General features: G+C 44.0%; 425 protein-coding genes, 9 tRNA genes, 5 pseudogenes and 1 riboswitch (1 of these 440 cut by a window edge). Of the genes and pseudogenes, 245 read left to right on the top strand and 194 right to left on the bottom strand.

The genetic code is table 11. From position 1 onward, the window contains the following. Nucleotides 1-746, top strand: partial view of a 7TM diverse intracellular signaling domain-containing protein gene (locus LEP1GSC058_RS11805; protein ID WP_039948335.1) — the final stretch only. 1291 nt of this gene lie to the left of the window's left edge; the window shows 746 of its 2037 coding nt (coding positions 1292-2037); its start codon lies off the left edge, out of view; it ends in the stop codon at nucleotides 744-746. Here LEP1GSC058_RS11805 and LEP1GSC058_RS11800 read toward each other — a convergent pair. From LEP1GSC058_RS11800 to LEP1GSC058_RS11760, 9 genes are all read right to left on the bottom strand, one after another. Beyond that, nucleotides 721-1107: a hypothetical protein gene (locus LEP1GSC058_RS11800; RefSeq protein ID WP_016549579.1), complete on the bottom strand. Its 387-nt coding sequence runs from the start codon at nucleotides 1105-1107 to the stop codon at nucleotides 721-723. The genes LEP1GSC058_RS11805 and LEP1GSC058_RS11800 overlap by 26 nt on opposite strands. Before the next feature lie 268 nt (nucleotides 1108-1375). After that, nucleotides 1376-3910, bottom strand: coding sequence for a magnesium-translocating P-type ATPase (mgtA, locus tag LEP1GSC058_RS11795; RefSeq protein WP_016550927.1), 2535 nt, complete (start codon nucleotides 3908-3910; stop codon nucleotides 1376-1378). An 87-nt stretch (nucleotides 3911-3997) separates the two neighbouring features. After that, on the bottom strand, nucleotides 3998-4747 hold the full coding sequence (locus tag LEP1GSC058_RS11790; protein WP_016549881.1) for a YwaF family protein: 750 nt from the start codon (nucleotides 4745-4747) through the stop codon (nucleotides 3998-4000). Nucleotides 4748-5137: 390 nt separating this feature from the next. After that, complete coding sequence (locus LEP1GSC058_RS11785; protein WP_456297468.1) at nucleotides 5138-6607, bottom strand: polyamine aminopropyltransferase; 1470 nt, start codon at nucleotides 6605-6607, stop codon at nucleotides 5138-5140. Between the two features lie 31 nt (nucleotides 6608-6638). Continuing rightward, the gene (locus tag LEP1GSC058_RS11780; RefSeq protein ID WP_010415379.1) at nucleotides 6639-6836 is read right to left on the bottom strand and encodes a hypothetical protein; all 198 of its coding nucleotides are present in this window, start codon (nucleotides 6834-6836) and stop codon (nucleotides 6639-6641) included. A 9-nt stretch (nucleotides 6837-6845) separates the two neighbouring features. Further along, the gene (locus LEP1GSC058_RS11775; protein ID WP_016549729.1) at nucleotides 6846-8819 is read right to left on the bottom strand and encodes a DUF4178 domain-containing protein; all 1974 of its coding nucleotides are present in this window, start codon (nucleotides 8817-8819) and stop codon (nucleotides 6846-6848) included. 87 nt (nucleotides 8820-8906) lie between these two features. Further along, nucleotides 8907-9758 carry an adhesin OmpL37 family surface protein gene (locus tag LEP1GSC058_RS11770; protein ID WP_016550252.1) on the bottom strand — a complete coding sequence of 284 codons (852 nt, stop codon included), beginning with the start codon at nucleotides 9756-9758 and terminating at the stop codon, nucleotides 8907-8909. Between the two features lie 120 nt (nucleotides 9759-9878). Continuing rightward, nucleotides 9879-12146 carry a heavy metal translocating P-type ATPase gene (locus tag LEP1GSC058_RS11765; RefSeq protein ID WP_039948603.1) on the bottom strand — a complete coding sequence of 756 codons (2268 nt, stop codon included), beginning with the start codon at nucleotides 12144-12146 and terminating at the stop codon, nucleotides 9879-9881. 107 nt (nucleotides 12147-12253) lie between these two features. Continuing rightward, the gene (locus LEP1GSC058_RS11760) at nucleotides 12254-12460 is read right to left on the bottom strand and encodes a heavy-metal-associated domain-containing protein (protein WP_016550730.1); all 207 of its coding nucleotides are present in this window, start codon (nucleotides 12458-12460) and stop codon (nucleotides 12254-12256) included. A gap of 161 nt (nucleotides 12461-12621) precedes the next feature. On the opposite strand from LEP1GSC058_RS11760, the gene cueR reads away from it, so the two are divergent. Further along, nucleotides 12622-13008, top strand: a complete 387-nt coding sequence (gene cueR, locus LEP1GSC058_RS11755; RefSeq protein WP_016550341.1) for a Cu(I)-responsive transcriptional regulator — start codon at nucleotides 12622-12624, stop codon at nucleotides 13006-13008. Nucleotides 13009-13049: 41 nt separating this feature from the next. Here cueR and LEP1GSC058_RS11750 read toward each other — a convergent pair whose 3' ends face one another. The 5 genes from LEP1GSC058_RS11750 to LEP1GSC058_RS11730 form a co-directional block, all read right to left on the bottom strand. After that, nucleotides 13050-13433: a PilZ domain-containing protein gene (locus LEP1GSC058_RS11750; RefSeq protein WP_039948333.1), complete on the bottom strand. Its 384-nt coding sequence runs from the start codon at nucleotides 13431-13433 to the stop codon at nucleotides 13050-13052. 7 nt (nucleotides 13434-13440) lie between these two features. Next, nucleotides 13441-14187, bottom strand: coding sequence for an NRDE family protein (locus LEP1GSC058_RS11745; RefSeq protein ID WP_016550418.1), 747 nt, complete (start codon nucleotides 14185-14187; stop codon nucleotides 13441-13443). Nucleotides 14188-14190: 3 nt separating this feature from the next. After that, nucleotides 14191-15960, bottom strand: a complete 1770-nt coding sequence (locus LEP1GSC058_RS11740; protein WP_039948332.1) for a cell envelope biogenesis protein OmpA — start codon at nucleotides 15958-15960, stop codon at nucleotides 14191-14193. A gap of 109 nt (nucleotides 15961-16069) precedes the next feature. Beyond that, nucleotides 16070-16624 carry an NUDIX hydrolase gene (locus tag LEP1GSC058_RS11735; protein WP_039948331.1) on the bottom strand — a complete coding sequence of 185 codons (555 nt, stop codon included), beginning with the start codon at nucleotides 16622-16624 and terminating at the stop codon, nucleotides 16070-16072. Then, nucleotides 16621-18468, bottom strand: a complete 1848-nt coding sequence (locus LEP1GSC058_RS11730) for a carbon starvation CstA family protein (RefSeq protein WP_016549744.1) — start codon at nucleotides 18466-18468, stop codon at nucleotides 16621-16623. Before LEP1GSC058_RS11730 ends, LEP1GSC058_RS11735 begins: the two co-directional genes overlap by 4 nt. A gap of 104 nt (nucleotides 18469-18572) precedes the next feature. Between LEP1GSC058_RS11730 and LEP1GSC058_RS11725 the strand changes: the two genes are divergently transcribed. Further along, entirely contained in the window at nucleotides 18573-19481 is a 909-nt protein-coding gene (locus LEP1GSC058_RS11725; RefSeq protein WP_016550887.1) for a J domain-containing protein, read from the top strand. Between the two features lie 31 nt (nucleotides 19482-19512). Here the strand turns inward: LEP1GSC058_RS11725 and LEP1GSC058_RS11720 are convergent, their stop codons facing one another. Continuing rightward, nucleotides 19513-19971, bottom strand: coding sequence for a YHS domain-containing (seleno)protein (locus LEP1GSC058_RS11720; protein ID WP_016549586.1), 459 nt, complete (start codon nucleotides 19969-19971; stop codon nucleotides 19513-19515). Between the two features lie 51 nt (nucleotides 19972-20022). Here LEP1GSC058_RS11720 and LEP1GSC058_RS11715 point away from each other — a divergent pair, with 51 nt between their 5' ends. Genes LEP1GSC058_RS11715 through LEP1GSC058_RS11705 form a run of 3 tightly spaced genes read left to right on the top strand, consistent with a single transcriptional unit; the run spans nucleotide 20023 to nucleotide 21905 of the window. Next, nucleotides 20023-20277, top strand: coding sequence for a hypothetical protein (locus tag LEP1GSC058_RS11715; RefSeq protein ID WP_016550318.1), 255 nt, complete (start codon nucleotides 20023-20025; stop codon nucleotides 20275-20277). A gap of 15 nt (nucleotides 20278-20292) precedes the next feature. Next, nucleotides 20293-21150, top strand: a complete 858-nt coding sequence (bufB, locus tag LEP1GSC058_RS11710) for an MNIO family bufferin maturase (RefSeq protein ID WP_051133823.1) — start codon at nucleotides 20293-20295, stop codon at nucleotides 21148-21150. After that, a complete protein-coding gene (locus LEP1GSC058_RS11705; protein WP_016550613.1) occupies nucleotides 21147-21905 on the top strand; it encodes an HvfC/BufC N-terminal domain-containing protein in 759 nt (252 codons plus the stop codon). The genes bufB and LEP1GSC058_RS11705 overlap by 4 nt, the downstream gene beginning before the upstream one ends. Here LEP1GSC058_RS11705 and bufA2 read toward each other — a convergent pair. After that, nucleotides 21892-22146, bottom strand: a complete 255-nt coding sequence (gene bufA2, locus LEP1GSC058_RS11700) for a BufA2 family periplasmic bufferin-type metallophore (RefSeq protein ID WP_016550648.1) — start codon at nucleotides 22144-22146, stop codon at nucleotides 21892-21894. The genes LEP1GSC058_RS11705 and bufA2 overlap by 14 nt on opposite strands. A gap of 245 nt (nucleotides 22147-22391) precedes the next feature. Continuing rightward, entirely contained in the window at nucleotides 22392-22979 is a 588-nt protein-coding gene (locus tag LEP1GSC058_RS11695) for a YceI family protein (protein ID WP_016549945.1), read from the bottom strand. A 250-nt stretch (nucleotides 22980-23229) separates the two neighbouring features. On the opposite strand from LEP1GSC058_RS11695, the gene LEP1GSC058_RS11690 reads away from it, so the two are divergent. Continuing rightward, nucleotides 23230-24783 carry an LA_3751/LA_3752 family putative glycosyltransferase gene (locus LEP1GSC058_RS11690; RefSeq protein WP_016549948.1) on the top strand — a complete coding sequence of 518 codons (1554 nt, stop codon included), beginning with the start codon at nucleotides 23230-23232 and terminating at the stop codon, nucleotides 24781-24783. Nucleotides 24784-24810: 27 nt separating this feature from the next. On the opposite strand, the gene LEP1GSC058_RS11685 is transcribed toward LEP1GSC058_RS11690, so the two are convergent. Genes LEP1GSC058_RS11685 through LEP1GSC058_RS11675 form a run of 3 tightly spaced genes read right to left on the bottom strand, consistent with a single transcriptional unit; the run spans nucleotide 24811 to nucleotide 27411 of the window. After that, nucleotides 24811-25506 (bottom strand): glycosyltransferase family 2 protein, encoded by a 696-nt coding sequence (locus LEP1GSC058_RS11685; RefSeq protein ID WP_016549469.1) that lies wholly within the window; start codon nucleotides 25504-25506, stop codon nucleotides 24811-24813. Continuing rightward, complete coding sequence (locus LEP1GSC058_RS11680; protein ID WP_016549963.1) at nucleotides 25503-26297, bottom strand: hypothetical protein; 795 nt, start codon at nucleotides 26295-26297, stop codon at nucleotides 25503-25505. The genes LEP1GSC058_RS11685 and LEP1GSC058_RS11680 overlap by 4 nt, the downstream gene beginning before the upstream one ends. A gap of 10 nt (nucleotides 26298-26307) precedes the next feature. After that, nucleotides 26308-27411 (bottom strand): LIC_10450 family protein, encoded by a 1104-nt coding sequence (locus LEP1GSC058_RS11675; RefSeq protein WP_039948600.1) that lies wholly within the window; start codon nucleotides 27409-27411, stop codon nucleotides 26308-26310. A gap of 527 nt (nucleotides 27412-27938) precedes the next feature. Here LEP1GSC058_RS11675 and rpsT point away from each other — a divergent pair. From rpsT to LEP1GSC058_RS11630, 8 genes are all read left to right on the top strand, one after another. Then, nucleotides 27939-28211, top strand: a complete 273-nt coding sequence (rpsT, locus tag LEP1GSC058_RS11665; protein WP_016550685.1) for a 30S ribosomal protein S20 — start codon at nucleotides 27939-27941, stop codon at nucleotides 28209-28211. Between the two features lie 16 nt (nucleotides 28212-28227). Continuing rightward, nucleotides 28228-28300 (top strand) — tRNA-Val (locus LEP1GSC058_RS11660). 37 nt (nucleotides 28301-28337) lie between these two features. Beyond that, complete coding sequence (gene glmM / locus LEP1GSC058_RS11655) at nucleotides 28338-29729, top strand: phosphoglucosamine mutase (RefSeq protein WP_016550088.1); 1392 nt, start codon at nucleotides 28338-28340, stop codon at nucleotides 29727-29729. A gap of 2 nt (nucleotides 29730-29731) precedes the next feature. Beyond that, nucleotides 29732-31564: a glutamine--fructose-6-phosphate transaminase (isomerizing) gene (gene glmS / locus LEP1GSC058_RS11650; RefSeq protein ID WP_016550886.1), complete on the top strand. Its 1833-nt coding sequence runs from the start codon at nucleotides 29732-29734 to the stop codon at nucleotides 31562-31564. Nucleotides 31565-31566: 2 nt separating this feature from the next. After that, nucleotides 31567-32610, top strand: a complete 1044-nt coding sequence (locus LEP1GSC058_RS11645; RefSeq protein ID WP_016550339.1) for a GlmU family protein — start codon at nucleotides 31567-31569, stop codon at nucleotides 32608-32610. A 20-nt stretch (nucleotides 32611-32630) separates the two neighbouring features. Continuing rightward, a complete protein-coding gene (locus LEP1GSC058_RS11640) occupies nucleotides 32631-34238 on the top strand; it encodes a carboxyl transferase domain-containing protein (protein ID WP_016550981.1) in 1608 nt (535 codons plus the stop codon). A gap of 327 nt (nucleotides 34239-34565) precedes the next feature. Further along, entirely contained in the window at nucleotides 34566-35867 is a 1302-nt protein-coding gene (locus LEP1GSC058_RS11635; RefSeq protein ID WP_039948599.1) for an ammonium transporter, read from the top strand. 38 nt (nucleotides 35868-35905) lie between these two features. Further along, complete coding sequence (locus LEP1GSC058_RS11630; RefSeq protein WP_008595143.1) at nucleotides 35906-36250, top strand: P-II family nitrogen regulator; 345 nt, start codon at nucleotides 35906-35908, stop codon at nucleotides 36248-36250. Nucleotides 36251-36320: 70 nt separating this feature from the next. Here the strand turns inward: LEP1GSC058_RS11630 and prmC are convergent, their stop codons facing one another. The 7 genes from prmC to fusA form a co-directional block, all read right to left on the bottom strand. Continuing rightward, nucleotides 36321-37184: a peptide chain release factor N(5)-glutamine methyltransferase gene (prmC, locus tag LEP1GSC058_RS11625; RefSeq protein ID WP_016550601.1), complete on the bottom strand. Its 864-nt coding sequence runs from the start codon at nucleotides 37182-37184 to the stop codon at nucleotides 36321-36323. Between the two features lie 13 nt (nucleotides 37185-37197). Next, nucleotides 37198-37271 (bottom strand) — tRNA-Arg (locus LEP1GSC058_RS11620). Nucleotides 37272-37326: 55 nt separating this feature from the next. Next, complete coding sequence (locus LEP1GSC058_RS11615) at nucleotides 37327-37968, bottom strand: Crp/Fnr family transcriptional regulator (protein WP_016549688.1); 642 nt, start codon at nucleotides 37966-37968, stop codon at nucleotides 37327-37329. Beyond that, complete coding sequence (locus LEP1GSC058_RS11610; protein ID WP_016551014.1) at nucleotides 37968-39026, bottom strand: cyclic nucleotide-binding domain-containing protein; 1059 nt, start codon at nucleotides 39024-39026, stop codon at nucleotides 37968-37970. Before LEP1GSC058_RS11610 ends, LEP1GSC058_RS11615 begins: the two co-directional genes overlap by 1 nt. A gap of 24 nt (nucleotides 39027-39050) precedes the next feature. Further along, nucleotides 39051-40280 carry an amidohydrolase family protein gene (locus tag LEP1GSC058_RS11605; RefSeq protein WP_016549465.1) on the bottom strand — a complete coding sequence of 410 codons (1230 nt, stop codon included), beginning with the start codon at nucleotides 40278-40280 and terminating at the stop codon, nucleotides 39051-39053. A 43-nt stretch (nucleotides 40281-40323) separates the two neighbouring features. Continuing rightward, on the bottom strand, nucleotides 40324-40989 hold the full coding sequence (locus LEP1GSC058_RS11600) for an LIC_10271 family cell wall hydrolase (protein WP_016550582.1): 666 nt from the start codon (nucleotides 40987-40989) through the stop codon (nucleotides 40324-40326). A 91-nt stretch (nucleotides 40990-41080) separates the two neighbouring features. After that, entirely contained in the window at nucleotides 41081-43201 is a 2121-nt protein-coding gene (fusA, locus tag LEP1GSC058_RS11595) for an elongation factor G (protein ID WP_016549695.1), read from the bottom strand. 208 nt (nucleotides 43202-43409) lie between these two features. Here fusA and LEP1GSC058_RS11590 point away from each other — a divergent pair, with 208 nt between their 5' ends. The 5 genes from LEP1GSC058_RS11590 to LEP1GSC058_RS11565 all read left to right on the top strand — a co-directional run bounded on the left by LEP1GSC058_RS11590 (nucleotide 43410) and on the right by LEP1GSC058_RS11565 (nucleotide 48335). Continuing rightward, on the top strand, nucleotides 43410-44987 hold the full coding sequence (locus tag LEP1GSC058_RS11590; protein ID WP_016550500.1) for a potassium transporter TrkG: 1578 nt from the start codon (nucleotides 43410-43412) through the stop codon (nucleotides 44985-44987). A 314-nt stretch (nucleotides 44988-45301) separates the two neighbouring features. Then, on the top strand, nucleotides 45302-46201 hold the full coding sequence (locus LEP1GSC058_RS11580; protein WP_016550320.1) for a decaprenyl-phosphate phosphoribosyltransferase: 900 nt from the start codon (nucleotides 45302-45304) through the stop codon (nucleotides 46199-46201). Between the two features lie 18 nt (nucleotides 46202-46219). After that, nucleotides 46220-46735, top strand: a complete 516-nt coding sequence (locus LEP1GSC058_RS11575) for a TlpA family protein disulfide reductase (protein ID WP_016549360.1) — start codon at nucleotides 46220-46222, stop codon at nucleotides 46733-46735. Between the two features lie 71 nt (nucleotides 46736-46806). After that, entirely contained in the window at nucleotides 46807-47577 is a 771-nt protein-coding gene (locus tag LEP1GSC058_RS11570) for a hypothetical protein (protein ID WP_016550523.1), read from the top strand. 107 nt (nucleotides 47578-47684) lie between these two features. Next, a complete protein-coding gene (locus LEP1GSC058_RS11565; protein WP_016549521.1) occupies nucleotides 47685-48335 on the top strand; it encodes a DsbA family oxidoreductase in 651 nt (216 codons plus the stop codon). Between the two features lie 8 nt (nucleotides 48336-48343). Here LEP1GSC058_RS11565 and LEP1GSC058_RS11560 read toward each other — a convergent pair whose 3' ends face one another. Continuing rightward, on the bottom strand, nucleotides 48344-49228 hold the full coding sequence (locus tag LEP1GSC058_RS11560; protein WP_016550047.1) for a hypothetical protein: 885 nt from the start codon (nucleotides 49226-49228) through the stop codon (nucleotides 48344-48346). A 185-nt stretch (nucleotides 49229-49413) separates the two neighbouring features. On the opposite strand from LEP1GSC058_RS11560, the gene LEP1GSC058_RS11555 reads away from it, so the two are divergent. Both LEP1GSC058_RS11555 and LEP1GSC058_RS11550 read left to right on the top strand, forming a co-directional pair. Continuing rightward, nucleotides 49414-49977, top strand: coding sequence for a polyhydroxyalkanoate synthesis regulator DNA-binding domain-containing protein (locus LEP1GSC058_RS11555; RefSeq protein WP_039948328.1), 564 nt, complete (start codon nucleotides 49414-49416; stop codon nucleotides 49975-49977). A gap of 73 nt (nucleotides 49978-50050) precedes the next feature. After that, the gene (locus LEP1GSC058_RS11550; protein WP_016550370.1) at nucleotides 50051-50944 is read left to right on the top strand and encodes a HEAT repeat domain-containing protein; all 894 of its coding nucleotides are present in this window, start codon (nucleotides 50051-50053) and stop codon (nucleotides 50942-50944) included. A 56-nt stretch (nucleotides 50945-51000) separates the two neighbouring features. On the opposite strand, the gene LEP1GSC058_RS11545 is transcribed toward LEP1GSC058_RS11550, so the two are convergent. Next, nucleotides 51001-51077, bottom strand: a tRNA-Val gene (locus LEP1GSC058_RS11545). Between the two features lie 286 nt (nucleotides 51078-51363). Here LEP1GSC058_RS11545 and LEP1GSC058_RS11540 point away from each other — a divergent pair. Continuing rightward, complete coding sequence (locus LEP1GSC058_RS11540) at nucleotides 51364-52215, top strand: metal-dependent hydrolase (RefSeq protein WP_016550238.1); 852 nt, start codon at nucleotides 51364-51366, stop codon at nucleotides 52213-52215. Between the two features lie 19 nt (nucleotides 52216-52234). Continuing rightward, nucleotides 52235-53086, top strand: a complete 852-nt coding sequence (locus tag LEP1GSC058_RS11535) for a metal-dependent hydrolase (protein ID WP_016549685.1) — start codon at nucleotides 52235-52237, stop codon at nucleotides 53084-53086. 101 nt (nucleotides 53087-53187) lie between these two features. On the opposite strand, the gene LEP1GSC058_RS11530 is transcribed toward LEP1GSC058_RS11535, so the two are convergent. Beyond that, a complete protein-coding gene (locus tag LEP1GSC058_RS11530; RefSeq protein ID WP_016550587.1) occupies nucleotides 53188-53487 on the bottom strand; it encodes a YciI family protein in 300 nt (99 codons plus the stop codon). A gap of 60 nt (nucleotides 53488-53547) precedes the next feature. After that, on the bottom strand, nucleotides 53548-54840 hold the full coding sequence (locus tag LEP1GSC058_RS11525) for a UvrD-helicase domain-containing protein (RefSeq protein WP_016549444.1): 1293 nt from the start codon (nucleotides 54838-54840) through the stop codon (nucleotides 53548-53550). 166 nt (nucleotides 54841-55006) lie between these two features. Here LEP1GSC058_RS11525 and LEP1GSC058_RS11520 point away from each other — a divergent pair, with 166 nt between their 5' ends. Next, nucleotides 55007-55705, top strand: coding sequence for a YwaF family protein (locus LEP1GSC058_RS11520; RefSeq protein WP_039948326.1), 699 nt, complete (start codon nucleotides 55007-55009; stop codon nucleotides 55703-55705). 86 nt (nucleotides 55706-55791) lie between these two features. Here the strand turns inward: LEP1GSC058_RS11520 and LEP1GSC058_RS11515 are convergent, their stop codons facing one another. Then, a complete protein-coding gene (locus LEP1GSC058_RS11515; protein WP_016549659.1) occupies nucleotides 55792-55983 on the bottom strand; it encodes a hypothetical protein in 192 nt (63 codons plus the stop codon). Nucleotides 55984-56270: 287 nt separating this feature from the next. Between LEP1GSC058_RS11515 and LEP1GSC058_RS11510 the strand changes: the two genes are divergently transcribed. Beyond that, on the top strand, nucleotides 56271-56762 hold the full coding sequence (locus tag LEP1GSC058_RS11510; RefSeq protein ID WP_016549874.1) for a MarR family winged helix-turn-helix transcriptional regulator: 492 nt from the start codon (nucleotides 56271-56273) through the stop codon (nucleotides 56760-56762). Here the strand turns inward: LEP1GSC058_RS11510 and LEP1GSC058_RS11505 are convergent. Then, entirely contained in the window at nucleotides 56745-57362 is a 618-nt protein-coding gene (locus LEP1GSC058_RS11505) for a TetR/AcrR family transcriptional regulator (RefSeq protein WP_051133822.1), read from the bottom strand. The two genes, LEP1GSC058_RS11510 and LEP1GSC058_RS11505, sit on opposite strands and share 18 nt — an antisense overlap. A gap of 106 nt (nucleotides 57363-57468) precedes the next feature. Between LEP1GSC058_RS11505 and LEP1GSC058_RS11500 the strand changes: the two genes are divergently transcribed. Continuing rightward, on the top strand, nucleotides 57469-58287 hold the full coding sequence (locus LEP1GSC058_RS11500; protein WP_016550650.1) for an acyl-CoA thioesterase: 819 nt from the start codon (nucleotides 57469-57471) through the stop codon (nucleotides 58285-58287). 186 nt (nucleotides 58288-58473) lie between these two features. On the opposite strand, the gene LEP1GSC058_RS11495 is transcribed toward LEP1GSC058_RS11500, so the two are convergent. Then, on the bottom strand, nucleotides 58474-60318 hold the full coding sequence (locus tag LEP1GSC058_RS11495; protein WP_016550522.1) for an OmpA family protein: 1845 nt from the start codon (nucleotides 60316-60318) through the stop codon (nucleotides 58474-58476). 658 nt (nucleotides 60319-60976) lie between these two features. On the opposite strand from LEP1GSC058_RS11495, the gene LEP1GSC058_RS11490 reads away from it, so the two are divergent. The 10 genes from LEP1GSC058_RS11490 to LEP1GSC058_RS11445 all read left to right on the top strand — a co-directional run bounded on the left by LEP1GSC058_RS11490 (nucleotide 60977) and on the right by LEP1GSC058_RS11445 (nucleotide 78307). Continuing rightward, nucleotides 60977-63970, top strand: a complete 2994-nt coding sequence (locus tag LEP1GSC058_RS11490; RefSeq protein ID WP_232224728.1) for an Lcl domain-containing protein — start codon at nucleotides 60977-60979, stop codon at nucleotides 63968-63970. A gap of 494 nt (nucleotides 63971-64464) precedes the next feature. Further along, complete coding sequence (locus tag LEP1GSC058_RS11485; RefSeq protein ID WP_016550003.1) at nucleotides 64465-66093, top strand: TolC family protein; 1629 nt, start codon at nucleotides 64465-64467, stop codon at nucleotides 66091-66093. Nucleotides 66094-66108: 15 nt separating this feature from the next. After that, on the top strand, nucleotides 66109-67947 hold the full coding sequence (locus LEP1GSC058_RS11480) for an Ig-like domain-containing protein (protein ID WP_016550982.1): 1839 nt from the start codon (nucleotides 66109-66111) through the stop codon (nucleotides 67945-67947). A gap of 39 nt (nucleotides 67948-67986) precedes the next feature. Then, nucleotides 67987-68619, top strand: coding sequence for a lipoprotein (locus tag LEP1GSC058_RS11475; protein ID WP_039948325.1), 633 nt, complete (start codon nucleotides 67987-67989; stop codon nucleotides 68617-68619). Beyond that, on the top strand, nucleotides 68604-69233 hold the full coding sequence (locus tag LEP1GSC058_RS11470; protein ID WP_156860684.1) for a tetratricopeptide repeat protein: 630 nt from the start codon (nucleotides 68604-68606) through the stop codon (nucleotides 69231-69233). The genes LEP1GSC058_RS11475 and LEP1GSC058_RS11470 overlap by 16 nt, the downstream gene beginning before the upstream one ends. 39 nt (nucleotides 69234-69272) lie before the next feature. Further along, nucleotides 69273-70757, top strand: a complete 1485-nt coding sequence (locus LEP1GSC058_RS11465; RefSeq protein WP_016550384.1) for an efflux RND transporter periplasmic adaptor subunit — start codon at nucleotides 69273-69275, stop codon at nucleotides 70755-70757. After that, on the top strand, nucleotides 70757-73843 hold the full coding sequence (locus LEP1GSC058_RS11460; protein ID WP_039948324.1) for an efflux RND transporter permease subunit: 3087 nt from the start codon (nucleotides 70757-70759) through the stop codon (nucleotides 73841-73843). Before LEP1GSC058_RS11465 ends, LEP1GSC058_RS11460 begins: the two co-directional genes overlap by 1 nt. Nucleotides 73844-73848: 5 nt before the next feature. Continuing rightward, entirely contained in the window at nucleotides 73849-76821 is a 2973-nt protein-coding gene (locus LEP1GSC058_RS11455) for an efflux RND transporter permease subunit (protein WP_016550266.1), read from the top strand. A gap of 17 nt (nucleotides 76822-76838) precedes the next feature. Beyond that, on the top strand, nucleotides 76839-77618 hold the full coding sequence (locus tag LEP1GSC058_RS11450) for an MORN repeat-containing protein (protein WP_016549875.1): 780 nt from the start codon (nucleotides 76839-76841) through the stop codon (nucleotides 77616-77618). After that, the gene (locus LEP1GSC058_RS11445; RefSeq protein WP_016550822.1) at nucleotides 77618-78307 is read left to right on the top strand and encodes a hypothetical protein; all 690 of its coding nucleotides are present in this window, start codon (nucleotides 77618-77620) and stop codon (nucleotides 78305-78307) included. The genes LEP1GSC058_RS11450 and LEP1GSC058_RS11445 overlap by 1 nt, the downstream gene beginning before the upstream one ends. A 200-nt stretch (nucleotides 78308-78507) precedes the next feature. On the opposite strand, the gene LEP1GSC058_RS11440 is transcribed toward LEP1GSC058_RS11445, so the two are convergent. The 3 genes from LEP1GSC058_RS11440 to LEP1GSC058_RS11430 form a co-directional block, all read right to left on the bottom strand. Continuing rightward, nucleotides 78508-78924 carry a type II toxin-antitoxin system VapC family toxin gene (locus tag LEP1GSC058_RS11440; protein WP_016549884.1) on the bottom strand — a complete coding sequence of 139 codons (417 nt, stop codon included), beginning with the start codon at nucleotides 78922-78924 and terminating at the stop codon, nucleotides 78508-78510. Further along, nucleotides 78902-79162: a ribbon-helix-helix protein, CopG family gene (locus tag LEP1GSC058_RS11435; RefSeq protein WP_039948323.1), complete on the bottom strand. Its 261-nt coding sequence runs from the start codon at nucleotides 79160-79162 to the stop codon at nucleotides 78902-78904. The genes LEP1GSC058_RS11440 and LEP1GSC058_RS11435 overlap by 23 nt, the downstream gene beginning before the upstream one ends. A 325-nt stretch (nucleotides 79163-79487) precedes the next feature. Then, entirely contained in the window at nucleotides 79488-80231 is a 744-nt protein-coding gene (locus tag LEP1GSC058_RS11430; RefSeq protein ID WP_232224684.1) for a hypothetical protein, read from the bottom strand. A 232-nt stretch (nucleotides 80232-80463) separates the two neighbouring features. On the opposite strand from LEP1GSC058_RS11430, the gene LEP1GSC058_RS11425 reads away from it, so the two are divergent. The 4 genes and pseudogenes from LEP1GSC058_RS11425 to LEP1GSC058_RS20005 all read left to right on the top strand — a co-directional run. Further along, complete coding sequence (locus LEP1GSC058_RS11425) at nucleotides 80464-81444, top strand: Rpn family recombination-promoting nuclease/putative transposase (protein ID WP_016550824.1); 981 nt, start codon at nucleotides 80464-80466, stop codon at nucleotides 81442-81444. Further along, entirely contained in the window at nucleotides 81413-81697 is a 285-nt protein-coding gene (locus LEP1GSC058_RS11420; protein ID WP_232224683.1) for an RpnC/YadD family protein, read from the top strand. The genes LEP1GSC058_RS11425 and LEP1GSC058_RS11420 overlap by 32 nt, the downstream gene beginning before the upstream one ends. Further along, nucleotides 81666-81902, top strand: a complete 237-nt coding sequence (locus tag LEP1GSC058_RS11415) for an RpnC/YadD family protein (protein ID WP_232224682.1) — start codon at nucleotides 81666-81668, stop codon at nucleotides 81900-81902. The genes LEP1GSC058_RS11420 and LEP1GSC058_RS11415 overlap by 32 nt, the downstream gene beginning before the upstream one ends. Before the next feature lie 1394 nt (nucleotides 81903-83296). Beyond that, nucleotides 83297-83452: pseudogene (locus LEP1GSC058_RS20005) on the top strand (transposase); the annotation flags it as partial. A gap of 259 nt (nucleotides 83453-83711) precedes the next feature. Here the strand turns inward: LEP1GSC058_RS20005 and LEP1GSC058_RS11395 are convergent. Continuing rightward, a complete protein-coding gene (locus LEP1GSC058_RS11395; protein WP_232224681.1) occupies nucleotides 83712-84260 on the bottom strand; it encodes a hypothetical protein in 549 nt (182 codons plus the stop codon). A 202-nt stretch (nucleotides 84261-84462) separates the two neighbouring features. Here LEP1GSC058_RS11395 and LEP1GSC058_RS11390 point away from each other — a divergent pair, with 202 nt between their 5' ends. From LEP1GSC058_RS11390 to LEP1GSC058_RS11345, 10 genes are all read left to right on the top strand, one after another. Beyond that, nucleotides 84463-87267 carry an Lcl domain-containing protein gene (locus LEP1GSC058_RS11390; protein ID WP_016550126.1) on the top strand — a complete coding sequence of 935 codons (2805 nt, stop codon included), beginning with the start codon at nucleotides 84463-84465 and terminating at the stop codon, nucleotides 87265-87267. 22 nt (nucleotides 87268-87289) lie between these two features. Further along, nucleotides 87290-87862: an Lcl C-terminal domain-containing protein gene (locus LEP1GSC058_RS11385; protein ID WP_156860683.1), complete on the top strand. Its 573-nt coding sequence runs from the start codon at nucleotides 87290-87292 to the stop codon at nucleotides 87860-87862. Nucleotides 87863-87977: 115 nt separating this feature from the next. Beyond that, the gene (locus LEP1GSC058_RS11380) at nucleotides 87978-96245 is read left to right on the top strand and encodes a TIGR04388 family protein (RefSeq protein WP_156860682.1); all 8268 of its coding nucleotides are present in this window, start codon (nucleotides 87978-87980) and stop codon (nucleotides 96243-96245) included. An 11-nt stretch (nucleotides 96246-96256) separates the two neighbouring features. Further along, nucleotides 96257-96916 (top strand): lipoprotein, encoded by a 660-nt coding sequence (locus LEP1GSC058_RS11375; RefSeq protein WP_016550222.1) that lies wholly within the window; start codon nucleotides 96257-96259, stop codon nucleotides 96914-96916. A 23-nt stretch (nucleotides 96917-96939) separates the two neighbouring features. Continuing rightward, nucleotides 96940-97386: a hypothetical protein gene (locus LEP1GSC058_RS11370; RefSeq protein ID WP_016549662.1), complete on the top strand. Its 447-nt coding sequence runs from the start codon at nucleotides 96940-96942 to the stop codon at nucleotides 97384-97386. A gap of 237 nt (nucleotides 97387-97623) precedes the next feature. Next, nucleotides 97624-103491 (top strand): TIGR04388 family protein, encoded by a 5868-nt coding sequence (locus tag LEP1GSC058_RS11365; protein ID WP_232224680.1) that lies wholly within the window; start codon nucleotides 97624-97626, stop codon nucleotides 103489-103491. An 8-nt stretch (nucleotides 103492-103499) separates the two neighbouring features. Further along, complete coding sequence (locus tag LEP1GSC058_RS11360) at nucleotides 103500-104108, top strand: lipoprotein, tandem type (RefSeq protein WP_016550830.1); 609 nt, start codon at nucleotides 103500-103502, stop codon at nucleotides 104106-104108. A gap of 56 nt (nucleotides 104109-104164) precedes the next feature. Continuing rightward, the gene (locus LEP1GSC058_RS11355; RefSeq protein ID WP_039948585.1) at nucleotides 104165-104584 is read left to right on the top strand and encodes a hypothetical protein; all 420 of its coding nucleotides are present in this window, start codon (nucleotides 104165-104167) and stop codon (nucleotides 104582-104584) included. A gap of 24 nt (nucleotides 104585-104608) precedes the next feature. After that, nucleotides 104609-105229 (top strand): hypothetical protein, encoded by a 621-nt coding sequence (locus tag LEP1GSC058_RS11350; protein WP_232224679.1) that lies wholly within the window; start codon nucleotides 104609-104611, stop codon nucleotides 105227-105229. 49 nt (nucleotides 105230-105278) lie between these two features. Continuing rightward, the gene (locus LEP1GSC058_RS11345; protein ID WP_016550820.1) at nucleotides 105279-105908 is read left to right on the top strand and encodes a hypothetical protein; all 630 of its coding nucleotides are present in this window, start codon (nucleotides 105279-105281) and stop codon (nucleotides 105906-105908) included. A 625-nt stretch (nucleotides 105909-106533) separates the two neighbouring features. Here the strand turns inward: LEP1GSC058_RS11345 and LEP1GSC058_RS11340 are convergent. Both LEP1GSC058_RS11340 and LEP1GSC058_RS20625 read right to left on the bottom strand, forming a co-directional pair. Next, nucleotides 106534-107598: an integrase core domain-containing protein gene (locus LEP1GSC058_RS11340; RefSeq protein WP_016549626.1), complete on the bottom strand. Its 1065-nt coding sequence runs from the start codon at nucleotides 107596-107598 to the stop codon at nucleotides 106534-106536. A gap of 214 nt (nucleotides 107599-107812) precedes the next feature. Next, nucleotides 107813-108126, bottom strand: a pseudogene (locus LEP1GSC058_RS20625) (integrase core domain-containing protein); the annotation flags it as partial. Between the two features lie 169 nt (nucleotides 108127-108295). On the opposite strand from LEP1GSC058_RS20625, the gene LEP1GSC058_RS11335 reads away from it, so the two are divergent. Continuing rightward, nucleotides 108296-109036: a hypothetical protein gene (locus tag LEP1GSC058_RS11335; RefSeq protein ID WP_156860680.1), complete on the top strand. Its 741-nt coding sequence runs from the start codon at nucleotides 108296-108298 to the stop codon at nucleotides 109034-109036. Nucleotides 109037-109770: 734 nt separating this feature from the next. Here the strand turns inward: LEP1GSC058_RS11335 and LEP1GSC058_RS11325 are convergent. Genes LEP1GSC058_RS11325 through LEP1GSC058_RS11315 form a run of 3 tightly spaced genes read right to left on the bottom strand, consistent with a single transcriptional unit; the run spans nucleotide 109771 to nucleotide 112155 of the window. Next, the gene (locus LEP1GSC058_RS11325) at nucleotides 109771-110145 is read right to left on the bottom strand and encodes a hypothetical protein (RefSeq protein WP_016550849.1); all 375 of its coding nucleotides are present in this window, start codon (nucleotides 110143-110145) and stop codon (nucleotides 109771-109773) included. Then, nucleotides 110142-111257: a serine hydrolase domain-containing protein gene (locus LEP1GSC058_RS11320; protein WP_016549437.1), complete on the bottom strand. Its 1116-nt coding sequence runs from the start codon at nucleotides 111255-111257 to the stop codon at nucleotides 110142-110144. Before LEP1GSC058_RS11320 ends, LEP1GSC058_RS11325 begins: the two co-directional genes overlap by 4 nt. 37 nt (nucleotides 111258-111294) lie before the next feature. Next, entirely contained in the window at nucleotides 111295-112155 is an 861-nt protein-coding gene (locus LEP1GSC058_RS11315) for a prohibitin family protein (protein ID WP_016550265.1), read from the bottom strand. Between the two features lie 152 nt (nucleotides 112156-112307). Here LEP1GSC058_RS11315 and LEP1GSC058_RS11310 point away from each other — a divergent pair, with 152 nt between their 5' ends. Continuing rightward, nucleotides 112308-112655, top strand: coding sequence for a hypothetical protein (locus LEP1GSC058_RS11310; protein ID WP_016550262.1), 348 nt, complete (start codon nucleotides 112308-112310; stop codon nucleotides 112653-112655). A gap of 41 nt (nucleotides 112656-112696) precedes the next feature. Next, entirely contained in the window at nucleotides 112697-113344 is a 648-nt protein-coding gene (locus LEP1GSC058_RS11305) for a DedA family protein (RefSeq protein WP_016549885.1), read from the top strand. Here the strand turns inward: LEP1GSC058_RS11305 and LEP1GSC058_RS11300 are convergent. The 3 genes from LEP1GSC058_RS11300 to LEP1GSC058_RS11290 form a co-directional block, all read right to left on the bottom strand. After that, on the bottom strand, nucleotides 113341-114858 hold the full coding sequence (locus LEP1GSC058_RS11300) for a histidine kinase dimerization/phosphoacceptor domain -containing protein (RefSeq protein WP_016549328.1): 1518 nt from the start codon (nucleotides 114856-114858) through the stop codon (nucleotides 113341-113343). The genes LEP1GSC058_RS11305 and LEP1GSC058_RS11300 overlap by 4 nt on opposite strands. Nucleotides 114859-114912: 54 nt before the next feature. Continuing rightward, nucleotides 114913-115761: a hypothetical protein gene (locus LEP1GSC058_RS11295; RefSeq protein WP_232224678.1), complete on the bottom strand. Its 849-nt coding sequence runs from the start codon at nucleotides 115759-115761 to the stop codon at nucleotides 114913-114915. Nucleotides 115762-115948: 187 nt separating this feature from the next. Next, entirely contained in the window at nucleotides 115949-116779 is an 831-nt protein-coding gene (locus LEP1GSC058_RS11290) for a hypothetical protein (RefSeq protein ID WP_016550307.1), read from the bottom strand. 423 nt (nucleotides 116780-117202) lie between these two features. Here LEP1GSC058_RS11290 and LEP1GSC058_RS11285 point away from each other — a divergent pair, with 423 nt between their 5' ends. Next, entirely contained in the window at nucleotides 117203-118402 is a 1200-nt protein-coding gene (locus tag LEP1GSC058_RS11285; protein ID WP_016550729.1) for a hypothetical protein, read from the top strand. A gap of 108 nt (nucleotides 118403-118510) precedes the next feature. On the opposite strand, the gene LEP1GSC058_RS11280 is transcribed toward LEP1GSC058_RS11285, so the two are convergent. From LEP1GSC058_RS11280 to LEP1GSC058_RS11260, 6 genes are all read right to left on the bottom strand, one after another. Then, nucleotides 118511-119581 carry a PA0069 family radical SAM protein gene (locus LEP1GSC058_RS11280; protein ID WP_016549756.1) on the bottom strand — a complete coding sequence of 357 codons (1071 nt, stop codon included), beginning with the start codon at nucleotides 119579-119581 and terminating at the stop codon, nucleotides 118511-118513. A 404-nt stretch (nucleotides 119582-119985) separates the two neighbouring features. Next, nucleotides 119986-120309, bottom strand: coding sequence for a type II toxin-antitoxin system PemK/MazF family toxin (locus LEP1GSC058_RS11275; protein WP_039948314.1), 324 nt, complete (start codon nucleotides 120307-120309; stop codon nucleotides 119986-119988). Beyond that, nucleotides 120303-120551 (bottom strand): AbrB/MazE/SpoVT family DNA-binding domain-containing protein, encoded by a 249-nt coding sequence (locus LEP1GSC058_RS11270; protein WP_016550882.1) that lies wholly within the window; start codon nucleotides 120549-120551, stop codon nucleotides 120303-120305. Before LEP1GSC058_RS11270 ends, LEP1GSC058_RS11275 begins: the two co-directional genes overlap by 7 nt. A gap of 214 nt (nucleotides 120552-120765) precedes the next feature. Continuing rightward, nucleotides 120766-121128 (bottom strand): DUF5615 family PIN-like protein, encoded by a 363-nt coding sequence (locus LEP1GSC058_RS11265; protein WP_016550330.1) that lies wholly within the window; start codon nucleotides 121126-121128, stop codon nucleotides 120766-120768. Then, nucleotides 121118-121342, bottom strand: coding sequence for a DUF433 domain-containing protein (locus LEP1GSC058_RS19995; protein ID WP_084680428.1), 225 nt, complete (start codon nucleotides 121340-121342; stop codon nucleotides 121118-121120). Before LEP1GSC058_RS19995 ends, LEP1GSC058_RS11265 begins: the two co-directional genes overlap by 11 nt. Before the next feature lie 147 nt (nucleotides 121343-121489). Next, complete coding sequence (locus LEP1GSC058_RS11260; protein ID WP_016550026.1) at nucleotides 121490-122119, bottom strand: glutathione S-transferase family protein; 630 nt, start codon at nucleotides 122117-122119, stop codon at nucleotides 121490-121492. A 269-nt stretch (nucleotides 122120-122388) separates the two neighbouring features. Between LEP1GSC058_RS11260 and LEP1GSC058_RS11250 the strand changes: the two genes are divergently transcribed. Further along, a complete protein-coding gene (locus tag LEP1GSC058_RS11250; RefSeq protein WP_016549832.1) occupies nucleotides 122389-123450 on the top strand; it encodes a PAS domain S-box protein in 1062 nt (353 codons plus the stop codon). Nucleotides 123451-123543: 93 nt separating this feature from the next. Continuing rightward, the gene (locus LEP1GSC058_RS11245; protein WP_016549766.1) at nucleotides 123544-125457 is read left to right on the top strand and encodes a PAS domain S-box protein; all 1914 of its coding nucleotides are present in this window, start codon (nucleotides 123544-123546) and stop codon (nucleotides 125455-125457) included. Nucleotides 125458-125486: 29 nt separating this feature from the next. Here the strand turns inward: LEP1GSC058_RS11245 and msrA are convergent, their stop codons facing one another. After that, nucleotides 125487-126116: a peptide-methionine (S)-S-oxide reductase MsrA gene (gene msrA / locus LEP1GSC058_RS11240; RefSeq protein WP_016549689.1), complete on the bottom strand. Its 630-nt coding sequence runs from the start codon at nucleotides 126114-126116 to the stop codon at nucleotides 125487-125489. A 159-nt stretch (nucleotides 126117-126275) separates the two neighbouring features. On the opposite strand from msrA, the gene LEP1GSC058_RS11235 reads away from it, so the two are divergent. Then, on the top strand, nucleotides 126276-128519 hold the full coding sequence (locus LEP1GSC058_RS11235) for a SulP family inorganic anion transporter (RefSeq protein WP_016550972.1): 2244 nt from the start codon (nucleotides 126276-126278) through the stop codon (nucleotides 128517-128519). A gap of 80 nt (nucleotides 128520-128599) precedes the next feature. Here the strand turns inward: LEP1GSC058_RS11235 and LEP1GSC058_RS11230 are convergent, their stop codons facing one another. Next, entirely contained in the window at nucleotides 128600-129001 is a 402-nt protein-coding gene (locus LEP1GSC058_RS11230; RefSeq protein WP_016550142.1) for a GreA/GreB family elongation factor, read from the bottom strand. Nucleotides 129002-129426: 425 nt separating this feature from the next. On the opposite strand from LEP1GSC058_RS11230, the gene LEP1GSC058_RS11225 reads away from it, so the two are divergent. Continuing rightward, the gene (locus LEP1GSC058_RS11225) at nucleotides 129427-129999 is read left to right on the top strand and encodes a hypothetical protein (RefSeq protein WP_039948312.1); all 573 of its coding nucleotides are present in this window, start codon (nucleotides 129427-129429) and stop codon (nucleotides 129997-129999) included. 400 nt (nucleotides 130000-130399) lie between these two features. After that, nucleotides 130400-130930, top strand: coding sequence for an SET domain-containing protein (locus tag LEP1GSC058_RS11215; RefSeq protein WP_016549539.1), 531 nt, complete (start codon nucleotides 130400-130402; stop codon nucleotides 130928-130930). 41 nt (nucleotides 130931-130971) lie between these two features. On the opposite strand, the gene LEP1GSC058_RS11210 is transcribed toward LEP1GSC058_RS11215, so the two are convergent. From LEP1GSC058_RS11210 to LEP1GSC058_RS11175, 8 genes are all read right to left on the bottom strand, one after another. After that, nucleotides 130972-131559, bottom strand: a complete 588-nt coding sequence (locus LEP1GSC058_RS11210) for a DUF2179 domain-containing protein (RefSeq protein WP_016550534.1) — start codon at nucleotides 131557-131559, stop codon at nucleotides 130972-130974. Nucleotides 131560-131681: 122 nt separating this feature from the next. Next, nucleotides 131682-131999 carry an LIC_10461 domain-containing protein gene (locus LEP1GSC058_RS11205; RefSeq protein WP_016550772.1) on the bottom strand — a complete coding sequence of 106 codons (318 nt, stop codon included), beginning with the start codon at nucleotides 131997-131999 and terminating at the stop codon, nucleotides 131682-131684. Continuing rightward, nucleotides 131987-132364 (bottom strand): Bor/Iss family lipoprotein, encoded by a 378-nt coding sequence (locus tag LEP1GSC058_RS20330; protein WP_051133793.1) that lies wholly within the window; start codon nucleotides 132362-132364, stop codon nucleotides 131987-131989. Before LEP1GSC058_RS20330 ends, LEP1GSC058_RS11205 begins: the two co-directional genes overlap by 13 nt. Continuing rightward, complete coding sequence (locus LEP1GSC058_RS11195; protein WP_016550031.1) at nucleotides 132361-138150, bottom strand: beta strand repeat-containing protein; 5790 nt, start codon at nucleotides 138148-138150, stop codon at nucleotides 132361-132363. The genes LEP1GSC058_RS20330 and LEP1GSC058_RS11195 overlap by 4 nt, the downstream gene beginning before the upstream one ends. Before the next feature lie 337 nt (nucleotides 138151-138487). After that, on the bottom strand, nucleotides 138488-139990 hold the full coding sequence (locus LEP1GSC058_RS11190) for an HTTM domain-containing protein (protein WP_016550869.1): 1503 nt from the start codon (nucleotides 139988-139990) through the stop codon (nucleotides 138488-138490). Nucleotides 139991-140002: 12 nt separating this feature from the next. Beyond that, nucleotides 140003-140959, bottom strand: coding sequence for a DNA-processing protein DprA (gene dprA, locus LEP1GSC058_RS11185; protein WP_016549365.1), 957 nt, complete (start codon nucleotides 140957-140959; stop codon nucleotides 140003-140005). Between the two features lie 40 nt (nucleotides 140960-140999). Continuing rightward, nucleotides 141000-141884 (bottom strand): tetratricopeptide repeat protein, encoded by an 885-nt coding sequence (locus LEP1GSC058_RS11180; RefSeq protein ID WP_016550006.1) that lies wholly within the window; start codon nucleotides 141882-141884, stop codon nucleotides 141000-141002. Nucleotides 141885-142248: 364 nt separating this feature from the next. Next, nucleotides 142249-142602 (bottom strand): DoxX family protein, encoded by a 354-nt coding sequence (locus LEP1GSC058_RS11175; protein ID WP_016550083.1) that lies wholly within the window; start codon nucleotides 142600-142602, stop codon nucleotides 142249-142251. 136 nt (nucleotides 142603-142738) lie between these two features. Here LEP1GSC058_RS11175 and LEP1GSC058_RS11170 point away from each other — a divergent pair, with 136 nt between their 5' ends. Then, nucleotides 142739-143167: a GNAT family N-acetyltransferase gene (locus LEP1GSC058_RS11170; RefSeq protein ID WP_016550862.1), complete on the top strand. Its 429-nt coding sequence runs from the start codon at nucleotides 142739-142741 to the stop codon at nucleotides 143165-143167. Between the two features lie 11 nt (nucleotides 143168-143178). Here the strand turns inward: LEP1GSC058_RS11170 and ispF are convergent, their stop codons facing one another. Then, nucleotides 143179-143661, bottom strand: a complete 483-nt coding sequence (gene ispF, locus LEP1GSC058_RS11165; protein WP_016550304.1) for a 2-C-methyl-D-erythritol 2,4-cyclodiphosphate synthase — start codon at nucleotides 143659-143661, stop codon at nucleotides 143179-143181. Further along, nucleotides 143661-144632, bottom strand: a complete 972-nt coding sequence (nadA, locus tag LEP1GSC058_RS11160; RefSeq protein ID WP_039948578.1) for a quinolinate synthase NadA — start codon at nucleotides 144630-144632, stop codon at nucleotides 143661-143663. Before nadA ends, ispF begins: the two co-directional genes overlap by 1 nt. Before the next feature lie 247 nt (nucleotides 144633-144879). Here nadA and LEP1GSC058_RS11155 point away from each other — a divergent pair, with 247 nt between their 5' ends. The 3 genes from LEP1GSC058_RS11155 to LEP1GSC058_RS11145 all read left to right on the top strand — a co-directional run bounded on the left by LEP1GSC058_RS11155 (nucleotide 144880) and on the right by LEP1GSC058_RS11145 (nucleotide 148332). Continuing rightward, complete coding sequence (locus tag LEP1GSC058_RS11155) at nucleotides 144880-145947, top strand: lipoprotein LipL41 (RefSeq protein WP_016549834.1); 1068 nt, start codon at nucleotides 144880-144882, stop codon at nucleotides 145945-145947. Next, complete coding sequence (gene lep, locus LEP1GSC058_RS11150; RefSeq protein ID WP_016549499.1) at nucleotides 145928-146317, top strand: LipL41-expression chaperone Lep; 390 nt, start codon at nucleotides 145928-145930, stop codon at nucleotides 146315-146317. Before LEP1GSC058_RS11155 ends, lep begins: the two co-directional genes overlap by 20 nt. A 101-nt stretch (nucleotides 146318-146418) precedes the next feature. Beyond that, a complete protein-coding gene (locus LEP1GSC058_RS11145; protein ID WP_016549495.1) occupies nucleotides 146419-148332 on the top strand; it encodes a B12-binding domain-containing radical SAM protein in 1914 nt (637 codons plus the stop codon). Nucleotides 148333-148334: 2 nt separating this feature from the next. On the opposite strand, the gene LEP1GSC058_RS11140 is transcribed toward LEP1GSC058_RS11145, so the two are convergent. Beyond that, complete coding sequence (locus LEP1GSC058_RS11140) at nucleotides 148335-150350, bottom strand: serine hydrolase domain-containing protein (protein WP_016550233.1); 2016 nt, start codon at nucleotides 150348-150350, stop codon at nucleotides 148335-148337. A 150-nt stretch (nucleotides 150351-150500) separates the two neighbouring features. Between LEP1GSC058_RS11140 and LEP1GSC058_RS11135 the strand changes: the two genes are divergently transcribed. After that, nucleotides 150501-150770 (top strand): helix-hairpin-helix domain-containing protein, encoded by a 270-nt coding sequence (locus LEP1GSC058_RS11135; RefSeq protein WP_016550941.1) that lies wholly within the window; start codon nucleotides 150501-150503, stop codon nucleotides 150768-150770. 12 nt (nucleotides 150771-150782) lie between these two features. On the opposite strand, the gene LEP1GSC058_RS11130 is transcribed toward LEP1GSC058_RS11135, so the two are convergent. The 3 genes from LEP1GSC058_RS11130 to galK form a co-directional block, all read right to left on the bottom strand. After that, nucleotides 150783-151394, bottom strand: a complete 612-nt coding sequence (locus LEP1GSC058_RS11130; protein ID WP_016550103.1) for a uracil-DNA glycosylase family protein — start codon at nucleotides 151392-151394, stop codon at nucleotides 150783-150785. Nucleotides 151395-151404: 10 nt separating this feature from the next. After that, nucleotides 151405-151824 (bottom strand): STAS domain-containing protein, encoded by a 420-nt coding sequence (locus LEP1GSC058_RS11125; RefSeq protein ID WP_016549823.1) that lies wholly within the window; start codon nucleotides 151822-151824, stop codon nucleotides 151405-151407. 111 nt (nucleotides 151825-151935) lie between these two features. Next, complete coding sequence (galK, locus tag LEP1GSC058_RS11120; RefSeq protein WP_016551009.1) at nucleotides 151936-153096, bottom strand: galactokinase; 1161 nt, start codon at nucleotides 153094-153096, stop codon at nucleotides 151936-151938. A 148-nt stretch (nucleotides 153097-153244) separates the two neighbouring features. Here galK and LEP1GSC058_RS11115 point away from each other — a divergent pair, with 148 nt between their 5' ends. From LEP1GSC058_RS11115 to LEP1GSC058_RS11105, 3 genes are all read left to right on the top strand, one after another. Continuing rightward, nucleotides 153245-154585: a glucose-6-phosphate isomerase gene (locus LEP1GSC058_RS11115; RefSeq protein WP_016549651.1), complete on the top strand. Its 1341-nt coding sequence runs from the start codon at nucleotides 153245-153247 to the stop codon at nucleotides 154583-154585. Between the two features lie 169 nt (nucleotides 154586-154754). Next, entirely contained in the window at nucleotides 154755-155135 is a 381-nt protein-coding gene (locus LEP1GSC058_RS20520) for a hypothetical protein (RefSeq protein ID WP_232224675.1), read from the top strand. 346 nt (nucleotides 155136-155481) lie between these two features. Further along, nucleotides 155482-156369 carry a hypothetical protein gene (locus tag LEP1GSC058_RS11105; RefSeq protein ID WP_016549827.1) on the top strand — a complete coding sequence of 296 codons (888 nt, stop codon included), beginning with the start codon at nucleotides 155482-155484 and terminating at the stop codon, nucleotides 156367-156369. A 25-nt stretch (nucleotides 156370-156394) separates the two neighbouring features. On the opposite strand, the gene LEP1GSC058_RS11100 is transcribed toward LEP1GSC058_RS11105, so the two are convergent. The 7 genes and pseudogenes from LEP1GSC058_RS11100 to LEP1GSC058_RS11070 form a co-directional block, all read right to left on the bottom strand. Continuing rightward, complete coding sequence (locus LEP1GSC058_RS11100) at nucleotides 156395-156988, bottom strand: ClpP family protease (protein WP_016550383.1); 594 nt, start codon at nucleotides 156986-156988, stop codon at nucleotides 156395-156397. A gap of 10 nt (nucleotides 156989-156998) precedes the next feature. Further along, nucleotides 156999-157574 carry an RNA polymerase sigma factor gene (locus tag LEP1GSC058_RS11095; protein WP_016549740.1) on the bottom strand — a complete coding sequence of 192 codons (576 nt, stop codon included), beginning with the start codon at nucleotides 157572-157574 and terminating at the stop codon, nucleotides 156999-157001. Between the two features lie 468 nt (nucleotides 157575-158042). Then, nucleotides 158043-158627: pseudogene (locus LEP1GSC058_RS20600) on the bottom strand (helix-turn-helix domain-containing protein). A 235-nt stretch (nucleotides 158628-158862) separates the two neighbouring features. Then, complete coding sequence (locus LEP1GSC058_RS11085; protein ID WP_016549959.1) at nucleotides 158863-159600, bottom strand: sugar phosphate nucleotidyltransferase; 738 nt, start codon at nucleotides 159598-159600, stop codon at nucleotides 158863-158865. 4 nt (nucleotides 159601-159604) lie between these two features. Beyond that, the gene (locus LEP1GSC058_RS11080; RefSeq protein WP_016550819.1) at nucleotides 159605-160597 is read right to left on the bottom strand and encodes an aminoglycoside phosphotransferase family protein; all 993 of its coding nucleotides are present in this window, start codon (nucleotides 160595-160597) and stop codon (nucleotides 159605-159607) included. An 11-nt stretch (nucleotides 160598-160608) separates the two neighbouring features. Further along, a complete protein-coding gene (locus LEP1GSC058_RS11075; RefSeq protein ID WP_016549811.1) occupies nucleotides 160609-162123 on the bottom strand; it encodes a hybrid sensor histidine kinase/response regulator in 1515 nt (504 codons plus the stop codon). Nucleotides 162124-162145: 22 nt separating this feature from the next. Then, entirely contained in the window at nucleotides 162146-164488 is a 2343-nt protein-coding gene (locus tag LEP1GSC058_RS11070; RefSeq protein ID WP_016549361.1) for an ATP-binding protein, read from the bottom strand. A 171-nt stretch (nucleotides 164489-164659) separates the two neighbouring features. On the opposite strand from LEP1GSC058_RS11070, the gene LEP1GSC058_RS11065 reads away from it, so the two are divergent. The 3 genes from LEP1GSC058_RS11065 to LEP1GSC058_RS11055 all read left to right on the top strand — a co-directional run bounded on the left by LEP1GSC058_RS11065 (nucleotide 164660) and on the right by LEP1GSC058_RS11055 (nucleotide 167031). After that, nucleotides 164660-165475 (top strand): alpha/beta fold hydrolase, encoded by an 816-nt coding sequence (locus tag LEP1GSC058_RS11065; protein ID WP_016550099.1) that lies wholly within the window; start codon nucleotides 164660-164662, stop codon nucleotides 165473-165475. An 88-nt stretch (nucleotides 165476-165563) separates the two neighbouring features. Beyond that, a complete protein-coding gene (locus LEP1GSC058_RS11060; RefSeq protein WP_016550838.1) occupies nucleotides 165564-166205 on the top strand; it encodes a LuxR C-terminal-related transcriptional regulator in 642 nt (213 codons plus the stop codon). 169 nt (nucleotides 166206-166374) lie between these two features. Next, nucleotides 166375-167031 carry a hypothetical protein gene (locus LEP1GSC058_RS11055; RefSeq protein WP_016550597.1) on the top strand — a complete coding sequence of 219 codons (657 nt, stop codon included), beginning with the start codon at nucleotides 166375-166377 and terminating at the stop codon, nucleotides 167029-167031. A 205-nt stretch (nucleotides 167032-167236) separates the two neighbouring features. Here LEP1GSC058_RS11055 and LEP1GSC058_RS11050 read toward each other — a convergent pair whose 3' ends face one another. From LEP1GSC058_RS11050 to LEP1GSC058_RS20325, 6 genes are all read right to left on the bottom strand, one after another. Further along, a complete protein-coding gene (locus LEP1GSC058_RS11050; protein WP_016550743.1) occupies nucleotides 167237-167929 on the bottom strand; it encodes a lysophospholipid acyltransferase family protein in 693 nt (230 codons plus the stop codon). Next, nucleotides 167926-168297, bottom strand: coding sequence for a transmembrane 220 family protein (locus tag LEP1GSC058_RS11045; RefSeq protein ID WP_016550013.1), 372 nt, complete (start codon nucleotides 168295-168297; stop codon nucleotides 167926-167928). The genes LEP1GSC058_RS11050 and LEP1GSC058_RS11045 overlap by 4 nt, the downstream gene beginning before the upstream one ends. Beyond that, the gene (locus tag LEP1GSC058_RS11040; RefSeq protein ID WP_016549347.1) at nucleotides 168294-169715 is read right to left on the bottom strand and encodes an FAD-binding oxidoreductase; all 1422 of its coding nucleotides are present in this window, start codon (nucleotides 169713-169715) and stop codon (nucleotides 168294-168296) included. The genes LEP1GSC058_RS11045 and LEP1GSC058_RS11040 overlap by 4 nt, the downstream gene beginning before the upstream one ends. Before the next feature lie 3 nt (nucleotides 169716-169718). Next, on the bottom strand, nucleotides 169719-171836 hold the full coding sequence (gene ppk1 / locus LEP1GSC058_RS11035) for a polyphosphate kinase 1 (RefSeq protein WP_408605701.1): 2118 nt from the start codon (nucleotides 171834-171836) through the stop codon (nucleotides 169719-169721). Nucleotides 171837-172028: 192 nt separating this feature from the next. Then, a complete protein-coding gene (locus tag LEP1GSC058_RS11030) occupies nucleotides 172029-172469 on the bottom strand; it encodes an LIC13259/LIC11441 family protein (protein WP_016550996.1) in 441 nt (146 codons plus the stop codon). A gap of 50 nt (nucleotides 172470-172519) precedes the next feature. Further along, nucleotides 172520-172822 (bottom strand): hypothetical protein, encoded by a 303-nt coding sequence (locus LEP1GSC058_RS20325; RefSeq protein WP_232224673.1) that lies wholly within the window; start codon nucleotides 172820-172822, stop codon nucleotides 172520-172522. A gap of 219 nt (nucleotides 172823-173041) precedes the next feature. On the opposite strand from LEP1GSC058_RS20325, the gene LEP1GSC058_RS11020 reads away from it, so the two are divergent. The 7 genes from LEP1GSC058_RS11020 (at nucleotide 173042) to LEP1GSC058_RS10990 (ending at nucleotide 181032) form a co-directional block, all read left to right on the top strand. Next, nucleotides 173042-173551, top strand: a complete 510-nt coding sequence (locus LEP1GSC058_RS11020) for a DinB family protein (RefSeq protein ID WP_016549353.1) — start codon at nucleotides 173042-173044, stop codon at nucleotides 173549-173551. Between the two features lie 93 nt (nucleotides 173552-173644). Continuing rightward, the gene (locus tag LEP1GSC058_RS11015; RefSeq protein WP_016550924.1) at nucleotides 173645-174505 is read left to right on the top strand and encodes a rhomboid family protein; all 861 of its coding nucleotides are present in this window, start codon (nucleotides 173645-173647) and stop codon (nucleotides 174503-174505) included. A 225-nt stretch (nucleotides 174506-174730) separates the two neighbouring features. Next, nucleotides 174731-176491 (top strand): acyl-CoA dehydrogenase family protein, encoded by a 1761-nt coding sequence (locus LEP1GSC058_RS11010; RefSeq protein ID WP_016550134.1) that lies wholly within the window; start codon nucleotides 174731-174733, stop codon nucleotides 176489-176491. A 4-nt stretch (nucleotides 176492-176495) separates the two neighbouring features. Then, on the top strand, nucleotides 176496-177146 hold the full coding sequence (locus LEP1GSC058_RS11005) for a hypothetical protein (RefSeq protein WP_016550535.1): 651 nt from the start codon (nucleotides 176496-176498) through the stop codon (nucleotides 177144-177146). A 250-nt stretch (nucleotides 177147-177396) separates the two neighbouring features. Further along, complete coding sequence (locus LEP1GSC058_RS19810) at nucleotides 177397-177924, top strand: hypothetical protein (RefSeq protein ID WP_051133792.1); 528 nt, start codon at nucleotides 177397-177399, stop codon at nucleotides 177922-177924. 168 nt (nucleotides 177925-178092) lie between these two features. Beyond that, the gene (fliD, locus tag LEP1GSC058_RS10995; RefSeq protein ID WP_016549475.1) at nucleotides 178093-180033 is read left to right on the top strand and encodes a flagellar filament capping protein FliD; all 1941 of its coding nucleotides are present in this window, start codon (nucleotides 178093-178095) and stop codon (nucleotides 180031-180033) included. 30 nt (nucleotides 180034-180063) lie between these two features. Further along, nucleotides 180064-181032 (top strand): hypothetical protein, encoded by a 969-nt coding sequence (locus tag LEP1GSC058_RS10990; RefSeq protein WP_016550230.1) that lies wholly within the window; start codon nucleotides 180064-180066, stop codon nucleotides 181030-181032. 33 nt (nucleotides 181033-181065) lie between these two features. On the opposite strand, the gene LEP1GSC058_RS10985 is transcribed toward LEP1GSC058_RS10990, so the two are convergent. Continuing rightward, nucleotides 181066-182859, bottom strand: coding sequence for a SpoIIE family protein phosphatase (locus tag LEP1GSC058_RS10985; protein WP_039948309.1), 1794 nt, complete (start codon nucleotides 182857-182859; stop codon nucleotides 181066-181068). Continuing rightward, nucleotides 182856-184604: a SpoIIE family protein phosphatase gene (locus LEP1GSC058_RS10980; protein ID WP_016550447.1), complete on the bottom strand. Its 1749-nt coding sequence runs from the start codon at nucleotides 184602-184604 to the stop codon at nucleotides 182856-182858. Before LEP1GSC058_RS10980 ends, LEP1GSC058_RS10985 begins: the two co-directional genes overlap by 4 nt. 203 nt (nucleotides 184605-184807) lie before the next feature. Between LEP1GSC058_RS10980 and LEP1GSC058_RS10975 the strand changes: the two genes are divergently transcribed. Beyond that, nucleotides 184808-185446: a hypothetical protein gene (locus LEP1GSC058_RS10975; protein WP_016550997.1), complete on the top strand. Its 639-nt coding sequence runs from the start codon at nucleotides 184808-184810 to the stop codon at nucleotides 185444-185446. On the opposite strand, the gene LEP1GSC058_RS10970 is transcribed toward LEP1GSC058_RS10975, so the two are convergent. Next, a complete protein-coding gene (locus LEP1GSC058_RS10970; protein ID WP_016550353.1) occupies nucleotides 185443-186375 on the bottom strand; it encodes a bifunctional riboflavin kinase/FAD synthetase in 933 nt (310 codons plus the stop codon). The two genes, LEP1GSC058_RS10975 and LEP1GSC058_RS10970, sit on opposite strands and share 4 nt — an antisense overlap. Nucleotides 186376-186411: 36 nt before the next feature. On the opposite strand from LEP1GSC058_RS10970, the gene LEP1GSC058_RS10965 reads away from it, so the two are divergent. Then, nucleotides 186412-187026, top strand: a complete 615-nt coding sequence (locus LEP1GSC058_RS10965; RefSeq protein WP_016550506.1) for an LIC10729 family protein — start codon at nucleotides 186412-186414, stop codon at nucleotides 187024-187026. A 114-nt stretch (nucleotides 187027-187140) separates the two neighbouring features. On the opposite strand, the gene LEP1GSC058_RS10960 is transcribed toward LEP1GSC058_RS10965, so the two are convergent. Continuing rightward, on the bottom strand, nucleotides 187141-187473 hold the full coding sequence (locus tag LEP1GSC058_RS10960) for an STAS domain-containing protein (protein WP_039948307.1): 333 nt from the start codon (nucleotides 187471-187473) through the stop codon (nucleotides 187141-187143). 119 nt (nucleotides 187474-187592) lie between these two features. Here LEP1GSC058_RS10960 and LEP1GSC058_RS10955 point away from each other — a divergent pair. From LEP1GSC058_RS10955 to LEP1GSC058_RS10940, 4 genes and pseudogenes are all read left to right on the top strand, one after another. After that, nucleotides 187593-188281, top strand: a pseudogene (locus tag LEP1GSC058_RS10955) (LIC_12936 family protein). Between the two features lie 49 nt (nucleotides 188282-188330). Then, complete coding sequence (locus LEP1GSC058_RS10950) at nucleotides 188331-189005, top strand: J domain-containing protein (protein WP_016549363.1); 675 nt, start codon at nucleotides 188331-188333, stop codon at nucleotides 189003-189005. A 4-nt stretch (nucleotides 189006-189009) separates the two neighbouring features. Further along, complete coding sequence (locus LEP1GSC058_RS10945; protein ID WP_016550063.1) at nucleotides 189010-189999, top strand: type I phosphomannose isomerase catalytic subunit; 990 nt, start codon at nucleotides 189010-189012, stop codon at nucleotides 189997-189999. After that, nucleotides 190000-190290 (top strand): HNH endonuclease, encoded by a 291-nt coding sequence (locus LEP1GSC058_RS10940; RefSeq protein WP_016550832.1) that lies wholly within the window; start codon nucleotides 190000-190002, stop codon nucleotides 190288-190290. Nucleotides 190291-190344: 54 nt separating this feature from the next. Here LEP1GSC058_RS10940 and LEP1GSC058_RS10935 read toward each other — a convergent pair whose 3' ends face one another. Together LEP1GSC058_RS10935 and LEP1GSC058_RS10930 are read right to left on the bottom strand one after the other, a co-directional pair. Beyond that, on the bottom strand, nucleotides 190345-190548 hold the full coding sequence (locus LEP1GSC058_RS10935; RefSeq protein ID WP_232224672.1) for a hypothetical protein: 204 nt from the start codon (nucleotides 190546-190548) through the stop codon (nucleotides 190345-190347). Nucleotides 190549-190595: 47 nt separating this feature from the next. Beyond that, nucleotides 190596-193064, bottom strand: coding sequence for an ATP-binding protein (locus tag LEP1GSC058_RS10930; RefSeq protein ID WP_016550509.1), 2469 nt, complete (start codon nucleotides 193062-193064; stop codon nucleotides 190596-190598). Between the two features lie 144 nt (nucleotides 193065-193208). On the opposite strand from LEP1GSC058_RS10930, the gene LEP1GSC058_RS10925 reads away from it, so the two are divergent. Beyond that, a complete protein-coding gene (locus LEP1GSC058_RS10925) occupies nucleotides 193209-193547 on the top strand; it encodes a DUF1292 domain-containing protein (RefSeq protein WP_039948571.1) in 339 nt (112 codons plus the stop codon). Nucleotides 193548-193689: 142 nt separating this feature from the next. Continuing rightward, nucleotides 193690-195162 carry a potassium/proton antiporter gene (locus LEP1GSC058_RS10915; RefSeq protein ID WP_016550017.1) on the top strand — a complete coding sequence of 491 codons (1473 nt, stop codon included), beginning with the start codon at nucleotides 193690-193692 and terminating at the stop codon, nucleotides 195160-195162. 25 nt (nucleotides 195163-195187) lie between these two features. On the opposite strand, the gene LEP1GSC058_RS10910 is transcribed toward LEP1GSC058_RS10915, so the two are convergent. After that, nucleotides 195188-195922 (bottom strand): motility protein A, encoded by a 735-nt coding sequence (locus LEP1GSC058_RS10910; protein ID WP_016550715.1) that lies wholly within the window; start codon nucleotides 195920-195922, stop codon nucleotides 195188-195190. A gap of 181 nt (nucleotides 195923-196103) precedes the next feature. Here LEP1GSC058_RS10910 and LEP1GSC058_RS10905 point away from each other — a divergent pair, with 181 nt between their 5' ends. The 9 genes from LEP1GSC058_RS10905 (at nucleotide 196104) to LEP1GSC058_RS10865 (ending at nucleotide 205443) form a co-directional block, all read left to right on the top strand. Beyond that, nucleotides 196104-197255: an IS481 family transposase gene (locus LEP1GSC058_RS10905; protein WP_016549681.1), complete on the top strand. Its 1152-nt coding sequence runs from the start codon at nucleotides 196104-196106 to the stop codon at nucleotides 197253-197255. Between the two features lie 476 nt (nucleotides 197256-197731). Further along, entirely contained in the window at nucleotides 197732-199282 is a 1551-nt protein-coding gene (locus tag LEP1GSC058_RS10900) for a cellulose synthase family protein (RefSeq protein ID WP_039948301.1), read from the top strand. Between the two features lie 84 nt (nucleotides 199283-199366). After that, nucleotides 199367-199648, top strand: a complete 282-nt coding sequence (locus LEP1GSC058_RS10895) for a hypothetical protein (protein ID WP_010414765.1) — start codon at nucleotides 199367-199369, stop codon at nucleotides 199646-199648. A 9-nt stretch (nucleotides 199649-199657) separates the two neighbouring features. After that, nucleotides 199658-200809: a hypothetical protein gene (locus LEP1GSC058_RS10890; protein WP_016550917.1), complete on the top strand. Its 1152-nt coding sequence runs from the start codon at nucleotides 199658-199660 to the stop codon at nucleotides 200807-200809. After that, nucleotides 200799-201707: a hypothetical protein gene (locus LEP1GSC058_RS10885; protein ID WP_039948300.1), complete on the top strand. Its 909-nt coding sequence runs from the start codon at nucleotides 200799-200801 to the stop codon at nucleotides 201705-201707. The genes LEP1GSC058_RS10890 and LEP1GSC058_RS10885 overlap by 11 nt, the downstream gene beginning before the upstream one ends. Then, entirely contained in the window at nucleotides 201682-202137 is a 456-nt protein-coding gene (locus tag LEP1GSC058_RS10880; protein ID WP_016550728.1) for a PTS sugar transporter subunit IIA, read from the top strand. Before LEP1GSC058_RS10885 ends, LEP1GSC058_RS10880 begins: the two co-directional genes overlap by 26 nt. An 11-nt stretch (nucleotides 202138-202148) precedes the next feature. After that, nucleotides 202149-203051 (top strand): ABC transporter permease subunit, encoded by a 903-nt coding sequence (locus LEP1GSC058_RS10875; protein ID WP_016550395.1) that lies wholly within the window; start codon nucleotides 202149-202151, stop codon nucleotides 203049-203051. Then, nucleotides 203048-203818, top strand: a complete 771-nt coding sequence (locus LEP1GSC058_RS10870) for an ABC transporter permease (RefSeq protein ID WP_016550945.1) — start codon at nucleotides 203048-203050, stop codon at nucleotides 203816-203818. The genes LEP1GSC058_RS10875 and LEP1GSC058_RS10870 overlap by 4 nt, the downstream gene beginning before the upstream one ends. Continuing rightward, entirely contained in the window at nucleotides 203815-205443 is a 1629-nt protein-coding gene (locus LEP1GSC058_RS10865; RefSeq protein ID WP_039948299.1) for a PEGA domain-containing protein, read from the top strand. The genes LEP1GSC058_RS10870 and LEP1GSC058_RS10865 overlap by 4 nt, the downstream gene beginning before the upstream one ends. Before the next feature lie 3 nt (nucleotides 205444-205446). On the opposite strand, the gene LEP1GSC058_RS10860 is transcribed toward LEP1GSC058_RS10865, so the two are convergent. Continuing rightward, nucleotides 205447-206721, bottom strand: a complete 1275-nt coding sequence (locus LEP1GSC058_RS10860; protein ID WP_016550120.1) for a glutamate ligase domain-containing protein — start codon at nucleotides 206719-206721, stop codon at nucleotides 205447-205449. A 6-nt stretch (nucleotides 206722-206727) separates the two neighbouring features. After that, nucleotides 206728-207594 (bottom strand): shikimate dehydrogenase, encoded by an 867-nt coding sequence (aroE, locus tag LEP1GSC058_RS10855; RefSeq protein WP_039948298.1) that lies wholly within the window; start codon nucleotides 207592-207594, stop codon nucleotides 206728-206730. 69 nt (nucleotides 207595-207663) lie between these two features. Here aroE and LEP1GSC058_RS10850 point away from each other — a divergent pair, with 69 nt between their 5' ends. After that, a complete protein-coding gene (locus LEP1GSC058_RS10850; RefSeq protein ID WP_010414739.1) occupies nucleotides 207664-208059 on the top strand; it encodes a hypothetical protein in 396 nt (131 codons plus the stop codon). Between the two features lie 26 nt (nucleotides 208060-208085). Here LEP1GSC058_RS10850 and LEP1GSC058_RS10845 read toward each other — a convergent pair whose 3' ends face one another. Together LEP1GSC058_RS10845 and LEP1GSC058_RS10840 are read right to left on the bottom strand one after the other, a co-directional pair. Then, nucleotides 208086-208865 (bottom strand): glycosyltransferase family 2 protein, encoded by a 780-nt coding sequence (locus tag LEP1GSC058_RS10845; RefSeq protein ID WP_016549709.1) that lies wholly within the window; start codon nucleotides 208863-208865, stop codon nucleotides 208086-208088. Then, the gene (locus LEP1GSC058_RS10840) at nucleotides 208866-209558 is read right to left on the bottom strand and encodes a hypothetical protein (protein ID WP_016549724.1); all 693 of its coding nucleotides are present in this window, start codon (nucleotides 209556-209558) and stop codon (nucleotides 208866-208868) included. It abuts the gene before it with no gap. A gap of 25 nt (nucleotides 209559-209583) precedes the next feature. Between LEP1GSC058_RS10840 and LEP1GSC058_RS10835 the strand changes: the two genes are divergently transcribed. From LEP1GSC058_RS10835 to LEP1GSC058_RS10800, 7 genes are all read left to right on the top strand, one after another. Beyond that, nucleotides 209584-210942, top strand: coding sequence for a hypothetical protein (locus LEP1GSC058_RS10835; RefSeq protein ID WP_016550200.1), 1359 nt, complete (start codon nucleotides 209584-209586; stop codon nucleotides 210940-210942). 26 nt (nucleotides 210943-210968) lie between these two features. Then, a complete protein-coding gene (locus LEP1GSC058_RS10830) occupies nucleotides 210969-212117 on the top strand; it encodes a S1 RNA-binding domain-containing protein (RefSeq protein WP_016549518.1) in 1149 nt (382 codons plus the stop codon). 5 nt (nucleotides 212118-212122) lie between these two features. Continuing rightward, nucleotides 212123-212584 carry a tRNA (cytidine(34)-2'-O)-methyltransferase gene (locus LEP1GSC058_RS10825; protein ID WP_016550916.1) on the top strand — a complete coding sequence of 154 codons (462 nt, stop codon included), beginning with the start codon at nucleotides 212123-212125 and terminating at the stop codon, nucleotides 212582-212584. A gap of 447 nt (nucleotides 212585-213031) precedes the next feature. Continuing rightward, nucleotides 213032-213694 (top strand): ATP-binding protein, encoded by a 663-nt coding sequence (locus LEP1GSC058_RS10815; protein ID WP_016550401.1) that lies wholly within the window; start codon nucleotides 213032-213034, stop codon nucleotides 213692-213694. A gap of 66 nt (nucleotides 213695-213760) precedes the next feature. Continuing rightward, nucleotides 213761-215740 carry an excinuclease ABC subunit UvrB gene (uvrB, locus tag LEP1GSC058_RS10810; RefSeq protein WP_016550392.1) on the top strand — a complete coding sequence of 660 codons (1980 nt, stop codon included), beginning with the start codon at nucleotides 213761-213763 and terminating at the stop codon, nucleotides 215738-215740. 16 nt (nucleotides 215741-215756) lie between these two features. Then, the gene (locus tag LEP1GSC058_RS10805; protein ID WP_016549478.1) at nucleotides 215757-216356 is read left to right on the top strand and encodes a rhomboid family intramembrane serine protease; all 600 of its coding nucleotides are present in this window, start codon (nucleotides 215757-215759) and stop codon (nucleotides 216354-216356) included. 362 nt (nucleotides 216357-216718) lie between these two features. Next, nucleotides 216719-218017, top strand: a complete 1299-nt coding sequence (locus LEP1GSC058_RS10800) for an SBBP repeat-containing protein (RefSeq protein ID WP_232224670.1) — start codon at nucleotides 216719-216721, stop codon at nucleotides 218015-218017. 37 nt (nucleotides 218018-218054) lie between these two features. On the opposite strand, the gene cutA is transcribed toward LEP1GSC058_RS10800, so the two are convergent. Both cutA and LEP1GSC058_RS10790 read right to left on the bottom strand, forming a co-directional pair. Then, nucleotides 218055-218384, bottom strand: coding sequence for a divalent-cation tolerance protein CutA (gene cutA, locus LEP1GSC058_RS10795; RefSeq protein ID WP_016550154.1), 330 nt, complete (start codon nucleotides 218382-218384; stop codon nucleotides 218055-218057). A gap of 99 nt (nucleotides 218385-218483) precedes the next feature. After that, nucleotides 218484-219017, bottom strand: coding sequence for an LIC_10730 family protein (locus LEP1GSC058_RS10790; protein ID WP_016550139.1), 534 nt, complete (start codon nucleotides 219015-219017; stop codon nucleotides 218484-218486). A gap of 333 nt (nucleotides 219018-219350) precedes the next feature. On the opposite strand from LEP1GSC058_RS10790, the gene LEP1GSC058_RS10780 reads away from it, so the two are divergent. Further along, nucleotides 219351-220583, top strand: a complete 1233-nt coding sequence (locus tag LEP1GSC058_RS10780; RefSeq protein WP_016550724.1) for a serine hydrolase domain-containing protein — start codon at nucleotides 219351-219353, stop codon at nucleotides 220581-220583. Between the two features lie 119 nt (nucleotides 220584-220702). Further along, a complete protein-coding gene (locus tag LEP1GSC058_RS10775; protein WP_016550012.1) occupies nucleotides 220703-221437 on the top strand; it encodes an HAD-IA family hydrolase in 735 nt (244 codons plus the stop codon). Nucleotides 221438-221443: 6 nt separating this feature from the next. Here LEP1GSC058_RS10775 and LEP1GSC058_RS10770 read toward each other — a convergent pair whose 3' ends face one another. After that, the gene (locus LEP1GSC058_RS10770; RefSeq protein WP_039948296.1) at nucleotides 221444-222142 is read right to left on the bottom strand and encodes a DJ-1/PfpI family protein; all 699 of its coding nucleotides are present in this window, start codon (nucleotides 222140-222142) and stop codon (nucleotides 221444-221446) included. A 101-nt stretch (nucleotides 222143-222243) separates the two neighbouring features. Between LEP1GSC058_RS10770 and LEP1GSC058_RS10765 the strand changes: the two genes are divergently transcribed. Next, entirely contained in the window at nucleotides 222244-222525 is a 282-nt protein-coding gene (locus tag LEP1GSC058_RS10765; RefSeq protein WP_016550833.1) for a helix-turn-helix domain-containing protein, read from the top strand. Between the two features lie 266 nt (nucleotides 222526-222791). Continuing rightward, nucleotides 222792-223094: a helix-turn-helix transcriptional regulator gene (locus LEP1GSC058_RS10760; RefSeq protein WP_039948295.1), complete on the top strand. Its 303-nt coding sequence runs from the start codon at nucleotides 222792-222794 to the stop codon at nucleotides 223092-223094. Between the two features lie 98 nt (nucleotides 223095-223192). On the opposite strand, the gene LEP1GSC058_RS10755 is transcribed toward LEP1GSC058_RS10760, so the two are convergent. Further along, nucleotides 223193-223840, bottom strand: coding sequence for a DUF6946 family protein (locus tag LEP1GSC058_RS10755; protein ID WP_016550619.1), 648 nt, complete (start codon nucleotides 223838-223840; stop codon nucleotides 223193-223195). Nucleotides 223841-224404: 564 nt separating this feature from the next. After that, nucleotides 224405-225208, bottom strand: coding sequence for a hypothetical protein (locus LEP1GSC058_RS10750; protein WP_016550442.1), 804 nt, complete (start codon nucleotides 225206-225208; stop codon nucleotides 224405-224407). A 286-nt stretch (nucleotides 225209-225494) separates the two neighbouring features. Here LEP1GSC058_RS10750 and lsa25.6 point away from each other — a divergent pair, with 286 nt between their 5' ends. The 17 genes from lsa25.6 to LEP1GSC058_RS10670 all read left to right on the top strand — a co-directional run bounded on the left by lsa25.6 (nucleotide 225495) and on the right by LEP1GSC058_RS10670 (nucleotide 241948). Continuing rightward, entirely contained in the window at nucleotides 225495-226208 is a 714-nt protein-coding gene (gene lsa25.6, locus LEP1GSC058_RS10745; RefSeq protein WP_016550272.1) for an Lsa25.6 family adhesin, read from the top strand. A 316-nt stretch (nucleotides 226209-226524) separates the two neighbouring features. Continuing rightward, nucleotides 226525-227229, top strand: coding sequence for a DUF1003 domain-containing protein (locus LEP1GSC058_RS10740; RefSeq protein WP_016549873.1), 705 nt, complete (start codon nucleotides 226525-226527; stop codon nucleotides 227227-227229). Nucleotides 227230-227535: 306 nt separating this feature from the next. Further along, nucleotides 227536-227892: a hypothetical protein gene (locus LEP1GSC058_RS10735; protein WP_039948294.1), complete on the top strand. Its 357-nt coding sequence runs from the start codon at nucleotides 227536-227538 to the stop codon at nucleotides 227890-227892. Next, complete coding sequence (locus LEP1GSC058_RS10730; protein WP_016549341.1) at nucleotides 227889-228302, top strand: hypothetical protein; 414 nt, start codon at nucleotides 227889-227891, stop codon at nucleotides 228300-228302. Before LEP1GSC058_RS10735 ends, LEP1GSC058_RS10730 begins: the two co-directional genes overlap by 4 nt. A gap of 365 nt (nucleotides 228303-228667) precedes the next feature. Beyond that, a tRNA-Thr gene (locus tag LEP1GSC058_RS10725) sits at nucleotides 228668-228739 on the top strand. Between the two features lie 16 nt (nucleotides 228740-228755). Beyond that, nucleotides 228756-228826 (top strand) — tRNA-Trp (locus tag LEP1GSC058_RS10720). Between the two features lie 47 nt (nucleotides 228827-228873). Further along, entirely contained in the window at nucleotides 228874-229056 is a 183-nt protein-coding gene (secE, locus tag LEP1GSC058_RS19980) for a preprotein translocase subunit SecE (protein WP_010414655.1), read from the top strand. Between the two features lie 35 nt (nucleotides 229057-229091). Continuing rightward, nucleotides 229092-229637, top strand: a complete 546-nt coding sequence (gene nusG / locus LEP1GSC058_RS10715) for a transcription termination/antitermination protein NusG (RefSeq protein WP_010414653.1) — start codon at nucleotides 229092-229094, stop codon at nucleotides 229635-229637. 40 nt (nucleotides 229638-229677) lie between these two features. Next, nucleotides 229678-230106, top strand: a complete 429-nt coding sequence (gene rplK, locus LEP1GSC058_RS10710) for a 50S ribosomal protein L11 (RefSeq protein ID WP_016549555.1) — start codon at nucleotides 229678-229680, stop codon at nucleotides 230104-230106. 4 nt (nucleotides 230107-230110) lie between these two features. Further along, complete coding sequence (gene rplA, locus LEP1GSC058_RS10705; protein WP_016550437.1) at nucleotides 230111-230803, top strand: 50S ribosomal protein L1; 693 nt, start codon at nucleotides 230111-230113, stop codon at nucleotides 230801-230803. 26 nt (nucleotides 230804-230829) lie between these two features. After that, nucleotides 230830-231363 (top strand): 50S ribosomal protein L10, encoded by a 534-nt coding sequence (rplJ, locus tag LEP1GSC058_RS10700; protein ID WP_016549355.1) that lies wholly within the window; start codon nucleotides 230830-230832, stop codon nucleotides 231361-231363. A gap of 45 nt (nucleotides 231364-231408) precedes the next feature. After that, nucleotides 231409-231792: a 50S ribosomal protein L7/L12 gene (gene rplL, locus LEP1GSC058_RS10695; RefSeq protein ID WP_010414644.1), complete on the top strand. Its 384-nt coding sequence runs from the start codon at nucleotides 231409-231411 to the stop codon at nucleotides 231790-231792. Between the two features lie 134 nt (nucleotides 231793-231926). Continuing rightward, a complete protein-coding gene (gene rpoB, locus LEP1GSC058_RS10690; protein ID WP_016549627.1) occupies nucleotides 231927-235607 on the top strand; it encodes a DNA-directed RNA polymerase subunit beta in 3681 nt (1226 codons plus the stop codon). 12 nt (nucleotides 235608-235619) lie between these two features. Further along, nucleotides 235620-239825 (top strand): DNA-directed RNA polymerase subunit beta', encoded by a 4206-nt coding sequence (gene rpoC, locus LEP1GSC058_RS10685; protein ID WP_016550868.1) that lies wholly within the window; start codon nucleotides 235620-235622, stop codon nucleotides 239823-239825. Nucleotides 239826-239900: 75 nt separating this feature from the next. Then, on the top strand, nucleotides 239901-240275 hold the full coding sequence (gene rpsL, locus LEP1GSC058_RS10680) for a 30S ribosomal protein S12 (protein WP_010414637.1): 375 nt from the start codon (nucleotides 239901-239903) through the stop codon (nucleotides 240273-240275). Between the two features lie 13 nt (nucleotides 240276-240288). Further along, nucleotides 240289-240762, top strand: coding sequence for a 30S ribosomal protein S7 (gene rpsG, locus LEP1GSC058_RS10675; RefSeq protein WP_010570855.1), 474 nt, complete (start codon nucleotides 240289-240291; stop codon nucleotides 240760-240762). A 337-nt stretch (nucleotides 240763-241099) separates the two neighbouring features. Further along, entirely contained in the window at nucleotides 241100-241948 is an 849-nt protein-coding gene (locus LEP1GSC058_RS10670) for a sterol desaturase family protein (RefSeq protein ID WP_016549483.1), read from the top strand. Between the two features lie 241 nt (nucleotides 241949-242189). On the opposite strand, the gene LEP1GSC058_RS10665 is transcribed toward LEP1GSC058_RS10670, so the two are convergent. Further along, entirely contained in the window at nucleotides 242190-243698 is a 1509-nt protein-coding gene (locus LEP1GSC058_RS10665; RefSeq protein WP_016549633.1) for a metallophosphoesterase, read from the bottom strand. A 114-nt stretch (nucleotides 243699-243812) separates the two neighbouring features. On the opposite strand from LEP1GSC058_RS10665, the gene LEP1GSC058_RS10660 reads away from it, so the two are divergent. The 4 genes from LEP1GSC058_RS10660 (at nucleotide 243813) to LEP1GSC058_RS10645 (ending at nucleotide 251604) form a co-directional block, all read left to right on the top strand. After that, nucleotides 243813-245537, top strand: coding sequence for a GMC oxidoreductase (locus tag LEP1GSC058_RS10660; protein ID WP_016550843.1), 1725 nt, complete (start codon nucleotides 243813-243815; stop codon nucleotides 245535-245537). A gap of 76 nt (nucleotides 245538-245613) precedes the next feature. Next, nucleotides 245614-249024, top strand: a complete 3411-nt coding sequence (locus LEP1GSC058_RS10655; protein ID WP_016550062.1) for a GMC family oxidoreductase N-terminal domain-containing protein — start codon at nucleotides 245614-245616, stop codon at nucleotides 249022-249024. Between the two features lie 62 nt (nucleotides 249025-249086). Next, a complete protein-coding gene (locus tag LEP1GSC058_RS10650; RefSeq protein ID WP_039948567.1) occupies nucleotides 249087-250652 on the top strand; it encodes a GMC family oxidoreductase N-terminal domain-containing protein in 1566 nt (521 codons plus the stop codon). A gap of 238 nt (nucleotides 250653-250890) precedes the next feature. Next, nucleotides 250891-251604 (top strand): class I SAM-dependent methyltransferase, encoded by a 714-nt coding sequence (locus tag LEP1GSC058_RS10645; RefSeq protein ID WP_016549753.1) that lies wholly within the window; start codon nucleotides 250891-250893, stop codon nucleotides 251602-251604. A gap of 22 nt (nucleotides 251605-251626) precedes the next feature. Here the strand turns inward: LEP1GSC058_RS10645 and LEP1GSC058_RS10640 are convergent, their stop codons facing one another. Next, nucleotides 251627-255814, bottom strand: a complete 4188-nt coding sequence (locus LEP1GSC058_RS10640) for an AAA family ATPase (protein WP_016550755.1) — start codon at nucleotides 255812-255814, stop codon at nucleotides 251627-251629. 561 nt (nucleotides 255815-256375) lie between these two features. Between LEP1GSC058_RS10640 and LEP1GSC058_RS10635 the strand changes: the two genes are divergently transcribed. The 6 genes from LEP1GSC058_RS10635 (at nucleotide 256376) to LEP1GSC058_RS10610 (ending at nucleotide 260624) form a co-directional block, all read left to right on the top strand. After that, entirely contained in the window at nucleotides 256376-257233 is an 858-nt protein-coding gene (locus LEP1GSC058_RS10635; RefSeq protein ID WP_016549670.1) for an SDR family NAD(P)-dependent oxidoreductase, read from the top strand. A 260-nt stretch (nucleotides 257234-257493) separates the two neighbouring features. Next, nucleotides 257494-257937 (top strand): DUF1761 domain-containing protein, encoded by a 444-nt coding sequence (locus LEP1GSC058_RS10630; protein WP_016550511.1) that lies wholly within the window; start codon nucleotides 257494-257496, stop codon nucleotides 257935-257937. Between the two features lie 136 nt (nucleotides 257938-258073). Further along, the gene (locus tag LEP1GSC058_RS10625) at nucleotides 258074-258715 is read left to right on the top strand and encodes a TMEM175 family protein (protein ID WP_016550049.1); all 642 of its coding nucleotides are present in this window, start codon (nucleotides 258074-258076) and stop codon (nucleotides 258713-258715) included. A gap of 178 nt (nucleotides 258716-258893) precedes the next feature. Further along, entirely contained in the window at nucleotides 258894-259709 is an 816-nt protein-coding gene (locus tag LEP1GSC058_RS10620; RefSeq protein ID WP_039948564.1) for a helix-turn-helix domain-containing protein, read from the top strand. A 75-nt stretch (nucleotides 259710-259784) separates the two neighbouring features. Then, complete coding sequence (locus LEP1GSC058_RS10615) at nucleotides 259785-260150, top strand: VOC family protein (protein ID WP_039948293.1); 366 nt, start codon at nucleotides 259785-259787, stop codon at nucleotides 260148-260150. 45 nt (nucleotides 260151-260195) lie between these two features. After that, complete coding sequence (locus LEP1GSC058_RS10610) at nucleotides 260196-260624, top strand: LIC_13387 family protein (protein ID WP_016550969.1); 429 nt, start codon at nucleotides 260196-260198, stop codon at nucleotides 260622-260624. Nucleotides 260625-260678: 54 nt separating this feature from the next. Here LEP1GSC058_RS10610 and LEP1GSC058_RS10605 read toward each other — a convergent pair whose 3' ends face one another. Further along, nucleotides 260679-261998, bottom strand: coding sequence for a spinster family MFS transporter (locus LEP1GSC058_RS10605; protein ID WP_016550106.1), 1320 nt, complete (start codon nucleotides 261996-261998; stop codon nucleotides 260679-260681). A 305-nt stretch (nucleotides 261999-262303) separates the two neighbouring features. On the opposite strand from LEP1GSC058_RS10605, the gene LEP1GSC058_RS10600 reads away from it, so the two are divergent. The 32 genes from LEP1GSC058_RS10600 (at nucleotide 262304) to rplQ (ending at nucleotide 280030) form a co-directional block, all read left to right on the top strand. Further along, nucleotides 262304-264181 carry an elongation factor G-like protein gene (locus LEP1GSC058_RS10600; protein ID WP_039948563.1) on the top strand — a complete coding sequence of 626 codons (1878 nt, stop codon included), beginning with the start codon at nucleotides 262304-262306 and terminating at the stop codon, nucleotides 264179-264181. Between the two features lie 47 nt (nucleotides 264182-264228). Continuing rightward, nucleotides 264229-265434 carry an elongation factor Tu gene (tuf, locus tag LEP1GSC058_RS10595; RefSeq protein ID WP_010414595.1) on the top strand — a complete coding sequence of 402 codons (1206 nt, stop codon included), beginning with the start codon at nucleotides 264229-264231 and terminating at the stop codon, nucleotides 265432-265434. Nucleotides 265435-265444: 10 nt separating this feature from the next. Continuing rightward, nucleotides 265445-265753, top strand: coding sequence for a 30S ribosomal protein S10 (gene rpsJ / locus LEP1GSC058_RS10590; protein ID WP_008593919.1), 309 nt, complete (start codon nucleotides 265445-265447; stop codon nucleotides 265751-265753). Nucleotides 265754-265764: 11 nt separating this feature from the next. Further along, nucleotides 265765-266385, top strand: coding sequence for a 50S ribosomal protein L3 (gene rplC / locus LEP1GSC058_RS10585; protein WP_016549601.1), 621 nt, complete (start codon nucleotides 265765-265767; stop codon nucleotides 266383-266385). A gap of 15 nt (nucleotides 266386-266400) precedes the next feature. After that, a complete protein-coding gene (gene rplD / locus LEP1GSC058_RS10580; protein ID WP_016550277.1) occupies nucleotides 266401-267036 on the top strand; it encodes a 50S ribosomal protein L4 in 636 nt (211 codons plus the stop codon). Beyond that, the gene (locus tag LEP1GSC058_RS10575; RefSeq protein WP_010414568.1) at nucleotides 267036-267344 is read left to right on the top strand and encodes a 50S ribosomal protein L23; all 309 of its coding nucleotides are present in this window, start codon (nucleotides 267036-267038) and stop codon (nucleotides 267342-267344) included. The genes rplD and LEP1GSC058_RS10575 overlap by 1 nt, the downstream gene beginning before the upstream one ends. Nucleotides 267345-267347: 3 nt before the next feature. Then, nucleotides 267348-268187: a 50S ribosomal protein L2 gene (rplB, locus tag LEP1GSC058_RS10570; RefSeq protein WP_016550005.1), complete on the top strand. Its 840-nt coding sequence runs from the start codon at nucleotides 267348-267350 to the stop codon at nucleotides 268185-268187. Between the two features lie 2 nt (nucleotides 268188-268189). Next, nucleotides 268190-268471 (top strand): 30S ribosomal protein S19, encoded by a 282-nt coding sequence (gene rpsS, locus LEP1GSC058_RS10565; protein ID WP_039934107.1) that lies wholly within the window; start codon nucleotides 268190-268192, stop codon nucleotides 268469-268471. Then, nucleotides 268471-268803 (top strand): 50S ribosomal protein L22, encoded by a 333-nt coding sequence (gene rplV, locus LEP1GSC058_RS10560; protein WP_010414560.1) that lies wholly within the window; start codon nucleotides 268471-268473, stop codon nucleotides 268801-268803. The genes rpsS and rplV overlap by 1 nt, the downstream gene beginning before the upstream one ends. Before the next feature lie 12 nt (nucleotides 268804-268815). Next, nucleotides 268816-269493 (top strand): 30S ribosomal protein S3, encoded by a 678-nt coding sequence (rpsC, locus tag LEP1GSC058_RS10555; RefSeq protein ID WP_010414559.1) that lies wholly within the window; start codon nucleotides 268816-268818, stop codon nucleotides 269491-269493. A 32-nt stretch (nucleotides 269494-269525) separates the two neighbouring features. Beyond that, nucleotides 269526-269939 (top strand): 50S ribosomal protein L16, encoded by a 414-nt coding sequence (gene rplP, locus LEP1GSC058_RS10550; RefSeq protein ID WP_016550713.1) that lies wholly within the window; start codon nucleotides 269526-269528, stop codon nucleotides 269937-269939. Then, nucleotides 269936-270238, top strand: a complete 303-nt coding sequence (gene rpmC / locus LEP1GSC058_RS10545) for a 50S ribosomal protein L29 (RefSeq protein ID WP_016549814.1) — start codon at nucleotides 269936-269938, stop codon at nucleotides 270236-270238. The genes rplP and rpmC overlap by 4 nt, the downstream gene beginning before the upstream one ends. Nucleotides 270239-270240: 2 nt before the next feature. Then, nucleotides 270241-270510, top strand: coding sequence for a 30S ribosomal protein S17 (rpsQ, locus tag LEP1GSC058_RS10540; protein ID WP_016549955.1), 270 nt, complete (start codon nucleotides 270241-270243; stop codon nucleotides 270508-270510). A 1-nt stretch (nucleotide 270511) separates the two neighbouring features. After that, nucleotides 270512-270904 (top strand): 50S ribosomal protein L14, encoded by a 393-nt coding sequence (gene rplN / locus LEP1GSC058_RS10535; protein WP_008596038.1) that lies wholly within the window; start codon nucleotides 270512-270514, stop codon nucleotides 270902-270904. Beyond that, a complete protein-coding gene (gene rplX, locus LEP1GSC058_RS10530) occupies nucleotides 270904-271257 on the top strand; it encodes a 50S ribosomal protein L24 (protein ID WP_010414542.1) in 354 nt (117 codons plus the stop codon). Before rplN ends, rplX begins: the two co-directional genes overlap by 1 nt. A 3-nt stretch (nucleotides 271258-271260) precedes the next feature. After that, nucleotides 271261-271809, top strand: coding sequence for a 50S ribosomal protein L5 (gene rplE / locus LEP1GSC058_RS10525; RefSeq protein ID WP_010414539.1), 549 nt, complete (start codon nucleotides 271261-271263; stop codon nucleotides 271807-271809). Between the two features lie 14 nt (nucleotides 271810-271823). Beyond that, the gene (locus LEP1GSC058_RS19975) at nucleotides 271824-272009 is read left to right on the top strand and encodes a type Z 30S ribosomal protein S14 (RefSeq protein ID WP_010414536.1); all 186 of its coding nucleotides are present in this window, start codon (nucleotides 271824-271826) and stop codon (nucleotides 272007-272009) included. A 19-nt stretch (nucleotides 272010-272028) separates the two neighbouring features. Further along, a complete protein-coding gene (rpsH, locus tag LEP1GSC058_RS10520) occupies nucleotides 272029-272427 on the top strand; it encodes a 30S ribosomal protein S8 (RefSeq protein WP_010414533.1) in 399 nt (132 codons plus the stop codon). 24 nt (nucleotides 272428-272451) lie between these two features. Beyond that, nucleotides 272452-272991 (top strand): 50S ribosomal protein L6, encoded by a 540-nt coding sequence (rplF, locus tag LEP1GSC058_RS10515; protein WP_016549548.1) that lies wholly within the window; start codon nucleotides 272452-272454, stop codon nucleotides 272989-272991. Between the two features lie 4 nt (nucleotides 272992-272995). Beyond that, nucleotides 272996-273364, top strand: a complete 369-nt coding sequence (gene rplR, locus LEP1GSC058_RS10510) for a 50S ribosomal protein L18 (protein WP_039948292.1) — start codon at nucleotides 272996-272998, stop codon at nucleotides 273362-273364. Between the two features lie 3 nt (nucleotides 273365-273367). Further along, nucleotides 273368-273883: a 30S ribosomal protein S5 gene (gene rpsE, locus LEP1GSC058_RS10505; protein ID WP_016550644.1), complete on the top strand. Its 516-nt coding sequence runs from the start codon at nucleotides 273368-273370 to the stop codon at nucleotides 273881-273883. A gap of 5 nt (nucleotides 273884-273888) precedes the next feature. Further along, on the top strand, nucleotides 273889-274068 hold the full coding sequence (rpmD, locus tag LEP1GSC058_RS10500; protein WP_016551029.1) for a 50S ribosomal protein L30: 180 nt from the start codon (nucleotides 273889-273891) through the stop codon (nucleotides 274066-274068). A gap of 19 nt (nucleotides 274069-274087) precedes the next feature. Further along, nucleotides 274088-274609, top strand: coding sequence for a 50S ribosomal protein L15 (gene rplO, locus LEP1GSC058_RS10495; protein ID WP_016550805.1), 522 nt, complete (start codon nucleotides 274088-274090; stop codon nucleotides 274607-274609). Between the two features lie 130 nt (nucleotides 274610-274739). Beyond that, entirely contained in the window at nucleotides 274740-276122 is a 1383-nt protein-coding gene (gene secY, locus LEP1GSC058_RS10490; RefSeq protein WP_010414521.1) for a preprotein translocase subunit SecY, read from the top strand. A gap of 3 nt (nucleotides 276123-276125) precedes the next feature. After that, nucleotides 276126-276689: an adenylate kinase gene (locus tag LEP1GSC058_RS10485; RefSeq protein ID WP_332248589.1), complete on the top strand. Its 564-nt coding sequence runs from the start codon at nucleotides 276126-276128 to the stop codon at nucleotides 276687-276689. Between the two features lies 1 nt (nucleotide 276690). Continuing rightward, nucleotides 276691-276909 carry a translation initiation factor IF-1 gene (gene infA, locus LEP1GSC058_RS10480; protein WP_010414515.1) on the top strand — a complete coding sequence of 73 codons (219 nt, stop codon included), beginning with the start codon at nucleotides 276691-276693 and terminating at the stop codon, nucleotides 276907-276909. A 10-nt stretch (nucleotides 276910-276919) separates the two neighbouring features. Then, nucleotides 276920-277033, top strand: coding sequence for a 50S ribosomal protein L36 (gene rpmJ, locus LEP1GSC058_RS19970; RefSeq protein ID WP_010414512.1), 114 nt, complete (start codon nucleotides 276920-276922; stop codon nucleotides 277031-277033). Nucleotides 277034-277035: 2 nt separating this feature from the next. After that, entirely contained in the window at nucleotides 277036-277413 is a 378-nt protein-coding gene (gene rpsM, locus LEP1GSC058_RS10475) for a 30S ribosomal protein S13 (protein ID WP_010570827.1), read from the top strand. 2 nt (nucleotides 277414-277415) lie between these two features. Then, the gene (gene rpsK / locus LEP1GSC058_RS10470) at nucleotides 277416-277823 is read left to right on the top strand and encodes a 30S ribosomal protein S11 (RefSeq protein WP_016550193.1); all 408 of its coding nucleotides are present in this window, start codon (nucleotides 277416-277418) and stop codon (nucleotides 277821-277823) included. A gap of 12 nt (nucleotides 277824-277835) precedes the next feature. Further along, entirely contained in the window at nucleotides 277836-278459 is a 624-nt protein-coding gene (gene rpsD / locus LEP1GSC058_RS10465; RefSeq protein ID WP_039948289.1) for a 30S ribosomal protein S4, read from the top strand. Between the two features lie 22 nt (nucleotides 278460-278481). Further along, a complete protein-coding gene (locus tag LEP1GSC058_RS10460) occupies nucleotides 278482-279459 on the top strand; it encodes a DNA-directed RNA polymerase subunit alpha (RefSeq protein WP_016551044.1) in 978 nt (325 codons plus the stop codon). A gap of 1 nt (nucleotide 279460) precedes the next feature. Beyond that, entirely contained in the window at nucleotides 279461-280030 is a 570-nt protein-coding gene (gene rplQ / locus LEP1GSC058_RS10455) for a 50S ribosomal protein L17 (RefSeq protein ID WP_016550114.1), read from the top strand. A 167-nt stretch (nucleotides 280031-280197) separates the two neighbouring features. Here the strand turns inward: rplQ and LEP1GSC058_RS10450 are convergent, their stop codons facing one another. From LEP1GSC058_RS10450 to LEP1GSC058_RS10425, 6 genes are all read right to left on the bottom strand, one after another. Beyond that, the gene (locus tag LEP1GSC058_RS10450; RefSeq protein ID WP_016549822.1) at nucleotides 280198-282183 is read right to left on the bottom strand and encodes a PP2C family protein-serine/threonine phosphatase; all 1986 of its coding nucleotides are present in this window, start codon (nucleotides 282181-282183) and stop codon (nucleotides 280198-280200) included. Nucleotides 282184-282418: 235 nt separating this feature from the next. After that, a complete protein-coding gene (locus LEP1GSC058_RS10445) occupies nucleotides 282419-284491 on the bottom strand; it encodes a glycoside hydrolase family 5 protein (protein WP_016550988.1) in 2073 nt (690 codons plus the stop codon). A gap of 183 nt (nucleotides 284492-284674) precedes the next feature. Continuing rightward, nucleotides 284675-285565 (bottom strand): helix-turn-helix domain-containing protein, encoded by an 891-nt coding sequence (locus LEP1GSC058_RS10440; protein ID WP_039948562.1) that lies wholly within the window; start codon nucleotides 285563-285565, stop codon nucleotides 284675-284677. A gap of 428 nt (nucleotides 285566-285993) precedes the next feature. Next, on the bottom strand, nucleotides 285994-286647 hold the full coding sequence (locus tag LEP1GSC058_RS10435) for a class II aldolase/adducin family protein (protein ID WP_016550799.1): 654 nt from the start codon (nucleotides 286645-286647) through the stop codon (nucleotides 285994-285996). Then, nucleotides 286644-287300, bottom strand: a complete 657-nt coding sequence (locus tag LEP1GSC058_RS10430; RefSeq protein ID WP_016550043.1) for a class II aldolase/adducin family protein — start codon at nucleotides 287298-287300, stop codon at nucleotides 286644-286646. Before LEP1GSC058_RS10430 ends, LEP1GSC058_RS10435 begins: the two co-directional genes overlap by 4 nt. A gap of 39 nt (nucleotides 287301-287339) precedes the next feature. Next, nucleotides 287340-288818 (bottom strand): aspartate aminotransferase family protein, encoded by a 1479-nt coding sequence (locus tag LEP1GSC058_RS10425; protein ID WP_016549682.1) that lies wholly within the window; start codon nucleotides 288816-288818, stop codon nucleotides 287340-287342. Nucleotides 288819-288979: 161 nt separating this feature from the next. On the opposite strand from LEP1GSC058_RS10425, the gene LEP1GSC058_RS10420 reads away from it, so the two are divergent. Further along, nucleotides 288980-289633 carry a TetR/AcrR family transcriptional regulator gene (locus tag LEP1GSC058_RS10420; protein ID WP_039948561.1) on the top strand — a complete coding sequence of 218 codons (654 nt, stop codon included), beginning with the start codon at nucleotides 288980-288982 and terminating at the stop codon, nucleotides 289631-289633. A gap of 61 nt (nucleotides 289634-289694) precedes the next feature. On the opposite strand, the gene LEP1GSC058_RS10415 is transcribed toward LEP1GSC058_RS10420, so the two are convergent. Together LEP1GSC058_RS10415 and LEP1GSC058_RS10410 are read right to left on the bottom strand one after the other, a co-directional pair. Further along, on the bottom strand, nucleotides 289695-290945 hold the full coding sequence (locus LEP1GSC058_RS10415; RefSeq protein WP_016549415.1) for an MFS transporter: 1251 nt from the start codon (nucleotides 290943-290945) through the stop codon (nucleotides 289695-289697). A 303-nt stretch (nucleotides 290946-291248) separates the two neighbouring features. After that, complete coding sequence (locus LEP1GSC058_RS10410) at nucleotides 291249-291707, bottom strand: nuclear transport factor 2 family protein (protein WP_016550356.1); 459 nt, start codon at nucleotides 291705-291707, stop codon at nucleotides 291249-291251. A gap of 155 nt (nucleotides 291708-291862) precedes the next feature. Here LEP1GSC058_RS10410 and LEP1GSC058_RS10405 point away from each other — a divergent pair, with 155 nt between their 5' ends. From LEP1GSC058_RS10405 to LEP1GSC058_RS10395, 3 genes are all read left to right on the top strand, one after another. Beyond that, nucleotides 291863-293470, top strand: a complete 1608-nt coding sequence (locus tag LEP1GSC058_RS10405; protein WP_016550315.1) for a xylulokinase — start codon at nucleotides 291863-291865, stop codon at nucleotides 293468-293470. Nucleotides 293471-293757: 287 nt separating this feature from the next. Continuing rightward, nucleotides 293758-294549, top strand: a complete 792-nt coding sequence (locus tag LEP1GSC058_RS10400; protein WP_016549368.1) for an alpha/beta hydrolase — start codon at nucleotides 293758-293760, stop codon at nucleotides 294547-294549. A gap of 317 nt (nucleotides 294550-294866) precedes the next feature. Further along, complete coding sequence (locus LEP1GSC058_RS10395; protein WP_016550566.1) at nucleotides 294867-295553, top strand: TetR/AcrR family transcriptional regulator; 687 nt, start codon at nucleotides 294867-294869, stop codon at nucleotides 295551-295553. A gap of 11 nt (nucleotides 295554-295564) precedes the next feature. On the opposite strand, the gene LEP1GSC058_RS10390 is transcribed toward LEP1GSC058_RS10395, so the two are convergent. Next, nucleotides 295565-297577, bottom strand: a complete 2013-nt coding sequence (locus tag LEP1GSC058_RS10390; RefSeq protein ID WP_016549612.1) for a 1-acyl-sn-glycerol-3-phosphate acyltransferase — start codon at nucleotides 297575-297577, stop codon at nucleotides 295565-295567. Between the two features lie 222 nt (nucleotides 297578-297799). Between LEP1GSC058_RS10390 and LEP1GSC058_RS10385 the strand changes: the two genes are divergently transcribed. From LEP1GSC058_RS10385 to LEP1GSC058_RS10365, 5 genes are all read left to right on the top strand, one after another. After that, nucleotides 297800-298792, top strand: coding sequence for an ATP phosphoribosyltransferase regulatory subunit (locus LEP1GSC058_RS10385; RefSeq protein WP_039948285.1), 993 nt, complete (start codon nucleotides 297800-297802; stop codon nucleotides 298790-298792). Nucleotides 298793-298853: 61 nt separating this feature from the next. Beyond that, the gene (locus tag LEP1GSC058_RS10380) at nucleotides 298854-300128 is read left to right on the top strand and encodes an adenylosuccinate synthase (protein ID WP_016549847.1); all 1275 of its coding nucleotides are present in this window, start codon (nucleotides 298854-298856) and stop codon (nucleotides 300126-300128) included. Between the two features lie 301 nt (nucleotides 300129-300429). Further along, a tRNA-Lys gene (locus tag LEP1GSC058_RS10375) sits at nucleotides 300430-300502 on the top strand. Nucleotides 300503-300524: 22 nt separating this feature from the next. Then, a tRNA-Glu gene (locus tag LEP1GSC058_RS10370) sits at nucleotides 300525-300599 on the top strand. A 384-nt stretch (nucleotides 300600-300983) separates the two neighbouring features. Continuing rightward, entirely contained in the window at nucleotides 300984-301355 is a 372-nt protein-coding gene (locus LEP1GSC058_RS10365; RefSeq protein WP_016550065.1) for a lipoprotein, read from the top strand. Between the two features lie 80 nt (nucleotides 301356-301435). Here the strand turns inward: LEP1GSC058_RS10365 and LEP1GSC058_RS10360 are convergent, their stop codons facing one another. After that, on the bottom strand, nucleotides 301436-302305 hold the full coding sequence (locus tag LEP1GSC058_RS10360; protein ID WP_016550135.1) for a TIGR02757 family protein: 870 nt from the start codon (nucleotides 302303-302305) through the stop codon (nucleotides 301436-301438). A 4-nt stretch (nucleotides 302306-302309) separates the two neighbouring features. After that, nucleotides 302310-303206: a hydroxymethylglutaryl-CoA lyase gene (locus LEP1GSC058_RS10355; protein WP_039948560.1), complete on the bottom strand. Its 897-nt coding sequence runs from the start codon at nucleotides 303204-303206 to the stop codon at nucleotides 302310-302312. A gap of 53 nt (nucleotides 303207-303259) precedes the next feature. Between LEP1GSC058_RS10355 and LEP1GSC058_RS10350 the strand changes: the two genes are divergently transcribed. Then, the gene (locus LEP1GSC058_RS10350; RefSeq protein WP_016549479.1) at nucleotides 303260-304027 is read left to right on the top strand and encodes an ABC transporter ATP-binding protein; all 768 of its coding nucleotides are present in this window, start codon (nucleotides 303260-303262) and stop codon (nucleotides 304025-304027) included. A gap of 1 nt (nucleotide 304028) precedes the next feature. On the opposite strand, the gene LEP1GSC058_RS10345 is transcribed toward LEP1GSC058_RS10350, so the two are convergent. Then, a complete protein-coding gene (locus LEP1GSC058_RS10345) occupies nucleotides 304029-304673 on the bottom strand; it encodes a hypothetical protein (protein ID WP_016549474.1) in 645 nt (214 codons plus the stop codon). A gap of 42 nt (nucleotides 304674-304715) precedes the next feature. Continuing rightward, a complete protein-coding gene (locus LEP1GSC058_RS10340; protein WP_016550557.1) occupies nucleotides 304716-305759 on the bottom strand; it encodes a tetratricopeptide repeat protein in 1044 nt (347 codons plus the stop codon). On the opposite strand from LEP1GSC058_RS10340, the gene LEP1GSC058_RS10335 reads away from it, so the two are divergent. The 7 genes from LEP1GSC058_RS10335 to purQ all read left to right on the top strand — a co-directional run bounded on the left by LEP1GSC058_RS10335 (nucleotide 305759) and on the right by purQ (nucleotide 310771). After that, the gene (locus LEP1GSC058_RS10335; RefSeq protein ID WP_039948284.1) at nucleotides 305759-306382 is read left to right on the top strand and encodes an ABC transporter ATP-binding protein; all 624 of its coding nucleotides are present in this window, start codon (nucleotides 305759-305761) and stop codon (nucleotides 306380-306382) included. The two genes, LEP1GSC058_RS10340 and LEP1GSC058_RS10335, sit on opposite strands and share 1 nt — an antisense overlap. Then, a complete protein-coding gene (locus LEP1GSC058_RS10330; RefSeq protein ID WP_016549903.1) occupies nucleotides 306379-307050 on the top strand; it encodes a heme exporter protein CcmB in 672 nt (223 codons plus the stop codon). The genes LEP1GSC058_RS10335 and LEP1GSC058_RS10330 overlap by 4 nt, the downstream gene beginning before the upstream one ends. 44 nt (nucleotides 307051-307094) lie before the next feature. After that, nucleotides 307095-307787, top strand: coding sequence for a cytochrome c biogenesis protein CcsA (ccsA, locus tag LEP1GSC058_RS10325; protein ID WP_016549942.1), 693 nt, complete (start codon nucleotides 307095-307097; stop codon nucleotides 307785-307787). 110 nt (nucleotides 307788-307897) lie between these two features. Then, nucleotides 307898-309022 carry a PP2C family protein-serine/threonine phosphatase gene (locus LEP1GSC058_RS10320; RefSeq protein WP_016550707.1) on the top strand — a complete coding sequence of 375 codons (1125 nt, stop codon included), beginning with the start codon at nucleotides 307898-307900 and terminating at the stop codon, nucleotides 309020-309022. Next, a complete protein-coding gene (locus LEP1GSC058_RS10315; RefSeq protein WP_016550105.1) occupies nucleotides 309019-309891 on the top strand; it encodes a phosphoribosylaminoimidazolesuccinocarboxamide synthase in 873 nt (290 codons plus the stop codon). The genes LEP1GSC058_RS10320 and LEP1GSC058_RS10315 overlap by 4 nt, the downstream gene beginning before the upstream one ends. Next, the gene (gene purS / locus LEP1GSC058_RS10310; RefSeq protein WP_016550205.1) at nucleotides 309867-310115 is read left to right on the top strand and encodes a phosphoribosylformylglycinamidine synthase subunit PurS; all 249 of its coding nucleotides are present in this window, start codon (nucleotides 309867-309869) and stop codon (nucleotides 310113-310115) included. Before LEP1GSC058_RS10315 ends, purS begins: the two co-directional genes overlap by 25 nt. Next, nucleotides 310112-310771 (top strand): phosphoribosylformylglycinamidine synthase subunit PurQ, encoded by a 660-nt coding sequence (purQ, locus tag LEP1GSC058_RS10305; RefSeq protein ID WP_016550261.1) that lies wholly within the window; start codon nucleotides 310112-310114, stop codon nucleotides 310769-310771. Before purS ends, purQ begins: the two co-directional genes overlap by 4 nt. A gap of 49 nt (nucleotides 310772-310820) precedes the next feature. On the opposite strand, the gene LEP1GSC058_RS10300 is transcribed toward purQ, so the two are convergent. After that, a complete protein-coding gene (locus tag LEP1GSC058_RS10300; RefSeq protein WP_016549769.1) occupies nucleotides 310821-311801 on the bottom strand; it encodes a DUF2804 family protein in 981 nt (326 codons plus the stop codon). 247 nt (nucleotides 311802-312048) lie between these two features. Between LEP1GSC058_RS10300 and LEP1GSC058_RS10295 the strand changes: the two genes are divergently transcribed. From LEP1GSC058_RS10295 to LEP1GSC058_RS10265, 7 genes are all read left to right on the top strand, one after another. Beyond that, nucleotides 312049-313293 carry an EAL domain-containing protein gene (locus LEP1GSC058_RS10295; RefSeq protein WP_016549390.1) on the top strand — a complete coding sequence of 415 codons (1245 nt, stop codon included), beginning with the start codon at nucleotides 312049-312051 and terminating at the stop codon, nucleotides 313291-313293. A 97-nt stretch (nucleotides 313294-313390) separates the two neighbouring features. Further along, entirely contained in the window at nucleotides 313391-314152 is a 762-nt protein-coding gene (gene sufC, locus LEP1GSC058_RS10290; RefSeq protein WP_016550586.1) for a Fe-S cluster assembly ATPase SufC, read from the top strand. Then, nucleotides 314124-315353 (top strand): Fe-S cluster assembly protein SufD, encoded by a 1230-nt coding sequence (gene sufD / locus LEP1GSC058_RS10285; protein WP_198014400.1) that lies wholly within the window; start codon nucleotides 314124-314126, stop codon nucleotides 315351-315353. Before sufC ends, sufD begins: the two co-directional genes overlap by 29 nt. After that, the gene (locus tag LEP1GSC058_RS10280) at nucleotides 315353-315667 is read left to right on the top strand and encodes a Rieske 2Fe-2S domain-containing protein (protein ID WP_016549424.1); all 315 of its coding nucleotides are present in this window, start codon (nucleotides 315353-315355) and stop codon (nucleotides 315665-315667) included. Before sufD ends, LEP1GSC058_RS10280 begins: the two co-directional genes overlap by 1 nt. A 35-nt stretch (nucleotides 315668-315702) precedes the next feature. Continuing rightward, nucleotides 315703-316944: a cysteine desulfurase gene (locus tag LEP1GSC058_RS10275; protein ID WP_016551002.1), complete on the top strand. Its 1242-nt coding sequence runs from the start codon at nucleotides 315703-315705 to the stop codon at nucleotides 316942-316944. Then, nucleotides 316928-317368, top strand: coding sequence for a Fe-S cluster assembly sulfur transfer protein SufU (gene sufU / locus LEP1GSC058_RS10270; RefSeq protein WP_016550020.1), 441 nt, complete (start codon nucleotides 316928-316930; stop codon nucleotides 317366-317368). The genes LEP1GSC058_RS10275 and sufU overlap by 17 nt, the downstream gene beginning before the upstream one ends. Before the next feature lie 27 nt (nucleotides 317369-317395). After that, complete coding sequence (locus LEP1GSC058_RS10265) at nucleotides 317396-317728, top strand: metal-sulfur cluster assembly factor (RefSeq protein ID WP_016550096.1); 333 nt, start codon at nucleotides 317396-317398, stop codon at nucleotides 317726-317728. Nucleotides 317729-317738: 10 nt separating this feature from the next. Here the strand turns inward: LEP1GSC058_RS10265 and LEP1GSC058_RS10260 are convergent, their stop codons facing one another. Continuing rightward, entirely contained in the window at nucleotides 317739-318245 is a 507-nt protein-coding gene (locus LEP1GSC058_RS10260; protein WP_016550856.1) for a hypothetical protein, read from the bottom strand. A gap of 7 nt (nucleotides 318246-318252) precedes the next feature. Continuing rightward, complete coding sequence (locus LEP1GSC058_RS10255) at nucleotides 318253-318711, bottom strand: RidA family protein (RefSeq protein ID WP_016550300.1); 459 nt, start codon at nucleotides 318709-318711, stop codon at nucleotides 318253-318255. 162 nt (nucleotides 318712-318873) lie between these two features. On the opposite strand from LEP1GSC058_RS10255, the gene LEP1GSC058_RS10250 reads away from it, so the two are divergent. From LEP1GSC058_RS10250 to LEP1GSC058_RS10230, 5 genes are all read left to right on the top strand, one after another. Beyond that, the gene (locus tag LEP1GSC058_RS10250; protein ID WP_016549348.1) at nucleotides 318874-319674 is read left to right on the top strand and encodes a class I SAM-dependent methyltransferase; all 801 of its coding nucleotides are present in this window, start codon (nucleotides 318874-318876) and stop codon (nucleotides 319672-319674) included. Continuing rightward, nucleotides 319671-321332, top strand: a complete 1662-nt coding sequence (locus LEP1GSC058_RS10245; RefSeq protein WP_016550825.1) for a DEAD/DEAH box helicase — start codon at nucleotides 319671-319673, stop codon at nucleotides 321330-321332. The genes LEP1GSC058_RS10250 and LEP1GSC058_RS10245 overlap by 4 nt, the downstream gene beginning before the upstream one ends. Next, a complete protein-coding gene (locus tag LEP1GSC058_RS10240; protein WP_016549630.1) occupies nucleotides 321299-322393 on the top strand; it encodes an N-acetylmuramoyl-L-alanine amidase in 1095 nt (364 codons plus the stop codon). Before LEP1GSC058_RS10245 ends, LEP1GSC058_RS10240 begins: the two co-directional genes overlap by 34 nt. Next, nucleotides 322374-323147 (top strand): LIC_10740 family protein, encoded by a 774-nt coding sequence (locus tag LEP1GSC058_RS10235; RefSeq protein WP_016550855.1) that lies wholly within the window; start codon nucleotides 322374-322376, stop codon nucleotides 323145-323147. Before LEP1GSC058_RS10240 ends, LEP1GSC058_RS10235 begins: the two co-directional genes overlap by 20 nt. A 226-nt stretch (nucleotides 323148-323373) precedes the next feature. Continuing rightward, entirely contained in the window at nucleotides 323374-324666 is a 1293-nt protein-coding gene (locus LEP1GSC058_RS10230; protein WP_016550072.1) for a hypothetical protein, read from the top strand. A gap of 46 nt (nucleotides 324667-324712) precedes the next feature. Here the strand turns inward: LEP1GSC058_RS10230 and LEP1GSC058_RS10225 are convergent, their stop codons facing one another. Continuing rightward, entirely contained in the window at nucleotides 324713-325561 is an 849-nt protein-coding gene (locus tag LEP1GSC058_RS10225; protein WP_016549473.1) for a tetratricopeptide repeat protein, read from the bottom strand. 126 nt (nucleotides 325562-325687) lie between these two features. On the opposite strand from LEP1GSC058_RS10225, the gene LEP1GSC058_RS10220 reads away from it, so the two are divergent. After that, nucleotides 325688-325867, top strand: coding sequence for a hypothetical protein (locus tag LEP1GSC058_RS10220; RefSeq protein WP_016550388.1), 180 nt, complete (start codon nucleotides 325688-325690; stop codon nucleotides 325865-325867). Nucleotides 325868-325884: 17 nt separating this feature from the next. Here LEP1GSC058_RS10220 and LEP1GSC058_RS10215 read toward each other — a convergent pair whose 3' ends face one another. The 7 genes from LEP1GSC058_RS10215 to LEP1GSC058_RS10185 all read right to left on the bottom strand — a co-directional run bounded on the left by LEP1GSC058_RS10215 (nucleotide 325885) and on the right by LEP1GSC058_RS10185 (nucleotide 334960). Then, entirely contained in the window at nucleotides 325885-326709 is an 825-nt protein-coding gene (locus tag LEP1GSC058_RS10215; RefSeq protein WP_016551000.1) for a crotonase/enoyl-CoA hydratase family protein, read from the bottom strand. 93 nt (nucleotides 326710-326802) lie between these two features. Continuing rightward, the gene (locus tag LEP1GSC058_RS10210) at nucleotides 326803-328173 is read right to left on the bottom strand and encodes a histidine kinase dimerization/phosphoacceptor domain -containing protein (RefSeq protein ID WP_016550192.1); all 1371 of its coding nucleotides are present in this window, start codon (nucleotides 328171-328173) and stop codon (nucleotides 326803-326805) included. Nucleotides 328174-328441: 268 nt separating this feature from the next. Then, nucleotides 328442-329542, bottom strand: coding sequence for an alpha/beta hydrolase (locus tag LEP1GSC058_RS10205; RefSeq protein ID WP_051133789.1), 1101 nt, complete (start codon nucleotides 329540-329542; stop codon nucleotides 328442-328444). A 72-nt stretch (nucleotides 329543-329614) separates the two neighbouring features. After that, on the bottom strand, nucleotides 329615-330736 hold the full coding sequence (locus LEP1GSC058_RS10200) for a peptidoglycan DD-metalloendopeptidase family protein (protein ID WP_016550448.1): 1122 nt from the start codon (nucleotides 330734-330736) through the stop codon (nucleotides 329615-329617). A gap of 101 nt (nucleotides 330737-330837) precedes the next feature. Continuing rightward, nucleotides 330838-331248 carry a bactofilin family protein gene (locus tag LEP1GSC058_RS10195; RefSeq protein WP_010414395.1) on the bottom strand — a complete coding sequence of 137 codons (411 nt, stop codon included), beginning with the start codon at nucleotides 331246-331248 and terminating at the stop codon, nucleotides 330838-330840. 154 nt (nucleotides 331249-331402) lie between these two features. Continuing rightward, nucleotides 331403-333868 (bottom strand): penicillin-binding protein 1A, encoded by a 2466-nt coding sequence (locus LEP1GSC058_RS10190; RefSeq protein ID WP_016550504.1) that lies wholly within the window; start codon nucleotides 333866-333868, stop codon nucleotides 331403-331405. Nucleotides 333869-333892: 24 nt separating this feature from the next. Further along, on the bottom strand, nucleotides 333893-334960 hold the full coding sequence (locus LEP1GSC058_RS10185) for a zinc dependent phospholipase C family protein (RefSeq protein WP_016551032.1): 1068 nt from the start codon (nucleotides 334958-334960) through the stop codon (nucleotides 333893-333895). A gap of 77 nt (nucleotides 334961-335037) precedes the next feature. Between LEP1GSC058_RS10185 and LEP1GSC058_RS10180 the strand changes: the two genes are divergently transcribed. The 3 genes from LEP1GSC058_RS10180 to LEP1GSC058_RS10165 all read left to right on the top strand — a co-directional run bounded on the left by LEP1GSC058_RS10180 (nucleotide 335038) and on the right by LEP1GSC058_RS10165 (nucleotide 337226). Beyond that, on the top strand, nucleotides 335038-336309 hold the full coding sequence (locus tag LEP1GSC058_RS10180) for a diaminopimelate decarboxylase (RefSeq protein ID WP_016549799.1): 1272 nt from the start codon (nucleotides 335038-335040) through the stop codon (nucleotides 336307-336309). Then, nucleotides 336284-336988, top strand: coding sequence for an IspD/TarI family cytidylyltransferase (locus tag LEP1GSC058_RS10175; RefSeq protein ID WP_016549958.1), 705 nt, complete (start codon nucleotides 336284-336286; stop codon nucleotides 336986-336988). The genes LEP1GSC058_RS10180 and LEP1GSC058_RS10175 overlap by 26 nt, the downstream gene beginning before the upstream one ends. A gap of 156 nt (nucleotides 336989-337144) precedes the next feature. Continuing rightward, nucleotides 337145-337226: transfer RNA gene (locus LEP1GSC058_RS10165), tRNA-Leu, on the top strand. Nucleotides 337227-337548: 322 nt separating this feature from the next. Here the strand turns inward: LEP1GSC058_RS10165 and LEP1GSC058_RS10160 are convergent. From LEP1GSC058_RS10160 to coaE, 6 genes are all read right to left on the bottom strand, one after another. After that, a complete protein-coding gene (locus tag LEP1GSC058_RS10160) occupies nucleotides 337549-338361 on the bottom strand; it encodes a CPBP family intramembrane glutamic endopeptidase (RefSeq protein ID WP_016550443.1) in 813 nt (270 codons plus the stop codon). 37 nt (nucleotides 338362-338398) lie between these two features. Continuing rightward, entirely contained in the window at nucleotides 338399-338827 is a 429-nt protein-coding gene (locus LEP1GSC058_RS10155; protein WP_016550632.1) for a VOC family protein, read from the bottom strand. A 102-nt stretch (nucleotides 338828-338929) separates the two neighbouring features. After that, nucleotides 338930-339619 (bottom strand): hypothetical protein, encoded by a 690-nt coding sequence (locus LEP1GSC058_RS10150; RefSeq protein WP_016550628.1) that lies wholly within the window; start codon nucleotides 339617-339619, stop codon nucleotides 338930-338932. Between the two features lie 126 nt (nucleotides 339620-339745). Next, the gene (locus LEP1GSC058_RS10145; RefSeq protein ID WP_016550584.1) at nucleotides 339746-340399 is read right to left on the bottom strand and encodes an FFLEELY motif protein; all 654 of its coding nucleotides are present in this window, start codon (nucleotides 340397-340399) and stop codon (nucleotides 339746-339748) included. Nucleotides 340400-340481: 82 nt separating this feature from the next. Continuing rightward, entirely contained in the window at nucleotides 340482-341153 is a 672-nt protein-coding gene (locus LEP1GSC058_RS10140) for an SPOR domain-containing protein (protein ID WP_039948279.1), read from the bottom strand. Beyond that, on the bottom strand, nucleotides 341150-341776 hold the full coding sequence (gene coaE / locus LEP1GSC058_RS10135; RefSeq protein ID WP_016550173.1) for a dephospho-CoA kinase: 627 nt from the start codon (nucleotides 341774-341776) through the stop codon (nucleotides 341150-341152). Before coaE ends, LEP1GSC058_RS10140 begins: the two co-directional genes overlap by 4 nt. Nucleotides 341777-341990: 214 nt before the next feature. Between coaE and LEP1GSC058_RS10130 the strand changes: the two genes are divergently transcribed. Beyond that, nucleotides 341991-342233 carry a hypothetical protein gene (locus tag LEP1GSC058_RS10130; protein WP_010570761.1) on the top strand — a complete coding sequence of 81 codons (243 nt, stop codon included), beginning with the start codon at nucleotides 341991-341993 and terminating at the stop codon, nucleotides 342231-342233. A gap of 7 nt (nucleotides 342234-342240) precedes the next feature. Here the strand turns inward: LEP1GSC058_RS10130 and LEP1GSC058_RS10125 are convergent. Continuing rightward, nucleotides 342241-342313 (bottom strand) — tRNA-Phe (locus tag LEP1GSC058_RS10125). Between the two features lie 39 nt (nucleotides 342314-342352). Between LEP1GSC058_RS10125 and LEP1GSC058_RS10120 the strand changes: the two genes are divergently transcribed. Next, nucleotides 342353-343060 (top strand): protein-L-isoaspartate O-methyltransferase family protein, encoded by a 708-nt coding sequence (locus LEP1GSC058_RS10120; RefSeq protein WP_016550863.1) that lies wholly within the window; start codon nucleotides 342353-342355, stop codon nucleotides 343058-343060. A gap of 48 nt (nucleotides 343061-343108) precedes the next feature. Here LEP1GSC058_RS10120 and LEP1GSC058_RS10115 read toward each other — a convergent pair whose 3' ends face one another. Next, nucleotides 343109-344002, bottom strand: coding sequence for a porin OmpL1 (locus LEP1GSC058_RS10115; protein ID WP_016549947.1), 894 nt, complete (start codon nucleotides 344000-344002; stop codon nucleotides 343109-343111). A gap of 496 nt (nucleotides 344003-344498) precedes the next feature. Further along, nucleotides 344499-344596: riboswitch (TPP riboswitch) on the top strand. A gap of 132 nt (nucleotides 344597-344728) precedes the next feature. Here LEP1GSC058_RS10115 and thiC point away from each other — a divergent pair. Next, the gene (gene thiC / locus LEP1GSC058_RS10110) at nucleotides 344729-346309 is read left to right on the top strand and encodes a phosphomethylpyrimidine synthase ThiC (protein WP_016549569.1); all 1581 of its coding nucleotides are present in this window, start codon (nucleotides 344729-344731) and stop codon (nucleotides 346307-346309) included. 40 nt (nucleotides 346310-346349) lie between these two features. On the opposite strand, the gene LEP1GSC058_RS10105 is transcribed toward thiC, so the two are convergent. Then, the gene (locus LEP1GSC058_RS10105; protein WP_016550725.1) at nucleotides 346350-347204 is read right to left on the bottom strand and encodes an LA_0991 family prenyltransferase-like protein; all 855 of its coding nucleotides are present in this window, start codon (nucleotides 347202-347204) and stop codon (nucleotides 346350-346352) included. Between the two features lie 48 nt (nucleotides 347205-347252). Continuing rightward, the gene (locus LEP1GSC058_RS10100; RefSeq protein WP_016550144.1) at nucleotides 347253-348284 is read right to left on the bottom strand and encodes a mechanosensitive ion channel family protein; all 1032 of its coding nucleotides are present in this window, start codon (nucleotides 348282-348284) and stop codon (nucleotides 347253-347255) included. A gap of 213 nt (nucleotides 348285-348497) precedes the next feature. On the opposite strand from LEP1GSC058_RS10100, the gene LEP1GSC058_RS10095 reads away from it, so the two are divergent. From LEP1GSC058_RS10095 to LEP1GSC058_RS10080, 4 genes are read left to right on the top strand one after another with little or no spacing between them, the layout of a single operon-like run. Then, nucleotides 348498-350825: an adenylate/guanylate cyclase domain-containing protein gene (locus tag LEP1GSC058_RS10095; RefSeq protein WP_016550355.1), complete on the top strand. Its 2328-nt coding sequence runs from the start codon at nucleotides 348498-348500 to the stop codon at nucleotides 350823-350825. A gap of 6 nt (nucleotides 350826-350831) precedes the next feature. Then, complete coding sequence (locus tag LEP1GSC058_RS10090; RefSeq protein ID WP_016549423.1) at nucleotides 350832-352349, top strand: FecR domain-containing protein; 1518 nt, start codon at nucleotides 350832-350834, stop codon at nucleotides 352347-352349. A gap of 10 nt (nucleotides 352350-352359) precedes the next feature. Further along, nucleotides 352360-353193 carry a hypothetical protein gene (locus LEP1GSC058_RS10085; RefSeq protein ID WP_016550570.1) on the top strand — a complete coding sequence of 278 codons (834 nt, stop codon included), beginning with the start codon at nucleotides 352360-352362 and terminating at the stop codon, nucleotides 353191-353193. 9 nt (nucleotides 353194-353202) lie between these two features. Then, nucleotides 353203-353841, top strand: a complete 639-nt coding sequence (locus LEP1GSC058_RS10080; protein ID WP_016550440.1) for a DUF1554 domain-containing protein — start codon at nucleotides 353203-353205, stop codon at nucleotides 353839-353841. Here LEP1GSC058_RS10080 and LEP1GSC058_RS10075 read toward each other — a convergent pair. The 4 genes from LEP1GSC058_RS10075 to LEP1GSC058_RS10060 form a co-directional block, all read right to left on the bottom strand. Beyond that, nucleotides 353838-354512, bottom strand: a complete 675-nt coding sequence (locus LEP1GSC058_RS10075; RefSeq protein WP_039948278.1) for a response regulator — start codon at nucleotides 354510-354512, stop codon at nucleotides 353838-353840. The two genes, LEP1GSC058_RS10080 and LEP1GSC058_RS10075, sit on opposite strands and share 4 nt — an antisense overlap. Beyond that, entirely contained in the window at nucleotides 354509-355558 is a 1050-nt protein-coding gene (locus LEP1GSC058_RS10070) for a sensor histidine kinase (protein WP_039948550.1), read from the bottom strand. Before LEP1GSC058_RS10070 ends, LEP1GSC058_RS10075 begins: the two co-directional genes overlap by 4 nt. A gap of 110 nt (nucleotides 355559-355668) precedes the next feature. Further along, nucleotides 355669-356970, bottom strand: coding sequence for an LruC domain-containing protein (locus tag LEP1GSC058_RS10065; protein WP_016549978.1), 1302 nt, complete (start codon nucleotides 356968-356970; stop codon nucleotides 355669-355671). A 203-nt stretch (nucleotides 356971-357173) separates the two neighbouring features. Continuing rightward, complete coding sequence (locus tag LEP1GSC058_RS10060; protein ID WP_016551016.1) at nucleotides 357174-358697, bottom strand: HDOD domain-containing protein; 1524 nt, start codon at nucleotides 358695-358697, stop codon at nucleotides 357174-357176. A 416-nt stretch (nucleotides 358698-359113) separates the two neighbouring features. On the opposite strand from LEP1GSC058_RS10060, the gene LEP1GSC058_RS10055 reads away from it, so the two are divergent. Beyond that, on the top strand, nucleotides 359114-360604 hold the full coding sequence (locus LEP1GSC058_RS10055) for an aldehyde dehydrogenase family protein (protein ID WP_039948277.1): 1491 nt from the start codon (nucleotides 359114-359116) through the stop codon (nucleotides 360602-360604). 88 nt (nucleotides 360605-360692) lie between these two features. Here the strand turns inward: LEP1GSC058_RS10055 and tpx are convergent, their stop codons facing one another. Both tpx and LEP1GSC058_RS10045 read right to left on the bottom strand, forming a co-directional pair. Beyond that, entirely contained in the window at nucleotides 360693-361208 is a 516-nt protein-coding gene (gene tpx / locus LEP1GSC058_RS10050; RefSeq protein ID WP_016549836.1) for a thiol peroxidase, read from the bottom strand. A gap of 60 nt (nucleotides 361209-361268) precedes the next feature. Next, on the bottom strand, nucleotides 361269-361637 hold the full coding sequence (locus LEP1GSC058_RS10045) for a DUF2065 family protein (RefSeq protein WP_016549386.1): 369 nt from the start codon (nucleotides 361635-361637) through the stop codon (nucleotides 361269-361271). A gap of 345 nt (nucleotides 361638-361982) precedes the next feature. Between LEP1GSC058_RS10045 and ilvB the strand changes: the two genes are divergently transcribed. From ilvB to LEP1GSC058_RS10030, 3 genes are all read left to right on the top strand, one after another. Then, nucleotides 361983-363716: a biosynthetic-type acetolactate synthase large subunit gene (ilvB, locus tag LEP1GSC058_RS10040; protein WP_016550208.1), complete on the top strand. Its 1734-nt coding sequence runs from the start codon at nucleotides 361983-361985 to the stop codon at nucleotides 363714-363716. Nucleotides 363717-363885: 169 nt separating this feature from the next. Next, complete coding sequence (locus LEP1GSC058_RS10035; RefSeq protein ID WP_039948275.1) at nucleotides 363886-365322, top strand: anthranilate synthase component I family protein; 1437 nt, start codon at nucleotides 363886-363888, stop codon at nucleotides 365320-365322. Beyond that, nucleotides 365319-365924 (top strand): anthranilate synthase component II, encoded by a 606-nt coding sequence (locus LEP1GSC058_RS10030; RefSeq protein WP_016550631.1) that lies wholly within the window; start codon nucleotides 365319-365321, stop codon nucleotides 365922-365924. Before LEP1GSC058_RS10035 ends, LEP1GSC058_RS10030 begins: the two co-directional genes overlap by 4 nt. Before the next feature lie 22 nt (nucleotides 365925-365946). Here the strand turns inward: LEP1GSC058_RS10030 and LEP1GSC058_RS10025 are convergent, their stop codons facing one another. Next, nucleotides 365947-367659 (bottom strand): GAF domain-containing hybrid sensor histidine kinase/response regulator, encoded by a 1713-nt coding sequence (locus LEP1GSC058_RS10025; RefSeq protein WP_016550964.1) that lies wholly within the window; start codon nucleotides 367657-367659, stop codon nucleotides 365947-365949. A gap of 132 nt (nucleotides 367660-367791) precedes the next feature. Then, nucleotides 367792-368262 carry an LIC13081 family protein gene (locus LEP1GSC058_RS10020; RefSeq protein ID WP_016549824.1) on the bottom strand — a complete coding sequence of 157 codons (471 nt, stop codon included), beginning with the start codon at nucleotides 368260-368262 and terminating at the stop codon, nucleotides 367792-367794. 80 nt (nucleotides 368263-368342) lie between these two features. Here LEP1GSC058_RS10020 and LEP1GSC058_RS10015 point away from each other — a divergent pair, with 80 nt between their 5' ends. Beyond that, nucleotides 368343-369221 (top strand): pirin family protein, encoded by an 879-nt coding sequence (locus LEP1GSC058_RS10015; protein ID WP_016550472.1) that lies wholly within the window; start codon nucleotides 368343-368345, stop codon nucleotides 369219-369221. 52 nt (nucleotides 369222-369273) lie between these two features. Then, entirely contained in the window at nucleotides 369274-370506 is a 1233-nt protein-coding gene (locus LEP1GSC058_RS10010) for a BaiN/RdsA family NAD(P)/FAD-dependent oxidoreductase (RefSeq protein ID WP_016550428.1), read from the top strand. Nucleotides 370507-370529: 23 nt separating this feature from the next. On the opposite strand, the gene LEP1GSC058_RS10005 is transcribed toward LEP1GSC058_RS10010, so the two are convergent. The 6 genes from LEP1GSC058_RS10005 to LEP1GSC058_RS09980 all read right to left on the bottom strand — a co-directional run bounded on the left by LEP1GSC058_RS10005 (nucleotide 370530) and on the right by LEP1GSC058_RS09980 (nucleotide 374863). After that, complete coding sequence (locus LEP1GSC058_RS10005; protein WP_016549733.1) at nucleotides 370530-370877, bottom strand: VOC family protein; 348 nt, start codon at nucleotides 370875-370877, stop codon at nucleotides 370530-370532. After that, on the bottom strand, nucleotides 370874-371152 hold the full coding sequence (locus LEP1GSC058_RS10000) for a GNAT family N-acetyltransferase (RefSeq protein WP_016550297.1): 279 nt from the start codon (nucleotides 371150-371152) through the stop codon (nucleotides 370874-370876). The genes LEP1GSC058_RS10005 and LEP1GSC058_RS10000 overlap by 4 nt, the downstream gene beginning before the upstream one ends. Before the next feature lie 107 nt (nucleotides 371153-371259). Continuing rightward, a complete protein-coding gene (locus tag LEP1GSC058_RS09995) occupies nucleotides 371260-372606 on the bottom strand; it encodes a histidine kinase dimerization/phosphoacceptor domain -containing protein (protein WP_232224668.1) in 1347 nt (448 codons plus the stop codon). Between the two features lie 355 nt (nucleotides 372607-372961). After that, complete coding sequence (locus LEP1GSC058_RS09990; protein ID WP_016549329.1) at nucleotides 372962-373402, bottom strand: DoxX family protein; 441 nt, start codon at nucleotides 373400-373402, stop codon at nucleotides 372962-372964. Nucleotides 373403-373507: 105 nt separating this feature from the next. Continuing rightward, on the bottom strand, nucleotides 373508-373957 hold the full coding sequence (locus tag LEP1GSC058_RS09985) for a MarR family winged helix-turn-helix transcriptional regulator (protein ID WP_010570733.1): 450 nt from the start codon (nucleotides 373955-373957) through the stop codon (nucleotides 373508-373510). An 84-nt stretch (nucleotides 373958-374041) separates the two neighbouring features. Beyond that, a complete protein-coding gene (locus LEP1GSC058_RS09980; RefSeq protein WP_039948548.1) occupies nucleotides 374042-374863 on the bottom strand; it encodes an aldo/keto reductase in 822 nt (273 codons plus the stop codon). A gap of 151 nt (nucleotides 374864-375014) precedes the next feature. Between LEP1GSC058_RS09980 and LEP1GSC058_RS09975 the strand changes: the two genes are divergently transcribed. Next, nucleotides 375015-375596, top strand: a complete 582-nt coding sequence (locus tag LEP1GSC058_RS09975) for a DUF6962 family protein (protein WP_016550600.1) — start codon at nucleotides 375015-375017, stop codon at nucleotides 375594-375596. A gap of 7 nt (nucleotides 375597-375603) precedes the next feature. Here LEP1GSC058_RS09975 and LEP1GSC058_RS09970 read toward each other — a convergent pair whose 3' ends face one another. The 3 genes from LEP1GSC058_RS09970 to LEP1GSC058_RS09960 all read right to left on the bottom strand — a co-directional run bounded on the left by LEP1GSC058_RS09970 (nucleotide 375604) and on the right by LEP1GSC058_RS09960 (nucleotide 377868). Then, nucleotides 375604-376221 (bottom strand): HD domain-containing protein, encoded by a 618-nt coding sequence (locus LEP1GSC058_RS09970; RefSeq protein ID WP_016549613.1) that lies wholly within the window; start codon nucleotides 376219-376221, stop codon nucleotides 375604-375606. Between the two features lie 151 nt (nucleotides 376222-376372). Next, nucleotides 376373-376825 carry a DUF1801 domain-containing protein gene (locus LEP1GSC058_RS09965; RefSeq protein WP_016550839.1) on the bottom strand — a complete coding sequence of 151 codons (453 nt, stop codon included), beginning with the start codon at nucleotides 376823-376825 and terminating at the stop codon, nucleotides 376373-376375. 155 nt (nucleotides 376826-376980) lie between these two features. Next, nucleotides 376981-377868 carry an LIC_13029 family protein gene (locus tag LEP1GSC058_RS09960; RefSeq protein ID WP_016549879.1) on the bottom strand — a complete coding sequence of 296 codons (888 nt, stop codon included), beginning with the start codon at nucleotides 377866-377868 and terminating at the stop codon, nucleotides 376981-376983. 135 nt (nucleotides 377869-378003) lie between these two features. On the opposite strand from LEP1GSC058_RS09960, the gene LEP1GSC058_RS09955 reads away from it, so the two are divergent. The 3 genes from LEP1GSC058_RS09955 to LEP1GSC058_RS09945 all read left to right on the top strand — a co-directional run bounded on the left by LEP1GSC058_RS09955 (nucleotide 378004) and on the right by LEP1GSC058_RS09945 (nucleotide 381918). After that, nucleotides 378004-379026 (top strand): DUF2804 domain-containing protein, encoded by a 1023-nt coding sequence (locus LEP1GSC058_RS09955; RefSeq protein ID WP_039948545.1) that lies wholly within the window; start codon nucleotides 378004-378006, stop codon nucleotides 379024-379026. Between the two features lie 23 nt (nucleotides 379027-379049). Continuing rightward, nucleotides 379050-380189 carry an acyltransferase family protein gene (locus LEP1GSC058_RS09950; RefSeq protein WP_016550777.1) on the top strand — a complete coding sequence of 380 codons (1140 nt, stop codon included), beginning with the start codon at nucleotides 379050-379052 and terminating at the stop codon, nucleotides 380187-380189. A gap of 484 nt (nucleotides 380190-380673) precedes the next feature. Continuing rightward, nucleotides 380674-381918, top strand: a complete 1245-nt coding sequence (locus LEP1GSC058_RS09945) for an ATP-binding protein (protein ID WP_332248598.1) — start codon at nucleotides 380674-380676, stop codon at nucleotides 381916-381918. A gap of 125 nt (nucleotides 381919-382043) precedes the next feature. Here LEP1GSC058_RS09945 and LEP1GSC058_RS09940 read toward each other — a convergent pair whose 3' ends face one another. The 7 genes from LEP1GSC058_RS09940 to LEP1GSC058_RS09910 form a co-directional block, all read right to left on the bottom strand. Further along, a complete protein-coding gene (locus tag LEP1GSC058_RS09940; protein ID WP_016550097.1) occupies nucleotides 382044-385190 on the bottom strand; it encodes an efflux RND transporter permease subunit in 3147 nt (1048 codons plus the stop codon). Between the two features lie 2 nt (nucleotides 385191-385192). Beyond that, nucleotides 385193-386215, bottom strand: a complete 1023-nt coding sequence (locus LEP1GSC058_RS09935) for an efflux RND transporter periplasmic adaptor subunit (protein WP_016550202.1) — start codon at nucleotides 386213-386215, stop codon at nucleotides 385193-385195. Then, nucleotides 386212-387438 carry a TolC family protein gene (locus LEP1GSC058_RS09930; RefSeq protein WP_232224667.1) on the bottom strand — a complete coding sequence of 409 codons (1227 nt, stop codon included), beginning with the start codon at nucleotides 387436-387438 and terminating at the stop codon, nucleotides 386212-386214. Before LEP1GSC058_RS09930 ends, LEP1GSC058_RS09935 begins: the two co-directional genes overlap by 4 nt. Before the next feature lie 203 nt (nucleotides 387439-387641). Then, nucleotides 387642-388013: a hypothetical protein gene (locus LEP1GSC058_RS09925; protein ID WP_016550489.1), complete on the bottom strand. Its 372-nt coding sequence runs from the start codon at nucleotides 388011-388013 to the stop codon at nucleotides 387642-387644. 91 nt (nucleotides 388014-388104) lie between these two features. After that, nucleotides 388105-389316 (bottom strand): acetyl-CoA C-acetyltransferase, encoded by a 1212-nt coding sequence (locus tag LEP1GSC058_RS09920; RefSeq protein ID WP_016550647.1) that lies wholly within the window; start codon nucleotides 389314-389316, stop codon nucleotides 388105-388107. Nucleotides 389317-389457: 141 nt separating this feature from the next. Further along, nucleotides 389458-390438 carry a YheT family hydrolase gene (locus LEP1GSC058_RS09915; RefSeq protein ID WP_039948273.1) on the bottom strand — a complete coding sequence of 327 codons (981 nt, stop codon included), beginning with the start codon at nucleotides 390436-390438 and terminating at the stop codon, nucleotides 389458-389460. A 42-nt stretch (nucleotides 390439-390480) separates the two neighbouring features. Next, nucleotides 390481-392775: an ATP-binding response regulator gene (locus LEP1GSC058_RS09910; RefSeq protein ID WP_016550874.1), complete on the bottom strand. Its 2295-nt coding sequence runs from the start codon at nucleotides 392773-392775 to the stop codon at nucleotides 390481-390483. Nucleotides 392776-393321: 546 nt separating this feature from the next. On the opposite strand from LEP1GSC058_RS09910, the gene LEP1GSC058_RS09900 reads away from it, so the two are divergent. The 3 genes from LEP1GSC058_RS09900 to LEP1GSC058_RS09890 all read left to right on the top strand — a co-directional run bounded on the left by LEP1GSC058_RS09900 (nucleotide 393322) and on the right by LEP1GSC058_RS09890 (nucleotide 398850). Then, on the top strand, nucleotides 393322-394896 hold the full coding sequence (locus LEP1GSC058_RS09900) for a TolC family protein (RefSeq protein ID WP_016549603.1): 1575 nt from the start codon (nucleotides 393322-393324) through the stop codon (nucleotides 394894-394896). Continuing rightward, on the top strand, nucleotides 394893-398153 hold the full coding sequence (locus tag LEP1GSC058_RS09895) for an efflux RND transporter permease subunit (protein WP_016550444.1): 3261 nt from the start codon (nucleotides 394893-394895) through the stop codon (nucleotides 398151-398153). Before LEP1GSC058_RS09900 ends, LEP1GSC058_RS09895 begins: the two co-directional genes overlap by 4 nt. Before the next feature lie 82 nt (nucleotides 398154-398235). After that, nucleotides 398236-398850 (top strand): TetR/AcrR family transcriptional regulator, encoded by a 615-nt coding sequence (locus tag LEP1GSC058_RS09890; protein WP_016549456.1) that lies wholly within the window; start codon nucleotides 398236-398238, stop codon nucleotides 398848-398850. Nucleotides 398851-398854: 4 nt separating this feature from the next. On the opposite strand, the gene LEP1GSC058_RS09885 is transcribed toward LEP1GSC058_RS09890, so the two are convergent. The 5 genes from LEP1GSC058_RS09885 to LEP1GSC058_RS09865 all read right to left on the bottom strand — a co-directional run bounded on the left by LEP1GSC058_RS09885 (nucleotide 398855) and on the right by LEP1GSC058_RS09865 (nucleotide 404274). Continuing rightward, entirely contained in the window at nucleotides 398855-400288 is a 1434-nt protein-coding gene (locus LEP1GSC058_RS09885; protein WP_016550179.1) for a DUF2079 domain-containing protein, read from the bottom strand. Nucleotides 400289-400306: 18 nt separating this feature from the next. Next, complete coding sequence (gene leuA2 / locus LEP1GSC058_RS09880) at nucleotides 400307-401614, bottom strand: 2-isopropylmalate synthase LeuA2 (protein WP_016550486.1); 1308 nt, start codon at nucleotides 401612-401614, stop codon at nucleotides 400307-400309. 228 nt (nucleotides 401615-401842) lie between these two features. Continuing rightward, nucleotides 401843-402460, bottom strand: coding sequence for a tetratricopeptide repeat protein (locus tag LEP1GSC058_RS09875; protein WP_016550978.1), 618 nt, complete (start codon nucleotides 402458-402460; stop codon nucleotides 401843-401845). A 146-nt stretch (nucleotides 402461-402606) separates the two neighbouring features. Further along, complete coding sequence (locus LEP1GSC058_RS09870) at nucleotides 402607-403392, bottom strand: hypothetical protein (RefSeq protein WP_016550308.1); 786 nt, start codon at nucleotides 403390-403392, stop codon at nucleotides 402607-402609. An 87-nt stretch (nucleotides 403393-403479) separates the two neighbouring features. Beyond that, complete coding sequence (locus LEP1GSC058_RS09865) at nucleotides 403480-404274, bottom strand: crotonase/enoyl-CoA hydratase family protein (RefSeq protein ID WP_016550023.1); 795 nt, start codon at nucleotides 404272-404274, stop codon at nucleotides 403480-403482. Between the two features lie 473 nt (nucleotides 404275-404747). Here LEP1GSC058_RS09865 and LEP1GSC058_RS09855 point away from each other — a divergent pair, with 473 nt between their 5' ends. From LEP1GSC058_RS09855 to LEP1GSC058_RS09845, 3 genes are all read left to right on the top strand, one after another. Further along, nucleotides 404748-405335, top strand: coding sequence for a hypothetical protein (locus LEP1GSC058_RS09855; RefSeq protein WP_016549806.1), 588 nt, complete (start codon nucleotides 404748-404750; stop codon nucleotides 405333-405335). A 131-nt stretch (nucleotides 405336-405466) separates the two neighbouring features. Then, on the top strand, nucleotides 405467-405655 hold the full coding sequence (locus LEP1GSC058_RS09850) for a hypothetical protein (RefSeq protein ID WP_039948271.1): 189 nt from the start codon (nucleotides 405467-405469) through the stop codon (nucleotides 405653-405655). Between the two features lie 7 nt (nucleotides 405656-405662). Beyond that, entirely contained in the window at nucleotides 405663-406049 is a 387-nt protein-coding gene (locus LEP1GSC058_RS09845) for a phage holin family protein (RefSeq protein ID WP_016550130.1), read from the top strand. 24 nt (nucleotides 406050-406073) lie between these two features. Here LEP1GSC058_RS09845 and LEP1GSC058_RS09840 read toward each other — a convergent pair whose 3' ends face one another. Further along, nucleotides 406074-406670: a TetR/AcrR family transcriptional regulator gene (locus tag LEP1GSC058_RS09840; RefSeq protein ID WP_039948543.1), complete on the bottom strand. Its 597-nt coding sequence runs from the start codon at nucleotides 406668-406670 to the stop codon at nucleotides 406074-406076. 89 nt (nucleotides 406671-406759) lie between these two features. Here LEP1GSC058_RS09840 and LEP1GSC058_RS09835 point away from each other — a divergent pair, with 89 nt between their 5' ends. The 3 genes from LEP1GSC058_RS09835 (at nucleotide 406760) to LEP1GSC058_RS09825 (ending at nucleotide 409141) form a co-directional block, all read left to right on the top strand. After that, on the top strand, nucleotides 406760-407782 hold the full coding sequence (locus LEP1GSC058_RS09835; RefSeq protein WP_016549831.1) for a zinc-dependent alcohol dehydrogenase: 1023 nt from the start codon (nucleotides 406760-406762) through the stop codon (nucleotides 407780-407782). A 187-nt stretch (nucleotides 407783-407969) separates the two neighbouring features. Further along, a complete protein-coding gene (locus LEP1GSC058_RS09830) occupies nucleotides 407970-408257 on the top strand; it encodes a hypothetical protein (protein WP_232224666.1) in 288 nt (95 codons plus the stop codon). Nucleotides 408258-408274: 17 nt separating this feature from the next. Next, the gene (locus LEP1GSC058_RS09825) at nucleotides 408275-409141 is read left to right on the top strand and encodes a hypothetical protein (protein ID WP_039948270.1); all 867 of its coding nucleotides are present in this window, start codon (nucleotides 408275-408277) and stop codon (nucleotides 409139-409141) included. Between the two features lie 76 nt (nucleotides 409142-409217). Here the strand turns inward: LEP1GSC058_RS09825 and LEP1GSC058_RS09820 are convergent, their stop codons facing one another. Next, complete coding sequence (locus LEP1GSC058_RS09820; protein ID WP_016550923.1) at nucleotides 409218-409874, bottom strand: DsbA family protein; 657 nt, start codon at nucleotides 409872-409874, stop codon at nucleotides 409218-409220. Between the two features lie 134 nt (nucleotides 409875-410008). Next, nucleotides 410009-410293 (bottom strand): LIC10816 family protein, encoded by a 285-nt coding sequence (locus LEP1GSC058_RS09815; protein WP_010414189.1) that lies wholly within the window; start codon nucleotides 410291-410293, stop codon nucleotides 410009-410011. 381 nt (nucleotides 410294-410674) lie between these two features. On the opposite strand from LEP1GSC058_RS09815, the gene LEP1GSC058_RS09810 reads away from it, so the two are divergent. After that, nucleotides 410675-411820 (top strand): M14 family metallopeptidase, encoded by a 1146-nt coding sequence (locus LEP1GSC058_RS09810; protein ID WP_016549525.1) that lies wholly within the window; start codon nucleotides 410675-410677, stop codon nucleotides 411818-411820. Here the strand turns inward: LEP1GSC058_RS09810 and LEP1GSC058_RS09805 are convergent. Continuing rightward, the gene (locus LEP1GSC058_RS09805; protein WP_039948542.1) at nucleotides 411817-413580 is read right to left on the bottom strand and encodes a GAF domain-containing SpoIIE family protein phosphatase; all 1764 of its coding nucleotides are present in this window, start codon (nucleotides 413578-413580) and stop codon (nucleotides 411817-411819) included. The genes LEP1GSC058_RS09810 and LEP1GSC058_RS09805 overlap by 4 nt on opposite strands. Nucleotides 413581-413727: 147 nt before the next feature. On the opposite strand from LEP1GSC058_RS09805, the gene LEP1GSC058_RS09800 reads away from it, so the two are divergent. From LEP1GSC058_RS09800 to LEP1GSC058_RS09780, 5 genes are all read left to right on the top strand, one after another. Further along, nucleotides 413728-414960 carry a metallophosphoesterase gene (locus LEP1GSC058_RS09800; RefSeq protein WP_016550234.1) on the top strand — a complete coding sequence of 411 codons (1233 nt, stop codon included), beginning with the start codon at nucleotides 413728-413730 and terminating at the stop codon, nucleotides 414958-414960. A gap of 65 nt (nucleotides 414961-415025) precedes the next feature. Beyond that, nucleotides 415026-415682, top strand: a complete 657-nt coding sequence (locus tag LEP1GSC058_RS09795; RefSeq protein ID WP_016551037.1) for an MORN repeat-containing protein — start codon at nucleotides 415026-415028, stop codon at nucleotides 415680-415682. Between the two features lie 124 nt (nucleotides 415683-415806). Beyond that, nucleotides 415807-416235: a DoxX family protein gene (locus LEP1GSC058_RS09790; RefSeq protein ID WP_016550054.1), complete on the top strand. Its 429-nt coding sequence runs from the start codon at nucleotides 415807-415809 to the stop codon at nucleotides 416233-416235. A 695-nt stretch (nucleotides 416236-416930) separates the two neighbouring features. Next, complete coding sequence (locus tag LEP1GSC058_RS09785) at nucleotides 416931-417356, top strand: host attachment protein (RefSeq protein ID WP_010570691.1); 426 nt, start codon at nucleotides 416931-416933, stop codon at nucleotides 417354-417356. 196 nt (nucleotides 417357-417552) lie between these two features. After that, nucleotides 417553-419103, top strand: coding sequence for a glycerol kinase 5 (locus LEP1GSC058_RS09780; RefSeq protein ID WP_016550621.1), 1551 nt, complete (start codon nucleotides 417553-417555; stop codon nucleotides 419101-419103). An 8-nt stretch (nucleotides 419104-419111) separates the two neighbouring features. On the opposite strand, the pseudogene LEP1GSC058_RS09775 reads toward LEP1GSC058_RS09780, so the two are convergent. Beyond that, nucleotides 419112-419662, bottom strand: a pseudogene (locus tag LEP1GSC058_RS09775) (hypothetical protein). Between LEP1GSC058_RS09775 and LEP1GSC058_RS09770 the strand changes: the two are divergent. From LEP1GSC058_RS09770 to LEP1GSC058_RS09755, 4 genes are all read left to right on the top strand, one after another. Continuing rightward, nucleotides 419652-420884 carry an alpha/beta fold hydrolase gene (locus LEP1GSC058_RS09770; protein WP_039948269.1) on the top strand — a complete coding sequence of 411 codons (1233 nt, stop codon included), beginning with the start codon at nucleotides 419652-419654 and terminating at the stop codon, nucleotides 420882-420884. The pseudogene LEP1GSC058_RS09775 and the gene LEP1GSC058_RS09770 sit on opposite strands and share 11 nt — an antisense overlap. 220 nt (nucleotides 420885-421104) lie before the next feature. Beyond that, the gene (locus LEP1GSC058_RS09765) at nucleotides 421105-422958 is read left to right on the top strand and encodes a SpoIIE family protein phosphatase (protein ID WP_016549997.1); all 1854 of its coding nucleotides are present in this window, start codon (nucleotides 421105-421107) and stop codon (nucleotides 422956-422958) included. Between the two features lie 53 nt (nucleotides 422959-423011). Continuing rightward, the gene (locus LEP1GSC058_RS09760) at nucleotides 423012-424373 is read left to right on the top strand and encodes an ammonium transporter (protein ID WP_016550344.1); all 1362 of its coding nucleotides are present in this window, start codon (nucleotides 423012-423014) and stop codon (nucleotides 424371-424373) included. Between the two features lie 86 nt (nucleotides 424374-424459). Next, nucleotides 424460-425128 (top strand): LIC11874 family lipoprotein, encoded by a 669-nt coding sequence (locus LEP1GSC058_RS09755; protein ID WP_016549404.1) that lies wholly within the window; start codon nucleotides 424460-424462, stop codon nucleotides 425126-425128. A 45-nt stretch (nucleotides 425129-425173) separates the two neighbouring features. Here LEP1GSC058_RS09755 and LEP1GSC058_RS09750 read toward each other — a convergent pair whose 3' ends face one another. From LEP1GSC058_RS09750 to LEP1GSC058_RS09720, 7 genes are read right to left on the bottom strand one after another with little or no spacing between them, the layout of a single operon-like run. Further along, nucleotides 425174-425791 carry a hypothetical protein gene (locus LEP1GSC058_RS09750; RefSeq protein ID WP_016550589.1) on the bottom strand — a complete coding sequence of 206 codons (618 nt, stop codon included), beginning with the start codon at nucleotides 425789-425791 and terminating at the stop codon, nucleotides 425174-425176. Further along, nucleotides 425788-426204: a zinc ribbon domain-containing protein gene (locus LEP1GSC058_RS09745; RefSeq protein WP_016549574.1), complete on the bottom strand. Its 417-nt coding sequence runs from the start codon at nucleotides 426202-426204 to the stop codon at nucleotides 425788-425790. The genes LEP1GSC058_RS09750 and LEP1GSC058_RS09745 overlap by 4 nt, the downstream gene beginning before the upstream one ends. Beyond that, nucleotides 426205-426756, bottom strand: coding sequence for a cytochrome c-type biogenesis protein CcmH (locus LEP1GSC058_RS09740; protein ID WP_016550898.1), 552 nt, complete (start codon nucleotides 426754-426756; stop codon nucleotides 426205-426207). It lies immediately after the preceding gene. Beyond that, nucleotides 426753-428936, bottom strand: a complete 2184-nt coding sequence (locus LEP1GSC058_RS09735; RefSeq protein ID WP_016549936.1) for a heme lyase CcmF/NrfE family subunit — start codon at nucleotides 428934-428936, stop codon at nucleotides 426753-426755. Before LEP1GSC058_RS09735 ends, LEP1GSC058_RS09740 begins: the two co-directional genes overlap by 4 nt. A gap of 10 nt (nucleotides 428937-428946) precedes the next feature. Continuing rightward, nucleotides 428947-429360, bottom strand: a complete 414-nt coding sequence (locus LEP1GSC058_RS09730; RefSeq protein WP_016549939.1) for a cytochrome c maturation protein CcmE domain-containing protein — start codon at nucleotides 429358-429360, stop codon at nucleotides 428947-428949. A gap of 15 nt (nucleotides 429361-429375) precedes the next feature. Next, nucleotides 429376-430194 (bottom strand): YdcF family protein, encoded by an 819-nt coding sequence (locus LEP1GSC058_RS09725; RefSeq protein ID WP_016550608.1) that lies wholly within the window; start codon nucleotides 430192-430194, stop codon nucleotides 429376-429378. A gap of 2 nt (nucleotides 430195-430196) precedes the next feature. After that, a complete protein-coding gene (locus LEP1GSC058_RS09720) occupies nucleotides 430197-430376 on the bottom strand; it encodes a tautomerase family protein (protein WP_016550441.1) in 180 nt (59 codons plus the stop codon). 145 nt (nucleotides 430377-430521) lie between these two features. Between LEP1GSC058_RS09720 and LEP1GSC058_RS09715 the strand changes: the two genes are divergently transcribed. Beyond that, the gene (locus tag LEP1GSC058_RS09715; protein ID WP_016549505.1) at nucleotides 430522-431058 is read left to right on the top strand and encodes an Mpo1 family 2-hydroxy fatty acid dioxygenase; all 537 of its coding nucleotides are present in this window, start codon (nucleotides 430522-430524) and stop codon (nucleotides 431056-431058) included. A gap of 55 nt (nucleotides 431059-431113) precedes the next feature. Here LEP1GSC058_RS09715 and LEP1GSC058_RS09710 read toward each other — a convergent pair whose 3' ends face one another. Together LEP1GSC058_RS09710 and LEP1GSC058_RS09705 are read right to left on the bottom strand one after the other, a co-directional pair. Beyond that, nucleotides 431114-431896, bottom strand: a complete 783-nt coding sequence (locus LEP1GSC058_RS09710) for a helix-turn-helix domain-containing protein (protein ID WP_016549929.1) — start codon at nucleotides 431894-431896, stop codon at nucleotides 431114-431116. Beyond that, nucleotides 431893-432738, bottom strand: a complete 846-nt coding sequence (locus tag LEP1GSC058_RS09705) for an alpha/beta fold hydrolase (RefSeq protein WP_039948538.1) — start codon at nucleotides 432736-432738, stop codon at nucleotides 431893-431895. The genes LEP1GSC058_RS09710 and LEP1GSC058_RS09705 overlap by 4 nt, the downstream gene beginning before the upstream one ends. Nucleotides 432739-432889: 151 nt before the next feature. Between LEP1GSC058_RS09705 and LEP1GSC058_RS09700 the strand changes: the two genes are divergently transcribed. The 3 genes from LEP1GSC058_RS09700 to LEP1GSC058_RS09690 all read left to right on the top strand — a co-directional run bounded on the left by LEP1GSC058_RS09700 (nucleotide 432890) and on the right by LEP1GSC058_RS09690 (nucleotide 435580). Continuing rightward, complete coding sequence (locus LEP1GSC058_RS09700) at nucleotides 432890-433267, top strand: SMR family transporter (RefSeq protein WP_039948268.1); 378 nt, start codon at nucleotides 432890-432892, stop codon at nucleotides 433265-433267. Nucleotides 433268-433446: 179 nt separating this feature from the next. Beyond that, nucleotides 433447-434322 carry a polysaccharide deacetylase family protein gene (locus LEP1GSC058_RS09695; protein ID WP_016549570.1) on the top strand — a complete coding sequence of 292 codons (876 nt, stop codon included), beginning with the start codon at nucleotides 433447-433449 and terminating at the stop codon, nucleotides 434320-434322. An 85-nt stretch (nucleotides 434323-434407) separates the two neighbouring features. Further along, the gene (locus tag LEP1GSC058_RS09690) at nucleotides 434408-435580 is read left to right on the top strand and encodes a CaiB/BaiF CoA transferase family protein (RefSeq protein WP_016549387.1); all 1173 of its coding nucleotides are present in this window, start codon (nucleotides 434408-434410) and stop codon (nucleotides 435578-435580) included. Nucleotides 435581-435663: 83 nt separating this feature from the next. Here the strand turns inward: LEP1GSC058_RS09690 and LEP1GSC058_RS09685 are convergent, their stop codons facing one another. Further along, complete coding sequence (locus tag LEP1GSC058_RS09685; RefSeq protein ID WP_016549412.1) at nucleotides 435664-436623, bottom strand: phage tail protein; 960 nt, start codon at nucleotides 436621-436623, stop codon at nucleotides 435664-435666. A 581-nt stretch (nucleotides 436624-437204) separates the two neighbouring features. On the opposite strand from LEP1GSC058_RS09685, the gene LEP1GSC058_RS09680 reads away from it, so the two are divergent. Both LEP1GSC058_RS09680 and LEP1GSC058_RS09670 read left to right on the top strand, forming a co-directional pair. Further along, nucleotides 437205-437978, top strand: coding sequence for an LIC_13076 family protein (locus LEP1GSC058_RS09680; protein ID WP_016550925.1), 774 nt, complete (start codon nucleotides 437205-437207; stop codon nucleotides 437976-437978). A gap of 268 nt (nucleotides 437979-438246) precedes the next feature. Beyond that, nucleotides 438247-439410 carry an acyl-CoA dehydrogenase family protein gene (locus tag LEP1GSC058_RS09670; protein WP_016550270.1) on the top strand — a complete coding sequence of 388 codons (1164 nt, stop codon included), beginning with the start codon at nucleotides 438247-438249 and terminating at the stop codon, nucleotides 439408-439410. Between the two features lie 62 nt (nucleotides 439411-439472). Here the strand turns inward: LEP1GSC058_RS09670 and LEP1GSC058_RS09665 are convergent, their stop codons facing one another. The 4 genes from LEP1GSC058_RS09665 to LEP1GSC058_RS09650 all read right to left on the bottom strand — a co-directional run bounded on the left by LEP1GSC058_RS09665 (nucleotide 439473) and on the right by LEP1GSC058_RS09650 (nucleotide 443390). Then, nucleotides 439473-440093, bottom strand: coding sequence for a Crp/Fnr family transcriptional regulator (locus tag LEP1GSC058_RS09665; protein ID WP_016549509.1), 621 nt, complete (start codon nucleotides 440091-440093; stop codon nucleotides 439473-439475). Between the two features lie 65 nt (nucleotides 440094-440158). Then, nucleotides 440159-441079 carry an alpha/beta fold hydrolase gene (locus tag LEP1GSC058_RS09660; RefSeq protein WP_039948266.1) on the bottom strand — a complete coding sequence of 307 codons (921 nt, stop codon included), beginning with the start codon at nucleotides 441077-441079 and terminating at the stop codon, nucleotides 440159-440161. A 133-nt stretch (nucleotides 441080-441212) separates the two neighbouring features. Next, nucleotides 441213-442202: a sigma-70 family RNA polymerase sigma factor gene (locus tag LEP1GSC058_RS09655; RefSeq protein WP_016550594.1), complete on the bottom strand. Its 990-nt coding sequence runs from the start codon at nucleotides 442200-442202 to the stop codon at nucleotides 441213-441215. Continuing rightward, nucleotides 442203-443390, bottom strand: coding sequence for an NAD(P)/FAD-dependent oxidoreductase (locus tag LEP1GSC058_RS09650; protein WP_016549755.1), 1188 nt, complete (start codon nucleotides 443388-443390; stop codon nucleotides 442203-442205). It lies immediately after the preceding gene. Nucleotides 443391-443548: 158 nt separating this feature from the next. Between LEP1GSC058_RS09650 and LEP1GSC058_RS09645 the strand changes: the two genes are divergently transcribed. Further along, complete coding sequence (locus LEP1GSC058_RS09645; protein ID WP_039948265.1) at nucleotides 443549-444487, top strand: cytochrome-c peroxidase; 939 nt, start codon at nucleotides 443549-443551, stop codon at nucleotides 444485-444487. Nucleotides 444488-444556: 69 nt separating this feature from the next. On the opposite strand, the gene LEP1GSC058_RS09640 is transcribed toward LEP1GSC058_RS09645, so the two are convergent. Then, complete coding sequence (locus tag LEP1GSC058_RS09640) at nucleotides 444557-446182, bottom strand: TolC family protein (protein ID WP_016550316.1); 1626 nt, start codon at nucleotides 446180-446182, stop codon at nucleotides 444557-444559. 95 nt (nucleotides 446183-446277) lie between these two features. On the opposite strand from LEP1GSC058_RS09640, the gene LEP1GSC058_RS09635 reads away from it, so the two are divergent. Beyond that, the gene (locus LEP1GSC058_RS09635; RefSeq protein ID WP_016549575.1) at nucleotides 446278-448356 is read left to right on the top strand and encodes a thioredoxin domain-containing protein; all 2079 of its coding nucleotides are present in this window, start codon (nucleotides 446278-446280) and stop codon (nucleotides 448354-448356) included. A 38-nt stretch (nucleotides 448357-448394) separates the two neighbouring features. On the opposite strand, the gene rsfS is transcribed toward LEP1GSC058_RS09635, so the two are convergent. From rsfS to LEP1GSC058_RS09575, 11 genes are all read right to left on the bottom strand, one after another. After that, nucleotides 448395-448772, bottom strand: a complete 378-nt coding sequence (gene rsfS / locus LEP1GSC058_RS09630; RefSeq protein ID WP_016550039.1) for a ribosome silencing factor — start codon at nucleotides 448770-448772, stop codon at nucleotides 448395-448397. 3 nt (nucleotides 448773-448775) lie between these two features. Continuing rightward, a complete protein-coding gene (locus tag LEP1GSC058_RS09625; RefSeq protein WP_016551041.1) occupies nucleotides 448776-449924 on the bottom strand; it encodes an LCP family protein in 1149 nt (382 codons plus the stop codon). A gap of 42 nt (nucleotides 449925-449966) precedes the next feature. Next, a complete protein-coding gene (yqeK, locus tag LEP1GSC058_RS09620) occupies nucleotides 449967-450560 on the bottom strand; it encodes a bis(5'-nucleosyl)-tetraphosphatase (symmetrical) YqeK (protein ID WP_016549803.1) in 594 nt (197 codons plus the stop codon). Then, complete coding sequence (gene nadD, locus LEP1GSC058_RS09615) at nucleotides 450561-451187, bottom strand: nicotinate (nicotinamide) nucleotide adenylyltransferase (protein ID WP_039948264.1); 627 nt, start codon at nucleotides 451185-451187, stop codon at nucleotides 450561-450563. It lies immediately after the preceding gene. Between the two features lie 19 nt (nucleotides 451188-451206). Continuing rightward, nucleotides 451207-452469, bottom strand: a complete 1263-nt coding sequence (locus tag LEP1GSC058_RS09610) for a glutamate-5-semialdehyde dehydrogenase (protein ID WP_016549571.1) — start codon at nucleotides 452467-452469, stop codon at nucleotides 451207-451209. Then, nucleotides 452466-453335, bottom strand: a complete 870-nt coding sequence (proB, locus tag LEP1GSC058_RS09605) for a glutamate 5-kinase (RefSeq protein WP_408605700.1) — start codon at nucleotides 453333-453335, stop codon at nucleotides 452466-452468. The genes LEP1GSC058_RS09610 and proB overlap by 4 nt, the downstream gene beginning before the upstream one ends. After that, nucleotides 453322-454377 carry a GTPase ObgE gene (obgE, locus tag LEP1GSC058_RS09600; protein WP_016550483.1) on the bottom strand — a complete coding sequence of 352 codons (1056 nt, stop codon included), beginning with the start codon at nucleotides 454375-454377 and terminating at the stop codon, nucleotides 453322-453324. Before obgE ends, proB begins: the two co-directional genes overlap by 14 nt. Before the next feature lie 95 nt (nucleotides 454378-454472). Beyond that, nucleotides 454473-454730, bottom strand: coding sequence for a 50S ribosomal protein L27 (gene rpmA / locus LEP1GSC058_RS09595; RefSeq protein WP_010414068.1), 258 nt, complete (start codon nucleotides 454728-454730; stop codon nucleotides 454473-454475). Nucleotides 454731-454733: 3 nt separating this feature from the next. Further along, complete coding sequence (locus LEP1GSC058_RS09590) at nucleotides 454734-455054, bottom strand: ribosomal-processing cysteine protease Prp (protein WP_016549890.1); 321 nt, start codon at nucleotides 455052-455054, stop codon at nucleotides 454734-454736. Beyond that, entirely contained in the window at nucleotides 455051-455362 is a 312-nt protein-coding gene (gene rplU, locus LEP1GSC058_RS09585) for a 50S ribosomal protein L21 (RefSeq protein ID WP_010414064.1), read from the bottom strand. Before rplU ends, LEP1GSC058_RS09590 begins: the two co-directional genes overlap by 4 nt. Nucleotides 455363-455686: 324 nt before the next feature. Then, nucleotides 455687-458092: a hybrid sensor histidine kinase/response regulator gene (locus LEP1GSC058_RS09575; RefSeq protein ID WP_016550889.1), complete on the bottom strand. Its 2406-nt coding sequence runs from the start codon at nucleotides 458090-458092 to the stop codon at nucleotides 455687-455689. Nucleotides 458093-458231: 139 nt separating this feature from the next. On the opposite strand from LEP1GSC058_RS09575, the gene LEP1GSC058_RS09570 reads away from it, so the two are divergent. Beyond that, on the top strand, nucleotides 458232-459089 hold the full coding sequence (locus tag LEP1GSC058_RS09570; RefSeq protein WP_016550082.1) for a pirin family protein: 858 nt from the start codon (nucleotides 458232-458234) through the stop codon (nucleotides 459087-459089). A 106-nt stretch (nucleotides 459090-459195) separates the two neighbouring features. Further along, nucleotides 459196-461010 (top strand): translational GTPase TypA, encoded by a 1815-nt coding sequence (gene typA / locus LEP1GSC058_RS09565; RefSeq protein ID WP_016550622.1) that lies wholly within the window; start codon nucleotides 459196-459198, stop codon nucleotides 461008-461010. Nucleotides 461011-461373: the final 363 nt, after the last annotated feature.

The raw sequence follows: 461373 nt of genomic DNA, 5'->3' as shown, positions 1-461373 counted from the left end.
AGGAAGCGATTCTTCCCGATCAACTACCGCAAGTTCCAAATTTAAAATTATCCGTTCGAAGCGAATTTGCCAGCTCCGTCGGCGGCGACTTTTACGATTTTCATTATTTGGGTTCGGATAGATTAGGAATTTTTCTGTCCGACGTTTCGGGCCATGGAATCCCCGCTGCAATTATTGCTTCGATGGTAAAATTAGCTTTTTCCATCGAAGCCAGAAATCATGACGACCCGGCGGAAGTCTTACGAAATATAAATCGTTCTTTGAGCGGTAAATATGGAAAACATTATATAACTGCAGCGTATTTACTCGTCGACGGAGTAACCGGAAAGGTGACTTATTCTAATGCGGGACATCCCCCATTAGTCGCTATTGCCGGAAGTTCCGGCATAGTCAAGGAGATATATCTGCCCGGTTGGATTATGGGGATGGATCCGAGTTTAAAGAATTCGGTAACCGAATTTCACCTGGAACCGGGAGATCGGTTAGTCATTTATACGGACGGAATAACCGAAGCTAGAAACATCAAAGGCGAAATTTTCGGTTTTCAAAGGTTTTATAAATTGCTCGGGGAAAATATCGGTTTGTCCGGAGAAATCATGGCGGAGGCTTTGTTTAAAACCGTACGAGAATTTACCGGAAACCGGAAGCATTTTGAAGACGACCTTACTTTGATAGTCTTGGATTTTCAGCCGGCTTCCGAAATAAGTCCCGTAACTGAAGTTATTTCAACCCTTTCAAAAAACTGATAAGTTCGTTCGGGACTTGAATCGGTCTTTTTCTATAGCTTTTTTTATATTCTTTTTTGTATTCCTTATGACAATTTTTGCATGAAGATTCGAGATCGCCGCTTGAAATAGCCGTATCGGTAATTTCTTTCCATTTCGATTTTTGATCGTCTAAGGCAAAATTCGGAACTTCTTTCAGGATTCTTTCTAATCCGACCTTATCACCTTTCTTAGCTTTTTTGGAAAACGGTTTAGTATAATCTTCCATAAAATCATGAAGAGTAGTTTCGGTCGATTCACCTTGCGCGGACAGGGAGAAAGTAGCGCCAGCCAACAGAACGGCTCCAATCAGAAGGTATAAGCGGAGATTTTGTTTTTTCATTATAACCTCGGTCTAAGAATTTTTACTCAGTTTCCTGATTTTCAATAAGCAGAAAAGCCATTTTCTTATTTGAAAAAGGCAGCAAAAACCGAAAAGGTATATGCATTTTTTGTGAACGAGTTTCAATGAAACGGGTCGCAAAAGACCGGCAAATAGACTGTATATCAATTAAATGATCGTATTTATCCTGATGCGAAACTGCGATTGCAATTCGACTTTGTCTTATCGAAGGTGAACTTAGTTCCGTTAAAATTTAATTCCCTGAATTTTAGTCTTTGTAGATAAAGGAATAGAATATTCTTTTAAAAATCTCCGCCAAAATAAAATATACGACTACGATTATTGCCATCGCAAAATAAAAAGGCACCGGTAGCGGTGTGAAGTCGAATAAAGTCGAGATCGGAAGGAACGGTAGAATCAGCGTTAGGATTAGGACGAAAGAAGTGGCTAACAGCAGATAAAATCCAGGCATACTTTTATAGAAGACTTTTCTTGTTCGAACCACCAATACTACGATGGTGGCGGAGACTACGGACTCGATAAACCAACCTGATTGAAATTCTTTTTCACCCGCGTCTAGCACAAATAACAGCACACCGAACGTTGCAAAATCGAATACGGAACTAAGCGTTCCGAAGACCAACATGAATTTTTGGATCGCAAGGATATCCCATTTTCTCGGCGATAAGATCCATTCTTTATCGACATTGTCCGAAGATATCGTCATCTCGGGAAGGTCGGTTAATAAATTCGTTAATAGAATTTGCTTTGGAAGCAGCGGAAGGAAACTTAAAAATGCGGATGCTCCGGCCATACTAAGCATGTTTCCGAAATTCGCACTCGTTGCCATAAATACGTATTTTAAAGTATTTGCAAACGTCATTCTACCTTGCTTAACTCCGTTAAGCAGAACGTTCAGATCGTTGTCTAGCAGAACGATATCCGCAGCGTCCTTGGCAACGTCCACTGCGTTCGCGACCGAGATCCCTACGTCCGATGCATGGAGTGCAGTCGCATCATTAATTCCGTCTCCTATATATCCGACTACGTGTCCGGTTTTTTGCAAGGATAGAATGATTCTTTCTTTCTGATTCGGTTCGATCTCCGCAAATACGTCGGTATTATCCGCTTGTCGTTGTAGAGCTTCGTCGCTCATACTCAATAGTTCGGTTCCAGTCAATATTCTCGGGTTTTCAAAGCCGACGGATTCGGCGACTTGCTTAGCGATTAGATTATTGTCGCCGGTTATGATCTTTAAGGAGATACCTAAATCATTCAGTTCTTTGATCGTTTGATCGATGTCAGGGATAATCGGATCAGATAACGTTATGAATCCTTGAAATATCATGCCATCTTCATCCGCTATCGTAACGCCGGTGCAGTTCGGTAACGATTTGATTGCGATTCCTAAAGTTCTAAATCCTTTGGAACTTAATTCTTTATATTTCGATTCGATGATATTGCGGACGGTCTCGATTGGAATCAACGTCCCATCGGGACGTTGAACGAATTTTGATATATTTAAGACGGTCTTTACCGCGCCTTTGCAAATTAGGACGGTTTCAATTCCATTCGAAGCTAAAATACTGATTCGTTTTCGAGAGAAATCATAAGGAATCTCCGCAAGATACTCGAATTTATCCGCACTCTCGACATGCAGGGAAGAAATTGCAGAATCGATCGGGTTGTTAAATCCTTTTTGAAGTTTAGAATTGATCGATGCGTAAAATAAGGATAGTTGGCTCCGTTCGCCGGAATAATCGAGGGTATTTTGGACTTTGACTTCTCCTAACGTTAAAGTCCCCGTTTTGTCGGAGCAAAGAATATCCATACTTCCGAAGTTTTCGATGGATGTTAGTTTTTTTACGATGACCTTTTTTTCGGCCATCCTTGCTGCTCCTTGAGCAAGATTAACGTTGATGATCGCCGGTAGCAGTTGCGGAGTTAAGCCAACCGCTATCGCTAACGCGAAAAGAAAGGAATCCACTACCGGTTTTTGGAGCAATACGTTGATTCCGATTATTACAAGTACTAGCACCATCGTGATTTCCATAAGCATATAACCGAATCGTCTAACTCCGCGTTCGAATTCGGTAATCGGCTGCGTTTTTTTTAAGGTATTCGCAATTTTGCCGAACTCAGTGTTAAAACCTGTTCTTACTACGATCACGTTAGCGGAACCGCTAACGACATGAGATCCGGTAAAGAGAACGTTCGTCCGTTTTGAAAGAGGAGTGGCCTTAGGTAGCGTGCCTTTAGTTTTTTCGACAGGAAAGGATTCTCCCGTTAGAGTCGCCTCGTCCACATACAATCCGCTTGCTTCGATTATCAATGAGTCGGCAGGGATCACATCGCCTACCGTAAGGGAGATGATATCCCCTGGGACGATCTCTTCGATATTCGTTTCGGACCAATTACCATTTCTCAATATGTTGGCGTTTAAACGAATCATCTCTAAAAGTTTGCGCAGCGAATCCGAAGCGCCTTTTTCCTGCCAAAAGCCGAGTACGCTGCTTATTAGAATGATCGAAAAAATAATATAGGAATCCGTTTTACCTCCTAAATTCCAGGAAATAAGGGCTGCCCCTAGTAAAATCAACGTTATCGGACTTTTAAACTGACTTAGAAACAATCGCAGGTTTGTAGCTGAGTGCGAAGATTTTAGAATATTCTTTCCATAAACTTTTTGTCGTTTCTTAGCTTCTTCATTCGTAATTCCGTCGAGGGAACAGGATAATAAGTTAAAGACTTCCCGGCTTGAATAGATCCAAAACTCTGTCGCAATCGGATTCGGTTTATCCATATGTATTCTTCAATAGATAACTTTGCTCCGAAAAACGTCGAGACATTCGCATCTTCGTTATGGGGAAGCTATTCTCTATCGTTATCCTCAGCGAATTCGCGGGTCACCGGTAGTCAGGAAATTAAATCTGTGAACGATTTTTTTAAGTATTAAATTCCAGTTTATTCTTCGGATGAAGAAAGGAAGATATAATAATAGAATTACCCCGATTCCTATGATCTGAAGTGATATCAAATATAAAGGCCATTCTCCCAAATAATCCAGGAATGATCCGTTAGCCGGTTTGTATCTTAGAAAACCGTAATTTGTATCCAGTCGAAAATCCAAAAATAAAGCGATAATAAAGTATATTTGACTATAAAGGAATACTCTCGGCACGGATCCTTTTCGCGGATATAATTTAAGACCGAAAACCAAATATAATGCGGCTATAATCAATCCGGAATGCCCGATGAAAAATAAGAAGAAGTATGCGTGCGGAAAATTAAACTGCAAATTCGGAGTAATTGCCGCCTGTATCGATCCGCCTAAAACCCAAAAATAGGAAAGCTCGGAAAAAATCCTTCGATGCGTAATCAAGGCTAGCGTTGTAACGATCATTGCCCAATCACAAAACTCCATAGGAAGATCATAACGAAGATCCCAATATCCTTTTCCGATTCTGTAGAAGACGTATGCCGACGCATTAAGTACCAGAATGGAGGCTATTCCGTAACCGATTCGTTTAACAGTTTCCCTGGTTTTTATGGATTTTGCGATCCAGATTAACGATACGGACAAAAAAAATGTTATTATTAAGATAACATAATGTTCGAAGGATCCGATTATTGATTTCATTCTTTTTCGTCTGCGAATATTTTTCGGTTTTGATTTCTAAGCGATTTATCGGCTGTGAAAACATGAAAGAATATTAAAGAATAAGAAAAGTCCATCATCGTAGTTTTGGCGGCTATTCGATACTCCTTCGAGTAAATATAAGATAACCGATTCCGTAATATTTTTCCATACGATAATTATATGTAGAGTCTATGACGAAGATGATATTTATCAACGATAGGGTAGTTCGGCGTCGAAGAGGGAGATATCGCGGCAACGATGCGGAGGGTGCGAAAGCAGTCACGGGATCAATTAAAGATTATCGAAACCGGTTTGACAAGCCGTGACCGTAGCGGAAGCGGAGCCCGGAGAAGCGTGACCCGAGCAAAGCGAGGGGGCCGCCCGAAAAAATCAATCCAACAATCGATTCCATTCCTGATCGTAATATCGAACCAGGGATTGGTTGTCTAATCGATTGGATTCGACAGGAAGCCGGGACATGTCTTCCGGAAATTCCGAAAGCGATTTTAATTCCGTGAGATTTAAGAAACGTAATTCTTTAGGAAGATCGCGGCTATAATCCGGTAATTGTCGTGTTCCGGCTAAAACAAATCCCCATTCGCCGAAAGAAGGAACGTAAACGTGTAAGGGCCTTGTTTTGAACCCGGACTCTCGGAGAGTCGTCTCCACGCACCAAAACGACATTCTTGCAAATAAAGGAGAAGTGGATTGAATTTCGACGATCGATAACGGATTCAATCGTCGTTTTAAACTTTTGTAAAATGCAGTCGTATATAATTTTCCGATGGAAAAATTGCTAGGATCCGGGAAGTCGATTAAAACCACGTCGAAAGTTTCGCCAGATTCCTCCAGCCATAAGAAGGCATCCGCATTTTGAATTTTCACTCTCGGATCGGCAAGACTGGACCGGTTGATTTGCGTTAATAATGATTGTTGTGCGAAAAGTTTGGTCATTTCCGGATCCAGATCCACCAATGTTACGTTTTGCACGCTAGGGTACTTTAGAATTTCACGGACTGCGAGACCGTCGCCTCCTCCTAATACGAGTATTCTCTTGGGATTGGGGTGCGACAGCATTGCCGGATGCACTAAAACTTCGTGATATCTGTATTCGTCTCTCGAGCTGAATTGTAAATGTCCGTTTAAAAAAAGTCTAAGTTCGCTTTTATAACGAGTTACTATGATTTTTTGAAAGCGAGTCTGTTTTGAATAAACGATTTCGTCGGTGTAAAGATTCTCTTCGCTATAAGTGGTAATCGATTCGGCAAACGCTAATCCAAGGGATAAGAATGTTAAAACGATCACCGACTTCGTTCGCAACATATTCTTTTCGCGTTCCGTTAGGGGGAGCATCCAAGTTCCCCATAAAGCCGTTCCGGCGTTTAGAATTCCGAAGAAGAAGGAGGTTCTGACCATTCCTAATTTAGGCGCAAAAAAAATAGGAAACGCTAGAGAGGCGAGAAGGGCGCCTGCATAATCCAAGCTTAAGACCTTGGAGACCAAATCCCGAAAGCCGAGTTTTTTTTGGAGAATACGAAGCAGCAAAGGGATTTCCATGCCGACTAGAATTCCCACTACCACCACGATCGCGAAAAGGGGGATCTGAAAAATTCGAGTATGCCCGAAGCTTAGAAATAGTAGCGCGGCACTCGATCCACCTAACAATCCTAAGGCGAGTTCCACTTCGAGAAATTTGGGCACAAGGTCATTCAGAAGGTACCGAGAGAGCCAACTTCCGATTCCCATGGAAAATAAATAAACGCCGATGACGAGGGAGAACTGAGTGACCGTTTCTCCGAGAAGGTAACTTGCGACAGTCCCGGCTAACAGCTCATAAACGAGACCACAAGAAGAAAGAATTAATACGGAAACTAATAGCGCCCGTTGCAGATTATTTTCCTCCGGAATACGTCGAGAACCAATTGTAATGAGACCGATAGATTCCCGGATTTTGCCTTACCGTCTTAGGAACCTTTGAAATCGTTTCATATTCGGTCGAAGCGCCCCCCGTTCGATACTGGGAGTAAAATCCGAAGGCCATCGATGCGGCAAATAAAGGATAAAGTAAGCCTTTTAAAAAATTCGACATAAACTCTTTTTAACCTCTTTTGCTTTCAAAGGAGTAACTTCGAAAGAAGGTATATATTAAGGGAATCCAAAGTAAAATTCCGAAAAGGAAGAAAGGCGCGGGACTCATCACGTCTCGAATCACTTTTACTTTATATTTAGCTCCTGCACCGTAACGAAAGTCGGATTGAGTTTCCAGGCGTAAATAATAATGTCCCGGCGGGATTTCAGCGAGCGATTTTGAATCCGACTTGGAGCCTTCGGACCAGGATTCTCCGTCGTCTACTCCATGATAGTAACTGGTTTCGATCGAAGTATCGTAAGCGGTATCGGTATCCGCATCGATCAATGCCAGGGAAAAATACATATATTTATTGTCTAAGCTGGGCGCTTCCAGTTGGATTTCCACGTTATCGGACGGACTTCCGGGAATTTCAAAAACGTCGGTGACGAACGAATTATCCTTATAGTTTGGCGATCCGATGTCGGTTCCGGGAACGGACGTTTGGGTATAATTGAAGGTCCCTTCGAAAACGGTAAGGTTCTTGGACTTTAAACAGCCGTACACTTGAAATCCGAAGAACGCGATCGTTAGCGCCGTCGCTACGAGCAAATTCCGTTTCAGACGAATCTTAAAGGGATTGGGTTCGCAAGCTCCGATATCTTCCGGCCGTTGTAATTTAGATGCGACCTCGAGCGGAACCGCTTCTTTCATCTGATCGAACGGGACAAAAGTTCCTTTAGACCAAAAGATTTCGCGATCGGTTCGTTCGGAAGAAAGCATGTACGGGGGCGATGTAAAATCTTCTATTTCCGCTTTTTCTCCCGCTTGAACTTTCCAATAGAATTCACCGAGTGCGAGATCGGTATTTGAATCGGATCTTCCATACCAAGCATATTTTTCCTTGCCGAAAATTCTTTTGAGTCCGGGAGCCCATTTCGGAATTCCTAATAAAGGTTCAAAGTAGGTCCAGTTTAGGCCGTTTTCGTTTAACCAAGCGTATCCGCCGGGATAATGAAGTAAATAATCTGTCCACTCGAATGTTTCCCCGTCTTCTTCCGTGGATTTTCGAAGAATCCCTAATACCTTCGACTCCGGGCGATTCGGTAATTTGATCGGGGTACCTAAAGGCAAGAAAATTCCTTCCTTAGAAACTTTTTCAAACTTTGCGATGACTTTCAAATCGTCCCGCTCGGTATCCATTACGGTTCCGCAATATTCGCAGGCGATTGACTTGGAAAAATCAGGTCTCAGTTGGCTAATTGATGCCCCGCATCCGACGCACTGTATCGAGCGCGCTTGGATTTGTCCGGCACCGTAAGCAATCGCATTTTCTTTTAGATTTCTTAGGTGTAACTCTTCGTACGTCGCCGAATCGCCTAGGAAAAACAGCGGCGGACTTTCGGAATAATCGATCGTGGCAAAGCGGCCTTCTTCATTTGCGAGATCCAATAAGACCGCTGTATATCCTGTTTCGAATCCGATCGGCAGTTCGCCTTCGCCTCCGACACATTCGGCCGTCATGATTTCTTTTAGAGTCCAGGTTTCTCGAAGAGTGAACGTATCCCCGGGAGTTAATTGGTCCTTTTTTCCCCCCGCCTCGTAAGCCAGGATGGGACTTCCGTCTTCGGAAGTCGGTATTTGAGGAAGAAGATTCGGCTGGATCGTAGAATCCAATTTAGTATAAAAATAAGTTCCTTGCGCTTCCCCGATCCAAGCGGTATTTCCACCGTCTTCAGCGACGTACCACTCATTCCAGAATCCCAGATCGAATTTTAGCTGAATTCTGCCGAGGACTCGGAAGTTCTTATTTCGAAAAGTTCCTTCCGTCCCGATTTTGAGGAGAGTATTGTCGTCCGCTAATTCTCCGGACGTTCCGATTTTTTCGAGATTTAGGTCATTCTTTAGCGAGAGGGTCCTACAATTCGGACAAACTGCGTAAACGGACGCTTTATTTACGAATGGTACGGGGGCTCCGCAATTAGGACAGCTTAGTTCGGACACAAAGGAAGGAAATACCGGTATGAAGACTCGTTGTCAATCCTGGTTTTATTTCGATGAAAAGAAATTTCCAATCGCAATGGGCGGTTTTTATGGAGTTAGGCTTCGTTTTGCCCGACGACGCTGACGATTTAAGCCTGGATCGATTTCACCCAACGATTTTTCGAGTTCTTCCAAAGCCGGAGACGCCCAGGTGGCGTCGTAGAGATTTTCCGCGTTGAAAATCAGGAAATTATTGTCGAAGTGAATTCGAGCATATTTATCCGCATTCGAGAACATTGCCCTATTGATCTCGTTATAAACTTCTTCGAATTCGTGGGATTGCAAATCGGGCTGGAAATCGGATAAAAATTTAAGGGAAAGTAACACCATATACTTGCGGGATTGTTTCAATAACTTTAAGGATTCGTAAAGGTACTGGGTTTTTATGCCGGGAAGATAGGGTCTAGTGTTATCCGCGATCGTCTTTTTAATAGCGGCCGCTCCTAACTCCCTGTACCCTATTTCCAATTGATGAATTGCTTCGGCGTCTTTTGTCCGGAGAGCGTATTTTGCCAAGAGATCCAATTCCCGTCGCACCTGACTTCGATTGGCCTCCACGATGCCGGAATATAAGCCTACCAAGAGTCGCTGTGTTTGCCTCATTTCGTCATAGGAATGGGGCAGATCGAATTGCAGATAGAGAGTAAAGGTTTCGATATGATGCTGGATGCAACGACGATATAATGCCTTATCGTTTTCGCTTCCGAAATTCGATATCGTGCTATTGATCGCTTTGAGATGGAATTCGTTTTCCTTCAGTCCGTGTTCAATTCGAAGTAATGCAGTTGCCCTATTGCTATCTATATCGGCTTTGATTCCGTCTATCGGCATGCCGAACAAAATCGGTAATCCGAATAAAATTAAGCCAAGTCGAAACTTGTTAGCAGGGATGCTTAGCATATTCTAATCTTCGGTTTTATAGGGGGGCGAAATTGACCTCGCGGTTAGATAAGAAGCGGTTCATGAATTTCGTTCTTATGTCTAATTAAATGCCGGATGCATATTATCGGAATTCATATCTTATTTTCTTTTTAAACGTAAGGCGTTGCCTACTACCGAGACCGAACTAAATGCCATCGCTGCACCTGCAATCCAAGGCGCCAAATAACCGGCTGCGGCGATCGGAATGCCTAACGCGTTATAGGCCAAAGCCCAAAATAAATTCTCCCGAATATTCCGCACCGTCGCTCTGCTGATTCGTATCGCGTCCGCCAGTCGTCTCAGGTCGCCTTTTACAAGAACCACTCCCGCCGTTTCCATTGCGATATCGGTACCGTTCCCCATTGCGAAACCGACTTCCGCTTTCGCCAAAGCCGGCGCGTCGTTAATTCCGTCTCCCGCCATTCCTACTTTTTTTCCGGTTGCTTGAATACTTCTTATAACCTCCGATTTTTCCTTCGGATGCAAAGATGCATGGACTTCGGTAATCCCCACTTTGGACGCGATGCTTTCCGCAGTAAGTTTATGATCTCCCGTTAAGAGTGCCAATTCCAAGCCTAAACGTTTGAGTTCATCAATGGCTTCTTTTGCGGTATCTTTTAATTTATCTTGGAGCGAGAGGATTATCCAGGAGGGAATCATCCCGTCTACTTTTCCCCAAACTACGGTTTTTCCTTCGGCTTCCCAAATTTTACTCCGAGCGATCAATTCCTGAGGGAGATCCTGGATATTGGAAGAGAGGAATTCCGCCTTTCCAACGATTACGAACTCATCGTCGATACGAGCCCGCATTCCTCCTCCGGGCTCCGCTTGAAAATCTGTCGGTAGTTCCATGCGCAGTCCTTTTTCTTTCCCGAATTCCAGGATTGCTTTAGCCAAGGGATGTTCCGAAACAGATTCGGCGGAAGCAATTTTTTGCAAGATTTCCGATTCTCCGACTCCGATCGTTAGAATTTCTTCGACTGCCGGTCTCCCTTCGGTTAACGTACCGGTTTTATCGAACGCGAGTACTTCCAAGGTAGCCGCAGTTTCGAGGGCTTCTGCATTTCTGAATAGGATACCTTGGCTAGCCGCTTTTCCCGTACCTACGAGCAAAGAAACGGGAGTCGCGAGACCCAAAGCGCAAGGACAAGCGATTACGAGAACTGCAATCGATTTCTCTAATGCAGCTCCTAAAATTCCGGGCTCCAGCCAAAAGAACCAGAGAATGAAATCCAGACCCGCGATGAGAACCACCGAAGGAACAAAAACGGATGAGATTCTATCCGCAATTCTTTGTATCGGAGCCCTCGAAGCTTGTGCGTCTTCGACGGTTCGAATGATGGATGAAAGAAGCGTGTCCGATCCTACTTTATCCGCACGAATGATCAACGCACCGTTTCCATTGATCGTCCCGCCCATGACTCGCGATCCTGCGTATTTTTCCACCGGGAGACTTTCTCCCGTTAACATCGATTCATCAACCGCGCTAGATCCGTTAAGCACAGTTCCGTCCGTCGGCATTCTTTCTCCCGGACGTATTTGAATCTCGTCACCGGGTTTCAGATATTCCGAAGGGACTTCGACCCATTCTTCGCTTTTTCGTATTCTTGCGGTTTCCGGTTTCAGCTCTAGCAGGGATTGTATAGCTTGTGAGCTTCTGCCTTTTGCAACGGCTTCCATCCACTTTCCCCCTAACAAAAACGTGAGTAATACCGCCGAGGTCTCGTAATACAGAGGAGGGTATATCGAATGCGCCGAGTGATTACCGGTTATAAGAAAAAAAGGATCGCCGACCGTGATTCCGGTAACAAGACTGATCGCTAAACTGTACCCGAACGCGGCAGTCGTTCCGAGAGCTACCAGCACGTCCATATTCGCGGCCCCGTTCCTTAAAGCTCGGAAGGCGCCTCGATAAAAAGGAAATCCGATCCAAAATTGGACGGGCGCCGCGAAGACGAATTGAACCCAAGGATTCATTAGTAATCCCGGCAGTGGTAGAAATGACAGGAATCCAAAATGAGAAACCATCGAATAAAGCAGCGGAAGTGAAAAAAAAGTAGATAATAGAAATCTAATTTTTAGCGAATTCATTTCGCTTTGATGGGCTTTACTCACTTCGACGGAGTTCTTTTCCGAATGCTCGGAGGCTTTATATCCGAGCGACTCTACTTTCGAGAGCAGGTCCGAAGTCGTCGTTTCACGATTGTGGCGCACGAAAGCGGTCTCTCTCGCAAAATTAACTCTCGCTTCCGAGACTCCCGGCAGTTTGGACAAACCTTTCTCGATTCGCAAAGCGCAGTTTGCGCAGGTCATGCCGTATAAATCGAGCGTAACTTCTTCGGTATTTCGGGTTTTATTCGGGACCATTTCCATTCCGATTTCTCCTAAACGAATATTGCAATACGGGTGTATCGTCATTTTTTCGAAAGCTTACGATACGAAGTCTCAGGAAATTCGATTTCAGGTTTATGTACCTAAATGCTCTTAACCGAAACGAGAGTATACCCTTCTTCCTGAATCGCATCCAAAAGGTCGCTTTCGGATGCGCCGCTTTCTATTTTAGCGATGCCGGTTTTCAAATCGATTTCGATCTTCGCATTCGGATCCGTCTTCTGAATGGCTTTTTTGACCGTCATCACGCAATGATTGCAAGTCATTCCATCTATCTTTAATTCTCTCATCCGAGTTTTCTCCTCTATCGCTGTGTCATAGTTTAAAGCTTCCCATCATGGGAAGGTCAATAGGCTAAATTAAAAAAAAGATAAAAAAGTCACTTTTCTTCAATCCTTCCTATTATTGGAATGTTTTACGACTAAAGGAATTCTTAGTTCGGGTACAAATTATGAACATTGGCGAGTTGTCTAAACTTACCGCGATCAGTGCAAAATTGATCAGACATTACGAATCCATCGGACTTATTCCAAAAGCCTATCGAACCGAATCGGGGTACAGAATCTACGAAGATAACGACGTGCATACGTTGAGATTCATCAAGCGTGCGCGCGGATTAGGTTTTTCTTTGCAAGAGATCAAACAGCTTTTAGGATTATGGAGAAATAAATCCAGAGCAAGCGCCCAGGTGAAAGCGTTAGCCATGTCCCATGTAAAGGAAATGGAGGAAAAAATCGCGGAATTACAGGGGATGTGCGCTACCTTACGTCATCTTTCCAAACATTGTCATGGAGATAATCGACCGGATTGTCCTATACTAGAGGAATTGGGCGGTTAGCCGGGCTTTCACTTGCTAACGAAGGGGCTGATCAAAGGACATCAAACTAAAGGCTTTTTGTCCTTATCGAAAAACTTTTTATGAATCAGATCTTGAATAAGTTCGCGATCTTCATCCGAAAGATTTACAAAAATAACATTGGCTTTCTTTCCGGAAACTCGAATCACTTCGGATTCCAGTTCCATGTTTTTACCGTTGATGGGGGCAAAAAGGAAAATCCGATCTCCTTCGAAAACCGAAGTTCTCGTTTCTAGACCGGCTCCCCCTGTTCCGATATCCACTACATGGACCGGAAACCGTTGAGACTTTCCTTTTACGGAAAAATCGGCATCAATCGTGATTTTGACGCGAGCGTTCTTCCTCTTTTGCTGAGAGGGATCCCGGTACTCGTATTTATCGTCGAAAAGAGAGTGCGTGCCCGCCATAGGACAATCATGGAGAGGTTCGAAATTCAGTCAAAGTGAAATTGAACTCTTCTTCGTGCCCTTCTTCACAAGGTTGAATCGGCTTATAGAACAAGTGAACTTGTTCTCCTTCGACAACAAAAATAGTTCTAGAAACCGTCGTCGCATCTCTTCGGTGCATGCATGGCGAAAGAGCTCCTTTTTCCGGCAAGTGCGAGGAAAGGAAATTTTTTGCCAAAGAAACGAATCCTTTCGAATCCGGCAATACGGGGGGCAAAAAATGCTTTTCGAAGATATCTCGTCTAACTACCTGCGCTTTCGGACCTTGCGTAAAAGAACTTCCGAACACCGTAAAGATACCCTTATCTTTTTCAATTTCATACGTTTTACCGTCCCAAACGAAAATGTTAGTTTCGTTCCGACGAATCCGAAATAATTTAAAAGGATAATAATGCTCGAGTTCAGAAAGGGAGTAGGATTCCGGAGTGCGTTCCTTCAAAAGAATAGAGCGTACTAAAAGACCCCGACTTGTCGGATTGCGCAGAAGTTTTAAGGTGGCTTCGTAGTAATTCAAAAGACAGATGATCTCCCCGTCTTGGGCGATTCCGATCCAAGTCCCGCCCGCATCTCCGTCTATAGGGGCAATCGTCTTCCCCGTTGGAGATTCCAATAAAACCGGAGAAAGAGAAGGCTTACGTTTTACGGATTCATCTCTGTTGAATCCAAGACCGTAGAGATTGCGAGCCGGGTCTCTGTATATTAAGGCTGTACACATCTATTATTTTCCCACGCTTAGAAAAAAATCAATTCGTTGGTTTCGGTCTATTTCGTACAGACCGTTTCCGGAGATCAATGGAAGAGTTTCTCCAAATCCTCGAAATCGATATCTACCGAATTCGGATTCTTTTCCGAAGAAAGAACGGAAGATTTTGCGGGCCTTCTCTTCTGAAAGTTTCAAATTGTATTCATCGTCTCCATGATGAGAAGTATGAAATTGGAGTTCGATTTTATAACCCGGCAGTTTGGACAAGATGGATTTTAGAGTGGATGGAAGAGTCCACCAACGTTCTTCATAGAGCCGTTCAGGAATCGAAATTCTATAGCCTTCCTTCTCTTTTATAATCAAAATTCCGGTTCTAAGACGGCCGATTTCCTCTTCTCCCTCTCTTCCAAAAAGATCTTTATAATGAAGGACGACTCGTAACGGGGCTAAGGAGCCGATCCGTCTTCCCTGATCGTCTTTGCCGGACCAAGACAGTCTTTCCGGAATCGGATTTTGTCCCGACCAAGCTCGAACGATTCTTTCCTCTTTTTCATCATCGCCGAAAGATTCTAAAATGGAAATTTTCCAATTTAGAATAGGCAATTTTTTTGAGCGAATCCGAATTTCCAAACTATCCTTGTACCAGTCGTCATCGGGAGTTACTCCGTTCGGAAAAACGTCGGATGAAAATTTAACCTTATCGTCGGTTAAGGCGAATTTCTTGGGGAAACTCGAAAATTTATCGTAACGACTGTGGATTGTTAAGCGAACAAAATATACTCCGGAGCCTATAGGGTGATTTTCTTTATCTTTCGGTTCCCAGGTCCATTCGGCAGGAGGTTCACCGAGTCCTTTAAGCGAATAGATTTGAGTTTCTTCATCGCCTTTCCGTTTAAAAACTTCCCATTCGAACGAATCCGATTTTAATTTGGAGGAAATGAACGTTGTAAATCGGATGCGGCTTAACGGAACGGTTGGGTCAGTGGAATAAAGTTCCGTGTCCGTATTGATATCGGCTCCGACCGCTTCCGATCGAAGGGATAGATTATCGATTCGGGCGGACGATTCATTGCCCGCCGGATCTCTTGCAGTTAGTTTGTAAGAGTAGAGGCCGGCAGGAATCTGTTTGCCGGATGCGTCGGTTCCGTCCCAACTCAAGGTAAAAGGGAGATCTCTCGTTCGCCAACTGTAAGATTTTATTAAGCGGCCTTGGTAATCCGAAAATTCGCCTAAAAAAATATCGGCCGATTCTCCGACTCCTTTCTGCTGGATTTGTATCTTGGATAAATTTCGGTCTTCAAAAAGAAGCAGTCGGTTTTTCGTACCGATCTCGACTTTCGGCGGGTGCGAATCCAAATAAATGGCAGCTTCTTCCGAAAGAATCCTTTCTTGGTTGGAAGTTAATAATAATAATTGATAAGTGTAATAGCCGTCCGGCACGACATTACCGTTTTCATCCTCCCCATTCCACTCTAGATTTTCCGGAACGATTACGTCTTCCGGAGCGAATTCGTTTTCGTCCCAAAAGAGGACGAATTCCTTTCTCCGAATACGATTTGCTTCAAATTTTCGAACGGACTCTCCCGAGGCATTTCGAATCGTGAGTTCCCAATCTTGCAATTTCGGTAGGGAGGAGGAATGGATTTTAAATCGAAGAGAATCGATCGAACCGTCTCGATTGGGAGAGAATGTCGTAGTTTCCGTGCTAATCAAAGAATTAGCATGTAAAGCCGAGCCCAAAAAAACCCCGAAGATCAGCGCACGCGGGATCAATTTGATACACATGCTCCTAGAATAATCCGGTTAGGAAAAATTGCATCGGTTTTTCAAATCTTTCCTAGTGTCGAAGCATTGGATCTAAAGAAATACGGCGGGCGTCCTGGCCGGGAAAGTGTTATTCTCCGTTCTTTTTCTTTCGATCTGCGGATAAAGAACCTAAGTGAATTCCGCTTTCGGGAATTCCGTCTTCCTCGGTATATTTACGTAGGGCGTAAGTGACGGAAGCGAAGGCGATTTCTTCCCAAGGGATCTCGTCGGGTGAGAATAACTTCACTTCTTCGGATTCGGGACTTACGTCGAATTTTCCGTCCACGAGGTTTGCTAGGAAAAACATATAAATCTGGCTTATATGAGGAATACTATATACGGTATGGAGTCGGAGAATTTGAATTTGCGCGTTCGCTTCCTCGGAAGTTTCTCGAGAAGCGCCGTCTTCGACGGTTTCCCGATTTTCCAGAAATCCTGCGGGAAGAGTCCAATACCCTTTTCTAGGTTCTATCGCCCTCTTACATAGGAGAATCTTGCCTTCCCAAATCGGTATGCTTCCTACGATCACCTTCGGATTTTGATAATGAATGGTACCGCACGTTTCGCAGGTATACCGAGGAAGACTATCTCCTTCGGGGATCCTCAATGAAACTGCGGAACCGCAAACGCTGCAAAATTTCATGTCCGAGAAAACCGCCTCCAAGCTAGAATTGCCTCCACGAGTAGCCAGAGAGTGAGAAGAATCAAAGTTCCACCCACCGCCGCGAGCAGGTAATTCGGAGTTTTATCGAATAGGAATTCGTAAAAGTTCACGATCATCGCCCATAGGGTCGCAGTTAATACGAATAACATCGGAATAAACGAAACCCAAGTTTTTCGTTTCGAATACAATAAGTAAATCGTAACCACGAGTAAGGCCAAGCCTGCCAGCAATTGGTTTGTAGTCCCGAACAATTTCCAAAGAGCCAACCCGGCGGCTTTTTTCTTTCCTCCTTGTTCGACCTCGAGAAAGGCAAAAAAGGCGATCGCAAGGCAGGCGATTGTGCTTGAAATATATCGATTTCCTAATGTTTTCTTTAAAAAATCAACGCCCGTGCTTTCGGCAATTTCTTCCACGTTATAGCGCAGCAAACGAGTAGCCGAGTCTAAGGACGTTAATGCGAAGCTTACCACGATCAGTGCGATGAATCCTTGGGCAAATCCCTGATCGAATCCTAATTGAGAGATGAATCTACCGGTTCCGTAAATGTAAGCTCCGACTTGCGGGGCCAACCCTTGAATTCCCGCCCATGATTTATAGAAAGAAGACCACTCGGCGGCGGATGAAAAACCGATCGTGCAGGCGACGACCGAAGTAAGGCCTAGTAAAGATTCGCCGATCATTCCGCCGTAACCGATCGGTCGTGCATCCACTTCGCGATTTAATTGTTTGGCGGTGGTTCCGGAACTTACCAGAGCGTGAAATCCGGAAACGGCTCCGCAAGCGATCGTGATAAAGACGAAAGGCACTAAATCCAATCCGATCGATTCCGAACGAACCGCGTCCGCATTGAAAGAAGTGAATTCTCCGAATATGCTTCCCTTAATGAAACCCAGATATATGGCGATGATGCCGATGTATAAAAGAAAGGAATTAATATAATCGCGGCTTTGTAGCAGAAGCCAAATAGGTGTTACCGAAGCTAAAAATGCGTAGAGCAGAAGCAAAATTTTCCAGCTCGGAATGCTCGGAGATCTCTCAATATCTCCTAATCCAGTCCAAGACAGAACCGATTCGTTCATTCCGATAACCATCACGACTAATGTAAGGACCACCGAGAGTATCGTAAGCGGAGCAAGTTTGAACCCTTTCTTAAAATGTAACCAACCGACCAATAGAGCTAGAAGCATGAGTCCGACGGTCGGAATCACTGCTTCAGGGAAATTACTTCTTAATTGAATAGGAGAAGGGCTCTCGACTCGAATTTCATCGGAATGAGTATGGACTGCAGGAATCTTTTCTTCCTGAACGGAAACGGTCGGCTTGGGATTTTGGGGGACTATTTTCTTCCCCGCCGAAAACATTTCTGCAAGCACAATGACGAATACGCCCATCGCGAGGGCCACCAGGAAAAAAATAATTGCATGGAACAAACTCCTGGCTCGCGGCCCCAATAAATCTTGTGCCACTTGGCCGATGGACTTCCCTTCGTTACGAACGGAAACGACTAAAGCTCCAAAATCATGAACGCATCCGATAAAAATCGCTCCAAAAACGACCCAAAGCATAGCCGGAAGCCAACCCCAAATCACCGCAACGGCCGGTCCTAGAATAGGAGCCAATCCAGCTATCGAGGCATAATGGTGACCGAATAGGATCGACGGTTTGGTAGGAAGGTAGTCTACCCCATCGTTGTATCTATGCGCCGGAGTATCCCCTGTCGTATCTTTTAGCTGGAAAACGGATCTAGATAGATATCCGGAGTAGAATTTATAGCCTAAAAAATATAGGAAGAAACATCCGAGAACGGTAATAAGGGGTAGCATGGGGGAAAGGTCTTTCCTTACCCGGCACCGATCAAACCTTTTTTACCGGGAAAAGGATTGGACAATCAACCTCAAAGAAACAGGGTCTAATTTAGGGACCTGATGTGACGGCGAAAAGTTTCGATCAAGTGAAGTCCTCTATCGAGGATATACTTTTTGAAATCCAATCCTCTAGTACGGATTGTGAATGGTATATTTCTGCCGACAAAATAATCGAAATATTGGATATCAGAAGGGAGGATTATTATAAGATCCTCTACGCACTTCGGGCCGACATGGCGTATTCTTCGAAAGGTGCGCAAGGGTTTCGGGAATCCAGAGCGGATATTCTGGTTCTTCTTTTAGGCAAGATTTTAAAGATCGAAGGACTAGAGCACGAATTTGCGAAAGCAGGCGTTTATTTCGACGATGTTTATCTCGAGGAACTTCGAGTTCATTTAAAAGAAATCGTCATCGCTAAATTGGACAAACACGATCTGGATAAAGAGCTGCTCCTGCTCTTGATTTCCTCCACTAAGAGATTTGAAGACGCTTTCGATTCCTACTTCGACGATAAATTCGATCTAGGACGTTTAGTCGATAATGGAATTGCGGAATTTTTGGATCGGAAATCCATCCCGGCCGATTACGGAGCGGATGTTTTCCTTCGAAAGTACTTTTACCAAATCTTAAATACGAAGGTGTTTCCGCTTCGGGAGTTCACGGCAGAATATAGGGATCGTGCCTATTATGAAATTTTCGGTCGTTTCCGAAAAGATGAACAAAAGAAGAAAAAAACCAAAGCCCAAAACCGTAGATCAAGGGTCGTAAATTCTTATGAAGAGGACGAAGAGACACGTCGTCATAGAGAATTTTTGGGATTGGCAGAAGAATACGACGGCGGGGATCTTAGGAAGAAGTACAAGGAATTAATTAAGAAATATCATCCCGACGTAAATAAGGACGGTCTTGAAATGACCCAGAGGATCGTCGCTTCGTATAACTATCTCGTCATGAAAGGAAGAAACGAATAGGCGTTTCTTCATTCAATAACGGATTTATTAATTACGGGATCACGGTTTTCTTGGGTAGCTTTGCCCATTGGTTATCCGCTTTCTTTATATTTCCCGGAATGTCCCGACTCCAAAATCCGTTTACTTTTTCATTATAGTTCAGATATAGCTTTCCCTCTACGATTTTCCATGCCTTCGGATCGATTTCATAAGTTTCGCCGTCGCGCATTGCGTAGGCACAATATCCGCCGTATTGAGGGGCGTAATTTTCCGGTTTTTTCTTAAATGCATTCAAGTTCTTCTGCGAAGAGAATTTCCATTTCGCTCCGTTCCAAGTGGTTTGAAATTTTTCATCTCCCGCTACCGCCTTGCTTTCCGAAAAATAAGCTACAGGATCATAACCGCGAATCGCAATTAAACCATCTGCTTTGAATACCGGATCAACAGTCTGCCCACCGCTGCAGGCGACGAAAAGTACGAAAAAAGGAAAAAGAAAATGTGACTTGTTCATGTAACAAGCTTCGTTCTAAATCGAAGTAAGTTACGTACGTCTTCAATCAGTATGATAAATTCTCGGCTTTATCCGCGCGGGCATTCGTATTTTTTCGATAAAATCCCCGCCCTTTTGGGCGGGGGCCGGAGCGAAGCGGTGGAAAATGTCGCATATCATAAAATTCAATATCTTACAATTCTTTTTTATTCCGGAGATTTGTGGGAGTTCCACCTGGATTCTATGCTAGTTCGTTTTATCAAGGGTCTAAAAATGGATGCAGATACGGAAGTGATCTCGAATCTTCCTTGTACGGTTCAAGGTTAGGAGGCGTGGTAAATGATGCCGATTCAGAAAAATAAAATTCAACCGATCGATTCTCTCGATCGGTTGGGGATAGGTGTCGGCCTTCGATCGGAACATTATCCGTACTTACGGGAAAAGAAACCGGTTAGAATTTCTTGGTTCGAAGCGATTTCCGAGAATTATATGGACTCGGAAGGAAAACCTCTGGTCATGTTAGAGGAGGTTCGGAAGGATTTTCCCGTCGCGTTGCACGGAGTGTCTCTATCATTACTCGGAGAATCTTTTCCGAATTCCCGTTACATGGATAGATGGAAGTCCTTGATAGAAAGAATCGATCCCGTGATCGTTTCGGATCATCTTTGCTGGACGGATAACGGCGGTCATTATTTGCACGACCTGCTCCCATTTCCGTTTACCAAAGGATTTCAAAAACTTGCCATCGAAAGAATCGAAAAAATTCAAGAGTTCCTGGGAAGGAGAATCCTGATTGAAAACGTTTCGACATACCTCCGATTTCGTTCGGACGAAATGACGGAATGGGAATTTTTAACGGGGGTTCTCAAAGGGAGCGGTTGCGGCTTATTATTGGATTTAAATAATGTTTACGTTAATTCGTTTAATCATGGTTTTTCTGCGAATCAATTTTTGGACGGGATTCCTTGGGATTCGGTAGGACAAATTCATATAGCCGGATTTACCGATACGGGTGAGTTTTTGTTCGATACGCATTCAAAACCGGTGTCCAAATCGGTTTGGGATCTAATGGCCGCATATTCCGAGAAAATCCAAGCTATCCCGGTATTACTGGAATGGGATGCCGATATCCCTCCATTTCCGGAATTGGAAATGGAGGCCTTGAAAGCCGCGGAATTCCTATCGATTGGAACGATATGAACGAGAATACTTTTCGAGAGCAGTTTGCTAATTCCATTCTGACTTCGAATTGGAAAAATCCATTACGGAAGGAAATCCTTCCCGCAGCACGACTGAATGATGTTTCGGCTTTAGAAATTTATTCCTCCGGATATACCGTAAGGTTAACCGAAGCATTAAGTGAAATTTTTGAAACAGTTTGGCGAGTTTTGGGGGACGAGGAATTCTTTGCAGTTGCGGAAACGTTTCTACATAATGTCCCTTCCATCTCCTATAATTTATCGAATTACGGGAAAGAGTTTCCCGCCTACCTAGAACGGAAATTTCCGAAAATCTTATTCTTGAAGGAATTGGCGGAATTCGAATATTTATTTGCCCAACTTTTCCACAGACCGGCCGGCCCGACGGTCGATCCGAAACATTCTTTGGAAGGAAAAGAACCGGGAGATCTTCGGTTTATTTTTTCCGACACGGCAATTTTCTTGAAAAACGATTTTCCAGTTTACGGCCTATGGAAGAAGAGAAAGGAGGAATCCTGCCAAATTCCGGAAGAAAAAAGTGCCGAATTTTTATTAATGGGTAAAAAGGGAAATGATATTCGAACGGAAGTTCTCGATGAATGGGGGTGGACGTTCGGTAAACGACTACAGGAAAATAGAACCCTCCTCGAGGCAGTGGAGATGACTGGAGTTCCACCGTCGGGAACTAAAACCGTCGCGGATTTTTTATCCACTTTGATTCGAGGAGGGTTCCTAAAGGATATTAAGATTTCTTAAAGGTTCCTTTTTTTGCGTCGCAATCCTTCTTGGTAAGTGAAAGCCAGCCGTGGCCTTTGCAGGAATTTTTTCCCGCGCAAGAATGTCCTTTACCGCCGCAATCTCCCGTTCCCTTGCAGGAATTAATTCCATGGCATTCTCCCTTCGAGTCGGATCCGGTTTTATCCTCAGCGATGGCTCCTGTCGTCAATAAGCCGGTCAACGCGGCTCCAATCAGTAAATGTTTAGTTAGGTCGTTCATTCGATTTCTCCGTTTTGAAATTCGGAAAGGAGTTCGTTTGTTACGAACTGAAGCACTTCCGTTAATCTTTTGTTAATTCGATTTGATGGAGAAATGGTTACAAAGTTCTATAAATGTGAAAAGGATAATTTCGATTTAGTTCGGAATTGAATGGGAAAAAGGGAAAACTAGGGCGTCGGTTGAGATTGTGGTTAGTCGAAAGATTGCAAGGCGGGAACGAAATCGATCCCGCCTGCGCGATCCTATTATTCGGGAATTGCTTCGCCTTCAATGCGAATGGAAACTTCTTCCCCGACCAATAAGCCGCCGGTTTCAAGAGTCTTATTCCAAGTTAAGCCGAAATCTTTTCTATTGATTTTGGTTTCCGCTTCGAAAGCAAGGTGAGTGTTTCCCCACGGATCTTTTGCGGAACCGCCGTATTTTACTTCGAGTACGACCGGCTTGGTCACTCCTTTAATCGTCAATTCTCCGGCCACTTTAGATACTCCGCCTTTCTTAACGGCTGCTTTGGTTGCCTTGAACGCGATGGTGGCAAATTCGCCAGCATCAAAGAAATCTTTTCCTTTCAGATGTTTATCACGATCTGCGTCATTCGTGGAAATGGAAGCAGCCTGGATCGTAACTTCTAAGCCGGTTAAGCTGTTGGTTTTTTCGTCGAAAGCGAATTTGCCATTATATTCCTTGAATGTTCCAGGAACGTTGGAGATAGCAAGGTGTTTTACTTTGAAGCCGACGGAAGTATGAGCGTTGTCTAACTTAAAGTTGCCAGCCTGTACGCTAGTAAGAGCGAATGCTCCGACCAACAGGACGAATAGAATATTTTTTTTGTTCATAGGTAATTACCTGACTCAAATGGAGTTTGATTTGGATAGTTCAACTTGTAATAGTTTAAATTACAAGTATTTTTTGGAAAATACCGGGCTGGAATTTTTCGCGAAAGAGGTGCCATCCTCCGTTTTTTTCAGTAATTGCTTTACTCTTCCAGATTTTTGTGGATGAGGTCAATCCCATTGACTATCTTGTCTTATCCGTTTCGGTCGGTATCAAAATTGCACGGCCCATTCGAACTAAGGGAAGTATTAAGTGCGTGATAAGAATCTAAAAGCCTTTCTCGTTTTTGCCGCCGCGTACATAGGTTTACTAATTTGGCTCAAACCGTGGAACGGTTTTTTTTCCGATTCATTATTAAAAATTCATGAATCCTATTCTCTCGTCGTTTCCGGCCTTCATTCGGAATTGCTTTGGTATCCGGGAAAGGCTATCGATCCGAATTATGAATTTTTTCTTTGGCAGGGTAGATATTCATTTAAGTCCGCAGAGGGGTTTATCGGAGTTTTCCCGATTTTCCTGTCGGTGTTATATCTTCCACTGACTAGTTGGGAAGCTTTTTCGCTAATCCCTTTCTTCGGCGCGATCTTTCATTTGTTTTCGGCATGGATCTTGCGAAATCATTGGAAATTATCCTGGTTCTGGACCGCATTTGCCTTCTTTGGAACGTACGTTTTTCTGATGGGGCCGGACGCCTCCGAACATCCGATCCTTTTATTTCTACTTCTTTTAGGCATTACGCAATTTTTCAAATTCGAACGCAAAGGGATGATATTCGCCGGTTTGCTTTTCGGCCTTGGAGTTTGGCTACGTCCTGAGACATTAGTTTTTTTCGCTTCGTTCTGGATTGCCGGTCGGATTAGTTTCGGAAAAAATTGGCTGCGAAAATCTTTTTACTTCTCATTATCTTTTTCCTTAATCGTTTTCTTATTCTTCTTATTTAATTTTTGGGATTATCATCATATTTTAGGACCTCGGGTTTCAGAAAATTTTAAGCCGGATCCAGGGGTTGACGGAACTCTTTTTCGCTGGGCTTGGGATATTCTAATCGGGTCGTATGCGATGCCCGGATTTCTATTGTATTTGCCGGTATTTGCGATATTGGCAGGCAGAATTTTCTTCGTTTGGTCTAAAATCAATTCCGTAGAAAAAACTTTATTTTGCACACTTTGCATTTTTATTCCTGCGGTTGCGATTTTATCTCCCAATAACGGAATCTCCAATTGGGGACCCAGATATCTTGGACTGTCCTTATTCCCGCTCACAATCCTCCTTTCAAGAATCTGGGCGATCTCAGATTGGAAGACCATACGGTTTTCGGGTTTCGCGAACGGCATCGGTAACCTGCTATTACTTTATTCTTTTCTAATGAGTTTTGCCGGGATCTTGATTTATAGAGCTAGTATCCGCCAAATTCAGGACACGCGACTGGTTTCCAAAAATGGAAATCCGGATATACTGATCTATTCGGACGCCGTTCTTTGTAACTCGACCGGGACCGAATATTTTAAAAAAATCGTCCTATGTTCCCCAAATGGAATTTCCTCCGAGAGGGTCCAAAAGTTATTAAACGACATATCCAAATCTTACAAAGGCAAGCGACTAGGTTTTATTTCGTACGGAGAAAAAGCCTACAAGATGGCTTCCGAAGAGAGAAACGGAGCAGGCAATGTCCGAGAATATTTATCAGCGGTGCTTTCAGAAAAAAAGAATCGAGACTTTTGGCTCGATTCTTTACGGACGAGATTCGGAGAAGAAAATCTTGATTCGAGAAAAATTTGGGAATATAGGGAATATATAATTAAATAAGAGTTCTCTATATTAAAAAAGGGTAAATTATCCGAAAAGATTATATCTGACTATGCAGTAGATGGCGCGAAATCCGTCTTTCCACCCGATTTTTTTACCTTCCGCGTAAGTTCTGCCGTAATAGGATATGCCCACTTCGTATATGCGAATTCCGGGAATCTTAGCTATCTTTGCCGTAATCTCCGGTTCAAACCCGAATCGGTTCTCTTTAATATGGATGCTTTGAATAATTTCCCGGCGAAAGGCTTTGTAGCATGTTTCCATATCGGTAAGATTGATATTCGTAAACATGTTTGAAAGAGTGGTTAATACCAAATTTCCGAGTCTGTGCCAATAATAAACGACTCTATGCGGACGATTTCCCATGAAGCGACTTCCGAAAACGACGTCCGCTTTTCCCTTATAAATCGGGTCTATGACGATAGGAATTTCAAAAGGATCGTATTCGAGATCCGCATCCTGCACTATGACTATATCGCCCGTCGCCGATTGAAATCCGGTTCTAAGTGCGGCTCCTTTTCCTTGGTTTTTTTCATGAAGAACCAATCGGTCGTACAGCTTCTTAAAAGCGGGTGTTTGCAATAATTCTCGAGTGCCATCGGCGGAATAATCATCGACGACGATGATTTCTTTGTCTTTGAAAGGGACTTTGCGAACCGTTTCCAAGATGTTTTTAATGGTTTGTTTTTCGTTGTAACAGGGAATAACGATGGAAAGTTTCATTTAGGATCCAGGCCCACTAGTTCGCTCATTCGGAAATCCCGGATGATGTTTTCGACGCGGACTATTATTTTCTCTAACGCGATGCCGAAAAGCAAATTCTTATATGCTTCTGCGGCTTTCGGAAATTCTCGTTCGGACACTTGTACCGTCATTCGATCGCTCACCCGATTTTTTTCGATACAGTCCTTAATGGTTTGCATCAACTTCGCCAAAGCTATTGACACTTCTTTCAGGATATTCTGACTATCGCGCTCCATGCTAGATTGGTTTCCATTGGCGTCTAACAACGCTTTAATGTGTTCCGCGATTCGTAAAGATGGCATTCCTCTTCTGGAAACCCCGATTCTTTCAATCATTGCGAGAGAATCTTGGAAGGAGGAAAATTCGGGAGTTCCCCGGAAAATATGGATTAAAACAGGATATTCCGTTTCTGCGAAGTTAGTCATTGCTCCGTAAAAGTATCTCATCTCCGTTCTCGCCAAAGGATGAAAATCGATTCTCGGGTACTTGGAAAGTTTTTCTTCCTGCTCATCCAAGATCCGATTGATCGTATCCCCTTTGGAAGCGTTGCGCCGCTCCACTAGTTCCCGGTGTTTTTCCTTTACTTTTTCTAAAAAGCCGACCTCGTCCTTCAGGAATTTTTCCAGATTTCCCCGATGCTTTAGGGTTTGGATATACCTGTCTTCAAAACCTTTATTGTCGAAAAGTTTCGGACTCTGTTGAGCGCCTTCCCGGTATTCAGACCGGATTTTTTCCACGATTTTTTTGAGTTCTTCGTCAGTGAGAGCCATGCGGAAGGTTCTACCCTTCGCTATCGACCCATTTTTGCAAGGATATAAGTAGTGCCCCTACATCCTCCGAGCAATATAATAAAGCGCTCCTAGCGTCTTTAAACATTTGCTGCTGGTTATAGGCGATTTGCTTAAGGTGGTTATCATTCTTAGTATTTAAAACGTTCAAAGTATCGAGCATCATTTTCTTCAATTTTTTTGTTAGGGAAAGCAGCATTTCCTGCATTTCCCAGCGGATCACGAGTTGTAATTTCTCATGATCGCCGGATCTCGACTGAAGCGCCTGCTTTCTGCCCGATTCATACTTTGCAACATAGTAGGTAATCGATCTCGGGAAAGCCGTCAATTCCTTATGATAATTCAGGATCTTGTCTAATTTTTGAAAAAACTCCAGATCGTATTCCCGATTAAGATTGCCGATGATGTTTTTATTCTCCGACGGATCCCCGGTTGCTTCAAAGATCTTAGAGTTGCGAATATTATTCAGAACTGATTCGATTCTTTCCTTAATTCGCTGAACTCCGGCAAGAGTATCTTCGATAAATTTCGTTTCCCGTCCGGAATTATCTTCCGAGGGTTCGATAAAAAACGGAGTATCGTCCTTTTCGTCGACGGCAGTATTTCTACTTTCCATAATATTCAAATCGATTTTAGAAAGATCGAATTTGTCGAAATTAGCCGGAGACGTTTTTGCGACCGCTTCGGAGAGATCTGCCGCTGATGCGACCATTTCGGCTTCGCGAGCAGGAATTCCTTCCGAGTTGGCCGGAGCGATTGCCTTCGCTTCCTTCGCCTTTTCCACAAGGGCGTCTATCCATTCGGTATTTTGTTGTTTTGTATTCTTTAAGAGGGTTGATAGTTTTTCCAGATCCAAAGGAGGAGATACTTTTCCGGATTTCGGTTTAGGGCGTTGCGGCGGAAGAGCTTCGGACGCTTTCTGTAACGTTATTCGAACTAATTCCGCTTTGCGGCTTTCTTTATTAAAGCGGACCGCATACCGATTGCCGAGACGATCCATATACTTCGTGCCCAATTGCGATAGGGAAAGCTTATTCGGATCGATCTGATTGATCGAATTTACGAGTATATATTGAGATTCTTGTCCTGGAATCATAATGAATTCGTTCTTAGCGACGTAACGATTCGACGGCAACATGCCCGCAAAAAATACCGACCTTTTTTTATTTGAAGGGGTTTTTTAAGTGGAAGGAAAGAAAAAAATTTCCAATCATCAAATTCTCGTAACGAATAATCGAAATGAGGTTCTTATAGCTCCCCTATTTAAGTGATTTTTCATGAAGAAATCCGAACCTTCTTTAAATGAATGTTCCGCCGGGCGTATTCAACCTGTTCGAATCCTCGTATTTATTGCACGTTTAACCTTTTGTATTTCCTAACGAGAACTTCATACTCTAATAAACCGAGGTTGGATTCTAAGGATTTTACCTTCGCCGGCCGAGAAAAGGAGGAGCTCGTAGGAGAAATAATAGAAATGCTTCTTTTCGGAGAAAATCGAGGACCGGGAGAATACATAATTAAAGTGTCACATTATAATGAAATCATCCAAAGGTAAAAAACCGCATTGACACTAAAGAAAGATGCGAAAACCTGGATAACATCCCTCTATAGGAAGGTCGATCCTTGGCGAACATAAAGTCTTCAGAAAAAGATATCCGTAGGACTAAGCGCAGAAATGCGGCAAATTCCCAGAATCGGAATCGCCTTAGGACCCAAGCAAAAAAGATCCTAAAGGCCATCCAAGATGGTGAAAAGGAAGCGCTTAAAACCCTTTATAAGGAATACGCTTCTCTTCTCGATAAAGCAGCCAAAACCAACCTCATCCACTCTAAAAACGCTGATCGTAAGAAGAGTCGGATGGCATTGCGCATTAATAACCAAGCTGCCACCGCGTAAAGACCGTTTTCATAACGGGCGATTAGCTCAGCTGGGAGAGCGCCTCCCTTACAAGGAGGATGTCGGCAGTTCGATCCTGTCATCGCCCATGTCATTTTTTAATTTCAAGAGATTCTATCCGGAACCATGGCTTTAGATCCACGATCACCGGTTTTCCAACATCCCGATTTGATGGTTTCCGTCTCCGGAATCCGGGGAATTATTCCAACGGGACTCAGTTCCGACGTCATCTATGACGCCCTCCGTGCTTTCGGCACCTGGCTAAAAGGCAATACTGTCGTAATTGGTCGTGATTCTCGCCCGAGCGGAGCTTTCATTGAAAGCATCGCGATTGGCGTTATGCAAGGAATGGGGAAGAACGTAATTCTCCTGGGTGTAGTTCCTACTCCGACCGTAAAAGCGGTCGTAAACCAAACCAAAGCTGCGGGGGGAATCATGATCTCCGCGTCGCACAATCCCGTAATTTGGAACGCTTTCAAGTTCATAGGACCTGGCGGCTTCTTTACCGGTGCAAGTGACCTGGAAGAAATTCTAGACGTCGTTAGAACCGAGAGTTATAAGCCCTTCCAATTTAAGCCGAATTCAAAAGTGGAAGAAGGTCGGGACAAAATCCAAGGGCATATCGATTCCGTGCTCGCTAGAGTTAATGTCGCCGGCATTAAGAAGAAAAAATATTCCGTTTTCCTCGATGCGGTAAACGGAGGCGGAAGCTTCGTTTTACCCGAATTATTAAAGAGTTTAGGCTGCAAGGTGATTGCACTGCATTGTAAACCGGATGGGACGTTTCCTCGTCCGCCCGAACCGACTCCGGATGCACTACGTCAATCCTCGAGGGCTATGAGACAATCGGGGGCAGATGTTGGGTTTGCTTTGGATCCGGACGCGGATCGCCTGGTGATATTGACTCCGAAAAAAGGAGCAATTTCCGAGGAATACACTTTGCCGCTGAGCTTTTTGTCTTACCTTGCTTCCAATAAAGTTCCAAAGCGCGCCTCCCTCACGGTTAACCTATCCACAAGCTTCATCAATGATTGGGTTGCGTCATCTGCAGGAATTCCGACATTTCGCTCTAAAGTCGGCGAGGCCAACGTTGTGTCGGAAATGATACGGCGAAAATCGGTGTTTGGTGGGGAAGGGAACGGTGGAGTGATAGATCCGGCAATTCCTTCTTTTGGTCGAGATTCGCTTTCCGGGGTGGCACATGTCTTGAATCTGCTTGCCCTGAAGGGAGAAGCAGTCGATTCTGTGCTGAGCGGTCTTCCAGCAGTGCATATGCGAAAAATCGCCTATAAAATCAGCGGTAAAAAACCGGAGCAGATCTATTCCCAATTCAGAAACGAATTTCCGGATCATGGAGAAGATATCAGGGATGGTTTGCGCTTATCCTCCGAGGATTCCTGGATTCATATTCGTCCGTCGAATACTGAACCTATCTTGAGGGTCATCGCCGAAGCTCGAACGAAAAAAGATCTTTCTGCTTTGATAGAAACGGCAGGAAAGATTATGGAGAATTCATAAGTATGTGTGGAATCGTAGGATACGCCGGTGATAAAAATGTAGAGTCCGTTTTGGTGGTAGGGCTCATCAGCTTGGAATACCGGGGATACGATTCTGCGGGAATTGCAGTCTTGGACAAGGGTGAAATCCAAGTTCGTAAGCAAAAGGGTAAAATCAAGGATCTTGAGAATTATCTAAAAGAGCATCCGGTTCGCGGAAACGTAGGTATAGGCCATACTCGTTGGGCGACTCACGGCGAGCCGAGCCAAATTAATGCCCACCCCCATACCGATTCGAAGGGAATCGTGGCCGTCGTTCATAATGGAATTATAGAAAATTACGGAGAACTCCGTCAGGAACTAAAACACCAAGGTCATGTTTTTCACAGCATGACGGATACGGAAGTGCTGCCGAATCTCTTGGCCGAAAGTCGAAAGAGGGGAAAATCCAATAAGGAAGCTTTCTTAGAATTGTTTTCTAAGGTCGACGGGAAATGGGCCATTGCGGTGGTTTTCGATAACGAGCCTGAACGCGTTTATTTTGCCCAAGATGGAGCTCCTTTACTGATCGGAAAAGGCAAAGAAGAATATTATCTCGCGTCGGATATCTCTCCTTTGACTCGCAATTGTCGGGAAGTTTACTATATCAATTCGAAAGAATGGGGATACTTTACAAAAACCGAATGCAAGATTTTCGGATTCGACGGCGTTGAAAAAACTCTCGAATTCAAGAATCAAGAGATTAAATTCGAAGACGTGGATAAAGGCGGATATCCGCATTTCATGATTAAGGAAATCCACGAGCAGCCCGGAATTTTTAGAAGGATCATTCAATCTAGGATTTCGGATAACGGGGAAATACAATTTCCGGAAACCGCGATTTCGAGAGACGTACTTTCCAGAGTCAATAGAATTATCATTCAAGCCGCGGGAACGAGTTATTACTCGGGAATGCTCGGAAAACATTATCTTGAAAATTTTGCGAAGATTCAAACCGATACGGAAACTTCCTCCGAATTCAGATACCGTAATCCCGTAGTCGAAGGCGATACTTTAATTATCGGAATTTCCCAATCGGGTGAAACTGCCGATACTCTCGCTTCGATTTTGGAAGCAAAGGCAAAGTTCATTAAAGTGGTATCTCTCGTAAATAACGTGAATTCTACCATTGCCAGAGAGTCGGATTCCTATATTAGAACCGATGCAGGACCGGAAATCGGAGTCGCGAGTACCAAAGCCTTCACGGCTCAAGTGATCAATCTTCTGTTATTTTCCTTATATGTCGCGAGATTGAAATGGATTATTTCCGAAGAGGAGCAGCGAGTTCTATTGGATGAAATTCGACTTTTACCCGGAAAAATGGATCAGATTCTAGCAAAGGCTCCTCTCTTGGAATCTTGGGCAGCTGATTTCACCAAAACCAAAGATTTCGTTTTTCTCGGAAGAACTTATAATCATCCGGTCGCACTTGAAGGCGCCTTGAAACTGAAGGAAGTTTCCTATATTCACGCTTCAGGATATGCAGGCGGTGAATTTAAGCACGGTCCGATCGCATTGATAACCAACGAAGTTCCCGTAGTTTGTCTCGCGACTAAATCGGAAATTTATTCTAAAATGCTTTCGAACATCCAGGAAATCAAAGCTCGAAACGGAATTATCATTTCGATCGTAACGGAAGGCGACAAAGAAGCTAGAGAGCTTTCCGATTATTGTTTTGAAGTGCCGGATTGCCCTGAAATTTTAAGCCCTATCCTGAACGTTCTACCTCTTCAACTTCTGGCATATTATTCTGCGGTAGCGAGAGGTTGTCCGCCGGATCAACCGCGAAACTTGGCTAAATCCGTAACCGTGGAATAACGATGGCGAGGGTCCAGAGAATCCTAATCGATGAGAGGGAAGTCCCCTCCGGTTTAAAGGCTTTAACGAGAGTTAGGTCTTTTACCGAAATTCGTGACGGAATTCTAACCCCGCTCGAGCGATTAAAGGCCCAATACGGAGAGGCAAAATTCTTCTACGCTCATTCTCTACCGATATTCGAAAAAGCTTTTTTAGAGCGGAATTCCAGAATCAATATCTACGATGGTCGCGATGTCGATTTGATCATTACACCCGAAGAATTCCTACCCTGGAAATTAATAGACGGGACGGGTCGGTCGATAGAGCAGGATATCGATTTGAATAAGGATCTACGAAAATGGATCCGAAAATTAAAGGTGAAATCCGGAGATTTTCAAATCGTAGGTAAATCCAAGCATTTGCACGTACATCCTTCTGCCAGTATTTTTCCGGGGGTCGTGATCGATGTCACCTCAGGACCCGTCATTATCGATAAGGATGTAAAAATTACTTCGTTTTCTTTTTTAGAAGGCCCGCTTTATATCGGCCCCGGCGCTCGGATCGATAACGCGAGAATAACCGGCGGTACGACGATCGGGCAGGCCTGCAGAATAGGCGGCGAAGTCGGCGAAAGCATTATATTAGATTATTCTAATAAACATCACGAGGGGTTTCTCGGCCATTCCGTCATCGGAAGCTGGGTGAATATCGGAGCCATGGCCACCACTTCCGACTTGAAAAACAATTACGGTATCGTAAAAATCAAAGAAGAAGACGTCGAATGCAACACCGGGTCGATAAAATTCGGATCCATCATCGGCGACTATTCGAAAGTCGGTATCGGTGTGATGTTGAATACTGGAACCGTCATTGATTTCGGCTGCAATATCGTCTCTTCGAGAGTCGGAGGTTATTTACCTCCTTTCTCATGGGTAAACGGAGAGCCGTATATACTTGATCTATTTTTACGCGACTCCAGAAAAATCATGGCTCGACGTAACCGAGAACTTTCTTCTTCCGAATCCGAACTCATTCGAGTCCTTTACGAAACTAAAGTACGCAAGTAGATTCTTCCTAGGAGGGAACCATGGAAGTTTTAGAATCGCAAATTCGCACGTCTTCGTCCGAATATAAAGAAAATTACGAGGATCTATCGAAGAGAGTAGAAGCGACTCGTCGGCTCTTGGAAAAAGTTAGAAAGGGCGGCGGAGATAAAGCGATTCAACGCCATAAGAGTCGTGGAAAGTTGACTGCACGTGAACGAGTGGAGGGTCTGCTTGATCCAGGTACTCCGTTCTTGGAATTTTCGGGATTGGCCGGGCAGGAAGTCTACGCCGATGAGGTCCCCGCCGCAGGTATCGTAACGGGAATCGGTAGAATTTGCGGAACTCCTTGCGTGATTGTCGCCAACGACGCTACGGTAAAAGGCGGGACTTATTATCCCATGACCGTGAAGAAGCATATTCGCGCTCAGGAGATCGCGAGGGAGAATCGTCTTCCTTGCATATACCTGGTCGATTCCGGGGGTGCGTTTCTTCCGATGCAGGACGAAGTTTTTCCCGACAAAGAACATTTTGGAAGAATCTTTTATAACCAAGCAAATCTATCGAGGGAAGGAATTCCTCAAATCTCGATCGTAATGGGAAGTTGCACTGCAGGCGGTGCATACATTCCCGCAATGTCGGACGAGTCCGTAATTGTACGCGGAAACGGCACGATCTTCTTAGGCGGCCCGCCGCTTGTTAAGGCGGCAACGGGAGAAATCGTTACTCCGGAAGAACTTGGTGGAGCGGACGTCCATTGTAGGATCTCCGGCGTAACGGATCATTTAGCGGAAAACGATACGCACGCCCTCGAAATCGCACGGCACATCGTTTCTACATTGGGTTCAGCGGGAAATTCGTTGATCCAATCCATTTCGTACGAAGAACCGCTATATCCTGCGGACGAAATTTACGGAATCATTCAGAAAGATATTCGCAAACCGTACGACGTGAGAGAAGTAATCGCTCGGATCGTAGACGGTTCTCGATTTCAAGAATTCAAGAAAAATTACGGTACGACTATCGTTACGGGGTTTGCAAATATTTACGGAAAGTTAGTCGGCATAGTCGCAAACAACGGTGTGCTTTTTTCCGAAAGTTCTCTCAAAGCGGCTCATTTTATCGAGCTTTGCAATCAGAGAGATATTCCTCTGATCTTTCTACAGAATATCACCGGTTTTATGGTCGGTAAGAAATATGAAAATTCCGGGATAGCGAAAGACGGTGCGAAGATGGTAAACGCGGTTTCGACTTCGGTGGTTCCGAAATACACTGTGGTGATCGGCGGTTCTTATGGTGCCGGGAATTATGGAATGTGCGGGAGAGCTTTCGGCCCGAGGTTCCTTTGGATGTGGCCCAACGCCCGTATTTCCGTTATGGGAGGTGAGCAGGCCTCGAATGTTTTGCTTACGGTAAAAATGGATCAACTGGAAAAAGAAGGAAAAACTTTGTCAGAGAAAGAACAGGAACTTTTTCGGAAACCCATTTTGGAAGATTACGAGAATCGTTCTTCTTATCTGTATTCTACTGCAAGGCTCTGGGATGATGGAGTTTTGGACCCGGCGCGAACTCGTGAATCGCTAGGCCTCGCGCTATATTCGGATCTTTCCGTGAGAGGGCAGAAGCCCTCCTATGCGATCTTTAGAATGTAATTTTTACGAATATTTCTATTTTATTTTTGTTTTTGGAAGCTTGACCAATAGTTGAGAGGTCCAATCTCCTCAAAATATCGGCAATTTCCCAAAATGTGCTTAATTAATAAGCAAAGTGCCGATCATCGTATTCTAAAACCCTTAAGAAACTTAGCCGCTGAGAGATAAATGGAAACTTAGGGCTAGAAAAACCCTTTCCAGATCAGTGTTTCGCCTTCTCTTCCTGGCGAATCGGTAAATTTACTTTTTTTTCCTCTTAATTCTAGTCCGGGTACTGTTTTTGCATTAGGGGGAGTAAACAAAATGCCCGAGATGAGATTTGAGAAAATGAAATCGGTTAAAAAAATTCTTCCGTTCCTGATCCTCGTGATTCCAGCCCTAGTATGGGGCCAGGACGCAACTCCCGCTGCGGCTGCACCAGTAGCTCCCGTGCCCACCTTGGATAAAGGTGATACTGCATGGATGATCGTAGCATCCACCTTCGTGTTCTTTATGATCCCCGGCCTCGCCCTGTTCTATGGCGGTCTGGTAAGATCTAAGAACGTTCTTTCCACAATGATGCATAGCTTTATCGCTATTCTCGTATTGACTCTGCAGTGGACTATTTTCGGATACAGCTTTGCTTTTTCCGGCGATAATCCTTACTTTGGCGACTTTGCGCTCGCGTTTTTGAACGGAATAGATGAAAATACTTTGGAACTGACCGTTCCAAAATACATTCACTTCTTGTTTCAAGGAATGTTTGCATTGATTACCCCAGCACTGATTTCCGGTGCGATTGCTGAACGAGTTAAACTTTCAGGATACATCGCTTTTATTCTGCTTTGGGCGACTTTCGTTTACGATCCTGTCGCACATTGGGTCTGGGCCGGTTCAGGTTGGTTATTTAAAATGAGCGCGCTTGACTTTGCCGGAGGAACCGTCGTTCACTTGATATCCGGTATAGCAGGATTGGCAGCAGCCATCGTTATCGGAAAACGTAAAGGAGAAGGCATTTCTCTTGTTCAACCGAATAATTTGACTTATACCTTAATCGGTGCCGGTCTACTGTGGTTCGGTTGGTTTGGATTCAATGCCGGTTCCGGACTTGCCACTAACGGTATTGCCGCTCGTGCATTCGTCGTAACGTTGATTGCACCAGCTGCCGCAGGAGTTGCCTGGTTAGCGATCGAGTATTTACATACGAAAAAAGCAACCGCTCTTGGCGCTGCTTCAGGTATCGTAGCTGGACTCGTAGTTATTACGCCTGCTTCAGGCTTTGTCGGTCCAGTAGGATCAATCTACATGGGCTTGATTGTCGCTCCGATATGTTACGGTGCGATTCTTCTTAAAGGCAAACTCGGGTACGATGACTCTCTCGATGCGTTCGGCATTCACGGAGTCGGCGGTGCGATTGGAGCTATTCTAACGGGTGTATTCACTCTTACATTAGGAGCCGGAGTCGCTAGCAAGGGAGATCAGATTGTTGTTCAGTTGATTAGCGTTGCAGCTACTGGCGGTTACTCGTTCATCGTTTCCCTCATATTAGCTTTCGTTATCGAGAAAACTATCGGATTCAGAATTTCCGAAGAGAAAGAAATCGCCGGTCTCGATTCGGAAATTCACGGAGAGAAGGGTTATATTCTTTAATCCTTTGAAAATTTGATTTAATAAGTAAAGGAGAGCATATGAAATTAATCGTAGCAATTATCCAGCCCCACAAACTGGAAGAAGTCAAAGCCGAGCTGACAAAGAACGAAATCTACAGGCTTACGGTCAGCGACGTGCAAGGCTACGGGCAGCAGAAAGGTAAGACCGAAGTCTTCCGCGGTCATGAATACCAAGTAAACCTTCTTCGTAAGGTAAGATTGGAAATCGCGGTAAACGACGAGTTTGTCAAACCGACTGTAGATGCCATTTTGAAAGCGGCCAAGACCGGCGACGGAAAAATCGGTGATGGAAAAATTCTGATTCTTCCGCTTGAGGATGTTATCCGCATCCGTACCGGCGAAAGAGGAAGCTCCGCTATCTAAAGGATTGATTCTTCCCCCAAACGAGTCGAACCTGCTTGGGGTCGGTAATATGCCGGCCCCTTTTTTGTACCTATTTTGTTAAACGAATAAATCTATTTTTGGAAGATAGATCTTTGCGAATCGTCGCTTCCGAATATCCGATGGAAAGAGCTTCTTCAAACAGCCATTGAGAATAATCCGGATGAGTCTCTAGATAAAGTTTTCCGCCGGTCGCGAGATAAGCCAAGGCATCCGCCATAAGTTTCGCATGGAATTCTTTGAAATTCGATACGAAGAGAGCGATATGCGGCTCGTAGCCGATCACATCCTGCATGATTTCCGTTTTTTCCGATTCGGGAATATAAGGCGGGTTCGCGACGATAAAATCGAAAGAGAATATCGCGGGTATGGGAGAGAGTAAATCTCCGGTGAAGAAGTCCATCGCGCGTTCGTTTCCCAAAATTTCCAATCCGTTCCGTTCCGAGATTTTCAACGCCTCTTGGGAAATATCGGAGAAAGTCGGCGACCAATCGGATCTTGCTTTTGCGAGGCTAATTCCGATGCATCCGCTTCCGGAACAAAGATCTAAAAATTTTAGCCGACTATTCTTATCCGGAAATTCCTCCAGTATCCAAGCTACCAACTCTTCCGTTTCCGGTCTCGGAATCAGCACATTATTATCTATGAAGAAATCCGAATCGAAGAATGCTTTCCGTCCGATAATATAAGCCGTCGGGCGGAATTTAGAACGTTCTACGATTCTTTCCCGATACGCGTCCTTCTCCTCGATCGAAAGCGGACGCTCAAAATCCACATATAACTTTACGCGAGGAATCTTGAGAAGGTCGGCAAGTAATAATTCCGCGTCGAGACGAGCCGAAGGAATATTCTTTTTCTTTAGAAATTCTTCCGACTTCTTTAGTAAGTTAAGGACGCTATCCTGAGGATCCGGCATGATAAAATGAATGTGGCCCCGAGAGGATTCGAACCTCCGACCAAAAGTTTAGGAAACTTCTGCTCTGTCCACCTGAGCTACGGGACCGAATTTAAAGCGAATATAAATCCCAGAAAATTGGCTTGGGATTGCTCAGCCGTCATTACGACGGTTTGCGCTTCTGGGAGACTATTCTTTGAAAGTCGTTAATATTGTGAATAACGATTTTATCGGAATACATCTCGATTTTACCGCTTTTTGAGAATTGATTCACTACCTTTTGGACCTCGCCTACGGGCTGCGCGCACCAATCCGCAACGTCTTCCACGGTAATGCTCAACACGACTTCCTTAAAATCCGTATGAGTGTGCATTTTTTCGTAAAGCATCAGGAATACGTCGGCAACTTTGCCCGTAATATCATCTAACAAGAGTATAAGTAGGCGTCGTTTCGCATCATAAATGCGAACGGAAAAAATCGTCAGAATCTTGAGTGCGAGAGTGGGGTTCTTGGTTAAAAGCAATTCGAAGTTAGCTCGGTTAAAATTTAAAACCTTCACTTCTGAAATAGCGATTGCAGTGGCGCTGCGAGGCTGTTCTTCCAGTATCGCCATTTCGCCGAAGATGTCTCCCTGCTCGAGAATATCTAGCGTCTTGATGGAAGTCCCGACGGTTTTAGTGATTTTCACTTTGCCGGTTTGAATCAGGTAGAAGTCATTCCCGGGTTCGTTTTCGCAAAAAATAATCTGGTTCGGATCGTACGTCTTTCCGAACTTGGAAAACATGGATTCAAGCATCAGATCCATTAAGCGCTAAGCTCCTTGGCCTTTTGCCGGGCTTTTTGGGAGAGACTATCCCTCTCCGGAGGGAGTAGGGCAACTTTACCAAATAACATACCGGCCCGCTGGCGATCGCCTTGTTGTTCCGCTATTTCCGCTAAATGAAACAAGGATTCTTTTACGGATTCACCGGACGGATGTTTTTTAATGTATGTAGAAAACGTGTTACTTGCAGTTTCCAAGTTACTCAACTTGAGAAAGCAAACTCCCATTTGGAAGAGAGCGTTATCCACAAGTTTTTTCTCGCTATCGTATTTGAAGTCGTTTCGTCCGGTCAAATCCTTGAAAATCCCGATCGCCTCTTCGAATTTACCGACATTCAAGAACGTATGAGCCCTATTATAAAGCGAAGTTATGGAATTATCAACGCCCGATCCGACACTGGATTTCTCAGTAGCCGGTTTCATAATGTTCTGCAAGTTTTCCGGACTCATACGAGGCGAGGAACTTGCGTCATATACGAGTGGCGGCATGTTAATCGGGTAGGGGTTTCCTTTTTTTGCCAAATCTAAGAGTTCGGCTGCCCGACCTGCATACGGCCCACTTGCATAATGTTCCAAATATTTTGAAAATGCATACGCAGCATGTTCGAAGTTGTTATTTTTATAAAATACTTCCGCAACGTTCATCAGCTCAAAAGCGGGATTCCGCGCTTCAGCTTGACCTAGAATTTCTCTCAACTTCTTATGAACCTGGCGTAATTGGCTAGAGAACACCTTCATCATCTTTAGAATGAGGTGGGTTTTTTCCGAAACAAAGATTTCGAACTCATGGAGCTTGAATACTAAAACCGTTGCTCCACCTACGACTTGCGCCGTTTCTTCCCTCGGGTATTTTCCCAAGGCCGATTTGACTCCGAAGAATTCGCCTAATCTTACGTCTTCTTTTACTTCATAACCGGTATCGATCGCAGTGTACGTAAGTACGACTCGACCGTTCCTTAGGACATAGATATCCTCAGAACGATCTTTCTCGAAGTAAATTATGGAGCCGCCTTTATAATTCCGGATTATGGGCCCAGCCAAAACCGTTACCTTCCACTCTAAATCTCACCCGATGGGAAAAAATGCCAAATCCTTTTTGTAACCAAGGGCCCGAGTGACCGATTCTACCAACCCTAGGGGATCTCCTGCAAGGTATTTATCGGTTCCCGCGATCCTTATTTCGCGTCCAAGAATTCCAGTTTCGTCGAAAAATTCTTTCAAAGTCAGATCCCCATATGCGGGTTTCCCATCCTTGATAACTAATCGTATCGAGTCCAAGTCAGCAGAGCAGAGCGCTTCGTAGGCGTCTTCCTTTTCTGAGGAAAGCACCATGATATCCGCAATTTTTCCTTCCTCTAAACTTCCCAAATCTTTGGAGATTCGGAATGCTTTTGCCGGATTGGACGTAACCATCTGGAAAATCATCTTTGGATCCAGATCTTCTCCATATTCTTTCCTAAAAAATGAGCGCGCATTTTTAATTTCATCTAAGATGTTCAACGAGCCGGATAGGGGGGAATCCGTACCCAGACTGACATTGATCCCGGCTTCTAAAATGGCTCGAATCGCAGTCGTTTTTCCGAACATATAAAGATTCGATTCGGGACACCAGACGAAATGTGCTTTAGCTTTTGCTATAGCTTGTATGTCATTTTCATCGAAGGAGATTCCATGCACTAATACGCTGTGCTCTCCCAAACCTCCTAAAGACTCCAAGGTTTGGACGGAATTTTCGGATTCTTCATCGAATCCTTCGCTGATATGGGTTATGAACGGTAAATCTTCTTTTTTGGCCCTTTCGTATTCGATTGTAGGGCCGTCGCCCCATCCTAAAGAATAGGAACAAATGCTATGAGCGAGAGTATATCGATTCAGGATGCGAACCGGGACCTGATCGACGAACGGTTCCTGCACGAAATGCGGAATATGATCTTGGACCGAGGTGACTCCGCTAATTAAATTTTTGTAAGATCCTAAAAAGTATAATTGTTCCGGTTCCAATTGTTGGCGTTCGGCAAAGACGACGGAGGATTTGAGATCGTTGTCCCACGGAAGCCAATTCGGATAAGGACGATTGGTCCCTACCTTCGGAAGATAGGAACCGAGCAGATGATCGTGAGCGTTGATTAATCCGGGATAAACGAACATTCCGCCCAGATTCAAACGAATCGGGAGACTATCGGAAGGCTTTCCTTTACGGATGGACGCAATTCTCCCGTCCTTTACGCGAATCGTCGCGTTTTCTAGGATTCCTGAGGGAGTCACGGCTCTGGCATTAACAATTTCCCATTCCATCGGGTTATATTTATTCCTGTCTTAAGACTCGTTTTTCGGTTCTTTAGCGGCCGATGAAAGGGATCGGGTCGAGAGCTTTCGTTCCTTGATTGATCTGAAAATACAGACCTCTTCCTTCTTCCAATTCGCCGACTGGTGCGCCTTTTTTTACTCTTTCGCCTTCTTTAACGCCCACAGAACGCAAATTCGCATAGATTGTGGAATACCCTCCGCCATGCTCTAAAATAATATATTTCCTATAGCCGTCCATTTGGTCCACCACAACAACCTTTCCCTCGGACACCGTTCGCACTTCTTTATGCCTTCCCGCTTTGAACAGCACTCCCTTATTCGGATAGTAACTGACTTTTGAAAAGGGAAGTGCAACCGGTGGAAGTCTTTCCAGCGGTTTTCGGAATTTCGGTCGGGTTGAAACCGTTTCGGGTCCGATCGATTCTCCCTTTGGCGATGCAACTTTTGACGGATTGGGAGGCAATCTTAAGACTTCCCCTTTCCGTAATCCGTCGGATTCTTTCTTTCCATTCCATTCGAGGAGAAGGCGCCAATCGATTCCGTGCTTTTTGGCGATGGAAAATGCAGTCTCTTTGAGTTGGACGGTATGGGATTCCGAAGAAGAGCGAGCGCCGCCTTCGGAAGATTGCGAGATTAAAAGGAGAATTCCGGCTGTAAACGGAAACAAAATCGACCGGACTCGGAGATATTCCCACATACTTTTGGTATCGGCAAATCGGTCGGATAGAAAAAGAAAAGGGAGCCTTCTATGGCTCCCTTTTTCGAGGAAAAATCCTGAAGAATTCGGATTAATCTTCTTCTTTCGAGTTCGGCTTGTATTTCTTCATCAGCTCTTCCGCAACGTTCCGTGGGACCGGCGCGTAACGGGAGAATTCCATTGAAAATTCCGCCTTACCCTGCGTAGAGGAACGGATCACGGTGGAATATCCGAACATGTCCGCTAACGGAACTTCGGCTTCCACTTTGCAATAGCTGTCTTGTTCCGTAGTATTTAGGATCATCCCTCTTCTCTGATTCAAAGAAGCAAGGATAGCTCCTTGGAATTCCGCCGGTCCATCCACTTCTACTCTCATAATCGGTTCGAGGATCTGAGGGCTTGCTTTTGAGAAACCTTGGCGGAATGCGTAGCGACCTGCGATTTGGAAGGCCATATCCGACGAGTCCACATCGTGATACGATCCGTCATTGATAGTAAGCTTTACTCCGATAATCGGGAAGCCGATCAGACTTCCGCGATCCAAGCAGCTCTTGAATCCTTTATCTACAGAGGAGATGTATTCACGAGGAATCGATCCGCCCACAATAGCGTTTACGAATTCGTAATTTTTACCTTCTTCTTGAGGAATCGGCTCGATAAAGCCGGCTACGCGACCGAACTGACCCTGACCACCGGTTTGCTTTTTGTGGGTATAGTCAAAGTCCGCACGTTGGGTAATCGTTTCCCGGTAGGCGACTTGGGGCGCTCCGGTAACCAATTCTACGCCGTATTCACGTTTCATACGTTCGATATAGACTTCGAGGTGCAGTTCGCCCATTCCTTTAATAATGGTTTGGCCGGATTCCTGATCCACATGGGTTTGGAAGGTCGGATCTTCTTTGGTAAAGCGGTTGAGAGCTTTTGCCAAATTGTTCAGGTGTTTGGATTCCTTGGCTTCGATAGTAAGAGAAATCACCGGAGCCGGAACGAACATGGACTCCATAGAAACTTTCATTTTACCGTCGGTAAACGTATCTCCGGAGGCACAATCGATGCCGAAAAGCGCGATGATATCTCCCGCTTCGGCAGAATCGATATCTTCCATTTCATCGGAGTGCATCCGACAGAGGCGGCCTACGTTATGTTTCTTGTTATTGGACATATTGTAGATCGTCATGCCCTTCTGGATTTTGCCCTGATAAACCCTTACGTAAGTAAGCTGGCCGTAACGTCCGTCTTCTAATTTGAAGGCGAGGCAAACGAGAGGCTTTTCCGGATCGGAAGGAAGCACGATTTGGTCTTCGTTATTGTTAACGTCAAGAGCCTTGTTGGTGACATCGACTGGAGATGCGAGGTAGTCTAAAACTCCGTCGAGCAATTTCTGAACGCCCTTATTCTTGAACGCGGAACCCATAAAAACGGGGGTTAATTTTAAAGCGATCGTACCGTTCCGGATAGCCGTCTTAATTTGTTCTACCGTCGGCTCGCCTTCGAGCATCGCTTCCGTGAGTTCGTCCGAGAACATAGAGGCCGCATCTAAGAGTTCTTCGCGTTTTTTCTGAGCGAGTTCCAGATGTTCCGCCGGGATTTCCTTCTCGACGATTTGCATTCCTCCATTTCCTTCGAAGTAAACTGCCTTCATCGTCACTAAATCGATGATTCCTTGCAGGTCGTTTTCTAGGCCGATCGGAATTTGGACGGCTACGGCATTATGCTTGAGCTTATCGCGAAGTTGCTCGATCACTCGGAACGGGTTAGCGCCGGTTCTGTCCAGTTTGTTGATGAACGCGACTCTCGGTACGTTATAACGGCGCATCTGACGGTCCACAGTAATGGACTGGGATTGAACGCCGGAAACTCCGCAAAGCACAAGGATAGCGGAATCGAGAACGCGAAGAGAGCGTTCCACTTCGACCGTAAAGTCCACGTGGCCCGGAGTATCGATGATATTGATGGTATAATCTTTCCATTTGCAGTAGGTAGCTGCGGATTGGATCGTAATCCCTCTCTCTCTTTCCAGCTCCATACTATCCATCTTCGCCCCGACTCCGTCTTTTCCACGAACTTCGTGGATGGCATGGATACGGTTCGTATAAAATAGGATTCTCTCCGTCAGGGTGGTCTTTCCGGAGTCGATATGGGCGGAAATTCCGATATTCCTGGTTTTGAGGAGTTTTTCACTGGCTTTAAAATCCGCGACTGCAGTACTCATAGGGTCCTCGTAATAAAGATTGGGTTATAAAAACGTCAGAGACTCCCAGGGTAAAGGAGCCCTAATTCTTACCAGATTTCTAGAAGCGCCTCATTTGTAAAGATATTCTTAACCGAATCCCTTCTTCGGACTCCGGAATCGGGTTTTTCATTGCCTGTGTTGCTTATTTAAAAAAAATATCCCTTCGGAAGAGGGTTTCCCTCACCCCATGCAGTCGATTAAATTTTTTAAGAGAAACATCAATCGGATCGCCCGGGCATTTCTACTGCTTTCGGTTGCAAGAATCCTATGTTTAGCCTTTGCCGCGGCGATCCTGCTCGGCTCGTTTATGATTTATGCTTCCGAGTCGGGCAGACTCGGTTATCCAGACTCGTTTTACCTCGCAGCTTCGGCTATCTGCGTCACGGGATTGACTACCGTTTCCGTCAGCGAATTGGCATTTTCTACTCAGGTGATTATGATGTTTCTGATCCAGATCGGCGGATTGGGGATCATCACCTTTACGGTACTTGTCGGAATACTAGTCGTCAGAGGTTTATCTCGGAGTACCCGAATCGCATCCTTCGTTTTCGAGGCGATCGATTCGCATGAATCCGAAGACGGAACGGAAAAATCTTCCAAAAAAGCGCATTATGTAAGAAGAATATTGCTTTCGATCGTTAATATTTCCATTTCGCTGGAATTGCTGGGCGCATTCTTGCTTTATCTGTCCATGCCAAAAAATTTAAGCGAATTACCCGGCGATCCGAATCGGGTTTTCCTAAGTTTATTCACGGCCGTATCCGCTTTTAATAACGCAGGGTTTTCGATAGTAGACGATATCACTTTTCTTGCAGGCGAACCGGTGTGTCTTATCATCATACAAGGGTTGATAGTGATGGGAGGCATCGGGTTTCCCGTTATCATCTTCTTCGAGAAGACGTTGTTGGAAACATTTCGCAAGATTATGAATCGCGTCGAAGTCGCGATGGAGACGTACTTAATGTCCCGGGCGCTGGAAGAAGGGAAGGAGCCTTCCTGGATTTACCTACTCTTGATCCGCCTGTCTTTCTGGGCAGAGGATCGCCTGAGCCTTTATCGAGAAGCCCTTCACGGGGAGTCGAACCGCATTCAGATGAAAGTGATTCTTTATGGATCCTTAATATTGGTTCACGTCGGAGGTTTGGGGATTCTTTTCGCGGAATGGGATAATCCGGATACGATCGGAAAATTCGGTTTCATGGATAAATTATTCAACTCGTTCTTTCTTTCCGTTTCTTCCAGGACGGCGGGATTCAACACGTTCGACCTTTCGGAAATTAGAAGCCCGACTTATGTACTTCTTTGCTCCTTGATGTTCGTGGGGGGAGGGCCTCAGGGAGCGACCGGAGGGATCAAAATTACAACTTTCGTAATTCTCTTAATGTATTTGAGAAACGTAATAAACCCTCAGGCAAGGGTAACGATAATGGGCGAAGAAGTTTCCAAGAACTCGGTCGCAATTTCCACTCGAATCTACTTTCTAGCGACAATCGCCATCGTATTTTTTATGTTAGTGATCACCGTTACGAACGAGCATAGACACGGAATCGAGGATATCTTTTTCGAGGTAATGTCGGCCTTCGGCACGGTAGGCTTAACGAAGGGTTTGACGCCTTATATTACGGGATTGGAAAAATTCTTTTACCCTTGCATAATGTATGTAGGGCGGGTGGGAGTATTTACTCTTTTAATCGCCTTTACGGGACATTCGGGTCTGGGTAGCCTCGGCTCGAAGGACGACGGCATCAAGATTCAAGTAGGATGATCGATTCGGTATTCGGCTAGGGATTTTAATCCCCGCCCTTCCTGGGTGGGGGCCGGAGCGAAGCGGCGGTACCCGGGCTCCTTATCCGATTTGTCACCTATTGAAAAGCGTTTTTTCTCTCGGATTTCTTTGTAGGAGTTCCTGCCCTTCGCGGGAACGTTACTTAAGTTAATCCCTTCCTTCAATTTCGAGACTAACGATCAGAGGATCGTTATCATAGTTAATACCGGTAGTTTGGGTTCAGTTTTTAATTGAAACTCTTGCGAAGAACAACATCCTGTCCTTCACGAACGACATTTCTCCTTGGAGCCAGAATGCTAGTCCCTTACATCAAGCTACTACGTCCTCATCAATGGGTTAAGAATATTATTCTCTTTGCGGGGATTATTTTTGGCAAAAAACTCGGAGAACTAGAATCCGTCGAGCGTGCGATCGCTGCATTCTTCCTATTTTCACTCACTGCAAGTTGTCAGTATGTAATTAACGATTTTCTGGACCGAAAGGAAGACGCCTTGCATCCGGAAAAAAAACATCGGCCATTGGCTTCGGGCGCCATTACGCCTACGGTCGCTCTCTTTCTGACGGCAATCCTACTTTCCGGGACCCTCGTCTTATCGTTTCGTTTACAACCTGAATTCTTTTATCTAGTTACGTTCTACTTGGTTTTCAATGTCATCTATAGTCGTTTTCTTAAGCACATGGTGATCTTGGACGTGATGAGCATTTCTATCGGGTTTGTCGTTCGAGCAGTGGCCGGTTCCGTCGTAGTCGGAGTCAGCTTTTCGTCCTGGCTTTTACTCTGTACTTTTATGTTGGCTCTTTACTGGGGTTTCGGAAAAAGAAGAGGAGAACTTATCATTCTTGAAGACGGTGCAATCGGACACCGAAAGATTTTAGAAGAATATTCGGTAAACTTTCTCGATTTGATGATGGGAATCGTCGCAACGATGACCCTAGTGACGTACGTAATGTATGTGACTAGTCCGACTACGATCGAAAATCTCGGAACGGATAAGATGGTGTATACGATCCCGATCGTAGTATACGCCATCTTTCGCTCTCTTTACATCATTTACATAAAGAATATGGGCCACAATCCTACGAGAGCCATTTTGACGGATTTGGGGGTGTTGGTGGCCGGGTTCATTTGGCTCCTCTTGGTGGTTTGGATAATGTATTCCGGGCCCGGTCAAAGCTTACCCATTCACCTTTAAGTCGAGTCTAAACAACAGATGAACGCGAAAACAAAGAGTGCTTTTCAATACGGTGCGGCGCTCGCGTTGCTCCTTTTTGCCACGTTTTTTTTAGCCTGGTTTAGAGCGTTAGACACTAAGCCCGTGCTAAGTTTGGAAGGAATGGAGTTTCGTATTCCGGAAGGAAAGAAGGCCGAAATAAAAGGTAAAACGACGGTCGTTTATTTTTGGGCGACTTGGTGTAGCGTATGTACTACCAATCTTCCGCTTGTTAAGTGGTATGCTTCGGTGTTAAAGGAAAGATCCGGTTTCACATTTTTAAGCGTTGAAGAAGGTGAAAACCCGATCGCTTTAAACGATTTTATCCAAAAAAAATCGATCGATTTTCCCGTTATCCCCGGGAATCCGATTCTTCTCAGAGATTGGAGTATCGGCGGATATCCTAGTTTTTATATTTTGGACGGAAATGGAAGCGTTCGTTTTGCGGAATCCGGTATAATGAGCCCTTTCGGCATTTTTCTCCGATTAATCTGGGCGAAAATCTTTTGGCCTTAATCGTCGAATCTAATGGAATATCGTAAGTCGACTCTGAATTACTGAGCCCCCGATTCCGATAGGATTCTAAAATGGACTCGTACAAGCCAAAACCTCTACTCAATAAAAGCGAGCTCCGTCAAATTAAACGTTCCCGGACGAGAGTCGGCGGGAAAAAAGTAATCACTGACGACGTAAAAAAACTCAAATCGTTAAGCGTCACTCCTGATCTTCCGACGGAAGAGTTGATCCAATATTATAAGGAGCCTATTTGGATCGAATATTATATACCGAGAGAGTCTAGATTCGCGTACGAAATAAAATATCTTTTCGTAAAGTTGATCGACGTGGAGCCGAGGCCGGCTCCTCAAGATGCGATATTAAGAGAAGCGATACAGAAAGATAGTTTCATTGATTTGATGGAAATTATCCGTTCCTATCCTGAAAAAGAAAAATTAATAAATACTTCATACGTCAACACGCTGCAATTTTTCGAATCCGTTTCTTCGGGATATCAGCAGTACATGCAAACGAAGGATCCTTATTATTTACGAATTCCCTTGTATCATACCGAAGCATTGATGAAACGCGAACCGTCCTTAGCCGCATTGGAATTTTTAGGATCGTTTACTTTGCATAATCTGAATTGGTTGGTTCGTCGACTCAATCAAGGTGGAAAAGCGTTTTCTCTCGAAGATGAAACAATTTCGGTATTGATCAAGCGTCGGAATGAATACTGGGAAAAAAAGAACTTACCGGAAGACGAAGATTTCAACCTATTTTCCGCTTTGTTTTACGAGCAGGCCTTTCCTCATCGAGGCCTTGAAGATTTGGAAGCCGACGAACTTTTAGAAGAAGAGTAGAATTTACCTTGCGGATTATTTTTTACGAATTCGTTCCATCCTTGGAAGAAAAAAGAATGCAATTCTAAACCTTCTTGTAAGTCTAACGGTTACAGGAGACATTTTTCTTGAAAACTGAAATTTCAATTTATTCGGATGTAGTGTGTCCTTGGTGTTATATCGGGAAAAAACGATTAGAGAACGCCATCGAACAATGGAAGGTCAAGCACCCTGACGATACGATCCAAGTTAATTGGAAACCGTTTGAATTGAACCCGGATATTTCTCCGGCCGGAGAAGACCGCGAAGCTCATATGGTTAAAAAATTCGGCTCTTTGGAAAGAATTCGTTCGATGACCGGAAGAGTCACGGATATAGCTAAGGAAGATGGTTTATTTTTTTCTAATTTAGATAAAGGTCATCAACCTAACACCTTTATTCTCCACGCTTTGATCCGCAAGGCAAGGGGATACGGCAAGGAATCTAAGCTTGCCGAAATATTCTTCCGAAACTTTTTTTCGGATGGAAAAAATTTGTCGGACGAATCGGTCCTCTTGGAAGCTCTTCGAGAGGCGGGCGTTCCGGATACGGAATTGTCCTCGGTAAAAGAAGATAAGTTATTATTATCGGAAATTGAAAAAGAGGAGATCGAAGGCAGGAACATGGGAGTTACCGGAGTTCCATTTTATATTTTTAACGAGAAATATGCGGTCTCGGGAGCCCAGCCTTCCGAACTATTTTTAGAAGTATTCGATCGTTTACAATCTGAAGGAGTTTAATCGCAGTTTTATGTGGAAGAATCTCCTCGAATTGCGCCTTCTCCCAGCCAGAGAAACATTCTACGGATCCTCCCATTAAGAACGGATTGGCTGTTATCATCGGATATTTTCGGAATATTGGGGAATTCGTATTCTCGGATATTCCGTGGAGTTCCCCCCCAAGCGATGGCCTGGTACCCGGATTCTTCGCAGATCGACTTTAAAGCCAAACGATCTCGGATAAAAAGCAACAGATCTTTAGGATCGAAGAATGATTTTGCTAAATCCTTTAAACCTCTGGCAAGGTCTTGGTAAACGTTTTCTCTTCCGAAATCGATTAAACAAAAACTAAGCGGAAAGTACGGAACACCTAAAACGGGACGAAGCTTCTCGATTAATTCTCTCGCTTCGAACGATTCCGCATCCAGGATCAATAATCCCGGTTTCGTTTCTTTTAAAAGATTCGGAAGTCCGAAAATATCTCTACACCAATATGCATTCGACCCGGACGCCCTAAATAGAGATCTATATCTATAATATAAATTTTCGTTCTGCGTTAATAGAATCGCTTCAGGATGAACCGGCTTATTCGGGCGAAATATCGGAAATTCATCCAAGGGGAAAATCGTTAAATCGTAAATTCGATTCGTTCCGGCTCTCAAAAAAGCGTTCTTTTCTTCCTGATCAAACCTTCCAAGTAAACAAGCTTCGCGCGACCAATCTTTCGTCTGCGCAACGTCTTCCGGTTGCGCGTCTATCTTCCAGATTAATGTGTCTTTTGAAACGGAAGGAAAACCCGAAGATGTCACCCATTCGAAAGATGAAATTCCTTTCCACTTGAGGAGGGCTAACAAAAATTCCCGCTCTTCCGGAGTGAGTCGTCTTAGAAGTAAAACATCGGAGAGTAGATTCATGCCTGCTTGGAATAGAACGGGTTTTTTCCTTGACCTTGGGGATTTTAACCCGATCCTAGAATTGGTGCGTTGCGAAAAACCCGCAACTAGAAAGGCAATCCGAAACAAAAAACGGACCCCTCTTTATTCGGCTCTGGATCCAGCGCATCGGTCTCGGATTTTTCGAAGCAAAGGCAAACGCCCGAATGAAGGTACTCAAACGATACGCAAACCGCAGGTTGTACGACCCCGAGACTAGCAAAACCATCACCTTGGAAGATGTCGCAGAAATGATTATCGCGGGAAGTGAAATCAAGGTGATCGATAACATGACCGGCCGGGATATTACGCCGAAAATCCTAGGCCAGACGTTCCTAAAAGTCAGCCTCGGACAGAGGAACGAAGAATTTTCCAACTATATGCTTTCTGCGTTAATCCGTGAGACGGGTAAAAATATCAGCGCATTGTTCGGGCGATTGGTTCTGGGCGGAATCGGACTCGCATATCTTACAAGAGAAAAAATGGATAAAATTCTCCAAAGCATGGTAGCTTTAGGAGAATTAAAACTGGAAGAAGTCAAAAGTTATAGAGAGGACCTTCTCACGCACTTGGCCCAAAGAGCCAGCGAAAACCGCGAGCAAATCCAAGAAGATCTCAAAAAAGTGGGTCGGGAATTGGAAGAAAGCGGTGAAAAGGAATTGGCGGTTGAGGACTTCTCGGAGAAAATTCGGAAGATCGCGGAAAGGGTTCGAGACAAGGACTCTCTCTGATTCTTCTTTCTTAGGCCCTTCCGGGTTAAGACGGGGGACCCGAAAACCGATATTTTAGGGGAAAGGGGGGGCCATGACCGTTTCCAGAATTTCGAACCTATTCCTAGGTATTTTTTTACTCGTTTCCTCAGCAGTTTCGGCGAAGGAACCCATCCATGATAAACTGGATAAACTATTCTTCGAACAAGTTCATAATTTAGAAAGTGGGACCCTGGAGGAAAAAATCCAGGCCGCCGATTACCTAAAATTCGTTAAAAGCAAACTTGCGGTCCGACCTCTTTTGAATGCTCTAAAAGGGAATCCGAAAGTTCCTAAATCGGAGGAGAATTCCCCTACGCTTAAATTCGCCGTTGCTCAAGCGTTGGGAGCGATGGAATCGGATATCGCCGCTCCCGGACTTATGGATGAATTCAAACGAATCTCCCCTCTTGTCCAGGAAATGGATATTCCGAGTTTCAGCTCCCCCGAAGGATATAACCTAACGATTTCCGTGGGAGAAGTGCTTAGAAGTATCGGACTTCTTCCATACTTAAAGGAAAGCGAAGACACTATTGTTTCCGGATTGAGTCATCCGAATTTCTACGTTCGCGCATCGGCGGCCGACGGATTGAAAAATTTGAATCGAAAGGAAACTCTAACCCAGCTAAATGCAGCGCTGGATAAAGAAAAAAATTCATTCGCGAAAGTCGCCATTTTGAACGCAATCGTTTCCATCAATAGAATTGCGAATCAAAGATTCTATGATCTCTGTTCCTTTTTAAAGGATGAATCACCGATGGTCCGTTATAGAGCCTCGATGGCAGTCGGAGAAGTGGATTTGAAAGCGGGAGAATTTTCCCTCCGAGAGGCTTTGCTCGTCGAGCACGAGCCGATAGTTCGTGAACAAATTAAGAAGGACTTAGCGAATGTGATCGGATTTAAGATGCCCGCTACTAGTTTTATGTTCACCGAGCAAAGCGGAAAGTAAACTCGAGAAAAGTCGGCTTTCGCTTTAGATAGCCGACTGAAGAAAATTTTGCGGGGTGGTGGGAGATACTGGGATCGAACCAGTGACCTCTACCATGTCAAGGTAGCGCTCTAACCAGCTGAGCTAATCCCCCGGTAGCGACCAGTATTTTGCCGTATTCATTGCCGTAAAGCCTTTTAGCCTTAAGATTCTCATTGCTTCCCTTCTCGCTCTTTCAATTCCCCTCTTTTGCAATTCCAAATTCTTGCCCTGAGCTATTCATTCTTTCCTCCGGGTATCTTCCGATTCCGGGAAAAAAATCCCAATAATCCTTACCGATTTCGGAATTAGCCAGGATTTTCCGAGATCGGCGTGCGGCCATTCCGAACTTAGGTTATAGTAACCGCTACAAAAGTCGACGTGCTGACTGGGAGACACCTATGACCGTCCAAACGAAACGTGAAAAGAAAGATTTAAAGCCGATCAATGCGCAAGCGCCGAGCGTGCGTAAAATGGATTTCGAGGGTTTGGATCAACTTTCCAACCATTATATTGCCGGGAATTCGTATATTACTCATACCGTAAACGCGTATCATATTATTTTTCCGGAAGGTGAAAGATTCTTTATTAAAAGCGTAAAAGCTTTCGCTGATAAAGTCCAGGACCCGAAGCTTCAGAACAATATCAAAGCATTCATTGGACAGGAAGTGCAGCACGGTAAGGAGCACGAGAAGGCTTTAGAGATGCTGGAGAAGAAGGGGTATCCGGTCGGTAAGATTCTGAAATTTTACGTAAAGACAGCATATGGATTCATCTGGCCTATCCTGGAGTTTCTTTTTGGAAAAAAACTGAAGCTCTCCGTAACAGCAGGGTTGGAGCATTATACTGCTACTATGGGTGAAATTTCGTTACGTCATCACCTACACGATCAAGCCGAAGGTGAAATGAGAAACCTTCTTCTCTGGCATGCTTGCGAAGAAATCGAACATAAATCGGTTGCTTACGACGTATTGCAGACAGTATCCAAAAGCTATCTTTTAAGGGCTTTCGGTTTTATCATCGCGACATTTATGTTTTGGGGTTACGCAATTATAATACAGCATTTGTTTATTTTGTCGGATCCTGCGATCGGTTTCAAAAGATATTTTGCAGATATGAAAAATGCGGGTCCTTACGCCGCATTACTCTGGAAAGATATTTCCAAAGCGTTTCTGATTTATTTTAGACGGGATTTTCATCCTGATCAGACCGGCGGATACGAATTAGCGAACGCGGCATTAGCAACTATATAATTTAAATTTGGTGAAGAGAATGAATAATGAAACAACAGCTAAAAAGAGAAATTTAAAGCCGATCGACGCAAAATCGCCGTCGGTTCGCAAAATGGATTTCGTCGGCCTTGAAAACGTATCCGATCACTATGTGGCCGACAATTCTTATTTAACGCATAACGTAAACGCTTATCATATCCTCTTTCCCGAAGGGGAAAGATTCTTTATTAAAAGCGTAAAGGCTTTCGCAGATCAAGTAAAGGACCCAGGACTGCAAAATAGAGTTAAAGCTTTCATCGGGCAAGAAGTTCAACACGGAAAAGAGCATGAGAAGGCTCTTGAAATCCTAGAAGCCCAAGGTCGTCCCGTCAAAGCCATGTTAAAGTTTTACATTAAAACCGCTTTCGGTATTCTATTGCCCGTATTAGAGTTTTTTTTCGGAAAAAAATTGAAGCTTTCAGTCACCGCGGGACTGGAACATTATACCGCGAGTATGGGCGAGGTCGTTTTGAGAAACCGGCTTTATGATTATGCCGAAGGCGAGATGCGCAATCTACTTCTTTGGCACGCCTGCGAAGAGATCGAGCACAAATCGGTGGCTTACGATGTCCTGCAAACGGTGTCCAAAAGTTACACGTTAAGGATTTTCGGCTTCTTGATCGCGTCGGCTATATTCTGGGGATATTCGATTTTCCTACAGCATTGGTTTTTACTCGCGGATAAGAAAGTCGGATTCCGCAAATACTTCAAGGATTTAAACGGTGCGCGTCCCCAAGGGCGGGTATTGTATCCGGCGCTTGCAGCCATGGCGCTTCTTTATTTCAAACCGAGTTTTCACCCGGATCAAACCGGCGGTTACGAACTTGCTAACGCTGCGTTAGCGACCATTTAGCACCCATCCAATCCACTTGCTCCGCTCTTCCCGCTCATTACTGAGCGGGAGGTCGGTTTTTTTAGTTTCCGGAAACGTAACGAATCATCAGTAGCAGCGTTCTATTTTTGTCCGATCCAATCAGCGATATATGCTTGGTGTTTTACCGGAGAAAATTCGGTGAATTTGTAGTTTGCAAAATCGTATTTTTGAAACGGATCATTCCGGAAAATATCTTGGATTTCCTGCAAAGATTTTGACTTTCCTACGATCAATCCTCCGACCCGAGGCTCCTTAGGGCCAGAGAGAAGCAGAATTCCTTTGTCGTATAAGGTTTGTAAAAAATTACGGTGCTCGACGACTGCCCCGTCGATTTTTTCCAGGGGAACGGTATATAGTAACTCGATTAAGAAAAATTTCATTAACTCTATCCTCGATCCAAAATTTTATTACGTTCGATAAATGCAAAGTATAAGACGCGTTTATCTTGGAGGTTTTTTCCATGTCGGAAGGGCTTTTGCAAAATAGGAGAAGAAAAGATCTTCGGCGGTCTCCTTCTCGGAATTTCTAGCGGATCCAATTATTACTAAGCTGTCTTTGGCCCGAGACAATGCCACATAGAGGATTCGGTGCTCTTCTTCCAGGATTTCTTGCGGAGAGTTACGTTTTACGTTCCAACCGTCGGCGATATCCACAAAAACGGTATGAAATTCAAGACCTTTCGACGCATGAATGGTCATTAGAAGTTCTTCCGGAACGCCAGCACGTACATATTCTCTGATGCGGTGATTGGAGCGGCAGAGAATTTTTAATTCACCTCGACTGAATCGATACGCTTGACCCAGAAAGGGAAAAAGATCGCTGATTTTGTTTATCATAACGCGGCCTACTAACGCTTTTCCCGAACGATGAGCTTGTACAAGCTTCGGGATTTTACTTTTATTTTTCTCAATCGGAATTGCGGAGATTTCCACGATTTTCGGTAGAGAACGGTAGTTGGTAATTAGCGCATGCTGATGAGTTCCCTGAAAGAGCTTAGGGTAATCAAGAAATAATCGAACGTTCGAGCCTCGGAAAGAATATATGCTTTGTGAGTCGTCGCCCACGACTAAAATTGAAGCGGTGTCGGATAAAAGCTTTAGGAATGTTAACTGTTCCTGATTCGTATCTTGGAATTCGTCGACCAAGATTCTTCTAAGAAAGGATCTAGGGGCTTCCGTCCAGGTTTCTTTCGTTTCTAAAGCCTGCAGAAATATGGCGACAAGGTCGTCGAAATCCACCTTACCCTGATCTTTCTTGAACTTAGCGTATTCAGTATGCAATATCGGTAACCAATCTTTCGGAAATTCCTCAGGTAGAGCGGAAGCATTCGTAAGCAACTCGTACGGAATTCCGCCGATCAGAGACGGGTCTTTCCGAAACCAGTTTCGAAAAAAAGCGTTTCGTTCCGATGGCAGTAAAATGCGGGGCGTCTTTCTCCGAAAATCCGGATGATATCTTGCCAGAGATTGAAAACAAAAGGAGTGAAAGGTATGAACTCGAACTCCCTTTTGTCCGGTATTGATTTGAATTCTGTGCTTGATTTCCCCCGCGGCCTTTCTCGTAAAACTAAGTACAAGAATTTCTTGTGGAGCAGTTCCCTCCGAAATGCACCTTTCCACATAGCCGACCATGGTGCTCGTTTTTCCGGATCCGGCTGCGGCTATTACTTGAATGTATTGAGAAGTATCCCTTATAATCTGTTGCTGAGCGGTATTGAATTTCGATCTTTGCATTTGAATGTACGTGTAAACGTTTCATTCTCTTGATCGTCGGATTTTCTTCTGTAGGAGCGTATCGAACGACTTTCTTTTTTGAAACGCATCTTATGGAGCGGATAAAAAATTCATATGCGCGATATTGCGCATTGGTAATTAGAAAAATATAATTTAGGGGGCCGGTTTGGAATCTCGGTTTGAGCATTGGTCGATCACGCATATTTTTGTCTTATTCGGAACTTTCCTTGTTTTGGCGGTTTTGGTTTATATGGCGAGGAGAACTTCTAATAGCTCGCTTCCGAAGAGGATTGGGCAGTTCATTGCGTCGATTCTAATCCTGAATTACGCCGTTTACGTCGCCTACAGAATCAACTTAGGTTACTGGGACATTCGATATGATCTTCCGATGGAATTTTGCGATTGGGCGATAATCGTCACATGCATCGCTCTTTTGACGCGGAATAAAATGATGGCAGAACTATCTTATTTTTGGGTTTTAGCCGGTTCAATCAACGGCGTAGTCACTCCGGATTTACAAGTTTCCTTTCCGCACATTTATTTTTTCATATTTTTTATCGCTCATTCCGGATTAGTTATCGGTGCGCTGTATGTGGTCTTAGGCCTAAAGCTATATCCCCAACGATGGGCGGTTCCCCGTGTGATCCTTATCTCTCAAACGTATTTTCTATCAGCAATACTCATCGATTATTCGTTTAAGACAAATTACGGTTATTTAATGGAGAAGCCAAACAATCCATCGTTGATCGATCATCTAGGTAGCTGGCCTGTTTATGTGGTCAATATGCAAATTATCGGATCGGCCTTGTTTTGCATCCTTTATCTTCCATTCTATTTTAAAAATAAGGCTGACGACTCAAATTAACTCCGCAGGTCCGATTCGGGATAGTCGTCGACATTCCGCTCCAGAAAGGCGGAATGTCGGCTTCTTAAGGCGCCAAAAAAGGTATATTATTCTTTATTAATTTTCTGTTCGATCTCGAATCCTTTTTGGCCGACTTCCATCAGCTTCTTAACGGCGGTGCAAATCAGCATCGTTGAAATCGCGAGGCTGATAAAGAAAATTCCCAGACCGACCGGGGACCCCCAACTGTACCATTTGCTGAACATCTCGGCGTATTTCATTTCATCGCTTTCTTCCATCGTTTTAATCTCCTTTGTCAATCATCGTATTTTACTTCCTATTCATAATGGCCGAGAGCTATAGAATTTCCATCGGACCGATTTCCATATAGTTAGATATGTAAATAGTAATAAAATCTAACTATATGGAAATCAAACATTCTGAGAGATAGTCAACTCTTTTTTTGCTAAAATTTATCGGTTTTAAGAAAAGTATGGGGAACAGGACCGAGGATATTTTTCTTTAAAAAATAAAAGGTTGAGAAAACTCGAGGGGAACCGTCTCAATGAGCATTATTGGCTAATGAATGATGACCAATCGAGAAGTAACTAAAAGCGAATACATTCATGCAATCGGTCAAGCCGTCCAACTGTTTCAGGAAGCAACTGAAGCGTTTGACGATGCAGCTGCCGAGGTTCTAGGATTGAATCGCACGGATTTAAAATGTCTGGCAATCATCTTTAAGAACGGATCGGTATCGGCCGGCGAGATTGCTAGAATCACCGGTTTGACTCGAGGTGCGATGACGACCGCCTTAGATCGAATTGAGAAAGCCGGCTACGCGAAAAGAGTGCCGGATCCGAACGATAGGCGTGGAATCCTTTTGGAGCCCACAAAAAAAGGAGAAAACAATGTGGGAATGATTTGGGGGCCGTTCTTCGAAGTAGGTAAAAGACTGCTTTCAAAGTATACCGTCGAAGAATTGAAAGTCATTCAACAATTCTTGATAGAATCAAGAGCGGCTCAATTCGAGCAGATGGATCACGTTAAAAAATTGAAATTAGGCAAACGATCCTAACTCATCTTTGAGTTTTAAAAGTTGCTTTTCCAATTTATTCAGGTATTTCACATCTCCGCTCATTCCGTATAATTGCATTGCTCCTTGGTAGTACAATAGAATCGTTTCCGCCACGTCTCGAATTTGTTCACGCGTCGCCTTGTTTCTATTTCGAGTTCTTATTTCCGAAAGGTAATTTTCGAAAAGTTTTTGCCATCGATGGATAAAATCGGTCGTTAAGTTTCGAAATTCATCGTCTTCGTGAGTTTGATTGGCAAAGTTCGCAATCGGACAGCCGAATTGATAGTATGTTTTAATACCCCGCTTTACGACTCTAATCCAAGACTTAATAAATTTTGAATATATTCTTTCCCTCTTCATAATTCTTTCAACGAGGGACAAGATGGACGCTTCCTGAAGAGACAGATAAGACTTTCCTAAATCTCTTTTGGACGGAAAGTGGATATAGAGAGTTTTCTTGAAAGAACCCGCAGTTTCTAGAATTTCATTGATTCCAGTGTTCGGATATCCCTTTGTATAGAAAAGTTGCAAAGCCGCCGACATAATTCTGTCTCGCGCCGAACTATACGTCGAAGACGACGGCTTCGTTTTATCATCCATATTAAAATACCCGATCTCGACCATAAAACAGGTAGACAGATTTGTCTACCTGTTTTATGGTATCCCTGTGGGTAGACAAGTTAGTCTACTCGGTTCGGAGGCATTTATGGAAACTCTAGAAATTTTGCGAGAAACAAGCAATCTCCGCACGCATGTGTTTGATGTTCAGGTTCGCCGCGTCGATTTGGACGCAAACGGACATGTCAATAACGGAACCTACCAAAGCTATTTCGAGGAAGCGCGTATTGCGGCGATTTCCGAGTCGGACGAAGATTGGTTTTCCGGCAATAATTCCGAAAAATTGCCGTCTCCATTCGGATCCGTGTCTCTGGAATATAAAGCGGAGCTGCGGCATCCGAATTCGGCAAGAATCGTAACTTTTCTGCCGCAATCTAAGACGGCCAAATTTGAGATCGTTCAAGAGATGTATCGGCAATCCGACAACGTGCTTGTGGCCGTCGCTAGATTTAGATCCGTCGATCCTGAAAAGAAGTCACGATCGCCGGGATACGAAGCGATTAAATACTTCGATCACAGTATCGATATTCGATGGACGGACATGAGTCCGGAAAATCATCCGTTTCTTTCCGCCTTGCAGTATTATTTTGACGATGCGAGAATTAAGTCATTCTGGAAGGTGGGAATCGATTTAAATAAAATGAATAAAGATGGAATTGGGCCCGTAATTTATAAGGCAACCATCGAATATTTCGATTCCCTTCATTTTCCGGAGACGATTTCAGTTCGAACTAGATTTGAAAGAGGGGAAAAGAACCGGCTGGTCATCGTTCAGGATATTTTTAGGGAAAACGGAAACGTTCACGTATGTCGCGGAAATTTTTACGGTCTTTTTATGAATCTTCATTCAAAGCGTCCTTACCGCTTTTCGGAAGAAGAATTTAATAAGTTTCTCTTGAACGAATAGACCCTCGGGCGGTTTGTCTATTGTGCGTTTATCCTTAGTTTAAGCGAATTCATGAAAAGTTCGTTTATCGAACTAGGTAGAATTTTCGATTAAGATCGTGCAATTCGGTTAGGGTTCGAAACAAACGGGTCGTTCTACGACTTTCTTTTGCAATCGCAAACGACGCCATGATTTAGTTAAGATCGATTATTCTATAATTTGGAAAACGACTCGCCGGTTTTTTTGTCGACCTTCCGGGGTTTCGTTGGACGAAATCGGTTGAGAATCTCCGTAACCTTTGGTCTGCACTCGATCTTGGTTGATTCCGTGTTTCACTTTAAGATATTCCGAGATAGCATTTGCCCGATTTTCGGAAAGAATTTGATTGTCCGATTTTTTACCTACGTTGTCGGTATGTCCTTCCACAAGAATTTTTAAATTCGAATTCGACTTCAATAATTCCGCAAGTCGATTCAGTTCCGGTTCGGACTCTTTCGAAATTTCGAATTTTTTAGTTTCGAAGAATAAATTATTCAGTTGAATTTGTCGGCCGATCGCAATGGAAGGTAACACGAACTCGACGTCGACTTTTTCCTGATCGGATGAAATTCCTAAATTCAAGTTTCGAGAGACGGTAAGAAATCCTTCCTTCTTCGCAAAAAATCCGTATTTCTCACCGTAAGGGAGTACTAGGCTGAAAGTTCCCGTTTTAGGGTCGCTTTTTGCGACGCCGAGTTCCTTGAAATTAGTTAAAGATTCGTAATGTATTTCGGCGGAAATCGGATTTCCGTTTTCATCAGATACTTTTCCGTTTACTACGACGACGGAATTCGGACGGAAATCCTTAGGTAGATACGCCATATATAATTTTCCATCTTTGCTGACGTAAGCCCATTTACTGTTGGCGGGGATCGAGAAAAAATTAACGCCTTTCAAATTTTCCGAAACTTCCATCGGCTTAGTCCATTGAGTCCAATCGTTCCCTATTCTGCGAGTCACATATATCGAGATGCCTTGATGGCCGTCGCTGGAAAAATAAAGAGTTCGATCGTCGCTTGCGAGAAAGGGGGCCATTTCTTCCTTTTCCGTATTGATCGAATTTCCAAGACTTTGCCCGAACGAATAAGTGCCGTCTTCCTTTTGGAAGCTAATATACAAATCGAGTTTTCCGACCGAATCTTCCCGTTGAACCGAGAAGATCATGACTCTACCGGAGGAAGACAATGTGGAACCGCCAAAGACTTCCTGAGAAGGGTTACTGCTTTTTCGATAGTTATTATAAAAGCCGGGAAAATCTATTATTTTGGGAACCGACCATGTGCCATTTTCGCGAAAGCTTTTGTATAAAGGAACGCGCTTGGCCAAAGCCTCTTTTTTTTTCCGATGCTCTTTTTCTACCGCATCGAGTTTTGCGGAAACATTCGGGTCGTTGTCGATATCCCGGTATATTTCTTTTCTTTTAAGTTCCAATTCTTCATCGAGTTTCTTTCTTTGTTCTTCTTCATCGTAACTTCCAAAGACATAAAGTTCGTTTCCACCGGGCAAAGCGGATAATACGGCTGACGGCATATCGTTATTTAAAGGGTAGGGCATTTCCTTTCCGTCTTTCCAGAAACCCTTTTCGTCCTTTTCCGCGTACCAAATTTTTTGAGTTCCGTGCCTTCCTTGGGGCCGAAATACGGTCCAAAATAAATAGCGCCCGTCGGGAGTTACTGTCGGGTTTATCGAATATTGATTTCGACTTACGTAGTCGGGAATTTTTTTTAACGTCCAAGGATGAATACCGGTCTCTTCGGCAAAAGGAGATAGATCGAAACGCAATGGCATGCAATGCTGATCTTTCATTTCGCATAAAAGTCGGATGGTATGCTGTTGGTATTTTGAAAGTTCCGGCGCGAGATCGTTGGATTCGATTTGGATAAAGTCTTCACCGGAATGGATGAGCTTTCCGAACTGTAGAAGCTTTCCCTCTACTATTTTCTCCTCCGCCCCAATCGAAAAAAAACAGGAGAAAAGAACTAAAGTATAGTACCCCCATGCCCTGAACTTCATACCATTTTCCTCTTTGGGAATTTTATTTAGATCCATTGTTCTGAAAAGAATTTCTTTTCCTTTCGATTTATGAAACGGGATTTTGGGTGGGACGCTTTTTGATGGAATTGGGTTCGGGAATGGTAGATTCGAGAGTCTTGTTTTGGGGACAGTAGGATTGATTTCTACGTCAATTTGGCGTCTTTTGGAATCGGAAAATTTCGCAATTTTTTAGCATAGTAAGATAAACTTCGAACTGGCTTGGTTAGAACATCTCGCTAAACGGGAATTAATATGTAGCTAGTCCGTTTCTAGACATCCAGAGAATATAGCTTAGACTAGGTTTGGGACATAAGAACTTTCACAGAGGGCGTGGCTAATTCGCTGTTTTTTAATGTTCAATTCGGGAAAAATGCAAAATGATGAAACCTGATGTCTTTTTTTGTCATTTTTTGTTGCAAAGAACCGATCTAATATGGATGTTCTGCTTATCACTGGATTGTGCTATCCAGTAAAGTTGGGTTCGGTTTTGGGATTTTTATCATTCAATAGACAATCGAATTTTTCTCCTAGAACTACGGGAATCCGATGTTTATTCCTATCTCTTATTTCCCTTTTTTTCCTTTTCTTTAGTCTTAACTGCAAAGCTTCGGAAGATACAAGCCAGGCTATTTTGTCCGTGCTTAGCCAGCTTTTTTCGGCCCACCCGAATTCTAACCCGTTCTCGGTCGGCCAAACAATAAATTTGAATGGAAATGCGGGGCCGCAAGCCTTAGGAACCGTCGTCGATCCAAGCAATGCCGGGACGGCAGTGGGAATCGCCTTACAGGGTTCAGGAATTCCCGTACTCATCATCTTATATAATTCTGCAGGAAATCCCTATGCAGTCGATGTCAATGGGGATGGTAATCCGGACTATTTCTTGTGCACTACCCAAGGGGTCGTTACGTTGCGGACCGGCGGAGCTTGTACCGGAAATCAAGTTATAGTTTTTCCTGGCCAAGGATATGATACGAATGGTGATGGAGTTCCCGATAATTTAATTCTTTCTTCGGTTGCGTCCGACGTAGTTTCTCCCAGTAGCGTGATTTCGCCTAATCCGGGAATTTATGGCGGTAGTAGAACGGTAACTGTAGTTTGTTCGGATAATATTGCACCCGGTAATATTATCTATACTCTCGACGGAACGGTTCCTAACTTTATTCCTTTGATCGGTAAGGTAATGGATCCTGCCGCAACGAGTTTTACGATCGGCAGTGCGGGAGATGGGACCTATACGGTTAAATATTTTTGTCGCGATTTAGCAGGGAATTCCGAATCGACGATTCATACGGCCGTATATCAAGTAAATCATAATATACCTAACGTAACGATAACTAGTGCATTGAGTTCTTCGAGCATCAGCATTAATGTTGGAACCCTTAATTCCGCCAGTTTATCATGGCAATCAAACCAAACTGGAACTTATAGTTTAAGACAAAATGCGACCGGATGTTCAGACGGCACTGTCATTAGTTCGGGTAGCGTAACCGCGAACACTCCGATCACATCGTCGATTTTAGCGAATCAGCTTACTGTCGGATTAAATTCTATGTATCTCTGTGTAACGGCCGGGTTAACGGGATTTCTTTCCTTCAATATAAGTCGCGACGATACTCCTCCTTCCATTAACTTGAATCCGGGAGCTGGTACGTTCGGAACCTCCCCGCAGAATATATCTTTTGCTTGTGTCGATTCCAGCTCTTGTACGATAGTTTATACGACGGACGGATCCACACCGTTTATCGATCCGATTACAGGCGTAGTAGGAAACGGTTTAGCTTATTCAAATTCGCCCGTTTCCTTAACCTCGGGAACGACGACGCTAAAATATCTCGCGAGGGATGCTGCAGGTAATCTTTCTTCAGTCGGGACAAGCACTTATACTATCAATTCTGCCGTAGCCACAATAACAGCTAACTCATACTCACCTTCGAGCAAGTCGATCAATGCTTCGGTAAGTTCGACAATGACGATTACTTGGCAATCGGATCTCGCAGGTACATATCAAATTTTAATTGGGACTTCGAATTGTACGTCCGGAGGAACGTTAGCTACAGGTACTAATGTTGGTGGTAATGCAACGGCAGGAACCCCGATAGTATCCGTGCTTAATAATTCGAATTTTTCAAACGGAAATAATTCGGTGCTTATCTGCGTGGCAAACGCAAGTTTGGCGCCTCAGTATGGAAGCTTGAGTACTACAATCGTTAAAGACGGTATCCTTCCTACCATTCAATCTTCGACTCCATCAAATAATTCACTAGGGGTTGCCAGTTCCAGTTCCAGGATTTCGATCGTTTTTAGCGAAAGTATGAATACGAACGCATCGCAATTACCTTCTTCTTATTTAAATGCCTGCCCTGCTTCTCAGTCTGGTACCGTTTATTTTGAAGCCGACATATATGACGGTACCTCTCTAAATTGCGCGGACGTAACTGCCAACTTTACTTGGTTAAATTCAGGCACCACTCTTCAAATCGATTTGTCATGGATCTCATTTCCTGAAAATACAAAGATTCAAGTTACGATTCCAGCATCAAGTTTAACGGACGTAGCGGGGAATGCGCTGGCGACCGCCGCTCAGATTACTTTTACCACCGCTCCGAGCCCGAATAAATTCGGAATTTTAACGACAGGTCAGGGGGCTTGCTGGGACGTAAACGGGAATCCGGTTCCTTGCAGTAGTACGGGACAGGACGGCGCTCTGCAAACTGGAACCGCTAGAAGCTACCAAGTTACGACGACGGCGAACACTTCTATTACGACGGATTCTTCCACGGGATTAATTTGGAAGACTTGTCAAATGGACTGGGAAATTCACACGGGAGCTTGCACAAAAAGTGCGACCCCAATCGGACCTTGGACTTATTCCGTCGACACTAGCGGAACCCCAACGAAATACTCAGCCCTAAACGCTTGCGCTTCTTTAAATTCAAGTTCTTATGCCGGGATTAATACATGGAGATTGCCAACTTTGGCCGAATTGGCAACTATTCTGAAATACGGCTCCGGAGTTAGTCCCGCCTTAGACACTAGCGCATTCACGAATCCGACAAGCGGCCAAGCTAGCAATTATTGGGTAAATCTTTGGACAGGAACCGGAAATTTTAGTAATCCGTATTTCTCTTGGATCGTTAATTTGTCTGACGGCTCCATTTCTCCCGTTACGAAACCGAATTCAAATGCCATCATGTGCGTATCGGCTCAAAATTCAAACGCGACATCCCATACATTTTCAGTAAATTCGGGAGGAGGATTCGTTACGGATAATGGAACCGGATTGATTTGGGAATTATGTACGGCAGGTTTAAGTGGTTCAAATTGTTCTAGCGGAACGGCGACTACATATACTTGGCAAAACGCTTTAAATCGATGCAATGCCCTGACGACCGCCGGAAAAACATGGAGATTGCCCAACGTTAACGAACTCCGATCAATCGCTGATTATTCCAAAAGTAATCCTTCGATCGATTCAATTACCTTTCCAGCGACAGTTTCTTCCTACTACTGGACTTCGACTTCTTATGCACAATCGCCCTCTAATGCTTGGTACGTTTACTTTAATAACGGCCAAATGAATCCGTTTACTTCCAAAGGAAGTACGTATTATGTTCGTTGTGTAACGAACTGATCGGTTAAGTTTAAAGGAAGCGAATTATTCATTAAGTAATAATAGCTTATTTTTCTTACTCCGTTATAAACTGCGGGAAATATTAAGTCACTTTGCATCGCTTCGTTTATCACATTAAAATAAGTACTGAGTTGAGAAATTGGTTTGCAGATTTTGCATATGATTTCGAAAGTTTACATCAAGAGGATCAAAAATTTGTGATCAATGAAACATTTTGATCAAATCGGTCTAAATGGATTCAATGCGCAAGCGATATAGCAGAAATTGCAATATATATTTGAATGGCTACACTTTTATCCTTAGTGACATATATCCGGCACCAAATGCAGCAAGTACGAGTGATTACATTCGCTCCTGGCGTTGAAAAATGAAAATAAATGCGGTTTGTATCGATTGGAGATTCCAATTTTCGGCTGAAGAGAATTTGGGAATATTCAGCGAAGTTATAAGAAATTTTCGTCTTGGGAATCAAGAGTTAAAGGAAGCGATAAGGAATGGCTGGATTCATTAGAAAACGATTAGTAGCCAAAGCTAAAGTCGCTACTGCTTCGATTGATCTTAGGCGGACCATTTCGTTCATCGGCTCTAAGTTCCTTTTATTAATTATAGCACTTATAATTCTATTTCGCCCACAATCCATCGACCCTCAATCTTTAAAAACGTACGGATCTAGAACTAAAATTCCATTGAGTCTAGATAGAGCGATTTTAATCGGTACTACGAATAACGTACTGTTGCGGACACTTGAATCTAAAAAAGAAATCACTAAGTTGGTAATTACCGAAAAGTGGAGAGAATTTCTCCCGAAAGTAGGTGTCCAGTATATGGGACTCAGGAATACGAACGTTGGCTCTTTGGATAATTTATACAATGACGTTCGCTTAACGGTCCAGCAGCTCGTTTTTGACGGAGGTGAAGCCGGTCTGCAGGTAGAAATCGCCAGGCTAAACGAAACCTTGAACGAGCAAGATTTCAAGATCAACGCGGCCAAATTGAAGTTAGATATTCAAAAGGCTTATTTGAAGTCGCTCGCCGCTAAGGGAAAGATTCTTTTAGGAAGAAAATCCGTAGAGAAAATGGAAGAGGCTTTAAAAAAAGCTAAAGCGGAGTTTACCCAAGGGTTGATCTCTAAAATACAACTCACAGAAGTTTCCAATAAGGTTAAACAATCTCAATTCACTTTTTTGAAATATAAAAACGAATACAATCAGTCGATCTTGGATCTGAAACAGATACTTTCCCTTGACTTTCACATAGATCTTGAATTAGAAGAAAATCTATTTACCGATTTTATCATAGATGTTCCGCGATTCGATACAGAAGAGGCCGTCATTAAAGCCATTAATACTCGCGAGGATATAAAAAAGTCCCAAGTCATTGTCAAAAGGCTGAAGAACGAAAAGAAAATTGCGGATAATTATTGGATTCCAAAGGTTTATTTGGGGGGCTACGCCGGTAAGAACGGGAATGATTTTCCTCTAAAACACGAAATTTACGGAGTTAATTTTAATTTGGTGCTTCCGCTTGGTAGCAACGTAGTTCAATCAAACGGGAATTTGGGTGTTCAGAAAGACGGAACCGGTATTCAAACTTATCCGGGTTTTGGAAATCAGACTGTTGGCCCCGGTATCAACGGGTATGAATCTAGTCGGATTCAGTTTTTCGATAACCTCTCGTACTCGCGAAAGATTTTGGAAGGGGAAGTTCAGTTAACGGAAGCGTTGATGAATTATAAAAACCTGGAAAATCAGGTCGGTTTGGAAGTTCAAAAGAGTCTGGATAAAGTAACGGAATCCTGGGAAATGATGAAAATCGCTAATTCTAGCGTTTTGTTAAATTGGGAGACGTTAAAAATCAGCAACGCGAAACTCAGCGCCGGACAATTCCGGAAAGAAGAAAATCTAAGCTCCGAACTTGAATTCCTCAAATCGCAACAAGAACTCACGGATTCTCTAGTCGGGTATATTATCAGCTGCTATGAAATGTCATTTGCGGCTAACATAGATTTAAATAATAAAAAGATAATCAGATATGAAAAAGGTAAGGGGAATTCTCTCATAGCGGCGTTATTATTCAATCGCGATCCAAAAAGCGCAGCTGCAATGGAGTCTTCCGTTCCGTAATTTGTGGAGTCGAGAATGAGAGAATTTATAAATATTTTAGGGTCTATGAAAATGAAACGAGGATTTCAAAAAAAGAGCTTATTGCCGGCTCTCGTTATTTTATCGGTGTTTGGTTTCGGGAATTGTCAAAAGCTTTCGGATAAATTATTGAAAATCGACCCTTTTATCGGGGAGACGGCGCCTCCCAAAGTTCTATTTAGCAATCCTACTACAGGCGCACAGAATTTGCCTACGAGCCAATCATTTTCGATCGGTTTCAGTCGAGCTATGAATGTCAATAGTTGCCAAACCGCTTTTACCATGTCTCCCGCTACCTCCGGTTTTTTCAGCAATACGAACGGTCTTATTCTCACATTTTCTCCGACTGCAGCGCTAAATCCGGGAACCTATACGTTTACACTGACGAAGTCTTGCGAAGATCCCAACGGTATGGACATCGAGAACCCGTTTAGCGCTTCCGTAGCGGTAGGAGGTTCCGCTTCGGGCGGTTCTTTAGGTTCGAATCCGACTGTAACCAACATGTACGTCTATGCAGGAACTACATCTGCTTGCAATACGGCTGGCGCTTCTCTAACCGACTTTCTTAATGGGTCCGTCTTGAATGCGTGTATGGGGGACCCAAACCAAAACCAAATCATTATCAATTTTTCGAGAGCAATGGATCCCAACTCGACAAATTCCGCAATATCGATTAGTCCCAGTGTTTCAGGGAGTTTTGTCTGGTCATCCGGGAGCATTCTCACATTTACTCCGGATAACGCGCTAGCGTTGAACCAAAGGTATACGTTTACTGTTGGCGGAAGTGCGGCGGATAGTGGTGGAATCTTGATGAAACAAAGCGTGCAAGGAAGCTTTTTAGTCGGTTCCGGAAATGCGACACCGACTGTAACTTCACTCACAGTATTAACCGGTTCTCAGGCAGGCTGCCAGGCAGGTATCGGAACCGCGTCGAATATTCTGACAAGTAACGTTACGAACGCTTGTTTAGGCGATCCCACAACCAATACGGTCGTTTTCAATTTCGGATTACCGATGAACACGCAGAGTGTGCAAAACGCGATTTCGTTTTCCCCGGCAATTTCAGGTAGCTATACTTGGTCGAACGGAAATCAAACACTTACGCTCGTTTCGGATTCTACGTTAGGATTCGGAACCCGTTATACGGTCGCCATCGGAACCGGCGCATTGAGTGCAAATCTCGTTCCATTGCAGCAAGCGATCGGCGCCTCTTTTGTCGCAGGCGGAATCAATCCGTCTCCGTCGGTCCAGTCAGTAGGTTTAGTTAGTCAACCCGGTTGTGCAACGTCGTTTCCCGGTTCCGGTAGTTCCACTGGCGGGAATTGGTCGATGGGTTTTTGTTGGTGGGATTACTCACAGCAGATCCTTTCTCCTAGCGCATATCAGTTCCGCGGAGGAGACGACGGTCTTAATGATGCGGCCGCTTGCGCAGATCAAACAACGGATGATTTCCGAATCATATTCAATAATTATATGGACGCTCGCACGACGATGAATGCGATTTCCTTAAACCGGATTACCGGGACTTCCACGGTAATCCGGTTGGCTACATGGGTCTGGAGGGATTGTCAACTTTCCTTTCCTTACGGGTGTCGAGTGCTGGATTTGGAATTCTCGGAGATCGAATCCAGCTGCGGGGGCAGCAGTGCCTTCGGCGCATCGGGCGATTATAATATGACAAGGGCCGGGTTCGACTTTACGAGTGCTATTCCTTACACCGTAATTGCGACCGATCCGAACGGTCCCGTTTATACCCTACAAGTGGCAAATTCGGCGACGGACGTTAATGGAAGACAATTACTTACTCCTTTCTCGTTCTCATTCGTGAGTCAATGATCTATGGAGGGGTATGAATTTTTACGAGGTAAAGAATCAATGAGACGAATGTCATTCATCTTACTTGCTATTTTGGTCATTGACTGCAGCTATTTTAATACCGGGGCAATCCGAGTTGCAACGAAACGGGAAGCAGTAAAATCCACGTATCTGCTCGGTTTCATCGAAAACAGAGATAACCATTTCGATCCATTTAATACGAAAAATTTAACTAGCATGCTTAAATTCGAATTATTGGATGCCGGTTACGGAATCTTAGTGATCGATGATTATGTAAAAGGCGATGAAGGAAACCCGAAGAAGGACCTCCTACTCGGAGCCGAAGGTAATAAAGCGTTACTAGCGGGAGACCCAGGGCATATCAGTTCGGATTTGAGTTCCAGGCTTTTAAAAGAATCGGAAATCAAATCCGTTCAAAGCGTTACGAACTTCGATTTTCTTATCCAGGGTGCGATATCGATGGGTGACAATCGTCGACTAATCGATAAGACGGAAAGTGGAATAGTCTTTTTAGAGGTCTTCGATAAATCGGGCAAAATCGTCAGTAGCATTAATTATACCATAGAAGGGAAAGTGTTAACTGAAGCGGAGCTACTGAAGGTGATTTGCACGAGGATCATAGATAAAATAGATAAGAGGGAAGAGAAGAAACCTTGGTGGAAAATACTTTAGTTACATCATTTAGAATTAGATCGAGAAGGGTGCCGATCGGTTTACTTATCGTTGCGTCGTTATTTCTTTTTAACCAGTGCGGCCCCGACGAAAAGAAATTAGAAGAAAAATATAATAAAGCTCAGGGGCTTTTTTGGGCGAATAAAAGAGTGGAGGCTGCTAAGCTTTTAAAGGAAGTTTACGATGCCAAACCCGATTATAAAGACGTCTCTTTTACGTTGGGCAGAGCCTATTATTTCGATATGAAGTTCCAGGATGCCTTAAAGTGTTTTACCGAAGCATACGACAAGGATCGTGAGAATTTAACTCCTTTGCTATGGATTATAAAAACCCAATTTGCGGCGGGAATTCGAGATAAATCTCTTTTCGATAATATTCAGTCTTTTGCGAAACGCGATGCCGGTAATATCGAGCTGCTTTTTATGAACGGCCGTTTGCTGGAAGAATCCGGAAAGACGGATCAGGCGATTCAAAGTTATAACCAAGTCGTTTTACAAACACTTCCGCTGGCATTGGCTCACAAAAGATTGGCGGAAATTTACAAAAAAGCAAATATTACGCAAAAAGCAAATTTTCACCAACGAAAGTTCGAAAACCTCACTTCGAAAGAATAGCTTAAACCGATCATTAGAAACGTAAACGGATATTATCGTATGTCATCAATTCGGTCCTCTTTATTCGGTAAGCCCGGCAGATTCGTTTTATCGGCTTTGGCTATTTATTTGGTTCTTTATCTGCTTTATTCCAAGCTTGTGAAAGGAAATTCAAACTCGTTCCTTTCCAGGTCGGGGGCAGCCATTTTTAAGCCCTTGGATTTCGGTTCGAAAGGTAAAGACGAAATCTCCGAAGGAGAACCCGGTAGTCAATCGGCAATGTCCGTTTCGGCAAAGCAGGTCGAGTCTAAACTGATTTCACCCAATATAGACGTATCCGGTTTGATCGACTTCACCGATAAGGTTGATCTCTATTCCAAAATCGGAGGTCGAGTCGAAAAGTTTTTCGTTAAAGAGGGAGAGGACGTTCATCAAGGACAGAAGCTTTTTCAAGTAGAAAGTCTGCAGATGGAGCTCGAACTCATGAAGCAGCAGGCGACCTTGGAATCATCTAAGTCCCAAGTAAGGCTTGCACGAGAGAAGTATGAGAAGGCAAAAATGGGAATTTTTGCCAAGCTTCAAGAGATGGAAAAAAGTAAAGTTATCTACGAGAAAACGAAGGAGGATCTTGAGAAATCGAAGAACACCTTCTTCGGTATAGAGGAAGTTTATAAAGCCGGCGGTCTGAGTCGGGAAGAGTTCGAGAATGCCAAGCTTAATCTTACCGCGAAAGAGTCGAGCTTCAGTATCGCAAAACGGGATTTAGAGATTCATAGTATCGGATTGACGGACGAAGATATTATTCGTAACGGCTTTGCACTCCCGAAATCGAAGGAAGAAAAGCTGAATCTACTAAAGGAAATCAATACCGAAATAGAAAAGGCCGAATTGGAAGTGGCGGAAGGCGTGATGCACTCGCACGAGGCTCAAGTGAATTCGACAAAGACTATGCTGAAAGAGGCCATGGTTTATTCCCCCTTGAAAGGAGTCGTAGCAAAGCGATATAAAAACGAGGGCGAATTGCTTTCGGGATCAGGGGGAAATCAACCCGCTTTGACGGTAATCAATATAGATAAAGTTTATGCGGTCTTTAATATTACGGAAACTGAATCTACCGTCCTAAAAAAGGGGATGCGAGTGGATTTTTCCGCAGACGTTTTTAAGGATTCCAAATTTTCAGGCAAGGTGGTTTTAGTCAGCCCTCTAGTAGACCAGAAGGCACACACTGTCGAAGTGCGGGCAATTGTGGATAATGTCGGCAGGAAATTAAAACCCGGGATGTTTATCCGGGCGAATATAGTTCTCGGAGATCCCGCTCCTACAATTTTGGTCCCAATGACGTCGCTCGTCTCCAATGAATCCGGAAAAACCTCCATTTTCGTCATGAAAGACGGCAGATGTTACGGAACCGAAGTGCAATCCGGTAAGAAGCACGGCGACGAAATAGAAATCACGAACGGACTGCAGAACGGGGACGTGATCCTTTTGGATAAGTTATCTCAGTTGCGAGACGGAATGCCAGTCAGTCCTGCGATTCTTAGGTAATGGAAGCTCTCCTCAAGTTTTGCGTCCGCAAACCGGTCACCATTTCTATGGTTTGGTCGGCTCTCATCTTATTCGGGTTTATCGCTTTAAGTAAATTAAAGATTAATTTAATGCCGGAGCTAGAATTTCCGAAGGTAACGATCGTAACCCATTACTCGAATTCATCCGCCGAAGAAGTCGAAAGTCTCATTACGAAGCCGATTTCCGATTCGATAGGAACGATTGGCGGAGTTGAATCGGTCAATTCAGAATCGATGGAAGGCATGTCGGTCGTGACTGTCCAATTTTCGAATCATACTTCCTTGGATTATGCAATCATAGACGTTCGCGAAAAAATCGATTTGGTTCGAGATAGCCTCCCGCAGGATGCGAGTAAACCATTGGTTACCAGGTTCGATCCTTCCCAATCGGCATTTCAGGAAATTGTAATATTTCCTAAGGAAGGAGTTCAAGAAAAGGACTTGAGGGGATTTCTTTCCGACAACGTAAAAGTGTATTTCGAAAGAATCGAAGGCTTGGCGGCTGTCCAATTTTCCGGAGGCTATAAAAAGGAAATTTCGATCGAGATCGATTCGGAGAAAATGAATTCCTATAGCATTTCCTTGTTCGACGTCCGGAAGGCGATTTCCCTTGCGAATGTTAGTTATCCCGCCGGAACCTTACCGGTCGGCGACAAGGATTATTTAGTCAGGGCCGTTGGCGAATTCAAATCGATCGAAAGCATCGGGGAGGCGGTCGTGGGCAATAATGCCCAAGGAATTCCGATCCGGTTGGCATCCTTTAGCAATGTTCGGCAAGGTTATCGGGAAAGAACCGGAATCGCTCGATACAACGGAAAGGATTGCGTGATCGCTTACCTTTACAAAGAGTCCGGCCGCAACTCGGTAGAAATTTCCGAGAGAGTCAAAAACGAATTAGAAATCATTAATCAAAAATTCGGCCGCGAGATTTCGGCACAGAGCGTCTACGACGAATCGAAATTCATCAGTGAATCTATTTCGGGGGTCACTAGCTCCTTGATCTCGGGAATGATTTTGGCTTTTTTAGTTCTGGTCTTTTTGCTCAGAAACGTCAAAAGTCCTCTGATTCTTTTAACGGTGATACCAGCCAGTTTATTTTCCACCCTTCTCCTTTTTTATCTTTTCGGAATTTCATTAAACATGATGTCGTTAGGCGGAATGGCTCTCGGAATCGGTATGTTATTCGATACGAGCAACGTGGTCTTTTCCGCGATTGAAAGAAATTTAGCGCGAGGCGCCGAAGTCAAGGATGCGGCAGTAAAAGGAACTCTCGAAGTCACTGGGTCGGTGGTTTCCGCCACTCTGACTACGGTTATCGTATTTTTGCCGATCATTTTCTTTAAGAGCATGATCGGTATCGTTTTCGGAGAGATGGCACTCGCCATCACTCTTGCCTTACTCATGAGTTTGGTCGCTTCCTTAACTCTGATTCCGATGCTAACGTCCGTTTTGTACGGCATTCCGATGGAGCCGAGATTTCTGACCGAATCCGTTTTTAAGAGATCGGAAGAGTTTCATAGAAATCTATTATCGAAATACGAAGCTAAATTATCCGGTTACTTGGATAGGCCAAAACCTTTGTTTCTTTTGATAGGCGCTTTATTTTCCGTGTCCGTCCTTTTTTTATTCATTCTTCCGATGGAATTCATTCCCCGAGTCGATACCGGAGAATTTTCCATACTCGTTAAGGCGAGAAACGGTTCGGGCTTAGAAGCGACTTCAGAAATCACGCGTTACGTAGAGAGTCTTTTATTAAAGGAACCTGTAGTCAAAAGCGTCATCTCGCGAATCGGATTCGAAGAGGACCAAATTGCAACTCGGAAGAAGGGTAATTGGGGGACGAACCGGGCGTCTATTCGAGTCGTTTTAAAGGAAAATTCGCATTTATCCTCGGAAAAATTCATTTCGAAAATCCGATCTAAGTTTCATTTTTCGGAAGAAGTCGAAATTCATTTTGAGAACAGCGGAGACGTGCTTTCATCAGTGGTGTCTCCCGACTCGAACGGTTTAAGTCTGGAAATTTTAGGCGAAGATCTTTCTACATTAAGCGAAATCGGTCATAATTTAAAGAGTAAGCTTGCGAAACTCCCGGGAATCAGAGATGCCCGCATCAGCATGGATGATAAGTCGGCCGAATATGCGCTGAGTTTCGATACGGTTAAGTCCAGCATCTTCAACTTAAGCAACGATTATCTTTCCAATTATCTGAGGATGGCTAATTACGGTTCGGTAATCACTAAGATCAAATTAGCGGGTAAAAGCAGCGATGTTCGCCTCTTCTTTCAGAAGCAGGACGTAAATTCCTTGGAAAAAATCATGGCGATGAGCGTACAATCGCCGCAAGGAAATCTGATCCAATTATCCCAGATCGGAAAGATAGAAAGAATGGATTCACCGCTTTCCATCGTACGTACGGGTAATTCCCGCGTGAATTTAGTTACCGCGGACGTCGATTTTCAAGAGTCGAACGCTCCTTACCGGGAAGTTAAGAATCTGATTTCCAAAATGAACCTGCCGGACGGTTATCGGATCCGGTTTTCAGGGGAACAGGAGAATATAGATAAGTCCTTCGGCGATTTGACTTTCTCCTTCATCTTAGCGATCGTTCTGATTTATATGCTGCTGGCCAGTCAGTTCGAATCGTTGCTTTATTCGTTAATTATGATATGCACGATTCCTTTGATGTTTATAGGCGTCTTTCCCGCCCTATTTCTTTTTGGAAAAAGTCTGAATGTCAGTTCGTTTATGGGTTTAGTGCTTCTTTTGGGCGTCGTCGTAGATAACGCAGCTTTATATTACGAATATGTCCATCTTCTCAGTAAGGAAAACATCCCGCTTCGTAAAGTCATTACGGATAGCGGTAAAATCGTTTTACGGCCCATCCTGATGAATAATGCGACGACGATCCTCGGCTTACTTCCGATCATGCTCGAACTTCAAAAAGGGACGGAGTTCCAATCTCCGATGGCGATCGTGGTAATCGTCGGTCTTTTGACATCTTTCTTCTTCAGTTTGTATCTCATCCCCGTCCTGTTCTTTCTTCTTTTAAAGAATAAGAGAGGATAATCGTTATGAGTAACAGAGAAAAAAGTTTCCTTAACAGGCATCCATTAACGGTCGCGATGATTTTGTCGGGATTTTTTCTTTTCGGAGTATTATCTTTCTTTAAAGTTCCTGTCACTTTGTTTCCGACTTCCGCATATCCGGGCCTTTCTATTTCCGTCGAATATCCGGGAGCAGACGTTCTTTTAGTGGAAGAGATCCTTGCCGTTCCCATCGAAGAGGCGGTTTCCAGCGTGGGAGGGATCGAAGAACTCCGATCTTCCGCCGAAAGAGGCAGGGTCGAAATCAATATCGAATTCCAAAAAGGGACCAATATCGACATTAAAGGTTTGGAGATCCGGGAACGGGTGGACGCCGTTGCCAGTAATTTTCCGAGAGAAGCGCATAAGCCGCTCATTTTCCAGTACGACCCCGACCAAAAACCGATCATCATCATCTCAATTGAAAGCAAGAAGTTCGACTTTACCACTCTCAGAAGTATTGCAGATCACGAGGTCAAGAGATATTTGGAGAACATAGAAGGGGTGAGTCAGATCGCCGCTTCGGGGGGTAAGGTCCGGGAAGTATTGATCGCTTGCGATCTTCAAAAACTCCGCGCTTACGGTTTAGATCTGCAGGATATTCAAAGAGTCATTCAAACAAATAATAAATCCGCTTCGATCGGGGCGGTAGAAAAGAACGGTTTGAAATACAACCTGCTTCTTTCCGGGAAATACCAAACTATTCGGGACATCCAAACGCAACCTTTCTATTCTCCCGAAATGGGAAGAGTTTTTTTTCTGCAGGATGTAGCAGACGTTTCCTTTTCTTTTCGGGACGAGGAGAGCGCGTCGCGCGTCAGTGGAAAGGAGATGGTCAGCATCTTCGTTTATAAATCTTCTCTCGGCAATACGATGCAAATTGCCTCAGAAGTCCGAAACAAGCTGCAAGAATTAAGACTGCCGGACGTTACTTTTAGCGTCGTTTACGACCAATCCGAATCCGTCAGAAAAACATATTCGAATATTCTAACATGTACGCTGCTTGGAATTTTGCTCATTGCGTTTTTGCATTTTAGGAATCAACGGAAGTTCAGTCCGGAAATCAACTTAACCCTTTTTTTGCAACTTCCTCTGAATTTTTTCATCATTCAGTTCTTTCTTTTTTTATCGAAGATCGATTTCGATCTGATTATTGCGAGTGCGGAAATCATCGGATACGGGCTTTGGTTTTTCGTTTATAAATTTCTTTGCGAGAGACGAGACTCGGCTCAAGGGAGCTTTAAACTTAGGAATACGATCGGAGAGTTTGCCAGTTTCATTATCATTATCCTTTCTTTATGCCTTCCATTATATTATTTAGATTCCGATACGGGGCAGTCCACGATGAGATTGGGCGCGTTCCTTTCCTTGTATCTATCCCTGTCCTATTTTTTATACATTCCTTTGTATTCTTCCGTCCGGATGGTTCAGGAAAAATATTTTCGTTCTTATTCTACGTTGCCGTACGAAGAGACGCGAATTTCAAGAAACCGAGGAAGCGCCTACGACATTTTCCCGAAACGGATCTTTCTCGCCGCATATTTGATCGTGATTTCGGCAGGAGTTTTTCGTTTAATCGACGCGAATAAGGAACTTTTTTATTCCACAGAAAACCGCAAAGTCATCGGCTTTGTGGAATTACCAGCCGGTTTCAATTTTGCACAAACAAATTCGATCACGAAAAAAATCGAAGAGAAGCTCTTAAAAACGGAAGGGACCTCGGAAGTCACCTCCAAGGTTGAACCGGGTCATTCCCTACTCGTCATCACTGTAGACGAATCCAAGATCAGCGGGGATGATTTTATCCAGAAGATCCGTAAGGATCTAGGTAACGTGAGTCCTGCCTTTTGCTACTTTTCAAGAGAATCGGAAAGTTCTCGGTATAAGGAGATCAAAATCGACGTTTTGGGAGACGATTACGATACTCTGGACCAGTTGACCAAGGATTTGGCGGGCAAGGCTTCCGGTATCAGCGGTTCGGAAGACACTGTCTTGAATTATAAATCTCCCCGGGACGAACTCGAGCTGTCCTTGAATAATAATAAGGCTTCCGGCGCCTCCTTAAATAATTCGGAAATCGCGGGATTCTTGAAAACCGCGATCCAAGGTTCGGTTGTCTCGAAATTTATGGAAGATAGTCGTGAGCTGGACATTAAAATTCGCGCTCAGGAAGGGTTTAGGAAATCTCCTTCGAGTATAGAGAAGTTCGTGGTCAAAAATCAGATCGGAAAATATGTTCCAATTCCGGAAGTCTCTTCCAAGAAAGAATCAAGGTCCCCGGCGAGAATTTTCCGTAAGAACAAGAAGAGAGTGCTTTCCTTTTCCTTGCGAACGACGGAAGCTTCCTATCATACTATCAAGACTAAAATCATCGAAGAACTTAGTAAGAATCTTCCGGAGAATTATCATATCGAACTGGGGCGGGGAATTGAGAAGATTCTGGAAGCCGAGAATCGGTTGTATGCCGTAATTGCATTTTCCTTTTTGCTTATATACATGGTGTTTGCCTCCTATTTCGAATCCTTTTTGCAGGCTTTGGAAGTGATCGCTACGATTCTATTTCCTTTTTTTCTGACCTTACTCATTACAAGCTTTCTTTTCGGAAAACTTTCCTTACCCGTATATTTGGGTCTGCTATTAACGATTGCGGCGGTCTCTTTTCAAATCCTTTGTTTGGGTAAAGTATTAAAGGATCCCGAGCCGGGATTTAAGCGAAGAACGTTTTTACTTATTCTCGCTTTGTTTGCACCGCAACTGCTCTTTTCATCCGAAGGAGGATCCTTTTTGATGGAAATGGAATTAACGCTCTTACTTGGAATCGGCATCTCTTTGGTTTCGACTCCGAAGCTTTATCTCTTTTTGGAAGGAATCCTTCCTAAACAAATTTTAATCCAGTATTTACGGGAGAATCTTTTTCGGTCCGCAAAGGATTCTCGAATGAATCGAAAATCTTTTCGTTAGACCTTGAATTATTTTATATGAATCCAACAAACCAATTCAAATCTCTTTTGCAGTCGCTCCTCTCTTTGACGGTCAGGAAAGTGAAGGACTTTCTTGTGTCTTTGGCCTATCCGTTTCGATGGAAAAAACTAGGTTTTTGGACCGTCGCAATTTTTGTCGTTTGGGTCGGTATCGCGCGTTATCGAAATTCGCCTAAATGTATTTCGGGAACTTGTAAAGAAGGTTTGTCGAAACTTCAGTATGCGAACGGGGATATTTACGAGGGACTTGTGAAGGATTCCAAACCGAACGGTAAGGGCGTTTTTTGGAATGATCGAGGCGATTATTACGAAGGTGAATGGATGAACGGAATGAGACATGGTAAAGGCTCTTATCGTTATCCTAACGGAACAGCCTACGAAGGAGATTTCGTTTTTAATAAAAGGAACGGGATCGGCGCTTTTCGATGGGACGATGGGACGACTCTTCGAGGCGAGTGGAAGGAGGATATTCCGGAAGGGGACTGTACTATGATCCTCCCGGACAATCGAAAGCTTGTAGGGAGATATTTACAAGGACGGATTTTTGACGGCGAGGGGGTTCTGATCTATGACGACGGATCCAGATACATCGGAGCTTGGAAAAACGGCATGAGACACGGTAAGGGAGTGTTATTGGACCCATTCGGTAGTGTTTTATTTCAAGGTATCTGGTTTGAAAATCGAGAGAAAACCAGAATCTTCGACAAAGATCAAGCGACGGCGGACTCCGCTCCGAAAAAAAACGAGAAACATTCCAAGAATAGGAAACGGAAATAATGAATCTATCTACCGAAACAATCAAAAAACATCTTCTTGATAATCTTTTTACAAGAGGTTTCTTTAGGAATTTAGAATATAACCTTCATCCGGAAAGCGTGTTAAAGGCGGATTCGCGCGCGTTCTTAAAAGATACATTCCGGACCTTCGGTCTTTTTTTACTCACATACATCGCATTCAACCTTTTCGTTTCCCTCTTTAATCTGGAATATCTGAACGTTTATGGGAATAGAATGAAGGAGTTCTATCAAGAAGGTAGGATCGCTTTATCCATGTACGTCATGAACGCTTTTCCGTATAATATCCTCTTCATGGCCTTTTTTATTCTGCTCTTCCAATTGTACGTCGCCACTATCAGCTATGTTGCTCTTTGGGTTTTGGGCGAAGCGGAGCGGTCTTATGAGAGGATGCTCGGGATCGCATTTTCGACAGGCTTGTATGTTTTACTTTCCTTCTTTCCTATTTTGATATTGTTTTCGATCGCACCGGAATCCATTCAGAAAGATACCTTTAAGATGGTGTTATTCCTAAGTTTGAACGGAATTTTCTTTCTTACAGCGGTCATTCTGCAATGCGTCTTTTATCTGAGAATGACTCGAATCGTGTTTCATCAGAATTACGGTAGGGCGATTTTAACCTGGTTGGGACCTTTTTTGTTTTTCGTTCTCGTAGTCGTAACGAATCTATAACGGAATCGGATTTACTGCGCAAAGTCCGGGAAATTCGGTAATCGGACGAGGCTTGTCGACGTTCTGCGCATCCGAAAGGACTTGGTGCGAGTTTGCTCCGCAAACGAAGTGCCAAAGCGGAATGTGGTGGTGCCCGGAGCGAAGGTCACGAAGTGAGATTGAGCGGAATAGTAGAGCCGTATTTAGACGCTGGGCTGGTCTTAACTCTTATATAAGTTTATTAAATACTTACCTTTTAAAGTTTTATAGATTGAAAAATCTGAATCTATACTTATAATATTGGAAATTCCTTCCCTTTCAGCAATGCACATAAGCGATGCATTTGCCAAATCCATCGGTAAATCTGAATATTTTTGCATACGATTCTTAATATATTTTAAATCTTCTAAAGGAATATCTAAAACTTGTAAACTTCCTCTTTCAACCCGTTCTAAGAAATCTGATTGAGCTGAGATAGAGAAAGAAAGTAGATAAACAACTTCTGTTATTACTGGCCAAGTTGTAAATAACGAACCTTTAAAGGTTTTTAGAAATTTAAAAACAGATTTGTGATAATTATCCGAAGAATTGAATAAGGCAATGATAGGACCTGAGTCAATGAGAGCGACGTTTTTCATCCTTATCCTTTATAATATTAGCCAGATGGGCTTTTCCGTCTTTTGCTAAATTCTTATGCTTGGAGGAGTGTTTACCAAATAAGTCTTTTCCTAATTCAAAAGGGGTTTTTGTTGAACTATGATTCTTTATATATTCAAGGATAGATTCCTTAACAATTTCCGAACGGCTTTTGCCTTTAGATTTGGCAAACGAATCAAGCTTTCTCTCTAAATCCGGCGGAATTCTCAAACTTATCATAAAAACAATGTATCACAATTAAGTATTACAAGCAGGAGTTTTATGCCAACTTCTGTGAAAAACAATAATACTGCCAGCCTTGCATCTAACCATCGGATTTGTGGAAGATCGACTTCATCTTTCATTCGATCCCCTGGTTATAACTCAGGTTTTCCAAATTTTTCGGGAATTCAGCGGAGTTTTGGATGGGTATTCAAGATGAATATAAGATTCGAGAAGAGCGTGAAAAATATCCGCCGAGTTGAAAGAAATCAGAAATTACAAAGAGAGCTTAGCCAGCGCTTAAACCATAAAAATTCATCGAGCAGATCAAGATTCTACGAACTTAACGTCGGATTTCCTGTAGGATCGATTCGGTAGGAGTTTCCTTTACCTTTTCGCTCCATTGGATGGGTGGGGTGGTGAAATTTGCGTACGCGATACAGCGTACCGTTCCGGCGGTGCTTCCGGCTACCTGGCTACATTCAGAATAAGTAATCGTCTTGGGTAATTTTGCCGCTTCTTCTTTGATCGAAGCCCCATAGGTTCCGGAATATACGATCGGTTTTCCTCCCGGTAACAGATTTCGAAAGTACGCCGTTGGAAAGTCGGATAGGTCAGGCTGAAATTCATAAGTCGAGCGTTCCGGAGAGCGTATCTCGTGAAGACAGGAATTCACTAAGGTCGGCACTCGGGCGGCAGCGACCTTTGCAAAGATTTTCGTGAACTGTTCGGGGGAATAGTCTCCGTCCGTACGCACTGCGAATCGATCCGTGCAGTTCTTTTTTAGATTCGGTTCGATCGTCGATACGAAAAACTCGGCAATCCCGGAATTTTCGTTTAGGATCCATGATCCGAGGGGGACAATAGTAATCTTTGCTCCGCTTGCCGTCAGTTCTCCGGGAATGGTTAAGACTGCGCCGGCCGCTTTTAGATTTTCGCGAAGCCAATTTTCCAATCTCTGCTTTTCGTCGGCCGTAGGTAAGGGTTCGGATTTCCATTCGTTGCGGAGTTCGGTATTTCCGTTTCTGTAAACCGGATAAAATACCAAGCGGTTATAGACGGAAGGGTAGAGAATTCGAACTTCCATCGGGCGTTCCGTTCCTGCCGGGAACGTTATTTGCGGATCTTTTGTTTTTCCCGAAGAGCAGGAGAGGGTTACAACTAGAATGAAGAAGAGTATTCCGAAAACGTTACGAAACATCGGCGCTTGCATATCAATACGCTCGCCGATCAGGAAGGGTTTTGCAAGTAAGAAACTTCGGGTTTCGCTTTTATAAAATGTCAAGCATCGGATTCGATTTTGGAACCGGATTTGGGATATGTCCGAAATTAATAATCCGCATGACCGACTGATTCGAGAGATATTCCAAGATAAATCGGAAGCAGGTTCTTTTTTTAAAAACAGTTTACCACCGGATATCGTCAGACTTTTGAATTTGGATCGACTTGAACTGTGTGAATCGAGTTTTGTTTCCGAAGAATTACTGGAAGAACGGACGGACTTACTCTATTCGGTTCCATTACGATCCGGTAATCAGGCTCAAATTTATCTTCTTTTTGAACATAAATCGTATCTGGATTCCGGAATCTACGTTCAGCTATTAGGCTATCTTTCGGAGATCTATCGAAGCCAGCTAAGAACGGAAGGTAAATATTCGGTTGTGATTCCTTTCGTTTTTTATCACGGAGAAAAAAAGTGGACTTTGGAAAATAATTTTTTAAGTCAGTTTCATTTAAACGGAGAGGAAAAGGATCTCTTGTCCGAATTTATTCCGGACTTCAGGATCGATCTTTTCGATCTGTCAGAAGTGGAATTGCAGGAAAAACTGGAAAGCATAACGATGCGAGTCATCCTAGGAGTGGTCCAGAGAATCCGCGACGGAGAGTCCGAGTTTGTGAATCACCTTTCCGGTTTGCTTTTACTTTTAAGTGGAATTGAAGACGAATCAAAAAGGGTTGCGAACTTAAATAAATTGTTATTGTATATATACTGGGCGAGGAAATCAAAGCCTTCGGACCTGAGGAAGGCACTCCATCGGACACAATTGGAGAGATATGAGGAGTTAACGATGACGACGGCTGAGAGATTGATTCGACGAGGTATATGGACAGGAATGCGGAAAGGTAAACAGGAAGGTAAACTAGAGGGTAAACTGGAAGGCAAGCTAGAAGATGCTCGTAGAATGCTTATGAAAGGGATTGATCTTGCTATGGTGCTAGAAATTACCGAGCTAACGGAGGAGACTCTTAGAAATCATGGAATTCTGAATGCTCCACCGGACACAATTGGAGAGATATGAGGAGTTAACGATGACGACGGCTGAGAGATTGATTCGACGAGGTATATGGACAGGAATGCGGAAAGGTAAACAGGAAGGTAAGCTGGAAGGTAAACTAGAGGGTAAACTGGAAGGCAAGCTAGAAGATGCTCGTAGAATGCTTATGAAAGGGATTGATCTTGCTATGGTGCTAGAAATTACCGAGCTAACGGAGGAGACTCTTAGAAATCATGGAATTCTGAATGCTCCACCGGACACAATTGGAGAGATATGAGGAGTTAACGATGACGACGGCTGAGAGATTGATTCGACGAGGTATATGGACAGGAATGCGGAAAGGAATGCAGAAAGGTAAACTGGAAGGCAAGCTAGACGATGCCCGTAGAATGCTTATGAAAGGGATTGATCTTGCTATGGTGCTAGAAATTACCGAGCTAACAGAGGAGATTCTTAGAGATAATGGAGTTCTTGAATCGTAAACCTTCATTTACATTCGTTAGTCGCTCGTGTTGCACCGACTTAATTTATTTCTCTATCAGCTTACCAGTGACAAATTTATATATTAAGCTAGAAATCAAAGTTTGGTAAGGCCGGCCTCAAGCGCTCTCCTCTGAATAGAGTCTAAATCGATTTGATTTAATCTTATATTAATTCTCTTGTTCTTACTTAAAGTCTTGGTAGCAGCTTTTCTCTATGAATCCAGTCGTTTCTTTTTATCCGAGGAAGAAGTTGAGCAAGTGCGCTTTTTATCGTGCCGGGAGAAACTTCTATTAAGCCTACAAAAGAGAGTTTCAATTCCGTCGTGGACGGTAATTTTTTTCAAGGAAGCGGCAAGGTAATCCGTCGGCAATATGTTGAAACCCACTCTCCAGCTTCAAAAGAATTCAGTATATCCTGTTCTTCTTTGGACATTGAGACAGATTTAGTAATAGAATCAGCGGTCTTTTTTTCATTCAGTGTCTACTCTATCTTTACTATAATCTCGAGTCGCTTTTCGCACCCGGAATGATTGTTTAAAGAAATATTTCACTTTTAGATTCTACGAAAGGAACTAAGTAAACGTAGGCTTCAAGTTCGACCACGAAGATCTTTTTGTCTCCGATATTTTTCCGAATTAGGATATTGCAAAATATCTAAGAGAAATCCCTTTTCAATTTGGAATAAAATATTCTCAAAATAAATACTGCCCTCTTTCCTAAGCCGTTCGTTCTTATTCGCATCCCAAAGATATTCTTTCAATCATGAATATTGTGATGACGATGTGTGCCTTTTGTTAACTATTTCAATTTTCAGCATTTCCTGTTTAATCGAGACCAAAAGTGCGAGAAAGCCTTTTATATCGCTTTTCGGGATGTGGGACGAACGGACAAAAAGATCCTTAACTTCGGGCTAAACATTTCGAATTTTTTCCGATTGTAGATTCATTACTTTATTCCTTCTTCCATTTGTCTTTATCCTATTCAGGATGGGTTAGATCCTATCTAATAAAGATTTTTCGTAGATTATAATGAGGCAGCGATTGTCCTAAAATTATTTTCACTCATAGTAAGGACCGGAATTTGCCGACCGGTATGCGCTTTTAACTGTTTCCCTTAATTCGTTAAAGTCTTTAAAATTCGTATGTTGAACGATTTTATACAGGTTTTTGAGAGAAGTCTTCGAATTTCGATATTTGACTATAAAATCGGAAATCTTCTTCCAGCCGATTTATTTGCTCGTAAAAGAATGGTATCCCAAAATGGGATTTTGGAATTCTTTTTCGTAACCGTGTAAGGTAAGCGGTTTATCAAGGACAGATTTTGCCAATCGGAAGGTCCGTGAACTATCTTTGATGAAGATATAGAATGTGGATCAGGCATAAAGAAGTGATGGGCAAAAAAGGGAATACTCTCCGGAGTTTAAAGAACAAGTGGTAAAACGCATATTAAAAGGTTCTTTCACGATAAAAGAAGTAACAGAATCGTTAGGAATCAGCTATTTTGTTTTGCGACAATGGAAGGTTGAATATATGAAGAAATCAGAAGAAGAGAATTTTGCGGAGTCGGGTTTGTTTTAAAACGGTCACTGGTTCGGTTGGAATCGGAGAATCCGGATTTTTGATCCTAAAATGGATTGGTTCAGAAAGGCTGGATTGCAAGTAAATCTTTCATTTAGTTTGGGCCAACGGAGTTGGGCTATAAGGCAGAAACGCAGTCGTCGATTGGAGTCCGGATTTAAGAAAAGAAACCGAGTCTCCTTAGGTGTGCCAACCCAAGGAGACCGGTCAAAATCGGTGTTACGTTAGTTAGTTATTGAATGCTGACTGTTACGGCTGGGTTGGTCGGAGGATTTCCGGTAAAATAGATCGTATATTTTCCAGCGACTTGAGTTGTAAATGTTGTTGTAGCTGTTCCATTTAATCCGCTCACACCGCCCGTAAATTGCGTAGAACTTGTCGTTGTTCCTGAGTTAGTATTCACTGGGCAACCGCCAACATAGGCGCTATACGATAAATTATCTGCTGCAGGAATCGTAACGGTCACTTGGTCGCTGACGGAAACTGTGATCGTTATTGCGCTTACATACCAGGAGGAATTAAGCGCAATAAAAGTAGCTGTCCCAGATTGCCCTTTTGTAAGGGCAACAGGAGGGACAAATTTTGTAACCCCGCTTATTACCAGGCCGCATTGTCCAATGCCTAATAGTTGGTAAAGGGTCAGGTTTTGGGCGGTATCGTCGCTGCTGCTTTTTTTACAAGAACCTAAGAGAACTCCGGATAGTAAGAATAAGAGAACTGGAACGGTCTTCCATTGTTTCATATAAGAATAAAAACTCCTTAACTTGGACCAAAGCAACATAGTTCGGCCTCAATGTCGAGAAAAAACAGTCGAAAGGGGGCATTTTGCAAGAAATCGGAGAAAAATTGGGGGGTTGGCGGCCTTTTTTGTGCTCTTTTTTGTTGCAAAAATATGTTTTGTATTCAGGATCAGAATTTATCAAATTGTTTTTTTTCCGTACCTGTCTTTGTCATTCTCGGAAGTCGAACGTTTGGTTGGATATATGTTAGAACGCACTCAAAAAGGTAATTCGATCGTTGGTTTCCCGGTTTGGGGGATTGTTTTGGCTAGCCTTTTGGGAGTCGGGTGCGGTCCTAAGGCGCAAAATTATTCCATCTTGTCCGCACTGGAGCAAATGTTAGTCGGGGGTGGTGGTTCCGGGAGTAGTTCGGGAGGGATTCTGAATCTTCCTTTCTTTGGGAAGAGCCAGTTTTTGCCGGGACAGTCCGTGAATTTGAACGGGAATTCGAGTACAGTCGTGTCTGCTATCGTGGTGGATCCGAGCGGGAATGGTAGCGCGGTGGGTCTATCGACTCAAGGAAACGGAATTCCGAATTTGCTCTTTTTGTACCAAGGAAACTCAGTGAATCCGTATGCGGTGGATGTGAACGGAGACGGGGTTCCGGATTATTATTTATGTTATCATTCCGACGGCTCCGTCACGTTGACGACCGGGACAAACTGTTCCGGAAATGCGGTTACGATTTATCCGAATCAAGGTTTTGATACTAACGGGGACGGGGTGGTGGATAATCCGATTATCGCCAGGCTTTTGACGGATACGATCGCGCCTAGCAGCAGTATTTCCCCCACTTCCGGTACGTACGGAGGGGTTCAAACCGTGACGATCGTATGCGCGGATAACGTGGCGCCCGGGAATTTGGCTTATACTTCCGACGGGACGTCTCCGACTTTCGTTCCGGTGAACGGGACGATTACGAATCCGCCTAAGACGACGACTACGATCGGAGGGAACGGGGACGGCTCGTATACGATCAAGTATCGCTGTAGAGATATGGCCGGGAATTTAGAAGGGGTGAATACCGCTTCGTACCAAGTGAATCATAACGTTCCGAATGTTACGATCGTCACTCCGGTTAGTTCGTTTTATATCAGTGTGAACGCGGGAGCGGTTAATACTGCGAGTTATGTTTGGAAGTCGAGTCAAACGGGCAGCTATTCCGTTCGGCAGAACGCGACCGGATGTTCGGACGGGACGGTGATAGAAAGCGGGATTGCGAGTGCGAACCAGAATAATACTTCTTTTATTTCCGCGAGCCAATTGAGCCTAGGTTCCAATTCGATTTATATCTGCGTGAGTTCAGGGTTTACGGGTCAAAATTCGTTTGCGATCACTCGAGACGATACTCCTCCGACCGTTACCGCCAGTCCTGGAGCCGGGGGATACGGTTACGACGGAGTGACTCCGATTTCCGTTCAACTGAATTTTCAGGATAATAGCGGGGTTACGAGCGGTTACCAAGTGGCTTATACGACTGACGGTAGCAATCCAGGGATCAATTCTTTGACGGGTGCGATTACCAACGGATTTTCGTATCCTCCGGCGAATGCGAGCGCCATCTCTCTGACTAATAATACGACTCTGAATTTTACGGCTCGGGATCCTGCGGGGAATTTGTCCACTGTAGGGACTGCGATTTATGTGATCGACTCTTCTCGTCCTACGATTCAGATCAATAGCTTTGCCCCCACCAATAAGGTTTTGAATGCTACGAGCAATCTGGGTATCAATTGGCAGTTTTCCGGTAACGGTGCATCGTATAAGGTATTGCTGGGCGGGAATCAATGCACGGCGAGTACGACGAGCACGACTACAAACGGTAACACAACTACTAAGACTACATATGCGGGGCCGAGCGGAACGAAATACACGAATTCAGTGGATTGCGAATGCAATAACGGGGCTGCACCGAGCGGAACCAGCTCTTTTGTTTCCGGTAACGTGGTGACGGTCGCTCCGACAGGCTCGGATATTGTGGTGAATACCCCCGTGAATACGACTCTTGCGAATTTGAATTTTACGGCAGGCAAGAATAACGTCATTATCTGCGTTGCGAACCAGAAGAACCAACCGGAATATGGGATGCAAACCGGAAGCCAGAGCATTCCCGTTTGGAAGGATACCATGGCTCCAAAATTGGTTTCCGCAACTCCGAGCGGCGGAGCTACCGGCGTGAATCCGAATTCTGCCCAATTGACATTGGTATTTAGCGAGCCATTGGATCCTTCTCATTTGCCGAACTTGACGGTGCAGGTGTTTCAGCTTTCGAGCTGGGTTTCCTTGGATCTTACCAACGTAAAATACCAATTTTTAGGAAGCGTTAATCAACCGGATACGTTGGTGATCCAATTCCCTTGGATTTTCTTTCCGGAAAACGCTCTCATTCAGTGGTCGATCGCCTCCGGTAGTCTCGTGGATGCGGCAGGTTTGGCATTGGCCAGCACCATTACGCAGAGTTTTTTGACCACGACTTTCGAGACAGCCAACGGCTTTGCGTTCAAGGTCTTGAAAACCGACGCAGGAGATGATACCAGTATTTCGACTTCGGTTGCACAACAATTATCGACTACACCACCTAACGGGTTATGGACGAACCAATTTTCCGGGACCAATCTAGTAGTATTCGATTTTAATACCTATCTGGTTTGGAAACAAACGGACGAAGGAGTCAGTAAGGATTATATCACCGCATTGAACCAATGCTCGGGTTTGAACGTTTCAAACGGAGGTCTGGGTTATGCTTCCCTTACCAATTGGAGGCTTCCGAGCGTGCAAGAATTGGCTTCGATTTCGATTTATAGCAACACTAGTCCTTCCATCGCTTCCGCTTCCTTTTCGGGTACCGCTTCCGCTCCGTATTGGAGTTCCACCCTTTTTGCTCCCACGGTTACGAACGCGTGGTACGTAGATTTTCAATACCCGGATATCTATTTTGATGCGATCGGCGCTACCCATATAGTTCGTTGCGTTTCCGGAGTTCCGGGTTCTTCCCCCACGGTTCCATGATGAGGCGATCGGTTTAAACGGTATGATGTATATGTTAGACTCAGGGAAACTTTCCGTTTTGCGATTCGGTTTTTGGACAGTAGTTTGGATCCTTTTTTGCGGGGTATTTTCGGACGTATTTGCGCAGACAGCGAGGTTTACGGTGAATGCGAATAACGCTAGCGTTATCAACGATAACGTTACTAAGTTGTATTGGCAGAAATGTATCTATCCTTATTCGTATTCGTCCACGGCGACTCCGGCGGGCTGTCAAAAGAACGCTTCGTATCCGGGTTCAGTCACGTTGACCTTTTCTAACGCTAGTAGTTATTGTTCTAATTATAATTCCGGCAGCGTTACTTGGAGACTGCCTAGTATCCAAGAATTGAAGTCCATTGTGGATCGATCCCAATTTGCGCCGGCATTGAATTCGATCTTTGATCCGGGGCAGGCGTCCTCCGGTAGCGGTGTTCCGGACTTTTTTTGGTCTTCGACGAAGTATGCGCAAAATAACGGGAATATTTGGACCGTGAATTTTTACTACGGTTATAGTTATTTTACCGCAGGTTCCGGTAATTCGTATTATCTGCGGTGCGTGTCGAGCACCCCTCAGTAATCCGAGTCTGCCCGATGCATGCTGATGTTATGCGAAATGAGCCCGGTTGACCGGTTACGTAAGTGAAACGCAATATTCTATTTTGGAATTCTCTAAGGAAAGAAGAGGGAACACGATGATTCAAGTTACTCCAGGAAAAACCGCCAGTAGAGGATCGAATTTTTACCGTTCTTTTTCTTTTTTTGATCGTAGGCGGTTTCTTAAGAATATTATCCAGGTTTTTTCCATAATTTTTGTCCTTTTCCCGCTTCAAGACGGCGTTTTTTCCCAGCCTGTCACCGCTCCGCAACTGAACCCTCAGGCTTATAATTGGCAGCAATGGCAGTCCCAGATGCAGGGAACATATTCGGTCGCGAATCAAACGCATGATACCACGAACTGGGATGCGATCGTATTACAAAGCTATGGTGTAGTTCAATCGGAATGGCAGGCTCAGGTGCAGGCTCAGATTTCCAGTATTGTGAGCGGCATCACGACTCAGGATAGTTTTCAGAGCGTTCAGGATTATAAGAATTATGTGTACGATACGTTGGAAAGCCAGGCTTCCGGTCTTTTGACCCAATGGCAGAGAGACGCCGAATTTTCCATCCAAACTCAACGGAATCAATATATCGATACGTATTACGGCGGGAATTTAACCACAGTCACCAATTTAAAGAATCAATTCGATAGCGAGTTTCAGGCGCTCATCAAGGGAGGAAGTCCTAATGTTACCGGGATTCAAGGAGTAGACACTAGCCTTTTAGGCACCTCTCAGCAGTCCTTGAGTCAGTTGGAACAACGGTGGTACAGCCAATTCAATTCTAATATCCAAAACGGACTTTGGAATTATGAACAGGGGCTCCAAAGCTTGACCAAGAGTTATCAAGGTTTGCTTGCACAAATCAACCAGACGGAGTCTCAATACCAAGCCTATTTGCAACAAATCCAATCCTACGAATCCGGCGTAAAGGATCAGATCAATCAAACGATTGCAGGGTATCAACAGTTTTTAAACGGGAACGATCTGTTTTGGAATACGGTGACTCCGCTAAAGGATACGAGTACCGGAACAGCAATTGCGGCGACTTGTCCGCCAGGAGACGTTTGTTCCAATAATTATTTTTACGATACGACTTCGAGCCAATTCGTCTCCAGTTGCCCTGCGGGGAATACTTGCGTACAACTGATGTACGATACCACGACGTCCAGTTATGTGAATCCGAGTTGCCCTGCTAGTGCAGCCAGCGGTTGTACTTCCTTTGCTTCGATTCATACTTCCTTGAACGCGGACGGAAAAGCATTTCAAAATCTAATCAATAATATCGAAACGGCAATCACTCAGGGAAAAACCGGTCTAGCCATATTCGATCAGAGCACGTCGCAGATGCTTTCGTACCCTCAGAGTTGTTTGAATACGGGAGAAGTTTGTCAACAAGGTTGGTATGATAGCACCCAACAGAAATTTTTAACATCGGCGAGCTGTCCTGCTGGAGATACTTGCTATAACGCGATTGTAGACGCTACAAATGCAGGTGCATTGACGGGACAGTATTATTCCAATACCTGTCCTGCCGGAGATTTGAATTGCATTACCTGTCCGACTACGGGATCGACTGCAGATACTTGTCATATCCAAAGCATGGAAATTTCACTCGTGTATGCCGCGAATGCGATCTCCGGATTTTTGGCCCAGGAGATCCAGAATGCACAGGGCCAGGTGGCTCTGTACCAATCCGGAGGGAGCACGAACGTAGATATCCAGAACGGATCCTTTATGCCTACCCCCGGTAACCCTTTTTCTCAGTCACCAACTCTTGTATACATTACGAGGCAAGATTTTCTAAGTGGAAATGCTTCAAGCCCAGGAGCTGTCGGTCTCGCTTGGAATATCGTGCAGTATTTGCAGAACCCGACTCATCAGGCGGAAGTTGCGTTTATGAATTATTTAACGAATGCATACTCTGCAAGTTTATCTGCTGGTGGAAGCACAGCTTGCCCAGCCCTTTTTTATAATAACGATGCATTCCATGCAAATGATTTTAATGCCGCATGTTTAGCTCAGTATTTAAGTGGGTTTGGACCAGGCTCTTTAGTGACTGGAATTAATTCCTCCGATTTAACTGCATTTCAAGATATAAACTTTCCCGGTAATACATCCGGTGGAATAAATAACTGGAGCGCTGATCCTGCCTATTGCCATGACTGGCTTGGGTGTTATGGAAATATATTTACTGGAGATCCGGCGGTTATCGGAGCCAATCAGACGTATTCGAGTAATCATACGATTGCAGGGGCTCCCGGTTCTAATTTTTACGACTATCTAGAGGATGAGTCCGGTTGCTACGGTTGGCCATTGATCTGCGCTGTTGGATTGGTTCAGTGGAGTGAGGATGCGATTGCTCTCAACCTGAATTATACAGTTTCCAATTTTAATTCGGGCGCGAATGCAACGACCTGGCAGAATTTGGCCACTCAGTTGCAAAGCTTTCAGTACAACTGGAACCAAAATGTGCTCCCGAGCGTTACCAATTGGACGGCACAGGTGAGTACCTTTGACGCTCAGTATGCGGCTTGGCATTTACAAGAGCAGACTCTTTTGGCTCAGGCACAGAGCGATTACTCTACAGGATTGCAGAACCTACAAACGAGTGAGACGACTTGGCTGACTCAGATGAATCAACTGCAAACTAAGGCCAATCTAGATTTTGCTTCCGCCAATAGCAAATTGAAGAGTAGTCAAAATCAAGCTGACGCACAACTACTTTCCCAAGAATTGCTCGGAAAATTGAATTTTAGCTCTGGAACGGATATTTCCGCCACTCCTAGTTCCGGCGCCAACTCCGGCTCTTTATTTAGCAATGTCACTAGCCAATTGTCTGGAATCAATCCGCAGGCCCAATATAATTCCCTGAATTTCGGACTATTGAATTCTTTTTCCTCTTCGTTTAATCAAGCGATCAGCGGCGCTTCGAATTTGACCCTTTTGTCTTCTACTAACAACGCGTTGTTAAACGATCGCATGAACTATATGCAACAGATGGCGACGAGCTTGTCGCATGAGAAGACGTTTACTCAAAACGGCCAGGATCAGCTACTAAGAGATAGCGGTAACCTATCGACGAAACGAGGTGACGACGGTAGGACGTATATAGTAAACCAAGACGGGAATTACGTTAATTATTGCGACCCAGCGACGAGCAAATGCGGGAACGAGACGATAGACCAATTTTTAACTTCCAAGTGCGGCTCGGATCTGACTGCGGCAGCTTGTAACGGATATACTACATTAAAATACTCGAATGTGAGAGTGGATTCCGCGGGGAATATCCAACTAGACGAGGCAATATATACTGGGGACGCGGTGGGCCAGGGAGATAATGCGTCGAATTATAATTTTACACAAAGGACTCAACATATCACGATCGGACCATCGCCTGCATTCCTGCTAGGCCACGGTGGGGGAGTGGGAAACATCTTCGATACTAATCCGGATCATCATGAAGGGGATCGGATCTCGGAAGTCATAGGAGCTAGCTTTGCGGGAGTGAATAATTTCTTTGCGAATGGCAATTATTCGAATTCAACGCTTTTTAAACTGGCAAGTTACGACGCTTTGAATAGCGCAAACGAGACTAAGGCGTCAATGAGCGCTAGTAGCCAAGCACAAACGGCAGGTATGGTTGCCGATTTTGTAGAAAACGTATTTTTAGGTGGGATGACGACTCAACAATGGGTGGCTCATGAAACGCATAACCTGGTCCAAAATGCGTATACTACTTTTCTTGTGAATGCATTTCACTTATCCCCGGAAGCTGCGTCCTTTTTAGCGGGTGCGTATATGGATCACGAAGCGTATAAGGCAGCCGAACATAATATGGGGATTTTAAGACCTATAGATAATTTGTTAAAAAACATGTTTCTTGATGGAGGTCTTTTAAACGGATTAGTCGGTCTTGGAATCGATATCACACACGCGGATGATCTACGAGCGATCCATCAATGGAGAGAGGACAAGTATGCCGCCTACGGCTTAATTGCATCAGAAGCGATGCGTCTTCAGAATTTCCCCCCGGATCAGATCGCACTCGTATCGCAGGTAGTAACCGATTATTTCCGAATGAGCGACGCAAAGACTGAGCTAGGAATGAAGGGTGCTTTACTTTCAGTACCTAGACTTGAGGGAATGGTCCATGCGATGACAGCATCGATGAGCGGTGCGTTGGCGGAAATAGAAGGTGTTATCGTAAAAAATATAACTCACGATTTGCATTCGACCGGAATGATTTCTTCTAGGGAAGAACAGAAATTCGATAAGGATCTTAGATACGGGATCAACGAAATCAAACTAGTATATGAGAAAAATGCGATCAAGACTTGGCAAGCGGACGTGGTCTCTATCTCGAAGGATGCGGTGCAGCTTTACGGGAAGCAAGCGGGGTTAGATCCCGCATATGTGAACCAAGTGGCGGATATGGTCGGCAATATGGTGTCCCGGGAGCAGGCGAGAGGCGAGTTACGAAAACTACATCTATTAGAAGATGTTCTCAGCGTAGGTGGAACCGCCCTCGATCGGAGCTTGTTTAAGGGTGGATTGAGTAGTATGCTTATGCAAGTTGCCCGTGGAATTTTGACTTCTTCGGCGGATATAGGAAGATCATTCGGGTTATTTACAAAATCGGAAACGAAGGACTTTTACAAGCAAACAAAAGACTGGTCGAATAGTATAACGGGAGCGTCTCTTACTGCGCAATCGCATCAAGGAGATTTAGATAAACACTGGTGGAAGGAGCAAGAGAGAAAACTTGTATTCGATCTGATCGGCAAGGCGATGGATCCGAACGGAGATCCTGCGGAACAGCAACTGATCGGACAATTATTGCAGAAAGTCTTTGACCAGAGAGAAGCGAAGAAACAGGCAAGACGCCAGAGAATGGATGAGGCGGAACAAGCCGTAGAAGTGGTGGCAGGAGTATTATTGACTGCGGCTTCCGGTGGAAGCGGAGTCGGGGTACTAGCTCAAGTGCTCGAGGATATCGGAAACTTTATCAACGTAGCGGATAAAGCCTCATTTGTGATGGATGGCCTAAATGCGGTTAAGTATGGATCGGAAGCGGTGATGGTCGGTTCTCAGACGTATGTGGGTTATGAAGAGGGTGGTAAGAATGGAGCGGTTGCTGGCTTTCTAAACGGACTCATCAGTGTAGCAACGATCGTGAATAAACTCCCTATAACCGGTTTTGTGTCTTGGACACCTCACCAAAATGCGAATATCTTAATGGGAGAAGAAGCAAAAGCCGGAGGCTGGGGAGGCGGTATAAGCGCAGCACTTCCAGGCGAATATAAACTCCCGATCAACGGTGGCTTAACGTTTACTCCGGGTAGCGGTTTGGATGTGAACTTGAATTATAATTTCCACGGTGGATATGTAGGGTTAGATTATAACCTTTCAAGCGGGAACTATACAGCGAACGGAGGGATGGATGTATATAAGAGTAGTGCTACAAACGCTCATCACTTAGGACTTTCATTATCTGCAAGTAAAGACGGAAGCGCTAGCGTAGGTGCATATTACAATTACGGGAAAACGAGCACACCGCCTAATTTGAGAGGTTCAGGAGGAACGTTTACCTATTCGAATGACGGTAAATTCAATTTAGGCGGTCAGGTATTAGGTGGAACGGTAGCCTCTGTATCTTATGACACGAATAGTCACAAATTCGAGAAAGTGCAAGGCAATGCAAACTGGCAAAACGAGATGCTGCTTGCGAGAGTTCAGGAGAACTCAAGTGAGAATTACGGAAAGAATCTAGAGAAAATATCAGATCTTGCGGGTCAGGCGTTAAGCTCGAATAATATTATAACTGAATCAGAAAGATTGTCCATGATGAATAGTCCGGATGGACAGCAGAAGATTCTGGAACTGTATTCTCAAAATAAAGAAACCTTAATCAACGGAGTGGAATCGGAAAGAGTTCGCGGAGACATGCGAGAAATTGCAGAGAAGAATAATCTGAAACTAGAATACGTCAAGGATTCTCCGACGACAGAGATAGGCAAGACACTCGCCAGACTTGGTGGGGATATCAAGATGATGTTTGGGATTTCGGACTCTGGGCTACTTGCGGTCGATAAAGACGGAACGTTCAGGGTATCTAGCTGTTTTGACGGATCGCAATTGATCTTAACCCCTAATGGGACCCGCAGGATTGACTCGTTAAAGATCGGAGAGGAAGTAAATACACTCAATGAAGAGACGGGAGAGGTAGAAGTCAGAAAGATCACGGAGACGTTTGTTCACGATGTGAAATCGATTCATAAGATAGGTTATGAGAACGATGTCACGGTCACGACTACCTGGAACCACCCATTTGCAGTTTTGAATCCAGGTGATCGGAATCAGAATTCCGGAGTGATAGGAAACGCATGGGTGAAAGCCGAGGACTTAAAAATCGGAGATAGAGGCATTACAAAACGGAGTATCCGTAGAGCCAAGCTGAAGATGCAGCTATCCAGAAGTTCTGTGTTATCTCCGGCTTCTATTATGTTTGGAGAGAATTCGTATATTGGAGAATATAAAACAAACTGGCAGACGGAAAGAGAAGGAACGCTTGGAATCCGTAAGGTAGAAGAATTCATCCATAGCCAGAAAGTGTATAACATCGAGCTCGAGGGGAATCATAACTACTTCATTAAGGTGGGGAATGAGTTTGTTGTGGTTCATAACTATCAAGTCGATGTCCGATTAGAAAAGATCCCAACGGATGATTTAGCAATGCTCAGTAAACCGAATTCCGATCCTAAATATGGCGAAGTTAAATGGGGGGATAAGACCTACAATCGTGTAATTGAAAAGGGAATAGTGCATTATGAAAGTCAAGGCCCGAACGGATCTAAAGAAGTAATTCGGGTTACGTCGAACGGGTATATAGAGCATAAAACCGTTTGGGGCGGTTTTATGGGACTTGGGGCGAGAGAATCGAAACCGTCATATTTTAAAGCGAATGAAACGAATTTAGCCGAGAGAAACGCCAATAAGGCGAATGGATTTAAAGAAGAACCGCTCGCACCGTATGAAAAGGCCGCAGATAGTCGTTATATAACGGATAAATTAAGTAAGCTTTGGTCAGAGAAAGGTATCGATGGCTCGAAGCATGGATTTGGAGTCAAAGAATTACGGCAAATGAATTCTTTTAGTAAGGAGCTAACGGTCGTAAATCACGAGCTTGAATTTACTAAAGCTAACAAATCTCAAGTGGAAGGAGCGGAAGCCAGAATTCGTAAGTTAGAAACGGAGAAATTTAGGCTTAATAAAGAATTGGATAAACTTTACGAAACCGCTAAAACTTCCTATACCAAATTAGGTTACGAATCGCGAGACGAGAATGGAAGATATACGGGCGAGTTTGCGAAATTCAACAAGGAACCGAGAGAGTTCGGAAATTCAGGGCAAAATACTAATCTTTTAATGAATGAAGTTAGCGTAAAAGCGCAATCAGTCTTGGGCTTTAAAGCAGGCGAACCCATGTATAAGGCAAGGATGCAGGAAATCCAAGATATCGTAAAAGATTTGGCTAATAATAGAAGTACTTCTAGACAAAACGAGGTTCCAAGAGAGGAATGGATTAGGACAGCGACTCGCGCTTTGGAAGATATATCCCAAAGGCCCGGCGAATCTAAGGAAGAATTCATGGAGCGCTTAAATAGCGGAGAGGCAGGTGCACAAGATAGGACTCATGGAACAGCCGTTCAATTAACGGTGGCTATTGAATTATTGCAGAAGGCCTATGCTAAAGGCGATTTAAAGCCCTCGATTCCACACGATGCACCGGACCGTGCACAAAGGCTGGAGAATTATAACAAATTTGTAGAGTTTGTTAAGAGAGGTTGGAGTCCTGAGTTGGGAAGTAAAACAGCAGCGGAGATTTGCCGGACGTATACGAATTACTTAGAAGCAGTCGACGCTAAAGTAACGAAGGCTAGCTTTGTAGAATGGTATACGTACAAAGGAATCAGTGGAGACTTGGGCTTTAGCCAGGGTGCACCGGTGGTTGATTTGGGTCATACCCCTGGATTTTCGAAGTCTTGGGGAGTGGAAACGGAAGGTTCGAATGATTTCGGCGGAGTTCGCTTGGATCCGAAAACCGGGGAGCTGAAAGGAATCGTGAATCCAATACCTGTAGATAGCTTAAAGCAAAAATTGAATGAATTTCCTACCGGCAAAGTTATCCAAGTATACGACGATACTAACGGAACCCCTGGAGGGAATCACTACTGTCTGTGGTTGAAAACGGAAAATGGTTGGGTGAATTACAATCATACCGGCGGTTACTCGGGAGGAGCAAAGGTTAAAGAGCTTATTCCATTTGATCGTAGAACGAAGGTATATAAGATATATTATTGAGGATATTGCGAGTGGTACTAAATAGGGTTCTAATAGTAAGTTTTACAATTTTGTTTTTCCTTTTTTCTTGTAGAGATGGATGTAAGTCGGAAGAAAATGCTCGAGATACTCAAGAAAAGCGTGATATTGCAGTAAGCGAAGTGGATAAGCAAGAAGAGAAAAATTTAATCATTATGAAGCTTAACGATCCGACCATTAAAGGGGTGTATGATATATCTTTTTCGGAACGATGGGCCCCTAAACTCGGAAGCGCAAGCCAGGGATCGATTTGTGCAGAAATAGAGCCTAACCAGGGAAAAATAAAAATCAAATTCAGCGGTCAGGATAATATTTTTTCTCTTAAGTTGCAACCAATGGAAGAGAATAATTTTAAAGTTCTTTTTGAAAACCAAGAAATATTAAAAGGGGTCTTTATACTTGAGAGTAAAACTCCGAAGGGCGTCCACGTCAAATTTTTTCAATTGAACGAAGAGATTAACCCTCAAATCAGGTATGATGAAGTGTATTCTAGTGGGTATTTATTAGAAAATCCAATTCATGTAAAAAGCTTTAAGACGATTCTCGATTGCGAAATGGAACAAGAGATTTCCGGTTGCTGGGAAAGTGATGAGAAGAATCGTCCCTGGAAAGATTGTCGTCCTCCCGGATACAATAACTTAAAGTATCGATAGGTAAAGAGAGAACTCACTTCTGCATGAAAACCCTTCTTAGCATTTGCGTTTTCGTCATTCTCCTTTTAACCGCTGGACTTCTATATGCCGGCTACTTACTAAAACAAAGTATGAATCTCCAAGACACGATCGAGTTTAGAAAATTCGGAACGCAAGCTTCTCCAGGAGCTGGTATTACATATCTAATCTTCAAACGCCCGAAGGATGTATTCGGTGCTCACAGATACTATTTTGCCGGTAAGAAGGTTGAAGACGAACTTCCTTTCGTTCAAAAATACTCTCCAATCTTAGATTCTGACAAAGACAAATTTGATAAGATCGAAGAGCTTGCAGAATGCGGTGGGGATGTATACGTGATTGTACTAAAAACGAACGAAACTCTACGGTATCTGAAGTTTACCGTATTCGATAAAGAGCCGCAAGTGGCAGATGAGAAGACTCTAAAGGCGTGTAAGAGAGGTCGACCGTGATGATTTTTACTTTGAGTGTATTCAAAATATCTTTACTCTCCTTTCTTACTATACTAAATTGGGTTATCTGTTAAGAGATAGCAAGTCGGTCATTGACAACGATTCTTTGAAGAAGGCGGATAGAACTTCGAAGAAGACAAAATTGCTAACTAAGTAAAGCGCCAGGGATGCGCAGGGCTTTAGTCCCGAGCTTGGTTAGAATGAGAACTCTTGAATAACCCAAAGAGCAGCGAAGGGATGAGCGGGACTCCGCGAACCCGGAGGCAGCCCGGTCCTCACGAAGTGAGGAGGCGCCATCGTCCATCGCATGAGAAGACGTTTACTCAAAACGGCCAGGATCAGCTACTAAGAGATAGCGGTAACCTATCGACGAAACGAGGTGACGACGGTAGGACGTATATAGTAAACCAAGACGGGAATTACGTTAATTATTGCGACCCAGCGACGAGCAAATGCGGGAACGAGACGATAGACCAATTTTTAACTTCCAAGTGCGGCTCGGATCTTACCGCAGCGGCCTGTAACGGTTATACGACATTAAAATATTCGAATGTACGAGTGGACTCAGCAGGGAATATCCAACTAGACGAGGCTATCTATACAGGGGATGCGGTCGGTCAGGGAGATAACGCATCCAATTATCATTTTACCCAGAGGGCTCAGCATATCACGATCGGGCCGTCGCCCGCGTTCCTGCTCGGTCACGGGGGCGGAGTGGGTAATATCTTCGATAATAATCCGGATCACCATGAGGTGGATCGGATTTCGGAAACCATCGGAGCTAGCTTTGCAGGAGTGAATAATTTCTTTGCGAATAGCAATTATTCGAATGCGATCCTTTCCAAGTTGGCGGGTTACGATGCTCTGAACAGCGCGAACGAGACTAAGGCGTCTATGAGCGCCAGTAACCAGGCTCAAACTGCCGGTATGGTCGCCGATTTTGTAGAAAGCGTATTTTTGGGCGGGATGAGTACCCAGCAATGGGTGGCTCATGAAACCCGTAATATGGTTCAAAACGCATATACCACTTTTCTTGTGAATGCATTTCACTTATCTCCGGAAGCGGCGTCCTTTTTAGCGGGCGCGTATATGGATCACGAGGCATATAAGGCAGCCGAGCATAATATGCGAGCCCTTAGCGAGGTGAGAAACGTCTTCCAAGCTTTGGGACCTTTGAGCGGACTCGATTATATAGCCGGAGATCTGATCTATAAAATTGGCGGAGGGCTATTTCATGCGCAGGATATGGTGGCCATCAGCCAGTGGAGGGATGATAAGACTGCGGTGTACGGCCTCATCATGACCGAATATGGTAAGTCCCAGAACTGGCCACCGGATACGATCCAACTCGCGTCACAATTGATGACGGATTACGTGAGACAAAACGACGCTAAAAACGAACTAGGAATGAGAGGGCAGATGCTATCGATCGGCCGTTTGGAAGGGTCGGTCCGAATGATGGAGGCGTCGCTGGAAGGTCCTCTTGCAGAAGCTGTAGGTTTCGTAGCGGAAGTATCTGCAAGAGTTCTGCAGAACGCACATGTGATCTCGAAGAGAGAAGAGAAGACGTTCGATAAGGACATGAGAGGAGTGATCAACTCACTGAAGTTGGTGGACGAGAAGAATGCGATCACTCAATGGCATAACGACCAAATCCAAGCGGCCCAATATGCGACTGCACAATTTGGCAAGGCGAACGGGTGGTCTGCGGATGAGATCAGTAAGATGCAACAAGTTGTCGGATCTTACATGAAACATAAGGAATCGCAGAGAGAGTTCGGAGAGACGTCGGGAATGTTTTCGTTGGGCCGAATCGAAGGGCAACTGAAATTAGCTCTTGCGAATGGCCATGGACCGATGGCTGAGGTTATCGGAGCGGTCGCTAAGGTAGGGTTAGAGGGTGCGAGAGATCTGCATTTAATCACAGGAGCGGATTACAAGCAGATCGAAGGGAATGTGCGCCAGGACGTGAATGCTGCTAAACTGAAAGAGTATAAAGACGCAGAGAAGAATTGGCAACAGGAGAAAATCGAGTTAGCGAAGACGTCGGTGGAGATCTACGGGAACCAAGCGGGTTGGGACCCGGCGTATACGCAACAGATGGAGCAGATCGTAGGGGAATATCTGACTCGGCAAGAAGCAAAGGCGGAACTGCGTAAATTGCATACGACCGAGTTTGCGCTACCGGGAATCGGTGGATTATTGTATCTGGACCATGTCCTCTTTAAGGGAGGAATCGAAGCGATGGTGATGAAAGTTGCTCGGGGAGTATTAGTCACACTTGCGGATATAGGGAAGGGATTCGGAATCTTTAGTAAATCGGATACTAAGAGTATCTATCATCAATCGAAAGATTGGTCGGATAGCGTGACCGGAGCGGCACTAGAGGCTCAGACACAGGTAGGACTTATTAATAAATCGTTTATTAAACAGAAGGAAAGAGAGTTACTCTTTGATTTTATAGCGAAAGCAATCGATCCGAACGGAAGCGAACAAGAAGTGCAGAACTTTGCGTCCTTGTTGAGATCGTATATGGACAAACGCGAGGCTAAGAAGCAGGCTAGGGAAGAGAGGGTCAACGAAGCGGAACAGGCTGTAGAGCTTGTTGCCTCGGCAGTGATCAGCTTTTGCACGGCAGGGGCAGGGTCTGCAAGTTTACTAGAAACAATTGCCGCGATAGCGAGTGACGTTAAGAATGTTATGACGTTTTCAACAGAGGCAATGGACGTTTTCCAAATGGTTAGGGCCGGGGCCGTGATAGCAGACGTGGCTACGCAAACAGTAATTGGCGGTGAACAGGGCGGAACGAACGGCGCTATTGCAGGATTTGTAAATGGGATTTTATCGACAGCGACTATAGCGGGTAAGTCGCCTATGACTGGCTTCGTATCTTGGAATACGCACCGAAATGCAGATATTCTAATGGGAGAGGATGCAAAAGCAGGCGGCTGGGGGGGCGGGTTCGGATATTCCACCGGTGAAGTTAGTCTTGGAGTCAGTTTTGCACCTGGAAGCGGCCTTGACGTTAACGTAAATTATAATGGTGGATACGTACCAAAAGGATCCTTTCTCGGAATCGATTACAGTACTGGAAGCGGCAATTATACCGTAAACGGCGGATACGATTTCAATCCGAACGGTACCCACCATCTTGGGCTTTCACTTTCTGCGAGTAAAGACGGTTCCTCGAATGCAGGAGTTTTTTATAACTATGGTCGTAACGACCAAGAGACGAAACTCGGACCGAATGGAGAGAAAACTACCGTCCCGAGTCGTTGGAACGGAGTCATGAACGGTGGAGCTTCCCTTACGTATTCGAACGACGGCAGCTTTAATCTGAGCGGGCAATACAGAGGAGCGACTGTGGCCTCTGTCGACTTTGACCCGAATACTCATAAGTTCGGATCAGTACACGGGAATGCGAACTTCCAGAATGAATTGGGCAATAACGTAATCCAAGAACATGCGGGAGAGTTGAAGGCCGAAGGAGTGAACCATAACGCGGAAGTAGTGGGTCACGTGTTGTCTGAGAATGGTCAGATCAAGGAATCTACGGTGCAAGAGATGATCGCACAAGGTAGAGGACATGAATTACTCGAGATGTATCAGAACTATAAGGATAGTACGATCAAGAAGTTCGGCCAGGAGTCTTGGGAGACGAAGTTTGAGAATACTGCGGTAGCGCTGAAAGATAAATATGATCTTGATATTAGCCTTAAAAAAGGAGAGTCGTCGGACGGAGTCATCGAGAATACATGGACCCGTTTGAAATCGGACGTATTACTTTCGTTTGGAGTATCGGATACGGGGGGTGTCCGAAGTGACGGAAGTAAGAAGTTTGAATTCGACTCTTGCTTTGTAGCCGGTACGCTAGTAAGAACTCAAACCGGGTTTAAAGCAATCGAGCAGATCCGAGTGGGAGATTACGTATTATCTCACAATGAGAATACGGGTAAGCTATCATATGAGAAAGTCACAGAGACGTTTATCCATGATGTACCTTTAATCCATAAGATCACATATGCAAACGGAACAACAGTAGAGACTACGTGGAACCATCCTTTCTATGTAAAGGGACAAGGTTGGACTCAAGTGAAGGATTTGTCACCATCGAATCGATCTGTGACACTTGCCAGTATCCAGAATACAGCGATACTATCCGAGATGAATGTAAAACAACGAATACCGATTGGAACATCATTGTCGTCGATCCGTCCTACGGCAAGCTATGAATCTGATTGGTCGGATACGTATGCGGGTACGTTAGGGATCCGTAAGATAGAAGAGATCCGTAGGAATGATCGAGTGTATAACCTCGAGGTAGAGGGTAACCACAGTTATTTTGTAACGAAGGCCGGGGTGCTGGTGCATAATTATGAGGTCAGAATTAAAGAAGATAGATTAAATAATACCGATACAAAAGCGTTAACCGATTTTAGCGAAAGAAGTAAGCCAGGCGCGGATCCTAAATACGATAAATTTGTCTGGGGTGATAAGACTTATCATAAAGTTATTGAAAACGGTTTAGTGAATTATGAAAGAACCACTCCAGATGGATTGAGGGAAAAACTTCGTGTAACTAAAGACGGATATATTCAGCAAAAACTTCAGTGGGGAGGATTTGTCGATGGTAAACCTGGAGGTGAAAAAGTAGCGTATTTCAAACCTAACGGTCAAGAGGCATTTGTCAGAAAGGAAAATTTAACGGTCGATACCGGTTCAGATAAAGTATCGTACGTAAAACCGGATCCGACTAAGGTTAAAGAGATTCAAAAGAATTTGATTAAAGACTATGCTAATAAAGTTCAGGAGCAATTTAACGATCCTAAGCTTTTATCTAATACAAAGCAATTATCGAAAGATGTCGAATTGAATGCTAAGAGCGACAAAGATGTGGCAAGAGCCAAAGAGCTAAAAACATCCGTTGCTGAATTGGAGAAAGCATTAAAAACAACCCCGAAGAAAGATGTCGTTAAAATAGAAGAACTAAATAAGAAAATCAGTTCAGCAAAGATTGAAATGGCAGATCTTTATAAGAGGGTCATGATCCCGCTAGAGATGGCAAGGATCGAGAGAGTAATGGAAAGGACTTTTGCAAAGCTTAAGCCGCAAGGTACGGGTGAATTCTTAAGAGAATTAACTTCTCCAGAATTTAATGATCAATTTGCGGATCATAAAAATGCAGGAATGGAAATTCCGATCAGAGTCGTAATTGACTATCTTCGTGCTCAAGGTGATTCAAAATTTACTGCTAACTTTGATGTCTACAAAGATTTTAGTAGAAAGATACAAGAATCTGAAGGTAAGCTTCACGACATGGCAAATACATTGAAAGCATTCCGAGAGAATCCAAATATTGATGAGAAAACCATGAAAATTCTCGAGAAAGATATGACTAAGAATATGGATAAAGAGCGGAAGGTCCTCGCAGGTTTAGAATCTGAGCGAACAGGGGAAAAACAGTTAGAAAGGATTAAAGCAAATCATAATCTAATCTTTGCGAAAGATAAATCGGGAAATTATAAATATAGTTCCGATGAAATTGCAAAAGCGAGCAAGTCGGCAATATGTCGTGGTGACTCTAATTTTATGCAGGGCATAGCGAATGGGAAACACGGGTGGTCATTCGGGGAATACTATATGAATAAGATCCTGTCAGGTGATATTGAACCTGGAAAAGAGACGACTAAAACTGGAATTGTGCTTGATGGGGGTAGGCTTGCAGGTTTCGATAAGGAAGTTGCGAGAGCTGACTGGATGCCGACTGGAATGGGATTTAATGAAGCGAATGATTTTGGGGGTTCTCCGATGTCTGTTGATAAAACCCAAGAGATCTATAGAACCTTAAAGCCAGGTCAAGTAATGCAAGTCTGGGCCGATACTGATAGTAAGGTCGACGGCCTTTTGAATATGAGGAGTAAACCCGGACCCAATCATTATTATGAAATTGGAATGGATGAGGCCGGCAGGCCCTTATATTTAAATCATACGGATCAAGCTATACTCTACTCGGATCAAAATGGAGATACGAAGGCATTGAGACATGGATCAGTGATTCCGCCGGAAGCATGGAATTCACTAAGAATATTCGCAGTTTATAAATAGGATATCGAATGAAAAATTTAAGGACCAAAATACTATTCTTTTTGATAATTCAAGTTTGTTTTTCATGTCATGATAAAGTGGCCGAGCAGCGAGACAGGGTGGAAAGGAAATTACGCTCGGTATATGAATTGGGCGGCTCTATGGCGACTTTCTTGGGAGTAAAAGGAGAGGTTGGAAATGCATTTTATTGTTTTGATTTTAGACCTGATGAACAAAGAGCATTCGTGAAATTTATCGGTTTTCCGCCAACATATGAATTGCAAGCCGTTAAAATAGACGCAATTAATTATAAACTCATTTATCAAAATGGTGAATCAACTTTGAAGTTTGATATTAACGAATCAGGAAAGCCAGAGGATGTTAATTATATGTTAGAAGCTCGCGTTTATCAGAATTTTAAGGGGCTTCAGGGATCTAGTATTCTCGGAGATATCGATTTGGTTTTAGGACCTGGGATGCGTTCAGTTAGATTTGGTAGACAGGATACATTCGAGGAATGTGAAGAAAGGCATTTTGAATTACAAAAACTTAGTAATCAAGCGGACGAAGATGAGAAGAAATATATCCTGGAAAAAGAACAGTTAGATAAAGAAAGAGCCGAAAAAGGATTAAAGTAGCTTTTGAGTAAACGCGTTTTCTACATCATTATATTGGAAGCATTTTTGTGAAGATGCTGATTGTCTTGTCTCTATTTTTGAATGCTGTTTTGCTATGTATTTTAATTTTTACGGGGAAATTACTGTTAGATAGTACGAAGCTTGAAGATTCAGTTGCATATGGATATGATGGTAGTGAAGAATCCTTATCTTATCTTATTTTAAAGCGACCTAAGAATGTCTTTGGCGGTTATAAATACTATTTTGGGGCAAAGATCGGAAGAAATGAGCCGCCCTTTGTTCAGAAATATTCACCCATCTTGGATTCGGATAGAGATAAATTTGACCAAATAGCAAGTTTAGATCCTTGCGGACAGGACACGTATGTTCTTACGCTCAAAACGAACGAAACTCTAAGGTATTTGAAGTTTAACGTATTCGATAAGGAACCGAAACCTACTGATGAGAAGGGGCTTGTTGCTTGCAAAAGACATTGATGATTAAATATACAGAGTTCTCATATGATAAAGTTTTTAGAAAAAATTAAAGAGGTAAATTCAATGCAAAATGGGCTTGTCTCACTATTCGCCGTTTTTGCAAAATTGAGAATTAAAGCTTCAGAGCAGAGTAAGAAATTCTGCAGTATATTTCTGATTTTACTTTGGTTTCCGGCATATGGACAAGATGATCCCTCTTTAGTTTTGCGTTTTGAAACTGAGGCTGAATATGTTGATTTTTATTACGCTTTAGATCCGGTTCTTCGGCAAATTTATCCGAAAATTTCGGTAGCCTGGGTAAAGAGAAACACTTCGCAGTATGAAACAGATCTTCATAATATTATACTTTTAGCAGATAGGGACTTTAATGGTCAAAAGAAAGCCTCCCCTGTTCAAGTGGTGGCGGACGATTTGGGCCCAGCGATTGTACCAATAATATCTCGAGGATTCCCGCTGCTTGCGAAGAGAATAAAGACAAAGGAGAACGAAGCTAGTTGGGTGGTTGTTATTGGTTTTTTAGAAAACGGTGGGAAATTTATTATCGATGATTCGAAGATAGGCAATAATAGGATAGAGATTCCGGCAAAAGACATTAATGTTGCTTATTATTTTACCCATTTGAACAAAGTGTCTAAAAAGATCTGACGAATTATTTGACAACCGTTTGTTGAAAGTGAAACAGCATGAGAAAAATATGAAGAAATTATCAATTATTCTGTTCCTGGCTATTTCGAGTGTAGCGGATTGTCAATCTTTGGAAAAGACTCGGACTCGAGAGTTGGCTGAGAATTTCAAAGAATTGCTTAGAGAAAGGAAAGTTTTAATTCGTCAGATAGTTCCACCTAAGTTCAGTCCGGTTCCGGTGGACCCAGAAGTTCTATTCCGGTATGATTATGCCTTAAAATCCGTGGAGGCGGGAATCGAGATACGTTATACTATATATTCAATTCCTGCTTATTTGAAGAAGCTAGCAGAATTTAAAAAAAATAACCCTGATGCAGTTATCGCTCCACCGAAAAAGAATGATTACATACCGGAATTTATCATGAATCTCCAGAATCTTGCTGGGACCCCTGAAAATATATTCTCATCGAAACCGTTCCCAGAAAATGCCGTTAAAGATGAATTTGGAGCTGATTGGGGCAGTAACTCATATCTGGAATTGAATCCAACATATGATAAAAATTACAAATATTGCAGCTTAGTAGTGATTCATAAGGATAATGTAGCTGATGTATATATATTTTATTTATCAAAGGATAAAGATAAATTGGTTAAATTTTTAAAAGAAACCCATCTGTTTTACAATTTGCGGTTTCTTTAAGATGAGGTCGCTATTTTAATGAGGCTCGCAAAAAATAAGAAAGAAACCTTCAAAATACTTTACCCTCTTTCTTTACTATACTAAATTGGGTTATCTGTTAAGAGATAACCGATTGGTCATTGGCAACGATTCTTTGAAGACGGCGGATAAAACTTCGAAGAAGACAAAATTGCTAACTAAGTAAAGCGCCAGGGATGCGCAGGGCTTTAGTCCCGAGCTTGGTTAGAATGAGAGTTCTTGAATAACTCAAAGAGCAGCGAAGGGATGAGCGTGACTACGCGAACCCGGAGGCAGCCCGGTCCTCACGAAGTGAGGAGGTGCCATCGTCCATCGCATTAGAAGACGTTTACTCAAGACGGGAATTACGTTAATTATTGCGACCCTGAGGCTCGCAAAAACTAAAGTAACAGACGAAACTGCTGCCATAGCAAACAAAGAAGTATTTTTTTTAAAGAACCTCGGGACTTATCCAGAGTTTGAGCGAATGAGTAAGAGAAAATTTCGAAATAAATGCGGTAAGCATTCCGTTATTAGGCATATTTGAAACTCAAAACATGGCATACGGGTATGGATATCCCGCTTCGAGGAGTGTTCGAATTCGCTTAATAGTAATCGTTAAATAAACTTAAACTGCTTTTTCGTACGAATAAGTATGGTAAAGCCCGCCGAGAGTCGGGGTGGAAATGAGTTTTGCGTCGGGTGGCCTTTCCATAATAGGAGAACTGACTGGGGTATCCTTTTCGATGGAAATATGGGTTCTATGATGATTATAAAAATGAATGAACTCATCCAAATTTCTATACAAATGATATTCATTTAATGGAATAAAGAAATCCAAGAATTCGTTTCTGCAAGTTTTAATCCAGCGTTCTGCGTAGCAGTTTTGCCAAGGAGATCTTGGGGTGGTTTTTTTATGTTTAATCCCCAACCTTTCCAAATATTTAGTAAATCGTTTTCCGAATAGTGGATCGTGATCCGAAAGAAAGTAATGAACATTTTTATTCCCTCGTTTCCGAATTGAAAATTTTAGAACTTTCCTCATCCATCTTGTAGTAGGATTGGTATGAATATCGAAGTGTAAAATCTGCCTTGATCCTACGTGAAGAAAGAAAACGACTCTGAAGATTTCTTTAAAATTAGCTGAATAGACGGTGAACGTATCCGAGACAACCATGGCGTCCGCATGTAAAGCATAGAATTGCTTCCAGAGAAATCGCTTTTTGGGATCGGGAGGTCGTTTCGGAATATACTTAGAGACAGTTCGTTCAGAGATATCGTAACCGAGTTTTCGAAGTAGGCCGTGTAGTTTGGTCGCTCCCCAGACCCTGTTTTCTTTAGCGACGTTTCTGATTAGCTTGATTAGAGCCCAAGGGATATTAGGTCTGCCGGGTTTCTTTCTTTTAGAGATCATTGCCCAGAAGGTTTTGAATTTACGTTTTCTCCAAGAGAGAATCGTTTTTGGTGAAACGATGATTAGCGAATCTTGCCAATTTTTAAGTAGGTAGGAAAGTAATACGATTTTGATTCTTTCGAAAGGAGTCGTACGAAACTTCTTTGTTTTACGTTTGTATGCGGTTAGTTGCGACTTAAGGAAAAGAATTTGCAGTTCAGTCCGTGATTGCACTCTGAAAGTAGTTATGAAATAGAGAAGTAGGACTCCGTTTAACAGAATGGAAAATTCAAAATACAAGTAGCGGATTCCTTTTGATTTATGCCATTATTTGAAAATAGATAGATGATTCAAGTTGTTAGATGGGACTTTGAAAGGGATTTGCGCGTGTAAGGTTGACGGACACTATCTTCCGTATGTCTGAAATAAATAATCCTCACGATCGACTGATTCGGGAGACATTTCAGGTAAGATGTCCCCATTTTTAGTACCTGTGTAATGCGTGAAAATCCTCTTATGTAGATCGTCTTAAATATTCCTCTGGGGTCAATCCTCCGAGTAACTATGCGGCTTTTTTGAATTGTAGAAGATTCTCCGCTCTTCGATAAGCGGCTGGGCTTCTTCAATATGTTTGAACCGATCTTCGTTCAAACATTCGTTTCGTATTTTTCCATTAAAGCTATCGATGAAAGCATTTTCGGTCGGCTTGCCGGGTGTGATAAAATGAATATCGGCTCCTTTCTCGAAAGCTCATCTTAAAAAAGTTTTCGATGTGAATTCAAGACCGTTATCGGCAACAATCTGTTTCGGCAGGCTATACTCTTCAGATGCAAAAATCGACCTTGACATAATATTATCCTTAAATAGCATCACAGAACTTTGATTGGCAACGGTACTATAGTCCAGTAATATCTAAAGTAACCAATGAGTTTGATTAAAACCGAACAGGTATGCGCTTTTGCCGCCGTTCGATTTAGAAAGAAGTTTGATAATGGTAATGAATTCTAATTTGATTTTTGGAGTCGTCATGATGCGTTTATTTCTGTTCTGGAGCCTAATAATTTTAATCAATTCTTGTTCAGCTTCTCAAAGCCAGGGGTCATCTGAACCTGTAAACGCCAATATGAACTACGAGTTTGCGCAATTTGAAAACGAACCAATGTTGGTGACAGGAACTACCAACGGTTCCATTAGCCTCCTCGGAATAAGTTTCCAAGGAAGTAATATTCTTCTAATGATTCCGGGAAAAATCGAAAAATATAAAAAATTGGCCGACGGACAATTCGGTCTGCTGATCGGCCCGAATATGCTTCAATTAGCTTTAATAAAGAAAACAAAATTTCTGAAACCCGAGTTTCTAAAGAAAGAAGATACGTTTATCCTCGCCGGTTATTACGAGTGGGAGAAAGCCTATCAGCTACAAGCTGGCACAGGTTCTTATAGCGCAACACCTCAATTCGCGACTCTGAACGCAACGGGCCAGCGCGTTTTATTATACCAATATGATCAACCCGTTGAATCGCAAAAATTCGGGGATAATTCCTTAATCAGCACACTGGCGGGGTCCTTTGTAGATAAAGATCAGATACTCTCAGTAGTCGTCCCTATTTTAAAGAAAGATAAAATAGAGGAAAAGCGGGAGTTTTCAAATATAGTTATTTCGAACGTGAAATTTATCGATAAAAAACCGGATATTAATCTTTTGAAATCGATCGTTTACACGGTTCAAAAGAAGTAATTTTTCTTTTTCTCTTGGAGAGATTGGATCACCACTCGTGGATCGGATTTAAGGGAAAAGAATCAGGAAGTTAGAATCTTGCTTAAACAATCCGTCCGATCTATTAATTCCTTATTCGGAAACTATAAGAACGGCTTTCCGAATATAAACGATTTCGATCGAAGAATACTTTGATTTTCGGTCCTTTCTGAAAGAATTGCGGAGCCTATTTCGGCCCGAATTTCAGGAAGTATAGGGAGGAACCTTGAATCTATCTGATTCTTAAAACTCGAGTTCGGAAGATTGCGAATCCCCGATGATCCTCATTCTGAAACCGTGAGGTAATTTATTCCAAACAGCGATGAACATTTTTTTCCAGATCATCGCTTTCGGTTTCCTCGCATTTGGTGCAATTTTCATGTCGCTTACCATTAACCGTTGATAGTATGTATGACGCGAAAATTCGTAAGGAACCGCCCTCTTTAATTCCGATTTCGGATTCGGAAATTTCATTTGCGAATCGAAAAGGCGTTATGATTTTTCCTATTTTTTTCGTATCCGCGTGAATTCGCGGAAAGCTTGGCCGCCTCCTGCTTTGCAGGATCAGGCTGCTTTGGGTTCGGGTAGTCACCCTCATCCCTTCGCACTTTTTTTTGGGAATGGTACTGCAGATTATTAAAGGCTCGGGACTGGCGCCCGACGCATCCTTGGCGGGTTCAGTCAATGTAGATTCAAGCGCTCGGTTCGGATTTCACTCACTTCGAGTTATCTTCCGATACCAGACGGCATCCTTCGGGGAATCCATGGAATCTTGCGGTTGCCATGAATTTTTCGTTAGTTCGATAAAAAGTTACGCTCAATGAATTTTCGGTTCTATCCCAACCATCGGGAGAATAGAAAACCGTCGTGTATCGCTTACAATACTCTTCGTTGCCTTTTGTAACGAAGAGACAAGAGCATCCTTCCTTAGCGGCAAATCTAACCTGTATCTGGGCCAATTCTCTTGGTATTAAACGAAATAAAATTATCAAATACAGGATGAGCGGCAGGACAATAGTCGCTATAAGAAAAATGGAAAGTAATTTCCGAATTCTCTTTGATTTACGAAATCCGAAAAGATTCGGCCTCATTGAGTTGCTTCCCCTTTTTCCGAGATGCCGGAGAGAATTTTTTTAATAAAATCTCTCATCGGGAATCTACCCAAACGATCGTTTCCGAATCTAACGACAACCAATTTCCGGTCGGGATCGATGACTAAGGATTGCCCCCAATGTCCCGATCCGAAGATCGAATCGGTGGATAGAAATTCGAATACAGGAATCTCCGGAGTTCCGCGTTTTCGATTCGAGTAAAGATGACCTTCCATTGACGGGATCGGAAAATAGGATAAAGGAAACGGAAGGGCATTTTCTTTCGGAAAAGGACCCGAAGTCTCTCGCATCCAAGTTTCGGAGAAGATTCGTTTTCCTTTATAGAATCCGTTATGAATATAGAGTTCTCCTATCTTCGCTAAATCTTTCGGCATAAGATACGCGTACGAAGAACCGACGGGTACTCTGCGAGAATCCGTCTCCCAAACATACTCTTTGATCTCCATTCTTTCAAAGAAGACTTTCGGAAATCCCCCTTCTTTCTCATAGATTGAATTAAGTACTGCCGATAATAGGTTGGAATCTCCGCTAGAATATTTTACGTTTGAACCCGGTCGAAAAAATTTCGTTGAGATATAAGCGGCGTGATCGTCTCTTCCGACACCGTAAAGCATGGCAAGGACGTCGGAACTGAACGGATTCCATTCGTAGCCTTCTTTCCAATCACCACCGCTCGCGTGATAGAGAAGATGACGCACCGTGAGCGTTTTCGGCAGCTTGGATTCTAATTCGGGAAGATAACCGACGGCGGGCAGCGAGAGATCGAGCTTTCCGTCGCGAACAGCCATACCGGCGACTGCGTTTAACAGAAATTTGGAAATCGACCAAAGAGGTTGTAAATGTTCCGGATCGAAGCCGTTACCATACGCTTCCAGAACCGATTCATCTTTCGATAAAACGTAGATCGCATTAGTTTGGACTCTACCGCGGGTTTCCTCCGGGATGTCTCGGACGGCCTCCTTTGCCGCTTCTTGTAATATTAAATTTTTAGCATATACTAGCTTGTAGGCGACGGATTCCGGCGCTTTCCCGCAATAAACGCTAAAGAAAGCGATCATTGCAAGTATGTAAAATGGAATTCCCGAATTCATAATTTTGAATTGAATAGAGCGACAAAACTCAAACGATTTATTCTTCCGATTTCGTATTTTCCTGAGGCGTATTCAGTATCAATGGCAGGCTGTCTTTTCCTGAAGGTATGATCATAAGTTTCGAGTTCGGATTTTCAAACGCTTTCAATTGCAAGTATTGTTTGGTCAACTGAGAAGCGATCAATTTCTGAGCCTTGGCTTTTCCTTCAGCTTCTATGACGGTGGCTTTTGCTTTGGCTTCGGCATGAATAATCGTTATCTCCGCGTCTTTCTTCGCGATGTTGATCTCGAATTTCATCTGTTCCTGCTCTTGCTCTTTCGTTAATTTCCCTTCGATTGCGGTTAAAATCGGTCGGCTATATTCGATATCGTCTATAATGACGTCGTCGATTTCTATATGCTTTCCTCTCAATTTTTCGCCTAATGCTTGTCGAATATCTTGGGAAACTTTCGGAGTTTCCTTGGAGATCCGAATCATACTATAGGCCGATAGTGCGTTTCTTACCGAGGTTCTAAATTGCGGGCGAACTACTTTTTCGTAATAGTCGGGTCCGATTTCGATTTGTAGATTATAGATTTCGGACGCTACCGGCCTTAGGATTACTGCCGCCACCACATTGATGGTAAGATCATCTCTAGTTAGTACGTCAACTTTCTCTTTGTAGGAGGTCCATTGAATCGGATAAAGATAAATATCGTTCCACGGCGCGTACAAATAAAGGGCATTGGTCAGAAGATCCTTCTGCAATCCGGAGGTAAGCGGATGCCAACGAAGCCCGGCCTCTCCCGGGCGAATATTTGTAAAACACCCATAACTGGCAAAGATCGAAAGTAACAGAGTCACGAATGCGATTTTTTTTGCCCGTAACAATTTGCTAGGATTAAGGTAGGTTTGCATGGGAAAGCTCCTAAAAAGCCGAACTTACAAGTATTGGACCTGAATCTTGGAGGGAATGTTCCGAATAACGGGATCGGGAGTTCCTGCACACAAAAAACGATTGTCCTAAGAGAGGAAAGGATCGCTTCTTAGTCGCAGAACGGAAGAAGAATTTGAAGCAAGAGTGGGAAAACCTACCGAAAATTCGAACCAGATTTAGTGGGACTGTCGATTCTGTTCTTGCCCATAGAAATCCGGAACAATCGCGAATTCTGATAAGAGACATACGATTGCTGGTATCCGGTAGGAAAATTATTTCCGCTCAAGATTTTTATTACTCTTTACGGTTCCGAAATCTCCGTTTGGTTGCGGGGGATAAGATCGAATTCGATGCAAGGATTCGGCCCGATAAAAGAGGTGTCTCTTCCGAGAAGATCCGATTAAATTATCCGACGAAAATATTTCGTAAGGGAGGGGAGGTGCATTCTCTCTTTCCCGAAAGCGAGGTTGAAGACGTTTGACTTCTCCGAAGAGCCTTCGATCCTGACTGAGGAGGCCGCTTTTGGAGACGATTAAATTTATATTGGATTTCTTTCTTCATTTGGAACATCATCTGGATACGTTAATCCAGTCGTACGGCATTTGGGTTTATCTGATTCTTTTTCTTATTATCTTTTGTGAAACCGGTTTGGTCGTAACTCCTTTCCTTCCGGGAGATAGTTTACTTTTTGCTATCGGTGCGTTTGCTTCCAGAGGGTCCTTGGACTTGATTACGGTCATTTTACTCCTAATTATCGCCGCAATCCTTGGTGATACGGTCAACTACACGATCGGCAATCTCGCAGGGGAAAAAATCCTGGCTAGGGAAAAGATTCCGTTCCTGAATAAAAAGCATTTGGAAAAGGCCCACCGTTTCTACGAAGTATATGGCGGAAAAACGATCATCATTGCCCGTTTTATTCCGATCGTTCGAACTTTCGCGCCATTCGTAGCGGGTATCGGAAAGATGACCTATTCCAAATTTATCATATATAATGTCGTCGGTGGAATTGTTTGGATTTTAGTTTTCAGCATCGGCGGTTACTTATTCGGAAATCTTCCGTTTATTCAGAGAAATTTCAAGTTAGTAATTATAGGAATTATTATAGTTTCGATCTTACCGGCTGTCGTCGAATATATTAAGGAGAGGAAAAAAGGCAGACTGTCTTAAAACAATTCAGGTTTCTCTAAGGGAAAGACGATTCTAAAAACGGATCCTTTCCCTGCGATTCCGGAAGATTCTAAAGTCCCTGAAATTTTTTTCGCCATTGCTTCCACTAAATTCAATCCTAGGGAAGTCCTCTTCTTTCTATCGGGATTGAAGCCTTGTCCGTCATCCTCTATTTTCAACTCGGCTTCTTTGTGATTCGATGTTAACGATATTTGAATTCGGCCGGCCCGTTTGGGAAATGCGTGTCTAAAACAATTAGTAAGCAGTTCGTTAAAAGCCATACCGAGGTGAATCGTTCGGTCGATATCCAGGGGGACTTCCTGCAAGTCGCATATCACTTCGATTTTATCCTGGTCGAATAGGATCGAGGATTTAACGTTTTCCGTTAATTGTTCAATGTATTCTCTAAGTGAAATGGAGCCGAGACTGCGTGCGGAATATAAGTTCTCGTGGATTAATGCCATTGATCTGATTCTATTTTGGCAATCCTCGAAGATAGGAAGGAGCGTAGCTCCGTTTTCCTCGTCGGATAATCTCATTTTCGAAAACTCGAAAAGGCTTTGAATGATAGCCAAGTTATTTTTCACCCGATGGTGTATCTCTCGGAGCATTACTTCCTTTTCGCCGATCATCGCCTCTAATTCCTTTTGAATTTGCTTTTGATCGGTGATATCGATTGCTGCCGTAGTAATCCCTTTGACAGTTCCGTCGGGAAGTTTTAACGGTTCTACCGTTAAATCAAAATACGTATCTTCGCCCTGATAAGGAAGAATTACCTCTCCGCGAAACGGCTTACCCGTTTTGATTACTTTCTCTTTTAACTTCGTAATTCGATATGCGGTCTCTTTCGGAAAAATATCATACTCGCCTTTCCCGATAATCTTTTCTTCGGAATCTCCTAGGTTTGGGTGAAACAACCAAGTATATCGTAATTCTATATCTTGCGAAAAGAACATTACTTTCGAATTTTTTAACGCTAGATGAAACATCTCGAAATTTTTCTTCAGAGCCTCTTTTGCCTCGTTCAGCTTGCTTACGCTTTCCACAAGCATTGAGTTTGCCGTTAGTTTGTCTTTAACGACATCGATTAATTGCTCCGCTTCTCCGACGGCATCGGGCGACTCGGGAATTAAAGGAGACACATAGGATACCATAGCCACCCGCCGATTTCCTTGCGTAATAAAACCGATTCGAGAATCGATGCGCATCGGTTTACCGTCTCCTCGAATTGCGTCGGCTTCGACCTGTACGATATCGGGATACGAATTGAATGCGTCCTTATATTTGATTAATGCGAATTCTCGGGCGGCTTCCGGTAAAACTATGCTAAACGATTTTCCGATAACGTCCTGCTTACCAATACCGTAAAATTTGAAATACGCCGAATTCACGTAGAGTATCAATCCTTCAGGATCGGAAATTACGATCGCCTCCTTAGCCGATTCAAAAATTGACAGAGGAACGGACGTGATCGGGTTACTCTGTTCTTTTGTCTGAGTCACTACGGGTTCCATTAATTCTTCATTAGACAGAAAGAACCTTCAAAGAATTCCACTCGTAACGAATCTTTATTTAGGAAGACTGCAATCCCTGATCCGATCGGTGTATTTCACCATAGGCTGATCGGAATAGTTTCTGAAAGGAGCGGGTTCCAGTTCCCTAGCCTTAGATGAATCTCCTCCAGTACCTGCCGGACTGATCCCGACCGGGCCGAAATTTGTCGGAGGATAAAAACACCGAGGGAACTCACTCGCTTTTGCTAATTTTCCATCTTTTCGAGCTATCCTCACGACATGTTCGCCGAGACGAAGATAAATGGAGGACGAGTCGGCAGACCATCGAAGTTGATAAGTCGGAATTTCCTTCCAGTCCGGTAATAGATTCTCGGAATAGCTTTTATCCAACGAGGACGATTGCCCGTTCGTATCGGCGAGAATAAGTTTCGGAGATATGATCTCCAAATTTTCGTCTACTTTGCCGATCAATAGAGCAGCAGTTCCTCCATCCGGAGAAGGGACGAAGCGCAATATGGTCTGCCCATTGCTCAAAAATTGCTTCGGTTCGAAGGATCTAAATCCACGGGGGGACCAAACGGATGGGGTTCGAGAATTTCCTCCATATTCGTCATTCACTCCTTGGATCCAAAAGAGCCTCGCAGTCGAGGAATGATAATAAACGGATCCGGGTAATGTCCAATAAGCCGCTTCATAACTATAAATGGGAGGTTCTCCCTTCGGATCCGGCGTCCCGGTTAGATCATATATTCTGAATTTTGTTTTATAATTTCGTTTTTGACTCGTTCCGACTAAAGGGTTCCAAGAAAAACGTTCTTCATACGTGATTTCCGTTTGGACTAGTTCCTTTCCGGTTTCGGACCATCCGCGCTCAATTGCAAGTCCTGCCGGTCGCCAAAGCATTCGGGAACAAGAAGTAAAAATGAAAGTGGATAAGAGGCAAGTTATTTGAATTAGATTATTCCGCATCAATCGAGTCGTTCGGTTCATACAGATATATTAAGAACGTTTCACTTTGATGGAAGAAGTTTATGGATTTTTAAGATAAATAAGTTCGCCGCACATCCGTACGGCGAACTATCATGAACGATTAACGCCAGCCTTCGCCTTCTAACTCTATGTGATCAAGATATAATCCTCCTGATCCTACGGAAGGGGCTCTCGTGTGACCTTGAAACTGAGTATAGGTGACGTTCGAATTGAACGGCCAAATACCTTCGCTTTGGGTTACCGAGGATTGACATACGCTTAAACCACCGGCCTTGTTATATGCACAAGAAGAATGGAATGCAACGGCTCCATCGTCATTACCCGGAAGAATCCAGGAAGAGGCGCCTTGAATTCCTGAAAATCCTTTATAACCTGGAACTTGGTACAGTGTCACTCCTGCGGTGACGTTATGGTTGTATGCACCACGAGCCGTTCCTACGATTAGGGCTTTATCCATGGCATTTCCGCCGAAACCGAAAGTGATTCCGTTCAATGCGGAAGCCAATTCGGATCCACCCGAGGCCGAAGCTAAAGCGGTCACTTTCGTGATATTATAGCCTCTGCTTGCCGTGGTGGCTCCGAGATTGGAAAGCCAATATTCTGTTGCATAACAGCCTGCACTGTGGCACACGATTTTGCAAGAATTGGATCCTTTGCAATACGTGTTTAAACCGGTAGTCAGGTTGGTTTGGGCTCTAGCTGTGCCGTACGTTCTAGGATCGCTCGTTCCATCGTATCCGACAAAAATCTTTGCCCCGGATACCGAATTAGGAGCGGTTCCCCAATAATTATTCACGTCCGCTGGGCCGACGCCATTGTGGTTTGAACTCGATTTTCCGTGCACGAATATTGTATATGTTTGTGCCGAAAGGGAACCTGCAAACAACAAAGCGAAAGCTAACCCCAATCCCATACTCTTCCAATTTTTCATCTTCACTATTCTCCGATCTTTTGAGAAATTCCTGAACAAGTGTTCGTGAATTTCTCGTGATACTACTATGTACTATGTTGTGCTATGCGTCAAGTGATTGGAGAGTTTTTTAACATAACGGTTAGAATGTAAAATAAATAGAAAGCGTTCAAACTTATTATTAAGAAATTAAGAGTAGCGGTCATTACAATTTGCGTACTGCGTTCGGTATTATTTGTAACATTTGTTTTACTTTAAAAATTCAATCTTCAATTATATTTCACTTATATTTTGTGTGAAGGATCGATTCGTTTTTACTCGTTCAGAAAATTAATCCGTTGGGGTTACTAAATTCACCGCTGTCTTCCGGTAAAATAAAACGGTTGAGCAGAATGACATCTCCGAGCAAACAGTTAGGCCGAGAGTGGAAGGAAAAATTAATTCATGATGAATAAAAAAAATTGGATCTATGCGGGATTGTTAATCGCGACTCTATTGATTCTTTTTGTATTGTGGGAAGAAGCGAAGGAAGAGGGATTCTTTCTTACCGAGAAAGAGAAGAAAGAAAAAGCGGAATTTATGGCCAAGGGAACTTCGCCGTCGACTTCCGGGACATCCGATTCGGGTTATTTTCAAAGTTTGGATGAAAGTGTTCCCCCGGAAAAAATCTTAAAAGATTATATAGAATGGTCGGAGTATCCTCCGAATTCCAGACCATTAACAAAATATAATGAGGATTTATTGAATCCTTACTTTATCGGTATTCCTGCAGTACCGATGGCGGATAAACCGACGGATAAACAACCCAATGGCTATTCTTGCAAACTTCAACCGTTGCAATGGGCTGCGATCGGAACCCGTGATCCTTTATACATTACCCTTGAATGTTACGATAATAAATTTCAAAGAGTTCCTCTGGATGTTCGAAATGTGAAATTAACGCGGGAATTCGACGGTCATAAATTCGGAGCTTTAAGTCCCGACGGAAACGATAAGGGAATAGACGGAGACGTAAAGGCAAAAGATAATCTGTTTACGTTTCAATGGCGACCAACCTCGAAAGATTGGGGAGATATGTTTTTGGAAGTGGAGTTTGTTTACGGAAAGGAAAAGAAGGAAGGGAAAATCATTTCTTCTTTTTTCTCCTCACCAAGCCAGCCGGCAGAGTGGACCAATTACTTTTCCGACTCTCCGTCGGACGGATCTCTTTCCATTCGCGCGGCATTGAACGTTTTCAGACCGGGTACATATCATTTGGAAGCGAATTTGATTCATGCAGCAAGCGGAGAGCCTATCGCCTGGGCTTCGTTCGACGGAAAGTTGAACGGTGGTAGACAAGAAATCGATTTTCTATTCTTCGGTAAATTGATTCGTGAGAGCGGTTTTGACGGTCCATATGCACTCTCTCAATTACGAGGACATCGAGTGAATCTTCCGATCGACCCCGAATGGTTCGGTCAAGGAGCCGAAGGTATGAAGAAGATTCTTGCGGCTAAGACTACCGAGCCGGACAAAGAACTGATTGCTCCGTACAAAGAAAACTACATGACCCGGACGTACGATCAGAATACCTTCTCATATAAAGCATGGCAATCTCCAGAGAGAGAACAACAAATCAAACAGTTGCAGGCGCATGTTCAATGATCCTACTTTGCGTGGTCGAGTTTCTGCTCCGGGCGCTGGAAGCCGGGCTCGCATTAAGGATATAGCTTTGTTTATCGATAATCTCTCTCCGCGGAATTCGCGGTAATCTTAAAAGAGTCCGGGCAGCAAATCCTGATTTTGGCTTGGCCGAACTTGGAATTCCTCGGGGATTCTGAATAGGTCCTTGCGAAAGAAAGCCCTTTCGTTTAGATTGAAGCGTTTGATTGCCAAGCGAAATCTAGCCTGTAAAAGCTCGGCGTATTTGCCTGTTCCAGTCATACGCTGGCTAAAGTTGGAATCGTACAATTTACCTCCGCGAGCTTCACTCAACACTCGCAGGATCTTCTCCTTTTTTAAAGGGTAGTTGATTTCCAACCATTCCACGAAAAGTGGGGATACTTCGAATGGGAGGCGAAGGAGAACCATTCCCGCGCTTGAGGCGCCTGCTTTCTTTACTTCCTCCATAATCGTTTCCATTTCCGAATCGTTTAAAAAAGGAATCACAGGCGCGAACATCGCACCAACAGGTACCGATGCTTTTGATAAGCCGCTGATCGCCTCTAATCTTTTTCCGGGAGCCGGGGCTCTAGGTTCGAGTGTCGCCCAAAGTTCCTTATCTAGAGTAGTTACCGAAACATATACTTTCAAGATTCCTAATTTTCCCATTTCGGACAAAATATCGATGTCTCGTAGAATTAACGATGATTTGGTAATGATCGCCGTCGGTTGTCGAAATTTGAGTAATATCTCTAAAATTTTTCTCGTATTCCGATAGGTTCTTTCTCCTGGCTGATACGGATCGGTCGCTGTTCCGATCGTAATCGTTTCAACAGGACCTTTGCGTTTTCTCAGCTCATTGATCAGCAGCCGATCTACGTTCTTTTTTACGAAAATTTTGGACTCAAAATCGATTCCGGGAGAAAGATTCACGTACGCGTGATTTGGACGTGCAAAACAGTAGATGCAGCCGTGCTCGCAACCGCGATAAGGATTGATGCTCGCATCTATCGGGATATCGGGGGAATCGTTGTGAGTGAGAATCGATTTAGAATCTTCCGGAAAAAATTGAGTCACCAAATTTCCTTCGTCTTCTTCTCTATCTTCCTTCCAGATTTCTCGGGATACGGACTCGAATCGCCCTTCCGGCGCGGAAATCGTACCTCTTCGGTGTTTTTTCATCTGCTATCTCGAAGCCAAGTTCTCGATAAAAAATACCTGATATCTACTTATTTGTAAACTATAAATTTGTATAGTATTTATTTTTCTAACGTGACTCGGTTTATTTCAATTGAGTTGGATGTTTCGACCCTAAATTGCTTTCTAAGAGGTGCGGAGAGCTGTAGTTCAGTTTTCTTTTCGATGCTGCGGATTCCTTAAGCGCTCAGTCGTTCTTTTACGGCTTGCGGATCCCATTCTTTGTAAGCAGGAAGTTCGGAAATCGTTTGAACATATCGGGACGCAAGAGCCGCAAGATACGAACATGCGCAAACAAGTGCAGTGACTGAAGGACAATGCAGAGCAGCAATCCTGAGTGGAAACGGGGTAGGTAGTTAGTCGCCTGTTTTTACTCTCGAGTTGAAACCTTAGTCAACCAACATTTCCTGAATAATATGTTTAATTTTCGTTATTGTTTTCGATTCAATCTTACCGAGTTTTTTGATTAAACGAGCCTTATCAACTGTCCGAATTTGGTCTAAGACTATCCAACCTTTCTTACTCTGGAAAGTTAGCTCTACTCTCGTGGGATATGAGTGTGATTTCGTTGTCATTGGTGCGACAATAATCGTACTTATAAACTTATTCATCTCATTCGGAGATATTATTACGCATGGTCTTGATTTTTTGATTTCGCGACCAATTGTAGGATCTAAATTTATTAAATAAACTTCGTACTGAGAAACTACCATTCCCAAGCCTTAGTAGATAAATCAATCAAGTCCGGAATTAACAGCTTATCATCCTTTTTATCGGACATTGCTTTAAATTGTTTTTCCCAACCATCTCTCGGTTTTGTCTTCAAAGGTACAATTATGATTTTATTCTTATCAATAAGCAGATCTACTTCTTCTTCAATATGGCATTCTTCTAAAAGCGCCTTAGGAATCCTTATTCCTTTCGAATTGCCTATTTTAACGACCGCTGCTCTCATGGTAATTACTATGTAATTACTGCCATTTTTGTCAACGAGAATACATCCCTAAACTCATTCTTTGTAAGCAGGAAGTTCGGAAATCGTTTGAACATATTGGGATGTAAGAGCCGGAAGATACGAACGTGCGCAAACAAGCGTAGTGGCTGAAGGACAATGTGGAGCAGCAATCCTGAGTGGAAACGGGGGCTACCTAGTCGCCTGTACCCGGGCTTTATAGATGTATTTCTCTAATCCGAACTTTCGTTAATGTAAGAATGGCAAATTTTCCTTTTAGATTAACATCGTGTAGCTCAAGCAGCTTAGTAAGTGAGACAGTAATCTTTTGGTATTCTTTCGCATCGTATCGAAGAAATATTACTCCCAAAGAATCTTCCTTATGAGAAAATACCCACTCTCCAAAGTCCTTATCTAATGTAAGAATTACCGAATCTAGCCTTTTAGCTAATTGAATGATTTGATAATCACTAAGACCTTTATAATCTTCCGAAATGGAATGAACGATATAACCAAAATTCCCTAGCTCTCTAACAATTCGGATATCTACGTTTCCATCAGCTAAGAGATTAGCCGGCAAGAAGGCTTTCCTTTGAAACTGCTTCGCTCGAATACGATAGACATGCAAGAATATCATCTTTAGAAATTCCAGGGGTAGCTAATAATATTTCATCTATCGACATACCTTTACCTAAACGCTCTAGAATAAGTTCCACTGTAACTCTAGTGCCTCTTATTACTGGTTTGCCCAACATTATATTCGGATCAGCACTAAGGTGGTCTCGATATTCCATGTCTAAATTAGAACTTTTGCTAAACATTTAGCAAGATTTTTTATTTACAAATTTGACAAGCGCCAATCGGTTTCTTTAGTATCTAATTATGATAGCTTTTGAATATTTTGCCTACTTCGATTGAAATTTCTGAGTATGGCGATTAACTTAAGCGCTCAGCAGTTCTTTTGCGGCTTGCGATTCCCATTCTTTGTAAGCAGGAAGTTCGGAAATCGTTTGAACATATCGGGATGCAAGAGCCGGAAGATTTACGCCGTAGGTGATAAATCGTGAGACAACCGGCGCATAAAACGCGTCTGCAACGGTAAAATCTTTTCCGAATAAAAACGGTCCGCCGTAAGACTGTAAGTTTTCAGTCCAGATCCCGACGATTCGATCTATATCTTTTTGCGCTTCCGGAGGAATTTCTTTTCCAGTAATTCTTCCGGTAAAATTCATACCGAGATTGCTACGTAATCCGGTAAAGCCAGAATGCATTTCCGCCGAAACGGATCTTGCTTTAGCTCTCACCGACGGATCCTTGGGCCAAAGCTGGGGGAATTTTTCCGCTATATATTCCGAGATGCTTAAACTATCCCAGATCCATAAATCTCCATCATGAAGGACCGGGACTTTCTTCGAAGGCGAGTATTTCTCGATTACCGAAGCATATTCAGGAGTAAAGAGTTTTAACGAAACTTCACGAAACGGAATACCGGCTTGTTTTAGAAGTATCCAAGGTCGAAACGACCAGGAGGAAAGATTCTTATTTCCAATAACTAGAATGAGTTCGCTCATTCAGTTATTATTTTTCCGTTCCAGATCGGTTGCAAGAAAGATCACAATTCCATTTCGCTATGATATCGAGAAAAAGATGGAGTACAGCAACAAGTTAGAACGCCTTTCTTGCGCAGGAAATTCTCCGAAGTTGTTGGATTTTGCATTAAATCCTTGTCCTACGTAGTGTAAGAAGGCGAGAGTTTTTCCCCTCTTCATTTTCTTGGGAAATTTCGCGTCCGTTTAATATAGTTTCCCGCAGCCTGGCGGGAGCTAGAAGGATCGAGCGATTGGAAGATTTAAAGGAATACGTTCTAAAATACGAGACCTTACCTGACATCCTACTGATCTGCGACATGCAGGGCCAAATTGTGCATATAAGCGGCAAAGGACTGGAAATTTTAGGACTTCACTCGGGCGATGTATTCTTCGGAAAGAAACTCTCGGATTTTTTCTCCGATACGGATCGTGCCTATATCGCGTCTGAAGTCTTCCCATCGGCTTTACGGGAAGGGGAATGGCGCGGCTATGTATATCTTCGTAAAAAAGGCGGCGAAGAAATTCCCGTATTACAGATCGCTCCTTTATTGCCCAACTCCCAGAAACGACTCTCTTTCTTTCTTTTCTTAAAAGCCGGATCCACTAGCACTTCGATTCGCAACGAGGCGATTTACGGAGCATTCAGACAATCCCGCAATGCGATGTTCTTAACGGACAAGAACGGCATTATTCTGGCAGTAAATCGACAATTCGAAACGATTTCCGGATTTAGCGAGAACGAATTGGTCGGGAAGACTCCTAAAATCTTTCAGTCCGGCCAAACTTCCCGGGAATTCTATGATGAATTTTGGGAAAAGATTCTGAGTGGAAAAGAGTTCCATGGCAGCTTTCTAAATCGAAACCATGCCGGAAAGTATGTACAATGGAATCAGGTCATTTCCCCGATTCAGGACGAAGAAGGAAGGATCTCAAGCTTCCTCAGTATGATTCTTTCCAATAATGAGGCGGGAGGCTTGGTAAAATTGCGAGGATCCGTAGAAATCGGGACGGAACCGATTTCTCCTCCGGATATATTTCGCAGATACGAAGGTTTGGACAAAGAGGCTTTGGTTAGGATGCTGCGCGAAAAAACCAAACTTACTCGAAAAGAAACCGAAATATGTGCCGGCATCGCCTCCGGAAAAGATAAGAGTCTAGTTTGTGAAGAACTCGGTATACACCAAGGAACGATGAAAAATCACCTTAAGTCGATATACCGAAAAACAATAGATCTTGAAAAAGACATTCCCGGGCCGGAACGCGACAAATTGCAAAGATTGACGATTTATTTGTTCCGTCTTTTGGGAGACTAGTTTTCTTTAGATTTTGGTCCTTGAGGGACAATATTTCTTCGTAATTCTCGATTATACTGATAAAATGTCATTTTCAGTGCTAGGAAATTATTGATGACCTTATTCGGTGGAATGGCTCCAAGCGAAGATTCTTCCACTAAAGGAAAGGCGGCGCCCACGGAGAATTTGTACTACCAAACTCTTAATTTACTACAAGAAGCGATTTTTCTCTTAGATGGAAACGGGAGAATCACGTTTGCGAATACGAAAGCCCTATACTGGTTGGGGGACTCGTCGAACGATCTAATCGGATGCTATTTCTATGAATGTCCTTGGACGATCGTTCCGGAAACCGGCGTTCCATTTACAAAGGAAAATTTTCTGGAGAAAATTCTGGGAGAAGAAGGGGGTAGTTTCTCCAATTTGGAAATTGTTACCGCATCCGGAGATTCGTTTTCGGCGTCTTCGAAATTCGACACCATTAAAACCGGTAGCGGACAAATATCATGCATTCTACTTTCTTTCTCCGATGAAACGAATAGCAAAAAGATACAATCGCATAATCTTCAATTGGCGACTGCCGTAAACGATACCGCCGATGCGATTTTCATCACAAACCCGGATGGAGATATCGAATTCATAAATCCGGCGTTCGAGAAATTTACAGGATATAGTCTAGACGAGATCCGAGGCTGCTCGCCGAATCGATTAAAATCCGGATTACAAGATCCGGTTTTTTACGAGCGTTTATGGGGAACGATTTTGAAAGGGGAAATTTTTCGAGCGACCATAGTCAATAGAAAGAAAAACGGCGATTTGTTCCATTGCGATCAGACGATTTCTTCGACAAAGGATTCCTCGGGTAAGATCATTTCATACGTCTCCATTCTGAAAGACGTAACCGAACAGATGGAAATGCAGCGAACCTTACGAGTAACCACCGAGCGACTTCGATCCTTATTGGATAATGCGTTAGAAGGTATTTTTGCGGTTTATAATCGGCAAGTCATCTACGGTAATCCGACTTTCTTCAAAATGCTGGGTTACGATCCCGATTCTTCTTCCGCACAGATCCGCGTAAGCGATATTTTGGCGGATCGGGATCAGAGAAACGTTCTTAACGGGAAGTTAACCGAAACCGGAAAAATACAAGGGGAGGAAGTGAGACTTGTAAAGAAAGACGGCTCTCCTTTTTACGGAACCCTGAGGGTATTTGCGCACTCCCAGAATCTCGGTTACTTGGAGGGTTTCTTACTGGATCAAACCGAGCGGAAAATGATCGAGACGGAGAAAGATTCTTACGAATCGATTTTACGTAGGAGCCAAAAATTAGAATCGATCGGACTCATTGCAGCCGCAATGATTCACGAGATCAATAACCCTCTTACGATCGTTCTAGGTTACTCCAATCTATTGGCAAAATCGTTAGTCGATCATAAACTGTTGAAATACGTGGAGATCATTTCGGCAGCGACGGATCATTTATCCAGGCTTGTTAAGGATTTATTATTATATGCGAAGGGAGACGGGACAAGCTTCGAGCGGGTCGATCCGTATAGCCTTCGTGACGACGCCTTGGCTTTGGCGGAGCCTCTTTTGCAGATCGAGAAAATCACAGTTGAGGAGGAACATGCACGGGAACCCCTACCTTTTATCGTATGTCAAAGCCAGAAAATTAAACAAGTCTTACTCAATTTGTTAATCAACGCAAAGGATGCCCTTTGCACCGAATTACCGGAGAACAAATTACTGGGAGTAGATGTCCGGGGCATCAAAGGACAATCGGGTATCGTGGAAAAAATTCGATTCGAAGTCTGGGATAACGGTCCGGGCGTTCCGGAATTTATCAGAAGCGCGATATTCGACGCTTTCTTTACCGACAAGAAATCTCACGGAACGGGACTCGGATTGGCCATCAGTAAAAAGATTGTGGAAAGCCATCACGGGAGCATCGGACTCGCGGAAAAATCCGGCAAGTCTTCCTGCTTTTACTTCGAACTTCCGATCGATTGTAAAACACCTATTTGAATTCCCGGACTTCGTTCCCTATCGAACGTTTAGGTTCCTGTTTGCCCCCAAGTTTTCTTAAGGTATTCCTCTCGTCCCGATCCTTTTCTGTAGGATTTGTAATGCTCCGGATTCTTTTTATAATAATCCTGGTGATATTCTTCGGCGTTATAAAATTCCCCGGCCGGTAGTAATTCGACTACGATCGGCTTGGAAAATTTTCCGGAAGAGATCAAGGCCTGCTTTGATGCGGTCGCTAATTTTTTTTGAATATCATTTTTATAGAATATTGCAGTCCGATATTGGGATCCTCTGTCGGCAAACTGACCGCCGTTGTCGGTCGGATCGATTTGTTGCCAAAACGTATCTAGTAAGGTTTCATATTTTATTTTTTTCGGATCATAGGTGATTAATACCGATTCTCGGTGACCAGTTCTGCCGTAGCCTACGTCTTCATAAGTAGGATTTTTCTCCTTCCCGCCCGAATATCCCGATACGACTGAAATTACGCCGGGAAGTTTTTCGAAAGGTCCTTCCATACACCAAAAACAACCTCCGGCAAATATCGCCGTTTCTAATTTTTCTCCTTCCTTTGCGTGAAAATCCGCAGGAAAGAAGACTAACGGTACTGTTATAACCAGATATAAATGAAACATCGTTCGAACGATTCGAAATTTCATGGATTGATCTCCTTGCTTAGTCGTATAAAAAATCCTGGCTTTTTACGAAGCCCGGAAATAATTAGCGCTCACTTAACGGTTCGAAATGTTTTCTTTATTTGTTACACTTGAACGCGTTTACGGAATTATAATTCCGTTTTTTTACAGAACTGCCAATCGATGCAATCCCAGATAAATGCATTTCGGAAGAATATTCTCTTCGACGCTCCTGCCGGGCTGGCGGTATTTCTAGTTGCAATTCCACTTTGTTTGGGGATCGCGCACGCATCGGGCGCTCCTCTTTTTTCCGGAATCATCAGCGGTTTCGTCGGCGGAATCGTTGTCGGCAGTTTAAGTCGCTCTTCTTTTAGCGTTTCGGGTCCCACGGCAAGTTTGACAGGAATTGTTTTGTCCGGAATCAACGCTTTAGGAAGCTTTGAAACGTTTCTATTGTCCCTTATGATCGCAGGTGGAATCCAAATTAGTTTAGGAATATTTCGGTCGGGAAAACTCGCCGCTTACTTTCCCTCTGCAGTAATTACGGGAATGCTTGCAGCGGTCGGAATTATTCTTATCATCAAGCAATTCCCTCACTTAATGGGTTATGATATCGAAGAATTCGGAGTGGAAGAATTCGGCTTAACGAGTCAGGATATTAATGAATCTTATCAAGATAGTCATGAGCCGAACGAAAAAAATACGTTTACCGTTTTACTCCACTCTTTCTTAAATTTTCGAAGCAACGTATTCGTTATAGGTTTTCTTTCTTTGGCCGCGTACGTGCTTTGGGAGAAAAAAATAGCTCAAAAATTCAGGTTTCTACCTGCCTCCCTGATCGCTATCGGGACAGGTGTGCTCTTGAACTTATGTTTAGAACGGTTTAGCCCGGAATTCGCATTAGGAAAAGATCACTTAGTTCAACTTCCGATTTTAAAAAATCCCTCCGACTTGCTGGATCAGCTTAGATTTCCGAATTTTTCCGCGTGGAGAAATCCGAACGTTTGGAATTTGGGGCTGATGATCGCTTTAGCTGCTTCCGTCGAATCTTTGCTTTGTGTCGAGATTATCGACCGCTTGAACGAGGAAGGCAAAAAGACGCCGATGTCCAGGGAATTATTCGCCCAAGGTGTCGGAAACATCGCGTGCGGATTGGTGGGCGGCATTCCCTTAACTAGCGTGATCGTTCGAGGATCGGTAAATATAACTTCGGGCGCTAAGTCGAAGGTGTCCGTTATTTTGCACGGCGTTTTAATCGCGCTGAGCGTACTGCTGCTTCCGAATTTGATGAATCGGATTCCTTTGGCTTCGCTCGCCGCAATTTTAGTTGTGACAGGAATCAAGTTAGCGAAGCCGAAAATTTTTCGAACGTTCTTCTCCCGTAGAATTTCTCAATGGATACCTTTTCTAGGAACCGTGATCGCAACCTTATTCAGCGATCTTCTGATCGGAACATTTTGCGGAATTATCCTTTCGTTAGTTTTCGTCTTGTACGAGGATCACCGAACTGCGGTGATTAGAATCGAAGATCATGGAAAATTCAGAAGAATCGTGTTGGGAGAAAATTTGGGGTTTTTCCATAAGGCGAGGATCCGGGAAGTATTGGAACAACAACCGGAAGGCATTACGTTGGAAATCGACGGAAGTCGCACATTACATATAGATCAAGACGTTTCGGAACTAATTCATGAATTTCGTAACAAGTCGGTGCGTAAGAATATTTCAGTGATTCTAGGAGGCATTCCGAATATGAACAATGATATGCAGGACCTTAAGGAGGAAATGGACCGTTCTTATCGTAGGTTGTTGGACAATAATCAAGAATGGGTCAAAGAAAGGATGGATCAGGATCCCGGATTCTTTACTAAACTCGCCGAAGGACAAACACCGCAAATCCTTTTTATCGGATGCAGCGACTCGAGGGTTCCTATCGATGTTATTACTAAGACAGATCCTGGAATGATTTTTACTACTAGGAATATCGCAAATATAGTTTCGGTGGACGATATTAGCTTATTTAGTGTGGTGCAGTATGCGATCGAGGTTTTAAATATAAAGCATATCATCGTATGCGGACATTATGAATGCGGCGGTGTAAAGGCCGCTTTGATGGGTAGGTCTACGGGGCTTATCGATAATTGGATTACCCATATTAAAGATATTTATTTAAAACATCGTTACGAGCTGGACGCGTTAGGAGAAAAGGAACGAGAAAGAAAATTAATCGAATTGAATGTAGCCGAGCAAGTGATCAATTTATACAAGACAAGTCTTGTTCAGTCGGCTTTGAAGAAATACGGTTTCCCTCGAATTCACGGTTGGGTGTACGATCTTAGCACGGGGAATTTGAAGGAAGTAGAATACGAAACCCGGCTCAGAAAAGAATTAGGCGGATTGTACGATATCGAACAGGATCAGCTCCGATAAAATCGCAATAAGTGTGATTTTATGCGGGGGGTTCATACAGTCAATCGAGTAAGTTTCGAGTCGATTGTTACGGAAAGAGCTTACTGGGGTTGAAAAAGGAGCTCCTGCACCCGCAAATATTTTTCATTTCCATTGACCAGCCAGCGAACGACTTCCCCTACTCTCGCTCCTAAAACGGCGCTTCCATACGGGGAAAGCACTGAGATTTTTCCGTTAGAGGGCGTATGATCCTCCGAATCTTCGGGATAGACGAGCGTAAATTGAAAGGCCTCGGCGTTTCCTAGGTCCCGAAGAACAAATTTCGAATTCATCGTAATCAAATCTTGGGGGATTTCTCTAGGATCCAGTTTTTTGGCCTTAGAGAGTTCTTTTTTTAAACTTTGAATGAAGTAGGGAGGAACTGGGTGAGCGAGCTCCGGACTCTCTAAAGTAGAAAGGATTTTTTGATGATCAGGTTTAGTTACAAGCCGTTTCGCGGTCATAGAACGTTTCACCCCCCGGTAGCAGTATGGAAAAGTTAAGTTCGAAATCTAAGAGCGTGCGGATACGCTTCAAGCATTTTTAATTTTTTATATATTTACTCACTTAAACGAGTGAGAATGAGACATAGCAAATGCTCGGCTTTTACATCGTAAGATAGATTCGAGTCGAATGCGAGGGGGCCGGTTCGCATATATATTAATAAATTCTAATATATATCGCCTTTTTTCCCTATCTTTAAATAGCCTTAAACAATGGGAGAATTGTCGTTTAGAGCAAGACCAGCCATGAAGGCTAAAACGAGTTTCTTTTTTAACGAGCATTCGTTCGAATAAAAGATTGAGGGAGGAGGCTCGCTCGGTTTTTGTCCGTGAACGAGGGATAATACTATACGGAAAAGTAGGTATTGGTAGAAGAGGTTCGAACCATGTTACTTACCTTATTCTCGTTCGATAAGCGACGACCTTTATTCTTATTCAGGTGGTTAACCCGCCTCGTCGAAAGAAGTGTGCAGCCCGTCTTAATTCTGCCTAAGGGAAGTCTGAGTGTGGAGGACGGGTTAAAATTAGGAAAGCTTCTTTCCGATTTTTCACGACCTTCCGTTCCGATCTTGCTAGGGTTTGCCGAGTCGTTGGCGCAAGCCGAAGCATTTTGCAAGGAAGTCAAGAAAGGAAAACTAGGACAGACCGTTCCGAGAGTCCTGCCGGTAATTTTGAATGCCACTCGGTTAAAGACGGATGCTAAAGGTAAAGATTTTTCCGATCAATTGGAAGGTCTGGAAAAAGATTGGGAAAATTCCTTTCCACTCACTTGTTTTATCGAGTTCGGAAGAGATCCCTCTCATCTCTCGGAAGCGAGCGGACGTACTTCTTTGTTCGAGCTCTCTTCCCTTGTCGCCGAAGTCGGGTTCGGAAAACTTCGCCTTCTGAAAAAGGCGGAGAATTTTTCTTCTCCAATCGAGTGGACCAGCGAGGTTCTTTCCTCGCTCCGCTTGGAATGAGGGTTTCAGGAAGAAAAAGAGAAGGAGCTTCCTTGAAATTCGGCGGGGCCGAGCTTGACAGATGCGCTCTCATTTAAATCTTGCTGATTATTTTTGTGGGCCTTGAGAACCAAAGACGCGTCCTCTCGCTCGTTCCATCTCTCATAATTTTATTTTTGGACCCAAGGACGGAGGCTCTTGCCGATTCGGTCCGAGCATCGAGAGTTTTTCCGTTCCTTCAGGGCTCTTTATTTTTTTTGGAGCCGACTTTCGGCTCTGTATGCCTTCTTAGAAAAGAAGAAATCTCTTTTTCCTCTTCTAGGCGGGGGGTATTTCATATTTTTAATTGAACTTTTTTCGATCCCGGTCTTGACTGATTAAAATTTTGCCCCCTTCCGGGGGAAGAGCAGGTTGATCTTGCATGATCGAAAGACGCACGAACAAATTCGGGGAAAACGGAATTTTCGCCTCGTCGCCTATAGCTTCAGGGACTCTCCTTTTCAGCTATAGCGAGTGGATCGAGGATGAAGAGTTCGGCTGGAAAGTACTGACCGTTACCGAGGCGGAAGACTTACCCGAATCTGAGAAGGAAATCTTCATGAAATACGGATATGATGTCGATTTTGGCCTCGTAACCGGTCCCACCGGACCCCAGTTCGTCATTAACCATTCCAACTTCATGAACCATTCTTGTGACCCGAATATGTGGTATGATCAGAACGACAATATCATCGCTAAGCGGGACATTAGACCGGGAGAAGAACTTACCATCGACTACGCAAATTTCGTCGTGAACTTTGACCAGACCTTCGAATGTCGCTGCGGAGCCGTAGCTTGCAGAAAATTCATTCGCAAGGACGACTGGAAATTACTGCTGCCAGAGTATCATCTGAACTTCCCGGCGTTCATGCACAAAGAAATTAAAAAGTTCCTGGTAAAAGTCCCGGCTTAATCGGTCTTGCGTTTTGCCCGGGTTAAATTCCTCCCGGGCATTTACTTTCTGATTCTGGATTGCCTTCGCCATAGGAGGCTGGCTAAGAATTCGCCTCCCGGTTCTTCCTTCCAAATCCCTGGATCGCTGGTCTTACGTGCATTCTCGATCGTATAGAACGCTCCTGGAGCGGTTTGTCTCAATATCTCTAAAACAAAAGGAACCTCCTTTCTGCGTAAGAAGGAGAGAATTACCGTTACAGGCCCCCTGGCTCCTTGCGCATCTAACCGAGTGGTCCGAAAACCGGATTCCGTAAGTTTTTCCACGATTTTCTCACCGGTCCCAGTAACGATGATCCGGAGTAGTGAATGTCCAATTGCCAGTTTTTCCTCTACTACCATGCCCAGATACGTCCCTGTGGCAAATCCCCCCGCATACGCAATGTAACAGAGCGCATTGCTGAGATTCCGTATGATTTGCGTTATCACGATTAGCCAGAGGAGAACTTCTACAAAACCGAGGACTGCCGCCAAAGCCTTCTTTTCTCGGGAAATCAATATGATTCGGACAGTTCCGATACTTACGTCGGTAACGCGGGCAAAATAGATGCAAAGAGGGAGGATCAGATATTCGAAAGCCCAAGGTGGCATGGCTTTCTATTAAAATGGAATTCGGACGGTTATGCCAGTACAATTCTAAAGAGAAAGTCCGGGAAACTTCCTCGAGCATTTTCTCGACTTCGTTCTCTTATCCGGCGATGCAGAGAATTCGGTTATTTTTTACAGCGCACTTCGACGGTCTTGGTCGTATAAAACGGTCCGATCAGAAAATGAATTATCGAATCCAGAAATCCAGTCACCATTCGGACTTCCGGCTGAGAGTTCGGGCAAGATACTTCCGTCGCGGATCCAGAAGGGTAAATTCCGAATACGAAACTTGCCTGGCGAAATTTCCGGTCGGGTTCGGGCGGGTCTTTAGTCAAGGAGGCCGGCGGCGATCCAGTTTCCTTGTGAACCAGGATCGTGGAATGGCAGTTATAAAGAAGCGCCGCGCCGGCGAACAAACAAAGAAAGTATTTTAAGGATAACATTCTATCTCCAATGTCTGAGGTGAATATATGGTAAAGCTTAGCTGTTCCCATACCCCGTTCCAAAAACTTGTGTATTGGTGGACCAATTTGGGACCCCTCGGACAAAATTTAGCGGTGTCAAGGACCCGGGCACCCGGATAGATTCCGAAAAAGTAATAGTCATGGACAATCCTATGCGTCTCTCCGGCTTGATTCTGGCTGGAATTTCTGAGTTCGAGAGCTTTCTTACAATCCCGCGAGGTGATTGAAGTGATGCAAGCGTCCGGAGTCATCGGCGGATAAACGACCATCGCATGTCTGCAAAATCCCAAAAGGGAAATCATTAGCCAGGTGAAGCCGAACCTTTTGCACCCCCGAATGATCATTGATTCTGCTGCCTATAGACGCGGACCGGCGTGTTGTTCTTACCGACGCTTACATAAAGGTAATTAAGGCCCCCGACCGGTACGGATACTGCGGAAAATATCTGTACGACGTTTGTAGAATCCGTTAATCCGTTTCCTCCCACTTGAGTCCAGGAGGAGGAAGAACTGCCCGGATTTGTCGTATTCGTCCGATAGATTCGGGCTCCAGACGGGTTATCGTATCCTACGTATAAGTAAGAACCGTTCTTGGCCACCATTGTAATCGTACGGTTGGTAGAATCTCCAAAATTCGTAATACCCGATCCGTCGTCCGCCACCACAGTCCAATCTCCCGAATCGCAATCGGTCGTGCTTCCTGTTATCGTAGGATCACATTTCCAAAGCTGCGCCTTACGATTGTCTTCCGTTCCATCGGTGCAGCCTGCGACCGTACCAGGACTGGTTCTAAAGCCCGTAGCTTGAGTTCCTTGGACGCAGATGGTGCGAGTTACGTAAAGATTCCCGTTAAATTCCGCGAACTGCGCGAATGCGCGATCGGCCGGAATCAGATCGTAGAATTTACCGAGTTCCAAGGAAAACCAATTATTTGTAGTTCCATTATGCCATTTGCTATTCGTTCTGGGGCCGATTTCCGTCCAGTTTGCACATGTATCGTGTGCGGAACAGGCCGTTGTCGGATCCGCAGTATTGGAACGTATTATAGATCCGTTATGGCCGACGGCGTTTAGACCGCCGTTTGCCGCATAAATACGGTTATTAAACACGAAGAGAGAATCGACTCCTATATAGTAGGCCCAGTTCGGACTGGCATTATTTCCCCCGGAACTCGAGGCTCCGCCGAAATACGGCATATAATCAATCCGGATCCTTCTACCTTTGCTTCCATCGTAGGCGTCGCAATTGGAACCCGCCGTACAAAATCCGGTACCGGAATCTGCGGAATTAAAACTTATAAAACCGAAATCCGGTGCATTAAAGCCCGAAGTTCCGTTATAATTCGGTTTTGCAAATCCGGGGAAGACTCGGTCGTTTTGAACCGTAATTGCGGAAGTACCGGCTGTCACGGTTCCCGTAATCGTCGACATATCGATGTACTTAAATCCGAGGTTGGAGGAAGTATCCGAAGAATAGTATAAGTAATCGAAATAATAGTTTCCGTTGCCGTCCGGCGCGGTTCTCGCTGCGGCGATAAAGATGTAAGACGACCCGCTCAAAGTACCGGTCGTAAATACACCGCGACCGCTTTCGTTATCCGGCCCGCATCCGTTTGTAAGAGTCGCGTCGTTTACAGTGCATCCCGAATGTCCCAAGGTTACGTAAGGAGGAACGGCAATACTATTTTCCCGACTCGTCGCGGAATTCGTACTAGTCCTCGGGTTATCTCCCGTACTAGCGTTTTGAACAACGGTATCTTGCGCGAACGTAAATTGAACCGATTCGGGACCCGAACCGTCATAAGCAAATCTTAATGCGCCGTTCCCGCCGTTATTCGGTCCGGTATAAATCTTACTGTTAAAATCGGCTAAATAACCGAAGGTGGATCCGTTCGGATCTATGGATACCGGTCCGTCCGAAAAATTCACCGGAGACGTTCCGCAGCCTGAGAAGGTGGCCCTATCTCTCGGCGAGGCTTGAACGTTTTCGGAATTTCCCGCGTCGCGTATGGATCCCCAAGCGCTATTATCGAAGCCGTCTCCGTCGACTGCATTGGCGGCGATGATCGTATATTGAGCTCCGGTTTGGAGTAGTGCGTGAGTCACGCAAACTTTCGCGGAATCTGCCGGAGTTCCGTTACATACCGTCCCATCTAGAATTTTTGCGGAAGAAATCGATCCAAGATCAGTCGTTCCGACGAATTTATAGCGGTTGGCGCATTCCGTCGTGCTACTGCATTCCGCAGATCCGGACATGTTGTTTCCCGAAAGAATCGGTTTGGAAAAATTGATTACGACGGATGAGGTTGAAGCGCAAGCGGCCGAGGTGACTTTGAGTTGTTCCTGTCCTATAAAATCTCCGTAATTCGGGCAAGCGAGAGAATTCGGGATCGCCGACAAATCTTGAACCCCGGATTTGTTTACGATTAACGTATAACTTGTTCCCGAAACCTGCGAACTTGATAATGTAATCGTATATACGGATCCGGTTCCGCTTACCGACGAGATACTGATCGCCGAACTCGAAGAAAAATTGCTATTATTAGAGCAAGAGCCGCTGACTGCCGAGGTCAATGCTAGTCTATAATTGGAAGTCGTCGTTGCTTGAGTCGCATTCACCGATTCCGAATACGTGACTCGAACAGTTGTCGGACTGAGGGAAACCGCGTTTAACACGGTCGGCGGTGTCGTATCCAGATATACAACCGTTAGAGACGTATTTCCGCTAACGCTTCCGAATGTCGCCGATATTGTTACCGTTCCGGCTGCGACTCCGGTAACCTTGCCTTGGGATCCGTTTGCATTACTAATCGTAGCTTTACTTGTGTCTGACGAGGCCCAAACCGCTTGAGCGGTTAAATCGCTTGTACTTGAATCCGAGTAGGTTCCGGTTGCGGTAAAGTTTTTCGTATTTCCGGTATAAACGGATGAACCGTTCGGCGCGACCGAAATGGAAACAAGCACAGCCGCCGTCACTGTCAAAGTTGTCGAGCCGGTTACCGATCCGACTTGCGCGGAAATCGTGGACGATCCTATCGATACTGCAGTTGCAGTTCCTTGGCTTCCGTTTGCATTGCTGATCGTCACTGAGCCGGTATTGGATGAGGTCCAAGTGGCTTGCTTCGTCAGATCCAAAGTTGTTCCATCCGAATAAACTCCGTTTGCGGTAAATCCGGTCGTGTTTCCTTTCGGGAGATTGGAGTTTGCAGGCGTAATTTGAATGGATTGAAGTGCGGCGGCAGTCACTGTGACCGCCGTGTCGGAACTTTGGATCGAATTTAGAGTCGCGGAAATCTGCGTGCTTCCTTCCAACAAAGCGGTTAATGTTCCCTGACTGCCGGCCGCATTACTTACGGTTGCCTTTGTTTGATCAAAAGAGGACCAAGTCACTTGAGTCGTTATGTCCTGAGTGGAGTTATCGGAGTAATGTCCCGTTGCGGTAAAATTCTGAGTTAAACCTTTTGAAATGCTTAACGTTGGAGAAGGAGCGATCGTAATACTTGCTAAAGTCGCGGCCCCGACGGTGAGCACGCTAACCGATGATAGAACGGATCCTGATTGGGCGGTAATATTCGAAGTTCCGGTTTGCAAGGTTGTCGCAGTTCCTTGCGTACCGGAAACGTTACTGATTGTCGCGATGCTCGTGTCTGACGAACGCCAAGTAACCTGCGAAGTTAAATCTTGTACCGAACCGTCCGTGTAGGATCCGGTTGCGGTGAAGTTCTTGGTCAAACCTTTCGCAACCGTCGGATTGGTCGGATCCACTTGAATCGAGACTAAACGCGGCGCGGTGACGGAAAGATCCGCATATCCGCTAATGGAATTCAAAGCAGCCGTGATTCTCGAAGATCCTTGGCTGCCGCTGCTCGGAGAGTTCAGTTGTTTTTTGGGTCCTGATAAGAGAATGCCCAGTTGAACGATCGAGGTTTGAGAAGAAGTCCATACGACTTGATCGCTTATGTTTGAATGAGTTCCGTCGGAGTAAATTCCCACCGCTTCAGCTTGAGTCGAAGTTCCTTTCGCGATCGAAGAATCGTCTATGGAAACTTGAATCGAATCCAATACTGCGCTCGTGACTGTGAAAGTGATCGTACCCGAAACGGAACCGATTGTAGCGCCGATCGAAACGCTTCCTTGTGAAACGCCTGAAGTCTTACCTTGATTTCCGCTAGTATTGTCTACTGCTGCGATCGAAGAATCCGAGCTAGTCCAGGTTACCTGGGTCGTAAGGTTCGAAGTACTTCCGTCCGAATAAGTTCCGGTCGCGGTTAAGTTCTGGCTTCTTCCTTTAGGTATGCTCGGTAGGGAAGGGGTGATGGTGATGCTTTGTAAGGTTGCTGCCGTGATCGTCAACGTGTTTGTCGGAGATGTTACTGATCCAAGAATAGCCGTGATATTCGAATTGCCGATCGATAATCCCGTCGCAGTTCCTTGTGTGCCGGAGGCGTTGCTGATCGTAGCAATAGCGGTATTTGAAGAAGCCCAAGTAACCTGAGTTGTGAGATCTTGAGTGGTGGCATCGGTATAGGTTCCGGTCGCAGTAAAGTTTTTAGTAAGTCCTTTGGCTATGCTCGGATTGGTAGGATCCACTTGAATCGAGATTAATCTGCCGGACGTAACCGTAATATCCGCGTATCCGCTAATACTACCTAAAGTGGCAGTGATTCGGGCGGAGCCGAAGCCGCCGTTATTCGGAGAAAGAACTCCTTTTTTCGGAACTCCATTTAGGGATCCCAGCTGCAACGTGGAAGTATTGGAGGTCGTCCAGGAAACCTGATCGCTGATATTTTGAGAAGTGCCGTCAGAATAAATTCCCAATGCAAGTACATTCGTCGAAGTCCCTCTTGGAATCGACGTGTCATCCGGCGTCACTTGAATGGAAGTCAAAACTGCCGCGGTTACTTGAAACGATACGGTTGAAGAAATTCCGCCGATTGCAGCAGTAACGTTAGCGGTTCCAACATTCGCTGCGGTTGCGCGACCCTCCAGCCCGGAACCGTTATCGACGGAGACGATACCGGTGTTATCGCTCGACCAGGTTACCTGCGTGGTGATCGTGGAGCTACTGCCATCCGTGAATATTCCGGTAGCTGCGAGATTGAGTGTACGACCTTTCGCAACAGAAGGATTTGCAGGGGTAATCGAAATGCTCTCCAGGAGCGCTGCCGTAACGGTAATCTGCGTTTGATTGCTGATAGAACCAAGGCCCGCCGTAATCGTCGCACTTCCCCGGGCTTGAGTGGAAAGAAACCCTTTGTTTCCGACCGCATTTCCGATCGTCGCTATGGAAGTGTCGGAGGATGTCCACGTTACTTGTGAAGTTATGTTTTGAGTGGAATTATCCGAATACGTTCCCGTGGCAGTAAACTGCTGCGTTTTGCCTAACGGTAGTGATGGATTGGTCGGTGTAACCGAGATCGAAACCAGGGATGCTTGGCTGATCGATAATGCCAAGGTAGCGGTAAGTCCCTGGTATCCTGCGCGAATCGAAGTTGAGCCGACCGCAACTCCTTGTACCAATCCATTTGCGTCGACAGTTGCGATGTTAGAATTCGAGGTGCTCCAAGTAGTGCTCGGGTCGAGGGTCAAATCCTGAGTCGATCCATCCGCAAAATTACCGGTAAGCGCGCATTGTCGCGAGGATCCCTTCGGAAGATTTGAAGTTTGATCGGTGCAAGTTATCGTTAACGATGATAGCGGAGCGGCAGTAACGGTGAGTAGAATCTGAGCGGTTTTACCTTGGTATTCGATCGTTATTACCGTGGAGCCGACTTGAATTCCTTGAGCTTTGCCTCCCGAAAGCATTTTAATCACGGACGAATCCGCAGAAGACCAATTTGCATCGCCAGTTATATCCGCATTCGTATTATCCGAATATATCGCAGTGGCTTTTAAAGGAATCGTAGTAGTTTTGGCAAAGCTTGTGGATGGAGAAGAGATTTCCACCCTATCCAAGGTGGCGGGCTGCGAACTCGCACTTCCTGGTACAAAAAAGAGAGGCCCGCTTCCCGTTTTCCCGGCTGCTAACCCGACGGCGCCTGTGAGTAAAGGCCATGCGGCACATCCTTCGAGGAGAAAAAATAAAAGAATTGGAAAGCATATATGCTTTGTATTTTCAAAAATGCGGTGCATCGTTTCTCTCTTCGGATTAATTTCTCCCTAATTAATACCTTGGTATTATTTAATCGGACGATTCAGTGGAGTATTCTACTTCAGAAAAAAATAAATTAAAATGATTATACGATTATAATAGAAAATTAGGTTATTTTTCTCTTATATTCTTTTGATGAGACATACATTCTTAAGTCGAGTATCACTTAAGTGTAGTGATCGGTTTGTTTCTTTGAAAAGAAATTCGATAGATTAAAATTTTACGAAGCACCGAATAACGTGGGGCGTGAAAGTGTGTCAATTTTGGGAGTTTTGACTTCGGAATATTTTTCCAAAATTTTGAATTAGGCGATAAAATCTATTTTTCGTCCGCGAGAATCCAATCTTTGTTTGAGAACCCTTCTTTCACCTTCATAAGATCTCGTAACGGATCTATGAATGTTTTGCTTTTTTTCCCGTTTAAAGAAACCGTTATATCGGCATAGACTGCGACATCGTCGCCGGTTTTACGTTTTTCTGCTTCGCCTAAATAATGAGCGAATTGTAGAATCAAATCCGGTTGAGTACTCATCATGGTCTTTTGAAACTCGGTGAGGTGCGATTCGGGGAGAACGAAATGTACTTCTCCCGTTCTCAGATTTGCCACTCGAAACGACGCGATTCCGTTTTTTTGAATCAGCATAATATGCCATGCGAATCGGAATCCTTGTTCTGTCCAAAGGTTGTTTCCAGGGTATAAAAAATGCCTTAACGGGAAAAGAATTTGAAATAGAATGTAAGAAGACCAGAATAGCGTTCCTATTTTATGAATCGTTTTCGGATCATACTTTGGGAATTTATAATATAGATTGCGTCCCCAAAGATCCGGTTTTTCCAAAAAAAGAAGAATTTTTAAAAAGAATCCCGCCGAATCAAAGCGAAACCGAACCGGCAATTTTTGCCAAGCTACCTGAAAGAGATTTCTTAGTTCGCCGTAAGGAAAAATTCCTCTCCGTTTTAAAAAGTTTCTGAGTTTTAACGGCCAGGACGGAGGAAAGAATAGAGTGGCCGAGAGTGACATGATCCAAGGAAACATTCCGATCGGAAAAAGTTTCCAAGTTAGCGCGTGAAAAATAAGCACCAGACAATATGCCAATATCCGAAAATTCGGCTTTAAAAGCAGAAAGGGAACCAAAAGGTCGAATAACAATCCGGCATAACTGAAAACGTAACCTGCGATCGGATATGTGAAAAACTTTCCTAACACCGGAAAATCGGTATTTCGAATTAGCCAAATTCTTAACGGTTGGGCCTGAAAGAGCCAATCCGGAACGATTTTAGCCAATCCTCCGAAAAAATAAACACAGCCGATCTGGAAGCGCAAAAGCCAAAGCGACCAATTTCGAATACTTGGATTAGCCCAACGGCCAGTTCTGTAAGTTTCTAAAAAATGGGAAACGGATAAGCATCTATCCGCGGGAATCCAAATCATAATCCAGAGCAGGAGGGCCACTAAGTAATAGTGATTTAGATATGTGGATACGTCTAGTAAATTGAAATAAAGAAAACCGATCAGATAAACGATAAGACAAATTCTATACAGAATTCCAAGTGAGATTCCTATTCCGGCAAGAATCAATATCCAGAATAGAGGATATAATAGCCAGCTCGGTAATACGGGTACCCAAGAGAATCCATAATATTTGAAATGGAATTCGGGCTGCAAAAAATATTTTCCGACCCAGCCATAAGCAAGATATCTTAGTGCGAGGAAAGAAAGAAGGATTCCGAAAAAAAATCTAAATAGGCCGACCGACCATGCGGGCGAATCGCCTGCTAATTCCGTTCGAATTGTATTTAGCAATGAAGACTTCGATTTCATTCGTGTCGGCGCCTATGTTTCCGATCTCAGAAATCCATTTCCTAAATCAATCCAATTATCGTCCAACGTCTCTTTTCCAAGGCGACTCAGCGTTTCCGGCAAGTCTTGAAAATTAATAGGTAAAATGTCGTTTGCATGAAAGAACTTTTCTTTTTGCCCGGAGAAAAGGGGAAAAAGAATTTCATTCGCGCCGTCGGATAACAATTTTTTCCCGCCTTGATTGGAAAACTGAGCCGGATGGTTGAAGATGTAAACTTCTCTATTCTGTGCCACTGCGCTATGGGCGGATGAGATTGCTCCGCTTTTTTCAGGCGCCTCCATAACTAATAAGGAATCGCTGATGCCGGTAATGATTCTGTTTCTCCGAGGAAAAGCATATTTTCTGATTTGAAATCCCGGCGGATATTCCGTCACGATAAGCGCTTCTTTGGTCGTTTTCATTTTCCGATACAAATTTTTGTTTTCCTCGGGATATTCCCGGTCGGGCCCCGTTCCCATCACGCCGAGAACGGAAAGATTATTTTCCAAAGCGTGTTCCATCGCGGAAGCATCGACGCCCAGAGCTAACCCTGAGACGATCCCTTGATAACCCCGCGAAGATATCACGGATGTTAAATTTTTGCAAGCTAAGCGAGTTACCGGGGAAGGGGATCGCGTTCCTACGACTGCAAGTAGATTTCTTTCCAAAACGGATGGATCTCCGATACAGAACAAATTCGGAGGAGGGTCGTAAATTTCCCGAAGATACCGAGGGTAAATCGGATCATAATAGCTGATAATAAAAGAATTCAGTTTTTCTAAAGAATATCGGTATAATTTTGCATCCGTTTCCGCTTCCTTTCGTAAGCTTATCGGAAGTCTTTTTAAAAGAGTTTCGATCGCTCCTTTCTGCGAGAGAGAAAGTGAAAGGATTCGAGAGCGGATTACGAACGAATAAATTTTAGGGGAAGTTAAAGCTAGAAAATCCATTCGTAATTCGCGCGATAGAATACGTTAATACGGAAGATTATTATTTTTCCTTTGCGTTTAATTTCTTCAAGTCCTCTTGGACATTTCGATAAGAATCGTTCTCTTCCAAGCTTTCCTTGATGAATCCATCTTTTTTAAGGCTTTCTAATGTGGACTTAATATATAAGTATTCGTCTTTGGCCGCCTCGGATTGACCGAGTCTATATAAAAAATTGGCTTTTGCGAATCTTGTAGGTATGTTCCTGGGTTCTTTTTTCAGAATCGAATCCAAAATTGCGAATGCTTTTTCCTGGTCATGAAACCCCGCGCTGATTCCTTCCCAGGCGGAATCCACCATGGAAGAATCGAAATAGATCAAAGCTAGTTGAAACGGAAATCTTGAATCGCGGGGATCTTGGCGAGTTAAGGCCTGAAAAATTTCGATTGCAGATTGTCTGCGCGTCGGTTCCCAACCTCGATCTTTAGAAGCATTTGCATATGCAAGACCCGTTTCGAATAGAAGCTGTTGGTCAACGGGCATTTGCAATAAAGCTCTGTCAAAGTATGGGAGCGCCGACTCGAAGAAGTGCACATCCGCACCTATGATTTCCGATTTTTTCCCGTCTGACTCTTCCTTGAGGGCCTGATTGTAATATTTGGCGGCTAGATCATAATCTCCGATTTTCATATAGCCTTGTGCGATTTTCCAGCTAAGTGCGCCCGCCGATCGAGTCTTGGAAGCGAGTTCTCGGATTTTCTTTTCTAACTCAATGATTTCCGCTTCGTCCATCGCCAAGCGTCGTTTCCAAGCATCCAAATCCTCAACCGTAGGCGGCTTATATGTGCTTTTGGAAGCGAATTTACTTAAATTTTTACACGAGGAAACCAAGCTTAAAAAGAGAAGAGCCGAAAGCAAGGTGGGAAGGGTCAAATTCATCTTTTTCATACTCATCGTATTGTAAGTGAATACGGTGCCAGGAAACCTCTCATCGGTCTATGGAAAATCAAGAAGGATGGAAGAATTTTCTTTTCCGAATTTGAAAATCCGATCCGCCGCTAAAGTGGAGCTATTTTTATCGTAGGAGCTCATACATGATCGGTGATCGTAAAGAGCTTGCATGATTTCCATAATTGTGATATAGCGTCGAGCGCTCCCACGAGGCCCGCCTCCCCAATCCCAAGCAGGGTGGGGCCGACGTTTCTGCGCAGGCGGAATCATCGTTCAATGAGATGAATTAAATTGAATCCCGATTTAGAAAATAAAAAGGGAAGGTTCACACCTTTCCCTTCATATTGGAAATCCAGACGGATTAATCGTTATCTTTGGAGATGCTGGCAATCACCAAAGCTCCGCCTAACAATCCTAAGTCTTTCAATAATGCGGCGACTTCCTGTTGGTTTCCTCCGGCTGCCGGACCTAAGTGAATTAGGACGATATACAGGCCAAGCAGAACCGCCAATAATGTCGTGGCGAGCTTCGTTTTTTTATTGATGAAGATGCTTACGGCAGCCGCTATCATTGCTACACCCGTTAGATAAACCCAAACGACTTGAAACGGTATGTAAGAAGGTACTAATCCCGCCATTCCCGGTGCATAGATCAGATGGAAGATCCCGAAGATCAAAAAGGGAATTGCATATAGGTACTTACCTGCGGTTTTCATAAATAAGATTCTCCTAAGAAAGTGCGCATTCGTAAAAAATCAACCGTTGCTTTGCTTGATAGCAACGGGAAAATCCTTCCCGAAAGCGACCGTCAATTCATATTGCTATTTTTGACGCCTGCAAGGAGAAAACGGTTTGCCATTCGGAAAAAAAAAGATTCTTTCTCCCGGCTGGAGAGAAGCTAATATAACGGACGTCGAATATTTATTTACGTTAGAAAAGCTCTGCTTTCCCGATTCTTATTGGTCGAAGGATGGGATAGAAGGTCATATAAAATCTTATTCCGCGTTGCTTCGAGAGGAGTTCGGCTATCTGTTTTTCTTGGATTTAGGCGAAGAAGCCGAGTTATTGCGGATTGGAATCTTACCTTCGCAACGGCAAAAAGGAGAAGCAAAGCTTGCATTGCAAACTCTTTGTTTAGGATACCAACGGATATTTTTGGAAGTTTCCGATTTTAATAGAGCCGCTTTAAAACTTTACTCGTCTCTCGGCTTTAGGGAAATTGGAAGAAGAAAAGATTATTACGCGTCGGGAGATGATGCGATTATGATGGAGTGGTCGTGACGATCGGATTCCTAAACTGACTTCAAGAGTACGACGCATGTCGCGCCGATTCCTTCCACTCTTCCTAATGCGCCCATTTTTTCCGTGGTTGTCGCTTTTATCGATACGCAATCCTGCGGAATTCCCAACAAGCCGGATAATGTGAGTTGGATTTTCCCTCTATGAGGAGCTATCTTCGGGCGCTCACCGATAATCGTGCAGTCCATGTTTATGAGAGAGAAGTTTCTTTCCTTCATTAAGTCCAAGGTTTTTTTCAAAATGATCCTTGAGTCCATGTCTTTGAGAGAAGGTTCCGTGTCCGGAAAATATTGTCCGATATCGCCCAATCCTAATGCGCCCAGAATTGCATCCGATAACGCATGCAATATGATATCGGCGTCCGAATGACCGATTAACGCATATTCGGAGTCGATGGTTGCTCCGCCTAATATTAAAGGTCGGGAGGAATTTAGTTCTAATTTATGAAAATCTAATCCTTGTCCTATTCGGAACATTATTTATAACTAAGCTCCAGCATTCGTTGTACGGCCATTCTTCCTTTTTCTATAACTTCGGGATCCAACTTAATTTCGTATCGTTCGTGCAATAACGAATCGCGTATTTTTTCCAACGTGATTCGTTTCATGTGAGGGCAGGTCCGACATGAGGAGACGAATTGTCGATCGGGGAATTCGGAACGTAAATTATCGCCCATAGAGCACTCGGTGACCAAGAAGACGTCCTTTGCGCCGGAATCCTTAATAAATTTCGACATTTGAGACGTGGAGCCCGCAAAATCCGAAACGGCGACGACGTCCGTATTACATTCGGGGTGAGAAATCACCGTGACTCCCGGCCACTGTCTTCTGACGGAAAGAATGTCTTCCGCAGTATACATCTCGTGGACCATGCAACGTCCCGGAAAAGAAATGATATTCTTTTTGGTTTGGTTTCTTACGTTTCCAGCCAGGTATTCATCGGGTAAAAAAATGACGGTATCGCTATCCAACGAATTTACGATGTGTGCTGCATTTGCGGAAGTGCAACAAATGTCGGTTTCCGCCTTAACATCCGCAGTACAGTTTACGTAAGTAACGACGGGAACGCCGGGATGTGCGGCTTTCAATCGCCGCACGTCGTCGCGAGTGATGCTTTCCGCTAGAGAGCATCCTGCTTTTAAATCGGCTATCAGCACCTTCTTATCAGGAGACATAAGTTTTGCAGTCTCGGCCATAAAGTGAACGCCGTTGAAAACAATAATATCCGCATTTGTTTCGGCCGCCGCTTTGCTTAAATAGAGTGAATCGCCAACAATATCCGAAACTCCGTGAAAAACATCGGGAGTCATATAGTTGTGGCCCAGGAGAACGGCATTTTTTTCCCTTTTGAGTCGATTGATTTCCTGAATCAGGGGAAGTTTTTCCTCGATCTCGTGGCTCATATACGTAGATTCTAACGTTTTGCGGATTTCATCTACCGTTTTCATCTTGCCCCCAGGGCACTGAGACGCCCCTTCATATTTTTGACCGCTTCCGATCAGTTTTCGGACACGGAGAAATTTCAAGATTAGGTTTTGTTTTCTACCGGGTTTTGCAAGTGGTTAATATTCGCCAAAACGGGTCAGACTCGTTTTAAACCTATTTCGTTCACAAAATAAATTGACAGGAAAAGAATTCTCCGAATCAATACGATGTTACTCCTAAAATCATCCATAAAGGATTGGTATTAACCCAATGAAAAAAATCGCTTCTCTGCTTTTTGCTGGAGCGTTGGTATTTTCACTTTCTAATTGCGGAGAACGCATAGAAGTGGAGTATCCCGTATTCCCGAAATCAAAAGAAGGGCGCCAACTTCAAAAATTCCTTGGCACCATTCGGAACGTCGGTCTTGCCGTTGAAAAACCCCAAAAAAGTCTTTGGGAAACCGTCTTCGGAGCAGGTTCCAGCTTTATCGATCAAATGCCTTCGAAAGTGTTCGAAGCTTTTGATAAAGAATCTTATTATAAACTGATCGACTTGAGCAAGCGTGCGGATTCTATAAACGAAGCAACTCTTACTCTCGCCGGAATCACTAAAAGTCGCGTAAAACTCGGAAACCAATTGGGAGCCGAAGCAATTCTGTATATCGGATATCAAAAACCTTATACCGAGTGCGGTAGCGAAATGATGGTCGATTACGGAGCGGCAGCGCTTAAAGTAGGCGGTGCGATCGCTTCTATGGCTTCAGGTAAAAATGTCGATACCGGCAATGCACCTATCACGAAACCGACTGCCGTTCGCTATATGCTAATTCCTCTAGATGCGACTTTGATCAAAGTCGAAACTGGGGAAGTTAAAAAGGCTGTCGTATCTGATCCTGCAAAAATCGACGCCGGCGTCGGTAACTTGAACTGTCCTTCGGTTCTCGATTCTTTCGGTAAAGCGTTAGACCAAGCAGCAGCTTATATTAAAGACCGTTTATCTCCACAGGTTAAAACGGAAAAAATTAAAGTTTATACTAAAGACGAAGATCCGGATGTTGCTGGATTCCTCGATGATGGATACCAAGAAATCACCGGAGAAACTCCAAGCTTTAAGAAAGCAAAAGAAGCTTGGGAAAAAGCCGATAAGAAAGCCGGCGGAAAATCCGGTGGAGCAAAGGCTAACTTGGGAACATATTATTTCTCCGTAGGCGATTTTGATAAGGCGATCAAATACTACGAAGACGCTATGAAACTCCAAGGCGTGAACAAGAACGATATCAGAGAACTTCGCAAACGTGTTGAAGCGGCTGCTGCCGTCGATGATAACACTGACAAGTAATCGGATTTCCTGCTTTTTCGGAAGCGAGAAAAGCGGACGTTTAACGTCCGCTTTTCTTTTTTGTATCTTAGCGGTTTTTGCCGTAAGCTGCAGAACGAAACCGAATCCGGAAGAGTGCATGGATGCCCAGATTCATATCGTGAAATTAATCGCCGACGATGAAAGCATGCCGAAGCAAGTTCAGGCATTGATGCTTCGAAGCGTATTGAAGCCGGAAACGAACGAAGCGATCGTTAAAACCTGCGTTCAGAACAAAACATTGAAACAAGTTCAATGCGAACTGTCGGCGGCTAAGTTTTCGGATTTGCAATCTTGCAAACGGCATGAAAAAAGCGAAACCTCCGGCCCGAAAACGGAAACAGGCAGTTAAGGCACGCAATCCGTAATTTAAAGAATTCTTTTGCGGAAAGGATCGACGAGATTTCAGGATTGTCGCCAGTCTGCTTCGTCTAAAGTCTGTAATTAGAATTTATGTCTAAGCTCAAACTCGTACAGCTCCCGGTTCCTCCTCCGACCGCTTTTGCTGCGACAGGAAACGTGCCTTTGGCGGCGGGTTACTTGGCGGTGTCCGCGAGAGTGAACGGTTTGGAAAAAAAGGGTTTGGATGTGGAAGTTCTAGACCCATTGATCACCGACCAGGAAGGCGACAGTCGATTGGCGGATCGCATTGCAAAAGACGAACCGGAGTTTGTAGGTTTTTCCCTCTATCTTTGGAATTCGGAAAGAAGTCTTCATCTTGCTCGGGAAGTGAAAGCTCGGTCCCCCAATACGAAAATCCTAATCGGCGGTCCTGAAGTGAATTCGGACAATCCGTTTATACTTTCCGAAACCGGTTATGATATCGCCGTATCCGGCGAAGCCGAACATACTTTTTCTTATCTTTTAGAAACTCTTTTGAAAAAAGAGGACCCGAGATTTTTGCCGAATATCGCCGTACGAAGGGAAGACGGAAGAATGGGAGAATTTTCTCCGGAAGAGAACGCCTCGTTTCCTCTTACCAGTTATCCTTCTCCTTATATAGAAGGATTCGTACAGGTAGATCCTGCCAGGTCGACCTATCTTGAAACGGTAAGAGGATGCAGATCGCAATGTACTTATTGTTTCTACCCTAAAAGTAGTAATGTACTGAGAACTTTAGATATTTCTGAAACTGTAATGCTTTTGAAGAATCTAAAAGATAAGGGCGCCAAGGAACTGGCTTTTTTGGATCCGACATTTAATCATAGGCCCGGATTCGAGGATTTCTTGGATGCGATTATCGACGTCAATTCCGACAGACAGATGACTATGTTCGGCGAATTAAGATCGGAAGGCATCACCGAGAAAATTGCGGATAAGCTTGCTTTGGCCGGTTTTAACAGAATCGAATTAGGGATGCAATCGATTAATAAGGAAACCTTAAAGAGAGTGAAGCGTTATGGATCACCGGAAAAGGTCGCCGAGGCCGCGAGAATGTTGGCCGATAGAGGGATCGAACTCCTTCTGGATTTAATCATCGGTCTTCCGGGTGACTCTCCTGCGGATGTATTGAACGGAATCGAATTTTTTTACGAACATGGGCTGGGAGAATGGGTACAGGTTTTTCCCCTATCCGTCTTACCAGGCACCGTTATGCGAAAGGATGCGGAACGGGAAGGTCTGATTTATTTACCCAAACCTCCCTATCGAGTCATTCGTACTCCGAATTTTTCAGCGGAGGATCTGAGTTCGACCTTATTTACTTCCGAAGACCGCTTGGATCGTCGGCTGGATGAAACTCCAAGACCTTTTTTGGTGGATTTTGATCCGATAGTCGAGGATGTATTCTGTTTTTCTCCCGAGAAAAAGAACGATAACGGTATCTCGGATTTATCGAAACCCGGTACGAGACATATCGCTATTTGGTGGAAATCGAAGAATTTAGAAGCGGGAAAAACCGAGTTTTTCTCGAAACTGAAACAAAGGTTACGAACCGATCCGTTTACCGTAACCGACCTGATCCTTTATCCAGAGCAGCCGTTTTCCCTAAAACTAATTAACGAAATCATGATGGAGTTTTCGAGTATTCCTGCATCTTATTTGTCAAGATCGTTGGCACATAGAGGGGAGAATATGCTTCATCGTATCGTTCTCGTGTTGTCCAAGGGATCCGATTTCCCGAAGCAATGGGTTAACGAATCCCGGGAATATATACCGGTTTTTCAGGAAATGAGTTGGGAAGAAGCGGTTCGGAAAGCGGAAGAACTGGGGGGAAAATTCCCGGCCGCCAGAATCGTCGAAGAGGATTTTCACGCCGATGCCTGGACCGCACTAGTAAAAGCGGCGGATCCGGAAGCTGTTTCGTTTTCAAATCGTGAATTCGAAAGAAGGTGGTGCTGGGAAGTCCTGGGATACTCCGAGAAGTAAGGTTACTCCTGCTGCCTTTGCCTTAAAGAATTCAAATTCTTGAGAAGATTGGATAACGGTACGTTAACCGGACAGCCTATCGTTTTATTTCGCGTGATTTTGCTATGGGAATCCGAGCTAACGATTCTCACTCGCCGCATTCTATGACCGGAGTAGGATAAGATTTCTCCTTTTTCATCGCTGCTGAACGTCAAGTTATCTCCTAGATTTCTACCGTGGCCCAAAATAATTACGGAGTTTTTATCCACCGGTTTGACCGGAAATACTTCCTCCGTATTTGCCCAAGGCAATTTCAGAAACAGATGCATTAAGATGAAACCGGAAGAGCTATCGTATTCAAATTGCACTTTGTCTAATATATCACCTTGATCCATACATTCCGGCCTGTACAAATGCAATCGATCTTCCCACTCCGGCGGGAGAGGGTAGGGCTCCACCTTTTCGGCAATTCCCAAAACTCCTCCTCTTGGAATTCGAATCGTAGAGAATGCCAGGGCAGGTTGACCTGAAAATTCATGAAACGAGATTCTAAACTGTTCGAGATTATCGCCGGCTAGCTCGAAGAGGCCGAATAACGTCGGCAGTTTCGGAACGAAATCTCCGTCCTGAAGAGGATGAAGTGAAATATTGAAAGAGAACAGATTTAAACTCGGATTTTTATTTCCTATTTCAAGTTTGTGCAGCCCGAGTGGAGAGGCATAGTAACCTTCCCATTTTTTCCAAGATAGAAGTTCCTCTTTATTCGGATTTTTTTCTAACCTGGTTTTTCCCGGTAATGTTATCGCCTTTCCGGATTTGGCCTCGGATGCAAGAGATAACAAATCGATCGCAAGATCCTCTAATCCTGCGGATCCTGACGTTAAAGTATTGGAGACTATAAAGATTCCGGTTTCCCTTTCCGGATCCAATAGAAAATAGGAGGCAAAAGGGGGTAAATCTCCGCCATGGCCGGCAAAAACTAGGTTATTTTTATCGTCTCGGAATCTCCATAGAGGTAATCCTATCTCGAAGTCCAAATCCCTTTCTATTCCTTTGTTTTGCTTTGCATGGAATTCGTTAAAACTTCTATTAGTCAGAAGTCTGTTTCCATATCTTGTTCTAGTAAATAACGCTTTTATAAATGATCCCATATCCTCCGGCGTTGTGGAAAGAGAACCGGCGGCAATGTCCCGAATTTTGGGTACTTTCATTTCCGACTTCCAAAATCTGCCGACATAACCGCTGGCCTTTCTGTTTTCGGGAAGATCGTCGTAAAAGCTGGTATTTTTCATACCGGCGGGTCCGAATATGTATACCTTCATATAATCCTCGAATCGATATCCGCTCGCTCTCTCTACAATAATTCCTAATATAGAAAAGCCTAAATTACTATATGCAAAAGCAGTATCCGGCTTCCTCGTTAAGTGAATTCCTTGCAATAAAGGCGGGAGTTCATTGTATGGATATCTTTCGTAAGAATGGTCGGACAGCTTCCAGTCGTCAAAAATATCCGAAGGTAAACCGGAATGGTGCGTTAAAAGTTGTCGAATCGTAAACGGTTTTGCGTCGGGAAACCTTGAAGATAACCCTTTGAGCTCCGGAATATATTTTTCTGCGGGATCATCCAATACTACTTTTCCGTTCTCCGCTAGTTGCAAAATCGCGATTCCGGTAAATATTTTGGACAGGGAGCCCACTTTAAAAATCGTATTTTCGGTGACTTCGTTTTCGGCGGATGCTTTTCCCAATCCGGCGCTGATTACGGTTCGTTCTCCGTCAACGATAGTAATCCCCGAACCTACAATTCCTTCGGATTTCATTCGTTCTCGTAATTTGTAGAGTGCAATATCCCGAACAAAATTTAAATTTCCCCTGATTCCCTCTTTCGGGCGAACGGGAGGCGCACTCGCACAGGAAAAAAATTCGAAAGCGATCAAGGTTGAGACTGCAATTAAAGATACTCGAACATCCATTGGGTTTCTAACTCGTAAGTCGTATATGGATTTTGAAATCAAGATCCGACTATTATTCTTATTCATCCAGAATCCTTTATCGCTTCGCTTATGCAAGTCTGTTGAGAGAAGTCAATAAAATCATTTTACTTGGAATCTTATGTCGGGTGAATGTTTCTTCATCTCAATTTTTGCAAAGACTTGATTTTTGGCTTAAGATCGGCTACTTTGCGGTTTGTGGATTCGGAAAAAAATTTCATACTCAAAGAGTTTCGCACTTTACCGGGCGTAGGCAAGGCAGTGGCGGAGGATTTGTGGAATCTCGGAATAAGAAGCAAGCAGGAGCTGTCCTTTAAGGATCCGGAAATTCTCTATGAAGAACTTTGTAAATTGCAAGGTACGCGAGTGGACCGATGCATGCTCTATGTATTCCGATGTGCCGTTTATGTTTCTGCTACAGAATTGCCCGACCCCGAGAAAATGAAATGGTGGAGTTGGAAGGATTAAGGCATGCGATTTTTATAGTAGTTCTTTCTTTACGATTGGATGCGTACGAATCAAATCTAGAGCTTTACCGATCAGGATCTTTCCCTCCACGGTGTGATTCCAAACGTTTAATCCGGAGGGGTGAGGCAGGGGAATCCAATCCAACTCCACTCCATGAAAATTTCTGCGAAATTTCTTTCCGATCACGCCGTCCAATTTATATTTTTTATCTTCCAACATTTGATCGATCGCCAATTTACCGATCGGAATGATTAACTCGGGCCGGTTAAAACGAACTTCGAATTCCAGATACCTCGAACAATTTTCGATTTCCGATGCGTCCGGTTTACGGTCTCCGCTTTTTGCTTTTCCGGGAAAACATCGGCAGACTGCGGACATCGTTACTTTGGACCGATAGAGTTCTTCTTCCACACCTATCGAGGCGAACCATTTAAATAATGTCTTTCCCGCCGTGTATGCAAACGGTCTTCCGAATCGTTCTTCGTGAATTCCCGGAGCTTGTCCAAGACTGAGAATTTTCGATCGAGGAACACATCCATGGACCGGGTTACCTTCCATTTTGGGGCAAAGTCTGCAATGGAGAAGCGTATCTATATGTTTCTGAAATTCTTTGGGAGCGATCATCCGTTGTGGATTATGGAGAGAGTAGTTTCCAAGCTTCGGCAGAGGTAGAACCGACTCGGATTAAGCTTTTGAGTTTAGTTAGTTCCAGAATTTTATTCACTTGCGAAGAAGGCGCAAAAACCGCGATGCCTCCCTTTCCCGATTTCACGAGTCTCGAATGAGTAGCCATAAATACGCCTAGACCGGAAGAGTCTATGTATTTTACGTTCTCCATATTTACTAATAGGTATAGAAATCCTCGATCGAGTAGATGAAAGAATTTTTCCTTCATAATCTGGGCGGAATATAGGTTTATTTCCCCGGTTATCTTTATGACGACCGCCTCTTTGGGAAAGCCAGGCGGATTATTACTCGGATCCAAAAATACTCCCAATTCAGGGGCGTCGTGATCGAATTCCTGACTATCTAAATTAAGTGGGGTTTCCGCCATAGTTTCCAAATGCTTCCGGATTCTAAAGTAGCCCTTACGGGAGTAGAATCAGCAGTCTATCGAACAGTCTGTGGTTTGTCCGGGGATTTTTCGACCGTTTTTTCTTTCGGATCAACGATCTTCACGCACTCCATCCGAAATTTGGAAATGATAAATTTCTGCCTGATGGCCGAATTTTAGATGGTACTCGGGGTTTAATTGGGAAAAAAGAGAATCGGATCTTCCGCTAAAATCCAGGACAAGTACGCATCCTCCGAATCCACCTCCGATCATTCTTGCGCCTATCACTTTTTGGGATTTAAGCCAATCCACGATAAAGTCCGTTTCGGGGGAAGTAACTTGAAACAATCTGGAAAGCGAATCATTGCAGGCAAATAGTTCGGACCCGATTTTCGGGATGTTTCCGGAAACTAAATTTCGAATAACGTCATTTGTTCTTTTTTTCTCGCCGATTACGTGGAGAGCTCTCTTCTTTTCTAAAAAATTCAATCCTGCAGTTTCCAGCCATTTTTCTTCCGCTTCATAAAGGTTGGGTAATTCCGGGTGTAGGCGTTTGATTTTTTCCGTCGCAGATTCGACTTCCGTTCTGCGTTCATTATATCCGCTTTCCTTTAAACTATGTTTTTTTTTGGAATCGATTAAATAGAATTCAAAATTCCGTAGTTCCAACGGATAAAATTCATAATCGAGAGTTTGCGTGTTAAGCGAAATACAGGTCTCTTTCTTTGCGACCGAGATGATCAGTTGATCCATAATGCCGCAGTTCACTCCGACGAATTTATTCTCCGCCGCTTGACCTAATAAGGCGATTTCTTTAAGAGAAAGTCCCCACCCGAAAAGTTCGGAGAGGGCATAGCCGACCACGACTTCCACCGCCGCAGAGGAGGATAATCCGGCGCCTTGAGGAATATTTCCTCCGAACGAGAGATCGAAACCCGGCACGGATAATCCTCTTTTTTTGGCTTCTGAAACGACTCCTAATACGTAGTTTGCCCAAGTATGTTCGCGGTCGTATTCTAGTTCTCTGGCGATTTTGTAGGCTTGAAAATCGAGAGAATACAAACGGTATTCGTCGGTGCCGTTTTTTCGAACCGCTGCGGAGACGCGGAAATCTATGGCAGCAGGCAATACGATTCCGCCGGCATAGTCGACATGTTCTCCGATAATGTTGATTCGTGCCGGTGCTGAAAAGAAACGGAATTCGCTCTCTATCGAAATTGCTGGAAAAGATTTTAGGACGGAAGTTAACGCTTCGAAGGAATAATTAGCCATACCGGGGAATCGGAAGAATAAAATCCTTTTCGGTTCGCAAAATGCAAGTCGGTTTTATTCGTCGAGACATGATCCCGTAACAGTAGAGGTTTATCTTTTCCTTGCTATTCGGCGCCGGGTCCGTATTCTGCGTGAGTCGGGAGGATATATGACCTTTGCACTCGAATTAAAAGATCGGTTTGCCTCCGAATTCATAGAGGCAAGCCAAAGGGACGCCCTGCTGCGAGAGTCCGGCATCGCTTTAGAAAATTTAATCTCAGGAAAAGGAAAAGGGAAAGAATTTTTAGGCTGGGTAAATCTGCCTCAAACGATTCGATCGGAATCGATCGAGATAATTTCTTCCGAAGCGGACCGGATTCGAAGACAATCGGATACCGTTGTTTTAGTGGGAATAGGCGGTTCATATCTCGGAGCGCGGGCGGTTATCGACGCATCCGAACCCTATTTTCCGAAATCAAAGATAGGTTCTCCTGAAATTGTTTACGCAGGTCATCATCTAGACGGACGGTATCATGCCGAACTCTTAAAATATCTTGAAACGAGAGAGTTCTCGATCAACGTGATTTCTAAGTCCGGAACCACTACGGAGCCTGCACTAGCTTTCCGGCTTTTATGGGACTTGGCAAAAAAAAAATACGGGGATAAGGCAAAAGAAAGAATTATTGCAACGACCGATTCTTCAAAAGGCGCCTTACGAAAAATGTCGGATACCTTGGGATTTACTACCTTTGTCATTCCTGACGATATAGGTGGCAGATACTCGGTTTTAACTCCGGTGGGATTGTTTCCGATTGCAGTCGCGGGAATAGATATTCTTGCTTTTGTGAATGGATTTCAGGAAGCCTCGAATCAGTTACTTGCACGAACCAATCCCGAAGAAAATCTTTCCTGCAGATATGCAGTGTTAAGAAATTGTCTCTATCGATCCGGGAGAAGCACCGAAGTTCTGTCCAGTTTTACTCCTTCATTGAGAACTTTCACCGAATGGTGGAAACAGCTATACGGAGAGAGTGAAGGAAAAGAAGGGAAAGGAATTTTTCCCGCAGGAGTAAATCTTACTACCGATTTACATTCGATGGGTCAATATTTGCAGGAAGGCGAGCGTAGACTTTTTGAAACTTTCTTACATCCATTAACCGTTAAAGAAGACGTAATCGTACCTGCGGACAAGGATGACTTGGATGGCCTTAATTTTCTTGCGATGAAGCCGATGTCCGAAGTTAACCGCAAAGCGATACTAGGAACTTTAACCGCTCACTCCGAGGGAAACGTTCCTTGTATCGAATTATGTTTTCCGGATACAAGCCCGGAGAATCTAGGAAGTCTAATGTATTTCTTCGAATTAGCCTGCGGAATTTCCGGAACTTTGTTGAATGTAAATCCTTTTGATCAACCTGGAGTCGAAGCTTACAAACGAAATATGTTTGCTCTTCTAGGTAAATCGGGTTTTGAAGAGCTTCGGGAAACTCTAAAGAGCAAAGGCATTTAAAGATAGCTGTTAATTGAAGTACTCCTATATCCAATTTTATCCTGCGGAAGAAGAGTATTTGAGCCATACGGCTTTTCAAATGAGATTTTGTTGCAAAAAGGAAAATATTCCGAGTCGGAATGATTCGTTTGAACTGTTTCTATTTGCCTTTCGAAAACTTTTTTCCAGAATGCTTGACAAGCAATCGTTTTTGATTCGCATTGAGGGAATGGAGAAAAGGTTAAACGGCCTACGGATTGTATCCGCTTCATTGGCGCTTTTCACTCTATTATTTTTTCTCCATTTATCACATTTCAGTTCTTATCCCGGGAAAAAATACCCCGTTCCTACGCAAAGCATAACGGGTGTCGAGACCGAATATCAAGATGATCGTAATTTCGTAGAAAGTTTGGAAAACTCGGAACTTTCCTTTGATGCGATTTCCCTTGAAAAGATACATAATCCGGCGCATCTCGATTCGAAATCTTCCCGTCAGGATAGGTTTCAATTTCACTTCTGTAAGCTCCTATCTCAATATCTGTTGAATATTCCGCCTCCTGCATTCGTTTAATCTAGTTTAATTCTCATCTTAAACGATGAGAGAAAGAAATGGGTTTTAGAACTAGGGGCGAGCTTCTTTTAGCTTTCACCCGATCGGCCGAACGGAAAGAAACATAAAGCGACTTAAAAATGATTCGAATGTTGGGATTCCCGAAAATTCGGTTTCAGTTCTCGGAAGTTCGTCTTCCACGTACATATCAAAACTAACGTAGCACCGTATTGTAACCGATCTCGGTAGGGGGTTTTCTCCTTGCCGAGGTCGGGGTTTTTTATGGATTTTCTCCCCGAAAAAGGAGCGACAGGGTATAAAGACTCCCGATACTTTTTAAAGGAAGTTTCGACTTTCTTGGATGCGAATGAACCTCGAATTTGCCAAATGGAATCGCCTGATTCAGGCAATGGAGGCCCGTAAACGAATCGTTTTACACGGAGTGGTTCTTTCCTCCTTTTATAAAACCAATCTTGAAAACTATCTTCGCTTTTGCCTAGAATTTTACAGAAAGACCGACCTCTTACCGCCGTTACTCAGCCTTCTTTCGACGCTTCTGGAAAGAGCATACCGAGAAAATTGTCTCGACTCTTATTTCAAGAGTAAAGGTTGGAATTCTGCGAGCGATGATTTCGCGGAAAGAGAAGAAGAGTTTCGAAATACTTGGGATTTTTCCGATCCTTTGTCGGTTCGTCCAGTACTCAAAGAACAAGGGTTTTATCTAAAAACGACGATTTCGCATAATCAAACCGGGCTTGCAGTGGAAATTTCCAATAATGCGATCATTCCGCTAGAATCGGAAGAAGACTTAACGGAATACTTATCTAGAGCGAAATCATATCAAAACATATCTGAGTATTACGAAGACTACCCTTTCGATGAGGAAGGTAAGGAGATAGGTCTTGCTCTTTCGCTCGTTCAGTTTAAGGAAATCGGCATCAAACCGAATATTCTTCGGTACGATACACCCGAGGGTATGCATGTATTCAGGATAGAACTTCCCTTCGGAGAGAAATACGAATCCTTAGTAGAGCGAATCGAAAAGGACGAAGAGTTATTGCCATTTCCCGAGTACTTTATCAAGGAAGACGAAATTCTTGAGCCTTGGAAGTTATCGACTTGTAAGCATTGTGGGAGAACGGTCGATGATCGAATTTTCTTTCCGGTCGTTCCGATCGATGTTCCTTTACGGATCGTTTCCGATCTTCCTATGGATGTTGGCATTTGCGCTTGGTGTTTATCGAGTTATATTTAATCGCGAATATTTTATCTGAATACTTCTACATCGTTGCTTCCGATGAGTTCCAAGCCTGAAAAATGGAGTCGATCACTCCGTAGGTTACTGCTTCTTCCGCCGAAAGCCAAAAATCCCGATCGGTATCTCGTTCGATGATTTCTAACGGTTGTCCGGTTCCTTCCGCGATAATCCGATTGATTTCCTTTTTTTCCTTTTCCACCATCGACGCAAAAATACCTATATCGGTGGCTTGTGCCTCGAATCGCCCGGGAACGTGAGGTTGGTGCAGCATGATCCGGCTATGCGGGTAAGCGTATCGTTTTCCTTTTGTCCCGGAAAGAAGTAACAATGCTCCGAAACTCGCTGCGAGACCCATGCAAACGGTTCGGATATCGTTTGAGATTAAATTCATAGTATCTAAGATCGCCATTCCGGCGGTATTGGCGCCACCAGGACTATTTATGATTAGCGTGATATCTTTAGTAGAATCTTCGGAAGATAGATATAGAAGTCGATCGATAACATGCTTAGCGGAGGCATCATCAACCTGTCCCCATAGAAAAATCTTTCTTTCCTTTAAGTTATTTTCATCCAGACGAACACCTGGGAGTATTAAATCGGGTAATACAGGTTCCATGTCTTTCTCCTTAGGACGCGATCGCCATAGGTCCGTGGAGGACTTCCAACCAATCTCTTCGATCAGATTTTGTTAATAGATTCCGCCGAAGTAATTCCCTGCTCCTTCTCAAGCGATTCTTAAGATTACCGCCGGTGATTCCAGTTCTCCTCGCGATTTCCTCATAACTTAATTCGCTGAAATATCGCAAGTTGAGTAATTCTTTCTCTTCATTCGGAAGTTCTTCCAAGGCCTGCAACACTTCCTTTCGCCATGCTTCTTCGTCTCGATCCGATCGGGCTCTTCCCATGGTCGTTTCAGGTTTGAATTCGGCCGAAACGAGATCTTTTCGGCGAAGAATTCTGTCGGAATGTTTCAAAACTAACCTGCGCAATAAAAATGGAAACGCTTCGGGTTGACGAAGGTTCGGTAAAACCTTCCAGGTTTCCAAGAAAACTTCCTGTGTGAGGTCCTCGGCTTTGGATTCGTCCCGAATTCGCTTCCCAGCTTCAAGCTGGACGTATTTTTCGAATCGGGAAACCAATTCGGTAAAGGCAGTTTCTTCGCCTTTGGCGGCTTCGGTTACTAATACTGTAAAATCGCGCATATCTGTCTCAGGGTCCCTTTTTAGACGAATCCAGTGTACCGTTTTTTCCGATTTTCGGAACCGATTCCGGGCAATTAGTCGACGGTCTAGTCGCATTCGTTGAAAATGAGGAGTAAATGTCCGCTTCGAATGGAGTTCGAAATTTAGACCCGGATCGGGGATTTTACTGAACGGAGCGGAATAATGAATCGGTTATGCGAAATCGGGCTTGAGGTTTCCCGCCCTCCTGGGTGGGGGATGGCGGCGGTTTATCGCGGAGAACTTCTTTTATCACGGATTATCCGACATGTCAATAAAAAAACGGAACAAAGCTTTGTAGGAGCTCCAACAGATTTTTTGAACATAAAATGATTGTAATATTCCAAATTCTATGAAATGCCGGCCTGTACCGCCGCTGCGCTCCAGCCCCCACCCAGGAAGGGCTGTACGTCCTGGAACATAGGTAACACTTTAGACCGGAGACATGGGTTACACTTTCAAAGTCCTAGATATTTTCTTTGTGTTCTCATTCAAATAACCTATTTTCACAAAGCTGAAGTAAATGGCCCATATACCGTCGTCGACAGGTTCAAGGCCGATATTCTCTCCACCTAAACTCTTCGTAATAAAGAATCTTTGATTTTTCCAATAAAAATTACCTTCATCGACTTTACGAATTTCAAAATGATCCGGATAAAATATCTCAGATAGACGATTCGGATAGGATCTTAGGGAAGGTTTTCGTATAACTTCGTATAATGTATGCTATACGAAGTTACTTCCCTCAAGTATTACAAGCAATTTGCGAGGTCCCCAAGTAGGGTGTTGCTTACGAACTGCAAGAATCAACCGCTCTTCCGCAAAACCTACTCGGTTCGGGTTTGTGTGCGGAACCCTACTTCTCTCCAAAAGACCTTCAGGGCCTTCCTTCCGATACCGTTCAAGCCACTTGTATCCCGTCTTTCTACTTATTCCAAATGTTTCACAAAGAGAACTTATGGAAACCGTTCCGTCGCATACTGCGGCAATGAATTTTACTTTCTCGTCCATAGGGGACACCTCTTTCCACGGCAAAGGATTTTCCTCCATTTGCCTAAATTTCAGTGTTACCTATGTCACAGGTCTATTCTGTTACCGATGTCTCCGGTTTGTACCGGCGGGGAATCCGGGTCAAAGCGGATCTTGAAAGTCATCGGCCAGCATATCTCGCGCGAATTTCATGGGCAGTATCAAGTGCAGGAGTTCCTTCCGCCTCTTTTGTATATTACGAAAATTTAAACAAATGAATTAGAACGATCCGGAATTTCGATTAAGCTCCGCTACTTAAGTTTCCTATAAATTCCTTCCAGTTGTCTCCTAAGCGAATTCCGAAATCGGATTCACGATACCGTTCGTAAAGGTCTTTTTCACCGAGGTCTAAGAATTCTCCTGGAAAAATTTTTCCACCGATACGATTCTTTTTTGCCAACTCTCTGAACGTATCAGCGAGATCATAGGGAACATTCGGTTGAAGATCGGATAAACAGGGTCCCTTCATCCAAGAAAGTCCTAAATAGAAAAAATCCCCGTTCTCAAATGAGACTTTTCCGTCGCTTAAAGAGAGCCCGGTATAACTCGCACCCGGAGGTTTTTCAGACATATATAAAATACAATCGAATCGGTTTCGCTCTTCCTGAGTCGGCCAAGGTGAAAAATCCGATTCCGGAAATAAGATGAAATCCGGATTTATTACGAGAAACTCGTCTTCTATATTCCAAAATCGATCGATTGCAGTTCGAATTCCTCCTCCGGTTCCGAGGATGATCGGCTGTTCTTTAGAAATTTGTAATTTAAATTCATCGAACGAGCATAGTCTAGATTCCAGTTTATCGGCATGATAATGTGAATTGGCAATCGCATCTTTAACTCCCCATCTTTTTGCCCAATAAAATGAGTAGTAGATGAGAGGAATTCCTGAGACGGTGAGTAGCGGTTTTGGAAGTTCTTTCGTCCATTCTTGCATTCTCGTTCCGAAGCCCGCGCAAGGAAAAAAAGCCTTATCGTTCATGAGTTCATCGATCGATTTTTTCCAGGAAGGAGCGGTTCACTAAGAGTTCTTTTCTGAGAAAGTGGAAAAAAACGAACAGTTGGTCGGGAAATAATCCTACTTGCACTATTTCTAATAAATTATCCAAGCAAGAAATGATGCTTGCGCGATACTTATCTTGTCCTTTGTCGGCAACTAGCATGAAATACGAGCCTAAGGCTTTATAAGACCTTTGGAGACTCTGTAAGTAAAAGCATTCTTTAGGTCTGGGATAATCCGTCTCCGAAAATTTCAGGAAAAGTAAAAATAACCCTTTTCTCATCGCGAACGGGATCGGTCTATACGCATCATAAAGCAAACTGGATAAATCATAAAAAGGAGTTCCCATTCTCGCATCTTGAAAATCGATCATCGTAATTTGGCCTTCAGAATTAAGCATTAGATTTCTAGCATGGAAGTCACGATGGCAGAATACCTTCACTTTATAATCGGATAAGAAGGAAGAGGCTTCCTCGATGAATATTTTTACTTCCGGGCGCAACTCCGTTTTGATTCCGAAAAATTTCGAAAATCTACCGAACGCGGAAAGGGTAAACTGGTTCTCATAATTCAATTTTTCGTAATCGAATTCTCGTCCAGATACTGGGGCTTCCGTTTCGAGCTTCTGGAGTTTTACGAGAAGCTCGATCGATTTAACAAGATAATCGCGATATTCTCCGTCGTCTTTAATGGAGCTTAAATCCGTATCGCCTTCGTCGGAAAGTAGAGTTAAATGATGAATTATGTCGGTCTTATATACTTCGGGTACTCGGAATCCGTGAGAGTGGAGAAAATTTCCAACGTCGATAAAATCGTGCTGGAATTGCGTGTCCTTACAAAGGATCAGAGTCTCGTTGGGATAAAAGATTCTGTAGTATCTGCGGGTCGAAGCCTCGGGGGTTATAGATTCGACCTTATTCGGAAATTTGCCGTCTTTGGCAAGAAATCGGAGTTCGGCTTCTCCAATTGATTGACTCATATTAACTTGGCCTAGTTCGACAGTTTGTCCGGAAATACCAAGCGGAATTCTGTTCCTTTATCCGGTTCCGAATCGATTTCGATTCTAATTCCGAACAAGTCGGCAATTTCTTTCGCGACAAACATTCCCAATCCCGTGCCCTGGCCCGTTTTTTTCGTGGTGAAATAGGGCTGAAATATTTTTTTTAACACTTCGCCGCTCATACCGACGCCGTTGTCTCGTATTTTAATTACCGGGTGCCGATTTCTTTCGAAAATGCTGATTTGAATTTTTCCTTTGTTCGCAGTCGCGTCCGCCGAATTCAGTACGATATTGGAAACAAGTAGGCTCAACTGATCGGAATTGGAAAAAACCTGGACGTTTTCTTCCGCTTTTTCGAGCACTATTTCGCAGTTTTTTAATCGGGAGGCCTTTTTAAAAACTTCGATAACCGATTCCACCACTTCGTTTAAATCTAGGACTTCCTTATCTTTTCCGACTTCTCCCGGTTTTCCTAGCTGCAACAGATTAAATGTCAAATTCTTTAGTTTGGTGATTTGATTCCAAGTAACTTGAATCGCTTTATCTTTCATGGCTTCGTCGGAATCGGGTAGTCTTGCCACTTCGATGAAACCTTGAACCGCCGTTAGCGCATTGTTGATTTCATGCCTTATGCTGGCCGCAATTGTAGTTAAAAATGCACGTCGTTCCGCATCGATTAATTTCTCCGAAATAACAATCTTCTGCGTCACGTCTCTGGCAATTCCAGTATAGTAGGTTTTACCGTTCATTACGTATCGACAAACCGATATGTCGAAGGTTCTTGGTTCCCCTTTGCGATTTATCAGTTCCGCGTTATGCAATCTTGCTATATTGCGATCCGATTTTCGATTCGCCAATTTTTCGACGCGATCTCGATACATTTTCCGATTTTTCTCCGCGATTAAAAGGCTTACCTCCGATCCAACGATTTCATTTTCCTCATATTGAAAATGACTAAGAGTCGCGTCGTTTACCGCACGAATTACAAGCGAATCATCCAAAGTTATTACGCAATCTCCGGTCGTTTCTAAAATGAGACTATTACGATAATTTAAATCTTTGTACTGTTGCGCAAGGTGGGTTTTTTCTCGAACGGTTTTTAATATTCGCCTGGACTTTTTGTCTTTTTCCTCTTTTTCTTTTCGCGCGTTTTCGAGGACGATTAAAAGCTGCTGTCGACTTACGGGTTTAGAAATGTAATCAAAGGCCCGATTGCGTAACGCTTCTTCTGCGGTATGAAGTTGAGGGTTCCCGGTTATCAGAATTACTGGGATATTCGAATTATATTTTTTGATTTCTTTTGCGACTTCGATTCCGTCTTTTCCTTCCATCAATATGTCGGAAATCACGATATCGACCGGCTTATCTCGAACGATCTTCATTGCTGATTCAAAATCTTCCGCAATAAAAACGTTGTAGCCTTCCCTTGAAATTACCCGCTCTAGAGCAGTTCGTATTTCTGATTCGTCGTCTATTACGAGAACATTCGGGTAATTTTCGGCCATGTTGTTTCTTTCTGTCAGCCTTTCATGCCTTTCCTACTGGGATCCTAATCGTAACCTTCGTACCTTGACCCGGGTTTGATTCCAGTTGAATGGAACCGCCATGATCGGCCACGATTCTCTGTGAAATTGTAAGCCCTAATCCTGTTCCTTGCTTAGTTCGACGAGTCGTATACAAAGGGAGAAAGGCTTTTTCAGCAACCTCGGGATTCATACCCGGGCCGTTATCTTGAATGGTAAAACTGACCGTTTCACCGTTCAAATACAATTCTTTCCGCACGGAAACTTGAATGTTCGGGAACTCCGGCTTATGTTCCATCTCGGAAATGGCATTCACGGCATTGACTAAGCAGTTAATGAGCACTTGTTCGATTTCCTGCCACGCGACGTATATTTGGGGAAGTTCAGGACTCGTCACTCGCTTTAGCTCTATTCCCGCTTTTTTACAGCTTACTTCGATCAATTCGCAGGCTCTGAGTAGAATAAAATACGGGGAAACCAATTCTTTTTTTCGAGGAGATCTTCTTCCTAAGTCTAGTAGTCCCTTAATCAGATCTCTTATGCGAAGTGCAGCTCCTTCGATTCTTTTATACACCTTTTTCCGTTCACTAGGATCAGGGTCTTCGTGCTCCAATAGATCCTCTAAATACAGAAGACTGGACTGAAGTGGGTTATTTACTTCGTGAGCGATCCCGGCCGCAATTTCTCCGATCGAAGCGAACTTTGCCGTTTCATAAAGCTGACGATCGAGCAGTTTGGTTTGGGTCACATCGGAGAAAATCAGCATTGCAGCGATCGGAAGCTCCTGATATTTCTTTAACGGAATGAATTTTATGGAAAAGAAATTTTCATCTTCTCCTAATAGAGCCATTGAAAAATCGAAGTACACCGGCCTCTGGATTTTTACGCATTCTCCTAATTTTTCGTATATTTCATTTTTTATCTCTTCCGCAAACAGTTCCGGAAATGTATCGCCCGGGGTGACATTGAGAAATTGAAAGAGAAAGAATTTGAGAATGGGAGCCACTTCCATTACGATTCCCTTCGGGTTTAATATTACTATCCCGTTGTTCATCGAGGCAAAAAGGTTTCTCAATTTCAGTTCGGAAGCTCGAATTAATTCTTCGTTCCTTTTTTGTTCGGTAATATCAAGTAAAAGTAAAATAGTTCCGATTCGATTGCCGTAATCGTCCTTTAGCGAGGAAGACGCCAATAAAAAAGGAATCTCGTTCCCGAGAGGAGTTCCGACTTGGATTTCGGCTTTGGATCCTAATAGTACTCTGTCGGTAGATTCGGCATCGAGCCGCAATAGGTCTCGAACCTGCAAACCCAGGAGTTCCTCCTTAGGCATACTTAATAAGTTCGATATATTCGTATTCGCATAGGTAATGAATCCTTCCTCGTCGGTGGATAAAAGCGGGACCTCCAGGGAGTTCAAGAGGGCGCCTTGAAATTGGAGTAGTTTGGCGGTATCTCGTCTCTGACGCTCTATTCGTAAATATTGAAGGGAGGATAATAAATCTTCTATGATTTCGAAGTAGAGATAGTTCTCTCCCGAATCGAAAGCCATATTCTCCTTTGATAAGATTTCTATTCCTCCGACGATTTTTCCGTCGTCTCGAATAATTAAGCTCAGGGACCTCCGGAATTCGGAAGTTCCGAGCGCGATTTCCCATTCGCGATAGGTAGACCCTCCGAATTCGTGGATGATAAAGGGCTCTTTTCCTTCCACTAAACTTAGCAAAGGCGAAGGAAACCTTTTTCTAAGCCAGGCGTTTTCAAAAGTTTCTTTCCAATCGTTTTCCGAATCTGATTGTACTAAAATCTGGTCCGTACCGTCTTCTTTCCGATAAAATCCCCAGACCAAACTATAATGAGGATTTTCCTTTAAAGTATCGCAAACTTTTTGAAAAAGGGTCGTCTCAGAGCTTAATCTTAACGAACGAAGATTGAGTTTTAATAAACGAAGACTTCTAAGAATGCTTTGCAGGTAGTAAAGTCTTAGCTCGGTTTCACGAACTTCGGATCTTTGGTAGATATGAAAGATTAACGGGGACTCCGGATCGGGAAGCAAGGTATTGATCGTAAACTCGGCCAAAATCAATTTGCCGTCTTTTCTCTTTAGGTTCCAGAGCAAAGAGATCCCTAACTCTTCCGCTCCGACCACGTGTTCGCCGATTCTTTCCGGACGAGACAGGAGCTTGCTCAAGGAAAGCTCCCCAAGCTCCTGGCGAGAGTAACCGAGAATGGCTTGGGCCTTAGGATTTGCGCTAAGTATACTGTAGGTCTTCGGTTCCAGGACTAGGATGCCTTCTTGCGCAGGAAAGAATGCGTTTTCCAGAAGGGGAAGAAGTTCCTTTAATTGCATGGGGGATGTTTAAATATCGGAAATTATATGGTCGGATTTTAATCTGGAAAAACCAGTTTCTTTGCTCGCGGGAATCCTTGATAACTTAGTTCCCCGATAAATCATAGCGGAAAAATGAACCTAATATATCATTTCTTCTTACAAAATTACGCCCGGAGCAAAATCCGGTTCATGGAGTCCGAACTCGGATTTCGAAGAATGTTCGTAGATTTGGGAGGACACAAACTTTTCTATTTAAAGCGCCAGGGGGAAGGATCGGAAAAGAAAACTCTTCTGCTGATTCACGGTCTCTTGGATAGCGCCGCCGGATTTAGAAAATTAGCCCCGTATCTAAGGAAAGACTTCACTATTCTTCTCCCGGATATTCCTGGGTTCGGATGGAGCAAATTACCGAATGTTCGGTACTTATATCAAGTTAACGTTTTTGCCGATTTATTGTACGATTCCATCCGAGAGCTTTCCCTCGAGAACTTGGTGTTAGGCGGTCATTCGATGGGAAGTCTGATCGCGATGCATATAGTATTGAGAGATGCGCAGAAGGAAAAAAGAATTAAGAGATTGGTTTTATTGGCTCCGGGCGGTATCCCTCACCCCAAACGGGACGAAATGAAGGATCTATTGTTTCCGAAAAATACGCAGCAGATTGAAAGGCTTTTTGCATCTTTGTATTTCTCGTCGGCGCCTAATTTGGGAGGTTTTGCAAAGAGAGCTCTGCTTTCCACTTGGAACGGGCAGGCAAATAGTTATCTGACTCACAATACTATAGATCGCGAGGAGGAAATCTTTCTCGGAAAAAAATTATCCGCAATCGGCTTAAAGTCCTTAATCGTTTCAGGAATGGATGATCCGATTACCGATCCGACTATGGTAAAGAAACTACATTCTTATTTGAAAAAGAGTAAAATTACTTGGGTGCCCTCCGCAAAACATGCATTGCATATCGAAAAACCTCTCGAGGTAGGGAATGCCATTAATGAATGGTTGTAAAATCCCAGTCGATTTCCGATAAAAAAAACCTATATTCCGTCTGAGTATAACTCCGCGCAGATATATAGAATGAGGCGACGATTTCTATATGGAAGATATTCAAAGTTCGGGTGCGATTGAGAAATCGATTAAAATCGCCTTGATCGAGGATAATTCAGAGTTCGGTTCTCATTGTATTCAATCCTTAGTCGGGATGTCCGAAATTTCGTCGGCTGATCTTTTTGCTAGTTGCGAAGATTTTCTCGCTAGCGGGAAAACTCGATATGACATCGTTTTTGTAGACATTATCCTTCCCGGAATGAACGGGATCGATTTTATTCGAGAAGTCTTTCCCAAAAATTCTTCGACTCGCTTCATCGTTCTTTCGGGAATCGAATCGGACGCGGCCTTATTCAAATCCATGCAAGCCGGGGCAGTTGGTTATTTTCTAAAGAAAGATCTCAAAGACATTCGTCAAGTAACGAGAATCGTTTTACAGGAAGGCGGAATTCTTTCCCCGGGATTAACCGCGCGGGTTATGGAATTTTTCAGAAAGACTCCGAAAAAGGAAGTCTTTGCCTTAACTCCGAGAGAACGCGAGATTTTGGATTATATTAACAGCGGTCTTAAAACGAAGCAGATTGCCTTGAAATTGGGTACGAAAGAAGGGACTGTTAGAATTCAAATAAAGAGCATTTTTAGAAAATTAAAAGTGAATTCTCGCTTGGATCTAGTTCGCAAATATTCTTAATCTCATTTTCCTTTATAGATTTTATCATAAAGAATTATGATTCGATTCGTATATCTTATACCTCAATCTAAGTAGTTACTGCTACACCCTTGGGTATAAAAGAGCGGTTTCATCATTACTCAAAGGAATCGTGCTTTCTCTAAACTTTATTTAGGTTAGTATAGAAGCTATGAACGACGTGAAGGAAACGGAGTGGTCAGGAGCAATCGCACAGCTAGCGGTGGTTATCACAACATACAGGCATGTCGGCACTACTACGGATCAAATCTTTCTTGCATGCGAATCCTTGTGGGCCGATTGGGAGAGCTTCGATCCCACCGGCCCCGATTGGTTGCAAGGATTCGAAGAGGCGATGGATGAGGGCGAGATGCGTTATGCGGCCGATTCGTTTCTAAAAGTCCGCAGTTTATTGAAAGAGAAGTTTGATACGATAACTGCGACTTTCGAATCGGGCAATGACATGGTTTTAGGCGGTCTTATATTAGAATTATCTGATGGTGTGTTCTCTCTATTAAACGGGCCTGAACCTGCGGAAAAAACCGCCGAATCGGTCGTGATAGAAGGTGAAAAACTATTAGAAATATTATTGGAATCAAACGATATCTCTTTTCCCGCCGACGAGGATTTGTCGGAAGTCGACCTGGATCTCGTTTCCGACGCGGGAGATCGGGAAATTTTACGGGAATTGATCGGTGCATTCGAGGCGATGGCGGAGACCACCGAGAGAACTTACGGTGAATCTTTGTATCTACTGCTTTCGAGGATATTTATCGTTCATTGGAGCTTTTATCGTCTTAGGAAAGAAGAGATTCCTCCCGTAACATAATATTGCCAAGCAAAATCGTAACCGTTCCTATTATCCCGATTTAGATTATTCGAACGATCGCGATCAACGGAACGGCCCGCACGGCCAAAAGGATCAAAAAACATAAAATTGAAAAGCAATACATTCCCGACGTTGCGGACGCAACCATCCGACTTGATGAATGTTTTAATGCAGAAAGTTTAGTGTTATGGAATATAAAAAGATCTTAATTCTTCTGCGAGCGAACTTCTGCACGAACCTCTTCCGCCTCGGCCGAAGTGATTCCGCAATTTTCCAACATCAAGATTTCTAATTTCTTCCTCCATTCCCCCAATTGTTCTTCCCCATTGAGTTTGGGAACAAAGAAAGGGTCCGTAAACGTAAATGTCGCTTTAGAGAAAGGTTTCGGAACTTTAATCCTATCCCAGCTATTTACCGTCCAAAACCGATCGTAATAGGCGGAAAATGCAATTACGGGATAGCCGGTTAAGGAGGCGAGTTGAATGATTCCTGGCTTAAGTTCGTAGACGGGACCAGTCGGGCCGTCGGGTGTGACCAAGGAAATTCCGCCGTCCATAGCTTCCTTAACAAGCGCTCTTAATCCTGCAGCGCCTCCTCTTCGGCTCGAACCTCGTCGGGATTCTATTCCAAAATGTTCCAGAACTCTAACGATCATTTCGCCGTCTTCGGATCTGGAAGCAAGAGGGACGATGCGCATCTCTCTCTTTTTAACTAAATAGGAGGAAGTGAAGTCGATTACGTATGGAATTTGATTATGCCAGAGGGCTAAGAGAAACGAATCTTTTTTGCGAAAGAAGTCTTCGGTCTTTTTCGGAATTTTAATTTCTTTCCATCGGATTGTCAGAGAAATGAGTCGTAGAAATAAAATGGAGAACCATGCCTCCAATCTAATCTTCATTTTGCTGCGCGTCCTTGAAATAAAGGAAGAAGCAGCAGCCAGATGGAAGATAGTCCTAATCCTAAACTTTCTCTGAAGATTTCAGAATCGAAATCCGCGCGAGGATCCTCTAAGAAAGTATAAATACCCCAAAGAAAATAACCGCCTGCCAAGGCTTTGGATATCCCCGAAATCAAACTACGCAGTCCGGGCTCTCGAAAGCGAGGAAACCATTCGAGGCAATAAAGAAAAGTCACCGATAAATAGGCAGGGATCCAGACTTGAGGATCCGGGTCGTTATATTGAAGAGCTGCGAATACGATCCAAGTCAACGCAGTAAAAACACGAAATGCATCGGATAGAAAAGGTCCGAGCTGATTCCGGCTCAAGGCAAAACTTTCCCGGGGTTCAGTAGATTTTTCGGATCCAACGTTTTCTTTATTTGCCTCATGATCTCAAGCTCGGCATTGGTCCTAGAAAAATGAAGGAAGTCCCTTTTTAAGAGCCCGATTCCGTGCTCGGCGCTGATAGAGCCGTGGTATTTTTGCAATAACTCAAACATGGAAGGGTCAACGCTTTTACATTGCGAAAAAAACTCCGTATCAGAAAGGCCCTTCGGTTTTACGATATTCAAATGTAAATTACCGTCTCCGATATGGCCGAATAATGCGATTTCAAATCCCGGATATCTTCCGCTCAATAACGCGTGCATGTCTTCTATAAAAGAATTCATATTTCGTAATGGAAGAGAGATGTCGTTTTTGTGAACGGTGTAATCGATGGAAATGGATTCGCTGATTCCTTCCCTATATTTCCAGAAAGTTTCCGCTTGTCGGGAATTGGACGCCAAGCTTCCGTCTGAGACCAGTCCTTTTTCCACCACAGTTTCCAGAAATGAGAATAATTTTTCTTCGTCTCGTTCGTCAGTTATTTCGAATTCCATTAAAACATAATATGGACTCTTATCCGAAAACGGATCCGGGACATGCAAATGATCGATTACTTTTTCCAGACAATAGCGGGTCAGAAACTCGAAGGCTAAAAGAGGGACTTTTACGTTATGCGTTTCCTTGAATAACTCGAGTATCGAAGAAAAGTCGGGTACTGCGCTGAATAAAACTCGATTATCCGAAGGCTTAGTCGTTAATTTCAGCGTGCATTCAGTAATGATTCCTAGCGTTCCTTCCGATCCGATAAACAGGTGTTTTAGATCGTAACCGGTATTATTTTTGAGAATTTCTCCGTTAAACTCCAGGATCTCTCCGGTTCCAGTAACGACGGTTAACCCTAAAACCCATTGACGAATCAAACCGTAATGTACGACTCGAACACCTCCGGCGTTCGTCGCGATATTACCGCCGATATGGGAAGAACCCGTGGAAGAGAAGTCTACGGGGAAATAAAAACCTCGTTCTTCCGCTTCTTTATGAAGGTTCTTGGTAATCATACCGGCTTGTACTTTTAAAGACCCGAAGAACGGATCGAAATCCAAAACCTGATCCATTTTTACCAAGGAGATGACTATCTCCCCGTTTCTTGCGACGGCCCCTCCGGCATAACCGGTACGCCCGCCTGAAGGAACGATTTTCAGATCGTTGTCGTAGGCGAATTTTACTAATTGAGATACTTCTTTCGTATTTTTGGGAAAGACAAGAATATCGAAATCAGGCGGAAACACTTTCGTTCGATCGGTTCCAAACGATAAGAAAGTGGCCTTATCCATTTTGTCTTCGTCTCGAAAGAATACTTTTTCCTCTCCGACGAGGGTCTTTAGCTGCGCGCGTTTTTCTTGTGTCAATGTGCTCATTTTTTATTCGGCAAAATTCATACGCTCGATCTGACTATCCATGGCCTTTTCTCCCTCCAATCGCTCTCGCTTGCGATACACTCCGTCCGAATGGAGAATGCGGGCCTTCACGTTGTCTTTCAACTGAACGTCTAATATTTTTTTAATACGGTCCTTATGCTTTACGTCCAAGATCGGAAACAAAACTTCGATTCTTCGTTCAAAGTTTCTAGGCATACAATCCGCAGAAGCAAGAAATATACTCTCGTCTCCGCCGGATAAAAAATAATAGATTCGCGTATGCTCTAGAAATCTTCCGACGATCGAGATCACCGTGATGTTTTCGGAAATTCCCGGAAGCCCGGGTTTCAAACAACAGATCCCTCTAATGATCAATTCTATCACCACTCCGGCTTGACTTGCTTTATACATCGCAAGTATAATATGCGGATCCACCAAGCTGTTCATTTTGAAAACGATCCGCGCAGGTTTACCCGCCTTCGCGTTTTCGGTTTCCTTTTCGATGAGTTCCAGGAATGTAGCTTTCAAGTTATGCGGAGAAGCCGCCAACTGATTCAGATGCGGCATTTTGGCGTAGCTAGTAATGGTGTTAAATATCGTAGCAACGTCTTCCGTAATTTCCTTATTAACTGTGAAGAAACTTAGGTCAGTATAGTATCTACTCGTAGTCGAGTTATAGTTGCCCGTGCCAAGATGTACGTATCTGATCAGATGTTCGTCTTCTCTCCTGACTATCATTAGCATTTTGCAATGTATCTTTAAACCGACCACTCCGTAAACTACATGGACGCCGCGTTCTTCCAACTTCTGCGCCCATTTAATATTTCTCTCTTCGTCAAAGCGCGCTTTGAGCTCGACTAAGACAGTTACTTGTTTTCCGTTTTCGGCCGCCTGTCCGAGATACTGAATAATGGGCGAATCTCCGCTCGTCCTATACAGAGTCATCTTGATGCCTAAGACCTTAGGGTCCTCGCTGGAAATTCGCAAAAGTTCTTCGATTGCCGCAAAGGATTGGTAGGGATGATGAAGGAGTCTGTCCTTTCTTTGGATCGCTTCGAAGATTTTTTCCGGCGAATCGAATTTTAAAGTCAGTTTCTGTTGAAAGAAAGGGTATTTAAATTTTGAAGTATGTTCCAAACCGTAGAAATACATAGTGTCATTCAAATTCAATAATGAAGGCACATCGAACATCTCGTTGTCTTGTAATTCTAAGAGTTCCTTGAGAGTGTTTTTAACGAACGGGGAGGTCCCCTCGTGAATGTCCATCCTAACTGCGTCACCCCAGATACGGTTTCGGATCTCTTTTTTCATCGTGATAAGGAGGTCCTTCACAGAAGCTTCTTCATCGATCGAGATATCCGCATCTCGAATGATTCTGAACGGGTATATTTCCTTCACTTCCATTCCATAGAATAAATCGTCCACATGAAGAGTAATGATTGCTTCCAAAGGAAAGAACCGACGGACCTTACCTTGACTCTTCAGTTGGAAAAATCGAGGTAAGACGGAAGGAACTTGAACTACGGCGAATAGATCCTTTTTCATACCGGTTTTTTCATCGTCGGTACTCAATAGGATCGCGAGATTCAAGGATCGATTCAGAATATGCGGGAACGGATGAGACGGATCGATCGAGAGAGGAGTGAGGATCGGAGAAACATCATCCTTATAATATTGACGAATCTGTTCAATCTCTGAGTCGCTAAGCTCTTTCGGGTCGATAATGATGTGAATTCCGTTTTCCTTTAATTGTCGAACGGTAAGATCGAAAGTTTCATATTGGTCCTTTACGAAAACTTGAACTTTCTTGGACAACTCAGAAAGGATTTCGGAGGCCCTTTGACCGTTGAGACTGTTTTCATCGTTCCCCTCGGCAAGCATGTTGCGAATTCCTGCGACTCGAACCATATAGAATTCGTCCAAGTTCGATTCGGTAATGCAAAGGAACTTTAATCTTTCTAAAAGAGGATTGTCGTGATCGTTTGCTTCCTCTAAAACGCGCCGATTAAAATCGATCCAGGATAATTCCCGATCGAAAAAAATGTCGGGGTTCCCTAAATGGATGGGATCTTTTGAACCGTGAGCTCCATTTGCGGTCGGTTGAGTTTCGGCGGATTTGATTTTCTGGGCCACGGCGGAATCCTTCTTTCTTCTTTGTTTAGAAGTACTATCACGGGCGTCAAGTCGCCTTCCGACGCAAAGAAAACGGCGAGTTTAAAGTGAAATGAGACTAAAATCGGAAATGAAATGCCGGAAAAATACCGAGCGATCAACGTAAACTCGGCTCGTTACAGCCGAGTTACGCTTTGAGTGTTAATTAAGTTTTTCCCCGATTTCGCGCATTTCGGACAAATATGGATTACGAACAGTTTCAACTTTAGCAATCCAACCTTTCTTACTCGTCGGGCAATGAAAAGCGTGAAGCGAGTATTTAGGTGCGAGATTGCTTAAGGTTAAGGAAAGCTCGCCGTAAAGAAATTCCTGGTCTCTGCGAGAGAGGGCTTTGTCCAACAATTCTGCGAACGTCTGGGCCTTCGCGTACATGACTCTCGTTTCTTCCGAGCTTTTTTTAGCTTCTCTAACCAAGACCGCGATTCCTTTCGCGTTCACTTTTCGTTCTTCGCTGGAAAGCAATTCTTCATAAATGCGAGCCATACGCTCGAGTAACTTCTCTTCAAAGTTTACTTCCGCTACTGGAACGGCGGTTGCGGTGATAATTGAGGCTGCTGCTAAATAAGCAAATACATTGCGCATATAAATTCTCCTAACGTTAATGATCGCGGATCGAAAAAGCGAACGAAACTCTAGGTTAAAATGCGAATCGTATTTAAAGGAGTGAAGAAATTCGAATCGTTCGATTCGAAAGGTCGTATGTTTCTTATCGCATCTTCAAAAGCCTTTAAAGAAGCGAACGGAACTCTTGCTACATTCTCTGCAGTTTCGATTTTTGGAAAATTGGATTCCGATTCGGAGATTGCAAGAAGTTCGGTTTTGACCGCATCATGAACTTTGAATTTAGACGACTCATCTACGCGGGAAATTTGCTGGGCTCTAGTCGGGGGCGCTATATCTTTCCATGTCGCGGCCGAGCAAGGCGGATTAGCCAAACTCAAGACAAAAAGGCTTATGAAAACTCGTCGCAACATCGGCATTTAGACCTAAAAAACTTTCTCAAACATTCCAAAAAATCAAAACCTTTTTTAAAAAAATCTTAACCGCTATTCGAAATAAATTCATGATTTCTTCCGAATGCTTAAAGATCGGATCAATTGATTTCTCTTTTAGAAATCGATTGACCATCCTGCGTCTAGGTTTCACGATTTGTTATGATTCAAGTTGAATATTGTAAAGCGATGTCGTTATATAATAGTTGGCAAAATGATTCTTTATTAATCGTTTGTGCTAGTTTAAAGGCGGAAGAATGGGAGGCGGACAAAAGAATATTTTTCGGGTCTATAGCGAATACTTGGAATCATCTAGTTTTAATGGATTTAGCTTGGTTGGATAGATTTCAAAAAAGGCCCGTCCAAATTACGAATTTTAAAGAAAGAGTTTTTAGCTCTTTTGACGAACTGGCAGAGAAAAGGCGGGAATTGGACAAATCGATTTCGAACTGGACCCAGGAGGTTTCCACGGAATTCCTGATGCAAGATCTTACATTTTATAGTTTTATGTATTCCAAAGAAGTGACATTGCCGGTTTGGCTACTAGTAACGCATTTTTTTAATCATCAAACGCACCATCGCAGCCAAATATCCACGGCTTTATTTCAATCCGGTTTCGATTATGGCGTTACGGATATTCCTTGGAATCCGATCTATCACGCGGAATCATAGAGTAATTTTAGGCGATCCGGAGGTTGCGGTTTCATCGACCGATCGAATCGGTTTAATTGGTTGACGGTACGACTTTCCAAACACATACGATATATGAAGAGACTGAAAGTATTCGCTCGCTTAGATTTTGCACTTTCAGCAAAGGATTTCTTTTTCCCATTGAAGCGTTTCCTACAAAACTTCTCACAAAATTTCCACATTGAAAACTTAACAGGTTACTTTGCCGCAGTAACGGCGGTCGTGAGCGCGTATTCTTTACTTTTTGATTCTGATTTCGGGAATATCACTCCCTTAACCCTAAAAGAAAGAGATTGGCCGAGCATACTTCTTTATGTATTCAAAGTAAACTCCAGCTTTTTCGGAAACCCATGGATCGGTTTGATCTTTTACGTCTACGTGTTCTTTTTTATGGGTAAAATCTTAGAGGAAGACTTGGGCATTCCTCGCTTTAATATGTACTTATGGTTGGGCGCGGTCCAAATTACCGCAGGCGCGATCTTTTCTTTGTACGTCCCGCTTGCCGTTGATTCCAGCCTATTTTATGAATGCCTGTTTCTTGCGGTTGCATATCGGCATCCTAACATGCAGATTTACATATTCTTTATCATTCCTGTTAGAATCAAATGGTTGGGTTTCTTGGTGGCCGGAATCATGCTTTATACCCGAATCACGTACGTAATGATCACCGGTTCCGCATTTCCATTACTCGGCATCTTGGTAGGTCTCTCTAATTTAATCCTATTTTATGGAAAGGATATTTGGCGTGATCTTAGAGGAAATGTAAGAACTCAAATGAAATCGGTCAAAGTCGATTCTCTTCCGACGGTCCATAAATGTTTCGTATGCGGCATTACGGAAAAAGATGATCCGCAAATGGATTTTAGATATTGTGTGGAGTGTGCTGATCACGAATATTGTGAAAAGCATTTGCACAATCATCAACACGTTAAATAGGAGAGCCGCTTTTTCGATCGGACTATTTTTCGTAAAAGATTCTCCGTGTAAAAAAGCCCGTCCATCTTAACGACGAGCTTTTAGTTGGACGATCAAATGAATCCTTTCTTCGTTTAACCGAACATGCGTTTATTTTAGCTTATATTGTGAAGTCACCGATTTAGAAAACGGATTGACCGAACTATGAAGCGGAGCATACTGATGAGTCACAAGGACCTCATTCTTATGCTCCAAAATCATTATTTTAACGACGTTCCGGATCTCCGATTGCATTTCGATCATCTTATCGCGTGGAAGGAGATCATTGATTCCTACGAAAACGGCTTTGTAGATGCGGAAAAATATAAAGCCGGAGACGAACGATATGCAACTGCACCTTCTTCTTACGACGAAGCGTTGGAATATTATAGAACTTTGTTAGAATCTCTCGGAGAATTTGCAGGTAAGGAAATCGCGCCGTATGTTTCGGAATTGGATAAAGTCGGATTGAAATACGAAAACGGCCGCGTTATATTTCCCGAAAAAATGTTGGAAATCGTTAGAAAGGCGCGTGACGCGGGACTTCAACCTACCGGGTTTTCCAGAAAATACGGAGGTTTGGGAATTCCTTGGACGGTCCGGGCTTTTTTCGGCGAGATACTTTATCGGGTAGATGCGTCCGTATGTATAGCGATCGGATGCGTGAATCTAGCCGAAATTATCGAGAAGAACGGAAGTGAGGAATTAAAAGAGGCTTGGTTGCCGAGACTTGCTGCCGGCGAATTCGCTTGTGCAATGGGGTTAACCGAACCGGATCATGGCTCCGATCTTCCCGGTCTGAGAACCCGTGCAGTTCAGAAAGACGGAACTACGTATCTCCTAAACGGAACGAAACGCTTTATCACTCACGGATGCGGTACGGGAGAAATTCCGGCAATTCTACTTTTATTGGCAAGAACCGGGAATCCCGGCAGCGGCGCTAGAGGACTATCTTTCTTTCTAGTCCAATCAAAAGACGTTCAAATTGCAGGGATCGAGAAGAAGATGGGTTTGCATTGTTCTCCCACTTGCGAAGTGGTTTTAGAAAATACGCCTGGAATCTTGATCGGAGAAGAAGGTCACGGTTTAATTAAACATACGATGGGTATGTTGAACGGCGCGAGGGTCGGTATAGCTCAGCAGGGCGTCGGAATCGCGCAGGCCGCGTTATCCGAAACACAAAAATACACGTCGGAACGCATTCAATTCGGAAAGCCGATCGCGGAGATTCCTGCCGTTCGTAAGATTTTGAGAAGGATGGAAAGAGAAACGATGGCGATGCGCGGCCTTGTCATGGAATGCGCTCGCAGTATGGATTTGTATTATTTTAGAGGCGAACATCTGAGAGAGAAAGGCGCATCTGAACGCGACCTGAAATCCGACGTAGTCTTAAAATATTGGGAAAGGCTTGCAGGATTAATGACGCCTATCTCTAAATTTTATTGTTCGGAAACTTGTGTTCGTGTTGCGGGAGACGGCGTGCAGCTTCATGGAGGCGCCGGATTTACGGAAGACTATGATGTTTCGAGGATATACCGAGATTCACGAATAACTACCATTTATGACGGAACTTCTCAAATCCAAGTCAATGCTGCAATCGGCGGCATAGTGACCGGAATGGCGGCTCACGGCTTTTTACGAGAATACGTCGAAAACGAATGGAACCATTTCGCAACGGACGAAGTCAAAACTTTGGCGGAAGTCTGGGACGCGTATAGAGAGATATTAAGTTTGTATAAAGAACTCCCGTCGGGCGAAGAGCGGGAGGAAATTGCGGATGAGATCGTTTGGGCGACCGCGAGATTATTGTCAGGCTTACTCTTTTATAAATCGACGTTGCGCACGCCCGAAGAATTAAGAGCCGAACGGCTTGCGCACGTCGAAGACTACTGTCTCGATAGTTTGGCGTTTACGGAAGGTTTGAAAGCGAAATTGCGCGCAAAAGTCTCTTCCGCCAGAGTAGCTTGAGGCTATGAAAGTTCGATTTCTAAATCCGGCTTGGTTCCTTACTGCAATCGTACTCGGTTGTTCGGTTTCGCCGGAAACTATCGCTCACAAGATATTTTTAGCACATGGCGGAACTTCTTTCGATAAAGTGAACGAAATTAAGTTCACTTTTGTAGTTTGGACTCCTGAAAAGGAATTGGTTCGGAGAGCCTGGACATGGGCTCCTAAAACCCAAGATGTTTCCTTCCTCGACGGGGAAAAAGAATTTCAATATAATCGAAATCAAATGGATGAAGCTTCCAAAGAAATCGAGGCAAAATTCATCAACGATAGTTACTGGCTGATTTTCCCTTTTCATCTAGTTTGGGATTCGGGGGTAACGCTCACGTACGACGGCCCTCAGCCTCGTCCCGATGGAAAAGGACCTTTACGAAGATTATCGATCAAATATCCGGACCAAGGCGGTTTTACGCCGGGAGACATGTATCGTCTTTATTACGATTCGGATTATAAAATACGTTATTGGACGTACCATAAGAGCGGCGCTGCTGAACCTACTCGGGCTACGAGCTGGGAAGGATATGCGACGATCGGCTCCATCCCTTTTTCTTTGGAAAGAATCAGTCCTAACGGAGCGTTTAAGATTTTATTTCAGGACGTTACAGTCGCTCCTTGATGTCTTCGATTTGTTTTTAAAGGATTCTTCATTTTAGATGAGGATCGGCATATTTTAATTATATTGAATATACTGTTCTTAGCATGATATCGCCTAATCGATCGTAGACCGGAAATGTGAGGCGAACGACCAATACCAATTCCGGAATGGACGTTTTTCAAATTAGTTTTCAAAGAATTACCGCCGAAGTGGATTTGGCAAATGGGCGGGGACTTTACTCTCGCCTGTAAATGTCTTGGAGAACCGGTATATGAAATCGCAAAGTTTTCTGATAAAGTTTCCTCTCTTCCTCCTTTTGGGAGCGTTTTTTTATGCTAACTGCTACAATTCTTCTTATAGCAGTAAAAGTAGCGATCCCGGGTATCTTTTGGCGGTAGCTCTGGCAGGCGGAATATCTCCCGTAGGGTCCGGGCCTTGTTACAGCCAAAGCATGCTAGTAAAGGGAAGTCCTAAGACTGCCACGGTTATGAATCCTGTCGGTTATTACGGAATGTCAAACGTAATGGTACTTTATTTTGAATACATGGGTGGGGGAACTACCGATTCGGTGACCTTCAGTTCTTCCCCATCCGGTAGCTCCGGAGGATTGTTAAATCTCGCGAAGCCGAATATTTCGATCAGTCCGACAAACGTGAATGCTTCCTCAAATTTCGATGCATTTAACGTCCAAGCTCCTTATTCAAATGGAAGCGTCATGACAAACTCAGGAAGCTATCGGTGTTACGAATTAGTCGTTCCAGGTGGAGCCACCGTAACGTACACGATCTCCATTATGTGACAGCAAACGAGAGTTACTTAAAAGGAGCTTAGGCTCATTTTATGTCCCTTTTCTTACGTTCGTAACGTTCCTTAACGGTGCTAGGAAAGCTCCTGGATTCTTCATATTTCCTCTTCTAAGGGCTTATGCTTTTTTGAAAACGGCCGATGGAAATAAGAGGAGGGGACCATGCCCGCGTTTACAATTCCGGGACTTAGTTCCGGCCAAGATACGAACCAGATCGTTAAGAAGCTTGTAGAATTGGAAGCGAAGCCGATCCGTCGTTTGGAAAGGCAGAATAATTATAATAAAGCCCAGGTCAAAGCATGGAATGACCTTAAAATACTCACTACCGAACTGCAAAATAAAACTCGAGAGATCACTTCTTTTACCGCTCCGTTTGCGACTAAGTCGATCGTCTCCGAACCCGAAGGTGTGATTACCGGCGACGCTTCGCGTTCTGCAGCAAGTGGAAAGAGAAAAATCGATATTAAAGAATTGGCAACTTTCCATCAGATATCCAGCGAACCCATCGATACTGAAAGAAAGATTCCCGCAGGGATATTTAAGATCTTTTCAGGTGAGAACGAAAAGGAAATCGATTTCTCCGGCGGAACGATACGCGACCTTTCTATCATGATTCGCACGGGAGCGGCGGGCTTGGCACAGCCGGCTCTCGTCAAAGTAGACCAAGATAAGACCGTCCTTACTTTAACGGCTTCTCAATCGGGAAAGGAGAATTTACTTAAGTTCGACGATTCAAGCGGCGTGTTGAAGGCTGCCGGGTTGGTCGCCGGAATGTTGCCTCAGGAACCTCCTAAAGTTTTTCCGATCGCAGTTGAACCGCTACAAACCGACGTTTTCCAACCGGAAAAATATTCCATGGATAAGGACGCCAAGCCTTACTTCATTTCCGATCCCGTCGGAAAAGAACCGACGAAAGTCAAAATAGGTTCCAAGCAAGCGTTCAAATTTCTTACCGAAGCCAAGGAAGCTAAGAAGGGTTCGAGAATCGAGGCTAGTCTATCCGAGCCTCTTGTAGAAGGGGAAACGATTTCTCTCGGAGTAATCTACGAAGCCGACGAACAAGAGAAGATTTTTTTGGATGCGGCCACACATAAAGAAGGCAAGATCAAAATTATCTTAAAATCCGCGTTGGACAATAAGAAGATTCGCGCTATCATCGTAGTCAATCAATCCGGTAAAGAGAAAGAATTTTCAGATTTTCGTCTTGTTATTCCGAGCGAGTTTATGGGAGCAAAACCGGCTAAAACGATCGTCGAGGCAAAAGACGCATTGTTTACCGTCGATGGTATCGAAGTTACTCGTCCTAAGAACGACGGTTTAACCGACGTTCTCGACGGAATCAATCTGAATTTACATAAGAAAAGCGAAGGTCCGATCGTCGTCGATATAAAAGTGGATTCTCAGAAGGGAATCAAGATGATAAAGGAATTCGTAGAAGCATATAATAATGTTTTAAAGTATTCCAAGGAAGCGACTGCAGTGGATCGAGAAAGCGGGGTTTCCGACGGTAAGGGCGAAGATCCGGATATTAGCCGGGCCTTTTGGGAAGGAAAGACGAAGACAGGAATTCTTGCAGGCGATAACTCGATCGTTAGATTGGTTGCCGGAATGAAGACCGTCACGACGTCCTCTTTTTCTCCGTTAGCCGGCTCGGAAATTCGTATGCTAACGGATATCGGAGTCTCGACCGGATCGGTAGGTAGCAAGTGGGCGGATATTCAGGAGGGTTTCTTGCAGGTCGACGATCAAAAATTGTCTCAACGACTTTCCGAAAACCCGGACGCAGTGAGGCATCTTTTCGCCCAAGATAGTAATTCTGATGCTCGAATGGACACCGGTGTGGGCGTGAATCTTGTAGAACACCTAAAGCCTTATACTCAATTTGCAGGCGGTTTGGTTACTAGCAAAATCAAGCTTCTGGAAGAACAGTTTGCTGATAATAATAAGAAAATTAAAAACTTCGAATCCCATCTATCCAGCTACGAAAAGAAATTAAAAGAAAAGTTTCTGTACATGGAGCAGGGCGTCGGAAAGAATAAGGCCGTAGGATCCTACCTGAATAATAATCTCTCCCGAGGTCATGGTGGGGATGACGGGAAATGAAGAACTCATAGTAGAAACGGAGGAGTAACCGTGGAAATATTCGTAAACGAACAAAGACTTGAGAGTGCTATGGAAAACGAAAAAAATCTCGGAGAGATTTTTGACGCTGTCGGACGTTGGGTAGAGTCGAACGGTAAATTTCTTTTATCATGTCTCGTAGACGGGGAAGAATTTCATTCCGATAAGATGAAAATGAAATCTATCGATTCCGCTTCCAAGATGGAGTTCTATGTCGGAGAAGAATTGGATATTCTGCTCAGTTCGCTGAACGAGCTGGATGCCTACGTTGATAAGGTAGGAACTACTCTCCTAGGTCGCGACAGTTTAACCGAAAAAGAATCGAAAGAACTCGTTGATGGTGTCGGCTGGATTAACTCGCTGCTGCGCTCTGCCGGCAGAATGCTAAAGCTCAGATACGACCATATTAAACCTATGGGAACAGGGAGCAACGTAGAGGAAATTCTAAGTTCATTGATTAAGAGAGCGGGAAAACTCGACGGAGTCGCCGCCATCGAAGAGTTTTTGGAAAATCTCAGGGACCTTAAGCTTTTTACGATGGATCTGATCGCACGGGCTTCCGTGCTGGATTTGGATCTTCCTACGCTACGCGAAATATTGGACACTTTTATTAAGGCTGTCCCTGCACTGAAGCAAAGCTTTGTAAAAGTAAACGAGAATTATCAGGCTGGCAGGGATGAGGTCGCAACTCATCTACTTACGCAATCGGTCTCGCAAATCAACGTACTGTTGACTTCCTTCATCACTCTCCGTCAAAAATTGCCGGGATTGAATTATACGGATTTGTCGATATCGGGTAAGTCATTCGAAGAAAAAACTAACGAATTAAACGATACATTGGCAAGTGTCGCGGTAGCTCTAGAGGAAAAAGATATCATTCGTGCAGGTGATATAATAGAATACGAAATTCCGACCGCGATCGACGAGTTGCTTCCGTTTTTGGAAAAAGTGAAAGAACAGGCGGATTCTTTATCCGTTTAAAGCCGAGGGTTAACCGAAGTATAAAATCGACGGTTAACCCTTAATCTCCAAACAGAAGAGCGTTAAGTCGTCGGTCATTACCCCGTCTCCGAAGGACTCGGAATAGGATACCAAAGAACGGATTAAGTTTTCCGAATCCTGGAACGACAATTTCCGAACGGCTTCGATTAGGGTGGCGTTTCCCATCGGGATTCCTTTCGATCCGCGGACTTCAAATAATCCATCCGAATAAAATAAAACTCGATCTCCCGGTCTTAACGTTATTTTGTATTCTTCCAAGATAGGAGTTCCTACCGCCAATAATACCCCGCCTTTTCCGGGGATTTCTTGAGTCTCTCCGTTTCTAAGAAGTAATCCCGGATGGTGCCCGGCGTAGCTATATTCAAGGATTCTATCTTTCGGATCGTACTTTAGATAAACGGCCGATATGAAATGTTGAGTTACCACGGATGTAAGCAAATCGTTCGTAAATAAAAGACCTTCCTTAGGAGGTGATCCTCTTCTGGAAACGACATTGAAAGCGATCGATGCCATAGCCGCAACCATCGCGGAAGAAATCCCATGCCCGGATACGTCGGCAAACAAAACTTCGATACTGCCGTCCTGCGTCTCGGTGCAATTTAATACATCGCCTCCGACGCGATCGTAAGGGCGAAAATAGGAATAAACCTTGTATTGATCGGATTCGGGAAATTTCTGAGTGGTGATCGTATTCTGAACTTCTCGAGCTATGTCCAGATCCTTAACCACTCTCGAATAGAGTAAGCTGATTTTCTCGGAAGCTTCTTTCTTATCGGTAACCTCCCGCAAAATGAAGACATGTCCCTTATCCCTTCCTGATAAAGGAATTTCCGAACAGGAAACCTCCAAAAATCTCGCTTGAGATGGGGGAAGCGTTACGTCGGCAAGTCCTACTTGAGTGGAGCTTGCCGGTGATTTGCTTCGAAAGTCCATTCGTGCGAAAGGCTTAATGGGAAAACCTTCCAAATAGAAGGACAGATCCAATTTTTCCGGAGGCGGGCTATTAGCGGAAAAACCTAACATTTCGCGACCGCTTTCGTTCCAATAGAGAAGATCTCCATTCTGTGATAGTAGAATCACACCCTCTCTTAGTTTAGAATAAAGTTGTAATGCGATCCGTTCCAATCTGATTTCCAAAAATCCGTATTTGGCGATTGCGATGAATATGCAGACGGATTGGATTACGGAAGCACTACCGCTTAGAGGCGGAAAACTTAAATTCCCGTCCAAAAGAATCCTAGGTAGAATCGTAGTGAGATAACCCAGCAACGAAGATAAAAGCGTTCCTAAAGAAAGTAGAAAGCATTGTTTACGCAACGCTGATGCTTTACCGCGAGATTCGACGAAAAGTAAAAATACCGAGTAAATAGCAGGCGCGATAATCAGTAGGTTTAAACTTGTAACGTAAAAAATGCCCGGTGAAATAATATCCCCCCAGTATTTTCGCTCCACTCCGGCAACGATCCAATCCGTCGTTAGGGCAATCGGGAAGATCGCTATAGAAAACCCTCGAAATAAATATAAAAGAATATTAGGATTTTTTGATAAGTAAACGAATACGAATTCTAAAAATAGGGTTCCGGAAAGCAGCCAAGAAATGGACGTGACTCTCATTATCCAGATTATCCAATCTTTCGGAAGAAACGACCAATATAAGATCACAGAAATGATCCATAGGCTTAAATCCGCCGAATAAAGAAGATAAAAATTGACTACTTTATGTCTTCCTTTTAAGGCGATGACATAAATAAATAAATATAAGTTCAAGAAGAGAGCGGATAGAGGAATCAAGAGATAAGGGTTCACTGTCCGCCTACTTCGATGACAAGCATTGCTAAATCGTCGTTATACTTTCCTTGGCCAAAATCGATGGCTTTGCTTTGCGATGCTTCCAGTAAGGATGCAGTATCGCGTGTGGCCATTTCTTTTAGCCAATCTAAAAATGTCTCATATCCTAGAATATCGCCTACGCTGTTCTTGACTTCGAATAATCCGTCGGAGTAAAAAACGATTCTATCTTCGGGATATAATCGGAAAGTATAGTCGTTCAATAATAATTCCCGTACTGCTAGTATGATCCGACCTTCTCCTTCCAGCAATATAACTTCTCCGCTTCTGAGAATAAGAATGGGATGATGTCCCGCATACGAAAAATCCAGACGGTTCTCGTCGGGATAGTAGCTCGCAAATACCGCGGATATGTGGTGATGCAGAACTACTTTTGATAGCATATTATGAATTTCAAATAAACTGTCCTTAGGGGATAGAAGCTTTGGCGAGATGATCTGAAACGCAATGGAAAGCATTCCTCCTACCATCGCGGAAGCGATACCGTGCCCGGATACGTCGGCAAATAAGATATCGACGCGTCCTGAAGGATGTTCGATCACTCGAAGCATATCACCCCCGACCTTCTCGATCGGTTGAAAGAAGGATTGAATTCGATAGGATTCTTTATCCGGAAATTTTTGCGTGATGATCGAAGATTGTGTTACTCTCGCTATCTCTAAATCGCTAACGATATGAGAATAGAGTTGATGAATTTTTTCTTGGGAAATTTTCCGTTCCGTCACATCTCGCAATAAGTATAGCGTTCCCGATTCTTCCTCCGAAATGCGGATAGAGGATTTGGTCAATTCTACGAAAACGTGTCCTGTTCGACCCAGAAGTTGAAATTCTCTCGGGTGCGAATCCAAGTCCTCCCGATAATTTGCGAAATGATTATGCGGGTTAAAAAAACCGTTTTGGGAAGGGGAGGTTTGGAGTAAGAATAAGGCCGATTGATTTGCAAAAAAAAACTCCCCGTTTTTTTTCACTAAAATTATACCGTCATGTATATCCCGAAATAACTCTACGGCAATTCTTTCCAAACTAATGTTTAGAAATCCGTATCTAGTGATCGCCCAAAAAATAAAGACCGCTTGAATCGTTACGGATACCGGAGTCAGTGGAGGAAATAAGAACCTGCCATTCTTGTCTAAGTTTAACAGCTCCGTATAAACGCTTAATGAAAATGCGATTATTGAACCGATTATCAAAAGATCTAATTGCCTGCGTATCGTTCCGTTATCGGTCTTAAAGCGTTCGATTAAGATTAACGAGAGCCCCAAATACGCCGGGCCACTGACAACCACCGCGCTCATAGGTAAAAAAAGCCAATTCGGCTCCAATTCGTATCCCCAATCGTAGAGTATAGAACCCTTAATCACCCAATCAGTAGAAGTCGTTACAAGGATCGATAAGAGAGTTAGAAATCTAAAACAGTATAAAACCCATTTCGAAGCTAAGTTTAGAAATTTATATACGACCTCTAAAAAAAGTAACCCCGTCGGAATCCAAGTAAAACAGGTCAGTTTAAAAACCAAAGTCATCCACGGAGCTGGCAGTAGCGACCAATAAAGGATGTAAGAGACCAACCATAGATCCAGAAAGAGGGCAAATCGCAGGAAATCTCCGATGACCGCGCTTCTAAATCTCCGGGCAAAAACGTAGGAAATTAGCAGGCTATTGATAATTAAGGCAGAGATCGGAAGGAATAAATAATGATTCATAAGCCGACTTTGCCACTGGCATCGTACCTGGATTGGACGCTAAAATCAATCCCTTCTAACGACTCGGTGGACCTGTTTCTGCCGAAAAACGGGGGTTCGAAGGGGGATTTTCGAGGATGTATTTCGATCGGGTAAAAACGGTTAAAAATAGGTTGCGTTAGACGCCTTTTATTTTAGATTAAGGTCGTTTAAAGGAATTGAATATGGATAACGACGATAGGGGGAATTCTACAAAAAAGAAAGTCGAACCTATTGATTCCGAAAAACATTCACCATATCTAATGTCTTCCGATTTCGATTTAATCCAAATCGAAGACCCGATTTTGTCTCTCAAAGGCGTTTCTTTTATTCCTATCTATATTTGTCCCGATTGTGGGGAGCGGACATCGATCCTTTGGCAGAAAAATAGGGGTCGGTTGCGTGATTGGGCGGCTTACCACGAGGAAGTTCATACGATAATCTGCTCAAATACTAAATGCCTCCGCAAGTACGAACCTAATTACGAAATTCGAATGCCGGATGGAATTCCTATTTTGACTAAGTCCGAATTATTAAACGAAATGTTGTCCTGGTTCAAAAGAGCCGATCGCGAAAACGAGAATTCGGATTTGAAACTAAACGAAGATGAGATCTTAACTTGGGATCTATTTTATAAAAAAGTACCGGATTGGCAGGAACATATTCCGCTTGAATTATTTACGAATATATTGCGCTATACTCCGCCGAACGATCTGGAAGGGGTTCTTCTCGGGCGTCCTGCCATGCCCCTATTCGGCGGTTATTTTTTTCAAAAAGCCCGGGAAACTCCTGAAAAGTATCTAAGAAAAAGCGAGGGTTGTTAATATTCGGAAAGTATCCTCCTAGATGTCACTTCGTCTTGCTTCAACTGAGCAATTAAGGCATCCACGCCGGAGAATTTAATTTCCGATCGAATCCTCCGTGAAAAAAGAATTCGGACGGTTTTGCCGTACAAGTCACCTGTAAAATCAAAAATATGGCTTTCTAAACTAAGCTGCTCGTCGCCGAAGGTCGGGTTATTACCGATATTAATCATAGAATCATAATATTTCCCGTCGATTTCCGTTTTTCCGGCGTAGACACCGATTCCGGGTAAAATCAATTCCGGAGAAGGCTTGACGTTAGCGGTCGGAAATCCGATTTTCCGTCCTCGTTTATGTCCTTCGACGACTTGTCCGGATACGGAGAATTCCCTACCTAAACATTCTTCGGCATTTGCGACATCACCTTCCCGTAAAAGAGATCGGATATAAGAACTCGAAAGTTTGGTATCGCCTAGAAAAACGGGGTCAAGTTTTTCAAGTTCGTAACCGTATTGATCGGCATACTCCTTTAACAATTCATAATTTCCACGTCTAGCTTTGCCGAAACAGTGATTGAAGCCGATAAGGATTGCCTTTGCGTTTAGTTCGTCTATCAGAATGGTTTTTAGGAAATCTTCCGCTTCCATGCCGGCTAATTCCATCGTAAAAGGTGCAATGATCAGCCAATCGATTCCGAATGATTCGATTAAGGACTCTTTATCCGATTGAGTCGTCAGACTTCTTAGGTCCTTGTCTTTTCCGAGGACCAACGCCGGGTTAGGATAGTAAGTGATTACTACCGACGGTAGTCCCTTTTCGATCGAAATTTCTTTCGTTCTTTCAAGCAGGGCCTGATGGCCCAAGTGAATTCCGTCGAAATTTCCAAGAGTCAGGACGGTGGGACTGTGTAAAGTTTCCCGTAAGTTCTCTAAGCTCCTAAGAATTTTCAAGTTTCCTCCGGATGGACGGTCGATAGTATAAACAGGATGTATTGGATCCGGCTCACCCTTTTTTTATCTCTGTTCCTTGTCACTCCGAGCCAGGGTCCGGCTAGCGAGGAAAATCGGAAAACGAAAAATTACGAGAATTTTTCTAAGCCGATGGGAGGAGAATCGTATATATCGGAAGATTATCGAACTTTTCCTGAATTGTCCGTGTGGGCCGTCCATAACGGATTGAAATTGGCACCGGATCGCAAGGACCCGGCGCCTGGAGCCGGGACCGGCGTTCTATTCGATAACCAATGCAGAATGATTCCCGAAGAGGGTTTAAACATTCTACTAGTGGCAGACCCGGATCGAAAAGATACTATATACGTATATTTTGACCTTACTTTGTTCGACCAGACTGAAAGTTCCGCTGAACTTCCTAGAAAAGAGCTCCGAATTTTCTTAAACGGAATCGAAAAAGCGAAGGTGAGATTTCCGGATCATTCTTTATATATCCGGTCTCTTTATTCTCCCGCTCCTCCGGTCAGAATTTCCGTGGATCCTTCGGAGTTAATCGACGGACGTTTACTATTAAGGCTGGAACCGGCAAGTGGAGATAAGGGTCGTTTTTGGGGGATTTGGGACGTTTTTTTGTCCTATTCTCAGCTTTAAGAAATATTCACGATCCAGGCTCGGAGCCATTAACCTTAAGAAGAAGTTAATACTCTCTTATCTGGAGAAAAGCAAGTTATCCGCAAATCACCCTTTAGGCGACCGGGACATAATTTACGGGTACTTAGCGGTAAACTCCAATTCCGATAGAGTCTGAAAATAAGAAGTCAATCCGGCTACTTTAAATACTTTCTCTATCGCCGGTTTCATATTCGCGATAAAAAATTTACCGTTCAATTCTTGGACATAATTGAGTTGTTTGATCAACATCCCGATTCCGGAAGAATCGATGTAGTTCAATTTTTCGAGATTAATTACTACGCTATTATTGTTTCGGTCTATATTTTGTTCGAAAAAGTTTTTCAGATCAATGGACGTATAAATGTCCAAACTGCCCGATAAGCCGATTACGTTCGTTTCGCCAGATTTTCTGATGCTGATTTCCATATCGATCCCTTCCCTTTTCGTAGAATCCGGCCTGAATTCAACGAATTTTTAGGAAAAAACCGGGCTTTTTGAGATAAAGGACGACATTAGTATTGAGGGAACATTCGGATTCTGAACTTATGAAGAAAGTAACGTCTTCCGTCATTTTATTTTTTTTACTCTCTACCTCCGTCTTTACACAAGACTTCGAGTCGGACGGTCAGATCAAAATTCTCCCGTACAAACCGACGCAAGTGAAGGACATGGAAGGGCTCACGACCGATATCAAGGATTTTCATAAACGCATCGAGGAGCTTCTCTCCTTTTTAAATAGGAGAAAAAAAATCGTTAATAACGAATACTTCCAATTCATTCCCTCGATTGAGACCTTTGAATTTCCTAGTCGAGAAAGATATCTTTTGGACAAAAAGTTTTATCTAAAAGTTTCCGGCGGGGAAGGGGCTTTAAAGCTGGTAGGTATTCGCTTTATAACTCGCAAGTCGTTAGTAACGAAGCTTCGACCCGTAAACGACGAAATCGGCGAGCTAAAGAACGAGACGTTCCCGCCTCGGATCCTGCCAGTATAGTTTTGCTTGTGCAGAAAAAAACGGATGCGGGAACCCAAGAAGAGTCGTATAATTTGTCTAACATTAGAAATCCCAACCAAAGAGTAAAATTGGTACGATCGTACAGAAATAATTTGGTGGAAGTCGTTCAAGCAATTGGAAAGTATGTGCAAGGAACCATCCAAGCGGACAAGCACGACGTCGATACCATGCTGGAAGGTTTGGATCAAGGCGGATCTTTCCAGGAATTTCAATCTCGATAATCACTCTTTAGTATGTCGATCGACAAAGGATCGAAATTAGGTCCGACGAATGGATACAATTTGGATCGACCATTACCGAATCCTGGGAGTAACAAGCGACGCCGGGACCGAAACGATCAAGGCCAGATTTCGAAAATTGGCCAAAGTCTTCCATCCGGATAACGGCATCACAGGTTCTTCTGAAATTTTTTTAAAGATAGTCCGCTCGTATCAAATTCTCACGAAGCCGGACGAGCGAAGTCGTTTTGACTCCGAATTGCGCGCTCGTCAGAAGGAAGCCGATGCTCGGCGGTCTTTGCAAACCTTTCTTATTCCGCCGTCTAGAATCATATTTTCCGCTCAGGCAGTCGAATTTGCAAAGCGGGGTTTGCTTCGGGCCGGGATTCGCAATCGAGATCGCAGGAGATATACCGGAATTTACCATGATATCTGCCTGCGTTTGAGGGAGGAGGAGCTAGCGGGTAAAATTCTAGCCGAGATTCCCTTGGTCGTGCGCGTTCTATGTCCGGAATGTAGGGGTTCCGATTTGAATTGCGGGTCTTGCAACGGAAAGGGAACTTACAAGAGTTTTCGCTATTTAAAATGGAGTTCGGGACCCGGCACACTTGTTCCGGGAAGGATTTATACGTTAGATCTATCCGGATTTCGTCCGGATGCTTTCACTCATTTCAAAAAGAGGCATATAAAAGTTAAAATTGAACTCTATAAGGGCGGTAAAAAATAGGCATATGCAAAAGGTTCTGAAATTCCGACCCATTTATAAAGAGAAAGTTTGGGGAGGCCGTAAACTTGAAACCGTTTTGGGTAGAAATCTGCCCGACGGGGAAATCGGGGAATCTTGGGAAATTTCCGATTACGGCGAAGATCTGTCCGTGATCGAGAACGGTCCCTCGGCAGGCCGCACGTTTCGAGAAGTTTATACTTCCAACTCGGAAGATATTTTAGGAAAACCTTTTAAAGGTCAAATGTTTCCTCTCTTGGTAAAATTGATCGATGCTAAAGAAAAATTATCGGTTCAAGTTCATCCTGACGACGAGTATACGGACAAGTTCGATTCGACAAGCTCGGGAAAAAAAGAAGCCTGGACGGTCTTGCAAGCCGATTCGAATTCGAAGTTAGTTTGCGGTTTCTCTAAATTAACAAATCGCGATGAATTCGAAAATTTGGTCTCCGGAAATCGCGCCGAAGAAATTTTAAACGTGATTCCGGTCAAAGAATTGGATTCTTTTTTATTGAATCCCGGAAAAATACACGCCATCGGTAGCGGAATCCTGTTGATGGAAGTTCAACAATCTTCCGATTCCACCTACAGAGTTTACGATTATGGTCGTCCCAGAGAATTGCATTTAAAGAAAGCCTTGGATGTATTGGATTATTCCGGACCGAATTCGAGCGACAAGCTATCTCCAAAAACGTTAACTTGGAAATATGGAAAGCGTCTTTTACTTACGGCAAACGATAAATTCAGGATGGAAATTTTGGAAATCGAGGGCACATCCGAATTCATCCTGCCTTCCTTTTCGAAAGAACCTGTCTTCCATATTTTAATGGTTTTGGAAGGTACATGTTCGCTTAACGGGGAGTTGGAGCTGAAAAAAGGGGATACGGCGCTTGTTACCGCCGCCGGAATTCGCTCAGGAGTCTCGGCTCGTTCCTTGACTTCGAATCTTCGACTTTCTTGGTCCGGCCCAGGATCGGATTGGATATCCTTCGATTAAATGTCAGGAGAATCTTTCATTCCGGACGAGCCGATAATCTGGGTCAGCGAAGAAGAAATTCGTAAGCAGCGACAAATTGCAAAGGACCTTCGCAAAACTCCATGGTGGAAAAAGAAAAAGGCGGACGGAGTCTGTTATTATTGTCGAAAGAAATTTCCTCCCGAGGAGTTGACGATGGATCATCTGATTCCGCTCGCTAAAGGAGGAAAATCCGTTAAGGCGAATCTGGTCCCGGCTTGCAAAGAATGCAATAATGCCAAGAAGAACAAACTTCCTTTCGAAGATTTTTAGCCTATTATGCCCGGCCGATATAAATTTGCAGCGCCTATAACGATTCGAATTTCCTCAATGAGAAGTAAAGCATTGATACGGAATTGCGGCCTGAATGAGAGCTAGGTTGCAAAGATTTCTGTCGGAAGGATTGAGGGCGCAGGCCAGTTCCAAACTTTGGGTGATGTCCACGTCTTTCTGCACTTCACGATGGCAATTCTGTTTATCGGTATTGCAGGCCGTTACGTTTCCGAAAAACGATAATAAAAGTAATATCAAGAAAAAACCGATTTTCTTCCGGCAGTAGCGCATACCTTAATCGATACTCATTGCGGAAAATAGGTTTTTAAAAGTCTTTCCCAATCTCTTCGCAAAGAAGGTTTGTGAAGGTAAGCGTCGAATCCTGTGGATTGAAAAACCGCTTCCGCGCCAGGTAAGGCGTGAGCCGTCCAGGCTACTAAAATCGGGAGCTTTCCCCCTTGCTCTTTTAGGGAGCGAACTACTTCTATCCCGCTCAATTCGGGCATTTCTATATCGATCAATGCTAAATCGTAAATTTCATTGGTCAGTCTAAATAAGGCGTCCTTTCCGTCGCAAGCGACGCTCACTTTCATATTCATATTTTCTAATGTTTTTTTTGCGATGGTTCTGGAAGGCTCGCGGTCTTCTACGATCAGGATTTTTTTAGGTTTGAACGAAATATAAGCCGTTTTCTCATCCGGGATTTCGGAACCTTCTCCCTCCTCTTGCGGAAAAGGGAGTAAAAAAGTGAATTTCGAACCCTTACCTATTTGGCTTACGACTCGAATGCTTCCACCCATCAATTCCACTAATTTTTTGGAGATGGTAAGGCCCAGTCCGCTCCCACCGTAATTTCGAAAAATGGACGAATCCGCCTGAACGAAAGGCTCAAAGAGGTCCGTGGCCTTGTCCGAAGCGATCCCGACGCCGGTATCTTCCACCCAAAATTCTAATATTCGGGATTGCGAATCTTCCCCGGCAGTTTTTACGCCTAACACTACTTTCCCGCCCGAACCGGTAAACTTAATAGCGTTGCTTAATAGGTTTAAGAGTACTTGTTGAATTCTACCTTCGTCTCCGATATAGATGCCCGGATGATGTTCAGGATAATGGATATCAAGAAAAATCCTTTTTTCCTCGGCGCGGGCTTTAACGAATTTCGCCGCTTTTTGCAGAATCGCAAACGGATCAAACGGTATGACTTCCAATTCGAACCGATTACTTTCTATCTTGGAAAGATCAAGAAGTTGGTTTACGAGTTGCAAAAGATTTTCACTGGATAATTGGATGATATCTAAATATTCTTTTTGTTCCCCGTTTAGAGGGGTATCGGAGAGAAGATTGGCTGTTCCCATTAAACCGTTTAACGGAGTCCGAACTTCGTGACTCATCGTTGCTAAAAAATCATATCGATATTTCGCCTCTCCTTCCGCCCTGTTTTTCGCCTCCATTAATTCTTTCGTTCTCGTTTCGACTTTTCTTTCGAGTTGGATTTTCAGATCGTTCAGATCCTTGTTGGCCAATTTTAGTTTGGAGCTTACGATTTGGGATCTTTCCAATGCTTTCGAAAAAGAGACTCCGAGAGTGAGGCTATTGAGGAAAATGAAAATAAAGATGGCCGGGGTTAAAATATAGTGAGTATGCAGTAAGTAGTGGGAAGCAAGAATGTCGTTTGTCGAGGCTAGGAGAATTGTGAGAATTCCGAAAAGAAATAACCGAGCGCCTTCTCTTTTGTTGATCAAGGCTTTGATGCATCCGTAAAAAATTAAGCATGAACCTATGATCACGATACTTTGAAACGGAATTAACAATCTTCCATAATACTCGACCGGGAAGAAAATGGTGACGATTGCAAAGAAAGAGAAGGATGCTAGAGAGGCTTTTTCACTCCATCTCGGGAAATCCAAAGGGAAGAGCGAGGCGGCGTAAGAAAAAAATGCCGAGGACAATGCGTACGTCGATATATATTCGAGTCGATGGGTAATTTCCCAAGGAATTTCCGGGAATATCGAATTAAATATCCTATCGCCGGTTAGAAAAAAACGTAGCGTGCCGGCCATCGAGAATATTGCGAAATGAAGCGGAGCCCTTTCTCTCCGAGTTAAAAGATATGCGGCGATCTGATAGATAACCAATACTAAAACCGAGGATGATGTCGCAATTTCCAGCGCGAGGTCGGTATATTTTTCATTTAATATTTTTTCTTGTTTTCCGATCCGTGGAGAATACCAAAGGCCTCCGTAAATATGTCTGTAATTCGAAATTTCAAAAGCTAACTCTTGGGTATTTTCCGGCAAATTAACGATTGTGGAATTAAGAAACGGAATGGAGGCTTCGTAATTTTTTCCTATCTTTCCCATTGATGCGATGGGTTTGCCGTCAGCATACAGCACGTAGGCGGTTCCTTGATCCGGAATCCGTATTACGAGTGCCGGTCTGGATTCCGGAAGGTTTAATCGTAACCGATACGTACCGTATCCTTTCCCATCCGGAAATAGAACCTTTCCGTCTCTTTGCAACCGATTCCAAGTATTCGGTATATAAGTGATAATAGGGGAAGATTCAACCTTGGCGTGTTCGGAAACTAAGAATGCTTTAGGATAGAACTCCCACTCGCCTTCTAAGGATAGCGTATTTTGCTCCGGGTTCCATAGCTGAGCCTCTAAGACGCCGTTTTTGATTTGGATTCCTAGATTATCTCTATTGGAGCAATATACAAACCCCAGTAGACACCCGACTAAGATCGAAAGGAAATAACTTCTCTTTTTGTCCATTTTTGCGGGCTTCCGGCAACACGTTGTTCCGCACCTAATATCTTTCTTTTTTACATCTTGTCTACCTTTTCCGAGGTCGTCCACGGGCCGGAAACTTTTCCGGCAAATCGACATTTCGGTCGATTAGAAAAGGGAGGGAAAAAAATGCTTGAGTCGTATGAAACAAGTTCGGAGGAAAGAGACCACGAGGAATTCGGGGAGGAGATTTTAAATCTTATCGACGAAGACGGAAATCCATATTCGTTTTTGATCGGAGAGGTGGTTGAGATTGATGAAGCTCAATATTTTTTGCTGATTCCCTCGACCGAGGAAGATCGAGAATTAATAAATTTAGATGTAGGCTTTCTCAAAGGGGAAGAAAGTTTCGGCTATCTCGCGGTCAGAATAGAAGCCGACGAATATGGCGAGGATCGACTTGTAGAAGTTACTGATGCTCGAGAATTAGAAGATCTTTTTTTCGAGCTTAATTCGGACGTCGTATAGACCAAGGTTTTTTCCAAAAAGATCAGGACAGGAACTCTTGCGAAGTCCGAAAAGCGATTTCTTTCCCATTTTTCTTCCTCTCCGAAAAGAAAAAACGATTCGTAAAAAATAAAAGGTCCGAGAAAGTATCGTTCGTAACCGAATGGAGTTTGAATTCACAATACTTGCATTATCGAGCCTGATCATTATCAGTATCGGCTTACTTCGAGTCTCCTCTAAATTCGGAGTCCCGGCCCTACTCATTTTTTTGTCGATCGGTATGTTAGCCGGTTCCGACGGTTTGTTAGGTATTCCATTTTCGGATGCGGAATTAGCTCGAAAAGTAGGTTCAATTGCCTTGGCTTTTATTCTATTCTCCGGCGGATTAGAAACCGATTGGACCAAGGTTAGGCCGGTCTTATGGATGGGGATTTCACTCGGCAGTGTAGGCGTACTATTAACCTGCGTGATCGTGGGTTTATTTTCAGTCTATGTGCTGGGGTTTCCACCTCTCGTCGGTTTTCTTTTAGGAGCAGTCGTTTCTTCTACGGATGCTGCCGCCGTATTTAACGTGCTGCGTACGAGCAATACCGGGATGCGAAAAGGGTTAACATCCCTTTTGGAATTAGAATCGGGTAGTAACGATCCTCTTGCGGTTCTTTTGACGACTACGATCTTAGGTTTTGTTGGGAGCGCGGCTCCGAGTTTCGAATTACTTGTCTGGGAAATTTTTAAGCAATTTACCTTAGGAATCCTGCTCGGGTTGCTTTTAGGATACTGGATTTATCGCGGGATGAATCGAATTAAACTGGACTACGAGGGTTTATATCCGGTCCTATTATCGGCGTCCGTTTTGTTCGTATATGCGGCAACTGAGTTAATCGGCGGGAACCCGTTCCTTGCAGTATACATAGCGGGAATCATTATAGGGAATAGATCATTCGTTCATAAACGAAGTAACGTGCGGTTTATGGACGGGATCGGATGGCTAATGCAGATCGTAATGTTCCTTACCTTGGGTCTTTTGGTTTTTCCCTCTAGAATTCCGCCGGTCGCGGGAATCGGTATTGCATTTTCTATTTTTCTAATGCTAATCGCCCGTCCTATTTCAGTTTTCATTTCTTTGACCGGATTCGGGGTGGATTGGCGGGAAAAGATATTAATTTCTTGGGTAGGATTAAGAGGGGCAGCTCCGATTATTCTTGCGACGTTTCCGTACGCCAAGCAGCTTCCCGAATCGGAAATGATTTTTCATTTGGTCTTTTTTACCGTATTAACCTCTTTGTTGCTGCAAGGTTCCACGATTCCGTATGTCGTTCGTCTTCTCGGCTTGCAAGCCACTCTAGAACAACGCGCCTCTTACCCTTTTGAATTCGAGAATAAGGAACAAAGCGATACTCACTTACTGGAATATATCGTTCCTTACGGTTCCGCGTCCGTGGGTAAATTCGTTTATGAATTGGATTTTCCCGAGAACTCTTTGATCACTCTGATTTATAGAGGTGACAGTCACATAGTTCCTACCGGAAAAACGAAAATGGAAGATGGAGATGTTCTGCTCGTTTTGACTCCATCCGGAGCCGAAAATGAGATCCGCGAAATTTTGTCTCGAATGAGTGAGCGCAAGATAACGTAAAAATTTCAAGTAGTGAATCTAATTCCTAATCTAGGAAAGGCGCCATCCTCTCTACTAAAATACGTCGATTGTCTCCGGTTTGCAGAGAGATGATTCCACGAATCATCGCTTGTCTCCGGTTATTGCGAGAACGCGCCCAGGTTTTAATCCGATTTGCTAAGGGAAAATATATCAAGTTAGCGAATGTAATTCCGTAGAATGTCGCGATAAAGGCCGTTGCAATTCCCTCTCCCAAGGCTCGTGTTCCTGCGCCTAAATTTTCGAGAACGCTTACGAGGCCGAGAACGGTTCCGATAATTCCAATCGTAGGAGAAAAACCGCCGGCGGTTTCCAAAATTTTTGCCGAGCGGGTTTCTTTTTCTTCGAGTCCTTCGGCGGCTTCGAATAAAATTTCTTCGACGGCTCGAGGATCAGTTCCGTCGACAATCAGTTGAATTCCTTTTCTCAAAAATGCATCAGGAATGGCAGCAAGTCGATCTTCCAGAGAGAGCAGACCATTTTTTCTAGCCCTCTCCGCAAAATCTAAAAACAAATCGGTAAGCGAATAATCTTTTCGAGGAAAAACCGCATCTTTTAAATGTAAAATCAGATTTGCAAATTCTTCCGTTGTATAGCTGGCAAATGTCGCTCCGGCTGTTCCCCCTAGGATCAACACAAGCGCGGAAATTTTTAAGAACGAAAGAAAATGAGCCTCTTCTAACAGGATAGCGAGAAGTAAGGAGGCAAGGGCAGCAAGGAGTCCTAAAACGGCGGAGCGCATCGAGGCTAAAATAGGGTAATCTATCTAAGGGACAAGTAATTTAAGCGCAGATTGATAAATGGTAGTTCGGCTTTGTTTTTGAAGGACGGATTCCCCACCCGGTACAACCCGGAGACATAGGTAACAGAATAGACCTGTGACATAGGTAACACTGAAATTTAGGCAAATGGAGGAAAATCCTTTGCCGTGGAAAGAGGTGTCCCCTATGGACGAGAAAGTAAAATTCATTGCCGCAGTATGCGACGGAACGGTTTCCATAAGTTCTCTTTGTGAAACATTTGGAATAAGTAGAAAGACGGGATACAAGTGGCTTGAACGGTATCGGAAGGAAGGCCCTGAAGGTCTTTTGGAGAGAAGTAGGGTTCCGCACACAAACCCGAACCGAGTAGGTTTTGCGGAAGAGCGGTTGATTCTTGCAGTTCGTAAGCAACACCCTACTTGGGGACCTCGCAAATTGCTTGTAATACTTGAGGGAAGTCATCCGGAAATTATTTGGCCTGCAGCGAGCACGATCGGCAGTATTCTTAAGAAAAGAGGTTTAGTAAAGCCCCGTAAGAAGAGAGGGGGAATGGTTCGTTTTTCGGAACCTTTTCGAGGTTATGATCATCCGAATGCGGTTTGGTGTGCTGATTTCAAAGGTGATTTTAAAATGCGAGACGGAATTCGTTGTTATCCCTTAACAATATCCGACGGTTACAGTCGGTTTCTTCTAAGTTGCAAAGGGCTATCAGGCACAAGGACTTACGAAACAAAGAAGGAATTTGAGAAGTGTTTTCGAGAATACGGCCTTCCGAATGCGATTAGAACGGATAATGGAATTCCGTTTGCTGCCGGGTCGGGAATTTCCCTATTATCAATGTGGTGGATCAAATTAGGTATTTTTCCGGAAAGGATTCATCCGGGGAAACCACAAGAGAACGGAAGGCATGAAAGAATGCATAGGACTTTGAAGGCAGAAGCGGTTTATCCGATTCGTTCTAATATGAGACAGCAGCAAAAGGCATTCGATCGTTTTAGAGCGGAATATAACCATGATCGTCCCCATGAGGCGTTAGGTCAGAAGCCGCCTGCGAAGATCTATAAACCTTCCCTAAGATCCTATCCGAATCGTCTATCCGAGATATTTTATCCAGACCATTTTGAAATTCGTAAAGTCGATGACGGTAATTTTTATTGGAAAAATCAAAGATTCTTTATTACGAAGAGTTTAGGTGGAGAGAATATCGGTCTTGAACCTGTCGACGACGGCATATGGGCCATTTACTTCAGCTTTGTGAAAATAGGTTATTTGAATGAGAACACAAAGAAAATATCTAGGACTTTGAAAGTGTAACCCATGTCTCCGGTCTAAAGTGTTACCTATGTTCCAGGACGTACACCTTATTGGGTGGGGGCCGGATCGGTGGTACCGCGATCTTTCCGATTTTCCCCCATATCCGAATTCGCCGGTTTTTACAATCAGTTTTCGATCGATCTCCGTTGGAGGAGCTCCCACAAGGTGGGGGAATCCAGGTAAATGTTTGCGATTTTGTTTTGTTAGAAAACAGAGAAATCGGATTTTTCCCCCGAATGTGATGCTAAGTTTTTCGCATTTTTGGAAGAAAATCTGCGACTGGCCCTAAGGTCGTCTTATTGAAATCCGATACTTTAACCGGATGGACCACAACCTCCCTGGTTGAGGAACTTCCACTGCGAATTTTCACTTTCTAACCGAGGGGACGGGTCCTCCGTCCTCTTGATTTTTCCCCTTTCTATGTTGCGCCGCAAAACCCGTTGACTTTTCGGCTATTTCCGAAAAACCTGGCACAAATGCTGACCGCGGTAACAGTTCTCTTCCTCACAATTTACGCCTTAGATATCTTAGGTTTGTTCTTTTTTGGAATTCACACCTACATCATGGTGTATCTCTATAAAAAATATAATTCGAATTGCGATACGGATCCAAGCAGGACTTTTTCGATTACCGATCCAAATCTTCCGAAAGTTACGGTTCAGCTTCCTATTTTTAACGAGTTTTACGTCGTAGATCGACTGATTGATTCCACCGTTGCTTTAAAATATCCTAAGGATAAGTTGGAAATCCAAGTATTGGACGATTCTACTGACGAAACCATCCAGAAAGCCGCAAATCTGGTCGCTCAATACAAATCACAAGGCTTCGATATTAAGCATCTTCACAGAACCAATCGTATTGGGCATAAAGCCGGGGCCCTCGATGCAGGAATGAAGGAAAGCACCGGAGATTATATCGCGATTTTTGACGCCGATTTTATCCCTGATCCCGACTTCCTGTTGAAGACTATGGCGTACTTTGACGATCCGCAAATCGGGATGGTCCAATCTCGCTGGGGACATATTAACGCAGATTATAATATTCTTACAAAGGCTCAGAGTTTTGGTATCGACGGTCACTTCATGATCGAGCAGGTCGCCAGAAATGGAGCCAAACTTTGGATGAACTTCAACGGTACTGCAGGAACCTGGAGAAAAGAAACTATTATCGATGCCGGTGGTTGGGAGCACGATACTCTGACCGAGGACTTTGATCTTTCTTACCGCGCAGAACTTCGCGGGTGGAAATTCCGCTATTTTAAAGATGTTGTATGTCCGGCGGAAATACCGGCCATGATGTCCGCTTACAAATCTCAGCAATTCCGTTGGTGCAAAGGTTCCATTCAGACTGCAGTGAAGCTTTTACCGAGAATTTGGAAAGCGGATCTTCCCTGGAAAACTAAGGCTGAAGCGGTAACCCACTTAATTAATTATTCCGTTCACCCTTTAATGATCATCAATATCCTTTTCAGCGCTCCCTTATTGTTAATGGAATACTGGTCAGGATTCAGCTTCTACGACCTTCCTTTAGAAGTATTATCAGGAACGGCTGCAGTCCTTTCCGTCGGTTCAGTCGGGCCTCTTTTCTTCTACGCATACTCTCAAAAAACCCTTTATAAAGATTGGAAACGTCGCTTAATTTACCTTCCAATTTTGATTATGGTCGGAACCGGAATCGCAGTGGTCAATACCCGCGCTTGGCTGGAAGCAGTCCTTGGAATTCAATCTTCCTTTAAACGGACTCCTAAGCTTAGAATCGAAAAGAATTCCGACTCGGTAAAGGAACGATTGAAGTATACTGTTCCGTTAGATTTTCATGTAGTATTGGAATTCTTACTTGGAGTTTATTGTCTCTTTTCTGTGGCTTTATCCTTCCTCGTCGGGCGCCCGTATATCGTAGGTTTCCTCTTGATATATGGAATCGGATTCTTCTTCGTTTCCTTCCAATCCTTCCGGGAAGCAGCTTGGAAATACAAAGCCTCTGCCGCCCAGGAGCCCGTTCAAGAAGAAGTCCCTCAAGAAGCCTAATTCCGGGCTTCTAATAGGAGAAACAGGTTGACTACCATGGCCTTGGCCTAAATCTGTCAAATACCCCAGGAAACAGGATAACCGATGAGCGAGAAAGTCTATTGCGCCAACTGCCTGCATTGCGTAACAGTAAGGCAGTATGAATCCGAGGCGGACAAATACATCCTCCGGGTCAAATGCACCAAAAAGAAATGGTCCAAGCGTTCCGGCGAGGAAAAACTTTATAAGTATTTTACCGTAGCACGCCGTATGCAAACGGATTGTGAATTTTACGAGCCGATGGGAGAAATTCTTCCTTATATTAAAAATTTGAAGAAAGAACTTCCCATTAAAGACGAAATCTATATGGTTAAGTCCCCTAATTAAAAAAGGGCATTGTTCGCAAAACCGTTTCTCCTCAAACCCAGAACCGTCAAAGACGCGGGAAACCGCAAGACGGTTCTGGATGAACCTTACACCCTTATTCCAGATGGCGGAGCTCTCCTGCTAAAAGAATTTCCTGCCAGGGTCAAGGTAGGCGATTCCCTTTTTAAACAATCTTCAGGCACAATACTCTCACCGGTTAATGGAGTTGCATCCTTAGCGCACGGCGAGAGCGGAACCCGAATCCGGATCGTTCAAGACGGAATCTTTCCGATCAAAAACGAATTGCATCCGAAGATTTGGAAAAAGGAAGAAGCGATCGAAGCTATGGATCGACTTGGGTTGGTCTCTCTGGATTTTCCGGACCTTCCTTTGTCGGATTCTTTTCGAGATAGAGTCAAACCTCGTTTTATCATCTTATCTCCCTATACTCGCTCCCAAGATATCGATTTTACTTCCCGTTTGCAAACGAATCCGGAGTGCCATAAATCATTCGTAGATTCGCTCAAACTTTGGTTCCCTGAAACTGAAATCAGGGATTATATTTTGGAGAAGAAAGCTCCCCTTCGAAATTACGCTTATCCCTGGGGAATTCCGGAGTATTTCACACTTAAGACGGAAAAAATCCCCTTCTCGCGATTCAGAGACGTGATCTATCTCGGCCCTGAAACTTTATATTATCTTTATAGAGCCATGTTCGGCGGGATGCCTTTTATAGAAAGGGAGATAAGCATTTTTTTCCTGGGAAAGAACGGCGGCTTGCGGAAAGCAGGAACTCCTCTTCGGGTCCAAAACGGGCAAAATTTAAAGTTTCTGTTCGAAGAATATGAGCATTCCTATTCTCAGTTTACTTTAAATTCTTTTTTTGAAAGTTATCCCGTTCGCAATACGAAAGAAGGATTTTACTGGGACATTCGATTGTATTCCTCCCTTATTTTGCTGGCTCGTCATGATGCCTTCAGGTCTGAATTCCCTTGCGTCGAATGCGGCGAGTGTTCTTTAAACTGTCCGACAAAATCGAATCCGATGGCTTTGATGGGGACTTTAGGCCAATTCCAACCAGGTCTTTGTATGGAATGCGGCATCTGCACCTTCCTTTGTCCTTCTTTTATTTCTTTGAGAGATCGAATTCGTTCGGTTAAGGAGGAATCGGTTGGCATTTAGTTTTATCTTGTCGACTGGAAGGGGTTTTTTCCGCCGAAAGGATCTGCTTTTTCCGGATATTCTTTCTGCCGTTCTTTGTGTATTCTTATTAGCGTTGGGCTCATCCGGGACTCTATATTTTTTGCTTCCTTTAGGATTCGGTTTACTTGTTGGAGCCTTCGCATATTTCTTTTTAACCGAAAGAAAGTCTTACGGGTTCTATTGGATTAATCATGCTCTTTATTTTGCTCTTTTAATTCCGAGGGACCAGCGATTTGCATTACATGCGATCTTTGCCGTTTTAATCGGATTCGGACTTTGGTGGATAGGGGAAAGAAAATTAAGAATTCGATTTCCTTTAGCTCTAGTGCAACTTTTAATTTTCCTTTTACTCTATCTCATTCCTGGGATACAAATTTGGTCCGTGTCGCCCGGGTTTGGATTTCAAGATCCGAACTTTACTGATTTATACACTCGCGGAGTGTTTCAAGTGGACGCGAATCCGAGCGAGAGATTTTCCGCTTTGCAGGCGTCCGGGGGCTACTCGGTCCTATTATTATTGCCGATTTTTCTGAAACGACCTATCGCCGTACTTCTTCCGATTGCGTTCGGAGTTTTTTTGGCAATCTGGACTTTCCAATTCGGTATTCCTGTTAGAGATTTTATTTCGGAACCGATCTGGGCGGCAAGTTCTGCGTTTGCCATTGCACTTGCTATGCCGGGACACAATACGGAGTCGGTTCTTCCCGTCTCTTTTTTATCCTTGGTACCAATTGCCATCGGAATTTTTTTCATTTCAGCAGGAACCATTCCCTCTTTCACTTGGGTCGCGTCGTTTTTTTTCATTGAATCCCTCCTGATTCGTATTTTCCTAGGAGATAGGATAGAGAAGCATGAACCAGCTCCTGGCTTTACTTAAGCCTGAGACCGTAATATTTGATCTTGAAGGTTCTTCGAAAGAAGAGGTGATTTCACGTTTACTGCAAAAGGCAGTCGATGTCAAACTCATCGGACCGGAAGTTCGGGAACCCGTTTTCGAGTCTCTTCTTGCAAGGGAAAAGTCGATGTCGACAGGTATCGGTAGCGGGGTAGCCATTCCTCACTGCTCCGTGAATCTAGTCGATGAACTGAAATGCGTAATGGGTCTTTCGAAACAAGGGATCGAATTTGACGCAATCGATCACTTGCCCGTACATATTTTTATCTTATTAATCGTTCCCAAGTCCAAGTTTCAGGAACATATTAAAACTCTTGCTCAGATCGCTAAAACTCTGAATGTCAAGGAGGACAGGGAAAAACTGATCGATTCCAGGGACTTTGAGGAGATTCGGAAAGCCTTTACTCCGTAAGGAACGCGACTTTGTTGGAAGAGGCTAGGCGATTTCTCGTTTTTATCGTTTTACTGTCCGCAGTCTCCGTCCTGTTTTCTCAATTGCGTTCTTTGGATCGGGAATTTTTAAACGCCGACTCCGGAATTACAAATCAAGATAGCCGTTCGCTTTCCGAGCAAAAGAGTTTTATCGATTCGTACCTTTCCTTTTGGAAAGGCATTCTTAGCTTCGATCTTGGGCTTACCGAATCCGGCGACCCGGTCCTTTCTCATATCGGTTCCCGATTTTTACCGACCTTTCATCTTGCCTTCTTCGCGATCATTTGGAGCGTGCTTTTCGCAATAGGATTGGCATTCTTTGCTTTACTCCTAAAGTCGAGTTGGTTGCGAATTCTTCTGGATATTCTTAGCCAAATTATTCTTTCCACGCCGATTTTTGTCTTTGCCGTCGTTCTCTTAGTCGTATTTTTCTTTATTCTAGGTTGGCTTCCTCCCGGAGGTTACGAGTCTTGGAATAGTTCCTATGTCATTCTTCCGGGGGTGGCTCTAGGTTCCCGCGTATGGGCCAGATTATTCCGATTCTCTTTCGGGATGGCTGAATCCGAATCTTCCTCCGCTTACGTGACAGTACTAAGAGCCCGCGGTTATTCACGAATGAGGATTCTCTTTCGGCATATTCTTCTTAAGATCTTACCAGTACTTCTGGTATTGATTTTGTTGGATTTTAGTTCCCTGCTGTCCGGCGCCATCGTCGTGGAGGAAATATTCTTCTTTCCCGGCATCGGAAAATCGATGTATCATGCAATTCGTACGATGGATGCTCCGCTACTTTCCGCGTTACTTTTTTATAGCGGAACGATATTTTATCTTCTAACAAGAGTTTCCGAAAGAGTTCGAGATGGGCTTCTTGGCTGGGAGACACAATCAGCATGAAGCTCTCGGATTCTATACGATTCATAGTCATAGGAAGTTTTCTCGTGATCGCGTTAGGCGGCATTCTTCTACATTCTCCCCCGACTCAGGTCGAATTAGGAGAATCATTTCGGTCCATTAGCGTGGAGGCTCCGTTCGGAAAAGATCGACTCGGACGCGATGTCTGGGCAATGCTCGGCTACGGCAGTCTTTCCACATTTCTATTCGCATTTCCGGCGAGAGTTCTTACGTTAATGTTCGCGAGTCTGTTAGGACTGCTCGCATATTCGAGCCCTTCCTTACAGAAAAATTTTCTATCTCCCTTATCTTCGGTTTTTGTTTCCATCCCATCTTTATTGCTCGCTCTTCTCGTAATACAAGCGTTTGGTGCGACCGCAACTTCTCTATTTATCGCGATTCTTCTAGGCGATTGGGCACATGCATACGAAACGTTACGTGCTCGAATCGAAGAAGTCAGAGGAAGCGGATACGTGTTGGCCGCCTCTTGTTTCGGGGCCGGAAAGACTTATATTTTTCGAAGTCATATTCTGCCGCAGGCGTTTCAATTATTGGGAATTCTGTTAACGACAGGACTTCCTTCGGTAGTTATGACTCTGGCGATTTTCGGATTCTTGGGAATCTCGGCAGGAGGAGATACTTTCGGTCCAGGTTTGGGAGAGCAAATCGCTTTCTCGAAAGATTATGCCGAATCTGCGCCCTGGGCCTTGGTAGTTCCCATCCTCGGAATTCTCGGCCTGGTCTATTCCGTCGGGGGGCGCAAGAATTGAAGTCCCATTTTTCAAAGAGACTTTGCGCATGCATCGGGTTATTTTCCATGTTGCCTATTTGCGGCGGGAGTTCCTTATTTGCGATCGACGATCTATATAATTTCCCGTCGATGTCTTCCAAAGAAAAGATCGAATTTGAAAAGGAACGTAAATTGTGTTTCTTTCCGCTGCGAAATCTGTCGGGTGATGCCGCTTTGGATTTCTATTCGGCGGGATACGCTTCGGTTCTCTATTCCGGATTAAAAACTACGGTTCAAATATACGACGAAAATGCGCTTCCTACTTCGATTCAACATCCGTTTGGAAATCAAGATTCTATAAAACAAGGAAAAGTAAAGGAAGGAGAATGGGATTCCGATCGTCTTGAAAAACTCCGTTCCGGAAAACTCGTGGTGCCGATTAAAAACGATCCGAGATATCTTTCTCTTAGATCCGAGCCGTTCGAATCGGAACTTCCTCCCGACGACGGAGGAGTTATTCCGTTAGCTAGGAAAAATAATTGCTTCTATACCGTTACCGGCGAATTCGAAAAAAAATCCGTCGATGAAATGCGAATCCGAATAGTCTTACGATCTTTTAAAGACGGGGCAAAAAAGGAATTTTCCCATAAGACCAGCATTAGACGTTCTTATCAAGAATTGAATCCGTTGGTCGAATCTTTAAAAAGTTTTCTTTTGGGGAAATTTACATTTCGCTTAACGGTTAAATCGGAAGGTATTTTGTCGTCGTTGGTATTTTTGGACGGGAATTATATCGGTAAGACTCCTCTCGTTCGAAACGATATACTACCGGGAATTCACGATGTTAGGGTTACCCGAGAAGGCTTTAACGATTGGCGAGGAGAGGTGGATATGCGGACCTCTTCCCAGGAAATCAATATCCAATTATTTAAGGAAAAGAAGGAAGGATTTCTCTCCGTAACGTCGGACCCGCCCGGTGCGAACGTTTATTTCGGCTCCGAATTGTTAGGTGTGACTCCGTTGAATAGAATTCCGGTTAAGGTGGGCTGGAATCGCATTCGACTTTCAAAGGAAGGTCATGTGGATGTCCTAAAAGGAATCGAAATCAAAAAGGACCAAATTTCGGAGGTAACCGGTACTCTAAAACAGGGCGACTCGGTTTCATATTATAAAAATAAAAAATATGTTTTTCTGGATCATACTTACGACGATTTCGCTATATATTCGTTGTACGGAAGTTTATTGTTCTACGCGGGATATTATTACTTTAATTTAAAAGCGGATTCTATTCTCGAAGGTTCGCGGCCGATGACTGATGCCGTGACGGTCACCGGTTTGGCGTCCTTAATTCAGAATTCCTCGAATTTCAATTCGTTTGCTGCCGCGTATTATTATCAGTATAATATTCATAGTCAGGCGGAGTCGAAGGCCAATTATTACCGAGGATTGGCGGGCTATATCGATCGAGATACGGGAATTCACAGCGGATTGATGCTTTATGGAATTGCCGCTATGTTGGTATTTTCCGTTTCCTTTTACGTCTTAGGTTTGGACTCGGAAACCATCGACGTAGGTGTTGCTCCCGTCAAAACGCCGTATTTTGCAAGAGGGTTGGAGAATCAGTTCGAAACGGAGACCTATGCAAGATTCAAACATAAATTTTGAATCTTATTTCGTATTCTTTTCGATCGCTTCGATTCCATATTTATAAAGACGAAAGCTTCCTAAAACGAGAACTCCATCTCGGGAAAAATCGGATAATCGTTTTGAAAAGTCGTTAGGATCCAGGGCAAGCGATTCGAATCCTTCCGGCAATTTAAATTCGGGACCTTTTAGGAACGCGGCTCTCGTCCCAAGATTTTTTACAAAGAGTTCGATATCTTTAGCCATACTTTCCCCGTCCTTATCCGGTAAAAAACCGGCTATCACGGACAATTTCTTTTCCGGATACAGAATGGAAATATCCCGAAGAGTCGTTCGTACAGCGTCCGGATTATGCGCAGGATCGAAAATTACGAAAGGGTTCCGTGAGAGAACCTCCAATCTTCCCGGTGGGGATCGGAAATCGGCCTTCAGCGCAGCCGAATAGGAAACGAAAGGTTTTTCATCAAAGAACCATTTACAATCATTCGAGCTTGGAGCTTTTAGAAAAGCTAATGTAACCGAAAGCATATCGTAGATTGTTCGAGTTGCCCAAACGGCAAAATTTATATTGTAGATTAAATAAGCTTCCTCGAGCGATTTCCTTTCGAAGAAAAGGAGTTCGATTCCTTTCTCGGAGCAAAAAGACCGTATGATTTCGTCCAGTTCGTTCTCGTGGGGCATTGACAACAGTAGCTTAGTTTTTGGCCCTGCAATATTCAGTTTTTCGAGAAGTATCTTTTCCTTACTATCGCCGAGTATCGCCTTATGATCCTCTCCGATCGAACATAATATTACGACATCCGGCTCCGAGAGACTGGTAGCATCCAATCTTCCGCCGAGTCCGGCTTCGTAGATTTGAACGTTCAAATCCTGCGATTCGAAATAAACGAAAGCCCCTAAGGTAAACCATTCAAACCAGGATAAATTAGATAACTCCGATTCGTCGGCATTCTCGAAAATCAATCTTGCAACATTCTCCAAATCCGCAGGTGAAATCGGATCGAAATCCGGTCCCTTTCGGATCCTTTCGGCAGGGCCGAGAAGATGGGGGGAGGTATATAACCCGACTTTTTGGTTCAGCTTGGAAAATGTCTGGGAAAGAAAATGAGAGACGGATCCTTTTCCATTCGTTCCGACAACTGAAATTCGGAGACGAGAGGAACGCCTTTGCCTCCAATTATGTTTATCTAAAAAATTCCGAAACGCTTCCAAAGTATATTCTTTGAATACATTGAAGTTTCTGGTTTTTTCTAAATTAACCAGACTAGACGCGAATTTTAAAAAATCATTAAAAGGCATGTGCGATTAATTTCCGTGCAGAGCGGAACGAAGCCTTTGTCTTCCTTTATCGATGAGTTCGTTTTCCAATTGGATACCTGTGAATAAACCGAATTGCTCTACTGCTTGGTACAATAACATCTCGGTGCCGGGTATAATGGTCGCGCCGAAGGATCGGGCGATCTTAACGAGCGGAGTTACGAGCGGGTTGTATACGATGTCGAAAACGGTTTGACCCGGGTTGAAGGACGAAGGGGAAAAAATCGGACCCGGCTCCTTTCCCTTCATTCCGAGTGGAGTCGTGTGCACGACCAAGGAGAATTCGGCACATTCTCGTTCCGCATTTTCTAACGAAAGGAAGGAGGTCCTTCCCGGTCGAACTCGATCCAGCAAATCTACGATTTCGTTTCCTGCATCTCCGTTTCTTGCGGCAATAACCAAGGACTCTACGTTTCCTTTTTCCAAAAGTGAAAAGGCAATTCCTCTCGCGCTTCCTCCGCTTCCCAAGACTAGGACTCGTCCTTTCAACGAGGAGGGACTTTGTTCCAAGATCGCCCGAACTGCTCCGATTCCGTCCGTATTATGCGCGCTAATCGATCCTTCTTGTAAGACGAGAGTGTTGCTTGCCTTCATCGCTTCGGAAGCAACGTCCTTTTTATCCGCCAACCTAAATGCTTGTTCCTTATGAGGTATCGTGACGGAAAGTCCTCTGATTCCGAATTTGTATAGTACTGTTAAGTCCTGTTTTTCAATGGACGAAATGGGAAAGACCATGTAGGCGAAATCTAGACCTAAGTCTTCATACCACCCGGTATGAAGTAGGGGGGAAAGCGTATGGGAAAGTGGATTTCCAACGATGCCGAAATATTTAGTGCTGTCTCTGAAGATTTTCAAGGAAGGTAGGACCCTTTTTTCGCTAAAATTCTCGACTTTATCCCAAAACCCGGAAAACCTGTAAACCAGATGGGAATCCTGGCTTCGTTCTACGATTTTCTTCCTTCCTTCGGCACTCAACCTTTTTTAGTCTTGGCCGCATTCTCCGTTGGATGGTGGACTCCGTTTACTAATGCACTTTTTGTTGTCGGAATTAGCGGCGGTCTCGCCTGGTATTTCTATTTTTATAAGCGCAAAGACTTACTAGGCGGTTTTTGGGTGGCCTTTCTGGTCGCTTTACTTGGCTCCTTAATTATTCTTTCCATTTTTCAGGATATCATCCGAGACATCGTGTTCTGGTTGATATCTCCTAAGGTCGGCATCTATCAACTTTCCAACGTAAACTTGATTGCAGTGCTGATCGGCGGTTATTTGGCTTTATACATTATGAATCGAATCAATCACAACAAGGAGCGCCGAGACTGAAACTTTAGGATTTACTCCTAACACATTCAATTCTCGCGTCGCTTCCGATCCTTTTCGGCCAAACTCATTTCTAGTATCTTGGTATACTTTAAGAAATTATAATAGAATCCCATGATTGCCAAAATAAACCCTCGCCGTCCGTCCAAGAACCCGCAGCGAACGAAATACATCCAAAAAGATTTATAAGAAGCTTTTAAAAAGGCGAAGAGAAGGCCGGTGCGTTTTCCTTTGGCGAATTTTTCGGTTGCCGCAAGTTCGGAATACCGATTTATAAAATTCACATGATCATACAGGTTCTGATAAGAGTAATGCAATATCGGGTTTTTTAATTTCCTTTTTTTTCCTTCAAGAAGAACCGATTCGTGGACTTTTCCTCCGACAAATCGACCCTTGGATTTTTTAAACAAACGGACTCGATAGTTAGGATACCATCCCCCGTGACGAACCCATTTTCCCATGTACATGGTAAGCCTAGGAATGAGAAACCCGTCTTCTTCAGGTTCTCTTCCTCCTAATATCTCCCGGATTTCATTTTCCAATTTAGGCGATATTTCTTCGTCGGCATCGACGCTTAAAATCCAACTATTCTTAGCCAAAGATACTACGTGATTTTTTTGAGATACATAATCGTCGAATTCGCGATGGACTATTTTAGCACCGAACGATTTTGCCAATTCTCCGGTTCGATCACTCGAGCCGGAATCCAATACGATAATTTCATCCACGAACTTAAGAGAAGAGAGGCAGCGAGTAATATTATCCTCTTCGTTTAACGTTATGATGCAGGCGGAAATCGGTAGGGGCATTTATATGCGCGAGAAATCCTTGTCGCGAGCCGACTTGAAGTTTGTAGTCAGGGGAATTTCCAGTCGAGCAATCGTCGATTCTTTTCGAATTCCTATGCGGAAGAAAGAAGGATCGATTCCTTCTCCTTTCAGCATAATTAGAATCAAAGCCAATCCCAACCCCGCGCCTTCCGTATTATCCGCGTTGTCCATATAGAATTGAGCTATATCCGCGTATTGCATTCCTTTTTCGAGTTTTTCTCGTAATGATTTTTCTTCCTGAGGAGTTACGGGAGTATTATTGATCACTTCGATACGAATTCCGTCCATAGAATAATCGAAACTGATCAAGCAATAGTAGCCTTTCTTTTTCGCTTTCTGCCCGAACTCTTCGGCCATGCTTTCCGAAAATAATTGTCGGTATTCGGCGACCCCTTTTATATATTGGGATTCATTCGCGAGATCGTATCCTTTTTCCTCGAAGAAAATTCTTTTTTGGTTTGCCTTGCAGGCGTTGATCGATAACTCTTTAACGATAGTATAAATCGTCGGGACGAGCGTGGGATATGTAACTTTGTCCAGGATTAATTCGATCGCTTCCTGGATATGCTCTTCCACGGATCGAGTCATCCGATGTGTTTTGAGGGATAGAATTCTTCCGTTCTCTACCGTAAGTCGGATATTATCGGATATATCCCGGATTTCCTGACCCATTACCTTGAACTTTCCGGAACTCGATTTGTTTGTCAAGAGACTCATACCCGCCATACCAAAAAAGGTCTTCTCGCATTATTTTCTTTGTAAAACTTCTTTTTTCTGGGGTCTCTTTTTCTTCTCTTCGTTCTCCGTTATCGAGGCCCAGAGTTGGAGTTGGAAAGGAGTATTTGTAATAGAGCCCGGCTCTTTGGAATATAAAGGACCCGTAGATTTATCCGTAAAGGACGGAATCGTCGAGAAGATTTCCCCTTCTTCAAACGCTCAAAATCCTCTATTCATATTACCCGGTTTTTGCGATGCTCACGTCACTTTGGGGGCAAACTCGATCGGCGGCCAAAAAGATAAAAATGAGCTGCAGGAAGATATTCGGTCATTTCTTCAGCACGGATTCGTTTTCTTGCAGAGTATCGCAGATGCCTCTTGGGTTGAGGACCTGGCGCGTTCACGAAGAAAAACGGGAGAATTCCCGCAAATTTCGATCTCCTCTCCGATACTCGTTGCGGATTCGATTGAACTTCGAAACGCGGGGTCAAAGCTCAGCGGCTACAAAATTCTGCATAATCAAGAGGAAGCGATCCGGGCCGTTTCGAATCGGGGAATAGGACGCGCGCACTTATTTTTGCGTCATGATGCCGGAGAACCGTTTCAGATTGACGGACAACTTTTGTACCGGATGAAAACTCAGGCGGACGAAAAAGGTCTTGAATTGGCGGTTTCCGCGTTTGGAGAAGAATTTGCCTCTTGGGAAGCGCTCTCTGCCGGCGTCCCAGTATTGTATCATCCGATTCCGGAAACTTCTTCTATAGCTCCTGTCTCTAGAAATTTAGTCCAATCTTATTGGGGACCTATGTTTGGTGTGTACTACAATCAAAAACAAGTAGGAACTCCGGGGTTTTCCGAGGAATGGAATCGATTATTGGCTTGGAGTCCTAGATTTAAAGAAAAAGCCTTCTCGAACGAATGGATCTCGACCCTGGTTCCGTTAGGAGAAAAAGAAAAAGCGGAAGCGGATAAGGAGTACGATTCCTATCTTGCCTTTCTGAAGGCTCGAAAGAATCTGGCCTTAAAGATTCTACTCGCTTCAGGCACCGGCCATTATCTGATCTTTCCGGGAATTGGGGGTTGGAAGGAGATTTCCATTTTGTCGGAAATTTTAGGTCCTAAGGAAGCTCTTCGTGCCGCCACAGAAACCGCCTGCACTTACCTTGAAGCTGCGCACGAAGGCAAAATTCGCGTCGGGAAGTCGGCGCAGTTCCTTGTTTTTAGCGAGGACCCCTTGAGCGGATGGGAAAAATTGCGTTCGTTGCAGACGGTTGTGACGGAACGTAGAAGAACGGAAATTCTCCCGCCTAAGAAACCTGCTTCTAAACGCGGTCGGTGAGATTCAATTTATAGAGAGGAAGAACTATGAAAGACTCCGAGAAAGAATTATTCGAAAAACTTTTGGATGAAAGCTTCCGCAAAAAAGGTGCGCTTGAACCGGGTGCAAAAGTAACTGCAGTCGTAAGCAGCGCAAAATCAGATTACATTTTTATAAAGGTAAAAGAGGCGGGAATCTCAGGAATCGTTCTCGCGGAGGAATTCCCCGAGGCTCCTAAACCGGGTCAAGAGTTCGAGGCGTATTTTCTCCGGGAGTCTTCCGGGGATCAATACTTTACGACTTGTCTGCTTGGAGATTCCTTGGAAAAGGATTTAATTTCCGTCGCTCAAGCGTCCGAAATACCCATACTCGCCCATATCGTGGGTGAAAACGAATCGGGCGTCGAAGTTAAGTTAGGCGAGGTCACCGGATTTTGTCCTTTTTCACAATTGGATCAGGATCTGCGTAAGCAAGGAAGTGCGGTCGGAAAATATGTTCGCTTTCTTGTAGTAGAGGTCGGCGCGAAGGGTAAGGTTGTCGTCTCTCAGAAAAAAATTGCCGATAAGGAAAAAGAAGCTAAGATATCCGTATTAAAAGGGGAATTAAAACCGGGCATGTTCGTAACATGCAGGGTGAAATCGGTTCACTCATTCGGATTGATCGTCGAGGCGGACGGATTGACGGCTCTCGTCCCCGCATCCGAAGCGACGTTCAAAAAAAATCCGGATTTAACTTTGGATTTTCATCCCGGGCAGGTACTCCATGCGAAAGTATTAAAGCTGGATTGGGAAGAAAACAAACATAGCTTTACGGTTAAGGATTTTCTAAAGGACCCTTGGGCGCAGAACGTTCCGTTTAAGGAAGGAGATGTCGTTTCCGGTGTCGTCGATAGCATTAAGCCGTTCGGATTGTTCGTCAAACTGAACGAAAATTTCTCCGGCCTCGTTCCGAATCGGGAGAGCGGAATCTTAAACAGAGTTCCCTTATCGCAAATTTTCAAACCGGGCGATAAAGTGGATGCGTTCGTAATGGAAGTGAATTTATCGAAACGGCAAATTTCCCTATCTCTAACAAAGGCGAAAGAAGTGCAGGATCGATTGAATTATAGCGGTTATTTGTCCGAAGAAACTTCCTCAACCGGATCCTTCGGTGCGATTCTCGCAAAGTCCTTGAGCAAAGGACAGAAGAAAGGTTAAGGTAAATGCCTCTCCGGATCGCTTTGTATCGGCCGGAGATTCCGCCTAACACCGGTAATATCGCTAGACTCTGTGTCGCTTTAGGAGCCGAACTGCATATTGTCGGAGAACCTGCATTCGAACTTTCCGAGAAAGCCGCCCGACGTGCCGGGTTGGATTATTGGGATAAAGTAAAACTGACTCGGCATTCTACTTGGGAAGAGTTTCGTTCGAGTCTTCCTCAGGGATCGAATCTTTATTTAATCTCCACAAAAGGGACGGCTTCTTATACGAAACCGAATTACGGGCTGAACGATACTCTTTTATTCGGTAATGAAACTTCGGGGCTTCCTCCCGAGATCATGAAAGCTTCCGATACGGATCATGTGATTCGAATTCCTATGGAAGAAGATTGCAGATGCCTAAACTTAAGTAACGCGGTCGCGATCGTTGCCTATGAAGTTTTGCGGCAAGTAAGAAAATGGTAGGGAAATTTCCCGACCAGCTTAAGTTTCCGAAGCGACGCAAAGAATCCGGTTCATGGCAGATTTAACGAAGTAACTACTCTAGCCGATAAAAAGATTCGCTGCACTTAAAGTTGGTAAATAAAAAATAGGACGCATCGCTTCATTATGGGTGGCGTAATTAATATTAAGGATCGATTCTACTAATCGACGAATAGCGCTCGGATGGAGAGTGATCTTAACGCGGGAAAATATTCCGTAAAAGAACGAATTTATGAGACGGCATTTCCGGCAAAAATCCGAAGACTGAAGGATCGAATTTGGAACTAGGCGTTTTTACCCGAGAAAATTTTCCGTAAAAAAGCTTCGGAAAAAAAACGGTGACCATATTCTCCGAAGCAGTTTGCGGTCGTTTTCTAAAAATCAGATTTACATTCATTTTAAAAAACGATCCTATGGAAAAATATGGGAATGTCCTTTTCCCTAGGAGAGATCGAGGCCCGAATACGGGATCTCCTAGCAAACGGTTTAGTAGGAAATTCCCAGGATTTCCACGCCTGGATCCGGATGGATGTCGTTCGGCGATTCCGGGAAGAGCCTAAGATCCAGCCGGACTGGATTCCCCAAATTCTTGATACCTTGGTCGCTTCCAAGGACGCAATCAGAGGAAAATTCGATCCGAGAGAGTATTCACTTTCTCCGGAGTCCGCTTTGCACAAGAAAACCGTTAAAAAAGAAGAATACGCTATTCTTGGGAAAACGGAATTTCAGCCTATGCAATACGTCCGAAGCAGGCTTGAGACTTTTTTGCGCGAAAACGGTGTTAACGACGATTTGATTGTCGATCTTACAATCGGATCGATCGAGGCCGTCGAAAATGCAGTGAAATACGGAGACGGAGGAACAGTCGAAGTCTCGTATTCGATAGAGAGAAGCGGACTTTTTAAAATTCGGCTGGTCAATAACCTTAGAGACTTGAACATCGAAGAAGATATAGAAAGGGGAAAATTCTCTTCCACCGCGACACTTATGCGCGGTATGATGGTAATGCAAAAGCTATTCGATAAAATGGATCTAGAAATTTTAGAAGAACGCAAGCAGGCTCTCTTTATGGCCGAGAAAAAACTTTCTTAGATTAGTAAAGTCTTTCAAAATAGAAAACATTCCGTTCGTCGTGGATTCTAACCGAGAGGAAACAGTATGCCTGCAATTTTTAAACTTCATTCCCCCTATAAAGCAGCTGGAGATCAAATTCAAGCTATCGAAAAAATTGCGACTTCGTTCGAACAGGGAGAAGAGAAAGTCACACTCGTAGGCGTGACGGGTTCAGGTAAGACGTTTACTATGGCGGAGGTAATTGCCAGACTCGGGTTGCCTACGCTCATACTTTCGCATAACAAAACATTGGCTGCACAATTATTCCGAGAGTTTAAGGATTTCTTTCCGGAAAATGCCGTAGAATACTTCGTATCATATTACGATTATTACCAGCCCGAGGCATACGTGCCTTCTTCCGATGTGTTCATCGAAAAGGACATGTCGGTGAACGAGGAAATCGATAAGCTAAGGCTTCGGGCGACATCTTCGCTTTTGGAAAGAGACGACGTCATTATTGTAAGTTCGGTTTCCTGCATTTACGGATTGGGATCTCCCGAAGAATATATGAAATCCGTAGTTTCATTACAAAAAGGAAATACGATTGATCGAGACCAGGTGATTCGTCAATTGCTTCATATCCAGTATAATCGGAACGATATCGATTTCTCTAGAGGGAATTTCAGAGTGAGAGGAGATTCCATCGAGGTATACCCGGCATACCATACGGACGGGATTCGAATCGAATTCTTCGGAGACGAAATCGACGCGATTAGCCGGATTCAACCGGTCACCGGGCAGGTTATTGCCAAACTCGAGCGTTGTTTTATCTATCCTGCAAAGCACTTCATCACGTCTTCACCGATGATCAAAGAGGCAATCGAAGTCATTAAGAATGAAATGACGGAGCAGGAAGCGAAGTTCAACAAAGAAAATAAGTTTTTGGAAGCACAACGAATCGTATCCCGCACGAACTACGATATGGAAATGCTTCAGGAAATGGGCTATTGCAACGGAGTCGAAAATTATTCGCGTCACTTAACCGGAAGGAAAGAAGGCGAAAGACCGGCGTGCTTAATCGATTATTTTCGCGGAGATTTTTTGCTGATCGTCGATGAATCTCATGTGACGATTCCACAGGTGGGAGGGATGTATGCCGGTGATCGTGCTCGCAAGCAAACTCTGGTGGACTTCGGATTCAGATTACCTTCCGCGCTCGATAATCGCCCGTTGAATTTTCCCGAGTTTGAAAATTTGACTCCGAGAACCTTGTACGTTTCCGCGACTCCAGCAGATTACGAGATGCAAAAAAGCAAGACGATTGTTGAGCAAATCATTCGGCCGACCGGGTTATTGGATCCCGTCGTAGAAGTTCGCCCGACGAAAAATCAGGTCGAAGACCTTTTGATCGAGATTCGTAAACGAGTAGATAAAGATGAAAGGGTATTAGTCACTACCCTTACCAAAAAAATGTCGGAAGATCTAACCGATTATTATAAGGAACTCGGAATTAAAGTCTCTTATCTGCACTCGGAAGTAGACACTTTGGAGCGGGTTGAAATCATTCGAGACCTGCGAAAAGGGGTATACGACGTTCTCGTCGGAATCAATTTGCTTCGGGAAGGATTGGATCTTCCGGAAGTCACGTTAGTTGCTATTTTGGACGCGGACAAGGAGGGATTTTTAAGAAATTATAAATCTCTAATACAGACGATCGGCCGGGCGGCTCGAAACATTAACGGGACTGCAGTCTTGTACGCCGATAAAATGACCGATTCGATGGAAAAAGCCATCGGAGAAACGCGTCGCCGCCGTACGATTCAGGAAGAACACAACAGGAAATACAGAATTTCTCCGAAAACGATTTCGAAGGAAATCAGCGACATTATAGATCGGGAGCAAAAAGAATATACCTTGGAAGAGGCGGCGCTCGAGAGTATCGAGAAGCAATTTAAAGAGAAGAATTTTTCTTCCAAGGAAGAATTAAAAGAACGTCTTAGAGAGGAAATGCTTAAAGCCGCAAAAGAATTGGATTTCGAACGTGCCGCAATGCTCCGGGATAAGATGCTTTCTCTGAAAGCATAACGAGAAACAGGATAAAATGCTAACAGAAATTACGATCGTAATCACCGCGGCTTTCAGTCTATACGCGTTGATGGGTAACCCGGAACTGCTGGAAAAATTCCTATTACGCCCGTTTCGAGATTCAAGGGAAGGACGATACTATACTTTGATAACGAGCGCCTTCCTGCATTCCGATATTTTCCATTTAATGTTTAATATGATCACCCTGTATTTCTTCGGACCGGCCGTAGAATATACGATCGGAGGATTCGGTTTTGCCGGAATTTACTTCACCGCAATTTTAGCGGCTAGCGGAATCTCCTTTCTCAAAAATAGGGATAATCCGGCTTACGGCACTTTGGGGGCTTCCGGAGGAACTTCAGGAATCGTATTCGCGTCCGTCTTATTTTATCCTCAGTCCAGTATCTATATGTTCTTGATTCCGATCCCGATTCCCGCGCCGATTTTTGCGTTAGCTTATCTTGGCTACACATATTACGCGTCGAAAAAAGGAAATGACGGAGTGAATCACGATGCGCATCTTTACGGAGCTTTGGCCGGAATTACCTTTGCAATTTTCGCTAAACCGGATTCCGTATTCAAATTTTTTCACTATATACTTGCGATATTCCGATGATTCTCGTCGCTCGTAGAATAAACATAGCTTCGTAAAAATTTTGCCTCATAATGCTTATGAATAAGCGAAGATTTTGAAATCTTCGGTTTTCCGTTATTGAGATATAATTTTTTTCCAGTTATAGGATAATTAAAAATCCGAAATGATTCGCTTTTTTCCCGAAAAGCGATCTTACTCGAATCTGGACTTTTTCAACGGACATGAATTATTTACGGCGAACTAAATCTGATATTCGATTCTTATTTATCTTTGCAAGTCTTCTCCTGTGTCTTGGTTGCGCGATTCATAGGCACAACGATTGCGACCGATCCTCTACGATGTTCGAGTTAGGAACCATTCTGAAAGCGACAACCGGAAGGACAATGTCGGGATGCATTCCTCCTCACGATAACCAAGGCCTTTTAGATTACGCGCGTTTGCTTGGGATTGGAGGAGCGACGACTCAGTCATACGGAATCGCGATCGATTCTAGAGGCAATATTTATATAGCGGGAATTACTAACGGAAATCTGGACGGACAAATATTCACGGGCGCGACAGGCGGCGCGAATTATAATTTATTTTTGTCCAGGTACGATTCTCAGGGGAATCGTCGGTGGACAAGATTACTTGGAGCTTCCGCAGCAGATACCGAAGCTTTAGGGATCACGACGGATTCCGCCGGAGGCGTGTATTTGACCGGGAAGACGACCGGCGCGATCGGAGGCCAAGCTGCGCCCGCGGGTACCGGGATGTTCACGGCTAAATATGATTCAAACGGGAATTTACTTTGGACCAGAGTCATCACTTCTGTCGCAGGTTATTATGCTACCTCTTATGGAATTGGAGCGGATGGAATCGGAAATATCTATTCGGGCGGGTTTACGAATAATACTTTCGACTCACATCCTCTTATCACCGCCGGAGTTGCCGACTCCTATGTCGTAAAGTATGACCAGAACGGAAATGAACTAACAAGTTGGGTGTTCGGAGGACCTGCAAACGTGTATGGGTTCGGATTCGCTGCAAACCCGTACGGCAATATTCACGCGACAGGTTATACGGAGGGAAATTTGTTCGGACAGACTTTCATCGGATCGTCTCCGAATAAGAACTTTTTCCTGGTTAAGTTTGATACGAATGGGAATCAGCTTTGGACCCAGCTTCTCGGCGCAGTTCCTGCAGGAAGCGAGGCATACGGATACGGCATCACGGCTGACGTATTAGGAAATATTTATACTGCCGGGAATGCAAACGTAAGTATCGGGGGACAAGTATACTCGGGCGGTGGGCCGACTTATTACGATCTTCTTGTGACTAAATACGACCCGAATGGCAATCTACTCTGGGTCCGAATGTTGGGAACACCGGGCGGAAATGTAAAAGGAAATTCAGTAACAGTGGATTTTTTGGGCAATGTATACGCGACAGGTTTTACATCCGCCTCCTTGGACGGGCAGGCATTTTCCGGAGGTACTTACGACTTATTTGTCGTGAAATATGACGCTAACGGAAATAAAAAATGGACAAAACTTTTAGGAGCCGGCGCCAATACGAATGCGACCGGCATCTCCGTCGACTTTCCCGGAAACGTATATGGAACCGGCTACACTAATGCCTCGTTACTCGGCCAACCGTATTCCGGAGGCGCTGCCGATTCCTTTTTGATCAAATACGAATAATCATAGAATATCTATGAGCGTCTTACTCGTCGGACTATTAACCGCCTTTGGCGATTTTTTCTTTGATATAGGATTTAAATTTATCAGAACCGAAGCTTACATCCATACGGATGATTTCGGGCGCCAAATAAGGATGCTTCTTCATGATGAATTCTTCAATTGCGGGATAATGTTCGGCCTTAGCCTTTAATAGAAGTTTATTCTCCGAATCGATCGTCAATTTCCCTTCCCATTGATAAAGAAGCGCGACTTCCGGAAAGATCGTGCCGCTAACTATAATTCCTTGCTGGAGCATTTCGGCGATATATTCTTCGGCTAAATCGCGGTCGGCGAGGGTAGTAAAAACGAGAATTTCTTGAGATGACATTCTTTCCTCCGAAAGGAAAGAAATTACGCGTTAACCTAAGTTTGTCCAGTCTTTCTCAAAGAGATCGAGTTTCGGATCGTAGCCGGAAAAATAATCGGGTTAATATCTTGGAGCATTCGGATTTGCATAATTTCCTTTTCCTGAATTCGGCATGGAACCGCCCGACGAAGGCGGGTCAAAGTGATTGCAAACATTCTGGCACGTTCCTACGCAGGCCCATCTTTTTCTATCCACAGAGATCGCTGTGAAAACGGTTTCGACACTAGGGACCGGAAATTCCTTCCAGCATTTATCTTTGCAGCTGTTATAAAGAACCGTGCAATTTTTGGCGGTCTTTGAATCGCCGGCCTCGGCCGACATCACTTCGAATAAGCGCCTTTCTTCTTCGCTTTTAAAGATCGGCTTCTTGCCGGCTCTCTTAAGTTCTTCATGCGACAGATTTGCCTCGTCCGCATCAGGAACTTCCTGTAGAACCCCCCTTTCTTTTCCTTTCGGTCCGGCGCCCTTACTCCAATCAACGGCGAAAAAGCAGTGAGAAAGAGAAAACAGTAAGGCTGCGAGCAGGAAAACTCTCTTACCCTTGAGCGAGAATAGGGAAGACATGACTCCAGACTTTAAACTATTTCGCTTCATGCAAGGAAAGATTCGACTGATCTTGCGAAAAGAAGGGCCATATTCCTCTAAAAAGAAAAGCATTAATGGAACAAATCGACGGTCTAAAATATTGAGAGGATATTTTAGCGATTAGAGTTCTGATCGTTTGAAACTTCTCGTCTTACAGCTTGTTAGAGGATCTAATGAGACATTTAAATAAACAATCGGACATGTCCATTTTCTCGATTTTTCCCGAAAAAATTTTGGAAAAATATTTCCAGCCGATTCGTCCAAATAGATTGCAAGTTGGAAGGTCTTTCGTTAGATTCTCCGAAAGATGTATTTAGTAAAAAGTAAGGATGGGATTCGATTTTGCGGTTTAAGATTTTCATAACGATATTCTCTCTAATCGCTTTTTCGAATTGTAGCGCCCTAGCTTGGGGTTGGGTCAAGCTTCCTGACGGAGTTAATTGGGAACACCCGGGAACACTGGATAGAACACCCGCCGAGGGCTTTCCGGTACATTTTCCAGAGGAAGCCGGAATGGATTCCAAACCTTTAGTCGAACTTTCCCAAAAATTGAGAAAAGAAAAAACCGAAGTTCGCTCCTTGCTCGTACTCAAAGACGGAAATCTTATTTGGGAAAGATACGCGGGGGGAATATCTCGAAATCATAATCATAATATGTATTCGGTGACTAAATCCATGCTTTCGCTTTTACTCGGTATTTGCTACAGTAACTCCTGCGGAGTGAATCTGGATGAGAGCTTGGCAAGAGCGGAAGGAAGCCTTCCCGGTATTCTTCCGTCCGAGTTGGAGGGAAAAGAATCCGTTCGATTAAAGGACGCGCTTAGGATGAGTTCGGGAATGGGTTGGGATTCGTTTCCTAAAAAAGAAGACATTCGAACGAACGCCGACCCGTTAGCAATCGCTTGGGAACCGCCCGTATCTTCACCACCCGGTTCTAAATTCGAATATTCTAATGGAGATTCGCAATTGGCTGCGGGCTATTTGGAAGCAAAGACAGGTAAGAGTCTATATGAGTATGCAAAGAATACAGCATTCTCTTGGTTAGGGATTCGGGGTGAGGAATGGTATACGGCTTCCTCGGGACGACAAACCGGAGGATTCGGTCTTCGGTTGAGATCTATCGACATGGCCAAGATAGGGCAATTGTATTTGGAGGGGGGAAAATGGCATGGAAGACAGATACTTCGCCCTGAATGGATCGCTTGGACTCTTGAGCCGGGAGTGGAGCATCGTTACGGGTTGCATTGGTGGCTTCATGAATTCGAAGGCAAGTCGACGTTTATGGCGACCGGGAAGGGCGGACAATTCATCTATGTGATACCTCACAGGAAAATCGTTATCGTAATCACGTCCGCAATTTGGGATAAGTCTTCCGACGTTCTTCTTGGGTCTGTGTTGGAATCGGTGAAAGCGTCCGTACAATCCCGAGATAAACTAGTGACTCGCGAAAAAGAGGAAGCGGTTTTGAAGGAATTGAAACTAGCGCGCAAATCTTCTTTGGATCCGAAATTAAAAGAGGGCGCTGATGAAACCAAGTTAGCGATTCAACCGGGGCACCAGCCGTCTCACCCGTAATTCCGAAGTTTAAGTTTATCGAAGAGTCTAATGATCGGAAGAAAGATTTACGAAATGAATGTGATACGGAAAAAACCGTAGAGTCCGAAATCTAAATTTTCCTCTCGAATGTTAATAGAATGCAAACATCTTTAAATACCGATCGATTTCTTTTCCTAGACGTCGGCGACACTCTCCTGACGATGAAAAAACCGGCAGGAGAAATATATTTCGACGTATTGAAAAATTTCGGGCTAACGAACGCAAATAGACCCGCGGGTTCCTTGGAGCGGGCGTTTCGTAAAGCTTATTCCGAATTAACGAAAGAACCTCTGCCCGAACATCGTGATAAATTTCACGCTCATTCAGGCGGAAGCGAGGGTTGGTGGAGAGACCTGCTCGGGATTTTTTTGAAAGAGATCGGTTCCGATTTGGATCCGGATCCGATTTTCCTTTCCATATTTCAAAAATTCGACGATCCTTCAGTTTGGGAAATCGATCCCGGATTTCCGGATTTGCTTTCGTTCGTAAAGAAATCGGGATACGGACTCGGGATTATTTCCAATTGGGATCACCGTTTGCGGGATCTATTGGGCAGCGTAGGAGTTCTTTCCTATTTTAATCCTATATTTGTTTCCGCGGAATTCGGCTTCGAGAAACCGTCCCATCGAATTTTCCAAGCGGCGTCCGAGACTGTCGGACTTCCTCCCGAGAAATTAATCTACTGCGGAGACAAAGTGGAGTTGGATATTACTCCAACCCGAGAGTTAGGTTGGACCGCCTTTCATAAGAACGAGAAGGGCGATCTTCAGCATTTAGGAGAACTCGTAGGTTTATTAAAAGGTTTAAGCCGGGACAAAATCCGGGAAAGCTGACCCGTTTTACTTTTCGGATTTGAGCCGATCAATTGCACGAAGCGCAATTTCCTTTCGCTTGATTTGAGCTTCTCTTCGACTCGATTCAACCGAATTCACAATCTCTTTAGGCGCGGATCTCGGATGGCCCGCAAAAAAAGGAGGATTAGGGTCATACTCGAGCATCAATTGAATTTCTTGCGCGATATTCGCTCCGTGTAGATCGCCGGCGACACTTAAGGCAAAGTCGATTCCGGCAGTCACTCCGCCGCCGGTAATTCGATTTCCGTCCCGTACGATTCTATCTTCCTTGACGTTAATTCGGGGGAAAAGCCGCAAGACATCCAGCGAAAGCCAGTGAGTGGTAGCGGAATAACCGTCCAGCAAACCCGCAGATGCGAGCGCAAGAGAACCTGTACAAACCGAGGTTACGTACTTCGCAGTCTTTGCCCGGTTTTTTAGCCAGGAAAGAATTTCCTCATTTTCCATAACGGCATTCACACCGGTTCCACCCGGAACAAAAAGCAGATCGAATTTCGGCGAATCGTGAAGGGGATAGTCCGGTAAGAAGGCCAGCCCCCGTTCGGCCAAAACAGGAGCCATAGCTTCGGCAACGAGAGAAATTTTCGTATTCGGCATTCTAGAAAATATTTCGTGGGGCCCCGTAAGATCCAGATGAGTCAAACCTGGGAAAAGGAGCATACCGATGGAAAAAGTTTGAGACATGACCGTAGAAAAAACGGATCTATTTCGGCAACAAGCAGGATTTCGGAATCACCATATCCTGATTTGGTATATACCGGTTTGGAAAGTAGAATATTCTTGTTTTGGCAAAAACAATTTATACCGAGGAATATCGTTCTTTCCAGAAGCTTTTAAAGAGGGCCAGGAAGGAAGCCGGATACACGCAAGTCGAAGTTGCCGACGCGCTCGGCGAGCCTCAATCTTATATATCTAAAATCGAATCGGGCGATCGGAGAATCGATGTAATCGAATTTTGGACGTTCGCCAAATTATACGGGAAACCTGTGGATTTCTTTTTCCGGTTTGAAGAGACTGATCGCCCCAAAAAAAGAACCCTGAAAGCCGCCGTTCCGAAAAAGAAATAGCCCTGTTTGCCGATCTAGTCCGCCTCCCGATTCTTTCCGACTAAAGAAACTTAATTTGGTATCCTATCTTTTCGAAGTCGACGAACTTCTTCGATCTTCAAAAATTTCGCACGCAAAATAAAATTTCCTGCCCGCGTAAATTCATTTTACGGTTTGAAAACAAGATATTTGTCAATCGGACCTACTTTTGTTCTTTTCGTTTATCAACGAATCTGGCCCTATTCTGATTTGGTATATAAAGAAAATAGAAGTAAAATTGGAATACTTTGAGTAAGACTATATATAGCGACGAATATCGCCGGATCATAGATAAAGTGCGACAAGCACGCATTTCGGCAGAACTGACTCAAGAGGATGTAGCTCAAGCGCTCGGCATAAAGCAATCCTTGGTTTCCAAGATCGAATCCTGTCAAAGGCGAGTAGATGTCTTGGAGTTGTTGGAACTAAGTAGGTTTTTAGGAAAACCTGTGGAATTTTTCTTTTATCCTTCCTCATCCGGAAGGTTGAAAAGTCAAAGCAGGAAGCCTTTAAAGGCCGCGTCCGTAAAGAAGAAGAAACGGACACGGTAGAGGCATTTAGATTTCTACGCGCGAGTTTTAACGGATCCGGTATAACCCCTAGATCGATACCGTAATTTATCTGCGGTGTGGACGAAGTCTTATCCAAATTATATTTCCGAAGAATTGTGCAATACGAAATAGATACTTCGTCCTCCTATAATCGAGGGTTCCGGAATGAAATCCTCATTTGGTTCGATATCGAAAGCTTCCAATAATTGATTAAAATCATCTCGGATTCCCGGATTTTTGCCAAAACTTTGGACGAGAAAAATACCTCGTGGTGTTGAAAAGTCGTCCATTACGGTAACCAGGGAATAAAGTCTTCGCAATAATTGGTAACGTAATGAAAGAGTACGTTCCTGTCCAATTCCCAAAACTGAAATTAAAGCCGAAAGTTTTTGGGATCTGACCGGAGATTCTTCCAACCAGTCGGAAATTTTAGGACCTAGAGATTCCTTGCCATCCACCGCTAAAATCCAGAGTCCAGCCCGGTTTTTACAAAATGCCAATAAATCCGCTTGCGATCGTTGTGAAAGGGGAGGCATTGAAATTTTATACTGGGGAATCCCGAACATAAATTTCAAACCGGATAATTCCCTTAATTGGGATAATTGATTGGAAACTCCCTCGGGAATTCCTTCCGCTTCCTGCCATTCTCTGGCTAATTCAAAGGCAGGAAAGCCTTGAACGAAATGTTCCGGAGTGTAAAGTAAATCTTTCCACTCATAGAAATGACGAATCTCCTTTAAAAACATGCAAATACCTTTCCATAAAATATTCTAAAATAGTATATTTAGATCAAGTAAAATATCTGATCGGTTCATATTTATATTATGTTTAGATCCATTCACCCAATTCGGAAAATTTTTCGGAATTTTAGTTCCTGCGATCCTAATGGCCTGGGATCTATTTTTAGATATATTTTATAAAATCATTAACTATTATTAGGAACAGAATAAAAGAGTAACTCTACGGGAGCGTAGGCAAGACGAAAAAATATCATTGGGAGGACCAGAGGCGGGATTGATATGCTTGAAATCAGCGGTAAAATTTCGCTCGATCGTCGATTTCGATTTGATTATTCTTAAATGGATCGAGGGCGAATTTACGAGAATTATCGAAATTTTGATAAATAAAGTTATCCGAAACTCGAATACCTTTTGTGTCACCTCTTGAAGATTTGGTTTAAAACAAAGAAAGGCTTTGTGTTTTATTTAGGAGTCAAGGAACTAATGAAGTTTAAGAAAACATAGCGCTTAAAAATTACCGGGAATTTTATACGGATGATTCCCGGCAAAGCAGCGATTAAAATGCTTATATTAATAAGCGTTATTTAGAGTAGCACACTGGCCGAATGCAATATTACGGGAACTACCGTAGCTACAAGTGATCGTTATTAGAGTAGGAGCCGCTGCTGTCGGTGTAACGTTGCTCCAAAGAAACTGGCTGGTTGGAAAGTCCGCGTTTATTTTTGCAAGAACGGCGGATGTACAGGAGGCTTCGCTAGCCATTGCTGCAAAAGTCGATACTGTACTTTCATATTGAAAATTTTGGTATTGAGCGACACTCGCCGAGCCTATTGCACCGGTTTGCGCGGCAGTCAACGAGGGCCATGTTTTAGAAATGGAGGCGCTTCCTTCCGCTACCATGCTTGTTATCGGAGTCCATTGGAGAGGGGCGGTGAATGCCGTCCAAGCGCTTTGGCTTAGGGGTGCAGCCGAGTTGATCTGATTTTGAATAGCAGTGGCCGTATTTGTACATCCGCTCAGACCTTGAGCAATATTAAGCACTGCCGTTAATTGCGCTTTCCCGATCGTAAGCGTTGAATTCGGATCGGAACCGAACAAAGTTGCTTGGTTACATGAGCTCGATGGGACGGGGGATAGGGACGCGAAGTAACTATTCGTCGCTACCTTTTGGGTCTGCGCGCAGTTCCCCGACGTTAGAGCTAATAATGCAATGATCGCAGCGTCATCATTACTTTTTTTCTTTTGTGTACAATTGGTGAAACTAGAAAGGCAAATTATTGCGATTCCGGTCAATATTACTTTTTTCATGGTGAAGATGATCTCCATAACTTGGATTTTAAGGGCAATCTTCAGAATGTTTTTTTCCACGTCCATAAAAATTATCCTTTTGATATATAATATTATTAATAATATTCAATTTGACAAAAATAATGAAAAGCAATTTTTATGAAATTTAGTTAAAATGAAGAGTAAAAACTAAATATTGTATCAAAATGATACTTAATTTCTTGGGAGCGAAACTTGCAAAGAATATTTTTGCTAAAAAAACAACGATTCTTCTTTTTTCGCTCCCAGAATTGCCGATTTTTCTATCTTTAAGATCAATTATTTAGCTTATTTATATCATTTTAGTAAAAATTAAAACACGCCAGGTGTCAAAATGGCTTCAGCTTTTTGTGTGTCTTTTTTGAGGCAAATATTCCTGTTTTTTCCTTTCTGCTGCAGTTCCTTCTTGCTTATTTCTTGTTCGAGCTCGTTCGAGACGGCCGATTATTCTGCCGCGAAAGGGGCAGATCCTAATGTTCATTCCTATCAATTTAAGAATACGGGAAAGATCGTGTTCATCGAGATTGATGAACGTCGGTCCGGTAAGGCCGATACCTGGCAATGGGTCTCCGGCGATCCGGCAAACCCGAAAAATGTAAACGTCCTGTACAGAGAGCTGGCGACAAAACCCGGAAGACCGGTAGATATTAAAACGTATTACGGGCCCAATAATTTCAAAATTGCGGAAATTCAGGATCTGAATGGGGACGGAAAATTTGAAACGACCGTTTATTTCAACTGGCTTGCGACACCGCAGTCGATCTCAGGGATTATTGCAAGGATCGAATCGGATACCGACGATAAGCCGGGTGTGGATCTTTGGATTTATCCGATGGCTCGCATGGAATTGGACACGAACGGAGATGGGCGACCGGATCGATTTTTATCGGATGGGGAAAAGATAAATAGATTGTACGCGAAATTCGTTACCGAAGGGATTCTATCTTCCGACGGCTTTCAGGTATTACGGCAGGATTCATCTTGGGCAATTCATCCGTTCTTGATTCCCGAAGGCAAAAATCGAGCGATTATTCCGAACTCATTTTAGTTTTATCCAGTATTCTTTTACCTTCTCTCATTAAATCAGAAGTCAGGATCGATAAGTCGGAGAATCGAGGGTTTTCGATTCTCCGTATCGGAAATATCGAATGATTTTCCTTTTAAGGCTTTACCGTGTATTAAAAAGATATGTTGGAATCTCTAAATTTTCCGAATTCTACCCTAGCTCGGCTTTGATGCGGTCGTAACCTCCTAAGTTTTCACGAACGAGGATCGGGCAAGAAGAGGATTGATTTCGCCAAGCCTTCCGAAACGGATTGCTTTTCCTAACGACTATCGCCAATCTTTAGAAAGCGAGGGGTAAGATGGATAAGGTCGTTTGTTCGATTACAAAGGAGGAGGCGGATTCGGAAAATTGCTATAGGGCGAGTACGATTCCAAGGCTGATCTACCAAAAGATGAAGCTAGAGTATCCGGAATTGACTCCGGACTCGTTCATCTCGATCCCCAAGGTAAAGGAATACCAAAAAAAATATCTAAGTCATTTGATAAACGAAGAATCCAGCGAATTGGATCGATTGGAGAAAGAGGTTCTTGATTCCATTGAAAAGAATGAGATTCTCTCCGAAAATATCGAACCGGAAATGGAACATCAACTTACTTTCGCGGAAAAAATTTCCGATAGACTGGCGGAATTCGGCGGAAGCTGGACATTTATTTTTTCGTTTTTTACATTCATCTTAATTTGGATATCGATCAATGTAGGCAACATTTTCTTCCATCCGTTCGACGTTTATCCGTTTATACTTCTGAATTTATTGCTTTCTTGTGTTGCCGCGATTCAAGCTCCGATTATCATGATGAGTCAGAATCGTCAGGAGCAAAAGGATAGAATTCGCAGCGAACATGATTATAAAATCAACCTAAAAGCCGAGTTGGAAATTAAGCTTTTGCACGAAAAGATCGATTATCTAATCGCGCATCAAAACAGGAAACTGCTGGAAATTCAGGAAATCCAAGCAAGTTACTTGGACGAGATTTTAAGTAAGCTCGATAAATTTTCATCTTAAATTTTACGGGAGCCGGCTTGATTCCGGCGAAATGTAAGCATGTCCCCGCTTTCTAAAATGAATCACAACAACTCCGAATCCTCTCGCTTATATTTCGCTTATTAAATGAGTTATTAAGTGAATTTTTTAGAAAATTCTTTCGAACTCTTATTTTAAATATTCATTTCATTTTCATTGCGGGAGATTTCCGTTCTCTCCAAAGGCATTTATGAAATTCTTATCTTCTATGCATACATCGGACTTATATCCGAATGAAAGAATGACTCTTGACTTCTTTGGGGAAGAGTGGAACTTTCTGCTATAAAGATGAGTTCGAATCGTATTCACGCGCACTGCCTCGCTTATTTTACCACCCTCTTATTACTGACCAATTGTTATGGCAGGAAAGTGTTAGGACAGTTCGACGAACTTACAATCGGATCGGAATATTCCGCTACGCATACGGTAGCTTCGAACGAACGAATTAAAACCGAATTATGTGATAAAGCTTTCTTGAATGCGTTTCAAGTGGGAATTCACGGTGCAAAAACGGATGTTCTTAGAGAGGCTCTTAAGAAGGAAATGGAAAAAGATCCTAAAATTATCGCCTTTCTAGACGTACATTTCGAACATGTCGATGGCTGTTGGAAAATCGAATATACTCCGGAAAGAAAGAAGAAATGAGTCGATTTGTAGTCATTTTTCTAATCGGTATCCTTTTGCAAGCCTGTCTATACGAGAAAGGATACATTCGAAGAATTCAAATCGACCCGAACGGCCAATCGAAAACGGAAGAGGAGCAAGCCGCACAGCCGAACAAGATTAAATTTCGGAAATGCATGTATTCGTTCATCGTTCTGTTTTGGTATAATCGTCCCTTCCCGTCCACGTGGAACGATCTCATTGCGGATCCCGATTTCGATGAGCACAAATCAGTAAAATTAAAGAACGCAGTCGTATATATAGATGGGATCGATTTCTTTCCTCCTTGGACCGTTTTCATGTTATTCCTTCCTTTTCCCACAGTGCCTATCATGAGAAGTTGTGGCGTAGTGGAAGGTGAAGTCATCAGCACAGGCGCTCATTCCCGCTAATAGCCGCTTGCCACAGTTGTCCTGCGTTTACGCCTTCGCCAGCAGATGAAGATTTTTTGGGAGATTTGTGCGGGAGCTCCCACGATTTTTGCTGAGGATAAAACGCTTGCGATGGTTTCGATTTTGTGAGATAGGGGCGGGTACCGCCGCTGCGCTCCAGCCCCCACCCACGAAGGGCGGGGCCCCTCCCGCAACTAAGAGACATAATATAGAATTCTAATGCATGATATTGGTTAGTTTTGCGACTCCTAGCATAAATAGTGCCAAACTCTTCGGAATACATGCGCTAAAACCTTGACCGGGGACCCTGGGCAAAAATACTGTGTATTTCTAGCTTCCCTACCTGGGAGCGGATAGCAAAACATGCCCTCTTAGCTCAGCGGTAGAGCACTTCCATGGTAAGGAAGGGGTCACCAGTTCAAGCCTGGTAGAGGGCTAGTTTTACGATTTTATAGGCCTGTAGTTTAATGGTAGAACTAGGATCTCCAAAGTCCTTGGTGGGAGTTCGATTCTCTCCGGGCCTGCATGGAACCGGCTCTTCGAGGGCAGCCATAGCACAGGAAGGAAACGAGTGAAGTTAAACGTTTTTATACAAGAATGCCGCGAAGAACTGAAAAAAGTTCAATGGCCAAACCGCCAAGAAGTAGTGCAATCTACGTTTGTCGTGTTAGCCACGGTTCTTTTCTTCTCTACATTTCTTTTCCTTTCGGACATGGCCTTTGTTCGGCTTCTTACCGGATTTTGGAACCTGTAAGTCATAGGAATCGAGAGGCGGCAGAGGGAATCATCATGGGTGAATTGAAATGGTACGCGCTGCAGACTTACTCCGGTCACGAGAATAAGGTGCAGAAGAATTTGGAGAAACTTGTTCAACAGCGTAAGCTGGAGGAAAAGATTCCGCAAATTCGTATTCCTACCATGGACGTCGCCGAAATGAAGAACGGCAAGAAGAAGGTTTCTAAAAAGAAACTAATGCCGGGTTACGTTCTTATTGAAATGGACATGGACGATGATCTACGTTTCATGATCCAAAGCCTTCCATCCGTTTCTACTTTTGTAGGATCCAAAGATGGGGGACCGGAACCTCTTTCCGTAGACGAAGTAAAGAATCTCTTTGCTGAATCCGGAGAGTTGAAATCCGAAGAACCGGCCGCGCCGCGGTTGCTGTTCAAAGTTGGCGATAGTCTCAAGATTATCGACGGACCGTTTGCCAACTTTACTGGAGTCGTAGATGAGATCTTCCCGGATAAGGGAAGGCTCAGAGTGAAGGTGGAGATTTTCGGAAGATCCACCCCTGTGGAATTAGATTATCTACAGGTCAAAACCGAACCCTGACCGGTGGGGAACCGGGAGAAACAAGTAAGGTGTTTCGCCAATGGCAGCAAAAAAAGTCGTAAAGCAGATTAAGCTTCAAGTGGAAGCAGGCAAGGCCAATCCGGCACCTCCAGTAGGTCCCGCTCTCGGTCAGGCCGGTTTGAACATTATGGAGTTCTGCAAGCAATTCAACGAAAGAACTAAGGCACAAATCGGCCTCAAGCTTCCCGTTGTTATCACCGTATTCTCCGATCGGAGTTTCACGTTCATTACCAAGTCTCCACCGGCAGCTCTTCTCGTAAAGAAGGCGATCGGTCTGGAAACCGGTTCCGCTACTCCTCATACCGTTAAGGTCGGGAAGATTACTCGTAAGCAGCTCGAAGAGATTGCAAAGACCAAGATGGAGGACCTCAACGCCAATGATTTGGACGCTGCGGTTCAAATTATCGCGGGAACTTGCCGTTCTATGGGCGTCACGGTAGAAGGATAAAACGATGAAGCGCGGAAAAAAATATCGTGCTGTAAAAGAGAATATCGACAGCACCAAGGTGTATCCGATCGAGAAAGCGGTAGAATTAGCGAAAGCTTCTTCTTACACAAAGTTCGATGGAACCATAGAAATCGCCACTAAAGTCAATTATAAGTCACTTCAGAATATTCGCGGAACGATTTCCCTTCCTCATGGAACAGGAAAACTGGTTCGCGTATTAGTTTTCTGTAAGGGAGACAAGCAAAACGAAGCTAAGGCTGCAGGAGCAGAATTCGTAGGCGATGCCGACCTGATCGAAAAGGTTGCCGGCGGCTGGACGGATTTTGATGCTTGCGTTGCGACTCCTGACATGATGAAGGATGTCGGAAAGCTCGGTCCTATTTTAGGACGTAAAGGTTTAATGCCTAAGCCGAAAGCAGGAACGGTCACTAACGACGTTGCAAAAGCGGTCGGTGAGCTCAAGTCGGGAAGGATCGAATATCGTCCTGATAAAGGCGGTGTCGTTCATCTAGGAGTGGGCAAAGTTAGCTTTGATCAAGCGAAGCTTGTAGAAAATATTCGTACCGTAGTTCAAACCCTTCTTCGAGACAAACCCTCGGACGCGAAGGGCGATTACCTGAAAACCTTTGCAGTCTCTCCTACGATGGGCGCAGGGATTAAGGTCGACGTTAAGGAACTGGTCAACTCGGCCGTTTAAGGCTCGAAGACAGGGAGAAGAATCAGATGCCCAGCCAGGAAAAACACGAAGCAGTCGCCCTATTGAAGGGCAAACTTGAGGCAAGTAGCGACTTTATCCTAGCCAGCTACAGCGGCCTTACCGTGGAGGAAATCACCGGTCTCCGGGCGAAACTCCGCAAAGAGGGCTCGGAACTAAAGGTAGTCAAAAACAACCTTTTCCTCCTCGCGCTCAAGGAATCAGGAAAGCATAAGGATAAAAACATTGCCTTTGGGCCCGAATACCAAGGTCCCTTAGCGGCAATTTTCGCCGACGCGAATCTACCCACCGTAGCAAAAGTTCTAAAGGAATTTGCTAAAACCAATAAGAACCTGATCGTAAAGGCAGGTTATTTGGACGGATCGGTTTTGGATGCGGAAGGCGTAGAAGCAATCGCAGGTCTTCCGAGCAGAGAACAACTTCTTGCTCAGATCGCAGGCGGAATCAACGGTCCGGCCCGGAGTATCGCTTCGGGAATCAACCAGATCATCGCAAGTCTCGCGCGAGCTATTCAAGCAACCGCAGAGAAGAACAACCAGTAGAACCCATTTAGTACAAAGGACCATACGGAATCAAAGGAGCACCCAATGTCTACCACTGAAGCGTTATTAGAGCAAATCGGCAAGCTGACCCTGGTCGAGGCAGCCGACCTCGTCAAAAAGATGGAGGAGAAGTTCGGAATTTCCGCAGCTGCTCCAGTAGCAGTTGCCGCAGCAGGCGGCGGAGCAGCACCCGCTGCAGCAGCTGAAGAGCCGGCATCTTTCAATGTCGTCCTGAAAGGCTTCGGAGATAAGAAAATCGAAGTTATTAAGGTAGTTCGTGAGATCACTGGTCTTGGCTTAAAAGAAGCTAAAGATTTAGTAGAAGCTGGCGGAAAAGCAGTGAAGGAAGGCGTTGCGAAAGCGGAAGCCGACGACCTGAAAAAGAAACTAGAAGCGGTTGGCGCTCAAATCGAACTCAAGGCTGTCTAATCTGTTCGGGGCTAGTCTCCTAGATACCAGATTACAATCCTTTCACTTAGGCAAGGAGGCCCAATGGACCTCCTTGCTTTATTGCTTTTATTCACATATATTATGATTTTTCATTATCCATTAGGGGGTATCCGATGTACGGTCAAGTAGAGAGAAAACGGGTAAATTTCGGTAAGATAACCAATCTGGATTACCTTTCCAACTTGATTCAGATTCAGAAGAAGTCCTTCGACTGGTTTCTTCAATCCGAAGTTAAAGATCCTACCAAGAGAAAAAACCAAGGGTTAGAAGCGGTTTTCCGCGAAACTTTCCCGATCGAAAGTCCGAATAACGACATGGTGATGGAATACAGTCACTATGTCCTTGGCGATCCTAAGAAATCACCGCAAGAATGCAAAGATACAGATGCGACGTTTGCACTTCCGTTAAAAGCGGTTATTCGTCTTATCATCAAAGAAACGGGCGAGATTCGCGAGCAGGTCGTTTACATGGGTGATCTTCCCGTGATGACCGAGCAAGGAACCTTTATCATAAACGGAGCGGAGCGCGTTGTCGTGAGCCAGCTTCACCGTTCTCCCGGGATTTTCTTTTCCTACGATGCGGAAAGAGACACGTATTCCGCTCGCGTCATTCCTTATCGCGGATCCTGGCTTGAATTCGAGATGGACAATAAGGGAATTCTTGTCGCCAAAATCGACAGAAAGAAAAAATTCCCGGCCACTCTTCTGATTAAGTCGTTAGGGCACGGAACGAACGAGGAAATTCTTCGTCTTTTTTACAAAGCTTCCAAAGCAAAACTCGCAGGTGGGAGTTCCCGCGAGCTAAAACGTCTAATCGGTCGTCGCGTGATTGCGGACGTTATCAACATGGAAACCGGAGAGGTCATGCTCGAAGCCGGTTCCAAGATCAACGAAGATAATATCTCCATCTTGAAAGAGATGAAGGTAAAAGACGTCGAATTAGTCGAGTTCCCTCGTGATAAGGATAACCCCGTTCTTGTAAACTGTTTGGAAAAAGACGGTGTCAACGATTACGAGGACGCTGTTCTGAAATTCCACGGAATCATGAGACAAGGCGAACCTTCCACCATTGAAAACGCCGAAACGGAGCTGAATCGCCTCTTCTTCTCCCATAAAACTTTCGATTTGGGCGACGTCGGTCGTTATAAGATCAATAGCAAATTCGAATTCAATAATCCGAAAGAATTTACTAGCGCAAAAGAAAGAGTACTTCGCCCGGCCGATATCATTGAAACCGTTCGTTATTTGCTGAATCTGATCTCCGAAACCGAGAACTATTATCCGGACGATATCGACCACTTAGGAAACCGTCGTATTAGATCGGTAGGAGAGTTAATCTCCAATCAATTGAAAGTCGGTTTTACTCGCGTTGAACGAGTGATCAAAGAGAGAATGACGGTTCAAGAAGTCGGGACTCAAACTCCGCAACTTCTGATTTCCATCAAACCGATCACGGCAGTTATCAATGAGTTCTTCGGTTCCAGCCAATTGTCTCAGTTCATGGATCAAACCAATCCGCTGGCCGAATTGACTCACAAACGTCGTCTTAACGCGCTTGGTCCCGGCGGTTTGTCTCGAGACAGAGCCGGATTCGAAGTGCGCGACGTTCACTACAGCCACTACGGTCGTATGTGCCCGATCGAAACTCCTGAAGGTCCGAACATCGGACTTATTCTGTCCATGTCTTCTTACGCTCGCGTAAACGACTATGGCTTCTTGGAGACTCCTTATCGGGTCGTTAAAAACGGAAAGGTCGCGAATCAAATCGAATACCTGACTGCGGATAAAGAAGAATATCATTATATAGCTCAGTCTTCTTCGGCAGTGGACGAGAAAGGAGAGTTTAAGAGCAAACTCATTTCTACTCGTCACCGTTCCGACTTCCCTTTCCGGAACCCGAACGAAATCCAGTATATGGATTTGGCTCCGATGCAAGTTGTTTCCGTTTCGACCGCATTAATTCCTTTCTTGGAACATGACGACGCGAACCGAGCATTGATGGGTTCCAACATGCAACGCCAGGCGGTGCCTCTACTCCGCCAAGAAGCTCCCTATGTGGGAACGGGAATGGAGAGCCGTGCCGCATACGACTCCAGAATTTGCGTGATCGCAAAACAAGACGGATACGTGAAATACGTAGACGCCGAAAAAGTCATCGTCGAGCAAAAGGGCGGAAAAGAATCCGATACGTACGACTTAACGAAATTTAAGAAAACCAACCAAGGCACTTGCTTCAATCAAACTCCCGTCGTCGGAGTGATTCACTCGGAGATCGACGGGAAAGTCAGTAAGGTGACCAAGGAAAAAATCGAAGTCACTGCGGATAACGGAAGCATAAAAGAATATAATCTGGCTTCGGGTTCTAAACAGTATCATCCGATCGTTTCCAACGGAGAAGAGGTTCGCAGAGGAACCACTCTTGCGGGACAAGTCGTCTTTGGCGAGAGAATGGATGAGCTCGGAAACATTCTGCAAAAAGGAACCGTTCTTGCGGACGGACCTGCAGTCGATAACGGAACTCTTGCTTTAGGACGGAACGTGCTCGTAGCGTTTATGCCTTGGGAAGGGTATAATTTCGAGGATGCGATCCTCATTTCCGAGAAAGTCGTGAAAGACGATATTTTCTCTTCTATTCATATCGAGGAATTCGAGATCCAAGCTCGGGAAACCAAATTGGGACAAGAGCAGATCACTCGAGATATTCCGAATCTCTCGGACAAAGCGTTCCGCGACCTGGATGAAACAGGTGTGATTCGTATCGGTGCGGAAGTGAAACCGGGAGATATTCTGGTCGGGATGGTGACTCCGAAAGGAGAAACCGATCTGACTCCGGAATACAAACTTCTCCATTCCATTTTCGGCGAAAAAGCGAAAGAAGTCAGGGATTCCTCTCTTCGTATGCCGAACGGGTTCGAAGGAACCGTAATCGATATTAAGCGCTTCTCCCGTGAGAAAGGCGACGAATTGCCTGCGGGCGTGGAAGAGATGGTCAAGGTTTTCGTCGCTCGTAAGCGTAAGCTTCTAGTCGGAGACAAGATGGCCGGGCGCCACGGAAACAAAGGCGTCGTAGCTCGGATCATGGCAGAGGAAGACATGCCTTACATGGAAGATGGTACTCCGATGGATATCGTATTGAATCCATTAGGTGTTCCTTCTCGGATGAATTTGGGTCAGATTTTCGAAACTCAGCTCGGATTGGCTGCAAGCCGTCTTGGAATCAACTTTGAGACTCCGGTATTCGACGGAGCGACCGAAGCCGATGTGGAAAAATATTGTAAGGAAGCGAATCTTCCTCTCAGTTCTAAATTTAGATTGTACGACGGACGGACCGGACTGCCGTTCATGAACGAAGTGTTCTGCGGATACATTTATATGTTGAAACTCGCTCACCTCGTTGACGACAAGATTCACGCTCGCTCGACCGGACCCTACTCTTTGGTTACTCAACAACCTTTGGGCGGTAAGGCTCAGTTCGGGGGACAGCGTTTGGGAGAAATGGAAGTGTGGGCGCTGGAAGCATATGGCGCATCCCATACTTTGCAGGAACTCCTCACCATTAAATCCGACGATATGTTGGGAAGGGCGAGAATTTACGAGGCGATCGTAAAAGGAATCCATTCCATCAAACCGGGAATTCCGGAATCATTCAACGTATTGGTACAGGAACTCAGGGGACTTGCTCTGGACATCGTCATCACCGACTCCGAGGGAAACACCGTGGATATCTCGGATTACGAAGACGAATATTCCAAGAGCAAAAAGAAGATTAAATTCGAGACCATCGAGAACGCCTAAGGGAAGGTTAGCATGAGATCCAATAACGACTTCGAATCAATTACAATCAGACTGGCTTCTCCCGAACGGATCAAAGAATGGTCCTACGGCGAAGTTAAAAAACCGGAAACCATCAACTATCGTACTCTGAAGCCGGAAAGAGACGGACTTTTTTGCGAAAAGATTTTCGGAACCACCAAGGATTGGGAATGCTATTGCGGTAAGTTCAAATCCATTCGATATAAAGGCGTGGTTTGCGACAAATGCGGAGTCGAGGTAACTCACTCCAAAGTTCGTCGCGAACGCATGGGCCATATCGAGCTCGCAGCTCCCGTTTCGCATATTTGGTACTATCGTTCGGTTCCTTCTCGTATGGGACTCTTGCTGGATATGACCATCAACCAGCTCAAGAGCGTACTATACTTCGAAAAGTATGTGATCATCGATCCGGCGGATACCGGTAGAAATCGCGGGGAACTCATCGACGAGGAAGAATATCACGCGTATTTGGACGAATACGGCGACAAATTCGTAGCCGGAATCGGCGCCGATGCGATTAAAGAACTTCTCTCTCGTATCGATGTAGATGCGGAAGCGCGTATCATCCGTCAAAAAATCCAAGAGAAAGAAAAAATCTCCGATAAGAGAATTCTTAAACGCCTCGAAGTATTGGAAGCTTTCCGGGATTCCGGTAATCGTCCTGAGTGGATGGTATTGGACGTTGTTCCGGTCATTCCTCCGGAACTTCGCCCGATGGTTCAGTTAGAAGGAGGACGCTTTGCGACTTCCGACTTGAATGACCTTTATCGTCGCGTAATCAACAGGAATAACCGTCTAAAACGTCTTCTTGCTTTGAAAGCTCCGGAAATCATCGTTCGTAACGAGAAGCGGATGCTGCAAGAAGCGGTGGATGCACTCTTCGATAATAGCCGCCGTAAGCGCACCGTAAAAGGAAAAGGAAATCGTCCTTTAAAATCCATTTCGGATATGCTGAAAGGAAAGCAAGGACGTTTCCGCCAAAACTTACTCGGTAAACGCGTGGATTATTCCGGTCGTTCCGTAATCGTAGTCGGTCCGGAATTGAAATACCATGAAATGGGTCTTCCTAAGAAAATGGCTCTCGAGCTCTTCAAGCCTTTCATTATGAAACGACTCGTGGATCTCGACTTAGCCCCTAACATCAAGTCGGCTAAGAAGAAAGTCGAAGCCGAAGAGAAGGAAGTTTTCGACGTTCTCGAAACCGTCGTAAAAGAGCATCCGGTCATGTTGAACCGTGCTCCGACTCTTCACCGTCTCGGAATCCAGGCTTTCTTACCGATCTTAGTGGAAGGAAAAGCGATCAAATTGCATCCTCTCGTCTGTCACGCGTTCAACGCGGACTTTGACGGAGACCAAATGGCAATTCACGTTCCGCTGACGCCGAAAGCTCAGTTGGAAGTGTGGATGCTTATGCTTTCCCCTCACAATATCCTAAACCCCGCTAACGGACACCCGATCTGCGGACCTACTCAGGATATCGTATTAGGAATTTATTATCTAACTTCGGAGCTTCCTTCGGAAGCGGGAGTTCCTCTCAAGTCGTTTGCCAACTTGGAAGAGGTGACTTACGCTATCGATCGAGGAGTGATCGAATATAGAACGAAAATATCGGTTCTTCACCAAGGAAAGATCCTGGAGACTACTCCGGGAAGATTGATCTTCAATACGGTTCTTCCCGAAGGATATCCGTACGTAAACCGTGCTCTTTCCGATAAGGAAACGAACAGAATTATCGCCGAAGTGTACGAGAAATACGGACCGGCGCAGACGGTTCTTATGCTCGACGATATTAAGAAATTAGGATATCGTTACGCTACTATTTTCAGCCCGACGATTTCCATCGAAGACATTCGCGTATCTCCGGGTAAAGTTACTCTGGTCGGCGATGCCAATAAGGAAGTCGAGCGCGCAGACGGTGAATACCGCAAAGGTATCATCACCAACGAAGAGCGTAAGAAAAAAGTGATCGAGATCTGGACTAAAACCAACGACCTCATCACCGATTCCATGTTCAAAGAGTTGGAGAAAGACAAAGGCGGATATAATCCGGTATTCATCATGGCGGCATCGGGAGCCCGCGGATCTAAACAGCAGATCCGTCAGTTGGCCGGAATGCGCGGATTGATGGCGAAACCTTCCGGAGAAATCATCGAGCTCGCAATTCGTTCCAACTTCCGAGAAGGATTGAGCGTTCTCGAATTCTTCATTTCCACTCACGGTGCCCGTAAGGGACTTGCGGATACGGCTCTGAAAACCGCCGATGCAGGTTACCTCACTCGCCGCTTAGTGGATATTTCCCAAGACGTGATTGTCGCAGAAGACGATTGTCAAACCGAAGAATGCATCACGTTAGGAACGGTAAAGGAAGGAGAAAACGTTATCGTTTCTCTCAGCGATCGCGTCTTCGGCCGCTACACCGCCGAGAATATCGTCGATCCCGTCTCCGAGGACATCGTATATCCGAAAAGCACCCTGATTACGAGAGAAGTCGGTCAGAAGCTGGAGAACCTAGGTTATGAAAAAATCAAGGTTCGCTCTCCTCTAACTTGCGAAGCTCGATGGGGAATCTGCATCAAATGTTACGGTATGGACATGGCTCGTTTGACTCCGGCAGAAATCGGAGAGGCAGTCGGAACCATCGCCGCTCAATCTATCGGTCAGCCGGGAACCCAGCTTACCATGCGGACCTTCCACATTGGTGGAGCGGCTTCCGCTAAGGTCCAAGAGAAGGAGCATAAAGTCGGGTACCGCGCGATCGTAAATGCGATCAACGGACGGACTTTATCTACGCTGGATCGAGGAATTATCTTTACTCGCCGCGGATCCATCGTGGTACAAAGATTGATCCAACAATTCAAGGCTTCCGATCTGACCAACCTAAGAGTGGAAGACGGACAAAAAGTGGATAAGGGAGAGCTCGTTGCGACTCTCGCTTCCGGAGAGAATGTTACTTCGGACGCACCGGGAACGATAAAAATCGAGAACGGTTTATTTAGAATTCTCGGAGAAGAAGCAGTCGTCCCAGTGAAGACCGGAACGACTTTGAATGTTAAGTCCACCGATATAACGGAAGCAAACCAAGCTCTAGCGGAGTTCGACCCGTATAACGAAATCGGAGTCACCGAGATAGAAGGAACCGCTCAATGGGTGGATCTGGAAGTAGGTAAGAACGTACGCCGAGACGAGGACGTTAAAACTTCTAACGTAAATTATAAAGTTATCGAGCAACGTAGGGATAAACTAGTTCCACGCGTTGTCGTTTCTTCCGGAGGAACCCGGGAAGAATATCTCGTCCCCGTGGATGCGATTCTTTCGGTGCAAAACGGAGATAAGGTTAAGGCGGGAGATATTCTGTTCAAGATTCCTACCGTTGCGGAAAAAACCCGGGATATTACCGGTGGTCTGCCTCGCGTGGACGAACTCTTCGAAGCTCGTCGTCCGAAAGACGCAACCACTCTCGCGGAAATGGACGGTAAGATCGAAGACAATGGAGAAATCGTAAAAGAAAAACGGGTTCTCTATATCGTTCCGGATAGCGAAGATTTGGACAAAGTCAAAGTAACGATTCCGATCGGAAAACAACTTCGTGTGCGTCACGGAGACTTCGTCAAACGCGGCGATCAGCTGGATGACGGGAATCTGGATCCGCACGATATTCTTCGAGTTAAGGGAGTTACGGCCCTTCAAGTATATCTGGTTCAGGAAGTTCAGGAAGTCTACCGCCTCCAAGGGGTGCATATCAACGATAAGCATATCGAGGTCGTAGTTCGTCAGATGATGCGGAAGGTTTTGATTACGGATTCGGGGGACACATCTTTCGTGAGCCAACAGCAAGTGGATCGTTTTATGTTCGTTGAAGAAAATAGACGAGTCATAGCGGAAGGCGGTTCTCCGGCACAATCGGTCCCGATTCTTCTCGGATTAACCAAGGCATCCTTAAATACCGAATCTTTCTTCTCTGCTGCTTCGTTCCAAGAGACAACCAAAGTTTTGACGGACGCTGCAATCAAAGGAAAGACGGACAACTTAGCGGGACTTAAGGAAAATGTGATCATCGGTCATATGATTCCTGCAGGAACCGGAATGAGAAAGTATCGCGACGTAGCGGTATTCAAGGAAACGTACGGAGACCTGGATCAACCGATAGAAGTGGAAGAGGAAGAGATTCCCCCAGTGATACCGGAAGATACGGAGAACTAAAGAGATTTACAATAGAGCGGGTACTGACGATCTGGTAAAATCGGGTCGTCACCCGCCTAAAAATAGAAGGGATTCATGCCTACAATTAGCCAACTTATACGCCACGGCAGGAAGAAACAGAAGAACAAATCTAAATCTCCTGCTCTTAAGAGTAGCCCCCAACGTAGGGGGGTTTGCACAAGGGTGACTACGTTCACTCCTAAAAAACCGAACTCAGCTATGAGAAAAGTCGCAAGGGTGCGTCTTACAACCGGAATCGAAGTAACCGCTTACATTCCTGGTGAGGGACATAACTTGCAAGAACACAACGTTGTTCTGATCCGTGGTGGAAGGGTCAAAGACTTACCAGGGGTTCGTTATCATATTATCCGCGGTACCTTAGACACACTTGGTATCGACAAACGTCGCAAAAGCCGTTCTAAATACGGAACGAAAAAACCTAAGGCGTAACGGGAGATAGGGAATGTCCAGAAGAAGAGGAAAAGTCGAGCCCCGCAAAATTCAGCCTGATTCGGTTTACAGCGACGCTCATATTGCAAAATTCATTAACTGTCTTATGGTAGACGGAAAGAAATCCGTAGCAGAGAGACTATTTTACGACGCACTCGAGTTGATTCAGAAGAAGACCGGAAATGATCCGTATGTAACTTTTAAAGAAGCTCTCGAAAACGTAAAACCACAGGTGGAAGTAAAATCACGCCGCGTGGGTGGTGTTACTTACCAAGTTCCTATCGAAGTTCGCCCCGAGCGTCGATTGGCTCTGGGAATTCGCTGGCTCATTCGTTATTCCAGAGACAGAAACGAAAAGGGAATGGCAAATAAGTTAGCGGCAGAATTCATCGAAGCCCAAAAAGGCACAGGTTCCGCTATCAAGAAGAAGGAAGATATCCGCAAAATGGCGGACGCAAACAAGGCGTTCAGCCACTACCGCTGGTAAGAAATTTCTTAGTACTGACGGCCCGGATTTTTTTCCGGGTGTGAAATGCATGTCTCTCGACTTGTTCGAGAAATCCCAATCAATGAAAGGAGGCAGAAGCCTCCTTTTTTTATTTCCAAGTTAACCGTCCAATACGGATCAAAATTTCAAAAGCATTCTAAGTTCTAGCGTTATGATTGAGAAGCTCGATCAGGGCGAATCATACAGAATGAATTCCGAGAATTCGTTTGAGCGCCAAATAATCGGGGGCTCTTTCTTCATTTCCGGAAAGATTTTTCAGAAGACGAAATGTCGATTTTATCTTAAGATAAAAGCGTAAATACAGGGGGGTTTCGCGATGAGGTTTACTTGCGAACTGAGTTGGGATTGCGTCGGAGGATTTGCGCTTTATCAGCTGATGATGAATTTTGTTCGCTATTATCCTATTGCGGGTCTAGCTTTCTTAATATTCTGGGTTTGGAAGAAAGGTTATTTTCAACGTTTTCGCATACAATCGACGTTCCCCAAAAAAGAACGCCTTATTTTCGAAATAAAGCAATCCGCGGTGACTCTGTTCATGTTTTGCGCCATCTCCGTTACGGTCTTTACGCTGTCCCGACTAGGCTACCTCCAAAGAAAGGTATATTATGATTTTTCATTGCATGGCGGCTGGTTCTACGCGATTTTTACGTACGTAGTCATTACGATTTGGCATGAAACTTGGTTTTATTGGATGCACCGATTGGTCCATTTAAAATCCATTTATCCGTATGTTCATTCCGTTCATCATAAATCCGTAAACCCTTCTCCTTTAGCAGCTTATAATTTTCATTGGGCGGAGGCGTTTTTAGAGGGAGTTTATATCGTTCCTATCATTTGTTTTTTACCCGTATACTATTACGTAGTTTTATTTCATACGTTTTACGCAATGATAATGAATATTTGGTGGCATCTAGGATACGAACTTTTTCCACAGGGTTGGGCCGGCCATCGGATCTTAAAATGGATCAACACGTCGTCTCACCATAATATGCATCATCAGAAATTTCACGGGAACTATAGCTTGTATTTTAATTTTTGGGATAGAATCATGGGGACGAATTTTCCCGATTACGAATCCTATTACGAGTCTGTGATTCGAAAAAGGAGTGATGTCGGCGAGACGGAAGCCCCCTTAAAAATTTCGACGACAGGGGGGATTACATGACTGATTTTCACTTTAATTCTTCCAGTTCGTTATGGTTCTTCATTGAAAGTTCTTGGGAAGCGAGAGGTTTCCGTTAAATTTCCGGAATTTCAGCTTTTCTAATCTATTTTCTATCGAGAATTCTTTATTTCAACCTTCTCAACGAGAGGCTTTACGGGTGAGCTTCGCGACTTGACTGCGACGAAATTCGAATATGAGCCGAAGTTCGAAGAATGACCGAATAAGAAATTATTCGGGTCTTTTACTCGTCCACTCGGGTCTTTAACATCTTTCTGCGTAATTCGATTTCTTTATGAAAGGACTCGGAAAGTTTTTTGAAAATGCCGGAAGAAAGATCGACCTTTTGAATTAAGGAATCATATAAAGGATTCGCGTCGTCTTTTAACCGATGAAAGGAAGGTTTTAGATCGCTTTCCTTATAAGCATGAAATGAAACGATATTCATTTCTTCGTCGATTAAGAGAATTGCTCCGCCGTGGGAACGCATTTCCTTAATCGTATCCACTACCCAGCCTCCGGTATTGTAAATTCGAGCTGATCGTTTATCTAAACCTAGATCTCGAGAATAAGATTCGAACGGTTTATGAGTGTGTCCGAAGATAAAAGAATATTCTTTCGGGAACTCGCGTTTCGTTTCGAGTCCCCACTGATACGGAAGAACCGTATCCAAGTATACGTCAAGGTTTTGTATTACTTCTTGGCTGAGTACCTCGTCCGACATTCCACGTTCGCTTTGTCCGACTTTAAGGATGATTCTTTGAAGAAAAAAAGATAACGCGTGTCGGACGAGTGATTTCAGAAAAGGAAGTATACTCAGGTTTCGAAGTAGATATTCCGATACGTTTGCCGATAATCTGCCGACCGCTTTCGAATCCTGTAGCATATCATAAACTAACCCGATTCCTTTGCCTACTTTACCGGATCTGCCCAATGTGGACCAAAAGAAATCGATCCAAGCGAAGTTCTCACGCTCAAGATCGTAGATTGATTCCGGCTTGTTCGGCTCGGGTTTGCTTTGAAATGGGAATTTATTTTTGAGCTTTACCCAGAAAGTAGCCGGCGCTTTTGATTTCGTAACTGCATCCATCTCCGGGAGAAGTACTCTTTGGATGGAACTCATCAACGAATAGATGTTTTCTAAGAAATTTCCGTGGCTCAGTATAATTGATTTGCCGCTGCTCTTTGTTCGAATTTCGTAATTCGGATAAGCGATCAGAGCTTTAGCTTGTTTCAAACGGGGATTCCGTCGTAATATCCCGGTAAGTAGGTCTGAAAGAATGAAATCCGGTTCGACCATCTTAGTGGTATGCCAAGAGTCCGCTATATGGTCGCGGGGTTTCAGGGCAGCAATGTAATCTACGTACTGTTTTTCTCTCGCAGTCTCCCAGAGATGGTGATCGTGATTACCTGGAATATATAATAGTTGGTCGGAAAAAATCGGTTTCGCAGTCGTATACGCACATTCTAAAAAACGCTCGAAAGTCATAGCAGCGTCGTTCATCCCTCCCAATGCCAATTCAAGAATGTCCCCCAGCAGGATAAACTGGGGGGGTTTACCGATTTTGTTAACTGAAGTGACGATCTTTTTTAAGCTCTCCATTAGATTTTTGAGAGCGGGAGAAGTTTTTAACGCGTTAACCGGAAATCGTTTACTCGGTGTAGCTCCGGGGACCTCCTCAATATTAGTGAGGAGGCTATTATAAGCTCCAAAATGAACATCAGAAACTACTATATAACGAATTTGGCTCATACTTTCTCGTGTGTGAAGTTATTAAAATATTGTAATTAAATCAATTAATTATTGCTTTTGTGGGACAAATAAAGCAAATAAGTAAACTTTTAGCCATTCGGAGAGGAGTTTACTTTGAAGAATTACGAAGCCATAATAATCGGCACGGGCTTTGGTGGTGCTATTAATGCGTGTAGGCTTTCTAAAAAATGGCCGGGAAAGAAGGTTCTCGTATTGGAGAGAGGAAAAGAGTATCCGATGGGCTCGTTTCCCCGATCCCCTCACGACATGTCTAAAAACTTTTGGAATATTCCGGAAGAGAAGCGCAAATTCCGGAATTCAAAAAGTAACGAGCGATCCACCGGTCTATTCGATATCCGAAACTATCCAAAGTTAGACGTGGTTCTTTCCGCCGGATTAGGCGGCGGCTCCCTGATATACGCGAACGTCTTCCTGGAACCTCCGGATAATATTTTTGACGATCGCTGGCCTAAATCATGCAAAAAATCCAATTTAAGACCGTATTATAAGATCGTTAAGTCCGTATTAGGTTCGAGACCGATTCCGAAAGCGGATACGCCGCGGAGAAAAATCGTACGCACCGAACTTTATCAACGCTTTGCAAAGTCCGAAGGGAGAAATTCAGAGCTGGCGGACATAAACGTCTTTTTCGGTAACGACTTCAAAAACCCGACGCCGATTGGCGTGCAAGAGAAGAATAAATACGGAGCGATTCAAACTTCATGCACTTATTGTGCCGAATGTGACGTAGGCTGTAATACCCACTCGAAGAATACGCTCGATTTGAATTATTTATTCGTAGCTCGACATAAACATCTAGCCGAAATCAGAACGGAACATATAGTCACAAAGATCATACCGCTAGGACCGAAGGGCGAGGAGGACGAAACTAAGCATGGAGAATTCGGTTATCGCGTTTATTTTTTAAATGTTAGCGGTTCCCAAACCGTTTCATCTTTTGCAGACGGAAAAAGAGTAGTAGTTTCGGCCGGTACACTAGGAACAACCGAATTGCTTCTTCGTTGCAAAACCGATTTTAAATCCTTACCAGATATCTCGGAAAAAATCGGCACCCAATTTTCAGGTAATGGAGACTTCCTCTCTTTTGTTGCTAAAGGAAAAGAGCCTGCGGATCCGAATTACGGACCAGTCATAACTCAATATACGGATTATAATCTTTTTAAGAATTATAATCCTAAAGAAGCGTTCATTTTAGAAGATGCAAGCTATCCGGTATTCGCTTCTTATTTTGTCGAAGGGGCAATTCCGATACTCTTTAGATTGAAATATCTTTTTTTTATAATGGGCCAGTTGATCCGCAGGGTACTTGACGGAAAAATATTCGGTAAAATCGGATTTCTATTGGGAGAATCGTTAAAAGGAAATTTATCATATTCATCGCTGGTCTTGCTTTGCATGGGAATCGATTCCGCCGACGGTCGAATGTATTTGGATCGCAAAAAGAATTTTCAAATATCTTGGCCGCAAAAAAAGAATATGCATCTGTATGATTCCATCATGGATGCAAATAGGAAATTTTACGAATATGCTAAAGGGGAGGCAAGATTCGCTATGCCGACTTGGGCCTGGCCGATCCGAAATAACGTTAGCGTACATCCGCTTGGAGGATGCATTTTAGGCGACTCTGTCAAGGAAGGAGTCTGCTCCGCCGATCCCAAACTGTTCGGGCAGGTTTTTAATTATCAAAATTTATATGTGGCTGACGGGAGCTTGGTTCCGACAGCGATCGGGGCAAATCCTTCGATGACAATTTCCGCTCTCTCGGAAAGAGTCGCCGAAGGAATTACCGGTAGAAAACCCGATATAAAATTGGCATAGTTCGAGTAAATGCAAAAAATATAATATTTAGGTTATGTATTTATTATTACCGTGTATTTCGGAGAGGATTAGATAGTTGCAAAATAGAATTTCGCTTCCCATCGAAAGAATAGAAAAAGAATACGAGGTAGTCGTAATCGGATCCGGTTATGGCGGCAGCATCGCGGCTTCGCGTTTGTCTCGTGCAGGTAAAAAAGTCTGTCTATTGGAGAGAGGCAAGGAGATTCGCCCGGGAGAATTTCCAAATAAAGAATCCGAAGCGATTCGCGAAGTACAATTTAGTTTGCCGGAGGATCGGATAGGTTCCGAAGCGGGATTATACGATTTTCATCTTAGTCCCGATATTAGCGTTCTCGTGGGGTGCGGGTTGGGCGGAACTTCGCTTATTAATGCTAATGTAAGTTTGCGGGCTGATAAAGAGGTTTTTCAAGACGAATGTTGGCCGAAAGAAATTCGAGTCGAATCCTCTAAGAACGAATTAAATCCGTATTATGCGCTCGCAGAAGAAATGTTAAAACCGAATCCTTATCCTTCTAATTTTCCGAATTTGAATAAGCTGCAGGCTTTGAAGCAATCTTCCCAATATGTGGAAGGAAAATTCTATCGAGTCCCGATTAACGTAACGTTTACTTCCGGAATAAATCATGTAGGAGTAAAGCAAGACGCATGCGTTAACTGCGGCGATTGTGTTTCCGGATGCAATTACTCGTCGAAGAACACGACACTCATGAATTATTTGCCGGATGCGTATAATCACGGTGCAAGCATTTTCACCGAATCGAAAGTTCGATATATCGAAAAGAGCGGAGAAGGATGGCTTGTTCATTTTGATTTACTCGGACTGGGAAGGGAGTTATTCGGAAAAGATACATTATTCGTCAGAGCGAAAACGGTTATTCTTTCCGCAGGTACGTTAGGCTCTACCGAAATTTTATTACGATCTCGCTTAAACGGACTATCTACATCCGATGTTTTGGGAACTCGGTTTACGGGAAATGGAGATATGTTGGGATTTAGTTATAACCAGGCCCAGCATATTAATGGAATCGGTTTCGGTTTTAGAAATCCTAAAAATCGAATTCCTGTGGGTCCTTGTATAACAGGAGTGATCGACACTCGAGATTATGGACACTTGGAAGAAGGTATGGTCATTGAGGAAGGATCCATACCGGGAGCGATAGGGAGACAGTTACCCGAGTTGTTTTCTGCGGCAGCCAAACTTTGGGGGAAAAATATTCGTTCAAGTGCATCGGACTTTTTTCTGAAACGATTTCGAACTTTGGTTAGTTTTATTTTCGGTCCTTATCGAGGAGCCGTCAGGAACTCTCAAACTTATCTAGTCATGGCGCATGATGGAAGTTCGGGGCAAATGTCGCTGGAAAAAGACCGTCTTCGAATTCGTTGGCCGGGAATAGGCCAACGACCTATCTTTCAGAAAATTAGCTCGATGTTGGAGAAAGCTACGATTCCGGGAGGAGGTATTTACATTAAGAATCCTGTATGGAACAATCTGACTAAACAGGATTTAATAACCGTACATCCGTTAGGTGGTTGTGTCATGGGAGAGAGCGGCGAAACCGGGGTTGTAAATGGATCCTGCCAAGTGTATTCCTCCGAAACCGGGGAAGATGTACACGAAGGGTTGTACGTAATGGATGGCTCGGTTATCCCACGATCAGTGGGTGTTAACCCCTTATTAACGATCGCTGCAATTGCTGAAAGGGCCTGCCAAAAACTTGCCGAAAGACAGGGATGGAAAATAGGCTACGCGCTTCCGTCTAAACCCCCTATACCCGACTCCAATTCGGATGTTCCAGGAATTGAATTTACCGAAAGTATGAAAGGATTTTATTCCGCACAAACCGATAACCAGGAGCGGGGATTTGAAATCGGTAAGAACGATGGAACCGCGTTTGAATTCGAACTAACGATTCGTTCCGAAAACGTGGACGAAATGATTCGAAATCCTTCGCATAAAGCCGGTCTTATCGGAACGGTAAAGGCGCCTAAATTATCCGTCAAAGCTTTAACGGTTACTAATGGAGAGTTCGAGCTTTTCATCGAACGGAAGGATAGAATTGAAACTCGAAATATGGTTTATAAAATGATCATGCATTCGGTCGAGGGGAAGAGCTATCGATTTAAGGGAGAGAAATGGATTCAGAATGACGGATTGATAAACCTTTGGAGAGATACGACGACTCTCTATATTACGATTTATGACGGACCGAGCGAGATGGACTCCGTACTAGGCGTAGGAATTCTCCATATACTTCCGGAAGACTTCGCAAAGCAAATGACTACGATGAATGTCATCAATTCGAAAGGTTTTTTGCAAAAAACGGATGCTTTAATTAAATTCGGAAAATTCTTTGCCGGCGCTCTATATGATGTTTATGGGAGACTTGCAAGCTCAATGTTTCCATGGGAAAAGGACGCGAGGCCGAGAGAAAAAAGAAAGCTGAATGTTTCCGCGCCGATAGCATACTATTTTAATACTCAAGACGGCGTTCAATTACGACTACTTCGGTATCGAGGCGGCAAAAAAGGACCCGTATTACTTTCTCCGGGTTTAGGCGTATCTAGTTTAATTTTTAGCATCGATACTATCGATGTGAATTTATTGGAATTTCTGTTCGGTAACGGTTATGATGTTTGGTTATTTGATTACCGAACTTCTATCGCTCTCGGATCCGCACCTTTTCCGAATTCAGGCGATCCCATTGCTAAGATAGATTATCCTGCGGCCGTCGCAAAGGTGAAAGAAATTACCGGTGCAGACTCGATTCAAGTCGTGGCTCATTGCTTCGGTTCAACAACTTTTTTTATGGCAATGTTAGCCGGACTTTCGGGGGTCAGATCCGCGGTAATTTCTCAAATCGCGACAAATGTCGAAGTGCCGACTTTAATGCAACTTAAGGTAGGACTTCACGTATCGGAAGTACTAGACGCGCTGGGTGTAAAGGATTTGACGGCATATGCGGGTAAACATCCGAATTGGGCCGATCGAATATTGGATAAACTATCCGCGCTTCAACCGCAATCGCTTACGGAGCACGATATGAATCCGGTTAGTCGTAGAATTACCTTTCTATATGGACAACTTTATAGATTAGAAAACCTAAATGAAGAAACATACAGATACGGATTGAGAGAAATGTTCGGCGTAGGTAATATTAAAGCGTTTGAGCATTTATCTAAAATGGTCCGCGCAAAGCACGTCGTTGACGATAAGGGGAATGATACGTACATTCCTTCGTTCGAACGTCTAAATTTACCGATTACGATTTTACACGGTGCGTTAAACGAATGTTATCTTCCTGAAAGTACTGAAAAAACCTACTCGAGATTGGTCGATACATTCGGTCCGGAGAAGTACCAAAGACATTTGATTCCCGGTTACGGCCACATAGACTGCATTTTCGGAAAGAATGCTTATAAGGACGTATTTCCTATCATCGTTAAATCTTTAGATGCGTATTCATAGTCCGTTTTGATTCGAAATCCTCGATATTGTTCGAGTTAAATTTGAGAAGGGGTCGAGCTTGGATGGAAAATTATGACGCAATTGTAATCGGTTCCGGATTCGGCGGTTCGATAAACGCATTGAGAATTTCGGAAGCAGGTAAAAGCGTTTTAGTACTCGAACGAGGTAAACGCTTTCATCCGGGTGAATTCCCGCGCGACGTGAGAAAGGTCGAAGAGTTATTCTGGAAGTACCCCAAAGAAAAAAACTTTCGCGGACTTTATGAATTAAATTTCTTTTCGGGATTGGGAACGATTACGGCCTCCGGACTCGGAGGAGGTTCATTAATTTATGCTAATGTTCATATTCGTCCCGACAAATCGGTATTCGAAAATGCGCGTTGGCCTTCTCCGTTTAGTCGCAGCTATCTCGATCCGTATTATGACAAAGTAGCCGAGAAGCTGCAAGTTAAACCTTTACCCGCGAGTTGGGATATTCCCAAGCGTACCGAATTTCATAGAGCGGCGGAGATAAACGGGCATTCTTGTTTTGATCCCGATGCGGCGGTTAGTTGGCAGAGCCCCGCCTCCAAAGGACAGGTAGAGTGTAAGAAATGTGCCGAGTGCGAATTCGGCTGCAACTACGGGGCTAAAAATACGTTAGATTATAATTATATAAGAGATGCGGAAAGTAACGGCGCGATTTTTAGAACAGGCGCGTACGTTTCTCATATTTCTACAGACTCTAAAGACGGCTATACGGTCCACTACATTGATCTCGAATCCGGCCAGAAACGCAGCGCTTCGGGACAGCGAGTCGTTCTTTCTGCGGGGACGCTCGGTACAAACCGTATTTTGTTTAATAGTCGAGATACGTATAAGACTTTGCCGAATATTAGCCGAAGGCTAGGCTGGGGGTACTCTGCAAACGGTGATTTCTTAGGTGCAATCGAGAACAGTCGAAAAGCTTTGCATCCTTGGGACGGTCCGGATGTTACGACTGTCATAAATTATTTTCCCGAAGGCATGGAGTTTACGTTGGCAGCGCCGACATTTAACGAACCTGTTATGGCATTTTTGGCATCGTTAGGGCTGGCAAAACCCGGGTGGTTTTTAAGAGCGATCGCCCCATTCTTTTGGAAACTTGCTGGCAGGATGTTGCCTCTTGCCTTTAAATCGGGTCTTCTTAGTCATGCGGTTGCAAAGCGACTTCCGGGTTCGGGAGATCCGATTAGAATGACGAATCTATTTGCCATCGGCAGAGACAATGCGAACGGTTTGGTCGTTCGTTCGGGACGAGATATAGACGTTAAATGGAGATATTCTAAGGAGAACAAATTATTAATTCAAAACATGTCTGCTGTTATGCGACAAGTCGGGGATGCGTACGGAGGCGAATTCGGTGTCTTATCGACGTTTTTACTTTTTAATCGCATCTTATCGGTCCACTCACTCGGCGGCTGCCATTTGGCCGTTGATTCGAGTAAAGGAGTCGTTTCCACTAACGGGGAAGTCTTCGGTTATCCGGGTTTGTTCGTTGCCGACGGATCCGTTATTCCTAATTCGATAGGGTTTCATCCAGTTATGACGATCTCTGCCGTTTCCGAACATATAGCCGAGTATGTAAGTCGGAGCTTTAATAGAGTTTGAAGAAATTTAGGGTGATTATAAAGAATCTATTGCTATAACAATAGCCGATTTTCTTGAGTAAAAAAACAATAACATTATTATTAAGTGGGACATAGCTTGCTAATTGCCATTTCATTAATTATAAAAAATCATATAAGGCTGATTTCGGCTCAAAAATTGCTTTTAACTTCCTTTCGAGGCGCTATCAGCAAAATATTAAGTAACTGCAGTAAGCAGAAAAACTAAAAGGAAAGCAAAAATGAAAAAGGCAAAGGATTATTTGGATTTAGGAAAACCCGAGGATGAATATCATAATTCTGTTATTGAAGGTCAAAAGATATATTCCGATAGTTTTTTGCGTATTTACGATATTGTCGTGCTGCATATTATAAGTCGTTGGTTCTGGAGATGTCCACCGGACAATATGGTGCGGCTCTATAATGAGAATTTACGGGGAAATCATCTCGATATCGGAGTTGGAACGGGATATCTTTTACAAAAAGCTAAATTTCCCGTTTCTAAGCCCAGAATTTCCGTTTTAGATTTGAATCCGAATACTCTAGTCGAGGCCCGTCGGAGGTTATCGGCAATTAGCGAAGATTTCAGCGCATACAGAGCGAACATTCTTGAGCCGATTGCAATTAAGGAAAAATTCGATTCGATAGGTTTAAGCTTCTTATTTCATTGTGTTCCCGGTCAAATTTATGAGAAAGCGACAGTCGCATTTAAGAACCTGATCAAAATTCGAAGCAAGGACGGCGTAATCTTCGGTTCGACTGCTTTATACGACTTAGGACAAGAACATCCACTTTCGCGCTATGGAATGAAGAATCTTAACAAAAGAGGCGTATTTCACAACACCCAAGATACGCTTCCCGGTTTAGAGAAAGCGTTGGCGGAAAATTTTAAAGACTATAAATTGTATACGGTCGGCGCCGTGGCGTTTTTTGTCGCGGGAAAGGCGCGTCGATAGAAGATAAATATTGTCAGGTTATTCAAAGGCGGATGCGTTTAAGGCGTCTCAAATCGGCCGCAGCTCCCAACTCGATAAAGAGGTTTTTAGCCGTTTCGATCCTTTGCGAATCGTTTAAATTCATTCCGGCTTCTAACATGCAATTAGCGTGCTCCCATCGATTCGGTTGCTTGGAAAGGAACATCTCCGCAATCTCAAAAGTCTGTCTTGCTTCTGATTGTTTACCTTTGAAGTTGAGATAACTTGCGTGCAATGCTAAAGCCGGACCGTGGAGATAAGGAAGAGCCTTGCCTAACGCTAAACCTCTGTGGATACCCGTTTCTATAATCTTTTCAAATTTGGCTTTGTCGGTTCTAAACCCTGATTTTAAAACAAAGAGGGCCGCTTCCGCGTTATAGACGTTTCCAATTTGCAATTGGGGCATCTTAACATCGCATTCCAGGAATCCGCGATAGCTTCTATTGCTCCATTCGGCGGCTTTTTCCGGCCAGCCTTCCATGACCGAAAGTTTTAAAAGCTTATTCAACGTCGAAAGTTCATTCATTAGATCTTTTTCATGTGCTGCCCTGTTGGCTTCCGCGAGAAGCTTTGCTTCCAATTCGTCGGCAGATAATTCACCGAGTAAATAACTGAAATATGGAGACCAGATTCGCGTCCATTTGGCCTGAAGCCTGGCGCCTAATTCTTCTGCGACAGTCCCGATATCATCGAAGAATGTTCTAGATGTTTTAAAATCGGATAGAAAATAATGCATAAATCCACCTATCGATAGAGCAGAGAGTAGTTCCCATTTCTCGCCGACTTGTCGATAAATTCCGATACCTTCGTGCAGATAAGGAAGTCCTTCACGCGGTTTATTTTGCATCATATAAAACGCGCCGAATAAAAGTCTCGTGACGGCTCGAGCGTAAGGATCTTCGATGGTTTCGGCCAATGTTAAGCTTTTATCCAAAAATTTTCTCGCCGGAGAGAAAAGATTTAAACCGGATAGCACTTGTCCCATCGCGGCTTCTGCGAGAGCTCGTTGCGAAAATGTTTCATACCGTTGTGTCGCGTTAAAATTCGAGAAGACTGCCCAGCCGAATTTCTTCGTATCTTGCCAAAGATAAATTTTGGACAAGGCGACTAAAATAGCCGATCGAAGAGAGAGTAGCTTTTGCTTTTTTGCCGAACTCAAAGCGGGGCCGAACAATGAGAAACGAAGCAATAAGGGTATTTGCACGATGATCTTGAAAATGGTTCCGAGGCGTCTTTTCGGAGGAGTCAGGCCTGTTAAAGCCAACGCTTTTTCCAATGAACGCAGTGCGGGGCCGGAATTATCCTGTTCTTGATAAATTTGCCCTAATCCGGTTAATAAACGAATCCGTTCCGTTTTACTGATTTTCCTATTTAAGCATTCTTTAAATAGAATTTCAGCTTCGACGTATTCTCCGGCCTGTCTGTAAACGTTCGCCAATGCCTCCTTTATCGAATAAGCTTCTTTGCTCTTATTTCCGGATTTGCCGAGGATTTCTAACGCTTCTTTATAATGATAAATCGCATCCTGGTTCGCATAATTTTCACGAGCTTTTCCCGCAGCCATTAGCGAAAATTCGAAAGCTTTCTTCGTATCACCGCTATTTTTGTAATGAAAGGAAAGAATATCCGCCTGTTCCGAAAGGTTATCCGAGGCTTTATCCTCTATAAACGAGGCGATCTTACGATGCAGAGATTCTCTAGTCGAATGGAGGAGGGTATTGTAAACGATATCACGAATAACTATATGTTTAAAAATATAAGTTAAAGGATCCGGAGCTTCTAACGGAGTTAAATCCAAAGTTTCTAAGGCTTGTAAGATTCCGCTTAGTTCCTTTCGAATTTCCTGCGGCAGCAAATGGCTTAAAGTATCGAAGTGAATTAATCGTCCGGCTACGGAGGCCGTTTTTAAGACGATTTTCTCCTGCTCATCCAATCTATCGACTCTGGCAAGGAGTACGTCATTTAAGCTATTTGGAATATTGATTTCAGCGTCGCTTTTTACCGGATATAGATTACCGTTCTCGGAATTAATGAGCGCTCCTTCCTCAATTAAATTATGAACGATGGATTCCAGAAAGAAGGGGTTACCGTTGGACTGGACTAAAATCTTATCGATGAATCCTCCTGACTCGAGGTGAAACTTACGCAATAAGAATTCTTTCGCCTCTTCGATCGTAAACTCGCGTAAAATAATCGAATTTTCATTCGAATCGAACTTGGATTCTCCAAATTGCCCTTCGGGACGAGATACCAAAATCAGCAAGGCTTTCATATCGAGAATTCGCGACGAGATTTTCTCTAATAAGCGCAACGAAAGTTCGTCCGCCCAATGCACATCTTCGAACACGAGCAAGAGAGGTTTTTGACTAGATCGTACTGATAATAACTCCGTAATTATTTCGAAAACGCGTTCGTTTTTTTGCTTTTGAGATAAACCTTTAGTTAAAGGATCCTCTTCTATCGGCGTTCCTAACAATGAAAGTAGCGGCTTAGCCCAGGAGGGATCTATAGTCGGTAGGGTTTTTAGCGAGGATTCGATTTTCGACAATCGACCTTGCGGGGAATCATCTTCAAAAATGCCGAAAAATAATCCTAGTAGCTCTTTCCAAGGATAAAAGGGAGTGAATTTCTCATAAGGATAACAATAACCTAATAGGATTTCAACGTTTCTTTCGTATGCCTGATCGATAAAGGTGTTCGTTAACCTCGATTTTCCGAGTCCGGCCTCCGCAACTACGCGACAAACTTGGCCTTCGCTCTGCATCCCCTTTTCCAAGAATCGATGAAGAGTATTTAGTTCTTCGGTTCTTCCTATAATCGGATCTCTATATTGGACCAACAATCCGGGAATATTTTTACTTTCCTCTAACAGACGAAATATACGAACGGAACCCTTGATGCCTTTCAGTTCCATTTCATCCGCGGATTCTACTTGAAAGTTTCTCCCGGACTTGGCTTTCGTATTGGCATCTATCAGGATACCCTTCTCGTCGGGAATCGTCGCCAATCGAGCGGCGATATTCATGAGTTCGCCTATAGCGGTAAAATCCTTTCGGAACGGAGCGCCAAGATCGCCCGTATAAGCCATTCCGGTGGCTATCCCGATTTGCAGGTCCTTACCCGCTACGAACTCTGAAGATTTATCCAATACTCGCAACGCAAACCTTTGTGCGAGAGCTTCCTTATTTTCGAGAGCCTGAGGAGCGCCGAATACTATTACGAACATAGCGCCTTTGTCGGATAGATCTATCATCAAGAAAGTTCCATTGAAAGAACTAGCGAGCGATTGAACGTAAATTACAAATTTATTAAGATTATTTCTGTCTTCTTCTCTTCTTAAGTGCGGTTCAACATGAAGAAAGACGGCGGTAATTTCCCGATAATCTCCGGAGAAATCGCGATGAATATTCGTAACGCTAGTTAACAGCTCGGGAACGATAAATCGCTTACTTCGCTTCAGCAATCGTTCGGGATTCGAATGGATAAGTTCCGGAAAAGAGGCGCCGAACGGCCTCTTCACTTCTATATTTAAGTTTATTAATTTATAAAAGTCGCTGGAAATTTCCTCGAATGCAATCGATCGAGTTGGCAGCTGGTCGAATAGGCTTTTGCTGATAATTACTTCTCCGCCGGAAGCAATCTTTTCCGCGTCAACCGCTTCCTGCACCGGATGGCCGGATAGGACGGCTCGAAAAAATCTACTTGATTCGCCTAAGATTATTTCCCTAATTCCTCCATAACCGAGGCCGATTCTTGCCTGTAACGAATATCGGTCCCCGAGCAGTTCGATATCCTTGAACGAAGAGAGAATCGGGAAAAGATCGAGCGAACAACTAGCGGCTCTGAGCGCGGAATTCCCCTTAGGCTCGGATTCCGACGCTTCAAAGCTCACGAGCAAGGAATCTCCGGCGAACTGATAAACTACTCCACCCCAGGAATGAATATGTTCTATAACTTTCGTATAATATTCTGATAAAGTGCTTTGCAGTATGTCGATCCCTCGGGTTCCTTTTGCGGCGAGGGAAACCGTCGTCGGGGTAAAATTTACGACATCAAAGAATAATATCGCTCCGTCTACGATTTGGGATCTATAAAATTTTGATTCGTTTTCTTCGGCTAGTCTTTTGTAGATTGCAGAAGGTATATAGGGTCGGATCTGAGTGATCGTAGTTTCAATAGCGGGATCTATCAATGGTTACCTTACAGTTTTGTAATAAATTAATTGAACAGACAGAACAGGAGTTAATCAACCTGGAAAAATTCGGTCAAGACAAAAGAGTGTTAAATATTGTAAAATTGGGCCTGTTTTTGGACATAATTTGAAAATTTATGATCTTTTCATTTTTGCGATCGTCGGCACTTTATAAAGATTTTTTTTCGCCGAGGCATGAACTTTGAAAAATATTTTTGGAAAAATAAATTATTTTTCGTCGAAATCGGCTTAGTGATTACGTAAGCGGATACTCGTAATGATCGATTCAAATCCGCAATTCTCAAGGTGATCATAAGATTCTAATCGTTTCCTTCCCGAAAAATCGATTTTTGATGTGAATTTTGTTATATTCAAAATTATTAAAATTCTATTCTCGCGGCATTCTGATTCTATAAACACTACTCTTAGTGACGGCGCATCCTTCGGTAAGGCTTTTATAAAATCGATTACGCATTTTTTTGCGATAATCTCAGGTGTCTATGACGTCCGGGATCCCAATAATTAATTTGCGGATTTTACGGACTTGAGCAGAATGCTATTATGAATTCGATACTAGTTACTGGCGTAAGTTCCGGAATTGGATTGGCCTTAACTGAAAAATTGATTAAAAACGGCTCATTCGTATTCGGTAGCGTTCGATCAAAGGATCAAGGTCTTACCTTAAAAAACAGGCTTGGTGAGCGTTTTTATCCTTTGTATTTTGATGTAACAGACGAGACCGCTATTTCCGAGGCGGAAATAGAAGTGAAGAGCGTTCTAGGATCAAAGAACCTTAATGGATTAGTGAACAATGCAGGTGTCGTTATTCCAGGACCGTTAAAGGAAATGCCCATTTCGGCTTTTCGTAAACAATTAGATATTAATTTAATAGGTCCATTCGCCGTTATTCAGAAATTTCTTCCGCTCTTGGGCGCAAGGCCGGACAACATGGAACTTCCCGGTCGGGTCGTAAATATTAGTTCGATGAGCGGCGTAAGAACTTTTCCGTTTCTCGGAGCATACTCGGTTTCTAAATACGGTATCGAGGCTCTCACTGACGGTTTGAGAAGGGAATTAGGGCTTTATGGAATTGATGTGATTTCAATATTACCGGGAGCTATTTTAACTCCGATGACTGATAAGATTAATAATGATCTTCGAACATCCTTGGCCTTTTCCGATTATCAAAATTCTCTTTTAAAATTTATGAAACTTAATGAGAGTAACGCGCATAGAGGAATTCCGTTAAGTAGGGTAGTCGATACTATTATTATCGCATTAGAAACTAAAAGGCCGAAAGTCCGTTATTTTCTTAAAAGCAGTTTTATCGTGGATACGCTTCTGTCGAAGTATCTTCCTACGCGAATTTTCGATAAATTAATCGCGATCACCTTCGGGATACGAAAACGAAAATCTTGAAAGGAATGTTTGAAATTTTCGGATTAATTTCGTGCAAAGGATTTTGAAGAAGCGAAGAAGCCATTGAAAGAATATTTAAAGTATTTCAAGCCGATCAGGAGCCCCGATCTATTTAAAGAGATTATATTCAACTGCACAGACTTTACAAATGGAGGAAATTGAAATATTGATAACTAAGTCGCGCAGTCCGAGAAGCCGTAATAAATACTTGACTCGCTTTCAAAGAACGATATAAGGCTTACCCAAACTAGGAGGGCTTTATGCAACCCGAAATTCATTTAAATTATTTCGCAATTATCGCGGGAGTTTTGGCGAATATAGTAATCGGTTTTCTTTGGTATGGCCCGCTGTTCGGAAAAGCTTGGGCGGCGGAAATGGGTTTTCCAAAAGATATGAAACCGGATACCAAACAAATGATGAAATCAATGGTATTGATGGTAATAGGATCCTTTTTGACGGCTTACGTGTTGGCACATAGCGTGGATAGTTGGAGACCCTCTTCCTGGAAGGTCGGAGAAGATCAACCCGCCTGGACATACGGATTCTTTGCGGCTTTTTTTACCTGGATCGGATACTATGTTCCTCTTTTATTCGGCTCCATTTCTTGGGAAGGCCGCTCTTGGAAACTTTTTTCAATTAATGCCGCATACTATTTCGTTTCGCTTCAAACGATAGGAATGATCTTAGCATACTGGCGGCTTTAAGAAAGAAGCTCTGCAGGTTGCCCGGCATTGGAGTAATTTATCCATTTTGTTCGTTCGGAAAATAGTAGTCTGGAGTCTTATCTTTCCGGCGAAATAATCTTTCTTTCTTAAATCTTATAAGCTTGGAGATCTCCTAATGTCCGGAACCAATAACTATAATGAAATAGCCGGACAGAGAATTCATCGCACCGAAGCTTTGGCTGACGGAGTTTTTGCCGTTGCATTCACTCTTTTAATACTGGATGTAAAAGTTCCGATTGCGGAGACGATTCGTTCTGAAACGGATTTGTGCGTTTATCTGATTTCAATTTCGCATAAGCTCTTAAGCTATTGTTTGAGTTTCATTACTCTTGGAATATTTTGGGTCGGACATTCAATGCAATATACGTTCATCGTTCGAAGCGATCGTCATTTAAGCTGGATATCCATCCTATATCTTGCTTTCGTAACGCTCTTACCGTTTACGACCGCCTTTCTGAGCGAATTCATCGAATTTAAAACTGCGATAGGTTTATATTGGCTCAATATCGTTCTACTCGGTACCACCATCTATTTTCATTGGGCATACGCGTATAAAAACGGTCTCGTTGATTCGAAGCATTCGATGATTGGCAAGATCGATAAAACGATTCGGAATCGGGTGCTTTATGCACAGCTTCTTTACGCTGCCGCGGCCTTACTTTGCTTTATAAATAATTATCTAAGCATTATCGCAATATTTTTGATACAGTTGAACTATGCGATTGCGCCAAGATTTCAACGGAGATCAATCCGATAAATTTCTCCGATCCGTTTTAATCGTTCAATCTCCGGCTTCGAACTTAATTGACTTCTTTTCGTTTAGGTTCGATAATTTTTCGTCGAAGATCCTGGTCTTTTCCCGTATTCATCGCAAAGTGAACCATGCTCAGGGAATATACTTAAAGAGACTGAGAGATCTATGTGGACGTGATCTTATGGATATTACTTTTTTCAAACCGAAGAGAGAATTACGGGATTCGATCGCCAAAATATGGGTTCATCAAAATCGAGGAAAGGAAATCGTTTTGCCTAGTTGGTTGATAGTTCCCGACGGGGAAATTAAGATTATTTTTCCCTTTTACGGGAATATCCGTTGTACCATCGCGGATCGGGGACGGCTTCACCGCACTTCCAATTTAATTATTTCAGGAATGAGAACGGAACCCGGGTATCTGAATTTCGAGCAAGGATTAGGAACGATCGGGATTATTTTACAACCCGAAGCCGCTTATCGTTTTTTCGATTTGCCTATGTCCGAGATTGCGAATATGACCCTGAGCGCAGCGGACTTATTTGGCGACAAAATTCGCGAATGGGAAGAAATCCTCATGGATCTTCCTTCGGTGGAATTGAAGGTGGAGTTCATTCAAAACCGCTTAATTCAACGATTAAGACGAAAGAAAAATCGTGACTCGCTAATCGAATATGCCGTACGGGATTTGCGAATGAACGCTGGCCGAAAAACCATTCAAGAACTATCTCTCGAATTAGGTTTTTCAAGGCGCCATCTCAACCGAAGATTTATGGAAACGATCGGTGTCGGCCCGAAACTATTGGCCAATGTTTTTCGATTTCAATCCATTTATAAAATCGTTAAAAACCGGAAATCATCGAGATTACAGGATCGAATTTTCTACGATCGTTATTATGACCAGGCTCATTTCATCAAAGATTTCCGCAGGTTTACCGGAAGTTCTCCCGGGCGTTACATAGAGGAAGCGACCGATTATGGAAAACTATTTCCCGATTAGAATGTCCCATTTTTACAATACAATCGCGATCGGATCGATTATCGTTTTCTCATTCAAATCTACGATAGAGGAAATATGAAACATCTAACCAACTGGATTGAGATCCCTGTCATGAACTTGGATAGGGCCGTCGGATTTTACTCCGGAATATTAGGAATCGAATTTCACCGCACGGAAATAGGCCCCATCAAATATGCGATTTTCCCGAGCGAAGACTCTTTTAATTGCGGCGCCTTGGTTCAAGGGGAATCATACTCACCGTCCGATAACGGGATCGTAGTTTATCTGGACGGAGGGCCGGACCTGGATAAGATTTTGCAAAAAGTCGAAGCTGCGGGCGGGCAAGTTACATTGAAGAAAACGTTTCTTTCTCCCGAAGCGGGATATATAGGATTTTTTTTAGATACTGAAGGGAATCGAATCGGATTGCAAAATCCATAATTTAAGTAACGTTCAAATTTTAACTCATTTAGAAAGGTAGAAACTATGAATCCTAAGATATTATTACGGATAGCGTCATTTTTAATTCTTTTCCACGCCGTCGGCCATACGTTCGGCATGCAGACAAGAAAAAACGTTCAGGATCCTCCGGCTAAAGCCTTAATTCAGACGATGTCCGAGGTAAAGGTTCCGATGATGGGAAAAATGACGAACCGTTCTTATGACGATTTTTACTACGGAATGGGGATTGCATTGTCCGTAGCTCTCTTGTCTATTACGATTCTATTATGGATTCTCGGCGGCATAGCGGTATCAAATCCCCAGAACGCAAAAAATCTACTGTACCCGATCCTATTCAATCTATCCGGCCTGGCAGTTATTGAATTCGTTTATTTCTTTCCGTTACCCGCATGGACATCGACCTTATCCTCCATTTGTATCGTGCTCACGCTGATTCGATTGGGCAAAAAGTAAGGAAAAGCCTGCGATTAGCTTACGGAAATTTTCCGATTAGGAGGTGCCTAGATTTCAACTAGACATCTCCCGCTTCATATTAGCCGCGTCTTCGGGAAAGCTTCTGGAAGCCAAAAAAACAAAGGCAGCGGTTGCAAATACCATAACGGGAATTAAATACAGCGAGTCGTGCAAGCCTACCGCTTTGAATTGTTCCGTAATCTCGATCGCTCCGGCGCGAACCATCGCGGCTCGAGCTAGATAGTCGGAGAGCCAACCTACGACTGCCGGGCCCGCAGCGCCTCCGAGTAAATACATTGCCGCAAAGTAAAGCGCCATTGCCGTGGCTCGGAGTCTGGGTTCGATGACGTCCTGAATGGCGGGATATACGCAAGTATAATAATTATAAGAGGCAAGCCAACCGAGAGCGAATAGGATCGTAAAAGAAATTATGAATTCATCCGATTGTCTTAGGGCATACCAAATTGCGATCCCGGATACCAAAAGATTTATGGCTCCAAAGAGCAAACGTCCGCGCTCCGACTTTTGATGAATTTTATCCGCGATCCAACCGCCGACGGTTAAGCCGACAAGTCCGGTAATACCGACGATGAAGCCGGTGGTCACTGCCGCACTAGTTAAGGAAATATGAAAGTATCGTTGGAGTAAGGAGACTAAGAAGGTATTCACCGAATACGCCGCGAAATTGAAAGTTAGACCCGAAAGAATAATCCACCACATGGTGCGATTTTTCATTACCGTATATATCGGACGATCGATCGGTTTCTTGGATATCGAAACGATTTCGGCTGCACCTCTTTCCGGTTCCTTGATGAAAAACAAAAAGACGGCCAATAGAATTCCCGGAATTGCAGCGATAAAAAACGGAGCACGCCAAGTCCCGAAAGATTTAACCATTGCGCCGACCGTAAAGAAAGCGAGCACCAGCCCGAGCGGTAACCCTAGCATAAAAACGCCCATTGCACGCGCTCTCTTATGAGCCGGAAATAGATCGCCGATCAGAGAGTTTGCTGCGGGAGCATAACTAGCTTCGCCGATTCCCACCGCCATTCTAACGAATAGAAAAGAGGTATAATTCCAAGCGAGCCCGTTAATCGCTGTAAACGCACTCCAGGCGGCTAATCCCCAACCCATGATTTTTTTACGAATCCCGCTATCGGCAAGGCGTCCCAACGGAATGCCGGCCATCGCATATATGATTGTAAATGCGGAACCTATAAATCCAAGTTGAAGATCGGTCAAATTCCATTCATGACGAATCGGCTCAATGATGATCGCAGGTATTGTTCGATCAAAAAAGTTCAAAAGGTTCGCAAAGAATAATAGAATCAGAATTCTCCATGCGTTCTTGGTTTGTTTTCCGTTAATTTCCATCGAATGAAATCTCCCACTATTTTCTTTATTCAAAATCACTGCGCATAACGTTCTTCGATTCGTTCGACTAATGCGGTGTAGATTATGCGCTTAATTGGAAGAAGCGATTCGTAGAAAAGCAAACCTTAAAAATATCGATCGAACGCGTGTTCGCTATTTCAAGCCCCTTTTTCTTCGCAGCGGGGTATCCTGGGTTAACGACTGAAATCGATTCCCCATCGAGTCCCTAAAGTTGACTAACAAAGCCCCGAATGTTGTTGTCCTTGCGCCTACCCGATTCAGGCTGGGATCTCCACGAAATCGATATGGATCTCCCCCTTCTTAATCCCGGTATCTTCGCGCACATTGACGCCGGCAAAACCACCTTGCTCGAAAGAATTTTGTTCGAAACCGGACGGATTTCTAGTCCAGGCAGCATAGAGGAGGGGACCACAGAATCGGATTATCTGACAGAGGAAATAGAGCGCGGTATCTCGATTCAATCTACCGTCGCTAGGATTCCGTGGCCGAATGCGGAGAGTCGGCGATTACTTCTACAATTCGTGGATAATCCCGGTCATTTGGACTTTCAGCCTCAGGCTAACGCATCTCTTTTGGCGGTGGATTTAGGACTGGTTCTGATAGATTCGTTCGAAGGCTTGAAGTCGCAAACGTTTCAAAATGTCGAATCTCTTCGCAAGGCTCAAAAACCTATTTTATTTTTCTTGAATAAACTCGATCGTCAGGGAGCGGATATTCTATCTTCATTAGTCGATCTAGAAGTTGCCCTAGGTACGGAGCCTATCCTGATGTTCCGCGACGATTTTAGTCTTCCGGTATTAGAAGGCACCGGAAGAGAGGACGAACTTCTTCCTCTTCTGGAATGGGACCCGCAGCTTTCGGAAGGCTATCTTAAGAACCCTGATGATATTTCGTCCTTGGCCAAGAGCGGGCTTGTGAAAGGGTTTTGGAGCGGCAAAGTATTTCCTGTTCTCGGCGGTTCAGCGCTGCATGGGCAGGGGATATCGGAACTTTTGCGTTTTTTGGAGCTTCTAGCAACGGGAAAACCTATGCTGAAACCTTCGATACCTGGAGCATCGGGAGTGGTATTCAAGAGAGAGATCCATCCCGATCTAGGTAAGTTACTGTATTTTCAGGCATGGACTCCCATTCGGGTAGGAGACAAATTTCATTCCGAACAAGAAGTCGGCTCCATGAATACTATTTACCGAGTTTCCGCAAGAGAGCATGAAGAAGCGAACCAGGCAGCGGTAGGCGAACTCCTTGCCACCGACTGCTTGTTGTTTTTGAAACCGGGAGATGTTCTTTGGGGACATAAGTCGGAAAAAAGCAGCTTATTGTCTCCAATCAGAAAACAATTTCATCTTATTCTCGAACCGGAAAAGGGCGAGGATCGCGAAGAGCTTTGGCGAGGGTTAGAAGAGTTGGCTTGGGTAGACACGAGCTTGGAGATAGGCATTCTACCCGAAACAGGACAATTTCGCTTATCAGGGATGGGAGAATTGCATCTTGAGATCGCACTTTCTCGCTTAAAGGAGTTCTTTCCAAAAAGTTTTCAGACCAGCGGAATACATATTGCAAGATTTGCACTTTGGAAAAATTTGGTTAAAAAGGTCGCATTTCAGCATACCGCGTTCGATCAAAAAGTCTCGAGCGGTCAGGTGCTCGCGTCCTTGGAAAGCTCTCACAGTTTCTCCAAGGGAGTGCGGTTTAAAATACAGCTACCGGAAGAAGTAGAAAAGGCAATCGAATCTGCATTTGCAGAAGTGACTGCCACGGGACAGGCTGGGGAAGAAATCCTCGGCTTGAGTTTGATCGTCGAAGCTTTCGATCCTCCTAAGGACGGTTCGGAACTTGATTTTTCTTCTCTTGTGAAGGTGGCTGTTATCAAGGGCTTAAAGGACATAATTCCGTCTAACACGGATCATATTGGTCCTCTTTCCGAGATGGAGATTCTATTACCGGATTCTTATCTAGGAGATGTCTTGGCAAGTTTAGCTAAGCGAGAGGCAAAGATTCGGAAAGTAATTTCGGTTACGGAAGGCCGCTCCTTGATCCAAGCAAGTGCTGCTGCGCAAAACTTGCTTGGCTTTAGCGGTGTTCTTAGAAATATGGCTCAGGGAAGGGGCGTCCTATCTTTGGACACCCTTTTTGACTTTGATCACCATTCTGTATTGCATTAAATGAGTCCCGTGAGGGTTCGTTAACAAGTAAGGAGTTTAAAAGCACTATGGCTAAGGAGAAATTCGACAGGTCCAAACCTCACTTAAACGTCGGAACGATCGGGCACGTAGACCACGGGAAAACCACCCTAACTGCAGCAATTACCACAACCCTCGCGAAAGTGCTGGGCGGTAAAAACAAAGCTGTCGCCTACGACCAAATCGACAACGCACCTGAGGAAAAAGCCCGCGGAATAACGATCGCTACTTCTCACCAGGAGTATGAGACTGCAAACCGTCACTATGCTCACGTTGACTGTCCAGGTCACGCTGACTATGTTAAGAACATGATCACCGGAGCTGCTCAGATGGACGCAGCTATCTTGGTTGTTTCTGCAACAGACGGACCAATGCCTCAAACAAAAGAGCATATCCTGCTCGCTCGTCAGGTAGGCGTTCCTTATATAATCGTATACATCAACAAAGCGGACATGCTCGCAGATGATGAGCGTGAAGAAATGATCCAAATGGTTGAGATGGACGTTCGCGACCTTCTGAACAAATACAACTTCCCAGGCGATGATACCCCGATCGTTTACGGTTCAGCCCTCAAAGCCCTCGAAGGCGATGATTCGGAACTTGGAACGAAATCGATTATCAAATTGATGGAAGCTCTGGATACTTACGTTCCGAATCCAAAACGTATCGTAGACAAGCCGTTCCTGATGCCGGTAGAGGACGTATTCTCTATCACTGGTCGTGGAACTGTTGCTACGGGTCGTGTTGAGCAAGGAACCCTCAAAATCAACGACGAAGTCGAGATCGTAGGAATTCGTCCTACTACCAAGACTGTCGTTACCGGTATTGAGATGTTCCGCAAGCTACTTGATTCTGCAGAAGCAGGCGACAATATCGGCGCTCTTCTTCGTGGAACCAAAAAAGAAGACATCGAAAGAGGACAGGTTCTCGCTAAACCGGGTTCAATCACTCCTCATAAGAAGTTCAACGCGGAAGTTTACGTTCTTACGAAAGATGAAGGCGGACGTCACACCCCATTCTTCAACAACTATCGTCCGCAGTTCTACTTCAGAACCACCGACATCACCGGTGTTTGTAACCTGCCTTCCGGAATGGAAATGGTTATGCCTGGTGACAACGTAACTATGAGTATCGAGTTGATTCACCCGATCGCAATGGATAAAGGTCTCAAATTCGCAATTCGCGAAGGTGGAAAGACCATTGGTTCCGGCGTCGTGGCTGAGATCACCGAGTAAGAGTAAGGGAATGGCTGGCCAAAAGATCAGAGTAAAGCTTAAAGCTTTCGATCATAAGTTGATCGACCAATCGACTTACGAGATAGTTGCCACTGCCAAAAGGACCGGAGCTACAGTCTCCGGTCCGATTCCTCTTCCAACGAAGAAGGAAATCTATACAGTGCTCCGTTCTCCTCACGTAAACAAAAAATCAAGAGAGCAGTTTGAGATGAAAACTCACAAGCGGCTCATCGACATCCTCGACACGAATGAAGATACGGTTGAAGCTCTGATGAAATTGCAGCTCCCGGCTGGCGTGTCTGTGGACATTAAATCCTAAGGGAAGAAGCAATGGCAAAGGGATTAATCGGTAAAAAGATAGGGATGTCCCAAATCTTCGACGAGCAAGGAAATATTATTCCTGTAACCGTCTTAGAGGTAGGTCCCTGCGCAGTTTCCCAAGTGAAGTCCGTCGAGAAAGACGGATACGAAGCGATTCAGTTGGCTTTTCAGGACGATAAAGAAAAACACCTGTCCAAAGCCCAAAAGGGACATTTGGTCAAGGCTGGACTGACTCCGAAGAGAGTGTTGAAGGAATTCCGGGATTTCGGCGATCAGCCTGCTCCTGGCGCGGAATTGAAAGCGCAAGATGTGTTTGCGGTTGCGGATACCGTTAAGGTAACCGGCACCAGCAAAGGAAAAGGTTTCCAAGGTGTGATTAAACGTTACGGACACCATGGAGGACCAGGCGCTCACGGTTCTCGTTTTCATAGACACCCAGGTTCAATGGGTTCCAACACGACACCAGGAAGGGTATTTAAAGGACGAAAACTCCCGGGCCGTACAGGTTCCGATACCAAAACTGTTCTGAATCTAAAAGTGGTTCGTATTCACGAAGCGGAAAATCTGGTATTTGTCAGCGGTTCCGTTCCGGGTCCAGCGAACACGATCGTAACCATCGAGAAGATATAAAGATCCGGTAGAGTGATGAAAGCACAGAAGTACTCAAAAGAAGGAAAGCTGCTCTCGGAAATCGAATTGCCTGCGGCAGTTTTCGAATCCAAGTATAGCAGCGGAGCGATCTACGATGCCATCAAGGCTGAGAACGCTAACCTACGTTCCGGGAACCATCATACAAAAACCCGTGCGGAAGTTTCGGGCGGCGGTAAGAAACCCTGGGCCCAAAAAGGAACAGGCCGCGCTCGCCAAGGTTCCATTCGCGCTCCTCAATGGGTCGGCGGTGGTACAGTTCACGGACCGAGAACTAGGGACTATTCCTATAAAATTTCCCCGAAGGTAAAGCGTCGCGCTGTGCTTTCGATCCTGAATAAAAAAGCCCAAGGCGCAGCGATAAAAGTCGTCGAGGACTTGGATCCGAAGGAATTCAGCACGAAGGCATTTGCTACTTTGTTCAATAATATCGGATTAAAGAATACCGGAGTGATCGGGTTCGTCGTAGGTGGGGAGAGCGAGTTCGTTAAGAAATCGGTCCGGAACATTCCTACGGTGAAATACATCAATTCTAAGCGTATTTCGATTCGGGACATTCTTTATAATAGAAACCTGGTGATTACCGAGGCCGCGTTAGGCGAGATCCTCAAGCACTATGGGGAAGGTAAATAATGAACCTACACGAAGTTATTCTTTCACCTGTCGTTACCGAAAAGTCTCAAGATCTTGAGACGATCGGAGAAAAAGCCGGCAAGAGAACCGTTAAGTATACCGTTGAAATTCATCCTAGAGCGAACAAAACTCTAGTGAAGGAAGCTTTTCGCAAGATATACAATGTAGTTCCTTCCTCGGTGAATATTCAGGTTTATCGTGGAAAAGTAAAACGTTTCCGCCATTTACCCGCTCCTAAAGCTCATTGGAAGAAGGCAATCGTCACCTTCCGTGACGGAGCGAGCATTGATTTTGGAAAGGAAGTGTAAGAAATGGGAATTAAGAAATTCAAACCCGTTACTTCCGCAAGCCGTTTCAAATCCGTTCTTGATTTTAAAGAACTGACTGAAACCGAGCCGTACAGACCTCTCACCATCTCACTCAGCTATAAAGCCGGTAGAGGAGAGGGCGGAAAAATCGCCGTTCGCCGTAAAGGTGGAAGAGTTAAGCGTAAATACCGTATTATCGATTTTAAACGTCGTAAAGTAGGTATTCCCGCTACCGTCAAGACCGTTGAATACGATCCTTACCGTTCAGCATTCATTTCTTTGATTTGCTATACGGACGGTGAATATGCATACATCTTGAATGCGGAAGGCATGAAAGTCGGCGATAAGATTTCTTCCGGTGATACCGCGGAAATCAAGCTAGGGAACGCTCTTCCATTAGGAAAGATTCCACCCGGCACAAACGTTCATAATATAGAATTAAAAATCGGAAAAGGCGGACAAATCGCTCGTACTGCCGGCTCGTTTGCTACGATTGCCGGTCGCGACGGAGATTATATGCTTCTGAAGCTTCCGAGCTCCGAAGTTCGTAAGGTTCACCATAACTGTTACGCGACGATCGGAATCTGCAGTAATAAAGATCATAACCTAGTATCGATCGGTAAAGCCGGTCGGAACAGATGGTTAGGAAAACGTCCTAAAGTTCGGGGAGTCGTTATGAACCCCGTCGATCACCCGCATGGTGGCGGGGAAGGGCGCACATCCGGTGGTCGTCATCCGGTTACTCCTTGGGGTATTCCTACTAAGGGGTATAAGACTCGTCGTAAAGCTAAACCTTCCGACAAGTTCATCGTACAGAAGAGAAAGGGAAATAGGAGCAGGTAATCATCATGAGATCCTCAAAAAAAGGTCCGTTCATCGACAGCCACCTTATGAGCAAGGTGATCAAGCTGAACTCCGAGAACCAAAAGAAACCTTTCAAAACCTGGTCGCGCAGAAGCACGATTTTTCCGGACATGATCGGACATACGATTATGGTGCATAACGGAAACAAATTCATTCCGGTATATATCAATGACAATATGGTCGGACATAAATTGGGAGAATTCGCTCCAACTCGCACCTATCGTGGTCATGGAAATACGGATAAAAAGGCCGGTAAGAAATAATGGAAGCCGTAGCCGTAGCAAGATTTATCCGGATGTCTCCTCGGAAACTCCGTCTCGTCGCCGACGAAATTCGGGGATACGAAGTTGCGGAAGCTTTAGATATCCTAAAATATACGAATAAGAGAGCAATCGAGCCTATCTTCAAGCTGATCAAATCGGCGTCTGCAAACGCAGTCGTAAAGAATGAAAGCGCGCAGCCCGGCAAGATGTTCATTAAAAAGATTCTCGTGGATGAAGGCCCGATTCTAAAGCGCTTTCGGCCTCGTGCTCGCGGACGTGCGGCAAGAATCCGCAAGAGAACTAGCCACGTAACAGTGGTAATCTCGGACTAATAAGGGGAAATCATGGGACAGAAAGTTAACCCAATCGGACTTCGTATCGGAATTACCCGCGGATGGGATTCCATCTGGTTTTCTCAACAAGATTATAGAAAAAATCTTCACGAGGACATTCGGATCCGTCGTTTCATTCAAAATCGTTTCCGCGAAGCCGGAGTCGTGAAGGTGGTCGTTGAGCGTTTTCCTGAGAAAATCAACGTAAACTTGCACACGGCAAAACCGGGCGTAGTGATCGGTAAGAACGGTGCAAATATCGAAGCCGTTAAGAAAGTCATCAAAACGATGAGCGAAAAACCTCTTAACTTGAATATTATCGAAGTTAAGAAACCGGAAACCATCGCTCAATGTATTGCCGAATCCATCGCAATTCAAATCGAAGAACGTCAACCGTTCCGTCGCGTAATGAAGCAAGAACTTCGTCGCGCAATGAGAGGCGGGGTTGAAGGAATCAAAATCATGATTTCCGGACGTTTGAACGGGGCCGATATGGCGCGTCGCGAACATTATCGCGAAGGTAGAATTCCTTTACATACTTTACGGGCAAAAATCGATTTAGGTTTCCGTGAAGCTAGTACGACTTTCGGACAAATCGGAGTGAAGGTTTGGACCTACACCGGAGATTTTATCTCTAATAAAGACGAGTCGGAAGAAGACAAATACGCGGTTAAGAGAAGGACCAACTGATCTTTTAAAGATCAGTTTACAGGGAACGAAAGATGTTATCACCGAAAAGAGTTAAGTTCAGGAAGAGACAAAGGGGACGGCTCAAGGGAACCGATGAACGCGGTTCCAAAGTTTCCTTCGGCGAATACGGCCTCAAGGCCATTACGTCCGGCCGCCTGACCGCCCGCCAAATCGAGGCGGCGCGTATTACCATCAACCGCCAAGTGAAACGAGGCGGAAAACTTTGGATCAGGATTTTTCCGCATCTCCCCATTACCAAGAAGCCGGCAGAAACCCGGATGGGAAAGGGAAAGGGAAATCCGGAATTCTGGATCGCAGAGATTCGTCCAGGTCGTATTTTATTCGAAATGAGCGGCATCGATGAAGCTTCCGCTAAGAAGGCGTTGGATTTGGCCGCTTATAAGTTGCCGGTTCAAACCGAATTCGTGAAGAGGTCGGTATTATGAAAAAGGTCAAACTGCACGAACTGAAAGACGTCGAAATTTTGGCTCAAATAGAAGATGCTCGTAAGGTAATTCGTACCGCGCGCTTTCAATACGGAGTCGCGCGTTCTCTTGAAAATCCGAAAGTTATCGCTAACGCTAAGAAAAAGATCGCGCGCCTTTTAACAATTAAAAGGGAACGTGCGCTTGCTGCGACTCCAGGTGCAAATAAAGTGCGTCGTTTCTCTCGTTCGACTCGTAAAGAGCAGAATCGTGCGAAGTCGAACGGTGCGGCTAAATTGGCTGCAAAGGCTAAGAACTGATTATGGAAACAGCAAAGAAGTCCGTTAAAAAATCCCTTCTAAGCGAAGGTAAGGTCGTAAGCACCGCCATGGAAAAAACCCTGGTGATGGTCGTAGAGACTCGCAAGACTCACCCAAGATTCAAGAAGATCGTGCGCAGAACCGTTAAGATGAAAGTTCACGATGAGAAAAATGAGTGCCAAGTGGGAGACAGGATTCTGGCGATTGAAACCCGTCCACTCTCTCGCGAAAAGCGCCACCGTCTATTTAAGATCGTAGAAAAGGCAAAGTAAGATGATCCAACAGGAAACCATCCTCCAAGTAGCCGACAACTCCGGGATCAAGAGAGTTATGTGTATCAAGGTCCTCGGGGGCTCAAAGAAACGGTATGCATCCGTCGGAGACGAAATCATCGTCGCCGTTAAGGATGCACAACCGGCTTACGGGCTAAAGGATTCCACGGGGAAAAAGGTCCACAACAAGGCCGTACAACGTGCCGTAGTTGTTCGCACTAAAAAGGAAATTCGTCGTCCCGACGGTTCCTATATCAGATTCGACGATAACGCGGTAGCGATTATCGACGATAAGGGGAACCCGAAAGGTACTCGGATTTTTGGACCGGTCGCTCGCGAGCTCCGGGACAAGAAATACGCTAAGATCATCTCCCTAGCTCCGGAGGTTCTATAATGTCTAAGCTGGCATATCGGGGTTCCGAATATACTAAGTTTAAATCCGTTAAGCTCCACAAAGACGACGAAGTTGTCGTTATCGCTGGAAAAGAAAAAGGCAAACGCGGAAAAATCCTGGTTATCGACAAGAAGCGAGATCGCGTCGTTGTCGAAGGATTGAATAAACGTAAGCGCTTCCTAAGACCTACTCAAGAGAATCCTCAGGGTGGAATCGTAGAAGTCGAAGCGCCGATGCATATTTCTAACGTTATGTTCTACGACTCCAAAAAGAAAAAGGGAGTTCGCGTGGGATTTCAAGAAAGTAAAGGCAAAAAAGTCCGCGTAGCAAGACCGGACGGGAAAGAGATCTAAGCCATGGCAGCGAGACTTAAGGAAAAATACGGGAAAGAAATCGTTCCCGCACTCCAAAAGCAGTACAGCTTCGAATCTGTAATGCAAGTGCCCCGCCTCGAGAAGATTGTTCTTAACGTGGGTATGGGAGAAGCGCATACGAATCCAAAAGCGCTTGAAGCTGCAGTTGAGGAAATGGCTTTGATTACCGGACAGCGTCCTGTGAAAACCAAGGCTAAGAAATCCATCGCGGGATTTAAATTGCGCGAAGGGATGAGTCTCGGCGCAACCGTTACTCTTCGCGGGAACTATATGTATGAGTTCCTAGACCGCCTAGTGAATGTCGCTCTACCTCGGGTTCGCGACTTCAAAGGAGTTTCCGAAAAGGGTTTTGATGGCCGCGGAAATTACAACTTTAGCATCAAAGAACAGATCATTTTTCCAGAGATCAAAGTAGATAAGATTAACACGATCTATGGAATGAACATGACCTTCGTAACGAATACTAAAAGCGACGCGGAAGCACATAGCCTACTTGTCGCGTTCGGTATGCCGTTCCGGAACCTGAAATAAGGAGCACCGCAGTTATGGCTAAGACCTCTCTGATCGAAAGGCATAAGAAAGTTAAAAAATTTAAGGTGCGGATACACAACCGCTGCCCGCTTTGCGGCAGACCTCGCGGTTACCTTAGAAGGTTCGATATGTGTAGAATTTGTTTCCGGAAACTGGCTAGCCAGGCTCAAATTCCGGGCGTAGTAAAGGCATCTTGGTAAGGGCTGGGGGAGAAAGTTTATGAGTTTATCTGATCCTATCGGCGATATGCTTACCCGCATCCGGAATGCCGGTCGCGCGAAACACGAAAGTTGCCTTGTTCCCGGAAGCAAAATCAAGCGCTCTATCCTGGAACTTATGAAAGAAGAAGGCTTTATCAACGGCTATGAGCCCGTCCAAAACGGAAGTTTTGAAGATTTTAAAGTCACTCTAAAATATGACGGAACCAAAAAGCCCGTCATTCGGGAACTCGTTAGGGTTTCCACTCCTGGAAGAAGGGTTTATCTTAAGAGCGAAGACATTCGTCCTTACAAGAATAACATGGGAACTATGATTCTCTCTACTTCCAAAGGAATCATGACGGGTAAAAAAGCCCGGAAACTACGCGTAGGAGGAGAGGTGATCTGCAAACTCTCTTAAGAGTTTTAGATATCCGTAAAACCTATGTCCAGGATTGGAAAAGCAGAGATTAAACTTCCCGAGAAAGTGGAAGTAAAATTAGAGAACAATGCCATTCGTGTTAAGGGTCCTCTAGGGGAATTACAAACTCCTATCTTCGATGGAATTGCCCTGAAAAACGAATCCGGTACTTTGAAACTGGAGAGATCCAGCGAAGAGCAAAACGTTGTCGCTTTGCACGGTTTGACTCGCGCTCTTCTACTGAATTGCGTTAAAGGTGTTACCCAGGGTTGGGAAAAAAACCTCGATATTACCGGAGTCGGATACCGTGCTGCAAAGCGCGGAGAAGATCTGGTAATGAACTTGGGATACTCGCATGAAGTCGTTTATAAGACTCCGAAAGGAATCAAAATCGACGTAAACGAGCAGGTTAAGATCAAGATCTTCGGTATCGACAAACAATTAGTCGGTCAAGTCGCTGCCGATATCCGCTCTAAGAGACCCCCAGAGCCTTACAAAGGTAAAGGGATCAAGTACAACAACGAAGTGATTAAGAGAAAGGCCGGAAAAACCGGTAAGAAGTAAGGCCATGATTAATAAACTGAAGAAAGTCGCAGCCAAACAAAGAAGAGCAGAGCGCTCCCGCTTCAAGCTACGGCAATTTGGGGATCGCCCCCGATTGGTCTTCAATAAGTCCAATCGTTATCTTTCCTGCCAGATCGTAGACGATATCAAGGGAACTACGCTAGTTTCCGCTACTACTCTCGACAAGGAATTCGCTTCTTCTGGAAAGAGCCGTAAAGACCTAGAGGCAGCCAAGACACTCGGTAAAATTATCGGTGAACGCGCCGCTTCTAAGGGAGTAAAGTTGGTCATGCTGGATCGTTCCGGAATGATATATCACGGAAGGATTGCAGCCTTCGCCGACGCAGCCAGAGAAGCTGGCTTGGAGTTCTAATATATGGCATACGAACAAGATCAAGAAGCTAAAGAATTTTCCGAAAAGGTCGTTAAAATCGACCGTGTCGCAAAAGTTGTTAAAGGGGGACGTCGTTTCTCCTTTAATGCATTAACGGTTGTAGGCGACTTAAAGGGAAAAGTAGGGATCGGATTTGGTAAAGCCAACGAAGTTCCCGATGCAATTCGTAAGTCTATCGAGTCCGCTAAGAAAAACCTAGTAAAGGTGGAATTTCGCGGCCACACGATTCCTCACGAGGTCACCGGAAAGTTCAAATCGGCAAAAGTAATTCTGAAACCGAGTTCTCCGGGAACTGGAATCATCGCGGGAGGATCCGTTCGTTCCGTAGTTGAAAAAGCGGGAATTCAGGATATTCTAAGTAAATCCTGGGGTTCATCCAACCCGGTAAACATCGTTAAGGCGACTCTTGATGCTCTTCAGCAGTTGGAAACTCCTGTTTTGGCAGCTCGTAAAAGGGGAATCACCTTGGCTCGTTTATTCGGTAATGACGTAGGATAAGAAAGATGGAAACCGTAATCGTCACCCAAGTTAAAAGCAGCATAGGCGTTAAAAAAGGCCAAAAGCTGACTCTCGCAGCTCTGGGGCTCCGGAAGACGGGGCAACAGCGCAAGCATAATCTAACTCCTCAAATCCAAGGCATGATCAATGATGTCAGGCATTTGGTGAAAGTGGACAAGGCCTAAGAGGTTCGGATAATTTATTATGAGCAAGGAAAGAATTAAAACTGCACTCGCGTTCGGAAAAGAGCGCTCTGAAAAGGAAAATGTTCCGGCTCAGAATACGGTTCCGGTCCCGGCGGGATCCACTAAGAATAAAAAGCGCTTAGGCAGAGGAATCGGTTCCAAAACCGGTAAAACTGCCGGTCGCGGATCCAAAGGGCAGTACGCGCGGAATAGCGTTCGTCGGGGTTTTGAAGGCGGGCAAATGCCGATCCACCGTCGAATTCCAAAAAGAGGATTCACTTCGATCTTCCATAAGACTTTCTTCCCAATCAACCTCAGGGATATTGAGAAAAGCGGTTTGACCGGGAACATAGATGCCAAAAATATGGTTGAATCGAAGATTCTTGATAAAGAGACGACTCTTTTCAAGATTCTTGGCACTGGGGAAATCAAAAAAGCAGTCCATATCGTGGCTGATAGCGTTTCCAAATCCGCCAAGGAAAAAATAGAAAAAGCCGGCGGGTCGGTAAAATTACGTTCCGAACTGGCTAAAGAAGCCTGATCGGGCTTCGGATTCACGCTTCTGCTTTGATAGAAGCTTTTATAAGGAGGGACTCGATTTTGAGTCCCTTTTGCCCAAGAGGGGATCGAAAGGTCCTGGAAATAGGAAAAGGAATTTAGTTTAGAACTACATGCTGACTTCGATCGCAAATATCTTTAAGATTCCGGAGCTAAGGAATAAGGTTTTCTTTACCCTTGGCATGCTCCTACTATTCCGTCTTGGAACGCATATTACTATTCCAGGAATCGATCCGAAAGTCGTTTCCGCGATTGCAGCCGATGCGACTGCTTCCGAGGGATTGGTAGGCATGTTCGATATGTTTGCCGGAGGAGCGCTTCTGAACTTCTCCATTTTCGCTTTGGGAATCATGCCGTATATTTCTTCTTCCATCATCATGCAGTTAGTTATGGTTTTGGTTCCTTCTTTGCAGAAACTCCAAAAAGAGGGTGAAGAAGGCCGTAAGAAAATCGGACAGTACACGAAATACGGAACCATTATCCTTTGTGCGGTTCAATCTCTTGCGGTAATTCGTTTAGCGCAGCAGTGGTCTTACGGCGCGGATCAAAAGGCGGCATTGCACCCGGGCCTCATTCATTCCTCCGTGGAATCTTGGTTTTTCTTTATAGCGCTTTTGTCGATCACGACCGGGACGGTATTACTGATATGGTTGGGCGAGCAGATTACCGAGAGGGGAATCGGTAACGGAATCTCTCTTTTAATCTTTGCCGGTATCGTAGGGCGCTTACCGAGTTCCGTTTATCAATTGTTCCAAGAGAACTTCGTAGACGGTTTGAATATTATCATTTTATTATTATTGTTCATTCTATTGATCTCTTTGACCGTTCTTTTGACGCAAGGCGTTCGTAAGGTGCCTTTACAATACGGAAAACAGATGGTCGGACGTAGGATGGTCCAAGCAAAGAGTCAAAGCATTCCGTTTAAAGTAAACGGAGCAAGCGTTATGCCGATCATCTTTGCGTCTTCGCTTCTTCTTTTTCCGCAAACCATTATTCAGCAGATCGTAGATATTCCTGAATGGGCAGGCTGGGCAGTTCTATTAGATTATTTGAATCCATTTTCTCAGATCTGGTATCACGCGGCAGTTTACTTCTTCATTTACATAGGTTTGATCGTATTCTTCGCGTATTTCTACACAGCTATTCAATTTAATCCGGCTGAACTTGCGGAAAACCTTAGAAAATACAACGGTTTTATTCCGGGAATTCGCCCTGGTTCTCATACCAAAGAATATATCGAAAAGGTATTAAACCGTATTACTCTTCCGGGTGCGATCTTCCTCGCAGGCCTAGCGCTCGCTCCATACATCATAATTCGCTTTTTAGATTTGGGAACGAATTCGGGCGGCGGATCTTTGGTTTATACCTTCGGCGGAACCTCTCTTCTAATCATGGTGGGTGTCGCTTTAGAGACTCTGAAACAATTAGAATCCCAATTATTAATGAGAAACTACGACGGTTTCTTGAAAAAATCCAAGATCAAGGGCAGGTCTTAGAAAGTGAATTCTATCATCTTCATGGGCCCACCCGGTGCGGGAAAGGGAACTCAAGCTAAAATTCTTTGTGATTCACTTGGAATTCCCCAAATATCCACCGGTGATATTTTGCGCTCTGCCGTGAAGAATGGAACCCAAATGGGACTCGAGGCCAAAAAATACATGGATGCGGGCGATTTGGTTCCGGATTCGGTTGTCATTGGTATAATCAAGGATCGTATCGTGGAACCGGACTGTAGGAAAGGATTCCTGTTAGATGGATTCCCGAGAACGGTCGAGCAGGCAGAAGCGCTCGATAAGCTTCTAAAGGCAGAAGGCAAAGACATTAAGCGTGCGATAAACCTGGAAGTCCCTGATGCCGAATTGCTTCAAAGGCTTTTGAAGCGCGCAGAAATCGAAGGGCGCTCCGACGATAACGAAGCGACCATCAAAAGTCGCCTGGACACATATAATAAAAAGACGCTTCCTCTTCTGGATTACTATTCCGCTAAGGGAAATCTTTCCCGGATTAACGGCGTAGGATCACTAGAACAAGTAACCGAACTCATCAAAAAGGAGCTGACGTAACTTGGCTAAAGAAGAAGCGATCACTGTGGACGGGACGGTTCTGGAACCACTGCCCAACGCCATGTTTCGTGTCGAACTAGAGAATGGGCACAAGGTTTTGGCCCATATTTCGGGTAAGATGAGAATGCACTATATAAGGATCCTTCCCGGGGATAAGGTCACCGTGGAACTTTCCCCATATGATTTGACCAAAGGTAGAATTACCTACCGCAAGAAGTAGGACAGATGTTATGAAAGTAAGAACCTCCGTTAAAAAAATCTGCACCAGTTGCAAGATCATTAGAAGAAAGGGCGTGATCCGCGTGATCTGCACCAATCCTAAACATAAGCAAAGGCAAGCGTAACCATGGCACGTATCGCAGGAATCGATCTTCCAAGGGAAAAAAGAATCGTTGTGGGCTTAACCTATATTTTCGGGATTGGCCCCTCTACTTCCCGCAAAGTCCTGGCGAAAGCCGGGGTTGATCAAGCCGTTCGAGTGAAGGATCTTTCCGACATCCAAGAGGCCGCTATCAGAAAGGTGATTGAAGAAACCGTAAAGGTGGAAGGGGATCTTCGCTCTGAAAACCAGCTCAATATCAAACGTCTGATGGACATCGGATGTTACCGTGGGTTAAGACATAGAAAAGGCTTGCCGGTCCGCGGTCAAAGAACTCGTACCAATGCCCGTACTCGTAAAGGCGTTAAAAAGACCGTCGCCAATAAGAAAAAGGCAACTAAGTAATCATGGCTGAAGATAAGAAAACAAAGAAAGATAAGAAAGTTAAGAAGAAGGAAAAAAAGGTCGTACCGCGCGGTAAGGTCTATATCACTGCTTCTTTTAATAATACTATTATCACCATAACCGACCTGGCAGGAAACACTCTATCTTGGTCGACTGCCGGTGCAATGGGCTTTCGTGGCTCAAAAAAGTCCACTCCGTACGCTGCGCAAATCGCGGCAGGAAACGCCGCTGAAAAGGCGATCGACGCAGCTGGACTAAACGAAGTGGATGTTTTGGTTTCCGGTCCGGGAATCGGCCGTGAATCAGCGATTCGCTCGTTAGTTGCAAGAGGTCTTTCTATTAAGATGATTAAGGACGTAACTCCTCTACCCCATAACGGTTGCCGTCCCCGTAAAAGAAGAAGGGTCTAAGGTAGGAAGAATATGGCAAGATATAGAGGTCCAGTCGTAAAACTGATGAGGAGAGAGGGTGTGAACCTCTTCCTCAAATCTAGCTATACTTTCAATCGGGATAAGTTCCACAAAAAGGGACCTCCCGGTATGCCGCCAAAACGGAAACCAAAAGTTTCCGAATACGGCGCTCAGTTGAGAGAAAAGCAAAAACTGAAACGCGCTTACGGTCTGTTAGAAAAACAATTCCGTCGTTATTACGAGGAAGCGTCGCACGCTCACGGGGTGACCGGTGAAATATTGCTTCAGCTTCTGGAAAGAAGATTGGATAATGTCGTTTATCGACTAGGGTTCGCAGTAACTAGGCGCCAAGCTAGGAATTTTATCTCTCATCAACACGTTCTCGTGAACGGAGAGAGAGTTGATATTCCTTCTTACAGGCTGAATGTAGGTGACAAAATCGAGATTAGAGGTAAGTTCCATACTTCCGCTTTTATCACTCAAAACATTCAATTGGCTCAATCCTTGAACTCAATTCCATCTTGGTTGTCTGCCGACTTTATCAAGTTTTCAGGGGATGTTCTTTCTTTACCGGAACGCCATCATGTGGATATTCCTGTGAAAGAACAGGTGATCGTGGAGTTGTACTCCAAGTAATAAAGGTACGAAGGTTTTCACATTGTCTCTTAAAAGCTTACTCAAAGGATTTAAACGTCCGAAAAAGATCGAATTCACTACGGAAACGAACACGCCGAATTACGGAAAGTTCGTCGCGGAGCCTTTCGAACGCGGGTTTGCAACTACGATCGGAAACTCTCTTCGCAGGACTCTTATGTCCTCGATCGAGGGTGCGGCGATTTCCGCAATCCGCATCGAAGGCGTAAACCACGAGTTCTCATACATCGAAGGAGTGGCTGAGGACGTTACCCGTATCATCCTGAACTTGAAGCAAGTTCGTATCAAATACGAGCCTGAAGATAAAGACCAAAGCAAGGTCATTCACCTCGAATTGAAAGGCGCGGGATATTTTAGAGCGGGTGATTTGGCTGTGGATTCTTCCATAGAAATCATGAATCCCGATCTTCATCTTGCGACTTTGAACGAGGACGCTAATTTGATTCTCGATTTAGAGATTCAAAGAGGTAGGGGATATGTTCCCGCCGAAGATAAAAAGAAAGATATAGAAGTATTGGGAACGATCCCGATCGATTCTATTTTTTCTCCGGTTCAAAAAGTCATCTTCGAAATTTCGGAAACTCGCGTCGCTCAAAGATCCGATTATGAGAAATTGACCATCGAGGTTTGGACCGACGGTTCTATCTCTCCGGAAGACGCGGTCGCGCAAGCCGCAAAAATCTTAAAAGAACACCTAACGGTTTTCATCAATTTCGAAGAAGAACTCGAAGAGGAAGAAGACGAGCTAGACGAAGCCGACGAGAAGCTAAAAGCGTCTCTTTCCAAGCACGTCGAAGAGCTCGAGTTGTCCGTTCGTTCTCTCAATGTTCTTCGAAGCTTGGAGATCGATTTTGTCGGAGATCTGGTCAAGAGATCCGAAGAAGAGATGTCCAAATCCAAACACTACAGCGAGCAGGCTCTCGGTGAGCTCAAGTCCAAACTTGCGGGTTTGGGATTGTCGTTCGGAATGAGGGATTTCTGAAATGAATAAGAGAAATAAAGTAAAGCATCTTAACCGCGAAAAGGGCCATAGGGATGCTTTGATCAATAATATGATCACGAGTCTTTTTAAATACGAAAGAATCGAATCCACTCAGGCAAAATTGAAAGTGGTTCGTTCACACGCAGAAAAGATCATTACTCGTGCTAAGAAAAATTTAGGCGATGTCGCTCCCGAGATAAAACTTCATAACAAACGCGAAGTTTTAAAAAGAGTGAAAGATCGCAATATCGTAACTAAACTTTTCGAAGATATTGCCGTTCGCTTTGCGAATACCAACGGCGGATATACTCGGATTCTGAAGCTTGTAAATCGCCCTTCCGATAATTCGGAAGTCGGGATCTTGGAGCTGACGAACCGCAAAGATCGTCCGACCCTTCTCAAAGAAATTCGTGATAAACGCGAAGTGTTTTCCGATGAGAAGAAAGCTAAAGCCGCAAAGGAAGCTCCTCCTAAAAAGGAACGAGTTCCTAAAAAAGTAGCAGCAGAGAAAAAGAAAACGACTGTTGCTCCTAAAAAGAAAGCCGCAGCAAAACCTAAGAAAAAAAAATAATCCCCCTATTATAGAGATGGGAGATCGGACCCCGGTTGTTGAAAGACACCGGGGTTTTTTATTGCATTCATAGTTCGGCGACAATGAAGAAGACTGTAAATACATCGACTTGAAAAAAGTTTGAGCCGTTTATTCTTTTATAAAATCCTGAAAGATAATTCTCAAATTCAATAGCCGGTTCCATTCAAGAGTTCCTCGAGTTTTTCAATTAAGGCGCTATCCTCGTTTATCTCTTTGGCTCTTTGAAGGATATCCCGGGATTTTTGAAAGTCGCCAAGCAAGCGATAATTGTCGGCAAGGTTGATCAGATTCGCAAACCTTTGCGGTTGAGAGACTCTAACCGTTTCGGCTGCCTCTGCGGCTTTTTTGAAGTCTTTTATATGTTTATAACATAAGGAAACGACGAACCATATATTTTGGGAATTCGAATTTAACGATAGATATTTTTCAAACCACTTGATCGCATTTATATAATCCTTTCGATCATAGTATACTTGGCCTAATAAGCGAGCGGGTTCTTTGAATGTGGGTGCGATTGCCCAAGCTTCTTTCAATAAAGATAACGCTTTTACGGTTTCCCGTTGTTGTAAACTTCTTCTTGCTTCCGAATACTTGCTTATAGCTTGGGAATATTTCGGATGATTGGTGGAAACTTGCTCCTTGAAGCCGATGCGTATCAAGGAAAGATCGTCCGATATAACTCCGAAAGAATGTAGTCTGTCCGCTATACCGTCGATTTCTCCTTTAGCTTCCTCGACGATTTGCGGGAAAATAGTTTCATCCTCATTCATCCGCCAATGGATTCCGTCGTCAGACAAATTGATATCATCGCGGCCATCGGAGCCTACGTATATAACATCTCCTTCCATAAGCGTCGACTCTTGAATTTTGAATTTGCCCTCAATCGGAGAACCTAATTTCCAGGTGGATGCTTCCTGTACTAGAAACGAAGCTTTACCGTCTCTATAAAGCACCGGCCATGGATGCTCGGCATTAAAGAAGACGATTCTTCCGGTCTTTTCGTTGATAAGGCCGAGAATGACGGAGGCCATCATCATTCCGTCGAAAGTTCTGAAGATATCGTCCAATTCCCGATACGTCTGACGTATCCAATCTTCAGGTTTCATTTCTAAGACTCTTCCGTGACTTGCAGATCTTGCCATGATATTGTTTACTGCCGTTCCGAGTACGATGGCGCCGCCTGCACCCTGCAAGGATTTACCCATCGCATCCCCGTTTAGAAATACGATCCATTTCTCTTTATTCGGTCCGAAGAGAAGATTTCCGCTGATACAGATATCGCCTCCAAGTTCCGATTCCCGATTTTTAAATATGAATTTCTTTTTCTGTTCGATATAAAAGGTCGTGCTGACTTCTATCGAAGTGTTCCAGTTTGTGGTTAGAGGTTTACTTAACAATGACGTTAAGTAATAGTCGCCGTCCTGCTGCACTTTTAAGGCTTGGATCTCGTCCATTTTGCCCGTAACTTCTCGAGTACGTTCCTTTACTTTCTCTTCCAGAGTGTTTGCATATTCCTCTTCGACGGCGCCGATTAATCGAAAGATTACGATTACACTCCTTGTTATGTATGCGACAACGACCAAAAAAACCAATTTTAAGGCTTGTTCGGAAATGGACGCATACCCCGGCGATAAAACTTTTATTTCGTCTTCGGTAAATTCCACTCCCATAAAACCGCTGTTTAAGATTACTATGCCTTGGCAAAATGCGCAAAGGAATCCAGTCCAAAGAACGAAATTCGGCGATAGTAAAAGTCCGGAATATACGATAAAGATCATATTTATGGCGTATAAAACTAATTGTCGGATTACTCCAGACGACATGTCTCGATCCGTCCAAGAGGCGACAAACATAGTGATGCCTAAGGTGATGACATCGGCGAGGATTGCTGCCTTTCCGAGTCGAACAGGAATCGTTCCGTTCCTGCGTAGATAAAAAAGATTAACTATGGCAAAGCCGGCTAAAGTGCAGGTTCCAAGCAAGTATGCTACATTTTGGAGCAAAGAACTCTGGGCCCAAGATGCGGCTAGAGAACCTAGAAACAAAATAACAAGTCCAAAACGGATTCGATTGATCGTAATAGGTCCTGAAGAAGCTATTCGATCCGTTAATAGCTCCTTTTTATCTTCCATGATTGCTAAAGCTCCGACTGAGAAAATGGCTATTCGAGACTAATTAATTTGATTCGCGTTGCAACTGTCTACAAATTCTCGAATATTCGGACCCGAGAATAAGATTGGATTCCAAACTGTTCCCTTTTTTCGCCCCAAAATATAAGCGAAAAATAAGAATATTATAAACTTATCCATCCCTATTCAAGTTTTGCTCGCGGGAGCGTAGAAATCTCGTTTATAACCGATAACTAAATCACTCGGACGGATATCCCCCGTACGTCATTTTGCCGGTCATATATACGGGGCTTTGGTTATTCATTTGAATTTTAGTTTTTAAACTGTTTTGAAGATTGAGCAGAACGCTGTCATTAAAGGAAATATTGGCCGCGTCGATTGCGATAGCAAAGTGAATCGACGTGTCCGAATCTTCCCCGCTTGCGAGATCATCCCAAAGAATTAAAAGATTTCCGGAACCGCTTTGCCTATTCCGATCTTGAACCAAGATGGCTTCGGCGTTTTCGTTTTGAATGCTATTCGGTAAACCTTTATTATAAATTCGTTTGTCCGTTATTAGAATAACATCTTGTGCGGAAAAATGAGGGGGCAGAAAAATTTCGGTCGGCGCTTCGGATTTTCTACCTTTCCAGATTACTATAATAAATCTTCTATCCGAAAAATAAGTCGGTCCGGCTGATTCCGCTCTGATTCCTCCCCACTCGAATACGTTATTCCACGAATCGAATCCAACGGTATTATAGTAAAAACTTAAAATTTCTCCCTGGGATCTCCTCGGATATGCTCGTTGAATCGTGTAGTTGTCAACGTTGAAAGTTGTTCCGTAATTTCCAACAACGGAAAAATCTTCGTTGTTCCAAGCGTCCTTAGAAGTGATCAGTTTGGAGGCGTTATTATTCATATATTCATGGTGGTTATTATAATAATAATCCCAATGCCATTCCGTTCCCGAAACGACCGGGTTATAGAAATCCGCATAACGAGTTTTCGTCGTTTGTTGGCCGTCGGAGATTTCCATGGCCTGGTATACCGCACTGATCATTCTCGGAGTATCTTTGGCTCCGACGGCTTTAAGCCACATTCCGAATTCGCTTAGAAAGACAGGTATTTGCTCGAATCTAGATTCTTTTCGAATATCATCCAGATATTTAAAGTATGTGGCATTATCGATTCCTGTAAGATCGGTGCCCATCCGTGCAGCGTCATAAAAGTGAGAATTGAAAACAAATCCCGGTCCCGGAAGAGTAGTCAAATGTCCGCCGCCCGTGGCAGGAGCGATGGCGCCTATATTCGTATTCCAAAAAACTAATGGTTCAGCATATACCCATTTGGAATCCCATCCATTTTGGTTCAAACTTTGACGAACTTTATTATAGAAAGGCCAAAGTTTTTGATTATCCCACTGGGCGGGGGTTAATCCCTGCATTCCTCCGTCAACAGGTTCGTTGAACGGGTCTATTCCCAGAATATAAGCGAATTCCGCAGGAGTCAGTTGAGCCTTTAAATATGCCGCGGTTTTTCCGAGCTGCCAAAGAAATTCTTCCTGCATCGTTCTGGTTCCAAGCGCCGTATTTAGAGTCGAATCGTTCCAAAAATTCCTGAAAGCTCTCCGAATGGCTTCGTTGGTCAGATTGTTTTGACTCCAGCTTGCGCAAATAATTCCGCAATATTCGGAAGGGTAGGATCCGCCGGCGATAATCCAAGCCGGCGCACCGTTTCCCGTATACCAGGAGCTTTTATTAAATAGATTCCTTGAAAATAAGTCCTGATGAAAATCCAGAAGAATATAAAGTTTCTTTTGTGTAGCCTTTCGAATTTGGGCAATAATCGAATCCAAATAGGCGTAATCCATCGTATCCACCGCAGGGTGCGTACCTTCCCACGCTACAATAAATCGAATCATGTTTGCGCCGGTTGTCTGGCCCAGTCTTCCGAACGCGATCTCGGCATCGGCTTCGTTTTGAAAGGGCTTAAAGCCATGCTGGACAAGCTTGGCATTTCCGGAGATATTAAAGCCGCGGAAGTAAACTTCTCTGCCAAGACCGTCTAAGAAGATCTTGTCGATTTGACCGGCGTATGATTTTTCTCCGATAACGATGCCGATCTCTTCGCTCGTATCTACATAGTCTAGATTATGAAGGTTGGCGTTAAGACTCAACGATCGATTTAAATGATTTGGTATCAAACTGTTAAATTGCGTACCGGAAAAAATCGATAGGAGCGGGATCGATTGGTTTACGGAAGGACTACAGTTAGTAGTCCAAGAAGCGATAAACGAAATGCAAAGGGTGAGAATTAACCGAATCTTCATGGAGACGAACCCTACTAACTTTGAATTCGGTCGCCAATTAGAAATCTAAAATCGTAGCGGGCATCTTCATAAAAAGTGGATCTCTTTTTATGAAGATGCAAAAATATTATACTTAAATTAAGTTATATGGAATGGATTTATAATTGGAATCTATGCGAAAATCGTTCCCGAATTCCAAAGTACTTAAAGGGCTCGGTATTTGTTCGGCGTATACCCGATTCTTTGTTTGAAAAATCGGATGAAATGTTGCGGATATTTGAATCCCAATTCATAGGCGATATCATTGACCGATTTATCCGGTTCAAAGATTTTCTCTTTGGCTATGTCTATCAATTTCGATTGTATGTGATCTTTCGCGGAATTGCCGGTTTCTTTTTTGATCAAATCCCCAAAGTAGTTGGCGGAAAGATCTAACGCTTCCGCAAAATAGCCTACGGAAGGCAATCCGATAGTCCGAGGTTTATCGGACTGGAAATATTCGTTCAGCAGATTTTCGAACTTCTCTAAAATTCCCTTATGCGCCTCGTCGCGGGTAACGAATTGCCGCTCGTAAAAGCGCATGCAATAATTCAGGAACAGCTCTATATTCGTTACTATCAGCCTATCACTATGTTTATCGACTGAATGCTTCAGTTCAAATTCGATTTTGGAGAAGCAGTCAATAACGATTTGGAGTTCTTCTTCGGATAGATGAAGAGCCTCGTGTACGTCGTAGGAAAAAAATGTGTAATCACGAATGTGTCGCCCTAAAGACGTACCGTGAATCAGGTCTTGATGAAATACTAACGCATATCCCTGCGGTTCATAATATTCATTATTATTCTCACCGAGCACCTGACCGGGAGCAAGGAATGCCAATGTTCCTTCCTGATAATCGTAAGTATGGCGTCCATACCGGAGGTCGCCACATTTTACCTGCTTTAAAAAAATAGTATAAAAACCGAAGTACATACGACGATGTTTCCTGGGCTTGGCTTTTGATAAGTGAATTACGTTAACAAGCGGGTGCCTGGTTTTTTGCCCGTTCAAAATGTTATACTCGTTGATAGTATGAAATTTCAGAACATCGTTCATATGCTTACTTCTTTTATAAGGATAGAGCATAGATAAACCATACTCATTTTAGGTTTCCGTATCGATCTCTCTTTCATAAGAGATTTCAGTCGTTAATTCAGTATAATAAGTCAGGAAGAAATTACGAACACTTTTGGTTCAGTAAACCCTTTTAATTTGACTCTGAAATTTTAAATTTTGAGAATATAGGCCTGAAAGAAATCGAATTCTATCGCCTTGCAATCGACACTGCTTCTCAGCTTGGTTTTATAAACAATATAAACGCGGAGAAAACGATAAGGAATATGTCCAATAAAGACAACCTATCCGCGATAACCATGGCGGATTCTATGCCCGCGAAACGTGGAAAAGTCGATAATTTCGAAATCTAACATTTAGATAGCTGGAAATTCTTCTGTGAGAAAATGATGCGCAAAAGATTTTGAAATTTAACGATTCTTTTCGGCTTGTTTGGAATATTTTCTTTGATAAACGAATCGGATCACTTCGGCCTCCAACCAAGGCACAGGCTTTCCGCCTCCTAGTATTCTGGAGTCGACGTACGCTTTACAGGTTTTTTCCAAGACTTGGCAAACCGCATGTACGTCATCGACCGTTCCGTGAGCGCAAAGAGCTCCGTTGCCCTTAAGGAGAACCGCATTTCTTCTTTTAATCGCGTTGATTAATTCCTTTATTGCCTTCTTTTCGAATCCGAGCGAATGCACTTTCGCGTTAGGTCCTACGATCTGGGCCATGTCGTCTAAAAACGGTCGAACCGTTTCACCGGCGATAGAGCAAGTAAGGATATTTTCTTGCATTGAATGGATAATCACGTTAAATTCGGGTCTTGCTAAGTAGAGAGCGATATGAGCGGCCGCTTCCTCCGGGACGTCGTTAGGAAAAACCTGTGCGTCGACTAAAGGAATTTCGAAGAGTCCGTTTTTACTTTTTTTCCCTAAAGCGATAAGATCCACTTTCTTGGGCGTGATCCAAATGCTTCGCCCGATTTTTACGCTCGCACAACCCCCCTTTGATAAGATACCTTCCTTAACGAACTGAGGTAAAACGGTTTGCAATTCTAACGGACTTTCCGGAAATTTCATGCTTTAACCTCGACTCCGAAGTTTTGCACGTACCAGTCGCGGATCGATTCACGACTAGCGTTTCTTTTTCCGGAGACCTTTAAAAACTCCCGCTCGATGAACGTCTTACAAATCCGCTCTAAAACTAGAGCCACGTTAAACGCATCTTCCATGTCCTGACCGATACAGAGCGTCCCATGATTTGCAAGGAGCACCGCTTTGCTGCCGGAACGATCCAATGCTTCGATTGCCATTCGGATTAACTTTTTGGTTCCCGGTAAGGAATAAGATGTGCAGTAAATTGGTCCTCCGATTACTTTCTTCATCTCGTTATCCAGGACGGGGATTTCCCGATGAGCGGCCGCAACGACAGAGGCTTGCAATTGGTGCGTATGAATAACCGCGCCGATATCCGATCGGAGTTTGTAAGCCGCTGCATGCAAACCCTTTTCGTAAGATGGTTTGATTCGACCTGTGTGTGTCAGGTCGTGTCTATTTACCTGAACGATTTCGTCCGGTTTCAAATCTTCGTAGGTTCTCCCAGTCGGAGTGATTACGAAATGATCTTCGTCGATTCTCTGACTGATATTTCCCCAGCTTCTCGCAATCAGACCGGCTTTTAGTAATCGTATTCCGGTGTCGCGAACAAGTTTTTTTGCCTTATCGATTTTCATATTGTTCTCCGAATCGTATTCAACGAAGCGAATCGTAAATTATTTCTTCGCCGTAACCCCTTCGACCTTTTGAAATACTTTTTCAAAACGTTTTAGAGCTTCGTCGATCACCGCGTCGGTATCCGAGGCGCTCGTATAAAGTCGGCTTCCCGCTAATGTTACTAGGCCTTCCGCCGTATAAGCGGCGCCCATTTCTTCCATCGCCTTCTTTCTTTCATGAGCTTCGCGAATCGTTCTTTTAATCTTCCAGAATTTCCTTATGTCGATATCCAGCAGCATTGTCCCGACCGTTTCCAGATGGCAAATGGAACCTTGATTGAATGCAACGAAAGGTAGATCGTATTTTTTGATCAATTTTTGCAATCCGGCGGTGATGCGATCTCCAGCTCTTCCGGATTTTTCGCAGGCTTTCTGTTTTTCAATTTCGGTAAGAGTGAAGTAACCGGCGGCTGAACTTAAAGGATTCGCAGCCATAGTCCCGCCGATCAATGCCTTCTTTGTTCCAGTTTGAAGTCCTGCCGAAAGATACTTCATGAATTCTCTTTTTCCACCGAGACCTCCCGCAGAAGGATAGCCGCCTGCAACGACCTTTCCGAAAACGGTAAGATCCGGACTGACTCCGAAGTATCCTTGGGCGCCGCTCATTCCGATTCGAAAGGCGGTTACAACTTCATCGAAAATTAATAAAGCTCCGTACTTATCGCAAAGCTCCCGAACTCCTTTATTAAAATCAAAATCCAAAGGTCGTGTACCACTTTCAGGACCGACAGGTTCGATTAAAACGGCGGCAGTCCCGCCTCTCCAACGATTCCTTTTTAGAGCTTTTTCCAGAGAATTTAGGTCGTTAGGATAAAACTCTTGCGTGTATTTAAAAACATGCTTGGGAATTCCGTGCGCTTCGAAATGGCGCGTGCCTGGAATACGAATGCCGTAAGCAAGTTGATCGCTCCAGCCGTGATATGCGCCTCCCATTTTAACAATATTTTTCTTCCGAGTGGCTAGTCGTGCGACTCGAATGGAAGCCATACAAGCTTCGGTACCGGAACCGAGCATTCGGAACATTTGTACGGAAGGCATATGTTCGACGATCTTTTCGGCTAATCGAAGTTCATATTCATGAAATAGGCCGGTTACAGGACCGGTACTATTCAATAGTTGGATGACCTTTTCCCGCACCGACTTCGGGTTGCTCCCCAAAACTGTTGGACCTCCACCTTGCAAAAAGTCGATGTATTTGTTTCCATCGAGATCATGCAGGTAGGCTCCTTCCGCTTTAGTAAATACCAAGGGAAAGGGGAAATTGAAGGCCAAATTATGCTGAACACCGCCAGGAATGTATTGGGAAGCCTCTTGAATCATCGCCTTTGAGCGAGAGCATTTCTTCTCGTAATAGTCGTTTAAATAGGCCTGCAATTCGTTCTTTTTCACCGAGCGAATCGGTTGCGAAATGAGTTCCTTGAGTTGGCGATATATTTCCTGAGTATCAGGGTATTTGGATATCGAAAAGCCGGTAGCCATGTCCCTCTCCATTTTTCTTTGAATTCTGTTTGACAGTGAGTGACTGCTCACTCACTGTCAAACAGAAAATACTAAGTGAATTGAAAAGCGGTAAAAATCCTCCGCGCACGCAGAAAGTTCCGCTTTTGTCGGCGGGAGGCGAGACTAAATTGACTTCATCAATGCCAACGAAATATTACAGCGAAACATTTGAACGGATACCGGAAGAGAAGCGAAACCGGATTCTTTCGGTAGCCATTGCCGAATTTGCGAATCGCGGTTTTACCAGTGCAAACACCAATACGATCGCTCGGAAGGCCGGAATTAGCGTCGGCTCTCTATTTAAATACTTCGAAACAAAGGAAGATTTCTTTTTAACCGCGGTAGGTCACGGAATCAGTCAGCTTGAACGAACTTTGGAGAAAGTCATACAAGAGGAAAACGATCTTTTCGGAAAGATCGAAAGTATACTTCGTATTATTCAACGGCATTCCAGGGAAAACCAAGATATCATTAGGCTTTATAATGAGATGACTTCGGAAGGAAATTCGGATTTGATTCGCCGACTCTCATCCGAATTGGAAAGTGTTTCCGCCAGAATTTACACTTCATTACTGTCTAAAGCGAAAAAAGAGGGTATTATAGGCAAAGATATTGAAGAGGAAATTTTTGCGTTCTGTCTGGATAATTTATTCATGACGTTGCAATTTTCTTACGCTTCGGAATATTATAGGGAAAGAATGAAAATTTACCTTGGATCGAACATTTTCGATCAAGATGAGAAAGTCGTGGAAGGTTTGATGAAATTCATTCGCCGAGCATTGGCAGTCAATTAATTCCTCTTTGTTAACGGAAAGAACTAATCGTAGCTATTGCTTAACGTCCTCGTCTGAATACCTATTTATGCAACACGGAGCTTTTCTCCTTTGCCGACCAATCCATCATGGGGGATTCTCTCAGGAAAAAGGTCAGAATTATATTAAATAACGATAAAGCAACGAATACCTTCATGAACTCCAGGCTGCCTATAACATTTAAACCTACGATAAAAGCAATTCCGGAAATTTGACCGATTAATAGTAATAAGCCCTGGGAAGATGATTCGGGGGCAGGGGAAGTAATTTCGGCGCAATATTGAAAACCGATCGGCGCCCCGGCGCCTAACAAGAAAAATCCGATTAAGAAAGATCCGATTAGTAAAACGGAATATTCCGTTCCGAATGTGAGGAGTAGAATTCCCGGTAAGAATCCGATCATCGATACTATAAGAAACGGTTGGCGTTTCCCGATTGCGTCGGAGATAGGCGGAAATATGACTCCCCCGATAATTCCCGAGATAAGCATAACCCCGCCGACGAGTCCGGTCTGCTCTACATTTAAACCTTTGCTTTCGCAGATTTGATCTATACAGGTACTCAAAGCGTTAAAGATTCCCAATCCGATAAGAAACAGTAGCAGAGCTTTTCGCATATCTTTCTGCCCAAGAATGTGTTTGAGTCCCGCAAAGACTTTGATTCTGGTATCTTCTCCGTGAATACTCGGTGATGTTAGGGGTTTTTCTTTTATAAAAATAAGAAAGAGCGCGGCTCCAATAAAAGAAGCGATTCCATAGATTAAAACTGCTTCCGGAATTCTGGAGATTTCCGGTTGATCTCCCCCTATCAGCAACGGAGTGCCGATCATTACTATTATAATTCCTACGAATTGGGCCAATGTGCCAAGTGCAACGGCGGTAGCCCGTTCGTTTATCGGAAACCAAAGGACGCTTACTTTTGTAACCGCATTAATGATGAAAGGTTGGGCAACGGCTAAGCCGATTTGGCAAGCGACAACCACTTTGAAATTTTCCGCGTACAATCCTTTTAGTAAACCCAAAGACCCGGCAACTGCTGCGCCTATTCCTATACCGATTCGGATCCCATACGTATCGATGATATAGGAAGCCGGTATTGCCATCAGAACGAATACCGCCAAGAAAATCATAGAAAGCAAATCGATTTCGAAAGAGGTGACCCCGTAGAATTGTTTCGCGTCCCTTGCAATGGAAGCAAAAGTAAGCCACTGAATTTGGATGATGGCAGTAATCAAGGAATACAGCGCGAGAACAACCCATCTGTATCCATACACCTTTACTTGGTTATCATCCATTCTGTTTCCTCATGCCGAAAGTGTTAGAGTATTTTTATTTATCTTATACCGGAGTTCAATAGATCCATGGAATTCCGAACAACGATTTCTCGATTCTTGACATTATTTACGTATCTTCTTTCCTCTTCCAAGCAATTTACACTTTTGATAAGGAATCGGCCATTGCTTGTTATGGGTTGCTTCTTATTCTGATGTACGGTTCAATAAACCATTTCAGCAAAATGTAAGAGATATATAAGTGAAGTATAATTTACTTAAGGGATTACCGAAAGCTTAATCGAAAAACGAAAAAGTATCAGCCTTCTAAAACATTCCGTTTTGGTTGGCCGGAGTCGCAGAAATTTCCTCATGAACGTCCCAATGTTCCACGATCTTTCCGTCTTCGACGCGAAATATATCTACGATCGCAATTCCTTTCGTTCCCGGTTCTCGAACTGCATGTACGTGTAAGATTACGTAATCTCCATCGGTGAAAATTCTCTTAACTTCACTGTGAGAATCCGAAAATTTTTCCTTTAAGAACGTAAGAAATTTCCTAAGTCCATCTTTTCCATCGCCCGCAGTTTGGTTATGTTGAACGTATTTAGTTCCTAAAAATTTTGCAGCTTGGTTATAATCTTTTCGATTAATCGCAGCTTCATAAAATTCTAAAACGATTCGTTTATTAAACGCTTCCTTCCTGCTATCTTTTGCCATAAGAGTCCGAAAGCCGAGAAATGTGAGAGCGAAAATTGAGAGAGCTATAAGCGATTTGAGTTTCATTAAATTCTCCAGGCACGTGATACGAATTGGACTTCGTTACGCAAGGCTGCTGAAAGTTTTAATAAAAAATGATTGCCTTTCCTTCGCATACAATTCTAATATGAGTAAGTGCTCACTTACCAAATCCAAGCATGTCTAAAGGGGACCAGAAAACGATGAGGGAAGATTCCTTAGTTCATATCTTGGCTTACGATATCGGTACGACAGGTACGAAAACTTGCCTCTTTGAAATTTCCGACAAGCTCAAACTATTGCATTCTAGTTCGGCAGAATATGAATTATCCGTTCTGGAGAACGGGGGAGTGGAACAGGATGCGAACGAGTGGTGGAAAGCGATGTGTGATACGACCCGTCGCTTGTTTTCCGAGACCGGTTTTGATTCGGAAAAAATATCGGGAATCTCTTTCTGCTCTCAGATGCAGGGATTAGTTTTAGTCGACACGCAACTGAAACCGCTTCGCCCGGCTATGAGTTATATGGACCAGCGCGCTAAGGAAGAAATGCGTCTTGGGATTAAAACCGGAATTAAGATCGAGGGCTTAAATGCGTTCAAACTCCTACGTTCATTGCAGATCACCGGCGCCGTTGCGGGGAGCGTAAAAGATCCACTCTGGAAATACAAATGGGTCCAGGCCAAGGAGCCCGAACTTTTTCGGAAAGTCCATAAATGGTTGGATGTCAAAGAATATGTAATCGCTCGGAGTACCGGGAAAGCTGTGATGACGGCAGATTCTGCCTTTGCTACATTTCTATTCGATTCTCGTCCGGGCAAAGGACGTTGGCATAAAGGTCTTTGTCGTATGTTCGGAGTTAGATTCGAACATTTGCCCGAAATTGTTTCTTCCACAGATAAGGTGGGGGAGTTGCTTCCGTTAGCCGCGTCCGAGCTAGGCTTGAAGCAAGGAATTCCGGTGTTTGGAGGCGGCGGAGACGCGTCGTTGATCGGCATCGGCGCAGGGGCGGTGGAAGAAGGGGACACTCATATTTATTCGGGGACCTCCGGTTGGGTTTCTACAGTGACTCGTAAACGAAAAGTGGACATCAATTCTAGAATCGCGTCCATCGTAGGCGCTCGTCCTGAGCATTATAATTACTTTGGCGAGCAGGAAACTTCCGGCAAATGTCTGCAATGGGTGAAAGATCATTTGGCTTTGGACGAGATCGACGTTTATTTGGAAAAAAGAAATGTGACTGAAGGCGCCGATGCCGTCCACGAAAGTTTATTCGCATTTCTATTAGAATCGATCAAAGAAACGCCTGCAGGAAGCGATGGAGTTATTTTTACCCCTTGGTTGCACGGGAATCGGTGTCCGTTTGAAGACCCTTTAGCGAAAGGGATGTTCTTTAATATCGGGCTAAATACCGGAAAAAGAAAACTCATTCGGGCGGTAATTGAAGGAATCGCATTTCATAAACGATGGATTTTGGAATTGTCCGAGAAAAATATTCCTTCTTCTAAAACGATTCGATTCGTAGGAGGCGTTGCTCGTTCGTCGATCGTTTGTCAGATTCTGGCCGATATAACGGGTAGAATTATTGAAACGACTGAGCATCCTCAAAATGCCGGGGCAACGGGGGCCGCAGCAATTGCGGCGCTTGGATTAGGTAAAATTGCTTCCTTTAAAGATATTCCGAATCTAATTTCCGTAAAGGACCGTTGGTTACCTAATCCGGCCAATAAGGCCGTTTACCAGAAAAACTTTGAAGTCTTTCGAGAGTTATATAGATCGAATCAGCGGCATTTTGCTCATTTGAACGGGTAGCCCTTCCGGGCGGTAGCCGGATCGGTGGTACTCGAGCGTGCTTATCCATAATTCTCCGATTTTAGAAAGCTTTTTTTTGATGTCGCTCGTGTAGGAGTTCCAACTGTGCATGATTTCTATAGCAATTGCGTCCTCCGGATTTTTCGGATTATAAGTGCAAGAGGCACTATTGCAAATCCGAATTCGTGCAACCCTAAGCTTTTCTGCTCTTCGCCTACGCTTAGATTGACGACTTTCTTGCTTTATGAGAATCTTCTACGGCAAATTCTTTCGATACTAGGGGTATTATGAATCTTAACACAATCGTTCGTCGTCCAACTAAAAAGTCTAAGCATAGAATTCCCTTGGTATTTGTACATGGAGCTTGGCACGGCGCCTGGTGTTGGGACGAATTCTTTCTGCCCTATTTTGCCGCAAAAGGTTTCGAAGCGAACGCGTTCGATTTACGAGGTCACGGAGAAAGTGACGGTAAGAAGGGAATTCGCTTTCATCGGATTGCAAACTATGTTACGGATCTTGAGGATGTCATATCCAAACTTGCGACTCCGCCGATTCTGATCGGACATTCGATGGGCGGTCTCGTAGTTCAAAAATACCTGGAGAAGCATTCGACTCCGGGAGCCGTTCTGTTAGCTTCTGTTCCACCCACAGGAGTGTTAGCGACCACTTTGAGGATCGCCCGCAAGCATCCGCTCGTTTTTTTAAAGACGACTCTTACTTGGAGTCTGTATAACGTTGTCTCCACACCTGATCTATGTCAGGAGGCGTTTTTTTCTTCCGAGATAAAGAAGAACGCACTCCAGAAATACTTCCAAAATATGCAGGAAGAATCGTTTCTCGGTTTTTTGGACATGATGATCTTTGAATTACCGAAACCGGAACGCGTTATGACCCCCATACTGGTGTTAGGTGCCGAAAAGGATGCGATCTTTTCCCCTTCGCAAGTCATAGCCACCGGAAAATCTTACCGAACTCAGGCTGAGATTTTTCCGAATATGACCCATGATATGATGCTCGACGTCGGTTGGGAGAAGGTAGCGAACCGTATTCTCGCTTGGTTAAACGAATTAGGCGTTTAAATTTCCGATTATCTCGGTTTTTTCAAGCGAAGTAGATCTTTCGCATTACGTAGATTTATTACGAGTCGGTGCGGTCCGCACCGACTAACCCCGATTATGGTTTAACTTGTAAACTTCCGGTTGGAAAACGAAGTATTGCCATTCTTTCCGTTCTTTGATTGTGATCATTCTGCGAAAAATCCGTGTTAAACTATGACGTGCTTTTCTATTCCTCAATGGATAGAAGCAAAATACATCATTCATTGAATTCTTATTAAAAAGATTTGAACTCTCAAGCGGTCGAAAGTAAATCGTAGGAAGGAATTACTTCCAGCTGCATGAAAAGAGTAGAACAATCTAATAAGGTTAGGGCGAAAATCCTAGAGGTTTCTCGCAAACTTTTCGTTTCCGAAGGATACGAAAAGGCGACTATCCGAAGAATCATTGATGAAGCCGGTATCACTACCGGAAGTCTGTATCATTTTTTCAAAAATAAGGAAGAGATACTTTTTGCCATTGCAAGCGAAGTCTTTTCTGAAGCTTCTGAAACTGCGGAACGTTTAGCGGGGGAATTAGATGCGCCGGTCGTGTTTGCTTTAGAAATAGGACTTCAGCTTTACGTAATTCATAAGAAGAAGTCGATTGCCGAAACATATTTAGCCGCTTATCGGACTCATGGCGTATTAGAGATGATCGGTCAAAGAGGCGCCGCTAGGAACGCATTGCTATTCGGAAAATATAATCCCGATTTCGATCATGAAGAATATCTAATTAGAACGCATGCGTTTCGAGGAATGTTTCAAGCGTTGTTGGAAGAAGCATTGTATGTTGGAACGATCGATAGAAATAGAATGGTAAATACCGCGTTACGATTAGGACTTTCCACATTTGGAGTCCCTAATGAAGATATAGAGATCGCCGTGACTAAAACGTTCGAGATTTTAAAGGATAAAGCCGCCGAGATCGAAGTTCTAGCAAACGATCTCATTAACCTATTCGTAAACGGAAAAACTCCTGCGGAATAATCGGTTCGGAGTTAAACTCTAGAAAGCTTTTCTTCCATCATTTCCGCAACTTTTCGTGCGTCTTTTTTGTTGATCACGACTTCGTAGGCGGCATACATAATCGGTACTTCTTCGGGATCGATTTTCATCAAATTCGGCATCACTTTTAATCCGTAAAAGCCGTTAGACATCTTTTCAGAAGGATGTCCGTTCGCAATATCGTATCCCGTCTTTCTATCCTTAGCATCGGTTCCAAAACAAGAGAGCATAAAATCGGTCAGACCTGCCAATCCTTGGAATGTTTCGGGCTGTCCTCCCATTTGAACTCCGACCTTTACCATTTCATTGAAAAAGCGGTTCGAAAGGTGAAATAACGAATTATCCACATTTCCCCCTAACGTCTGATTAAAGTAACCCTCAACGATTCCCATTACAAGAGCATAGATCGTCTTAAGCGCTCCGCCTAATTGAACTCCTTTGTAATCCGTCGGAACGATGGCAGGCCTTGGAAAAATATAACCCGTCGTTAAAAGTTTCTGAACGCGTGGAATGAGAGTTTCATTGGCCGCAGCAATTTCAAAGCCGGAGATCTTTCTCTCCATAATTTGGTCCGGATAGGAAGCCCCGGAAATAACTCCGATTCGATCGTCCTCGATTCCCAAAGCCTGTTGAAGATCGTCCAAAATCAGGCCCGAACTTGTGAATCCCTTCACTACGTTAAAGAATGGAGCTTTATTCTTAGTAAGGTATAGTTGGAGTTCGGGATATACCGTATGAATTTCCCAAGGATTCGTTCCCTGGATAAACAAGGTTGCGTCCTTTAAAGCTTCCGGATCGGAAGTAAAGGTTAGATTCGGCGGAAGCTTGTACAAAGAATAATTCTTTAAATCTCTTCGTTCCTCATTCGATTGTGAAGTGTAAGCGGTATCCGGATGATAAACCTGCACTAGGACGTCTTTATTTGCAATAATGGTCGCTATTGCGATACCCATGCTGCTATTTCCGATAACGACGACCTTTTCCCTGGGTTCTTTCGGAATTTTGATCAGCTTGTTTTGGTCGCGGGAATCCGCGCTGTAAAGATTGCGATAAATTCCGTGCTGGTGTTTGTTCAGATTTTGGCCGACCAATAGCGCTAAATTGTCGATCAAGAATTGTTTTTTGTCTCCATGCTCCGGAAAGGGTAGATGTTCTATATTCTTCGGAAACGATTCCATTTGTTTCCTAGAAAGATCTCCTACAAGGACCGGCTTCCCTATTACCAATTTACCGGCGACCTGATTGAATAATAAACTCGTCGTGGGTAATATCTTGTCCGTCTTCTCCAAAGAAATCGGAAGTACCACTTTGTTAGCTACATAATGGTAAACCGTATCGACGAAGGGCATGAGACGACCATCCCTAGAGCGTGTTCCTTCCGGAAAGATCGCTACGATCTTTCCTTCATTCTGTAGTTTTTGAGAATTGCGGAAGGCTCTCATATTAATCTTAGTCATAAGATCGGAAAGACTAGGATTATCAGCCATGTCCCGTTTGGAGCAAACCAGAAGAGTGCCGAACATATACAAGCCGAGACGCGTAAAATCGGGTTCATACGCTAATCGGCCTGCGATAAATACCAATTGCTCCGCTACTGATCTCCCTTCCGGCGAAGCGTGGTATAACAAATGAAAGATCGCCGGAGCATCGAGGTGACTTAAATGATTTGAGATGAGAGTTAACGGATATTTGCCGATTAACGGTTTTAAGGCGGCAAGATTTTCGATTCCCTCCACCGTAAAGAATTTCATAATCGGAGAAAGAAATTCGATCATGAATTCTCGGGCTTTTTTTTCAGGTGCGGTATAAACCCCAACCTGCTCTAATGAATTCGGGTCCTTAAATACTTCCATTGCGGGCGGCATCGGAGTAATGGACGAAAGATATAAAAATTTCTGAAGGACTTTCTTCGCTTCCTCTTCACTCATTCCTGATCGTTTAAACAGATGAATATTCTCGAAGAATTCTTTCTGCCATCTGCCTAGGGATTGTTCTTTTTCGGCCATACTACGGACGCCTCTATAATTGAATTTACGGTTGATCGAGGTTTGGATCGGATTTTTCCGGAATAGATCCTGGCCTTTTATTAGTTTCCAGGGGGAGCCCTAGTTTTCCGGAGAATACTTTCTACTTCCGGAACTCGAATTGTCATTCTATTTTTTGGGAAAAACGATTTGAATTCTATCCTTGTCATCCCGAACTGTATTTTGGGGCTCCGCAAAAATAAGATGACACATAATCCTCCCGAGTTCAGCGAGAAGAAATGGATTCCGGACGGCTTTCACTTTCTTGGTCCGGACGAAAGTCTAGAAAGGCGGAAGCTTCTTGATCGGCTCGGCGCCGGATTACGTAGTTTCGGCTACTCGGAAGTTTTTTTACCTTCGTTTGATTACTCTTCTTCCTTTCTTCTTACCGTTTCCGCCGAAGATTCGAGCGCACTCTATCGCTTCAGAGATTCGGACGGAAATGAAATTTCGCCTAGTGTGGATCTGACCGTACAAGCCGTAAAGGGAATGGCCGGTTTTGCGCACCGCAAAGAAAACCAGCGCATCTTCTACCAAGGAAAAATTTTTCGGGACTACGGTCGTACAAGCGGATCTAGAAAAGAGATTCTGCAAATAGGCGCCGAAAACCTCGGCGGGTCCGGAAGTTCGGCTATTCTCAAACTTTTGGAGGAGATAGGGGAACTTTTTTCCGCTCTTTCTCTCGTCTCTCCCTTGACGATTGTTCTTGGAAACGTAAATCTCTTTCGCTCCATAGTGGAATCGGTCGGCCTTTCTTCTTTGGAGCAAAGACAGTTGTCCTTCTTGTTATACAGAAAAAATCTTCCCGAGATTCGATCTTTCTTACGCAAAAGAAAAGGCGATAAAATTCTACCTGTTTTAGAGACTCTTTGTCTTGGTTTCTCTCGGGAAAGCAAGGATCCTGTTGCTTTGTTCTCGAATTCCGATCTTCCGGCAGAATCCATCGAAATATTGACGGAAACCCGTGAGATTCTTTCTTCGATAAAAACCGTATCGAATCTTCGGTATTGCCTGGACTTTACGCTTATTCCGGATTTAGAATACTATACGGGCTTCGTGTTTCAGGGATATTTAGAAGGATATTCGGAACCGGTCGTTACGGGTGGCGCGTACGATCATCTCTATGAACTTTTTTCAGGAATACAAAAGGATGCCTGTGGCTACGCAATCAACGTGGATAGCCTAGAAAACGTGTGAAAAAACGATTGAAAACATATATTACCGCTTCAGAGCGAACGCACAATAAGGAAAGAATCCTATGCCCGCAACATTAGTAGTCGGAACCCAATGGGGTGACGAAGGCAAAGCAAAAGTAATCGATTATTTATCAAAAGATACGGATATCATCGTACGCTATCAAGGCGGAGCGAATGCCGGGCATACCGTCGTCGTCCATGGAAAAAAATACGTTTTTCATTTGGTTCCATCGGGGGTCATTTACGACCAAACGGTTTGCGTGATCGGTAACGGCGTCGTACTGGATCCTGCATTCTTCGTGGAAGAATGCGATAAATTGCAGGCGGAAGGATTTCCGGTTTATGAAAAACTTCTGCTCAGCGATTCCTGTCATTTACTTTTTCCGTTTCACGGTTTGATCGACTCGGCCCGAGAAAATAATTGCTCACCCGAGCGTAAAATCGGAACCACTAAGAAAGGAATCGGAATCTGTTACGCGGATAAGATGATGAGAATCGGTCTTCGAGTTGGAGACCTTTTGGAGGACGATTTCGAGTCCCGTTTGAAACATCTTGTAGACGAAAAGAATTATGAAATCGGAAAGTTGTACGGAATCGAAGAGATTTCCACGAAGGAAATCTTAGAATCTCTGAAGCTCTTTCTTTCGAAGGTTCGTAAGAATATTATAAATACGCCATACTACCTGGAAAATCAACTCAAGGCGGGAAAGAAAATCCTGCTGGAAGGCGCACAAGGTACCGGATTGGACGTAGACTTCGGAACCTATCCGTACGTAACGAGTTCTAATCCGACAACCGGAGGAGCCTTCATCGGATCCGGAATCGCTTTCCATCATCTGAAAAGCGTCATCGGAATCACAAAAGCTTATACCACTCGCGTGGGAGAAGGCCCTTTCCCGACGGAACTCCTCGGAGACGCGGGAGAAAAGCTTAGGACTTTAGGCGCGGAATACGGAGCTACGACGGGTCGTCCTCGCAGATGCGGCTGGTTTGATACGGAAGTTCTACGGCATGCTGTGAGAATTAACGGTCTTACTTCGATCGCATTGACGAAGATCGACGTTTTGTCGGCCTACGATAAGATTCCAGTCGCAGTCGCTTACGAAAGAAACGGCAAAAAATTGGAATGCTTTCCTTCCCAAGGACTTGAAGACGTAAAAGTCATTTATGAGGAATTTCCGGGTTGGAAGACCGATATAACCGGTATCGGAGATTTTGATCAATTACCGTCGGCCTGTAAGGATTATATTCGAACTTTGGAAAAATTGATCGGAGTTCGAATCGATTTGATTTCTACAGGACCGGATCGTAAGGATACGATCGCTTCCGGTTTTTAAAAAAGGATTCTTTCTTACTAGCGCCAGGGATGCGCAGGGCTTGTCCAACGCGGGAATTCTTACAATATTTTTCGTTATGCAATGACCGCGTTGGATGAGGACGACTGTCCGAACCCGTAGCAGCCCGGTCCCGTTGGATAACGGGAGGCGCCCAAATAAATTTATTCGGAGAGGATCGAAATTTCTTTTCCGTTCAACATTGCGATGCAAAGTTTTCGGCTCTCTAGAAAGAAGAGGAAAAAACTCCGTGAAAATCATTTGACTCTCGAGGTCCTAAAAATATCGTGTTCCGTAACGGTCCGAGTCGTTAGCTCAGCTGGTAGAGCACCTCACTTTTAATGAGGTGGTCCTGGGTTCGAATCCCAGACGACTCAGGACCAAAGACAAGTCCGAAAAGCCGCCATCGTCTAGTGGTTAGGACACCAGGTTTTCATCCTGGTAACCGGGGTTCAATTCCCCGTGGCGGTACCACTCGGTTTTCCACAATCTGCTTCCAGATCGTTCCTAACCTTACTTCCAAATTTCCGGAAAAATATCTACGTCTCGCTTAGATATTAGCATTTTATATTTTTATATTTTTATAATTTTGTAGGAGCGAGTCCTGATTCGTCTTTGCGTGCGAATTTCCGAAAAGTGCCTACGTTTTGCCGAATAAATTAGTATTTTATGTTATTATAATTTTTATGAAGCGAGCCTGAATTCATCTCTATCCCATTTGAGGGATCAGTGAAAGGTGAATAAATTGTCCCGATTCCACCGATAATACTTGACAGTGGAAAGAAATATTAATCATTTTGATTAAATTTTTTAGAGTCGTTATGAGATTCTATCGAATTAAATATTAGGGGTTTTAAGATGTCGGTAGTTCGGGTTTATATTCTACTAGTTTCATTCAATTTATGTTTCTTTTATGCTTGCATACCTCTTTCTAATTTGACCGGCGGGCCTACTGTTACGTCTAGTGACGCGACACTTCAAATCGATACTGCAATTATTGTCGGTTTAAGCGTAAACCCAAATCTAGGTAAATTACAATCTTCCTTCGGTTCACTTGCCGTTGTCCAAGGTATTTTAGGAATAAGCGCTAGCGATATGTCTACGAAATATGAAAAGAAAACCGTTGATAGCTGTGCGAATATGCTAATGCTCTATTCTTCAACAACGACTAGTATGGACGGAATCGTAGGAATAGCCGCCACTTGTAAGTTGAAGAAAGAACCTTTTTGAACGAATTTTACCAAACCTAAACGACAAAGTTCGAATAAAGATAATATAATATGGCCATTGTCTGCAAGCGGGTGCTCAATTCATTTTGCAGCATATATTCTGCATAGACTTTTGACTTCACAGGTTTCGCATAAATCGGGAATATATTTCGTTTTACACTTTCTTAGAATTCCTAACCGCGATAGGGAAAAGTCCATTCGTAACGGATCATCAGGATAAAGTTTTAGAAAGAAATTCGTGATTTCGCGGGATTTCTTGAAATCGGACGTTTTCCTGGAGCTTGCTCCGAGAATTTCGGCGAGGCGATTGATATGGGTATCTAACGGGAATACGAGTTCGTCGGGTAGAATCGTTTTATATAGTCCTAAATCGGGCGCCTCCCGTCTTACCATCCAGCGCAGATACATGCAATATCGTTTATATGCGGAGTTTTCCTTGCCGCTGCCGATCAAAAAATTAAGGCCGTATGTGCTCCATTTGCGGGTAATTCCCGATAATACTTCGCTTAACCGATATTGAAATCCGGCGATTCTCTTTTCCAGCTTTGAGTCGGTTCCTTCCGTAGGTGAAAACCAGGGTTCCAAGTAAGAGGATCCGGTTCGTTTCGTTTCTCCATAAGCAATCCGTAATCCTTCCAAAAACAATAATATATCCGATTCTTTTTGGAATCGATATGGACCTAATTTTCCTTTCCAGACGCGAGTTCCTTCGGAAAGTAGATATGATTTCGGTTTGTCTCCCATCGGCGTAAGAAGTCGGGAAAGAAAGCCGCGAATGGAAGCGACGTTTCCGTAGGCAAATAAAGCGGAAAGGATTCCTACGAATTCCCTATCTTCGGGAGACTCGTACAGATAGCAGAGAAACAGAGGATCGCTGTCCAAAAACTCGGGCCGGGTGTAAGCCTCGTAAAGTTTTTGAAAATCTCGCCGCAACCGACTTTCGGCTACCATTGTCTTAGGAGGAAGCCTTCGCTTTCGTTGCGATATAAGACCTGGATGCAAGCTTACGTTTCAACACTCCTTCCATAAACGAGGAAGCCTCGATTACTTTATCCAGATCGATTCCCGTTTGAATTCCGGATTTATGAAAGAAATATAATAGATCTTCGGTGGCTAAATTTCCGGAAGCGCCTTTTGCGTAGGGGCATCCTCCCAATCCTCCCGACGAAGAATCGAACGAGCGAATTCCCATATCGTAAGACTTTTGAACGTTCGAAATTGCCATCCCATACGTATCGTGAAAATGTCCTGCTAATTTTTCCGCAGGAATTTCCCGCAAGATAGTCTCCAATAAAGCCTGTACTTCCATAGGGACCGCAGTTCCGATCGTCTCTCCCAGAGAGATTTCGTAAGCTCCTTGGTCCAATAATATCTTAGCAACCTCTAAGACTTTTTTAGGATCGATTTTTCCCTCGTACGGACAATCTATCACGGTGGAAACATACCCTCGTACTCGAATCCCGTCTTTATTCGCTTCTCTAAAAATTTCCGAAAAGCCTTCTATGGATTCCGCGATCGTACGATTGATGTTTCGTTTCGTAAAACTTTCGGAGGCCGCGGTAAAAACTGCGACTTCTTTATAGCCGGCTTCTTTTGCGGCCTGGTATCCTTTCAAATTCGGTGTGAGAGCGCTAAAATTCGTTTTTCTGTTCAAGTTTAAGGACGCCGAAAGTTCTTTAGCGTCGAAGAGTTGCGGAATCGCTTCCTTTTTAACGAAAGAAGTGGCCTCGATATTTCTAAGACCGGACTCTTCCAATTTATGTATGAAGGTAAGTTTATCCTGGGTGGAAACGGGTAGGGATTCGTTCTGTAGCCCGTCTCTCGGACCGACTTCCGTGATTTTGATCGGCATGACTTTAAGGGATTGGTTGTAAGAATTTTGGGCAAGCATTAAACCGGTATTCAATGGAAGCAGCGGATTCGTTTCCTAATTACGCGCTGGAAGTCGAAGGCGTATCCCTTCGTTCGCCTAAAAAAACATTTCTTTGCGATATATTCTTAAGAGTCGATGCAGGGGAATTTCTCGCGATACTGGGACGATCAGGTTCGGGCAAGTCCACTCTTCTACGCGCTTTTTTGGGTCTTCCATTTCCTTCTTCTTGGTTATTAGACGGAACCGTTCGATTCTTCGGTAAAAAGAAGTCCCAGCATCCTGCAAGAACGATTCAACCGGTTTTTCAAGATCCCGTCCTGAGCTTTAATCCGGTTTGGACGATGGAGAGGAGTCTTCTGGAACCGTTACGTCTCTTCCGTGAGGAAGACGAGTATCTATCCCTGCTGCAAAAGTGGTTACCGGTACTCGGGCTAGAAGAAAAAGATCGGAATCGATTGCCCTCGTCTTTTTCAGGAGGCGAATTGCAGAGATTTGCGCTTCTTAGAGCGCTTCTCTGTCGTCCGAAAATTCTTCTACTGGACGAGGCGACTTCCGCATTGGATCCGATTTTAAATTCCGAAGTGCTTTCGGCTTTGTCGAAATTACGGAAAGACGAAGGCATGACGATTCTTTGGGTGACGCATAACGTAAGATCCGCGTCTAAATTCTGCAGTCGGATAGGGGTTATGGATGCCGGAAGGCTAGTGGAAGAAGGACCCACACGAGAAATTGCACTCAATCCCCGGGAGAATGAAACGCGACTTTTATTCGCATCTTCCCCCGGAGAAGGTCGAAAATAGTTTAGAATTCTATATCGCGCAGATTCTTTCTATCTTTCTTGTCTTTGTAGAGAGCAAGCAGCACGTCTATGCGATAGATCGAAGAGCGTAAGCTAGTTTCAAGTAGTCGTAACGCACGGATTTGATTCTCGAGGGACATTTCGTTGAGAAGAGTCTTCTCGGCTTTTTCGAAAACTTCGTGAGTCACTTCACTCTGCTTTAAGTTGGCAGGGTTAAAGACGATCTTCTTGTTCTCGAACATGACCTCGTAATAGATCCGTTTACTTTCGGAGGCAAGGGTGATGTCTTTCACCTTTCCGCCTTCAAATTGAAACATGATATACTTGAGCAAATTGCTCTCGTATCCGTCCTCAACTTGAAAGGGGATGTCCTCCGTGACGATGGTTTGACGCTTCTCATATTCCGGCTTCAGAACTACGAGTATCTCATGCTTACGTTCCAAATCTTTTAATCGTTCGCCGATCGTGGCTTCTAACCCGCCGATGATCTTGCGAAGAGATTTGGTGTATTCGCTGGTTTCGTCCTGAAATACGTCCGACTGGCTGACCTTCTGTTTTTCTTGGGCCACCAATGGAAGTACAAATAAGAGAGTCGCCAATGCGAAAAGCCTGGTTTGGTTTTTCATCGGTTCCTCCGGCTCAAGCATGCGCTATTTCCGCCCGAATGCCAAGTCTTTTTCGATCCCGACTTATTGTTCCTTTTCCGCCTCTTCGTCCAGAGCTTTTATTTCCGCGAATCGTTTCGCTAGGTCCCGGCGTCGTTCGATGATTTTTGAAGAGAACTCGGTAAAGAACGTATCGTTTGGATACTTAAGCAATTCTTCGTATTCCTTTGCAGCCGTGACATAATCGCCGATACGACTCGCGGTCTCAGCGTAGTAAAAATGAAACTTCTTATTATAGGATCGCTTGTTGCCTTGGTCGTCGTGAAGATCCGTGTTTCGAAAGATTTTATAAGCGTAATAATCCCGACCGCCCATGAGTTCCAGACGAGCCAACCCTAATTTCGCATCGGGACTATTTTGATCGATCGTCAGAGCTCTTTGTATATATATCTTTGCCCTATTTTTCAAATCCGTTTTAATATAATGTTCCGCTAACAGTATCAAGGCTTCCGTTTGAAACTGATTTCGCTCTACTGCTTTCTTGTAAAATAAGACCGCCTGGATCGGTTCGTTTAGGAGTTCGGAAAGTACTCCCATATGAATGTAAGTTCTATAATATTGTGGGACTTCCGCGGCCGCATATTCGAAGTGCAGAACCGCTTTTTGATAATTCTTCTCTATATGATAAGCTCTGCCTAGATTATAGCGAAAGGCGAAAAAAGAAGGATCGAAACGAATTCCGGCTTCCAACATTCTTATGGCGATGCCGCGTTTTTGGGGATCGGCAGTTTGCAAGAGTTGCACCGCTTCGTCGTTGAAAATTCCGCTATTTTGAATTTGATTCCCTTCGAATGAGAAAGTCCCTTTAGAGGGAGGGGGATCTCCTTTCCAATTTCGTCCTGCGGCTAAAATAAAATCCTGATCCGTGCGCAGTAAACTACCGTCTTGGTAGAATTCCGGATCTAATAAATCGTTTTCTCCCCAGAGAATTCCCGTATATTCTTTTCCCCCGATTTTGAATTGTCCCCAAAGATCCGACTGAGGGAGGAGAAATGAGAGGACGATTGCTCCGAGTAAGGAGAAATTTATGCCTTGTAAAATCGCTTTTCTGACCCAAATTGTCCCCATTGGCTGGCACACAAACAATCTCTCCCGTTCTGGTATGTTCGGGATTCTCCTATAGTATCGGACGAAAGTCCATTTTGAAGAACGTATCCTTCTCGGTTTTTCCGGGCGAAGCCCTCCTTGTGCGAGGAAGAAACGGAGCCGGAAAAACTACGCTATTACGTTCGGTTCTTCATCATGGAAAATTCGGTTCGAATTTCCGATTCGAACCGGCGATTCGTCCTAGGATTTCCTATCTAGGTCATGAGTTGGGGTTATATACAACGCTGAGTTTGGAAGAAAATTTGGAATATTTTAGCGGAATCTCCGGGACGTTTCGGGATTCTTCCGAGATCGAAACCTGGTTGAAGGAATTCCGTTTGTGGAATCGGAGAAAGGATCCGATTTCTTCTTATTCAAGAGGAATGAAGCAGAAAGCCGCGTTAGTCCGAACATTGGCTCCGATTTCCGATTTGTATTTGTTGGACGAACCTCTGACTGCCCTTGATGGAGAGGGCGCGGTCGCCGCAAAGACGCTTTTAGAATCCGTTTGCAAAGAATCGGCGATGCTAGTGGTGACTCACGATCCATTGTTTCTTTTACGAGTTCCTACCAGAATTTTGGAATTGGGAGAGTCTAGCAAATGAAAGCCTTCTTTGCTTTGGCTAAGAAGGAACTCCGTCTGATGGGGAGAGCCAGTAACGGAATTCTTTCCTTAGTCGTACTCGTTTCCGCGATCGTTTTTCTATTTCACTTCGCATTGGAACGAAACGGGAAAATGGATCGGATCACTTTGATCGGTCTAAAGTGGGCAGTGTTATTCGTAGCGTCCTTCGTACTCGTAGGACAGTTCACTTGGGAAGAACGGGAAGGAGGCGGAGGAACTGCAAGTCGTCTTTTTTTATCCCCCTGGATTCTTTTTCTTTCCAAATCTTTTTTGGTTTTTATCGCGCTCTCTAGCACGGGAATTTACCTATTAGGATTGTTCGCCCTTTTCTTTTCGGCGTTTCCTTTAGAAGTTGCGGAATTCGGAAACCAATTGATATTTTTTTTGCCGGGAATTCTCTCCCTCTCTTTTTTAGGAGTCGGACTCTCGCATATCAGTCTTTCATCGCGATTAAAGGAAATTCTATTACCTTTATTACTCGTGCCGTTTTCGATTCCGATTTTTTTGTACGGCATGGAAGCGGAACGAAAACTCGCTAGTCAACCGCTTTCGACGTTAATGGGGTCGCTCGGATTGCTTTTCGCTTTTTCCGTATTTTACGCTTCCATGGGGGCGTTGCTCGTAGAAATGACTTCGGACGACGAGTAATTCTACTTGATCCTAGAAAACCACCGAAACAAGCTTCATAGAGTATGACTGTTCGTCTCTCGAATGCGATCTGGGATTGGATTCTGACCCTCGTTTTTTTTGCGTTCTTTCCGTTTTCCGTACTTTTGGGTCTATATTACCCTTCGGTGATTTTGGATCAGGGGGTTTCTCATCGGATTTTTTATTTCCATGTTCCCGTCGCTTGGGTTGCACTTTATGGCCCGGTCATTTCCGCCTTTTGTGCAATCATGTATTTATGGAAAAAAGAGCAAATCTGGGACACTCTTTCGCTTTCCGCGAATAAGATCTCTTTGTTATTCGCCGTCGGGGTTCTTTTTTCAGGACCGATCTGGGCATATAGCGCTTGGGGAACTCCCTGGGACTTTACGGACGCTCGGTTGCAATCCTTCTTTGTTCTAGTCTTAAGCTTAGTCGCGTATTTCCTCTTGAGAGGACTCGTCTTGGATTCTTCAAAAAAATATGTTTTTTCCTCGTTTCTGAGTTTAATCTGTACTGCGAACGCTATTATGACCTGGGGCGCAATCCGCTGGGTGGAAAATCCCGGCAATCACCCGGAATCCGTTCTCGGCAAAGGGGGGATGGACCCGGATATGAGGGCGGCATTTTGGTCGGGAGTTCTCGGATATCACCTTCTTTTTCTCGTATTGTATCGACTTGTTTATAGACTGGATAAATCTTTTGCAATCAGAGAGGAGCTCCCTCTCGATGAGGAATAGCGCCTCGGATGCTATTTGTGGGGATTGAATCGAACTCAAATGATCGGTTAATTCCGTTTTGGAGAATAAGCAATTTCTAAACTATGTCAACGGCAACAAATACAGAAACCATGCTGAAATATTCCGAGTACGCCGTTCTTGCGGTCGATGACTCGGACATTAATTTGAAACTTCTCGTTCATACTCTGAAGCCACTCGGATTTCAAGTATTCACAGCCATTAATACCGAAGAAGCTCGGGCGATTTTAGCCACGAATCATGTCGATATCTTGCTTTTGGACGTAAGTATGCCCGGCCAAGACGGATTTTCCTTTTGCAAAGAATTACGGGAAATCGATCGATTTAAACTCTTACCGATCCTGTTTATCACGGCTTATAATCGCGAATTAGGTTTTGACGAAGCGATAACCCACGGAGGAGACGACTTCCTCCATAAACCGTTTCAACCCAAGGAGCTCGTCGCAAAAATTCGGGCATTCATCCGAATTAAGAACCTTCAAGATGAGCTCATGCAGCAAAAAAAGAAATATGAAAAGGAACTCGTAATGGCTAGGCGGGTTCAACAGGAATTAGTTCCCGAGAAGTCGTTGGTATGGAACGGTATCCGAGTTAATTCCATTTTTCATCCTCTGATGCAAATCGGCGGAGATTTTATAGATGCATGGGTGGAAGATGAAAAGCTTCATTTGTTCATCGCTGATTGTTCCGGACACGGCCCTTCTGCTGCATTGCTCTCGGCTATGGTAAAGATGCAGGTCTCCAATTTGGGAAAAATACACAGTCTCGAAGATAAGGTTGCGAATTTAAGAGCGCAATTGGAAAAGATTTTACCCGAAGATTTTTCAATCACCTTCTTTTACGGAATTCTAAATAAGGATCGAGTATTCGAATATGCTAACGGAGGACATCCGCCTCCATTACTTTATAAGAAACACCAAGTGGAAGAATTGCCCGGTATGGGGCCGTTGATCATTCCGATCGATCTCGGTACTGACGACGAATTTAGAAAGATCACGTTCGAACCCGGGTTTTCGTTATTGTTATATACGGATGGCGCGACTGAAATTACCGACAAAGATTATAATATTCTAGGAGAAGAGAATCTGAGAAAGATTTTTCAAGAAGCGGTAGAGTCCGGTCAAGATATCCTAACCCTCTGTTTGGATAAGATTCTCGCTCATTCGAATAATTTCACGCACGACGACGATATTGCGCTGATGGTGCTGCAAGGATGACGAAATTTCCTAAGCCTAGTTATACGGGCAAAGTAAGGGACGTATTCGATCTGGGAAACGAACTCATATTGCTTTCCACTGACAGAGTTTCCGCATTCGATGTGGTATTTCGGCAGACGGTTCCTGATAAAGGAAAAGTCTTAAATAGAATTTCCGCCGAATGGTTTCGTTTTTTTAAGGATGTCCCTAATCATATCATAACGACTGACGTTTCCCGATTCCCGGCGCCGTTTCAAGATTTCCCGGAGGAACTGGAAGGACGATCGGTTCTTGTAAAGAAATGTAGGCGAATCGATTTCGAATGCGTTGTTCGAGGCTATCTTTCAGGTTCCGGGTGGAAGGAATACAAGCAAGACGGAACTCTCGCCTTCAAGAAACTGTCTCCCGGTTTAGTGGAGTCGGATAAACTTTCCGAACCCGCCTTTACTCCTGCGATTAAAAACGACAGAGGGCATGACGAGAACATTTCGGAAAAAAGGATGGAGGACGAGATCGGAACGGAGCTCTTCAGAATTCTTAAGGAAAAATCGATTTCCATTTATAGCCGTGCCGCTGAACTGGTAGGTAAGGCGGGGATTCTGCTCTGCGATACTAAATTTGAATTCGGGATTCTGGATGGGGAAGTCATCCTAATCGATGAAATTCTAACTCCGGATTCGTCACGGTATTGGTCGGTCGAAACCTATAAGAAAGGGACGACGCCTGCAAGTATGGACAAGCAGATCCTCCGAAATTATTTGGAAAAGTCCGGTTGGAACAAACAGCCGCCTCCGCCTGATTTGCCGGAAAGTTTGATCTTAGAACTTGCCGAAGCTTATAAGGAATTACAGGACCGGTTACTGCAATGTTTATCGCGAGAATTAACGTAACTTTAAAAGAATCCGTTCTGGACCCGCAAGGTAGTACGGTAAAGACGACTCTTCGGGAGCTAGGAGAAAATTCGGTACAAGACGTTCGCGTCGGGAAATACATCGAAGTTAAACTAGATTCTCCCGACATCGAAACCGCCAAGAAGACGGTAGAAAGACTTTGCGAGAAATTGTTAGTCAATCACGTCATCGAAACCTACCGTTCCGAGATTATTCCCGTATGAAGGCTGCGGTCATAACCTTTCCCGGTTCGAACTGCGATAATGATATCGTTACCGTCCTTAAAACTTTCTATTCAGCGCAGGTGGATAAAATTTGGCATAAGGATCAATTTTCGGAGAAGTACGAAATCGTAATTCTACCCGGTGGGTTTTCATACGGCGATTATCTTCGCTCCGGTGCAATGGCTCCTTTCTCTCCGGTTATGCAATCCGTAAAGGAGCATATCTCGCGCGGAGGAAAACTATTCGGAATTTGTAATGGGTTTCAAATTTTAGCGGAAGCGGGATATTTGCCTGGAGCCTTGATCCGCAATCGAAATCTAAAATATGTTTGTAAGACCGTCGGCCTGAAAAAGGCTTCCGCCGCGAATAAGATCACCGGTAAACTTCCCGAAGATAAGGTCTTAAGAGTTCCGATCGCTCACGGTGACGGTTGTTATTTTGCGCCGGAAGAAGTACGCAAACAATTGAAGGAAGAAGGCCGGATTCTTTTCCTTTACGCGGGTGAAAATCCGAACGGTAGTCTAGACGATATTGCGGGGATTTGTTCGCCGGACTTTAAAATCGCCGGAATGATGCCGCACCCGGAACGAGCCATGAACGAGGTAACCGGAGAAATGGACGGTAAGGTCGTACTGGATTTAATTTTGAATTCGTAAATCATCATTAACATATTCGATGGCGTTTAGCCTCGGCGAAATGATTCGATCAATCGGATGATTTCGGTATGATTTCTTCCCAAATGCCGATACCGTCTTTTACGGTTTCTTTTTTGTTCTTTGTTTTTATCCAACCGTCTGCGGTGAAAATCGTTTTACGAAATCTACCTGTTCCCCAGGTTGTCGGGCGCTCGAAGCTGGCTTCTACCGCAGGTTCTAGTTCGATCTTGAACGATGAATCCGCATTAGTAAGAATTTTCTTCTTGCCGATCGCTGCGATATGAATTTGTCCGAGAGACTCCAGGATTCCGTCTCGCCAAAGAAATACGGCGCCATCCTGGGAGATATAAAAATGAATTCTTTTTTTCCCGCCGATTCGCGCGTAGATTCTACTTTCCAACGGGAATGCGAATCCTGAATAGCCTTTCGATACTGAGTAAGCGAGAGTTTCTTCCTCCATCGATACTGACAAATCGTTCCAGGCCAATTGACCTTGAACGGCAAGGTCCGGCGAGTGAGTCGTAAAAAACCAATCTTTACCGGAAGGCTCTATGCTTGAAAAAGGTAGGGATTTGGATTTGTCTCCAGTTTGAACAAGCGCATCCAACTGAAAATTCAAATCCTTTTCCCAGACGGCGGAATGTGTGTAACCTTGTCGGATCGTATCGTCTAACCGAAAATTAAATCGATGATTATTCCTGGTAAAACTCCAGTATCCGTCTCTAAACGTTCCTTGCTTCAAGAACGAATTGCTTCCTGTTCCTTGAATTTGGGTTTCCCGAACGGATCCGTTCTTTCGATTCCATAGGAATAAGCTGGCGCCCGAACGAAAAACGGTTTTATAAATGCGAAGTTCAAGGAAGACGGTTTCATCCAAAATATCGACTAAAATTGAATCGACGGATCTCAGCTTGGACAGGAGTCCCGCTTTATATTCCCTAGAGTTATCGATTGGAATGGAACCTGAAAACGTCCCAAATAACGGTTCGAGGGTGGAGGGATGAAGAAGAGATCCGACTGGTTCTTTCATGAAAGGCTTTTTCGACTTTTCCTTGTTAGTTTAGATTTTGATAAACAAACCTGACATTCTATATCGAATGGATTAGTTCATTACCGATTTTAGACGCACTGAAAAGAAACGATTCCACTCTCACAAATCCATACAACGAAAAAACCGGGGAAATTTTCCTTCCTTTCGCCCTTTTCTCGACTCGTTCGAAAAGGAAATATGCTTGTATGCTTGCTTCTATGGGTTTCTACTAGCGCTGGAATTCCCCATGCTTGCAGAATACGAGTCTCATCAAATTCTCTCATTAGGGGAAGGTTACTATTCGCCTCATTATCAGCCCATCCTGGATGTCGGGAACCGCAATATCGTAGGGTACGAAGTTCTTGGGCGGGTGCTTTCTCCTGAAACACAAGAATACCATTCGCTCGGATATCATTTTCATAACCCGGATACGGATGCCGTTAGACTTGTTCATATCGATCGGATCATCAGAGAAAAGGCAATAAAACATCTAAAAGACACCGGTCTTAAGACGAAAATGTTCTTAAATATGATGCCGAACTTTCTTTCTATGGTATATAGCGGAGAAGTGTTGGATATCAAACGACTTCATATTTTACATTTGATCGACAAATATGATATTAATCCGACAGATATGGTTCTTGAAATCACCGAGGACAAATTCGAAGGAAATATCGAAAAGCTTTTATATATCGTAAGTGTGTTTCGCGAGAGAGGCATCAAGATCGCAGTCGACGATTTAGGCGTCGGTTTTTCCAACCTGGAACGTATCGGTTATATCCACCCCGATATCATGAAAGTTGATATTAAGATCATGAGAGAAAGTCTGAATCGTCGGTCTTTCAAGAATGTGCTGGCGGCTATTTCCGAGATGTCGCAGCGCCTAGGGTCGCAACTTTTATTCGAGGGAGTGGAGACGGAGGAAGAATTGTATCTGGCTCTTTCTATGGGAGCGAATCTATTACAAGGGTTCTATTTTTCCAAACCCACACTGGATTTCCAAGATAAGAAGAGATTTAATAAAACTCTAAAGAACTCGCTGGAGAAGTTTTCCGGACTTAGGTTCTTGGAGATCGTCGAAAACCTGAAGAAGCAAACATTATTCTCGGAAGTATTTTTAGAAATCTTTAAGGACATGGAAACCGGAAGTTCAGACGGCTTAACAAAAGGGTTGGAAGAACATTTATCCTCGCTCCCTAAAGAAGTCAGTTCCGTACTCGTTTGCGACTTACAAGGTTATCAAGTTACGCCTACGTTTCAGCGAGATTCTTTCGAAGAGCCTTGGATTAAACTTTTAACCGAGATCGGAAACAATTATGCGTGGAAGCCTTTCTTCATTCACCATAAAGCGGAATCGTTTCATTCCAATCGATTATGGGGCTTTACTGAGCCCATTCATGATATAGATACGAAACGGCAATATGTCTTATTTACCCTTAATCTTGGATCGAACTACGTTTTGGTGCTGCGATTGAATTGGGAGCTATTCTAAAACCTTCCGTTTCTAGGCCGCAGCGCCTTTTCCGATCCTTCTTTCCTATTGATCTCCGCCCATGAAATAAAAACATAGTCCCAAGCAGGAGTCTTAAGTGGCGGAAAACCTACGAATCGTTGGTCTGCGGGCGGGAATCGAGACCGAATCCGGAGAAATTCAGGAAATCTTGAAAGGAGTCGACTTAGTAATAAACGACGGCGAAGTCCATGCCATTATGGGTCCGAACGGCTCCGGTAAAAGTACCTTATCGAACGTTATTATGGGTCACCCGAAATATAAGATTTTATCCGGGGATATCCTTTTTAGAGGCGCGTCGATTCTCGCATCTTCCACGGACGAACGTGCGCGTGCCGGCATCTTTCTTTGCTTTCAATATCCGACTAGTATCCCGGGAGTTACGATCGGAAATTTTCTTAGGACAATTTTGAAATCCGTCAGAGGAAAAGACCTCCCTGTAAAAGAATTCCGTAAAGAATTGAAGGAAGCGATGACTTCTCTCGACGTTCCCGATTCATGGGTTGCGCGCTATGTTAACGACGGATTTTCCGGCGGCGAGAAAAAGAGGAATGAAATTCTTCAAATGGCTCTCTTGAAGCCTAAGCTTGCGATCTTGGACGAGACCGATTCGGGATTGGATATCGACGCTCTACGGATTATCAGCGAAGGCATTACAAAAAGTAAATCTTCCGATCGATCCATCCTACTCATAACTCACTATCAAAGAATGCTTAATTACGTCACACCGGACTTTGTACACGTCTTCGCTCAGGGAAGAATCTTAAAAACCGGAACGCGAGAACTTGCGCTCGAGCTAGAAGAGAAAGGATATGATTGGATTCTCTCCGGAACAAATTGAAAGAATGCATCTAAAAGAATCCTTTTCGGAATATTTCTCCTCGTTAAAGGAGCCTCAGGCTTTAAAAGAATTCCGCGCAAAGGCGAATTCTCTCTTAGAGCTTGCACCGTTTCCTAGTCCTCATCTCGAGTCCTGGAGAAAATTAAGTCTCTCCACGTTCAAGCTGGATGATTTTACCGATCCATGCCCGCCGTCCTCTATAGAGTTTGCACTTCATGAATCTGCGGAAGCGATGCGACTATCGGAGTTGGAACCAGAAAATTTAAAAATCGTTCTTCAGACGCTGGAATCTTTCCTTTCCGTTTACAAGAATGAATGGATTTCCTTATTTGCGGCATCTCGGTTTACGCATGCATATTATATAAAACTAAAGAATCTTCCGTCAGACGCTCGGATTCCGGAAGTTTCCATCAGTTGCCGAAACGGGAATTTCATTTTACCGCTATTGATAATCGAAGTTCCGCTCGGAGTGAAATCCGGATTTCTCGAACGATGGAAATCCGAATCGAATCAAAGTTTCCTTTTTATGAACGGTATCAGCTTGCTTACGGTCGGAGCCGGAGCCGATTTCCGTTACTCCAGTATAGAAAATTTGGGCGATTCTACTTTTCGTTTTCGAACAACTCATTCTTATCAGGGAAAAGATACCAAATTTCATGCTTCGATCGCGACCTGGGGCGGGTATCGAGGAAAAGCCTTCTATGATTCGGAAGTCGCGGGCAAAGGCGCATGGACTAGATACGCCGGTTTAGCTCCGTTACGTAACCGAGAATTTCACGATACCGAGATTCGAATCTTGCATGAAGAAAGTCATGCGCATAGTTCCATTCTTTATAGAACGGCGATCAAAGGTAAGGCTCATAACGTTTTTACCGGAAATTTGAGAATTCCCGCAAATTGTAAGGATGTAGGCGCCGTTCAGATCAATAATAATCTTCTTTTAGACCGATCGGCAAGAGCCGAATCGATCCCAAAATTGGAAGTATTTGCCGACAGCGTAAAATGCGAGCATGGTGCAACGGTCGGCGAAATCGACGAGGAGCAATTGTTTTATCTGGCTTCTCGGGGCATTTCTAAAGAGGAAGCGCGCAAAATGATCGTGGAAGGATTTCTCGCCGAAGTAATCCGAGAGTTCCCATCCGAGTCGATTCGAGAGGAATTGGCCGACGTAATTAATTCGCGCATGTTGGGAGATTCCTAATGGGGACGTATCGAAAGCTGGTTAAAGTTTCCGAGTTGCAGGAAGGGAAGGTTAGAGTCGTTGAGACGAAATATAGCCGGATCGGTCTAACAATTATAGGCGGCGAGATCTGCGCGTTCGAGGATGTCTGCACACACGATGGGGAAGCCATATCCCACGGCGAACTTAAAGGCGACGTAATTACATGCCCTCGACATTTCGCGAAGTTTAATGTACGAGACGGGAGAGCGCTTTGCATGCCGGCAGTGGAAGACCTTCCGATATTTCGAACGAGAATCGTAGATGACGAAGTGGAAGTGGAATTGGAGGATTGACCTATGGAATCCGAAATAAAAGGAGAGCTGGCAATTTGAGTTTCGATGTTCAAAAAATTCGCGCTGATTTTCCGATTCTTTCGACTGAGATGAACGGAAAGCCGCTGGTATTTTTAGATAGCGCGGCGAGTTCACAAAAGCCGTATTCAGTCATTAATGCGGAACGAAAATATTACGAATCGGAAAACGCGAATATTCACCGCGGCGTATATGCTCTTTCCCAAAAGGCGACCGAGAAATACGAGTTCGCAAGAATTAAAGTTGCCCGGTTTATCGGCGCACCTTGCGCTAAGGTAATTATTTTTACCAGAAATACGACAGAGTCCATCAACCTGGTCGCCCAATCTTGGGGACGAACGAATATCCATGAGGGAGACGAAATCGTATTAACCGAACTCGAACATCATTCGAATTTAGTTCCTTGGCAGATGCTTGCGCAGGAAAAACAAGCAGTCTTAAAATTTATCCCGCTCAATTACGATGCCACGTTGGATTTGAATAATCTTGAGCAAATCATTACCGAACGCACGAAGCTCGTTGCCGTGGCTCAAATGTCCAATGTCACCGGGACCCTCCACGATTTAGATACCATCGTAAAGAGAGCCAGAGAAGTTGGAGCAAAGGTTTTGGTGGACGGAGCGCAAGGAGTCTGTCATCTACCCGAGCGAGTTCAAAAGCAGGATTTCGATTTTTATGCATTTTCTGCACATAAAATGCTAGGGCCTACCGGAGTAGGGGTTCTTTATGCCAAGGAAGAAATTTTAGAAGCGATGCCTCCTTGGATGGGAGGCGGCGATATGATAGCGAAGGTTTGGAAAGAAAAATCCACTTATGCGGACCTTCCGGCTCGTTTAGAAGCGGGCACGCCGAATATCGCCGGAGTGATCGGGTTTGGAGCGGCGATCGAGTATTTAGAATCCGTCGGAATGAATGAGATTCGAAACCACGAGCTGGAGCTCCTCGCTTACGCGCTGGAAAGAATGGAAGATTTCGGCGGTCTGGAATTATACGGTCCCAGGGATCTAACGAAACGCGGCGGGGTGATTTCTTTCAATTTTCCAGGGGTCCATCCGCATGATGTGGGTTCCATTCTTGATGAAGAAGGAATTGCCATCCGTGTAGGACATCATTGCGCTCAACCGTTTATGGATTTTATGAAAATTTCCGGAACTTGCCGAGCTTCCCTCTATCTTTACAACACAAAAGAGGACGTAGATAGTCTTCTCGACGGTCTAAAGAAGGTGAAGGAGATTTTCGGCCGTGTCCTTAAGCGATGATCTTTATAAAGAAGTTCTCCTAGATCATTATCATAATCCGCGTCATTACGGAGTACTCCTAAATGCGGATCTCCATCAAGAAGGTGTCAATCCTCTTTGCGGGGACGAAGTGGAGCTTTTCCTAAAATTAGAGGACGATAGAATTGCGGACATCCGATTTCAAGGGAAAGGATGCTCGATATCGCAAGCTTCTTCTTCGATGCTGACTGAATGTCTATACGGAAAAACTTTGTCCGAAGCCAGAAAATTGTTGGGCGATTTTAAGGGAATGTTGTTGGAAGATGGAAAGCCGAATTTTCCGGAAGAATTCGAAGACCTTGAGTCTTTGGAAGCCGTCAAGAAAATACCCGCAAGAATCAAATGCGCCGTCCTTGCTTGGAATACGCTTGAAAAAGCGTTGGAAAAAGCCCCGAAAGCAATATAATCCTAGTAGGACGAACCGAGAGATAAAATGCCTTTATTAGAAGAACCTAAAACAGATATCGAAAAGAAGATATACGAAGAAATCAGCAGGGTGGAAGATCCTGAAATAGGCATCTCCGTCGCGGAACTAGGTTTGATTTATCGAATTCAAGTCGAAGAAGGTAAGGCAAAAATCGAGATGACTTACACTTCGATGGCTTGTCCTGCCGGCCCGCAAATGAAGAAGGAAATACAGGATAATGCTCTTCGCGTTGACGGTGTTAACGAGGCCGAAGTGGAAGTCGTTTGGACTCCTAAATGGGATCCGAGAGTCATGGCCTCCGAAGAGGCTAAGATGGATCTAGGCATATTCGATTACTAAAAAAGTCCGACTATTCTTTAGAGACGATCGATGTGGCTATTAGGAGAGTCGTCAAAATCCAGACGCCGGAAAAAGAATAAAATTTCCAATTAAAGTCATAGTCCGCATCGTTGATAAAGCTTACAAAGAAAACGTCGGGCATCAAAATCCCCAGACCCAATAATACTCCGACAAAGATTTGAAGTATAAATAGAAATTTATACAGCCAGTCGCTTCTCCAGAATCCGCCGAAGAAAAAAATGAGAACCGAAGGGAGAATAAAAAAGATATTCGTTGCGACCCGGATATTCTCCCGCTCTTCGGCGCCTAAATTAATCGTATAGCTTACCCAACTGGAAAGGCTCAAGATTAACTGAGCGAACGCCGATAGAAAAATCGTTTTTTCTTTTCCGGTTTTTTCCGAGAAGAATTCCCTAAATTGTCCGTATAAACTTAAAAGGAAGCGCTGCCATCCTTGTAGAATGATCGGCAAAGCCGGTATAGCTAGCTTAAGGTCTCTGAATAAAGTTACCAACATTAAGTTTTCAATCCACAAGCACGGTCAATTCCACTTCTACAGGAGCGCCTAATGGTAAGGAAATGCAACCGACTGCAAAGCGAGCATGACGACCCGCCTCCCCGAATATTTCGAGAAGAAGATTCGAAGCATAATTTGCGACTAGATGCTGCTCCGTAAAATCGGAAGCGGACGCGACAAAAACTCCGACCTTCACGATCGACTTGATTTTGTCCAAGCCCCCGATTACTGTAGCTATTGCAGCCAAGCCGTTTAATGTTGCTTGTTCAGTGGCTTCCTTTACGTCGCTGACTAACAGGTCAAAACCCAGCGCTCCCGTGGAAATTAGGCTTCCTTCACGCATAGGCAGCTGTCCGGAAGTGAATACAAATTGGCCTGCGCGAGTCGCCGGGATATAGGCTGCTATGGCTTTTGGCGCCGGCGGTAATTCGCGACCTAAGGATTGGATCCTTTCAAGAACACTCATTGAAATATTTCCTCTAAATGACTGTTCCCTACTATTAATAGGGTCTGTCGGCTTTTTTCAAGCAGTTTAGAATGATAAGATTCGGAGAGCTCCGACTGAAAACAAGAGGATTTTCCTTTACCGCAGAACTTGTCGCGAGATCCTAAGGACAAATAGAGAGGAATGGATTCTATCTTAGACCTTGAACCCCACCCGAAATATCCCGACGCGTATCTAGTTTGTCGTCGGACGGGAGTGCATTTTTATAAACTCGCGAAAGAACGCGAGTACGAAGATTCATACTTTCAGGAAGAATACAAAAATCAGTATAATAGAACTTATTACGAGGATGAGCCTCAAGTTCGGAATTTGGCAAGACGTAGATTGTCCGCTTTAAGGATGTTTCAAGATCCAGATCGAAAATCCCTTTTCGAGATCGGTTGTGCGACCGGCTTTTTTTTAGATGAGGCCAGAAAGGCTGGCTACCAAGTAAAAGGTCTGGAGCTTTCCCGCACCGAAGCTGACTTTGCAAAAGGCCGATTGGGATTGGATGTGAAGTCCGGGTCCTTTTTAGAGGATGAGTTCCTACCTAATGAGAAATTCGACACGGTTTGCGCCTTTTTTGTGATCGAACATTTTCGAGACGCCGAGAAGGTGTTTGGTCGGATTTCCGATTTGGTAAAACCGGGTGGGGTTCTGTTTTTAGGACTTCCTTCGCTATTCGGACCGTCCTATAGTACTAATCCAACCGATTGGTTTCAGAACCACCCGAGCGACCATTTTTGGGATTATTCCCCTAATTCTCTGAAAAAAATGTTGAAATTGTACGGTTGGCGCACGGTATATAAGAAACCTATGTCCTACCACCCGAATAGAGATCGGGGCTGGAAGGGAAAATATCTAACTCATCCCCTATTCGTCCGCTATGCGAATCTCGCATGCTATGCGGACACATTTCACTTAATCGCGATTAAAAATATATGAAATTCGAAGAATTAAACCTCGAACCAAGTCTGCAAAAATCTATCGAAAAAGCAGGTTTCGTCGAGCTTACACCGATCCAGGAGAAGGCCATCCCCCATGGAATAGAGGGGAAGGACATCACCGGATTAGCTCAGACCGGCACAGGAAAGACAGTAGCTTTTCTTGTTCCGATCATCCACAATATCCTGACCAAGGGAATCAAAGGCGTCAGCACGCTTATACTAGCTCCTACAAGAGAGCTTGTGATCCAGATATCCGAGGAAGCGGAGAAGCTCCTAAAGTACACCGACTACCGTGTCGTTCCTATTATTGGAGGTACCGATTACAAATCGCAAAATCGCGATTTGGAGGCTCTAAACGGAATCATCGTCGCCACACCAGGGCGTCTGATCGATTTAGCTAGAGGCGGCACGGCGGATTTAGACAAAGTAGAGTTTTTCGTCCTAGACGAAGCTGATCGAATGCTCGATATGGGTTTCATCAACGATATTCGTTGGTTACTCCATAAGTGCAAGAATCGTAAACAGACTCTCTTGTTTTCCGCTACGTTATCGGTCGAAGTGATGAGATTAGCGTATCGCTTTATGAATGATCCGGTAGAGATCCAGATTAATCCCGATAAGCTGATCACCGAAAGAATCGATCAGAAACTCGTTCATTTGGGAAGGGAAGAAAAACTTCCTTATATGGTGAACGCTATCTTGGACGCGGAAGTCGACGGTCAGGGAATTATATTCACTAATTTTAAAGCGAATATTCCTCGAATCGTCCAGACTCTCCGTAGATACGGAATACCCGTAACCGGAATTTCCTCGGATTTAGATCAGAAAAAAAGACTTCGCTTAATGCGCGATTTCAAGTCAGGCCGATTCAAATTTATGGTAGCGACCGACGTCGCCAGCCGTGGAATCGACGTCGAGAATATCGGGGTCGTATTTAACTATGATCTTCCGCAAGATACGGAAAACTATGTTCACCGAATCGGACGTACTGCAAGAGCAGGCCGACTCGGCAAATCCATCAGCTTTTGTTCGGAGACCGATTATAACGAACTCGAGAAAATAGAACGTTACTTGAAGCAAAAGATCGAAGTTACGCCCGTCGATGAGGAACTATTAGATTTCCCTAAAGGGGTTTTCGAACCGTTTCTTGCGGGAGACGCATACGATCAAGGGCCCAAAGGGAAAGACCAGCGTCACGAGAGAAACGGAAACGGCAAACGTCCTCAAGGACGCGACGGAGGCTTCCGCAAAAAAGAGGAACGTCCCGTCTCTTCGAACGGAAATCGGCATGCTGCCGATAGGGATCGGGGACCTAGAGAAAATCGAGATAGAAATCGGGATTCGCGTGGACCGAAGCCTTTCGATAAGAAACGACCCGAAGCCGTTATCAAAGAAGCGGAACAATTTCTGCAAAAAGCGGACACCGTTATGGGTGCCATCGTAGAATCTAGGGATAAGCATCCTAAGCGCAAAAAGAAAAATAAAAATCGCCAAAAGGAGAATGGGTTCGTACAGAATTCCCTACCGCCGCAAACTAGAAACGATATTTACGATAAGAAGAAACGGAATTTGTTCGATATTAACGAGTCTTCAACAAATCAATCCAAGCAGAAGGAATCCATTTGGAAAAAAATCACATCCTTCTTCGGGGACTGATTCTATTCTTTTTCTTCGGAATTGCTCCGCTTTCCGCCCAAGTTCGCATAACCACGATCGGAAAAAATCGCTATGTGCACTTGGAGGAAATTCGTAAACGAATTCCAAGTATCCAAACAAAATTTGAACCGGCGATTCTCGTCGGTTCAATCTCTCATCCCTCCGGTGAAATTCGATTTCGAATCGGTTCGTCTTTCTATGCAATCAACGGAAGTTTAGAAAAAACAAGTCTTCCCGTATTATATCAGGATCGGGATTTTCTTTTACCTCCGGAAGTTGTGGAAGCCATTTTTGTCCGTCTCTTACCGGATGATGTTAAATACGAATTTCATGAAACCGAATTGGTATTCGAGATTCTCCCTAAGGCGGAGCTTCTTCGACTATCTTCAATTATCATAGACGCCGGTCATGGCGGGAAGGACCCGGGTACTTCTTCCAATAAAGGGTTACAGGAAAAATCCGTCTCCCTTCAAGTGGCTAAAATATTAAAGAAATTTCTAAATAAAGTTTACCCGGAAGTGCGAGTCGTTTTGACGAGAGGAGAAGATGCTTTCGTCGAGTTAGAACGTAGATCCGAAATTGCGAATAAAGAAATTCAAAAAGGCGGATCGGTTGTATTCGTCAGTTTGCATTGTAACGCTTCGATATCCGAGGATGTAAACGGTTTCGAAGTATATTATCTTTCGCAGACGCCTTCCACCGAATCGGCTAGAGAGACTTCGATTTTGGAAAACCGCATAGTCGGAAAAAAAGGATCGTTAGGGACCAAAAAAATACAGGCGGGAATGCTGTCTTCCTTGGTCCAACGCAGAAGTCGTTCTCTCGCACATAATGTCGAATCGGAGATGAAAAAAAAGCTTGGTCCTAAGATATTGTCCCGAGGGGTCAAAAAGGCCGATTTCTCAGTTTTGCGCGGAAGCTTAATGCCGGCAATTCTTGTAGAGATGGGTTATTTGACTAACGGGAAAGAATCCGAACTTCTGGCGAGTCAGGCCCAACAAGTTCGGGTGGCAAAAAGCATCCTGGAAGGAATACGAGCCTATGAACTGGCAAAAGATTAAAGATGTTTTCGGACAAATCCACGCAAGATGGGAGAAGTTCTACGCTTGGATTTTCAGCTTATCTACGTTGCCTGCAAATTCGTCCGAGACGAAACGACTATTATTTCTAACTTATTCTTGGATATTATTCCTGCTTTTCCTGACAGGTTTCATTCTCGCAGGAAAAAACCCGCTAAAAATGCTTGTTCCGTTTACGTTATACGATTTGCCCAATTTTGATCCTCGCAAATCGGTGATCGTTTACGGTTCGGATGGTGAAGGTGAAATCTTTACGATTCATCGGAAAGTACTCATAGATGGGAAAGATTTTCGACATGATGTTATTACTCTTGTGGGCGAAGTCGGGGAAGCAAGCTTCTTCGATCCATCAGTCCCGAATGACGCGGTCCACTTTCGAAACCTAAAAAAATTGCCGAATCTTCAAGACTCGGTGATTTCAATTTGGAAAAGAGGGGATTTGCTGATTTTGGATATGCGGAAATCAACTTTAGAAGAACTTCTTTCGGAAATGAAGTTCAGAATCGATTATACATATGCTAGTCAAATGACCGAAGAGGAAAAATCGCGGGAAATTACTCGCAGAAAACTCGCTCTCTTATCATCTTCATTTTTAGCAGCAGAACGGACGCTATTCGAGAATTATCCTGAATTAAATCGTATCGAGTACAGGTTGGGTGGGGAACGGGAAGAAATTCCCGGATTGACCTACTCACTTACTGAATCTCACCTTAGAAAGAACAGTCTCCCAAAATAAGATTAGCCAAGTGGCGACCAAAGATGGTCGCTTCTCGCGGGAGCTCCTACATAAATTCTGCCTGTAAAAAGCTTGTAAAATAATGAGATTGCGATATGGGGGACGGTACTCCACCCGACCGGCCCCCACCCAGAAGGGCTGTACCGGCGGGGAATCCACAAAAAAACGACGTATTTCTCCCCGGACCTTTTCTCCTCCCTTCGATTGACCGATACTAAAAATACCCATGCTGCGAATTCAAATCTCATTCGGCGCAACGATAAAAAGGATCTCCCCAGTTCTGATATTGTGGGCCTTTACCACGGCTTCGCCCTCGCCTGATTTGCAAATTGCACCCGAAGTAGGAAATATTACCGACTTTCGCACGGATCGCTTGGCTTTTCATTATATACAGTTAGTGGACAGGGACGGAAAGGCTCTTTTGGATCGGAATGCCGCTAAGGACAACTCCGAATCAACTCTAATGATTATCGAACAGGGACAGTTGACTCTGTTGAAGGACGGGTTTGACGATCCTGCACAAGTTCGCGAAAAGGAACGTGAATATCTTGAAAAAATTTATCGATACACTCGATTAAGGGAACTTGAGCAGGAATATCGCAAGTTACCGGAAGTAGAACGGAGTCATTCTACACCGAGTCCGGTAAAGAATCCCCCGCAAAGCTCCGACGGCAAGAACCCGGCTTCGGACAATGCCGCAGTTTCCGCAAATATAGGGGAGCCGGAACAAAGGTCGAGAGAATTCGATCTATTATTAAAGTTTGATGAAGAGTTGCTCAAATCGTACGGCGCTGAGAAAAGAGCATACGCTGAATACTCAAGGTCGGAGCGTATATATGGCAAGGATTCTCCGCGAACTAGTACGCTGCGAAACCGGTATTCGGAGCTTAAAGATAAGACCAATTCCAGAAAGAAGTTCTTATTGGATTTTTTGAGAAATCCGGGACAGGAAACGAATCCGTATCCTGGAGATCGTAAAGAACAAAGCGTTTTCACGAATCATATGAATGGCACTCCGGATTATTATCTACATTCGACCAGTCCGAGGGAAGTCGACGGTTTAATGAGAGGCGAAGAGGAAGTCGGAAAAAAATACGGCGAATTGTATAGAAAAGGTAGAGATCGACTCATTGACGCTCAAATCGATAAGTTGTACTATTATCTTTGGAATCGGGATATGACGAATACACGTATCAAAGTAGATAAGTATCTTAAGGGTAAGAAAGTCGTCGTTATCACCGGGGATTCCACCGTATACACGATGATCGATAAGGAAGGCGACGGAATTACGGAATCCTTCTTCGTCGATTCTCCGGGATTACGTTTTTCTTGGGGACGCGATATTCCAAATATATTATCTATTTCTAATTGTACGGATGACGTTATTTTGACGAAGATAAAAGCTCTTGCAGACGATGTAGCCTCCGGCCGAGTTCCGAAAAGAATCGAGAAGTTGGATATTACGGTTCCGGAAGAACAGATTTTGGAAGAATTGAAACCTTACCTAAAGAATCTTTAGGTTTGAGGTAGGAGATAAGTTTTCCCGATCGGGAGAGCAAATTAGCTTAAGCCTCGTCGATTTCGACGTTTTCCAGAGTATCAAAAAATCCAGTCTGCAGTAATGGACCGAAATCCACCATATCTTCCGCGGAAAGTTTTAATCCGTTTTCCATCGAGTAGGCTTGGAGGAGAGAAGCGCAAGCTAAGTGGCTTTCTCCGAGTTGCGCATGAGCTCGAGCTTTAATAACCAGAATGTCCGCGTCGGATTCACCGAAGTATTTAATATAGAGATCGATGAATTTTAAAGCGTTCTTATGATCGCTGACTTTCAAATAACATTGTGCGATCATATCATAGTGCAGGAACGTTTCCTCTTCATCCATCCTCATGGCGGTTTTTAAAGATGCGAGGGCGGAATTGTAATCGCCTCTTTGAAAATAAAGATAACCGAGCTCGGCCCAAATATCCTTTCTTTTGATTCCGCGTCCGCGGGAAAGTTTTTCCTGCGATAACGCCTGCTTTAAAACAGCAATCGCTTCGTTAGACCGATCCGTGTCTTTCAAGAGGCTCGCTAGAGTTAGATACAACTCTAGTTGATCCGGAAAAGACTCCACTGCTTTCCCTAAAATCTTTTTTGCCAGTTTATAATTGTGAACTTTGATCAGATAATTCGAGTAATGAAGGTGACTTTCCGGATGGAGGGTGAATTTGTCCAAGAGTTCCTGAAACAAATTCAAAGTTTCCCGGGTATTTCCGATGTAGTACTGGCACCAAGCTTGACGATTCTTTACTTTTAGGACTGTTTTCGGATTTTCGGTGAAATTCAGAGATTCTTTGTACAAATTAAAGGCTTTTGTAAATTCCCGTTGCCTCTCTCTTTGAATGGCGCTGCGTATCAATTCTCGAAATCCCACGACGGGGACAGGTTAAAAAAAAAGCTAAAATAATCAAGTTTTCCTTAGATAAACCGATGATTGAAATGGGGAAACAGAAAGAGAAAAGCCCTAAAATTTCGGCGAAATTGCCCGAGAGGAATGAATATGGAAATCAGCAGCCAAGCCAGCCAATCCTTAATGCTCGAAAGAATTGCGAATCTACCTAAAGAGATTTTTCAAGCGCAAGCGGATCTCAACTCCAAACTTTTGAAAGTCGGTATTGAGACTAAATTACAGACCCAAGCGGTCGAAGGAAAGGCCCGTTTACTAGACGCTTACGCGTAAGCGTCTAGATTCGTCCGTTAGAGCTTATTATATTCGGGACGCTTTCTTTCTTTAAAGGAATGGGAGGCCTCTCTGAAGTCTCTGGAATCTAAGAAACTCGAATTCCAGAGAGCAACGTAATTCAATCCCGCGTCGAGCGGCTTTCCTTCCGCATAATTCATGACCTCTTTTGCGCCCTGAACGACGATTTTCGGATTGGCGGCGATCGCACTTGCAGTCGAGAGCGCTCCCTCCATGAGTTTTTCCTGCGAATCGAATAATTTAGAAACTAGCCCGATTCTATATGCCTCAGGTCCGTCGATATCCTTTCCTGTGAAGGCGAGTTCCCGCGTGTGACCTTGCCCGATAATGCTAGGCAGTCGATTAATCGACCCCATATCCGCAACGATTGCAACCTTTGCTTCTCGAAGGGAGATGCTTGCATCCGAAGTCGCATAGCGGATATCGCAAGCGGAAATCAAGTCCAATCCCCCTCCGATGCAATGTCGATGGATTGCGGCAATCGAAGGCTTGACGGAATCGTACACCGCGTTAATTCCTTTTTGCATTTGCAGGATAAGGTTGTAGAATTTCTTACGATCGTCGCCGAAACTACCCTGTACTATACTTCCGAATTGCTGAAAAAATGAATCCAGGTCCAACCCGGTTGAAAATGACTTACCGCGGGCCGCTATGACAAACGCCCTGATTTCCGACGCGGAATTAATCTCTTCTATCACGTCCGGAAGGTCTCTCCAGAAACTCCAATCCATGGCATTTCTTTTATCAGGACGATTCAAATAAACAATCGCGGTTCCATCATTTCGCGGGACAATTTCGAAGAATTCGAAAGAAGTTTTCATGCCGTTCAGAATAGCTAGGTGGGAACTTACCAGGCTACCATTTTTTCTCCTTTTATTCGATCGGATCGAAGAGGAGTTTTTCGTTGCGGTTAGTTATTGCTTCTTAACGGGAAAGGATAGACGGGCAAGGCAGCCTGAGGAATTTTCTAATTCCAGCTTTCCATGCAATAATTTTACGAAGGAGTCCACTAAAGAAAGCCCTAACGAATGGGGATTGCGGTTTCGGATGGCTTGGGCAGGTAAGCCGACTCCATCGTCCTGCACTTCTAAGATAAAATTTCCGTCGTTCTTAAAGAATCGAACTAAAATTTCGCCATTCTCGCGGCTGACAAAGCCGTGTTTAAACGAATTTGTTAAAAGTTCGTTGATAATCAGAGCGCAATTCATTCCGGTTTCGCTAGGAATTCGACATTCCTGAATATCCAAAGTTAATTTAAATTTACTCCTGTCCACCTTATAGACTTCGAATAAAAGGTCCGTCAATTTTCGAACGTATAGATCGAAACTGATGGATGAAAGATCGTGATTTTCATAAAGAACTTCGTGTAAAAGAGCAACTGCATGGATTCTATGCTGACTCTCCTTAAAGATATCGACGCTTTCCTGATCCTTGAGATGATTCGCATTCATGCTTAGTATCGAGGAGATGATAGTTAAATTGTTCTTAATTCTATGATGAATTTCTTTTAGATAGGATTGACCCGGGTCATCCGAATCTTCGGTTCGAAGCACGGTGATAAAGCCGGTCGCCTTTTCTTCCGTATTTAAAATCGGAGAGGTATTGATCGAAACGGGAATTTTCTTTCCAAGCGCGCTGATGACTACCAATCCGTCCCAACTCACGTTATTATTCTGTCCGAGGAGTTCCGAAATCGGAATCTGTCGTTGATTTCCTAAGTTATCCTTTATTTTCAGGATTTTAGAAAGGGGTTGTCCGATGCATTCGGAAAAGTTAAGTCCCGTAATTTGCTCGGCGGCCGGGTTGCAAAATACTACAAGACCGTTTTCATCGGTGGTAATGATACCGGATTCGATCTTATTCAAAGTCGATTTTAGCGACTCTTCGCTTTTTCGATTCTTGAATTCCACTTCATTCTTGTACAGCGCGACTTCGATGGAAGACCGAAGTTGATCGGATTCAAAGGGTTTTACGATATAACCTAGCGGCTGGGTTCTTTTCGCTCTATTGAGAGTATTTTCATCCGCGTATGCCGTAAGATATATGACAGGGGTTTGAAATCGATTTCGTAATACTTCTGCAGTCTGTATTCCGTCCAAATTTCCTTCAATATTAATATCCATTAATACTAGATCGGGATGATTCTCCTCCGCCTTCTGGATGGCCTCTTCTCCCGAAGAAGTAATTCCCACGAGATCGTAACCCAGCTTTTTTAATTTTTGTCCTAAATTAACGGCGACGATGATTTCGTCCTCAACCACGAGAATTTTCGGTTTCGTGAGCATGCTTCTAATTTACGAATAAAAGTTATAGTTTCAATCACATTAATATAAAATCCTTTATGAAATTGTGAACGAAAAGGTTTACAAAAACAAAGAAGTGTCAGGCGCAATCATTAATCGATCGGAATCGAATTTTTTATTACTTAAGTGTTTCCATTTTAGAATGTTTCAAGAAATTAAGAATTTTCTTTAATTCGAACACACGTTCCAAAAATTTTTTCCTGAATCATTAAATCTGATCGCTATCGGACTAATCCTTCTGACTTATTTTTCAGTTACGAAGGATGTAGTTTTCATTTCCATAGGATCTGCGGATGAAGAGACGCTTGTCTGCCTTTACTCCCAAGAAAAGTTGATAAAGGTCGGTAAGAATCGGCCTGGATGAATAATATCCATGACCTAAGGAAATCATCGAAGAATCAATCGGGTTTACGTTAACTACGTCGATGCCGGGAAATTTTGAACAGCTGCCGAGGCGACCGGCCTGATGAATTTGCGAAGAGGCAAGTAAAGCCGAATCCCCCGGTGAACAATATAAGGTAATTCTTGAAGACGATCTTAACAACGGGTCGAGTAAAAGAATAAATTCCCCCGTTTCGTAGTCCGGTGCGTTTAATACTAGTTCATGGATAAACGAATTCGAAGATTCTTTTGCGATTTCCGCGATGGAATTGAGTGCGACTTGGTGGCCCATCGAATGAACCAGCAAATGGATTTTTTTTCCGGTTTTAATCATTCTCTTTAAGAAAATTTTAAAGGATTCTCGGCTGGATCTGGCCGAAATCATATTTTTTTCATACGTATTTTTCAGAAGGAGAGAGCTTAAGAGCGATGCGTCTCCGCCTGCCGGCCATGTAAACGTCACGACCCGACCCGGAAACTTTAAGTCGTATTTCAACTGGGCGGCGCGTAAAATCGCTTCCTCAAATCCGACGTTGAATCCGTGAACGAATACGATGATTTCCTCAAATGGATCCGCCTCGATTTTTTTCCACCATAGGTTTTCGGATTCTTCGACGGATAGGTTTCCTGCGTTGATTCTATGCTCTAAAAATTGAAAGAATTTATCTTTACCGCCGAGTCCGAATGGAATTTCGCCTACCTCTCTATCGGCGGGCACGCTGACCACGCAACTTCCGGTTTTTTGCACCTGATTTCCGAACACCATAAAATAAGCGTTCGAGCATGCAACCTGAGCTGCCGGATTTGTGGACCGTACAGTTGCGAAAAAAACTTCCATCGCCTGGGTTGATGCAAAGGAGTTGGATGTCCTCCGTTCGATTAATTCCGCAAACGAAGGTCCACACGAAAAAAGAAGGGCGAAGAGGCAAAGACTTAGAGCTTGTCGAATATTATTTACGGGAGAGGACATGTTCCGAAGAGTTTTTAAAATAGGCGAATTAAGCAAGAAGAAAGGTCGGTTGCCCACTTCTTAACCGACAAGTTAATGATTCGGTTTCGACCCTCTTTTGAAAGCCAAGCCTTTCAGATATTTGGCCGGATTTACGGATTTGCCTTTGTGAATGACTTCGAAATGCAAATGAGGTCCAAAGCAGTAACCGGTGCAACCGGAAGTGGCTATCTTCTTTCCTCCGACTACATAATCTCCCCGTTTTACGTTTAAGCGAGAGTTATGCGCATATAAGGTTTTAAAGTCGTCGTTATGCTCTACAACGATTGCGTTTCCGTAACCGCCCATCCAGCCGGCAAAGATGACTTTCCCGTTGCGGGCCGCCATTACCGCTTCGTAATTGGCTTTTAAATCCAGCGCTTCGTGAAATTTATGCTGGGGGAAAGTTCTCCAGCCGAAGTTGGAGGTGACGACATGTGAAGAAACGGGGATAACCCACTTTGGCGCGGGGTCTGGGATGACCGCTCCAGGTAGGAACACTTTTTGTCCCGGACGAAGGACGTCCAAATCATCGAGTTTGTTTTCTTCTAGGATTTCGTCCAAATTAACTTTGTATAAAGACGCAACCCGCGCGATCGTATCCCCGGCTTTAACTTTATATAAAAGACCTTGCTTATTAGGAATTTGCAGTATTTGTCCCGGATATAAGGTATCTTCCAAATTGATATTGGACGAGCCCGAGATCGATTCCATGGAAACTTTGAATCGAGTCGCGATTTCGGATAGCGACTCGTTACGTTTAACTTTGTATGTTATTACTTTTAAAAGTTTCTTTTTATCCGCCGGATTGCGAATCTCATTCGCCATTAAAATGGTGAGTTTCGCTTTTTCGGATTCTTCTAAGAACTTCTCGTCTCCTTTTTTGGCCTTCAGATCTTCGGAATCGTTTTCGGAGATCTCATCCGATTTGGTTTCCATAGACGCGTTGGAGGGGTTCATCCAAACCCCGAGGAAAAAGAGTACGAAAAGTATCGAGGCAATGGCAGGGATCATCCGAAATTTTCGTCTCCGGAAGTCGACGCTTCCGTGATATAAATTGCCTTTGAAATAGAAGGAATAATGAAAATGGAACGAGCCCAAATAAATCAGCGTGAAATTATCCGTCCGGAGCAGTTCTTTTCCGGCGGTTAGCTGTCTGGGCTTCTTAAAGATCATACGTTCTAGTTATCGGCCAGTCAGCTTTGACTCTGCCTGAGTTTTTCAACGGGAAAGGGGCTCTAGGTTTGAAAAAAGATGTATCACTTCCGCCTTCGGAGTTATTCTTCCTTTCCATTATCCAAAGTTCTGGTTCCGCCGAAGGATTCTTCCACGATTTTCTTAACATCCTTCTTTTGCCCGCCGGTAACGGTTATATTGCCTTTTGCAACGACCCCTTTTGCTAGGGATAGAGCAGGGGCGATAATATCGCCTAAGAGACGGCCGGTTTCCTCGAGACGAACTTCCGCTTCCGCCTTAATATTGCCTATTAAAGTGCCTGCGACTATGACCTCTCTAGCCGAGATATTGGTTCGGACTTTTCCCGTTTCTCCGATGAAGAGTGCGTCGTCGGTCTTAATTTCTCCCTCGAATTTTCCGTCGATGCGTAGGGAGCCAGCGATATAAAATTTACCCTCGAAGATAGAACCGGGGCCGATTACGCTGTTATTATTATCCTTACCGATGGCCATCTGTTACTCCTGAATGCTGTTAAAAATACCTGAGAATAAAATCTATTTGGCAGCGTGTTCCGAAAACGACAACTCTTTTTGCGGAGCCCCGCTCGGTGTTTCTCACTAATGCGACGGAAAGCCGCCGTTATCCGGCAGAGGTCCGGTCGGGATCCTAGCGAATTACGTCTTCATCCCCTTCAAAAAGATTCGGTCTTTTCTTTTTGGTCGGCGTAGTGCGTTGGGCCGGCGGAGGATCGGGCTCTCCCAGTCCGCGGTGATCGTCGCATATTTCGGTAGGGACCGTATCTTTATCGAAAACTTCCTCCTCGGTCTGATGACAATGGCTTCCGGGAAGTTTTCCAGAGATGGAACAGATAGTTCTTCGAACGATTTTCACCTCGCCGAAATTGAAAGGCTTAGATTTTTCCTTAGACAATGCGTTTGCCATAAAGCGACCCCAGATTGGGGCGGCGACAACCGCTCCGGACATTCCCTTGCCTAAAGATAGTGTTCCAGTGTCATAACCAACCCAGACCACGCCGACCAATTCCGGAGTATATCCGGCGAACCAAGCGTCCCTAAAATTATTAGTGGTTCCTGTTTTGCCGGCTGCAGGACGAGTAAGTCCGTAAGACCTTGCTCCCGTTCCGGTCCCTTTTCGGATCACATCCTCCATCATCGAGGTAATGATGTAACTGACTTCCGGAGAAATTAATTGCTTACGTTCTTTATTTTCGTATTCTTTTCGAAAATCTTTCACTAGATTCCCTTTATCATCTTCCACGTATAGGACGCTCAACGGAAGGATTTGTTTTCCGCCGGAGGCGAAAACGGAATAAGCGCGGGCTAGTTCGAAGGGAGATACTTCAAAACTTCCTAATGCGATTGAAAAATCTCGGGGGAGATTCCTGTTTTCGATTTGTAGAAGTCTTTCCAGATTGGGCAATAAATTGTTTAATCCCGTATGTTCCAACAGACGGACTGCCACGCTATTTCTAGAAAGCTCGAGAGCCTGTCTTAATCTTATAAATCCTGAATATTCTCCGGAATAGTTCGTCGGATTCCATTCATCGCCGTCTTCAAGGACGTATTGTAATGGGGAATCGTCGAATAGAGAAGCCGCCGTCACGTTTTTTTTCGGATCGGGATGTTGATGGTAATATTCCATTGCCGACGCATAAACGAGCGGTTTAAATGCAGAACCGGGTTGCCTATAGGCTTGGAAAGCGCGTATTTGTTGATTATCGGAGCGAAACCCCGAACCGCCTACCATTGCTGTGATGTAACCTGTATCGGGACGGATGGCAATAAGCGCGCCCTCCACCGGAAGTAAATGATCTTCCGTCGCCTGGGTCTTATAACTCCAATCCACTACTTCGCCTAGACTTTCCGTTCCGGAAATTAAATTCAGAACGGAAAGTTCGTCCCGAATATCTTCCTGCCAAGCCCGGTTGAAGGTCCTGAAAGAACGCGATATTTTGAATTTAAACTCCGGTATATCGTGTAATCCGGCCAAGATTTCGTATATATCGCCGTAGGCATCCTCGAACGCATCGATCTTCGTAAACGCTCTCTGGTTTGATAATTGCGTTTGTTGTTTGAGACCGGCAGCCAAGGCTTTTTCCGCCTGGCTCTGATGCTGGATATTTAAGGTCGTATATATTTTTAGACCGCCTTCGTAGAGTTGGGTCTTAGGGATATATCGGGCGAGATTTTTTCGAACGTATTCCGTAAAGTAGGGGAAGCGATTCAATCGGTCCGAAAAGGCCGAATCGTTCGGGGATCTATTTAAGGTGATGTAATATTCGGAAAATGCGTCGAATTCTTTTTCCGCCGTTTGTATGTCCAAAATTCCATTCTCTACCAATTTCTTAAATACGACTCGAACTTTACTTTCCGAGGTGAGCGGGTTTACAAGAGGAGAGAATTCCTTAGGGCGAGTCGTCAAGCTGGCTAAAAGAGCCGCCTCTCCCCAACTTAAATCTTTGATATCTTTTCTAAAATAGAATCGTGCCGCGGCTCCGGCCCCGATCGTCCCGTGACCGAGCGGAATCTCGTTAAGATAGATCTCCATTAAAGTTTTTTTATCGAACTTAGCTTCCAGTAATAAGGCGAGCCAAGCTTCTCTCGCTTTTCTTAGAAAGGACCGTTCAGTATTCAAAAACTTTAATCTTGCAACCTGTTGGGTAATGGTGGATGCACCTTCTTTTACCCTGCCTGCGATTAAATTGACCATCGCGGCCCGTAAAATCCCGCGAATATCCAAACCTCTATGCGATCGGAAATTATTGTCTTCCGTAGACTCGAAACACCGAATCACTTTATTGTCCCAGCCGCCGGGCAGATCGGCTTCGCTAAGTACGATTCTGGAAAAACGATAAAACTCCGCGATCGGTTCGTATTTTCCGTCGGTATTTACTCCGTAGAGGAGTGAGGGTTTCTCATAACGATTCGCTTCGGGAACTCTCCAAATATCCTTTACCGAAAAAACGAAAAGAAAACCGTTCGCGAATAAGAGCCCTAGGCAAAGATAAATAAGTTTCCGGACCGGGTCTCCCGAATCCAAATATTTCTGAATGCGTTCCCGGAAGAGAGTAACGAAATAGCGGGCGAGAAAATCTACGGGTTCTTTTTTCATGTTTCGTTTAAAAAGTTTTCGAATTTATAACGGGGAGAATTGTTTCATTTTGTCGATTCCGTGGTAACGTAATCCCGTATCTAAGTTATATCCTTGGTATTCCTTCAAGAGGGCCGCCCGGGATGTTTTATCGTGCAAATAATCCCAAGCCGTCGTAACCGCGTCTTTAGCAACCTCGCAGGATCGGTTGAGTAATTCGATAAACGAATCGTTCCGTATAAGAGACGGATCCGCAGGATAAGACCATTCTCTTTTTTCCTCATTCATAATTCTCTTATCAATATTTTCCTTTAGAGGAAGCATTAGAACGGATGATTTTACTTTGTGAAACGTAATTTTATCAATGAAACCGAGTGCTGCGCGGACGAAACGACTTCTAGAATCCAGGTATCTATGAAATTGCAGATAGCCCAAGAAGGATTCGTTTAGAATATCTCCCGGAATGATCTTGTCTTCCGAACCCGAATATTTAGACCTAAATTGTTCCGGAAAAGTCTCTTTCAATCCATTCAGCCAAAAGTGCCAAAGCATCGGGTCCATTTTTCGTTTTCCGTCTTTTGCCTTGTGGATCACGTCGACATGATGTACGAAATCATACGCCTTCGGAGTCATCCCCCAGCGGAAGTCCAATAGCCAGGAATCGATGGCGAATTCGACCCTCATATGATTGTATTGCGCTAAGTTTCCGATTTCCTTATTCGAACTATAATAGTCTCCGGAAATAAAAAAGATATACGGATGAGTGACGATATCGACAGCGCAGTGAATGATGTATCCGAGAGTGAATGCGAGAAATCGATCGCGATACATTCCTTCTTCGGTAGAAAGGATTCGATCCAAAAAACTGGTAACGAGTTCGAAAACTTTTTCGTGATGACTGAGATCGCCCCAGTCGGTCGCCTTTTTAGTTCTTCTTGGGGAGAGAATATGATAAAAATAAAAAATATCGGGAGCGATCGCGCCAATATTAGCATACTTACGGGTATTTTCTTCCCGTAACAGCCTTGCGATTTTGCGCTGTTCCTGACTGCCGTGATCCAAATGTTTACACACTTGCGATAGGGCCTCCAGATGGGTGATTTTGCCTGCCATATTAGAATTTTGCCTTTGAAAAAACCCCGACCGATCGAAATGATGGCCTAGAACTATCTAGAAAAGCTTCGATACGTATGCAATCAATAGAAAATCTAAAATTTTTGACAACGGATGAAGCGAGAAAAATCGCAGAATCCTACGGAACTCCCGTCTTCGTTTATAGTAGAAAAGGAATCGAATCCAGTTGTGATGCCGCACTAGCTTTCCCGAACGCCTTCGGCCTCACAGTACGATTCGCGATGAAAGCAAATCCGGGACGAACGATCCTGGAAATATTGAGAAGAAAAGGGATTCATATCGACGCTTCTTCCGAACATGAAGTCCGGAGGGCGCTCTTGGCCGGATTTCAACCGGGAGACATTCTGCTTACCTCCCAACAGCTCGCGGTCTCCTTAAAGGAACTAGTAGGGCAGGGTGTCCAATTCAATGCCTGTTCGTTACGTCAGTTGGAAGAATTCGGAAAATTATTTCCAGGTCGGGAAGTTAGCGTTCGTTTCAATCCGGGTCTCGGTTCGGGTGCGACAAAAAAGACGGACGTAGGAGGAAAGACTTCCTCGTTCGGAATTTGGCACGAAGAAATAGATCAGGTTAAGGCTATCGCTTCCAAGTACGATTTAAAAATTATAAGGGTGCATACTCATATCGGTTCCGGTTCGGATCCGGAAGTGTGGAAGGCCGTCGCGCATTACACACTCGAAATAGCCGCCCAGTTTCCTAATTGCAGAATCGTTAATATGGGCGGAGGTTTTAAAGTCGGACGAATGCTGGGCGAAAAAACAACCGACCCGCAAACGATCGGTGGCCCCGTTCGTGAGTTGTTCGAATCATTTGCCGGGGAAAAGGGAACGAAACTGCAAATGGAGATCGAACCCGGCTCTTTTTTGATGGTGAATAACGGCGCCATCATAGCTCGAGTGGACGATATCGTTAATACCGGATCGGGCGGATATACGTTCGTAAAATTGGATATGGGAATGGATGTGAATACTCGCCCTGCTCTTTATGCGGCAAAACATCCATTGGTCATCGTTCCTTCCGGGACGGACGAATCAAGATCCACGGCCGATTTTGTCTATGTCGGTCATTGCTGTGAGAGCGGTGATTTGATTACCCAGGAAGAGGGGGGCGGACCTCAATTAAGAAAAACGCATGAACCGAAGATCGGAGACTTAGTGGTGATGGAGGGAGCCGGCGCGTATTGTTCCTCCATGTCCGTTAAAAACTATAATTCATATCCGGAAACTCCGGAGATACTCTTCGACACCGATGGAGCTTTTAAATTAATACGAAAAAAACAAAACTTAGAACAGATCGTTCAGAATGAAGTCCTGGTACCCCTCCGATAATCTATACGTAATTCTTCTCTTAGGGGGGACCGGTTCTAGAATGGGCTCCTCCCTGCCTAAACAATTTCTGGAATTGGAGGGTAAACCGATTCTACTGCATAGTTTGAACTCGTTTCTGGAATGGGGAAAATCTAAAAGTATAGTTCTCGTTTCACATAGGGATTACATGGAAAGGACGGAAAGGCTGTGCGCTCCGTTTCTTCGAGAACGGGATAGAATCGTGGAAGGCGGCGAGACTCGACATCAATCGACTCTCGCCGGTCTAAAAAGTATTCAAATTTCGAATTCCGATATAGTGCTCATACACGATGCTGCAAGGCCGTTTGTAATTCTTTCGGATTTGGATCGCTTATCTTTATCCGCCGAAGAATCGGGTGCATCCACGTTGGCTAATCGAAATTATGAAACAGTACTGCAGGAAGAAAACGGACGAATTCGATTTTTGGATCGTGACAAGATATGGTTTATGAAGACGCCGCAAGCCGTTCGAGGCGATATATTAAAAAAAATACATTCGAATCCCGGCGGACAGGAACCGACCGATCTTTGCACCTGGACGGAGAGTTTCGGTATTACCGCAAAACTTATAGAATCTCATCCATATAATTTGAAAATCACAAGACCTGAAGATCTACCTTTAGCGGAAGCATTGCTACCGCTATTTCGATCCTTGCAGTAGGCAGGTCGCTCTAAATGGGCTACAGGATTCGGACCTCTCGCTCGCCAAATCCCCTTCGCAGGCGATCGTATCGTAGAAAATTCTCTTTACTAAATCACCAATCAATATTCTTGACTTCCCTTCTTCCGTTAAAAAAATGACAGGTATATACCCGTCGCGAGTGTGGTGAAATTGGTAGACACGCCAGATTTAGGTTCTGGTGCAGTAATGTGTGGGGGTTCGAGTCCCTCCACTCGCAAACAGATTTTTTCTTACTCCCTCTATTTCAATCGAAGATAAAACTTAAGGACTCGAACGCGAGAAAGCGCAAGGTCCGGTAGCGCCCCATAGGAAGCGTGAAACCGGACCGTCCAAGCACAGGAAGTGCGCAGGCGCGACGAGCCGCCGCGGAGCTCAGTTTGTTAGGATGACAAAACTGCGAAGCGGGCGAGTCCCTCCACTCGCAAACAGATTTTTTTATCTCCCTTATTTCAATCGAAGACAAAACGTAAGGACTCGAACGCGAGAAAGCGTGAGGTCCGGTAGTGCCCCATAGGAAGCGTGAAACCGAGGAGTTTATCTTAATTCGTTCTATGGCGAAAAAGGTAACTTGAAATCAAGATTCCGAGGATCGTAATAGCGATACCTAGGATATCAAGCCAGAGGGGCTGCAATAATCCGTTGGCCATGGATTCTCCGGTATATCCTTCGATCTTGATTTGAAATCCATGCTTAACCAAAATCGGGAATCCGTTAAATACCATATGAGCTAAAATCGGCTGAGCTAGGGATCCGGTTTTCGCGACTAACCAGGCAAAATAATAACCTACAATGCTCGCTCCTAAAAACTGCCAGGGATTCAAATGCAAAATCCCGAACAATAAAGCCGTAAGCAACGCGGCCCTGCGGAAAGAGTAATTTCGTTTTAAGCCGTCAAAGATAAGTCCTCGAAATAAAAATTCCTCCGTGAACGGCGCGACGATCATTAAAGCAACGGAGGTTCCGAACAAATCATCGTCGGAAAAAAGTCGATTCAGCATATCTAAAATGAAATCCGGTTTCGGCACAACCATTGAGAAAACGTTGTCGATTTCGGAGATAAGGATAGTAAAGCCGATGCATGTAAGGATAATCGAGAGGGATTCCGGTAATTTAGGTTTTTGAAATGAAAAAACTTCGGAGAATCGTCTTTTTGTAAAATACCAGCCTGTGACCGTAACCAATCCTATCGAAATTGTGTTCGTGATCCCGAGAAGCTCGGTTTCCGTAAAACGGATTCCCAAGACGTGGCCGATTTGATTGAATAGGAACCCTACGATGAAAGTTACTATAATCGTAGCCAATACGATCATAACGGATCCCGGCAATCCGGGAAAATTTCGGATATCACTCATTTTATTTTTTAGACCATATTGATAAATAATTATTTTCTTAAATAGGCAACTGGATGCTTCCGTCTTCGCTCATAGGAAAGTGGGGATTCCACGCCACTTCCCATAAAAAACCGTCCGGATCGGAAAAATAACCCGAACGTCCTCCCCAAAAAGCATCGTGCGCGGGACGGACGATTTTGCCTCCATTCTGTTTTACAAAATCCAACGTGCGGTCCACGTCTTCCGCAACTCGGACATTATGAGCAAGCGTAAAGCCTCGGAAACCCGAACCTGCCGAATTTACGGTCGCATCATTGGCCAGATCCTCTTTCGGAAACAAAGCCAAAATGATCCCACCCGTTTGAAAAAACGCGATGGCTTCTTCACTAGCGCTCGAAAGAGGCCATCCAAGTCCGTCCTTGTAGAATTTTACGGAGCGTTGTAGATCGGAAACTCCGAGAGTAATAATGCTAATGCGAGGTTCCATTTTTATCATAATTGCCTGGGAGAATTTTTAAAACTAAGGGGCAGCTGTTTTTTTCTAAAAGCCCTGTATTCGAAATAAGTACGGCAGGTCTTCTCATAGTTTTCACGATTCTTTAGCAATGCGTTTCGTGTCCAACCATCCGCCTAATGCGGCGATTACGATATATCCGAAAAGCGCCTGTGCGGAAAATTCAGGAATGCTTGTAGGAGGAGGAAAGAACGGGGTTACTGTCGCCAGCAGTAAAAGAAATGTCGCAAAAAGCTGCATGCCGTATTTTCCCGCAAAAGTACTTCCCGGTTTTGTCGCACTGAAATACAGAACAAGTCCGATTAAAGTTACGACGATTTCCAAAGCAATCGAAAGAATGCGATTTCTCCAAAGCCCGAATCCGATTTTCGGGCCTGAATCCAAAAAGATCGGAAGATCCGGAGTATGCATTAGTAAGTCCGCAAAATAATGTGAAAGGACCGAAATTCCGATCAAAAAAGAAATCTTCGTTTTCGTTTTCGAGTCATACGGTTTGGATTTTAGCAGAATATATTTTGAGAGAAGAAATATTAGAATGCTCCAGAGTATTCCGGCAACGAAGCTATGTGTATAAGGCATAAAGAATAAATCGAAATTATTTGTCTCCGTAAAGCCGGGAACGAATCGAACTCCTTCGATTCCAAATAGTATGAAAATCATAAAGAGGATGTCGACGAACTGGACGCCCAAAAGAGTCGTCCAAAGCGGGGTTTTCGGTTCCGCTTTCTTTAGAGCGAAGGAAACGCTATAATGACCGATGAACATTTGATTTCTCCTATTCTACGCCTGACCTACTGAAAATACGGACAAAGCATTTTGCCAACCGTGAAAATTTGCAAGAAGGAAGTTTCTTCGGGAGTTAAGCGGATCGTTTTTAGGAATGAAAGGAGTTTAAATTCCGTCGCTATAGGAGTATTTTTGTCCGTCTTCTAGCTTTGCAACCAAACGATTTTCGCGGTCTTGAAACGCTTCTATAAACGGATTCAAATCCTTGATTTTACTCGAAAGACCGTAACCTGCTTCCATCGTATCGACCAGAGATGTGGCTCCGACCATGGATGCTGCGACTTTAATGGGAGCCATGATCAATTTTACCATCGGAAGTTTCGAGAGAGAAAAGAAGAATCGTAAAGTTTCACCGACCATTCGAATTTGTTCCCGTCGGTCGTCATAACGTCCCACTTCTCCGATGGCGGCATAGAGACTTTCTTGTCTGATGTTTCCGTCATCAAGTAGGTTATTTTCGATCACGATTCTCGCGGTATCAAAATCTAGAGAGTCCGTTATTTTATTCAGGAGAATAATCTGATGAATGCTGTCCGTCATGGCCTTTCCGGCTACGGTTTTCAGTTTTTCGTACAAATTTTCGAGGGCGTTATCCCTCTCTTCCTTGTTTGCCGGGGCGTACAAATTATTTTCAAAAAAATGAGGAATGCCGTCGTACCCTTTTATCGTGGTAAGAAGATCCGAATACGTAAATCGCAAGCGGACAATTGTGGATCTGACTACGGCAAGACGAACTGGTTCAAGTTCTTTCAGATCCATTTCTGTTAGCAACACTTGGGCCCCCGTACCATTTGGGTCAATAGAAAAATAGAATCGGAAAGTTTCCGTTTCAGCGGTCTTCCTATTCCTTAGAGACTATCGCTTTTTCCTTTAGATTAGACGGAAGTTTTTTAATCGATTTATCGGCATCTTCGCGACTAGGAAAATTTCCCATCCGGACGGTAAAATATCCGTTCTTCGTTTTTTTTACGTAACTTTTTCCGCCTATCGATGATTTTAGTTCGTCCGCTTTTTCTCGTCCTTTAAAGGCCGCAATCTGAACATAAAATCCGCCTTCGTTCTTATGAACGGATTTTCGAGAGACGACTTCCGATTTCTTGGATTCCTTCTCGCGTTTTACGAGTTTTTTCTCTTTATGAGGTTCGCTGGGAGCATCGGCCGAAATTTTTGCCACGTCTTCTTTTTTTGTCGAAGAAACGTTAGTGCGAAGATCTACAATCTCGGATCCCGGCGGCAGGTTTCGAAATTTTATTTCTTCTTCACGAGGTCCGTTCTGAGTAGCGGCGGAATTGGCTGCGATATGCGGCGTTTGTCCTTGGGTCGGTTCGGAAGAGAGCGCCACTGTTGAATTGTTATGCGAATTTAACGATAAGTCTTCCTGAACTTGGCCTCTCTTTCTTCCTATCGAAACTCCGAGAAAGAAAAAAGAGAATAGAAGGCCAATTAGAAAAATGGACAGCAGCGTTATCCGCTTATTATCTAAATTAATTACGTAAAATATTTTTTCCTTCATTTCATCCTGCCTTTTAGTTCCGAGAACAGCTTCGCGCATTCCTTCTTTAAATCTTCCAAATCCCCTAGGTTCCTAATGACATAATCGGCTCTTTCCGATTTTTCCTGGAGAGAAAGCTGGCTTTTTGCGCGGGCTTCCGCTTCTTCCATGGAGATCCCGTCCCGTTCTACGGTTCGTTTTAAGGACGATTTTGGATCCGAAACTACGCAAACAGTCGCGTCGCAAAGCGTGTAGGAATCGGTTTCGAATAATAGAGGGACTTCCCACGCGACCAAACGGCTTCCGGCCTGATTTTTCAGAATTCTTTGAAATTCCTCCCGGATAAGGGGATGGACCAGCTTATTTAAAGCGGAAAGCTTCTCCGAATTGCCAAAAACCAGTTTGGCGATCTTCTTTCGGTCCGGTTTTAAAGACTTATCTAAAATTTCGGTACCTAAAACCTTTACGAGTTCGTCCTTGATCGGGCTGTCCGGATCCGTGTACTTCCGTGCGATTTCATCCGCACTAATCCGGAACGCCCCTAAGTCTTCAAAGAACTTCGCAGCAGTAGATTTCCCTCCGCCGATCATTCCGGTTATTCCGACTAAGAACGAATCGTCGTCTCTACCTGGATGTTTCGGCATAAACAAACCTTACGCATAGACCGGTTGAGAGTACAAGCAAAAAAGAAGCTATAAACCATAGCTCCTTTCAAAAGAGGAATCTTGTGGAATGTGCTCCCGATCCGAGCTATAGTGTTTTTACGTTCAACTCCGATAAGAGTTTTCGGTTCTAAAAAAGAAGGTGGAATGTTTTTGCACGTCGGGTAAAAACAACGAATCAGCTTAGAGGAAAATTATGAAATATTTGGAAACATCTCAAATCATTCCATCAAAGGGTATGTCATACACAATGTATGAAATAGAAGGCGATGATCAAATCTTGCGGATGTTGACTTATATTCCCGACACCGACGAGGTTCACGTTTATCCAAAGCCGCCGGTAAAGAAACTCTATAAACCGGAATTATGCAAGGCCGTCCAGGATGTAGTATTTTCCGAATTATGGAAATTGGGAGAGGAGCGAAAGAAGGATAAGTAGAGGGTTTTGGCTCCGGGCAGAATCGAACTGCCGACACAAGGATTTTCAGTCCTCTGCTCTACCGACTGAGCTACAGAGCCGAACCCACTGCCAAGGTAAGAAATCGAGGCTAGCTGTCAATGGAAAATCACCCTTTTGGCCCGCCGCCTCTCTTCGACTCTGCGAACTCCATCGCCGAGAGAGAGGCGATGGTGAAAAACCAAATCATAGCAAGAGGAATCTCGGACTCCTCCGTTATTCAGGCAATGAGGAATGTGCCAAGGCATTTTTTTCTACCTTCCGAATCTAGACATCTCGCATATCTGGATAAAGCGATTTCGATAGGATTCGGACAAACAATTTCGCAGCCATATATAGTAGCTTATATTTTAGAGAAGCTGTCCGTATCTCCGAAAGAGAAAGTTTTGGAAGTAGGAACCGGATCCGGCTACTTGACCGCACTTTTAATCGACATGAAAGCGGAAGTCGTCTCAGTCGAAATCGTTCCCGAATTGCACAGGAGGGCGACAGAAATTCTAGAGCTATGGTTCCCCGGTTGTACGAAAATACACCGGATTCGAATCGGAGACGCATACGAATTCGCAAAGGAGAAGGGTATCTATACTCGCTTCGTTTCTTCGGCCTGCCTGCCGAAAATCCCTGAAACGATTCATCCATTCTTTCTCTGCTTGCGGGACGGTGGACTTGCAGTTTTTCCGATTCTCGGAACAGGAAATGTTCAGCATCTCGTTACTTTATTAAAACGTAATGATCGATGGGAAGAGAGGGATCGGATCGAGGTGAAATTCGTTCCATTGACCGGACGAGGGGGGCTTCCGGACAAATAAAAAAGGCTCCGAATGGAGCCTTTTAAGAACGGCGTATAAGTTTGAAAATTAGATTTCGAGCTTATATCCGAAACGGTATTGAGTTCCACCCAAAACGACCGGGTAAGCGGGAGTTGGGGCTAAGCTGATAATACCACCTAAGGAACGAGTGTGCGCAACACCGTACTGGAACGAATAAAGAGTTTCAGCTTCCATGAAGAAATGACCTTTATCCGTAAGTCTTGCTTGCGCTCCGATTAACCAGTTAGGAGCAAATCCCGCTACGCTGAAACGAGTGTTTTCCCAGTTTGCTTGAGGGCTGGTTCCGTCCGCTACTAAGTTCGTGACAGTGTTCGTCGGACCGAGAGTCGCCGCCAAGTATTGGTGTACGTCTTCCGCGTGGTTACTACCCGCGAGGCTCCATCCACCTTTGTAGTAGTGAATACCGGCTCCAATATAGATCGCTGCATCTTCCGATACGGAAAGTTTGATACCTACGTTTACGGGGATTTGAATTGCGTTATAATCCCAATGAATATTGTAATATTCATATCCTGCAAACTTAGCAGTGGTATCTCCACCCATGATTTTTCTGGTATAGTTACCGGAAATTCTCCAGAAGAAAGCTTTTCCGAAATCCTTCTCATATCCGATGGAGATCACTCCACCAGTCATTGCTCCGGCGGTTTTCGCGCTGATCAATCCGTTCGTTGTGTGTTGGAGGGTAATCAGACGATTTTCCGGAATGATTGCACGACGTGGTGCAACACCGGTAGTTCCAGTGGAAGACTGAACATCATAATAACTAGATGCATCCAGACCATCTTTAGTGATTGTGCCACCGAGTTGCCCGAGGTCGAATTGAGTACCAAGGCTCCCGAAGACGTATGATTTTGCGCTTATGCTTGCTGCCGAAAAAAGAACGGCGAAGACAAGCACAACTTTGCTTATGTTACGAACCATTTATATAGCTCCTTTAAACTTTTCGTATCGTGAAGTGTCGTAAAGCCAGGACATTTTATGTCTATTGCCTGTCCCAGGCATAGGACAGGACTCTAAGAGGCTTCCGTTCGCTGTCAAACAGATAATCGAAGCTAAATAAAAAAGTCCTGTTTTCTATTTTTTTATTTCGAACATGAGTTAGGTAATCATGCCGACGTTAATTTTTCAGCATTGCAACACGGAAAATTTTTAGAATGGATCGTTTTAATATTCGTTTTCGTTCTACGATTTCAAAAATACCGAATGATTGTTCAGCATGAACGAGTTCGTATCATGAATGTATCGGTTCTATAGTGGAATGTAGAACGCGCTGCGAAGTATCGACTTCTGAAAATATAAATATAGAGTGGTTTCAGTTTCAGCTGAATGGTCATTCCATTTTCGAAATTGCTTGCCTGTGGCGCTCCTATGCTGGGGAAAAGTCCTTGCAAGCTAATGAAAATATCCGTTAATGGAAGAGAACCGTTGGGGGTGGGACGCCATTTGGCGACTCTGAGAGAGTCCCCGGAACCTGATCAGGATAATGCCTGCGAAGGAAAACGGATGAGCAGAAGGATTTGCTCTCAAATATATTAGTTTTTTCTGTTTGATATCGATTTTTCGGAAAATCTAAACAGGGGATTTCCTTCTTCCGCATATCTTGTTTTCTTATCTAGGTTTTATCGCCCTTCGGTTGGAGAGGCATATATGGACCCAATTCAAAACGATTTCGCATCGAAATACCAAATTCCCAATAAAGAGATTCATCTTACCGACGGAACTCGATATCATGCTTATACTACCGAAGGTCCTTGGGGAAAAGGGGAGGTCCCGCGCGATTTCAAAATCGGAATTCCAAAATTACGCGAGCCCTGGATTCGACAAAGAAGCGAGGATTCGAATCATTCGCAGATGTACTATGCTAGACGCGGTACGATAACAGAAGAAATGAGATACGTAGCTCTGCGAGAAGGCATGGAACCCGAGTTCGTTCGTTCCGAAATCGCCCGTGGTCGCGCGATCATCCCATCGAATAAAAAGCATTTGGAACTAGAGCCGATGATTATCGGTAAGAATTTTCTGGTAAAGATAAATGCGAATATAGGAAATTCCGCTCTTTCTTCCTCCATCGAAGAAGAAGTTGAGAAGCTAAGATGGGCCGTTCGATGGGGAGCCGATACGGTTATGGATCTTTCCACCGGAAAGAACATTCATGAGACTCGCGAATGGGTGATTCGTAATTCGCCGGTTCCGATCGGAACGGTTCCCATATATCAGGCTCTGGAAAAAGTGAAAGGAAAGGCGGAAAACCTAAACCTAAACGTTTTTTTAGAGACTTTGGAGGAACAAGCCGAACAGGGAGTGGATTATTTTACGATTCATTCCGGTGTTTTGTTAAGATATATTCCGCTAACTGCTAAGCGTACTACGGGCATCGTTTCGAGAGGCGGTTCAATCATCGCAAAATGGTGCTTGGCTCATCATAAAGAAAATTTTCTTTATGAGCGGTTCGACGAAATCTGCAAAGTCATGAAAAAATACGGAGTTTCCTTCTCTTTGGGAGACGGACTTCGACCGGGAAGCATAGCGGACGCAAATGACGAGGCTCAGTTCGGAGAATTAAGAACATTAGGCGAACTCACACAGAAAGCTTGGGAAGAAGATATTCAAGTCATGATCGAAGGTCCGGGTCACGTTCCGATGCATCTCATCAAAGAGAATGTGGATCTTCAAATGGAAATTTGCAAGGAAGCCCCGTTCTATACTCTCGGTCCTCTAGTTACCGATATAGCGCCCGGCTACGACCATATCACTTCCGCGATCGGCGCGGCGATTATAGGTTGGCACGGAACCGCGATGCTTTGTTACGTAACTCCTAAGGAACACTTAGGACTTCCGGATAAAGAGGACGTCAAGCAAGGAGTGATCGCATATAAAATCGCCGCGCACGCGGCTGATCTTGCGAAAGGACATCCCGGCGCAAAACAAAGGGATGATTTACTAAGCAAGGCTCGTTTTGAATTTCGTTGGGAGGATCAGTTTGCTCTTTCCTTGGATCCCGAAACTGCACAGTCATTTCACGACGAAACTTTACCCCAGGATAGGATGAAGACAGCGCATTTTTGTTCCATGTGCGGCCCTCATTTTTGTTCGATGAATCTGACCCAGGAACTTCGAAAATACGCGGAAGAAAAAGGGCTATCGGAGCTCGATGCTGTAAGCGAAGGGATGAAAGAGAAATCGGAAGAATTCTTGGAAAAGGGAGCGAGCGTTTATATAGCTCCTTGAAAATACGAGTAGGCGTTCTGTAAAAAAGAGCGCCTACCGATTACCAAGATAATAACCAAGGCACGAAACCGATTATATAGATTCCTTCTCCTAAAATTCTGTATCGTTGCGAACCCGAAAAGAAAGCCGAGTATCGTAAAATAATTCCGGGGACAGCGCAAAGCAGCGATGCGAAAATACAGGCGGAAACCGATTCGGTCGGCTCGAATTTTCGAGTCCAACCTGCGAGTAAAATTCCGGTTACGGTTCCTAATAAGGAAAATATAAGCGCCCAATCTCTCGCGGATTCAGGAGAAAAGGTTCCTAGCAAATAGACGAGTCCTTCTTTTTCGTCCAGATCCATTTCCATCAACGAATTCATGATCAAGTTTAGGACGGTTCCTAGGAAGAAAAGCATCAATAAGACTCCCGTTAACCAAGATCGGAAGCCGACTACGAGGAGGGGACCGAACCAAACTCCTAACGTATAAATTGTCGCGACGGAAAATTCCTTTCCGAACCTAATTTTTCCCCAGGAGGCTAACGACAAATGAACGATTGCGAGAACGGAAAGAATCAATCCTCCAAGGAAAACGATTTCCCTTACGAAGAAAAGAGCGAGCGCTACGCAAAAGATCGCACTACAAGCTGCCAGAATCATTAGAAGTCTTGAATATTCGAAATGAAACTTGTGCCGCGGGTTGATTGAGGATTCACGTAATTTTCTTCCGTCCAATAGATGGTCTGCAGTATAAACCACCCAGACGCTCAACGGGAGAAGAATCCACCAGGCCCATTTCATTTTAGCGCCGGTGACCGTGACCGCATACGCCCCGGATCCCGCCACTCCTAGACAAATATCCAAACTGAGAACGTGGATATAAAACCAAATGCCTCGATAATTTTCAATTCGCATGTGTTTCGCCTTTTCAGGTCCTCAACGATAAATATAGAATAAAATCGTCTAAACTCTGTTTTGCGCGGATGTCGGAAATTCGATTCCTTCCGATCTGAACTTTGCGTGCAAGGATTTAATAAATTCCGATCTCAATAAATATTGATCGGTTATTTCCTTTAATCGAAATGTCACCGCCAATTCGATACTAGACGGTCCGAACGCCTGAAAGCGTACATGAGGCTCAACCTCGGTCCTTTTTCCGTAAATGGACTGCAGTGTTTGCTTTGCGACTTCTTTGCAGATATTTTCCACTCTTTGAAGATCGTTTTGATAAGAAACGGATAGGGAGACGCCGATCGATACGTTCGGAGATGGGAGTTCATAATTTATATAGGTCGTTTTGGACATTTTTGCGTTCGGAATGACGATCGTGCTGCCGTTCAGTTTTCGCAAAGAGGTAGTTCTCCAGCTGATATCTTCTATATGTCCTTCTTCTCCGGTTTCTAAGGTTATAAAATCACCCACTCGGACTTTCTTCCCAAGCAAAACCTCCAGACCGGCGAAAAGATTCGAAAGAGTTTCCTGCAATCCCAATGCGACGGCCAATCCTCCAACGCCTAATGCGGTTAAGGCGGGAGCAACGGAAATTCCCAACGTTTGTAAAATCACTAATCCGCCGATCAGCAATATGCCGATGCGCAAAATATTATTCAAAATCGAAGCCGAGGAAAGGATGCCTTCGTTTTTCGAAGAGTATAATTCGAAAAACCCCGTTGCGACGTTAGCGATGGAGAGAGTAAAAAATAAAATTGCGAGGACCTTGAGGTATACGAAGTAGGAATTCTTCGCATCGGAATGCAATGACGACGCATGAATCGCGGCGTACAATCCTAAAATTAAGAAAAAGTAACGAACGAACGATAGCAATGCGAGATAGAGCGGGTGCTGCTTGTCTAATTTATCTTTCGTAAGATTCCGAGCGAGCTTCGGAACTATGAACCCGCCAAAAATATAACCGAGCAAAATTCCAAGCGCTGCGAATACCGGACCGATCACCCAATGGAATCGGAGAATCGTCGGCCAATCAATTTCGTTCATAACCACACCGTAAGAATCTACGGGATTAGGAAAAGGGTTTTCTCTTAGCGGAACAAGTCGCCGGACATTGATTATGTGGCATTGTTGCGGCATTTTTAGCGGGAATTCCCGAATGTAAATCGGGTTCCCTTTTTTGGAAAAAGGATTTTCGAATGACAAACGAAGTAGTTTTGAGAAACTCCGAACCCCATGGATGGGGAGGCATACGAATAAATGCTCGAATACGCGTTGGATTCCGGGCTTTCGCTCTACGTCCAAAGGTTTACTCCCGAATCGGAGGAAGAGCAGCCCTGGTTAGAGGAAGTTCACACTCGAGGGATTAGAGAAGTAATCCTTTGGGGCAGTCCGACCGAGGCCGGAGCTTGGAAAAAGAACCCGGGTTTTATAAAGTTAATCAAGAATCTGAAATCGGAGCAGGTTTCGATTACGACTCTTGACGGGTCCAAATTTAATTTGTCCGACAAATCGGTGGAAAAGCTGGTTTCGTTTCTGCAAACCAAGGGAAAAAAATCGCCGGTTCTATTTTGGTATTCCTTGGACGAGGCGGATAGGGTATTAAGCGCACTGAAGGATCGGTTTCCCCTAAAGGAGAAAATCGTTCCAACACCTTTCTCTCCTATTAAGAGAACTGCGCCGGTTCAGGAAGTTCGTTCCGAGTTCGCAAATTACGGGAAGTCCGGAAAGGATTCCGCCGAGAGGGAAGCATTTCGTCCTTCCCAAATTACAATACGGGTAAAGCTGTTATCCATCGTATCCGCAATCGTCGTCCTCAGTATGGGATTTATGATCGCGCTAGCTACGACGCTATTTAGAAATTATACGGTTTCTTTAATTCAAGAATACAACTTGAGTCTCGCTCGATTGACCGGGTTACAAGTCGGCCTAAAGGTGCGAGATCTAGCCGATAAGGCCGATGAATTTTACGAAAAATCTCCGGGACAGGTTTTGCCGGGAGCAAACTCTAAGAAAGGATTTCCACCCAAGGATTTAGAAACTTATTTTGCGAGTCAGCCTAGAATTTTGGCTTGGGGAAAAGCAAAGGGAGGAGAAACGAATTTATTTTTGAATGCCCGTTTTCTGAAAGAGTTGAGAACTGAGGAAGATCTCATTCGCACAAAATGGAATTCGATACCGTCGGCGGAGAAAGCAAAACTCCTTTCGTCCGATTCTGATAAACTGCACGTATCGAATATTAGTGCCAAATTCGGATTCCCGTTGGTGCTATTCTCCGAAAGAAAGAAAGGCGGTAGCGAAGCTAGTTTCTTTTTACTGGCGCCTACCGATTTATGGGAATCGGCCCGATCGGCGTTGCAAACAGAATTATTCGAAATCTGGATCGTCGATTCCCAAGGAAAATTGGTCGCTCATACGAATGAAACCGAGGCGCTTTCGGAAAAGGATTATTCGAAGAATCCCCTAGTTCAATTTCTACTTCGCAATCCTACCGACAATGGTTCCAGGACGACCGATTACGAAGGAAAGGAAACGCTCGGATCATTCCAACAATTGGAAGACGGCAATCTCGCCGTAATTTCTTCGATCGAGGCGGAAAAGGCCTTCGAAGCAGTGTATAAAATTCGAAGACAGAATCTTTATATTCTACTTTGCGTCCTATCGATCGCTTTCTTAGTCGTGTTTCTTTTTTCCCGAACGCTTACTGTGCCTATTATCAATCTGTTAAGCGCAACGAGGCAGATCGAAAGAGGGAATTATCACGTAGCGATTCGCCCGGTCACAAGAGACGAAGTCGGAGTTCTTACTAATTCATTTTTAAAGATGGCCCAAGGATTGGAGGAAAGGGAAAAAATCAAGGACACCTTCGGTAAATTCGTGAATAAGGAAATCGCGGAACGCGCTCTTTCGGGCGAGGTTTCTTTAGGGGGAGAAACGAAAGAAGTTGCGGTATTTTTTTCGGATTTAAGGAATTTCACCGGTATGTCCGAACGATTAAAGCCTAGTGAAGTCGTTGAATTTTTGAACGCATATTTTACCGAAATGGTGGAGTGCATCTATCTAACACAAGGGATCGTAGATAAGTTCATCGGGGACGCGATTATGGCCCATTGGGGCGCGTTGTATTCGGATGGAAACGATACAAGGAATGCAGTTAATGCGGGGCTTTTAATGAGAAATGCTCTGATCGAATTCAATCGAATCGGAAATCAGATCGGTCGCCCGAAGGCAAGATTCGGATGCGGAATTAATACCGGGGCCGTGGTCGTAGGGCAGATCGGTTCGGAAAAGAAATTCGAATTCACCGTCATAGGAGACGCTGTGAATTTGGCCTCGCGGATCGAATATCTTACGAAGGATTTCGGAACCGATATTTTAATATCAAGTTCTTCTTACGAAAAAGTAAAAGATTATTATTTGTTCGAGGCGTTGCCTCCGGTTTGGATTCGAGGCAAGGAAGAACCGCAACACCTATATGCGGTTCTGGGTTGGAAGGAAGACCCCGAATGCCCCAAAAGTTTGGAAGAAGTCAGAAGAATCTGTGAAATTCCCGAACCTACCGGCCCGTCTACCGCATTGGCATATTAGAAAATCATGAATTTGCGGTCTTATATTCGAGAAATTCAAGTCGGATTACTTTGCATCCTAGTCTTTCTGATGTCGTTATATTTGCTTTATTTCGAATCTAAATCTAGAGGCGCTTCCGTAAAAGAAATTCTAGGCAACGTATCCTTTAGATATAAGACGGCGCAGAGAAAATTTCCGGATAGGATGCTTTGGGAAGACTTGGAACAAGGTATGTCCGTTTTTGATAAGGATTCTGTCAGAACCGACGAAGCCTCGGAAGCGGTCGTACATTTAAATTCGGGTACTCAAATCGAGCTGGATCCGCAATCAATGGTCGTTCTGCAGTTAAAGGAAAATCGGGAAATACTGCATTTGGGCGAAGGGAGTCTGCTGGTCGACGGTAAGAAGGTACTTTCAGTTTTATCGGGAAAAGTCGGTCTGGACGCTAAGTCGGATTCTTCATTTCGGATAACAAATTCACCGGATGGTCTTTCCGTAAACGTGCGAAAAGGAGAAGTGATCTGGAAGGAAGATGGAACCGCGAAGGTGAGATTGGGAGAAGGGGAGACCGCTCTAAACGCCGTTAAAGCGGAGAAAAAATGGAATTTAATCCTACCCGAGGAATCGCATAGATTTTTCCCGCAAGAGCCGGAGCAACCGGTCGAGTTTCGCTGGGATGGCGGCGACGATTCGGTTTGGGAAGTTTCCTCGAAGAGAGATTTTAGCAAAATCATCGAAACAAGGATCGTTAAAGAAAAGGGACTTCGTCAGAAGTTCAAGGAAGGAATCTATTTTTGGAGGATTCGATCTCGGAACGGACAGAGAATATCGGATATTCGTAAATTTCGAGTTCTTCCGAATCCTCTCCCCGAGCTGTTCTACCCGAAGATGGACAGCGTTCAAGAAGAGCGAACAGTTTCGTTCGCATGGGCAAGACAGAAAATCGCAAGCGGATATCGTCTTCAGATTTCGAACGATTCTTCTTTCTCAAACGTGAGGGAATCACAAGTGTTTCGAACGAACTTTTCGATGACCTTAGATCCCGGTAACTATTATTGGAGAGTAGTATCTTATACCAATTTACCCGGGACCGATGCTATATCCGAGTCGCGTAAGTTCGCAATCGTTCTGCCTGAATCTCCCGTCGCAAAAGCCCCGCAAACTCAAACTCCGTTAAAAGAGCAGATTCAGTCGACGAATAACGATGCGTTATCGCAGGAGTTCCCGAAAAACGGATCTTTAGTCGATATGACCGGTAAAGAAAGCCTGGTCTTTCGATGGAAGTTTAAACCTTCCACTAAACAATCCGATTGGAAGCTCCGCCTCTTTGTGCGAAAACTCGGAAAAGACGAATTAGTGTATGAAAGAAAGACGAAAGGAGATCGCTTTTCTTTTCGAGATTTGGAAAAATTAGACGTCGGTACCTTTTTATGGTCTATCGAATCGGAAGAAAATCCCTCGATTAAATCCGAAGCCGAGTTTAGAATACAGTTAAGAGAAGACTTAGAAGCGCCCGAAACTAAATCTAGCGGGGCGCGACCTTGAAAAAAGATTCATGGAAAGAATATTTAAAAGACGAAAGAACAAGGAAAGTTTGAAAGTATTTTATTTTATCTTAATATTATTCACATCTTTTTCCGCCGTATTTTCCGAAGGTAGAAGTTTCATTTATTATATCGAATGGAAGGAAGTGAAAGGCGGCAGAGGTTATCTAGTCGAAGTACGGAATGCGGCGCCTCCGCAGAGTCTAATCTTGGAAAAGAAAGTTCAAGAGAATGAAATCGAATTCAAATTGGAATCGGGCATCTACGAATATCGAATCGCGGCTTTAAATCGTTTTGGAAAACCTTCTTCCTTCACACCTTGGACTAACTTTAAGGTGGAGCAAGACAGGCCTAAGGAAGTTGCCTTAGCCGAAAAGGAAGGGCTTTCAAAGCCCAAGAGTTCTTCCAGAGTATTCGTACCCGGTTGGGGCTTTTATCGGAACGGAGAAAAATTAAAAGCGATCGGCGTGTGGAGCGGATTCGCAGCCATCGCCTTCTTAGGAAATGCGGAGCGGGAGGCCGGAAATCGGCTGGCTAACGACCCTAAAAACGATCCTAAAGTGATCGGCCTTTTGGGAACACAGCTTTCTCCTCTTTCGACTTTATATCTTTGGGACGCCCGTGCGAAAGACAAATCGGAATACGAAATGTATCAGCGTAACCAATTCGCTCTGGGCGGTATCGCTATCATAGGAATCGTCGCTTCCCTCTGGTGGGAAAATCGCTTACCCGCAAATCAGACTCTAGATCTTAAAATTCGTCCCGATACACCTTCGGCGGTAAATTCCTCCTTTAGAGAAGGATTTGCAAGTCGTTGGGAAATGAGCTATACTTGGAAATTCTAAGGAGGGGTTATGCGTCGGAAAAAGTGCATTATAAAACTTTTGTTCCTTTTTTCTTCGTTTAACGTAGGTTCCCAATTATTATTCTGTTCAAAACCGTTTCCGGAAGGAGACGAATATCTATTGTTAAGCGTATTGCAGTCAAGCTCGGGAGCCAATTCGCCGACTTCGTTCAAATATATTTTTGTGACTTCCGGTACCAGTAACGGAAATTTAGGCGGTGTGAGCGGGGCGGATGCGATTTGTTCGGGTGCGAAGGCGACGGACGGCGCAAGCTTACCCGGAACTAGCACGGAGTATAAAGCTTTGATAGTAGGCACCGGCAGGACGGCCGGCGGAGCGGGTTGGCCTTTGCATGCTTCGACATCGTATTATAAAAATTATCCTAATCCGACCTTGGTATTTTCCACAACGGCCGGCGCACTCCCAAGTCTTCCTTTGAATCAAGCGATTCCGGGTTCCGCAATTCATATCTGGACGGGAATATCCAATACCTGGACGACAGGCACCACTTGCTTAAATTGGGCGGATAATACTCTCGGAAATACGGGGGAATACGGAGTTTCCGGAGCCACCGATATCACTTCGTTTAATAATTCATTCGCGGATACCTGCGATACTTTGAATCATTTACTCTGCGTTCGTTTCTAACTTTCCACGATTCCGGCTCGAATCGCGTAAACTACCAAATCCGCGACCTTATGAAGATCCAACTTCTTCATGATATTCGCTCTATGAACTTTGACGGTCGCCGGCGATATATGCAGTAGTTTACCGATTTTTTCGTTGGAGTTACCTTCCGAAATCAATTTTAGAATTTGGCGTTCACGATCGGATAGGACCGAAAATACGGACGGTCCTTCTTCGGACTGCTCTCCCGTTTTTTTCTTATTGAGCCCTGAAATGACTCTAGTTGCTATGCGAGGACTAAGATACGTCTCTTTACGGCGAACTGCATCGATGGCTCTTAACAAATCTTCTCCGGCATCGTCCTTCAATACGTATCCGTTAATTCCTAGATCGACCAATTTTTGAATATACTCTTCGTTATCGTGTCTGGAGAGAATGATGACTTGAATCTTAGGATAGTAACGTTTGATTCCTTTCACTAAATCGATACCGCTGACGCCGGGCATAGAAATATCGGTTATGACGATATCCGGTTCTAATTTTCCGATCTCATCTAAGGCTTGTTCGGCGTTACCGTTCTCGCCGATGATTTGTAGATCGGCTTGGCCGGAAATAATCAACCTGAGTCCCTCCCTTAGGATCGCGTGGTCGTCTACGAGATAGAGTTTACAAGTTGATGGTTGGGTGTTCATATCTTCTCCTTCGAACGTTGTTTCAGCGGAATTCGAAGCACATAGGTCGTACCTATTCCGAGTTCCGATTCTAAGAATAGAGTTCCGTTCATGTCCTCGACTCTACGCCGGATGTTTTCCAAGCCAAATCCGGTTGGTTTAATTCTAGCTTCCTTTTCTCGAAATCCTTTTCCGTTATCTTTTGCGAAAACGACTAAGGTGCCCTTTTCGGATGTGATGTGAATCTCCACCCTATTGGCCTGAGCGTGCTTCAGAATATTCGCGCAGATTTCCTGAAGAATTCTAAAGACTTGGTTTTGCACGACTTGGGGAATCTTTTCCGGGACCTTGAATTCAGTCTTTACCTTTATTTTTTGAAGCGGAAAGATTCCCGTTGCAAGTGCGTTAAGCGCCGACTCTAGACCGAGTTCTTTTAAAGAAGAAGGTTGTAAGTTCGTGTAGATTTCCCTTAGCTCCTGACTTGCCCGATCTATCAGGCCGAGACCGGACTTGAAGGAATCGGCATGATCAACCGCGGATTTTTGGTATGCCTGAAAATGCAATTTTGCCGCTAGGATGAGTTGACCAACGCCGTCATGGAGTTCCCGCGCTAGGCGAGAGCGTTCTTCTTCCTGAGACGCAAGAACCTTGGTATGCAAATTTGCGATTTTCTTTTGCAGTTTTTTGTTTTGGCTAATATCCTTTAGGATCATGCCGGTGCTGTTTCCGAAAGGAAACGCCGTATAACCGTAAAATTTATTTCCCTTCCTAAACTCTTGGTTTTGCAATTTTATATTACGGGATTTATTCAGATTTTCCCGGAGGTTGGCTTCCTCTTTCGAATCTAATTTTAGAATGGAGAAAAGACTGACGCCGATCATGCTAGATCGGACGCGGAATTCCTTTTGAAAAGAAGCGTTCGCAAAATGAATCGTGTTAAATTTATCCAAGGCGACGATCGGCGAGATTTCCTCAACGAGGGATAAGAAGTATACTAAGGCCTTCTCCGTTGCCGGATCGATAGAAAGACGCTTTAGGTCCTTAGGTTTTAGGATTCCCGTCGCCACATAGATCACGTTAAAGCTACTCCGCTAACCGGGAAAGGAAAAAAATTCCCTTCCCCCGGCCGAATGAGGGAAGGGTCGAAGGATGCTCTTAATACTCTTTCAGGAGTTAGTTATGGTGTGGATTGGAATACTTTCGTCTTGTCAGGATTTCGATACCAATCGATGTCCGTGGTTCCCAACGACTCGTACCAAGTTTTGAACTGAGAATAAGGAATTCGGATATTCTCTCCTTCGTAGGGCCATAAAAAATTACCCGGAATCAATAAATACCAAGGGAATCCAGTAGAATCTCTATATAAGTCGGCGCCCTTTGCATCGAAGAATTTACCGGCTGCGTGAATGTCCTTATTCGTATTGATTACGTGCAGATACGTATCGAACGGCGGTGGACCTAAGTTTGTAGTGGATATCGGCGCGGAAAGAATGACTTCCAAATGAGCCGATTTCCCGACATGAAATGTGTCCGTTTTTCTGGAATTCCAGGACTGGATAGTCGTAGAGCTGTTGCCGAGTATTTCCAAGCCTGAGATCGCCGGCCCTGTTCCGCTTAATGCTTGCTCGACTGTCGTTCCATCATATCCTAGGCGATTCAGAGTGTAGGAACTTACGGAGGCAGCGTTCGGCAAACTAAAATGAAGCGTATGATTGTAGGCGGCTCCTTTGGCTACATGCGTAAAATAACCTCGAACTCGCGCCACTCCTCCCTTAGCATTCAAATCCTCTTCGAAATAGGTACGAACCGCATAATCATTAAAGTCCGCGTCCCCCTCGTTAGGAAATAAATCTTCGAAAGCTATAGTGTAGTAATCCGATACGGGGATCCGAACGATAAAGGCTCGAGTCGGATCCAGAGGATAAGCGTCGTTCACGTCCGGAACCCCGTCTCCGTCCGTATCGACTAAAAGGGTTTCATTTGCCGTAAACGAGATGGAAATCCTACGGTTGATCACCGTTACGTTAGTAATATTGATATCAATGTCGTAGAATTTTCCATAAGCCTGTACTTGAAGATGCACAGTATTCGTATCGCTGTCGACGGTAAAGCTTCCGGTTACTTGCCCGTTTGTATTCGTATATGCGGTAAAAATCGATTTGTTACTCGGCGTACCCGGGGTAGCGGAAGCGACCGTCAATTGCACTAGGCTTCCATTGACCGGAGCTACAGGGTCGATTACCTGCACGTTTACGGTCAGAGTTCGAGTCGTATCGAATGCAAAATCAACGGGAGTTGAAGCATCCTGTACTTGCACGCTAAAATCCGAGCTTCCTGTCGGAGCGGCTACGGGAGTCGCCCCCTGTGCAAGGCTTAGGAGCCAGGCGTAATCAGGATTTTGCTGCGACGAGCAGGAGATTAAAGAACAAAGCCCGAGTGCGAACCAGATTTTTGATATTTTTTTTGTAGTATCGGCCATAAAAGAAACTTCCCAGAGACGACTACATTATCGTTTCGCAGTTTCTTTATGGCAATATGCCCAAAGGTTTAAATTACAACATCCTTAGGTAAAGACGATTTTCAACCGTACGTTAGAAATCCCATCGTAATTGCCGACATATTGGCATTCCGATGGAAATATTTTATGTACTAGAATGAATTCTAAAAATATGAATAACTTACTTATAATGTAGCCTCGAAACTTTCCAAGGCTTTAGTCCTAAAGGAATGAAAATCACCTGAAGTAAAAAATTTACAATACTTTAAGACTTCTTCCGGAATTTCCGAGTACTTCGCCTCTTCATTATTAATTTTTATCATCGTGTCCGCCAAGTAAATGGGGAAAATAATTTCTTTGTAATGCTCTTCCGCCAAAAGAGGGCGATGGTGATATTCCATTCCACGCGAATAGAGTTCCGGAAAATTCCATTTCTCGGAAATCAATGCACCGATCTTCGTATGCGTAATTCCGAAGGCTGCTTCTTCTAAAGTTATGGCGGAAGCTATTTCTTTCGAAGCTGAGTAATTTTGGATTTTATTCATCTTTCCCGATTCAAGAGAAAGAAGAATGATTTCTCCGATATCGTGCAATAGAGCGACCGACATTAAATTACTCACCGTATCCTTTTGCATGGATAGTCTCAGCGCGATCAGCTTGCAGTAATATGCGCACTGGTTCGATTTTTCCCAAATTGCAAGGAAGGCAGGAAATTTTTCCTCCAAAATCTGTTTGGTTCCCAGCGAATAAAGAAGGACTTGAAGTTCTTTGAGTCCGATTAATTGGATTGCGCGATCCAAGGATTCGACTTTACCTCCCCGACGAAAAGCGGCGGAGTTTGCCAGCTTAAGAATATTCGCAGATAATGCCACGTCACGTTTGATCATCTCCGCGATCTGACCGATACTTGAATTCGGTTTATCGATCGTCGCTTGGATGTCCTGAATCGCTTTAGGAAAGGTAGGTAACTGATCGACCTGCTTAATAATCTCGTCAGCTTTTTGAAGTTGGATATTCTCGCGTTGGATTCTAATCGGAATATCGATAATGACCGAAGTGTTGTTGCCTTGGCTTTCCACTCTATAGGAACTGGCGCCAAGTCCGTCGTTTTTCAACATCATCAAAGTCATGATTAAGCCGAGTCCCGCGCCTTCGGTCTCGTCGCCTTTTTCCACGAAGGCTTCCGCCAAGTCGTTATAAGTTTTGGCCTTTTCGATCCTTTGGTTGATCCGATCGACTTCTTCAGGACTTAATTTAACGTTATTCATCACGCGAATACGTATCGCGTCTTTACTGTGTATGAATGAAACCAGGACCACATAATTATTTTTAAATAGCAGGTCCTCGTATTTTTCCTTATTATCAAGATACGATTTTTTGAAACCTACGATTTTACTTCTATATACCGCCGGATTCTGGATATCCGCCTGCAATTCCCTGAAATAAATTCGTTTAACATTTGCTTTGATCGTATTCGTAATCGTTTCTTTTAGGGCGGCAAGAACCGAATCTCTTACGAAAATTATATCCAAATGCAATAGATATCGATCCAGAACTCTCGCGAGAACATTATCCACGTTTTCGGTTAGATTATGAAATTTGAAATGGAATGGTAGATTTTCCTGAATTGGTTGATTCAAGTCCTTCAGATTGCTGAAGACTCCGTAATCTTTATGGTGGAACAGTTCAAGGGCTTTTCCTTGGCTCATATCGTATATAACTCTGGGAAACGTCGCCGTTCTTTGTCAAGATTTTGCAAATTTGATTTATGTTAAAAATAATCCGTTGCTAAACGAATTATACGGGGAAAATAGTTAGATTCCACAGCATAAAGAGACAAATTATTTGTGCTTCGCATAAAAAAGCAAGTTAGTCACTTTAGAAATAAAAAATAGACCTTTTGTAGTAATTTTCGGGGCGGTTTTTCCGATTAGTTTGATTGCGCAACTGTTCGCTAGTAACCGAAAATCCCCCTTTTTAGAAGGAAAATTCTACAACTGTTACGGAATGATCATTCAATAAAAAGGTTGCTTCTTCTTCTTAAATTTGGTTTTATATTACCTTGGTTCCCGACTCGAAAACCCAACCCAAAAGGGTAGAACCACCTGAATAAGGAGCGCTTTTCATGCCAACGACAGCAACCCCAAATCCCACAACGACAGCTTCCGCCCCTCCGGCCAGCATGGTCGTTTTTCCGCCCGCCAATCCAAAGGAAATGGAGAGAATTTTTAAGCTACAACAACGCCAATTTCATACGGTCTTAAAGCTTACAAAGGCGAAGGACAGGATTCTACGTCTAAAAAAACTTAAAGCCACGGTCGAAAGACTGACTCCGGAGATCAAGCAAGCTCTTCAAAAGGATTTTCGAAAGGCTTATCATGAGACCGATCTCACGGAAATTATGCCGTCCATCGGAGAACTGAACGATGCCATTCGCAACGTTAAGAGTTGGATGAGACCCGTTCCGGTAAAAACTCCAATGTCCTTATTCGGTGCTTCCAGCAAAGTGGTTTATGAACCTAAAGGAGTCAGTTTGATTATCGCTCCTTGGAACTATCCTTTTTATTTGGCGATAGCTCCTCTGGTTGCCGCAATCGCAGCCGGAAATACGGCGATCATCAAACCTTCGGAATTTACCCCGGAAATTTCCAAACTTCTGGTAAAACTCGTTAAGGAGACATTTCCCGAAGAAGAGGTAGCGGTCTTCGAAGGAGACCATACCGTATCAACGGCATTAATGGAACTTCCTTTCGATCATATTTTCTTCACCGGCAGTACGCATGTGGGGAAAATCGTCATGGCCGCCGCAGCAAAAAATCTTTCTACGGTGACTTTGGAATTGGGAGGAAAATCTCCGGCGATCATCGTACCGGACGCAGATTTAAAGAAAGCGGCTAAAAAACTCATGTGGGGAAAAATCATGAATGCCGGTCAAACTTGCGTCGCTCCGGATTACCTTCTACTTCCGGAAGGAAAAACGGATGAGTTCGTAAAATACGCAAAAGAAGCGGTCGCTAGTTTCTACGGTAAATCGGACGAATCCATCAAACAAAATCCGGATTTTTGCCGCTTAGTCAACCAACGGAATTTCCAGAGGGTGTCGGGTTATATCCATGAAGCAGTGGAAAAGGGGGCGAAAGTCGTGATGGGAGGCGATACGGATTCCGCTCAGAATTATATCGCTCCAACGCTGTTAACGAACGTTCCTGCAAATTCCCATATCATGGAAGATGAAATTTTCGGGCCTGTCATGCCAATTCTCACTTATAAGACATTGGACGAGGCGATCGAGAAAGTAGTTTCGAGACCGAAGCCGTTAGCTTTATACGTATTCGGAAAAAATAATAGAGCAATCTCGAAGGTATTGAGAGAGACTTCTTCAGGCGGAGCTTCGGTGAACGAGGTAATCGTGCATTTGGTGAATCCTCATTTGCCTTTCGGAGGGATAAACCATTCCGGACACGGTAGCTATCATGGCTGGTGGGGATTTAAAACTTTCTCCCATGAAAAATCCGTATTTAAACAGGCAGCTTTCGCTTCGATCGATATGCTGTATCCTCCTTACACCGGTTTCGTGGATAAGATGATTCAATTCACTAAAAAGTTCTTCGTTTAATAAAATCGAAAACCGATCTTTCTTACCCTTTCTCGGCTTTGCCGGGAAAGGGTTTTTTATTTAGGACTTCATCTTAAGAATAGGATCTCTAAATTAGTTTCTTCGCCTCGGCGACGGCCGCCTCGTAATTAGGTTCGCTGGCGATTTCCGGCACTAGCTCCGCATACTTTACGGTATTGTTCTTATCTAAAACAAACACGGCCCTTGCCGATAAGCCTTTGAGTCCGCCGTCGGCGATATGCGTCCCAAAAGCCTTCGAGAAGGAAAAATCCCGAAACTGAGAGAGGGTGACTAAGTTCGGTGAGTCGATTCCTTCAGTCGTGCAAAATCGGTTCATTGCGAACGGGAGGTCTCCGGAAATTACGATCGTGACGATTCCGTCCAACTTTGCCGCTCTCTCGTGAAATTTCTTCGTTTCCAGAGCACAAACCGAGGTGTCAAGACTGGGAACTCCGACTAAAATTTTTACTTTGTCCGCGAAGTCTTTTAAACTTTTCGAGCTGAGATCCTTTGCAGTTCCAGCAAAGTCAGGAGCTTTGTCTCCTACTTGTACCAACTTCCCTTCCAATTGAACGGGACTTCCTTTTAATGTGACATTTGCCATGATTTTTTCCTTAGCAGATTAGACTCCTTATAGAACTTCGAGTTGGGAAATTGCGCGAGTCTATTTTCGAACGGTTCTCGCCTCGTTACGCAATTCAAAAAAGGTCCAAATACCGGCGAGAAGTTCAACTCCACCGGCTATAAGAATGGTCGGCCCGATCCATTCCAGTGCAACGAAGATTCCTAAAATTATGAATTGAAATGTCCGAGTATGGGTAGAAAGAACCAAAAATGGCCTGACATTTTGATTTCCCATATTGAAATAAAAATAACCGAGAATCATTAGACAAAGGCCGGTAATTCGGACCCACACGTCGGCCGCCTGAAGAAGGAAGAGATTTAGAAAGAAATCAGGAATGATTAATAAAAGAATTCCTTCAAAAACAAGATACATTCCGAAATATTGAACACTTTTAGCGGCACCGATCATAATTATCCTCGTTTTCAGGATTGTGCACGGATTTTTTTAGTTGGAAACAAAAATCGGAACTTTCACGCAGATTTCGGCTAGAATAAAAAAATCTTGCAATTTTAAAATATAATTATTCGAATGGGCGAAGGCCGTAAGGCTTTTATTAAGTTTAGAATGAATTCCGTAAAACAACAGTCTAGTGTAACCACCCTTTGGTTGGTCGAATGGATGCTGGTAGTGGTAACGCTACCTTGGCTTGGCTTTACGCCGTAGGGATCATTCGCAGACAGCAATCTTCGAAAAAGCCCCCCTCGGCTAAAGCCGAGGGGGGCTTTTTTTATCGATTTTACGTAGAGGAAAAAAATGAAAACTAAGACCGTATTGGAAAAGGATATATCACAAAATTCGAATGCTCCTACAAACGGGGCCGAGATTGTCGTTCATTTTCTTTTACATAAAGGAATCGAAACGGTTGTGGGAATTCCGGGAGGAGCAAACCTACCGCTATACGATGCTTTACATGGCAGCGGAATTCGCCATATTCTAGCCCGCAATGAACAAGGTGCAGGGTTTATTGCCCAAGGAATAGCGAGGGCAACCGGAGCGGTAGCGGTTTGCCTGGCTTCGTCGGGACCGGGAGCGACAAATCTTGTAACGGCAATCGCCGATGCTAAATGCGATTCAGTGCCTCTAGTGGCGATTACCGGACAGGTCTCGACATCTTTGATCGGTACGGACGCGTTTCAGGAAATAGATACATACGGACTATCGAAGCCTATTACAAAAAGGAATTATATTGTTCGATCAGTTCAGGAATTAATCTCCGCGTTAAGCGAAGCATTTCAAATTGCCGAAGAGGGCCGTCCGGGACCAGTATGGATAGATATTCCGAAAGACGTTCAACTATCTCCGTACGAGGGGGATTGGGAAAAGACCTTGGAAGAGTGGGATCTTTTGGAAACATCCGGGAAAATAACGTTTGTGGACCCTTTTTTCGAAGAGAAGTTTGTAAGCTTTTGCGAGCTTCTACGGGATTGTAAACGACCGGTTTTGTATATCGGCGGCGGAGTCAAACTCGCAGCAGCGGAATATCTGTTACGGGATTTTGCGGAATCCCAGGATATTCCGGTGACTTCGACGTTAATGGGTTTGGATTGCTTTCCTCAAAATCATCGTTTGTCTTTAGGAATGTTGGGAATGCACGGCGCTCCGTTTACGAATTTAGTATTAGAAGAATCTGATTTACTATTGGCGTTCGGAGTAAGATTCGACGACAGAGCTACTGGAAAGTTGGAAACATTCTGCCCGAACGCAAAAGTCGTTCATGTCGACATCGATCCTCGAGAGATCGGGAAGCTGCGAAAGCCGGATCTTTCCTTTCAGACGGATTTGTATGATTTTCTGAAGAACGCCGTTGGAATTCCCTCACGAAGAAGGGGGGAATGGAATTCGCTCGTCTCGAGCTGGAAGGCACTATTTCCGCTTCCGAATCTCCGAACTAACGGCGGGTTTTCACCGGATGTGATTTTGAAGATTTGCAAAGAATCGCTCGGGTCCGACGCGATATTAACGAGCGACGTTGGCCAGCATCAAATGTGGGTGGCCCAGTTTTATCCTTTTCAAAATCGCCGGACTTGGGTTACTTCAGGCGGTCTTGGAACGATGGGCTTTGGATTGCCGGTCGCGATCGGAATTTCGTTAGCTATGCCGAAGAAGACAGTCCTTTGCATTTCGGGAGACGGTTCTATTTTGATGAATATTCAGGAATTGGATACTCTGGCCGATCTGCAATCGAATGTAAAAATTCTAATATTCGATAATCGGCATTTGGGATTGGTTCGTCAGCAGCAAGAACTCTTCTTCCAAAGTAGGTTTTACGGCAGTTCTTACGAGCGTGAATCCAAATTGGCGGCCGTCGCGCAGGCATTCGATATCCCGAGCTTGAATTTAGCGGAGGTTGCGAATCCTATCGACGAGTTGCGGAAGTTTCTCGTTAAACCAGGTCCTGGTTTTGCCGTTATCCCTGTGGATCCGACGCTGCATGTTTTGCCGATGGTTCCCGCCGGAAAAGGGAATTTGGAGATGTTATTGGAATGAGACTACTCAATAATTTCATAATATTTTCGGCTGAATTAGAATCGGATCTAATTGCGCATAGTTCATTCTCTTGGCCCCGCTCTGGGGCATAATTTTTTCCTTAATAAATCTTTCATTTAACTTTAGTGGTCCGTTTTCGGACCGATTGCAAAAATTCCAGGAGGAACGTATGCGCTTAGAAATACGCGATTTAAGAAACCAGGTGGAATCTTTATCTCCACGACCAATTTTGAAACCGTTTCCGTTGAGAGAAGAGGAAACGGATCGTTTTTTCCGTTCATTACTTTCGGAATCTCCGATTGCAGTGCTTCTCGAGAGTCTAGGGCCGGAATCGGACAATTCCAGGTACACGTTCATTTCAGGATTTCCCAAACGAACATTTACGGCAAAAGGAAATCGTTTGGATATGGACGGAGTGTTCTTGGGTCAGGGGAATCCCTATCATTTGTTGTCGGAGATATTCTCTCCCCGAAGAAGTCCGAGTTCAACGGATTCGAATACCGGTACTTTTCACAGATCTTTTCTGGAAAGTACGGAATCGGGTGGAGGAGGTCTTTATGGATTCCTCTCTTACGAAGCGGTAAACGATATGGAACCGGGATTGGGATTAAAGGAGCACGCTCAATTTCCCAAGTTTCAATTCGCTTGGATGGAAGACGGGATTTTAATCGATCGTAGGACGGGGAAGTCCAGTTACTTTTATTACGGCATCGATCGCTATAAATTATTCGAAGATATCTACAAGAAAAAGGATCTTAAATCGAATTCTATTTCTTTAAAGTATTTGGGACAGTCTAGAACCAAGCAGGATCATCGCAAGATGGTAGAAGAGGCAAAGGAAGAAATTCGCCTCGGAAATACGTTCCAATGCCAAATAGGGTTTAAGCGATCGTATGAAATTCGAGGAGAGAATCTGAAATTGTACGAGGCTCTACGCGCAATAAACCCGTCGCCGTTTATGTTCTATATGGCTTTTCATGATCAGGCGCTTTTGGGTGCAAGTCCCGAATTGTTATTTCGATTGAAAGACGGAGTATTAGAATCCTTTCCTTTGGCGGGTACGATTCGAAGAGGGGAGAACGATGAGGAAGATCGAAATCTCGCGTTTCAACTTCTTTCCGATCCGAAAGAAATCGCGGAGCATAATATGTTAGTGGATTTACATCGAAACGATTTGGGACGAGTCGCAAAATTCGGAACTGTGAAGGTAAGAGATTCGTTCGCGTTAAAAAAATTCAGTCATGTTCAACATCTTTCCACCGAGATTTCGGGGATTCTTCGATCCGGGAAGGACATGTTCTCGGGGTTGGCTTCCTCGTTCCCGACCGGAACTTTAAGCGGAGCTCCGAAAATGGAATCGATGCGAATCATAGAGAGGATCGAAAACGATCCTAGAGGGCCGTACGGCGGAGCGATCGGTCGTTTCGGTTTTGACGGAAACTGTTCATTTTGCATTCCGATTCGGAGTTTCTTTAAAAATGGAGAGGAGGGGTTTATTCGCGCGTCGGGCGGCGTTGTCTACGATTCAGTTCCCGAGTCGGAGTATCAGGAAATTCAAAACAAGATGGGAGCGGTATTGAGAGCGATTGACGAGGTATCAAAATGAAAGTTCTATTAGTGGATCATTACGATTCTTTTACATACAATTTGTTCCAGTATTTGGGGGAACTTTTGGAAGATGAACTCGATTCTCGATTTAGACTCGACGTGTTTCGTCACGACGAAATCGAATTTTCAAAGATCGAGACGATGAAATACGATCGTATCGTATTGTCACCCGGCCCGGGAACTCCGAAAGACCCGAAATATTTCGGGGTTTCAGCGGAGATTCTGTTAAAACTTGACGAACGAATTCCTATTCTGGGCGTTTGTTTAGGAATGCAAGGAATGGCATTCGTCGCAGGAGCTTCCGTCGTCCCGGCTTCAGTTCCTATGCACGGCAAAGTATCCGCGATTACTCACGATGGAAAAGGAGTATTTACCGATTTGCCAAAGGATTTAAACGTTATGCGCTATCATTCCTTGGTCGTCGACCCGAGCGGGTTGTCAGATGAATGGATACTCACCGCGTTTTGCGGAAAAGAACTGATGGGAATTCGCCATAAGCGGAGACCTTTAGAAGGAATTCAATTTCATCCGGAATCTTTCGCTACCGAAGGGGGGCGAAGAATGCTCTCGAATTTTCTATTTCCGGGACAAAGCGGATAGGCGAATTTAAGGCGGGCTAATATTAACTTGGGAAGGGCAAATAAGCGGTTCGCAAGTATTGCAGGATTTTTTCGGCTAAATCTTCGATTCGAAACGGCTTTCCCAAGTAATCGTCTATCCCGGCCTTAGCGCATTGTTCCCTATCTTCCGGACTATCGTGAGCGGTAACTGCGACGATCCACGGGATTTTACGAGAAGTGGGTTTCAATTTCAAGATCCTCGCCGTATCTAAACCGCTAAGTTCCGGCATCTGAATATCGAGCAGAAGAAGATCGATTTCCCTTTTTTCCCAGAAGGCTAAAGCCTCAAGTCCGTTAGAGACGACTTCGCAGGCTAGGCCCATTCTCTCTATCATTTTGCTGATCAGTTTTTGATTCACCGGATTGTCTTCGGCGACTAGGATACTAATCGTCGAATAGCCGGAGAAATCCAGCCTATTCGGTAAATTCGACTTCGGCCCTTCGGTAAAGGAGACTCCTGCGATGCTTGCCTTCGTCAAAACGATTTCCAAGAGAAAGGTGCTTCCTTCCCCCACGCGGCTTTCAACGTTTATTTTCCATCCCAAGGCATTGCAGATTTTTTTACTCAAAGCCAACCCGAGACCCGTTCCGCCGTATTTTCTTGAATTGGACGAATCCAGTTGGGAGAAGGCTTCGAAAAGATCCGGGATTCTTTCCCGAGCGATTCCGATTCCTGTATCTTGAATTCGTAAAGTAGCTCGAACATACGTTTCGGAGTCCGAAAGGTTTTCCAAAGAAAAAACTATTTTTCCACGTTCGGTAAATTTGAGTGCGTTGGAGATTATATTCGAAACCACTTGTCGAACACGACCCGCATCCGATCTTACTTCAAGGCGTTCAATATCCGAAGGAAGATTTAACGAGAAAGTCAGTTTCTTTTTCTCGGCTTCCTTTATTGCCGAGCTCCCGATCCCCCTTAACAGTTCAATTAAGTCGAATTCGATAGAGCTTAGTACGAGGGCTCCCGATTCCGCCTTGCTAAAATCGATAACGTCGTTTATTAATCTAATTAAATGTTCTCCACTTTCTTTCACCGAATCCAAATATTCCGATTGTATCAGATTCGTTTCGGTCTGATGAAGTAAATCGACCATGCCTAGAATCCCATGTACAGGTGTTCTGAATTCGTGGTTCATATTCACGAAAAATTGCTCTCTAGCTTTCTGTAAGTCCAGAGTAATCGCCTGAGCGTGAATGAGCTCCCTTGTATTCGCCTCCAATTCCATATAGGCGATGACCGAATCTGCCAGGGCTCTCAAAGCTTCCAGTTGTTTCGAATCCAAGCCTCGAGGGACCGTGTCAAATACGCAAAGTGTTCCAACCGCGATTCCGGACGGCGTCAGAAGCGGAGCGCCTGCGTAAAATTTTATGAAAGGCGGCCCTAACACAAAGGGGTTCTCCTGAAATCTTTCATCCTTGGACGTGTCCTCTACGATAAGAATTTCCTGACCTTGCAGCGCAAATTGACAGAACGAAATATCCCGAGGAGTTTCGGATAACTCCAATCCTGTCTTGGACTTAAACCATTGCCGTTTTGCATCGATCAAAGAAATAAGAGCGATCGGGGCTCCGCAAATAAGCGAGGCCGCTTTGGTGATTCCGTCGTATTTTTTTTCCGGCGGAGTGTCTAGGACCTTATACCGATCCAGCTCGCGAAGCCGGGCCAATTCATTCTTCGGCAGGGGAGCGACTGAATTAGGAGGACGAGTTTCCATAATAATAGCGGGCGATCGGTAGACGCGATATTGTCTCCTAATCTTGGTACAGCTATCCAAAAAAACAAGGGTTTTGTACGTTTGATGGGCCTTTAAGATTTAAACTTTTTTTGACAAATTCACATTTATTCCCTAACTCTTGATGACTTGAAAGCTTCTAGATCGTATCGTCTTTCCTTGCGATAAAGTCTCTTGGAGACTTCTCATATCCTTACATATTCGATCTCGAATCTTTCGATGAGCCCAGACATTCAAGAGACAACCAAGTCTCTTAATTCTGAATCGATTCGTAAAAACGATTTTCGTGTCGGTGTCGGTTCCTTTAGGATCGGGATAAAAGGTATACGTATCTCGCAATTGCAAAAAACGATTTTCTTTCGTTATTACTAATCTTGTAGGATATCTTTCCTCTTCCAGATTATAGCAGGATGTGAGTTTCCAAAAACCGATCCCCACTTTAAGTTCATATTTATTCGTTCCGGGAACTCTCTTGCACTCTAGAATATAGCTCTCCCACTCAGGTAAATTTTCCAGGTCGGATACGTAGTTAAACGCTTTGGCGAGGGGGGATGGGACTGTGAACGCAATCGTGGTCGTAAGCATGAAAATTCAATGTACTCGGATGAGAAAAGACTTCCCTTTACTTATCGATCCAAAGTCCAATAAATAAGATCGAGGAAACTATGGGTTTTAGACGAATTATCGGAACGAGAATGGCCGAAAAAACGATAGAAGGCGGTGGATTCCCGGTACGAAGACCGTTTCCCGTCGCCGGTTTTTCTTATTGGGACCCGTTTTTACTTTTGGATGAAATGGGGCCGATCATATACGGACCGGGAGAAGCGATCGGAGCTCCGGATCATCCTCACAGAGGATTCGAAACGGTGACCTATCTTCTTTCCGGGGAAATGGAACATAAGGATTCATGGGGTCATGCCGGAAGCCTTAAAGCGGGAGGAATTCAATGGATGACCGCCGGTTCAGGATTAATTCATTCCGAACTTCCTTCGGCAGAATTCCGGAAAAAAGGCGGAAGAATGCACGGGATTCAAATATGGGTGAATCTTCCCAAAGAGAGGAAATTAATATCTCCTAGGTACCAGGAAGTAAATTCGGAAGAGCTGCCGATCGTGGAAAAAAACGGAGTTTGGGCCAAAGTTATTGCGGGAGAATTGTGGGGAACGTCCGCAATCATACAGACCCAAACTCCTATCGTATTTTTTCATTTAAAGCTATCGCCCGGATCCTGGGCAGAAATACAAATTCCGAACGGCTTTACAGGTTTCGCATATCCTTTCGTCGGCTCCGGAACTGCGATCGATTCGGAAGGAGAGATAGAGGTTCAGGAAGGCGAAACTTTATATTATGGAAACGAGGATGGAGCGATTGCATTAAGAGCTCCCCAGGATTTCGAATGGGAAGTCCTTATCCTTGGCGGGGTCCCTATTCAAGAACCTGTCGCTCGTTATGGTCCGTTCGTGATGAATACGCCGACCGAACTTCAAGAAGCGTTCGAAGATTATTCTGCGGGAAAAATGGGCGAAATCAGCGCCCAAGATTAGGTCTTGTTTTGAAAATTCGTTTCAGTACTAAAAACAAAGGCCGGAGAAAAATTTGCCGTCCTCGATAGAAACTAGGAAAATTGCGGTTATCGGCGGCGGAGCAGCTGGCTTTTTCGGCGCGATTCAAAGTCGTCAGTTATCCGGTGAACGCTGCGAGGTAATGTTACTCGAAAAATCACCGAATGTTCTATCGAAAGTTAGAATTTCCGGAGGAGGCAGATGCAACGTTACGCATGCTTGCTTTGAACCGGAAGAATTAGCAAAACGTTATCCTAGAGGCGGAAAGGAGCTGCGGCACGCGTTCGAAAGTTTTCAGCCGAAGGATACGATCGATTGGTTTGAGCGTCGAGGTGTTCGTCTTAAAACGGAAGTCGACGGCAGAATGTTTCCGATCACTGACGATTCCGAAACGATAGTGGACTGTCTATTACAGGAAGCGAAACATAGCGGAGTCGTAATTCGTACGAAAGTTCCCGTGCTGGGAATATATCCTCGTCAGAACGAATCAAAAAATAGTTTTCTCGTAAAATGGGAGGACGGGGAAGAAGAGTTTGATAAAGTTCTACTGGCTTCGGGCTCTTCGCGAAAAGCTTGGGATTGGGCCAAAAATATGGGCCATACGATCGAAACTCCGGCTCCTTCCTTATTCACGTTTGAAATTTCCGATTTTTTAATAGAGGGATTGCAAGGATTGTCTCTTCCCGAAGTGGAAGTGACTCTACCCGAATTTAAATTGAAACAGAAAGGGCCGATATTGATCACTCATTGGGGATTAAGCGGACCTTCCGTTCTAAAACTTTCAGCTTGGGCCGCAAGGGAACTTGCGGCTTGCGAATATCGAACGACTTTACTCGTAGATTGGATACCGGATAGATCCCGAGAAGAGGTTCGAGAGGTTTTGAAAAGATTGAAGCAAAAAAATCCCTCGCGTAGACCGTCAGTGAATCCGGAGTTCCAATTTGCTTCGAGGTTTTGGGAAAGAGTTTGGGGGAAAGTCGGAGACAAACGTTGGTCCGAAATTTCATCGAAGGAAATGCACGATGTGGAGGAAATTCTGAAAAGAAGCGTACTGCAAATCGAAGGCAAAGGGGCGTTTAAGGAAGAATTCGTGACGTGCGGGGGAATTCGGCGCAAAGAGGTGGACTTTAAAACGATGGAAAGCCGTCTGGTTCGAGGACTCCATTTTGCCGGCGAGGTTTTGGATATAGACGGAGTTACCGGAGGATTCAATTTTCAGAATGCTTGGACGACTTCTTATCTCGCAGCTAAAGGAATGGTTTCCTAAAAACCGACGCAATTTCCCGAAGACTATTGCGTAGTCCAAGGATTCGGATAGGAACTGTATCCGATCCGGTTCCCGTCCGGGTCTCGCAGGTAAATAGTGTATTCCGTTCTGTCTTCGATCTTATCCCCCAATTGCATTTCAATCTGCTTCTTAATATCGGAGGACTTTGCGTCGAAGACTAAGGCTTGAGGACCTTTACGAAATTCTTCCCGTTCGATCATGATCAAGGCTTCTCCGCATCTAAACCAGGTGGATCGAATCGATCCGTCGGAAAGCAAATTATCCTTTTCAAATTCTATACCCGGCAAGCGGTCGTAAAAGATTTTTAGCAAATCCGGATGATCGGTCGCGATCGCAATATGATGGATCATTTACTTACTAAATCGGAATAATCGGGATTTCGTTTCAGAAAAGTTTCAACATAGGAACAAGACGGAATGATTTTTTTGTCGGATTTTCGCGCTTCTTCTAAAGCCGCCTTCACCAGAACGGATGCTAACCCTTTCCCGCGCAAACTGCCGGGAACGAAAGTATGAGTCAGATTCCAAATTCCTTTTCCGATTTCACTGTAATCCAAGCGAGCCTCTAATCCATCTTCGATCAATGTAAAGTTACGGGATTGTTTGTCGTGTTTTACTTCGTTCATTTTATATAGATTAGACGTAGAAAATATGGTGAACAGGATTTTATTATTTACAAGTCGGACATGAAGAAACTAGGCCCTTTGAGTGGAATGCAAAATAGTCGATCGGTTTAAAACCTGGAAAATTCGAGTCGAATCCAAGTTCCTTCGGAAGGTACTATTTTTAATTTCGCCTTCAGCTGCCCCGCTAAGGATTGAATGATCATCAGTCCCAATGAATCGTGCCTATCTCCGTCGGCTATCGGCATTCTTCCTGCCGATAGAAATGAAAACGCGGAGGAATTTTCGGGGAGCCCGACTCCGTCATCCCCAACGCAAAGAGCTAATCCATCCTGAGTCTCTTCCAGTCGAACGGTGATTTTCCCTTCACGCCCGTTAGGGAATGCGTGTTTAAGCGAATTGGAAATGAGTTCGTTTACTATCAGCCCGCAAGGAATCGCTTTTTCCATCGGAATTAGGATCTGTTCCCATTCCGTCTCGAACCGGATTCGATTGCCCGGTGGAGCTTGCGAAACGATCAGATGGTTTATTAAAGATTCCAAATATTTGTTCATGAACACGGTGGAGAATTTCCCTTGCTGATAAAGATGATCGTGTATCAGCGCCATGGCCCGAATTCGATCTTGTGCCTTTTCCAGGACTTCGATCGCTTGCGGATCCTGCGTATATAAGTTTTGTAGATTCAGCATTCCTGAAACGATTTGAAGATTGTTCTTTACCCGATGATGGATTTCCTGCAAAAGAACTTCTTTTTCCTTCAAGTGTTCCGCTAATCGTTTTTCGACATCCCCTCTTTGGATTATCTCCGATTCCAGATGCTTCTTGGATCTCGCGATTTGGGCGCGCCTTTTCTTTAAATTATCCAATAAGTTGTTTTTTCTTTCTATATTTTGCTGCAATCCCAGCATTAAAACCGTAAGTGAAAGACAAACGATCGCATTCGAGATCAGGAAGTTAAATCCTACGACAAAGAATCTATCCTGAGGCATGGCCCACGTTAATTGAAATTGCGATAGTGCGAAGGAAGTGACTATAATCGCTATAAAATTTCCGAAGAGAGCAAAAAGGCAGGGAATTATACCGAATAAAACACCGGTGAGAACCGGGAATGGAAATAGCCATATCATTCCTCCTCCTTCCGGGCCGAGTGCGACGAGAAGAGACGCTCCTAAAAGGAAATTTAAGAAAAGGACTCCGCAGGAACGAACCGTAAATGGCAATTTTTTCCCTAGGAATAAAATATAAATTAAAAGTACTGCGAACGAGTTTATGAATATAACCGACGTTCGTGATTCTTCCAATGCCAATAACGTGCTCGGAATGTATGCGACCGTTCCCAATATGGTCATCGCTAAAATCAAGGAAGAAAGAACTAATTCACGCCAAAACGGTAGACCGTCGCGAATCGATTCATCCGGCGCAACATAATCCGAAACGGATCGGCGGATCCGGTTCAAAACCCCAGACTTCTTTCTTCGCTTCATAATCAGCAATAATAGACTATCTTTGAACCGAAAAATATTCCTTTTTGCTTTCCGATGAAGATAGGATAAAAAAATAAGAACGAATAGGAGATATTCTATTTTTGATTTTCATCAGGAATTGCAGGTTTCTTAATATATAGTATGTTGTTTATTAACCCTTTTTGACTAATGTCACTTAATTGAGGAAAAAATGTCAGGACGGAACACATGAGAAAAAAAAGAGGGCTCATGGCCCTCAAAATTTCGGTAGTTAGGTATGCAGCAATTCGACGGATAGCGTTTTCGTATCCTAATGCATCAATATGTCGGCGTTTTATATTTTAAAATTTTATTTTCCGTTAGCGATAATTCCGTCGATCGATGCCCAACCTGATCCTTTGATTAGAAGTGCGATCGAAATCGCGATCGCTAGGATGTGGAATTCGATGCCTTCACCTTGCTGATTTCCCGCCCAGTTAATAAAAAATCCGTGCGGAATATGCACTAACAAAGCTACGGACATTGCGACCGCAATGCCTGCGGCAGCGACTCTTGTCATTAGCCCGAGTACGAGACCGATCGGACCGAGAAATTCCGCTGCAAACAAAAGAAGAACGAGTAGCGTAGGAGTTCCTTGCGCGGCAAAGAAGCCTAACGTTCCTGAAAACCCGTAACCTCCGAACCAGCCCAATACTTTTTGCGCTCCATGCGGGAAAAACACGACGGCTAATACGATTCGCAAAATAAAAGACGTTATGTCTTTATCGGTTTTAAAAATTCTTTCGATCATATCAAAATCCTCCAAATGATTTGATAGTATATAATCTATTGTTGTATAGTTTAATATTAAAGTAATGGTCCGAAAAATCCAAAAAACATTGGCTCCTCCTATCCTTTAAAGGTCCCGAAGACCGACGGTCTTACAGATTTGTCCCAGTTGTTTTAAGTCATCATCGGAAAGGGGAGACATTCGATCTTTAAGATGCTCTAAGTAAGAAGGGAAAACCTTGCAGATAAGTTCTTTTCCGGAGTCGGTAAGATTGACGATAAAGTATCTTCTATCTTCCTCACTTCGAACTCGTTGGACAAGTCCTCTTTTTTCAAGGTTATCCACGATTTGAGTGATATTCCCCTCGCAGGAAAAAATCTTCTGTCCGATTTCTTTCTGACACATCGGACCGAGGTGATGCAAAGTTTCCAAACAGCCAAATTGACCGCTCGTCAAGCCGAACTGACTCAAGACTTTATCTTCCATAGAGCGGATCGAATCGGTGCAACGACCTAACTTGATATACGCATCTAGGATCTTGACGTCTCTCGGCTTTCCTTTGAAATGACTTCCCATATTAGTTTAAGAATGAACTATCTATATTTAGACGACGGCTATTCTCAAATGTCAATCTTTTTTCGCCTGACTCGGCCGGAAGGATCAGGCGTCTGTCGGATCCCAACATGTTCTGAAATCTTCATTCCAGGATTCCATTTCTTGCAGTTCGCTTTCAGATAAGGAGAAATCGAATACTTGCGCGTTTTCTTCCAACCGTTCTTTTTTTACCGATTTGGGAATTACGACAAATCCTTTATCGATCGCCCAGCGAATCAAAACTTGCGCCGGAGTCTTCCCGATTTTTCGAGCAATCGAGACTAATTTTGGATCGTTAATTTTTCTCCCGTGGGCTAGGGGACTATATGCTTCTAAGATAATTCCGTTCTCCTTGCATTTAGCAGCCAATTCTTTTTGATTCAAGAAGGGATGGAATTCCACTTGGTTTACCGCAGGAATGATTTCCGCTTTCGGAAGGAGTTCCTCTAAATGAGAAATCGTGTAATTGCTGACTCCTATGGATTTTACCAAACCTTCATCATAAAGTTTTTCCAACTCTCTCCACGCTTGCTTTCTTGTTCCTGCGACGGGAAAATGAATTAGATATAAATCGATCGAATCCAAACCTAAACTCTTTAAGGAAATTTCCAAATTTTTGCGCGGTTCCTTTTGGTCGGAATTCCATAATTTAGTGGTCACAAAGATTTCATTTCTAAGGATTCCGCTTTCCTTGATTGCCGCGCCGACATCCTGCTCGTTTCCATAAATTTTTGCGGTATCGATATGACGATAACCTGCTTCGAGAGCCCAGTTAACCGCGTCTCTGCATTCCTTTCCCGATTTAGTTTTCCAGACTCCGAGGCCTATAACCGGCATCCGTATTCCGTTATTCAGTTGAATCGATTGCGTTAAGGGTGGTTTTGACATACGGGAAATTAGACTGCTCCGAATCGATTCGGTTCGATTGGAAACCACACTGATTCCGAATGAATGTTTATTTTGAATCCGGATATATCCTAGAGCGAAAGAAGTCTCAATCGGACTTGCAATTTATCGAGTCTTTTGTTCAATACCCCTCATGCAAACCAGCACAGTTATATCCGATTTTATCCTGGCCGCCTTTGCTGCTTGGACGGGATTCCGGCTTCACGGGAACTGGAATAAACAAAGCGGGGCCTGGGGATTTTATTCCATCGCTATCGGCGCCGCTCTCGGGAGTTTATTTTTTGCAGGGGTTTCGGTAATCGAACCTATCTATAGAATAGTGATTAGATTTGCAGCCGAGGTTGGAGTTCCTTGGATCGGTCTTGCTTTTTTTAGCGGAACTTTCGGAAGAATCAGCCGTAGGAATTGGATTACGATCTCTCTCTTTCTCGTTTTGATGTCGTTAGTCGATCGTTGGATGGGTTTAGGTGGTTACTCCACATTCATAGGAGCAGTGTCTTTTATAACTATCATCGCCTCCTGTGTTAAGCGATATAATGGTGCTCACAAACCAGCCGCAATGTACGGAATTCTCGGGTCTTTATTATTCATTCTTGCCGGTCTTGCGATCGGAACGGCAGGGGAGGCGGCCGGTATTTTAAAAGTCGATATATACCATTTTGTGCTAGCCGGCGCCTGCTATTGCTTGGGCTTTTCCCTAAAGAGGCTTGGATAACAAAAGACTATCCTAATTCTTCGAGTTCGGAACTTAAATTAGCTCTAGCTTGCGTCTCGAAGGTCTCAAAAAATTCCGGACTACTAAAGATCCGTTCCATTTGTAAAAAGTATTCCAATACCTTTTTCCTACCGGAAGAATACTCTTCGTCGGAATATTCCTTATATTCGTTTCGAATGCTTCGGGCGTATTGCAGGTATTCGGATTTGTTCGCGCCTAAAATCGATAAGTCGCAATCTAAAAAATAACGGATATCCGGATCATCCTGGGCTCTGTGTATTTTGGTGGCGAGAATGAGGTCCTTAACCTTAAAGATAAGCAGCTTCGGCGCGTTGATCCGGGTTAATCTCTCTTCCGCCAGTCCTGCGCTATTTTCTTCGTTTCGGAAATCTTTAGGATCATAGATAATATCGTGATAAAACATCGCCAATAGCATGCTGTCCCAATCTTGAATTCTTGTCTCTACGGTCTTCAATCTTTCCAGAAAGGAGCTTAGATGTGCAAGTGTATGATAATGTCTGTGGCTTTCAGAATAGTTTAAATTGATTTCGGTCCATAAAGCGTCGATTACGCCTTTTAATTCGGAATACTTACTTGCAGTTCTATAAAACTCTTCTCTTAACATCGATCTGCTCTCCTATCATTTTCAGAAGATTCGCTTTGAAGCGGAGATACGGAGCTTTTTCGCATATCCTGCAGGAGATTAATTGTAGCGATTTTATTCTTTCGTTACAATTAGTTTTCCTTATCTCAAATTGAAAGAAAGGCGGATTTTCTCAATGGTTCGATTTACTGCGATGATACGTTAAGGCTAAAGAGATGCAATCTTGCAGCTCCTTAACCGGGATAGGTTCGTTCTGTTTAAAAATGATACTTCGATTTCCCTCGAAGTGAAACTTCTTGCCGTATTTCTTTTTGAATTGTGCGATCAGACTTGTCTGACAATTAAAGTAAATTCCGTATTCATCTCCTTGGGATTCCCTATGATGAATACGGATAGTACTTCCGCTTTTAGTCTGGGATGTTAGATAGCTGGGTTCTCCCCATTTTAAGGTTTCTTCCAGAGGGCCGACGCTTTCCGTCTTCGCGGCCGTATCGAAAATCAATTGCCTCAAGAAAAGAAGTTTGGTCCGCATTCTTTCCGGGTAATTATAAAAGACTTCCGCTACCGCTTCGGTTCCGAACTCCATCTTCTTTTTGGAATCAGTATTATCTTTCTTCGGTTTCATAGATAGATGCTTGATACGATCTTCGTCTTCAGATTTCCAGATATAAATCTTCGAGAGGGTCGGAATAAAATTCAAACTCTTTTTGGATCGAGAAAAATAGCGTTATTAAGGATTTGCCGTTTTAGCCAAGGCGACAAAAAAACGATTCATGCGAATTAAGCCGGGATTTGTTCGGAAACTTGAGTGACCCAGGAAGAGTAATAATTGGAGAGCGTCCGTAAAAACATCAGGTCCATCTCGTTCTCAGGTTTGATCGCTCTCAGCGCATTCGCATACTGAGTTCGAAAATCCGTAAGAGTGGCGGCTTCCGAAATATAAGTCCGCATCGAATGCGCCTGCTCCGGCCCGAATCCATATTCGTTCGACCACTTATCGATCAGAGTTCCGCAATTGTATTTTCTTGAGAGTAATATTTGAGCCAATATGTTTCGAAACATATTCTCTATGGAGATGATCGTTATATCCTTATGTGCGATCGAAATATCCGTTATGATCTCGTCCTTTTTATCGATCACCGCTTTGGACGTACCCATTTTGTTAAAAACTTTTGAAAGATCATTATAAGCTCGAAAGTGTTTTAAAATGATCTCACGGTCTTTTACGTCCACAGTCCGTTGATCTTCGGGATGATTCATCTCTTGAAGAATCGACTCTATCACCTGAAACATGATGTCGAACGTGAATTGAGTCGTTTTACCTAGTAAATAACGGATCTCACTTTGAAAGGCGGCGTGAATTCCGATAAAAAAAGACTCTAGTTTTTCCGGCGGGAGAACGGTGGAGGCTTTAAAGTAGGAGATCATATCCCTTACGAATTTGGTTCGGTCGAGTATGGGGAATTGTTCGGGATGATTGGAATGAGTGCGGATAAACGGTTCTTTAACGATCTTAATCGCCCCGGTTCCTGCCTCTTCCGAACGAAAGAGTACCCGATATAGCAGGAGAGAAATTTCCCGCGAAGTCTTCTTGTCTTTTAAGGTTTTGAGATCTGAAGGCTCGAGCAGATCGCTGCTACTTGGGTGCTTGCTCTGGACTTCTCCCATAGGATGGCTTTGCTTTTTTTCCTAACGCTTGGTATGTCTATACTCGGAGGAAAAAGCGAAAAGTAAAGCAGATTTGCCGGGTGAGTCGGAAATCCATTGATTTTTCCGCCAGAGCCTCAAAACTCGATCGGACATATGAACAAAATCATCGGGCCCGATAATCAAGTTCGGTACGGCGTATGGGAAACTCCGATCGAATTTAATCATAGCGATTTCCGCCTTCTGGATTTTTTCGGAAAGGAGATTACAGGATTAAAAAGGCGATTTTCATTCCATACATTCAATTATCTCGGTCTCCTGATGGAGGATTCGATAGTCGGAATTGCTGCAGTCAGCCTCGGCTACGCTTATAATGTGTTCGCTTATCTATATCGCTTTGACGAAGGCAAAGTATATGAATTCGATACTAAAGGGCCGGATCTTGGTTTAGCCTTAAAATTCCCGGCGAATCCGGATGAGTATCAGATTCAATTTAAGAAAGGGAAATCATTCTTAGAGATTCGTAAATCGCATTCCGAAGGAATTTTGTCCTTAGAGGCGAATTTCGACGGAAAGCTCAAGATTTCCGGAGAATTCCCTTATTCTCTAAACACGCACAATCCTTTGAGAGTGTTGAACCCGTCCGAACCGACTCGTTGGACGTTCACTGAGAAATGCTCTCCGTTATTGCCGACCCGTCTCTCCGTTCGATACTTAGAGAAGGAACTAGTAAGAGATCCTAATAAATCGACTTTAGTGTATGATTGGTCGGGCGGATATCTAAGAAGGGAAACAAATTGGTATTGGGCCGCTTTTTCCTCCGTTCTACCCAATAAAACTAAGATCGGAGCGAATTTTGCCGCATTGGTAAACGAAAGTTTCTTTTCCGAGAATGCTTTCTGGATTAATGCGAAGCAGCAAAGAGTAGATCGCTGCATTTTCGATTTTTCGCAAGAAGATCCGTATAAACCGTGGCGTTTATGGGATGAAGCGGGCAGACTAAGATTGGAATTCAAACCGGCGGGAGAACGTCGAGAAAAGATGAATCTTATTTTTACAAAATTGTATTTTAGACAATTTGTGGGAAAATTCTCCGGAACATTCCGACCGGATCAGGGGAAGGAGATTTCTTTTAAGAATGTTTGGGGTTTTACCGAATTTCATCGCTCTCTTTGGTGAAAATCAGAAACGAAATACATTTCGTGAAACAAGAATCATTAAACGACTTGTCCGTCAGTAAGAGACTTTTATCCATCGATGCGTTGCGAGGATTTACCGTTGCCGGCATGATTCTCGTAAATAATCCGGGGTCCTGGTCGGCTATTTATTTACCGCTGAGACACGCGAAGTGGTTTGGGTGCACACCGACCGATTTAGTTTTTCCTTTTTTCCTCTTTTCGGTCGGTGTTTCGATTCCGTTTTCCGCAGTCGGGAACGGGGGAACTTTTTTTAAAATCCTGAAACGGGCTTCGCTCCTAATTATAATCGGACTGTTCTTGCATTGGTTCGGAGAGTGGAGTTTCGACCGATTGAGAATTCCCGGAGTGCTTCAGCGAATCGGGTTGGTCTATTTCATTTCCGCGATTATCTACCGTTCCACAAATTTCCGTATTCGCATAACGATTTGCTTATCGATTCTCTTGGGATATTGGATCTTACTAGGATTCGTTCCGCCGCCCAGTTCTGATTCAGCGAGTTTGTCGCCCGGAAAGGATTGGGGGGCTTGGCTGGATCGAATTGTTTTCGGAGAAAATCATCTCTGGAAATCCTCTAAAACCTGGGATCCGGAGGGTTTACTTAGTTCTTTCAGCGCAGTTGCCACTACGTTGTTAGGAACGTTTTTTGGAGAGGGTTTGAAAAAGGATTCCGATACGAAAAGGAACATTCAAAAAACTGCATTTAATTTCTGCATTGCTGCGATCGTAATTATGGCTGTAGGGTGGATTTGGCATCAGTTCTTTCCGATGAACAAAAGTCTCTGGACTTCAAGCTATGTATTATGGACTGGAGGGTTAGCCGCTCTCTTGCTGGCTCTATTTCTTTTTCTCGAATCGATTTCTATGAAAAACAGAGATTTAGTATTCGCGCCTTGGATTCCTTTCGGTCGGAACGCGATTCTCGTATTCTTTGCATCGGGAATTTGGGCCAGAGTCTTGAACTTAATCACTATCGAAAATTCCGTAGAATCGATAAGCCTCAAGACGTTTCTGTTTCAAAAAGGATTTGTAGTCTGGGCTCCATCGCTGGAATTCGCGTCTTTAGCATATGCGTTGAGTAACGTGATTCTTTGGTTCGGAATTTTATACGTGTTAGATAAAAAGAAATTGTACTGGAAAATCTAAGGATTTATAATCGGTCGCCGCTTGAAACTCTCCAAAGCGGCTTCCTCAATCACGATTAAATCGTAAGCAATTTCTTCACTGCGTCGCTTGATTCGGTCGTAAGGATGAGGATTTTCGTATTCTTTCCTTTCTCCGTCCGTAGGACGTCTTTGGTGAATTCGCCTAAGTATAGTTCGATGATCTTGTTCGGAATGGAATCTAATGGGATCCGTTTTTAAATGGCGCTTATTTCGAATGCTTCCCTATAATCATCAACAGGCAGATGATGACTATGTCGCCTGAATTTGCGATGGGAATCAAAAATATTGTCTTTGTACGTCGTGAAAGGATGGATTTTGAAAGAAAAACGATCGAACGTCTATAACACGAATACCTTAGGGAATTGGAGAGAAGCATCAAACGACATTCTCTTGTGACCTTTTTTAATTGATTGCTTGTATCACGGTATAGCAACTTTGTTTCCGTAATTCTTTAATAGGGAGAGATATTCCTGAATCCTATCATTCAAACACTATCATCCGGCGCAATTATAACCGATTGGTCCGGGAGAATTTTGGAATTTAGCCCAGCGTTTCTATCGATGTTGGGCCGGGATCCTAATGTTGAATTGCCCGAAAGCTATTTTGATTGGATCCATTCCGTCGATAAGCAGCATGAAGAACAGTTTCTAAAAAAAGCGCAAGTTGGCGAAATTAAACATTACGAGATTCTAAAGCGTTTACGAAGAGAAGACGGTTCGTACGAAGTATTTCAATCGATTAGCTCGGTTTTAGATTCTACGAATTCTAAAGGAGGCAGATTATTCACTCTTTTCTTACCGATAGATGACGCTCCTGAATCCCCTACTTTCGGAGAGTCAAATGCTCTTGTCAGAGGAGAGGATTTGTTCGGCGCTGAAATGGAGTTTTACCGTAAAGCTCTGGAAATATTCGACTGGAAGCAATCATTAAAGGATCGTTATTCGTCATCATCGTGGATGGACCTCGCAATAAAGCAGATTAACATTACGCTTATGCAAGGAACCGGCATCGGGAGTTTGATGAGCGTTCTATCGATGATAATTGCAAAAGCGAAACATAAGGAAGTCGAAGGAATCGTCGAAATCAAAGCAAATCTTTTCGATCTACTTACGGATTCCGTGGATAGCACCGGAAAATTTACCCGATTCTTATCGTCGGCACAGACCCTTTTTGAGGAAAATCTGAAAGTCGAGGAATCCGCAACGGTTGGAGATCTAATAGATTGCTTACGGGAATTAATCGATGAGATTGAACCTTCCGTTCGATTACGAGGCCAAAAGTTTCTTATATCGGATAACCTACAGATTCTATCAAACAAACTTCGCCTAAAGAAGGTTTGGTTTCAAAAAATTATACGAGAAGTTCTTATTAACGCTCTTAAATACTCTCCAGAACAATCGAATATAATGGTGCTGGTCTTGAAGATCGGAAATGAAATTCAATTGAAGGTGATTAATGATCCGCCTTTCCTCGGCTACCTTCAAGAATTTCACGAAGATCTCGTTTTCGAGCCGTTCTATAGGGGACTCAAGTTCATGGATGAACGTTACGATCAAGAGGAATTCGGAATGGGATTGGGTTTGTCTGTCGTAAAAAAACTAGTCGAGCTTCATGGCGGAAAAGTTCATTTGCAAACGATCAACTTAAATCTACATGAGAATAAAAAGGAAGGGATCTGTCTGACAATTCGCCTACCTGTAGTCAGTTGAGGATTTTGCATGTTCGGCAAGCCGTCGCATTCGGATCGGATCCTCAAAAGAGGTAATTTGGGTTATTTTATAAATATAAAAATTCAGTAATATTCATGTTTAATTATATAATAATAAATATCGTCCTACTCTTGGATATGTTTCCGATTGATAAGATAAAAAAGGGAGGGGATGAAAAAGAGCGAAAATAATTCCGCCGTTAAGCCCCCGACTACCACCGTTGCCAACGGTCTCTGTACGTCCGATCCTATTCCTGATGCAATTGCGGCAGGCAATAACCCTAGTAAAGCTAAAAGAATCGTCATTATTCGCGGTGTAAATTGTAGATCGGCTGCCGTTAACACGGACGATCTAAGCGTCTTCGTTTGATCTTCCTTTTGCAGTTGAATCATGCGAGTTACGAATAGAACGCAGGTCATGGTGGCGATGCCGAAAAGGGAAACGAAGCCTACTCCTGCGGAGACCGAGAAATTGACGCCCCTTATTAACAAAGCTAAGATCCCTCCCGCAATAGAAAGAGGAACTCCGGACATAGCCAATAGAGCATAACGTGGCTTTCGGAATATTCCTAGCAATATGCAGAAAATTCCGAGAAGCGTCGCAGGGATTACGATTCGCAATCTAGATACTGCTCTGGTTAGATTTTCGAATTGCCCGCCCCATCGAATGCTGATTCCTTCCGGGAGAGGAATTGATTTCTCCACCTTATTCTTAGCTTCTTCAACAAATCCTCCCTGATCCCGCCCGCGAATATTTGTTCGAATGGAAATCTGTCGCTTTCCATCCTGTCTTTGGATGATAGTAGGCCCGTCTTTTAGCTCGATAGAAGCCAATTCGCTTAACGGTATTCTTCCTCCCGTAGGAGAGGTTACTAAAAGGTTTTTGACCGATTCTAGAGAGGAGCGGAAATCCGTGGAATACCGAACCATGATGTCGAATCTCTTCGAACCTTCGTATAATGTTCCGACTTCGCTTCCCCCGATCGCGGCTTCTAACGTATCAAGTATGTTTGATGCGTTGATTCCAAAACGAGCCGACTTTTTTCTGTCGATAGTAACAGTCAATTGTGCCTGGTCCGACTCCTGCTCGAACCCGGATTCGGTTGCGCCGGGAATGTCTCGAACGATTTCTAGTATTTTTTTTGCATGATTTCTGAGAAGGCCCAAATCTTCTCCGTTTACAAGTATCGCCAAATCGGAGACACTACCCGTCACGGCTTCAGTCACATTATCCAGGATCGGTTGAGAGAATACGAATTGAACTCCAGGAAGGTCTTCTTGCAGGCCGGCTTTCAATTTTTGAAGGAGTTCCTTTTTTGTTATCCTTTCCCGCCATAAGTCGTAATTTTTTAATCCGACTAGAATTTCCAATCGATTCGGCCCGTAGGGATCGGTTCCTTCATCGTTTCGTCCGAGCTGACTTAAGACCGACACGACCTGTTCCTGTTTCAGTATCGATTCCCTAATTACCGGAAGATATTGTTCCGAACTTTTAAGATTTATTCCGACCGGAAAGAAACAGCGTATATTGATCGACCCCTCGTCCAAATCCGGCAAAAATTCCGTTCCTAATTTATAATATCCGAATGTACTTATGATCAGAGCGACAGATAAGGAATAAATCACGACTTTTTCGGAGGAACGCAATAGTCGAGAGAGCAAGGAATGATAAACGGATTTTATCCAATCTAATATCGGATTGTTCCATTCCATTTTCTTAGAATATGGGGATTCCATTTTAACCCTGTAGAATAAACACATCAACACCGGAATCAGTGTAAGAGTGAACAAAAGGCTCCCGATGATCGCAAACGACAAGGTAAAGGCCATGGGAGAGAATAGTTTCCCTTCCACTCTTTGAAAAGTGAAAATCGGGAGATAAGCGAAGATGATGATCGTGATGGAAACGAAAATTTCCCGTCCGACTTCGATTGTGGACGAACGAGTAATACTTAATAATTCCGAGAATCCGATCCCGGCTTCGGACGATCGTTTAGCATGTGAATATCTCCGATAGATATTTTCCACCATTACAACCGCGCCGTCGACGATGATACCGAAATCGATCGCGCCCAGGGATAGTAGATTGGCGGGGATTCCGGTTAGTTTCATCATGATAAAAGCGAAGAGTAGCGAGACCGGTATCATGCTTGCGACCACGACGGCCGTCCGTACGTTTCCTAGAAAGAATATGAGGACGAGTATTACGATACTTACTCCCTCGAATAACGTACTTCGAACGGTTTGTACGGTATAGTCCACCAATTCGGTCCTGTCGTAGGTCGGAATCAATCTCACGCCTTGCGGAAGCAGATTGGCGTTGATATATCGGATTTTTTCGTAAACCCTTTCGATTATCTCCGACGGATTCTCTCCGCGACGCATAGCAATGATTCCTTGGATTCCGGAATCTCTTGTTCTTAGTTCACCCGTTACGGGATTGCGAAGGGCGTAATTGAAAATTCCATCCGGCCGTCTCGGATATTCTTCCACGGACGCCAAGTTTTCGACGTAAATCGGAGTTCCTGAAACTGCGGTTACCACTATATTCTGAATATCTTCTTTTGTTTGTATCGCGCCCAATCCCCGGACGATGAAACCTTGATCACCTCTAGTAAGTACGTTTCCTCCCGTATTCCTGTTATTGGATCGAATCGCATCAAGCAGATCCGGCAGGCTCAAATCGTAACGCAATAACCGATTCGGAGAAGTGATGATATGATATTGCTTTTCTAAGCCTCCAAAGTTCAGAATATCCGCCACTCCCGGAGTTTGTCGTAAAGCAGGAACGACCACCCAATCCTGCAAGGTTCTCAAATCCATCGGCGTCCAATTTTCCGAAGCCTCTATCGTATACCGATAAATTTCGCCGACTGGCCCGGTAAGAGGCGCAAGAGAAACGTTGGCCTCCGCAGGAAGTTCGATGGCTTGCAGTCTCTCCAAAAGTAGCTGTCTTGCGACAAAATCGCTGACTCCTTCTTCGAAAACGTATTGAAGCACGCTAAGTCCGAAAATCGTTTTGGATCGACGAGTTAAAACGTAAGGAACCGAATTTAATCCTCTTTCCAAAGGCAACGTGATTCTTCGTTCGACTTCTAAAGCCGCTTTCCCGGGGAGAAGCGCTATTACGGTAACTTGAGTATCTCCCACGTCAGGATAAGCTTCTTTCTTAAGGGTAATCCAGGACCAAATTCCGAAGCAGATGATCGCGATAGCCAGTGTGAGTGTGGGGATCCTATTTTTTAAGGATGCATCGATGAGTCGTTCAATCATATTTAAAACCCGAAGCTTAACCCTTTCAGTAAAATTACACCATCGATCAAAATCGTTTCACCGACTGAAAGACCGTCCGTTACGATCGTACTGTTTTCTCCCGACGTCCCTAATACGACTTGGCGTCGACGAAACGATCCCGTTCCTTCCTTTATAAAAACATAATGTTTTTCATCTACCGTAAGAATCGCTTTGTTGGGGAGCAAAATGACGGAAGTGTGAGGATCGCCGAAATCCACTTTTGCATACATACCGGGGAGAATCTTTTCTTTGGGATTCTTAATCGTTACCCTTACTTTTACGGTTCTTAAAACGGGATCGATCGCATCGCCTATCGCCTCCGCATGTCCGATAAAAATTTTACCGGGGAAGGAGGAAAATTGAATTCGAACCTCTTCTCCTTTTTGCACTTCGCTTAACTGAGATTCCGGAACATCGCATATTAACCAAAGAGCGGGCCCCTTTACGTTATCTAGCTCTTTCGGATTTAGGCCGATCGTTCTTAGCTTTGATTCCGACTCGTCCGCTTCCGCTTTTGTAACTGCAAAGTTCGACTCCGCTTCAGTCACGTCCCGACCGGTAGCGGCCTGATTTGCGTACATATCCCGTACTCTTAGGAGATCCTTGAGTCCTTTGATTACCGTCGCTCTGTTTCTTTTGTACTCCGAGAAAAGCTGCGTATTCTCCGGGGAATCGAAAAGAACGATCTTTTCTCCCGAGTTAACGGACGTTTTGATGCTGGCGACGACTCTTGCAGGGGCGATGACTGAAAAGGACGCGTTCCCGGTCCCGACGGTAATATACGAAAATCTAGATAAGCCCGAATAATCGGTCGGAAAAGAAATCAGATTCCCTTTCTCCGATATTTTGGGGGCTCGATTTTGTTCCTGTCGCCAAATATCCTTTCCTTTTTTATCCGGAAAGCAGTAGTAGCCGATACCAAAAAAAGAAATCAGTGAGATAAAAAGAATTCTATTTTTATTATTTATAAATTCAGAATATATTTTATATATATAGGTCGTCATTTGCCTAATTCCGTAACCGTTTTTCCGATCGAAAAATTCAGAGATTCGGCAGCTTCGATGCGATCCGATTGAAGTCGGATCATGTTGAGAGTGCTGTCGCTATAGGATTCGAAAAAATCGGCAAATTCCAATATAGTGATATATTTCTTTCTGTAATTTTCTATCATTAGCCCGGCCAAACTTTTGTAATCTTTCGTGAACGAATTTCTGTAATTCTTTAATAATCGCTCCTTATCTCTCGCGATTTCCAAGGCTGCTCGAACTTCCGTGTTCACTTTTAAAAGTTGTTCCTCATACGCGACTTTCCTCGAATTGAGTATCATTTCAGAAGATTTGATGTTTCCTTGGTTTCGGTCAAAAAGGGGTATCGAAGTGGATACCGTAAATCCGTAGTAGTTATTGATATAATTTCCGGCCCGGTCCCAGCTTCCTCCCAACGATAAATCCGGAATAACCATCGCCTTTTGCAAAGAAAGATTGGTTTGTTCGGCTTTTACGGATAGCTCGAGACTTTTAAGATCGGGCCGATGCTCGATTGCCGACTTTATCATCTCTTTCGCATCCAGGGAATGGATCGAATATTCCGAATCCGCATGCTCCGTAAATTCAGGGAATATCTCGTATTCGAGCGTACTTTGTTCGTTTAGCAGGACCTTCAAGGCGGCTTCCTTTTCATAAACGATCTGGGCTATTTTCGATCTATCGTTCTCGAGGCGAAATAGCAAGGATTTTAACCTTAATAATTCGGAAAGAAGAATATTCCGATTTTGGTATACGTTTTCCGCGCCGGAAATCGTTTTTCTGATGGACGGTATACTTTCTTTATAGAATTCGACGGATTGTCTTGCGAAATACAATTGGAAGAACGTAGTTCTAAGTTCTAATTTAAGAGAACGTAAAGTATCGTAGAATATCTGTTCCGAAATTTCCTTGTTCCACTTCGCGAGTCGTATTCGTTTGTCTCTTTTGCCGGCCATCAAGAATAACTGCTGGATTTGAATCGCTGTTTCACCGTTCTTAGTCGTATCGAAATATTTTCCGGTCCCGGGATTGTAGACGTTCTGATCGATCGCAATGTTCGGGTTATCCCATAATCCGGCTTGCAGTATTTCGGCCTTTTTCGCTTCTATTTCGAATTTGGAAGAAATGAGAGAGAGATTATTTTTAAGGAATAATTCTTCCGCTTCTCTTAGGCTTAATTTTCTTTTTAAAAGAAAAGTCATATCTTCTCGGGAATTTTGTTCAAGAACCTCAGTGGATTCGAGTTTTGGAACGGAGGGATTTACGTTCCGTGGACCTGTAATCGTTAAAAAAAGATAAGTTGCCGTCGCAAATATAACGGCGCATTTGTATGAGTGCATTAAATAAAGCTCCTAGACGACTCCGTCCGAAATTTGCGACGAAGTCCGACAATATGATTCGAATGTCAGGCTTTGCTAGGCGGTGGAATATTTAAAAGGAGCTCGGAAAGTAGATAATAAGAACTGTAGACAGCCGATCCATATTTGATCGGAGAGGGGACTCGGAAAGACTGAAACTCGGAATTCGTATTTTCCGAATCGTATTCGGCGGAATCGGGTATCCAGACCGAATTGATGCCGTCGTCCTCTTCTTCATCCTGAAAGAGTCGGAGAGCTTTTTTAATCGGGGAAGATTTGGTAGAAGCGGATTTGAACTGGCCGTTTGGATGGGAAGAAACGGAAATCCGGGTCTGTGAAAGGTAGAAGAAGGAGAAATTGAACAGAAAGATCGGCAGGAATCCGTAGAAAAGAGGTCGAATTCGGCGAAACACGTTCATTCTGAATTATAATATTTGATACGGCGAGGAGGGAAAGAAGAAAATTGCGTCGAATCCGAATGAATTATGACGCAATTTTCTGGGGTGAAACTTAGATTCTCTCGATGATCGTAGCGATTCCCATTCCGCCGCCGATGCAGAGGGTAATGAGCGCATAACGCTGATTACGTCTTTCTAATTCATCCAATGCGGTTCCCAATAAAATCGCGCCTGTCGCACCCAGCGGATGTCCTAGGGAAATGGATCCGCCATTGACGTTAATTTTTTCGAGTGGGATGCCCAGAGTCCGTTGCGTATAGAGAACGACAGAAGCGAACGCCTCGTTGATTTCCCAAATATCGATGTCTTCCACTCTTAAACCTGCAAGGTGAAGAGCCTTTCTGGAGGCCGATACAGGGCCTGTCAACATGATGGTCGGATCTTCGCCGGTCGAAGCCATCGCGACGATTTTGGCTCGAGGCTTAAGTCCGTATTTTTTTATTCCATCATCGTTGGCGATAAGCACCGATGCCGCTCCGTCTACAATTCCGGAAGAATTGCCCAAGGTATGGATGTGATTGATCTTTTGAACTTCGGGATAAGAACGTAATGCGATTGCGTCAAGCTCCTTTTCTCCGATCGTTTTGAATACCGCACCCAATCCGGAAAGGAATGCATAATCCGACTCGATACGGGGATTTTCGTCGGTATCTACGACGGTTCCATCTTCCAATCTAACCGGAATTATGGATTTTTTAAATACGCCGTCTTTGATGGCCTTATCCGCTTTCAATTGAGAAGATTCGGCGAATCGATCGGCATCTTCTCTGGAAATGTTATATTTTGTGGCGATTAAATCGGCTGAGATCCCCTGAGGAACTAGATTATAATGTTTCGCTATATTAGCGTTTCCTACATTGAAATCTCTGTCTCCCATGTCCGCGCCCATTTTGACTCGGCTCATGGACTCGATTCCGCCGCCCAAAGCTACATCCATGCTTCCCGCTTGCACATGATTCGCGACGTTATTGACGGCTTGGAGTCCCGATCCGCAAAAACGATTTACCGTGTAACCGGGAACGGAATTCGGCCATTGTGCAGCCATCACCGCATAGCGTGCGATGCAAGCTGCTTGGTCTTCCACTTGCGAAACGCATCCTAAGACTACCTCTTCGACGATTTCCGGCTTTAATCCGTTTCTTTCTTTGATTGCGTTTAGAGTCGAGGCGGATAGCTCTTGAGGGTGAACGGATGCCAGAGTTCCTCTTTTTTTTCCCTTACCGCGAGGGGTACGTACGGCATCGATTACATATGCATTGGACATGATATATCTCCTATAACGAAAGGCGTTCGTCTTATTTTGAACTTACGTTCAAGAACGAGATGCATTCTGGTTCCAATTTATCGCAAAGGGCGGAAAAGCAAGTTCTTTTGCAATAATTCTAATTTGGGTTCTAAACCTGTTTTAAGATGCTTTTTTGTCGAAGATGGTTTCCAAAACTTTGAAATACCAACAATCACCTTTCAGATTTTCATAAAAACCGTTATGTCCTCCGTATTTCTGGATGAGGATCTTGAGTCTAGAGTTGGAAGGGAGTTCGTGAAATTCATTCGGCCGTATGATCGGGTCGTCTTCCGATGTAACAATAGTTACAGCGACTTTGAGTCCTTTAAAATCTTTAGAGCCTAAGGTGTATGATAGAAAGTAGTCGTCGGTTGTCTTGAATTGATGGGTGCTTGATACGATTCTATCGGTCATTTCCATCACTGATTTTCCCTGCATGATTTCCGGATACGGATGGAGATCGGGAAAGTGAACGTTCTTTTTAGCCAGAGATGCTCTCCACTTATCCCTAAAATATTTTCCGATAATCAGTTTTGAATCCATCATTTCAGTCGCACTTTTGGGATGGAGAGCGGGGCTGACCGCGATGCAATGTTTTAAATTCGGTATCGGATGTTTTCCTTTAGAATGTTCTCTCGCGATTCTCAGAGTGAAATTTCCGCCTAGCGAAAATCCAGCGACGTAGACCGGTATCTTTTTCCCGTATTCTTTAGCGGCTTTCCGAACCGCTTCGTACGTTTCCCGAATCAAACTTCCGTTGAACGGTTCCGGATTCAAATGATGAGTTTCCCCGTGATCACGCAGATTTAATCGAAAAATCGAAATTCCTCGTTCAAAGAATTTTCTTCCGGTCCTTTGAATATAATTGGAATCGATACTTCCTTCCCACCCGTGAATTAAAATCAAGAGCGCTTTATTTTCCGGCGCTTTCGAATAATGTCCCAGTAATTTGACTCCTTTCCCTGCGTCTAGCACTACCGGTACTGCCGCGCGATCCATCGGGTGATTCGGTTTTTTTTGACGAAGTAAGGAAGCGAGAATCGTTTGTACGAAAGGATGCCTAAGGTGAATCGGAGGGTTGAATGGACGGAGATGTTCCATATTCCCAGGATAGTCGTTTTGGTTCTTGCAAGCAAGCAATCCTTAAAGAAACTTTTCTAAAATTGAATAGAGTTGTTCGGAATTATATGGCTTACCTAAAAATCCGGTAAACCCGTGCTCCTCGCATGCCTTATATGTTTCGGAAAAGGAACTGGCGGTCACAGCGATAATGGGAACATTCCGACCGAACTCTCCAAAGGAGCGAATTGCATCCGCGGTCTGGTATCCGTCCATTCCGGGCATTTGCAAATCCAAAAAAATAATTTTAAACTCTTCCGGCTCCGATTTAAATCGAGATACGGCCTCTTCACCGCTGTTGCAGGCAACCGTCTTTGCTCCGGTCTTTTCCACAAGTTTAGAAAGGATCTTGCAATTGATATCGTTGTCGTCAACGACCAATGCGGTTCCGAACGAAAGCTTCGGAATTTTTTTTGTCGAAGTTTTCGTTTCGGCTATTACAGACTGATCGGTTATTCTGAGGGGAAGTTTCAACGTAAAGGTCGAACCTTGACTTTGTTTAGAAATCAAATTAATTGCGCCTCCCATTTTCTCAGCGAGTTTCTTGCATATATAAAGCCCTAAGCCCACTCCTTTATGCTTGCGAGTATATGCTAAATCTTCCTGATGAAACGCTTCGAAGATTCGTTCATAAGCTTCTTCTGAAATTCCGATTCCGGTATCTGCGACTTCGAAGACGATGAATTTCTCTTCCAATGCGACGCGTAAATCGATTGATCCTACTTCGGTGAATTTGATGGAATTCGTAATGAAATTTACGAGAATTTGTTCGATTCGAAATCGATCTCCTAGGACGGAAGCAGGAACATTCGATTCGGTCTTAAGATTTAATCGCAATCCTTTTGCAGTCGTTTTCGGTTCGATTAAGCCGCTTAAATGTGCCAGCATTGCCGGTAGATCCACTATCTCTTCCCGAATTTTAATTTTAGGATTATCCAAGGTTGTGACTTCGAGGAGATCATCTATCAGTTGCGTCAGTATATCCGCGGAGGAAACAAGATCTTTCAGAAACTCTTGTTGCGACCTATCTAGAGAAGTTTGTTCGAGTAAATTCGCCATTCCTGAAATGCCATGCAGCGGGGTTCTCATTTCATGGGAAATCATCCCTAAAAATTCGGATTTTGCCTTATCTGCGGCTTCCGCTTTTTCTTTCGCGAGAGCCAAGGCATTTTCTGTTTCTTTAATATTGCTAATATCCGTATGAGTTCCGACCATCCGGATCGGTTCTCCGTTTTCGGACCGCAGCACGATGGCTCTAGATCGGATATACATATAGTTCCCGTCTTTTTTTCTGAAGCGCAGGGTTTCGTCGAACCTTACGGTTTTTTCCAAATTTCCCTTAAGAATAACGGATCTGATCGTATGAGAATCGTCCGGATGGACTAGCTTTATCCAACTCCGTAAATCGTTGGATATTTCATGATCGTCGAAACCGAGCATATTCTTCCATCGACTAGAAAGGAATAATTTCCGACTCTTGATATCATAATTCCAATATCCATCGTTCGATGCTTGGTAGGTCTGCTCTAACTGTTCTTTCTGACTTCTGATTTCCTGCTCGACTTTACGTAGTTCGGTTACGTTTCGATTTGCGATCAGTATTCCTTCGGGTAAACTGGTTACTTGCTGAAAATATGTTCCGGAAAGCGAATCGCTATTTTGGACGGTAAATTCCCTCTGGAAGGGTTTACCATCCATAAAAACTTTCTTATATTCATTCAACGACTCCGACCCCGGATCGATACGGAACAACTCACAAAGTCCCTTTCCGACGAGATTTTCCTTAAGCTGAGCTAATTCGAGTTCTCCAGCCGGGTTCACTTCGGATAACGTAAAATCGATAATCTCTCTTTTCGAATTATAAAAGGGCTCGAAATAATAAATGGATTCCGTACTAATTAAGGCTGCCTGACGATAAATGTCCTTTTGTTTTACGTCCGAAGATATATCCTGCGTGATGGAAACGACCCAATCGTCTTGAGGAGAGAACAGAGTGCAATCGTAAGGTTTCCCCGAAGTACTGGAAGGAAAAGTGCCTTTCCATTCCGAATCTTTTTCGGCGAGAGAAGCGATAAAATTCAATAGGTCCGGTTTTCGTTCCAGCACTCCCGGATTTATTTCGCGAAAGGTTTTTCCGATCACTTGATGCGGCAATAGATTTAAACTTTCGGCAGCGCCTCTATTGCAATAAGCGAATTTCCAATCAAAAGCACGATTTTCACTATCTCGAAGAATTCTGAGTAAAAATAATCGGACCGATTTTGCCTGTCCAAGCACCGAGAGGAATGATTCAATTTCATTGGGAATTTCGATAACCATTTGAATTCGGTCACCGTCTTGACGGATCTCTACAATTTATTGGTCGAATTTAAGTGAGATTCTCTACCATTTTTATATGCGTTTAGGCACTAGACGGCAGAAATTTAACCGGGAATGCATTATTGCATCGATTGCGAATTCCCTTTCTCACTCTAATCTAAAAAATTCAAGTCTCGGTCTCGGTATACGGCATTCTCAATTGAAACAGGAGGGATCGCATTAAGTTTGCGATTCCGGTATTCCTTTGATTCGGGTGTTCAAATCGAATTCGTTTCCTCCTGGCGCGGATTTAGGCGTTTCGGGAGCGGAAGGGCCGCCTATTTCATTAGGTTTTGGAGACGATTTACGACACATCTCAAGGAATATTTGATTGGGAAGTTTTAAGCCACGGATACTCATACCTTTCTGTTACGATAATGAGACTTAAAATCAAATAAAATATTGGATAGAGCGATTGATTTTTTGTAGACATGGAAACAAAAGAATCAAATTTTGTTTCCAATAAAGGAAACAAAGAATACTAAAATTGTTTCCTTTTGAGGTCGTATGAAAGAATATTGGAATTCTAAGAGATATTTTTTGTTCCGAGGAGTTTCGGTCGGGATTATTTTCTGGGGTTTTTCCCTGTTTCCGGAATCTCTCGAAGAATCCGAGTTTGGGAAAGGAAAAACTTGGAACACATCAAGACTCATACGTTACGCTATGGAAAATTCCGTTCAAGCCAAGATCGCCAGATTGGATTTAGATAACTCCGAGTACGACTGGGAGAAGGAGAACGGTAAATACAATTTCATCGGAAACGTCACCGCTAACACACAAAAGACGGTAAACCTACCGCTCCCTCAATATACATTACAAGGTCGGAATATTACGAATAATACGATTTCCGGAGGTCTTTCCAAGGCGTTTACAAGCGGGACGACCTTGGGTGTCACCGTTGCCGATAACAGATACGAAACGGACGCCGGTAAACGTCCCGAGCAGCAAGGTACGATCGCACAACAATTCGCGCAGCCCAGTCTCCATTTCGGGAGTGTCGGTTTCACTTTGAAACAGGATCTTTTGAAAAACGTATTCGGTTATCAGCAAAGAAGAAATTTGGACATGAGCCGCCGCAGTTCGGCGGTCCGTCGCCTTGATGCGATGAACACATTATCGAGAACTGTAGTTCAATCCATACTTGCCTTTTGGAATTTGTCTTTAGCAGAGGAAAATCTAAGAACCGCAACGCTTTTAGTGAAAAGCGTAAAGAACGTAAAAGATATTACAACTTCGAAAATTCGTCTGGGCGTTGCCGAAGAATACGAATCAGGGCAATGGAATGCGCTGCTAATCTCCGCCGAAAATCAACTTAGACAAACAAAACTGGAACGAGATCGCACGCGTCGCGACCTTTTAGTATCTTTAGGTAAAGATCCGGAAACTCCGTTTGAATTGGAGACTAGTTTAGAAGAACGTTTCGATCCCTCTAAAAGCGAAACTCAGGAGTTGGACGAGGCTTTTTTGCACCGGTATGATTTTAGGAGCATGTTGTTACAGAAACAAAATGCTATTTCGGCTTTGGAAGTCGCAAAGAACGGATTATTACCGTCTCTTTATGTAAGCGGGACTTATAATTCAAGAACCTTTGATCGAAATTTTCCGCAAGATTTCAACGGGGTGGGCGTCGGTCGGTATACTCAGAACTCTGCGGAAATAAAAATGGAAACTCCGATCGGTAATGATACAGCGAGAGCGGAATTTAAAAACGCTCAAACGCAGAGTAAAAAAATAGACCTTCTTCTAGAACAGACCAAGGACCAAGTGAAAACGGACGTTCGACAAGGCTTGGAAAGAATTAGAATAACGTATGATGTTTTAGAAGAGTCTAAAAAGAATCTTGCGCAAGCCGAGAAATTCTATACGGGAATACTACCTCGTTACAGATTTGGAAGAACTACTTCCGTAAATGTCAAGAATGCGTTGGATCTGGTTGCTCAGGCTAGATACGGACTCATGCAAGCAAAAGTTAATTATAATACGGCACTCGTGCAATATGAACTCTCCAAGGGAACACTATTTCAAAAATATGGAATGGACGCCGAGGAAATACTGAATCAAACTATCGGAGACTTAAGATGAATTTCGCAGAACTGTCGATTAAACGACCTATATTCATCACCTGTACGGTCCTCATCATTCTAGTTACGGGATATTTATCCTTGAACAAGCTTGGAGTGGATTTATTTCCTAACGTCACAATTCCGGTTGTGACAGTAACCGTTCCGTATCCCGGGGCGGCACCCAACGAAATCGAAACATTGATCGCTAAACCGGTGGAAGACGAGTTATCGACGATTTCCGGCGTAAAGAGGATTAAGTCGGCTTGTAGCGAAGGATCCGGAACTGTCGTTGTGGAATTCACGCTGGAAACGGACGTAAAATACGCGGAACAGCAGGTTCGAGATAAGGTTGCGGCGGTAAAACCGAAACTTCCGGACGATGCAAAAGAACCGATTATTCGAAGAATCGACCCTGCGGATCAACCGATTTTGATTCTCGCTTTGCAAGCGGATCTACCGGAAGCGACTCTATTCGATATCGCCAGCGAAGAGATTAAGCAGAATCTTCTAACCGCAAAAGACGTAGGGAATATCACCATTTACGGCGGTCGTAAAAGAGAGATCCATGTTGAACTCGATCGCTCGAAATTGAAAGCCCATATGATTCCGGCCTCGGTAGTTTCCAATCGACTCGCATCCGGCGGGACGAACATTCCGGCAGGGAAAGTAAGTAAGTCCGACAAAGAATTAGTCTATCGAACGATTAACGAATTTCAATCTCCTCAAGAAATTCGGGACACACCGATTTCTTTATTCGGTAACGAAGTTCCCGTAAGAATCGGACAACTTGGCGAAGTAAAAGACACTATGGAAGACGAAACTTCCAGAGCGTATTTTAACGGAAAAAAAGCGATCTTTTTGCTGGTTTATAAGCAATCCGGAGCGAATACCGTCGCGGTAGCTCAAGAAGTCAAGAAGAGAGTCGGAGAATTAAATAAGGAACTCGCCAAGAGAGACGGGACTCCGAAGCTCGCAATGGCAAACGACAACTCCATTATGATCGACGATAACATTTACGACGTAAAGGAGACGATTCTGATAGGAATCGCCCTTACAATCGTGGTGGTGCTCTTATTTTTAGGAAGCGTCAGATCGACGATCATTACCGGTCTTGCATTACCGAACTCACTATTGGGTGCGTTTATTCTCATGGCCGTTGCCGGTTTTACGGTGAACGTCATGACTTTATTGGCCTTGAGTCTCGCGGTCGGATTGTTAATCGACGATGCCATCGTTGTTCGTGAAAATATTTTCCGGCACAGAGAAATGGGTAAGACGGCTCGTCAAGCATCCATCGACGGAACGAAGGAAGTAACGTTAGCTGTCATTGCTACTACGATGACGGTGATTGCGGTGTTCTTGCCGATCGCATTTGTGAGCGGTGTTGTCGGTCAATTCTTGCGAGAGTTCGGACTTACCGTTTGTTTTGCGCTATTAATTTCTCTATACGATGCGTTAACGATCGCGCCGATGCTTTCCAGCTATTTCGGGGGAAAAATCGCAGGTCACGGACACGCGAATCACTCTTCTCCCACTCCAGAATTTTCCGTAGAGTCGGAAGGATCTAAAAAGAAGAAAGGGAAATCCGAGAGAACTCCTTTAGAAGAAATGGCCTATTCCAAAATCCGCGGCGAGCAAACTCGACCAGGTCTGTTAAGAAGAGGTCTAGGCATGATCGGATCTTTTTTCGGCGCGCTAGAGAAGGGATTGGATGGCATTCTATCCATATTCAATATTTTTCAATCTTGGTTAGAAGACCGATACGCTTCCGTTTTGAAATTCACCCTGAAACGGCCCGTATTGATACTTTCGGGCGCAGTCTTGATTTTCGTAGCAAGTTTGGCATTGACCAAATACATTCCTAAAACGTTTCTTCCTGCGCAGGATAACGGTAAATTTCAAGTCACTTTGGATATGCCTCCCGGTACTTCCGTCGAGAAAATGGCAAAAGTAGCCAAGGAAGTTTATGCGAGCATGGCTCTGCATAAGGAAATTTCTGTGGTGGCTATGTTCAATACGAATCGAACGACCACTATGTTCGTGGAAATGATTCCTTCCAAACAAAGGAAAATGAATACATCCGAATTCAAGGATCTTCTCAGGAAAGAATTGGAGTCGTTTTCCTACGCCAATCCGATCGTAAAAGACATAGATAATGTGGGTGGAGGACAAAGACCGTTTACTCTCGTCGTTAGCGGTCAGAACGGCCAAGCCGTCGAAAATTATGCCCATAAACTTTTCACTCGACTAAGAGAATCCAAGGCTCTTTTAGATGTGGACACCAGCTATAGGGCTGGAGCTCCCGAATTTAGAGTCGTTCCCGATCGAAATCGAGAGGTGTTGCTGGGCGTTCCCGGTACCGTCATCGGATCCGAATTGAGGACATTGGTGGAAGGGACCACTCCCGCCGTGTATCGAGAAAACGGAGTGGAGTACGACATTCGTGTTCGATTAAAGGAAGGACAAAGAGATTTGAAGGAAAACTTTTACAATTCCTTTGTTCCGAACTTCAATAATATGATGATCCCGATTCAGAATGTGGCTCGGGCAGAAGAAACCACCGGCCTCGCGACGATTAATCGATTGAATCGGAATAAATCCGTAGAGATTTACGGGGATGTTAATCCCGAAGGTCCTGGAATGGGGGGAGCGATGCAGGAAGTGACCCAGATCACTCAGAGCGAACTTCCTCTGCCTCCCGGTATTCGAATCGGTTATACGGGACAGGCGGAGAATTTTAAAGAAATGGGAACGTCCATGGGGATTGCGATGGGTCTTGGAGTCCTTTTCATCTACATGGTTCTTGCTTCACTTTACGAAAGTTTCATTACTCCGATCGCGATCATGCTGGTCCTGCCGTTGGCTCTTTGCGGCGCCTTTATTGCGCTTTTCCTTACCCAAAAATCTCTGGATATCTTCTCCATGATAGGGTTGATTATGTTGATCGGAGTCGCTACCAAGAACTCGATTCTACTAGTGGATTTTACCAATCAGCTGATCCAAAGAGGAGTTGAAATGAGGGAGGCAATTATTGAGGCCGGGCGGGAACGTCTTCGCCCGATTTTGATGACATCCTTCGCTTTGATAGCAGGAATGCTGCCTATTGCGATAGGATTAAACGAGGCATCGAAGCAGCGAACGAGTATGGGAGTTGCTATTATCGGCGGTCTCATTTCTTCGACAGTTCTGACTCTGGTCGTTGTTCCGGCAGCCTTCTCTTATATTGAAAAATTAAACAATTTTGTTCGACGAAATGCTCCGAATCCCGATGCTTAACAAGGAAGAAGTCGTAAGGTCTTCCCGGACAAAAGGAAACGCCGTAAAAAAGCGTTTCCTACGGGGAAGGGGGTAGGTTAGAATGCAAACCGTCGTGGAACAGCAAGTCAGTACAGAACCGGACGATGTAAAACTTCGCATTTTTGAGAAATCGTTCGAATTGTTTCTTCGCTATGGGTTTGCGAAAACTCGGATGGAAGAGATTGCCCGGACTTTGAGAATTAGTCGTAAGACTCTTTACAAATATTTTGCCAATAAGCACGACCTTCTCATGGAATTAATGACGCACCGTCATTTACGGATTCACGGGAAAATCGAAAAGATCCAATCCGATCCCGGCAAAAGCATCAAAGAAAAAATCCAATCCATGCATGAATGCATCAGCGGGGAAATTCCGCAAGGAATGAACGAATTTTTACGGGATATCCGAGACCAAGCCCCCGATCTTTGGAAATTATTTTCCGAACAGAAAGAAAAGAATATCAATCGAACTATGCGCACGATGATCGAAACCGGAATCAAAAACGGCGATATTCGACCCGATGTAAACCCCGATATCGTTTTATTGATCCATTCCGCATCGACCGAGGCCATGTTTGATCCGGGCTTTTTGGCTCAGACGCCTTATACGATTCGAGATCTGGTTAAAGAATTGGATAATATCATTTTTTACGGGATCGTAAAACGTTCGAATTAACGGGTTAGATCTTGGCCTTCCGCCAGGCTCGTAGATTTTGAGTTCGAAGTATCGAAGTATACTCCGGGTCTTTATCGAAGAATAGAATCATTTCAGTCGAAGTAACTTCAGTCAATAACGGCTCTTTCTCTTCGGTGGTCAAAATAACTAAATCCGGCCTCCATTTTCTTGCACGAACCGCTTCCCAATCTTTGTAAGGAAGCCTTAGCTCTGCACCATTAAATACGTAAGTTGCAAAATTAAACGAAGCGAATGTAGTATTCGCCTTATAACCCCTAAGTTTTATTAACGAGATTATGATCGGGATCTTCTCGGGAATCGTGTTTAAAGAAGCACTGAGTAAGAGTAAATTCGGACTTCTTAAGAGAGCGTGATTCGGAAGGGCCGAGATAGTGATACTAGTAATTAGCAAACTTATCGGAAGAAGAAATATGAATTTTCGGGGGTCGAGAATACGGCTTGCAATGACTTCCCATACTAGGAATGCGAACGGGATCGCCATGAATAATATAAGGGTAGGCGCAAGTCCGTAGAAAAATGCTAAGCCTGCCCGATCCGGCGAAATCGAACTTAACCATAAAAATGCGACCGCGAATCCAGGGAGTGAGCGCCAAGTTGCGAGTAAGGGTATTCCGAGCAGACTCATCGCGAGGAATTTTCCAGGATCGGTCAGAAGAATTCGAAAAATTTCCGAGGGATGCGTTAGTGAATTCAAGATGAAGGCAAACGGAGTTTTTCCCCAATGTTCCAGGAATAAAGAGGAGGAATTCGGAAAGAGAATTTGTTTAAAGAAACCTAACACGATTACCAAGTAAAGTAAGCTAGTAAAAGAATAAACGAGAATAGTTCGAATCGGTTTCCTGCCTAACAGCAAAAAACTTCCCGCGCAGACATATATCCAGCCGTCTTCCTTTAATAAAAGAATTCCTAATAAACAAACGAACGCCGGCATCTTTCTTTCGTCCCACGCGAATAGCAAAAATCCCGATAATAAGGGAACCAGAAAGATCTCGTAATGAATATAAAGATGAGTCGCGGTGACATAGGGGTTCAGCAGGAAGGCTAGGGAGAAAATGACAGAAATGGCCGAATTATCGGTTACTCGTCGAAAGAGTGAAAATAAAGCTACGATTCCTACTGACAGAGCAAGGCTACAGATAATGAGCCAGCATTCGATGAACGGTAAAGGAATCAAAAAAACAGAAAGAAGATAAAGCAGCGGGGAGAAATGAATGGATAGGAAGTTGGAATTCCAATCATAGGACCATAATCGGCCTTCACTGAATAGAGGTGAGGAAAGCATCTGAATCTGCATTCCAAAGTCATGCCAGCCTAGACTTAGAGTTGAATATTCGAGGAAAGAAAGGGATCCGAGATACAAGAATGATGCTATAAAGAGAAATAGTTCCGTCTTGTGCTTCTTTAGAAAATCTTGCATTCGGATCCTTCTCCCTTATCAAACGGAATCTTGCAGTCGCGTCTTAGGCGATTCGATACTTCTCATGCGTCGCAATTCTTCCATCATTTGGTCCAGAGTCAATTCTCCGCCGCCGATTTTTTCCGATCTATCTTTCAGTATCGGCTGTAGTTTCGTCGCTTCCTCTCTCGTAATATCCGACCCGGCAACTTTAAGGATTTCATATACTGCTGATTTTCCGGATTGGCTCGTAAAGGCGATCCTATCCCCTTCGGGTCGGCCGATCAAATCGGCTTCAAAAGCGCGGTAAGCTCCCTTCTTCATATTCTGCGTTTTGGATACGCCGTCTTGATGAATGCCGCTTCGGTGGGCCACAACGTCTTCTCCAATAAGTGGAGCCTTTTCCGGAATCGGAATATCTGCCATTCGAGAAACGATTCTCGAAGTTTCGTAGATTGCTTGAAAATTCAAATCTACGTTTACTCCACAATTATGCAAAGCAATCGCCACCTCGTACGTATTCGTATTCCCGGCCCGTTCTCCCAGCCCGTTCAATGCCGTCTCCAATTGGGTTGCACCCGCAAAGAAACTTTCGACCGTCGTTGCCGTAGCCATACCGAGATCGTTATGGGTATGGACGGAAATCTTCGAATCTTTCGGAAGGGATTCCACGACTTTGCGAACCATCGCGACGAATAAATACGGTCTATATCGTTCGACCGTATTCGGCAAGTTCACAAGATCGGCGCCGGCATCCAACGCAGCCCGAAAGGCGTCTATTGCAAATTCAAGATTTTCTAATGCATCACCGAAGTGTTCGCCGGAAAATTGGACTTCGCCGAAATTCCCGGCCAATTTTCGTGCGTAGGAAACGGAGTGAAGGATATTTTCCTTCACTTGTCGTTCGGAAATCCCTAAAACGTTGCGAATGGTAAAATCGCTTACCGGGTATACGATATGTATTCTAGGTTTCGGAGCTCTTGAAATGGCTTTCCAAGAAAGGTCGATCTCCGCTTCGACTGCACGAGAAAGACTTGAAATCACGGTATTCTCCGGCGCTAGCGAGGACAGATGAGCGCAGGCTTCGAAATCCTGCCTTCCGGCGGAAGCGAAACCAACCTCGATACCCTGTACCCCTAGTTTCAAAAGTTGCCTAAAGATGATTTCCTTCTCCTTTAGATTCCAAGGTTTACGAAGCGCTTGATTGCCGTCTCGAAGAGTAACGTCCATGAAAAAGGGAGACGCTTGGGGCGCCTTAAGTCCGTTACCGGGTACAATGATTTCTTGAAGAGATGGGAAAGACGGGCTTACTTGATTGCCCGAGCCGTTATTCGTTTTTGTTTCCATAGTCACTCACTTCTTCGTCATCGAGAGCGGTGCTTTGGCTTCCGAGAATGCCGGAAACAAAAAAACCGCCCAAGAGGAGCGGTTTTTTTGCGTGCGCAAGGTCCTTTGCTCCCCTTAATCTCCAAGAAGGAGAAGGAGGAGTCCGAGCAGATTTGCCTGGAAAAACCGTTGTGCCATATGTTCTATTCTTAGACTCGACAGAAGTTTCGAAATCGTCAAGAAAAATTCTTACGCATTTTCATCGTCCTGGGTTTTAAGAAAACTCCAGATTCCGCCTTGTTCGAATTGTTTTTCCTCTAAGAGCTGCTTGAGTTGTAAATATTCCTTCTTCACTTGATCAGGAATTCCTACCGCTTCCAATTTTTGGAATGTTTCTCTCGCCTGGGGAAATCGATTCGTACGAACGTAACAAATCGCTAACGCATACAAAGTCGGCGAATCGTCGACGGCCTCATCGGGTAAGCCCTTTAATAGTTCTAAAGCCTGGTCGAATTTTGAAGCGCCCGTATAGACTGCCGCAAGATTTTTACGTGCAAAGACATCCGTATCGTCCAGTTCCAAAGCTTTGGAAAGATGAAATTCGGCCTTAGGCTTATCCTTTCGTCTTGCATATAAAACGCCGAGACCCACCCAAGCTTGGACATGCCCCGGCTCTAATTGCAGGCACTTTTGAAGCTGTTCCTCTGCAAGGGCAAGTTCTCCAAGCTGAGACAGGCACATTCCGAGGTGAAAATAGGCTTGAGGGTCGCGAGGATCCGATATGATCCACGCCTGTAGGACTTCCTTCGCACCTTCGGAGTCCCCTTGCTTTAAACGTTCTAAGGCGGTTCTAAGTCTAGGATCCATAGCTGCATTTCATCAGATAAAGCGAGGATTCGCACGTACTTTTTCGTATATCGAAACTCTATTTAGAGGACTCCTCGTACAATTCATTCAAGAGACGATGATTTTGGCGTTACGATAATCGAACCGAGAATGGAATTTTATTCCGTTCAGGATTTTTGGATCACAAGTCGAATCTTAGGTTTGTTTTCGGAAGGAGTTTCCTTAGAGCAATGTTGGCGAGAGGAATTTAATTCCCATTCCGCGTTTACTTTTAACCATTCTTTGTCCGAAGAATATTTCTGCATTAGAGAATCCAAGAGCCTAATATCGGATAGGTCCGAAGAATTCACGAAATGATTCGATTCTTCTTGAAAGTTCCGTTCCCATTTTGAAGCAAAAGGAACTAAATGTTCCTTTTTAAAAGCTTCCAGACTATCTTCGACTTTTTGGCATTCTCGTATTAGATCCTCGACATGTCTTTTCCGAATGACGTCTTCTTTCTTTTCGGTGATTTTTTTGTAGGTAACGTAAATCAGTCCGACTGTTAAAGTCGTTTCAAAGGCGCCCGGTACGGGTACAACTAATGCGATGGCGAGCGCGGCCCCAAGTCGCCTAACGATGGAAGTGCTGTCCTTCTTTAATTCGATCGTTTGCAGATCGATTTCCGTTAGCCGTTCTACGAATTTTTCTCCCAGCGGTCGTAAAACTTCGACTCGGAATCTTTTTAAATCGAATAGAGCGTCCGAATATCTGGACTGGACGCTTAAATTCGCAGTAAATAATTGTCCTTCTTCGTTTTTGTACAAAAGAAGGTAGCGATGATCCGCGGTGATATCCGCTTTTTCGCCGCGCGGGAATGAGGAACAGTTCAAAAGCAATTCAGAAATTAGTAAAACAAAGACGGTTAAACGAAATTTAAAAGAACCCGAAGGGATTACGTTGCCTTTGGACACGGTAATGAGTTATCCGTGAAATCCCTATTTTTGTAAATTAGAATCTTTCGGTATATCCAATTAACGAAGAGCAAAAATCAAGCCTTATCACCTGCCTCGAAATTTCCCTTTTCTTTTTTCGAGAAAAGAACGAACTCCCTCGGCTCCGTCTTCGCTTTCCATTAACCGTAACGTTACGGGAAGTAGATCTTTCGCAGCGTTAGATTCTCCTTCCAATATCGCTTTTCTCGCCGAGGCGATTGCGGCTTGGACTGCGAGAGGCGCTTGCTCGGAAATTCTTTCGGCAATTGCAATTGCTCTTTGTAAGAGTTCCTTTTTAGGAACGATCTCTTGCACTAACCCCATCCGAAACGCTTCTTCGGCGGAAAAATCGTCTCCCGTGAGAATGTAGCGCATGGCATTTCCCCATCCCGCGGATTTTACGAACCGAAACGTGGCCCCTCCGAACGGCATAATACCTCTCTGAACTTCAACCTGAGCGAATCTAGTCTTCTCGGCTGCGATTCGAACATCGCAGGCTAATAGCAACTCTATACCGAGTGTAAAACAAAATCCATGAACTGCGCAAACGATCGGCTTAGTTCTTACTCGCTTAGTAGCTCCGTTGTCCCAAGGGTCGATATGATGTTCGGAATAGGTATAGGCCTTTTTCTTCTTTATGGTTTCCGCAACGTCGTTTAATTCCAAACCTAACGTAAAATGCATTCCATTCGCGTACAATACCGCGCACCTCAATTCGGGATCATCTTCGAACTCGGAGTATGCTTCGCTTAATCGATTTAGCATTTCGGTATTCATCGCATTCCTTTCCTCGGGGCGATTTAATCCGATTAAGAAAACATGATTTCGTTTTTCAGTCAGAATAAGATTGTTAGTGGACATCCCGCTTCCTTTGGCAACAAAACTATCTTACGTTACCTTAATTCACTCTCGGAATTATTTATGAGAAAAGTCAAATTAGTTTTTAATTTCGATTCTTTTAAAAGGTAAAGAAAACGAATCTTATTAAACTTTTCGATTCCGAAATCTAAAGATAAACTGCGATTGTCCGGTTTTCAAATTCATCGAAACCGAAGGATCGATCGGAAATCGATTTCTCATTCGTCCATAAACTCATTTACGATTCATGCAAAATAAACCGTGCGAATTAAAGCTTCACTCGATCAAAGTCGATATGTTACGCGATCGATCGACCGATTCATTCAATCTTCTAAATGACGTGCGAATAGAGTAGGAATGCTCTAACCGAGTTGCTTTTCTAAAAGTTATTTCTTTACTCGATCGATTAAATCGCAAACGGTTTTGGCTGGACAAAAGAACATTTTTAGAATTGAATTGATGAGCATCGTATTCCAATGAAGAAATATCGCCATCTACTCCCTTTTTCGATTCTACTCGTAACGGTTACTTGTTCACAAATTCGGAAAAATACCACTCCGGTTCCCGTAATTGAGCCGCGGCGGGCTGAAATTCCGCTTCTCATACAATTTGAAACGGTGGATCAATTCGACGCAGGGAGCATCATGGCTACTTTCTATACCGGAACGGAGGGAAAAGACAGAAGAGCGGATAGAGAGTATGCGAAATTTCCGATCTTAATCGGTAGCGGCGCAAGAGCGAAAGAGTTGGAATTGGAAGGAACGATTAAGCGAAGAGATTCTTTCCTGCAATCCGAAAGAATGGATTTTTATCTATATGCCGATGGGACCAATCTTTCCCATAATTGCGGTTTGGGTGTGGAAGATCGATCTGCGAAAGAACCGAATCTTTCTAGAAGATCCTTTCGAGCGGTAAAGCTTTACTTCCGAGGAACGGGAGTGGTCGATATGAGAACGACAACCATTTCCTATGCGATCGGTTTCATAACTTATTTTCTTTATAATGCACTTTCGTCCGGTTTTCGGATGGAAAAATTGGACTGCGGAATCATTTTAGAAGGGTAAGATAGAAGCAAATATCCTTCCATGTTGGAGAAACTCTTTTTCAATTCGAGTTTTTCCGAGAGGATTTTAGTTTTTGCTTTCTTTCCTTTCGAACGTCTAAGATTGTAAAATATCCTTTCGAGGTTTGGTATATGCCGTACATGGCGGTTGGATCCAGGCAAATTCTGTTTTCCGAAACAAGTGCACCTGCGCGTGTAGGGGATGAGCCGAGAGAGATCGCGTCCGTTTCGGATAATAACATCGTTCAACCGCAGACGGTGATTGTTCCGCCGGGCGGATTGCCGCCGCATTTAGGACAATTTTTGGATTCCAAAGTTTAGGACGGGTATGGCCAGATTACTTCTTTCTTTAGCGCTTCAATCGTTAGTTATCCTTTATGTGTTTCCCTTAATAAATCCGCTCTTTCGACTTTCGGGGAGCTTTTGGGATGCGCTGATTATTGCTTTGTTTTTCGGATTTCTAAATTTCGTGTTGAGATGGTTCTTAGTGATTTTCACTTTGGGCTTGGGTTATTTAGTTTATATTCTGACTCTCGGTCTAGCCGGATTGATCGTTAATGCGGTCGTTCTACTGGTAATCGGGGATATTTTTCCAGGAAAGATTTTTGTACCTAGCTTTTTCTCGGCTTTCTTGGGCGGAGCGGTTCTCGCGCTGGCAAACTACGTGGCGAAGCGAGAAGCAAGCGACGAGGATTCGACTCGGAATCGGACTTAGGTGAACGTAAGTAAAGTTTTCGGCTTACGTTAATTCTCCGATCATTTCTTCCTCCAATTCTTTAAAGAATTTCGAATTCCCGGTTATCATATAAAATTGGGAATTGCCTTGAAATAATTTCATCAAGCGTTCCGCCTTTTTTCGGGCAGGAAATGTTTGAGGCAATAAACCTTTGGATTTATTTTCTTCAAAATAAATTTCCAAGCAATGAATCCACGATTCTAATATTTCGGCGCTCTGATTTGTCCAAACTTGGTCGGGTTGATCTAAACTTCCCATAAATCTTGCAAGAGGGCATCCGAAATATTTTTTTGCGCGTACCTGTTTATTTAACAAGGCCATCCACCGATTTATAAATTCGACCGGATTCGCGGATCTCGACATCAATCGTTCCCAGCTATTTTGAAAATTGGCCGCTTGGATTTTTAAGTATTCTTTGCCTAAGTCTTCTTTCGTCTGAAAATATCTGTAAAAACTCGCCTTGTGCGAGTCTGATTCCCCGATTACCTGATTTACGGAAGTCCCCGCATATCCTTGGGAATAGATTAATCTAACCGCGGTTCCTAAAAGACGCTCGTAAGGACCTTCGTGATTTACGATCAAATCTTTCTTTTTTTCCATAAACCAAAAATATTTTAATAGACTATTCGGTCTATAAATATTCCTCATGGTTGTATTAGATAGACTGTGCAGTCTATCCGGAGGTCGTCATGCAGCAACTACAATTTGTCAAAAAACGGACCCTCGAATGGTCGGAAGTACCCGAACCGAAAATTACCGGCAAAAATCAGGCATTGGTTAAGCCGCTCGCCGTTTCTCGGTGCGATCTGGATCTCCCGATTTTACGAGGACAGACTTTATTTCGTCCTCCGTTTCCGGTCGGACACGAGTTTGTGGGCGAGATTGTTCAGACAAGTTCCGAAATAACGGATCTATTTCCGGTAGGGACAAGAGTGGCAGTCCCGTTTCAGATATCATGTGGGTATTGCCATTATTGTGAAACCGGACAATCAAAAAGCTGTTCTACCGTATCTCATACGAGCGCTTACGGAATGGGAAAGGGGGGGAAGGAATTCGGAGGAGCCTTATCGGATTTGGTAGGAGTTCCTTATGCGAAGGAAATGCTCGTCCCTTTTTCATCGAAGACGGACCCTGCTGCAATCGCTAGCATCAACGATAATCTAGTGGAATCGTGGAAATTAGCCGGGTTATTTCTGAATCAAAATAAGAATCTTAGAATCTTAATTTTGGGGGGTTTTGCTTCGAGTATCGGACTGTACACCGCCGCTCTATCCAAACATATGGGAGCAGCCGAAATCGTTTATTTAGATGCCGACAAGAAGAGATTGGATTTGGCAGCTTCCTTCGGAGTTCGAGTGGAGCAAGTCGCGAAGTTTCCAAAAAGTTTCGGAAAATTTGATATAGTTGCGGACGCTAGCGGAAGCCCGGAAGGATGGGATTGCGGTTTACGTTCGCTCGACGTGGATGGAATTTTCGGTTCCGCCTCCATTTTTTGGACGAACACTTTGCCGATTCCTTATTTAGATCTTTATAATAATGGAGCGTCTATCCGTATAGGTCGAGTCCGATCAAGGGAATGGATTCCGGAAATATTGCGTCTTGTAGAAGAGGAAGGTTTCGATCCTTCCAAGGTCACGACTAAAAAGGCGAGTTGGAAGGATGCAGCCGAAGCATTCCTGGAGGAAGAAACCAAATTGATCGTCGTCAGGTAAGGATCGGCTTCGAAGATCCGGGAATTTACCTGAATGGTTCTGAAAAAAATTTCTGGACAAATCGCTCTTATCGTACCATCGTAAAGCCCCGCGTTTTTCGATGAAAAGGTTCGTTATTAATTGCACTTGTTTTTTTCTTCTTTCGGTTTTTCTCTCCGGTTGTGCCGTATTCGAGAAGAGGAATCGAGTGCTTACCAATTATTTGGATGAAAAGATTACTCCGGAAAGCGCTCCTGCTCAGATAGCTTTGGCCCCGGTATTTATCCCGGTCGGCGTCCTATCCCTTTTACTGGATGCATTCGTTCTTCACCCCATCAGTGTGATTCCGGATGCGCTTGAGGATACTTACAAGGTTATATGGAAGGATCCGACAGGAGGGATCGTATTTCAGACTATCGTTTTTCTTCCCAAATTGGCTGTGAGCCCCGTCTTTTTCTTGGTCGATTTTTTGGGGCGAAGCGGAATCGACTTTTAAGGTAAAGCTGAATGGGTATGAAAAAGTCTTTAGTCATTGCAAGAACCTGCTTAATCCTTTCATGCATTATAATATTTGGATCGAGTTGCGCGGTTTTTAACCGAAATAACACGCCCCTTATCGTTGGCGTCGAGAAGCATCTTGTTCCCGAAAAGCCGGTTCCCAAAATTATCGCTGCCCCGTTCTATATCTCCGTAGGTCTTTTGGCAGGACTGCTTGATTTATTTATCGTTCATCCGATCATGCGGATTCCAAACGCATATCGGGATACGGTCAGTATTCTTTGGACACCGAGGCCGGAAAATCGTTATGTCACGAGGATGGCCTTTCTTCCATTTTCGATCTTACTTACGCCGGTGGTTTTTTCGGGGGACTTGTTATTTAGAAGCGCTTTTGACGTGAATGGAAACGTAGATAGGGCCCGAATCGAGGAAGAACCTGCAAAGCAGGTTAAGCCGATTCAGCAAGCGCTTGCCGAAAATGATCGAGCGGCGATTTTAAAATGGCTTGCCTCCTACTCGTACATCGAACCTGAATTAAGCCAATCGATCATTGACGCATATCCGGAAGACGCCGAAATTCGGAGACTCGCTTTGCAGAAACTTGTCGGCCCGTTAAACGATAAGACGTTGCCTAAATTCGAAGATTCCTTAGTCGGATATTTAAACAAAGATCAACAGACGGACCGAATTCTTTTGGGAGTCTTTCGCAGGTTACATTCTAAAAAAGCGAGCGAAGCTATCCTGCGGCTTGTAAGAACGAAACAAGTTTCAAAGGAGAACGCAAAAGACTATATTTTGACGATTCTTTATATCGGGAACGAGAAAGACATCCAGTTTATTATCGATCAACTTTCGGTCGTATCCGAAAGTAAAAAACCGTAGATAATCCGATCCATTCGGAACAGTCTAAGGTTTTTCGTATCGGCGAAGGATAGAAGTTCGCATAAACTTTCGAAAATTAAAATTGTCCGATTGAACGAAAGTAATCTGCGAAAATTGACTCTACTTCTTCGTACGGCAAGAATCCTTTTGTGAGGATTCCTCTCTCCAAACCGTCCGAAAACACGAGCGTTGGAAATCCGGTTACTCCCAAAAGAAATCCATAATTGAAATCGTTTTTGGTTTCGAGAGACGTTTCTTCGCTTCGGTAGAGTTCTTCGAAATCGGATTTATTAATGGATAAGTCGGAGGCGACGGAAAGAAACGTATTCAAATCGGTAGGATCTTGTCCGGCAGCGTGGAAACTGAAAGAAAGCGCGTTCAAATACTCAAAAGTAAGGATAGGAGCTAATCGCTGCGCAGTGATGACTGCACGGCACGCAGGTTCCGAATCGAATACCAGATCTCGTCGGTTTAGAATTTCATACTGAAAACTGCGACCGGATGCTCTTTCCACATCTTTCCAAAGATATCGAAGGCGATCGGTCATTTCCGGCGTAAATGATTCGATATCGGGTCCGAATCTAAATCCTCCCAAGACCAATGAAAAATCGATTTTGTCCTCGTATTTACTTTTTAGTTTAAGAATGGACTGGCCGAATCCATATGACCAGGGACAGAGCGGGTCTGCGACGTAAATTAGAGAATGCTTGCTAGTAGGGCGAGGGAGTTCCACAGAACCGGTATGAGAGGGAATCTTTGAGAAGACTATCTTTTTCTAGGATAAGAACGTCTCTCTTCGAATCAATGGATATAAAAAAGGCGGGACAAATGTCCCGCCTCCATCTCTTTTTCGTTTCGGAGGATTTTCTAAATTTCGTTCGGGTGTTTGACGTAGTAAAGCGATAGCCATACCACCCCGAATAGTACCCCCGCGTACGCTAGGATCGCGGTTGCGATGTCTATCATCGGAAGAACGGTAGCTATCGGCGTAACTTTAACTGCCGTAATCTTCGTAGCTTCACCTAAGATCAGGAATAGACCTCCCAATCCGATTAGGTGATAGCGGTTCATCGCGTCCTTTGATACTCGGGCGAACCGGGCAAACACAGGAACAGCCAAAAGCGCTAAAGCGAAAATGGTGACTGCATCCATGGTTCATACCTCCTTAAGGTACTAGGTTAGACACACGGAGGTTTTCGTTTATTACCGTAAAAGGAAAAAATATTTTAAGGAAATTGAATGTAATATAACAAGCGATTTATTATCATCATGATTTATAGTACATTCGGTTTAATGACATTTCCTCAAAGAATTAATTTATTGCATTTCGATCGAATAAATGTTCAATAAGGGATAAAGGCTTTCGCGGTAAGAAAGTGAAATTTTTTCCAATTTTTTTTTCGTGAAGTCTTTGCTGCCCCTTTATGAACGGATCTTTTTATCCCTTTGGTGGGCAATCCTTAACCAAATCGTAATCATTTTTAAAAAAATTCTTTTCGACCTCTGCCTTCGTTTCAAAAGAATTTCCTTAACGTGGATTTACTTTCATATTATTTGGAAACGTACGAGGCCTGCCAAAGGGCATTTCTTTCCTATCGCAGGGGTTTAAAGAGTGTCTTTCCGCGTTTTAAGCACGAAGTGCTGGAGATTCCCAAGGGAGGAGGGAATATCGACTCGTATTTGATTGGATCGAAGAAAAATCCCCCTAAAAAAATCGTTATTATGAGTTCCGGCATTCACGGTGTGGAAGGATACGCCGGTTCTTCCTTTCAGAGAAGATGGATCGAAGAATTTCTTTTAAACGAAAACCCGTCTTATTCTCCTCCTAAGAACACAGATTTCCTGATATTGCACGGAATCAACGTGGACGGCTTTAAAAAGATGCGCCGAGTAAACGAACGAAACGTGGACTTGAATAGAAATTTTGCGCTTAAACGAGAAAAGCTGCATAAAAAGGCCAAGAATAAAGGGTATCGAAAGATTCAATCCTTCTTAAATCCGGCTAAAAAATTTACGTATATTACTTGGGAATATCTTATTTTCGTAATTCGTTTTGCGGGAATAGTTGCGCGATTTGGCGCAAAATACGTCCTCGATGCCGCTGTTAACGGCCAGTACGAGTTCCCGGACGGAATCTACTACGGCGGCAGGAAGCCTGAACCTGTAGTGAGGCGCTTACGAAAATTTTTCCGAAAAACTCTGAAGAATTACGAGCAGATATTGATCCTAGATTATCATACCGGTTACGGGGCTCGGAATACTTTGAGTCTCATGCAGAATGCCCCCGCCGGTTCGAGAGAGGACAAGAACCTAAGGAAAGTTTTCGGCGATTTCGGTCTTTTGCTGAGCGAAGCTGAAGACGATTTTTATAGGACTTCGGGCGATTTTACGGATTTTTTCGGTAAGCTTTTCGGGAGAGATAAGGAACTCTTTCCGATCACCGTTGAAATGGGTACTTTCGGAAATTTGAATCTGCTCGGAGGCCTCAAAGGCAGTTTTTTAATGATCAGTGAAAATCGAATTCGTTTACACGGATCGAAGTCGGATCGTTCCGCGGAGAAAATACGAAATGAATTTCGCGAGATGTTTTATCCGACCCGGGAAGATTGGAGGCTCGCAGCGATGGACCAAGTTTTCGGCGTTATTCCGGAGGCGATTCGCAGATTTTCCAAGATTTAAACTCTGTCGACGACTAGCAAAGTAACATCGTCTTCGAAATCGGAACGTCTACAATAGGTTCTGCATTCCTTTATTAGTCCGGGCGCAGTGTCGCCGGCGGAATTTTGCGATAAGGAACGGATCGCAAGAGTCAATAAATCCTCGCTGTAACGGCGGCTCCTATCTTCGTTTGAATGCTCGGTAATGCCGTCCGTATATAAAACGAGTCGGTCCATCGGTTTGAAGGAAGTCACAAATTCTTCAAAGAATAAATCGGGGATAACTCCGACTAGCTTACCTTTCGTTTCCAAAGGCAAGGAGGTTCCTTCCTCCTTCCTGTATAGGATCGGAGGGTTGTGACCCGCGTTAGAATAGACCAGTGTATTTGTTCCCGTATGGGCCACGGCATAAAAGGACGTAAGGAAATTGCCAGCAAGCTTATTGTATAATGCGTGGTTTAACGCGGTAAAAAACTTGGACGGACTGGATAACGTCTCCTCTTCGAACGTTTCCATAACGGTATGAATTACGGCAGCCACAACGGAAGCGGACAATCCGTGTCCCGATACGTCTGCAATTAGAACCGCAGTTCTATGTTCGTCTAGCTTTATAACATTATAAAAATCGCCACCTACGTTATCGAAAGGAATATGTTGAACGCCGAATTCTAAACCCGGAACATACGGCAAGGCTGACGGAAGGATTTTGGCCATGACTTCTCTAGCGCGTTTGAGTTCTCGTTCATTATCGACGACTTTATGGAATAGATTCGCGTTTTGAATCGTGACACTCAGTCGATTTGCAATGGCTCCTAACATTTCCAAATCCGCATGCGTGAATGCGTACCCGGAATACTTATTATTCACGCTAATCACGCCGAGAAGTTCTCCTCGATACAATAAAGGAGCGGAGATTAAAGAACTTGCTTCGAATTTGTATTTTGCATTCTTATCATATCTCGGATCCTCGTCCAGGTTTTGAATCAGAAGGCTTTGCTTTTCCTTAGCTACCCAGCCGGAAACTCCTTCTCCATAAGGCACTTGGATAGAATGAATCGCGTCGTCCGGGATTCCCCTTGCGGCTAAAATACGTAGGACTTCCAAAGTAGGATCCGCTAAATAAATCGTTCCTGCCTTCGCTTCCAGGAATTCTAAAACTTTATCGATAAGCCAATTTCCTAATTCCTGAATACTCTTTTCGGCAACTGTGAGTTTTTCGAATTCGTATAATAGGGAAAGTTCTAGAATTCTTTTTTTAAGGGATTCATGCGTCTTGGCGTTCTTGATTGCGATCGCGGCAATTTCGGATAGAGAGGCCAGAACTTCGATGTCAGAATTATCGAAGCTTCTATTTCCGGATTTGTTTAGAATCTCAAGAGTTCCGATCACCTGATCTTGGACGAATAAGGGGACACAGGCGAGGGATCTGGTTCGAAATCCCGTTTTTTGATCTAAAGAAGGATTAAAACGCGCGTCCGTGTACGCATCTTCCAACAGAATCGGTTTTTTCTCCTTGGCCACCCAGCCCGCGATTCCTTGGCCAGGTTCTAACCGCGCGTATTTTTGAATGATTTCCCCTTTTTCCCCTAAAGCGACTTCGCAATATAGGAATCCGTCTTTTTCTTCCAATAAGAATAGGGAGCTAGCTTCCGCTTCCAGAAGATCTTTCGAATACAACATAATAAGCGGAAGAAGTTGGTAAAGATCTAGGTTTGCATTTAAAATCGTACTTGTACTAAGCAAACTTCGATATTTACGAGCCTCGGAATCGACCTTAACCATAGATGCGCCCAGACTGGCATGGATCGGGCCCAAAGTCAACGATTGTCGTTTTTCAAATCGACAAAAACCGAAGAAAGCCTCAAGTTTCTTTGCGCTTTCGCGTTTTTCCGGAACACAAGGCAATGTCTTTCGGTCGGATAAGTGAGCATGGAGTTTGAATTGCAGAGATTTTATATTTTTCTTGGGGTATTTACGGTTATTCTCTTTCTCGCATATAGTTATGCCGTGAATCGATTGAGTGCGCCGTTTGAATTGAATTCCGTTCAGCAAGGAGTTCTTTGGCTTTTAGTCGTAGTATTCGTTCTGCTGACCCCGATAGCCTATCTTTTAAGCCTATTTTACCGCGAAACCCAATGGCAAAAATTATGGTCGTATGCCGCGTTTACGAGTCTCGGATTTTTCACACTTCTCGTTTCTTTCGTGGTTTTTCATGATTTGGGCAAGTTAGCTTGGAAAGGATGGGTAATTCTATCCGGATTTCTACAAAGCAGCTCCGGCGCAACCGGGTTGACCGATTCGGAATCTGTCCTTTCTACCGCAGAATTAACTCGTAAAGACTTTCTTTCGAGATTAGCTTCATTTTTAGTTTTAGGTTTTACCGGAGGTTTAACGGCTTTCGGATTTTATCAGGCGCATAAGAGTCCTGCGCTAAAAAAGGTTTATATCAAAGTTCCAGGACTGCCCGAGGGTCTCGACGGTTTTAAAATCGCCCAATTATCGGATATCCATATAGGTCCTACTATTAAGAAGGGTTTTTTAGAGGGGGTTGTGAGAAGAACGAACGAACTGGATGCAGACCTAGTCGCCATAACCGGCGATCTGGTGGATGGTACAGTAAGTTTGTTGCGGGAACATACCACTCCCTTGAGAGATCTTTCCTCAAAATACGGAACTTTTTTTGTTACCGGGAATCATGAATACTATTCAGGCGCTATCGCATGGATTCACGAACTAAAGGAAATGGGAGTCAACGTTCTTTTGAATCAGAACAAACTCATAGCTCATAAAGGAGCTACGATTGCAGTTGCCGGAGTAACCGACTATAAGGCTCATTCCGTCATTCCCAATCATAAGACTGATCCCGAGAGAGCGGCAAAAGGCATCGAAGGCGCCGACTTTAAGCTATTATTAGCGCACCAACCTAACTCGATTTTTGAGGCTGCGAAAGCGGGGTTCGATTTGCAGCTTTCAGGCCATACGCATGGAGGACAATATTTTCCAGGTAACTTGCTGATCCATATTTTTCAAAAATTCGTGGCAGGTCTTAGCAAATGGGAAGGAACACAATTATATGTAAGTCGCGGCACGGGTTATTGGGGGCCTCCGTTACGAATCGGAGCTCCGTCGGAAATTACTCTGCTCATATTGGAAAAGGTCTGATCGCGATTTGGATTTGACAAACTTCTCTCCTGCAATTCTTTACAGTTAGTTTTAAAGGAGAGACGATGAAAGGGACTGAGTCTCTAGTTCGAGTCCGCTGCGAAGATAATTTTATAAAAGGAAAAGAATCCGGACATTCGGGGCGTAGATTTTTTTCCCTTTTCCCACCGCTTGTCCTTATTTCTTTCCTCATCATGGGCTTATTATTCTTAACTGCATGCGGGAAACCCAAGCCCAAGACTAATTCGGAAATCGAACGATTGAAACCTAAGAATAAGGCCGACGATCGAGAACTTGATCCGGATTTATCTTCTAGGGAATACTTCGACGAAGATGCCCAAGGGAAACCTCTGGAGAAGAAAGTGAGCCCTACAAGTCCCTCCCCAGACTTATATTCTTTTTCGAAGAAAGGACCCGGTTGTAAAAGAGGAGATTGTAAACGTGGAGAGGGAGTATACGTCTACGAATCGAGAGACGTATATTCCGGTCGCTTCGCAAATGAGCAAAGAGATGGCTGGGGAATACTTGCTTATTCGGACGGCGATAAGTATGAGGGAAATTGGTCGCGAGATCTAAAATTAGGCCAAGGTACCTATACGTTTCGAGACGGCAGTGTCTTTAGCGGTCTTTTTTCGGGCGACGGAAACGGAAGAGGACAATACCGCAAAAGCGGTAAAACGTACAAATGTAGATTAGAAAACCGTAAGGTTCTTTGTAAATGACGCCGTTTTAGGCCAATTCAGCTTTACTTTAATTAATCGTTCGTTATAGAATCGCTTTTTTTATGTTAACCCTTGCTTTTCTTTCGTTCAAGAATACAATCATCGGCGATGTTCGGAGGTTCTTATGGAAAGACTGAATCATTGGTTAGATGAACACAGAGATTGGTGGATCGATATCGTTAGAATGTATTTGGGTGCGGTGCTGCTCTATAAAGGCCTTTTATTTCTTTCAGACACCGATGCTCTAATCCGATTAATGGAATTGCATAATGCACCATTTGCGTCCACTTTGATGGCTCATTATATTGTGATAGCTCATATTTGCGGCGGGATTCTTCTTTTTGCGGGCTTATTGACTAGATTTTCCGCCATTCTACAATTGCCCGTATTGGTCGGCGCAGTTTTATTTATCCATTCGAAAGAAGGTTTTATGTCCGCAGGTTCCAATCTTTCGTATGCCAGTATGATACTTTTGCTTTTATTGCATTTTTCTTTATACGGTTCGGGAAGAATTTCCGCCGACTTCTATATCGAAACGCATAGAAGCGTTTAGTAATTTAGAAAAAGATCAAGATATTCGTTCCGCATAAAGTAAGAATTGCATCTTCAGTTCGATCGACTAAGATCGAATCGAGTGTAAAGTCGTGCCATGGTGGCGATTTTGCGTGGGAACTCCTACAAATTGGATTGCTTAAAAAGCTATTCAAATAAAGGAATATGCATTATATGGCATTTTCTTGTACCACCCCCGCCCCCACCCAAGAAGGGTGGGGCTCGCCTATAATAAAAACCAACGAAAGCCGTGAAGACCGGATTGTTCCATCACACAGGATATAGAAGAAATTTATAATTTTGAGAATATAACTCAAAATTATAAAAGGAAACCGCGAAACTTTGTTTTGAATTTCAGATCGGTAAGTTGGCCCATACTGGAATGGCGTAAAACGCGATTACGAGGGCTTCGTCGTTCTCGTATGGCACGCACCGAATTGAGAGTGACGGAACATTCACATGAAAGTCAATTTTTGTTTCCGGGTTTGGGATGAAACTCGTTCTGCCAATCAGACTTGAAATCAATAGAAATATGATATACGAATGTTTCCGGGCTGTTCCCCAAATAAATTTGATTTTAATATCTTTGGCTGAATGGGAAAAGTTATTGAACAGTGCTGCAGCTTAGTATAAAACTATGGAGCTATTTCTCTTTCCAGAGGGAGGAGAAGTGTTTCGTTTACAGGAGGAAAGCTTATGAAAAAAAAGTGGGTGGTGGTTGCGAACCGAAGCGAAGCAAAAATATTCGAATATCAAGGACCCTCGCAAGGACTTAAGCTGGTTCAATTTATGGAAAACCCGGATGGCCGTCTCCGGAATTCTGAATTAGTTACCGGATCCGGACATGGATCTAGATCCGATTTCGATTTCTCTTCAGAACACGAACCGAAGAAAAAGGTGGCAGAAGCTTTTGCCGGAAAACTTTCGGATTTCGTAAACTTAGAAAGGAAGAAGGACTCTTTTTCCAATTTTATTTTAATTTCCGAACCGGGTTTCATGGGAATGATACTCGGCAAATTGGATGATAAATCGAGGGAGAAAATCTATCATAAAATGCCGAAAGATATCGTTCATATAAAAGAGTCCGGTCTACTCGGACATCTAAGGAGTGTGCTCGCCTAAAGTTTTATTGCTTAGGTTTGATATTTAAAGATCGCCGTCTTCGGGTCCATCTATAATGAAAGATTCCAAGGACGGTGATTCTAAAGACAACGGCCACTACCGCTTCGGTGGTTACAATTTTCATTCCTCTTAAAAACCTTCATTGACGAGATGTTATTCTCCAAGATTCTTCCCGAAAAAAGAAAGGAAGTTTCTGATGGCTATAGCTAAAGAAAAATTCATTCTCTCCATCGATAGCGGTGGGAGCGGAATTAGGGCGATTCTGTTCGATAAAAAAGGTAGAATCGTCGAACGCCAGTATGAGAAAACTCCTCCTATCTTAAAAACTCCCGGAGCTCTTGAACACGATCCCGATGTTCTTTGGAAGGCATTATTGTCCGTCGTAGGAAAAGCTCTTAAAAAAAAGCAATTTCATCCATCCAATATCGCAGCCATCGGAATCTGTAACCAGCGGGGTTCTTTTCTACTTTGGGATAAACAAACGGGAAAACCTTTGACTAAGCTGATCAGCTGGGCGGATGTAAGAGCCGGAAGTACGGCCGACGAGATGAATTCGAATAAATTCTGGAAGACTATCCAATTTGTTTCCAGAATTGCGGGTGCGATCACTAAGCAACCGATGCTGATCGCGACCTACCTACTTAAATTTACGACCGATCACGCATCGGTTCGATTGAAATGGGTTTTCGATACTCATCCGGAGTTACTTGTACGAGCTAAGAAAGGTGAAATTCTTTTCGGCACTCTGGATACCTGGTTTGTTTATAAATTAACGAAGGGGAAAATACATATCACGGATCCCTCCAACGCGACAGTCACCGGAATGTTCAACCCGTTTCAGTTGCAATGGAACGCCCCTCTCTGTTTAATTTTCGGAATTCCTACTAAGATTTTTCCCGAAGTGAAAGATACCGGAGCCGACTTCGGCGCTACCGATCCTTCTATCTTCGGCGGTTCTCCGATTCCGATTCATGCGGTCATCGGAGATCAGATGGCGGCCCTTTATGGACACTGCTGCTTCGAAAAAGGCGGCGTTAAAATCTCTCAGGGGTCGGGCGCTTTTGTGGACATGAATATGGGAGACAAACCGAAGATTTCGAAGAGAGGATTATTTCCGTTAGTCGCATGGCAGCTAAACGGAAAACCGAAATATATGTTGGAAGGATATATCGGAACTGCCGGGACCTTGATCGATTGGCTTGGAAAAGGAATCGGTCTTTCCGACACCCCAAAAGTGTTAAACGAATTAGCTTCCCAAACTGAAGATACGGAAGGAGTGGTATTTGTTCCGACCGCTTCCGGTATGCGCTTTCCTCGTTTCAATCCGAGGGCAAAGGCCTCCGTCTTCGGGCTATCCTTGGCGACGCATCGCAGACACGTAGCGAGAGCCGTCTTGGAAGGGATTGCCTTATCATTATATGAAATCTTGGAAGGGATAAAAGAAGACACGAAGGTTCCGGTTAGTGCAATCATGGTGGACGGGGGAGTATCGCAATCGGATATTCTTCTTCAATGCCTTGCCGATTTTTGTCAAGTGGAGGTTAAAAGAGCACCGGAGCCGGATATGACGGCGACAGGAGCTGCGTACATCGCCGGCCTTGCTTCCGGTTTTTGGAAGAACGAAACGGAATTAAAGAACTTACAAAAGGGGTATAAAGTGTTTCTGCCCAAAATGAACGAGTCAGTTCGAAAAGCGAAACTAGTTCGTTGGAAAAAAGCGGTCGATGCCACTCTAAAAATCGAGTAAAAGGATATTTACTCGATGACTCGAATGGAACTGACGACGGCGGTAAGATGTTCCGCCAATTCCTCCGTCGGTTCTTCGTCCCCGTTATAGGTCACGAGTATCATCTTATTTTTTGCGGCGACTAAATAGACCATCCAATGTCTTCCGTCTTCTTTTAAGAATTCGCAGGCGATGATTTTTCCGCCCTCGTTGTTCTCGAAAAATGCGGCTTTATCCGATTCGTATACGATACTATGCGTGGCCAAATATCGCTCTAATTCCTCTTCTGCATTGAAACTTCCGCCTTTATTTTCGAACGCATAAACTTGCATTGCGCCGGCGCCATTTTCTTCAAAGAAGGCAGGAATTCCTTCGATCACGATTTGCTGCCAATGACCTGGAATCACCATGGTATACCAGCCGGAGGGAGAACGGTAAAATTTGTAATCTAACTTACGATCCATGAGTCGGAAAAACAATCCGTTGCCATTATATCCGTGCGAAAATTCAGGGCAAGCATGTTCGGGAAGACTTGACACTTCCTTTTTTGCCGGAGAACCTTTCGGATCGTGATTGCAATTTTAAAAAACCGCAGAGGCCCGCTTTACCTGGTAACCACTTTTTTGGCCATTGTCGTGTTCGCAGTGTTTGCCTCGTCTCTCGCGATCCTCTTTTCCCTTTTCCTGATTGCGATTTTAATCTCTTATCCTTTTCTTTTGGATTGGATTTCCCGTTTGTACGGTCAGGAGGACATTGCGGATGAAGTCCACTTCGCGCGTACAAAGGACGGTTGGAATATCGCAATGCATAGACATATTCCGCCGCAGCCTAATAGCGAATTAGCTCCCGTAATCGTCGTGCATGGAATTGCGACGAATAAGTACGTAATCGATTTAGATAAACGACATTCGCTTCCCTATTTTTTAAAGCTAAGAGGATACGAAGTGTTCTCGATTTCGTTACGCGGAGCGGGTTCTTCCTATCACGAGAGCCGAAGCGGATATGAGGATTTTACCTTTGATGATATGGCAAAATATGACGTTCCTGCAGTCATTGCAAAAGTTATTGCCCTGACGGGAAGTCAAAGAGTGAGTTGGATCGGCCATTCAATGGGAGCTATGATACTATATGCTTTCTTCGGGATTTGCGATAAATCGGATAAGGAAAAAATAGCCGCTTTCGTATCGCTTGGAGGCCCGGGAAATCTGAATCATTTAGGACTCAGCCTGATCGGATTATTATCCCGGTTTCCTCGAGCGCGTCGGGTTCTGGATCTAAAGTTCGGTGCATCAATGCTCGCACCGATCGCGGGAGAAATTTTTACTCCGATCGACGAGATTCTTTACAACCCCAAAGCCACGAAGCCGAAGACGGTTAAAAAAGTGATGAAAAACGCGATCGAGAATATCAGCGAGGGCGTAATCGAGCAACTCATGTCTTGGATTGAAACCAAGCGAATGATCTCCTTAAACGGGTTTTACGATTATATCGAATTACAGAAGGAAATTACCGTCCCAAGCTTGTTCGTTGCCGGATTAAAGGATGCGATTGCAACTCCGGAGGCTGTGAAATTCGTTTATGATCGGGCTGGGGCAAAGATTAAGGAATTCTTGGTCGTCTCGAAGGAGAATGGGGCTTCCGAGGATTATGGCCACGGCTGTCTTATGTTAGCTGAAAAAGCGGAAGATGATCTCTTTCCAAAGATTGAAACATTTCTTCGGGCATATGGAACCCGAAAAAAAATAGGCTGGATAGGAAAAATTCGCCGAAATTTGCGGATGCAATTTCAAAAACTTCGATAAGGATATGATAGATTCTTCCTTAAATATCAACATCCTTTCTCTTTAATAACCATTTCCCTTTCTTGTTATAAATGGGATGTGCTTATTTTATATACATTTCATAAAAATATACCTATCAAATAGGCAATAATCGCAGAACTGACAACTTGGTACGCTAATTGCATATTGTTCAAAAAGAACCAAGCGAATCTTCGAAAAATCCGATTCGTAGGGGTCGACTATGATAGAACTCAAATTTGGGCAGAGAAAGGTAGTTAATTTTCGCGGAGCGAGGAAAGTCGTCGGGGGATTAACGGAGAAGAACAAGATTGATATCCTCTTGTATATCAGTAAGGAATTCGCAAATGCGGATAAAGAAGAGGATCTTTACGATATCGTAATCAGTCTGTGCAAAGATATTTTTGAATGCGATAATACAACGCTTCGCGTGTGGAAAGACAAGTTTCTCGTGCCGGTGCGCTTTATACAAGAGACGGAGCCTCCGCGACGTAGATTAACACAGGACGAAGGATATTCCGGTTTCACGTTTAAAACTAGAATGCCTTTGCTGATTCAGGATCTAAGCCATCATCAGGAATATATCGACGAGGGGGAAACCACGCGCGCCGTTATGTGCGTGCCTATTATGTACAAGGAAGATTGCCTTGGGACCATTGCAGTGGAATCGAATACCGAATTCTTCTACCGCGAAGATGACTTGGAAATTCTGGAGGCATTAGGATCGCAATTAGCGCTCGCAATTACCAGTGTTCGTTTGATCCAGGGGCTCGTTCATGCGAATGAAAGAGAGGCACAGATCCTGAAACAATTGGAATGGGACATGCGCATGGGCCGTAATGTTCAAAGTCAAATTGTGGAAACGAATATTCTCGCTTGGAACGGTTTGCATTTCGGAACGCATTACGAGCCGATGACCGAAGTTTCCGGCGATTATTTTAACGTGGTCCGCCAAGGAAACTCGATTACCGCAATCATCGTGGACGTGTCCGGCCACGGAATTCCCGCGGCGCTAGTCACTATGTCGATCCACTATCAGTTTCAACGATGTACGTCTCTCGGCATGGGTTTAGGTGAAATGTTAACCGAATTAGGAGAATCGGTTAGACCGCAACTTCCTGACGGAACGTACTTTACCGCGTTTGTTCTGAAAGTTTATAGCGATTATACTTATTCCTATGTGAATGCGGCCCACCAAAAAATGCTTCACTTCCATAATTCGACCGGACGAGTCGAGGAGCTGGACACGGCCGGGGTTCCGTTGGGAATCTTCGAAGTGGAGCGCAGTAATTTTGAGGAAAAACACGGTCGCATACTACCCGGCGATATCTTATTTCTTCCGACGGACGGCATCGTCGAGCAAAAGAACGATCAACGTCAAGAGCTCGGGAATCAAAGGTTCATCGAATGGATTCGCCAGGAAAAAGCGACGATCGAAGAGCAGAGAGATAAGATCTTTATCGGAGACTTAGTAGGTTCTCTTATCGGAAGATTTAAGAGATATAAAGGCGACGTACGAACAGGGGACGACGTTTCATTATTGGCGCTTCAATGTAATCCGGAATTAGGAAAAGCTAAAACGATGCTTTCGTTAGCAAAAGCGGCGGCTAAGGCCAAGAAGGACCAGATGGCTTATGAAAAAGCCTTAGAGGTCTTTTCTATGGACGAATCGCTTAAGGATAGTTTGGTTTTACTCGGTAAGATGTATTACAGGGATAGGAACTTCGAAAAAAGCGTTCAGTTTCTGGAGAAATATATTCGGACTAGCGGAGAAGAGTCGGAGCATATTCAATATTTGCTAGGTAGGGCATATTACGAATTAGGAAATATTCCGGAGGCCAAGAAAGCGTTAAAGAGATCTTTGGCGATCGACCATACGTACGCTAAATCCAGCCTCCGCCTGGCGCGTTGCTATTTGAAAGAGAACGAAACTCCGAAAGCGATCAAAGTTCTTCAACAAGGTATGAAGAGCGCTCCTACGAACGAGTATCTTAAAATTTCTCTGAAGAAATTAGAGGAGCTTGTTCGAAGAAAAGGAGAGGAGGATCTCGTGGAAGAGAAACGCGCAGCCGTTTAATCGAAACGCGGACAGGAATGATTTTTAGAGAGAAAAAGGAGACTTAAAACAATATGCGCATAATGGCAATACTAATACTCGCGCTTACCGCGAGCGGACTTTGGGCGGACGGACCCGCCGAAGCTGCTCCCCCGGATAATGCAGCACTAAACACAATGATCACGACATTGAGAACGGAGACAAACTGGTTATGGACCGCGATTGCGGCGTTCCTTGTCTACTTCATGCAGGCCGGATTTGCGTTGGTCGAAGCCGGGTTTACTCGTGCAAAGAACACGGTAAATATTTTAATGAAGAACTTTATGGATTTTGCTTTAGGCTCTCTCGCTTATTGGCTGATCGGATTTTCCATAATGTTCGGACCTCAGCTCCTTACCGGTTTCGGAATAGGAATCCCGGGAATTGCGGACGGCCTGATCGTTAAAGGGGGTAAACCCGATGCAGGAAGTTTCACATTCTTCATCTTTCAGTTAGTATTCGCCGGAACTGCAGCGACGATCGTTTCAGGAGCGATGGCCGAGCGGACTAAGTTTATTGCGTACGTCATCTTTTCCATCGTAATATCCGCGGTTATTTATCCTGTTTTCGGTTCGACTGCTTGGGCCGGTCTATTCGGTTTGAATAAAGGGTATCTCGAAGGCAAAGGCTTTATAGACTTTGCGGGTTCTACCGTAGTTCACTCGGTCGGAGGTTGGGCGGGCCTCGCCGGTGCACTTGTTCTTGGTCCTCGGATCGGAAAATACCAAGACGGAAAAGTTGTGCCGATTCTCGGACATAATATGACGATCGCCGCGTTGGGCGTATTTATTCTGTGGTTAGGTTGGTTCGGATTTAATCCGGGTTCTACCACTTCGGTTACCGGAGGACTTTTCGCAATCATAGCTGTTACCACGAACTTTGCGGCAGCCGCAGGTGCGATCGCGGCTATGACCACCACTTGGGTTATTTTTAAGAAACCGGATATTGGATTAACTTTAAACGGAGCACTTGCTGGTCTCGTGGCGATTACATCTCCTTGCGCGAACGTTAGCATCTCTTCCGCGGTAGTTATCGGTTTGGTCGCAGGAGTCTTAGTCGTATTCAGTGTTCTCTTCTTCGATAAAATCAAACTTGACGATCCGGTCGGTGCGGTTTCCGTTCACGGAGTCTGCGGAGTATGGGGAACCGTCGCTGCAGGATTGTTTGCCGAGGAAGCTTACGGCGGAATCAACGGATTCTTTTTCGGTGGTGGATTTGATCCTGTGATCGTGCAATTCACCGGAGCTCTTATGGCTTTCATTTGGGCTTTTGGCGCTTCTTCGTTACTCTTCCTTGCCCTGAAATATACGATCGGTCTCCGAGTCTCCGAAGACGAGGAAATTCAAGGTTTGGATATTCTCGAGCACGGTAACGAGGCGTATCCGGTTTCTAAATAATCTAAAATCGAAAAGCCCCCGTATTTGCCCTGCGGGGGTGGCCTTTTCCCGTTGACGGAATCCGCACCTTCCTCTCGAATGAAGGTATGACCTTGGGAAAACTTCCCTTAAAACGCTTCATTCCGATATTCTGCTTCCTTCTTACAGGTTGCTTCGATTATGAAGAAATCCTTACAATCAACCCGGATCTTTCCGGAACCCTTGAGGTCACCTATATCGTTCCCACTAAAAAGAAGTCGGACGAATCGTTGATAAAATTTCTCCCGACTCGTCGCGACGAAATTTTAAGCCGTTTGAATAAGGGTTTTTTCTCCAAAAGCGTCGTACTAAAAGATTATACGTTTCAGAAGTTGGAAAGTCCGGAAGCTGAGCCCGGTGCGTTCCGTGAAAAAGCCAAAGTCGCTTATAAAGTGGAATTTGCGGATGTGACTCAAATCGAAGGAATTCTGATCGGAAACGTTCAGATTAAGAAGGAAAAAGCCAGGACCATCTATATTAAACGCGAATTTCCTTCGATTACTCGGACAGCCGATTCAATGCAAATGGACGGGGAAAAAAAAGTATTTAGCGAAACATTGAGATTAATCCGTACTAACTCGATGCTTTTCCGGGTAAATTTTCCGATTACTTCCATCTGCACTTCCAATCGCGGAGAAGTGAACCTGGGCCGCTTAAGCTATAGGCTTCCGTTATCGGATACGATAGAAAAATCCGGAAACAAATCTTGGGATTATAGGATTACTTTAGTTTATTAAGCGAATGGAATGAGAATATAATCATTCGTCGCTATCTTCGAATATTCAGTTTATCTCGAATTCGTAAATTTTACCCTGCGGAGAGGTCGCCCTGATTCTTTTTCCGGCGATCGAATTCTGTTTTGAAAACATTAAGAGAAATTTATATGTATGTTCGGTTTCAGTTTGAACCGAAGGCTCATAGCGTGACGAATATCCGTAATAAAAAGGGTAAGATCCCAATGTGGTAATCGGGTAGACCGCCGGAGTCGAGTTTTTTGATTTTATATTAAATAGAAAAACGTAATATGACCAAGTTTTAATCGGAGATTGTCCGCTCAAATCGAATCGGAAAGAGAGAAATTCCGGCAACAATCGAGTTTCGGGAATTAATTCGAAAAGAAAATATTCAGCATCGGCGATTTTCAAGGAAGAAATCTCATCCCATTGCTTACGGCCGTCTTTAGGTAGACGGGCGCTTAAATCGTTCTTTAGGTCTTTCCGCAATTCGTCCAAATCATCCTGTAAGACCTTATAAGCTCGTACTACGTATCTTTGGCCGTAGAAGTAGGTTTCTTCCGAAATTCTAGTTTCTCCGATACTTTTTAGCTCTCTGCCGGTGCAAGAAAACAATATCAGAATTAGAAACGATATTAAAAAGGGGAGCATCCTCGCATGCATCATACCATGAGACGTGTACCGCATTCAGGGCAGAATTTAGCGCCGACCAATTCGATTTTAAAGCCGCATTGGTGGCAGTATTTCTGAGCCGGAACGAGGTTCGATGCGACCGGTTGTCGATTAATGTCGACGGTTTTTCGCTCGCTCCATGCTTTGATTTCTTGATCCTGCTCTTCAAGTTCGTGCACGATTCCCGAGGAAATGGATTTGAATTCGGGATCGGTAAGTTTGCCGGTATCGAACTCGATTTTTAAATCCTTTAAGTTTTCCAATAAGACTTCTCGTCTATTGACTAACTCTCGCCTTTCGGTTTCCAACTCGAGATCGTCGCCCGGTTTTGCTAGACGTACATACAAAAACGGAGCCAAAACTAATGCGGATAGAAGTATATAAAAGAAGATTAGTAAATAATCCATTTACTTTTGCTTCTCCTCGATTTCGGAAAGGTACTTGTGAAATGCCGCATCTTCGTTCGGGCCTATAACTGAAATCGCTTTAGGCGTCATTCTTCTTTTTAAGTAGAGAAAGATCAGAAGAATGCCCAAAGCGCCTGCCATGGCTATGCTGACATCGATCCAAGTCGAATCCGGTTTCGCTAAAATATCCGGTCCGAATCCGTAAACGACACTTTGTGCCATCCCAGTGTTTCCAGTCTCGATGAACTTTGCAATGATCGGATCTTTCACGGCTTCCGGTCCGAACCCTTTTACCATTTTGTCCACGATCGTATCGGCGCTTTCGCCGGTACGAATCCTGTTTTCGATGAAGACCTTAAGTTTTGCAGAGACAGTGCAATTATTAAACGAACAACTTTTTATCGCGATGGAAGGGATGCAAATGCATCGAATACGATTGGTCACATCGTGAAATGTCCGAATTTCCTCAGGGTTCGTCAGATTCGTGAAAGTAGATTCCGCAAACAGGACGGAACTAAGTAAAAAAAAGATCGGAATTGAAACGAGTTTCATGGCCGATTTTCTCCGATCGGTAAGAGTATCAAAAGTCCCGACAGAAAGAACATTAGAGAACCCGCCCAGATGAACTTCACCATCGGATTGATCCAAACTTCAAGATTCGCAACGATTTGTCTGGGAAATCTAAGATACTGCTCCGACTTAATGTTCGAATCCCTAGTAAAAAAGAAATTCATAAACAACCTTGGTAAGTCCGGATTTTCGTCGGAAAGATCGGCGTGCTCGATCGCGCCTAATTGTATATAAAGATCTTCTTTCGGAGTCGAAGCGATCGAGGGTTCGCTTGTAGGAATATGAGTTTCGAAATCTCCGCTCAAATGCGAGATTTGAGGATAGAACCGTCTTTCGGTCACCATAGTAGCAAACTCTTTCAGTTGTCGTTTCACCTCGAACGTGGCCTCGTGAGATACGATAACGTTCCTATGACTGATGCCTTCGGAAGGGTCTCCATTAATGATCGGTTTGATTTTAAGGCTGCTTGCCGCTATGATATAATCACCGAGCACGGCTGTATCCTGGCTAGAATAGACGATCTCGTTAGCGCGAGGGAGTTCCAGAAAATAAAAGAATTTAACGGACGTATTTTGTTTAAACGCGTTTCCCGCCAAACCTATGAATAGAATAACCATCGAAAGGTGGACTAAATATCCACCGTAACGTCTCTTATTCTTCAATAGCATTCTTACGCCGGCGATTAAATAGCCTTCTTTGGGATAAGAAGCCTTGCGAGCCATAATGCCTTTATGATATTCTTGGGCGATGCCTGCGATAGTAAATACGCCCAAACCGATCGTAAGGACGCTATATACTTCTCCCAACACGTCTCCCAGACTATAGTCGCTAATCGAATAATTGCGGGAATAATAGAATATATAAGCCCCGGCTCCGAGAACCCCTGCGATCAAAGGTTTGAATAAAGTCGTAAAGAATATTTTATCCGCACCTTTACGCCAGGCCAAGAGAGGAGCGGAACCCATTAATAAGAGTAATAGAATTCCCGAAGGAACTCCCCAGGAATTAAACCAAGGAGCTTTGAATTCTCTTCCGTAAAGAAGCGGAGAGAATACGCCTAATAAGATCGATAATGTCGCGATAACTAACAGAAAATTATTGAGCAGGAAGCTTCCTTCCTTGGAAGTCATGGCTTCTAGATTTCGTTCGGGAACGAGTTTGCTTCTTCTATATATTAAAAAACCAATATAGACCGAAAAGCTTAATCCGATATAGATGATAAAAGGCGTTCCGATCGTGGATTTTGAGAAGGAGTGCGGCCCTTCCAAGACTCCGCTTCGAGTGATCCAGGTTCCGAGAAGACAAAAATGGAACGCTAGAATAATCAGAAACATATTCCAAAATTTCAGCATTCCTCTTCGTTCTTGAATGATCATCGAATGTAGAAAGGCCGTGGAGAGCAGCCATGGCATAAGACTTGCATTTTCCACCGGATCCCAAGCCCAATATCCCCCCCAACCTAACTCTTCGTAAGCCCATTTTGAACCGAGGAGGATTCCGGTGCCTAGGAAAAACCAAGAGAAAATACTCCAGCGACGGACGAAGCGAAACCAGTTTTCCGAGAGTTTGCCGGTAATCAATGCCGAAGTCGCTATCGAGAAGGGGATCGCAAAACTCACGTAACCTACGTATAAGATAGGAGGGTGTATGATCATCGCCCAGTGTTGCAGCAGAGGGTTTAATCCTCTGCCTGCGACGGCGGCGGGCTGAAATTCGCGGAACGGCTGAGCGTCAGGAAAGAAGATCGCAAGAAAAGAGAAAAAGCAAGCGATTACGCTTAGGTTTAAATTCATTACCGGTACTCGGTCGTTGATTAGATGCCGGGTTTGCCATAACACGATAAAAGTGAAAAATGACAATAGAAGATTCCAGAACAACAGGGACCCGGACGAGCCCGACCAAACGGAAGTCATCTTGTAAAAGAGCGGTAGATGCTCGCTCGAATGCATTACGACGTAATAATTATTGAGATCGGTGCGAATAAGCTGGACGACTAACACGAGGAAGGCGAGCAGGATGACTCCGAAATTCGCCATTAAAGTATATCGCCCTAATTCGATTCCTTGCGAATCGTTTCGAAAAATTCCGTAGGAAGTTTGGATGATGGAAAAAATTAGGAGGGAAAAGGAAGTGATGAGGCAAAGTGCTCCGAAGTCGTTCATGATTTCCCGCTTAGTATTCTTCTGCGGAAGCTTCTTTGTCCGAATATCCCGCTTCGTATTTGGAGGCGCATTTTGCTTCCACTCTATCCGCGACTAGCACTCCGTTTTTCCAAATTCCGTCCACTCGCGCACGAGTACCTTCTTTAAAGGCGTCGGGTAAAAGAGTCGCGCCCGTAAAGAAAACCGGAACTTCCTTATCGTTGAGCTGCAGGATAAACTTAGCGGTTTTACCTTCGCGAATCACTGTGCCGGGTTTGACGAATCCGCGAACCCTTAGTAGTTCGTCGGAATCGTAATTGGACGGGTGAGCGGCGAGTTCGGAAGCATCTAGGAGAATGTAAGAAGTCTCCTTAGAGGAAAAAAATGCGATGGCTCCCAATGAAAGAGCGATGGTTCCTGCGAGGATTACAAATTTTACGTTCATCTGTTCAAACTAAGTCTAGTCCTTAGACCAAGGAAACACCAGCCGGAGGGGAAGAAAAGTGGAAATACTATCTCTCGCCTCGTAAACGAGCAGTCCGATTCTCTCTTTCCAGACCGTGCTCGTAAGGGAAAGAGTGTGAGCGGAAGGGACAAAAGAATCCAGGGTCAGAACCTTGACTTGCGAATAGTAATCCGTCGGCCATGGAATCACTTTTAGGCCGGTTTTTCCAAAAACACGAAGGGATCTTTCCATATGGAAGGCGGAGGTGATTAAAATCATCGATTTCCAACCTCTTTTACGAAAGATCTCCGCAGTAAACTCCGCATTTTCCTTAGTGTTGCGGCTTTCGCTCTCGAACAGTAACGCGGATTTAGGTACTCCTAGGGAGGATAGGAAAATCTCCGCAGCCTCGGATTCCTTTCGGGCTTGAAACATTAGATTTCCTGACCCGCCAGTAAAAACGATTATAGGCGCCTTATGCTCTCGATAAAGAATAACTGCATCGGTCATTCTTTCCGACGCGGAACTCAATTGAGGCCGATCTCCGTAAAGAGCTAAATTGTCGATCGCTCCTCCAAGGACAACGATTGCGTCCGCCGTAGAAAGAGTCTTAATTGCAACAGGCGGATATTTTTCTTCCAAACCGGTTACTAACCATTGTGAGAAAGAATTAGTAGAGCAAATCCATAAAAGGATCAACGGAAGACAAATCGAAAGTTTTTGCTTTTTCTTCGGTAAGCGCAAACCGGCGATAAACGCCAATAATAGACAAACGGGTAAAGGAAAGAGGAAAATTCCGGCAAGTTTTGAGAGAATAAAAAAAAGGGTATCCATCTCTACTCGAGTAGCTTGCCGCCCGCGGCCCAATTCTCCCGAGAAACCTCGTCGATGACTATATAGGTCGTTTCCGGGGGTTTAGCGGCGACCTTCCTTAACGTTTCCGTAAATTCTTTTACGATCGTTTGCTTTTGCTCCTTTGTTAAAGGACCTGCAACTTTTACGTTCACATAGGGCATAATCGAAACCTTTTCCTAGTATTTTGAATCTTTATTTCGAACAAGTATTCTGCAATGGATTTTTTTCTTAAAACGGCAGATTCGTTCAAGTCGGTTACCTTCGATCAAGCTATACTTCGATTATCTTCGGAAAGGAGTTTTTATTATGAGATTTGCCAAGGAAATGGTCTTTTATTCCGCCTATCACCAGGAAAAACGAAATATTTTGGTACACATCGTAGGTGTTCCTACGATTACATTCACACTATTTCTGGTTTTAAGCAGATTTTCATTACTGACAGTCTGGGGTTTCGATATTACCGCCGCTACCGTATTTGCCGCCGTCGTATTGGCGTATTATTTTACTCTGGATTTCATTTTCGCTCTCGCTTCCGCAATCGTATTCGGATCATTATTGTCCATTGCACATTATTTGACCGCTTCTCTGGAAGCTTCGACAGCTTGGACCGTATTTGCGATAGCACAGTTGGTAGGTTGGGGAGCGCAGTTTTACGGACACTTTATTTTTGAGAAGAGTCGTCCGGCCCTCTTCGATAACCTATTTCAGGCAATCGTCTCCGCTCCGATATTCGTCGTAGCAGACGTCTTTTTTGAATTAGGTTTTCGTAAAGATGTTCAGGAAGAGGTCCGTAAAGAATTGGCCGCTCAAGGAAAGCTTAAGGATTTCCGTACGGCTCATTAAACCCTCGCTTTTCGAAGAGCGAATCCGGAGGCCATTTCAACCTCCGGATTTTCGCTTAAACGCAGAACGTGACTTTAACCGAGCTGTTCGACCCTAAGAATCGGGATGGTTGCACGCCGAACATTTTTTTGAACGTCCTGCTTAAATGAGCCTGATCGGCAAACCCTGCCGCGTGCGCCGCCTCGGTTAAATTTCCTCCTTCCTTTAATAAGTAAGCTGCCTCTTGAAGGCGGAGCCAAAGCTGGTATTGCCTAACGGGTAGTCCAAGTTGCTCTTTGAATAAATGCATAAATCTTGTTTCGGAAAAACCGGATTCTTTTGCGAGTTCCGGAACGGATACGGATCCTGGAAGGGATGCCTTCATTCTTTTAGTTGCGGAGAGTATTCTCGGGTCCAAGGATACTTTCGTCGGTTTCTCCGCTCCTACCGCGGAAAGAATATCTTCGAATAACGATTTAGCCTGAGAACAATCAAGTTGTCCCTCTATTAATTTGCGGCAATCGTCAATGACGGGTTTGAGATCGGAATTCGGTATTTCATGAATTCCTGTTTTTCCGAAACGGGCGGCAATCGGCGCATAATCGGTGCTATGAGGATCCAGTTGAACAACGATGATATCGGATTCCTGTGCAAGAAGAGTGTGATGAAAATTAGGAGCTAGCACGGCCGCCTGATAGGATTTCTTTTCTCCTTTTTTCATCTCCACGAAAAAAGGTAAGGAAATTGAAATCAATATGGATACCGCATAATGAGCGTGCGCGTCGGCGACCAAGCCCCGATTCGCAAATAAAATTCTCCCTTCAAAGTAGAAAAGCGCGCCCGTTTTGTTATCCGTCATGGAGGCATTTCCATACTAAGAATTCTTTCGATTCTATCCCAGGTTCTTTCCGGTTCTTCGAAAGGAAAAAAATGGGTCGTGTTCTTCCAAATTTCGAGAGTCGATTCGGGATTTCCGTTAACGATTCTTTTCGCCGCTTTCGGCGTGCAGACCTCGTATTTTTCGGGAATAGTGATATGAGTCGGGACTTTGATTTTTCCGTACTGATATAAACTCAGAAAATTAACCGAGTTGAATATTTTCGCTTCCACTTCCGGCGGACATCTTAGATATACTTTTCCGTTTTCCTGCCGAAAGCAGCTCTTGAGATAATCGTCGAAAATTTCCGCATTCCATTTTGAAAATGCCGGATTCCTTCTATATGCTTTTCGAATCAGATCGATGCTCGCAAATTCTCTTCTTCTCGCTAGAGCGCTTTTCGAGAGAGGATTGCCGAAAGTCCAAGCGTATAGAATAAACGGAAGGTTTAAGATTACCGGATCCATCGCTATAATTTTCCGAAAGTGGGAAGGGCTATGGTAAGAAGAAAGAAGAAGACTCGCTCCTCCTAAAGAATGACCGATTCCTATACAATTTCTTAGATTTTCCGCCTCGATCAAAGCGAGAATTTGGTCTCGGAAAAAAAACCAATTTTTCCAATCTAGGCTCGGCTCCGATTCTCCATGGCCGCAAAAATCAAGAGCGAGAACCCGAAATTTTTTCGAAAGTCTTTCGATATAATAAGAATAGCAGCCGGCGCTATAACCGTTTGCATGCGCGATTATGATGGGAGAAGCCTCTTTGCGGCCGGCATCCAGATAGGAGAGGTCGAGTCCTCTAAACCGAAAGGATTTTCTATCTATTCGCGATTTGCCCTTGATCTTTCTCATACTTTCCTTTGGATGGACGATGAAAGTCGGAACCGATTCCGCTTCTTGCGTCTATGGAAGATTCTTCAACCTTCTTCTTGCGGCGTTCTAGGGAAAGAAAAATTGATCTTGGGAGACTGGCAGAATGAAAGCAACGGTCGTAATCGTCTTCGTTGTGGCTTTATTTTTTAATGCTTTAGCCAATATACTCATTAAAGCGAGTTCCTTGGGAGACAAAACCGACATGGCGCCCGGAATCGAAGGTTTGATCAAAAGCTTTTTGCACCCGGTATTTTTTACCGGTATCGCCTCTTTCGGAATAGCTCTTCTCGGGTATCGTTGGGTTCTGGGGAAAGGATTAAAACTCTCGTTGGCATATCCTGTTTTTACATCGGCAGGATTCATCGTGGTTTTGCTGGCTTCGTTTTTCCTATTTAAAGAAAGATTAAATTGGTCTCAATGGACCGGAATTTTATTGATTATTGCAGGCGTTTGGTTAACCGCAGGAGAAATGTTCGATTAAGAATCCTATCTCGATCCATTCATCTCAGTGCTAGAGATCGAAACTAATTAGAATCCGAATTTACTGAAATCGTTTCGATTTCAGTTTCGATATCATCGTCTCCGTTCTGACCGCGCTTCTCGGCGTTAAAATATATTTACGTTAGAACGTGCCTCGATAAATTGGAAATTAATTTCGCTATGCCAAAATTAATTTCCTCCCTCTCTCTTTTTTATTTTTGCATTTCTTGTTCCCATACGATAGATCGAAAGGATCCGACGGGTACTTCCGCAAAATACGGTGCGTACGGCTTTTACGACGGTGATCCGATTCCGGACAAAATCGCCTATTTAACCTTCGACGACGGACCCTCGGATTGGACGGAAGAAATCTTGGACGTTCTAAAAGAGGAGAAAATTAAGGCTTCCTTTTTTATTTGCGGTGATTGGGCTCCGAAAGAAAACAGAATCAAAAACGGATTCAAGAAGTATAAAGATGTTTTGATCCGCATGAGGAAAGAAGGACATTCGGTGGGAAATCATACGATCGATCACCGCAATTTGCTTTCGCTTCCCGACGAAAAAATCGCCAAGCAATTCGACGATAATCAGAGTATGTACGATCGCGAACTTGGAGCCGAGTCAGGAAGGATGACACTTTTACGTCCACCGTTCGGTTCTCCTTTCATTCATCCCGCTTCCGACCAAGCCAGGAAAAGGGTGGGATCCGTTCTCAAAAAAAAAGGAATCGTCATTATGTGGTCCAGGCATTTCGATTCCTCCGATTCTAAAGAATGGGTAAGGGGGGAATGGTATGAAAAAGGGCCTCGTATTAATCTGGATGACGAGAAATTTAAAGCGAAAATGAATCGCATTTACTTTCGATTGGTTCGAGGAGCGGATGGTAAAGGGGTCATCGTTTTATTTCACGATACACATCCTACAACTAAGGAAATTTTAACCTCAGTAATTCGAAAATTAAAATCGGAAGGATATCGATTCGGTACGATAGAAGATTATATTAAATGGAGATGGAATACGACTAGTGCGGAATTATTGGCTTCCGAACAGAATTAGGAATAAATTTCGATCCTGAAAATGACTTTTCACGGGCGAAGTTTATTCTAAACAATGCCTGAGTTAAATCATGGAGACCGTAAAAATGAACAAAGGTCCACTTTCAGGCGTTAAGGTCGTTGATCTCAGTCTGCTTCTCCCAGGCCCTCTCTGCTCCATGTATTTGGGGGATATGGGGGCCGAAGTCATTAAAATAGAAAACCCGCGCGCGATGGATGCTACCAGAGTGATGTTCAAGAAATCGAACGGGGCGCCGTCCTTATACTTGATGTTGAATCGAAATAAGAAAGCGATCACTCTCAATTTGAAGCGGGAGAAATCGAAGGAGATTTTGTTCAAATTACTGGAAGATGCTGATATTCTGTTGGAAGGATTTAGACCGGACGGGCTGGCAAAGATGGGGCTCGGTTACGAGGATTTAAAGGATCGATTTCCTCGGTTGATTTACTGCGGGATTTACGGTTATGGCGATTCGGGAAAATACCGGGATTTTGCCGGTCATGATCTCAATTATCTTTCTCTATCGGGAGTATTATCTCAGACCGGAAAAAATCCTCAGGCTCCCGGTTTTCAATTGGCCGATATCGGAGGTGGAACTCTTACCGCGCTCTCTTCGATTCTCGCCGCTCTGTATTACCGAGAGAAAACGGGGAGAGGTCAAAAAATCGCGGTCTCTATGATGGAAGCTTCCTTGCAATTTATTTCGCTTTATGGCGGAATTTATTCGGCAACCGGACAGGATCCTGAAGGAGGAAACGAACTTCTCTCGGGAAAGCTCCCGAACTATAATACGTATAAAACTAAGGAAGGAAGATGGGTTGCTCTCGGTGCATTGGAAGATATGTTTTTTAAGACGTTTCTCCGCCAATCGGGCTTGGACACTCATTTGGAAAAGATTCCGGCGGACGAGGCGCATTTTAGAGATTGGAAACAAATATTAACCGAATATTTCGCTTCGAAGACATTACAAGATTTGCAGCCGATTTTCGAAAATCCGGACTCTTGTCTCACTCCCGTTAAGACGATGGATGAAGTCGCGAAGGATCCTGTTCTTATTGAAAAAGGAATGATTCTTGAGCGTAAACATCCGGAATACGGGGATTATGTTCAGTTCGGTTCGCCGTTTCCTTTTTCGGAAAGTAAAGTTACATATCGTTCCGATCCGCCGGAACACGGTCAGCATAATACTGAAATTCTGAAAACGTTGGGATATTCCGACGCGGATATCGAAGAATTAAAAAAAGATAAAGTAATCTAAGTTAAGAAATCGGAAGGATCCATGGCTTCCCGGTTGCATTGATCAAGTCGAAGCGGATATGAATCGGAATTTTTCGTTAAGCGTCAGTAACAAAGGCAGAAAATCGCTCTTTGAATATCACAGGTCGCTCCGCTTGGAGCACCTTCCCCATTAATGGCATAGTCCAGCCAGCTCGAGGAAGTTATATCAGGAAAACCGATTCTTCCCGAAACGGCCGCGGAGTTCGAGGTGCCGTTCGAACAACTGTCCACAGCGGCGTATCCGCCATTGACCGTAGAAAAGCTCCACCAACCTGCGCCGCTGCTATATTCAGGAATTGCGTTACGAATCGTGTTTTGAATAGTTCCGCCCATCAACGCGCCGCTGTTGGAAGCGAGTATCATTCCTTGGCTTCCCAAAATAATTGCCGACCCGGAAACCGGAACCAATAGGTTTGCGATCGTGTCGACACCGCTAAGCGAAATAAAAGCGACAACAGTAGAACAATTATTTTTCCAGGGGTAGGTATTTGCGCTCATCGAGGTGAGACGAGCAGTGCAGAGATTGTTTACATTTGCACGTGACGCCACGTTCCCCGTACTATTGGAAGTAGAATCGAACAAATAGGCGGCGGTTAAAGTCGTCGAAGAATTAGAAACGTAAACACTTTGGTTTCCCGCTGGGTCGGCGATTACAACATTGAAGTAATAAGCCGTATTTCCGAATAATTGATTCACGTTGATATTGGAAAGGTTCGTCTGAACGGAACCGAAGGGAGTTCCGTTGGCAAGAGTCGTCGATAACGTAGTTATATTATTACTGGTCGAATAATACGCCTGGTAGGTTAAATTTGCCGGAAGAGAAACGTTATCGGTCCCGACCGTCCAAGACAGATTCACTTGAGCTTTCGTCGACGCTGAATACACGCCTGAAGGTGTTACGGTTATGACTCCCGCTCCACCCGGAACGGGAGGGGTTGTGTCCAAAACCGGGGAACTCGGGATTGCCGTAGGCTGAGTCGCCTGGTTATTATTTCCCAGTAAGGCGCTCAATAAGAATCCCATAGGGTATGAATTATTCGAGTTTTCCGTCGGAAAAACCAGCGGTTTAAAAATGGGATTGGTGAAGCAAGCTTCGAAGAGGAAGAAACAGACTGGAATAAGGAAACTTGTCGAGACTATCCGGAGTTTAACCGCTCTTATACTCGATCTAAAGCATTGAGAAGAGGTTTTGTGCATCGTCGGTCTTTCTTTTTCGCATAATCTCTATCATGTTGCAATTCGATAAGAACGCAGGGAATTTCGAACGGCAGAATCGCTATAATTCGCCGTTTCGCTTAGGCCAATTACAGTTCATCCTGAAATATGCAAAATAGCAAGAATTTAAAGACCGGAGCTCTTGAAAACAGGAAGCTAATTTAAGGATGATTCGCATTTGCCTATTTTTGAGGCAAAGGAAACAATCAGCAGTTTGGCGATTCTAATTTTTTCGATCGGCAAAAGCCAACGAATATAAACGGATTCCGTTTCTCTATTGGAAAGTTTTTGCTTGTGAATCAAAGCATGGTTAATAGCCTTTTACCGTACAGGGAACCATCGATCTCGAATTTCCCCAGACTAAAATTTAAGAGAAGTGATTCTATACTATGCGGGTTAGATCGATTTGGATTGTTTTTCTCACTTCGTTGATTTGGCTAAATTCTTGTACATTAGAAAAACGAATCAGTTCTAATCCTGAAAAGCGAATTATCCTAGCGTCAGAGACATCCGTACAATGCAAGCTCCATTCGACTAAATCGCGTTGGGCATTTCTTGGGGGCTTGATTCCAGCATGGAAGTCTCCTATATTTTTCGGTTTGATTCCGGCATTGAACTCTCCGATTCCTGAGCCGCCTCTAGGCCAGACGATTCGCGTAACCGAAGCGGCACGTTGGCACGATTATACCGTAACTATTCTGTTAGGCTGGTTGACCTCTCTTACGAAACGAACGATCATCGTGGAATTTTGCGAAGAGAATTTATTTGTGAACCATTGGAATGATCGAGAGGAAAGTATAGATCAAAAGATGCACCGAATGGCTATGACCGGCAAAGTCACAATTCAGCCACGAAACGGAGAGACCTTTCTCGCGAAAGTGGTCGGTTTCGATTCGGAAACTATCTTTTTGGAAGTTTCAGCTCTTGATCCTTCCGGAACCGTCGTCGATAAGGCGCATTTTAAAGACGGTTCAATCGTGGAAGGAAGAGCAATCACTCAAAATGATTTGGAAATAGTCATGGAGTTGAAGGATAATTCCCGTCAGACCTACTTAAAATCTAGACTTAAGAAATTAGAGCTGCGCGTTCCGGTTACGATATTGGAAAAAAAGGCCGTCCCGAAAGCCGATATTCTCAAAATCATGTTCGAGGAACTCGAGTAAATCGATTAGAGCCCATCCGTAAATCAATCGGATTCTGTTTGAATGTACACCATCTCGTCGCGACTTTTACCGAACATAAAGGTCGGAACAGAACGAACGTTCTGTATAAAATCATTGAATCCTAGGCTCTTATACGATAAAAATTCGAGTTTTATTCGAATTCTGTCCCATTCTAGGCGATTTGAGCGATCGTTCGCAAAGGTTTTAGTTGATCTAATCGCCTATCCTCAAAAATTAGGAATAGAAACTCTCTTAAGAAGGGAACCGAATGTACCAGGAACTGACTGAGCAACAGATCGAAATTAGAGATACGATCCGCAATTTCGTTAAAAAAGAGATTACCCACGAAGTAGCGATCCACTGGGACGAAGAGAATAAACACCCCGAAGAACTTATCAACAGAATGAGAACCGAGCTTGGTGTGAATGGCCTTACCATCCCGGAAGAATACGGCGGCTGGGGACTCGGATCCGTAGAACAATGCCTTGTAACCGAAGAACTTTCCCGGGGATGTCTCGGTATCAGCCTTTGTTTCGGTTATACCGGTTTGGGGATCCTACCGATTCTAAAAGGTGCAAGCCATGAGCAGAAGAAAAAATGGCTTCAGCCGGTAATCGACGGGGAATACGGAGTATCTTTCTGTCTTTCCGAACCGGGCGCCGGTTCCGACGTTCCAGGGATGAGCACTACTGCCGTTAAGAAAGGCGATAAGTGGGTGATTAACGGAACTAAGCAATGGATTACCGGTGGTGGAAGCGCAGGTGCTTATACAGTATTCGCTTATACCGATAAAGGTCGAGGAACCCGCGGTGTTTCCTGTTTCTATGTGAAACGTGAGACTCCGGGGCTGATCGTAGGTAAAAAGGAAGATAAACTAGGAATTCGTGCATCGGATACCCGCCAAATTATCTTCGAAGATTGCGCAGTAGAAGAAGTCAATATGATCGGCAAAGAAAACCTCGGGTTTATTTACGCTCTTCAAACATTGAATGCTTCTCGTCCATACGTCGCCGCAATGGGAGTTGGTGTCGCGCAAGCAGCTTTGGATCATGCCTCTAAATACGCACGTCAACGTGAACAGTTTGGATCCAAGATTTCCAGTTTCCAAGCAGTTCAGCATATGTTGGCCGATATGTCGATCGGAGTCGAAACCGCTCGCCAAATCTGCTATTTGTCTGCTCGTATGTCGGACGCCGAGGACCCTCGTCTTCCGAAATACTCCGCAATTGCAAAAGCGTATTGCTCTGAAACCGCAATGAAAGCTGCAATTGATGCCGTTCAAATCTATGGTGGATACGGATACACGAAAGAATATCCCGTTGAAAAACTTATGAGGGACGCAAAAATTCTCTGTATCTTCGAAGGAACCACACAGATCCAGAAGAACGAGATTGCGGCATACGTGATTCGCGAGGCTGCATCCGCAAAATAATTCGTAACGAAATAAAATCGTACGAAAGGAAAAACGCCGGAAGAAAAACTTCCGGCGTTTTTTTATCCCGTTTCGGATTTGGATAATTTGGATCGGATTCGACTCAAGCTGACGGGAGTGATTCCTAAATACGAAGCGATATGGTATTGAGGTACTAACTCCTCGATTCCCGGATAATTCTTTTTTAGAGATTCATATCTTTCTTCGGCGGAAAGGGTCAATAGTTCGTATTCTCGCCGCGCTTTCTTTAGAAAGAGTAATTCTGCAGTTCGCCTTCCTAATTTTTCCCAAGCTATGTTTTTGTCATAGAGCGCGGTGTAATCGGAAAACTTAGCCACGCCCAATACGCAATCGGATATCGCTCGGATATTGCATGTGGAAGGATGGCCGGATAGCAAATCGAAATAGGATCCGGTAAATTCTCCGGGAAAACAGAAACTTTTAATATACTCGTCGCCTTTCTCGGTTACGTAATATTCGCGAAGCTGTCCGGAGAATACGAAGGCAAATTCCGTCGGGATTTTCCCTTGCTTGATAAAAAAATCACCGTATCCGATTTTTCTTAAGGTATAAAGTCGTCCGGCTTGGTTCCAAATTGTCTTCGAAATTCCGGAAAGCCTATGGACGGCTTCGAAGATCCGATCCCATTCGGGAGTATCCTGATTAATTTTATCAACTTCCATGATAGGACGACTCTAAGCTAAGAGTCATCCTATCTGCCTATTTTGTAATCTCAAAAAGTTTCGGATTAATACTTGATTGAATCCAAGAACGGAATCGTCACCCGTAGGAAGGCATCCGGATCTTCCGCAAAAGGAACATGTCCGGTTTTCAAGAATACTGCTTGGGAATTTTTTATCTCACTATGTAGAGTTTTGCCCAAGCTCGGCTCTAAAACCGGATCCTCCGCACCCCAAACGATTAAAGTCGGCTGTTTTATTTCCCGGACTTTTTCCCGTAAATCATGTCCCGGTGCAAGAAAGCTTCGCCAGATTGCCGCGTTCACTTCTTTTGCACCTTCTTGGGTCCCTTTTTCCCGAATTCTTTCCAAGATTTGATTCGTGTAATCATTCCGAATTTTCAGATAATATTTCGGAAATGCGGTCCAGGAAAGTCCGGTAAACCAAACAGTGCCCTTTAAATTCGTGAAGGTTCTCGTTTTAAAATCGGGGGCATTCATACCTCCCGTGTCCACCAAAATTAAACCCTTCACTAATTCGGGTTTTTCCAAGGCCATTTTTAAGGATGCAAAACCGCCTACCGAGTTTCCAAGAAAAACCGCGCCATCAGGAGCGAGCTGAATCGCTACTTCCTGCAGTACTTCGGCGATCGATAATGCGGATGCGGAAGAGGGGGGACTAGGATTGGAGGAAACACCGTGCCCGGGCCAATCCAAACATATTACCCTATACTTCGAAGTAAGCGCGGGGATGATTGCATCGAAATCCCTGTGGTCGTGGCCGGCGGAATGCAAAAGAAAGATCGTTTTGCCTTTTCCTTTGATCCAGTATGCAACTTTACCGTATTTTGATTCGAAAAAGCCGCTCGGTTTGTCTTCCTTCGAATTCTGAGCGTTAGAGTTGGCATTCATTACGGTTTCGTTCACTCCGCAAAAAACGCTAAATAGAGTAAATCCTATCATAAAAATAATCATCAACCTTTGTTTCATTCATTTATGCTAAAGCAGTTTGCCGCGGATAGTCAATGCTTTCGACCGCATAATCCATAAACCCGATTATCTTATGTTAACGATATTTTACGCAAAGTGAGAAATTAAATTCCGATCCGGCAAGGAAGAAAAATCAGAAAATAACCCATCGAACTAATTTAGTGATGGGGGAGATCCATTTCGGAAGTAAGGATTTCGGCGAATTTGGAAACAATAAGAACGATTCTATCGGAATTAAGGAACCTTCCTTCAAAAGTTTCTCCTTATCCTTAAAAGCGTTTAGTTTGTCCGGATTCAGTACGCTATATATCCTCCATATTCCTTCCGCTTCGATGATAAAGTTTTGTAGATAGACCGGTTTGCGATTATCATAACCCACTATGGTCTCCGCTCCGTTTACGAACGAGAAATAGAAATGTAAATTCTTACGTAACCGATTACTGCGAATTTTATTTAAGACGGATGCGACTCGTTCTCGCCCGATGATAGGTATTCGAGCCGCATTGACTTTTCCGCCGCCGTCCGACCACATTATGATTTCTTCCTTTAAAAATGGAATGAGTTGATTTGGGTCGCTCTTTGAGGAAGCTAGCAGAAAATTCCTCAAATGTAATCTTCTTGTCTCCGGATCTGCTGAAAAACGTTTACGATCCGACTTTAACGCTTCCTTCGCTCGCTTGAAAATCTGTCGGCAATTTTCCGGGCTTTTCCCGACGGCATTGGAAATGACCGAATAGTCTAAATCGAACGATTCCCGTAGCAAGAAGGTTGCGCGCTCGATAGGATTCAATTTTTCTAATATATGTAGAAATGCCAAATCGAGCGTTTCCTCATCTATCTGAATTTCCTGATCAAATGCGGTGGGCGCTAAAGGTTCCGGCAGCCACGGGCCTATGTATGTTTCCCGTTTTCGCTTGGACTTGCGAAGGCTATCTAAAGATAGCCTTGTCGCGATGGTGGAAAGAAAAGCCTTCGGTGATCTTATATTCGTCTTACTGGATTTTTCCCAACGAAGAAACGTTTCCTGGACTATGTCTTCGGCTTCGACAACGCTTCCAGTCATTCGATACGCGATGCCGAAGACTAGTCTTTTGTTTTCGAGAAATTGACTCAGTCGATCCATTTAACTTTCCGTAGCCGTTGTCATTTTGCCCGTGTCTAAGATTTCGATTTTCTTGGCTTGGGGCCAAGCATAAAAGTCGAAGTACTTCTCGGCCCTGAGTGATAGGATCGTAAATTTGCAAATCAATTCTTTGATTACCCCGCCGATTCTTCCGGTCCAAATTTTTTCGCTCGGGGAGTCGTCCGGATTTAGGGACTGTATCAATCCCGCTTTCCTGCCTAGACTTACGCAGCGAATCACATACCCCATTGAAAATGGATTTTGGCCTAGCTTGCTGGAGTTTCCCGTCAAATAAGAGATCCTTTCCGCTAAGTAGATTCCCATCGGTAAGGCGGTTGCACAAGACATTCTTAATGGAGAATATTCTTTTCCCGTTACTTTTATTCCGTCACCCGCTCCTAATATCGAAGGATAATTCCCGCATTGGAACGTACTATCAACTAAGACTTGATTAATGGAATTTACGCTGAGTCCCGATTTTTTGCCTAACTCGGAAGCGATTAATCCTGATGAGAGTAGGCAATAATCATGAGGGATCGTATCTCCGTCTTCGGTCACAATCGAGTCCCCCAAAATTTTTGCGGCTCGTTTGTTTTGTAAAACGGTAACTCCTAGGCGCATTAAAACTCGTAACATATATCCGATCGCTTCCGAATTGAAATTTTTGCCGATTGCTCCGGAATCCACTAAGGTAATTTTTGCGTTCGGAAACCGTTCCGCCAATTCCGTTGCGGTTTCGATTCCGGTTAATCCTCCGCCTACGATCGTAATCTTACGGTCGGAAGATTGCATAAGCGCTAAGTTAATTTTTCGACAATCCTTTTCATCCGCGACCGATAATATCGTCTCGGGCATCCCATCGATTTTTGAGGCCTTCATTCCCGCCGTGTATCCGAGAAAATCATACGAGAGTTCTTCCTTATCTAGAAAACGTATTTTCTTTTCGGAGGGTATAATACGGTCCACGATGCCGACCCTGAGTTCCACTTTTTTATGGAGAAGGTTTTGAATCGGATAGGACTTGGATTTTGTTCCGGCGATTTCTTGATGATTTCTGATCTTTTCTAAAAAGAGATCATTTGCCGTAACAAGGATGATTCGTGAGGAAGCATTTTTCCTGGCCAAACGATTTGCAGCGATGATGCCGGCATACCCTCCGCCGACGATTACGATTGTTTTCTTTTCCATTATAAAGCTCCTATCAGTGAGGACGACGGTTCATTCATTTTGTGACAAAGGGAAGTCGCTTAATGAAATTTTCTCTTCCAGGAATGAGGTTAGAATTATTCTAAATAGGAGATTGACATTCGCTGAATTTACCGGAAGCTGGATTGCGGGGGCCCGTCATGAATCGATTTTTAATAATTTTGTCCCTTATTGTGATGCTTTTTATCGGGTCCTGTAAAGAACGTAAGCCGATTCCGGAACTCGAAGCTTTTGTAGTAAAGAATGTCATTCACCCCAGCAATAATCCTTATAATAAGGATAAGGTCGAGCTTGGTAAAATGCTTTATTTCGACAAACGATTGTCTCTAAAGCAGGATTATAATTGCGCAACGTATCGAAATTTCGAATTCCAAACCAGCGGCGCTCCGAGAAATAAAATTCATAACAATATCGGTCGAACCCTGACTAACGTTGCCTTATATAAGGACGTGTTCAAAGATCCTGAGACGAGGGATTTGGAAAACGTAGTCAAAGAAAGGGTCTATTTCGATTTAATGTCCAAAAACGAAAAAACGATCATACAAAGGCTTTCCGCCGTTCCGGAATATAAAGAGATGTTTCATAAGGCTTTTGGGAGTCCTGAGATTACCGTTGATAGAATCGTTTTTGCGCTTTCCGCGTTTCAGCGGACTATCTTGAGTCGAAATTCTAATTTTGATCGATTTGCAATGGGGGAAGAAGCTGCTCTGACTCCGGCACAAAAACGCGGATGGGATGTTTTTCAAAATAAAGCGAAATGCGTGCAATGTCACCAGGGGCCGAATTTCTCGGACTCGGAAATGCATACGACCGGATTGCCGGGAGTTAAGGATAAAGTTCGCACTCCCTCGTTGCGAGATGTGACTCGTAGAAAGACCTTTATGCATAACGGCCAATTCGGTTCTATCGAAGAAACCGTGAATCATTTCGCGGATGGCGGGCATGCCAATGCTTTATTCGATCCGCTCTTGAAACCTGCACGCCTCTCCGAGGAGGACAAAAGGGATCTCATAGAATTTCTGAGGTCTTTGGAAGGGGAAACGATTCCTCTGGAGATACCGAATATTCCTAAAGCTTAAATAAGCGAACCGCTTAGAAAAAAGATTCTCGGAACTTATTTTCTAAGCTTCTAATATCCTGCTCGGGTCTTACTTGGTTTTGTCGTTTTCTAAGTCGAGCTTAGAGAGTTCTTCGATTAATTTGGCCACATCCACGCCGAATTTTTCGAAAACATAGTTTTTGGCTAAATCGTATCGAATAAGATCCACGTTGAAATTAATCTTTGCTTGTGCCATTAACAGTTCGGATTGAATCAAGTTATCCAACGCCAACTTCACCACTACTGCAGTAAATCGACCTTGGCTATAGCGTTGCTGAACGCCTCTATAATATTTCTCGGCTTCGTCTCTCCGACGGGTCGCCGAATCCAATAATTCTTGGCCTGACATGATCGAAGCATACCGATTATCCAAGTCTTCGCGAATTTGTTTCTTTAAATCCTCTTCCTGTTTTGCGAGTACCTCGATTTGCGCTTTCGCGTCGCGAATATCCGTCTTAATTCCTACGTCGAATAGAGGATAGGAAAGGCTGAATCCCGCGTTCATTTCAGGATATTTAAAGGACATGATTCCGGTTTCAGGATTTACAAAGTTCGTCTGAGGATTTAAAAACGTTTGCCCGCGCGTGGAATAACTTCCGCTGATTTTCAGGGAAGGCATATCTTCCGCTTCTTTAATCCGAAGCTGGATGTCCGCAACTTCCCTTTGTCTTCTTAAATTCTTCAGATCGATCCGGTTTTTAAGGGCGTATTGATAATCTTTTTCCGGATCCATATTATCCGGAATTTGTTCATGCAAATCGGTAATTCCCGCGATCTTAGAGGAAGGATCCGCATTGAGAACCCGAACTAGGTTCCGTTCGGCATCGTTTCTCGCTAATCTGGCGCTTTCCAAACTATTTTGGGTTTGTGATAATGCGGAATTCCATTGGTTTAGCTCAAAGGATTCGGAAAGTCCCAAACCGGCCTTCCTGGCGGTAATATCTCGAATGGTTCTCGTATTTTTTTCCAATCTCTCGAACGTAGATACTTGAGAATCGTAAACGCTTAAGCTCCAATAATCGACCAAGGTTTTCACTACTAGTTGAGCCAACGTATCGATGAGTCCGTCTCGTTGGATGATTACATTTTGCTTTAAAACCTTTTGACGGTCTTTTTCGGTCCTTCCGAAGCTGTATTTCAAAAGTTCTTGGCTAAGGGTTGCAGTCAGAGCGCTCGTATATTGGGGAGGCGCCGCCAGTAAAGGACCCAAGGCTCCTAACGGAGCCGCGGAGGCAGGAGATTCCAAGGCGTTCGTATCGAAGCGAGTATTGCTGACTTCGAGCGTAAAATATGTTTGGGTTTCGAATTGCTTTTGAATACCGATCGCCATTCTATCATTCGATATTTTCGTTCCAGAAAGAATGTTGTTTCGGTTGGATGGTAATCCGGTTTTAGTTGTAGAAAAAGATCCTACAAGTGTCCAAGCAAACTGCGATTGGTTTTTCAAGTCTGCCGAGTCCGCTTTAATATATTCCATTTTAGCATTTTTAACGGTAATATTATTCGCAAGGACATAGTTAACGGCGTCTTTTAACGATAAATGAAATACGGGTTTGTTCTCAACGAGTGATTCAGATTGTTGTGCAAAAATGGAACTAGGCAAAGTCAACGCTCCAGCCAAGAATAGCCGGAGATAGATTTTCCTTAAAAAAGGAACGACTAAGGGCCTTTGCATAAGTTCGGTAATCTTCCTACGGAGCATGGTTTTAGGCTCGGAAGAATTTGCCAAATCGAAAACAGTGAGAGAAAAGTCTAATACAGCGGAAATAAATGGACACAACTCCAAAGAAACAAAACCGACTCGCGTCCGAAAAGAGTCCGTATCTACTACAGCATGCGACGAACCCAGTCGACTGGTTTCCTTGGTCCAAGGAAGCTTTTGTCAAAGCGAAAGAGGAAGACAAATTGATTTTCCTCTCGATAGGATACGCAACGTGCCATTGGTGTCACGTAATGGAGAAGGAATCTTTCGAAGACCAGGCTACTGCTGCGGTTTTAAATCAATATTTCGTTTCCATAAAGGTCGATAGGGAGGAGAGGCCGGACGTCGACCGTATTTATATGGATGCGTTGCATGCGATGAATCAGCAAGGCGGTTGGCCTCTGAATATGTTTTTGACTCCGGAAGGGAAACCGATTACCGGGGGCACCTACTTCCCGCCGGTCGCCAAATATGGCCGCAAGAGTTTCGTAGACGTTTTGAATATTCTGGCAAATCTTTGGAAGGAGAAAAAAGAGGAACTTATAGATGCTTCCGAAGAGCTTGCCCGGTATTTAAAAGAATCCGAAGAATCTAAAGCGTTAAACGAACAACGCGATCTGCAATTGCCCGCCAAAACGGTTTTCGAAACTGCTTTCGGAATGTACGACCGATTTTATGATCCGGAGTTTGCAGGCTTCAAATCAAACGCTACGAATAAATTTCCCCCGAGCATGGGACTGTCCTTTCTATTAAGATTTTATAAATCCACCGGAGAGCCAAAGGCCTTGGAGATGGTGGAAGAAACTCTTGTCGCAATGAAGAAAGGCGGAATTTACGATCAAATCGGGGGTGGAATCTGTAGATATTCCACCGATCATAAATGGTTGGTTCCGCATTTTGAAAAAATGCTCTATGATAATTCTTTATTTCTGGAGGCGCTGGTCGAATGTTTTCAAACGACCGGGCATGTAAAATATAAGGAAGCGGCTTACGACGTACTGGAATATCTTTCCCGCGATATGAGATTGCAGGGAGGAGGGATTGCCAGCGCCGAGGATGCGGATTCGGAAGGCGAAGAAGGTCTGTTTTATCTATGGAAGAGAAATGAATTTCACGAGGTATGCGGCTCCGATGCGATCCTGTTGGAAGAATTTTGGAATGTGACGGAGATCGGAAATTTCGAAGAAAGTAATATTTTACATGAAAGCTTTCGGACGAATTTTGCAAGATTGCACGGATTAGAGCAGGAAGAGCTGACCGAAATCGTGGATCGAAATCGGAAAAAACTGTTAGCACGCAGGTCGGATCGAATTCGCCCGCTGCGCGATGATAAGGTTTTACTTTCCTGGAATTGTTTATACATTAAGGCCGCAACGAAAGCCGCAATGGCTTTCGGCGACGGAGAATTATTGCGATTGGCCGAAGAGACGTTTCGATTTCTCGAAAACAATTTAGTCCGGGAAGATGGACGATTGTTGAGGAGATTTAGGGAAGGAGAAGCGAGGTTTCTCGCCTACAGTGGAGATTATGCCGAGTTTATCCTGGCGTCTCTTTGGTTATTCCAGGCGGGGAAAGGAACCCGTTATTTGACTCTTGCTATTCGATACGCAGAAGATGCCGTGAGATTATTTCGGTCTCCTGCAGGCGTCTTTTTCGATACCGGCTCGGACGCGGAAGATTTGTTGCGTAGAAATGTGGACGGTTACGACGGAGTGGAACCTTCCTCCAATAGTTCGTTTGCCCTCGCGTTTACGATTCTCTCTAGAATGGGGGTGGAGTCGGACAAATATTCGAATTTTGCCGATGCTATATTCTCTTATTTTAAAGTAGAATTGGAAACACATCCGATGAATTATCCCTGTCTACTTTCGGCGTATTGGCTTAAAAATTCGGCTTCCAAAGAATTGGCTGTCGTATACTCGACCCAGGAGGATTTATTTCCGGTATGGCAAGGAATTGGAGCCATGTTTTTACCCGAAATCGTGTTTGCTTGGGCGACCGATAAGGAAGCGGAAGAAGTCGGAGACAAAATCCTTTTATTAAAAAATCGCGTTTCCGGCGGAAGCCTAAAGGCGTACTTCTGCCAGGGATTCGAATGCGATTTGCCGATATCGGATTGGAACGCTTTGCGGGAAAAGTTGATTTAACTTTCTGTGTCCGAAAAATCGGATCGGTTCGAAGAGATTTATTCTAATTCGATCCGTTCCGCATCTCGCCAGAGTCTATCTAGGTTATAGAACTCCCTTTTTTCCGGAGTCATAATATGGACGATGAATTCACCATAGTCGAGGAGAGTCCAGCCGGAAGAGGAGGACGTCCCGGTCTTATCCGTTTCTTTATGCGGAAGTTTAAAACTTTTTAATGCTTTTTTTATTTCTCTCGCTACGGCGTTGGCTTGGACGGAGGAGTTTACCGTACAAATCAAAAAATAACTTAAATACGAATTGACGGTTTCTAAATTTAAAACCGCGATCTCTTCGCATTTTTTGTCTTTCATTATTTTATAAACGGTTTTGAGGATCTCTATTGTTTCTTTTGGGGCGTTTTTTGAAGCGGGGGTCATATATTATTTCTTTGGTTCTATGTCCGAGCCGAGTAGGACTGTGGTGTCGAGACCGAGGTCTTTACGTAAAACGTGATATACTTTGGCCTTTTCCAGGACAGTCGAAATCTTGTCCGAGACCGCAGTGTTTCCTGAACGATCTAAGATGACTGTCTTTTCGACATCCTTACTCCAGGCATTATCCGCCGCCAGCACCTTAATTCGCTTATCCGCTAAGATTCCACGAACATCTTTAGCCAGTCCGGGGACTTCCGTGCCGTTTAGGACTTCGGTTCTGGCGAATTCTCCATCCGTGAAAATTTCCGAAGAAACGTCTTTCTGAAATTTTCGAAAGGCGGCAGTGCATCTTCCAAGGTCGGCTTTCAAATATAATCGTTTCGATCTCGGATCAAGAGACGGCTCTCCGGGAAGTTCGGTAACACCGAAGGAAATTCTATGAGAAGTCAGGAATTTTAAAAGAGAATAGAAGTCGTCCCGGGAGAAGTCTGTATCCAGAAGTGAATACGCGTATTCCGACCAGCCGGCGTTTAGGAATTCCCGATTTTGATAAAGAGTTTCGTAAAGGGTAAGAACCGTACTTTCTTGTCGACTTATCCTATCCAAATAGTCCAGTGTTTCCTTTTTCTTCATAAAAGAAACATAATCATACGAATCTTCGCCGGAATAAGTATAAACTCCCGGCGTTCTTACGTAGGTAGGCGAACTTTCCGCCGTCCGATTATCCGTGTAAATCGACAACCCACCGAGCATATCGACAAGACGAATGAATGCGGAAGCTTTTACCGTAATTTTATATTGAGGTTTGGATCCTAAAATCTCCTCCACGGCATTCGTCACTGTCGACGGCGCTTTCGATTTTAATTGTTCCAAACTATCTTCAGGATCATCGAACGTAGAGATCGGATGAATGAAAAAAAGAGCCGCCCTTTCTTGCGAGGGAAACAACGTCGCTAACACGCCGAATTCGTAAGTATCATCTTCGGCGATTGCATGGACTAAAATATGAATCGGTTTACCGGAACTTATTTTTTCATCCAACCCGGTTCTGCGTATATTTCTGAATATAAAGAATAAAACGACGATAAAAAGAATACCGACAGCGATCCAAATAGGAAGAAAAAAAAGCGGTTTCGACGATTTAGACGGACCCAAACACTCAGCCTCGGTTCCATTTCGATCTTAAAAACTCGGATGTCAATTGGTTAATTTTCTTAAAGCGGCATGATACATACCGATTGTTCGAGGATGAATCTCTCGTCTGTTTTCCAGCAGGTCGGAAATGGTGTGAAATGCTTTGTTTAAAACTCCTTTGTACAGGTACTTTCGCGCCTCTTCGCGCCAATCAGAATAATCTTTTTGACGCTCCGCGAATTCGGATCCTAAAAAGTCAGCCGCGTATAAGATGCATTCCAAGACGCTTAAATCATCGCCGCCTAATGTATGGTGCTTTACCGCACCTAAGACGGATTCGTTTAATAAGCCGTATTTTCCTTTCAGATAATGATAGGCGGACCGAGAATGCCATGCAGCCTCCGGTAAGCCTGCCGATTCGGGGTCGTTCGCTTCCGTAAAAATCGAAAGATGAAATTCCTTGGTTTTTTGCTTGGTAATATCATGCACGATTCCGGCTAAGAAAGCCTGGGCGGTTTGATCGGGAGCGTGAAAACTCGCCAACTCCTTAGCGATCTCGGCGACTCGTAAGCTATGGTCCCAGCGCGTAACGGTAATTTCTTGCGGAACAATTCTGGTGAAATATTTGATTTGCTCCTCGATCGTTTCCGGAATCATTTATCCTCCCGAATATTCTTTCGATTCGAGTATTTTATCCCATACGGCTTGGCTCAAAGCAATCGGTTTCTGTTTTTTTGCGACGGCGGACGGAAGCACATTTCTCAAATCAGTGGAAGCGGCCGGAATAATAGGATTATTTAAGAATAGAATTTTCTTTTCGAACGAATTCAGATGAGGGTTTTTCGGGATATGTTCGGATACTCTACGAAATACCAAGAGATAACGAATAAGACCTAAAATATTCTCCCAGTTTCTCCATTTTTGAAACTCACAATAATTATCCTCTCCGACGAGAAGTAGGAAGCTACGATTCGGGTAAGATTTTTTCAAATCAAGAAGCGTCTCGTACGTATAGCTGCTTCCTTTTTTCATCAATTCGATATCTAAGATTTTCGTTTTCGGGATTTTCGAAAATTGAGCATCTAACATTTGTAATATATTCTCGCTCGATGCATGCTTTCCGTTTTTTAAAGGAGATACGCAGTTCGGAATCACCAATAGCTCTTCCGCCTGAGGAATCGTTTCCCAGAAGGAAGTCGCGATTCCCAAGTGTCCAAGGTGAGGGGGATCGAAACTTCCCCCGAAAATTCCGGTGAGATGCGGTTCGGAGAGCTGCAAAGTCATATTCCAAAGCGAATGGGAATTACCCTCTCACCTGTCCTCCTCCTTCTCCATACGTAGTGGTGGTCGTGAGATGCACTAAACCCATCGGCCCTCTAACATGAAGTTTTCCGGTCGAGATTCCGACTTCCGCTCCGAGTCCGAATTCTCCGCCGTCGTGAAAGCGCGTGGATATATTCACGAATAGCGCAGCGGAATCTAGAGATTCCAAAAATAAATTAGAAGCGCCCAAATCTTCCGTTACGATCGCTTCGGTATGACCGGAAGAAGTATTTTCAATAAACGAAATCGCTTCTTCGATAGAATTTACGGTTTTTACGGATAGACGTAGATCTAAAAATTCTTCCCAATATTCTTCCGATTTTACCGGAGTTCCGGCGGGGAAAAGGGAAAGTGCGGGAGGATCTAAAAGTAATCTTACTCCGTTCGCATCCAATTCTTTTAACAGTTCTTTAGAGTGGGGATATCCGGCATGTAAAACTAAATTTTCTACCGCGTTGCAGACGCCGGGGCGCTGTACTTTCGAATTCAGTATGATCGGTAAAACTTTTTTAGGATCCGCGGATTTATCTATATAGATGTTCACCACACCCTTATCGTGCTTTACGACGGGTATCAGAGAATTTTCCGAAACGAAGCTTATAAGTGCTTCGCCTCCCCGAGGAACCACCAAATCGATATACCGAGTCTGCTTGAGGAAGGGGATCATGATCTCGCGCTCGGTTTTACCCACTAAAGTCACTGCGTTAGGAGAAAGCCCGGCTTGTAAAAGGCAGTCTCGGAAGATTTCCGAAAGTATGCTATTGGAATGAAACGCTTCGCTCCCTCCTCTCAGTATACAAGCGTTACCGGACTTAAAGGATAAGGCTCCCACATCGATCGTCACGTTTGGACGGGATTCATAGATGACCATTATGACACCTAGAGGAACTCGTTTCGTAACCAGCTTGATGCCGTTAGGCAACGTTAAACCCCGAACGACTTCTCCCACAGGATCGGGTAGGGACCTGATTTCAAGAACCGCATTTGCTAAATTATGAATGCGTTTTTCATCCAGGGTTAAGCGATCCAGCATTGCCGCAGATAAGCCTTTCTCTTTTCCCGAGGTAACATCCTTCTCGTTTTCCGCGATAATTTCGGATTTGCGCGCGACCAACGCTTCCGCTAGCTTTTCAAGAACGGTATTCTTTTTCGAGGAATTCAGTTTTCGCAATTCCCGAGAAGCTTTCTGAGCGTTTTTACACAGGATTTCCACATATTCGAGTTCCGTTGGCCGTTGGATCATTGCGAATGTCCTCCGTTTCGTTTTGCTTGGAGGATCGCTTTAATTTCCTCCTCGGAATAGGATCGATGCTTTCCGTTTCCGGCAACTAAGGTCCCCAGTTTATTCTCTTCCAGAAAACGGCGCACGCAGTTTTTCTCCGTTCCATCTATGATACCGCTAGGAATTCCAGCTTCGTTTAAAATGCCGGCTGCTTTCAATTTAGTGTACATACCGCCGGTTCCGGGACCGCTTGGGCCTCCCGCAATGGAGAGCTCTCCGTTTCCTATTTCACTTAGATGGGATACAACCTTATCGTTTCTTAAAAAACCGGCGACTCCCGTTAAAATAATTAATAAGTCCGCTTCCACGAGCAGACTGACGACTGCTGAGAGAACGTCGTTATCGCCGAATTTCAATTCTTCCGTTGCTACGGAATCGTTTTCGTTAACGATAGGGAGGATTCCCCAATCCAATAGTTGCTGGAATGTGCTTCTGAGGTTTTTGAATCCTTCCCCGGTTTCTAAATCTAAGACTCCGAACAAGATTTGTGCAATCGGGAGATTCACTTTTGAAAAAAAACTGTCGTACAAGTTGATAAGCCGGTTCTGTCCCATCGCGGCTAGGGCTTGTTTTTCCGATAGCTTGTCTTCTGCGTTCACGCCCAGCGGGAGGCTATCCAACAATTTGCGACCTCGCGCGATAGCTCCCGACGAAACAAGGATGACTTGCTTGCCTTGATCGCGAAGATGCCTGATGTCGGAAACTAGACTGAATAGAAAATCATTCACTTCCTCTTCGGAACCGGAGAGGCGAGCGGATCCGATTTTAACGACGATCGTTTTTGCTGCTTGGATTTTAGAATCGAAGTCCGATCTACTCATTCGAATCTTCCTGTTGCTCTTGATTTTTTCCCGAGAGTCTTAGTTTTTCCAATTCTTGCTGAAAGAAAGTCTCATCCATAATTTCGAGTAATTCTTCCAAGTTCGTCGATTCTTTGGCCGAAATAGGAATAACTCTACCCAACGAAGATACGGATTCCAAAAGCTCTTTCGTAAAACTTTGATCTTCCCAAACGTCTATCTTATTCAAAACTATCAAATGAGGACGATTCAATAATTCTTTATTATATGTTTCTAATTCGGATCGAAGCATTTTGAAATCCGATTCTATATCCAATGCGCTGGCATCGAATACGTAAAGGATTCCTTTTACTCGCTCTATATGTCTAAGAAAGGATAATCCGAGACCGATGCCTTTACTAGCGCCTTCAACTATGCCGGGAATATCGGCGATAGTATATCGATAGATGTCTCCTTTCCGTTTGACTACTCCTAAGTTCGGGGAAAGAGTCGTGAACGCGTAACCGGCGATCTTCGGATGCGCTTCCGTAATCTGCGAAAGTAAGGTCGATTTCCCTGCATTCGGGAGGCCGACGATTCCGACGTCGGCTAAAAGTTTTAAACTCAGTCGAAGATGTTTATATTCTCCGGCTTCTCCCGGCTGCGAGAATTTAGGAGCTTGATGAGTGGATGATTTAAAATGAGTGTTTCCTTTTCCGCCTCGTCCGCCTTTCGCGACGGAAAATTCCATTCCATCCTCCACAAAATCGTAAAGAAGCTCGCCGCTATCTTCATCGTAGATTTGGGTGCCCAGGGGAACGTAGAGGACGAGATCGTCTCCCTTCTTACCCGAGCGATTGTTTCCTTCTCCCGGAAATCCTTCCGCGGCTTTAAATTTTCTTTTCGTAAGATAGCGATCGAGGGTGACCATAGAAAGATTCGTGCGGATAAGGACGTCCCCGCCGACACCTCCGTCTCCGCCATCCGGACCGCCGAATTCGACGTACTTTTCGTGACGAAAATGCATAGAGCCGGCTCCACCGTGCCCTGCGGTTACTTCGATGACCACTTCGTCTACGAATTTTTCCATTTTAGATAATTGCCTTTAAACAGAAAAAGAAAGGCTCGAGGAAAATTTCCCCCGAAGGCCTTTCTTTTTCCCGACTTTGACTGTTTAGGATAAAATTAGGATTCCGGATAAACCGAAACTTGCATTTTGGTCTTTGTGACCTGCTCGAATTTTACTCTTCCATGTACGAGAGAGAAAAGCGTATGATCTTTTCCTAAACCTACGTTTCTTCCCGCATGAAGTCTGGTTCCTCTTTGACGAACCAGGATATTTCCAGCCAAAACGAGTTCGCCTCCGAAACGTTTGACTCCAAGACGTTTAGATTGGGAATCGCGTCCGTTCTTCGAAGAACCGCCACCTTTCTTATGTGCCATTGTCTATTCTCCTATGAGTTCAATTTCCGAGGAATATTGATCCCTCAAATTTTCCAAACCATCCCGAACCAAGGCAAAGCTTGTTCGGACTACTGGATCATTCTCAAGGCCGGCCAGAATCTTGAATTTCAAGAATCCATCCCGGACTTCTGCGGGGCCCGCTTTTCCTTCTTTCCGTAAATGGAGATAGAGGGATTGAATCAGGACTCCGACCGCCGCACAGAGGAGATTGGATCCTTTGGTTCCTTGTTCTGCGGAGGCGTGCCCCACGGATTCAAAACCAAGAATCTCTTCTCCTTTACGGAGGATTTTTACTCGAATCAAACCGCCGAGAGGGAAACTACCTTGAGTTTCTGGAGTTGTTGTCTATGACCCCAGGTTCTTTGGGAGTTTTTACGTTTCTTATAAACGTAGCCGCGAATCTTCTCACCTTTTACGTCGTCTACGACCTTTAGGGAGACTTTTGCCGACTTCAGATCGGGTGCGCCGATATGAACCTTATTGTTCTCCGCGAACAGTAAAACCTTCGCATCGAAGGTATCACCGGGCTTTTTGCCGGTCTTTTCCGTCAGGAATTCGGAATCCTGGGTTACTTTGAATTGTCGATTGCCGACAGATATGATCGCGAACATCGTATATAGGCCTAGTTGTCTCGATTTTTGACCAGTTTGGAGCGGCGTGCGAGGGTGTCAAGTGGCTTCGAAGCTTAGAAGTAGAATTGGAGACAGTTGGTCGAATGGTTTTCCTTCCTAACTCGGAAGCGGCGGCGGGCTTTTTTTTCGAAGTCCCCGTCCGGCTTGGGCGGGAGCCGGATCGGTGGTACCCGCAGCAGAATTCGTATTTCATAGAATCGGCAATTCTGCAATTCTTTTTCATTTCGGTGTGCTGTGGGAGCTCCCACAAATTTCATTCACTCTCGCTCGGATAAAAATAAGCCGGGAAATGCCGATGCTAATTTATGGACGGACGGTTTTTTCCGCCCAGTACGAAATTTTTTCTCTCAAAACCGTTGGATCTATCGGCTTAGCTAAAAAATCATTCATTCCTACGTCGTAACTCATTTGCTCGAATTCTTTCATCGCGTGCGCCGTGAGGGCGATGATGATCGGATTGTTTCCGTCTCCGTACAATTTCCGAATTTGTCTAGTAGTTTCAAATCCATCCAATTCGGGCATTTCGATATCCATTAGAATCAGTTCGAAAGTTTTATCTTTGAGTAAACGTAAGGCTTCTCGTCCGCTCGATGCGGCAGTCGCGGGATGTCCGAATTTCGAAAGTAATCGCTGAATCACGAATTGGTTGGATGCGTTATCGTCCACGACTAAGATTTCCATTTTCCTGTTTCCCGATTTCGTAGGAACCGGACGCGGCGGATAATCGAAGGCGCTTGCTTCTTTAGCCCGGATCGTAAAAGTGAATTCGGTCCAGCTTCCTTTCTGACTTTGAACTGAAATATCTCCTTGGAGCAATTCGCAAAGTCGCTTGGAGATGGTTAAGCCCAATCCTGTTCCGCCATAAGTTCGGGTAATCGAGTTATCCAGCTGAGTAAACGGCTGGAAGAGCGAGGGAATTTTTTCAGCGGAAATTCCTATACCGGTATCGCGAACGGAGAACTCTAGATCTATATCCTCCTTCAGTTTATTTTTTACGCGAACGGATAATTGAATTTTTCCGTGATCGGTGAATTTTGCCGAATTCCCGAGTAAGTTTAAGAGGATTTGTGCTAAGCGAGTTCTGTCGGTGCGAATGAATTCCGGGACGTCCGGAGCTGAATCGAATTGCAGATCGATGCCTTTAGCATTCGTTTGTAAGCGGACGATTCCGGTTATTTCAGTAAGAAAATCGGCGATACGAAAGTTCTCGTAAATTAAATCTAATTTCCCCGATTCTATTTTAGATAAATCTAAAATATCGTTGATTATCACCAACAAATTGTTCGCGCTGGCGGTTATGATCCCGATGGTCTCCTTTTTCTCTCCCGGTGGCTCCGAATCGAATAGGAATTTAGACATTGCCAGGATTCCGTTCATAGGAGTCCTGATTTCATGGCTCATATGTGCAAGAAATTTGGATTTTTGTAAGTTGGCATTTTCCGCTTGAATTTTTGCGATTTCTAAATCTCTGGTTTTTGCGATAATTCTCGCCTCCAAAGTTTCATTTTGAGCGACAATGATTTTCTCCTTCTCCTCCTTAAGAGTATTGATGCTATCCGCTAACCCGAATGATAGAAAGGTCACTTCCAGCGTCGCACCTATATGAATCGAATATTCTCCAACTAGGATCGAATCGTAAACTCCGAGTCTCTGCAGAGACGTGATAAATATCGCGATTTCCATGGCGACCCAGGCTAATAAAAAGAATCTTGCAGGTTTAAAGTTTTGAAAGAGGCGAATCGATCCTATGCCGATCAATACGATCGGATGAATCAATCCGTAGATGACCGTTACTACGGAAGAAAAACGTAATGGAGCATATATGGATATTAAAGCCGCGAGTAAGGTCGTGATCGCGAAAGATTTTAAGAATAAATCGATCCAGCCTCCTTTCGAAATCCTAAGATACTGTAAGCTGAAAATTGCGGAAATGAAGAATGTAAAAAGTGAAAGTACGTTAGTGCTTTTGTTGCCCCAAGCGGGAAAATCGCCCCATAGAAATTGATTTGCGAGTCCGTTAAAACTTACTTGAGTCAGTATTAGGAAAAGAAGGTAGGTTACGTAATACAGATAATCGGATTCCCTAAGGGAAGTGTATAAAAAGAAATTATAAAGAATCATTATGAACATGCAGCCGTAACACAAGCCGAGAAATAAGGTTTCAGTCGTGGATTTCTCAAGATAGATTCTCGTCGGAGATGTAATGAGAGGGATGTTCATTGGCCCTTCATTGGTAAATCGAAGAAAGTATTCTTTTGTTTCCCCCTCCATTAAAAACGTTCTAAAAACGAAATATCGATGCTTTAGATCTCTCGTCTCGAAAGGAAGAGTGTCGCCGGTTCGGACAGAGCGGATTTCCTTTCCGTTTTTTGTTTCGTAAAAACGAATCTCGTCGGTATACGGGAATTCGGAAACGATTACATATTCCTCTCCATGTTCGGAGACATTTTGCAGCGAAAATCGAACCCAATAAGCGGAGTGAGTGAATCCGGGATGCAGGTTTTTTCTTCGACTTTTCAGAAATTCGGAATCGCGAAGCCCGGCAAGCAAATCGGACAGCTCAAAATTACGAGTACGGTCTTCCAAATATTCCATTCTCTCCGAGACACCCACGATCTTCGATTCGTCCAAAGGTATGGAACTTGAAAAGAGAGAACCGGGAAACGTCCAGAGAAGTAGAAAGATGGTAAGAAGAAAAAAATTCTGCATTATAGAGAGGCCATAGTAATTGACTCTTAAATTAAGCAATCTAGAACATGGCGACGAACAAAGGAATATCGATCCGAGCCCCTAGGAAACTTTTATAGTCGCCACCGTCAGAGGGTTTGCATCACGTCTAAATAACGGTATGAAATACATTTCGGGAAAACTTAGAGGCCTAGGCGACGGATTTTCAGTTCGTCGGATTCTTCCACATATTGACGTGAGGGCAGTCGGGCCTTTCGTTTTTTTAGATCATATGGGTCCCATTTCATTGATAAATGGCAATGAACTCGTGGTTCGTTCCCATCCGCATATCGGCCTAGCAACGATCACTTATCTTTATGACGGCGTTATTTTGCATCGGGATACCTTGGGAACCGAGCAAATGATTCGACCTTACGAAGTGAATTGGATGACGGCAGGTTCCGGCATCGCACATAGCGAGAGGTCGCAAGCCGATCCCCAATATTCCATTATAGAGGGGATTCAAACTTGGGTGGCTTTGCCCCAACAGCACGAGGAGACTCCACCTGAGTTCTTCCATTACGCTAGAGAGGAGTTCCCCGAATTGAGCGGAGGAGGCTGGGAGTTGCGACTAATTGCGGGATCACTTTTGGGTGAAATTTCTCCCGTTAAGGTATATTCTCCTCTGTTTTATGCGGATGTAGAGATCGAGCCTGGTGCCGAAATAGAACTTTCCGTTCCTTCCAAACAGGAAGGCGCGGTCTATGTAGCTCGTGGCAGTTTGGACGCCGAAGGCCGAATTGTTGGGGTCGGAGAGATGGCAGTTTATCCGATGGGTGGGGCGATCAAATTTCGCGCGGAGCAAGCAACCCGAGCGATTCTTCTAGGCGGAGAGCCGTTGCCTGAACGCAGGCATCTATGGTGGAACTTCGTATCCAGTTCTTTAGAGAGAATCGATCGAGCAAAAGACGACTGGAGAAACGATCGATTCGGAAAAATTTCGGGAGAGACGGATCGGATTCCCTTACCCGAAGCATAAGTTCTTTCGGATTCGGTGCATTTGTCTCGAAAACGTAATTTAGAAAGCGTTGATGGCCTAAATCGACCTTGCCACCCTGTCCCCTCGGGAAATTTTGGTTTTTAGCATGGAAATCCGCAACATCGCCATTATCGCACACGTAGACCACGGGAAGACAACCCTATTAGATGGAATTCTCCGACAGACAGGAGCCGTCACCGCTAAGGAAGACGGGGACCGGATTATGGACAGCAATGATCTGGAAAAAGAGAAAGGAATTACGATCAAGGCCAAAAATACTGCGGTCGTTTATAAAGGGACGAGAATTAATGTCGTGGATACTCCGGGGCACGCGGATTTCGGCGGAGAAGTCGAACGCGTCCTTTCTACTGCGGATTCATGTCTTCTGCTTGTGGACGCATTCGACGGACCCATGCCTCAAACGAGATTCGTATTGGGAAAATCCCTGCAGCTAGGCCATAAGCCGATTTTGGTAATTAACAAAATCGATCGGGATGGAGCTAGACCGTCCGCAGTCGTGGATATGGTATTCGACTTATTCAGCGATCTAGGCGCCACCGACGAACAATTGGATTTTCCGATCATTTATGCTTCGGCCAAGCAAGGTTGGGCCGTCCGCAGACTTGAGGATGCCCCCGGGAAAAACCTGGATCCGTTATTAGATATGGTTCTCGAGCACGTTCCTCCGGTAAAAGCCAGCGTGGATGCTCCTCTGCAATTTCAAGTCACTTCCTTGGATTACAACGACTATGTAGGTAGGATTGCGATCGGCAAGATCTATAACGGAAAGCTACAGAAAGGGATGAATGTGATTCAACTTTCTCCGAAGACGAACGGAAGAGACGAAACTCAAATATTAAAAGTTACGAAATTATATAATTTTGAAGGTTTAAAACGAAACGAAATCGATTTCGCCGAAGCCGGAGATATCGTATCGATTGCAGGTTTACCCGACGTATTTATCGGAGATACGGTTTGCGAACCGGGAAAACCCGCTCCTATGCCCGCGATAGAAGTGGAAGAGCCGACAGTATCCATGTATTTCATGGTCAATAATTCTCCGTTTGCAAGTAAGGAAGGGAAGTTCGTAACGACCCGGAATATCCGCGAAAGATTGGATCGTGAATTAGAAACAAACGTCGCGATGCGCTTGGAAGAAACGGAAGATAAGGACCGCTTTAAGGTTCTCGGCCGGGGGGAACTACACCTCTCCGTATTAATCGAAACCATGCGCCGGGAAGGATTTGAACTGCAAGTTTCTCGTCCCGAAGTTATCATTAAGAAGGGCGAAAACGGCGAGAAGCTCGAACCGTACGAATATCTTGTGATGGACCTTCCCGACCAATTTACCGGAAGCATCATCGCCGAGCTGAATCGTAGAAAAGGCGAACTTCAGTTAATGGAAGCTCATCCATCCGGGATGACTCGCGTCGAATTCGTAATCCCGACTCGGGGAATTATCGGGTTCCGGGGATATTTCGTTACGGAAACTAAGGGAGAGGGAGTTATGTCCAGCCGCTTCCTGCGTTTCGATCTTTATAAGGGAGAGATTCCTGGACGTAAGAACGGAGCCCTGATTTCCATGGACTCCGGAGATACGACCGGATACGCGCTCTGGAAAATCCAAGAGAGAGGGGAACTATTGATCGACCCTCAAACTTCCGTTTATCCCGGAATGATCATCGGAATTCACTCCCGCGAAAACGACTTGGAAGTGAATCCGGTTCGTGAAAAGAAATTGACCAACGTTCGTTCCTCGGGCGCGGACGAAGCGATTCGTCTCGTGCCGCCTCGCCGTTTTAGCTTGGAGCAAAATATCGAATTTTTGGACGATGATGAGTTATTGGAAGTGACACCGCTCAGCATGAGATTACGGAAAAAGATTCTAGATCCAAATATGCGTAAACGCGCCGGACGTTGAGCTAAATTAAACGATCGAAAGAGACTTAAAATTTTATTCGGCACATTCCAGTAAAAAGATCCCCGCGAAGAACGCGGGGGAAATTGGAAGTCCACCTATGAAGAAATCGAACCGAGAAAGGTTCGCCCAAGACAAGCTCTCTGAATCTTTCTTTTAGGGAAAATTCTCGGCTACCGTACGAAGATAGAGTTGAATATAGCGAAATTGTCGAAAATGACCTCGCTCTCCGATTGCAATTGCAGGAAACCTATATTAAAGATTTTTTAATCTTCAGGATTCCCTACATTCATTCGCAAATAATTCCGCAACGCGCGACAAGAAAGGTCGAGCGCAGATGGTTCTCGCCCTTCCTGTAGGTTTAAG

This window comes from Leptospira fainei serovar Hurstbridge str. BUT 6, from assembly GCF_000306235.2.
Lineage (GTDB): Bacteria > Spirochaetota > Leptospiria > Leptospirales > Leptospiraceae > Leptospira_B > Leptospira_B fainei.
The sequence above is the reverse complement of the archived record's forward strand: the minus strand, read 5'-3'. Positions and strand labels throughout refer to the sequence as shown.

Coding starts and splice junctions, on each gene's coding strand:
- LEP1GSC058_RS11800 (WP_016549579.1), bottom strand. CDS start 1,107: ATGAAAAAACAAAATCTCCGCTTATACCTTCTGATTGGAGCCGTTCTG.
- mgtA (WP_016550927.1), bottom strand. CDS start 3,910: ATGGATAAACCGAATCCGATTGCGACAGAGTTTTGGATCTATTCAAGC.
- LEP1GSC058_RS11790 (WP_016549881.1), bottom strand. CDS start 4,747: ATGAAATCAATAATCGGATCCTTCGAACATTATGTTATCTTAATAATA.
- LEP1GSC058_RS11780 (WP_010415379.1), bottom strand. CDS start 6,836: ATGTCGAATTTTTTAAAAGGCTTACTTTATCCTTTATTTGCCGCATCG.
- LEP1GSC058_RS11770 (WP_016550252.1), bottom strand. CDS start 9,758: ATGCTAAGCATCCCTGCTAACAAGTTTCGACTTGGCTTAATTTTATTC.
- LEP1GSC058_RS11765 (WP_039948603.1), bottom strand. CDS start 12,146: ATGGTCCCGAATAAAACCCGAAATACCGAAGAAGTTACGCTCGATTTA.
- LEP1GSC058_RS11760 (WP_016550730.1), bottom strand. CDS start 12,460: ATGAGAGAATTAAAGATAGATGGAATGACTTGCAATCATTGCGTGATG.
- cueR (WP_016550341.1), top strand. CDS start 12,622: ATGAACATTGGCGAGTTGTCTAAACTTACCGCGATCAGTGCAAAATTG.
- LEP1GSC058_RS11750 (WP_039948333.1), bottom strand. CDS start 13,433: ATGGCGGGCACGCACTCTCTTTTCGACGATAAATACGAGTACCGGGAT.
- LEP1GSC058_RS11745 (WP_016550418.1), bottom strand. CDS start 14,187: ATGTGTACAGCCTTAATATACAGAGACCCGGCTCGCAATCTCTACGGT.
- LEP1GSC058_RS11740 (WP_039948332.1), bottom strand. CDS start 15,960: ATGTGTATCAAATTGATCCCGCGTGCGCTGATCTTCGGGGTTTTTTTG.
- LEP1GSC058_RS11735 (WP_039948331.1), bottom strand. CDS start 16,624: ATGAAATTTTGCAGCGTTTGCGGTTCCGCAGTTTCATTGAGGATCCCC.
- LEP1GSC058_RS11730 (WP_016549744.1), bottom strand. CDS start 18,468: ATGCTACCCCTTATTACCGTTCTCGGATGTTTCTTCCTATATTTTTTA.
- LEP1GSC058_RS11720 (WP_016549586.1), bottom strand. CDS start 19,971: ATGAACAAGTCACATTTTCTTTTTCCTTTTTTCGTACTTTTCGTCGCC.
- LEP1GSC058_RS11715 (WP_016550318.1), top strand. CDS start 20,023: ATGATAAATTCTCGGCTTTATCCGCGCGGGCATTCGTATTTTTTCGAT.
- bufB (WP_051133823.1), top strand. CDS start 20,293: ATGCCGATTCAGAAAAATAAAATTCAACCGATCGATTCTCTCGATCGG.
- LEP1GSC058_RS11705 (WP_016550613.1), top strand. CDS start 21,147: ATGAACGAGAATACTTTTCGAGAGCAGTTTGCTAATTCCATTCTGACT.
- bufA2 (WP_016550648.1), bottom strand. CDS start 22,146: ATGAACGACCTAACTAAACATTTACTGATTGGAGCCGCGTTGACCGGC.
- LEP1GSC058_RS11695 (WP_016549945.1), bottom strand. CDS start 22,979: ATGAACAAAAAAAATATTCTATTCGTCCTGTTGGTCGGAGCATTCGCT.
- LEP1GSC058_RS11685 (WP_016549469.1), bottom strand. CDS start 25,506: ATGAAACTTTCCATCGTTATTCCCTGTTACAACGAAAAACAAACCATT.
- LEP1GSC058_RS11680 (WP_016549963.1), bottom strand. CDS start 26,297: ATGGCTCTCACTGACGAAGAACTCAAAAAAATCGTGGAAAAAATCCGG.
- LEP1GSC058_RS11675 (WP_039948600.1), bottom strand. CDS start 27,411: ATGATTCCAGGACAAGAATCTCAATATATACTCGTAAATTCGATCAAT.
- glmM (WP_016550088.1), top strand. CDS start 28,338: ATGGCTTTAGATCCACGATCACCGGTTTTCCAACATCCCGATTTGATG.
- glmS (WP_016550886.1), top strand. CDS start 29,732: ATGTGTGGAATCGTAGGATACGCCGGTGATAAAAATGTAGAGTCCGTT.
- LEP1GSC058_RS11645 (WP_016550339.1), top strand. CDS start 31,567: ATGGCGAGGGTCCAGAGAATCCTAATCGATGAGAGGGAAGTCCCCTCC.
- LEP1GSC058_RS11640 (WP_016550981.1), top strand. CDS start 32,631: ATGGAAGTTTTAGAATCGCAAATTCGCACGTCTTCGTCCGAATATAAA.
- LEP1GSC058_RS11635 (WP_039948599.1), top strand. CDS start 34,566: ATGAAATCGGTTAAAAAAATTCTTCCGTTCCTGATCCTCGTGATTCCA.
- LEP1GSC058_RS11630 (WP_008595143.1), top strand. CDS start 35,906: ATGAAATTAATCGTAGCAATTATCCAGCCCCACAAACTGGAAGAAGTC.
- prmC (WP_016550601.1), bottom strand. CDS start 37,184: ATGCCGGATCCTCAGGATAGCGTCCTTAACTTACTAAAGAAGTCGGAA.
- LEP1GSC058_RS11615 (WP_016549688.1), bottom strand. CDS start 37,968: ATGGATCTGATGCTTGAATCCATGTTTTCCAAGTTCGGAAAGACGTAC.
- LEP1GSC058_RS11605 (WP_016549465.1), bottom strand. CDS start 40,280: ATGGAATGGGAAATTGTTAATGCCAGAGCCGTGACTCCCTCAGGAATC.
- LEP1GSC058_RS11600 (WP_016550582.1), bottom strand. CDS start 40,989: ATGTGGGAATATCTCCGAGTCCGGTCGATTTTGTTTCCGTTTACAGCC.
- fusA (WP_016549695.1), bottom strand. CDS start 43,201: ATGAGTACTGCAGTCGCGGATTTTAAAGCCAGTGAAAAACTCCTCAAA.
- LEP1GSC058_RS11590 (WP_016550500.1), top strand. CDS start 43,410: ATGCAGTCGATTAAATTTTTTAAGAGAAACATCAATCGGATCGCCCGG.
- LEP1GSC058_RS11580 (WP_016550320.1), top strand. CDS start 45,302: ATGCTAGTCCCTTACATCAAGCTACTACGTCCTCATCAATGGGTTAAG.
- LEP1GSC058_RS11575 (WP_016549360.1), top strand. CDS start 46,220: ATGAACGCGAAAACAAAGAGTGCTTTTCAATACGGTGCGGCGCTCGCG.
- LEP1GSC058_RS11570 (WP_016550523.1), top strand. CDS start 46,807: ATGGACTCGTACAAGCCAAAACCTCTACTCAATAAAAGCGAGCTCCGT.
- LEP1GSC058_RS11560 (WP_016550047.1), bottom strand. CDS start 49,228: ATGAATCTACTCTCCGATGTTTTACTTCTAAGACGACTCACTCCGGAA.
- LEP1GSC058_RS11555 (WP_039948328.1), top strand. CDS start 49,414: ATGAAGGTACTCAAACGATACGCAAACCGCAGGTTGTACGACCCCGAG.
- LEP1GSC058_RS11550 (WP_016550370.1), top strand. CDS start 50,051: ATGACCGTTTCCAGAATTTCGAACCTATTCCTAGGTATTTTTTTACTC.
- LEP1GSC058_RS11540 (WP_016550238.1), top strand. CDS start 51,364: ATGACCGTCCAAACGAAACGTGAAAAGAAAGATTTAAAGCCGATCAAT.
- LEP1GSC058_RS11535 (WP_016549685.1), top strand. CDS start 52,235: ATGAATAATGAAACAACAGCTAAAAAGAGAAATTTAAAGCCGATCGAC.
- LEP1GSC058_RS11530 (WP_016550587.1), bottom strand. CDS start 53,487: ATGAAATTTTTCTTAATCGAGTTACTATATACCGTTCCCCTGGAAAAA.
- LEP1GSC058_RS11525 (WP_016549444.1), bottom strand. CDS start 54,840: ATGCAAAGATCGAAATTCAATACCGCTCAGCAACAGATTATAAGGGAT.
- LEP1GSC058_RS11515 (WP_016549659.1), bottom strand. CDS start 55,983: ATGGAAGAAAGCGATGAAATGAAATACGCCGAGATGTTCAGCAAATGG.
- LEP1GSC058_RS11510 (WP_016549874.1), top strand. CDS start 56,271: ATGATGACCAATCGAGAAGTAACTAAAAGCGAATACATTCATGCAATC.
- LEP1GSC058_RS11505 (WP_051133822.1), bottom strand. CDS start 57,362: ATGGATGATAAAACGAAGCCGTCGTCTTCGACGTATAGTTCGGCGCGA.
- LEP1GSC058_RS11500 (WP_016550650.1), top strand. CDS start 57,469: ATGGAAACTCTAGAAATTTTGCGAGAAACAAGCAATCTCCGCACGCAT.
- LEP1GSC058_RS11495 (WP_016550522.1), bottom strand. CDS start 60,318: ATGAAGTTCAGGGCATGGGGGTACTATACTTTAGTTCTTTTCTCCTGT.
- LEP1GSC058_RS11485 (WP_016550003.1), top strand. CDS start 64,465: ATGGCTGGATTCATTAGAAAACGATTAGTAGCCAAAGCTAAAGTCGCT.
- LEP1GSC058_RS11480 (WP_016550982.1), top strand. CDS start 66,109: ATGAGAGAATTTATAAATATTTTAGGGTCTATGAAAATGAAACGAGGA.
- LEP1GSC058_RS11475 (WP_039948325.1), top strand. CDS start 67,987: ATGAGACGAATGTCATTCATCTTACTTGCTATTTTGGTCATTGACTGC.
- LEP1GSC058_RS11465 (WP_016550384.1), top strand. CDS start 69,273: ATGTCATCAATTCGGTCCTCTTTATTCGGTAAGCCCGGCAGATTCGTT.
- LEP1GSC058_RS11460 (WP_039948324.1), top strand. CDS start 70,757: ATGGAAGCTCTCCTCAAGTTTTGCGTCCGCAAACCGGTCACCATTTCT.
- LEP1GSC058_RS11455 (WP_016550266.1), top strand. CDS start 73,849: ATGAGTAACAGAGAAAAAAGTTTCCTTAACAGGCATCCATTAACGGTC.
- LEP1GSC058_RS11450 (WP_016549875.1), top strand. CDS start 76,839: ATGAATCCAACAAACCAATTCAAATCTCTTTTGCAGTCGCTCCTCTCT.
- LEP1GSC058_RS11445 (WP_016550822.1), top strand. CDS start 77,618: ATGAATCTATCTACCGAAACAATCAAAAAACATCTTCTTGATAATCTT.
- LEP1GSC058_RS11440 (WP_016549884.1), bottom strand. CDS start 78,924: ATGAAAAACGTCGCTCTCATTGACTCAGGTCCTATCATTGCCTTATTC.
- LEP1GSC058_RS11435 (WP_039948323.1), bottom strand. CDS start 79,162: ATGATAAGTTTGAGAATTCCGCCGGATTTAGAGAGAAAGCTTGATTCG.
- LEP1GSC058_RS11430 (WP_232224684.1), bottom strand. CDS start 80,231: ATGGAAGTTCGAATTCTCTACCCTTCCGTCTATAACCGCTTGGTATTT.
- LEP1GSC058_RS11425 (WP_016550824.1), top strand. CDS start 80,464: ATGTCCGAAATTAATAATCCGCATGACCGACTGATTCGAGAGATATTC.
- LEP1GSC058_RS11420 (WP_232224683.1), top strand. CDS start 81,413: ATGCTCCACCGGACACAATTGGAGAGATATGAGGAGTTAACGATGACG.
- LEP1GSC058_RS11415 (WP_232224682.1), top strand. CDS start 81,666: ATGCTCCACCGGACACAATTGGAGAGATATGAGGAGTTAACGATGACG.
- LEP1GSC058_RS11395 (WP_232224681.1), bottom strand. CDS start 84,260: ATGTTGCTTTGGTCCAAGTTAAGGAGTTTTTATTCTTATATGAAACAA.
- LEP1GSC058_RS11390 (WP_016550126.1), top strand. CDS start 84,463: ATGTTAGAACGCACTCAAAAAGGTAATTCGATCGTTGGTTTCCCGGTT.
- LEP1GSC058_RS11385 (WP_156860683.1), top strand. CDS start 87,290: ATGATGTATATGTTAGACTCAGGGAAACTTTCCGTTTTGCGATTCGGT.
- LEP1GSC058_RS11380 (WP_156860682.1), top strand. CDS start 87,978: ATGATTCAAGTTACTCCAGGAAAAACCGCCAGTAGAGGATCGAATTTT.
- LEP1GSC058_RS11370 (WP_016549662.1), top strand. CDS start 96,940: ATGAAAACCCTTCTTAGCATTTGCGTTTTCGTCATTCTCCTTTTAACC.
- LEP1GSC058_RS11365 (WP_232224680.1), top strand. CDS start 97,624: ATGAGCGGGACTCCGCGAACCCGGAGGCAGCCCGGTCCTCACGAAGTG.
- LEP1GSC058_RS11360 (WP_016550830.1), top strand. CDS start 103,500: ATGAAAAATTTAAGGACCAAAATACTATTCTTTTTGATAATTCAAGTT.
- LEP1GSC058_RS11350 (WP_232224679.1), top strand. CDS start 104,609: ATGATAAAGTTTTTAGAAAAAATTAAAGAGGTAAATTCAATGCAAAAT.
- LEP1GSC058_RS11345 (WP_016550820.1), top strand. CDS start 105,279: ATGAAGAAATTATCAATTATTCTGTTCCTGGCTATTTCGAGTGTAGCG.
- LEP1GSC058_RS11335 (WP_156860680.1), top strand. CDS start 108,296: ATGAATTCTAATTTGATTTTTGGAGTCGTCATGATGCGTTTATTTCTG.
- LEP1GSC058_RS11325 (WP_016550849.1), bottom strand. CDS start 110,145: ATGAGGCCGAATCTTTTCGGATTTCGTAAATCAAAGAGAATTCGGAAA.
- LEP1GSC058_RS11320 (WP_016549437.1), bottom strand. CDS start 111,257: ATGAATTCGGGAATTCCATTTTACATACTTGCAATGATCGCTTTCTTT.
- LEP1GSC058_RS11315 (WP_016550265.1), bottom strand. CDS start 112,155: ATGCAAACCTACCTTAATCCTAGCAAATTGTTACGGGCAAAAAAAATC.
- LEP1GSC058_RS11300 (WP_016549328.1), bottom strand. CDS start 114,858: ATGGAACCCGTAGTGACTCAGACAAAAGAACAGAGTAACCCGATCACG.
- LEP1GSC058_RS11295 (WP_232224678.1), bottom strand. CDS start 115,761: ATGCTTTGGCGACCGGCAGGACTTGCAATTGAGCGCGGATGGTCCGAA.
- LEP1GSC058_RS11290 (WP_016550307.1), bottom strand. CDS start 116,779: ATGAAAAATTGGAAGAGTATGGGATTGGGGTTAGCTTTCGCTTTGTTG.
- LEP1GSC058_RS11285 (WP_016550729.1), top strand. CDS start 117,203: ATGATGAATAAAAAAAATTGGATCTATGCGGGATTGTTAATCGCGACT.
- LEP1GSC058_RS11280 (WP_016549756.1), bottom strand. CDS start 119,581: ATGAAAAAACACCGAAGAGGTACGATTTCCGCGCCGGAAGGGCGATTC.
- LEP1GSC058_RS11275 (WP_039948314.1), bottom strand. CDS start 120,309: ATGGTAGTTTCTCAGTACGAAGTTTATTTAATAAATTTAGATCCTACA.
- LEP1GSC058_RS11270 (WP_016550882.1), bottom strand. CDS start 120,551: ATGAGAGCAGCGGTCGTTAAAATAGGCAATTCGAAAGGAATAAGGATT.
- LEP1GSC058_RS19995 (WP_084680428.1), bottom strand. CDS start 121,342: ATGGAATATCGAGACCACCTTAGTGCTGATCCGAATATAATGTTGGGC.
- LEP1GSC058_RS11260 (WP_016550026.1), bottom strand. CDS start 122,119: ATGAGCGAACTCATTCTAGTTATTGGAAATAAGAATCTTTCCTCCTGG.
- LEP1GSC058_RS11245 (WP_016549766.1), top strand. CDS start 123,544: ATGACCTTATTCGGTGGAATGGCTCCAAGCGAAGATTCTTCCACTAAA.
- msrA (WP_016549689.1), bottom strand. CDS start 126,116: ATGAAATTTCGAATCGTTCGAACGATGTTTCATTTATATCTGGTTATA.
- LEP1GSC058_RS11235 (WP_016550972.1), top strand. CDS start 126,276: ATGCAATCCCAGATAAATGCATTTCGGAAGAATATTCTCTTCGACGCT.
- LEP1GSC058_RS11230 (WP_016550142.1), bottom strand. CDS start 129,001: ATGACCGCGAAACGGCTTGTAACTAAACCTGATCATCAAAAAATCCTT.
- LEP1GSC058_RS11225 (WP_039948312.1), top strand. CDS start 129,427: ATGTTACTTACCTTATTCTCGTTCGATAAGCGACGACCTTTATTCTTA.
- LEP1GSC058_RS11215 (WP_016549539.1), top strand. CDS start 130,400: ATGATCGAAAGACGCACGAACAAATTCGGGGAAAACGGAATTTTCGCC.
- LEP1GSC058_RS11210 (WP_016550534.1), bottom strand. CDS start 131,559: ATGCCACCTTGGGCTTTCGAATATCTGATCCTCCCTCTTTGCATCTAT.
- LEP1GSC058_RS11205 (WP_016550772.1), bottom strand. CDS start 131,999: ATGTTATCCTTAAAATACTTTCTTTGTTTGTTCGCCGGCGCGGCGCTT.
- LEP1GSC058_RS20330 (WP_051133793.1), bottom strand. CDS start 132,364: ATGATCATTCGGGGGTGCAAAAGGTTCGGCTTCACCTGGCTAATGATT.
- LEP1GSC058_RS11195 (WP_016550031.1), bottom strand. CDS start 138,150: ATGCACCGCATTTTTGAAAATACAAAGCATATATGCTTTCCAATTCTT.
- LEP1GSC058_RS11190 (WP_016550869.1), bottom strand. CDS start 139,990: ATGAAATCGAAGTCTTCATTGCTAAATACAATTCGAACGGAATTAGCA.
- dprA (WP_016549365.1), bottom strand. CDS start 140,959: ATGGATTTTCTAGCTTTAACTTCCCCTAAAATTTATTCGTTCGTAATC.
- LEP1GSC058_RS11180 (WP_016550006.1), bottom strand. CDS start 141,884: ATGAAAAAGATGAATTTGACCCTTCCCACCTTGCTTTCGGCTCTTCTC.
- LEP1GSC058_RS11175 (WP_016550083.1), bottom strand. CDS start 142,602: ATGAAAACCGCAGGTAAGTACCTATATGCAATTCCCTTTTTGATCTTC.
- ispF (WP_016550304.1), bottom strand. CDS start 143,661: ATGTTCCGAATAGGACAAGGATTAGATTTTCATAAATTAGAACTAAAT.
- nadA (WP_039948578.1), bottom strand. CDS start 144,632: ATGAAAACGGTAGATGAAATCCGCAAAACGTTAGAATCTACGTATATG.
- LEP1GSC058_RS11155 (WP_016549834.1), top strand. CDS start 144,880: ATGAAAAAAATCGCTTCTCTGCTTTTTGCTGGAGCGTTGGTATTTTCA.
- lep (WP_016549499.1), top strand. CDS start 145,928: ATGATAACACTGACAAGTAATCGGATTTCCTGCTTTTTCGGAAGCGAG.
- LEP1GSC058_RS11145 (WP_016549495.1), top strand. CDS start 146,419: ATGTCTAAGCTCAAACTCGTACAGCTCCCGGTTCCTCCTCCGACCGCT.
- LEP1GSC058_RS11140 (WP_016550233.1), bottom strand. CDS start 150,350: ATGAATAAGAATAATAGTCGGATCTTGATTTCAAAATCCATATACGAC.
- LEP1GSC058_RS11130 (WP_016550103.1), bottom strand. CDS start 151,394: ATGATCGCTCCCAAAGAATTTCAGAAACATATAGATACGCTTCTCCAT.
- LEP1GSC058_RS11125 (WP_016549823.1), bottom strand. CDS start 151,824: ATGGCGGAAACCCCACTTAATTTAGATAGTCAGGAATTCGATCACGAC.
- galK (WP_016551009.1), bottom strand. CDS start 153,096: ATGGCTAATTATTCCTTCGAAGCGTTAACTTCCGTCCTAAAATCTTTT.
- LEP1GSC058_RS11115 (WP_016549651.1), top strand. CDS start 153,245: ATGACCTTTGCACTCGAATTAAAAGATCGGTTTGCCTCCGAATTCATA.
- LEP1GSC058_RS20520 (WP_232224675.1), top strand. CDS start 154,755: ATGCTTGACAAGCAATCGTTTTTGATTCGCATTGAGGGAATGGAGAAA.
- LEP1GSC058_RS11105 (WP_016549827.1), top strand. CDS start 155,482: ATGAACCTCGAATTTGCCAAATGGAATCGCCTGATTCAGGCAATGGAG.
- LEP1GSC058_RS11100 (WP_016550383.1), bottom strand. CDS start 156,988: ATGGAACCTGTATTACCCGATTTAATACTCCCAGGTGTTCGTCTGGAT.
- LEP1GSC058_RS11095 (WP_016549740.1), bottom strand. CDS start 157,574: ATGCGCGATTTTACAGTATTAGTAACCGAAGCCGCCAAAGGCGAAGAA.
- LEP1GSC058_RS11085 (WP_016549959.1), bottom strand. CDS start 159,600: ATGAACGATAAGGCTTTTTTTCCTTGCGCGGGCTTCGGAACGAGAATG.
- LEP1GSC058_RS11080 (WP_016550819.1), bottom strand. CDS start 160,597: ATGAGTCAATCAATTGGAGAAGCCGAACTCCGATTTCTTGCCAAAGAC.
- LEP1GSC058_RS11075 (WP_016549811.1), bottom strand. CDS start 162,123: ATGGCCGAAAATTACCCGAATGTTCTCGTAATAGACGACGAATCAGAA.
- LEP1GSC058_RS11070 (WP_016549361.1), bottom strand. CDS start 164,488: ATGCAATTAAAGGAACTTCTTCCCCTTCTGGAAAACGCATTCTTTCCT.
- LEP1GSC058_RS11065 (WP_016550099.1), top strand. CDS start 164,660: ATGGAGTCCGAACTCGGATTTCGAAGAATGTTCGTAGATTTGGGAGGA.
- LEP1GSC058_RS11060 (WP_016550838.1), top strand. CDS start 165,564: ATGGAAGATATTCAAAGTTCGGGTGCGATTGAGAAATCGATTAAAATC.
- LEP1GSC058_RS11055 (WP_016550597.1), top strand. CDS start 166,375: ATGAACGACGTGAAGGAAACGGAGTGGTCAGGAGCAATCGCACAGCTA.
- LEP1GSC058_RS11050 (WP_016550743.1), bottom strand. CDS start 167,929: ATGAAGATTAGATTGGAGGCATGGTTCTCCATTTTATTTCTACGACTC.
- LEP1GSC058_RS11040 (WP_016549347.1), bottom strand. CDS start 169,715: ATGAGCACATTGACACAAGAAAAACGCGCGCAGCTAAAGACCCTCGTC.
- LEP1GSC058_RS11030 (WP_016550996.1), bottom strand. CDS start 172,469: ATGCGCAATGTATTTGCTTATTTAGCAGCAGCCTCAATTATCACCGCA.
- LEP1GSC058_RS11020 (WP_016549353.1), top strand. CDS start 173,042: ATGATTCAAGTTGAATATTGTAAAGCGATGTCGTTATATAATAGTTGG.
- LEP1GSC058_RS11015 (WP_016550924.1), top strand. CDS start 173,645: ATGAAGAGACTGAAAGTATTCGCTCGCTTAGATTTTGCACTTTCAGCA.
- LEP1GSC058_RS11010 (WP_016550134.1), top strand. CDS start 174,731: ATGCTCCAAAATCATTATTTTAACGACGTTCCGGATCTCCGATTGCAT.
- LEP1GSC058_RS11005 (WP_016550535.1), top strand. CDS start 176,496: ATGAAAGTTCGATTTCTAAATCCGGCTTGGTTCCTTACTGCAATCGTA.
- LEP1GSC058_RS19810 (WP_051133792.1), top strand. CDS start 177,397: ATGAAATCGCAAAGTTTTCTGATAAAGTTTCCTCTCTTCCTCCTTTTG.
- fliD (WP_016549475.1), top strand. CDS start 178,093: ATGCCCGCGTTTACAATTCCGGGACTTAGTTCCGGCCAAGATACGAAC.
- LEP1GSC058_RS10980 (WP_016550447.1), bottom strand. CDS start 184,604: ATGAATCATTATTTATTCCTTCCGATCTCTGCCTTAATTATCAATAGC.
- LEP1GSC058_RS10975 (WP_016550997.1), top strand. CDS start 184,808: ATGGATAACGACGATAGGGGGAATTCTACAAAAAAGAAAGTCGAACCT.
- LEP1GSC058_RS10965 (WP_016550506.1), top strand. CDS start 186,412: ATGTATTGGATCCGGCTCACCCTTTTTTTATCTCTGTTCCTTGTCACT.
- LEP1GSC058_RS10960 (WP_039948307.1), bottom strand. CDS start 187,473: ATGGAAATCAGCATCAGAAAATCTGGCGAAACGAACGTAATCGGCTTA.
- LEP1GSC058_RS10950 (WP_016549363.1), top strand. CDS start 188,331: ATGGATACAATTTGGATCGACCATTACCGAATCCTGGGAGTAACAAGC.
- LEP1GSC058_RS10945 (WP_016550063.1), top strand. CDS start 189,010: ATGCAAAAGGTTCTGAAATTCCGACCCATTTATAAAGAGAAAGTTTGG.
- LEP1GSC058_RS10940 (WP_016550832.1), top strand. CDS start 190,000: ATGTCAGGAGAATCTTTCATTCCGGACGAGCCGATAATCTGGGTCAGC.
- LEP1GSC058_RS10930 (WP_016550509.1), bottom strand. CDS start 193,064: ATGGACAAAAAGAGAAGTTATTTCCTTTCGATCTTAGTCGGGTGTCTA.
- LEP1GSC058_RS10925 (WP_039948571.1), top strand. CDS start 193,209: ATGCTTGAGTCGTATGAAACAAGTTCGGAGGAAAGAGACCACGAGGAA.
- LEP1GSC058_RS10915 (WP_016550017.1), top strand. CDS start 193,690: ATGGAGTTTGAATTCACAATACTTGCATTATCGAGCCTGATCATTATC.
- LEP1GSC058_RS10910 (WP_016550715.1), bottom strand. CDS start 195,922: ATGCGCTCCGCCGTTTTAGGACTCCTTGCTGCCCTTGCCTCCTTACTT.
- LEP1GSC058_RS10900 (WP_039948301.1), top strand. CDS start 197,732: ATGCTGACCGCGGTAACAGTTCTCTTCCTCACAATTTACGCCTTAGAT.
- LEP1GSC058_RS10895 (WP_010414765.1), top strand. CDS start 199,367: ATGAGCGAGAAAGTCTATTGCGCCAACTGCCTGCATTGCGTAACAGTA.
- LEP1GSC058_RS10880 (WP_016550728.1), top strand. CDS start 201,682: ATGAACCAGCTCCTGGCTTTACTTAAGCCTGAGACCGTAATATTTGAT.
- LEP1GSC058_RS10870 (WP_016550945.1), top strand. CDS start 203,048: ATGAAGCTCTCGGATTCTATACGATTCATAGTCATAGGAAGTTTTCTC.
- LEP1GSC058_RS10860 (WP_016550120.1), bottom strand. CDS start 206,721: ATGCCTTTTAATGATTTTTTAAAATTCGCGTCTAGTCTGGTTAATTTA.
- LEP1GSC058_RS10850 (WP_010414739.1), top strand. CDS start 207,664: ATGGGAATCCTGGCTTCGTTCTACGATTTTCTTCCTTCCTTCGGCACT.
- LEP1GSC058_RS10845 (WP_016549709.1), bottom strand. CDS start 208,865: ATGCCCCTACCGATTTCCGCCTGCATCATAACGTTAAACGAAGAGGAT.
- LEP1GSC058_RS10840 (WP_016549724.1), bottom strand. CDS start 209,558: ATGGGTCAGGAAATCCGGGATATATCCGATAATATCCGACTTACGGTA.
- LEP1GSC058_RS10830 (WP_016549518.1), top strand. CDS start 210,969: ATGAAAGACTCCGAGAAAGAATTATTCGAAAAACTTTTGGATGAAAGC.
- LEP1GSC058_RS10825 (WP_016550916.1), top strand. CDS start 212,123: ATGCCTCTCCGGATCGCTTTGTATCGGCCGGAGATTCCGCCTAACACC.
- LEP1GSC058_RS10815 (WP_016550401.1), top strand. CDS start 213,032: ATGTCCTTTTCCCTAGGAGAGATCGAGGCCCGAATACGGGATCTCCTA.
- uvrB (WP_016550392.1), top strand. CDS start 213,761: ATGCCTGCAATTTTTAAACTTCATTCCCCCTATAAAGCAGCTGGAGAT.
- LEP1GSC058_RS10805 (WP_016549478.1), top strand. CDS start 215,757: ATGCTAACAGAAATTACGATCGTAATCACCGCGGCTTTCAGTCTATAC.
- LEP1GSC058_RS10800 (WP_232224670.1), top strand. CDS start 216,719: ATGTCGGGATGCATTCCTCCTCACGATAACCAAGGCCTTTTAGATTAC.
- cutA (WP_016550154.1), bottom strand. CDS start 218,384: ATGTCATCTCAAGAAATTCTCGTTTTTACTACCCTCGCCGACCGCGAT.
- LEP1GSC058_RS10790 (WP_016550139.1), bottom strand. CDS start 219,017: ATGAAGCGAAATAGTTTAAAGTCTGGAGTCATGTCTTCCCTATTCTCG.
- LEP1GSC058_RS10775 (WP_016550012.1), top strand. CDS start 220,703: ATGCAAACATCTTTAAATACCGATCGATTTCTTTTCCTAGACGTCGGC.
- LEP1GSC058_RS10770 (WP_039948296.1), bottom strand. CDS start 222,142: ATGTCTCAAACTTTTTCCATCGGTATGCTCCTTTTCCCAGGTTTGACT.
- LEP1GSC058_RS10755 (WP_016550619.1), bottom strand. CDS start 223,840: ATGTTTTTAAAGGAGATTCGTCATTTCTATGAGTGGAAAGATTTACTT.
- LEP1GSC058_RS10750 (WP_016550442.1), bottom strand. CDS start 225,208: ATGGACGTGGAAAAAAACATTCTGAAGATTGCCCTTAAAATCCAAGTT.
- lsa25.6 (WP_016550272.1), top strand. CDS start 225,495: ATGGCTTCAGCTTTTTGTGTGTCTTTTTTGAGGCAAATATTCCTGTTT.
- LEP1GSC058_RS10740 (WP_016549873.1), top strand. CDS start 226,525: ATGGATAAGGTCGTTTGTTCGATTACAAAGGAGGAGGCGGATTCGGAA.
- LEP1GSC058_RS10735 (WP_039948294.1), top strand. CDS start 227,536: ATGAGTTCGAATCGTATTCACGCGCACTGCCTCGCTTATTTTACCACC.
- LEP1GSC058_RS10730 (WP_016549341.1), top strand. CDS start 227,889: ATGAGTCGATTTGTAGTCATTTTTCTAATCGGTATCCTTTTGCAAGCC.
- nusG (WP_010414653.1), top strand. CDS start 229,092: ATGGGTGAATTGAAATGGTACGCGCTGCAGACTTACTCCGGTCACGAG.
- rplK (WP_016549555.1), top strand. CDS start 229,678: ATGGCAGCAAAAAAAGTCGTAAAGCAGATTAAGCTTCAAGTGGAAGCA.
- rplA (WP_016550437.1), top strand. CDS start 230,111: ATGAAGCGCGGAAAAAAATATCGTGCTGTAAAAGAGAATATCGACAGC.
- rplJ (WP_016549355.1), top strand. CDS start 230,830: ATGCCCAGCCAGGAAAAACACGAAGCAGTCGCCCTATTGAAGGGCAAA.
- rplL (WP_010414644.1), top strand. CDS start 231,409: ATGTCTACCACTGAAGCGTTATTAGAGCAAATCGGCAAGCTGACCCTG.
- rpoB (WP_016549627.1), top strand. CDS start 231,927: ATGTACGGTCAAGTAGAGAGAAAACGGGTAAATTTCGGTAAGATAACC.
- rpoC (WP_016550868.1), top strand. CDS start 235,620: ATGAGATCCAATAACGACTTCGAATCAATTACAATCAGACTGGCTTCT.
- rpsL (WP_010414637.1), top strand. CDS start 239,901: ATGCCTACAATTAGCCAACTTATACGCCACGGCAGGAAGAAACAGAAG.
- rpsG (WP_010570855.1), top strand. CDS start 240,289: ATGTCCAGAAGAAGAGGAAAAGTCGAGCCCCGCAAAATTCAGCCTGAT.
- LEP1GSC058_RS10670 (WP_016549483.1), top strand. CDS start 241,100: ATGAGGTTTACTTGCGAACTGAGTTGGGATTGCGTCGGAGGATTTGCG.
- LEP1GSC058_RS10665 (WP_016549633.1), bottom strand. CDS start 243,698: ATGAGCCAAATTCGTTATATAGTAGTTTCTGATGTTCATTTTGGAGCT.
- LEP1GSC058_RS10650 (WP_039948567.1), top strand. CDS start 249,087: ATGGAAAATTATGACGCAATTGTAATCGGTTCCGGATTCGGCGGTTCG.
- LEP1GSC058_RS10645 (WP_016549753.1), top strand. CDS start 250,891: ATGAAAAAGGCAAAGGATTATTTGGATTTAGGAAAACCCGAGGATGAA.
- LEP1GSC058_RS10635 (WP_016549670.1), top strand. CDS start 256,376: ATGAATTCGATACTAGTTACTGGCGTAAGTTCCGGAATTGGATTGGCC.
- LEP1GSC058_RS10630 (WP_016550511.1), top strand. CDS start 257,494: ATGCAACCCGAAATTCATTTAAATTATTTCGCAATTATCGCGGGAGTT.
- LEP1GSC058_RS10625 (WP_016550049.1), top strand. CDS start 258,074: ATGTCCGGAACCAATAACTATAATGAAATAGCCGGACAGAGAATTCAT.
- LEP1GSC058_RS10620 (WP_039948564.1), top strand. CDS start 258,894: ATGGATATTACTTTTTTCAAACCGAAGAGAGAATTACGGGATTCGATC.
- LEP1GSC058_RS10615 (WP_039948293.1), top strand. CDS start 259,785: ATGAAACATCTAACCAACTGGATTGAGATCCCTGTCATGAACTTGGAT.
- LEP1GSC058_RS10610 (WP_016550969.1), top strand. CDS start 260,196: ATGAATCCTAAGATATTATTACGGATAGCGTCATTTTTAATTCTTTTC.
- LEP1GSC058_RS10605 (WP_016550106.1), bottom strand. CDS start 261,998: ATGGAAATTAACGGAAAACAAACCAAGAACGCATGGAGAATTCTGATT.
- LEP1GSC058_RS10600 (WP_039948563.1), top strand. CDS start 262,304: ATGGATCTCCCCCTTCTTAATCCCGGTATCTTCGCGCACATTGACGCC.
- tuf (WP_010414595.1), top strand. CDS start 264,229: ATGGCTAAGGAGAAATTCGACAGGTCCAAACCTCACTTAAACGTCGGA.
- rpsJ (WP_008593919.1), top strand. CDS start 265,445: ATGGCTGGCCAAAAGATCAGAGTAAAGCTTAAAGCTTTCGATCATAAG.
- rplC (WP_016549601.1), top strand. CDS start 265,765: ATGGCAAAGGGATTAATCGGTAAAAAGATAGGGATGTCCCAAATCTTC.
- rplD (WP_016550277.1), top strand. CDS start 266,401: ATGAAAGCACAGAAGTACTCAAAAGAAGGAAAGCTGCTCTCGGAAATC.
- LEP1GSC058_RS10575 (WP_010414568.1), top strand. CDS start 267,036: ATGAACCTACACGAAGTTATTCTTTCACCTGTCGTTACCGAAAAGTCT.
- rplB (WP_016550005.1), top strand. CDS start 267,348: ATGGGAATTAAGAAATTCAAACCCGTTACTTCCGCAAGCCGTTTCAAA.
- rplV (WP_010414560.1), top strand. CDS start 268,471: ATGGAAGCCGTAGCCGTAGCAAGATTTATCCGGATGTCTCCTCGGAAA.
- rpsC (WP_010414559.1), top strand. CDS start 268,816: ATGGGACAGAAAGTTAACCCAATCGGACTTCGTATCGGAATTACCCGC.
- rplP (WP_016550713.1), top strand. CDS start 269,526: ATGTTATCACCGAAAAGAGTTAAGTTCAGGAAGAGACAAAGGGGACGG.
- rpmC (WP_016549814.1), top strand. CDS start 269,936: ATGAAAAAGGTCAAACTGCACGAACTGAAAGACGTCGAAATTTTGGCT.
- rpsQ (WP_016549955.1), top strand. CDS start 270,241: ATGGAAACAGCAAAGAAGTCCGTTAAAAAATCCCTTCTAAGCGAAGGT.
- rplN (WP_008596038.1), top strand. CDS start 270,512: ATGATCCAACAGGAAACCATCCTCCAAGTAGCCGACAACTCCGGGATC.
- rplX (WP_010414542.1), top strand. CDS start 270,904: ATGTCTAAGCTGGCATATCGGGGTTCCGAATATACTAAGTTTAAATCC.
- rplE (WP_010414539.1), top strand. CDS start 271,261: ATGGCAGCGAGACTTAAGGAAAAATACGGGAAAGAAATCGTTCCCGCA.
- LEP1GSC058_RS19975 (WP_010414536.1), top strand. CDS start 271,824: ATGGCTAAGACCTCTCTGATCGAAAGGCATAAGAAAGTTAAAAAATTT.
- rpsH (WP_010414533.1), top strand. CDS start 272,029: ATGAGTTTATCTGATCCTATCGGCGATATGCTTACCCGCATCCGGAAT.
- rplF (WP_016549548.1), top strand. CDS start 272,452: ATGTCCAGGATTGGAAAAGCAGAGATTAAACTTCCCGAGAAAGTGGAA.
- rplR (WP_039948292.1), top strand. CDS start 272,996: ATGATTAATAAACTGAAGAAAGTCGCAGCCAAACAAAGAAGAGCAGAG.
- rpsE (WP_016550644.1), top strand. CDS start 273,368: ATGGCATACGAACAAGATCAAGAAGCTAAAGAATTTTCCGAAAAGGTC.
- rpmD (WP_016551029.1), top strand. CDS start 273,889: ATGGAAACCGTAATCGTCACCCAAGTTAAAAGCAGCATAGGCGTTAAA.
- rplO (WP_016550805.1), top strand. CDS start 274,088: ATGAGCAAGGAAAGAATTAAAACTGCACTCGCGTTCGGAAAAGAGCGC.
- secY (WP_010414521.1), top strand. CDS start 274,740: ATGCTGACTTCGATCGCAAATATCTTTAAGATTCCGGAGCTAAGGAAT.
- rpmJ (WP_010414512.1), top strand. CDS start 276,920: ATGAAAGTAAGAACCTCCGTTAAAAAAATCTGCACCAGTTGCAAGATC.
- rpsM (WP_010570827.1), top strand. CDS start 277,036: ATGGCACGTATCGCAGGAATCGATCTTCCAAGGGAAAAAAGAATCGTT.
- rpsK (WP_016550193.1), top strand. CDS start 277,416: ATGGCTGAAGATAAGAAAACAAAGAAAGATAAGAAAGTTAAGAAGAAG.
- rpsD (WP_039948289.1), top strand. CDS start 277,836: ATGGCAAGATATAGAGGTCCAGTCGTAAAACTGATGAGGAGAGAGGGT.
- rplQ (WP_016550114.1), top strand. CDS start 279,461: ATGAATAAGAGAAATAAAGTAAAGCATCTTAACCGCGAAAAGGGCCAT.
- LEP1GSC058_RS10450 (WP_016549822.1), bottom strand. CDS start 282,183: ATGGAAGATAAAAAGGAGCTATTAACGGATCGAATAGCTTCTTCAGGA.
- LEP1GSC058_RS10445 (WP_016550988.1), bottom strand. CDS start 284,491: ATGAAGATTCGGTTAATTCTCACCCTTTGCATTTCGTTTATCGCTTCT.
- LEP1GSC058_RS10440 (WP_039948562.1), bottom strand. CDS start 285,565: ATGAACGATGTTCTGAAATTTCATACTATCAACGAGTATAACATTTTG.
- LEP1GSC058_RS10435 (WP_016550799.1), bottom strand. CDS start 286,647: ATGAAATTTCCGGAAAGTCCGTTAGAATTGCAAACCGTTTTACCTCAG.
- LEP1GSC058_RS10430 (WP_016550043.1), bottom strand. CDS start 287,300: ATGAAAATCGATAAGGCAAAAAAACTTGTTCGCGACACCGGAATACGA.
- LEP1GSC058_RS10425 (WP_016549682.1), bottom strand. CDS start 288,818: ATGGCTACCGGCTTTTCGATATCCAAATACCCTGATACTCAGGAAATA.
- LEP1GSC058_RS10420 (WP_039948561.1), top strand. CDS start 288,980: ATGCCAACGAAATATTACAGCGAAACATTTGAACGGATACCGGAAGAG.
- LEP1GSC058_RS10415 (WP_016549415.1), bottom strand. CDS start 290,945: ATGGATGATAACCAAGTAAAGGTGTATGGATACAGATGGGTTGTTCTC.
- LEP1GSC058_RS10410 (WP_016550356.1), bottom strand. CDS start 291,707: ATGAAACTCAAATCGCTTATAGCTCTCTCAATTTTCGCTCTCACATTT.
- LEP1GSC058_RS10405 (WP_016550315.1), top strand. CDS start 291,863: ATGAGGGAAGATTCCTTAGTTCATATCTTGGCTTACGATATCGGTACG.
- LEP1GSC058_RS10400 (WP_016549368.1), top strand. CDS start 293,758: ATGAATCTTAACACAATCGTTCGTCGTCCAACTAAAAAGTCTAAGCAT.
- LEP1GSC058_RS10395 (WP_016550566.1), top strand. CDS start 294,867: ATGAAAAGAGTAGAACAATCTAATAAGGTTAGGGCGAAAATCCTAGAG.
- LEP1GSC058_RS10390 (WP_016549612.1), bottom strand. CDS start 297,577: ATGGCCGAAAAAGAACAATCCCTAGGCAGATGGCAGAAAGAATTCTTC.
- LEP1GSC058_RS10385 (WP_039948285.1), top strand. CDS start 297,800: ATGACACATAATCCTCCCGAGTTCAGCGAGAAGAAATGGATTCCGGAC.
- LEP1GSC058_RS10380 (WP_016549847.1), top strand. CDS start 298,854: ATGCCCGCAACATTAGTAGTCGGAACCCAATGGGGTGACGAAGGCAAA.
- LEP1GSC058_RS10365 (WP_016550065.1), top strand. CDS start 300,984: ATGTCGGTAGTTCGGGTTTATATTCTACTAGTTTCATTCAATTTATGT.
- LEP1GSC058_RS10360 (WP_016550135.1), bottom strand. CDS start 302,305: ATGGTAGCCGAAAGTCGGTTGCGGCGAGATTTTCAAAAACTTTACGAG.
- LEP1GSC058_RS10355 (WP_039948560.1), bottom strand. CDS start 303,206: ATGCCGATCAAAATCACGGAAGTCGGTCCGAGAGACGGGCTACAGAAC.
- LEP1GSC058_RS10350 (WP_016549479.1), top strand. CDS start 303,260: ATGGAAGCAGCGGATTCGTTTCCTAATTACGCGCTGGAAGTCGAAGGC.
- LEP1GSC058_RS10345 (WP_016549474.1), bottom strand. CDS start 304,673: ATGCTTGAGCCGGAGGAACCGATGAAAAACCAAACCAGGCTTTTCGCA.
- LEP1GSC058_RS10340 (WP_016550557.1), bottom strand. CDS start 305,759: ATGGGGACAATTTGGGTCAGAAAAGCGATTTTACAAGGCATAAATTTC.
- LEP1GSC058_RS10330 (WP_016549903.1), top strand. CDS start 306,379: ATGAAAGCCTTCTTTGCTTTGGCTAAGAAGGAACTCCGTCTGATGGGG.
- ccsA (WP_016549942.1), top strand. CDS start 307,095: ATGACTGTTCGTCTCTCGAATGCGATCTGGGATTGGATTCTGACCCTC.
- LEP1GSC058_RS10320 (WP_016550707.1), top strand. CDS start 307,898: ATGCTGAAATATTCCGAGTACGCCGTTCTTGCGGTCGATGACTCGGAC.
- LEP1GSC058_RS10315 (WP_016550105.1), top strand. CDS start 309,019: ATGACGAAATTTCCTAAGCCTAGTTATACGGGCAAAGTAAGGGACGTA.
- purS (WP_016550205.1), top strand. CDS start 309,867: ATGTTTATCGCGAGAATTAACGTAACTTTAAAAGAATCCGTTCTGGAC.
- purQ (WP_016550261.1), top strand. CDS start 310,112: ATGAAGGCTGCGGTCATAACCTTTCCCGGTTCGAACTGCGATAATGAT.
- LEP1GSC058_RS10300 (WP_016549769.1), bottom strand. CDS start 311,801: ATGAAAGAACCAGTCGGATCTCTTCTTCATCCCTCCACCCTCGAACCG.
- LEP1GSC058_RS10295 (WP_016549390.1), top strand. CDS start 312,049: ATGCTTGCAGAATACGAGTCTCATCAAATTCTCTCATTAGGGGAAGGT.
- sufD (WP_198014400.1), top strand. CDS start 314,124: ATGATTGGATTCTCTCCGGAACAAATTGAAAGAATGCATCTAAAAGAA.
- LEP1GSC058_RS10280 (WP_016549424.1), top strand. CDS start 315,353: ATGGGGACGTATCGAAAGCTGGTTAAAGTTTCCGAGTTGCAGGAAGGG.
- LEP1GSC058_RS10265 (WP_016550096.1), top strand. CDS start 317,396: ATGCCTTTATTAGAAGAACCTAAAACAGATATCGAAAAGAAGATATAC.
- LEP1GSC058_RS10260 (WP_016550856.1), bottom strand. CDS start 318,245: ATGTTGGTAACTTTATTCAGAGACCTTAAGCTAGCTATACCGGCTTTG.
- LEP1GSC058_RS10255 (WP_016550300.1), bottom strand. CDS start 318,711: ATGAGTGTTCTTGAAAGGATCCAATCCTTAGGTCGCGAATTACCGCCG.
- LEP1GSC058_RS10250 (WP_016549348.1), top strand. CDS start 318,874: ATGGATTCTATCTTAGACCTTGAACCCCACCCGAAATATCCCGACGCG.
- LEP1GSC058_RS10245 (WP_016550825.1), top strand. CDS start 319,671: ATGAAATTCGAAGAATTAAACCTCGAACCAAGTCTGCAAAAATCTATC.
- LEP1GSC058_RS10235 (WP_016550855.1), top strand. CDS start 322,374: ATGAACTGGCAAAAGATTAAAGATGTTTTCGGACAAATCCACGCAAGA.
- LEP1GSC058_RS10230 (WP_016550072.1), top strand. CDS start 323,374: ATGCTGCGAATTCAAATCTCATTCGGCGCAACGATAAAAAGGATCTCC.
- LEP1GSC058_RS10220 (WP_016550388.1), top strand. CDS start 325,688: ATGGAAATCAGCAGCCAAGCCAGCCAATCCTTAATGCTCGAAAGAATT.
- LEP1GSC058_RS10215 (WP_016551000.1), bottom strand. CDS start 326,709: ATGAAAACTTCTTTCGAATTCTTCGAAATTGTCCCGCGAAATGATGGA.
- LEP1GSC058_RS10210 (WP_016550192.1), bottom strand. CDS start 328,173: ATGCTCACGAAACCGAAAATTCTCGTGGTTGAGGACGAAATCATCGTC.
- LEP1GSC058_RS10205 (WP_051133789.1), bottom strand. CDS start 329,542: ATGTCCTCTCCCGTAAATAATATTCGACAAGCTCTAAGTCTTTGCCTC.
- LEP1GSC058_RS10200 (WP_016550448.1), bottom strand. CDS start 330,736: ATGATCTTTAAGAAGCCCAGACAGCTAACCGCCGGAAAAGAACTGCTC.
- LEP1GSC058_RS10195 (WP_010414395.1), bottom strand. CDS start 331,248: ATGGCCATCGGTAAGGATAATAATAACAGCGTAATCGGCCCCGGTTCT.
- LEP1GSC058_RS10190 (WP_016550504.1), bottom strand. CDS start 333,868: ATGAAAAAAGAACCCGTAGATTTTCTCGCCCGCTATTTCGTTACTCTC.
- LEP1GSC058_RS10185 (WP_016551032.1), bottom strand. CDS start 334,960: ATGGCAGGCAAAATCACCCATCTGGAGGCCCTATCGCAAGTGTGTAAA.
- LEP1GSC058_RS10180 (WP_016549799.1), top strand. CDS start 335,038: ATGCAATCAATAGAAAATCTAAAATTTTTGACAACGGATGAAGCGAGA.
- LEP1GSC058_RS10175 (WP_016549958.1), top strand. CDS start 336,284: ATGAAGTCCTGGTACCCCTCCGATAATCTATACGTAATTCTTCTCTTA.
- LEP1GSC058_RS10160 (WP_016550443.1), bottom strand. CDS start 338,361: ATGAGTGATATCCGAAATTTTCCCGGATTGCCGGGATCCGTTATGATC.
- LEP1GSC058_RS10155 (WP_016550632.1), bottom strand. CDS start 338,827: ATGGAACCTCGCATTAGCATTATTACTCTCGGAGTTTCCGATCTACAA.
- LEP1GSC058_RS10150 (WP_016550628.1), bottom strand. CDS start 339,619: ATGTTCATCGGTCATTATAGCGTTTCCTTCGCTCTAAAGAAAGCGGAA.
- LEP1GSC058_RS10145 (WP_016550584.1), bottom strand. CDS start 340,399: ATGGATCTGAAAGAACTTGAACCAGTTCGTCTTGCCGTAGTCAGATCC.
- LEP1GSC058_RS10140 (WP_039948279.1), bottom strand. CDS start 341,153: ATGAAGGAAAAAATATTTTACGTAATTAATTTAGATAATAAGCGGATA.
- coaE (WP_016550173.1), bottom strand. CDS start 341,776: ATGCCGAAACATCCAGGTAGAGACGACGATTCGTTCTTAGTCGGAATA.
- LEP1GSC058_RS10130 (WP_010570761.1), top strand. CDS start 341,991: ATGAAATATTTGGAAACATCTCAAATCATTCCATCAAAGGGTATGTCA.
- LEP1GSC058_RS10120 (WP_016550863.1), top strand. CDS start 342,353: ATGGAAAATCACCCTTTTGGCCCGCCGCCTCTCTTCGACTCTGCGAAC.
- LEP1GSC058_RS10115 (WP_016549947.1), bottom strand. CDS start 344,002: ATGGTTCGTAACATAAGCAAAGTTGTGCTTGTCTTCGCCGTTCTTTTT.
- thiC (WP_016549569.1), top strand. CDS start 344,729: ATGGACCCAATTCAAAACGATTTCGCATCGAAATACCAAATTCCCAAT.
- LEP1GSC058_RS10105 (WP_016550725.1), bottom strand. CDS start 347,204: ATGCGAATTGAAAATTATCGAGGCATTTGGTTTTATATCCACGTTCTC.
- LEP1GSC058_RS10100 (WP_016550144.1), bottom strand. CDS start 348,284: ATGAACGAAATTGATTGGCCGACGATTCTCCGATTCCATTGGGTGATC.
- LEP1GSC058_RS10095 (WP_016550355.1), top strand. CDS start 348,498: ATGCTCGAATACGCGTTGGATTCCGGGCTTTCGCTCTACGTCCAAAGG.
- LEP1GSC058_RS10090 (WP_016549423.1), top strand. CDS start 350,832: ATGAATTTGCGGTCTTATATTCGAGAAATTCAAGTCGGATTACTTTGC.
- LEP1GSC058_RS10085 (WP_016550570.1), top strand. CDS start 352,360: ATGGAAAGAATATTTAAAAGACGAAAGAACAAGGAAAGTTTGAAAGTA.
- LEP1GSC058_RS10080 (WP_016550440.1), top strand. CDS start 353,203: ATGCGTCGGAAAAAGTGCATTATAAAACTTTTGTTCCTTTTTTCTTCG.
- LEP1GSC058_RS10075 (WP_039948278.1), bottom strand. CDS start 354,512: ATGAACACCCAACCATCAACTTGTAAACTCTATCTCGTAGACGACCAC.
- LEP1GSC058_RS10065 (WP_016549978.1), bottom strand. CDS start 356,970: ATGGCCGATACTACAAAAAAAATATCAAAAATCTGGTTCGCACTCGGG.
- LEP1GSC058_RS10060 (WP_016551016.1), bottom strand. CDS start 358,697: ATGAGCCAAGGAAAAGCCCTTGAACTGTTCCACCATAAAGATTACGGA.
- LEP1GSC058_RS10055 (WP_039948277.1), top strand. CDS start 359,114: ATGCCAACGACAGCAACCCCAAATCCCACAACGACAGCTTCCGCCCCT.
- tpx (WP_016549836.1), bottom strand. CDS start 361,208: ATGGCAAATGTCACATTAAAAGGAAGTCCCGTTCAATTGGAAGGGAAG.
- LEP1GSC058_RS10045 (WP_016549386.1), bottom strand. CDS start 361,637: ATGATCGGTGCCGCTAAAAGTGTTCAATATTTCGGAATGTATCTTGTT.
- ilvB (WP_016550208.1), top strand. CDS start 361,983: ATGAAAACTAAGACCGTATTGGAAAAGGATATATCACAAAATTCGAAT.
- LEP1GSC058_RS10035 (WP_039948275.1), top strand. CDS start 363,886: ATGCGCTTAGAAATACGCGATTTAAGAAACCAGGTGGAATCTTTATCT.
- LEP1GSC058_RS10030 (WP_016550631.1), top strand. CDS start 365,319: ATGAAAGTTCTATTAGTGGATCATTACGATTCTTTTACATACAATTTG.
- LEP1GSC058_RS10025 (WP_016550964.1), bottom strand. CDS start 367,659: ATGGAAACTCGTCCTCCTAATTCAGTCGCTCCCCTGCCGAAGAATGAA.
- LEP1GSC058_RS10020 (WP_016549824.1), bottom strand. CDS start 368,262: ATGCTTACGACCACGATTGCGTTCACAGTCCCATCCCCCCTCGCCAAA.
- LEP1GSC058_RS10015 (WP_016550472.1), top strand. CDS start 368,343: ATGGGTTTTAGACGAATTATCGGAACGAGAATGGCCGAAAAAACGATA.
- LEP1GSC058_RS10005 (WP_016549733.1), bottom strand. CDS start 370,877: ATGATCCATCATATTGCGATCGCGACCGATCATCCGGATTTGCTAAAA.
- LEP1GSC058_RS10000 (WP_016550297.1), bottom strand. CDS start 371,152: ATGAACGAAGTAAAACACGACAAACAATCCCGTAACTTTACATTGATC.
- LEP1GSC058_RS09990 (WP_016549329.1), bottom strand. CDS start 373,402: ATGATCGAAAGAATTTTTAAAACCGATAAAGACATAACGTCTTTTATT.
- LEP1GSC058_RS09985 (WP_010570733.1), bottom strand. CDS start 373,957: ATGGGAAGTCATTTCAAAGGAAAGCCGAGAGACGTCAAGATCCTAGAT.
- LEP1GSC058_RS09980 (WP_039948548.1), bottom strand. CDS start 374,863: ATGTCAAAACCACCCTTAACGCAATCGATTCAACTGAATAACGGAATA.
- LEP1GSC058_RS09975 (WP_016550600.1), top strand. CDS start 375,015: ATGCAAACCAGCACAGTTATATCCGATTTTATCCTGGCCGCCTTTGCT.
- LEP1GSC058_RS09970 (WP_016549613.1), bottom strand. CDS start 376,221: ATGTTAAGAGAAGAGTTTTATAGAACTGCAAGTAAGTATTCCGAATTA.
- LEP1GSC058_RS09965 (WP_016550839.1), bottom strand. CDS start 376,825: ATGAAACCGAAGAAAGATAATACTGATTCCAAAAAGAAGATGGAGTTC.
- LEP1GSC058_RS09960 (WP_016549879.1), bottom strand. CDS start 377,868: ATGGGAGAAGTCCAGAGCAAGCACCCAAGTAGCAGCGATCTGCTCGAG.
- LEP1GSC058_RS09955 (WP_039948545.1), top strand. CDS start 378,004: ATGAACAAAATCATCGGGCCCGATAATCAAGTTCGGTACGGCGTATGG.
- LEP1GSC058_RS09940 (WP_016550097.1), bottom strand. CDS start 385,190: ATGATTGAACGACTCATCGATGCATCCTTAAAAAATAGGATCCCCACA.
- LEP1GSC058_RS09935 (WP_016550202.1), bottom strand. CDS start 386,215: ATGACGACCTATATATATAAAATATATTCTGAATTTATAAATAATAAA.
- LEP1GSC058_RS09930 (WP_232224667.1), bottom strand. CDS start 387,438: ATGACTTTTCTTTTAAAAAGAAAATTAAGCCTAAGAGAAGCGGAAGAA.
- LEP1GSC058_RS09925 (WP_016550489.1), bottom strand. CDS start 388,013: ATGAACGTGTTTCGCCGAATTCGACCTCTTTTCTACGGATTCCTGCCG.
- LEP1GSC058_RS09920 (WP_016550647.1), bottom strand. CDS start 389,316: ATGTCCAATGCATATGTAATCGATGCCGTACGTACCCCTCGCGGTAAG.
- LEP1GSC058_RS09915 (WP_039948273.1), bottom strand. CDS start 390,438: ATGGAACATCTCCGTCCATTCAACCCTCCGATTCACCTTAGGCATCCT.
- LEP1GSC058_RS09910 (WP_016550874.1), bottom strand. CDS start 392,775: ATGGTTATCGAAATTCCCAATGAAATTGAATCATTCCTCTCGGTGCTT.
- LEP1GSC058_RS09900 (WP_016549603.1), top strand. CDS start 393,322: ATGAAAGAATATTGGAATTCTAAGAGATATTTTTTGTTCCGAGGAGTT.
- LEP1GSC058_RS09895 (WP_016550444.1), top strand. CDS start 394,893: ATGAATTTCGCAGAACTGTCGATTAAACGACCTATATTCATCACCTGT.
- LEP1GSC058_RS09890 (WP_016549456.1), top strand. CDS start 398,236: ATGCAAACCGTCGTGGAACAGCAAGTCAGTACAGAACCGGACGATGTA.
- LEP1GSC058_RS09885 (WP_016550179.1), bottom strand. CDS start 400,288: ATGCAAGATTTTCTAAAGAAGCACAAGACGGAACTATTTCTCTTTATA.
- leuA2 (WP_016550486.1), bottom strand. CDS start 401,614: ATGGAAACAAAAACGAATAACGGCTCGGGCAATCAAGTAAGCCCGTCT.
- LEP1GSC058_RS09875 (WP_016550978.1), bottom strand. CDS start 402,460: ATGGATCCTAGACTTAGAACCGCCTTAGAACGTTTAAAGCAAGGGGAC.
- LEP1GSC058_RS09865 (WP_016550023.1), bottom strand. CDS start 404,274: ATGTCCACTAACAATCTTATTCTGACTGAAAAACGAAATCATGTTTTC.
- LEP1GSC058_RS09855 (WP_016549806.1), top strand. CDS start 404,748: ATGAAGAAATATCGCCATCTACTCCCTTTTTCGATTCTACTCGTAACG.
- LEP1GSC058_RS09850 (WP_039948271.1), top strand. CDS start 405,467: ATGCCGTACATGGCGGTTGGATCCAGGCAAATTCTGTTTTCCGAAACA.
- LEP1GSC058_RS09845 (WP_016550130.1), top strand. CDS start 405,663: ATGGCCAGATTACTTCTTTCTTTAGCGCTTCAATCGTTAGTTATCCTT.
- LEP1GSC058_RS09840 (WP_039948543.1), bottom strand. CDS start 406,670: ATGGAAAAAAAGAAAGATTTGATCGTAAATCACGAAGGTCCTTACGAG.
- LEP1GSC058_RS09835 (WP_016549831.1), top strand. CDS start 406,760: ATGCAGCAACTACAATTTGTCAAAAAACGGACCCTCGAATGGTCGGAA.
- LEP1GSC058_RS09825 (WP_039948270.1), top strand. CDS start 408,275: ATGAAAAAGTCTTTAGTCATTGCAAGAACCTGCTTAATCCTTTCATGC.
- LEP1GSC058_RS09815 (WP_010414189.1), bottom strand. CDS start 410,293: ATGGATGCAGTCACCATTTTCGCTTTAGCGCTTTTGGCTGTTCCTGTG.
- LEP1GSC058_RS09805 (WP_039948542.1), bottom strand. CDS start 413,580: ATGGTTAAGGTCGATTCCGAGGCTCGTAAATATCGAAGTTTGCTTAGT.
- LEP1GSC058_RS09800 (WP_016550234.1), top strand. CDS start 413,728: ATGGAGTTTGAATTGCAGAGATTTTATATTTTTCTTGGGGTATTTACG.
- LEP1GSC058_RS09795 (WP_016551037.1), top strand. CDS start 415,026: ATGAAAGGGACTGAGTCTCTAGTTCGAGTCCGCTGCGAAGATAATTTT.
- LEP1GSC058_RS09790 (WP_016550054.1), top strand. CDS start 415,807: ATGGAAAGACTGAATCATTGGTTAGATGAACACAGAGATTGGTGGATC.
- LEP1GSC058_RS09785 (WP_010570691.1), top strand. CDS start 416,931: ATGAAAAAAAAGTGGGTGGTGGTTGCGAACCGAAGCGAAGCAAAAATA.
- LEP1GSC058_RS09780 (WP_016550621.1), top strand. CDS start 417,553: ATGGCTATAGCTAAAGAAAAATTCATTCTCTCCATCGATAGCGGTGGG.
- LEP1GSC058_RS09765 (WP_016549997.1), top strand. CDS start 421,105: ATGATAGAACTCAAATTTGGGCAGAGAAAGGTAGTTAATTTTCGCGGA.
- LEP1GSC058_RS09760 (WP_016550344.1), top strand. CDS start 423,012: ATGCGCATAATGGCAATACTAATACTCGCGCTTACCGCGAGCGGACTT.
- LEP1GSC058_RS09755 (WP_016549404.1), top strand. CDS start 424,460: ATGACCTTGGGAAAACTTCCCTTAAAACGCTTCATTCCGATATTCTGC.
- LEP1GSC058_RS09750 (WP_016550589.1), bottom strand. CDS start 425,791: ATGATGCATGCGAGGATGCTCCCCTTTTTAATATCGTTTCTAATTCTG.
- LEP1GSC058_RS09745 (WP_016549574.1), bottom strand. CDS start 426,204: ATGGATTATTTACTAATCTTCTTTTATATACTTCTATCCGCATTAGTT.
- LEP1GSC058_RS09740 (WP_016550898.1), bottom strand. CDS start 426,756: ATGAAACTCGTTTCAATTCCGATCTTTTTTTTACTTAGTTCCGTCCTG.
- LEP1GSC058_RS09735 (WP_016549936.1), bottom strand. CDS start 428,936: ATGAACGACTTCGGAGCACTTTGCCTCATCACTTCCTTTTCCCTCCTA.
- LEP1GSC058_RS09730 (WP_016549939.1), bottom strand. CDS start 429,360: ATGAACGTAAAATTTGTAATCCTCGCAGGAACCATCGCTCTTTCATTG.
- LEP1GSC058_RS09725 (WP_016550608.1), bottom strand. CDS start 430,194: ATGGATACCCTTTTTTTTATTCTCTCAAAACTTGCCGGAATTTTCCTC.
- LEP1GSC058_RS09720 (WP_016550441.1), bottom strand. CDS start 430,376: ATGCCCTATGTGAACGTAAAAGTTGCAGGTCCTTTAACAAAGGAGCAA.
- LEP1GSC058_RS09715 (WP_016549505.1), top strand. CDS start 430,522: ATGAGATTTGCCAAGGAAATGGTCTTTTATTCCGCCTATCACCAGGAA.
- LEP1GSC058_RS09710 (WP_016549929.1), bottom strand. CDS start 431,896: ATGACGGATAACAAAACGGGCGCGCTTTTCTACTTTGAAGGGAGAATT.
- LEP1GSC058_RS09700 (WP_039948268.1), top strand. CDS start 432,890: ATGAAAGCAACGGTCGTAATCGTCTTCGTTGTGGCTTTATTTTTTAAT.
- LEP1GSC058_RS09695 (WP_016549570.1), top strand. CDS start 433,447: ATGCCAAAATTAATTTCCTCCCTCTCTCTTTTTTATTTTTGCATTTCT.
- LEP1GSC058_RS09690 (WP_016549387.1), top strand. CDS start 434,408: ATGAACAAAGGTCCACTTTCAGGCGTTAAGGTCGTTGATCTCAGTCTG.
- LEP1GSC058_RS09685 (WP_016549412.1), bottom strand. CDS start 436,623: ATGGGATTCTTATTGAGCGCCTTACTGGGAAATAATAACCAGGCGACT.
- LEP1GSC058_RS09680 (WP_016550925.1), top strand. CDS start 437,205: ATGCGGGTTAGATCGATTTGGATTGTTTTTCTCACTTCGTTGATTTGG.
- LEP1GSC058_RS09670 (WP_016550270.1), top strand. CDS start 438,247: ATGTACCAGGAACTGACTGAGCAACAGATCGAAATTAGAGATACGATC.
- LEP1GSC058_RS09665 (WP_016549509.1), bottom strand. CDS start 440,093: ATGGAAGTTGATAAAATTAATCAGGATACTCCCGAATGGGATCGGATC.
- LEP1GSC058_RS09660 (WP_039948266.1), bottom strand. CDS start 441,079: ATGAAACAAAGGTTGATGATTATTTTTATGATAGGATTTACTCTATTT.
- LEP1GSC058_RS09655 (WP_016550594.1), bottom strand. CDS start 442,202: ATGGATCGACTGAGTCAATTTCTCGAAAACAAAAGACTAGTCTTCGGC.
- LEP1GSC058_RS09650 (WP_016549755.1), bottom strand. CDS start 443,390: ATGGAAAAGAAAACAATCGTAATCGTCGGCGGAGGGTATGCCGGCATC.
- LEP1GSC058_RS09645 (WP_039948265.1), top strand. CDS start 443,549: ATGAATCGATTTTTAATAATTTTGTCCCTTATTGTGATGCTTTTTATC.
- LEP1GSC058_RS09640 (WP_016550316.1), bottom strand. CDS start 446,182: ATGCAAAGGCCCTTAGTCGTTCCTTTTTTAAGGAAAATCTATCTCCGG.
- LEP1GSC058_RS09635 (WP_016549575.1), top strand. CDS start 446,278: ATGGACACAACTCCAAAGAAACAAAACCGACTCGCGTCCGAAAAGAGT.
- rsfS (WP_016550039.1), bottom strand. CDS start 448,772: ATGACCCCCGCTTCAAAAAACGCCCCAAAAGAAACAATAGAGATCCTC.
- yqeK (WP_016549803.1), bottom strand. CDS start 450,560: ATGATTCCGGAAACGATCGAGGAGCAAATCAAATATTTCACCAGAATT.
- nadD (WP_039948264.1), bottom strand. CDS start 451,187: ATGACTTTGCAGCTCTCCGAACCGCATCTCACCGGAATTTTCGGGGGA.
- LEP1GSC058_RS09610 (WP_016549571.1), bottom strand. CDS start 452,469: ATGATCCAACGGCCAACGGAACTCGAATATGTGGAAATCCTGTGTAAA.
- obgE (WP_016550483.1), bottom strand. CDS start 454,377: ATGGAAAAATTCGTAGACGAAGTGGTCATCGAAGTAACCGCAGGGCAC.
- rpmA (WP_010414068.1), bottom strand. CDS start 454,730: ATGGCACATAAGAAAGGTGGCGGTTCTTCGAAGAACGGACGCGATTCC.
- rplU (WP_010414064.1), bottom strand. CDS start 455,362: ATGTTCGCGATCATATCTGTCGGCAATCGACAATTCAAAGTAACCCAG.
- LEP1GSC058_RS09575 (WP_016550889.1), bottom strand. CDS start 458,092: ATGCAGAATTTTTTTCTTCTTACCATCTTTCTACTTCTCTGGACGTTT.
- LEP1GSC058_RS09570 (WP_016550082.1), top strand. CDS start 458,232: ATGAAATACATTTCGGGAAAACTTAGAGGCCTAGGCGACGGATTTTCA.
- typA (WP_016550622.1), top strand. CDS start 459,196: ATGGAAATCCGCAACATCGCCATTATCGCACACGTAGACCACGGGAAG.